This is a genomic window from Streptomyces sp. NPDC020747 (assembly GCF_044334695.1).
Lineage (GTDB): Bacteria > Actinomycetota > Actinomycetes > Streptomycetales > Streptomycetaceae > Streptomyces.
In genome coordinates this window covers 57,672-439,802 of sequence record NZ_JBIRTJ010000008.1, presented here as the reverse complement: position 1 = coordinate 439,802, position 382,131 = coordinate 57,672, and the positions used below count along the sequence as shown (strand labels likewise).

Sequence of the window (382,131 nt, the reverse complement as noted above, 5' to 3'; positions counted from 1 at the left end):
AGGAAGGCGCGGGTCTGGTAGGTGAAGTTGTCGGCGTTGTTGGCTCCCACGCCGGGGGCTTCCATCGGGACGCCGCCGGCGAAGTAGGGCAGGTTCGGGCCGACGATGATCTGGCGGGCGCCGCGGGTGCGGGTGTCGGGCTGGGCGTCGTCGAAGAGGTACTCGGCGGGGCGGTGCTGGTCGAACGCGGCGCGTCCGCCGACGCCCAGGACGTCGAAGGCGAGTCCGTTGGGCAGGCCGAAGCCGGTGCGGGTGACGGAGAAGGTGCCCACCAGGCCGGAGGCGAAGGTGGCGGTGAAGGACGCGGTGTCCTCGTTCTCCACCTCGCCCACCTCGTCGGAGACGGGCGCGGCGTTGTGCCCGACGACCGCGCCCAGCGGCAGCGGCCGCTTGGTGATCTGCGTGGACAGGACGGCGCCGGAGACGGAGACGATGGGGCCGGCGACGTATTCGGCGACGTCGAGGACGTGCGAGCCGACGTCACCGAGCGCGCCGGAGCCGGCGTCGCCCTTGAAGCGCCAGCTCAGCGGGCCGCGCGGGTCGGTGGCGTAGTCGCACCAGTAGCGGCCGCTGAACAGGGTGAGGTCACCCAGCTCGCCGCGCTGCACGTGCTCACGGATGCCGGCGATGGCGGGGGAGCGGCGGAAGGTGTAGCCGACGGCGGTCACCACGTCGGCGCCGGCCTCCAGTTCGGCCATCGCGCGGGCGTCTTCGAGTGATCCGGCCAGGGGCTTCTCGCACAGTACGTGCTTGCCCGCGGCGACCAGGGCCTCGGCGATCGGGCGGTGCAGGGCGTTGCCCACGACGATGCTGACCGCGTCGATGGTGGGGTCCTCGGCGACGGCCTCCCAGCTCGGGAGGGCCTTCTCGAAGCCGTAACGCCGGGCGGCGTCCTCGCCGAGTGCCACGTTGGCGTCGGCGATCGCGGCCAGGCGGACCGGGGGCAGTCCGGCGCCGAAGACCGTGTTGACGTTGCGGTAGCCGGCGGCATGGCTGCGGCCGGCCATGCCGGCTCCGATCACCGCGACGGAGATGGGTTTGGCGGACGTGCTCATGGCGAGGCCTTTCGAAGAACTCTCGGAGATGACAGATGGCGAAATCGTGGTGGGGGTCTCGATCGGCCGCAGCCTGTGTCTGCGATTACCCGCGGCTTGTGTCTGCGACTACCCGGACTACCGGCAGCCTGTGTACGCGATCGCCCGCGACAGCCGCGCGGGCAATCGCCACCGGGTGTGAGCGGTCACGTCCGTTTTGGGCCCGTACCGAGCGGAGAGTGAGCTCCGCTCGGTACGGGTGTCGGTAGCGCGAACCGGGCTCCGGCCACGCTGCTGATGACGGCCTCCGAATCGCGGGGAGGTACCCGGAGTCGGTGACCGAAGCGAACACATCGGCCCTGCCGCCGAGCCGAGAACTCGGCCGGCATGGTGGCGGTGCAGCCGCCGTCGTCACTCCAGCCTGTGTGCGTCCGTCCTGTCCGGCACACACCCACGCGTGGAGGCGCGAGACGATCGGTTCAGGGAGCCTGCCGAATCAGGCGCCGCTCTGAAGCTCGGCCAGTTCGGCCTCCAGGTCGGCCATGGCCTCGCCACCGGCCATGAGGTCGGTGATCTCTTCCCGGGTCCGTTCGCCCTTGCGGAAGTCGTCGGCCTTCTGGCCGCGGATGAGGACGGCGAAGTGGTCGCCGACCATCATGGCGTGCCGGACATTGTGGGTGACGAGGATGACCGCGACGCCCTTGGCACGGGCCTGCATGATGATCCGCAGGACGTGGGCCGCTTCCTTCACACCGAGGGCCGCGGTGGGCTCGTCGAGGATGAGGACGTTGGCGCCGAAGTAGACGGCGCGCGCGATGGCCAGGGCCTGGCGCTCACCGCCGGACAGGCTGCCCACCAGGCGGGCACCGTCGGTGACCCGCGTGATGCCCAGGGACTGCATCTCACGGACGGCGATCTCGCCCGCCAGCTTCTTGTCGAACAGCTTGAACGGGCCCCAGCCCTTGGTGGGTTCGGCGCCGACGAAGAAGCAGCGGCCGACGCCCATCAGCGGGAACGTGCCGCCGAACTGGTGCACGGTGGCTATGCCCTGGGCGCTGGCGTCGCGCGGGCTCTCGAAGGCGGCCGGGGTGCCGTTGACCTCGATGGTGCCGACGGTCGGCTTGTGGAACCCGGAGAGGATCTTGATGAGGGTCGACTTGCCGGCGCCGTTGTCGCCGAGCAGGCACAACACCTTTCCGGCTTCCACCTCCAGGGAGATGTCCTGCAGTGCGTGGGTGCCGAGGAAGGACTTGCTGACGCCTTCCAGGCGCAGAAGGGGTGTGGTCATGGTCAGGCCTTCTTCGCGGTGCGGGGCTTGTGGGACAGGGCGAGCCGACGGAAGGTGTTGTTCATCAGCACCGCCGCGAGGATGAGGACGCCGAGGATCAGGGCGGCCCAGTCGGAGTTCCAGCCGGTGAAGTAGATGCCCTGGTTGACGATGGCGAACGTCAGGGTGCCCAGCACGACGCCGACGACCGAGCCGTAGCCGCCCTGGAGCAGCACACCGCCGATGACCACGGCGATGATCGAGTTGAAGACGAAGGACTGGCCGTTGGCGACCTGCGCCCCGTTGTAGAGGATGGTCTGGATCACGCCGACGAGGGCGGCGCAGAACCCGCTGGCCATGTACAGGGAGATCTTCACCCGGGCGACTGGGATGCCGTTGGCGCGGGCGCTCTCCGTGTCACCGCCGATGGCGAAGACCCAGTTGCCGTACGGCATGGCCTGCAGCAGCACCGTGACCGCGATCGCGACGGCTATCCACCAGAAGATCGCGACCTCGAACTGGCCGCCGATCAGCTGGCCGAAGATCGCCTTCGAGGTGGGGTCCGGGGAGACGGCGACGCTGGTGGTGCCGGTCGTGACCCGGGAGAGACCGAGTGTGAGACCGGACAGGGCGAACAAGGTGGCCAGGGTGACGACCAGGGAGGGGACGTTGGTCCTGGTGACGATGATCCCGTTGAGCAGACCGGTCAGCAGACCGAGTGCGAGCGCGCACACGATGCCGACGATCATCGGCGCGCCCCAGTGGCCGGAGACGATGGCCAGTGTCATCGAGCTTCCCGCCAGCACCGAGCCCACCGACACGTCGAGTTCGCCGGCGATCATCAGCAGCCCGACGGGGATGGCGATGATGCCGAGTTCGGCGGCGATGTTCAGCCAGCTCGCCGTGCCCGCCTGGCCGAGGAACTTCTCGCCGCCGAAGATCGCGAAGAAGACGAAGACGCTCAGCGTTCCGATGAGCGCACCGGTCTCGGGGCGATGACTCAGTTGGCTCAGTCGGTTCGCGGACTGCTTCGGTGGGATGACGGCGGTCTCCGCACCGGCCGTCGTCTTGGGGAGGGAGGTTGTCATCGGTCTGGTACCACCTTTGTGGATCTTGGATGTGTCGGCGCGGCATGCGCCGGGGAGAGGTGCCGGGCCCGGGGCGGGCCCGGCACCTCCGCGCGGATCGCGGATCTGGGCTCGGCGGGTTAGCGGACGCCGGCCTTCGTACCCGCGATCGCCTTGGCGACGTTGTCGGCGGTGACCAGGAGCGGGCCGGTCAGCAGCGGGTTCTGCGGCGGGAGCACCCCGTACGACAGGTACTGGTTGGCTATCGACACCGCGTAGAAGCCCTGCAGGTACGGCTGCTGGTCGATGGCGAACAGCTGCTTGCCGGCCTTGATCCGGTTGAGCTGGCTGTCCGAGAGGTCGAAGGTGCCCAGCTTGACCTTGTCGGAGGCGCTCGCCTGGTCGATCGCGGCGGCGGCGCTGTCCGCGTCCTGAACACCGATCGTCACGAGGGCGTCGATGCTGTCGTCATTCAGCAGTGCACCCTTGATCGCCTGCGTCACCGCGGACGGGTTACCGAAGTTGGACGAGGGCAGGGGGAGCTGCTTGGACTTGGCTCCCTTGGTCTTGGCGCCGTCGGCGATGCCGTCGCAGCGTGCCTCCGAATTCGCCGCGCCTGGCACGGTGTTGACGCACAGGATGTTCTTGGCGCCCTCTTCGCCGAACTTGATGCCGCCGGCCTTGCCCGCCTCGTAGTCGTCCGACCCGATGTACTTCAGGCCTCCGGTCTTCTTCGCCGCGTCGACACCGCCCGCGTTGTAGATGAAGACCGGCACGCCCTGCTTCACGGCCTCCTTGATCGCGTCGTCCTGGTTCTCGGGGACCCAGTCCGGTACGACGATCGCCGACGGCTTCTGCGACAGCGCGGTGAGCGTCAGCTTGGCGGCGTCCGGACCGAGGTTGTCGTAGGTCTTCGGGCCGAGGAACGTCACCGAACCGCCGCCCGTCTTGACGAGCTTGGCCGCGTCCTCGCCGCCACGCTTGACCGCGGACCAGAACGGGTCGTCGGGCTTGCCGCCGATGACGTAGATGGAGTTCTTGCCGTTGCTCTTGTTGCCGGCACCCGATCCCCCGGCGGACGCCGTCGCCTGCCCGGCGTCGTCGCCGGTGGCCTTGCCGCTGGTGCACCCGGTCAGGGCAATCGCTGCCACGGCGAGCACGCTGACCGCTGTCAGGGCCCTTCTGGAGAGGCGTCGGCCGTGCGGCCGTCCGATCTGAGTGCGTTCCATGTGCGGGGTACTCCTTCATGTGGATCCGGGTGAGCGCTCCCCTGGACCTGACCAGGGGGTATGCAGAGGCACGCCCGGGTGTTGTACGAGGGTTTGTCCACCTGTGAGCCACGGGCGGGCCGCGGCTCACGAGGAAGTCAGGGTTGGTCGGCCGACGGGCCGGACCGGTGCGGAGCGGTGTTGGACCCGCGCCGGGCACACGGGGAACCAGGTGCAGGCGAGGGAGGGGAAAGGGTTGTACGGCGGCCGCGTGGCCGGTGCGGCCACACTCGGCGCATCGAAATCAGCGGTGTCGGCGACCGTTTGTCAGGTCGCCTCGACGCGAACTTGTCCGTCGCGTCGTGTACTTCCCGGGGCCGGCGTGTCGGCTTCGATGATCTCTCACCGCACGTCCGGTCGAACTGCCTTGCAAACTGACGGCGTTACGTCAGAAGTGCTTGCCATACGGGCACCGCGTCACCGCTTATGACAACGGCGGCCCGATCAAGGATTTGGAACACATCTCAGAGGCCAGGACGAGTGCCGACAGACACACGCCGTCCGGGTCGTATGGCAACCACCACCCGTTAGCTCCGTATTTCTTAAAACGCTTTAAGCGGTGCGCAGAGCATGCTTGCGTTTCAGGGACGTGTCAAGACCCTGCATGCAACCGGAATCCGCCCCTTCGTCTGCCCGCGGGTGCGATGCCGCAAACAGCAGCCCCCGGAGAGGCTGCCGTCGGCTCTTGCGGACAGGCACCAGTGGCACCACGCATCGAAGGGCCCGACGCGGTCAGCGCACCTCCGCCGTACTCCCCCGCTCGATCAGACAGGGGGCGAGCACGATCTCGCGCGGCGCCGCGCGTCCATGATCGAGGCGCTCCACGGCGGCTGCCACAGCCTGCCGGGCCTGCTCCTCGGCGTTCTGGCTGACGGTGGTCAGATCGAAACAGGCCAGCCGGGACAGGGCGTCGTCGTCGTAGCCGGCGATGGACATGGTGCCGGGGACGTCGACTCCGGCACGGCCGAAGGCCGCGAGGAGACCGATGGCGCTCTGGTCGTTGTACGCCACGACAGCCGTCGGGAGGTCGCCACTGTCCAGGAAGTGCCGAGCCGCCTCCTCGCCGCCCTTTTCGGTGCCGTCCCCGCGGAGGATCCTGATGCCGGCGTCGAGCCCATGGCGGCCCATCGCGGCGCGGTAACCGCGGCGCCGGTCGGTGGCGATACCGCCCCGGCCACCGTCGACGTGGGCTATGAGGCTGTGCCCGAGGCCCACCAGGTGATCGACTGTCTGACCGACTCCGTCGCCGTCCGAGGTGCGCACGACGTCGAGGTCGGCGCCGGCGATCCGACGGCCGACGGCGACCACGGGCACCCTGCGGTCGAACTCGGCGAGGACAGGAGCCGGGGCCACCGGACCGAGCAGGATCAGCGCCTCGCAGCGGAAGGCGAGCAGTGTCTCGACAGCGGCGGCCTCGTCACGGGTCCGGGTCTGGGTGCTCAGGACAAGGTCGTAGCCGACCTCTTCCGCAGCCACGTGCAGGTGCTCGACCAGCTCGGCCTGGAAAGGGCTGCGGATGTCGACCATGACTCCCAGCAGCCGACTGCGCCGGCTGGCGAGCAGACTGGCGGTCCGGTCGGAGCGGTAACCGAGCTCGGCGACCGCCTTGAGGACACGGTGCCGGGTGCGCTCACTCGGGCCGGGCACGTTGCGCAGCACCAACGACACGGATGCCGTCGACATGCCCACGCGTGCGGCTACGTCCTCCAACCGGGGACGCGGAAACGCACGGCTGCCACCAACCTGAGCAGAGGAGTTCGCCTCGTCCACAAGAACTCCCGTCGTTTTGCCGCAACAGTCTTGACATATGCCTAGGTGGGCGCCGACAGTACCAGCGTCGGAACTTAAAGCGCTTTAATCAATGCCCGAGAGCACTGATTCTCTCGGCTACGGAAAAGTGGATCGGCATGCTGTTCGGCAACGCGGGCGTGCGGAGTTGGGAATGCACAGGTGGCCGGGAGGCCGTATCCCGACCTGCCGATCGAGCCGCGGCCGGCCTGGTTCGTATGCCTGCGCCCAGCGGCGAACGCCGCCGCCCTGCCCCGCGCCACAGGGCACCGCACCCACCCCGCGATTACGGGAATTCGGGCGAGTCCAGGGCCAGTTCCGCCCAGATGGTCTTGCCGGTGCCGGAGTGGCGCGTGCCCCAGCCGCGACTGAGCTGCGCCACGAGCAGCAGGCCGCGGCCACCCTCGTCATAGGTGCGGGCACGGCGCAGGTGGGGCGCGGTGCTGCTGGCGTCCGAGACCTCGCAGATGAGGTGGCGGCCCTTCAACAGGCGCAACTCGATGGGTGGTTCGGCATGCCGGATCGCGTTGGTGACCAGTTCGCTCACGACCAGTTCGGTGACGAAGGACGCCTCCTGCACGTCCCACGCGTCGAGTTGCGCGGTGACGAGCTTGCGCGCCCTGGCCACCACGGCGGGGTCGGCCGGCAACTCCCAGGTGGCGACGTGCTGGGGGTCGAGGGCCTGGGTGCGGGCGATGAGCAGGGCGATGTCGTCGGCGGCGTCCTCGGGTGCCACCGCGGCGAGCACGGTCTCACAAAGATCGTCCAGGGATGTCGTGGGATCGACGAGGGCCCTGCGCAGACGCTCGGTCCCCTTCGTCATGTCCTGCTCGCGGGACTCGACGAGCCCATCGGTGTAGAGGGCGAGCAGGCTGCCGGCGGGCAGGGTGACCTCGGTGGTTTCGAAGGGCAGTCCGCCCAGACCCAGCGGTGGACCGGGGGCCACGTCCAGGAGGTCCACGGTGCCCGCGGTACTGACCAGAACGGGGGCCGGGTGGCCCGCACTGGCCAGCGTGCAGACGCGGGAGACCGGGTCGTAGACGGCGTACAGGCAGGTGGCACCGAGGCCGGCTGCCATCTCGGCGGCCCAGTCGCTGGGCGAGGCGCTGTCCGTCTCCGTGTCCGCCGAGAGCCGGATGACCAGGTCGTCGAGATGGGTGAGCAGTTCGTCGGGCGGAAGGTCGATGTCGGCGAGGGTTCGGACGGCGGTCCGCAGCCGTCCCATGATCGCCGATGCCTGGACGCCGTGCCCGACCACGTCACCGACGACGAGGGCGACCCGGGCGCCGGACAGCGGGATCAGGTCGAACCAGTCGCCGCCCACTCCGGCCAGGATGTCCGTCGGCAGGTAGCGGAAGGCCGCCTCCACCGCGGGCTGAGCGGGCAGCCCTTGCGGGAGCAGGGCCGTCTGCAGCGCCAGCGCGGTCTCCCGCTCGCGGGTGTACCGGCGCGCGTTGTCGATGCAGACCGCTGCCCGGGCGGTGATCTCCTCGGCCAGCAGCAGATCACCCTCGCTGAAGGACTCAGGCCGTTGATGACGGAGGAAGACGGCCACTCCCAGCGTCTGTCCGCGGGCCGTCAACGGCACGGCCATGACGGAGTGGATGTTGAAGGCACGAACCGACTCCTCCCGGCCAGGATGCCCCCCGGCCCAGTCGGCGGAGTCGGGACCGAATTCGGCATGGAGTACGGCCCGGCCGGTGGTCAGGCACTCCGCCGTCGGGGAGTTGGCCGCGTAGCCGTCAACGTCGCCTGGGCGGAGCACCGCCTCGGCGGCGCCCGGAAGCACGGACTGCTGGGCGACACGGCGAAGCAGAAACGAGCCTTCCGCGGTCGGCCCGGACATCGCGCCTCCCGGTGACACCGCCTCGGCGTGCTCGACGTCCGGAAGAAGGTCGACGGTGGCGAAGTCGGCGAACTCCGGGACCGCCACATCGGCCAGTTCCTGGGCCGTGCGGGCGACGCTCAACGTACTCCCGATGCGGACGCCGGCGTCGTTGAGCAGCTGGAGCCGCTTGTGTGCCCAGTACTGTTCGGTCATGTCGTGGGCCGACAGTCCCACGCCGCGCGTGACGCCGTCCTCGTCCCGAATCGGGTACAGCGAGAGGGCCCAGGCCTGCTTTCGGATCTCCCCGGCGACCTGTACCCGAACCTCGACGTCTTGGGCTTCACCGGTCTCCAGCACTCGCGCCATGCACTGCTCGACCCTGTCGAACTCGGGGTGGGCCACCAGCTCGGCGTGCCGAAGCCCCCGCATCTCCGCTTCGGTCAGGTCCAGGGCCCGCTCGGAGTAGTGGTTGGCCTGCCTCAGCCGCAGGTTCGTGTCGTACGCCTCCATCGAGCAGCAGGACGCCTGGTAGAAGCTCCACGCGGCCAGCTTCTCGGTGTCCTGGACGGCGACATCGGCACCTGTGAGAGGGGACAACACCAGCCAGTCGGAGTCGCCGCCCTCGCCCTGCCGGTGGTGGGCGAGCATGCGGGCTTCCACCCTGTGCCCGTCCTGGTGCCGCAGCCGGGCCGTTCCGCTCCATCTCGGCAGGGCCGGCAGCCTACCCAGCGCCTCGGCGGAGATCTCCTCGTCGATCAGATCGGCGGCCGGTCTGCCGACGACCTCCGCAGACGAATACCCGAGCAGCCGGCGAGCACCCTCACTCCACTCGGTGACCATGCCGTCCTCGTCGACAACGGCATGCGCCGTGAGCGAGTCGTCGGGCATGTCGACAGGGTCCGGCGGTTCGACGTCATCGGTGGTTCGCCGTCCCTCCACCGTCTCACCTCCACCAAGGTTCCGCGGATCGTGATCAACTCTCCAGCAAGAGCGGAAACTCTCAGTATGTTCCTTTCTTTGGACTTCATCCATTAATGCTACGTTCCAGGCGCAAACTCTCCCGATCCGAGCGGCGCCGGGCCTCCCACTCCCGCGCAGCCGACGCTCGGGAGAAAACTACGGAGCGTATCCAGCGGCCACCGGTACGCGTTTTGGCACTTCCTTTTGCATGTACTGACCATGTGTCGTGCCTGGCTTTACTCACCTTCGGCGAAAGTGAAAACCGTTCCCATTTCGACAGGGGACGATCACTGAAACAGGAGTTGTGATGAAGCGCCAGACGCTCAATCGTGCCGCCCTCGCCGCGGGCGGGGCCGTACTCGCCGCAGGCACCCTCACCACCGGAATCAGCGTGGCAGCACCGGAGCACCACAAGCCGCACGCAGGGCACGGGCACACGGACAGGTCCAGCAAGCCCAGCAAGAAGCAGATCGCGGCCCTCTTCGACGGCTGGAACCGGGCTCTGCAGTCCGGCGACTCCCGAAAGGTGGCCGCCCGGTACGCCTCCGACGCGGTGCTCCTGCCCACCGCCTCGCCGCAGATCCGCACCACGCACGCTCAGATAGTCGACTACTTCAATCACTTTCTGAAGAACAAACCGGCGGGCGAGAAGATCAGAACCATCGTCAACGTCCTGGACAGCGACTCGGCGATCGACACCGGCGTGTACGAGTTCCACGTCACCGACCCGAAGACCGGCAGGAAGAGCACGGTCGAGGCCCGCTACACGTACGAGTACGAGAAGCGCGGCGGCAAGTGGTTGATCGTCAACCACCACTCCTCGGTACTCCCCGCCGCGGGCTGACGTCGAGTCGGCTCCGCTGAGGGAACCCGGAGGGCCGGGGAACCACGGTCGCGGGGAACGAACGGGGACGAGTACGCCCATGCCCGATCCCGCACAACCCCAGCAGACAGACCACCTCGGCCCTCCCCCGGAGAGACCGGATCCCGTCCGAGTCTCTCCCCTGGCTCAGCGCACATCGCGGAGAATCAAGATCGGGGACACTGGCGATGTCCGCCGGTCGCAACTCCTTCCCGAGAGCCGGCCCCTCGGACCAGGCCCGACTCAAGCCCAAGGAGAGCAGTGGAAGAGGAAGCGAAGCAGGAACAGGCAAGCCCCGAGGTACAGGCACGCATTCGGGCCAGCTTCGAACGCCAGGGCCTGATGGGCCACCTCGGTGCGCGCATAGACCACATCGCACCGGGCCGCGTGCACATCGTGCTGCCCGGTCGGCCCGAGATGACCCAGCAACACGGCTACTTCCACGCGGGGGCAACCAGCGCCATCGCCGACAGCGCGGGCGGTTACGCGGCTTTCACGTTGTTTCCCGAGGACACCTCGGTGCTCACAGTCGAGTACAAGATCAACCTCCTGGCGCCCGCCGCGGGTGATCACATCGAGGCCGTGGGAACAGTCCTCAAGTCGGGACGCACACTGACCGTGTGCAACCTGGAAGTCTTCGGCGTCCAGGACGGCCGGAAGACGCTCGTCGCGACCGGCCAGCAGACGCTGATCTGCGTGAGGCGGTCCGAGCGGTGACATCCCCTGACCCGACACCGGCTTGAACACCGGCCCCCGGCGCCGGCTTGAGCACGGGCTCCGGCACGGGCACCGGAGCACGCCCAGGGCCGGCCGGCGCCTGGGACGGTGTGTCGTGCCCGAGGCTCTCGTCCGCGTACATGAATGGGCGTCACTTGTTGTCGGAGCAGCGGAAGTTGGCAGCGTCGTCGGTGCTTCCGTGGCCGCCCACGAAGCCACCGGCCCACACCCCTGCCTATGACCGCTGGCACAACCGGTGTCCGCGACGACCCCGGTCCCGGCCAGGAACGGACATGGCGGTGCGTCGTGGCGTACGTGGGTTTCGTCGGGCTCGGAGTCATGGGGCAGCCCATGACACTCAACCTCGCCCGAGGCGGCCTGTCTGCCAACTCGTCCGTCCCACAGGGTGGTTGCTGTTGGACGGCGGTACCGCGGATCGGCTCCCGGCGTGGGTGACCTGGCAGCGCAGACCGTTCCCCGACGCCAACCTGCTCCTCCGCGTGGGTACACGCGCGCGCCGGGGACATCGCGCCGGCCGTCAACACGCACTGGCACTCCGACCACGTCGGAGGAAACGCGCGGTTCCAGGCCATGGGCGCCTGTGTGGCGGCGAGTACCCCGGACGCCCGGGCCATCTGCACGCGCGGGCCTGGCTGACGGACTCCGCGCGGCTCGTGGGCCGTACGCCCGGGGCACTCGCCGGAGAACTCGTCGACGCGATGCTCCGCAGCGGCGCCGTCGTCCTGCGCGACGGGCGGCTGTACGTGGCCGCCGATCACACACCGGTCAAGGAAGAAGCCCTGTCGGTACCGTTCCCCCGCGCCTGGCCGGGCCCCGTGCGCCGCCCGAGGTGACACCGTACGGTGCGGTCCTCAGCCTCCGCACACCCTGCGGTACGCCGCGTCGGGTATGTACGTGTGCCACTGGGCCCGGGTCAGGTCGGCGCCGCGGGTGCGGGCGCAGATCCGGGAGACGGCCCGGGTGGGGTCGACGGCGTAGCTCTGGAAGGGGACGTGGACGCCGGCCGCGTGGAGGGTGCTGCTGTCGGCGCTGAAGGCGAGGGAGTCGATCGACCCGCCGGGTGTGGTCAGGGGGCCGCCGAGGGGTTGCCGGGTGGCGGTGTCCCAGAGTTGGAGGGTGCCGGCGTCGCCGCCGACGGCGAGGGTGCGGCCGTCGGGGCTGAGCGCGAGGGCGCTGACCGCTTCGGGGTAGTCGCCGAGCGGGGCGGGGAAGACGTTGCGCAGGACTCCGGCGCGGTGTCGGACGGCCGCGTCCCACAGGGTGACCCGGCCTGTCTCGTCACCGGCGGCCAGGCGGGAGCCGTCGAGGGCGAAGGCGAGGGCTCCGATCCCCTCGCCCTGGACCAGGTCGGGCGCGTCGAGCATGCCGGAGGGCAGGCGGACGGTGCGGTTGTCCCCGACGAGCAGCCGTCCGTCGGGGCGAACTGCCAGGTGGTTGCCATCAGTTGCCGAGAACACTCCGGTCCGGCGGTGGCGCCCGGTGTCCCACGTCTCGTCGCTCAGCCGGCCGAGGACGGGTGCGCGGACGGCGTACAGGGTGTGGCCGTCGGGGCCCAGGGCCAGGGTGATCACCGCCCCGGGGGACGACGGCGTCGCCAGGTCCAGCGCGGTGTGCTCGCGGCCGCGGTCCAGGTCCCAGATCCTGACGGGCTGCGTGGTGGTATCTCGGCCGGGGGCGGAGATGCCGTAGGCGAGGGTGGTGCCGTCGGGGCTGAACGCCATCAGGGGCAGTGTGTCGGACGGTTCGACCGCATCGGCGGGATCACCGGAATCGGGCAGGGGCGGGGCGGGCAGCGTCCGGGTCACGCGCCCGTCGCCGGTCTCGCGGAGTTGGACGCGATACATACCGCCGGTGCGTTCGGCGGTGGCGAGGGTGCGGCCGTCGGGGCTGAGCAGGACCTTGTCCAGGGGCCGGCCGGTCCAGGCGGAGGTGACGGCCGGCCCGAGGTCGAGGGTGTGGACGGTGCCGCCTTCGAGGTAGCGCAGGAGGGGGCGGTCGGGGTCCCAGGTGAGGCCCCGGTAGAGGACCTGGTTGTTCAGTGCGTGCCGGAAGACCGGTGCGCCGGTGTCCGCCAGCCGCCACACCTTGATCTCGCCGCCGTCCGCGGTGGCCAGGAAGGCGCCGTCCTTGCTGAAGGCGGCTGATGCCACGCCGGTGGCGTCGAATTCGGCGACCTGGCGTCCTGACGCGGTGTCCCAGACATGGACCCCGCTGTCGCTGACCGCGGCGAACCGGCTGCCACCGCTGAACACCACCGTCGAACGGTCGTCGTCGTGGCAGAGTGCGCCGGCCTTCTCCCAGGCACCGGACAGGGTGCGGTGGCGTGCGATGTCCCAGACCTGCGGTGCGTGGCCGGTGGGGCAGACGGCGGCCAGCCGGCCGTCCGGGCTCGGGGCCACGTCCGCCGGGCTGGGGGCCGCCGTCTCGAAGAGCAGACGGCCGTCCTTCACAGAACGCAGCCGCACCCGGTCGTCGTCCGTGTCGCTCTCCAGATAGGTGCGCGCGTCGGCGCCGAAGTCCACGGCGGCCACCGCCGCCTTGGGCGCGGCGTCGGTCCACCGTCCGGAGACCGTGTCCCAGAGCCTGATGAGGCCCTCGTCCCCGTCGCTCCGGGTGTCCTTGCCGTAGATGGCGATCAGCCGGCCGTCCGGCGAGGCCGCGGCGACCCGTCCGGCCGGCAGCCGGCCCGAGGCGATGCGGCGGTGCGCGGCCACGTCCCAGGTCCGCCAGGTCCGGCCGTCGACACTGAGCAGGGTGCGGCCGGAGTCGGTGAGGAACCGGACGGGGCTGTTTCCGGGCGCGCGGTCGGTGAAGCTGTCCGTCTCGGGCTGGGCGAGGGCGCCGAGCAGGGCCCGCCGAGTCTCGGGCAGTTCGGAGACGCGCCAGGCCGCCACACCGAGCAGTTGGGCGGTGCGCGGGTCGGTGGTGCGCAGGGCGTCGGCGACCTCGGCGACCCGGCGGGCCGCGTCGTCGGTGCTCCGGCGCTGGTTGTCGTCGTGCTGCTGCCAGGCGACCAGGCCGGCGACCAGCGCCACCGCGAGCACAGCCCCGAGGGTGGATACGAGCGTCCGGGCCCGGCGTGCGGTCCTGGCGGCGGCCCGGCGTTCCGCCTCACGGGTCTCGAACGCGGCGGCCAGGAAGCCCCGTTCGGAAGCGGTCAGCGCGAGATCGCCGTCGTGTTCGGGGAACAGTTCCTCGGCGCGGAGCAGTCTGGCGCCCCGGTACAGCGCGCCGGGATCGCGGTCGTGCTCCAGCCAGACGCGGGCGGCCTCGGTGAGCCGGCGATGGTGCCGCAGACGTTCGCGGTCCTCCTCGATCCAGCCGCGCAGCCTCGGCCAACAGGTGATCAGCGCCTCGTGGGCGAGATGGACACCGTCGTCGTCGACGGTCAGCAGCCGGGCGCGGGTCAGCCCCTCCAGCACCACCGGAACCGACGGGTCGGGCCACTCGTCGAGTTCGGCCCGGGTCAGCGGACGCCGGGTGTCCGGGGTGCCCTGCCCCGGCTCGATCATCCGCAGCAGCACCTGCCGGGCGGCGAGCGCCTGCGCCTCGGACAGCTGCCGGTGGGCCTCCTCCGCGGTCGCCGCGATCGCGCCGCGCACCCCGCCCGCCGCCTCGTAGGCGGCCAGGCTCAGCATCCGGCTGCGCCGCCGTCGCCAGGTCTCCAGCAGGGCGTGCGACAGCATCGGCAGCCCGCCGGGCTCGTCGAGAACCTCCTCGACGATCCGCGCGGTCAGCTCCCGCTCCACGATGAGCCCGGCCGCCTGTGCGGGCTTGACCACCACGTCCCGCAGTTCGTCCGCGCTCATCGGCCCGACCAGCATCCCGGCGCCGCACAACGCCTGGGCCAGCTCACGGTGCTCCGCGCAGCGCGCGTAGAAGTCGGCGCGTACGGCGATGAGCACGTTGAGCCGGCTGCCGGGGTCGCGGGCGGTGAGCAGCAGGTCGATGAACCGGGTGCGCTCCGCCCTGTCCCGGCAGAGCGTGAAGACCTCCTCGAACTGGTCCACCACCACCCAGCTCTCCGGCTCTCCCTCCGCCGGGGCCAGCAGATGCCCGTACGTCTCGGCGGGCCGGGCTCCCGGAGTGAACACCCGCAGCACCGCCGGGCTCCCCAGGCTCGCGGCCTCCTCGCGCAGTCGCGGTATCAGTCCGGCTCGCAGCAACGACGACTTCCCGCTGCCGGACGCCCCGAACACCACCGCGAACCGGTTCCCGCACACCAGCTCGCTCAGTTCCGCGATCAGTCTGTCCCGGCCGAAGAACAGCTCACGGTCGCCCGGCTCGAACCGTGCGAGGCCCCGGTACGGCGGCTGTGCGTCCTCGTCGGTCCGCGCCGCCCCGGCTGCCTCCGCCTCGGCTTCCTTCCACCGCGCCTCCCACTCCCCCGGGTCGCCGCCACACGCCCGTACATACGCCTGGAGGACGGCGAGCGACGGCAGGCGCTCCCCCGCCGCCGCCTTCGACAACGTTGCCGCGGAGAACTCCGCCGCCTCGGCCATGGTCCGGTACGACGGGCCGCCGGCGGCCCCGCGCAGTTCCCGCAGCTCATGGGCGAGCCGCTGCACCGGACCCGCCTCCCGGTCCACCGGCCTCTCCGGACGCCCCACGGAACCCATCCACTTCCCCGCAACTTCGACACCACGGACGAAAACCGTGTTCAACAGCGATGAACATACGTTCTCCGCAGATCGGACGTCACGTGGTTCCCGCCGGATGTGGCCTTGATGACATTCACGCGGCGGCCCCGCACATCGTCCCGGGGGGCTCAGTGGATTGAATTCCCTGGTGGAAGGGGGGTGAGCATCAACTTTCGGGTTGCCAATGTCGGTCATGTCAGGCCGGACCCCGGCAGACCGAGCACTGGAGAACCACCTATGTCCCACTCATCCGTCGTGGCGGTCCCCGAACAGGGAGCGCCTCAGCCGTCGGCCCCCGAGCCCGGACGCACACGCCGGTCGTCCTGGCGCCGTACGGCCGGGCCCTGGACGCACCGCCGGCTGCCGAAGCCGGCCCTCTTCGTCCTTCAGCTGCTGCTGGTGGCCATGGTCGCCACCGCGGCGCTCGTGACGACGTCCGGTTCCGCCAGCGCGCAGGACGAGCCGCCGGGCGCGCTGCCCCAGGCGACGCTGCCGGGTGTGATGTACCGCGGCGACTCCCGGCACGTCAACGACATCTTCGCGACCGGCTTCCAGGCCCGGGGCACGAACTACGACCTCATCGCCCATGTCCGCGGCGACCGTGCCCTGCAGAGCGGCTACATCTCCACGACGGGCACCCAGAGCGTGGCGGAGCAGTTCGCGCGCAGCCAGGGCATGGTGAACCTCGCCCAGGCCGCGGCCGAGCCGCGCTGCCAGGGCGGCGTGTGGGCGGCCGGCCAGAGCCTCCCGTTCATCGGCTGGCTCGTCACGTCGCACTGCGAGCACCAGGTCGTCGAGGCCAGGACGTTCGTCTACACGATCAACCCGCAGTTCGCGGGTGTCATCCTGCACGTCCCCGACGAGCTCCGCGGCAACCCGGAGCTGCACAGCCACTACGCGAGCCAGGACGAGTGGGCCTTCTTCCACCGGATTCCGCCGCAGGCGATCACCGGTGTCCACGTCTACGAGATGGAGGGCCGGGCGGCCGGCACGACGCTGATGCCGCAGAGCATCACGTTCCACCACGAGCGCTGGGTGGCGAACCCCAACTACGACCCGCACTTCCGGTACGACCCGTACGCCGACCGGGCCGCCGACCTCACCACGGAGACGCCCCTGAACATTCCCGAGATCCAGGCGAACCCCGGCTTCAACCGAGGCTGCAACGCGATCGAACGGTGCAGGGGCGGCGACCACGGCTGAGCCGGTAGTCCCGGCACGCGACTCCGGGGCCGGGAGCCCCGGTCGATGAACGGGACGGACGCAGCGCGTCCGGACGGTTCAGGCGGTATCACCGGCTCACCCCGGTGGTACCGCCTGCTGTCGAAGAGACCACGCCGTCGGGCGTGACGCGCGCTTCCCCTGTCTCCGCAACCACCTCCCTGCGGCATGCGACGAGGGAGAACGACCCTCCGTCCGGGCCCGCCTCACAAGGCGCACGTTCACGCGGTCACCGTCCTGGCATCTAAATTTTTTGGATGATAGATTTTGATGGCTCGAACCGGCCCTCCGACCAATCGACAGGAGACCGGAGAACGGCCCGACAACTCACGGAGTCCACATGATCGGCACGTCTTTCAACGAGGGCTGGCAGACGCGGCCCAAGGTCAACCCCTTCGCCGAGATGTCCGGCGTGCAGGTCTCCTTCGAACCGGTGACGCTGCCCCATGACGCGCTGATCGGGCAGCAACGGACCGCACCGGACGGTCAGATCACCATGCAGGGTGGCGCCGAGGCGTACTTCCCGGGCGGAACGTACGAGTACAAGAAGGTCTTCGCCGTTCCCGAGGAGTACCGGGGCAAGCGGATCTTCATCGAGTTCGAGGGCGTGTACCGGGACGCCACGGTGTTCATCAACGGGGACTTCGCGGGTCAACGCCCCTTCGGTTACTCGCACTTCTACATCGACGCGGATCGGTTCCTGCGTTTCGGTCAGGACAACGAGATCCGCGTCGAGGCCCGCGCCCATCGCGACTCGCGCTGGTACACCGGCGCGGGCATCTACCGCGACACATGGATGCTCGTCGGCGAGGTGGTCCGGATCTCGCCCGACGGCGTCCGCGTCACCACCCCCGACATCGACCGGGAGCGGGCCGTGGTCGAGGTGGCCACGGTGGTGGAGAACGATTCGATCGCGGTCCGTACGGTCGATGTCGTCACGGAGATCCGGGATGCCTCCGGGGCCGTCGTCGCCACGGATGTCGCGAAGTTGACGGTGTTGCCCGGCGAGCCCTCGATCGCTCGGCAGCGTCTCTATGTGCCTGACCCGTCGCTGTGGGGCCCGGAGTCGCCGACCCTGTACGGCTGCGAGGTGACCTTGAAGGACGAGGCCGGCGAAGTGGACAGCGCTGTCGCCGCCTTCGGGATTCGTTCGCTGCGCCTGGACCCCGAGCACGGACTGCGGATCAACGGCGAGACGGTCAACCTGCGCGGTTCCTGTGTCCACCACGACAACGGGGTGCTGGGCGCCGCGACCTTCGCCCGCGCCGAGGAACGCCGGGTGCAACTCCTGAAGGACGCCGGGTTCAACGCGATCCGCATGTCCCACCACCCCATGAGCAAGGCGATGCTCGACGCCTGCGACCGGCTCGGCATGCTCGTCGTGGACGAGGCGTTCGACGTGTGGACGTCCGCCAAGAGCGAGTTCGACTACAGCCTGAGCTTCCCGGAGTGGTGGGAGCGCGACATCGAGGCGATGGTCGCCAAGGACTTCAACCACCCCAGTGTGGTCCTGTACTCGATCGGCAACGAGATCCCCGAGACCGGCTCGCCCTTCGGTGCCGCGTGGGGGCGCAAACTCGCCGAGAAGGTCCGCGCCCTGGACCCCACGCGCTACGTCACCAACGCGGTCAACGGCCTGCTCGCCGCCATGTCCGAACTGGGCGCCCTGCTGGGACAGCAAGAGGCGGAGAAGGCCTCGAACGACGAGGTCGGCATCAACACCGTCCTGTCCAACGTCGGGGACACGATGAACGCGATCAGCGCCTCCGATCTGGTCACCGAGCGCACGGCCGAGTCCTTCGCGCTGCTCGACGTGGCAGGCATGAACTACGCGGAGGCCCGCTACGCCCTGGACCGCGACCTGTTCCCCAACCGGATCATCCTCGGCACCGAGACCTTCCCCACCCGCATCGACGGAAACTGGCGGCTGATCAAGCAACACGGCCATGTCATCGGCGACTTCACCTGGACCGGCTGGGACTACCTCGGCGAGGTAGGCATCGGCCGCCCCCAGTACGTCACCCCCGACACGCCCCACCCCGACCACACCGCTCCCTATCCCCACCTGCTCGCGGGCTGCGGCGACCTCGACATCACCGGCCACCGCCGCCCCGCCTCCTACTACCGCGAGATCGTCTTCGGCCTGCGGACCGAGCCGTACATCGCAGTCCGCAGGCCCGAGCATCACGGCAAGACCTTCGCGGGCTCGCCCTGGGCGTGGAGCGACACCGTCGCCACCTGGACCTGGCCCGGCTTCGAGGGCGAACCGGTCACGATCGAGGTCTACGGCGACGCCGACGAGGTCGAACTCCTCCTCAACGGACGCTCGTTGGGGCGGCAGCCGGTCGGCGAGGACCACCGTTTCCGCACCGAGTTCGACACGGCGTACGAGCCCGGCGAACTCCTCGCCATCGCCTACCGCGACGGAGCCGAGACCGGCCGCCACACCCTGCGCTCCGCCACCGGCCCCGTACGACTGACCGCCGAAGCGGACCGCCAGGCTGTCCGGACGACGGGCGGTGATCTCGTCTACGTCGCTCTGACCCTCACCGACGAGCGCGGGATCTGTCATCCCGGCGTCGACCGCCCGGTGAACGTCGAGGTCTCCGGGGCCGGAGTGCTGCTCGGCTTCGGCAGCGCCGTTCCCTCGACCGAGGAGCGGTTCGGCACGACCGAGCGGCACACCTACGAGGGTCGCGCGCTCGCCGTCCTGCGCCCCACCTCGGCCGGCAAGATCCACCTCACCGCGACCGCGCCGGGATGCGACGCGGTGGACGTCGTCATCACCGCCGAGTAGCCGTGCCGTCCAGGTCCGGGGGTGGCTCTCTGCCGGGATCGAGCCGCCCGGTTCCTGGTCTCGTACGCCGAGAGGCGCTCCCGTTCCCGCTCCGCCTTCCTTGCCCCTGCTCGAATGAAAGACGTGCGACATGGACACTGGTGCATCAAGTCCCGACGACATCCAACGTCTGGTCTCCCGGCTCACGTTGGAGCAGAAGGTCGCTCAGCTCGGCGGCCTGATCGCTCCCGAGCTGTTGGGCCCGCCGCAGGACGGCGCGGGAACCGGCCCCGTCATCGACACGAACCGCCTCCGGGAGCTGCGCCCGCACGGCGTCGGACACCTGTCCCTGGCGTGGTTCCTCGGTGACGACGCCGACAGCCTGCGCGAGCAACTGGCCACGCTCCAGGCCGCCGTGCGCGAGGTGTCCCCGTTCGGGATCGGCGCGCTGGTCCACAACGAGGGCATCAACGGGTTCCTGCACGCCTGCGGTTCGCAGTTCCCCACGTCGTGGGCGCAGGCGGCGACCTGGGCGCCCGAACTGGCCAGGCGGGCCTCGGCCGTGACCGCCGCGCACATGCGCGACACCGGCGTCCAGCTGCTGTTCTCGCCCGTCATGGACATCAACCGCGACCCGCGCTGGGGCCGCGTGCACGAAACGTACGGCGAGGACCCGGAGTTGGCCGCGCAGATGTCCGTCGCGTTCGTCCGCGGCGTCCAGGGCGCGGAACAGGAGACCGGAGTACTCGCGACAGGCAAGCACTTCGTGGGCTACGGCGCCTCGGAGGGCGCGCTGAACCAGGCGGTCGCCCAACTCGGGCGCCGGGCGCTGATCGACGAGTACGCCGAACCGTTCCGCCGGGCGATCACCGAGGCGGGCCTGGCGTTGGTCATGAACGCGTACAACGAGATCGACGGCATCCCCGCGACCGCGAGCCGCTGGCTGCTCACCGAGTTCCTGCGCGACACCCTCGGGTTCGACGGCCTGGTGGTCAGCGACTACGACTCGATCAACCTGCTGCGCACCGCCCACCGCACCGCGCGCACGGAGGGCGAGGCCGCGGTGCAGGCGCTGTCCGCCGGGCTGGACGTTGAGCTGCCGGGCGACACGAACTACGCGTCCCTGGCGGACGAGGTCGCCGCCGGGCGTCTCGACGAGCGGGTCATCGACGTGGCCGTGGCCCGCGTCCTCGCCGTGAAGGCCCGGACCGGCCTGATTCCCGGCATCGGCGCGCGGCCCGCGCCGGCGGCGCCCCCGGACCGTACGGAGGCCGCCGACGTCCGCCGCGCGATCGCGGCGCGCGGCATGGTGCTGCTCCAGAACGACGGCACGCTGCCCCTGTCACCCGGTGAGCGCCGCGTCGTCGTGGTCGGGCCCGCCGCCGACGAGCTGCGGATCCATTTCGGCGCCTACACGTCGGTGTCCGCCGCCGAGATGCCGCTGGGCATGATGGCGGTCATGGAGGGCCGGGTGCCCGGGGTCGACCCGGCGACCTTCGTGTTCACCGACATCTTCCAGACCCGCATGCCCAGCATGGGTCCCACGTTCGAGGACACGACCAGGAAACTCCACCCCGACGCCGACACCGTGCTCGACGCCCTGCGGAAGCTGGACGCGAAGATCGAGTTCGTCTCGCTGGGCCGGTTCCGGACCGACGCCGAGGACCCTCTCGACGCCGCCGTCGTGCAGGCCGCCGTGGCCGACGCCGACCTGGTCGTCGCGGTGGTCGGCGAACGCACTGGATGGGTCGGCGACAACACCGCCGGCGAGGGCCAGACGACGGCCTCGCCGACCCTGCCGGGTGACCAGGAGGACCTTCTCGAACTCGTCGCGGCAACGGGCAGGCCGATGGTGACCGTGGTCGTCTCGGGGCGCCCGCTGCTGCTGGAGAAGGCGGCACGGACGTCCAACGCCGTCCTGCTCGCGCCGCTGCTCGGCGAGGAGGCGGGCACCACGATCGCGCACACCCTCTTCGGCCTGATCAACCCCAGCGGGAAGCTGCCGAGCACCTTCCCCCGCCACCTGGGCCAGATCCCGCTCTACCACGGCCACCACCACGGCAGCGGCTACGGCCACCCGACGGGAACCCGCCATGGATACGGGGACCTGGACACGCAGGGGCCCCTCTACGCCTTCGGCCACGGACTCTCGTACACCACCTTCGCGGTCGGACTCGACGAGCGGGACGGCGGTCCGGCGGTCGAGCTGGCCGACGACGTGATACGTGCCCGGCTCACGGTGTCCAACACCGGTGGCGTGGACGGCGAGACGGTCGTGCAGCTGTACGCGCGCGACGAGTTCGCGTCCGTGGTCCGGCCGGTGCGGCAGCTGATCGCGTTCAGCCGCGTCGGCCTCGCCGCCGGAGAGACCCGGAGCGTCGTGCTCGAAGCCCCGGTCGAGCGGCTCCACTACACCCTGGCCGACGGCCACCGCGGTATCGAGCCGGGCGATGTCACCGTACTGGCCGGACTCGGCAGCGACATACTCACCTGCGCCGCGACGATCACGGTCGGTCCGATCGACGGCCGGTCCGCTCAACAGCCCGGTCCACACGGTGAATCACCTCTGGAACAGGGTGAAGTACGGTTCCACGAGTGACCAACCAGCGAAAGCCACGAGGCCCCTACCGCAAGAGCGCGGAGCGCCGGGAGCAGATCCTCCAGGCTGCCTACGAGGCCATCGACGAGCACGGAGAGCGTGCCTCGCTGCAGGACATCGCCGACCGGGTCGGGGTGACCCAGCCGGCGCTGACGTACTACTTCCCCACGCGCGACGCGCTTCTCCTCGCGGTGCTGGAGCGGCGGGACGTGCTGGGCAAGGAACTCGCCAGGACCGCCGGGTCGGACCCGGGAACGGTCGACACCATGGTGTCGACCACCCGCCACACCACCGAGCACCCCGGGCTGGCCAAGCTGTATGTCACGCTCTCGGCGGCGGCCACCGATCCCGAGAGCCCGGCGCACGACTACTTCACCGAGCGCTACCGGAAGCTCGCGGCCGAGGTCACGCACGACCTGGAGACGCAGCAGGAGAGCGGCGTCATCCGGGCGGACGAACCGGCCGACCATCTCGCCAGGGTGCTGCTCGCGGTGCTGGACGGGCTGCAGATCCAGTGGATGCACGACCCTTCCGTGAACATCGCGGAGATCGCCGAGACGTTCACACGGATGCTCGTGGCTTCGGCCGGCCCCGCGCCCGAGGCGGAGCCGGCCGAGTGACCGGACAGCGGAACCCACAGGCGCGGGACGGGGACCCGGTCAGGCGGCCTGACCGGCCTCCACCTCGTCGAGGCGCTTGCCCTTGGGGATCAGCAGCACCAGCAGGGCGGCGACCGTGACCACACCGGCGGACAGCAGGAATCCGTTGGTGTATCCGTCGTCGCCGTAGAACTCGGTCCCCTTCAGTACCGTGCCGTCCCTGGCCAGGATCACGAAGGCCACCTGCATGAGCAGCCCCTGCACGACGCCCTGTGCCATGCCCTGGGCGCCGTTGGCCAGTGCCTGCTCCTCCGGTTCGACCGATTCGATGATCATGACGGGGATCATCGAGACGACCATGCCCATGCCCACCGCGCTGAAGACGCCGATCGCGATGAACTGACCGACGGTGTGGTGAAACTGGGAGGTGAGGGCGAATCCGAGGGCCACCAGTGCGCCGCCGGTGCCCAGCAGCAGGCGTGAGTCGACGCGACGGGCGAGTGTTCCCGTCGCCACGGCGGCCCCGATGATCAGAATGCTGCCGGGCGCGGCGACCCAGGCGGCCTTGGTCGCGGTCCAGCCCAGGCCACCGGAGACGCCCGGGATGTTCGGCATCAGGGTGAGCAGGTTCGTCACGACGCCCCCGCCGTAGACCGCGCCCAGGACGAGTCCCGTGGCCAGGAACGTCGTCCACACCCGGCGACGCCCGAGCAGGGATATGGGGAACATGGGGTGGGCGACCCTGCTCTCGACCCACAGGAAGGCGAGCACGGCCACGATCCCGCCGGCTGTGCAGCCCAGCGTGCGACCGCTGGTCCAGCCCCAGCCCGACGCCTCTCCGATGCCGTAGACGATGACGGTGAGGCCGCCACCCAGCAGCACGCCGCCGGCCCAGTCCATACGGGTGCGTTCCTCGCGCACCGGGCTCTCGGGGACGAAGGCCAGCAGCAGCACCAGGGCCAGCGCGGTGCCCGCCACCAGGAACCACAGCGCGGCCCGGAAGCCGTGGTCGTCAAGGAGCCAGCCGGACAGGAAGGGCCCGCCCAGAGCGACCAGGCCGACGCCACCGCCGAGGAATCCGCTGGCCGGGCCCACCAGACGGCGCGGGAACACGTCCCGGGTCAGCGCGTAGACCAGCGGGACGGAGGCGCTGTAGAAGCCCGCGATCCCGCGGCCGACGAGCAGGGTCTCGTAGTTCGTGGCCAGGGCGGCGATCAGGTCACCGACCAGGCCGAGCACGGTGATGACGACCATGACGCGCTTCTTGCCGTACATCGCGGCGGCCTTCACCACGAAGGGCGTGGCGAACACGCCGCCCAGCAGACCGATCTGGCTGAACCAGGCGATCTTGGTGGTCTGAAAGTGGATGGCGATGGCGGACTGGGCGTTCCCGGAGATCAGACCGACCAGGCCGGTCAGCTGGGAGGCCCAGAGCAACACGATCAGCATCAGCGCGTACCGCGCGCCGAAGCCGGATTTCCCGGCTTCCTCTTCCCTGTGCTGCGACTCGACGTTGAGTGACATCCGCTACCCCGGCTTCCGTATACGGATGGAGCCCTTGTGCTCCCAGGGCGCAGGCTAGCTCTTAATTTTTTGGAGTGATAGATTTTCGACACGGAAACATTCCGGCTCCCGACCGGACCCGCGCCGCCGAAGGGATCTCGCCCATGCAGCAGCCCGACCCCGCCGCTCTCTCCCTGGAGGACAAGGCGTCCCTGCTGGCGGGAGGGGACTTCTGGTCCACCCGGCCGCTCGACGAGGCGGGGGTGCCCGCGGTCGTACTGACCGACGGTCCGCACGGGATCCGCCGCCAGCGGGCCGACGCCGATCACCTGGGCTTCCACGCGAGCGAGCCGGCCACCTGTTTCCCGCCGGCCGTCGCCGTCGGGTCCAGCTGGGACAGTGAACTCGCCGCAAAAGTCGGCGAGTTGGTGGGCCGGGAAGCTCGTGCGCTGGGCGTCGGCGTGGTCCTGGGCCCCAGCGTGAACATCAAGCGGTCCCCGCTGTGCGGTCGCAACTTCGAGTACTACTCCGAGGATCCGCTGCTGTCAGGTGTGCTGGGAGCGGCCTTCGTGCGGGCCCTGCAGAGCCAGGGGGTGGGCGCGACCGTCAAGCACTTCGCGGCCAACAACCAGGAGACGGGCCGGATGCGCGTCAGCTCGGACGTCGACGAGCGCACCCTGCGCGAGATCTACCTGCCGGCGTTCGAGCGGATCGTCACCGAGGCACGTCCGGCCGCCGTCATGGCCGCCTACAACCGCGTCAACGGCGTCCCGGCCTCGGAGAACCACTGGCTGCTGACTGAAGTCCTGCGTGAGGAGTGGGGATTCGAGGGCGTCGTCGTCTCGGACTGGGGTGCGGTCGGCGACCGGGTGGCCGCGCTGGCCGCCGGACTCGACCTGCAGATGCCCGGCCCGGACGCCGCCAACGACGCGGCGATCGTCCGGGCGGTGCGCGAGGGCGTCCTGGACGAGGCCGTGGTCGACGCGAGCGCCCGCCGGGTGCTCGGGCTCACCGGACTGGCCGGCAACTCCGCCGAAACAGCGGTCCCCGCCGAACACCACGCGCTGGCACGCGAGTTGGCCGCCGACTGTGTCGTCCTGCTGAAGAACGACAACGCCGCGCTGCCGCTCGCGGAGCACTCGCGCGTCGCCGTCATCGGGGAGTTCGCCACGGTTCCCGCGTTCCAGGGCGACGGCAGTTCACGCATCAACGCCACCCGGGTCGACACCCCGTTGGATGCTCTCCGGGAACTCGGCGGAACCGTCACCTACGCGGCCGGCTTCGCGAGCGACGGAACCCTGGATCCCGAGGAGTCACGCGAGGAGGCCGTACGCGTGGCCCGGGAGGCCGACACCGCTGTCGTCTTCGTCGGGCTGCGCGGCGAGACCGAGGGCACCGACCGTGAGCACCTCGAACTCCCCGCCGAGCAGCGGGAACTCGTGCGCGCGGTCGCCACCGTCGCGCCGCGCACCGTGGTCGTCCTGACCACCGGCGGTGTGGTGTCCCTGGAGGAGTGGCACGACGACGCCGACGCCATCGTGGCGGGCTGGCTGCTCGGCCAGGCCGGCGGCGGGGCCCTCGCGGACGTGCTCTCCGGCGCCGTGAACCCCTCCGGCCACCTGGCCGAGAGCGTTCCGCTCCGCCTGGAGGACACCCCCAGCTATCTCACGTTCCCCGGCGAGGCGGGTCATGTCCGGTACGGCGAGGGCGTGATGGTGGGCTACCGGCACTACGAGAGCGTCGGCCGCGCGGTCCGCTATCCCTTCGGGCACGGGCTGAGCTACACCACGTTCCGCACCGACAACCTGTCCGTCGACGTCACCGGGGACGACAGCGCCACGGTCCGGGTCACCGTGACCAACACCGGCGACCGGGCCGGAAAGCACGTCGTCCAAGTCTACGTCGCCACCACCGCGGGACCGGTCCGGCGCCCGGCCCGTGAACTGCGCGCGTTCACCAAGGTCGCACTGCGTCCCGGGGAGTCCCGTACCGTCGAACTCCCCCTGGAACGCCGCGCGTTCGCCTACTACGACATCGAGCAGGGTCGTTGGACGGTCGCCTCCGGCGCGTACACGGTCCAGGTCGGCGAGAACGCCTCCCGTGTCGTCGCCGAACAGAGCGTCACGCTCGCCGGCGACGCCGATGGCACCGTCCTGTCCCTCGACTCCTCCCTCGGTGAATGGCTCGCCCACCCGGTCGCCGGTCCGCTGCTCCAGCAGGCGCTCGACGCCGGGGCGACCGAGGAACAGCGGCAGCAGTCGGAGGCCAACAGCGGTCTCATCCACATGGTCGCGTCCATTCCTGCGCGCCAGTTCCTCCACTTTCCCGGAATGTCCCTCTCCATCGACGACCTGGCCAGGATCCTGGAGACGACGACCCGATGACACACAACTCCCGCCTGCACCCCGGCTTCCTCTGGGGAGCGGCGACCGCCCCCACCCAGGTCGAGGGCAACAACATCAACAGCGACTGTACGAATGGGGCCACTGGGAGCCCACGTTCGGGCGCATCGGCATGACGACGACCGAGAGCGATCCAGGGAGGCGCGCAGTGACGTCAACTGACGGAAACCGACCGTTACTTCGGCTTCCGGCCCGGGACATCCCCGTGCCCACGTCGGTGAGCCGGGAGGCGCAGGCCGCGATCGTGCGCGGGATGGCCGCGACGGCCACGCGCTATCCGGAACCCGACGACCTCGACGGCTGGCGGGCGCTTGCCGCCGCGACGGACGAGGCCGTACGGGGAATGGTCGGCGCGCTCCCGGCCCTCGGAGGTGAGGAGGAGCGCATCGACCTGGGCGGTCTCCCGGTGCATGCGATCGCCCCGGCGGGGCTTGCGCCCGACGATCGCAGGGTCTACCTCGACGTCCACGGCGGCGCCTGGATCTCGGGAAAGGGTGAGGTCTGCCGCGTCCGGGGCGCCCTGACCGCGAGGTCGGTGGGGGCCCGGGTGTGGGCGGTCGACTACCGGATGCCGCCCGACCATCGCTACCCGGCGGCACTCGACGACTGCCTCACCGTCTACCGGGCGTTGCTGGAAGAGCGCCGCCCCGAGGAGATCGTCGTCGGGGGAAGCTCGGCGGGCGGCAATCTCGCCGCCGCCCTGATGCTGCGGGCCCGGGACGAGGGGCTGCCGCTCCCGGCCGCGCTGGTGCTGAGCACCCCGGCCGTCGACCTCACCGAGTCGGGCGACACCTGGCGGACCAACCTCGGCCTCGACCCCGTACTGACCGGCAGCCTCATGCCGGCCATCCGGTTGTACGCCGACGGCCACGACCTGCGCGACCCGTACCTCTCCCCGCTCTTCGGCGACTTCACCAATGGATTCCCGCCGACCGTCCTCGCCAGCGGCACCCGCGACCTGCTGCTGTCGGACACGGTCCGGATGCACCGGGCGCTGCGCGCCGCCGGCGTCGAGGCCGAGTTGCACGTCTTCGAGGCCGCGGGGCACGGCATGTTCCTGGGGAACACACCGGAGGACAAGGACAAGGCCCGTGAGATCCGCCGGTTCGCCGAGAGGGAGTGGGCCCGCGCGGCCCTGTGAGCCCGCGAAGGGTTCGTCGCGGACGACCGCGAGTGTCCCTTCCACGCGACGAGGCCGGCGGCGGAGGCGGTGTTCACCACGGACCCGCCGCCGGTGCGCGGCATCGGGCGTCGTCGCCCCGCGGTCATCCCCGGTTCGGGCTCCGGGGATCGGCGACGAGCGCGTCGATCTCGGCGAACCAGTGCGCGCGTACGTCCGCGCCGTCGCCTTCGGGGAACCAGGCATGCTCCAGCGAACGTTTCGCGGCGGCGCCCAGCTGCTCGTTCGACCACTGAAGCGCGTTGGCCATGAGCGCGTAGTCCTGTGCGAGGTCGGTGTGGAACAGCTCCGGGTCGTCGGTGCCGAGCAGCATCGGTACGCCGCTGTCGTCCAGGATGCGATAGGCGTCGACGTACCCGGTCCCGGAGACCAGTCCGCCGAGCGCGTACCCGGTGGGCGTGAACGTCATCGGCGTACGGGCGGCCTTGAGGCGGCGCAGGACGTCCGGGTCGTCGACGCCCATCCAGCCGTGGTCGATGCGGTCGAGGCCAAGGTCGAGCGCCGCCGCGACATCCTCGATCAGGTCGGCGTGGCCGGTGAGCCGGTAGCCCTCGGACCGGGCCCGCTCGTAGGCAGGCGCGAGGGCCTCGAACGGGACGGTCTGGTGGTCGCCGTCGTTGCCGTAGCCGAGGATCGGCACGCCCTTGTCGCGCAGTCCGGCGGTCTGCTCGACCATGTCGAGCGCGCCCTGTGGTCCGCCGAAGCGGTGCAGCTCGATGACGATGCCGCCGGTGAGCCCGAGTTCGCCACGGGCGACGCGGAACGCCTCACCGACCGCGCCCAGCAGCACGTCGGGTTCCATGCCTATCTCGTCCCGGTGCAGATCCGGGGTGCACAGCAGCTCCAGGTGGCGGACACCGCGGTTGTACGCACCGGCGATCATGCGCAGCACGCCGTCGGTGACCAGTCCCTCGTCGCCCCAGAGCCGGACCGCCTTGTCCAGGTCGTCGAAGAACTTCCCGAGGCTGCGCACGTCGTAGGCGGCGTCCGCCTCGGCCCGGGACAGGCCGGATCCGGTGGCCCGTCTGTGCAGCCTGGCCAGTTCGGCCGGAGCGAGCGAGCCCACCTGGTGCATGTGCAGCTCCGCCTTGGGCAGCCGCCGGGCCAGCACGACCCGCTCCTCCGCGCGGGCCATCGGCGGGAACTCGTCGGTGGCGTTCGGGTCGCCGGATGAGGGCATGGTCGTACCTCCTGGATCGAAGCGCGCCGGCCGGCAGCGCAAGGGGACCGGTCTCGTCGGCGGGCATACCACCGACGAGACCGGTCTCGGTTACAGCGGGTCGGGACGTCAGCCGGCTGCGGCGGTCACCCTGGCCGCCTCGCGCGGGGCGTGGGGGTTCTTCCGGCCGGCCCGGGAGCCCTTCAGCTTCGCCAGGATGTGGTCCTTGACCGTGATCGGCTCGTAGAACGCCTTCTCCCCATCGGCGACGAAGGACGGCAGGGGCGCGACGACGGCGTCCGCGTTCCCGTCGTGGAAGAACGCGGCCGAGCGGCGGCGCTTGATGGTTCCGTTCACGACGGGCGGCGTGACCCGGTGCAGTGTGGACATCCATGTGTCGTTCGTCAGCCGGGCCGCCACATCGCCGAGGTTGACGAGGAGGGCGCCGTCGGCGGGCTGGACGTCGTGCCACGCGTTGTCGCTGCCGAGTACCTGGAGGCCTTCGACCTGGTCGGCCCAGAGGACGGTCAGCAGACCGAAGTCGGTGTGCTCGCTCATGCCGGTGAGTTCGGCGCCGAGCTCGATCTCCCCGGGCGGCAGGGCGTAGTTGTTCATGCGGAGCACGTCGATCGAGTGGTCGGTGAGACCCTCGATGAGTGACCGCTCCACGCCGAGGGCGTCCGCGACGACCTGGGTGAGGGTGCGGGCGACACGCCGGGCCTCGGCGTAGTAGGCCTCGACCTGTCCCTGGAACGACGTCGGCGCGGTGGGCCACACCGTGGCCGGGTAGTCCTCGTCGGACACGTGGGCGTCCAGGTACTCGGCGGCGGAGGTCCCGACGTTGAACGCCTCGAAGAAGTCGTTCATACGGGTCACGGGGTCGAGGCCGACGCTGTAGCTGAGGGACTCGCTCTTGGGCGGGCTGTAGCCGCGGTTCTCGCCCGACGGGCGGACCCACCGCTTCTTCGACTCCAGGGGAAGCGCGAAGAACCCGTCGATGGCGTCGGCGAGTCCGTCGAGGATCTCGTCCGCGACTCCGTGGCCGACGACCTGGATGAATCCCACGGTGCGGCAGGCGTGGTCGAGTCGGCGCGCGACCTCTGCCCTGTCGGCGTCGGACCCGTCACGCACGTACGGGCTGATGTCGATGGCAGGGACGCTGAACTCGGATGACATGGAGACCCCTTGGACTGTTGAGGTGGAGCGGCATCCGGCAACTCCGGTGGCACAGAGACAGGACGGCAGGCTCCGGCCGGTCGCTTGCGGCGACCGGACGGGCGAGCGGGACCCTCGGCCTTCCGGGCGGGCGAACCCTCGACCGCCCGCCGGCACCGGCAACCCACGAAGGTTGGATCAGCGCTGACCGGGCCGGGAACCGGTGATCAGGCGGCAGTCGCCGGTCGCGCCCCGCTGTGTGTGAGCTCGGTGAGCAGCGTTCGCTCGTTGTGGGTGAACTGCTCGGTCTCCATGAAGTCCAGGCTGCGCGGACGCGCCTCGGGCTGATCGAGCACCATGCGCACCTCGGCCGGCCGGTTCGAGAGGACGTAGACACGGTCGGACAGCATGAGCGCCTCGGGGACGTCATGGGTGATGAGGATGGTCGACTGGCCCAGTTCGGCGCAGATCTGGGAGAGCCAGAGCTGCAGTTCCGTGCGGGTGAGGTAGTCGAGTGCGCCGAAGGGCTCGTCGAGCAGCAGGATCGGCCGTTCCAGGACCATGGTCCGCAGCAGCGCGACGCGCTGCCGCATGCCACCGGACAGCTCGAACGGGTAGGCGTCGGCGCAGCCGTCCAGCCGGAACGTGCCCAGCAGGTCGGACACCTTCTTGCGGGCGTCGGCCTTCGACATCCCGCCGAGCGTCAGGCCGAGTGCCGCGTTGTCCTGGGCGGTCAGCCACGGCAGGAGCAGGTCCTTCTGCGGCATGTACGCCGAGTACGGTCCCCGGGTCGCCGCACCGTGGTAGGTGACGGACCCCTCGTCGGGCCGCAGGATTCCGGCGAGTATCTGGAACAGCGTGGACTTGCCGCAGCCGCTGGGGCCGATGACCGACACGAACTCACCGGGCGCGACGTCCAGGGAGACGTCGTTGATCACGGGGTTGCGGGTCTTGCGCGGGCCGGGGAAGGTCTTGGTCACGTTCTGGACCGAGAGCAGGGGGCTGGTTGTCATTCGGACCTCATCGCCTTCCGACGGCGCTCCCACGGCATCGCGAGAGATTCGAGCAGGTAGGTAAGGGAGAACAGCGTGAGGCTCACGGCGATGCTGATGATGGCCGCGGCCAGCACGAGATCGGTCCGGAGCATGTTCTTCTGTGTCGCCATGTAGATGCCGAGCCCGTTCACCGCTCCGACCGTCTCGGCGAAGATGGCCGCCAGGACGGCGAAGCTGGCGACGACGCGCAGGCCGGTGAAGAAGTACGGCAGCGAGGAGGGGACCTGAAGACGCAGGAACACCTTGACGCGGTTGGCTCCCAGCGACTTCATCAGTGTCGCCGCGTCAGGATCGGCCGACATGAATCCCTGTAGGAGGGCGATCGTCATGGGCAGCGCCGTGGTGATCACGATGAGCCCGATCTTCGGGCCCAGTCCGAATCCGAACCAGATCACGAAGAGCGGAGCCAGCACGATGATGGGGATGGACTGCGCGACGATCAGCAGCGGAAGAGTCGCGTTGCGCAGCAGCGGCACGAAACTGAGCAGCGTCGCCAGGGCCGCCGCTATGACGACCGACATGACGAGTCCCGCCACCGTCACCTGAAGGGTCGGGACCGTGTTCACCCACAACTGTTCACGGTCCGTCCAGGCGGACTCGGCGACGCGCATGGGCGAGGGCAGGACCGTGGGCTCGAAGTTCCCGACTTTCGCGGCGACCTGCCAGGCCACCACCGCCAGGACCACAGCCAGGGTCGGGGTGATCGTTCGGAAGAGCCGCGAGTCTCCCCATTCCCGACGAGCACGCTTCGCCTTGCGCGCAGAGGTGACGCTCACGGTCGGTGGCTGCCGAACAGCTGGACCGTTGCGTCCGCTTGCCTGGATCTCCGTCATCGCAGGATGTCCTTACTCAAAGGGGACCATGTCAACCACGCCCCAGCCGGGCGTCTCTCTGATGCCGGCGTTTGTGGAGTGGGGGAAGTTGGCTCGTGCCGCACGCCTCGGGATCCGAGACTCATTGCGTTTTCTTTCGCCAGCGCTGAGTGATGACATAAAACACCACCGTCGGCCATCTTGGCGAGGGGCTTGCGTTTCGAGCTTGTAAGGATTCCGACACGTTCGCCCGCGAGGTACGCGGCGGCGGCGAGCGGGGGGGTGGAGCGGAAGCGATCGGATGCGCGGGCCGACCCTGTTCGGACGGCGGTGCGGTGACGGACCCCGGTACCGATACGGGGAATCCGAGCGGCGGGTACGTGACAGAGTACGAAAGTACGTGTAATGGTACCCAAATGCGAATGGTAGTGGAGACCGACGTCCCGATGAACACACGGGACGGAGTCGTGCTGCGAGCCGACATCCATCGTCCCGACGACAACGCACGACACCCTGCGCTGCTGGTCAGGCTGCCGTACGACAAGTCGTCGCCGTATACGTCCGTGTACCTCGACCAGCGGATCGCCGTCAGCCGCGGCTATGTCGTGGTCATCCAGGACGTACGGGGCCGTGGCACCTCCGACGGTGAATGGGTGCCGTGGAAGCACGAGACCGAGGACGGCTTCGACGCCGTCGCCTGGGTGGCCGGGCAGGACTTCTGCGACGGCCGTGTCGCCATGTACGGCGGCAGTTATTTCGGACACACCCAGTGGCGGGCGGCCGCGTCGGGCGCCCCCGGACTGCGTGCGATCGCGCCCGGCATGACCTGGTCGGATCCGCTGGACGGCCCCCTGCGCCGCGGCGGCGTACCGGAACACGGGCTGAACGTGGTCTGGTCGCTGTCGACCGGCATGAGCGAGCTGATGCGCCGCGGCAAGGTCGCCGAGGCGATGGAGGCGGTGAGCCGGATCGACGCACTGGCCCGTGGCGGGTACGCGAGCTATCCGGCGGGCCGCATCCCGTGGCTGGAGGAGCTGGACGTCCCCGACATCGGCCTGCGCCGAGCCGACGCCGACCCCAAGACGGTGGCCGAGCTGGACGTCGTCTCCGTCATCGACGACATCCGCATTCCGGCCCTGCACGTGGGCGGCTGGTACGACATCTTCCTCCAGGGGACCCTCGACAACTTCACGCGCCAGCGCGAACTGGGCATCGCCGGCCATCTCATCGTCGGCCCCTGGACACACGGCACGGACTTCGGTTCGCAGAACGGAGAGGTGAACTTCGGCCTCGCCGGCGGCGGACAGTCCATGGGCCTCACCTCGTCCCTGACGGCGGAGCACCTCGACTTCTTCGACGCGGTCCTCGACGACAAGCCCCTGGACCGGGCACCGGTCAGGCTGTTCGTCATGGGGCGCGACGAGTGGCGGGACGAGGAGAGCTGGCCGCTCGCCCGGGCGGTGACCACCCGGCTGGAGCTGGGTGCCGCCGACCGCGCCGTCCTGCGTGGCCCCGGGGATTCCTCGGCCGATGAGGACGCGGACAGCGGATCGCCGGCGGTCGCGGCGCTCACGTTCGAGGCGTCCGGGCCGGTACAGACGGTGGGCGGCAACACCGCGATGCACGAGAAGTTTCCCTGGGGTGCGTGGGACCAGCGCGGCGTCGAGTGCCGGGACGACGTGCTCGTGTTCACCACCGATCCGCTGGACGAGCCGCTGGAGATCACCGGCCGGGTCCGGGCCCACCTCCGGGTACGGCCGGGAGCGGAGGTCTCGGACTGGGTGGTCCGCGTGTGCGACGTCCGCCCGGACGGCAAGTCGATCAACCTGGTCGACGGGGTGCGCCGGGTGGAGTCCGCCGACGGCCAGGCCGACGCGTCGGGCGAGCGGACCGTGACCGTCGACCTGTGGTCGACCAGCATCGAGCTCGCGGCCGGACACCGACTGCGCGTGCACGTGGCCCACAGCAACTTCCCGCGCTGGGGCCTGAGCCAGGAGGACGGCTCGTTCACCAGCGACGTCCTGCTCGGTACGGGCGACAGCTGGATCGAACTCCCGGTGATCCCTCCGACGGTGTGACACTGCCGATGGTGGCGTTGTACGGACTGGATCTGGAGCTGTACGGACTGGATGAGGAGTGAGCCGTGTCGGACACCGTTTCCACAGTCGCCGAGCAAGGGGAGCTTGCCGGGCGGACTCTGGGCGACGGCGGATCGGTGTTCGCGGGCATCCCGTTCGCCGAGGCGCCGGTCGGGCCGGGGCGGCTGCGTCCGCCGCAGCCGCCCCGGCCGTGGGAGGGCGTGCGCGACGCCACCACCTTCGGCGCATCGCCCGCGCAGAACCCCGATCCGTGGTCGCCCCCTGACGCCGTACACGACGAGGACTGCCTGCACCTGAACGTCTGGACACCGGACGTCCACGGCCGCAGACCGGTGCTGGTGTGGATCTACGGCGGCGCCTTCGAGTCCGGCAGCGCGGTGCCGCCGGGCACCGACGGGCAGTGGCTGATGCGGGGCGGCGACGCCGTCGTGGTCAGCTTCAACTACCGCGTCGGTGCCCTGGGCTTCCTGGATCTGACCGGCATCGGTGGCGATGGCTGGTCCGGCTCGGTCAACCTGGGGCTTCAGGACCAGGTCGCCGCGCTGCGCTGGGTACGCCGGAACATCGCGCGGTTCGGCGGCGACCCGGACAACGTCTGCGTCTTCGGCGGCTCGGCGGGGGCGAGCTCCGTCGGCTGCCTGCTGGCCATGCCCGCCGCCCGAGGCCTGTTCCGGCGGGCGATGCTGATGAGCCCGCCCGTCGCCCGGATCTACGCTCCGGCCACGGCACGCCGACTGGCCGCCGACCTGCTCGACACCGTCGGCGTCCACCGCCCCGAGCAGCTCGTCGACGTACCGGTCGAGGAGATCCTGGCCGCCCAGGCGAAGCTCTTCCCCGCCGACATGGGGGCGCGAGCCCTGCCCGGCGGACGTTCCTGGGGACCGGTCCTGGACGGCTCCGTACTCCCGCGCACGCCGGTGCAGGCCGCCGAGACCGGCGACACCGCCGACGTACCCCTGCTCATCGGCGCGAACCGCGACGAGATGCTGGCGGCCGAGGCGTTCGGGCCACCCGACGCCACTCCGCCCACCGAAGGCGCGTTGTACGACGAGATCGCCGGCGCGGTCGGAGAGGCAGCGGCCCGAGGCCTGCTCGACGCCTACCGTGCGGCCGAGCCCGATGCCACCACCACGCGGCTGCGCCTGCGCTTCCTCGGCGACCACCTCTACCGCGTCCCGGCCGCCCGCCTGGCCGAGGCCCACACCCGCGCCGGGGGCACCGCGCACCGCTATCTCTTCGCCGCCGACCTGCCGAGCCTCGGACCGTCACACGGCATGGAGATGGCCCTGGTGTTCGGCAACCACGACAGCGACGACAACCCGCTGGCTCCGCTGTACCGGCAGTGGCCCGGCTCGGCGGCTCTCGGCCAGCGGATGATGACCGCCTGGAGCGCCTTCGCCCGCACCGGCGACCCGGGCTGGGCCCCGCACACGCCCGGCAGCGCCGACGTCCAGGTGTTCGGCGCCAACGGCCCCGTCGCCGAACCGCCTCCCGCCACCGCCGCGTCCTGGCGGCTCGCCGAGCACCCGCCGACCGTCCCCGACGGACAGCGGACACCCGGTACCGCTCGGTGCTGATCGCTGATCGCTGATCGCCGAGGGACTACGACGTCACCTGGGCTCGATCCCGTCGACCGTGGCGTCGGAGGCGATGGCGTCCGCGGTCAGTTGTCGCGCGGCGGCGGGAACGGCCTGCTCCAGCTCTTCGCGCTTACGGAGAAACAGCGACCGCGGAGCCGTGACCGACAGGGCGGCCAGGGCCCGGCCCTTCGAGTCGAGGACCGGGGCGGCCAGGCAGCAGACCTCTTCGAGGATCTCCCCCAGGTCGAGGGCGAAGCCGTCCGTGCGCACGCTCTCGATCTGCTGGCGCAGAGCGCCGAAGTCCGTCGTCGTGTACCGCGTGTAGGAGACCGGGACCACCGTCCGCAGATACTGCTCGACCTCATCGGGGTCCCGGTAGGCCAGGACGGCCTTGCCCAGCGCCGTGCAGTAGGCGGGCAGGGTGGTGCCGGGCTTGGCCTCTATACGGAACATCTGCCGCGACGGCACCGTCTCGGCGTAGACCACGTTGCCGTTCGACAGGACACCCAGGTGCACGGTCTCGTGGAAGCGGTCGTTGAGGTCGAGCAGGTACGGCCGGGCGATCTCGGGCAGCTTCGTCCGCGGCCGGATCCCGTTGGCGATGGCGATGAACCGGATGGACAGCCGGTAGCGCCGCGACTCGGCGTTCTGCTCGACGAAGCCGCTGTCCAGCAGGGTGACGAGCAGCCGGTCGACGGCGGGCTTGGAGACTCCTAGCTCACGCGACAGTTCCGACACCCCTGCCTCGCCGAGGGTGTCGAGCTTCTCGATGAGCCGCATCGCGTTGGCGACCGAGGCGATCTTGCGCTCTTCCCGGGATTCGGACGGCGCCTGGAAGCCGGTCCACCCCTCGATCGATCGTGCCGACTGCTCCGACGCCACTGGACCCTCACTCTTCGCATCGCGGTTCACCGATTCACATCCCGAACCATCGTACGTGGCCGACTTCGCGGAGTGAGGGCCTACTGACGTGCCTGCGCCGTGACACGGTCCCGCTCATCCGTCGATGGTCGCGATCGCCTCCACTTCGAAGAGGATTCCGCTCACCAGCACGGCACCCAGCGTGGTGCGTGCCGGGTAGGGCTGCGGGAACCTGCGTGCGTAGATGGCCTCGAAATCTGCGAACTGGGACAGGTCTGCCAGGTAGCAGGTGGCCTTGAGAACACGGTCCAGTCCGCTTCCCGACCGCAGCAGGACGCTCTCCAGATTGTCGATGGCCTGCTCGACCTGGGCTTCGAAGCCCTCGACCAGCCGCCCCGTCGCCGGGTCCAGGCCCACCTGGCCGGCGGTGAAGACGGTCGGCGTCCCGATGGCGGCGGCGGAGAGGGAGACGGGGATGGCGGGTTCGTTCGCGACGAAGACGTTGGCGCGGTCGTTCATGGTGCGGTTCCTCACGTGGTCCGGGTACCGGCTGCCGGTACCCGAGTCGGGGTGATCGGGGTGGTGTGGGTGGTCGGGGGTCGGTGGTGTTCGCGGAGCGCCCGGTCGGTCACCGCAACCGGGTCGGCGAGAGTTCTCTCAACGTGTCCCCCAGGGAAGCGAGTTCCTCGGCCTCCGCGATTCCGAGCAGGTCGGCGGCTGCGAGCTGTGACATGGCCGGAGCAAGCTGCATTCCGTACCCGCCCTGTGCCGCGTACCAGAAGAACGACTCGTCGGCGCTGTCCGCGCCGACGACCGGAAGTCCGTCGGCGACGAAGGTGCGCAGGCCCGCCCACGGGGACGAGATGCCGCGGATCCTCAGCACGGTGGCTTCGTTCAGGTCGTCGATCGCTCGCGCGATCTCCAGTTCGTCCGGCTTGGCGTCGGACGGCGGCTGCAGCGTCTCCTCGGCGGGTGAGCACGCGAACATCTCGCCCTGGGGCATGAAGTGCCAGGAGTGGTCGAGGCTGCCGGTGAGCGGGATGCCCCGGGCCCGCACTCCTGCGGGCGCCTTGACCATGAAGGCGGACCGGCGCAGCGGCCTGATCCCGACCGGGCTCACCCCGAAGACGGCCGCGACCTCGTCGGCCCAGGCGCCGGCGGCGTTGACGACGGACTTGGCGGTGTACGTGGTTCCGGAGGCGTCGGTGACGACCCACGCTCCGTTCTCCCTGCGCGCGTCCACCACCCTGGCGCCCTTGTGGATCGCGCCGCCGTTCGCCCTGAGTCCTCGGATGTAGCCCTGCTGGAGCTCGTTGACGTCGATCTCCGTGGTCGCGGGATCGAACATGCCCAGCTCGGAGTGGCCGGGCGCCAGCACCGGGTTGATCTCAAGGACCTCCGCCGCCGGGACGAGCCGGGCCTGCGGGGCGTTGTCGAGCACGGACGCGTGGAGGTCGACGAGGTCGTCCCCCTCCCCCTGGCCGGCGACCAGGAGCAGCCCCAGGGGGCTGAACAGCGGGGAGTCCACCCGGGTCGGCGGATCCTCGAAGAAGGGCCGGCTCGCCTGCGTCAGGGCGCGTACGGCCGTGGGGCCGTAGCTCTCCACGAAGGTGGCCAGTGAGCGACCCGACGTGTGGTAGGCCAGCGCCGATTCCATCTCCAGCAGCATCACCGGCACATATCGCGAGAGTTCGTAGGCGATGGACACTCCGGAGATGCCCCCGCCCATGACGAGGACGGCCGCGCGGTTCACGGGGCCTCCGAGGACGCGGACGAGGGCGGGCGGACGGGCTGGTCGTCGGGTACGGCGTCGTCACTCATCGGGGCTGCCCGCCTTGCTCGTCGGAGCTGCCGCCTTCGTCGCCAGCTCCCGCAAGCCCACCGGGACCGAGTAGGCGATACCCGCCTCGGCGGCGACTCGCTCGACGGACCGGAAGTAGTCGGTCAGGTGACGGACCTTGACGAACTCGTAGCCGCGTACGAGGTCGGGGGCGTCGGCCAACTCCTGGACGCCGGCGGTGTTGTGTTCCGAGAGGGACGACATGGCCAGGCCCATCATCTCGACGTACTCCTCGACGAGCGCGCGCTCGATGCGGCGGACCTTCGCCGGTCCGAAGGGGTCGAGCGGCGTGCCGCGCAGACCGCGCATCGACCGCAGCAGGACGAACGCCGGGGTGAACCAGGGGCCGAGTTTCAGCTTCCGTTTCATGCCCAGCGCGCGCAGGACCGGCGGGTGGAGGTTCCAGGACACCTTGGCGCCGGCGCCGAACTCCGCTGTCACGGCCTGCCTGGCCGAGTCGAGCAGCAGGAGCCGCGCCACCTCGTACTCGTCCTTGTAGGCCATCAGCTTGTACAGGCCCCGCGCATAGCGCGGTGTGATCGTCGTCGGACCGGCTCCGTTCGACGATCGCTCGGCCTGGAGCACCTCGGCGACCAGGGTCAGATAGCGCTGGGCGTAGCCGGGGTTCTGGTAGCCGCGCAGGTCCTCCGCACGGCCGAGGACCAGATCGCGCAGCGCCGGTTCGTCCGTGAACGGCGTCAGCATCGACGTCAGTGCGGGGTCCTCGACTCCCCCGCCCGTGGGGCGCGGTGCGAGGCCGAGGTCGGCGATCAGTGCGGGGCGGGCCACGGCGACTCGGCCCCAGCCGAACGCCTTGAGGTTGTCCTCCACCGCGACACCGCTGTCCCGGAACGCCTGCAGCAGGGACTTCTCGGTGAACGGCAGGGCGCCCGCCTGGTACGCGGCGCCGATGAGCAGCGCGTTGGCGCTGCGCTGGTGTCCGAACACCGCGTCGCAGGCCGCGGCGACGTCGATGAACGCGCCCGCGTCGGGACGCGAGAGGGACCTGAGCCGGTCGATGAGGAGTTCCTTCGGCGGCAGCGGGATCGACGGGTCGATCGCCATGTCACCGGTGGGTTCCAGCGAGCTCGACGCGACGACGACCGTCCGGTCGACGCCGAGCGGATCCAGCAGTCCCGGGGCCATCGCGCCCAGCATGTCGAAGCCCAGGAACAGGTCAGCCTCGCCGGGGCCGACGACCGCCGCGGGCTGCGGTGAGCCGTGGGCGTAGACCTGGATCTGGGAGACGACCCGCCCCGCCTTGATGCTGGGTCCCGGCAGGTCGAGGCTGCGCACCTCGAAGCCGTCGGAGGCCGCGGCCCTGGCCAGGATGGCGTTCGCCGACACCACTCCGGTGCCGCCGATGCCGGTCATGTGGGCGGTGAAGCCGTCGCGCGGCACGAGCACCGAGGGGCTGGGCACGTCCGGGGGTTCGGGCGAGGTGCGCTTCGCCTTCTTCGCCTTTTTGACGTCGACCGTCAGGAACGAGGGGCAGTCGCCCTTGGCGCAGGTGAAGTCGAGGTTGCACGACGACTGGTGGATCTTGGTCTTGCGGCCGTACTCGGTCTCCACCGGCTGCACGCTCAGGCACTGGGACTTGGCGTTGCAGTCGCCGCATCCCTCGCAGACCCGCTCGCTCACCATGATCCGCTGGGTGGGCTTGGGCAGTTCGCCCCGGCTCCAGCGGCGCCGGCGTTCGGCGGCGCACTCCTGGTCGTGGATCAGCACCGTCACGCCGCTGATCGTGGCCAGCTTCTCCTGTGCCTCGATCAGCCGGTCCCGGTGCCACACCTCGGTGCCCGGGGCGAGGTCCCGCCTGCGGTGCCGCCTCGGTTCGTCGGTCGTGACGATGATCTTGCGTACGCCCTCGGCGCGCAGGGAGTGGGTGAGTGCGGGGACGCCCATGCTGCCCTTGACGGCCTGTCCGCCCGTCATCCCCACGGCGCTGTTGTAGAGGATCTTGTAAGTGATGTTGACGTCGCTGGCCGTGGCGAGGCGGAGCGCCAGGCTCCCGGAGTGGTGGTAGGTGCCGTCACCGATGTTCTGCAAGATGTGCTGTACGCCCGTGAAGGGTGCCTGGCCGACCCACTGGGCACCCTCTCCGCCCATCTGCGTGAAGCCGGTCTGGTTGCCGTACTCCTCCCGGTTCACCAGCAGGCTCATGATGTGGCAGCCGATGCCCGCGCCCACGACGGCGCCCTCGGGAGCCCGCAGCGAGACGTTGTGCGGGCAGCCGGAGCAGAAGAACGGGGCGCGCGCGGTCTCCAACGGCAGCACGGGCAGCAGGCCGTTGAGGGTCGGGCGGGCGGCGGGCGCCTCGACGACACCGTGCTTCGCCAGCTGGCCGCCCAGGACCCTCGTGATGAGGTCGGGGCCGAACTCGCCGTAGCCCGGGAAGAGTTCGGTGCCGTCCGTATCGGTCTTGCCCAGCACGGCGGGCGCGTCGGTCCGCCCGTACAGCGTGTCCTTCAACGCCAGTTCGAGCAGGGGGCGCTTCTCCTCGATCACGATGATCCGGTCGAGTCCGTCCGTGAAGCGCAGCCACTCGGCCCGGCCGATGGGGTAGAGCGCCGCGACCTTCTTGATCCGCAGCGGGGTCGTCGCCAGGGTGTCGTCGTCGAGTCCGAGGTTCGTCAGCGCCCGGCGGAGGTCGTAGTACGTCTTGCCGGGGGCGACGACGCCGATGCGGGCGTCGGTCCCCTCGACCACGATCGGGTTGAGGTCGTTGATGTCGATGTACTGCTCGGCGAGCTGCCTGCGCCCGCCCAGCATGTCCTTCTCGGCCTCCCGCATCGGCGGGCCCGGGTCGTTGGCGCGCAGCACCGGGTGGAAGGGCTTGCCGCCGATGGACACGGCGGGCTCGTGGAAGGTCAGCCGGGCCGGGTCCGTGTCCACGGTTCCCGAGCCGTCGGCGATCGCGGTGACCATCTTGAAGCCCACCCAGAGCCCGGCCGCGCGGGACAGGGCGTAGCCGTGGTGGCCGAGGTCCAGGATCTCCTGCACGGTTCCGGGGTAGAGGACCGGCATCGCGAACGCCTGGAAGAGGAAGGTGCTGTCGGACGGGTAGTTGGTGGCGTTGGCGTTGGGGTCGTCGCCGGCCAGGACCAGGACGCCGCCGTGCGGGTGCGCCCCCCGGATGTTGCCGTGCCGCAGGGCGTCGGCGGCCCGGTCCACGCCCGGGGCCTTGCCGTACCAGAGGCCGAAGACGCCGTCGACCTTCGGGTCGGGGAGGGTCGGGACCGTCTGGGCGCCCCACACGGCGGTCGCGGCGAGTTCCTCGTTCAGGCCGGGCGACTGGTGGACCCCGGCCTTTTCGAGCCGGCCCGCGTTCCGCTCCAGCAGACTCTGCAGTCCGCCCACGGGGGATCCGGGGTATCCGGTCGCGAATCCTCCGGTCCGCAGGCCACGCCGACGATCGAGCTCTGCCTGCTCGACGAGGAGCCGGACGACGGCCTCCATCGCCGTGAGTCTCTCCAGCGGGCGATCGTTGACCGGGTCCTGGCGCTCGGGCGCGGCTACGGCTGTATCCGTGTCGAAGGTCATGGCCACCTGTTCAGGCCTTTCCGATGGACTGCTCATCCGGACCGCTCATCGCGTCTCGGTATACGGGTTATGGATTCACCAACCGAGACGGACCGTATGCCCCAGACCTCGCACATCGCAAGCAATCGGGGGCGAATTGTCAGCCCCCGTGGAGAACCTGCGGCTCTGCGAGGTCGATCCACGGACGTCCCGCCGAACCGCTTGACTCGGCGGGGCACAGTCAGCATCATGCACCCATTGGTCTATTTTCCAGAACAATAAACCAATGGGTCGAACCCACGGGGTTCACGCGACACATGACGAACGGAGACCGATGACACCGCGAACCGACGAGGACGAGCCGACAGCAGAAGGCGATCCCCTGTGGGCGCCGCTGGTGGGCGTCACCGGTCGGCGTTACGCGGGAGCCATGTTGTTCCCGCAGTACCCGGCGATGTGGGACGGAGTGTTCGTCGATGTGGGCGTCCAGCTGTACGCGCGGAACATCGCGGCGGCCGGAGGCATGACTGTCTTCCTGCCGCGGGACTCACCGGCCGAAGCCCTGGTCCAGCGGCTCGACGCGCTCGTGCTGTCCGGTGGAGCCGACGTACACCCGCGCTTCTACGGCGGCCAGGTCACCGCCGACACCACGCCGCTCGACGCCGAGCAGGACGAGTTCGACATCGCGATCGTCCGGGCGGCGATCGCGCGCGGTATCCCGGTGCTGGGCACCTGCCGGGGTCACGAGGTCCTGAACGTCGCACTGGGCGGGACCGTGTACGACCACCACCTGCCGGGCCACGAGCGGCGCGACCAGGCGGCGGCGCTCCCCGCACACGGGGTGAACTTCGTCGAGGGCACCACCCTGCACTCCCTCTACGGGAAGCGGGCCCAGGTCAACAGCATGCATCACATGGCGGTCGACGCCGTGGCGCCCGGCGTCCGGGTGGCCGGACGCTCCGACGACGGACTCGTCGAGGCCATCGAGTGCGTCGACCATGACGTCCTCGGCGTCCAGTGGCATCCCGAGGCCCACGCGGCACCGGACCCCGCCTTCCGCTGGCTCGTGGAGCGGGCCCGCGCCCGGGCATCGGCGTCGGCCGCGCACACCCCGGCCTGAGAGCTCCTCCCCTGCTCCGAGAACGCCCCTGCTTCGCGAACGTCCGACGAAAGGGCCACCCCATGTCCACGTCCGAGCAACTCGTCCTCGCCGGCACCCGCATGCCGTCCGCCGACGGGAAGACCTTCACCGTCTACGAGCCGGCGACCGGAGCGGCGCTCGCGGAGGTGGCGTACGCCTCCGTCGAGGACGTCGACCGAGCCGTGGCGGCGGCGGTGACGGCCCAGGAGTCGTGGGCCGACTGGACGCCCTCGGCCCGCGCAGCCGTGCTCCACCGCTGGGCCGACCTCGTCGAGGCACGCGCGGAGGAACTCGCCGTCCTGCAGACCCGGGAGAACGGGCTGACGATCCGCGAGTCCCGGGGCATGCTCTGGGCCACCTCGGCACTGCTGCGTTACAGCGCCGACGCGGTCGACAAGATCGTCGGCGAGACCATCCCCAACGACGCCGGCGGTCTGCTGATGACGCAGCGCGAGCCGCTCGGCGTCGTGGCGGCGATCACGGCGTGGAACGGGCCGATCGCCATGGCGGCGCAGAAGGCCGGCCCCGCGCTCGTCACCGGGAACACGGTCGTCCTCAAGCCCTCCGAACTGGCCCCGCTGACCTCGCTGATCTTCGGTGACCTCGCCAGTGAGGCAGGGCTCCCCGAGGGCTGTCTCAGCATCCTCCCCGGCGACGGCTCGGTGGGCCGGGCTCTGGTCGAGAACCGCGATGTGGCGCGCGTGACCTTCACCGGCTCGACCGCGACGGGTCAGGACATCGCGCGGCGTGCCGCGAGCACGTTCAAGCGGCTGACGCTGGAGCTCGGCGGCAAGTCCGCGGCCATCGTCTTCGCCGACGCCGACCTCGACCGGGTCTGCGCGGTCGCGCCGGAGGCGATGTTCGGCCTCGCGGGCCAGGACTGCTGCGCGCGGTCCCGGCTGCTGATCCACGAGAGCGTCTACGACCAGGTCGTCGAGGGGTACTCGCGGACCTCGGCGCGTCTGAAGGTGGGCGACCCCCTGGACGAGACCACGGACCTCGGTCCGCTGATCTCGGTCGCCCACCGCGACCGCGTCCACGGATTCGTCGAGGAGAGCGTCGCCGACGGGGCCGTGGCCGTCACCGGCGGCGCCAAGCCCACCGGTCTTCCCGAGGGCGGCGGTTGGTACGTCCCCACCGTGCTCACGGGGGTGCGCTCCGACATGCGGGTCGCCCAGGAAGAGGTGTTCGGCCCGGTCGTCAGCGTGATCCCGTTCGCCACCGAGGAGGAGGCGATCCGGCTCGCCAACGACACGCGGTACGGACTGTCGGGGTCGATCTGGACCGGGAACATCGCACGGGCCATCCGCGTCTCGCGCAAGGTGAGGAGCGGCGTCCTGGCGGTCAACTCGAACACGTCCAACTACCTCCAGGCGCCGTTCGGCGGGGTCAAGCAGTCGGGCATCGGCCGGGCGAACGGCCTGGCCGGGCTTGAGGCGAACACCGAACTCAAGACCTTGTTCATGGACGGCACGTGACCTCGCGTTACGCTGACCAGGTGTCAACCGACGACAGCACGGCTTCCGCGGGTCTGCGACCGGTGGACATCGCTCCGGCCCACAGCGTGGTCGTGCGCTACCTGAGGCGTGCCATTCACCTGTACGAATTCCCCGCCGGATCGAGGCTTCCCTCGGAACGGGACCTCGCCACCCGGCTCGGCGTGTCCCGCGCCACCCTCCGCGAGGCCCTGCGCAACCTCGAAGGCGCCGGCTACGTCGAGGTCCGCAGAGGTGCCGCGGGCGGCAACTTCGTCCTCGACCGCACCGGGTCTCTCGACGAGGTACGGCGCTGGTTCACCGACCAGGGAATCGACCTGGAGGCGATCTTCGACTTCAGGGCGACCGTGGAATCGCTGGCCGCACGCCGAGCGGCCACCCGCGCGGACCCGGCCCTGATCACCACGCTGCGCGATCTCAACGACCGCATGAGCCGCACCACCGACACCGGCGAGTTCCGGCAGTGCGACCAGCGCTTCCACATGCACATCGCCGAAGCGGCCCGGGCGGAGCTGGTACGCGACGCCGTCGAGGAAGCACGCGCCGCCCTGTTCCACCCCTACCGGCTCCCGACCCTGCGAGCCTTGCAGGACCGCTGTGTCCCCGAGCACGAGGCCATCATCGACGCCCTCGCCAACCACAAGGACACCGACGCGGCAACGCTCATGAACCAGCACATCCGCGCGACCGCCGACGCCGCCGACATCTTCGTACGGCCGGACGCGCGGGACTCGACATGACCGTGAGGTGGCCTACGAGCGGGTCGTAGGCCACCTCACGGTGCGGGCGTCGTGGATCACCTCATGGTGCGGACGCCGGTCTTCGCCTTCAGAGCGGCAGACCGGGACGGTCCGTACCGACGATCTGCTTGCCCGAGAAGAAGCCGAGCAGGTCCCTGTCGCCGTGGCCGCCGAAGCCACCGTCCCCGAAGAAGCTCTGCACCGACCCTTCGGACATGTCCAGCACGCTCGAACCGTTGATCTTGACCTCGCCGGCCACCAGCCGGGTGCCCAGCGCGACTCCCGCGTCGATGTCGGTCGTCATCACATAGGCGGCCAGTCCCACCTGACCGGCGTTCGCCAGGGCCACCGCCTGCTCCTCGGTGTCGTACGGCTGCACGCTGAGCAGCGGCCCGAACATCTCGCCGGCGGCGTCGAGTCCCTCGCCGTAGGCGATGGTCGGACCGAAGAACCAGCCCTTGTCCGGCACGTCGTCGACCCGGAGGAGTCGGGCGCCCGCTGCGGCGAACTCCCTTACCTGGCCCTCCAGTTCGGTCCGCCGGGCCTCGAAGGCGACGGGTCCGACCCGGGTCGCGGCATCGAGACTGGAGCCCACCCGCCACCGGCCGGCCTCGGCGAACAGCGCGGAGACAAGGTCGGGCAGCAGCGCGCGGGCGACCAGCACCCGTCGCGGTGCCTCACACCACTGACCCGACAGCTTGAGCGAGCCGGAGACGATGACGCTCGCGGCTTCCACCACATCCGCGTCGCTCCTCACCACAACGGGGTTGTTCGATCCCAGCTCCAGTTGGAGCCTGGCGAACCGGGGTGCCGCGACGGCCGCGATGGCCCGCCCGGTCGGCGTCGAGCCGGTCATCGAGATCGCACGGACACGGGAGTCGGACACCACCGCGGTACCGACGTCGCCCCCGCCCAGCACCATGTTCACGACACCGGCCGGAACGCCCGCTTCGTGCGCCGCTCGTACGACCAGCTCAGCACTCCACGGTGATGCGGGCGACGGCTTGAGAACCACGGGGGCGCCCGCCGCCAGCGCGTAGGCCAGCTTCTTGACCGCCATCGCGGACGGCGCGTTCCAGGGCACGATCAGCGCCGTCGGACCCCACGGGACATGGCGGACCGTCACCGGACGATCGTCGGAGGACACCGAGTACACATCGCCCCGCTCGCGCAGCAGCCGCACCGCCTCACGGACGGTTCCGCTGTTCGACGAACCGAAGAGTGCGGTGACGCTGATCGGAACACCGCTGTTCAGGGCGTCGAGACGAGCGATCTCCTGCCCCAGGCCGTCAAGCCGGTCCGCCCAGGCGAGAAGAATCCCGGCCCGCCCCTCGGGTCCCAGAGCCAGCCAGTCCCCGTCGCTGTGCGCCCGTGCGGCGGCGGCGATGGCGCGCTCGACCTGGTCGGGCGAGCTGGCCAGGTTAGGGGCCAGGACCTCTCCGGTGTTGGGATCGAACAGGTCGCCCGCGGGAACGGGGGATTCCTCGGGTGCGCCGTCGACCCAGGTGAGGAGTTCAGGAAATTCCATGGCTCAGATCCGATCGAGATAGCGCTCTGGATTACGGTCGGCGACCGTCGGCTGGGAGACATCTCCGAGGAGTTCCGGACGGGGAACCACGCGAGCTTCGATCCGCTCGTCGGACAGGCGGTGGCTGTCCAGTGCGGCGGCGACCAGCCAGTCGAAGGCCGGGTCGCCGCCGAACACCTCGGGATGCCACTGGACTCCGAGGAACCGGCCCTCCGCCGCCTCGATCGCCTCTACGACGCCGTCATCGGCCCGTCCGGTGACGGTGACCCCCTCGCCCGGCCTGGCGACGGCCTGGTGGTGGAAGGAGTTCACCACCGTCTCCGGCCCGTACAGGGTGTGAGCGACGGTCCCGGGCTCGAACGAGACACGGTGCACTCGGTCGGTCCGGTAGTAACTGGCCAGTCCGTGGGACTCGCCTTCGCCCGCCGGCAGGTCGGCCACGAGCGAGCCGCCGAGGACGACGTTGATCAGCTGACTGCCACGGCAGATACCGAGTACGGGGACGCCGTGCTTGAGGGCTTCGTGTATCAGCTCGGATTCGAAGGTGTCGCGCGTCCGGTCGATGCGCGACGTCTTCGCTCCGGCGACCTCGCCGTAGAGCCGCGGATCGACGTCCTCGCCGCCGGAGATCAGGATGCCGTCCAGGCTCTTGACCAATCGGCTCGGCGGCGCGTCCATCGGCAGGTGTACCGGCACACCGCCGGCGGTCAGCACGGACCTGGCGTAGTCGCTCACATAGATGTCGAGGGCGGTGTCGAAGAAGGGCTCGGGAAAACCGAGCATGTGTCCCGCACCGCGACGGCCGGTCAGGCCGATGAGGGGGGCTGAGTCGAAGTTCGTCATCAGACCGACCTGGTCACGGCGTCGGCGCCGAGGTCGGTGATCGAGCCCCGGCCCAGCAGCGTGAGCGTCGAGATCATCTCCTCCCGCAGGAGCCACAGCGCGTGTTCGACTCCGGCCTGTCCGCCGGCGGCGAGGGCGGCGGCGACAGGACGTCCGAGGAATACGGCCCTGGCCCCGAGGGCGACAGCCTTGACGATGTCGTTTCCCTGTCGTATCCCGCTGTCCAGGAGGATCTCGGCCTGTCCGCCCACCGCGGCCACCACCTCGGGAAGCTGCGCCAGCGCGGCGGGCACGCTGTCCAGCTGGCGCCCGCCGTGGTTGGACACGACGAGCGCCGACGCGCCCGCACCCACCGCGAGCTGTGCGTCCTCACCGTTCAGGATGCCCTTGGCTATCCACGGCAGGGACGTGTGCGACATCTCCGCGGCGAGTTCGTCCCAGCTCCAGACCGGTGCGGTCCTTGAGAAGAGCTGCCCGAACACCTCGCCGAGTTCACGGGGGCCCCACCACGCCGGATAGTTGCCGCCGAAGACCTCCCGCTGCACGTCGAACTTGTTGCGGAGGTTCCGTTCGCGCCAGCCGGCCGTCGGGCAGTCCACCGTCACACAGATCGCCGAGTATCCGGCTTCCTCGATCCGCTTGAGCATGCGCCGAAAGCCGGCGGGGTCCCCCATCGGGTGGAGCTGGCAGATACGCGCCGCGGCAGGCGCGGCGCTTGCCACGTCCTCCATGGAGAACGTGCCCGCCTCGGGGACGACGCTGATGACACCATGGGCGGCGTTCGCCCGGGCGACCGCCTTGTGTCCCTCGGGAGCGAACATGCCGTCGGCGCCGAACGGCGCTGTCAGGACGGGCAGGGAGAGCGGTATCCCCAGCACGGTGGTGGAGGTCTCCGGCGACGCCAGACCGCTCATGACCCTCGGGCGGAACTGCCAACGGGCGAACTCGGCCCGGTTGGCGCGCAGCGTGATCTCGCTGCCCGCGCCGCCGTCAAGGTAGTCCCACGCTCCGCGCCCAAGGTTCTCCTTGGCTTTGGAGAACGCTTCCTCAATGGTCGCGAACGGGGGCTCGACGACCGGAGAAGTGGTCGGCGAACTCGACTCAGTGGTCACGTCCTGCTCCATTCGGTGATCGTGGTGAAGCAACGTTGTGGGCGCGTCGGCCGGCGATTCGCGACGGCGGCCCGGCAAGGGCGGGCCAGCTCAGCCACACAGATGAGAAGATCTTCTCCGTTACGCCAAATTACCGGCGCCTCGGCATGACCGTCAAGGAGACATGAGTCAAAGTTCTCATGTCGCCGGACTCGGTGATCTTCGTCAGACGATCTCGAAGTAGCGCTGGATCTCCCAGCGCGGGATGTGCGCCGCCGTGAGAGCGGCGTACGCCTGGACCTCGTGCTCCCGGCTCTGCGCGTAGAGCTCGACCACGTCGTCCCCGAGCCACTCGCGAGCCAGTTCGGACTTCCGCAGCAGGGCCGCCGCCGTGGCGAGATCCTGCGGCAGCTCCCGGCCCGGCACCGGAGCGCCCGGTTCGATCAGCTCTTCGGACCCGAGGATGCCGTCGACCCCGCCCGCGAGGCACGCGGCGATCGCGAGGTAGGGATGGAAGTCACTGCCTCCACGCCGGTTCTCGAAACGGGCCGAGTCCTCCGAGAGGGTGATCGCACGGAGGGCGGTCGTGCGGTTGTCCCAGCCCCAGTCGAGGGTGACGGGTGCGAAGAAGCCGGGAACGTAACGGCGGTAGGAGTTCGGCCAGGGCGCGAAGAACGCCGTGCACTCGTGCGAGGCACGGAGCGCGCCGGCCGCGTAGTGACGCCCCTCCTCGCTGAGCGTGTCGGGCTTACCGCCCCAGAACACGTTCTTGCCGTCCTTCCACAGGCTCTGGTGCAGGTGGCCGGAGGTCCCCTGTTCGGCCAGGTTCACCTTGGCCATGAAGGAGACGAAGAAGCCGTGGCGCTGCGCGACCTGCCGCAGCAGCACCTTGAAGCGCGTGGCCATGTCCGCCGCCTGGAGCGCCGGGGCCGGGGCCAGCGCCGCCTCGATGTGGTGGGTGCCGACCTCGGTCATCATCATCTCGATCGGAATGCCGTAGGCGCGCGCCGAGTCGTCCAGGTCTGTCGCGAACTCGCCGAAGTCGGCCCATCGCGTCAGGCTGTAGCACTGGTTGCTCCGCGAGATGCGGGTCATGCCGGGCACGTCGCCGGCTCGTCGGGCCCGGTCGGAGTCAGGGTCGTCCCGGAAGATGGTGAACTCGAACTCCACGCCGAAGACACCTTCGTACCCGTGCGACGCCGCCCGGTCGATGACGTTGCGAAGAACGCTGCGCGGGTGCATCGGATGCCGTTCGTGGCCCTTGGTCTCACCGTCGGCCAGCACGGCGACCACGCCCGGCTCGCCGGGCATCGCGCGCGCCGTCGACCAGTCGGGGGCCAGCAACATGTCGCCGTTTCCGGCCTCCTCAGCACTGAGGGCGGTGTCGAAGAGATCGTCGTCCACGGTCGCGGCCAGGTACACCTCGGTGATGGGAATACCCTTCCCCGATCGCACCTTGTCGGCGGACAGGTACTTCCCGCGCAGACCGCCGTTGAGGTCGGGAGTCTCGACCCGTACGCGGGTCACGTCGCCGAAGCGTTCGAGTTCCGACGGGGACGTCGACGCCGGACGGGCCTGGTCACTCATGATTGGCTCCCACTGTCACTCTTGGCTGACAACTCAGCTGTCCTTGCGGCACAAGCACATGCGGTTTGGATCGACCACCGGAAGCCGGGGCCGCAGGGCCTCGGGATGTCATTGCACCCGGATGGCCGGGAACGGGATGCCGCGGGCGACGGCCACCGGGGGCCGATCGGCTCGCACTCGTCCTGCGTGAGTCCGGAGGGAGCCGGCCTGGGCTCCTCCCCGTTCTCACCGCGATCCGCGGATACGGGGAACGCCCGGGCAACGGTGCCCGGCGCCTCCCGCGGGCGGCGCGCGCAAAGCGTTGCGCGGAACCTGGGCCACACGCTCGCGCCCGCGTCCTGATCAGACCTGTCTCGGTTCACTCGCGGCAGCAGCCGACAGGTGAGACCGCTCGCCGTACGGGTTGGACCATTGGTCTGCACCGTAGAGCATTGAACCGGTCGGGACAATAGGCTTCGGCATGCGGGTTCGGTACCCAAAGAGGATGGCGTGGAGCACCTTGACTCCCTCCTTGGATTTTGCACCCAGGCCATGGGAAATGCCGCAAGTTGCTTGACAGTCCACCCCATCCACCGCCACGGTATGGCTCGCATAAAGGAACGCCTCCTCGCATACCGAGACGTTGAATGCTCGACGGCAAGGCTCGGGGCAGCAACAACCACGTGTGCGCTCATCCCCGGATGACCTCCACACGACGGGCTCCCCCGGTTCCGCCGACCCCCTGCCGAAGGTGACGTCTCGGAAGCCGGCTCCGACAACCCAGGAGATCCAATGAGCCAATCGCTGGGAAAGCCCACGTCAGCGCCCCCCGGAGCAAGTACCGACCGCAAACTCTCAGGCTCCATCGGTCTCGGCACACTGACGTTCATGGTGCTCGCGATGGCCGCACCCCTCACGGTCGCGGCCCTGAGTACGCCGATCGGCATTCTGGTCGGCAACGGCCCCGGGTACCCCGCCGCCTACATAGCCGCGACAGTGATCCTCGCCCTGTTCGCGGTGGGATTCGTGGCCATGACCCCGCACGTCGGCGAGGCCGGCGCCTTCTACACCTACGTCACACGAGGCCTGGGACGCAGGCTCGGGGTCGGGGCGGGATTCCTCGCCCTGGTCACCTACACCGCCAACATGTTCGGCATCCTCGGCTTCATCGGTCAGGCGATCAGCAACCTGATGGTGCAGTACGGCCTCCCCGCCGGAAAGTGGTGGGTGTGGGCAGCGGCGGTGATCGCGCTCGTCGGCTTCCTCGGCTACCGGCGGATCGACCTGTCCGGCAAGGTTCTCGGAGTGTTGCTCATCGCCGAGGTGGTCGTCGTTGTCGTCGTCGATGCCGCGGTCCTCGTCAAGAACGGCCCGGAGGGCTACTCGTCGGGGGTCGTGCACCTCTCGGCGATGACCTCGGGCTCGCCGGCCCTCGCGCTCATGTTCGCCATCGGAGCGTTCGTCGGTTTCGAGAGCACCGCCATCTACCGCGACGAGGTCCGTGACCCCCAGCGGACCATCCCGCGGGCGACGTATCTGGCGCTGGCCCTGATCGGCGGCTTCTACACCGTCACGGCCTGGCTGATGGTCACCGCGTGGGGTGACGACGGGGTCGTGGGCCGGGCGGCGAAGGATCCCAGCACGATGTTCATGGACACGGCGCAGAACTTCGCGGGCAAGGTGACCGCGGATGTGGTGAGCGTCCTGATCGTGACCAGCGCGCTCGCCTGCGTCCTCAGTCTGCACAACGTGCTGGCACGCTACTACTTCAACCTCGGCAACACCGAGGTGCTGCCCGCGAGGCTGGCACAGGCGCACCCTCGTCACGGGTCGCCCGGGTTCGCGTCGAACATGCAGACCGTCATCAGCGCCGTGTTCATCGCGGTCTGCGTCGCGGTGGGACTCGACCCCGTCGTGCAGGTGGCCACGTGGTTCGGTGGCATCCTGGCGGTCGGGATCGTCCTCCTCATGCTGCTCACCTGTTGCGCGGTGCTCGTCTTCTTCCGGCGCAACCCGGTCGACCCGCGGCCGTGGAACAGCCTCATCGCTCCCGGCCTCGGCGCGCTCGGTCTGGCCGTGGTCCTGACGATCATGATCCGCAACCTGCCTCTCCTCATGGGCGGCTCCGACGTTCTCGGGTTCGTCGCGGGTGCCGCTCTGGTCCTCGCCGTGCTCGGAGGCATCCTGGTGGCACACCTGCGGCCCCGTGCCGCGTCGGCGGCCACCGATCAGAACACGGAGAGTCCTGTGTAGGCCCCGACCGCCGGGGTGAGAGCGTTCGTCGATGGATCCGGCTCGGCGGCGGCATGTCGTGGGGCTCGGGTCGACGTACCGGCCCCGGCCACCGCCCCGACTCTCGTGGTCCCGAAGTCGGTCCGCGGGCCCGTGACCTGGTGCGAGAGCTCGGCTCAAGGCCTGTCGTCCGAGGACGGTGATAGCGTTGACGCCGTGTCGACGCCAGGTTCCGCGACTCGCGCCGACTCGGCGCGCACGCACCAACGCTTGCTCGATGCCGCGGGCGAACTGCTCGCCCAGCAGGGAACCACCTTCACGCTCCCCGACCTGGCCCGTCAGGCCCGCGTCTCGACAGCGACGGTCTATCGCCACTTCAGCGACGTCCACGACGTGTTCGACACCTACTACAGAGCCCTGTTCGCCGACCTTCTCCAACGAATCAGCGCGAGTGCCGGCGAAGTCGATCCGCTCACCGCGTTCCACTCCATCTGCGATCAGTGGGTTCGCGGTGCGATGAGCTGGGGCCGTTCGGCCACTCACATTCGTAGCGCGCGCGGATATCTCGCGCGCCTGCGGGACGACAGTGAAGACCACCTCACACAGCGTTTCAACGCGGTCCTCACCGGCGCCATCGAGGCATTGGCCGCCGACCCCGAACTCGGCAGGTTCCTGAGCCCGATCGACGTCGACTACGCCGTCCTGTTGTGGATCACGATGTTCGACGAGCGGGTCGTGGTCGACCTCACCGAGGTACTCGGCTGGTCGGCGGAACGCGCCTCGGCCGAACTCGCCGAATCGCTGCTCGGGGCGTGGCGACAGGGCCGCACAGCCGTGTGACACCGAACAGTTGACTCGGTGAACGCGCAACCCGTGCGGTTCGCGCACACCGGCCTGGTGAGAAGCGGTGGTGCACAACCCAGTGACCCCGGGAGCGGCATGCGTGGCGGCCCGGGTCATCTCCCGCGCGCAAGTGCGGTGGGACTTCACGGCCCACCGCAGCAACGGCTTCGGATCTCGCTTCGCGCCCCCACGTATCCGGCTCGACCGCGGCCGACAGGGCCGGTCCCGGATCCACGACGCGCTCGCGTCCTCCCTCCGGCCGCCGCGCCCGCCCGACCTGCGACGACAGGGGGTGCAGCGCTGGATGCCACACCCATGGCGGCTGGCTCCAGGCCGCGGAACCTCGTCAGTTGCCCCCAGCCGCGTCGGCGGGCTTCGGGGGCACGGCCGCCGCGGCCCCGTGCCGGAACGACGCCCCCACATGACTCTCGGGAAGCCTCACCCGGTCGACGCCGAACAGGTGCTCGCGCAGGGTGTCACCCTGGTACGCCGTCCTGGCGAGACCCCGTTCCCGCAGGACGGGCAGGATCCGGTCGACGAAGTCGTCATAGGTGCCCGGTGTGGTGAAGGGCTCGATGAGGAAGCCGTCGACGCCCGTGCGGTCCACGAACTCCTCGACCTCGTCGGCGATCTGCTCGGGAGTGCCGACGAACCCCAGCCCGGTCGTCCCGTGGACCCTCAGGTGTTCCAGCATCTCGCCGATCGTCTGCGGCTGCCGCTCGGCGCCCTTGCCGCTCTCGTACTTCTCGACCAGCGACTTGGAACTGTCCGGCGTCGTCTGCCGGCTGCCGGGAATGGGCTTGTCCATGTCGGCGTCGGTCAGCTCGATGCCCGTGTGGTACGACCACTCCAGCTTGGCGGACTCCAGCGTCGAGTAGCCGGCCATCTCCGTACGCCGTCGTACGGCTTCCTCCGCGCTGTCGCCGGTGATGAACAGCGCGCCGCAGACGAACTTGATCGCGTCGGCGTCGCGCCCGAACTCGTCCTGCGCCAGGCTGCGGATGGCCGCGATGTCGGCGATCGCCTTCTCCGGGTGGCTGCCCGGGATGAAGACGGCCTCGGCGTACTTGGCGGCGAACCGGCGGCCGGCGCTCGACGTGCCCGCCTGGAAGAGCAGCGGAGTGCGCTGCGGGGACGGCGGCACGGGAAGCGCGCCCTCGCACTTGAAGTAGGGCCCCTCGTGCTTGATCTCGTGGACCTTGGCGGGATCGGCGTAGATCCGCCTGACCTTGTCGTTGACGACGGCGTCGTCCTCCCAGGAGCCCTCCCACAGCTTGAGGGTCACCTCCAGGAAGTCGTCCGCGATCGCATAGCGTTCGGCATGCGGCCGTATCGCGGTGCCGAACAGGCGCGTGGTGGACTCCTGGTTCGCGCCCGTCACGATGTTCCATCCGATGCGCCCGCCGCTCAGGGAGTCGAGCGTCGAGAGCCGGCGGGCGATGTGGGCGGGCGGCTCCGTCATGGTGGACATCGTCGCCACCAGTCCGAGCCGGGAGGTCGCGGCCGCGATGGCGGACAGGGCGACCAGCGGGTCGCCCATGGGGAAGGCGACCGCGTCCTCGACCGCGCGCTCCGCCATCGTGCCGTTCTTCAGCGGATAGGCGAACTGGTCGGCCAGGAACAGGAAGTCGATGCCTCCCTCCTCCAGTTTGCGGCCCAGCTTCGTCCAGTAGTCCAGCGTGAGGAACTCCCCCGACGTGTTCTCCGGGTGCGCCCAGATGCCGGTGACCAGGCCCGCCATGCTCAGACCCTGGATGACTCCGAAACTGAGTGGCTCTCGCTCAGTACTCATGTCCACTACCTCCAACTACTGCTCAACTGTGGCTGTTTACAAGGAAGGTTCGTCCGCGCTGCCGAGGAATCGGCCGTCACGGGGGACGCCGGTCACCGCTCCCGTGATGGTGAGCGTGGTGCGCGCACGGATGTCCGAGGAGCTCGCGCCGATCATGAGGTCGACCTCTCCGGGTTCGACGACGAGCAGACCGTGCGGGTCGATGAGGGCGAGCGCGTTGACCGGGGCGGTCAGGCGGACGCGTTTGGTGGCCCCGGCGGGGATGTGCACGCGGGTGAACGCCAGGAGCTGCCGCACCGGGCGCACGGTGGAGGCGACCACATCGCGGGCGTAGAGCTGGACCACCTCGTCGGCGTCCCGGTCACCGCTGTTGGTGATGTCGACACTCACCTCGATGTCACCGCCGGCCATGACCTCGCGGGCGGCGGGGCGGGCGGCGGCGTAGGTGAAGTGCGTGTAGGTCAGTCCGTGCCCGAAGGGGAACAGGGGGCGGGCCGGGCCGTCGACGTAGGTGACCTCGGCGCCGCCGGGGGTGTCGTAGCCGCTGCCCGCGCGACTCCCGTGGAAGACCGGGAGCTGGCCGATCGACGCGGGGAAGGAGACGGGCAGACGTCCGGCCGGTGCGGTGCGGCCCAGGAGGGCGTCCGCCAGGACCGGGCCGGCGGCGGGGCCGAGCAGCGGTGCCCACAGGACGGCGTTCGCGTGGCCGGTCACCCGGTCCAGCAGGAGCGGGCGTCCGCTGATCACGACGACCACGGTCGGTGTGCCCGTCGCGGCGACCGCCTCGACCAGGGCTTCCTGGTCGCCGGGCAGGCGCAGGTCCTGCCGGTCGACCTGCTCGCCGGCCGTCACGTCGCCGACCCAGCCGGTGCGTTCGCCGACGACCACGATGGCGACGTCCGCCCCGGTGGCGGCGTCGGTGGCGCGGGCCAGGTCGTCCGGGGTAGTGGCCTCGGGGCCGCCGAACGGGGCGCGGACCAGCAGGGCCGGATCCTCCAGCAGCGCTTCCAGGGCGTCGCTCACGCCGACCGCGTGCGGTTCCACCTCGCGCGCCAGTTTCTCGAAGCTTTGTGGGAAGCCGGGCGTGGGGATGAGTCGCATCCCGTGCACGTCGTCCAGGCCGCCGCCCTCGAAGTCCACGTCGAACCCGGAGACGGTCGACTCGTGCGCGGCGACTCCGCTGTAGGCCCCGTAGTGCACGCGGACCTGTGCGGCGAGTTCGCCGATCACGGCGACCCGCCCGGGCGCCTGGCGCAGCGGCAGGACTCCGTCGTTCCGCAGCAGCACGACGGCCTCGGCCGCGATGGCGCGGCTCAGGTCCAGCTCCACCTCGGCCTTCGGAGTGGTGCCGGCCGGCAGGGCCGTCACCGGGGTGGCCGGAGTCAGCAGGTGGTCGAGCAGCCCGAGGCGTTCCTTGAGTTCGAGGACGCGCCGGGCCGAGCGGTCGACGACCGACTCGTCCAGGGTGCCCTCGCGCACCAGTTCCGCCAGGTCCGCGAAGGCCCGGAACTCGGGGAACTCCACGTCGATGCCCGCGCCGAGGGCGATCCGGCCCGCCTCCTTCAGGTTCGGGGCCAGGTGGAACAGCACGGTCAGATGGTCCAGGGAGGCGTAGTCGCTGACGACGACGCCGGTGAAGCCGAGTTCGTCGCGCAGCAGCGTGCCGAGCTTTTCCGGGTCGGCGGCGACGGGAAGGCCGTCGACCTCCGCGTACGAGTTCATGACGGTGGCGAGTCCCGCCTCGCGGATGGCCGCTTCGAAGGGCCGGGCGTACTGCTCCCTGAGGGTGCGTGGCCCGAGGTTCACGCCGCCGCAGTTCAGGCCACCCTGCGAGGCCGCGTAACCGATGAAGTGCTTGCCGCAGGCGGCCACGCCCTGGCGCAGGTCCTCGCTCTGCATGCCGCGTACGAAGGCGACGCCGAAGGCGGCCGACAGGTCCGGGTCCTCGCCGTATGTCTCGTGGACGCGTCCCCAGCGCGGGTCGCGGCTGATGTCCAGGACCGGGGAGAGGGCGAAACGCACGCCCATCGCGCGCATCCGTTCCCGGGTGTGCGTCGCCATGCGGCCTGTCAGGGCGGGGTTCCAGGTGGCGGCCTGTCCGATTCCGGTGGGGTAGGTCGGCGCGCCCGGGTGGACCAGGCCGTTGAGCGCTTCCAGGTGGATCAGCGCGGGGATGGGGAAGCGTCCGCAGGTCATCGCGGCGTCCTGCACCGACCGGAAGAAGGAGGAGAGGTCGTCCAGGTCGGGGCAGAAGCTGCCCAGCATCGCGAGGTGCCCGATTCCATGGGGTGCGATCTCCTGGAAACCCTTGCCCAGCGATACGCCGGGATCGTCAGGGGGTGCTGCGAACAGAGGCGCCAGCTGCGGAAAGCCGGGGCCGCTGAGCTGGGCGACCTTCTCCTCCAACGTCAGCCGGCTGAGCAGATCCTCGACGGACCGGGGCATGGGACGCTCCTCAACGGTTGTCGGACGAACGCGAACACGCTCCGCCATAAGTATTGGCGTTTTCGTTCAGGCGTCCGGTCTCACGACATAAAACACCAACGGCGGCCGTCATGGCGAGGGCCTCGCGTTTCCGGCTTGTAAGGGATGGGGTGCGAGTACGTGACAGAGTACGTCGGTACGTGTAATCGTACCGATATGCGAACGACGTCACTCAGGCCGGACGGACACACGAGACGGGTCCGCACCGCGGGCCGCCGCCTCTTACCCTCCTGACGGCCGGGACCAGGTCGCCGGACCGGGACTAGTCCAAGGCTTCCGACCTGGCCGGATCCTCATCCGAGGACGGGTCGGGAGTGCTACGGAGCCGCTGCTGGAGCTGACGCCGCAGAAGGCGGATCCGGTGCACCCGGACGCTGACGAGATCGGGATGCGCGGAGATGTCGCCGACGAGTTGACCGAGTTCCACCGTGTCGCCGGCGGCGACATCGACCGCGAGCGCCGAGGCCCCGCACATGCGCGAGACCGAGACGACACCGGGACGTCGGACGAGGCGCTCGACCGCGGTCATGAGGGTCTTGGGGTTGACGGTCAGATCGATCACGGCCCGGGCCAGATCGTGATCGGCCGCCTGGACCGTCGTCCATATCCGGATGGCACCGGAGTCGATGAGGTCGAGGACGCGCCGCCTCGCCTGGGAGAGCGACAGGCCCGCCGACCGGGCGAGTGCCGTGTAGGTGGCACGCCCGTCGACCTGGAGGGAGCGGATGAGCTGGCGGTCCTGGGCGTCGAGTCGCGTTTCGTCCCTGGCGGGCCACAGCCCCGCTTCGCCGCCCGCCTCGTCGGGCGTTCCGGCACCCATGTAGACCCCCAGCACCGGGTCCGTCGTGACCATGGACACGAAGGGCAGTTGGGCGATCTCGTCGGTCAACCGGGCGGCGTGACTCAGCGACGTCACGTCGAACGTGGCGATCACCTCGGGTTCCCCGACGATCTCCGCCAGCCAGTAGGAGTGCCCGAGGACGGAGTCCGCGATCTGCGACGCCCAGCCCGAGGACAGCCGGACACGGATGTACAGCGTGATCTCACTGGGATCAACGGAGGGGTGAAGGACGGCGATGACGCTGACCCGGCCCGACTCCAGCAGGCTGTTCACCCGGGCCCGGGTGGTGGTCTCCGGGAGTCCGACCAGCTTCGAGATCGACCGGACGGTCGCCCGCCCGTCGTTCCTCAGCGCGGCGACGATCATGTCGTCAACGGCGTCGAGCACATCGACCTCCCCTTGGTGACGTCCCGGGGAGTTTAGACGGTGCCGTCGGCTCCGCCCCGGACGAATCCAGCCGTCACATCTGTATACGGACCCGCAAGAACCCTCTTCCCCAGGCTCGCGGTTTCTGTCATAGTACAGCCACTTCGGCAGGTTTAGCCGACGCGAACGGAGGTGAGAGTGCTCATGAACGGACCGGGCAAGCCGCATTCGTTCGACGTCGCGGACATGGACGTCCGGGAGCTGTCCCAGGCACTGCCGAAGGTCGAGGTGCACTGTCACCTCACCGGCTCGATCGATCGCGACACCGCTGTCGAGCTGGCGAGGCGCAACAAGTCGAGTACCAGCCGGTCGGCGATCGAGGCCGCGTTCGACCTGCGGCAGCACAGGGGTGACACGCGGGAGCAGGCCTTCTTCGACGCGCTGGAGCTGCTGGGGGTGCTCGTGCGGACCCCTCGCGATCTCAGCGACGCCGTGTACGGGATCGTGGCTCACGACGTACGCGCCTCGAACCTCCGATATCTCGAACTCTTCGTGAATCCGACCGCGCTCGCCCGCACCGGTATGTCCTTCACCCAGATCCAGGACGGACTGATCGACGGCGCGAGATCCGCCGAGGCCGATTTCGGCGTGCGGACCAACTTCATCGCGTGCGTCATGCGCGACGAGCCGGTCTCGTACGCCGAGGAAATGCTCGACGAGCTGATCGCGCACCGGCGTGAGGAATTCATCGGGATCGGACTTGACGGACCCGAATTCCTCGACGAACATCGCCCCATCCACTTCGCCGACGTCTACCGTCGCGCAAGCAGGTACGGCTTCAAGCGCACAGCGCACTACGTGCGATACGGCGCCGCTGAGTACTCTGTCTACACAGATCTCCTGGCCTGCGACCGTATAGACCACGGCTACCCCGTCATCGAGGACGAACCCGTCCTTCGACGTGCCGCGGAGTCGGGTATCCCGTTCACCGTCTGCCCCACCATCACGCAGTTGGTCGCCGGAGACGCCCTCCCCGAATACAGTCGGCCCGAGACTCACCCGATCGGCACGATGCTGCGCAATGGCGTCTGGCTGGTCCCCGGGACCGACGACAAATCGATGGTCCACACCGACATCGGAACCGAATACGGTCTCATCGCGGACTGGTACGGAACAAGCGCCGGCGATCTCGTGCAGTCATCGCTCGACGCCATATCCGCCACGTGGCTCGACGAGAGCGACAAAGCATCTCTTCGGCGAGAGTTCGCCCATGAGATCAGCCGGCTGACGGCCCGAGCGGTGCAGACCGCACCGGCAGACAGGCCCTACAAGAATCCCTCGTGAAACGGGTGCCCCCCTCCCCCGGAACAGCCAGAAGGAAGTGCTCATCATGGCCAGAAACACACGGGTAGGCGCACCGCTTTCGCGTCGCTCCGCCCTTCGCCTCGGATCCGCTCTCGCCGTCGGCGCGCTCACGCTGACGGCATGTTCCGACAGCGGCTCCGGGGACGACGCCGGATCCGGCACCAAGTCCAAGCTCACCACTGTCACGTTCGCGCTCGACTTTCTGCCGAACCCCACGCACAGCGGGCTCGCGTACGCGATGCAGAAGGGCCTGTTCGAGAAGCAGGGGATCAAGCTCAAGATCCTCCCCGTCGGCAGCACGGCTTCCGACGCCCTCATCTCGGCCGGACAGGCGGACGCCGGTTTCACCAGCAACTACGCGACGGCCCTGACGACCGTCGCCGCGGGGGCACCGCTGAAGGCGATCTTCTCGGCGATGTCCCAGGACCCGTCCGCCGTCACGGTCCTGAAATCGTCCGGCATCACCTCGCCCGCCCAATTGGCGGGCAAGGTGTACGGCGGATACGGCAGCCCGCTCGAAATCGCGATAATCAACGCGATGATCACGGACGCAGGAGGGAAGGGCAAGGTCAAGCCCGTGGTCCTTCAGGTCGGGTCCACCGATGCGCTGAAGACCAAGAAGGTCGACATGGCGGTCACCTGGCCCGACCAGGAGTACAACTTCGCCCAGAGCGGTGTGAAGTACAAGAGCTTCGTGTCGACCGACTACGGCGTCCCGCAGGTGTCCGGTCTCCTCACGCTGGCCAGCAACAGCTTCCTTCAGAAGGATCCTGAAGTCGCCCGCGGCCTGGTGAAAGCACTGAGCGAGGGGTATCAGGGCGCGATCGACGATCCGAAGGGCGCGACCAAGGCGCTGATGGCCCAGTTCCCGAACGCCAATATCAACGAGAAGGTGGCTGACTACGTCTCCACCCGCGAGGCAAAGAGCCTGCTCAATCCTTACGGTCCGATCGGCACCCAGTCGGTCAAGAAATGGCAGACCTATGCGGACTGGATGATCGAGCAGGGAGTCCTGGCGGGGCCCAACGGTAAGCCCCTCAAGAAGTTCGACGCGACGTCCTTGGTCACCAACGCCTACGTGCCCAAGTAACGGCTCGCACGTCCTCCACCGACGCTCGGAGCGTCACGTGGGATCACCCCTGGGCACCGCAGAACGGCGGCCGGTGCCCAGGGCGGGTCGATCGCCCGCACCGGCATACGCCGTCGAGACCGCAGATCTGTGACTCCTTTTCCGGAGCGCATCTTCTCAAAGGACGAACTGGATGTTCCGCCAGTCTTTCAATCGCGGCTGGACCGCAGGCCCCGCCGAGACGAGTTTCGCCAGCGCCGTGGGTGGCGAAGACGATGTGAAAGTAACCCTCCCGCACGATTCCGTGCGGAACCTGGCGCGCAGTGCGACGGATTCCGAGGGCGCCCACACGGGTTATTTCCCGGGTGGCTACTTCCAGTACTCCAAGATTTTCGACGTGCCCGAAGTATTCCGTGACAAGAGCGTCTTCATCGAGTTCGAAGGCGTCTACCGGGACGCCGTCGTGTACATCAATGAGGAGTTCGTCGCCCAACGGCCGAACGGATACAGCCGGTTCCACATCAAGTGCGACCCGTATCTGCGCTACGGGCAGCCGAACTCGATCCGGGTGGAAACCCGTGCACACCTTGATTCGCGGTGGTATTCGGGTGCCGGAATCCACCGTGACACACATCTGATCGTCGGAGACCCGGTACACATCGCCGTGGACGGCGTCCGCGTGACCACCCCGCAGGTCGACGACGAACTCGCCGTGGTCGTCGTCGCGGTGACCGTGGTCAACGAGGAACGCTCCACCAGGACGATGCGGGTGTCCACGACCGTCGCCGGCTCCGACGGAATCACGGTCGCCGAAGGCACCACACCCCTCACACTGCTGCCGGGCACGAGCGCGTCGGCGCGGCTGCGCCTGCACGTTCCGCGGCCGGCCCTCTGGGACGTCGACTCGCCGAACCTCTATGTGGCCCGCACCACCCTGAGCGACTGCGACAGCGACGAGGCCGTGAACGAGGCGGTGGACGAGGAGCACACCACCTTCGGCATCCGTGACCTCCAGCTCGACCCGGCACGGGGCCTGCGCATCAACGGCCGGACGGTGAAGCTGCGCGGCGCGTGCATCCACCACGACACGGGTCTGCTGGGCGCGGCCGCCATCTCGCGCGCGGAGCAGCGTCGTATCGAGATCCTCAAGGCGGCGGGCTTCAACGCGGTGCGCAGCGCCCACAATCCGCTCAGCGTCGCGGCGCTCGACGCCTGCGACCGGCTGGGAATGCTCGTCCTGGACGAGGCGTTCGACGTCTGGACCAAGCCGAAGCGGCCGTTCGACTACTCGCTGGCGTTTCCCGAGTGGTGGGAACGGGACGTGGAGTCGATGGTCACGAAGGACTTCAACCATCCAAGCGTGATCATGTACTCCATCGGCAACGAGATCTTCGAGGTGGGCAGTCCGGTCGGTTCGACCTGGGGACGCCGACTCGCCGAGAAGGTACGGGAGTTGGACGACACACGGTTCGTCACCAACGCCGTGAACGGCCTGGTCGCCGTACCGGACGAGCTGCCCTCCCTGGTCGTCGGCTCGACCGAGGGCCCCACCGACATCAACTCCCTGATCACCGCGCTGGGCGAGAAGATCAACGAGTTCAGCGCGTCGCAACTGGTCAGCGAGCGGACCGAGGAGTCGCACGCCGTACTCGACGTGTCCGGGATCAACTACGGCGACGCCCGGTACGTACCCGACGCCCTCGCCTTCCCGAACCGGCTGGTCCTCGGCACGGAGACCTTCCCGGGTCACATCGACGAGCTGTGGCGGCTGGTGACGGAGAACAGTCATGTGCTGGGCGACTTCACCTGGACCGGCTGGGACTACCTCGGGGAGTCGGGGGTCGGGCGGACGGACTACCTGGACGACGGCCCGAAGGAGGACATGCTCGGTGGCATCCACGACGTGTTCCCGGCGCTGACCGCCGGCTGCGCCGACATCGACATCACCGGTCACCGTCGTCCGATGTCGTACTACCGGGAGACCGTGTTCGGGCTGCGTGAGCAGCCGTACATCGCCGTGCACCGGCCGCAGTTCCACGGGCGCGCGATGTTCCAGACCCCGTGGTCCTGGGCGGACGCGGTCTCCAGCTGGAGCTGGGACGTCGAGGCGGGCTCGCCGGTCACCATCGACGTCTACAGCTCCGCCGACGAAGTGGAACTGCTTCTCGACGGCGTGCCGTTGGAGCGGATCCAGGTCGGCGGACACAAAGCCTGTATCGCCCGTTTCGAATCGGCGTACCGGCCCGGTGAGTTGACGGCGGTCGCCTACCGGGCGGGCGTCGAGACGGGGCGGTGCGTGCTGCGCAGTGCCGGTGCCGACCTGCGGCTGACGGTCGCGGCGGACCGGCCCGAGATCCGCGCGGACGACAAGGATCTCGCCTATGTGTCGGTCGAGTTGCGCGACGGCGAGGGGAACCCGGCCGGTCACCGGGACCGTCAGGTCCGCGTGGACGTCACCGGGCCAGGTGTGCTGGCGGGGCTGGGCACCGGGCGCACCCACACCGAGGAGCGGTTCGACGCCGACAGCTGCACCACCTTCGACGGCCGCGCCATGGCCGTCGTCCGGCCCACCGGCCCCGGCGACATCCACGTCCGCGTCCGCGCCGAGGGCTGCCCCGAGACCACCGCCGTCGTGCACGCCGTCGAGGCCTGACGACACCACGTACTCGCCCCCGTCCTGTCGACACACGAAGCAGACCGAGGAGTCTCATGCCGCTCGATCCGTATCTCGCCGACAAGGTGGCCCTGGTCGCCGACGTCACCCGGGAGGAAGCCCTCAACGCGGACGAGGCCCTCTGGGACCGATTCACCAAGGTGTTCAGTGACGACCGCCCCTACGACCAGCCCGACGTGGAGGTACGCGACGAGGCCGTCGCCGGGTTCGAGGGGCTGCGGGTGCGGGTGTACACGCCCGCCGGCGGCTTCCGCCCCGGGCGGCGTGCGTTCGTGTGGGCCCACGGAGGCGGCTTCGTCGCGGGCACCCTGGACGACCACGAGGCCGACACCGTCAGCCGGGACCTGTGCGCCCGCGCCGACGTGGTCGTCGTATCGGTCGACTACCCCCTCGCCAACGGCTCGACCGTCCGCTACCCCACGCTTCACCGTGCCTTGGCCGAGGCGTTCCGGTGGACGCTGCGCAACGCGGCCGAACTCGGCGTCGACGCCGACACCGTCGTCCTGGGCGGCGCCTCCGCCGGCGGGAACCTGACGGTCGCGGCCACCCTGGAGCTCAGGGACAACGGGGAACGCGTGCCGGCCCGGCTGATCCTGGTGTACCCGGCCCTCAGCGCGACGTTCACGACCGACGAGCGGCACGAGAAGCTGATGGCGGGCATCCCCCCGCTCTTCCGCTTCGAGCAGGAAGCCATCGGCGGCATCTTCCACACCTATGCCGCCGGCGAGACCGACATCCCGTACCTCTCGTTCGAGAACATGCCGTCGCTCGGCGAACTCCCGCCGATGCTCGTCGTGCTCAGCGAGTACGACGACCTGCGGCCCCCGGCCGAGGCCGTCCTGGCCCGGGCCGAGCGGGACGGCCTGCACGTCGAACGGTACTTCGCGTCCGGCGTCATCCACGGACATCTCAGCATGCTGCCGCTCCTGCCGGAGACCCGCTCCACGCTCGACCGCATGGCCGACTACCTGCAGCGCTGAACGACCCAAAGAGAGAGACACATGAGCCCACTGATCTTCGCGGCGTTCCAGGCGTTGAGCCCCAACGGAGTCATCGGCTCCAGCTGGCGAGACCCCTCGAACACCCAGACCGACTATCTGACGATCGACCACTGGACCGGACTGGCCCAGAAGCTGGAGGCAGGCGGGTTCGACTTCCTCTTCTTCGCCGACACCTACGGCTACCCCACGCTCGACGGCGAGCTCATCCCCTTCGCCGTGGAAGCGGGTTACAACATCCCCATGGCGGACCCGATCACCATCGTGTCGGCGATCGCCGCGGCCACCTCCAAGCTGGGCGTCGTGCTGACCAACAGCACGACGCACGAGAAGCCCGCCGCTCTCGCCCGCCGCTTCGCGACCCTCGACCACTTCACCAAGGGACGCATCGGCTGGAACATCGTCAGCGGCGGCGGCCAGTCGTCGTCCACGGCGCTCTTCGGCGAGCCGATGATCCCGCACGACGAGCGCTATCTCCAGGCCGACGACTACCTGCAGATCTGCCTGCGCCTGTGGGAGAGCTCCTGGGCCGACGACGCCCTGCGCGTGGACCGGGAGGCAGGCGTCTACGCCGAACCCGACGGCGTCCGCCAGGTCACCTACGAGGGCAAGTACCTGCGGACCAAGGGCATCCTCACCCTTCCCCCCTCGCCGCAGCGCACCCCTCTGCTCCTCCAGGCGGGCACCTCCACGGCCGGCCGTGACTTCGCCGCCCGCTACGCCGAGTGCGTCTTCGTCGGCGGCGGCGATCCGGCGGTCGTCGCCCGCAACATCACCGCCATCCGGGACCGCGCGGAAGAGATCGGCAGGCCGCGGGACTCCGTCAAGTTCGTCGTCGGCGCCGGCTTCGTCGTGAGCACCACCGAGGCCGACGCCCAGCGCAAGTACGACAGCCTGCTCGGCTTCTCGACCCTGAAGCACGCGGCGGCGACGTTCGCCTGGTCGACCGGTGTCGACATGCTCCAGTTCGACCTGGACAAGCCGCTCCCGGAGGTGGCGAGCGAGATCGGCCAGACCAACCTCGACCGCTTCCGCTCACCGGACGGCAACGGCCCCACCGTCCGGGAGATCCTGGAGGAGTTCCGCCAGCACGGGATCAACGGCACCACCTTCGTCGGCACCCCGGAGAAGGTCGCCGACGAGGTCGAGGCCTTCGTCGCCGCCACCGGCGCCGACGGGTTCCTCGTCCAGCAGCACATCACCCCCGGAACGCACGACGACTTCATCGACCTGCTCAGGCCGGAGCTGCTGAAGCGCGGTCTGATGCGGCCCACCCGTGAGGACGTCACGTTGCGCGAGCAGATTCTCGGCGCGGGGCCCCGTGTGGCGGCGACGCACCCCGGGGCGGAGCTCACGTTCAAGACGACGGCGACAGCCGACAGTTAGGGGATCAGCCGTGTCGCTTCTTCATGAACCCTCGGATACGAAGCTGCTGCGGCGGACGTTCGGCGCGTACCCCTCGGGGGTCGCCGCGCTGGCGGCGACCGTCGACGGCCAACCCACGGTGCTCGTCGCGTCCTCCTTCACGGTCGGCGTGAGTCTGGAGCCACCGATGTGCCTGTTCGCGGTGCAGAACACCTCGACGACCTGGCCGGTGCTGGCCCGCGCGGAACGCCTGGGTGTGTCCGTCCTGGGCATCAGTCACAGTGCGCGGGTTCACCAACTGGCGGGGAAGGACAAGGCCGCGCGGTTCCGCGGGATCGAGGTTACCGAACTCGACTCCGGGGCCCTGCTGATCAACGGATCGCCCGTTCTCCTGGAGTGCCGGGTGGTCCACGACTACGCGGCCGGCGACCACCGGGTCATCGTGCTGGAAGTGCTCGCCACGAACACGAACCCCGAGCAACTGCCGCTGGTCTTCCACAACTCGCAGTTCCACACGCCCGTGGCCGTCTGACCACGGGCGCACAGCAGCCACATCAGCACAGCACATGGCACGAAGTGCCATACATTCTGAGCCGCGCAGGGAGATGCCATCGTGTTCCAGTCAGGATTCGGGATCGCGGCGGGAGTGCTCGACCCCGACACGTCAGAGAACGACACCACCGCTTCACCCCGGAGCAGCGCCGACACCCGGGCCGGCGCACCGGCCGAGGAGTCCCTCTTCTTCCAGCGGTGTCGCTGGTGCAGCACCGCCACATACCATCGGCTGCTCTGCCGGGCCTGCGCGTCGAGCGATCTGCGGACCGAGCGCAGCGTGGGCACGGGCGTCGTACGCCATTGCACCGTCGCCCACCGAAACACCCCGGCCGCACGCAACGTGTCCATCATCGCGATGGCCGAAGGGTTCACCGTGCGCGGCCGCGTCAAGGGCCCGCTCGGCTCGGTCCGGCCCGGCTGCCTCGTGCGTCTCTGCGTCATCGAGGACCCGGTGCGCGGGGAGCCGGTGTTCGAAGTCCGCGACGACGCGTACGGGGGCCGGAACCGATGACCGCGAAGAACAACAGCACGGTGAGCAGGGTCGGTGTCGTCGGCTGCGGTCTCATGGGTTCCGGGATCGCCGAGGTGTGCGCCCGCGCGGGCCTCGACGTCCTGGTCGGCGAGGTCGGCCCGGATGCCGTCGCGGCGGGACGGGCCAGGGTCACCGCTTCGCTGGAGCGCGGTGTGCGCAGCGGCAAGCTCACCGAGCACGACCGTGACGCGGCCCTGGCCCGGCTCCGCTTCACCCACGACCTGAGCGCCTTCGCCGACCGGGAACTGGTCGTCGAGGCGGTGGCCGAGCGACGCGACGCGAAGACGGCGACCTTCGCGGCGCTCGACAAGTACCTGGACAGCCCGGACGCGATCATCGCGACGAACACCTCGTCCCTCCCGGTCATCGACCTCGCGGTGACCACCGGCCGTGCCGAGCACGTGGTCGGTATGCACTTCTTCAATCCGGTGCCGGTGCAGCGGCTCGTCGAGGTCATCCCCACCCAGCTGTCCTCGGCCGCCACCGTCGAGCGCGCGTCGGTCTTCGCCTCGGACACGCTCGGCAAGACCGTGGTCCGGGCTCCCGACCGCTCCGGGTTCGTCGTCAACGCGCTCCTGGTGCCCTATCTGCTGTCCGCGGTCCGCATGCTGGAGTCGGGCGTCGCCTCCGCCGAGGACATCGACAACGGCATGGTCCTCGGCTGCGCCCACCCCATGGGACCGCTGCGCCTGCTGGACCTGATCGGCCTCGACACCGCGCAGTCCGTCGCGGAGTCGTTGTACGAGGAGTTCAAGGAGCCGCTGTACGCGGCGCCGCCCCTGCTGCGCCGCATGGTCGCCGCCGGCACCCTCGGGCGCAAGACCGGACGCGGCTTCTACACGTACCACGCCTGAACCACCCGACGCGTTACGGCTGTGGGGCGGACCCTGATGTCAGGGTCCGCCCCACAGCCGTGGACTACGCGAAGGTCTCCCCCGCCGCGGCCTTGGCGAGCAGCAGCGCGGGCGGCTCGAAGCGGGGGCCGTAGCGGTCGGCGAGTTCGCGGGCCCGGGCTGTGAAGGCGGGCAGGCCGCCCTCGTAGCCGTTGATGTACTGGAGGACCCCGCCCGTCCAGGGCGGGAAGCCGATGCCCAGGAGCGAGCCGACGTTGGCGTCCGGGACGCTGCGCAGCACGCCGTCCTCGACGCAGCGGACGGACTCCAGGGCCTCGGCGAACAGCATGCGTTCCTTGAGGTCCTCGAAGTACACGTCCTCGGCGCGCTCGCTGTCCTGCCCGAAGTGCTCGGTGAGGCCGGGCCACAGGCGGGTGCGGCGGCCGTCCGCGTCGTACTCGTAGAAGCCGCCGCCCGTGGAGCGTCCGGCGCGGTCGAACTCGCCGACCAGGCGGTCGATCACCGCCTCGCCGCCGTGCGGCTCCCAGGTCCCGCCCTCGGCGAGGACGGCCGCCCTGGTCTCCTCGCGGATCCTGCGCAGCAGGGTGAGCGTCAGTTCGTCCCAGAGTTGGAGCGGCGCGGCCGGGTAACCGGCCTGGAGGCCCGCCTGTTCGACGGTGGCCGGGGCGATGCCCTCGCCGATCATGGCGGCGGCCTCGTCGAGGAAGGTGAGGATGACGCGGGTGGTGAAGAAGCCGCGTCCGTCGCCCACGACGACGGGCGTCCGGTCGATCTGCCGGGTGAAGTCGACGGCCCGTGCGAGGGCCGCGTCGCCCGTCTTCTCCCCCACGACGATCTCGACGAGCTGCATCCGGTCGACCGGCGAGAAGAAGTGCAGCCCGATGAAGTCCGCCGGGCGGTCCACCCCTTGGGCCAGGTCCGTGATGGGGAGGGTGGAGGTGTTGGAGGCGAGGAGCGCGTCGGGGTCGACGACGGCTTCGATCTCGCCGAAGATCTTCTTCTTCAGAGCCGGGTCCTCGAAGACGGCCTCGACGACGAGGTCGGCGCCGGCCGCATCGGAGGTGTCCGCGGTGGGGTGGATGCGCGCCAGCAGCAGGTCCGCTTCGGCACGGCTCGTGCGTCCGCGCGCCACCTCCTTGTCCAGCAGCCGCTCCGAGTAGGCCTTGCCCTTGGTAGCGGCCTCGGCGGTGACGTCCTTGAGGACCACGTCGATCCCCGCCCGGGCGCACGCGTACGCGATGCCGGCGCCCATCATGCCCGCGCCGACGACCACGGCCTTGCGGACCGTGCCGTGCGGGTGGCCGTCGGGGCGGCTGCCGCCGGCCTTGATGTGCTGTGTGTCGAAGAAGAAGCCCTTGATCATGTTCTTCGACACCTGGCCGGTGACCAGTTTCGTCAGGTACCGCGACTCGATCGTGAGTGCCGTGTCGATGTCGACCTGGGCGCCCTCGACGGCGGCGGCGAGGATGGCGCGGGGCGCGGGCAGGTTCGCGCCCTTCACCTTCGCGCGCAGGGTGGCGGGCAGTGACGGGAGTACGGCGGCGAGGGGCCCGGCGGCCGGGCTTCCGCCGGGCAGCTTGAAGCCCTTGCAGTCCCAGGGCTGTACGGCATCGGGGTGCGCGGTGATCCAGGTGCGGGCCGAGGCCAGCAACTCCTCGCGTGTCGCGGCGAGTTCGTCCACGAGGCCCGCCTCGACGGCCGCGGCGGGAGTGAAGGTACGGCCGTCCAGCAGGATGCTGTCCAGGGCCCGTGTCACGCCCAGCATCCGTACGGTGCGGGTGACACCGCCCGCGCCGGGCAGCAGCCCCAGGGTGGCCTCGGGCAGACCGATCTTCGATCCCTTCACGTCGAGTGCCACGCGGTGGTGGCAGGCCAGGGCGATCTCCAGGCCACCACCGAGCGCGGCGCCGTTGATCGCCGCGACCACCGGCCGGCCCAGCGTCTCCAGGCGGCGCAGATCGGCCTTGACGCCTTCCATGAACGCGAAGAACGCGGCGGCCTGTTCGGGCCCGGTGGCCAGCATGTCGTTGAGGTCGCCGCCCGCGAAGAAGGTCTTCTTGGCGGAGGTGACGATGACGCCGCGCACGCTCTCGCGCTCGGCCTCCAGGCGGTCCACGGCGGTGCGCATCGACGCCGCGTAGGCCTCGGTCATGGTGTTGGCCGACTGCTCCGGGTGGTCCAGGGTCAGTACGACGACGCCGTCGGCGTCCTGCTCCCAGCGGATGGTGCTGTTCATCAACTGCCCTTTCACACACGCTCGATGAGGGTGGCCACGCCCATGCCGCCGCCGATGCACAGGGTCACCACGGCACGGCGGGCGCCACGGCGCTCCAGCTCGTCGACCATGGTTCCGGTGATCATGGCGCCGGTGGCTCCGAGGGGGTGGCCCATGGCGATCGCGCCGCCGTTGACGTTCAGCTTCTCGTCGGGGATGCCCATGTCCTTGGCGTACTTGAGCGCCACGGACGCGAACGCCTCGTTGATCTCGAACAGGTCGATGTCGTCGACCGTCAGACCGGTGTGCGCGAGCAGCTTGCGGGTCGCGGGGGTCGGACCGGTGAGCATGATCGTCGGGTCCGCGCCCGAGGTGGCCGTCGCGACGATCCGGGCCCGTGGGGTCAACCCCAGGTCGTGGCCCGCCTGTTCGCTGCCGATCAGGACGAGGGCGGCACCGTCCACGATTCCGGAGGAGTTGCCGCCGTGGTGGACGTGGTCGATCTTCTCGATCCAGTGGAACTTCTGCAGCGCGACGGCGTCGAAGCCGCCCAGGTCGCCGACGGCGGCGAAGGACGGCTTGAGCCTGCCGAGCGCCTCCACCGTCGTGCCGGGCCGCATGTGCTCGTCCCGGTCTAGGACCAGGAGCCCGTTCTGGTCGGTGACCGGGACGACGGACTTGGCGAAGTACCCGCCGGACCAGGCCGCCGCGGCGCGCTCCTGGGAACGTACGGCGAACGCGTCCACGTCCTCGCGGCTGAAACCCTCGATGGTGGCGATCAGGTCGGCGCCGATGCCCTGCGGCGCGTAGTACGTGTCGTAGCTGGTCGCCGGGTCGTTGAACCAGGCTCCGCCGTCCGAGCCCATCGCCACCCGGGACATGGACTCCACACCGCCCGCGAGCACGAGCTGTTCCCAGCCCGAACGGACCTTCTGGGCCGCGACGTTGACCGCCTCCAGACCGGAGGCGCAGAACCGGTTGAGCTGCACGCCGGCCACCGTGTCCGGCAGCCCGGCCGCCAGCGCGGCGGTGCGGGCGATGTCGGAGCCCTGGTCGCCGACGGGGGACACGACGCCCAGCACGATGTCCTCGATACGGCCCGGGTCGAGGTCGGGGTGTCGTGTGCGCAGGGCGTCGATCAGGCCGGTGACGAGCGAGATGGGTTTGGTGCCGTGCAGGGCCCCGTTCCGCTTGCCGCGACCGCGCGGGGTACGGATCGCGTCGTATATATAGGCCTCGGTGCTCATCGCCTTCGCCCTCCCTATTGACCTAGCGATCGCTAAGTTATCAGCGCCGATGCTACTCTCATTAGCGAGCGCTAAGTAAAACTCACGATCCTACTCCCCCGAGGAACGGCAGCACATGAGCGACGGCACCATCACGCCCGGCGGCATCGGCGTCCTCCGGGACGGCGCCGTGCTCCGCCTCACCCTCGCCCGCCCGGAACGGCTCAACGCCCTGGGCACCACCGGCTTCGCCGACCTCGCCGACGCCCTCGACGAGGCGGACGCGGACGACGGCATACGCGTCGTCGTACTGACCGGCGAGGGGCGGGCGTTCTGCGCCGGCGCCGACCTCGGCACCGTCGTGGACGCGCACACGGTGGAGGCCGCCGGCCGCGCGGCGCTGGCCGTGCGCCGTACCGGCAAGCCGGTCCTCGCCGCGGTCAACGGGGCGGCGGCGGGCGCCGGCTGTTCACTCGCCCTCGCCTGTGACCTGGTGATCGCCCGCCGCTCCGCCTACTTCCTGCTCGCCTTCGCGGGGGTGGGACTGATGCCGGACGCGGGCGCGACCGCCTTCGTTCCGGCCGCGATCGGCCGGGCCCGCGCGATGCGGATGGCAATGCTCGGTGAGCGGATCCCGGCGCCCACCGCGGCGGAGTGGGGCCTCATCGGGGAGGTGGTGGACGACGCGGAGTTCGACGAGGCGGTGGCCGCCATGACCGCCCGGCTCGCGTCGGGACCACCGCTCGCGTACGCCCGGATCAAGCGGGCGGTCGACGAAGCGGCGCTGCCGGAGTTGACGCGCGCCCTGGAGAACGAGCGGGAGGGGCAGGCCGCGTTGCTGCGCAGTGACGACTTCACGGAGGGCGTCGCCGCGTTCCGCGACCGGCGGGACGCGAAGTTCACGGGGAGGTAGGGCCCGCCGCCAGGTCGTCCACGCTCAGCGCCGTGGATGTTCCGGGCGGTGGCCCACGGTGAAGAGCGCGATGGTGACGTACCGGTCCGCGATCTCCGGTGGGGTCAGCGGGCCGTCGGGGCGGTACCACTGGGCCACCGCCTGGCACATCGCGAGAACGGCGCGACCGGCGTCCACCGGTACGGGGACGGTGAAGACACCGGCCTCCGAGCCGTCGCGCACGGCGTCGCGCATCAGCCCTTCGAGTTCGTCGCGCAGGTCCACGTACTGTTCCCGGTTTCCGGGCTCCAGGCTGCGCGTCTCGGTGTCGAGGAAGGCGAGCGGGGCCCGGTGGGTCATGAACAGCACGATGCACTCGACGAGCGCGCAGAAGCGGTCGACGGGATCCTCGCCCGCCTCCTCGACCGCCGCGCGACACCGCCCGAGGACTGACCTGAGTGAACCGAGCAGCAGTTCCACGAGGATGGCCTGCTTGTTGGCGTAGTGATAGTAGAGAGCCGGGACGGTGACGCCCACGCGGCGGGCGAGGTCGCGGACGGTCGTGGCGTGGTAGCCCTGCTCCACGATGGCGTCGAGGGCGTGCGTGAGGATCGGCGGCAGCTCCAGCGTCCCGTAGACCCGCCAGTCCGTGTACCCGTCCGCGCGCAGGTCCGCGACCGTCTCCGTCATGGCTGCCCGGCTCCCCGTGATCGACTGAACTAGCGCTCACTACGTCGTCCACGAGTCTACGGGTTCACGTCCTGCCCGAGCACGGGCAGTTCCACGTAGGTCCCACCGCCCAGGTGCACGGTGACGTTGCCCGCGGGGTTGGTGGGGACGATACGAGGGCTGTCGCCGCCGCCGATCGTGACGCGCAGCTTCTCTCCGGGCTTGAACCTCCAGTGGGTCTGGCCGAGCGGGACCGTGTACTGGGTCGGCATGCCCGGGGTCACGGGTTTGGCGTTCTCCAGGCCGTCCCGCGACTGCGCCCGCAGATATCCCGTTTCGATCGGCAGGACGCGACCGTCCGGCAGGACGGTCTCCAGCTTGCTGACGAAGTAGGTGTCCTGTGCGTCGATCGACGCGTTCAGGTGGAGCGTGACCGGGCCGGCGAGGGTGGTGTCCGCGGTGAAGGCCGGGAGGGTGAAGGTCGTGCGGTTGCTCGTGTAGCGGCCGTTGGGCTGGACGCTTTTCTGTTCGGCCGCGGCCTGGTTCTGGCTCGGTTCGTAGGGCAGGGTCCCGATGACGTCGGCCGACGGACCGTCGATCGGGTTGACCGGGTAACTCAGTGCGGAGCGCGCGGGGGCCCTGTCGGCGAGTGCGCCGTCGGCCGTCGGGTACAGGCGCGTGTCCGACTCCCCCGCCGAGGGCCACCGGCCGAAGGCGTGCCAACTGCCCGACGCCTTGGCCGAGGTCGACGCGTAGCTGATCACGCGGTCCGGGGGCAGCTGTGCCCCGGGACGCTTGGCCAGCCAGTGGTCGAACCACTGCAGCACTACGGAGAACGAGATCGCGTTCGGGGAGTCGACACCTTGACGGGCCGGATCCAGCCCCGGGATCTGCAGGAACCCGCCGTGGATCCACGGTCCGTTCAGGAGCCAGGTCTGCCGGGGCCGCTGCTTGAGGGCGTCGAAGCCACCGTTCTTGAAGATGTCGAAGTAGCCGCCGATGTGCAGCGCCGGGACCTCGACGTCACGCAGCTTGTCGGTGGTCACCACCTGCTTCCAGTACGCGTCGTACAGCGGGTGCCGCTGGAAGCCGCGGAGCGTGCTGGTGTGGTCGTCGGGGCCGATGATCGGCCCGCCGTTGACCCACCAGGTGCCGTTGATCGACGGGACTCCGCCGGGATACACCCACTCCGAGTAGATGTTCGTCGGGGAGACGATGGGGATTATGGCGCGCAGGTGCGGCGGCTTGAGTGCGGCGGCTCGGTAGGCCGTGATGGAGCCGTAGCTCGCGCCGGCCTGGCCCACGTCCCCGGTGGCGCCGGGCTGCCGGGCCAGCCACTCGATCAGGTCGTGGTTGTCGGTGGCCTCCTTGGCCTGGAACCAGGAGGGGAAGTCACCGGCCGAGTTGCCCGAACCGCGGACGTCGCAGGTCAGGACGTTGTAGCCGCGCTCGGCGAGGTAGACGTTCGCCGGGTTGGCGCGGTACTTCTGGTAGGGCGTGAAGTCGACCAGGAGACTTGGGTGTTCGGCGCTGTCGGCCTTGCCGTCGCGGCCCGGCCGGTAGAGGTAGCAGGCGAGGCGGGTGCCGTCGCGCATGGGTACCCGCACCTCGGAGTCGATGCTGTCGTACTGAGCCGGCCGGTCGTAGCCGAGCCAGTCGTGGACGGCCTCGGGGGCGGGCGAGTCGAGCAGTCCGGGCGTGGGGAACTCGGCCGTTGTCGCGTCGGTGGAGTCCGCCGGGGCGGAGGCGAATCCGGTCAGGGCCAGCACGGTCGCCATGGCGGCGGCGAACGGCCCGCTTCCGCGTCGGCGTGGACGACGTGTCACAGCGTCACTCCCTTGGGACGAACTGTGAGTACGAATGGGACGAACGGTGAGTACGAAAGTGTGTACGCTAGTACCACGAATTGAACCGGTCAACAGCATGGGCCCGTGTGGCACTGGTCCAGCCCCGGTTCACACCCTGCCCCAGTCGAAGTGATGCCGTCCCGGGCGCACCTCAGTGGCGCGTCCGTTCGACAGGGCGACCGTGGCGGCGATGCCCAGCGACATGCCCGCGGCGAGGTGAAACCGTCCGTCGTCGACACGCAAGTGGGAGGCGATGCACCCGTGGACGGAATCGAACTCGCCCTCGCCCCGGGCCGGTCGACTTCCCATCCCTTCCCGGACGGTGGCGGCGCCGCGGTCGATCACGGTCGGCCACGACGGGGGCGCACCCCGGAACAGCAACTCATGGATGACGTCCAGGTGTCCGGTGCCGGTCGGGTCGGGCGGCGGACAGAGGGTGGCGAGGAACCCGGCGGTCGGATGGGCGCCCGCCTGACGGATCGGGGCGACCGACCGCTCGGCGGCACGGGTCCGCAGTTCGCCGGCGACCGGGCCGGAGGCGAACACGCGTACGCGGTTGACCTGGGCGCCGAACGCGAGGGCACCGTCCACGCGGATGAACTCGGTGCGTCAGGAGGCCAGGACACGGTCGGCGCGGCAGCCCCACGGCAGCCGCGGCGCGATCACGTCGACACCGAGGGCCTTCGCCAGGCGCTCCGCGCACGGCCGAGCAGGTGCACGCATGACCGCCCCCTCCACGCGGGCCGGACAAAACGGCCCATGCCGAGATCCGGGAGCATCACCAGCCGGCCGCCTCCATGTTCAGGCGGAGGGTTCCGCCGAGGGCGAGGGGTCCGCGGCCGGCCGGCCGTCGGCCGGCAGCAGGATGAGGTCGAAGAGGCAGTTGAGCGGCGAGATGATGTCGAGATCCTGGTTGAGCAGCCACTGCATCTGCAGACCGTGGAGTACGGCCAGGAACAGAGCGGCCGCGCTGTCCGGATCCAGGCCTTCCGGCAGCCGCCCCTCCTCCGCACGCCCCCGCATGGCCTCGGCGGTGTAGGAGCGCACGCGTTCATTGCGGTCGACGAAGTACGCGTGGGCGGGATGGTCGGAGCGCGAGGCCGAAGCGGTGAGTTCCGCCCACAGCCGCATCAGCTCCGGCGTCCTCTGGTGCTGGAGCAGCGTCTCGGCGAGATACCGCCTGGGTGTGTCCTCACCGTCGACCTCGGCCAAGCTGCGCTCCCATTCCTCGTCGTCGCGGTGCGCGAGAACGGCGGTGAGCAGCTCGTCCTTGTTCTGGAAGTGGTGCAGCAGGCCGGCGTGGGTGATGCCGGCCCGTTTCGCGATGACGCGCAGCGAAGCCCCCGCGTACCCGTGTTCGGCGAAGCTGTCCCGCGCCGCACGGACGATGTCCGCCCGTCGGGCCGCCGTCTTCGCATACGGCCCGCGCTGTTTTGTCCGTTCCACGTCACGCCCCCTTGCTGTTGGCCGCACGCGCCGGTGGGCGGTCACGGTCGGGTCCTCGCTGGAGTTGCCCAGCACCCTAGCGCCAGAGCGCGAAAGCTTTCCAGCTGGTCAATATTCGAAAAATGGCCACCGATGGGCTGCCAGGGCTTCAAGCAGCCCTGCGACCTGGACCTTTACGGCACACGACACGCCACGGCGTGGCGAGAACCCTCGCCTCGAAAGATAACGCTCTGGTCAAGAACGTCGCATGCCCTCTTCCCTGCCCCTCCCACCGGCGCCTACGTTCCACAAACGAAATCCAACCACGTGGTAAGCGTTGCCGAGTTAACACGTTCGAGACGCGAAGCGTCGCTTCAGGTGATGATGTGCCGCACCTGGACGCGACGCCGAGGAACCGACCGCTAGGCGGTCGACAGGAGCCCTGGGGCGGTGCCGGCCGCATTCGACGCACCGGACCCCGGATCGCACGGGACAGAAAGAATCCACATGACGCGCATTCGATCCACCAACCCCCAACCGCGGTTCCGAGCACTGCCCGCGGCGATCACGGCGGCGGCACTGCTGACGTTGACAGCATGCGGCGGCGGGACGGAGTCGTCGTCCTCGCCCAGCGCCAAGTCGCTCTCCCTCGCCATCGGGTCCGCTCCGAACTCCTTCGACCCGCCCCAGCTCAACGACGGGCAGGCGTCCTATGTCTGGAGCAGCCTCTACGACACGCTGCTCTACACCGACAACAAGGGGCAGCTGAAGCCCAACGCGGCCGAGAGCTGGAAGTACTCCGCCGACGGGCTGACCCTCACCCTGAAGCTGCGCGCGGGGATGAAGTTCACCTCCGGCGCGGCGGTGGACGCGGCCGCGGTGAAGGCGACCCTGGAACGCACCATGACCACGCCCGGCTCGCAGCAGGGCCTGCTGGCCGCCGTCAAGTCGGTGGAGGCTCCCGACGCCACGACCGTCGCGGTCCACCTCAAGAAGCGGGACGGCTCGCTGCTGACCAGCCTCTCGATGGCGGCGGGAGTCATCGGCGATCCTGCGACGATGACCAAGAAGAGCACCGCGCTCGACCCGGTCGGTTCGGGTCCCTACGTCCTCGACAAGTCGTCCGTCACCGGCACGACGTATGTGCTCAAGCGGCGGAGCGACTACTGGAACGCGAAGGCCTATCCGTTCAAGACCGTGACGGTGAAGGTGATCCAGGATCCCACCGCGGCGGCCAACGCGCTGCAGGCCGGACAGATCAACGCCGGCCCGGCCTCCGCCGAGAACTCCGCCAAGCTCAAGGGAATGGGCTACAAGATCTCGCCCCTCAATCCCACCGCGGTGGCGAACCTGATTCTCGCCGACCGGGCGGGCAGCGTGCTCAAGCCGCTCGGGGACACCCGGGTGCGACAGGCCATCAACATGGCGTTCGACCGGGCGAAGATCTCCAAGCAGCTGCTCAAGGGTGCCGCGACGCCGACTTCCCAGGTCTTCAACCCCAAGGGCTCGGTCTACGACGCCGCACTGGAGAAGACCTACCCCTTCGACCCCAAGGCCGCGAAGAAGCTGCTGGCCGAGGCGGGCTATCCGAAGGGTTTCTCCGTCCCGATGCCGGGCTTCGTCTACACCAAGGCGTTCGAGCCGACCGTCACGCAGGCGCTCGAAGACATCGGGATCAAGGTGAAGTGGACGCCGGTGCCCGCGCAGAACAACTTCTCGGCGATCAGCTCGAAGAAGTACCCGTTGATCCTCTTCCTCGACGGACTGAGCACCTCCGCGCGTGAGGCGGGCAACAACTTCGCCCCGGACGGCTACCTCAACCCCTTCCGCTCCACGGACCCCAAGCTCACCAAGCTGCTGGACAAGGCGCGGGGCGAGCTCGACCCGGCGAAGGCAGTGGCCTCGTACCAGAAGGTCAACGAGTTCGCGGTCAAGGACGCGTGGAACTCGCCGATCGCCTTCCTCGGCAACAGCTGGGCGACCAAGGGTGTCACGTACCTCGGCGACGGTTCCAACACCTTCAGCACCATCCGGGCGTTCGGCGTCTCCGACTAGCCCGCGTGAGTTCCGGGCTCGCGGAGCCCCGCGAGCCCGGAACCCCCTTCAGTCGGTCCTGGTCCGAAGGAGCACCACCACCCATGATCTCCTACGTGTTGCGTCGGCTCGGCACGAGCCTGGTGCTCACCGTCCTCGTTTCATTGATCACGTTCCTCCTCCTGAGCACGTCCTTCGACGGCATCGTCAGAAGCATTCTCGGAATCGGTGCCACGGCCGCCACGGTCCAGGCGAAGAAGGCCGAGATGGGTATGGACCGTCCGGTGATCGTCCAGTACTTCGACTGGCTGCTGCACGCCCTGGAAGGCGACTTCGGCGTCTCGTACTTCACCAGCCAGCCTGTCGGAACCGCCGTCCTCGACCACTTCACCGTCACGCTGTCCGTCGTCGTCGTCGCCCTGTTGCTCACCGCCGTCATCAGTGTCGTCCTCGGTGTCCTGGCGGCCTCGCGCGGTGGCATGATCGACCGGCTCGCGCAGCTCACCTCGCTGTTCGGCTACATCGTGCCGAACCTGCTGCTCGCGATCGGCCTCGTCGTCATCTTCGCCGTCAAGCTGGACTGGCTCCCGGCCACCGGCTACACGCCCTTCGCCGAGAGTCCGGGCCGCTGGCTGGCCTCGATCACCATCCCGGTGATCGCCCTGATGATGGGTGGTATCGCCAACCTGTCCGCCCAGATCCGCGGCGCCATGATCGGCGAGCTGCGCAAGGACTACGTCCGCACCCTGCGCACCCGCGGCATCTCCCCCCGGTCGATCGTGCTGAAGCACGCCCTGCGCAACGCCGCCGGGCCGGCCTTCACCGTCCTGTCCCTGGAGTTCATCGCGATGCTCGGCGGCGCTCTCATCATCGAAAACGTGTTCGCGCTGCCGGGGATCGGCAGCTTCTCCTTCAACGCGGCCCTCCAGGGAGACGTCCCGATCATCATGGGCATGTCCCTCTTCGGGGTCCTGTTCGTCGTGGGAGTCAACCTGATCGTCGACATCATCAACGGCTGGCTCAACCCGAAGGCGAGGCAGCAGTGAGCGTCAACGACATCGCGACCGCGACAGGGCCGAGCGTCCCGCAGCGCAAGTCGCCCCTGCGCAAGCTGCTCAAGGACCCGCAGGCCGTCATCACGGGCGGCGTGCTGCTCGTCATCGTCGTGCTCGGAATACTCAGCCCCCTGCTCGCCTCGCACGGCCCGAACCAGGCCTCGCTGGACGCGATCAACGCCGACCCCGGCAGCTCGGGCTACCTGCTCGGGGGCGACCAGAGCGGCCGCGACATCTTCTCCCGGCTGCTCCACTCCATCAACACGAGCATGATCGCCGGTCTGATCGGCACGAGCGTCCCCCTCGTCATCGGTGTCACCGCGGGGCTCGTCGGCGGCTACTTCGGCAGCCGGGTGCGGACGACCACCGACTGGGTGTTCAACCTCATCATGACCTTCCCGGGTCTGCTCCTGCTGATCGTGCTGCTCCCCCTGACGGGCGGTGACTACCGGGCCACGATGCTGATCTTCGGTGTGCTGTCGTCGCCCGGCATCTTCCGCCTCGTACGGGGCCTCGTCGTCGGGGTCAAGAACGAGCTGTTCGTGGACGCCGCGCGCGTCTCGGGCCTGACGGACCTGCGCATTCTCGGCCGGCACGTGCTGTTCGTGATCCGCGGGCCGATCATCATCGCGACCGCGTTCCTGATGGGGTCGTCCATCAGCCTCCAGTCGGGCCTCGCGTTCCTCGGTATCGGGTCGAACACCGTCCCCAGCTTCGGCCTGATGATCGGCGAAGGCTTCGTCAACATCTATGAGAAGCCGATGCAGTTCATCTGGCCCAGCCTCACCCTCGGCATCATCAACGCGTCGTTCGTCCTGCTGGGCAACTCGCTGCGCGACGCACTGGACCGGAGCAGGCCGAAGCCTGCCAAGATCACCACACCCGCACGGCTCGTCAGGAGCGCCGACTCCGGCGCGGCCGGCGACTCCCCTGCCGCGCATCTGTTGACGGTGGAAGACCTCGCCATCGCCTACCCCACGCCCTCGGGTGAGCTGAAGGAGGTCGTCAGCGGTGTCTCGTTGACTCTGGACGCGGGGGAAACCCTGGGCCTCGTCGGCGAGTCGGGGTCGGGCAAGACGCAGACCGCGTTCGCGCTGCTCGGCGTACTGCCGGCGGAAGCCGTCGTCACCCGCGGTTCGATCAGGCTCGACGGCCGTGAACTCCTCGGCCTGAGCGAGGGCGAACTGCGTGGCCTGCGCGGCTCGTCGGTGGCGTACGTGCCGCAGGAACCCATGTCGAACCTCGACCCGTCGTTCACCGTGGGGTCGCAGCTCGTGGAGGGGCTGCGGGCCTCGCAGCACTTGTCCAGGAAGGCCGCGCGCGCCCATGTGCTCGCCCTGCTGGAGCGTGTGGGTATCCCCGACCCGAAGCGCACCTTCGACTCCTACCCGCACCAGATCTCCGGCGGCATGGCCCAGCGCGTACTCATCGCCGGCGCCGTCGCGAGCAGCCCGAAGCTGCTCATCGCCGACGAGCCGACCACCGCGCTCGACGTGACCGTCCAGGCGGAGATCCTGGACCTGCTGCGGGACCTGCAGAAGCAGCTGAACATGGCCGTGCTCCTGGTCACCCACAACTTCGGTGTGGTGGCGGACAGTTGTAGCCGTGTCGCGGTCATGCAGCGAGGTGAGGTCGTCGAGATCGGGGAGGCGCTGGACATCTTCCGGACGCCACAGCATTCGTACAGCCGGATGCTCCTGGGCTCCATCCTCGACGAGAGCAACCTGCGGACCGATCCCCCGGAGGCCGTGGCCGAGGCCCTGGCGAAGCGCGCCGCGGCCGGCGCGACCGAGGTCCTTGAGGAGAAGGCATCATGACAGCTCCCCTGCTCGACGTGAGCGACCTGCGCGTGGCCTATCCGGGGCGTGGTTTCCGGGCCCGCCCCGTGGAGATCCTGCACGGGGTGTCCCTGACGGCGCATTCGGGCGAGACCCTGGGGATCGTCGGCGAGTCCGGGTCCGGCAAGACGACCATCGGCCGTGCCGTGCTCGGCCTGGTGAAGCCGAGCGGCGGACGCGTCCTGTTCGCGGGCGAGGACATCACCCATGTCGCGGGCAAGGCACGGCGCGCTCTGGCACGCGACATCCAGGTCGTGTTCCAGGACCCCTACACCTCGCTCAACCCGACGCTGACCGTCGGTGACATCCTCAGCGAGCCGCTGGTGGTCCAGGGAGCGACGCCGCGTGACGCACGGGCGCGGGTGCGCCAGCTACTCGATCAGGTGGGACTGCCGGAGGACGCCTCGGAGCGGCTGCCCCGCGAGTTCAGCGGCGGACAGCGTCAGCGCGTCGCGATCGCCCGCGCACTCGCCCCCGAGCCGAAGCTGATCGTCTGTGACGAGCCCGTCTCCGCGCTCGACCTGTCGACCCAGGCACGCGTCCTCGACCTGTTCGTCGACATCCAGCGGCGCACCGGCGTCGCGTACCTCTTCGTCTCGCACGACCTCGCGGTCGTGCGGCACGTGAGCCACCGGGTGAGCGTGGTCTACCGGGGCGACATCGTCGAGACCGGTTCCGCCGACCTCGTCACCTCCGCACCCGAACACCCCTACACCCAGCGACTGCTGCTCGCCGCTCCGGTCGCGGATCCCGTCGAGCAGGCACGGCGGCGCACGGAACGCCGCCGGCTGGCCGAGGCGGAGGCCCTTACGGAGACCTTGACGGATGCCAAGCAGGACGCGCGGGCCGGTGCGGCCTGACCACGCACGGGCTCACGGTGTCCCGGGCCGCGATCGCACCGGCCGCCCCGCGGCGGCCGGTGCGATCGCGGCCGCTCTGCTAGGGGGCGATGGGGGTGCGCGGTCGCAGACCGCCGGCCCGGTACACGGCGTCGATGACCTTCATCGTCGCCGTCGCCTCCCGCGCGTCCGTCAGATTGGGTGCCCCCTTGGTCACGGCGTCGCGGAACGCCTCCAGTTGGAACGAGTACGTGGTGCGCGGGTCGCCCTGCTCCACGACGACGCCCGATTCCGTCGTGAGCGTCAACTCCCCGTACAGGTACGGGTGGTAGGGCATGCGCACGTACAGGGTGCCCGCCGAACCGGTGACGTGGAGCTCGGCGGCGTAACCGCCGTCGGTCTGCATGATCGCGACGACCTCGCCCGACACCCCTCCCGCGAAGGCGAGTTGGGCGGTCGTCGAGGCGTCGACACCGTCGATGTCATGGATCTGCGCCCCGGTCACCTCCGGCTCGCCGAACAGGTGGCGCAGCAGCCGTACCGGATAGACGCCGAGGTCCATCAGGGCGCCGCCGCCGAGGTCCGGCTGCCACCGGATGTCGTTGGTGGTGTCGGCGTGCGGGGTGCTGAACTCCGCCCGGGCGGTGCTGATCCGGCCGAGCACACCGGAGTCGATCAGCTCGGTCATCCGCGCCCACATCGGGTGGTAGCGCGAGTGGAGGGCCTCCATCACGACGAGCCCGCTCGACTCGGCGAGTTCGGCGATCGCCGCGGCCTCGTCGGCGTTGGCCGTGAACGGCTTCTCGCACAGCACGTGCTTGCCGGCCTCGATGGCGCGGCGCGTCCAGTGTCCGTGCAGGGCGGCGGGCGTGGGGACGTACACGGCGTCGACGGCGGGGTCGTCGACGATCGCGTCGTACGAGTCAAGCACCCGCGGGATGCCGTGTTCGGCCGCGAACGCGGCGGCCCGTTCCGGGTCGCGGGCGGCGATGGCGGTGACCTCGACGCCGTCGAGTTCCGCGGCGGGCTCCAGGAGCGCGGACTTCACGATGCGGGCGGCGCCGAGTACGCCGATCGAGAGGCTCATCGGGCCACCAGCCCCGGGACGACGGACACCAGGAAGGCGCGGATGGCGGACTCCATCGTCACCGAGTCCCGGTCGAAGAGCCACTGGGCCTGCAGGCCGTTGATGAGGGCGAGCGTCATCGCGGCGAGGGTGGCCGGGTCCACCTCCGAGCGCAGCTCGCCGCGTTCGGCGAGCGCCGTGTACGCCTCGGTGTAGAAGCGGCGGACGCTGCGATAGCGGTTCGCGAAGTACGTGTGCGCGGGGTGGCCGGGAGAGGTCGCCTCGCCGGAGAGGACGCAATGCAACTCCATGATTCCCGGCTGCAGTTCGCTGTCCACGATCACGGCCAGCATTCCCCTGAGGGCCTCGACGGGGTGGGCCGCCGGGTCGATGGCGTCGGCCGACTTGAGGAACTGGGCGCCGCGTTCGTCGCGCAGTTCCAGTACGGCGATGAGCAGGTCCTCCTTGCGCGCGAAGTGGTGCAGCAGCCCGGTGTGGCTGATCTCGGCGCGCTTGGCGATGTCCTTCATGGTGGCGCCGTAGAAGCCGGTCTCGCCGAAGGCGTCCACACAGGCTTCCAGGATCCGCCGGCGCACCTCCGCCGACTTCGCGTACGGCCCGCGGCCGCTGCTTGCGTTCATGTGCTCTCTCCCGCTGCTGGATGCCGAACCGGTCCGGCGGCCTCATTGTCGGCCACCGCGAAAAGGGCGGCCGCGAAAATAGTATCGCGATTCGAATTTCATGCTAGCGTAGAACCATCGCCGCCGGTCTCCATCGACCGAGCCGCGTCCCCTTCTCCGGTCTCCAGCAAGGATCTCGACGGTGACTGAACTGATTCCCGGCTTTCTCTGGGGGGCGTCGACCGCCCCGCACCAGATCGAAGGCAACAACGTCAACAGCGACTGGTGGGCCTTCGAGCCGCACATGCCCGGCATGGCGCGCAGCGGCGACGCGATCGACAGCTACCACCGCTACGCCGAGGACATGCGCCTGCTGGCCGACGCCGGCCTGAACGCCTACCGCTTCGGGATCGAGTGGGCCCGTATCGAGCCCCACGAGGGACACATCTCCCTGGCCGAGCTGGCCCACTACCGGCGGATGATCGACACCGCCGTGGACCTCGGCCTCACCCCGGTCGTCACCCTCCACCACTTCACCAACCCCCGCTGGTTCACCGAGGACGGCGGCTGGCTGGAGGACCGGGCGATCGACCGCTTCCGGTCCTACGTCGAGACCGCCACCCGCATCCTCGACGGCGTCGAGTGGGTCTGCACGATCAACGAGCCGAACATCCTCGCCCTGATGGCGCTGATGGGCCAGTCCCAGCAGCAGGCACCGGCCGAGGGCGACGACGCGGAGAAGTGGCTGAGCCCCACCGTCGAGGGGGACGCCCGCCCGGTGCTGCCCTCCCCCGACCCGACGATCGGGCGCCGGCTGGCCCAGGCCCACCAGGCCGCCCGCGAGGTTCTCAAGGAGCGCACCGGCGCCAAGTCCGGCTGGACCGTGGCCTGTCAGTCGCTCACCGCGACCCCGGGCAACGAGGAGAAGCTGCGCGAGGTGCGGTACGTCCGCGAGGACCTCTACCTCGAAGCCGCCCGCGGCGACGACTTCATCGGCGTCCAGTCATACTCCAGCCAGACCGTCGACGCCAACGGCATCGTCCCTCACCCCGAGCACCCCGACAACACGCTGACGGGCAACGCGTACCGGCCCGACGCCCTCGGCATCGCCGTCCGGCACGCCTGGGAGACCACCGGCCACACCCCGGTCCTCATCACAGAGAACGGCATCGCCACCGACGACGACACCCGCCGCATCGCGTACACCTCGGAGGCTCTGCGCCACCTGTTCGCGACGGTCGACGACGGCATCGACGTACGTGGCTACCTCCACTGGACCGCGCTGGACAACTACGAGTGGGGCCACTGGGAGCCCACGTTCGGACTCATCGCGGTCGACCGCGAGACGTTCGAGAGGCACCCGAAGCCGAGTCTCGGCTGGCTTGGAGAGGTCGCCCGCAGCGGCGGCAAGGCACTGGAGGAGCAGGCATGACGACGACGGAGAACACGACGGGCCCCTGGGACGCCTCCGGACTGCACGCCGTGGGCCGGCTGCCGATGCGCGCCCTGCGCCGGACTCCCGATGTGGAGCTCGACGGCACCTGGGACTTCCAGCTGCTTCCGTCGCCGACCGCGCCGCTCGACCTGAACTGGAAGAAGGTCCAGGTCCCGAGCCTGTGGACGATGCAGGAGGACCTCGCGGACGGGGACGTGCCGCACTACACGAACGTGCCGATGCCGTTCGACGAGGTGCCCCCGCAGGTCCCCGCGCACAATCCGACGGGTGTCTACCGCCGGGTGATCCAGCTGTCGCCCGTCGCCGGGCGCCGGACGATCCTGCATGTCGGGGCCGCCTCGGGTCTGCTGCGCGTGGTCGTCAACGACCGCCCGGTGGGCAGCAGTTCGGACTCGCACCTGGCGGCCGAGTTCGACATCACCGACGCCGTCGTGCCCGGCACGAACCGGATCGACCTGCGGGTCGCCAAGTGGTCGGCCGGCAGCTATCTGGAGGACCAGGACCACTGGTGGCAGTCGGGACTGACCCGCCCGGTCTACCTCTACACCGTGCCGGACATCGCCCTGGCCGACGTGTCCGCAGTCGCCGACTACGACCCGGAGACCGGGCGCGGCGACCTTCGGGTGGAGGTGTCCACGTCGGGTCTGGACCACCTCTACGACACCGGTGGCTGGTCGGTGCGGATCGACGTGCTCGACCGGTCGATCAGGCTGCCCGTCTCCGCCCGCCTCGGCACCCGCACCCTTCCGCTGCCGTCGCTGGACCGGTCGGTGCGCCCCGAGTCGCTGCTACCCGAAGACTTCATGGACATGATCAGCATCACGGCGGCGGGCGCGCCCGTCCCGCCGGAGTTCCGTGCGATCCCGGCGACCATGACCAAGCTCCCGGACCCGGCGGCGCCCGCCGGCCGCGCGGCCTTCTCCCTCTCCGACCTCGACGTCACGCCCTGGTCGGCGGAGGTGCCCCACCTGGAAGACCTCGTCGTCCAGCTCGTGTCGCCGGACGGGAAGGTCGCCGACGAGGCCCGGATTCGTGTCGGCTTCCGCCGGGTGCGCGTCGAGGGCGCCGACCTGCTCGTCAACGGCAAGCGGATCCTGATCCAGGGCATGGCGCGGCACGACGTCGACCCGAAGACCGGGCGCGTCATGTCCCGGGAGCGGCACCTGGCGGAGCTGTCCCTGCTCAAGCGGTTCAACGTGAACGCGATCCGCACCTCGCACTACCCCAACGACCCGCAGGTCCTCGACCTGTGCGACGAGATCGGGTTCTACGTCATCGACGAGGCGGACGTCGAGGGCCACGCCTTCGCCTCCACGATCGCCGACGACCCCACCTACCTGACCCCGATCATCGAGCGCATCTCCCGGATGGTGCTGCGCGACCGCAACCACCCGTCGGTGATCTCCTGGTCGCTGGGCAACGAGACCGGCGACGGCTCGGCGCACGACGCGGCCACCGCCTGGCTCCGGCGCTTCGACCCGACCCGGCCCGTGCACTACGAGGGCTCGATCTCCACCGACTGGCACGCCGGGCACGCCGTGACCGACATCCTCTGCCCGATGTACCCGGCCCTGGCCAGCCTCACCGGCTACTCCGCCGACCCGCGCGCCGACCGCCCGCTGATCACCTGCGAGTACGCGTTCTCCATGGGCAACGGCACCGGCGGGCTCTCCGACTACTGGGAGCTCTTCGAGTCGCTGCCCGGACTCCAGGGCGGCTTCATCTGGCAGTTCACGGACCACTCCCTGGACCGGGACGGCGACGGGAAGCTGCGCTACGGCGGCGACTTCGGCGACGAGACCCACAACGGGCCGATGCTCGTCAACGGCGTGGTGTTCTCCGACCTCACCCCGAAGCCCGCGCTGTTCGAGGCGCGCGGCCTGTTCAGCCCGGTCCGTACCGTCTCGGACGCCGAGGAGGCCCGGGCCGGAACGCTCCGGATCCGCAACCGCCAGTCGTTCGCGGACCTCGGCGCGTACAAGCTGGAACTGCGCGTCGAGACCCCGGCCGGTCCTGGCAAGGCCGTGGCCGTCCCGACCCCGGAGGTGTCCGCGGGCGCCGAGGCCACGATCGAGATCCCCGCCGCACTGCGGAAGTCGCTCGCCGCCGAACCGGGGGCGCTGGCCCTGACGCTGACCGTGCGGACCCGCCAGGACGCCCTGTGGGCACCGGCGGGCACCGAGGTCGCGGCCGAGCAGGTCACCTTCCCTCGGACACCCGTACAGCTTCCGGCCGCCCCGGCGAAGCGGGCCGCGCTGCCCCTCGACGCCGAGGGCAACCTGAGTCACCCGCTGCTGCGCCGCTCCCCGCAGCTCGGCCTGTGGCGGGCGATGACCTGCCACGACAAGTCGTTCTCCCTGGACAACCGGTTCGTCCGCTCCGGCTTCTTCAAGCTCACGCCGGCCGACGTCGAGGTCAAGGAGACCGGCGACGGTGCCGTGGTCACCACCCGCTACGAGGCCGCCTTCGGCGACGAGGTCGTGCACCGGCGGACGATCACCGCGCTCGCCGACGGCGACTGGGTCCTCGCCGAGCAGGTCACGCTGCCGGAGGGCACGCGTGACGGGCTGCGTGTCGGCATGGAGTTCGAACTCGTCGACGGGTTCCAGGACGCGGGCTGGGTCGGTCTCGGCCCGTGGGAGAACTACCCCGACCGGCGGGCCTCGGCCCTGCTCGGCTCCTGGGAGAGCCCCATCGACGACCTGGCCGTGCCCTACCTCCTCCCGCAGGAGAACGGCACCCGCGGCGAGGTCACCGCACTGACCCTGACCGGCCCCGCCGGCACGGTCCGCACCGCCCACCCGACCGCGCTCCACATGAACGTGGGCCGCTACGAGGTGAGCGAGATCGAGGCGGCCGACCACTGGTGGGAGCTCCAGCCGAGCGAGAAGACCGTGGTGCACCTCGACATCGCGCACCGCGGCCTCGGCACCGCGGTCCTCGGCCCCGACACCCACCCGCGCCACCGGCTCGTGGGCAGCGAGTACGCGTGGGAGTGGCGCCTGACGCTCGAGAACGCCGAGGACTGACGGCGCCGGCCCCGCCCGTCCGATGCCGGGCGGGGCCGCCCGGCCGTGCGCCGGACCCCCACGACCCCACCGCACAGGAGAACCTTCGATGCTCAAGCCCCGCTCCACCGCCACCCGCGAGCTGGTGAACCTCGACGGGATCTGGCGGTTCGCCGTCGCCCCCGCTGTCGGCCCCGAGCCGTGGACCGGCCCGCTCGACACGCGGCTGGAGGCTCCCGTACCGGCCAGCTACAACGACCTGTTCACCGACAGCGCGATCCGCGACCACGTCGGCTGGGTCTGGTACCAGCGTCCGGTGCGGGTGCCGCGCGGCTGGGCGGGCGAGCGGGTCGTGCTGCGGGTCGACGCCGCCACGCACGAGGGGAAGGTGTACGTCGACGACGTGCTGGTCGCCCAGCACGTGGGCGGCTACACGCCGTTCGAGGCCGACATCACCGAACACGTCCGCCCCGGCGGGGAGTTCCGGCTCACCATCGGCGTCAACAACGAGCTGACCAGCGTCACGATTCCGCCCGGCTCGATCACCGTCGCCCACGACGGCCGGCGGAAGCAGACGTACCTGCACGACTTCTACAACTACGCGGGGCTCGCCCGCTCGGTGTGGCTGTACAGCAAGCCCGCGGTCCACATCGACGACATCACCGTCGTGACCGGCCTCGACGGCACGAGCGGGACGGTCGACTACTCGGTCGAGACGAACGCGCCGGCCGCGGTCCGGGTGCGCGCGCTCGACGCCGACGGCATCGAGGTCGCCGCCGGGGAGGGGGCGAACGGCACCCTGCGGATCGACGACGTGACGCTGTGGCGGCCGGGTGCGGCGTACCTCTACGACCTCGTCGTAGAGGTACTGGACGGAGACGGGACCGGTGGCGGCGAGGTCGTGGACACCTTCACCGAGCCGTTCGGGGTGCGCACGGTCGAGGTGCGCGGGACCCAGTTCCTCATCAACGGCGAGCCGTTCTACTTCACCGGCTTCGGCAAGCACGAGGACACCCCGGTGCGCGGCAAGGGCCACGACGACGCCTACCTCGTCCACGACTTCCAGCTGATGGAGTGGATAGGCGCCAACTCGTTCCGTACGTCGCACTATCCGTACGCCGAGGAGGTCATGGAGTTCGCCGACCGGCACGGCATCGTCGTCATCGACGAGACCGCGGCCGTCGGTCTCAACCTGGCCGTGGAGGCCGGACTGATGGGCACCCCGCCGCGGGCCACGTTCTCCGAGGAGACGTTCAACGACGACACCCGGGCCGCGCACGCCCAGGCGATCCGGGAGCTCATCGCCCGCGACAAGAACCATCCCAGCGTCGTGATGTGGTGCATCGCCAACGAGCCGTCCTCCAACGAGCAGGGCGCGCGGGAGTACTTCGAGCCGCTCGTCGAGCTGACCCACAAGCTCGACCCGACGCGTCCGGTGAGCTATGCGGCGGTGATGTTCGCGACGCACGAGAACGACCTCATCGCCGACCTCTTCGACGTGCTGTGCATCAACCGCTACTACGGCTGGTACATCGCCACCGGCGACCTGGCCACGGCGGAGGTGTACCTGGAGGGCGATCTGCGCGGCTGGGCCGAGAAGTTCGGCAAGCCGATCATGATGAGCGAGTACGGGGCGGACACCCTGCCGGGGCTGCACTCCGTGTGGGACACGCCCTGGACGGAGGAGTACCAGCTCGCCTACCTGGAGGCGAACCACCGCGTCTTCGACCGTATCGACGCCTTCATCGGCGAACACGTGTGGAACTTCGCCGACTTCCAGACGTCGAACGGGATCCACCGGGTCGGCGGCAACAAGAAGGGCGTCTTCACCCGCGAACGGCACCCCAAGGCCGCCGCCCACTCGCTGCGACAGCGGTGGCTGCCGCTCGGCGGGCGCAAGCCTTCGAGCACCGGCGAGTAGCCCCGCCCCGACGCCTGCCGAGGAGACATGGACATGATCCGCAACCGTTTCCGCGGGGGTTCCACCGCACCGTACGAGGACTCGTCCCGCCCCGTCGAGGAGCGGGTCGAGGATCTCCTCGGCCGGATGACCCTGGCGGAGAAGGCCGGGCTGATGTTCCACGACCGGGCCGTCATGGGGCCCGGCGGTGAGTTCGTCGAGGACCCCGAGCGGATGCTGTGGGGCCGCCCGGTGCGCGAGATGGTGGAGGTCCGGCACCTGAACCACTTCAACCTGGTCGGCGGCGCCGAGCCCGAGGAGATCGCGGCCTGGCACAACCGCCTCCAGGAGGTGGCGCTGTCCACCCGCCTCGGCATCCCCGTGACGCTGTCCAGCGACCCGCGCCACCACTTCACCGAGAACTGGGGCACGTCGGCGCTCGCGCGCGGTTTCGCCCAGTTCCCGGAGACCACGGGTCTCGCCGCGATCGGCGACGAGGAGACCGTGCGGGCCTTCGGCGACCTGGTGCGGCGGGAGTACTTCGCGGTCGGCATCCGGGTGGCCCTGCATCCGCAGATCGACCTGGCGACCGAGCCGCGCTGGTCCCGGATCAGCGGCACCTTCGGCGAGAACGCGGACCTCACCGGCCGCCTGGTCGCCGCGTACATCAAGGGCCTGCAGGGCGAGGACCTCGGCTCGCACTCGGTCTCGGCGATGACCAAGCACTTCCCCGGCGGCGGACCGCAGAAGGACGGCGAGGACCCGCACTTCCCGCACGGTCGCGAACAGGTCTACCCGGGCGGCATGTTCGACCACCACCTCGCGCCCTTCCTCAAGGCCCTGGAGGCCGGCACCTCGCAGCTGATGCCGTACTACGGCATGCCGGTGGACACCGGCATGGAGGCCGTCGGCTTCGGCTTCAACAAGGGCGTGATCACCGGGCTGCTGCGCGAGAAACTCGGCTTCGACGGCATCGTGTGCACCGACTGGAGCCTGGTCAACGACACCGTGCTCGGCCCGGCGCGGGCCTGGGGCGTGGAGGGACTCGAACCGTCCGAGCGGGCGTTGAAGGTCATCGAGGCCGGCTGCGACCAGTTCGGCGGCGAGTCCTGCCCCGACCTGATCGTCGAGCTGGTGCGCACGGGCAGGGTGTCCGAGGAGCGTCTCGACGTGTCCGTACGGCGGCTGCTGCGCGAGAAGTTCGTCCTCGGCCTGTTCGAGAACCCGTTCGTGGACGTCGACGCCGCCGCGTCCGTGGTGGGCACCGCGGAAGCGGTCCAGGCTGGACGGACGGCACAGAGCCGGTCCATCACCCTGCTGAAGAACACCCCGCTGAAGAACACCGGCGCCCTGCTCCCGCTCACCGAGGGCACCCGTGTCCACGTCGAGGGTGTCGACGCCGAGACCGCCGCCGGGTACGGCACCGTCGTGGCCACCCCCGAGGAGGCGGACGTGGCGATCCTGCGGCTGAGCACCCCCTACGACCGGCGTGCCGGCCCTCTGGAGTCCCATTTCCACTCCGGCGGGCTCGCCTTCGGCGCGGAGGAACTCGCCGCCGTCCTCGGCATGTGCGCCAGGGTGCCCACCGTCGTCGACATCTACCTGGAACGCCCCGCCGTGATCCCGGAGATCGCCGACGCCTCGGCCGCCCTGGTCGGGAACTACGGCACGGGTGACGAGCCGCTGCTCGACGTGCTCTTCGGACGACGGGCCCCCGAGGGCAGACTGCCCTTCCAGCTGCCCCGATCGATGGCCGACGTCGAACGACAGCGCTCCGACGTCCCGAGCGACGGCAGGGACCCGGTGTTCGTGTTCGGCCACGGGCTCACCTACCGACCTCGCGAGGGGGTGCCACGTCCTCGTGAACCGTGATTTCGGAGGCTCGCGGTACGATGAGGCATGATTCCGTACTCGAACAGTCCGGCCCCGGTGGGGAGTGACGCAGCCGTGCAGCCCGGCTCACGGACCGGTCGGCGCGCGAACGGTACCGGCCGTAAGCGACTCGACGACGACCGGCGGGACGAGTTGCTCGGGAAACTCCAGGTGATCGTCCTGGCGGAAGGCTTCGCCGGGCTGACCGTCGACACGCTCGCCACCCGTCTGCAGTGCTCGAAGTCCACGCTGTACGCGCTCTCCTCCAACCGCCACCATCTCGTGGCGACCGCTCTCAAGCGTTTCTTCCACGACGCGACGGAACGGGTGGAGGAGGAGGTCGCCGAGGTCGCGGACCCGGCCCAGCAGATCGCCACGTATCTGGCGGCGGTGGGCAAGCAGATGCGTCGTATGTCGGCCGCCTGCTACGAGGACATGCTCGACAACGACACGACGAGGGAGGTCTACACCGTCAACTCTCTCGCCGCGACGAGCAGGGTCCGCGGGATGATCCACGCGGGCGTGGAGTCGGGCGACTTCCGGGCGGTGCACGCCGAGTTCGTCAGTCAGGCCGTGGGGCTGCTGATCGACGGCATCCACAGCCGTGAGCTGCTCGCCTCGACGGGGCTGTCCTCCGGGGACGCGTTCATCGAGCTGAGCGACCTCGTCCTCGGGGCGGTCTCCAAGACGCCTCGCTGACCTGGCGGGGACCCACCGACCACACTTCGACCACGCCGTGCACGCATTCGACACGGTGTCTACTGTTCACACCCTTGATGAATACTTCATCGAGTACTAACGTACGCGAAATCGTACCCGCACATCGAAGGTCGCCTTCGTCGTTCCGTTATGAGGCAAACGATGGCCCTCACCGATTCCAGCTCTGCCACCGACCCGCTCGACCGGGTCCACGAGCTGGTCACCCTCTACAGCGACCCGCACGCCGGCGTCGCCCACCTCCTCTGCGACGGACACCCGTCCGACGCCGTGGCCTACACCGTCATCGAGCCGGACCTGTCGGCCACCGTGCTGACCTACGGCCGGCTGAAGACGGAGTCCGAGCGGTTCGCAGCCGCCCTGGCCGACCTCGGCGTGGGGCCCGGCGACCGCGTGGCGACGCTGATGGGCAAGAGCGTCGACTACCTCGTCGCCCTGCTCGCCACCTGGCGGCTCGGCGCGGTGACGGTGCCGCTGTTCACCGCCTTCGCGCCCCCGGCGATCGCCCTGCGCCTGCTGGCCAGTGAGGCCAAGGTCGTCGTCTGCGACGAGTCGCAGCGGGCGAAGCTGGAGCCGGGCGAGGACATCCCGGCCGACGCGAAGTGGCGGACCGTCGTCAGCGGCGGCCCCGGCAAGCCCGGTGATCTCCGCTTCACCGAGCTGCTCGACGCGCATGGGCCCGGCTACCCTGCCGCCGTCCTGGGCGGGGACGCGCCGCTGGTGCACATCTTCACGTCCGGCACGACGGGCCGCCCCAAGGGCGTCGTCGTACCCACCGCGGCGATCTCCGGCTTCCGTCTCTACGCCGAGTACGGCTGCGGCGTGACGAAGGACGACGTCTTCTGGAACGCCGCCGACCCCGGCTGGGCCTACGGGCTCTACTTCGGCGTGATCGCCTCGCTGAGCCTGGGCGTGCCCAGCGTGCTGCTGCACTCCGGGTTCTCCGCCGAGCTCACCTGGCAGGTGATGAACGACTTCAAGGTCACCAACTTCACCGCCGCCCCCACCGTCTACCGGTCACTGCGCGCCTCCGGCGTCCCGGTGCCGGACGGTCTCGCGCTGCGCTGCGCGTCCAGTGCGGGCGAGCCGCTGACCCCCGAGGTCAACGCCTGGGCCGAGGAGGCGTTCGGCATCCAGGTGCACGACCACTACGGGCAGACCGAGGCAGGCATGCTGGTCAACAACCACCAGTTCCCGGCGCTGCGCCGGCCGGTGCTGCCCGGGTCCATGGGGCATCCGATGCCCGGGTGGAGCCTGCGCGTCCTGCACGAGGACCGTGACGAGATCGCCCCCGCGGGCGAGGTCGGCCGCATCGCCGCCGACCTCGCCGCGAGCCCGCTCGCCTGGTTCCACGGGTACGAGGGCGACCCGGTGAAGAGCGCGGAGAAGTTCAGCCCCGACGGCCGCTGGTACTACACCGGTGACGTCGGCCGGGTGGACGAGGAGGGCTACTTCCACTTCTCGTCCCGGGACGACGACGTGATCATCATGGCCGGCTACCGCATCGGCCCGTTCGACGTCGAGTCCGTCCTGGTCACCCACCCCGCGGTGGTCGAGTGCGCGGTCATCGCCGCGCCCGACGAGGTCCGCGGCGAGGTCCTGGAGGCCTTTGTCGTCCTCCAGGACGGAGTCGAGGCCTCCGACCAACTGGCCGTCGAACTCCAGCAGTTGGTGAAGAAGCGCTTCGCCGCCCATGCCTACCCCCGCACGGTGCACTTCGCCGACAAGCTGCCGAAGACGCCCAGCGGAAAGATCCAGCGATACGTCCTGCGCCAGCAGCGCCAGAGCGACCCAGGGGCCCACGCGTGACCACCGCAGTACTCACCGAGCAGTCCGGCGCCGTGCGCCGGCTCCGGCTCAACCGGCCCGACAGCCGGAACTCGATCAACCCGGAGCTGATCCAGGCCCTGGACGACGCCGTCGCCGCCGCGATGGCCGACCCGGACACCGAGGCCGTGGTGATCTCCGGGAACGGGCCGAGCTTCTGCGCCGGCGCCGATCTGCGCCACCTGCTGGAGCTGGCCGGCACCGGCGGCGACCCGCTGGCGTTCCTCGGCACGGTCTCCGAATGCTTCACCCGGCTGGAGACGGCACCGAAGCCGGTCATCGCGGCCGTGCACGGCCATGTGGTCGCCGGCGGGCTGGAGTTGGCGCTCGCCTGCGACGCGGTCGTGGCCCGGGCGGGCACGGTCATCGGCGACGGGCACATCCGCAACGGGCTGCTGCCCGGCGCCGGTTCGAGCGTGCGGCTGCCCCGCAAGGTGGGCGATCCGCTGGCCCGGCGCCTGATGCTCACCGGTGAGCTGCTGCCGGCCGAACAGTTCGTGCCCAGCGGCTTCGTCCAGGCCGTCGTCGAGGCCGAGGAGTTCGAGGCGACCGTCTCGGCCGTGGCGCGCTCCTTCACGGGGCTGCCGCCCGGCCATGCGCGGCTGAAGCAGCTGCTCGCCGATCCGACCGTGGCGGAGGCCCTGCTGCAGGAGCTCGACGTGTTCGCCGAGCACTGGCGCGAGCAGGACATCGCCGCCAAGCTCACCCGTTTCTTCGACCAGCGAGCCGTGAGGTAGCACCGTGCGACGTTATGAAGACCGAGTGGTTCTGATCACCGGGGCCGGACAGGGACTGGGCCGCGCCATGGCCCAGCGGTTCGCCGCGGAGGGCGCGCGCCTGGCGTTGTGCGACGTCAACGACGCCTCGCTGAAGGAGACCGCCGAGCAGTGCGGCGGTGACGTACGCACGTCGGTCGTGAACGTGGCCGACCGCGAGCAGGTCGACGAGTGGGTGGCCGGCACGGTGGACGCCCTCGGCCGGGTGGACGTCCTGGTGAACAACGCCGGGGTGATCCGCGACAACCGGCTGGAGCGGATGACCGACGACGAGTGGGACGCCGTCGTCGACGTCAGCCTGCGCGGCATGTTCAACTGCTGCCGGGCGGTGTTCCCGCACATGAAGCGGCAGGACTACGGCCGCATCCTGTCCTTCTCCTCCATGTCCTGGCGGGGCAACTTCGGGCAGGTCAACTACGCGGCCGCGAAGGCCGGCGTGGTGGGCATGGCCCGCACGATCGCCCTCGAGGGCGCCAAGCACGGCATCACGTCGAACGCGATCGCGCCCGGCCTCATCAGCACGCCGATGCTGGCCTCGATGAACGACGCCGCCCGCGCGAAGCTCGCCGCCCGGGTGCCCATGGGACACATCGGAGACCCCACGGACATCGCCGAGGCCGCCGCGTACCTGTGCTCGGAGGCAGCCCGCTACGTGACGGGCGTGATCCTCGACGTGGACGGCGGAATCAGTACCGGCACCGCTCTGCGCTGACCGACCACGAGTCAAACCGAAGGGGACACAACCACATGGCTGACGCCGCTGAACTCGTCGTCGAGAACGACGTGATGGTGCCGATGCGCGACGGCATCCGTCTGCGTACCGACATCTTCCGACCGGCCGGGCCGGGGCCCTACCCGGTGCTGCTCCAGCGCTACCCGTACACCCCGCGCGACGGGATCTCGGCGATGTTCGCGCAGGGCATCGCCCATCAGGGCTACGCCGTCATCGTGCAGAGCTGTCGCGGCCGGTTCGGATCCGAAGGCGACTTCTACCCGTTCTCGCCGGATGTGGAGGACGGGTACGACGCCGTCGAGTGGGCGGCGGCCCAGCCCTGGTCGAACGGCAAGGTGGGCATGTGGGGCATGTCCTACAGCGGCTTCTCCCAGTGGACCGCCGCCATCGCCCGGCCGCCGCACCTGGTCGCGCTCGCCCCCTTCACCTGCAGCTGGGACTGGGGCGACAGCGCCTGGTACTACGCGCCCGGCGTGCTCCACCTCGGCCTCGCGCTGAGCTGGAGCGGCATGATGACCACGGAGGAGGCCGCCCGCCGGGACGTACCGTCGCCGCTGCCCGGCTTCGCCGCCGCCGGCGCGATCATGGACGCCGGGGGGCTCGGTGACCCGGTGAAAATGGCCGAGTTGACCCGGCTGGAGGTGGAGACCACCCGCAGCATGCTGGAGCGCCGCCCGCTGCGGGACGTCGAGGAACTGCGGGAGCTGGCACCCTGGTTCCGCGACCACTGCGACCACGTCGACGGGGACGACCCGTACTGGCGGCAGATGAGCGCCGCCGCCCACGCCGACGACATCGACCTGCCGGTCTTCCACCTGGGCGGTTGGTACGACTTCTTCCTCAAGGGCAACCTGGACGCGTACACCGCCATGACGCGGGCCCGCGAAGGGCAGCGCCTGCTCATCGGGCCGTGGAACCACAACTGCGTCCAGCAACGGCCCGACGCCGACGACAACGCCGGGTACTTCGTCGACTTCAGCCCGGAAGCACCGGTCATGCGGTTCTTCGCCCACCACCTCAAGGGCGAACTGCCGGACTACGAGACGCAGGAACCGCCGGTCCGGCTGTACGTGATGGGCGACAACGTCTGGCGCGAGGAGCAGGAATGGCCCCTCGCCAGGACCGAGTGGACCCCGTACCACCTGCACGGCACGGACGGTGACCGCAGCCTGTCGACACAGGCACCGGCCGACGAGCAGCCGGACGTGTACGTGTACGACCCGAGCGACCCCGTGCCCGGCTCACTCAGGACAGGCGCGGCGTACGGCGACCCGGTGGACCTCGACGCCACGGCCCTGCGCTCCGACGTGCTCGTCTACGCCACCCCGGCGCTGGCGGACGAGGTGGAGGTCACCGGTCCGGTGACGCTGGAGCTGTGGGCGTCGTCGTCCGTGGAGAACACCGACTTCACCGCGAAGCTGATCGACGTCTTCCCCGACGGCACCGCCGTCACCGTCTGCCAGGGCATCGTCCGCACCGGACACGGGGTGGCCGAGCCCCGGACGCCGGGAACGCCGTACCGCTACGAGATCAGCCTGTGGGCGACGAGCACCGTCTTCAAGGCCGGGCACCGCATCCGGCTCGACGTCTCCTCCAGCGAGTTCCCCACCTTCGACCTCAACCCGAACACGGGCGAGCGCATCACCCACGCCACCTCGGACAAGACGGTGCCGGCCACCCAGCACGTCTTCCACGACGAGCTGCGCGCCTCCCGTCTCATCCTCCCGATCATTCCCCGCTGACGGCCGCACGCCCACCTAGGAGCACCATGGACACCGTGACCCCGGCAGTACTGCGCCAGTCACCGGACGACGGCTCAGCGGCCTTCGCCCCCTACGGCACCCACGTGCCGTCCCTCGACACGTACGACTACGTCGAGGAGGAGTGGATCGCCACCGGTGAGGAGGACGGCCACTCCTACGCGACGACCGTGCTCGTACGACGCCCCAGGGACTGGGCGCGCTTCAGCGGCACCGTGATCGCCGAGCCGCTGCACGTCCACGGGATCGCGCCGATCTGGATCTACACCGGCCCCTACATCCTGCGGTCGGGCCACGCGTGGGTGGAGATCACCGCGCAGAAGACCACGCTGGACCTGCATGTGAAGGCGTCCAACGCACAGCGCTACGAGTCCCTGCACATCGAGGGTCCCGACAGCGCGGACTTCGACATGAACGCCAACCTCGGAAACCGCGAGGCGTCGAAGTTCTTCTTCAGCGAGCTGCGCCGCCGGAACCGGGCGGCGAGCACGATCCTCGCCCAGGTCGGCGCCGCTCTCCGCTCGCCCGAGGGACCGTTCGCGGACACGGAGGTGGGGCAGGTCGTCCTCGCCGGCCACTCGCAGACCGGCTGGGTCACCACCACCTACGTCGACTCCGCCCACGACGTACAGCGCCTGGCCGGCGGGGCGCCCGTCTACGACGGTTTCTTCCCGTCGGGCTTCCCCCTCGCCCCCTTCCACGACGTGGACGTGCCGGTCGTACAGGTCATGAGCGACGGAGACGTCTCCGTCCCCACCTACTCGTTCGTCCCCGGCCACGAGGGCCGCCAGTACCGGCGCGACGACAGCGACAAGCCCGGCGACCGGTTCCGCCTCTACGAGCTCGCCGGCATCCCCCACATGGGCACCCGCCAAGCGCCGTACAACGACGTGTCGTTGTGGAAGGCGACGTTCCCGGACGACGACGTCACCTTCGGCCCGAAGATGAACAGCCTGCCGCACTTCGAGCTGTTCAACATGGGCCTGCACCACCTGGTCGAGTGGGTGGCGAACGGCACGGTGCCGCCTCGCGCCGACCGCCTGGAGGTGGGCGAGGACGGCTACTTCGCCCTCGACGAGCACGGCAACACCAAGGGCGGGGTGCGCAGCGTCCAGTTGGACGTGCCGCACTCCGCGTACCGGGCCAACCCGACCAACCCGGACGGTACTCCGAGCTACCTGACGATCGGCAGCGAGAAGCCGTTCGACCCGCCGAAACTGCGGGAGCTGTACGGGAGTTCGTCCACGTACGTCGAGCGCTTCGACAGCCGGCTGGACGAACTCGTCGCCGGGGGCTGGCTCCTGGCGGAGGACGCCGACGACATGCGGAGCGAGGCACGGCAGATCGAGATCCCGTAGTCCGCCTGCTCACCGGCCGCGGCGTCACCTCGTATCCGCGGTGAGGAGGCCTCCGCGCGGGCGGACGCCTCCTCACCGCTGCGGGCGCCTGAACAACCGGGCGGACCCTTGTGGTCGGAACGTTCAGTTCCCGGCGAACTTGTCGATCAGGTTGTCGGGTGTGCCGTCGCCGAGGAGCTCGTGGAGATCGAGTTGCTCGGCGGCGGACGCGGCGCTTCGGGAGAACATGGCCTGCTCGTATGCGGTGAGCGCGGTCTCGATGTCGTCGGGGTGTGCGGCGACGGCCTCGCCGAGTTCGGCGCCGTCGTACATGGCCAGGTTGGCGCCCTCACCGTTCGGGCCCGTGAGGTGGGCGGCGTCGCCGAGCAGGGTCACCCCCGGCACCCGGTCCCACCGGTGCTCGATGGGCAGGGTGTGGAGGGTGCGCAGGACAGGTGCGGTCTCACCGTCGCTGATCAGCGCGGTGAGCTCCGGTGCCCAGCCGTCGAACTCGTTCACTGTCCGGGCGGTGGCCGCGGCGGGATCGGTGAAGTCGATGCCGGCGAACCAGTCCCGCGGCCTGGAAAGCATCACCCAGGAGTGGAACTTCCCGTCGCGCTCCCGGTGAGCCATGATTCCCTTTCCCGGCTCGAGCGCCATCGTCGCTCCGGCACCGAGGATCTTCGCGCTGGTCGGGTGCCGGGTGTCACCGTCGAACAGGTAGGTCTCGACGAACGAGATGCCTATGTACTCGGGGGCCGCGTCGGAAAGCAGTGGCCGGACTCGGGACCACGCTCCGTCGGCGCCGACCAGCAGGCCCGTGACGACGGTGGTGCCGTCGGCGAAGACCACCTCATGGCGGCCGTCGCCGAGGGCACGGACACCGCTGACCTTGTGCCCCCACCGGACGGTGCCGGCCGGAAGCGAGTCGAGCAGCAGCTGCCGCAGCTCGCCGCGCAGCACCTCGGGACTGCCACCCGTACCGTCGTCCGGCAGATCGAAAAGGATCTTCCCGTCCCGGTCCAGGATCCGCATCGCCTGACGTCCCTCCAGGACGATGCCGCGGAACTCGTCCATCAAGCCGGCCGCCCGCAGAGCCGGTTGGCCGTTGTAGTCGCGGATGTCGAGCAGCCCGCCCTGCGTGCGCGCCGTCGCGGAGGACTCCGCCTCGTAGACCGTGGACGGGATTCCGTGGACGTGGAGGACGCGGGCGAGCGTGAGACCGCCGAGTCCTGCGCCGATGATCGTGACGTGAGTGCTCATAGTGGTTCCTCGCGTGTTCACGCCTGCCGGATGACGCCCGGCAGGATCTCCGTGAAACGTTCCAGACCTCGCCGACAGAGCACGGACACCTCAGCGACACCCGTCACCGACAACCGACAGCGCACCGACAGCACACCGACACCGGAGCACTGGCGGAAGCCGGTCGGCGGCGGGAACGGACGAGGTACGAAGTACGTCCGTTCCCGCCGCCGTCGGTCCTGAGCCGTGGGTTGTGGGTCGTGGGTTGTGGGTCGCTGGGTTCCGGGTCCTATTGGTGGGACGCGAGCAGGTCCCTGTCCCGGTCGGCCTCCGCCGGACCCGCCAGCCGGCGGGTCAGCTTCTCGCCCTCGACGTCGACGTGCGGCAGCGCCCGGTGCAGGAAGCGCGGCAGCCACCAGGCCGCGTGCTGGAGGACGGACATCGCCGCGGGCACCAGGCACATCCGGACGACGAACGCGTCGAGCAGGACGCCGACCGCCAGGGCCAGACCCATGCCCTTCGTGACCTGCATGTCGACGAAGACGAAGGACCCGAAGACGCTCACCATGATGACCGCGGCGGCGGTGACGACCTTCGAGCCGTGGCCGAAGCCGTCCACCATGGCCGCCACCGGAGCCTTGCCGCGCGAGTACTCCTCGCGCATCCGGGAGACGAGGAAGACCTCGTAGTCCATGGCGAGGCCGAACAGGATGCCGATCAGCAGGATCGGCAGGAAGCTGATGACGGTCGGGCTCGCCTGGGTGCCGAGCACGGAGGAGAGCCAGCCCCACTGCAGGACGGCGACCAGGACGCCCAGCGAGCCGCCGAGCGACAGCAGGAAGCCCAGCGCGGCCTTCAGCGGCACGGCGATCGAACGGAACACCAGGGTCAGCAGCAGGACCGCGAGACCCATGACCACCAGGCAGTAGACGGGCAGCGCCTCCGTGAGCTTCCTGGCCACGTCGATGCTCACCGCGGTGGAGCCGGTGACGTTGATCTCCGCGTCCGTGGACTTCTCGATGCCGTCACGGGCGGCCCGGATGTCGTGCAGCAACTGCTCGGTGCGCTCGTCCTGGGGACCGCTCCGCGGCACCACGCCGACCATGGCCGCGTTGCCGTTGCCGCTGAGCCTGGCGGGCGCGACCGAGGCGACGTCCGGCAGGCCGGCCGCGGCCTTGGCGATCTCCTTGGCGGCCGACTCGGTGGCCTTGGCCCCGTCGCCCTCGACCAGGATGACCAGCGTGCCGCTGTAGCCGGGGCCGAAGGCGTCGTCGGTCATCTTCTGCGCGCGGACGGCCTCCGCGTTGGTGCTGGGCAGCGACAGCCCGAGCCGCAGATCGGCGGCAGGCACCGCGAGCACCCCGAGGCCGACCACACCCAGCAGCAGGACGGCCCAGCGGCGCCGGTCCATCAGCCGCGCCCAGCGCACGCCCGCGCCGACCGCACCGGAGCGCTGCTTGTCCAGCGAGCGCTGCGCGGACCTGCGCAGCGCCGGGATCCGGCTGAAGGCGATGCGCGGGCCCAGCAGGCCCAGTACCGCGGGCAGCAGGGTGAGCGCCAGCAGCACCGCGACGACGACGGTGAGGGCGGCGCCGAGTCCCATGATCGCGAGGAACGGGATGCGTACGACGGTCAGGGCGGCGAGCGCGATGACCACCGTCGCCCCGGCGAACAGCACGGCCGAACCGGCGGTGCCCACGGCGAGGCCCGCGGACTCCTCCGGGTCCATGCCGTCCCTGACCTGCGTCTGGTGCCGGGAGACGATGAACAGCGCGTAGTCCACGCCGACGGCCAGGCCCAGCATCAGGGCGAGCATCAGCGCGGTGCTGTCCATGTCGACGACGCTGGTGAGCGTCAGCAGGGCCAGGACACCGATCGCCACCCCCACCATGGCCATGGCCAGCGGGACGACGGAGGCGCGCAGCGAGCGGAACACCAGGATCAGGACGATCAGGGTGATCAGCATGCCGACCGCTTCGCCGACACCACCGGCGGCCGTCTCCACGGGGTCGAAGGCCTGGCCGCCCAGGGCCACTGTCAGATCGCCGGAGCGTGCCTGTTCGGCCGCCGCCTCGATCTCCTCGACCGAGGACGCGCTGACATCGGCGGACTTCTCAGCGGTGAAGGTGACCTGGCCTATGCCGGTGCGGCCGTCGCGGGAGACGTTCCCCGCCGCGGCCGAGGGGGCGGTCACGGACTCCACGCCGGGGGTCTTCGCGATCCGGGCGGTGGCCGTGCGGACCGCGTCGCCCGCCGCGCCGGCGGTGACCGTCTCGCCCTGCGGCGCGCGGAACACGATCTTCCCGGTGATCCCGTCACCGCCGGAGGGGAACTCCCTGCCGAGGGCGTCGGAGGCCTTCTGGGCCTCGGTTCCCGGGATGCTGGTGGAGGAGGTGAACGGCTTCATCAGGGTGACGGCCGACGCGCCGAGGGCGCACAGCACGACGAGCCAGCCGATGATCACCGTCCATTTGCGCCGGTAGGAGAACCTCCCAAGGCGGTACAGGAACGTGGACAAGAGAACTCCCTGGAAGTGAGCGCGCAGACGGGAGGGCCCGACACACGTGGAGTGGAGACGACGCGGGGCCCGACACCGCGACGCTATGAGCCGTCCCGGCCCGTCAACGCGGTTCGGCCCCCTCCGGGACGCTTCTCACACGGAACTCCCATGGAAGGCGCCCTGACCGTCGGGCACCCTTGATCACGGGACGACGGCATGACATGCAGGGAGAGGCTTCACCGATGAATGACGAGGCGGCCGCCGACGCGGAGCCGGAGGTGCCGCGGGTGCGGGGGCGGCTGCTGGTGGTCGACGACGAACCGGCGATCGTGGACACCGTCGCCCGGTTCCTGCGGTTCGTCGGGTACGAGGTGCGCACCGCCGCCACCGGCCGCGAGGCGCTGACCCTGGCCCGGGAGTTCCTGCCCGACCTGGTGCTGCTCGACATCATGCTGCCGGACAGCGACGGCTTCGAGGTCCTCAGCAGGCTGCGCGCCGACGGCCTGCCGGTCGCGGTGGTCTTCCTCACCGCCCGCGACACGCGCAAGGATCTCGTACGGGGGCTCACCGCGGGCGGTGACGACTACATCACCAAGCCGTTCGGGCTCGACGAGGTCGCCGCCCGTATCGGTGCCGTCCTGCGCCGCACCCGGGCGCACCGCCCCAGCGACCCGACGCTCGGGGTCGCCGACCTCACCCTCGACACCCTGACCCACGAGGTTCGCCGGGCCGGCGCCCTCATCGACCTCTCCCCCACCGAGTTCCGGCTCCTGCGGTACCTGATGCTGCACCAGGGCAAGGTGATCACCCGGGCCCGGCTCCTGGAACACGTGTGGTCGTACGACTTCAACGGCGACGACACGGTGGTGGCCACCTACATCAGCTATCTGCGCCGCAAGATCGACGGCCACGGGGAACGGCTGATCCACACCCACCGCGGTGTCGGCTACAGCCTCAGGACCGCGGGGTGCTGAGGACCTGGTGGCGCGACCGGCCGCTGCGCACCCGGATCAGCATCCTGCTCATCGTCCTGTTCAACGGCGTGCTGACGGTCACGAGCATCGTGACGTTCTCCGCGCTGCGTTCCTCGCTGTACGAGGAACTCGACCATCGGCTGACCACGACGACCGCGGGCATGGCCACCGCCGACTCCGCCGGCGTCGAGATCGCGGGCAAGGACTCCACCGGGTACGGGTGGGTCAGGTTCGGCGGCGATCTGTACATCGCTCTCCTCAGCGGCGACGAACGCCCCCGTGGCCCGGGCCCGCGCTATCCGGACCCGCCGCCCGCCGCCGACACGCCGGTGACCGTATCGGCGGACACGTCGACAGGTCATGCGAAGTACCGGCTCGCCACCGCGCGGCTCACCGACGGACGGACGGCCGTGGCCGCCGTCGACACCGCCGCGACCGAGGCCGCGGTCCGCCGGGCCGTCCTCGTGGTCATCGCCGTCCAGTTGCTCGCCGATGTCATCCTGGCCGTGCTGGGAGTCCTGGTCGTACGGCGCTCGCTGCGCCCGTTGGAGGACGCCGCACGCACCGCGGACCGGGTCGCCGCCGGTGACTTCGCCCCACGCCTGGTCGACGCCCGCATCGCGCCGAGGACCGAGGTGGGCAGGCTCTCCGACGCCCTCAACCGGATGCTGGACCAGATCCACTCCGCGCTCGCCGCCCGCGACTCCTCGGAGGAGCGGCTGCGCCAGTTCGTCGCGGACGCCTCGCACGAACTGCGCACCCCCTTGCAGTCGATCCGCGGGTACGGCGAGCTCTACCAGCTCGGAGCCCTGCCGGACACCCAGTCGGTCGACGAGGCCATGGACCGCGTGGTGGCCGAGGTGCACCGGATGACGCGCCTCGTCGAATCGCTGCTCATGCTGGCGCGGTTCGACGAGGACGACCCGGCCGACCTCGAACCCGTCGACCTCAGCCGGGTGGTCTCCGAGTCCTGCCGGGACGCGGCGGCCGTCGAGCCGACCCGCCCCTGGGCAGTCACCGTGAGCGCCGACGTGACGGTATGGGGGGACGAAGCCCAACTGCGCGGAGTCGTGGCCAACTTGCTGGCCAACGTGCGCATGCACACGCCGCCCGAAGCCGCCTGCTCGGTCGAGTTGTCGGTGATGAGGTCGGTGGTGAAGGAGGACGCCGTCCTGCGTGTGCGCGACGAGGGCCCCGGCATCCCTGCCGAGGCCCTCCCCCATGTCTTCGACCGCTTCTACCGCGCCGACAAGAGCAGAAGCCGGGCACGCGGCGGCAGCGGACTCGGCCTCTCCATCGTCGCGGCCGTCGCCGACCTGCACGGCGGCACCGTCCGCGTCGAGAGCCCGCCCGGCGGGGGAACCCTGATCGAGGTGGTCCTGCCCGCCCGGTGAACGACGGCTCGCCCGACGCTCCCCTACGGGCGCATCGAGGTACCGCCGTCGACGCACAGCACCTGACCGGTGATCCACTCACCCAGGTCGGACAGCAGGAACGCCACCGTGGCACCGATGTCCTCGGGCTTGCCGTGCCGTGGCGCCGGCGTACCCGTGAGGATCATGTCGCGGAAGTCCTCGGGGAGGTTCAGCTTCGTCGCCTCCGTCATCACCAGGCCCGGCGCGACACAGTTCGCGCGTATCCCTTCCTTGCCGTACTTGCGGGCGACGTGCCGGGTCAGCGCGGTGACCCCGGCCTTGGTCACCGAGTACGCGACCTTGTCCGCCATACCGGCGTAGACGGCACCGGACACGGTGTTCACCACGGAGCCGCCACCGCCCGCCATCATGTAGGGCAGTGCGTGCTTGAGGGTCAGCAGATAGCCCGTCAGGTTGACGTCGATCGTGCGCTGCCAGGCGGCCAGGTCGATGTCGACGGCGTTGGTGTCCTTGGCGACCTCGTCCGGATGGATGTTGGCGGCCACGTTGAAGAGTCCGTCGATCCGCCCGTACTCCTTCACCGCCCGGTCGATCTGGCTCTTGACCTGGTCCTCGTCCGAGATGTCGACGACCATGGCGACGCCTTCTCCGCCGGCTTCACGGGCGGCGGCCAGCGTGGCCTCGGCCGAGGCCTCGACGACGTCGCTCACCACGATCGTTGCACCGCCGGCACCCAGGAACCCCGCTGTCGCGGTGGCGAGCCCACCCGCTCCGGCGAGGACTACGACCTTGTTCTCGAGGCCTTGCATCAGCTGTCTCCTTCAGGTTGAGCGTTACTACCTACGAAACGTACATGCGTGTACGGATAATTGCCAGTAGTCTGCGTCGCATGTCACAGGACGTCCAGCGCACGAAAAGACGAGACGCCACCCGCAATCGGGAGCGGCTGCTGGCGGCCGCCCGTCAGGCGTTCGCCGAGCACGGGCCCGACGTCGCCTTCGATGAGATCGCCCGCGCCGCCGACGTCAGCCGGACCACGATCTACCGCAACTTCGCCACCCGCCAGGAACTCGCGGCGACGGTCTACGAGGACAACGTCGCACGCATCGAGCAGCACGCCGCCGCCCTGGGCGAGCGCCCCGACGGCGTCATACGTCTCCTCGACTTCGTGCTCGACAGCCAGCGCGACAACCGCAGCCTGGCGCAGGTCCTGTCCGGCGCGGACGTCGACTGGCTGACCGGCCTGTCCGCCCGGACCGTGGCCGCGTTCCGGCCACACCTCGAACGTGGCCGCGAGGCCGGACTCGTCCGTCCCGACGTCGACGTCGAGGATCTGATGCTGGCCTTCCCCATGGCCGCCGGCGCCATGACGGACAACGACGTCGTCCACCGCGAGGAGTTGAACGACCGAGTCCACGCCATGCTGCACCGAGCGCTCTTCACCGACCGAGGACAACTCGGCTGACAACTGGCCACCATGCCCATGGGCCGCAGGTGTTCCGGCGCCCGCGCCGGAACACCCACCGAAGCCGGCACCGGAACATCCGATGCCGGCTCAGGCCATCAGGGGTGGGCGACGTCGGTCGTCAGCGCTTGCCCCACGCCGCCTCCAGGAACCGCCGGGCCTGGGCGACGAGGAGACCGTCCTCCGGGGCGTTGCCCCCGAACATCCCGTGCGGGGCCGCTTCGAAGACGTGCAGCTCGGCCTGGACACCGGCCGCGAGCAGCTTCCGGTGCATGCGAGCGGTGTCCGAGAGCAGGTAGTCACGGGTACCGCTGAACAGGATCGTGGGCGGCCAGTCGTCGCCGATCCGCCCGTAGAGCGGTGAGAGACCCGGATCCCTGAGGTCGTGGTCGCCCGTGTACAGCCTCACGTTGTTCATGAGCCCGAGGCCGTCGTCGGAAACGCCGTTGACCACGCTGTCGCCGGACAGGGTGAGATCAACGGCGGGCGAGTTCAGTACGGCCGCGCAGGGCATCGGCAGCCCCTCCTCCTGGAGCCGCAGGAGCAGGGCGGCGGTGAGGTTTCCACCGGCGGACACTCCGCCGACCGCGATCGAGGCCGGGTCGTGGCTCTCCAGGAGGGCGCGGTAGGCGTCGACGCAGTCGTCCAGCCCAGCGGGGAACGGGTGGTCGGGCGGCATGCGGTAGTCGACGCTCCACGTGGTGACTCCGTAGGCGCCAGCGACGAATCCCGTCGCCGCTCGGGTCGCCGCGCCGCCTCCGATCGTGAACGCCCCGCCGTGGATGCTGAGCAGGACGCGCCGGTCGTCGGGCGCGAGCCCCTCCGGGGTGCCGACCTGCACGACCGTGTTCGGCAGGTCGACGGTGTGGACCTCGACCGGAACGCCCGTGTTGACGGCGCCCGTGGTCGCGAGCCCGATGGCGTCGGCCAGCTCCGGCGTCGCGGTGAACGCGGCGATGGCACGCCACGCCTCGATGTCCTCCGGTTCGGGCGGGGGCGGCTGCGGGTTCGCCTTCAGCATGTCCACCCATGCCCGGGCCTCGGCACTCAGGCCGTACTCGGTGTCGTGTTCTGCCCGCTCTGTCATGTCGTCGGTCCCTTTCCGGATCGTGCGAGGTTGCCGAGCCAGGCCAGGCTCGGCTTCGGCTGCCGTTCGAAGGTCTCCCTGTCGACCGCGATGAGCCCGAACGTCGGCTCCCAGTGGCCCCACTCGTAGTTGTCGAGCGCGCTCCAGTGCAGGTAACCACGGACATCGACGCCGTCGTCCACGGCGGCGGACAGGTGCTGCAACGCCTCGGTCGTGTACGCGATGCGGCGGTTGTCGTCGTCCGTGGCGATGCCGTTCTCGGTGACGAGCACCGGGACGCCGCCGGTGACCTGCCACGCGTGGCGCACCGCCATCCCCAGGGAGTCCGGCCGGTACGCGGATCCGACGAGGGTGTTGTCGGGGTGCGGCGCGTGCGGCACGGGGCCGTTCGCGTCGACCTCCTGGGTGGAATAGGCCTGGACTCCGATGAAGTCGTCGTTCTTCGCGGCCTCCAGGTACAGGTCCTCCCGGACGTAGCGCTCCTCGATGAGCTTCGCCTCGTGCTCCGGCTTGGCGGTGAGCGCCTGGTTGGCGATCGTCCAGCCGACCTTGGCGTCGGTCCGCTCCTTGAGGATCTCGCGGGCCGCGTCGTGGGCGCGCGCGAGACGGCGTCCGACCTCCGGGTCAGGGGCGGGCAGCACCATCTGTACGTCGCCTTCGACCGTCGGGCTCTGCCAGTCGTCCTCGCCCGACTCGGTGGCCTTCATCATCGCGCCCATCATCGCCAGCATGTTCGGCTCGTTGATGGTGCAAACCCACTCGACCCCTTCCAGGATCGACGTCGCCGTGGTGACGTAGCTCGTGAAGCGCTCGATCGAGCGCTCGGTCATCCACGAGCCCTCGTCGGCGAACCACTTCGGGCTGGAGAAGTGGTGCAGCGTCACGACCGGTGTGAGCCCGAGCCCGATGGCCGTGTCGATCATGCGGCGGTAGTGCGCGAGTTCCGCCTTCGAGAAGTGGCCGGGGATCGGTTCGATGCGCGCCCACTCGATCCCGAAACGGTAGGCGTTCAGGCCGGCGTCGGCCAGCAGTCGCATGTCCTCGCCGTAGCGGTGGTAACTGTCGAGCACGTCACCGCTGAGCGCCATGCCGGGAGTGACCTGCTCCCGTGCCCACCAGTCACTGTTGACGTTGTTGCCTTCGACCTGGTGCGGAGCGGTGGACGCGCCCCACAAGAAGTCGGTGGGAAAACGGTTCATGGTCTCTCTTTTCGGGTCGAGCGGTCGATCGGTCGTTCTACGGGCGGCGGCATCCGGTCGGTCGGTCACTACTGCTGGTCGGTCACTGTTGTCGGTCGTGGGCGTCGAGCCACTCGCCCATCGCCTGGACACCCCGGCGGAAGCCGCGGCCCCGGGGGTGATTGAGGAATCCGTGCAGCGTCTTGTCGACGATCATGTGGTCGACCTCGACGCCGACTGCCCGCAGGTCGGACACGAACTGCTCCCCGGAGGCCCGAAGGGTGTCCCGGTCGGCGTCCAGCACGAGCGCCGACGGCAGTCCCGCGAGGTCGGACCCGGTGGGGAAGGCCGCCGCGAACAGACCCTTGTCGCCGACGTAGTTGAGGGTCATCCGGTCGTACGACTCCGGCGTGAAGGCGATCCGCTTGGCGATCCCGGTCAGCCGTGAGCGCACCGACTCGGGGAGCGGGGGCAGCGTGGAGTGGAATCCGCCGTACGCGAGCGCGAGCCCCAACGGCCTTACATCGGCGTTCTGTCGGAGGGCGACGGCGGCCGTGACCGCGAGGTTGGCCCCGGCGCTCGCCCCACCGATGAACAGTCGGCCGTCTCCTGATTCCGCCGATGCCACCTGGTCGACGATGGCGGCGACCACGTCGTCCGGCGCGGCCGGGTAGCGGCTGTCGGACGGTTCGAGCACGAGCGGTGAGCGGGCTGTGAGGTCGCGCAGTCCGAGTGTGGGGGCGAGGCGGTAGTCGACCGTGCGCACGGGTCGGCCGGTGCTCGCGATGGCCTTCGCGACCGCATGCGACTCCTTCTGGTCGAGGCCGCCGGACATCCATCCACCGCCGTGGATCCACAGCAGTGGCACGGCGCCGTCACGTGCGTCCTCCGGGAGGTAGTCGCGGATCGGGATCTCACCGCCCGGGCGCTTCACCGACTTGTCGATCGTGCGCACGGCGGTGCGGCGCGAGCGGGTCGCCGCCGTGTCAGGCACCGTCGTCCTCCTTGCCGGTCCGCAGGTGTTCGTGGACGAACGCCCTGACCTCGGCGCCCACTTCGGCCTCCTCGGGTGCGCCCCCGAAGAAGGCGGAGTGCGTCATGGCCTCGTGCACATGGAGTTGGGCGTCCACGCCGGCGCGGCGCAGCGCGCGATGGAAGCGCACGGTGTCGGACAGCAGCCCGTCGCGGGTGCCGGACCCGAGGAGGGTCGGCGGAAAGCCCGACAGGTCGCCGAACACCGGTGACAGGTAAGGGTCGCGAGGGTCCTGGCCGCGCGCGTAGTAGTCCATCAGCGTGCCCATGTGCCGGCCGATGATCGGGTCCAGACCGTCGAGCGTGTGCCAGGTGTCGCCGTCGCGCGTGAGATCGACCGACGGCGACCAGAGTGACATCGCGCCCGGCACCGGCAGTCCCTCGTCGCGGGCCCGGAGCACGGTCGCCGCCGCGAGGTTCGCGCCCGCGGAGGTGCCGGTGATCGCGATCAGCCGCGGATCCGTCTCCTTCAACAGTGCGCGGTAGACGGCGAGGCAGTCGTCGAGCGGGGCCGGATAGGGGTGGTCCGGTGCCATGCGGTAGTCGACGCCTCTGACGGGAAGTCCGAGGGTCCCCGCTTCGAGGACGGTCATCACCGCGGCCATTTCGCCGCCGCCCTGGATCCACCCGCCGCCGTGCAGCATGAGGACGACCCGCTTGTCGCTCTCGTCCCACCCGTGCGGCGTGGCCTGGTGGACGGGGACGTCACCGACGCGCCCGACCGTGAGGTCGACCCCGTAGTTGGCGGCCATGCCCTGCACAGCGCCGGGCGGAAGCATGGACAGCTCTTGCTCGATCTGGGCAGCGACACTGACTCGCCAGCCGGCCTCGTCCTGTGCGTCCGGGAAGGTCGTCCGCGGCATGTCGGCCAACTCGGCCAGCTTGCGCTGCGCCTCGGGGCTGATCGACCGGGGAACCGGCACCCGCCGCTCGGCGAGAACGACGTACGGACGCTCGCTGTCGTCGGTCATGTTCGTCATCTCCCTCTCCCCTAGAAGCCGTTGGCCGCGTTCGCGCGTGCGAGCACGTCGTCCACCATGCCCGGGGGAAGCGCCCCGCCCACGGTGGTGAGGAAGCGTCCGAACGGCAGCGAGTCCAGCATCGGTCCGTAGTCGGTGTCCTCGGCGCCCGAGAACTGCTCGAACATCGCCGCGAAGACCTCGTTGAAGGCGGGACCGGCGATGGGATCGCGCAGGACCTCGCCGATCGACGAGTCCGCTCCCAGTCGGTAACGCGCGATCTCCCCGACGAGTTCGACCGTGTCGGAGAGCCGGATGTCCCGGCTCGACGCGCCCGCCGCGACGCGGTACTCGCCGCCCTCGACGAGCCAGCCCTGGAGTTCCTCGTCCCAGTACTCGAACTCCCGCCTGGGCACGGTGACTTCGACCTCGCCGGACTGACCCGGTGCGAGGTCGACGGCCCCGAAGCCCACCAGCCACCGCGGTGCGCGTACGACCGTGGAGTCGTCCCGTGACGCGTAGAGCTGGACGATCTCGCGGCCTGCCCGCTCGCCGGTGTTGCGGACGGTGACGCGTACGTTCACGGTGTCGCCCTCCGCCTCCAGCGCGAGCGACTCGTACGCGAAGGTCGTGTAGGACAGGCCGTGCCCGAACGGGAACGTGACGTCGATCGAGCGTGCGTCGTACCAGCGGTAGCCCACGTGGATGCCCTCGCCGTAGCGCACGTGCATCCGCTCGCCGGGGAAGTTGGTGAAGGACGGCGTGTCTTCGAGTCGGTCGGGGACCGTCTCCGTGAGGCGTCCGGAAGGGTTGACGATGCCGAACAGGACGTCCGCGAGCGCGCTGCCGCCGGCCTGGCCGAGCAGTGCGCCGTCGAGGATGGCCGACGGCCCGGCGACGACGGGCGCGAGGCGGACGACGCCGCCGTGCGAGAGCACCACGACGGTACGCGGCTGTGCGGCGACCACCGCCGCGAGCAGTTCGAGCTGGTCGGCGGGCAGTTCGATGTCGGTGCGGTCTACGCCTTCGGTCTCCTGGCTGTCGAACAGGCCCAGGAAGACGACGGCCACGTCCGCGTCCGTCGCCGCCCGCACCGCGTCCGCCCGCAGCGCCGCCGGGTCCGCCACCGTCTCCTTGTCGGACGGCTTGTCGGACGCGAAGCCCGCGGAGTAGGACACCTCGGCGTGCGGGGCGCGGGCGAGGATCTCGTCCAGTGCCACGTCGACCCGGATCGCGTTCACATGCGAGCTGCCGCCGCCCTGGTAGCGCGGCCGGGCGGCGAACTCACCGATGACGGCGAGGCGTTGGGTGGGATCGAGGGGAAGGAGACCCTGGTCGTCGCGGAGCAGCACGATCGCTCGTGAGGCGACTTCGCGGGCGAGGTCGTGGTGGTCCTCGGTGTCCCATGTGGTCTCCGGGCGTCGCCCCTCCACTGCCTGGCGGGCGAGGCGGGTGACACGGGCGGCGGCCAACGTGACGACGTCGGGGGCGAGACTCCCGTCGCCCACCGCGGCGACCACCTTGGCGTCGTCGAAACCGTCGTTGCCGGGCATCTGGAGGTCGAGGCCGGCTTCAACCGCCGCCACCCGGTCGGCCACGGCGCCCCAGTCGGAGACGACCAGCCCCTCGAAGCCCCACTGCTCACGCAGCACCTCCGTGAGCAACCAGCGGTTCTGGGACGCGTGCACGCCGTTGACGCGGTTGTAGGAGCACATCACCGTCCACGGCTGCGCCTCCTCGACCACCTTCTGGAACGCGCGGAGGTAGATCTCCCGCAGCGGGCGCGGATCGATGTCGGCGCTCACCCGCATCCGGTCGGTCTCCTGGTTGTTCGCGGCGAAGTGCTTGAGCGAGGCGCCGACGCCCATGCTCTGCAGGCCGGACACCCATGCGGAGCCGAGGGCTCCCGAGACGAGCGGGTCCTCCGAGAAGTACTCGAAGTTCCGTCCTCCTCGGGGATCACGCTTGATGTTCACGCCCGGCCCCAGCAGGACGTGGACCCCCGCGGCCTGGCTTTCGCGGCCGAGTGCCTCGCCCACCCGGAACGCCAGGGCGGGGTCCCAGGTCTGGCTCAGGGCCACCGCCGGCGGGAAGCAGGTCGCCGGGAGACTGCCCGAGAGCGCCAGGTGGTCGGTGGCGCCCTCCTGCTTGCGAAGCCCGTGCGGGCCGTCCGTCATCAGGATCGACGGGACGCCGTCGGCTGCGGTGGTGGTCCAGAAGTCCGCCCCGCTGCCGAGAGCGGCCTTCTGCTCGATGGTCAGTTCGTCAAGCGTGGGTGCGATGTCAGACATGGGTCCCTTAAAGGCCGGTCAGTGAATGAGGAGAAGAGGAGGAGAGGAGAAGTGGCAGCGGCTCAGCGTCTGCGGACGGGCAGGATGGCGATCGCGGCAAGAGCGACCAGCGCGAGCGCGGCCACCCATACGAATCGGTATCCGCCGGTGACCGACACGACCGCTCCGGCGAGGGCCGGACCGAGCGACTGGCCCAGGTTGGTGGCGAGGCCCGCCACACCGAGGTCACGCCCGGCGGCACTCGGGTCCGGCAGTACGTCGACGACCAGCGCCTGATCGACCGGTATGTAGATGCCGAAGGCGAATCCGGCGACGATGGCCTGGATGAACAGGGCGGGGACCGTCGGCGAGAGCAGCGGGATGGCCATGGACAACGCCATGAGAACCGAAGCCACGAAGACGAAGGACTTCCGGCGGTTCAACCGGTCGGAGAGCGGGCCGGCGACGAGGATCGCGATCACGGTGGAAGGCAGTGCCGCCAGGGCGAACAGGGGGACGAGCTTGGTGGCTTCGTCCACGCTGAGGGCGGGTTCCACATAGCTCTGGAGCATGTACAGGCCGAGGGCCCCGGACACTCCGTACCCGAAGGTGAGCAGGATGCGAGCCACCCAGACCCACCGGTAGTCCCGATTGCGTACCGCGTACGTGAACCCGAGAAGGAACGACTTCCACTCGAAGACCGGCACGTGCAGATCCAGCGAGGGGCCGTCCTTCACCCGCCACGCGAAGAGCACGACACACACCACGACGAGTGCGGCGAAGACGAAGTAGCTGTTCAGGCCGAGTGCCGAGAGGGCGGCGCCTGCACCGACGCTGCCGATCACGCCGCCCAGGAACGAGCCGAAGCCGCCGATCGCCGACATGCTGCCACGCCGGGTCTCCGGAATACGGTCGGCGAGTGTCGCCCCCAGCGGGGAGACCGCGGCGTTCAGCGCCACCGAGGCGATGACCCACAGCACGACGAGGATGGCCACGGAAGGTGCGAAGCGGACCCCGACGAGGAATCCGGCGCCGACGAACGCGCCCACGAGAACCCATGGGGCGCGACGACCGAATCGACTGCGGGTCCGGTCGGAGAAGACACCGATCAGCGGCTGCGCGATCATCGTCGCGATCAGGCCGACGGATGCGACCAACGCCAGGGACTGCGCCCGACTGGCATCGAAATCGGCCAGGATCCCCAGCAGCCGGCTCTGCTCCGGCGTGGCCGTCGCCGTACCCGCCGCGATGGCGTTCTTGAGCGTCGTCAGTTTCTGGAGGTCTGCGCCGGCATCGCGGCCCGTGAAGAACTTCGCGAACTCCAGGGTCTGAACCTGGTTGGGGAGCAGCAGAGCGCCGACTCCACCCCAGATGCTGGAGAAGGCCGCGAGCGTGAGTCCGTACCACAGCGCATAGCGTCGAAGGGCGCGACCACGAAGGTACTTCGGGGAGGTGCCGGGCTCGGTGGGGGCGAGTACCTCGGCGGCTGAGGCGGGGTCCGCGGGGGCCGGATCACTGTCGGGGGCGTCAGTGATGGAAGGCGCTGTCATGAGGTACCCCGATCGCTCGTCACTGAACGAAGCAGTTCCGCCTGATGCTCGGAATCAACTGGTCGAACGACGGCTCAGTCGCCGTCGGCAGCAAAACAGTAAGTCTTACGGTTTCTTCCCGCAAGGACTATCGGCGTCGAGTAATCTCGGGACATGACCCGTCGCTCGTACCCCAAGGGGCTGGCCAAGCGCGAGGAGATCCTCGCCACCGCCCTCGAAGTGATCGCCGAACACGGATTCAGTGGAGCCACTCTGCGTGAGCTCGCAGATGCGTCGAACCTCAGCATCACCGGACTCGTCCACCACTTCGGCACCAAGGAACAGCTGTTCACCGAGGTGCTCCGCCGACGCGACGAGATCGACGCGGACGCCTACGACACGGACAAGCTTCCGGAGACGTCGACGGCCATGATCGAGCGCCTCGCCGGACTGGTCGATCGCAACGCCACGGTGCCGGGCCTGGTGACGCTGTACTCGAACCTCTCGGCGGACGCCACAGCTCCCGAGCACCCGGCTCACGAGTACTTCCGGGAGCGCTACGACCAGAGCCGGAACCTCGGTCGGCACTCCTTGAGCCACCTACAGGACCGCGGAGAGCTCCCCGCGGGGATGGACGCCGACGATCTCGCCCAGTTGATGATCGCCGCGATGGACGGCCTTCAGCTGCTCTGGCAGTACGACAAGAGCATCGACATGACCCGCGGACTCAGGGCCCTCGGCGCCCTGTTGGAGCTCGCAGGCGAATGCGGGCGCAACGCCGACGAGTGAACCGCTTGCCCAAGTCCGGCTGTCCCAGGGGGAGTTCTACGTCCGCACCGTGGGCGAGATCACCGAGCCGACCCGCAGGCGGCTGCTGATGGGAAGTCAGCAGCCGCCTGCGGGTGGGGGATCGTGCACCACCGGCCGTCCGTTCGACTTCACCGGTGGGCGGGTTAGCGGGTCACTTGGGGTGGACGCCGGCGTTCTTCATGACTCGTTCGGCGCCGCGGGGCCAGTTGTCGTCGCTGACGACGACCGTGCCGGTCACCCTGTTGCCGCGCACTCCGTCGGTGAGGCTGATGGAGGCGTTGCTCGTCCAGTTGTCCGTCACCGTGAGCGCGCCCGTGTTGTTGGTGGCGTTGGAGTTCTCGTGGTCCCAGTCGCCGGTGTCGCGGAAGACGTTGTTGACGTCGGTGTAGTCGCGTGACCCTTCGTCGTGGTAGATGCCGTAGTGGCCGTTGTTGTCGGCGCAGTAGTTCCGGTCGATGAGGGTGCCCGGCGCGGCGGAGAGGGTGTAGATGCAGGCGCCGTCGTCCATCGTCCGCATCACGTCGTGCAGGTGGTTGCCCGTGACCCTGACGTTCTTCAGGGTGGTGGGGGTGGAGTACACGGGCTGGAAGTCGTACAGCCCGCGGTTGACGTAGTCCTGGCTGCCCCCGGGGTCGTTGGTGCCCCAGCCGTAGCCGATCGCGATGCCGGTGTAGGGCATGTCGTAGATCTCGTTGTGGGAGACCGTGGCGTTGGTGGCATAGGTGACCAGCACGGCCGTCATGTCCCGGTAGTCCAGCGCGAGATCGTGCATCACGTTGTTGCTGATCGTGATGTTCCGGTTGGTCATGCGGCTGTCGCTGGGGTGGTGGGCGTCGGCCTGGACACCGCCGACCACGACCCCGCCGCCCGCGCCCTGGGTGAAGACGTTGCCGGTCACACTGATGGTGTCGGCGCCGAGTCCCACTCCCGTGGTGTGCGCGTTGGCGTCGTTGCCGATGCCGAGGGCCACCTGGCCGAGCTGGGTGAACCGGTTGCCGGTGAAGCTGATGTGGGAGGCGGCGGACACCTGGACGGCGGCCGGCATCTGGTGCCAGTGGGGACGGGTCGCCTCGAAGAGCTTGCAGCCGTACTGGCAGGAGTCCAGCGCGTCCGACGGGCGGTCCCAGGCGCCGTGGATGAACGCGCCGGTCTGCTGGTTGGCGTACCCCTGGCCGGTGGACGGCTGCAGCCAGCTGGTGTGCGAGAACTGCAGGCCGGAGAAGGTGATGTGAGTCGCCGGGGCCTGGTAGGTGCCGCCGATGGAGAGGAGCGACTCGAGCCTCGGCATCTCCACGTCGGCGGTGGACATGTTCTGCCCGGGGAGGGGCTTGTAGTACAGGGTTCCGGTGCGGGTGTTCAGGTACCACTCCCCCGCCGAGTCGAGGAGTTCATACGCGTTCTCGATGTACAGCGGCCCCTTGCGGAAGGGGTTGCCGATGGTGTCGTAGCCGAAGGTGTTGTTGTTCCAGGCCGGCTGCTTCATGGTGATGACGCCGTCGCGGATGCCCGCCACCGGTGAGTACCGGTTGGTGAAGGAGCCCAGGGCGTCGATCTCGGTACGGCCGGGATCGGCCAGGCTGTTGAGGTACTTCAGCGCGTCACTGGTGAAGGTGTAGCCGTTGGCGTCGGAGGTCAGGTCGGCGCGGTCCAGCTGGGTGCGGGCGCGGGTGGCCTGGACGCCGTCTACGTACAGCTGCCGGATGTCGAACCCGGTGCCGACCTTGGCCTTCCAGATGTTCTTGGCGGAGTCCTGCCGTGTCCATCCGGTGGCCTTCCGCGCCCCGGAGATGACAGGGCGGGCACCCGGCGCGGCCTGCCAGACGACTCTGTGCCCGTTGGTGCCCGAGTCGGCCCGGGTGAAGGTCAGCGGCGCGGCCAACCGGTAGGTGCCGCCTGCGAGTCGGACGACGATGTCGGCCCTCATGTGCGCGTTGAGGGTCCGTACTTTCGCCTTGGCCTGAGTGATCGAACAGGGGTGGGCCACTGAACAGGCGGTGCCCTGGCCGTCCGGTGAGACGTAGAGGGTCGTCGCCCGCGCGGCGAAGGCCGGCGTCGCCTGGGCCAGCACCGTCGCGGTCACCGCGGCGAGGGCCGTGACCCCGGTCAGGCAGGCTCTGCTCAACCGGTCCTGCGGCGAGGTGAATGAACGAATGAACCGCACGTGGCACCTTCCAGTGACGGAGACGAAGTGCGGTTACATTAGTCGTCATACGAATGTCGGCAATAGATACTACGCGGTAACTTAAGAGGTGTCGGCCGCTACTCCGTCGGCCGACGGCCGGCCGGTGAGCGGCGGCGCTGCCAGGCATCCTCGATGTGCGACGTCATGGCCTGCGCGGCCCCCTTGGGATCCCGGGCGACCAGGCACTCCATCAGCTGCCGGTGCTCCACGTTGGCCAGTTCACAGGCTCGGACGTCGGGCGCGCCACTGTAGAGGGAAGTGGTCCGCGCCTGAGTGTGGACGCTGCGGACGATCGAACTCGCGAGGCGGTTCCGCGACGCCTCCATGATCCGGCCGTGGAAGACGAGATCCGTCTCGATGAAGCTGTACGGAGCCGTGGTCTCCGTATCCAGCCGGACGAGCAGTTCCTCGATGCCACGGAGATCCTCCTCCGTCGCCAGGACCGCCGCCTGGGCGGCCATCTGGGACTCCAGCGCCGACCGCACGCCGACGAGCTGGTCGAGAACCACGAGCTGGTCGTCATGCTGGAAGGTGGCGGCCAGCACGACGGGATCCAGCAGGTTCCAGTCCTCCGGCGGGGTGACCGTGGTGCCGGAACCCTGCCTGGCGCGGACCAGCCCTTTCGCCTCCAGGGCCTTGACCGCCTCACGGACGGTCGTGCGGCTGACCCCGAAGGTCTCGCACAGCTCGGGCTCGATGGGCAGCGCCGAGCCCGGAGGGAAGTGGCCCGCCACGATCCGGTCGGCGAGCGCCTCCACGACGGCGTACGCAAGCCGGGCGGGCCGCCTGAGCCAGGGCTGCAGCGCGGGCGGACCCCCGCCGCTGTCCGTGCCCGTCTCCGTCATGGTGACCGCCCCCTCCGCTCCGATGTGTGCCCGCATTCTAACCGCCAATGGCTTGACGACATTCGTATGACGACTTACGTTATCGAGGCATTTTCAGCTTCTCTGTGAGGTGGGACACCGTGCGCATCACCGATGTCGCCAGCTATCCGATCCGTGTCCCCGCCGCCGACCCGCCGTTCGTCTGGCGGGACGGCCTTCGGGGCAGCCCGCCGGAGGGCGAGGCCGCCGTACTGCACATCCGTACCGACGACGGGGTCGACGGTGTGGCGATGAGCCCGCGGCGCGGCTCCGCCGTCATGCTGGCGGACCTGCTGGACCGCGTGCTGCGCGAGGAGTTGCTGGGCCAGGATCCGCTGCGCCGCGAATGGCTCTGGCACCGGATGTGGGAACTGGACCGCATCGAGGAACTGCCGCTGTATCTGCTCGGTCTGGTCGACACGGCACTGTGGGATCTGGCTGGGCGGCTCGCCGGTCGGCCCACCTGGGAGGTGCTGGGCGGCTACCGCACCTCCATCCCCGCGTACGCCTCCACCGTCACCTACTCCTCCGTCGCGGAGTACCTGGACATCGCCGACCAGGCGCTGGAGCTCGGCTACCCGGCCATCAAGCTGCACGCCTGGGGCGACGCGCGGCGCGACGCCAAGCTGTCCGTGGCGCTGCGCGAGCATGTGGGCGACGACGTCCCCTTGATGTTCGACGGCTCCGCGGGCTTCGATCTGCCCGACGCCGTCCATCTCGGCCACGCCCTCTCCGATGCCGGCTATCTCTGGTACGAGGAGCCGATGCGCGAGTTCAGCGTCACCGCGTACCAGCGCCTGGCGAACGCGGTACGGGTGCCCCTGCTCGTCGCCGAGACCTCGGACGGGGCGCACATGAACTCCGCGGACTTCATCCAGGCGGGCGCCGCCACCTTCGGCGTCCGTGCCTCCACCCAGCTGCGGGGCGGCTTCACCGGCGCCATGCGCACCGCCCACCTCGCCGACGCCTTCCGGCTGCGCGCCGAGGTGCACGGACCCGAGATCCCCAACCGGCACCTGTGCATGGCGATTTCCAACACCACGTACTACGAGTCCCTGGTGATGGGGAACCCCATCAGCCGCGAGAGCGGCATCGACGCCGCCGGCATGGTCCACGCCCCCTCCGGTCCCGGCGTCGCGCTGCCCGCCGGACTCAAGTACCCGTCCGTACTCCAGCAGTACGTCGACGCGGAGACGGTCACCCCGCCCAAGGCATGACCACAGGGCGTCCCCGCCCACGTCCCCTCAACTCCTCTGCTCCTCACGACCGTCCGGCATCCCAGCGCAAAACGAGGTCAGCCATGAACAACGGTGTTCGGTACTCCTCCGGCCCACGCTCCTCCCGTACACGCGTCACCGGCGCCATCGCGGCCCTCGGTGTCATGTCTCTGCTCTCGCTGGCCGGGTGCGCCAGCGCGGATCCCACCCCGGCGGCGAACGGGCCCGCCGCGAAGTTCTCCCCCGCGCCCCAGAAGGCGGGCAGCGAGATCACGGTATGGGCCGACGCCACCCGCGTACCGGGCGTGAAGGCCTACCAGAAGGCGCACCCGGACGTGAAGATGAAGATCGTCACGTACAGCGGCGACGCCAACGGAGCCAACGACCTGCAGACCAAGGTGCAGTTGTTCGACCGGACCGGCAGTGGCTGGCCCGACGTCGCGTTCACCGCGAACGTCAACGACGGCAGCTGGGCCTCCCAGGGCAAGACGCCCTACGCCGCCCCCGTCGACCAGGACATCATTCCGAAGAGCACCCTCAGCGGCTTCGCCGACGGCGCCCTGGACCCGTGCGAGTTCAACGGCAAGACCTACTGCGTGCGCAACGACCTTGCGCAGAACGTCCTTTGGTACAACAAGAAGCTGATGGACGACTTCGGGTACACCGTCCCGAAGACCTGGGAGGAGTATCAGGCCCTCGGGAAGAAGGTCGCCAAGGATCACCCGGGCTATCTCGTCGGCACCGCCGGTGACTCCTTCTCCCCGGAGGTGTACTTCTGGGCGAGCCAGTGTCCCGCGAGCACCGTGACCAGCGGCAAGAAGGTCAAGGTGAACCTGGAAGACCCCAAGTGCACCCGGATGGCCAAGCTGCTCGACGGCCTGATCGCCAAGGGGTCGGTCTCCAAGGACACCGTCTTCAGCGCCGGCTTCGTCAAGAACAAGGCCAGCAAAGTGCTCATGCTCCCGGGCCCGTCCTGGTACGGCCAGGTGCTGTTCAACTCGACCTTCAAGACGCCCAAGGGCCAGGTCGCGGCCGCCGCTCCTCTCAAGTTCGAGGGCGACAGCACGAACTACACCGGCAATGTGGGCGGTGGACTGTGGTTCGTCTCCTCCCACAGCAAGAACCTCAAGGCTGCTTCCGACCTGGTGACGTGGATGACCACCTCCAACGACTACCAGGCCACCGCCGGCACCTATCCCGCCTACAAGGAGGCCGCCACCGCCTGGCTCGCCAACCAGGCCACGACCGGCTACTTCGCCAATGACATCGGCCCCGTCCTCCAGCAGGCCGCCGAGCGGGTGTGGCCCGGCTGGTCCGCCACCCAGTACAGCCAGGAGGCGATCTACGCCTCGACCGTCGTCCCCGCTCTCAACTCGGGCAAGACGCTCACCGGCACGCTCGGCACCTGGCAGACCGCGATCTCCGACAAGGCCAAGTCCCTCGGCTACACGGTCGAGCGCTGAGGTGAATCGATGAGCACCCTCCCTGCCGTACGGCCGAAGCGCGGCGACCGCAGCGCCCGCAATCCGCTCGGCCGCGCCGGATACCTCTTCGTCTCCGGCTACGTCGTCCTGCTGCTCGCCTTCGGTGTGCTGCCCACCGGCTACGCCCTCTGGCTGGCCCTGTCCAACTCCCGCGGCCAGTTCGTCGGGCTCGGCAACTTCACCCGTACCTTCGCCGACTACCGTTTCGGTCCGGCCTTCGCCCACATCGGCCTGTACCTGCTGATCTGGCTGTTCGTGCTGATGATCCTGGTCGTGCTGCTCGCCCTGATGCTGCACGGCCGGATGCGCCGGACGTCCGCCGCCCTGCGGTTCCTCTTCTATCTGCCGGGGGCGCTCGCCGGGGTGGCGAGTGTGCTGCTGTGGCTCATCCTGCTCGACCCGGCCTCCAGCCCGGTCGGCTGGCTCCTTGAGTCCTTCGGCTGGCACACCTTCGCCCAGGTCATCGCCCCCGGCCATCTGCCGGTCCTCTTCACGGTCATCGCCTTCTGGACCGGGGCCGGCGGCTGGGTCGTGATCATGTACGGGGCGTTGAACAACATCCCCGACGAGATCCTGGAGGCGGCCCGGATCGACGGTGCGAGCACCCTGCAGATCGCACTGCGCATCCAGATCCCGATGCTCACCAAGTGGATCGCCTACATGCTGATCCTCGCCTTCGCGGCGGGCACCCAGCTGTTCGTCGAACCGCAACTGGTCTCCACCGCCAGCTGGGGCATGATCCCCGACAGCTGGTCCCCCAACCAACTCTCCTACCAGTACGCCTTCCAGGCGGGCGACTTCAACGGCGCCGCGGCGCTCTCGGTCGACCTGCTGCTCCTCGGGCTCGGCTGCGCGGCACTCGTCGTCTTCCGTGCCGGGCTGTTCGACCGGGACTGAAAGGCCGCGCCATGACGCTCACCTCCTCCGCCGACCGGGCACGGCCCACGGCCGCCGGTCCCCGTACGGACTCCGGCCGGCCCGGCAGCCCGCGGCGGGCCCGCCCGAGCGGCCTGGCCGCACGCACCGCGTGGATCATCGTCCTGGGCCTCTTCCTGCTGTTCTTCGTGCTGCCGGTGATCTGGCTGCTGCTCGCCCCGGCCAAGAGCGACGGGCAGATCCTGCGCGGCGCCCCGTTCGCCCTCGGCTCCCTGGGCGGGCTCGCCGACACCTGGCACAACCTGTACAGCTTCCAGGACGGGGCCATCCTCGACTGGCTGAAGAACTCCGCCCTCTACACCTTCGGCGCGCTGGTCATCACCCTCGTCACCGGCATCCCCGCCGGATACGGTCTGGCGCTCACCCGGTTCATCGGCCGCCGACTGCTGCTGACGATCACGCTGCTGGTGATGCTGATGCCCTCGGCCGCGCTGGTGCTGCCGCTGTATCTGGAGGTCAACGCCGTCCACCTGGACGGCACGATCTGGTCGGTGATCCTGCCCTTCTCGTTCTTCCCGTTCGGGGTCTACCTCACCTACATCTACTTCTCCTCCAACCTTCCGGGCGACCTGCTGGCCGCCGCGCGGATAGACGGCTGCTCGGAGTGGCAGGTCTTCCGGCTCATCGCACTGCCACTGGCCAAACCGGTCGTCGCGCTCGTCGGGTTCTTCAACTTCGTCGGCAACTGGAACAACTTCTTCCTGCCGTTCGTGATGCTGCCCGACAGCTCCCAGTACCCGGCGCAGGTGGGACTGAGCAACCTGCTCACCTCGTCGTCGGTCTTCAACACCTCGGCGGGCGTGGGCAATCAGATCATGCGGCCGGAACTGGCCCTCGCCGCGCTGATCACCATCGTGCCCGTCCTGGTCGTCTTCCTCTTCTCCCAGCGCGCGTTGGTCTCCGGCATGCTCGCCGGCGCGACGAAGGAGTGACCGCCTCCCGGCCCGAGGTGTGGCACCGCGGCCGGTTCTATTCGGGACCCTGTGGCGCGGTGGCGGGCCGGGCCAGGCCCGCTGTCCACTTCTCCTCGATCCGGCCGAACCTCCACACCAGCAGGGCGACGGCCCAGGTGGCGAAGAACAGTCCGACGATGACGTATCCGATGACGTTCAGGTCGAGTCCGGAGACCCAGTCCCAGAAGGCTCCGTGCAGATTCGCCTGTTCGGCGATCAGACCGAGCAGTTCGACCGTGCCGATGATGAGGGCCACGGCCACCGACAGGCCGGTGATGGTGAGGTTGTAGTAGACCTTGCGGACCGGCTTGGAGAAGGCCCAGCCGTAGGCGAAGTTCATGAACGAGCCGTCGATCGTGTCGAGCAGCGACATGCCGGCCGCGAACAGGACCGGCAGGCACAGGATCGCGTACCAGGGCAGCCCCGAGGCCGCGCCCGAACCGGCCAGCACCAGGAGCGCGATCTCGGTCGCCGTGTCGAAGCCGAGGCCGAAGAGCAGGCCGAGCGGGTACATCTGCCAAGGCTTGGTGATCGACTTCATCAGGCGGCCCAGGAGACGGTTCATGAAGCCCCGGTTGTTGAGCTGTTCCTCCAGGGCCGCCTCGTCGAAGTGCCCGGTGCGCATCTGCCGGAAGACCTTCCAGATCCCCGCCATGATCACCAGGTTGATGATCGCGATGACGTAGAGGAAGGTCCCCGAGACGGTCGTGCCGATCCAGCCGGTGACGCTGTGCAGCGTGGAGTCGTCCCTCGCGACCGGCCCCGCCAGCGCCTTGACTCCGAGGGACAGCAGAAAGGCGAGCATGAAGACGATGCTGGAGTGACCGAGCGAGAACCAGAAGCCCACCGACAGCGGGCGCTGCCCCTCGCTCATCAGCTTGCGGGTGGTGTTGTCTATGGCGGCGATGTGGTCGGCGTCGAAGGCATGCCGCATACCGAGGGTGTACGCGGTGACGCCGATGCCTATGCCGAAGGTCTTGCTGCCGAGGCTGTAGTGCTCGGGGGCGACGATCACCACCAGCGTGAACCAGCCGATGACGTGCAGCGCCAGGATGAACGCGGCCATCCCGCCGAGGCTTGCCCACTCCTTGCGGGTCATCGACGTGCGGATGCGGTGCCACGAGAAACCGCGTCCCCGAGCCTGTGCGGCCGTGCGGGCGGAAGCGGAATCAGGAGCGGTGGTCATGGGGACGTGGGCCTTACTGCTCGGCGGGCGGCTGTTTTCAGCCGCGCCTTCCACCCTTGTGCGAGCAAGTTGCAGCTACAACACATCCGCAGCAAAGCCCACGTCAGATTTCAGTCAGCTTCGCAAAGAGCCCACCGGGCCAGGTGTTCGCTGATCCAGCGGGCGGCCGTCAGCTCGGGGACGGCGTGGCCGCCTTCATGCGCGCCGGCCGACCTCCCCCGAGGACGATCTCGCTCACCCCAGGAAGCTCAACCGCACATGCCGGTCGGCATTGGAGATGTTGGTGTCGACCAGGCACACCGACTGCCAAGTCCCCAGTTCCAGACGGCCCCCCAGCACCGGCAGCGTGGCGTGCGGTGGCACGATCGCCGGGAGGACGTGGTCGCGGCCGTGGCCGTGGCTGCCGTGGCGGTGCTGCCAGCGGTCGTCCGCGGGGAGGAGGGTGTGGAGGGCGGTGAGCAGGTCGTCGTCGCTGCCTGAACCCGTCTCGATCAGGGCGACGCCGGCTGTTGCGTGGGGCACGAAGACGTTGAGCAGGCCATCGCGATCGCCCGCCACCTCGCGGAGGAAGGCCTCGCATTCACGGGTGAGGTCGACGACCCTCTCCCTGGATCCGGAGGCGATGTTCAGTACACGGCTGGTGAAGGCATCGGACATGGACCAATCCTCGCCGATCCCGGGGACTCCGCACCCGCTGCCGGAGTCCACGCCCGCTACGGGTCGGGTTCCGCGGGCCCGGCCGCACCCCATCGGTCCCGGCGATTCCCCCGCCCAGCAGTGCCGGCCGCTCCCGCGCCCACCACGACCTCGCTCGCTCGACCCGTGACACTCGTGGTCCACTCCGCGAGACGCCATTGACCGTACGCGGCCCAGCTGGCTACTTTCAGCCGCATGTTGCGTTCAGTCATGCTCACCACGCGCGGTCACATCGACCTGCTGCGGGTGGCCTCCGCCGCGTGTCGCCGCGGACACTGACGCCCTTTCACCCGCTTCACCCCTCCTGCGCTTCAGCACACCCCCGCGTCCGCATGCCTGTCTGACCTGAGTCGGATGCCGGGACGCTGACACGCGCCCCCGCCCCTCGCGCACCTCCGCGCCCCGCATCTCTCCTGCGCGCCCTCCGTCGCTCTCCTGCCGTGGAGCCCTCATGAGCATCAGCCATGCCCCGCCGGACTCTCATGGACCCGATATTTCGGGAATATCAGAGTTCACCGAACCCACATCCACCAACTCCGAGTCGACCGACTCCAAGTCCATCGACCACGCCCTGCCCGAACTCGAACCCATCGTTCCCGCCTCGGCCCGCCGCACCCGCGTCCCCCGCTGGCTGCGCCGCACCTCCGGCCCCGTACTGCTGCTCGTCCTGTGGCAAGTCCTCAGCAGTACGGGCGTGTTGACCGCCGACGTCCTGGCCTCGCCCGGCACCATCGCGCGGGTGGCCGGAGACCTGGTCTCCGACGGGTCGCTGACGAACGCAATGGGTGTATCGCTCCAGCGCGTCGCGGTGGGGCTCCTGTTCGGCACCGTCGTCGGTACCGGACTCGCCCTGGTCTCGGGCCTGTTCAGGGTCGGCGAGGATCTCGTGGACGCGAGCGTCCAGATGCTGCGGACCGTGCCGTTCGTCGGTCTGATCCCGCTGTTCATCATCTGGTTCGGCATCGGCGAGGCGCCGAAGGTCGCGATCATCACGCTGGGCGTGTCCTTCCCGCTCTACCTCAACGTGTACGCGGGTATCCGCGGCGTCGACTCCCAGCTGATCGAGGCCGGTGAGTCCCTCGGCCTGTCCCGCTGGGGACTCGTACGGCATGTCGTGCTGCCGGGCGCCCTCCCCGGTGCCATGACCGGACTGCGCTACTCGCTGGGCATCGCCTGGCTGGCACTCGTCTTCGCCGAGCAGATCAACGCGGACGCCGGTATCGGCTTCCTGATGGTCCAGGCACGCGACTTCCTGCGGACCGACGTGATCGTGGTCTGCCTGATCGTCTACGCCTTCCTCGGCCTGCTCGCCGACTTCATCGTCCGCTCCCTCGAAAGGCTGCTGCTGCAATGGCGACCGACGTTCACCGGCCGGTGACCACCGAGAAGGTCACGACCGCACCCGCCCCCTCCTCGGTGGTACGTGTCGAAGGCCTGACCCGCACCTTCGACGGCCGCGCCGTCATCGACGATCTCCGACTCGACGTGAGGCCGGGCGAGTTCGTGGCCCTCCTCGGTCGCAGCGGCTGCGGCAAGTCCACCCTCCTGCGCATCCTGGCCGGGCTCGACCGTGACATCGAGGGCACCGTCCTCGTGCCGCGCCGCAAGGCCGTCGCCTTCCAGGCACCCCGGCTGATGCCGTGGAAGAAGGTGTGGCGCAACGTCCTGCTCGGGCTGCCCGGAAAGCCCGAACGCGCCGTCGCCGAGCAGGCGTTGACCGAGGTGGGCCTCACCGACCGCGCCGACGCCTGGCCCAAGACGCTCTCCGGCGGAGAGGCCCAACGCGCCTCGCTGGCCCGCGCGTTGGTGCGCGAACCCGATCTGCTGCTGCTCGACGAGCCGTTCGGCGCACTGGACGCGCTGACCCGGATCAAGGCGCAGCGGCTCGTCGGTGAGCTGTGGCAACGCCGGGGCTGCGCGGTGCTCCTGGTCACGCACGACGTCGAGGAGGCGGTGCTGCTGGCCGACCGCGTCCTCGTGATGGACGACGGCGTGATCGCGTACGAGACCGAGGTCGAGCTGGACCGTCCGCGGGACATCACCGACCCGCGGTTCGCCGAGCTGCGCGCCGGGCTGCTGGAACGGCTGGGCGTCGACACCGCGGCCGAGGCCGCCTGAACTCCCTCTCCAGACAACCCGGTTACACCACCCACGCGCATCCGGACCGCCCGGTTGCGCGCCACCCTCACCTGACCCCACGCATCACCATCACCTGAACTCACCGAACGGAATCCTCATGCGACGACACCTCGTCCCCGCCGCCCTGCTCCTCCCCCTGGCCCTGCTGGCCGCGGCCTGCGGCGGGAACTCGTCGGCCAGCACCTCGACGGGCGACGGAACCGACGGGAAGGGATCACTCACCCTCAACGTCGGTGACCAGAAGGGCGGTTCGGAGGCGGTACTGCGGGCCGCCGGAGAACTCAAGAACCTCAACTACAAGATCAAGTGGTCGACGTTCACATCCGGCCCGCCCCTCCTGGAGGCCGTCAACGCCAAGGCCGTCGACATCGGCGGAGTCGGCAACACCCCACCGGTCTTCGCGGCCGGCGCCAACTCCAAGATCACCGCCGTCGCGGCCTACCGGGGCAGGTCCAAGGGAGACGCGATCCTCGTACCCAAGGACTCGAAGCTCAAGAAGCCCGAGGAACTGAAGGGCAAGTCGGTCGCGGTGGCGCAGGGTTCGTCCGCGCACTACCAGCTGGTCGCCTCGCTCAAGGCGGCCGGGCTGACGCTGGGCGACGTCAAGGTGAAGTACCTCCAGCCCGCCGACGCACTGGCCGCGTTCACCTCCGGCAAGGTCGACGCGTGGGCGGTCTGGGACCCGTACACCTCCCAGGTGCTGCAGGCCAAGCAGGGCAGGGTCCTGACGGACGGCGACGAAGTGGTCAACGGGCTCACCTTCCAGGTGGCGGCGCCCGGAGCACTCAAGGACAAGAAGAAGGCCTCGGCGATCGCCGACTATCTGGAGCGGCTGCGGCGCGCGCAGGACTGGGTCTACGAGCACCCCGAGGAGTGGGCCAAGGTCTGGGCGAAGGACACCGGGCTGCCCTACGAGGTGGCACTGGCCTCGGTGAAGCGGACCAACGCGACCAGGGTCCCGGTGGCCATCGACAAGCCGCTCATCGCCTCCGAGCAGGAGATCGCGGACACGTTCACCGGCCTGAAGCTCATCCCCCGCAAGGTCGACTTCGGCGACTTCGTGGACACCCGCTTCAACGGGGACCTGCCGCCGTCCACCACCACTCCGCGCCCCTCGAAGGAGTCGTGACGACATGACCGTACATCTGCACTGGTTCCTGCCGACGGGCGGCGACGGCCGCACCCTCGTGGACCGGCACGCCTACGCGGCCAACCCTGTCGACCGTACCCGGCCGGTCAGTGGGGTGCGCCCGCCCGACATCGAGTACCTGGCCCAAATCGCCAAGGCGGCCGAGCAGTTGGGCTTCGAGGCGGTGCTCACGCCGACCGGTACGTGGTGCGAGGACGCCTGGCTGACGACGGTGGCGCTGGCCCAGCACACCGAGCGGCTGAAGTTCCTGGTCGCGTTCCGGCCCGGGGTCATCTCGCCGACGCTCGCCGCCCAGATGGCGGCCACGTACCAGCGCATCACCCGGGGCCGGCTGCTTCTGAACGTCGTCACCGGCGGCGACTCCACCGAGCAGCGCCGCTTCGGCGACCAGCTCGGCCACGACCAGCGGTACGCGCGCACGGACGAGTTCCTGTCCGTCGTACGAGGGGTGTGGCGCGGACAGCCGTACGACTTCGACGGGGCGCACTACCAGGTCGAGGGCGGGCTGACCGCACTGCCGCCGGATCCGCTGCCGGAGATCTTCTTCGGCGGTTCCTCGGCTGCCGCGGGGCCGGTCGCGGCGCGGCACGCGGATGTGTATCTGACCTGGGGCGAGCCCCCGGAGCAGGTCAAGGAGAAGATCGACTGGATCCGCTCGCTCGCCGAGCGCGAGGGGCGGACGGTCCGCTTCGGCATCCGGCTGCACACGATCTCGCGGGACTCGTCGGCCGAGGCGTGGAGGACGGCGGGGCGTCTGCTCGACGACCTCGATCCGGAGTCCATCGCCGCCGCGCAGGCGGCGCTCGGCCGCAGCGAGTCCGTCGGCCAGCAGCGCATGCTCGCACTGCACGGCGGTTCGTCCGACCGGCTGGAGATCTCCCCGAATCTGTGGGCGGGCGTGGGTCTCGTGCGCGGTGGCGCCGGCACCGCGCTGGTCGGCAGCCATGCCGAGGTCGCCGACCGGATCGAGGAGTACCACGCGCTGGGCGTCGAGCACTTCGTGCTGTCCGGGTATCCGCATCTGGAGGAGGCGTACTGGTTCGGGGAGGGGGTGATTCCCGAGCTGGCCGTGCGGGGACTGTTGTCGCGTGTTCCTGCCTCCGGGGCGCCGATTCTGGTCGCCAGTGGTCGCTGAACGCTCCGCCGGGAGGGCCGCTCGTCGTCTGCGGGGCGTCCGCGGCCGGTCGCGCCGTTCCGGGCGCCCCTTACGGGGCGCCCACGGGGGCCGGGAAGATCCGTGCCGTCGGCGGAGTTAGTAGAAGCGTGAATGACACCGGAGCGCAGGCGGGGGCAGTACGGGACGTCGATGTCGTCGTGATCGGCGCCGGGCAGGCCGGACTGTCCAGCGCCTATCACCTGCGGCGCACCGGCTTCGAGCCGGAGCGGGACTTCGTCGTCCTGGACCACGCTCCGCATGCGGGCGGGGCATGGCAGTTCCGGTGGCCGTCCCTCACGTACGGCAAGGTGCACGGGATGCACGCCCTGCCGGGCATGGAGCTGACGGACGCGGATCCGGCGCGTCCGTCCTCCGAGGTCATCGCGGAGTACTTCGACACCTACGAGCGCACCTTCGATCTGCGGGTGCGGCGGCCGGTCGACGTGAAGGCCGTGCGCGAGGGCGAAGGCGGCCGGCTGCTCGTCGAGACCTCCGGCGGTACGTGGTCGACGCGGGCGCTGATCAACGCGACGGGCACCTGGGACCGGCCGTTCTGGCCGCGCTACCCGGGGCAGGAGACCTTCCGGGGGCGGCAGTTGCACACGGCCCAGTACCCGGGTCCCGAGGAGTTCGCCGGGCAGCGGGTCGTCGTGGTCGGCGGGGGCGCGTCCGGTACGCAGCATCTGCTGGAGATAGCGCCGTACGCGGCCGGGACCACCTGGGTGACGCGGCGGCCGCCGGTGTTCCGCGAGGGTCCGTTCACCGAGGACGTGGGCCGTGAAGTGGTCGCACTGGTGGAGGAGCGGGTCCGTCAGGGGCTGCCGCCGAAGAGTGTCGTGTCGGTGACCGGGCTGCCGCTCAACGACGCGATCCGCCAGGGCGTCGAGGACGGTGTCCTGGACCGGCTGCCGATGTTCGACCGGATCACTCCGGACGGCGTGGAGTGGGACGACGGGCGGCGTGTGGCCGCCGACGTCATTCTGTGGGCGACCGGTTTCCGTGCCGCGATCGACCATCTGGCGCCGCTGCGGCTGCGCGAGCCGGGCGGCGGCATCCGTGTCGAGGGGACCCGCGCGGTCGCCGATCCGCGGATCCAGCTGGTCGGGTACGGGCCGTCGGCCAGCACGATCGGAGCCAACCGCGCCGGGCGCGCGGCGGTGCGGAACATCAGGCGGCTGTTGGCGGTCGCCCCGGACACCGCCTCGACGGCCGCCCCGGACGTCACCTCGGCCACCGCCGAGACCGCCGCCTCGAAGGTCGTGCCGGTGGGGTGACGTCAGCGCGACTTCGCGGGCGCGCTCTTGTTGGCGCGGTTGAACTCCGCGACGTTCCTCCGGTGCTCCTCGTAGTCGGCGGTGAAGCGGGTGTCGCCGGGCTTGACGGTGACGAAGTAGAGCCAGTTGCCCTGCGGCGGAGCGACCGCGGCACGCATCGCCTCCTCGCCGGGGTTGGCGATGGGCGAGGGCGGCAGCCCCATCCGCACGTACGTGTTGTACGGGCTGTCGAGCCGCGTGTCGTTCTCGCTGGTGCGCAGGGTGCTGCGGTTCAGCGCGTAGTTGATGGTGGAGTCCATCTGCAGCGGCATACCGCGGTCGAGCCGGTTGTAGACGACGCGGGCCACCTTGCCCATGTCCTTCTTGGTGGCCGCCTCGGCCTGGACGATGCTCGCGACGGTGACGGTCTGATAGACGTTCATCGCGTTCCGCTCGGCCCCGGCCGTGACCGTCCCGCCGCCGAACCTCTTGTTCGCCGTGTCGACCATGTACGTCAGCAGGGACACCGGGGTCGACTTCTTGTCGATGGGATACGTGGCCGGGAACAGATACCCCTCGGGGTTGCCGCTCGCGTCGTTCGGAAGCTTGAGGTTCGCCTTCTCCAGGGACTTCTTCGTGGTGCCCCCGGGCAGGGCGAGGACCTTGTCGACGGCCGCGTAGACCTGGCCGGAGCGCCAGCCCTCCGGGACCACCAGGGCGAGGGGCTCCTTCTTCTCGTCCGTGCTCAGCAGCGGCACCGCCACGGCGGTGGCCGCCACGACGGCGCCGGTCACGATGAGGGCGGTCCGGCCCCGGCTCGTCAGTCGAATCGTTCTCCGTGGCCGACTGGGCGGCGTGTAGATCTGCATGCGGGCACGGTAACCCGCATATCGCCATAAACTCGACATATAGTCATCTTGTTGGCTCCAGTTGGGCGTCCCTGCGGACCAGTGCGGCGTAGCGGCCCTCGCGCTCCAACAGCTCCTCGTGCGTGCCCCGTTCCGCCGGACGACCGGCGTCGAGGACCACGATCTGGTCGGCGCCCCGAATGGTGGACAGCCGGTGCGCGATGGTGAGGGTGGTCCGGTTGGCCGACAGGGCGTCGATGGCCTCCTGCACGGCGCGTTCGGTGCGGGTGTCCAGGGCGCTGGTCGCCTCGTCGAGGATCAGGACCGGTGGGTCCCGCAGGATGGTGCGGGCGATGGCCAGGCGCTGCTTCTCGCCGCCGGAGAACCGGTGTCCGCGCTCCCCCACCACCGTGTCGTACCCGTCGGGCAGCGACGCGATGTGGTCGTGGATCTGCGCGGCCTTCGCGGCCGCGTACAACTGCTCGTCGGTGGCGTCCGGCTTGGCGAACCGCAGGTTCTCGGCGACCGTGGCGTGGAAGAGGTACGTCTCCTGGGAGACGACGCCGATCCCGCGGGCGAGGGTGTCGAAGTCCAGATCGCGCACGTCCACCCCGTCGAGCGTGACTCGGCCGCCCGTGACGTCGTACAGACGCGGCACCAGATAGCTGAGCGTGGACTTGCCCGCACCGGTCGCGCCGACGACGGCGAGACTGCCGCCGGCGGGCACGGTGATGTCGATGCCGGCGAGGATGGGGCCGCTCTTGTCGTCGTAGCGGAACTCCACGTCCTCGAAGCGCACCTCTCCCTTGACCTGATCGAGGTGGATCGGGTCCTCGGGCTCGGTGATGTCGATGGGCAGGTCGAGGTACTCGAAGATGCGCTGGAAGAGGGCGAGCGAGGTCTGGATCTGGACGCCGGTGGAGAGCAGGCTCACGGTCGGCCGGAAGAGGCCCTGCTGGAGCGAGACGAAGGCGACGAGCGTGCCGATGGAGATGGCGGGTCCGCCGAACTGGAGGGCTATGCCCGCGGTCCAGTAGATGACGGCCGGCATGGCGGCCATGACGATCCCGATGACGGCCATCCGCCAGCGGCCCGCCATGTTCGACCGGACCTCCAGGTCGACGAGGCCCTCGGACTCGTCGGCGAAGGAACGGGTGAGCGAGTCCGAGCGGCCCATCGTGCGGCCGAGCAGGATGCCGCTGACGGAGAGCGACTCGGTGACGGTGGCGGCCATGACAGCCATCTGCTTCTGGCGCTCGGTGGTGATCTTCTTGCGTTCGTTGCCGACGCGGCGGCTGATCCACACGAACAACGGCAGCAGGAGCAGCGAGACGACGGTCAGCCGCCAGTCCAGGGCGACCATCGCGACGATCGTGGCGATGACGCTGGTGAGGTTCGAGACGAGCGAGGTGGCGGTCGAGGTGACCGTGGCCTGCATGCCGCCGATGTCGTTCGCGATGCGCGACTGGACCTCGCCGGTGCGGGTCCTGGTGAAGAAGGCGAGCGACATGCGCTGCAGCCGGCCGTAGACGGCGGTGCGCAGGTCGTGCATGACGCGCTGGCCGACCGTCGTGGAGATGAGGGTCTGCAGGACTCCGAAGACCCCGCCGAGGACGGCGCTGAGGATCATGCCGAGCGCGAGCAGGCTCAGCAGGCCTGTACGCCCCTGCGGGATCGCGGTGTCGAGGATCTCCTTGAGCAGGAAGGGCGTGGCGACCGAGACCAGGGACGCGGCGCCCACGAGGAGGCCTACGACGGCCAGTCGGCCGCGGTAGGGACGGAAGAGCTTGAGAATGCGGCGCACCTGCCGGGGTTGTCCTTCCTCGACAGGTGGCGGTGTCCAGTTGATGTCGTCGCGGGGCATGGGCTCCTACGGAGGGTGAGAGAACGATGACTGACGGAGCATAGCTCATTGTTACCTATACTCACAATGAACAAGGTCCTGATATTGTTCCCGTCATGGACACCCCCGACGCCGACGGCCTGCTCGCCGAGCAGCTGCTGCGGTTGACCCGCCGTGTGCACCGCATCCAGAAGCGTCAGCTGGAGAAGCGCGGGCTCGGCATCACGCCGGCGCAGTCCCGGCTCCTGCGCACTCTCGCGCACTACGGCTCGCCGCCGCGCATGGCCGACCTGGCCGAGCGGCTGGAGGTGGTGCCCCGGGCCGTGACGACGCTGGTCGACGCGCTGGAGGCGAGCGGCAAGGTGCGCCGCGTACCGGACCCCAGCAACCGCCGGGTGATCCGCATCGAGCTGACGGACGACGGCCGCGGGGCCCTGCGCGAGCTGCGCGCCGCGCGGCGTACCGCGGCGGAGGACATCCTGGCGCCGCTGTCGGACGACCAGCGCAAGGTGCTCGGGGGGCTGCTGGACACGATGGTGGACGGGATGGGCGCGGTGGAGGCGCCCAAGCGCGACTGCTGAACCCGCCATCGGTGGCTCCGCGCCGCCCCCTCACCCACGTGCACGGAAGTCCAAAGGCCGAGCCCCGGAAGTCCAACTCCCTGGCCACTTCGGCCCCTTGCGACCCGGTCCGCCCCCTAGGAGGGTGACAGCGCGCCGAACCCGCGCTCACCCACCGAGGAGGTCCGATGCACGACGAGCACGCGACACCGGAACCTGACGAGAACCCCGAGGGCCACTCCCGACGCTCGGTCCTGCGCACGGCCGGAGCCGCCGGAGCGGGTCTGGGGATCGGCGCGCTCGCGGGTGGGGGCACGGCTCACGCGGCCGAGCCCGGGACGGCGGCGGATGCCTCACCCGGCGCAGAAGCCGAGTCCGACGTTCCCGCCGCGAAGGGCAGAACCATGATCGGCGTGCCCTTCGAGGGGCGCGGCACGGTACGGGTGGGGATCATCGGGCTCGGCAACCGCGGCAACGGCATGATCGACCTGTTCCTCGCCCTCGACGGAGTCCGCGTCGTCGCGCTGTGCGACCCGGTCAAGGACAAGACCGCGAGCGCCGCGGCCAAGGTGGTGGCCGCGGGACAGCCCGCCCCGGCTACGTACACGAAGGGCGATCACGATTTCGTCGGTCTGTGTGAGCGCGGCGACCTCGACTTCGTGTACGTGGCGACGCCCTGGGACCGGCACTTCGAGATGGCGAAGACGGCGATGCTCAGCGGCAAGCACGTCGGCGTGGAATGTCCGATCGCGATGCGGCTCGACCAGCTCTGGGAACTGGTCGACCTCTCCGAGCGCACCCGCAGACACTGCATGCAGCTGGAGAACTGCTGCTACGGCAGGAACGAGATGCGGGTCCTGCGCATGGCGCACGCCGGGAAGTTCGGCCGACTGCTGCACGGCGCGGGCGCCTACAACCACGATCTGCGCGGCCTGATGTTCGACCCGGACTACTACGAGGGCCCCTGGCGGCGGCTCTGGCACACCCGGCTGCGCGGCGACCTCTACCCGAACCACGGTTTCGGACCCGTCGCCAACTACATGGACGTCAACCGCGGGGACCGCGTCACCCACGTCTCCAGCTTCGGCACGCCCTCACTCGGTCTGGCCGAGTACCGCGCGGCGAACATGCCGCCCGGCGACCCGAGCTGGAAGGAGTCGTACATCGAGAGCGACCGGACCATCAGCCTCGTACAGACCGCGAAGGGACGGGTGATCCGGCTCGAACACGATGTGTCGACGCCACATCCCTACTCGCGGATCAACAGTCTCGGCGGCACGAAGGGTGTGTTCGAGGACTACCCGGAGCGGATCTACATGGAGCCGGACCACACAGATGAAGCCTGGGGTGACTTCGGGGCGTACGCCGACTGGGATCACTGGCTGTGGAAGGAGCACGCCAACCCGCCCGGCGGACACGGCGGGATGGACTACATCATGCTGTTCCGGCTGACGCAGTGCATGCGGCTCGGGCTCGTACCGGACTTCGACGTGTACGACGCCGCCACCTGGACCGCGCCGGTGCCGCTGAGCCATGCCTCGATCAAGGCACACGGGGCACCGCAGGCGATCCCGGACTTCACGCGCGGGCTGTGGAAGAAGGAGCGGTCGGGGGTGGACTCACAGAAGCCGCAGGGGTGACCGGGCGGGAGTGACCCCCCCGGGGGCGGTTCCTTCGGGGGCCGGCTCTTCGAAGGTGGGTCCTTCGGAGGGGCCTTCGGTGGGAAGCGTGGGGCCCGGCGTCGAGCGGATGCGCCGGGCCCCGGCGCTCAACTCGCCTCGCCCGCGGGCTCCTTGGCCAGCGAGGCCTTGGCCTCGGTGGGTTCCTCCGTCTTCGGGTCGCTGCCGGCGGGCGTCACGTCCTCCTCCACGAACGCGATCTCGCCGTCGAGCATCTTCTTCGCCCGGTCCATGTCGAGGGCGCCCTCCCAGCGGGAGACCGCGAAGACGGCGACGCAGTTGCCGAGCAGGTTGGTGACGACGCGCATCGAGTCCATGATGCGGTCGACGCCGAGCAGCAGGGCCACGGCCCCCGCGGGGATGGCGCCGAGCGAGGACGCCGTCGCCGACAGAGCGAGGAAGGCCGAACCGGGGATGCCTGCCATGCCCTTGCTGGTCAGCATGAGCACCAGGATCACCGTGACCTGCTGGCTCAGACTGAGGTCGACTCCCACGGCCTGCGCGATGAACAGCGTGCCGATGGAGAGGTAGATCGAGGCGCCGTCGAGGTTGAAGGAGTACCCCGTCGGCAGCACCAGACCCACCGCGTCGTCACGGGCACCCGCCTGGCGCAGCTTCTGCATCATGCGTGGCATGACCGTCTCGCTGGACGCGGTGCCGAGCGCGAGCAGCAGCTCCGCACGCGTGTAGCGGACGAACTTCCACAGGCTCAGCCCGGTGACCAGCTTCAACGCGACGGCGAGCAGCACGAGGAAGACCAGCGCCACTGCGTAGCAGAGAACGATGAGCTTGCCGTACGTCTTCATGACCCCGAGGCCGTACTCCCCCACCAGGTGGACCATCGCGCCGAAGACGGCGAGCGGGGCCAGTTTCATGACGAAGCCGACGATCGCGAAGATGATCTCCTGGGCCTGCTCGATGGCGGGCAGGATCGCGGGCACCTTGGTGTTGCCGAGGTGGAGCAGCGCGGCGCCCGTCAGGCACGCCAGCACCAGGACCTGCAGCAGCGAGTTCTCTGCGAAGGCACCGACCGCGCTCTGCGGCAACGCGTTGAGGATGAACTCGGTGGTCGTCGGCAGCGCGCCGCCGGCGGTCTTGTCGTCGACCGCGGAGGCGTCGAGCTTCGACGGGTCGACGTTCATGCCCGACCCGGGGGCGAAGACGTTGGCGGCGATCAGGCCGATGAGCAGGGCGGCCGTGGAGGCGATCTCGAACCAGATCAGGGCCTTGAGCCCGATCCGCCCGAAGGCCTTCAGGTTGCCGGCCTTGGCGATGCCGACGACGACCACACAGAACACGAGCGGCGAGATCACCGTCTTGATGAGACGCACGAAACCGTCGCCGAGCGGTTGGAAGGTCGTGGCCGTGTCGGGCCACAACCTTCCGACGACGATTCCGAGTACGAGCGCGCAGGCGACCTGCGCGAACAGTGAGGTACGCAGTATGCGTGCGACGCGTCGCGGCAGGGACGGTACAGACGGCGGCACGGGCACTCCTCCAGGGGGACTTCTGGGATACGGAAAGCGGATTCCGCGGTGATCACTATCGGGGGAGTTTGCTACCGCCGGAGACCTCGATGTGACAGGCGTGTAAATCATCGAGGATGTGGCACGTCCCACACCGAACCGTTCAGCAGTCCGCGCGGTCCTCTGTGAGCGTCCCCTGCACGGTCACCAGGGTCCGGTCGTAACAGCCGCCCGATCCGTACAGCCGGTAGCGCTCACTGGTGGTGCCGACCGCGTGCCGCTGGTCGCGCGGCACGTTCGCCGTATACGTGGCGTCACCCACGTAGCTGTCGTCGAGCCGGGACCAGGCCGTGCGCCGACCGCCTCGCGTCTCCTCGACCGCGGCCCGGTCTCCCAGTGACAGCACGGTCCGCAGGCGGTCGCCCGCGCCGAGCGTCGTGGTGCCGTCCATGGTGTACGTGCGGTGCGTCCGGGTCGACCTGGCGGGCCCGCGTCCGTCCACGGTGACCGTTTCGTCGTCGGTCCAGGTCCCCTTCAGCGCGTCGGTGTTCTCGCCGTCGGTCCAGCGGTGCACGGAGGTGTTGGCCAGCCTGCGGTCGACGCTGGTCCTCACGCGGCCGTGCGAGGTGTCGACGTACCCGGCCACGGTCAGCCGGTGCCCCGCCTCGGTGTCGAGACGGTGCTCCGAACCCGGCGTGTACGTCGAGGAGTTGCCGAGGTCTCCCGCCCTGTGCGCGGTGAGCTTCCCGGTGACCTGCTCGCTCTTCGCGTCCTGCCAGACGAGGACGTTCACCGGGGTGCTCCAGCCGGCCTGACCTTCCGGAACGCCCACTACGGAGACGTCGATCCGGTGCGGACGACCGTCGTTGAGCAGCCCCGCGAACGGTGTCAGGTCGTACTCGACGGGCTTGATGTCGAAGGCGCGCGGGCCCGGAGTCACGTACCAGAGGAAGGGGTTGGACCAGCCTCCGGTCCATACGGTCGGGAACGGCGCCGCGATGCCCGCGAGCCGGCCGTCGACCTTTATCTGCACCTCGCGGTAGGGGCCGTCACCGGCCTTGCAGGAGTACGGCGCGGCGTCGGGCACCGTCAGATACCAGTACTCCTCGCAGCCGCCGCCCGACCCTGTGGCGTATACCTCGGCGACGATGCGTTCACTGTTGCGCGGCGTGGTGAGGGTGCCGTCCTGGAGGGTGAGGACGCGGTCGGGGGTCTTCTTCGCGGCGGGCTCAGCCGTGTGGAGAGTGGCGGCAGCTCCGCCCGCGTAGAAGGTGAGCGTGACCTTGACGTCGATGATGCCCGTGTAGGTGTCGTCGACGACGTTCCCGATGAGCATCTCGACGTCCTGGTCCGCCCGGAACGTGTCGCTGTAGCGCGTGACGTCCTTCTCCACCGACCACTCGATGCCGTCGGGCGAGGGCTGCGGCGTGGACGTACGGAAGACCTCGACTCCGCCGATGTGCAGATAGCCGAGCCGGTCGAACTGCCGCCCCTTGACCTTGCCTTCGAGGCGCAGAACGACCTTGCTCCAGCGGTCGCCGCAGCCGCGCGGGGGCGCGTACGTGCCCTTGTACGGCGTGAAGTCCTTGAACTGGGCCTCTGCGACGGTGACGGCACAGGACCTGGTGTCCGGTCGGGTGACCGGCAGGGCGGCGGTGACCGGGTCGTGCCAGTCGGTGCCGAACTCGGCGGGCGCGTCGGCCGATTGCGCGGGGGCCGCCCCGAGGAGGGTGCTCGCCACGAGGGTCACCCCGGCGAGCATGGACATGATGATCCGTCTTCTCATGGGCGGTGTTCTACGGGGAGTGGGCCCGGGCCGCAATGCGGCCTCGGGGCATGACGGGCCCCCTCGACCGGATCGGGCCTCCTGAGTACGGTGGTGCGACCGGTTGGCGGGGGGACGCAATGGATCGGGAACAGGACGACGCGCCGAGCGAGTTACCTCGCTTCGCCCTCAGTCCCGTGGCAGGTCTCGCGGTCGCTTTCGCCGCCGTGCTGACCGCGCTGTCCGGCCGCTACGGGTACCACCGCGACGAGTTGTACTTCCTCGCGGCGGGCGATCATTCGGCCTGGGGATACGTAGACCAGCCGCCGCTGACGCCGTTCCTCGCGCGGGCGGCCACCGCGCTGTTCGGGGACTCCACCGTCGCTTTGCGGGTCCCGGCCACGCTCGCCTTCGTGGCCGCCGTTTTCGTCGTCGCCCTCGTCGCACGGGAGTTGGGCGGTGGCCGCGGAACACAGGTGGTCGCGGCAGGGCTCGCGGGCGTGTCCGCGCAGCCGTTGGGGGTCGGGCACATGGTGTCGACCGCGACCTTCGACCTGCTGGCCTGGCTGCTGATCTGCTGGTTGGTGCTACGACTGCTGCGCACCGGCGACGGGCGGTGGTGGCTTGCGATCGGCCTGTGCGTCGGGGTCGGTCTGCTGAACAAGTACCTCGTGGCGCTTCTGGTCGTCGCGCTGCTCGCGGGCGTGCTCGCCGTGGGGCCCCGGCGGATGCTGCGCAGCCCGTGGCTGCTCGCCGGCGCTGCCGTGGCCCTCGCGGTGGCGGCGCCCAATCTGTGGTGGCAGGCGGATCACGACTGGCCTCAGCTGACGGTCGCGGAGGGGATCGGCACGGACGACGGGACCGAGAACCGGATCCTGTTCGTGCCCGAGCAACTCATCTATCTGTCCCCGCTGTTCGTGCCGGTGTGGATCGCGGGCTGGCTGCGGCTCTGGCGCGATCCCGCCCTGCGGTGGGCTCGTCCGGCAGCGGTCGCGTACCCCCTGCTGTGCGTGCTGGTCGTGGCGCTGGGCGGCAAGGGATACTACGTCGTTCCGCTGCTGATCGTGCTGCTCGTGGCGGGCTGCGAGCCGGCGCTGGCCTGGACGCGACGGCACGGCCGTACGTGGCCCGTGGTGGCCGTGGTCGTGACCGTCGCGGTCAGCGCGATGGTCACCCTGCCCGTGCTGCCGCCGAGTTCGCTCGCCGTGCCGATGGCGCTCAACAAGGAGCAGGGCGAGCAGGTTGGCTGGCCCGCGCTCGCGGACGCGACCGCGAAGGGCTGGTCCGCGATTCCCGCGGGTGAGCGGGCGCGTGCCGTGCTCTTCACGCAGAACTACGGCGAGGCGGGCGCCCTGGACCGCTACGGCCCCGAGCGCGGGCTGCCTCGGCCCTACTCCGGCCATATGAGCTACGCCGACTGGGGCCCTCCGCCGGACTCGGCCGACGGACCGGTGCTCGTCGTGCGGCAGGAGGGCGCGGACGGCATCGAGCGGTACTTCACCGACTGCCGTCGGGTCGCGCGCGTGGACAACAGGCACGGGGTGGAGAACGAGGAGCAGGGCGCGGCCGTGGTGTTGTGCTCGGGGACGACGCGGCCGTGGTCGCGGCTGTGGGCGTCCCTTCGCCACTACTACTGAGGGCGCTCAGCTAATGCTGGGGGCCACACAGCGGCCGGTGACGGGCGCTCAGGCGGCCTTGAGGTTCGCCTTGTCGCCCATCACCACGACCGGGTGCTGGTCCGGGTCGAGGGTGCGCAACAGGTACTCCATACCGGACTTGGGCAGACTCACGCAGGCCGACGTACCGCTGCCGTGGTCCATGTGCAGCCAGATGCTGCCACCCTTGGACTGGCCCTGCGGGCGGGTCGGGTCGTTCGGTGAGGTGCCCTTGACGCGGTTGTAGTCGATGGCGATGACGTAGTCGAAGTCGTTCCAGTGCGACTTGGCCCAGTAGTGCGGGGCCTGGAAGCCCGCCGACTCGGTGTACGGAAGCTTGGCACCGGGGTCGGAGAGGACGCCGCCCGCGTCGCTGAGGGTGAACACGCCGACGGGGCTGCGCTTGTCGTTCTCGCGGTGGTTGACCGTCCAGCCCTTCTTGCCGTTGTGGCCCTTCCAGCTGCGGGTCTTGTCCCAGGTGGAGCCGGACTTGGTGTAGAGGACGATCGTGGAGTCCGCCGAGTCCTTGCCGTCTCCGTAGACGGCCACCACCTGGTGGGAGCCCGAGGGGATCTGCTTCCGCAGCTTGTCGCCGACGTCGGGGATGGTCTTGAGGTCGACGGTCCGCGCCTGCCCGGTCCCGGTCCCGCCGTCGGCCTGCCCGTCGCTCTTCTTCCCGCTCCCGCCGTCCGAACCGCCGCAGGCCGCCAGGGACATCAGAAGGGCACCGGACACCGCGGCCACGGCCGTCGTGCGCATCGCACCGCCTATTCGCATCGGTCCATCGTCGCACCACGATCCGGACGATTGCGTCCGGCCCCTCGGCTGCCGGGCGATATGCGGGCGGTCCGGGCCGAATCTTTGCCTCTCGGCGGAAAACCGTTTGCCTGCGGACACTCTGTGACGCGAACCTTTCACGGTTTGTTGCCTCCGCCACTCCGTTCAACGAGCCCCCTGGGACGTCATGCAGATTCAAGACCTTCCGTATCCCGACCCGGGTGTGCCGGACGCACGCTCGGGGCCCCGGTTCCTGGTGTGGCTCGGCCGGAATCAGCTCGGCGGACAGGCGAAGGCCCTGGCCTGGGGTCTGCTGCACTTCCTGTCCGTGTCCGGACTGCCCTTCTGCGTGGGCTTCGCCGTCCAGGCCGTCGTGGACCGCTCCGGTGCGCGGCTCGGCACGGCGGGCGGGCTGATCGCGCTGTGCGGGGTCGGTATCGCGCTGGGCGACTCCATGCTCCACCGGGCCGCGGTCACCAACTGGATCACCGCGGCCGCGCGCGTCCAGCAGCTCCTGGCGCGCAGGACCGCCCTGCTTGGCTCCGCGCTGACGCGGCGCGTGGCGGCCGGCGAGATCGTCGCGGTCTCGACCGGTGACGTGGAGAAGATCGGCTGGTTCGTGGAGGCCGTGTCGCGGTTCACCGCGGCCGCGGTCACGATCGTGGTCGTCTGTGTCGCCCTGGTCGTCTACCAGCCGGCGCTCGGCGTCGTCGTCGCCGTGGGTGTGCCCGTCCTGGCGCTCGCGGTGCTGCCGCTGCTGCCCCGGGCGACCCGGCGTGCCGACTTCCAGCGCGAGAAGGCGGGACACGCCACCGAGCTGGCCTCGGACACCGTCGCGGGTCTGCGCGTGCTGCGCGGCATCGGCGGCGAGGAGCTGTTCCTGGACCGCTACCGCCGTGCCTCGCAGGAGGTCCGGCACGCGGCCGTGCGCAGCGCCCGTATGTGGGCACTGATCTCCGCTATCCAAGTACTGCTGCCCGGGCTGCTGCTGATCGTCGTCGTCTGGCACGGCGTGAACCTGGCCCGCGACGGCCGGATCACCGTCGGCGAACTGGTCACCGTGTACAGCGCCGTCATGCTCCTCACCTATCCGCTCCGTCACTTCGAGGAGATCGCGATGGCCTACTCCTTCTCCCGGCCGTCCGCGAAACGCGCCGCCCGGGTGCTGTCGCTGGAGCGGGCGACGGACGGCGAGGGCTCGCGCGAGGCCGTCGTACCGGCCGGTGATCTGTACGACCCCGCGACCGGGCTGCTCGCGCCCTCCGGACGGCTCACCGCGGTGGTGTGCGGTGACCCGGACGCGGCAGGCATGCTGGCCGAGCGGCTCGGCGGTCATGCGGCGGACTCCTCGGAGCTGCCGTCGGCGCTGGTCGGCGGCGTGCCGCTGGACGAGCTGCCGCTCGACTCCGCCCGCAGTGCCGTCCTCGTCCAGGACAAGGACCCGGTGCTGCTCTCCGGCACCCTGCGCGAACTGCTCGACGTGCCCGCCTCCGGGGACGTCAGTCCCGAGGAGGCGCTGGCCGCCGCGCAGTGCGGCGACGTCCTGGACGCGCTCGCCCAGGGGTCGCTGGACGCCGACGATCCGATGGACGCCCGGATCACCGAACGCGGCCGTTCCCTGTCGGGCGGCCAGCGCCAGCGTCTCGCGCTGGCCCGGTCGCTGATCACGGACCCGGAGGTGCTCGTCCTGGACGAACCGACGTCCGCGGTCGACTCGCACACCGAGGCACGCATCGCCGACGGCCTCCGCTCCCTGCGCCAGGGCCGTACGACGGTGGTGTTCACCTCGTCGCCGCTGCTCCTGGACCACGCGGACCGGGTCGTACTCGTCCACGAGGGCGAGGTCGCGGCGGTCGGCGTGCACCGCGAGCTGCTGCACAGCGAGCCCCGGTACCGGGCCGTGGTGACCCGCGAGACCGAGGACGAGGCCGCCGCACACGAACTGGGCCGCCTGCAAGAACTGGAAGAACTGGAAGAAATCGAGGAGACCGCATGATCGGCGTGGCGCCACCGGCCTACGACCCGGCGGCCCCGACGACCGCAGAGACCCTGCCCGTCGGCGCCCCCTCGACCGTACGCGCCTACGTGGCCGAACTGTTCCAACGGCACCGCCGGGCCTTCCTGCTGCTCATCACCGTCAACACGGTCGCCGTCATTGCCTCGATGGTGGGCCCCTACCTGCTGGGGTCGCTCGTCCAGCACGTCTCCGACGGCACCGCGGCGGCACGCGAACTGCATCTGGAGCGCACCGCCGCGCTGTTCGTCCTCGCCCTCGTCGTCCAGGCCGTGTTCGTGCGCCAGGTGCGGTTGCGGGGCGCGATGCTCGGCGAGCGGATGCTGGCCGACCTGCGCGAGGACTTCCTCGTGCGGTCGGTGGGGCTGCCGCCGGGCGTCCTGGAGCGGGCCGGGACGGGCGATCTGCTGTCCCGGATCACCACGGACATCGACCGGCTGGCCAACGCCATGCGCGAGGCCGTGCCCCAGCTGGCCATCGGTGTGGTGTGGGTAGCGCTGCTGCTCGGTGGGCTCGCCGTGACCGCGCCGCCGCTCGCGCCCGCCGTGCTGGTCGCCGTCCCGATCCTGGTGGTCGGCTGCCGCTGGTACTTCAAGCGCGCGGGGGCCGGCTACCGCTCCGAGGCCGCCGGTTACGCGGCGGTGGCCGCCGTGCTCTCGGAGACCGTGGACGCGGGCCGCACCATCGAGGCGCACCGCCTGAGCGAGCGCCGCATCGCGCTGTCCGACCGGCGGGTCCAGGAGTGGACCGCCTGGGAGCGGTACACGCTGTGGCTGCGCTCGGTGCTCTTCCCGGTCATCAACCTCACCCACGTCACGGTCCTCGGCTCGGTCCTGATGATCGGCGGCTACTTCGTCCTCCAGGGCTGGATCGGGGTGGGGCAGCTGACGACGGGTGCCCTGATCGCGCAGATGCTCGTCGACCCGGTGGGCCTGATCCTGCGCTGGTACGACGAGCTCCAGGTGGCCCATGTCTCGCTGGCCCGGCTGGTCGGCGTCCGCGACATCGAGCCGGACGCCGGTGACGCGACGCTGGCCCCCGACGGCCGGGACGTGCACGCCGACCGGGTGCACTTCGGCTACCGCGAGGGCGTCGACGTGCTGCGCAAGGTCACCCTGGAGGTCGCGCCGGGCACCCGGCTGGCCCTGGTCGGCCCGTCCGGCGCGGGCAAGTCCACGCTGGGCAGGCTGCTCGCCGGGATCTACGCACCCCGGGCCGGCCGGATCACGCTGGGCGGCGCCGAACTGTCCCGGATGTCCGCCGAACGGGTCCGCTCCCATGTCGCGCTGGTCAACCAGGAACACCACGTGTTCGTGGGCGCCCTGCGCGACAACCTGCTCCTCGCCCGCACGGAGGCCGACGACGCCGAGCTGTGGGCCGCCCTCGGCGCCGTCGACGCCGACGGCTGGGCACGGGCGCTGGACGACGGTCTGGACACCGAGGTCGGCTCGGGCGGGCTCGCCCTCACTCCGGCCCAGGCGCAGCAGATCGCGCTCGCCCGGCTGGTGCTCGCCGATCCGCACACGCTGGTCCTGGACGAGGCCACCTCGCTCCTCGACCCGCGCGCGGCCCGGCATCTGGAGCGCTCCCTGGCACGCGTCCTGGACGGCCGCACCGTGGTCGCCATCGCCCACCGGCTGCACACCGCCCACGACGCGGACGTCATCGCGGTCGTCGAGAACGGCCGCATCAGCGAGCTGGGCAGCCATGATCAACTGGTCGTGGCGGACGGCGCGTACGCGGCACTGTGGCGGTCCTGGCACGGGTGAGCTGGACTGCCCCCGGCGTGAGTGGGCACGGCCCCGGCTCGGCCTCCGTGCGGGTCGGCCGGAGCCGGCCGGGGTCCGCTCATGAGCGGGTCGGGATCGCGCCGCGGCGTGCTCCCGGCTCCGGCTCGCGCCCACCGCTGTTGAGAGGGCCGGAGGCTGCCGCCGGGCCCCGTGCCGTTGCGCGGTGTCGAAGAGGAGTGGAAGGGTGGATGTCGGCACCGGCTCGGGGAACGCCCGGGAACCGCCTGGTTCCCCACGTTCCGTACGCCGTACAGGCGATGCCTGGGCCGAGCGGCCCGCGCACCCGCCACCGAACACGGTGACAGCAGGCCGGCCCGCACCACCTGGAGGTACCCGTGGACAGCGCCGACGGTTGGGGAGACGACGTCTACCAACCCGACGGATCCGAGGTTCAGGACGACGCGGGGCTGCTCGACGCCGAGGACACCCTGGAATCCGACGGCGTGCACGATCCTCTGGACCGGGGCTGGTCACCCCCGGAGCGACCGTGGGCGGTGGAGCGCAACGGGGTGACCGCTGCCGAGCGGCATCGCGGCGAGACCCTGGACGAGCGCCTCCTGGAGGAGGTCCCGGAGATCGCAGAGCCGGACGGTGACGGCATCGGAGACTGCCCGGACTCGGACGGGGAACCTCTGGACAACGAGGTGGGTGACCTCCGCTCCGGCCGTCTCGTGGCGCCGAACGAAGGAGCGCACGAGGATGGGGAGAGCGGTCTGATCGCCACCGACGTGGGCATCGACGGCGCCGCGGCCTCGGCGGAAGAGGCTGCCATGCACATCGTCGACGAGGACTCCCCGTACGGCTGACGGGGCTGCTCCCGTCGTCTCCCCCGACCTGTCCGCGCACCCCCTCCCCAGGCAAGGAGCAGTCATGCAGCAGGACAAGCAGCCCGACTACCACTCCGTGGTCTTCCGTGACCGCGCCGCCGGGTACGCCTTCCTCACCCGGTCCACAGCGACCAGCGACCGGACGATCGACTGGGACGACGGCGAGACGTACCCCGTCGTGGACGTGGAGATCTCCTCCGAGAGTCACCCCTTCTACACGGGCAAGGCCCGGACCGTGGACACGGAGGGTCGGATCGCCCAATTCGAGAAGCGGTACGGCAGCGGGAGCCAGGACCGGGCGCCGGGCGGGGGCGACGCGGCCTGATCGTGCCGGAGGGCGGGTGTCGGGCTGTCGGGGACGGCCCTCGCCCAGCGGTCGCCGTAGCGGAACGGCGCTCGCCCAGCGGTCGAAGTCGGGGTCGGGGTCGGGGAACGGCGCTCGCCGGCGGTCGTGGTCGTTCAGATGAAGTTGAGAGCGGCCGCGCAGCCCACTCCGCCAAGCACCATGAACGCCGGCATCAGGACCTTCAGCTCGACCCAGCTGCCCGCCCGGAACCGCATCGCCTTGGGCGGTCCGATCGGGTACCAGCGCTTGCGGCCGACCGGGATGGGCCACAGGATCGGGCAGCCCGACACCGTCAGCGCGTCCCCGATGTCGTGCACCAGCGCGCCGAGCAGGATCGGCAGTCCGAGCCACAGGTACTCCTGGCCCGGCGCGGTGAACAGCCAGTCGGCGCCGTTGCCCGGCTTGTCCAGTACTCCCGCGAGGATCCAGGCACTCGTCGCGGCCAGCAGCCACACGAGGATGTCGGCGCTGGAACCGCGCGTCGCCCGCCAGAGCAGCCCCTCGATCGCGAGCACTATGTGCACGAAGAGGAGTGCCAGGACTCCCCAGCGGCCCCCCGTGATTGCGATGGCCGAGGCTCCGGCGCCGATCATCACCGCCCACAGCCAGGTGTGCGTCAGGGTGCGGTGCCCGCCGGAGCGACGCGGGTCGCCCGCCTTCCTGGTCCCCTTGTAGACGGCGTAGGAAAGCTTGTCGACGATCTCGCACAGCCCTCGCGAGACGGGTCCGAAAGCCCGCGAGATGGTCGCCGCCTTGTGGTCCAGATCCGGGGCGAGTGCCGCGCCCGCGCAGATCAGTGCGCCGACCAGGAGGACCGGCCAGGGCATCGTGTGTCCCGTGGCGGCCGCCGCGGCTCCGACGCCCAGCCAGGCCGCCGCTCCCGACAGTGAGTGTGCTGGTCCCATCATCGCCGTACCCCGCCCCATTCCACTTGTACTGACAGCCAGTTGCCCAGGCGCGCTGACGCTCCGTCGGCGCCACAGCGTAGCGTTCGTGATCTTCCGTCCCGCAGCCGATTCCCCCCTCAAGGGCGTTCACAGGCAAGATGGGGGCGTGACCCTTATCGATCAGCTGCCGAAGACCGCAGATCCCGACGCCCTCTACGAAGCCTTCGAGTCGTGGGCCGGGGAACGCGGTCTCACGCTCTACCCCCACCAGGAGGAGGCGCTGATCGAGGTGGTTTCGGGTGCGAACGTGATCGTCTCGACGCCCACCGGTTCCGGCAAGAGCATGATCGCCGCGGGTGCGCATTTCGCGGCGCTCGCCCGGGACGAGGTCACCTTCTACACGGCGCCGATCAAGGCGCTCGTCTCGGAGAAGTTCTTCGAGCTGTGCAAGATGTTCGGCACCGAGAACGTCGGCATGCTGACCGGCGACGCGTCCGTGAACTCCGACGCGCCCGTCATCTGCTGCACCGCCGAGGTCCTGGCGTCCATCGCGCTGCGCGACGGCAAGCGGGCCGATGTCGGCCAGGTCGTGATGGACGAGTTCCACTTCTACGCCGAGGGCGACCGCGGCTGGGCCTGGCAGATCCCGATCCTCGAACTGCCGCAGGCCCAGTTCATCCTGATGTCGGCGACACTCGGCGACGTCTCGATGTTCGAGGAGGACCTGACCCGGCGCACCGGCCGTCCCACCTCGGTCGTCCGCTCGGCGACCCGGCCCGTGCCCCTCTCCTACGAGTACAAGCTGACGCCGCTCACGGAGACGCTCACCGAGCTTCTGGAGACCAGGCAGGCGCCCGTCTACATCGTGCACTTCACACAGGCCCAGGCCGTGGAGCGGGCGCAGGCGCTGATGAGCATCAACATGTGCACGCGCGAGGAGAAGGACCAGATCGCCGAGCTGATCGGTAACTTCCGCTTCACCACCAAGTTCGGCCGCAATCTCTCCCGTTACGTACGACACGGCATCGGTGTGCACCACGCCGGCATGCTGCCCAAGTACCGACGCCTGGTGGAGAAGCTGGCGCAGGCCGGTCTGCTGAAGGTCATCTGCGGCACGGACACGCTCGGTGTCGGCGTCAACGTCCCCATCCGCACCGTGCTGTTCACGGCTCTGACGAAGTACGACGGCACCCGGGTGCGGACGCTGCGCGCGCGGGAGTTCCACCAGATCGCGGGCCGTGCCGGACGGGCGGGCTTCGACACGGCCGGCTTCGTGGTGGCGCAGGCTCCCGAGCATGTCGTGGAGAACGAGAAGGCCCTCGCCAAGGCGGGCGACGATCCGAAGAAGCGTCGCAAGGTGGTCCGCAAGAAGGCGCCGGAGGGCTTCGTCGCCTGGACGGAGAACACGTTCGCGAAACTGATCTCGTCCGATCCGGAACCGCTGACCTCGCGCTTCCGGGTCACTCACACGATGCTTCTGTCGGTGATCGCCCGGCCCGGCAACGCCTTCGCCGCGATGCGGCATCTGCTGGAGGACAACCACGAGCCGCGCAAGCAGCAACTGCGGCACATCCGGCGGGCGATCGCCATCTACCGCTCGCTCCTCGACGGCGGAGTGGTGGAGAAGCTCGACGAGCCGGACGCCGAGGGGCGCATCGTGCGGCTCACCGTCGACCTGCAGCAGGACTTCGCCCTCAACCAGCCGCTGTCGACCTTCGCGCTGGCCTCGTTCGAACTCCTGGATCCCGAGTCGCCCTCGTACGCCCTGGACATGGTGTCCGTCGTGGAGTCCACCCTGGACGATCCGCGGCAGATCCTCGCCGCCCAGCAGAACAAGGCCCGCGGCGAGGCCGTCGCGGCGATGAAGGCGGACGGCGTCGAGTACGAGGACCGCATGGAGCGGCTCCAGGACGTGTCGTACCCCAAGCCGCTGGAAGAGCTCCTCCTCCACGCGTACAACACCTACCGCACGAGCCATCCGTGGGTGGGCGACCATCCTCTCTCCCCGAAGTCCGTCATCCGTGACATGTACGAACGGGCCATGACCTTTACGGAGTTCGTGTCCCACTACGAGCTTGCCCGCACCGAGGGCATCGTCCTCCGTTACCTGGCGAGTGCCTACAAGGCCCTCGACCACACCGTCCCGGACGACCTGAAGTCGGACGACCTGGAGGACCTGATCGCCTGGCTCGGCGAGATGGTGCGTCAGGTCGACTCCAGCCTCCTCGACGAGTGGGAGCAGCTCGCCAACCCGGAGGTGATGACGGCCGAGGAGGCCCAGGAGCGGGCCGACCAGGTCAAACCGGTCACCGCCAACGCCCGTGCCTTCCGGGTGCTCGTCCGCAACGCCATGTTCCGGCGCGTCGAGCTCGCCGCCCTCGACCACGTCCGGGAACTCGGCGAGATGGACGGCGAGTCCGGCTGGGACGCCGACGCCTGGGGCGAGGCGATGGACAAGTACTGGGACGAGTACGACGACCTCGGTACCGGCCCCGACGCGCGCGGACCCAAGTTGCTGCTCATCGAGGAGGAGCCGCAGAACGGACTGTGGCGCGTTCGCCAGGCCTTCGCCGACCCGAACGGCGATCACGACTGGGGTATCAGCGCGGAGGTCGACCTCGTGGCCTCCGACGCCGAGGGCCGCGCCATCGTCAAGGTCACCGACGTCGGCCAGCTGTGAGCACAGGAGAACGCGACACATGACGAATCCAGCGGAGCGACTGGTCGACCTGCTCGACCTGGAGCAGATCGAGGTCAACATCTTCCGTGGCCGCAGCCCCGAGGAGTCCCTGCAGCGGGTCTTCGGCGGGCAGGTGGCGGGCCAGGCCCTGGTCGCCGCCGGCCGTACCACGGACGGCGAACGCCCCGTGCACTCGCTGCACGCGTACTTCCTGCGCCCGGGCCGGCCGGGCGTACCGATCGTGTACCAGGTCGAACGGGTCCGCGACGGCCGGTCGTTCACCACGCGCCGCGTCACCGCCGTGCAGCAGGGCCGCACGATCTTCAATCTGACCGCCTCCTTTCACAAGCCTGAGGAAGGGAGCTTCGAGCACCAGCTGCCGCCGGCCCGTGAGGTCCCGGATCCCGAGTCGCTCCCGAACGTCACTCAGGAGATCAAGGAGCATCTGGGCGCGCTCCCCGAGACGTTGGAGCGCATGGCCAGGCGCCAGCCCTTCGACATCCGCTACGCGGACCGGCTGCGCTGGACCCCCGAGGAGATCGAGCACGCCGAACCGCGCAGCGCCGTGTGGATGCGTGCCGTCGGTCCGCTGGGCGACGACCCGCTGGTCCACACCTGCGCGCTCACCTACGCGAGCGACATGACACTCCTGGACGCCGTCCGCATCCCGGTGGAACCCCTCTGGGGCCAGCGCGGTTTCGACATGGCGTCCCTGGACCACGCGATGTGGTTCCATCGGCCGTTCCGGGCCGACGAGTGGTTCCTGTACGACCAGGAGTCGCCGATCGCGACCGGTGGCCGAGGGCTGGCCCGGGGCCGGATCTACGACCTGGAGGGACGCCTGCTCGTCTCCGTCGTCCAGGAGGGACTGTTCCGCAAGCTCGAGGGCTGACCGCCCTCTGCTCAGCTCAGGGGTTTCTGCGGCGCAGCCAGCCGAGGAGGCGTCGAGGGCGTTCCGGCTCGTGGATCGCCTGTCGTACCTCGGTCCGTTGCTGCTCGTCACCGGGCTGTCGCCGTCCCTCGACCAGCCGTAGCCGCTCCTCGATCAACCGTGGCCGTTCCCGACTCACCACCGGAGTCCGGGGCTTCGGTGTCGGCCGGGGCGCCCGGCGGTGTGCGCGCGCCTCTTGCAGTGTGTTGGCCAGGTCGGACCGGAGCCAGCTGATCTCGTCCGGGTCCTCCGCCGTCATGATCCGTGCGGCGACGTGGGCGGCGGGCGAGTCGGGCGCGCCGTGCGTGGTCCGTTCCGGATCGAAGCGGTTCATGTAGGCGCGCTCGTACGGATCGGCGACGATCTCCGCGACCTGCGCGGGATCGAGCAGTGAGGCCACGGCCGCGGCACGGGCCCAGGGATCCTCGGTCTGTCGCAGCAGGAAGCCCACGTGACGCCCTCGCCAGTTCCGGGCCCTCAGGTCCAGGCCCGCGTCCAGTTGGTCGCGCAGCCCTTCTGGTGTACGCCCGTTCAACAACGGAGCGTTCTCCTCGGCCTCGGCGAACTGCCGCAGCTCTTCTGCCGGATACAGCCAGACGACGGCCCTGTACCGGTTCAGGTAGAACTTGACGGGCACCACGAAGCCCAGGCGTGCGAACTTGGTGAACCTGGCTGCCGTGACATCCATGAGAGCCGCGCCCTCAGACGTACCGACCGCCTTGACGCGTTTCTTCAACCCGTCCGGGAACCCGTCCTCGGACATCACCCGGTCGATCTCCGCGCGGGCCACGCGACGGCCTCCGCCGCCTTCGTCCGGGACGGTTCGGATGCGACCGAGTCGTACGGCGAGGTCGAACTCGCCTCGTTTGAGCCCCAGCTCCCGTGCCGCGCGGCTCTGTGCGAGTGTCTGCCGGGCCGCCGGATCGACGGCCGGATTCGCGCCGACGACGGTGGCGTTCACAAGAGCGGCGGCGGTGTTCGCGCCGGGCGTGACGGACTGCGTGATGGTGTTGCCGGACATGGTGGTTCTCCCCCGTAGCAGCGGTGTGCGCTTGCGTGCGCTTGCTTCGAGAAAAACCGTAGCCGGTTCGCCGCGACTCCCGCAGAGCCTGTGGATAACTCTGACGGCAGAGCGTCTGCGCAGGTCAGAGGTCGATCGAGGGTGAGTGTTCCGGCTGGCGGGCATCGACGTGGAGGTGTTCGCCGACGCGGTTGACGAGAAGCGTCATCTCGTACGCGACCTGGCCGATGTCGGCCTCCGCCGCACTGAGCACGCACAGACAGCTGCCGGTGCCGGCCGCCGTGACGAAGAGCACGGCGTCGTCGAACTCGATCATCGTCTGGCGTACCCGGCCCGCGCCGAAGTGCCGGCCCGACCCCTTGGCGAGGCTGTGCAGGCCCGAAGAGACGGCGGCGAGATGCTCGGCATCCTCCCGCCTGAGCCCCGTGCTCGCCCCGGTCACCAGGCCGTCGTTCGACAGCACCAGCGCGTGCCGTACGTGTTCCACACGCTCGGTCAGGTCGTCCAGCAGCCAGCCAAGTCCCTGGTTCTCAGCCATGATCCGTCTCCCCGTGGATATGTGGCTCCCCCTGGCCGGAGGATCTGATCAACCAGCCTTCCCCACCACCGCCGTCCGGGCAAGGAGGATAGGGGCATGGCACACAAGATGACCGATGAGGAATGGCGGGCCTTCGTCTCGAACGGCACCCGCACTGGCAAGTTGTCGACAGTCCGGGCCGATGGGAGCCCGCACGTGGCGCCGATCTGGTTTCTGCTGGACGGGGACGACCTGGTCTTCAACACGGCGAAGACCACCGTCAAGGGACGGAATCTGGCCCGCGACGGCCGGGTCGCCGTGTGCGTGGACGACGACCGGCCGCCGTTCGCGTACGTCGTCCTGCAAGGGCGTGCCCGGATCTCGGAGGACCTCGACGAACTCCGGCTGTGGGCCGGGCGGATCGGAGGCCGCTACATGGGCGAGGAGCGGGCCGAGGAGTTCGGCGCCCGCAACGGCGTGCCCGGCGAACTCCTCGTACGCGTGAGGATCGAGAAGGTCCTCGCGGAAGGCGGCATCGCGAACTGAGCGGGCCTGCGCGGCGGGTGAGCGAGGGACCCGCGTCGGCCGGCTGAAGCTCTTCGCGTCGGCCGACCGAGGTTCCTCGTGCCGGCCGGGCGAAGCTCCTCGCGTCAGCCGACCGAGTCGAGAAGCCGGGCGGTGTGCATCCGCCCGGCGTACTCGACGAGACGTATCAGCACCTCCTTCCCCGAGTCGCGGTCGCGGGCGTCGCAGAGCACCACGGGCGTTCCCTTGTCGAGGTCGAGGGCGCGCGACACGTCGTGAGCGCCGTACGTCCGCGAGCCCGTGAAGCAGTTGACGGCCACCACGAAGGGGATGTGCCGGTGCTCGAAGAAGTCCACCGCGGGGAAGCAGTCCTCCAGCCGCCGGGTGTCGGCGAGGACGACGGCTCCGAGGGCCCCTTGCGACAGTTCGTCCCACAGGAACCAGAACCGGTCCTGGCCCGGCGTGCCGAAGAGGTAGAGCGACAGGCCCGACCTGATGGTGATGCGGCCGAAGTCCATGGCCACGGTCGTCGTGACCTTCTGGTCCACCCCGTCGGTGTCGTCCACCGACTGGCCCGCCTCGCTCAGCAGTTCCTCGGTGCGCAGCGGCCTGATCTCGCTGACCGCGCCCACCAGGGTGGTCTTGCCCACGCCGAATCCGCCGGCGACGAGAATCTTCAACGCCAGGGCCGTCTCACCGCTGGTGTCGTCGGAGTGTTCGGAGACCATCGATCACTTCTCTCGGGAGTGCCGACCGCTGTCGGCATCAGTACATGTGTGGCAGGGGGTGTGATCCGTCATCTACAGGGCCCTCAGTCCTTCGATGACCTCGCGCAGGATGCGCTCGTCCGGCAGTTGCGCGGGCGGCACCGGGCGGCTGACCTTGACGCAGCCGAGTTCCAGGAGGTCGCCGAGGAGCACTCGCACCACACCCACGGGCAGGTCGGCGTCCGCGGCCAGTTCGGCGACCGACTGGGTCTCGATCCGGCAGAGTTCGATGAGGGCTCTGTGTTCCGGACCGAGTCCGGTGTCGTCGCGGACGTCGGGTGCCCCCGTGTCGAGCGAGACCAGCGCGATCAGGTCGAAGCGCACCCCGGTCGGGCCGGACTTGGTGCGTCCGCCCGTCATCGCGTAGGGGCGGACGAGCGGCCCGGCCTCGTTGTCGTACCACTGGCTGCCCGGCTGTTCAGGAGGGCCTGTCCGGTCCTCGGCCATGTGCGCCGGCATCGTCGCTCACCCGGCCGCGGGCGGGTGAGCGACAGTGCGGGGCGCGGAGTAGAGGTGCTCCCCCACCCGTTTGACCAGGAGCGCCATCTCATAGGCGACCAGGCCGATGTCTGCCGTCACGGCGCTCAGGACAGCCAGGCAGGAGCCGTCTCCGGCGGCCGCCACGAACAGGAAGCCCTCGTCCATCTCCACCATGGTCTGGCGCACGCCACCGGCGCCGAAGTGACGGCCTGCCCCCTTGGCCAGGCTGTGGAAGCCGGAGGCGATCGCGGCGAGATGCTCCGCGTCCTCGCGCCTGAGGCCGCTGGACGCGCCGACCGCGAGCCCGTCGTTGGACAGCACGACGGCATGCCGCACTTCGGCGACGCGCAGCGCCAAGTCGTCCAGCAGCCAGTCGAGTTCGCCGGACCGTTGGGCGGTCCCCATGCCCGGTTCCTGGATCATGCGGGGTCTCCTTCGCTGCTGTCGCTGCCCGCTACGGGGTCGGGGGTGACGCCGAGGCCTGGTGCCCGGCCGCCGCCGCGGGTCCACCCCGCGCGATACGCCGCCATGCGGTCCCGTACCGCCTCGGGGGTGCGCTCGTCGTCCTTGTGAGGCGCGGCTTCCGCGGGCTCGTCGGGCCGTCCTTCACGCAGCTGCGGGGCGAGGCTGGCTTGTCGTACGCGCCGTGGGAGTTCGTCGGATTCCACGGTGTCGTCCTCAGGTCGATGCAGGCGCAGGGTGGTGACGCCGGGCGGCGGACGGTCTTCGCGCTTGCCTTCGGACGAGGCTTCCGCCTCGATCGGTATGGGAGGCACCAGAGCGGGCCGCTCGTTCAGCGCCCCTACGGAATGTGCCTCAACGGAACGTGCCTCTACGGAGTCGTGTTTCGGGGCGGGGCCGGGCACGCGCGCGTACGTGCGTTCAGCGGCCTTTTCCCGGTCCGCCCGGCGGCCACCGGAACGTTCCTCCGCGGCGGCCTGCAGGAGTGGCGTGGGCAGCAAGACGACCGCGGTGGTGCCTCCGTAGGGCGAGGTCCGCAGGTGGACCTTGATGCCGTGGCGGGCCGCGAGCCTGCTGACCACGAAGAGGCCGAGCCGGTCGCTGTCGAAGAGATCGAGGGCCTCGGACTGCTCGATGCGGCGGTTGGCCTCGGCGAGTGTCTCCTTGCCCATGCCGAGCCCGCGGTCCTCGACCTCCACGGCGTAGCCGTTGCCGACCGGCTCTCCGGTGACGCGCACCCGGGTGTGGGGTGGTGAGAACTGGGCTGCGTTCTCGACGATTTCGGCCAGCAGGTGGGTGAGGTCCGCCACGGCGGCTCCGACGACCGAGGTCTCCGGGAGTTGTCGTACCTCCACGCGCGCGTAGTCCTCGACTTCGGAGACGGCGGCACGGACCACGTTCGTCAGGGAGACCGGCATGCGCCAGGCACGGCCGGGAGCGGCTCCGGAGAGGATGATCAGGCTCTCCGCGTGGCGTCGCATGCGGGTGGTGAGGTGGTCGAGCCGGAACAGGTCGCTCAACTCGTTCGGGTCGTCGGAGCGGCGCTCCATGGCGTCCAGCAGGCTCAGTTGGCGGTGAACCAGAACCTGGCTGCGACGCGCGAGGTTGACGAAGACTCCGGAGATGCCGCTGGCGAGTTCGGCGCGCTCCACCGCGGCACGCAGGGCGGCACGGTGCACCGTGGTCAGCGCTTCCGCGACCTGTCCCGCTTCGTCCTCCGCGGGTGGTCCTGGCGGAGCCTCGGCATGGACGTCGATCTCCTCCCCCGCGCGCAGTTTCCGCATGGCGTGCGGGAGTTTGCGCCGGGCGATCTCCAGGGCGGTGTTGCGCAGGCTCACCAGCTCGATGACGAGGCCGCGTCCGATGCGTACGGAGATGACGAGCGACGCGGCCACGGCGACGAGCCCCAGCAGCACCGCGGCACCGGCCGGGGCGAGCAGACCACGCCGGAGCGGGTCGGCCCGGTCCGCGACACCGCTGCCGGCGTCCGTCTCGATCGTTCTCATGTCGTCCCGCACGCGCGCGTGTGCCGCGTTCCAGGTCGCCTCGGGCGCGGCGCCGAGCGCCCTGCCGCCCGGACCGGCCGCGAGCACGTCGTTCTCGACGGCGTGTACGTCGGCGTACGCGCTGCCCTCCACCAGGCCCTGCCAGGCGACTCGTTCGGAGCCGCGCAGATCGGCGACGGCCGACTCGGTGAGCAGCCTGCGTGTGTCGACCGCGCCGGTGAACATCCGGAGCCGCTGCCCGTCGAGGGTGCCGGCGAGCCGGGCACCCGTAAGTACTGTGTCCTCCTGCGCGAGGGCCTCACCCGCCCGGGAGAACTCGAGCAGCACGCGCGCGTCGGAGCCGATTTCCGCGTCCTGGATGCCGGTGAGCGCGCCGCCCACCGAGAATGCCGTCGCGATGGTCCTGGTGTACCGCTCATGCGTCTCGTGCCAGCCGGCCCTCCGGTCGAGTACGGCGGTCCGCAGGGAGCGGAGCTGTTCGGCTCCGGTGACGAAGGTTTCGAGGCGTCCGGCCACTCCGGAGGGCAGTTCCTCGCTGTCGGCGACGGTGCTGTCGTCCCCGAGCCGGAGTTTCGCCACGGCCCGGTCGGTGCGTGTCGTCAGCTTCTTGAGGTCGCCCGCCCGGTCGGCGGCGGGTTTGGTCGCGTAGCCGACGGCCACCGTGCGTTCTTCCTGGAGCGCGGCGACGGCCGCGGCGACCGGTGCACGGACCTGGGAGTCCACGCGCTGCAACTGCCGCAGCCTGGAGACGTCCTGGGCGGTCGTGACGGTGGCGTACGCCCAGAGGGCGAGCAGGGAGACGACGGGCACCATCAGCAGGCAGACGATCTTCGCCCGCACGGTCCGGGGACGCAGGCTCCAGCCTCCCGCGCGCGTGGGTACGTCACTGGGTGCCGTGTCGGCGGATTCCTCCGGGCCGGAGCCTTCGTCGGCCGGCGGTCCGGCGTGCGCGCGGCGGCCCCGCACCGGCTTCGGCGGTGTCTGGGAGCCGTCTGTCGGGGTCCTACGGGGTGTACGCATGGCCTCCTCGCTCGGAGTGGTTCGGGGGACGTACCTGGCGGGTCGCCGGTCCGGGCCGCCGCTAGCGGGCGGCGCTCTCGACGGGCCGCTGGGCCGAGGCGGAGGCCTCGCGCTCCCCCGCCGTCGGGGAGAGCGCGACGAACGCCGATGTCAGGAAGAGATAGGACCCGAGGCCGACGGCGAGGGGGAAGATGAACTGCATCGCCGTGGCCCCGGGCAGGAGGTCGCCGGAGGGCGAGACCCGCACGCCGACCGCGATCATCCCGGTGTAGTGCATGCTGCTCACCGCCCCGCCCATGACGAGGGAGGCAACGGCGACGGCGATCGGCGACTTGATGTTCAGCGCCGCCCACAGGGCCGCGGTCGCCGCGACCACGGCGATCAGGACGGAGATCCCGACGAGCACCGGGTCGTAGGTGACGTCGCCGTGCAGCCGCAGTGCGGCCATGCCCAGGTAGTGCATGCTCGCCACGCCGAGCCCGGTGGTGAGCCCGCCGAGCACCAGCGCGCGGCCGCGGTCGCGGCCGTAGCCGACGGCGAACACGCCCGCGCCGACGACGACCACGGCGACGAGCAGGCTGAGCATGGTCAGTGGCACGTTGTAGCGGATGTCGGTGCCGCTGACGCTGAAGCCGAGCATCGCGACGAAGTGCATCGTCCAGATGCCCGTGCCGATGGCGGAGGCCGCGGTGAGCAGCCAGTTGCGGCGCGACCGCCCCGAGGCGCCGAGCGCGCGGACCGTGCAGCGCAGTCCGAGGGCGGCGCCGATGCAGGCCATCACGTACGACAGCACGGGGGTCAGCCAGCCGAAGGTGGCGTGGTCCAGGTGTCCCATGGCTCCGGGACGCTAGTCCCGCCCGGAGCGCACGAAGGGGGCGCGTTTCGAAAGGTGGTGGAATATGGCGCAGCAATGCACCGGAACGATCGTGTCACGCTCGAACATGCGCACCGCGCCGTGCTCCATGTCGGCGTTCGACCGCGTCGCTCACCCACCGGTGCGAGATCATGCGGTGCATGAGCGACGACCACACGCATGTCCAGGAGTTCTTCGGGGCCCGCGCGGCCGACTGGGACGCCCGGTTCCCCGACGACGGTCCGGTGTACGCGGCGGCCGTCGCCGAACTCGGGCTGCGGGAGGGCGACCGGGTGCTCGACGCGGGCTGTGGAACGGGGCGCGCCCTGCCGCCCCTCAGGGACGCCGTGGGGCCCTCCGGAGTGGTCCTCGGCGCGGACCTCACCCGGGCCATGCTGGAGGCCGCGGTACGGGCGGGCCGCGACCGGGACGGGCAGTTGCTGCTCGCCGACGTGGCGCGGCTGCCGCTCCGCTCGGAGTCGCTCGACGCCGTGTTCGCGGCCGGCCTCGTCGCCCACCTTCCGAACCCCTCGGAGAACCTGCGGGAGTTGGCGAGGGTCGTGAGGCCCGACGGAACACTGGCGCTCTTCCACCCGATCGGCCGGGCGGCCCTCGCGGCACGCCAGGGCCGCCGGATCACACCGGACGACCTGCGGGCAGAGGGGAACCTCCGCCCGCTCCTGTCCGGCTCCGGCTGGCGTCTGACCTCGTACGTGGACGAGGACTCCCGGTTCCTCGCGCTGGCCGTACGCCTCCCCTGAGGCCGGGCATCGAGACGCTCGCGCGACTTGCGGCGTCGCGTCGGTCTCAGGCCGTCGCGACGCCCGCCCCCAGGCCGCCGTTCCACGGCGACGGCTCATCTTCCTCGATGAACCGGCGAGCTTCTTCTACGAAGGCGATCGACCACTGCGGGCCGAGGAGTTGGACGACCCGTTCCGCCGCGAGATCCTCACCGTCGCGCGCGCCACGAGCCGGGCCGAACCGGCATGGCTCAGGTCCATGATCGACTCACTTGACCCGGGTGGACGCTCACCGCTCCACACCCCTGTCCTCTTCTGAAGTCGAAGCTTCAACTCTACTTTGAGTAGCAGCACATGAGCGATCGGCTACGGCAACCGCACAGGGGGAAGGTGGCCCGCATGTCCGGCACATTGGCCAGACTCTGGAAGCTCTTTTCGCGCCCGCGACCGATCGAGTCCCCGGAGCATTCGCCTCCGGGGAAGCGGCGTCCGGAGAAGCGCACGCACAACCTGTTCGAGGCCGCCGCCGCGTATGTGTCGGCGTGCGCCGAGGACGACCAGGACGGGATCGACGAAGCCGCGACCTGGGTGTCGCCGGAGGCGCTGTCGTTCGGGGTCAACGAGCTGGCCTGCCGGGCTGTCATCGCGATCGCGCGGGAGCGCGACGAGTCGCCCTCGGCGGTGGCCCGGACGCTCCTCGGCCTGCCAACCGCCTGACCGCCGGCGAGTGCCAGGCCGATACCGAGGCTGACCCGGCGAGGGCGGACGCGGGACGGTCCGGGCGGCGGCCAGCGGTCGTTTCACCCCCGTCCAGCGGGACAACCGCAGCTCCGTACGCATTCGGCACCCGTGACAAGCGCCGCGGAAGCGCATTAGGGTGCGCCGACGGACGTAGCGATGGGGAGGCTGGGATGGCCGGGACGGACGATCAGGCCGTCGCCGCCGGGGACGACGACGCACTGTATGTGCTGACGGCGGTGCTGTTGACGCCTGCGCAGTTCCCCAGCGTGCTGGGCGACGACTATCCGGAGGCGTGCGCGGCTCTCGCTCTCGCGCCGCTCGCCGACGGGTACGGCCTGGTGCTCGGCCAGGACGGGGACGGGTCGCGGTGGACGGTCATCATCGACGACGTCTCGCTGGTGGCTGTCGCCATCGCCTCCTGGGACTGCGGCATGGAGTACGACCTGTCGCCGGACGAGCGCTCGATGATCGCGGCGCTGCCCGGGTGGCCACTCGCCGTGGCCGTGGCGGCGCCCGGTGTGCCCGCGCCGCACGATCCGCCGCCCGACATCGCGGAACAGGCGCCGCTGTCTCCCCCGGACACGTCCGCGTGGGGCCCCGCTCAGCGGCGTCTGGGCGCCGACGAGATCGCCCTCCAGTGGGCGGCGTGGCGTGAGCAGATCGACGACGAGGACTTCGCCGGCCAGAACGGCGAGGCGCCGCCGGAGCAGGACACGCAGGACGACGGGTCCGACGACAAGGCCGGAGAGGCCGGCGACAGCGGGAGCGCACCTCTCAGCGGCGTCCAGCGCGTCCTCGCCGAGGCTCGCTCCTATGTGGACTCTCCACCTCCCCTCGGCCGAGTGCGGTCGTCCTTCGCCTCGGGCGAGGCGCGGATGCTTCGGGCCGACGGGCCGGGCTGGTCGATGGTGGCGAGGACCGACGACATCGCCTTCGTGCTCCTCGACGAGAAGCCCGGAGAGGTTCTGCCGGTCGGCCGCGGGCCCGAGCTTCCCGGGCTGCTGGAGGCACTGGACAAGATCGCCGTTCGCCCGAGCTGAGCCCGATGGGTCGGTCCGAGGCGGCAGACGGCCGCTCCTGACGTGCTACCGGTCGGCGTTCGACATCCTCATGCCGTGAGTACGGACGCGCTCACGACATGGGGCAGTGGGGCGCGCGGCCGCCCCCGGGCCGTACCGTCGGCAGGCCCGTGAGCGGCGACATGGTCAACTCCTGCGCTCTGGAAGGGAATCGACCGGATCGGCCCCGCCTCAGCGGCCCAGCTCCTTGCGGGACACACGGCGCAACCTGCGCCGCTGTGAGGGGTCCAGCGTCAGATACGCTGCTGTCGGAACTCCCAGGACGATCAGGAGGGCAGCCCACCAGGGCAGCCAGATGAGCAGGAGAAGCCCGACCGCCACACCCCCTACGGCGATCTTCGCGTTCTTCGACATGTGCGTAGCCTCCTTCGCGGCCACTGCCGCTCTCTGTCTTGAGAACGGGCCCGTGTTCCCCGCAGTTCCGGGCCGCGACCCTGATACAACCCTGAGTCGCGTCCCCTACTCGGCCCTGAGCGGCTCCCCGACCTCGTACATGTGCCGCAGGGCCTGCCGGTAGGAGTCCACGAGTCCCGTCTCCGCGTAAGGGATACCCAACTCTCGACAGTGTGCGCGCACCAGTGGGCGGACGAGCTTCAGATGAGGGCGGGGCACGCTGGGAAACAGGTGATGCTCGATCTGGTAGTTGAGGCCGCCCAGGAACCAGTCGGTCACGGCACCCCCTCGTATGTTGCGCGACGTGAGCACCTGGCGACGCAGATGTCCCCACCCCTCGCCGTCGGGGTCGGGCATCTCCATGCCCTTGTGGTTCGGCGCGAAGGCCAGGCCCAGGTGCAGCCCGAAGAGCGCCTGGTGGACCGCGGCGAAGGCGACGGCCTTGCCGAGGGACATCGAGCCGAGCAGCAGCGTCACGTACCCGGCGACGTGCGCCACCAGCAGGAAGCCCTCGACCACGCGTTCCCGCGGAGGCTGTCGCCGCAGGTCCTGGAAGCCGTGGATCTTCAGGGCAACACCTTCGAGGAGGGTGAGCGGGAAGAAGAGCCAGGCCTGGTTGCGGGTGAGCCAGCGCCGGAAGCCGCTACGGTCCGCGGCTTGCCCGCTGGTGAAGACCAGGACGTCGGCCACGACGTCGGGATCCTTGTGGATGTGGTTGGGGTTGGCGTGGTGGCGGTTGTGCTTGTCGTTCCACCAGCCGTAGCTCATCCCGAGCAGCAGATTGCCGTGGATGAGCCCGATGAGACGGTTGACCGAGCGGTTGCCCGCGATCTGGGAGTGCCCGGCGTCGTGACCCATGAAGGCCGTGCGGGCGCACATCACGGCGAGCGGCGGGGCCAGGAGCAGCACCCACCAGGAGTGGCCGATCAGGACGACGCCCGCGACGACACCGGCCAGGACCAGCGCGTTGACGGCGATGGCCAGCGCGTACCAGCCCTGCCTGCAGCCGAGGAGACCCTGGCCCTTCACGGTGCGCAGGAGCGGTGTGAACTCGCTCCCGACGGAGATCCTGGGAGGGCGTTCCGAGACGGCTGTGACGTTTTCGGGCATGGCGGGACTCCGGTCTCTGAATGCTGAAGGAGCAGGCTGGGAAGAGCGGGCTGCGGCGGACCGGCCGCGGGGAACGCCGACCTCAAGAAACGTACGGATCAGCGACCCGGGGCGACCATGGCGCCACCCCCCGTGTCCGGGCGGGGGACAACATCGGCCGCCGGGTGGACCTGGCAACACCCCCAGGGAAGAGTGGCCCGCATCACACCGAACGACGGCCACCGAGAGTTACTCGTGTTGTATCCTCGGCGACCTTGCCCCCAGGTAGTCAAATTTGAGGAACGCGTCATCGCTGTGCAGAGGATTCCTGCGGCAACCCCCTCCGAGATCTCCGAACTGGCCCGCTGCTGTGCCGTGTTCATGCCTGCCGATCCGGCCCGTACCGGCACCGTCGCCTTCTGGACGCCCGACGGTGAAGGCCCTCCCACGGTCGACTCCGGTGCTGTCGAGGAGCTGACGGTCGCCCTGCCCGGCGAGGACGGTGTCGAGCTGGTGACCGTGCCGGCCGTCGTGCTGCCGGTGCGGACCGCTCTTCCGGTGCTCACGCGCGCGCGTGCCGTGGCGCACGCCCACAGGGCGACCGCCTTCTGGGGTGCCGCTGCCGTGCTCGCGCTCCAACTCGCCGCGCGGGGGCTGCTGCTGCCCGGTCTGAGCGCCGGTGACCACGACGCGTGGCGTGCGGGGCCGCTGGGGGCGGCTGACCTGGTACGAATCCGCGAACTGGCGGCCGCGATGCCGCCGCACGCACACGCGGTGCCGGTCGACGAGGCGGAACCGCTGCGGCTCCCCGATCCCGAGTGGCTGCTGCGTGCCTTCCTCGACGCGGTCGCCGACACACTGCCCCGCTCCCCCGCCGCGTCACTCGCGGCGGGTGGCCCCGCCTTCGCCGCTCCCGAGCCGCAGCACCTACCCGAGCAGCGTGCGTGGGCCTCCGACGTGGCCGCGGGGCACGACGCCGGCGTACGGATCTCGCTGCGCGTGGAGGTGCCGGGCCTCTCGTCGGCCGTGTCGGACGAGACCCGGCTACCGTTCCGTGCGGTGCCGCAGTTGCACAGCGTCAGCGATCCGGCCCTGTTGGCGGACGCGTCCGAGGTCTGGGGCGGCACGAGCCCGGCCTTCGGTCCGCGCGCGCGGATGCACGCGCTGCTCGCGTTGCGTCGCGCCGCACGGGCCTGGGCCCCGCTGACTCCCCTGCTGTCGGCGAGCGTGCCCGACTCGATCGAACTCGCCGACGAGGAGGTCACGGAGCTCCTCGGCGAGGGTGCCCGATCGCTCGCGACCGCCGGTGTCGAGGTGCACTGGCCCAAGGAACTGGCCCACAAACTGACGGCCCGTGCGGTCATCGGTCCACCGGACGACGAACGGGACCCCGACGGGCTGTCGTCGGACACTCCGTCGTTCCTGTCGGCCGACGCGCTGCTGGCCTTCGACTGGCGGTTCGCCCTGGGCGACCAGCGACTGACACGTCAGGAGCTGGACCAACTCGCCGAGGCGAACCGCCCCATGGTGCGGCTGCGTGACCAGTGGGTGCTCGTCGACCCCCACGAGGTCCGTCGCGCCCGCGCCCAGCAGGATCGCAAGGTGACGCCCATCGACGCGCTGAGCGCCGCTCTGACGGGTTCCACGGAGGTCGACGGCCAGCGGGTCGACGTGCGGCCCACGGGGTGGCTGACGGCGCTGCGGGACCGCCTGTCGGACCCGGAGGGCCAGGAGCCCGTCGGGCAGCCCGCCGCACTGGACGCGACCCTGCGCGACTATCAACTGCGCGGGCTCAACTGGCTGGCCCGTATGACCTCGTTGGGCCTTGGCGGCTGTCTCGCGGACGACATGGGCCTTGGCAAGACGATCACGCTGATCGCGCTGCATCTGCACCGGCAGACCGACGAGTCCGCCGCGGGCCCCACGCTCGTGGTCTGTCCGACGTCCCTGATGGGCAACTGGCAGCGCGAGATCGAGCGGTTCGCCCCGGGCACCCCTGTCCGCCGCTTCCACGGTGCGCGGCGGAGCCTCGAAGGGCTGGCCCCCGGCGAGTTCGTACTCACCACGTACGGAACGATGCGGCTCGACGCGCCACGGCTGGTCGAGGCGTCCTGGGGCATGGTCGTCGCCGACGAGGCGCAGCATGTGAAGAACCCGTACTCGGACACGGCCAAGCAGCTACGGACGATCGGTGGCCACGCGCGCGTGGCGCTCACCGGAACTCCGGTGGAGAACAACCTCTCCGAGCTGTGGGCGATTCTCGATTGGACGACACCGGGCCTGCTGGGCCGACTCGGCACCTTCCGAAACCGGTACGCCAAGGCGGTCGAGGGCGGGCAGGATCCGGGGGCGGCGGACCGGCTCGCCCAGCTCGTGCGGCCGTTCCTGCTGCGCCGACGCAAGTCCGACCCGGGCATCGCACCCGAGCTGCCGCCGAAGACCGAGACCGACCGTGCCGTGTCGCTCACCAAGGAGCAGGCGGGTCTGTACGAGGCGGTGGTCCGCGAGACCCTCGCCGAGATCTCGGGCGCCGACAGCATGGCGCGGCGTGGACTGATCGTGAAGCTGCTGACCGGGCTGAAGCAGATCTGCAACCACCCGGCGCAGTTCCTCAAGGAGGACAGGCCGAAGATCCCCGGGCGCTCCGGAAAGCTGGAGCTGCTCGACGAGTTGCTCGACACGATCCTCTCCGAGGGAGCATGCGTTCTGATCTTCACGCAGTACGTGCGGATGGCGCGCCTGATCGAGCGGCATCTGAGCGCGCGCGGCGTCACCTCGCAGTTCCTGCACGGGGGTACGCCGGTGCCCGAGCGCGAGGCCATGGTGGAGCGCTTCCAGGACGGCGAAGTACCCGTCTTCCTGTTGTCGTTGAAGGCGGCGGGCACGGGCCTGAACCTGACACGGGCGGAACATGTCGTGCACTACGACCGCTGGTGGAACCCGGCCGTCGAGGCCCAGGCCACCGACCGGGCGTACCGCATCGGACAGACCCGGCCGGTGCAGGTGCACCGGCTGATCGCCGAGGGGACCATTGAGGACCGCATCGCGGACATGCTGGTCCGCAAGCGGGAGTTGGCGGACTCCGTGCTCGGGTCCGGGGAGTCGGCCCTCACCGAGCTGACCGACAGTGAACTGGCCGACCTGGTGGAACTGCGAGGAGGCACCCGATGAGTGACCCGTACGACAACACCCCGGAGCGCACCTTCGCCGCCCTCCCTCCCGCGGGCGGGAGGGGCTTCGCGCAGACCTGGTGGGGGCAGGCATGGCTGAAGGCCCTGGAGGACGCGGCGCTCGACTCCCAGCAGGTGAAGACGGGCCGCAGGCTGGCCCGGGCGGGAGCCGTGGGCGCCGTGTCGGTCCGTCCGGGGCGCATCACCGCGGTGGTCCGGGACCGTGACCGCACCTCCCACCGCGCCGACGTCCTGTTGCAGGAACTGTCCGAGGAGCAGTGGGACCGCTTCCTGGGCATGGCCGTCGAGCGTGCCGGGCACATCGCGGCGCTGCTGGACCGCGAGATGCCGCCGCATCTCGTCGAGGACGCGGCGGCCGCGGGTGTCGAACTCCTTCCGGGTCTGGGCGATCTGGAGGCGGAGTGCGACTGCGACGCGTGGGACCACTGCGGTCACACGGCGGCACTGTGCTACCAGGTGGCGCGGCTGCTGGATCAGGACCCGTTCGTGCTGCTTCTCCTGCGCGGTCGCGGTGAGCGCGAACTGCTGGACGAGCTGCAGGTGCGCAGCGTCCCCCGGACCGAGACCGAGGCTCCAGGGCAGGAGCAGGCGTACGAGGGCGTGGACGCCGCCGAGGCGTACGCGGACGGGGACATCCTGCCCCCGCTGCCCGACGCGCCTCCTGTGCCCGCAGAGCCGGGACTGCCGCCCTCCCTGGACACGGAGACCGATCCGGCGCCCGGGGTCGATCCGGCCGCGCTGGAGTTCCTGGCGACGCAGGCCTCCCACGAGGCACACCGTCTGCTCACCGAGGCACTCAGGGCGGGCCACGAACAACGCTCCATAGCGGCCGAGTTGACGCTCGCGCAGGACGCCGTCCGGCTGGCCTCGGGTGATCCCGACACCTCGGTCGCCGACCGGCTCGCGGAGGGGTCGGGCCGCGACCGCGAGGGGCTGGCCCTGGCCGTCCGCGCCTGGGAACACGGGGGCACGGCCGCGCTCGACGTGCTGGAGGCCGACCGGCCGGCGGAGGCGGAGACCCTCGCACGCGCGCGTGCCGCCCTGGAGTCGGCCTGGGAGGAGGACCAGCGGCCTGCCCTGCGCGCGTCCCACAACCGCTGGACCGTCGTCGGCGGCCGGACACAGTTGCGTCTGGGGGCGGACGGCCGTTGGTGGCCCTATCGCAAGGAACGGGGGCGTTGGGCTCCCGCGGGTCCCGCGTCCCAGGATCCGGCGACCGCGCTCGCTCTGGCGGAGGGGCAGGAGTGACGCCTGCCTGAAGGGCGCGCAGGAAATGCAGGGCACGCAGGGCACTTGGAGCGCGCAGAGCACCGGCACCGTTCACCTTCACCGGATGAGTGGTGGACGCCCGGTGTTCACTCTCCGGCCGTACGGCGTTCGAGGCGGGGGCGAACTCTGGCCGCTGTCACCGAATTCGTGCCTCAGGAGGCCCCATGTCCCCGTACGCCGCAGGCCGGCGCAGCGTCCACCGTTCCGTCGCCGCAGGCGTGCCGCTCGCCCTGCTGGCCGCGCTCACGGTGGCGGGCACCGCGGTCGGTGCGCCCTCCGGGGAGGCGCGTGTCACGGGTTCCGCGACGCTCGGCGACATCCCGCTCGGCACGTTCAGCAACGCGCTGCTACCGGGCACGGTGGGCGACGACCGGGGCGTGGATCTCGGCGGCATCGGCAGCGACATCTACCCCGCGGGCCGCAAGGGCGAGTTCTGGACGGTCACCGACCGTGGCCCCAACGGCCAGATCAAGGTGGCCGGCGAGAAGCGCCGCACCTTCCCCGTGCCCGGCTTCGATCCGGCGATCGTGAGGATCCGAGTGTCCGGTGGCACCGTGAAGGTGCTGGACGCGATCCCGATCACCACCTCCTCGGGGAAGCCCGTCACGGGCCTGTCCAACCAGAAGGGACGCGACGAGTCGCCGTACTCCTACGACGCGAAGACACCACTCTCGTACAACCCGAACGGTCTGGACACCGAGGGAATCGTGCGGGCCGACGACGGCAGCTTCTGGCTCGTCGACGAATACGCGCCTTCACTGATCCATGTCTCCGCGCGCGGGAAGGTGCTCACCAGGTACGTGCCCAAGGGGCTGGCCCTGAAGGACGCGGGCTACCGGGTGGTCGAGGCACTGCCCGCCGTCCTGCTGCACCGGAAGATCAACCGCGGCTTCGAAGGGCTCGCCCAACTGCCGGGCGGGGACCTGGTGATGGCCGTGCAGAGCCCGCTGTCCCTGCCGGACACGGATGCGGGCGAGGCCTCGCTGACGACACGTCTGCTGCGCTTCTCGACGAAGAAGCGGGCGGTCACCGCCGAGTACGCGTACCGGTTCGACCCGGTGAACGTCGTCGATCCGAGCGAGGACGACACCTCCGAGCTGAAGATCTCCTCCGTAGTGGCCGTCGGCCGCGACCGGCTGCTCGTCGAGGAACGCACCGACAAGGCCGCCCGGCTGCAGGTGGTGAAATTGACCCGCGGTGCGGACATCCTCGGGGACAAGTGGGACGACGACACGGCATCCCCCTCCCTGGAGCAGCTCGACGACCCCGCGGCTTCCGACGTTCCGGTGCTGCGCAAGCGCCTTGTCGTCGACCTGGGCACGGTGAAGGGAGTGCCCGGGAAGATCGAGGGCGTCGCGCGCGTGGATCACGACACACTGGCGCTCATCAACGACAACGACTTCGGGATGACGGACGGGCCGGAGGCTTTCGACGCCCAGGGACGGCTGGTGGACAGCGGCATCGAGACCACCGTGACGTACGTACGGCTGCCGCACGGGATCTGAACTGCCGCCCCCGCTCGACGTTTTCACACCTCCACGCGTGCGTGGCTCACATCCACGCGTACGTGCCTCACATCCACGCGTGCGTGGCTCACGTCAGCGGTTTGGTGAGCTTGCGCTTTCCGGCTCCGACGTCCGCGGCCAGACTGCAGGCGACCTTGTCTATGCCGAGCTCGAACCCCGTGGGGTCGGGATATTGCACCAGAGTGCCCCGCACGGTGCCGACGGGCTGCTTGGCCGCCTTGGTGTCCAGGGGTTTCGCGCAGAGAGCCGATGCCGCCTTCTTGAGGGCGGCATCGGTCGTGTACGTGCCCTCCAGTTCGGCTACCTTCACCACCTCGGCGTCGTGCGCCGCACGGCACGAACGCTTCGCGGCCTGCCCCGGCTTGGTGTCGTCGATGTTGAAGCAGTCGCCGGTTCGCAGCATGTAGTACGGCACCTCGTCGCCCGCGAGGGACGGCAGGAACGAATCCAGGTCGGTCGGGACATCACTGGGCAGGCCCGACGGCACCTTGGTGGGCAGGGAGGGCAGTTCGCTGGGCAGCTCCGAAGGGATGCTCAGCGAAGGCGACGGCAGTCTCCCTGTCGTGGAGTCGCTCTCCGAGGGCGACTTCTTGCCGGAGGAGCCGTCGTTGCTGGTGGTCACCAAGGCAATCGCGGAGACGGCTCCGAGGGCCACGATCGCGGTCAGCACGAGGAACAGCACCCGGCGGCGCGGTCCAGGGCCACCCGATGGCCCCGGAGGCGGTGGCAGAGGTGGCGGTGGCGGTTGCCAGCCTCCTCCTCCGCCGCCGCCCTGCCACGGCGGACCGCTGCCTCCAGGCGGAGGGCCGTAGCCCTCCGGAGGAGGTCCGAAGCCTTCGGGCAGCGGGCCGAATCCACCGCCGCCCGGAGGAGGCGTGTTGTCCGGCGGCCGAGGAGGCTGGGGCGGTAAGGGCGGCGTGGCCATACGGTCAAGAGTCGCCTCGAACCGGTCACGATGCGACCCCTGCGCGGAACTTGATACGGACTCATGGCGTGGATCGCATGATTCCGCACAGGAGTCCCCGGGCCGTGCTCCGGTCGAGCTCCGCCTCGCCGGGTTCCTACCGATCGGGTTCCTACCGGCCGGGTTCCTACCGAGCGGAACGAACGGGAGCAGTACAGAAGCCGTACAGAAGCCGTACGGAATCAGCCTCGGGCGCCCAGCAGGTGGTCCATGGCCAGCTGGTCCAGGTGCTCGAACGCCATCCCGCGCGCGGCGGCCGTCTCGGCGTCGAAGTCCTCGAAGGCCGCGCGGTCCGCGAGCAGTGCCTGGAGGCCGTCGGCGGCGGTGGGCTGCGCCAGTTCGTCCAGACGCGAGGCACGCAGCGCCTCCTGGACCTCGGGGTCGGCCCTGAAGGCAGCCGTCCGCTCGCGCAGGATCAGGTAGTTGCGCATACAGCCGGCGGCCGACGCCCACACGCCGTCGAAGTCCTCGGTCCGCGGCGGCTTGAAGTCGAAGTGCCTCGGACCCGCGTAACCGGCCGTCTCCAGGAGGTCGACGAGCCAGAACGCGGACCGCAGATCGCCCGCTCCGAAGCGCAGGTCCTGGTCGTACTTGATGCCCGACTGGCCGTTGAGGTCGATGTGGAAGAGCTTGCCCGCCCATAGGGCCTGGGCGATCCCGTGCGTGAAGTTCAGCCCGGCCATCTGCTCGTGGCCCACCTCCGGGTTGACTCCGTACATCTCGGGCCGCTCCAGGCGCTCGATGAACGCCAGGGCGTGACCGACCGTCGGCAGGAGGATGTCGCCGCGGGGCTCGTTCGGCTTCGGCTCGATCGCGAAGCGCAGGTCGTAGCCCTGGGAGGTCACGTACTCGCCGAGGAGGTCGAAGGCCTCCTTCATGCGGTCGAGCGCGACCCGTACGTCCTTGGCTGCGCCGGACTCGGCACCCTCACGCCCGCCCCAGGCGACGTAGATCTGCGCGCCCAGCTCCACGGCCAGGTCGATGTTGCGGATCGTCTTGCGCAGGGCGTAGCGGCGTACGTCCCGGTCGTTGGCGGTGAAGGCGCCGTCCTTGAAGACGGGGTGCGTGAACAGGTTCGTGGTGGCCATCGGCACGGTCATGCCGGTCGTGTCGAGAGCCTGGCGGAAGCGCTTGATGTGCGACTCGCGCTCGGTGTCCGAGGACCCGAAGGGGATCAGGTCGTCGTCGTGGAAGGTCACTCCGTAGGCGCCGAGCTCCGACAGGCGCTGGACCGACTCGACCGGGTCCAGGGCGGCCCTGGTGGCGTCGCCGAACGGGTCCCTTCCCTGCCAGCCGACGGTCCACAAGCCGAAGGTGAACCTGTCCTCGGGGGTGGGCTGGTAGTTCATGCCGCGGCTCCTTGCTTGCTCCGACTATTTCGTCATGGCACTTAACAAATTAGTATGCGGAGGCATCTCTGGGAAGAGACAAGATGTCCTCGAACGGGGACGAGGAGTGGAAGCCGTGCCGCGCGGGCCCGGATCCACCCGGAAAACACCAGGTCAGATCCCGCGGAGCCGCGGAAGAGGGAGAGCCCGATGTCAGCAGCCGAGGGTCCGCTCGTCGTCGGCGTGGACACGTCCACCCAGTCCACCAAGGCCCTGGTCGTGGACGCTGCCACCGGCGAAGTCGTGGCGAGCGGCCAGGCGCCGCACACCGTCTCCTCCGGAGCGGGTCGCGAGAGCGATCCGCGGCAGTGGTGGGACGCGCTGTGCGAGGCGCTGCACCAGTGCGGGGACGCGGCACGCGAGGCCGCGGCGGTGTCCGTGGGCGGCCAGCAGCACGGGCTCGTCACGCTCGACGCCCAGGGCGACCCGGTGCGCCCGGCCCTGCTGTGGAACGACGTGCGCTCGGCGCCGCAGGCCCGCCGACTCGTGGAGGAGCTGGGGGGCCCGAAGGCCTGGGCCGAGCGCACCGGCAGTGTGCCGGGCGCGTCCTTCACCGTCACCAAGTGGGCATGGCTCGCCGAGCACGAGCCGGACTCCGTGCGTGCGACCGCCGCGGTGCGACTCCCCCACGACTACCTCACCGAGCGCCTCACGGGGCTGGGCACGACCGACCGCGGCGACGCCTCCGGTACGGGCTGGTGGGCGTCCGGTACGGAGGCGTACGACGAGGATGTCCTCCGCCATGTGGGGCTCGACCCCGCCATGCTGCCCCAGGTGGTCCGGCCCGGCGAGGTCGCCGGAACCGTGCGCGACGGCGGTGACCTGCCCTTCTCCAAGGGCACGCTGGTCGCACCCGGCACCGGTGACAACGCCGCTGCGGCACTCGGGCTCGGGCTGCGCCCGGGTACCGCGGTGCTCAGCCTCGGCACGTCCGGAACGGTGTACGCGGTCTCCACACGCCGCCCCGCCGACCCGACCGGCACCGTGGCCGGCTTCGCCGACGCGCGCGGCGACTGGCTGCCGCTGGCGTGCACCCTCAACTGCACGCTCGCCGTGGACCGTGTCGCCGCTCTGCTGGGCATCGACCGCGAGGCCGTCGAGCCGGGCACGAGCGTGACGCTGCTCCCCTACCTGGACGGCGAGCGCACTCCTGACCTGCCGCACGCCTCGGGCCTGCTGCACGGACTGCGGCACGACACGACACGCGGTCAGCTGCTCCAGGCCGCGTACGACGGGGCGGTCCACTCACTGCTCGGCGCACTCGACCTGGTGCTCGACGAGGACGCGGACCGTTCGGCACCGCTGCTGCTCATCGGCGGAGGCGCGCGGGGCACAGCCTGGCAAGAGACCGTACGACGGCTGTCTGGGCGGCCCGTCCAGGTGCCCGAGGCCAAGGAACTGGTGGCGCTCGGTGCCGCCGCACAGGCGGCGGGTGTGCTGACCGGCGAGGATCCGGCGGCGGTGGCCCGGCGCTGGGACACGGCCCGCGGGCCCGTGCTGGACGCCGTGGAGCGCGACGAGGCGGCGCTGGCGCGGATCGCCGGGGTACTCTCCGACGCGGCGCCGCTACTGGAGCGGGAGGCTGGTCAGCGCTGATGCCCGCGCCCGAGGTGGCGGGCCGATCAACATCGGCGGCCCCCTTCCGGAGGCACCACCACACACACGGAAGATCGGCGCGCACGGACAGAACAGCCATGAGGCGACCGGCCGGACGAGGACTGACGGAGGCATGACCGCACCGCTGCACGAGGCCCATCCCAGCAGTCCCGGCCGTCGGCTGCCCGATACGCAACAGGGCATGCGGCGCCGCAACCTCTCGCGGGTGCTGCACACCGTGAACGCCGAGGGGCCGCAGTCGCGTGCCGCCGTCGCATCACGCATCGGCCTCACGCGCGCGGCTGTCTCCACGCTCGTGGACGAGCTGATCCGCTCAGGGCTCCTTGAGGAGCTGGGTCCCGAGCGGCCCGAGCGGCCCGGGCGGGTCGGGCGGCCCGGCTCGGCGCTCGCCCTCAGCGGGCGCGGCCCGGCGGGAATCGGCGCCGAGGTGGGCGTCGACCATCTCGCCGTGTGCGCGGTCGATCTGCGCGGCCAGGTACGGGCGCGAGCGGTACGGCACGGCACCAACCGCGGCCGGTCGCCCGAACCGGTGCTGCGGGAACTGACGCGGCTGATACGGCAGGTCGTCGCCGAGGCGGCCAAGGAGGGTCTGCGGCCCGCGGGACTCGCTGTCGCCGTGCCCGGCCTGGTGGCGCGCGACGCCCGGACCGTGGTGCGCGCCCCCAACCTCGACTGGCACGACACGGACCTCGGCGCTCTGCTGCCGGACGAGGTCCCGCTGACCGTCGACAACGAGGCGAACTTCGGCGGACTGGCCGAACTCTGGCTCAACGAAACCGCGCCGCGCGACTTCGTGCACGTCTCCGCCGAGATCGGCATCGGCGGGGCGGTGGTCGTGGACGGACGGCTGCTGCGCGGGACGCATGGCTTCGCGGGTGAGCTGGGGCATGTCCCGGTGCGCCCCGAGGGGCCTGCGTGTGCGTGCGGCGGGCGCGGCTGTCTGGAGCAGTACGCCGGCGAGGAGGCCGTCCTGCGCGCGGCCGGCCTGGAACCGGGCGAGGACCGGGTCGGCCTGCTGGCCGAGCGGGCGGCGCAGGGCGACAAGAACGTGCGCCGGGCCCTGCGTGACGCCGGGACCGCGCTGGGCATCGCGCTGACCGGCGCCGTCAACCTGCTCGACCCCGAGGCCGTCGTACTGGGCGGAGCACTGTCCGGACTCGCGCCGTGGCTGCTGCCGTCGCTGGAGCGGGAGTTGGCCCGCAGGACTGCCGGTCCCGCCTGCGCGGTGTCCGTCTCCCGGCTCGGCCCCGAGGGCCCGCTGTTGGGTGCCGCACACTCGGTCGTGCGGGCCGTGATGGACGATCCGGCGGCGGTGGGTGGCCGCGGGGCGGCGCTGAATGGCAGCGGGGCGTAGGGCACGCCGAAGACGTCCTTGACCTCCTGGACGACTCAGGCTCGGGCTTAGGCGGTTCTCGGGCTCGGGCGGTTCTCGGCCTGGTCTTCAGCCCCGTCACAGCCCTCCCTTCGCTGCGCCCCGGCTCCTCAATCCCCCTTGTGGGTGGCGGAGTTATCCACAGTCACAGTGTTGTCCACGGACCTGAGAGCGTTCCTCCTCCCCAACCGGCGAGAGCCGTACCGTGATTCACGCGAGACGCCACCGTCGGGCGAACAGGACGGAGGCGTGTCCGGGCTGACGGCGCCGGTGTCGTACGTGGATTCGGTCGCCGCTGCCTGGATGATGGCCGCAGTGGTGGTGCTCGTGGTGCCGCTGCGACGTCGTCCGCCACCCTTCGGCAGAACGGAGCTGTGCACCATGAGCGACCCGCGGATCCTGACCGTACGTCCCGAACCCGGCGAGTACGCCTGGACGTTCGGCGGTGCGCCGCCCGTGGCGCGCATCGCACCGGGCACGGTCCTCGACCTCTTTACGGAGGACTGCTTCGCCGGACGGGTGCGGTCGGAGAAGGACCTGGTGTCCGAGGTGTGCGAGTTCCCGTTCCTCAATCCGCAGACGGGCCCGTTCCATGTGGAGGGCGCGGAGCCGGGCGACACGGTCGCCGTGCATTTCGTGTCCATCGAGCCGGCGCGGGACTGGGCCGCGTCGACGACGGTCCCGCTTTTCGGCGCGCTCACGTCCACGCACACCACGGCCACGCTGCAGCCTCCTCTGCCGGAGACCGTGTGGATCTGGCAGCTCGACCGGGCGCGCCGCACCGCGCTGTTCAGCGCTCGCGACAGCGACATCCGGATCGAGCTGCCCATGGACCCGATGCACGGCACCGTCGGCGTGGCGCCCGCCAACCTGGAGGTGCGCTCCGCTCTCGTACCGGACGCGCACGGCGGGAACATGGACACGCCCGAGATGCGGGCCGGTGTCACCTGCTATCTCGGAGTGAACGTCGAAGGGGCGCTGCTGAGCCTCGGTGACGGGCACGCGCGGCAGGGTGAGGGCGAGACCTGTGGGGTCGCCGTCGAGTGCGCGATGAACACCGTGGTGATCGTCGAGTTGCTCAAGGGGGTCGCCACCCCGTGGCCTCGTATCGAGTCCGACACCCACATCATCTCGACCGGTTCGGCACGCCCCTTGGAGGACGCGTTCCGCATATCGCAGCTCGACCTCGTGCAGTGGCTGGTGCGGGACTACGGGTTCAGCGAGCTGGACGCCTACCAGTTCGCGACCCAGACCGTCGAGTCGCCGCTGGCCAATGTCTGCGACACCAACTACACGTGCGTGGCCAAACTGCGCAAGGAATGGCTGCCCGAGCGGGAGACCCATCGGGGCCTGCACGCCCGCCTGCGCGAAACCGCCGCCACGCTGGGCCGTTGAGTCGTCCCGCCTCCGCACTGGGCCATTGCTCATCCCGCCGCCACAGACACCGCCACCGTCTCGACGGCCACCACCGCGACTTCGCGCAGGCACCCGCTACCGCTGCCACCCCACTTCCCTCACTGAGAGGCAATCTCATGGACCGAGCCAAGTTCCCGCCCATGGCCCTTCCCAGCCGACGGCGTCTGCTGCAGAGTGCGGCTCTCGCTACGCTCTCCACGGCGTTACTGCCCACCACGCGGGCAGGCGCGAAGCCCCAAGGGATCGACTATCCACCGTCCGAGTGGTCGCCGGCGAGCACCTCCAACTACACGATCGCCAACCGTCCGACGAGCCATCCGGTCGACTTCGTGATCATCCACGTGACGCAGGCGACCTACTCGGACACCCTCGCCATCTTCCAGAACCCGAAGAAGAAGGTGTCCGCGCACTACGTCGTCCGGTCGGCCGACGGTCACGTCGCACAGATGGTGCGCGAGCGCGACATCGCCTGGCACGCGGGCAACTGGGACTACAACACCCGCAGCATCGGCATCGAACACGAGGGCTGGGTGGACAAGCCCGCGTACTTCACCAACGCGATGTACGAGGAGTCGGCGAAGCTCACCGCGGCGATCTGCACCAAGTACCGGATCCCCAAGGACCGTTCGCACATCCTCGCGCACTACGAGGTGCCGGGCAGCGACCACACCGATCCCGGCCCGCACTGGGACTGGACGCGCTATATGAGACTGGTCAACTTCGCCTGACCAGCCGTTCGTCGAAAGAGGACCGAAGGAAGACCGAAAGAAGGCCGAAGGAAAGTCGAAACAGAGCCGAAGGCGGGTCGAAGAAGGGGAGTATCGGAAGCCACCACGGGTTGTGGTGGGGCCGGACCCTGAGTGGCCGCGGCACTTGTCCGCATCCGCCACCGGAGTGACGATGTCCCCAGCCGCACAGCCTTCCGGGGAGGCCGAGTTGACCGATCCATGGGTGGCCCTGGAACCGGGTGCCGATCCCGTCGAGCGGGTGCGCGTCCTGCGCCGCGCCCACGAGACGTTCACGGAGGCGGGCACGGTCCCGCGGCCGGTGCGGTCCGTGGTGGCCGACTCGTGGCGGCGTTCGGCGCGGGCCGGGGTGGGGCCTGACGGCTCCGCGTGTGTGGAGCTCACGGACGGGGACCTCGGGTCCTATCGGGCAGAGCACCCACTGGCACGGGTGATGCCGCTGTTCCGGGAACTCATGGGGACGTTCGCGGCGGACGGCGAGCACCTCCTCGCGGTGTGCGACGCGCAGGGCAGGCTGCTGTGGGTCGAGGGGCATCCCGGGACACGGCAGAAGGCGGACGGGATGAACTTCGTTCCGGGCGCCCGGTGGGCGGAGTCGGCGGTGGGCACGAACGCTCCGGGCACGGCGGTCGCGCTCGACCGGCCGGTGCAGGTGTTCGCGGCGGAACACTTCATCCGGAGCGTCCAGCCGTGGACGTGCGCGGCGGCTCCGGTACACGATCCGCGTACCGGACGGCTGCTCGGCGCGGTGGACATCACGGGCGGGGACGGGCTGGCGCATCCGCACAGTCTGGGTTTCGTGCAGGCCGTGGCCCGTGCCGCGGAGTCACAGCTGGCGCTGCTAACTCCGGCCCCGGCCACGACCGACGTGCTCGAACTGAACGCTCTGGGCCGGGACGAGGCGCTGCTCGTCGCGGGCGGCAGCAAGGTGCGTCTGAGCCGCAGGCACAGCGAGATCCTGGTGCTGCTGTCCCGGCACCCCGAGGGACTGACCGGCGACGAGTTGCTGTGCGCGCTGTACGAGGACGAGTCGGTGACGCCGGTGACGTTGCGCGCAGAGCTGGCCCGTCTGCGCCGCCTCCTCGGGGCGGGGGCGCTCGGTTCGCGGCCGTATCGGCTCACGGTTCCGGTCGAGTCCGACGTCGAGGTGGTGGAGCGCAAGCTCGGTGTCGGCGCGGTCATGGCGGCGGTGGCGGCGTATACCGGGCCCTTGCTGCCCGGTTCGCAGGCCCCCGCGGTGGTGCGGCTGCGCCGCCGGCTCGCCGACGGGCTGCGCGCGGCGCTCGTCTCCGGCCGTGACCCGGATCTGCTGGCGGACTGGGCACACGCGCCATGGGGCGAGGACGACCTCGACGCGTGGCGGGCGCTGGCGACGATACGGCCGACGCCTCCGGTACGGGCACGCCTGGAGGAGCTGGAGGCCGAGCAGTCCGCGAGCCGAGGCCGGGCTCCGCGGCGCTGAGGGCCACCACGCTCACAGCCACGAGACACGCTCACGGCAACGGCAACGGCAACGGCAACGGGGCACTCTCCGCCTGGCCCCACCCTCATTTTCCGTATGCCCACGCCCAAAGCCGACACCCAACGCCCGCACCCCGCAAGCCAGTACAAGCCTCAACCCACATCCCCGCCCCGCAGCCAGGCGAGCGGCCGGCGGCCGCCGGTGCAACGTACCTGCAACCTCCGCGCACCTACCCTCGCGCCGAGAGCCGTCCAACGGCGGGCGGTCCTTCCACGGGAGGCAGAGCACATGACCCGTTACGCGGCGCCCGGCACCGAGGGCGCGATCGTCTCCTACCAGGCGCGGTACGACCACTTCATCGGCGGCGAGTACTCGCCGCCGGCCCGCGGGCAGTACTTCGAGAACCCGAGTCCGGTGAACGGACAGCCCTTCACGGAGATCGCGCGGGGCACGGCGGAGGACGTGGACCGCGCGCTCGACGCGGCGCACGCGGCCGCTCCCGCCTGGGGCCGTACGTCGGTGACCGCACGCGCCGACGTCCTCCTCAAGGTCGCCGACCGGATGGAGGCGAACCTGGAGAAGCTCGCGGTCGCGGAGAGCTGGGAGAACGGCAAGCCGATCCGCGAGACGCTGGCGGCCGACATCCCGCTCGCCATCGACCACTTCCGCTACTTCGCGGGAGCGATCCGCGCCCAGGAGGGCTCGCTGGGCGAGGTCGACGACGACACGGTGGCGTACCACTTCCACGAGCCGCTGGGCGTCGTGGCGCAGATCATCCCGTGGAACTTCCCGATCCTGATGGCGGTGTGGAAGCTGGCCCCGGCGCTCGCCGCGGGCAACGCGGTCGTCATCAAACCCGCCGAGCAGACCCCGGCATCGATCCACTACTGGATGAGTCTGGTATCGGATCTGCTGCCGCCGGGCGTCGTGAACATCGTCAACGGCTTCGGGGTCGAGGCGGGCAAACCCCTCGCGTCCAGCCCGCGCGTGGCGAAGGTCGCCTTCACCGGCGAGACCACGACGGGGCGGCTGATCATGCAGTACGCCTCCGAGAACATCAAGCCGGTGACGCTCGAACTCGGCGGCAAGTCGCCGAACATCTTCTTCGACGACGTCTGGGCGCGGGACGACGACTTCCGGGACAAGGCGCTCGAAGGCTTCACGATGTTCGCGCTGAACCAGGGCGAGGTGTGCACCTGCCCGTCCCGGGCGCTCGTCCAGCAGGGCCACTACAGCGAGTTCCTCGACGCGGCGGTCGCCCGTACCGAGCTGATCAAGCCCGGCCATCCGCTCGACACCGAGACGATGATCGGCGCCCAGGCCTCCAACGACCAGCTGGAGAAGATCCTTTCCTACCTGGACATAGGCCAGCAGGAGGGCGCGAAGGTCCTGACGGGCGGTCACCGTATCGAGTACGACGGTGAGCTGGCGGGCGGTTACTACGTCCAGCCGACGATCTTCCAGGGTGACAACCGGATGCGGATCTTCCAGGAGGAGATCTTCGGCCCGGTCGTGTCGGTCACGTCGTTCGCCGACTTCGACGACGCCATCAAGATCGCCAACGACACTCTGTACGGGCTCGGGGCCGGTGTGTGGACGCGGGACATCAACACGGCGTACCGCGCGGGCCGTTCGATCCAGGCGGGCCGGGTCTGGACCAACTGCTACCACGCGTACCCGGCGCACGCGGCGTTCGGCGGCTACAAGCAGTCCGGCATCGGCCGCGAGAACCACAAGATGATGCTGGAGCACTACCAGCAGACGAAGAACCTCCTGGTGTCGTACTCGGCGAAGAAGCTGGGCTTCTTCTAGAGGCCCGAAAAAAGGCGCCTGACCTGGGATTTTACCCAGGTCAGGCGCCTTCCTCTCGACCCGTCCGAGGCCAGGACCGACTTACGCCATGACTCCCAGTCCCTCCCACCGCTGTCCCGCTCCTGACCAGTACTTCCGGACCAGTCACGGACCAAACCCCGACTCACCCTTCAGACGCGCGCTCGGCCAACGCCTCATCGACGGTACGTGGAAGGCGATGTGGCTGGGAATCTCTGAGAGGTTTTTGGGTTCAATTAGCACATTGATAGATACATTTCGGGTGAGTGTCTGCCTGAGTGGCGAGTGAGACGAAGACCTGACTGTTGCGCCCTCTCTACTCCTGTTTCGTCGCGCAGTCCTCCGCTCGGCTCCTACTGCCCCGGCCGGCCGGTCCCGCGCTCTGACCGGCGGTCCGGGGGCTGGGCCACCCCGGAGACATGAGCGAACGCCGCCGCCATCCCAGCGACCTGTCCGACGCCCCATGAGGTGTTGGTCGAACCACTGCTGACCAGGTGGCGGACGGAGCAGGCCCGGCACGGCCTGAACATCGAGCATCCGTCCCTCCACGACCTGCGCGGCATCCTCGATGTCATGCTCTACCTGGCCCGCACCGGCATTCCCTGGCACTACCTCCCACATGACTATCCGCACTGGAACACCGAACACCGTCTACCAGTACTTCGGTCGCTGCGAGAAGGTCGGCATCTTCGAACACCTCAACGCCCTGCTACGGCGGCGCGTCCGCGAGGGCGAGGGCCGTCGGCCGAACCGGCGCCACGATGATCGACGCGCAGAGCAGCAAGACCTCCACCAGCGGGCCCACAGCCGACCAGGGCGTCGATGTCGGCAAGAAGATCGTCAGCCGCAAACGCAACATCGTGATCGACACGACCGGCCTGCTGCTGACAGCTCTCGTGACCGCGGCGAGCGCACAGGGCTCCACCGCGGGCGAGACCCTGCTCAACCGGATCGCCTCGGCACGCCACGCCATCCGCAAAGGCTGGGCGGACCGCGGCTACCGCGAGTACCTCGTCGACCACGCAGCCCGTCTCGGCATCGACCTCGAAATCGTCCGCCGCGTTCCCGGCACCCGCGGCTTCACCGCGCAAACACGCAGGTGGGCAACGGAAGAACGCTCGGCCGACTGATGCTCCACCGCCGTCCGGCCCGCGACCACGAAACCCTCCCGGCCCGCTCAACCGCCACGATCCACATCGCGATGATCGCCCTGATGGCCCGCCCCCTCACCAGAGAATCCACTCCAACTCGACCAGGACTCTGACAACTCGTCAAAGCCGCATCCAGGATGCAACATTGGGGGGAAATGCCTTCTCAGCGCAGAGAAGGTTCAAGATCCGCAGCCGGGTACGACGGAGGCCATTGTCGGCCGTGCCACCGGGGCCCTGGATCGCCCCCGGGCCGCCCTCTTCAGCCGCTACGACCGGGACGGGACACTGCGGCTCGTCGCCCGCACCACCCCGCCGCATCCCGAGGTGGCCCGCCGTCTCGGCGACCTGCTGACCGCGGCCAGACCCGGTCACCCCTGGGAGGGCATGCACTTCACGACGCCGCGGGGATCGCGTACCCCGCTCGACGCGATTCTGGTCGAGCCGGACACGGTCGCCGAGATTTACGTGGACACCGCCCGAGATCAGGGAGATTGGCGGCATCCATGCCATCATCACCGACGCCTCGCGGACCACCGCGCCTCCCCGCCCTGATCGGCGAGGTCGAACGCCGTAGGCCTACGCGGTGACCGGCACATGGCATGAAAATCTATCTATAAAAGAATTTGACGGTTAGGGTGACCGCACCGGCACACTTCGCCACCACACCCGTCACCAGCGCTTCCCTCCCCGCCGCACGCCGAAGGACCACCCATGACCACCAACATCAATCCGGTCATCCCCGGCTTCTATCCGGATCCGTCCGTCTGTCGTGTCGGCGAGGACTACTACCTGGTGAACTCCAGTTTCGAGTACTTCCCCGGGGTCCCGGTCTTCCACAGCCGCGACCTCGTGCGCTGGGAGCAGATCGGCAACGTCCTCGACCGGCCGAGCCAGTTCAACGTGGGGCTGGGCCGGGAGCGAGCCAGCGCGGGCATCTACGCACCCACGATCCGCCACCACGACGGCGAGTTCTGGATGACGACGACGAACCGCGAGGACGTGATGAAGGGGCACCTGATCGTCCGGGCGAGCGACCCCGCGGGCGAGTGGAGCGAGCCCGTGCACACCACCGGCGCGATCGGCATCGACCCCGACCTCTCCTGGGACGAAGCCGGCACCTGCTATCTGACCTGGGCGTTCCCTGGAGCGATCAGTCAGGCCGTCGTCGACCCGAGGACCGGCAAGCTGCTCTCCGAGCCGCGTGTCATCTGGAACGGCACCGGCATGGCCCACCCGGAGGGCCCGCACGTGTTCCGGCGCGGTGCGTACTGGTACCTCCTGGTCGCCGAGGGCGGTACCGGACCCGGTCACGGGATCTGCGTCGCCCGCTCCGACTCCCCCTCCGGCCCCTGGGAGTCGAACCCTGCCAACCCGGTCCTCTCCCACCGCAGCACCTCGCACCCGGTGCAGAACACCGGCCACGGTGACCTCGTCGAACTGCCCGACGGCTCCTGGGCGATGGTGCACCTGGGGGTGAGGCCGGGCGGATCGTTCCCCCCGGCGCACGTCAACGGCCGCGAGACCTTCCTCACCGGCGTGGACTGGGTCGACGGCTGGCCCGTGATCGTCGAGGACCGGTACGACGTCCCGCAGGCGCCCACCGCCTTCACCGACGACTTCGAGGGCTCGGACGCCTCGGACGCCGGGCGGCTCCACCCGCGCTGGATCGCGCCGGGCACGGACCCCCGCTCCTTCGCCGTGCCCGTCCCGGGCGAGGGCCTGCGTCTGTCGGCCGGCCGGGCGGCCGGGGCCCGGGACGCCGAGCGGCTGCTCGCGGTACGGGCCCGCGACTCCTCCTGGACCGCGACCGCCACCGTGCCGCAGGGCGACGTGGCCCTGGTCGTACGGATCGACGACGCCCACTGGGCTGCCGTGCAGCGCCAGGGCACCACCGTGACGGCGCGCGCGGTCGTCGGCCCGTTCGACCAGGTGCTGGCCACCGCCGAGGGCGTCCCGGCGGACGCCCCGCTCGCCGTGCGCTCCGTCGCGAACACCGAGCGGTACAGCTTCGCCAAGGGACCCGACGACCTCCACCTCGGTCACCTCGTCGACGGCGAGTTCCGTACGCTCGGCACGATCGACGGGCGCTACCTCACGACCGAGGTCGCCGGCGGCTTCACCGGCCGGGTGATCGGCGTCGAGGCCCTGGGCACGGACGCCCTGCTAATCCGCTTCACCTACACCCCCGACCCGGACCCGGTACCGGCGTCCGCGATGCCGGTGTCACCCCCTGCCGACTCCTGAGGTGAGCGCGGGGCCTGCGGTCACCCGACCGGGTGACCGCAGGCCCCGCGGTCAGCCGGTCGCCGGCTTCGCCCGCGGCCCGGATTCCGCCGCGGGCGCCAGCATCCACGTGAACGTCTCGGCGATCGCGGCGAAGTCCACCGTGGGGTCGTGCATCCACTGGATCTGGAGGCCGTCCAGCACCGCGAGCGCGTCCTGACCAGGTGTTCGGCCGGCCGGTTCGTCGGTGCGGATGCCGCCGGTTCGCTGCTGTTCCTCGAAGTCCCGCGTGACCTCGGCGGCGAGGGTGCGGTAGCGGTGGTGGAAGTAGCTGTGCGCGGGGCTCTCCGGACCGGTGTCCGCCGCCGAGAGCGTGACGTACAGCTTGGCCGGCCAGGGGTGACCGGTGGTGTGCCGGGCGCTGGCCGCCATACTCTCGACCGTGTTCTCGCGCCGGGCGCCGCCGACGGTCGCCCTGCCCACCACGGCCCGCCGCCCCCGCACCACGAGCAGCGGGTTGTCGCGGGTGGGGAAGTAGTACGTCAGTGCAGGCTGCGTGCCCCCGACCCGGTCGGCGATGTCCTGGAGGGAGCGCGTTCGCCGTGCCCGTCGATGGCCTCGTAGGCGGCCTGGAGGATCTGTTCCCGGCGCTCGGCGCTCTCGCGGTAGAGGCCGCGCGGCTCTCGCTGGTTCGCCACCCGCCAGACCGTACGTCATGACGTACGCCCGCAAGACGGCGTACTGCCTGGGCTGTTGAGGAACAGGTCATCGCGGACCGCCCGGCACCGGCACCGTCGCCGCGCAGGAGCGGGCATCGGCGGCGAGTGTCCGGCCAGGACCATGAAGTCGCCGGGCTCGATGCCGCGACGTCCGTCGGCCAGGGTGCAGTGGAGCCGCGTCGCACCGTGGAGAAAGGGGGCGCATGAACGAGATTTCCATGGGGCACACGAGCCCGCCCCAGACCGCGAACTCGGCTGCCTGAAACGCAACTCGGAGGGTTGGACCATATCTGTCGGTGTCGGCATCTGTCGGTGTCGGCCGCTCTGCAAGGAGCCGAGCAGAGGTGGAGTGGCGGTTCTGCGATGAACGGCCCTCTCCTACCAGGTGAGTTGGTCGGGCTTGCTACCCCTGACAAAGGCGTTGGGCGTGGACGATCGTGCGCTCGACGACGTATCGGAAGATGCCCGGGCCGGTTCCGTGGGAAGGAGGAGTTGGGTGACGTCGTTACGGTTTCCGCCGGTCAGCGACGCGGCGAGCGAGATGCCCTGCCCATCGACGATGAACTGGTGCTTGCTGCCCGGCCGTCCACGGACGACCGGGCTGGGTCCGCTTTTGGGCCCCTACGGGCAGCTCGCACGTGCGAGGAGTCGATCAACTCCCGGGACCAGTCCAGGTGGTTCCTCGAGCGCAGCTTCTCCAGCAGCACCACATGGAGTTGGTCCCAGACGCCGGCCTCGTTCCAGGCGGCCAGCCGTCGCCAGCAGGTCATGCCCGAACCGAAGCCCAACTCCTGCGGCAGGTACTCCCATTGGATGCCGGCGTGCAGGACGAACAGAATCCCGCACAGGGCCTGCCGGTCCGGCACTCGAGGTCGGCGTACCCGTTCTACGCGTCAGCTCCGGAAACATCCGCAGGGACACCCGCGACCCCGCGCACCGCTTTGCCTCCGTGCCGCTCTGGGGACCACGAGTTCAGGGGTGGCCTCGATGCCGCTCAACGACTGCCTCACCGGAATCTCCGCCCTCTCAGGAGTGTCGGTGATAGGCCTTGTTGGCGATGCGCCAGGTGTCCTGGGCGCGGACCAGCAGGAAGATGTCGGTGAAACTGTCCGCGCCGTGCGAGAGCGTCATGGTTGCGGTCGCGACGGTGCCGTGGACGTCGATGGCGTCGATGCGGCGGGAACGGGTCGGTTCGTCCGGGGCCGGCCGGCCCTGGAAGAAAGCGCAGTACTCGTCCAGGGGCCACGAGACGAATGCCCCGTCCCGGATTCCCTCGATGTGGGCGGTGGGCAGGAACGCGTCTCGGAAATGGATGGGATCCCCGGTGGCGTGTCCGCGGATGTAGGCGCGGAGCGGTTCGAGCACGGCGTCCGCCACGGCAGGGACCGTGGCGGCGACGGCGATGTCGGCCTCAGGGTCGGCAGGGGTGTCGGCCAGGTTGGCTGCGCTGCGCAGGGGGGTGTTCGACGCGGCGGCCAGCAGAGCCATGTCCTTGGCCAGCGCACCAATCGTGAAGTCGGCCGTGCCAGCGGCCGACTGGCCGGAGAGGAAGGGTCGTTTGCGGGCCGCGAGCCCGCCGAGTTGGCCGAGTTCGAGGACGTCCAGCACCTGGGCGCGGGGCAGTCCGAGGGCGTCGGCTTGCCGCAGCGAGTCACGCAGCGCGAGAACGGCACCGGCGAGGCTGTTGTTGGCGATCAGCTTGAGCGCGGCGGCGGTGGAGGCGTCGACGACGCACCGCACGGTGCCCAGCGCTTCCAGAACAGGTCGGACTCGATCGAGCGCGTCTTGGTCGGCGGCGGTGAGGATCTGCAGGGCACCAGCGGCGGCAGCGGGCACAGAGCCGAGTACCGGCGCATGGACGTAGGACGGGCCGAGTTGCCGGGCCAGTTCCGACGCTTCGGCGGGGGCGATGGTGCTGGTGTTCAGCACCATCGCATCCGGTCGCAGCGAGTCCCGGACGTCGTCGAGCACCTGCCGGCAGGCCGGACCGTCGAACAACGCCAGGAGCACGAGGTCAGCCTTCGCCGCGGCCTCGTTCGGATCGCCGGTCATCTTGACGGCGCCCGATGCGCGCCCGGAGCGTGTCCAGCCGACGACGTCCCAGCCCTGGGCAGTCAGTCGTGTCGCGATCGCGCCGCCCATGCGCCCCAGGCCGAGGACGGCGATCGTGTGCGGTGTGGTCATGAGCGCCACAGTGGTGCACGGCGATGGCTGCGACAAGCGCAGATTTTGCAGGCCAGCCCTGCGGGATGCGCATATCGGCTGGTCATACTGGTTCCATGGAACTGACGGTGTGGCGGACCTTCGTGACCGTGTGCCGGCTCGGGTCACTGTCGGCCGCGGCCGCGGAGCTCAATCACACGCAGTCGGCCGTCTCCCGGCAGATCGCCGGGCTTGAGCGGCAGCTCGGCGTGCCTCTGATGGAGCGCCATGCGCGCGGTGTGCGTCCGACACCTGCCGGCGAGGTGTTCCGGCGCCACGCCCTGGCCACGCTCAACGAGGCCGACCGCGCCGTTCGTGCCGCACGAGACGTTCGTGACGGGGCGTATGACCGGCCGTTGGTGGTCGGGGCGACCCCCTCTCTGGCCGCCGGGATCGTCCCCGAGGCCATCCGGAGCCTGCTGGAGCGAGCCGGATCCATCCGGTGGAGCCTGCTTCCCGCCCTGAGTGCACAACTGCACAACCGCGTGATCGCCGGCGATCTCGACATCGCCGTCGTCACCGACGCACCGCCAGGGCTCCCCGATGACCCGCGGGTCGACCGACGGTTCCTCGGGCTGGACGACATGGTCGTCGTCCTGCCCGTCGGCCATCCGCAGGCCGGGGGCGGCCCGGTGCACATGCGGACGCTGGCCGACCAGACCTGGGTCGAGGACAACGACGGCTCGGCGGCACTCCTGCGCCAGCACGCCGCCCGCGCCGGAGTCAGCGCCCGCATCGACCTCACCGCGGCCGATCTGCTCGGCAAGCTGGCCCTGGTCGCAACCGGCCACGCCATCGCGCTGATACCGGGGGTGCTGACGTGCGCGCTGCGGACCGACGTCACCGCAGTGGGCCTCGTCGATCCCCCGTCCCGCGGCATCTACACGATCACACCACGCCGCGACCCCCACCCCTGGGCAGCGCCCCTGCTCGACCAACTCTCCACAGCCTTCGCGGGGCCTCGGCGCCGATCGAAGTGATCGGACGGGATCTCGTGAACCGCCTACGAGCCAACTCGCGAACGGCGCGTTATTCGCGAGCCGAGGAATCGGTGCGGCCGTAGAAGGCGTCGGCGTAGCGCTGAGCGGTGTCGGGGTTGAGACCGAAAATGGCGGCGACGTGGAGTGGATCCGGAATCCCGACGGCTTCGGCTTCGTCGAGAATGCGGTCCTGGCGCAGTCTGCTGAGGGGCGCTTGCCGGTCACGCACGGAATACCGGAGCCAAACCCTACTCACGGGCTCGGTGTCAACGCTGTCTCCTCCTCACGGTGGTTCGTGCCCGCGACGACGGCGGTGGGCCGGTCAGGACGGGTCGCCGCCGAGGGCTCGGTAAATGGCTGTGGTGTAGGCCGCGGCCCGCTGTGAGCCGAGGATGCTGGCCCCCATGTTGTTCATGACGTAGCTGATGGTCATGCGCCGGTCGAGGTCCATGATCGCCATCGAGCCGCCCCAGCCTCCCCAGAACGCGATTCGGCCGTCAGGGATCCAGGGCAGGGTCCGCCGATCGGGCAGTGCGTATCCGATGCCCCACCTCAGATGCAGTCCGTTGACGAGGTCCGCGCCGCTGGACTGCTCGTCGAAGATGAGTCCGATGGTGCCGGGTTTGAGGAGTCGGCCGTGGGCGGAGGCGCCTGCACGGGCGAGAGGGGCGAGGATCTCGGCCACCGACAGGGCGTTGCCATGGCCGTTGGCCGCGCCCAGGTCGGCGGCACGCCAGGCCGGGGTGTTGGCCGCGGTCGCGCTGAACGAGGGACCGGTGAACGTCCTGTACGCCACGGAGTCGTGATCGAGTGCCGAGGGATCGAAGTCGGGCGCCGGCGCGATGACGTCGGCGACCCGTTCGAGGTCGGCGTCGTGCAGCCCGATCTGGAAGTCGGCGCCGAGTGGCTGGACGAGGTGCTGGTGCACGAAGTCGCGCAGCGGCAGGCCGGTCAGGCGGTACACCAGCTCGCCGACCAGATGGCCGTAGCTCAGGACGTGGTAGCCGGAGGCCGAGCCGGGCTCCCACCAGGGCGTCTGGGAGGCCATCCGGGCGGCCGCCGCGCGTACGTCGTACAGGTCCTCAAGCCGCGCAGGGTGATCCAGGCCGGACACACCGGAGGTGTGTGACAGCAGGTGCCGTACCTCCACGTGCTGCTTGCCGTTCGCGGCGAACTCGGGCCAGTAGCGGGCGACGGGCGCGTAGAGGTCCAGTTCGCCGGCGTCGACGAGCAGCAGGGCGGCCAGGCTGGTCACGGTCTTCGTGATCGACCACACATTGGTGATCGTGTCGCGCTGCCAGGGCTGTGTGCGTGCCGCATCGCGATGCCCGCCCCACAGGTCCACCACCTGCCGGCCGTCGACATCGACGACCAGCGACAGGCCCACTTCGGCGCCGCTGCGCAGTTGGTCCTCCACGGCGTCGCGGACGGGCTCGAACGATGTGCTGACGGTTCCGTTCAGTTCGGTCATGCCGACAGCTTCGAACCCTGACCCCAGTGTCAAGGTCAAGCGGTAACTTGGAGGTGTGCGTATTGGCGAACTGGCCGCACGAGCGGGGGCGTCTCCGCGGCAGGTGCGGTTCTACGAGGCGAAGGGCCTGATCACCTCGGCCCGTGGACCCAACAACTACCGTGACTACAGCGAGACGACGCTGGGCCGCGTCCAGCAGATCCGCGAACTGCTGAACGCCGGCCTGTCGACGCAGGTGATCCGCGCGATCCTGCCCTGCCTGGAATCACCGCGCGACCCGATCGTCTTCGAAGGCGTCACACCCGAGACGGTGGCGGCACTCGAACACGAGCGTGACAGGCTCACCGAGCGCATCGACGTCCTGGCCCGCAACCGTGACGCGGTCGCCGACTACCTCGCCGAACTCCAACAGCGCTCGGGCTGATCCACCGCGGCACCCCCGGTCGAAGTCCTGGCGAACGCTGGGCAGTTGACCTCGACTGCTCCAAGATCCCCGACAGAGTCAAGCTGAAGCCTGCTCCAGAAGGGCCGATAGAGTCGTTCGAAGCCAGTTCAGCCTTGCGCCGGCGGCAGGCGGCGTACCGCAGCTCCTTTTGTCAGCCCGCGAAGCGGGAAGCCCGGTGGCAGCAGGGGCGCTGCCAAGGCGGTGATTTCCGAGAGTTCCGCGCGGTGTCGCGGTAGCGATGCCCACAGTCGACGCTGCACTGCTGCGAACCGGTCTGCCTCGGCGTTCGAGTACGGGCGCTGCCGCTCCCCTTCCAGCACGGCCGCAGCACCACCTTGTCGGTTCCTCAAGGCGCGGACTTCCCGGTCGGTCACTGTGACTGTGTGCACTGCCGGATGGTGGTCGAGGGTCGCTGCGAGCGCGGCAAGCGCTCGGTAGCAGCGATCGTGTCCATGGGAGGTGGTGAAGCGGGACGGCAGTCCGTGTTCCAGGCCGAGGGCGAACCGGTGCGCGGTGCCCTGGCGGCTGTCGGCCGCGCGTACGGCCAGGAGCAGCATCGCGACCCGATAGCCTGCGGCCCGGAATCGGGAGGCTGCAGCCAGCAGGTCTGTGCTGGTGGCCGGCGCCGCCTCTATCACCACATCGGCCCTCCGGTTTCGGAGCCATTCCTCTGCCGAGTTCTGCCACGCCCGGTAGTCGGCTCGCAGCAAGGCTCCTGCCGTACGCGGATGTTCGGCGAGCAACTGGGCGTAGTCGGGGTGGAATGCGCGGAAGTCTTCGCTGGACACGCGGACAGCACCTGCACGCATGGCGCGTTTCACCTGGCTGGAGGCTGCTGTCTTCCCGGCCCCGGGTTGTCCCACCACGTAGACCGCCACCGGGTGGCGTCGGGGCTCGGGGGCACCGAGATGGAACGGAACGATCAGGTCTGTGAAGATGCGTTGGTGTTCTGCGGGTGGGAGCCGGGGACAGCTGGCTCCTCGGGGAGCGGCCGGATCGGCGCAGCCATGGCGGAGCAGTGACACGGCCCATCGGAGGTTGTGGCGGATGTCCTCGGCAACGGCCGTCCGGCGTGCCGGTCCAGGGGTGTTGTGCGCGATTTCCCCGACGTGCCCGAGGGTGGTGCGGAAGCGCTGGGCTTCGGTGACGGTCCACGGCCGGGTCCGCTCGGCGCCCACTGCTTGGGCGGCGCGTGGCGGGTGCGACCAACTTCCGTTCGGCGTCAGCCGGTTCAGGTATCGAGTGCCGTTGGCACCGATTACTGTCACGAGGTTCGCCAGTCGCTCGGCTTCGATGATGCGCAGGACTTCGGGCAGTTCTCGGGAGCAGCGGTCGTGGTTCTGCGCTGACACGTAGCGGCCGGTCCCGGTGGCCTGCACCTGTTGGAGGTAGCGGTGCAGTACGGCGAGGCTGCTGAGGGCCTCCGGAACCGCGAGCACGGCCAGTTCGACTCGGTGGCCGGCACGCCGGTAGGCGCCGACCGTGGTGCGGGCCTCCTCCGGGTCGGCCAGAGCCGTCTCGATGACGGCGTCCAGCCGGTGGCGGCGGGTGTAGTCCTCCACCTCGGCCTGCCAGCGGCGTGTGTCCGGGCGCGTTCGCACTCCGGCGCTGCGGTCGTCGATCGCCAGAAGGGTGGGATAGCAGGGGTGGACCCGTTTGTAGTCGTCGCTGCCGATGCGCACCGCGCCGCCGCGCTGGGCCAGCGCGTGGTGCACCAGCTCCGCGAAGGTGGATTTGCCGGCGCCGGGCTGACCCGCCACGAATACCGCGACCGGGGAAGTCTGGGCGATGGCACGCCTGGTCACGGCGGGCAAGATCGTGGTGATGAGCAGGTTGCGGTGTCGCTCTTCGGTGAGCACGGCGGGGACGAACCCTCGTTCACCGCCACGTGGCCGCGTCAATCGGCGTCCCAGGCTGTGGGCGCCGCTGCTCGACGCGGACTCAGTTCCGCAACTTGCCAGGGGTTGGGGCGTCGGGGACCGCGGAGTGCGATCGCGGAAGTGCGGTAGTCATTCGGTATCGGGATCCGCGGAGCGGAGTTCGGCGCGCAGCAGCCGGGGTTCGGGACCAGGGCTACGGCCTTGCACGCTCCAGGTGTGGGCGTCGGCGAGTGCGTCCTGCACGTCGACCCACGCGTCCTGGGAACCAATCGGGTCGATGGTGCACAGGACAAGCACGCCCTGATTGATCTCCTGGATCCGGGATGCGCCACCCGTGAGGTCCGCGAGCCGGGCGGCGAGTGCCGCAGCGCGCCCTGCCAGGACCGCATCCACTCCTCCCCCTCACATCGCGACGATTACTGCACGTATCGCTAACCGATTAGCGTGCCGTTAACCGATTAGCGTGTCAAGAGTTGCAAGGAGTAGCGAGTTCCTCTCCGGGAGTAGGCATTGCCCACTGCGGACTATCAGCGCATCGCCGAAGACCTGCGCAGGCGGCTAGCGGAAGGAGAATGGTCCCCGGGTGAGCAACTGCCGCCGCGGGCCCAGCTGGCTCGCGAGTACCAGACCAGTCCGTCCGCGATCCAGCGGGGCCAGGAACTGCTGATCGACACCGGCGTGCTGGAGGGGCGCAAGAGCGTCGGCGTCTTCGTCCGTGCCCCGCAGGCGCGCATGGCGCTGCCGGTGCTGCTGCCGATTCCGGACGCGATCCGGCAGGCCGGGCTCACCCCGGGTATCGAGTACCGGTCGGACGTCAAGGTCCCGGCTCCAGAGCCGATCGCCCGGCGACTGTCGGTCGACGTCGACACACTGTGTGTCCGGACCCGCTACGAGTATCTGGGCAACGCCCGCCCTCTGGCCCTCGGCGAATCGTGGGAGCCGATGGCCCTCACCCATCGCACCCCCGTTCTTCTGCCGGAGGACGGACCGCTGGCCGGTACTGGCGTGGCTCGCCGGCTGGCCTCGGTCGGCGTCCGGGTGTGCCATGCCCAGGTTCGTACGCACGCCCGGCACCCGAACGACCATGAGGCACTGCGGCTCGGGATCACCCGACGCACGCTGATCGTCAGGCTGGATCGGACCCACCTGGCTGACACGGGCCAGCCGGTCGAGACCGCCACCTTCCTTCTCCCACAGACACGCTGGGAACTGGTCTACGACGTCCCGGTGCCGGCCTGCGATTCCGTCGGTGACGCGCTTCGCCCGCAGGGAACCGATGGTCATGCTGCTGGGACCCGACGGGCGAGACAGGGTGACACCCCCCGCGGGCGGTGACCACTGCGAGGCACGTGGTGAAGGGATGCCGGCCACACGGACCGGCGGTCACAGCTCGGGGTCGGTTGACCATCAGGGGGTTGGCGTGGCGGGTCGGGACTTGAGGGCTCTGTTCGGCTCCAACGACCACCAACTGGGGGCGGATGAGGCGTTCACGAACCGGGAGGGCCAGTGGCGGGTGCTCGTGAGCGCCCTGGACGGACACCTGCAGCACATCAGCGCTCCGGGTTTCGACGCCGCCGACCTGGAGGCACCGCGACGGAACCTGCTCGTCTTCCACGGAGTCGGCGGCATCGGGAAGTCGACGCTGTCCCGGAGGCTGGAGGCCGCGCTGACGGATGCCGAACGCAGGCCGGCGCAATGGGGCGAACCGGCCTGGCGCGGGCCGCGGATCGTCCCTGTCCGGCTCGACTTGGCGCGCTCGGCGAATACCGACTTCGAGCGTGTCGTCGTCACGATCCGGCTTGCCGTCGCGGCCGCGGTCGGTCGGCCCATGCCCGCTTTCGACATCGCGCTGCGTCGCTACTGGGACCACCAGCATCCGGGCGAGCCGTTGGAGGAGTACCTGCGCGGTGACGGCTTGGCGGCCCGCTTCGGCGCGGCGCTTCCGGAGCAGATGAAGGCGGCGCTCGGCGAGGTCGCCCAAGGCTTGGCACTGCCGGGGATGCTCGGTTCCACGGTCGGACAGCTCACCGGGGCGCTGGTGGGAGCGCTGCGCGAACACCGTCGCTCAGTGAGGGCGTTGGCGGGCTGCGCGCGGCTGGCCGACCTGCTGGAGGCCGACACCGACCTGGAGGCGCTCTCGTACTACCCGCACCTGCTCGCCTGGGAGCTGGCCCGCTTACCCGCCCGCAAACAGATCGCTCCGGTGGTGCTGCTGGACACCTTCGAGGCCGTCGGGGACCGCACCCACCGGGACATGGAACGGCTGCTGCAGCACGTGGTGTGGCTCATGCCCAACGTCTTCTTCGTCGTCACCGGACGCGACCGGCTGCAGTGGGCCGACCCGGCCCTGCACGGTCAACTCGACTGGACCGGCCCGGCAGCCTGGCCCGGGCTGGCCGACCGCGCTCTGCCGGCGCCCCGCGCCGCCGCAGCCGATCCGGGCAGTCGCCGTCAGGTCCTGATCGGGGACTTCAGCGACGAGGACCGCCACGACTACCTCACCCACCGCCTCGCCACCGACGGCCAGCCTCTGATCGACCCATCGCTGCGACGTGTGATCGCCGAGCGCTCCCACGGCCTACCTCTGTACCTCGACCTGGCCGCCATGCGCTTTCTCGAGATCCGCCGCACCGGCCTCACGCCGCAACCGGCCGACTTCGACGTCGAGTTCCCCGCCCTGATCGCCCGCACCCTCACCGACCTCACCCCCGACGAACGCCACGTCCTGCGCTCGGTCAGCCTCCTGGACGCCTTCGACATCCCCCTCGCCACCGCCGGCGCCGGAATCAGCCGCGACGCCCCGGTCCTCCGCCTGCTCGAGCGGCCCTTCATCCGCCACGCCCCCACCGGCCTTTGGCCCTACCACCTGCACGACCTCATCCGCTCGACCCTGCGCGCCGCCGAAGACACCACCGACGACCGCTGGTCACCCCGAGACTGGCGAAACGCGGCCGAACGCGCCCACATCGCCGTAGGCCAACAGTGGGCCGAGCACACCGGCCCCGGCCGCCGTCTGCTGATCGCCTGCCTACGCCAAGGTCTCAGCCTCGCCGCCGAGTTCCGCCTCGACCTGCGCTGGCTGACCGAGGCGGCCTGGCAGTACGTCAGCGACTCGGTGTGGGAACCCGTCACCCCCGCGCTGCGGGACACCGGCGACGAAGCACATCTACAGACACCGGCCGACGCCCTGGTCGAACTACTCAACACGCTCGGCCGTCGACAACACGAACACCGCCGCAGCACGGCCAACCGGCTCGCCACCGTCATCGACGCCGGTCTGCTGCCGGAGGAGCTGAGACAGATGGCGCTCTACTACCTGGCCAAAGCCCACCGTGACCTCGGCCGCTCAACCGCCTCCCGAACAGGGATGCAGCAGGTCGCCGACGGAGGAGGCCGCCTCGCCCCCGCCGCCCGCCGCGGCCTGGCGCACCTCGCCCGCCTGTCCGGCGACTTCCCTACCGCCTTGACCGCTGCCGAGACCTTGGGGTGGGCCGGCCGGCAAAACCGCGTACTCGGCGACATCTACTGGCCTCAAGGCGACATCACACGAGCAGCCGACAACTACGAACATGCCCGCGACGATGCCGAACAACACGGCATCGCAGGAGAACGCGCAACCGCCCAGGCACACCGGGCACTTGCACTGGCCTTCGCAGATCCCACGACCGCAGACAGCGAAATCGTCCTCGCCCGCCACCTCCTGACCGACCTCACACTCCACGCCACCACCCTGACCGTTCACATCGCCGGCCTCATCCGCGACGCAGGCCGCAGCACGGACATCGACGAACGCGCCCAGGTCCTGCGCACCGAGATCGACACCGCCGGGCTGCCTTCCGTCCTCTCCCTTCTTGAGCTCGCAGTCTGCTTCCACCACGCCGTCCGCGGCGACGAGGAACTCCTCACCACCGCCATCCACCGACTACGTCGGCTTACCAACGACGGCGACCACGGCTACCTCGCCGACATCGCGCACTTCATGGGCGACCGACCGATCACACCAGCCGCCCGGCCTGTCCGGTGGTTGGAGAGCCAAGAGACCATCCGCCAACGCTGGCGCACGCTCGTCACCGAAAGGCGAGGCACTTAGCAGACCGTGTCTTGTGGGGTGAGTGCACCTCCTTGACTGCGAGCCACTCCACCGGGATCGAAAGCCTTCGACAGCAGGCGGCGGTGCTCATCGACTGAGAACTGATGCCGTTCACATACGCCGCTCAATCGGCCGTCGAACTCTGCCCTCGGCTTCCCGGTGCAGAAGATCATGTGCGGCCAGTGGCGTTACGCCCCCTGCTGATGTGGAGGCCGAGGGCGACTGTGGCGAGCACGGCCGAAAGGGCGCTCGTACCGAGTGCGCAACCCGGGTACCCACACCGCGCACGTACCGGGAAGGCCTACGACCTGCTCCAGACGGCCGTCGGCATCGTGGACGAGCGCGCCCAGGACGCATCGGACGGCGACGTCCCCGACGCGGAGACTGGGCCCGCCGTTCCGGCGCCGGCCTGGTGGCCCGTAGACAAACCCCACCTTCGCTGCTGCGAGGGCTTCCACGACACCGACCCAGATGTCGCCGATCGGATCTGTTTCGGTCCCGGGTGGGAGGTGCCGACGTCGCTGCCGCTCGTGGACAAGTCGGATGAAGACAGTTCGTTCTTCCGGCTTGGTGTCTCACAGCACGTCGACGACGACAAATCCAAAATCTGGCTCGGCGTCGGCGACCATCGCCATGGCCGTCATCTCACGGCATCCGAGGCCAGCAATCTGGCCGCGGTGCTCTGGGAAGCTGCTGAGAACGCTGAAGCATTCACATGAATGCCACCGGGCATCCCTCACTCCCAGCCCGTATCGAGGGCGTCGCCATCGACGCGCTGCAGGACCAGGGCGCATGGTGGCCGCGGCCGGAACGTGGGTCCAGACGGTTCACGACAGGGCCGCCGGGAGCGGTGAGGACGGCGGGTGGTGCGTCAGCGACCCACTCCGCAATCGCGGCAAGGGACTTCGCGCCGGCCACTACCACGCAGGCGGCGCGCAAGGACGAAGGCGAGGGGATCTCTGGGAATCGGACGACGCATTCCTTGCCGTCGACGGCATGACCGTCAGTACCCGTAGCCAGGAGCCAGGAGCCAGGAGGAGAGTGCGCTTCTCTGAGAAGTACCAGCAATGTCTTCCAACTACACGTCCGCTACCGGCTCTTCAACCGTAGCCGGACAGCGGGCCGCTCTCCAACCGGGAGCCGCAGGGCAACGCGGAGTCCGGTCGGGGTGTCCTGACCGTGGCGGGGCGGGGCTGGCGACCCGCTGGGTGGTCGCCGGAGCGTGGGCACCCCGCAGAAGGCTGTTGAGCGGAACTGCGCTTGACGCGGGACGCGCACGCTCCAGCCATCGTCGACCGGTTTCACGCCAACGACCCGGACGGCGAACCCTCGTGGGCCTGCGGTGTCGGCGCCGGGCACTAGTCTCGTTCGCCCGGCAAGGAGCCGATGAATCCAGGGGGAGTACGAGACCGTCATGCCCGACAATCACACCGGATACCTGATCTCCGTCGTCGACGACGATCCGCTGCGCGCCCGTAAAGACGCGCGCGAACTGCTGGCCGCGCTCGGCGAGGTGGACCCCACGGTCAAGCTTGACCTTCCCGAGCCCGGCAGTCTGACGGGGTTCGGCGACAAGGGCGGGCCGTCCGCCGAGACCGTCGGGTTGCTGCTGAGCGCCGGTTCGTTTGTCGTCGCGCTGGTGCAGACGTGGCTGGCGCGGGTACCGCAGCGCACGATCGTGGTCAAGCGGCCCGACGGAGCGACCCTGTACATCACCGGCAAGGAGGCCCGCGAGGACGACACGCTGGTCGAGCGGTTCCTCACGGACGACAGCGACGACGGCACGACGGCGGGCTGAGCGGCGATGACCGACAACGACCGGCACGCGCTACTCGTCGGCGTCTCCACGTACGACAGCGAGACGTACGCCGACCTCCCGGCCGTACGCGCCGATATCCACTACATGCGGGCTGTTCTCGAGAACACCGAGATCGGCATGTACAACGAGTGCGCGCTGGCCGCCGAACCGACGCGCGCGGAGATGCTGCATGCCGTCGAGACGTTCCTGGAGGCACGGCAGCCCAGTGAGACCGCGCTGCTCTACTTCAGCGGACACGGCGAGTACTGCGAGCAGGACGGCCAGTTGTACTTCCTGACCCGGGACACCGACCCCGCCGACCTGCCGGGCACGGCTGTACCGGCGGAGTTCTTGGAGCGGATGCTCCAGTCCTGCCGGGCCTCCTCCAAGCTGGTCCTGCTGGACTGCTGTTCCAGCGGGTCGGTCGTCCAGGGCTGGACAGCCAAGGGCCCGTCGGGCGCACCGGACCGGCCCGCGCCGAGCACCCTGCTGCGACCGACCGGTGTTTACTTCATCACCGCGTCCGACGCCCTCCAAGCAGCCTCCGCGATGGCTCCGCCCGGGTCGGGCCTCGGCACCTCCCGGTTCACCGGGGAGATCGTCGAGGGGTTGCGCAACGGCCGGATCAAGGAGGGGGGCTGGATCACCCCGGACGACCTCTTCGATTACCTGACCGCGCAGATGGTTCGCGACGGCGTGCCGGAGGAGCAGCGGCCCACCAAGTCCACGATCAGGGCCACCCGGAGCCTTCCCTTCGCCCGGTCGGTGGCACGGCCCGTGCGGCTCCCCACGCTCCCCCACGATGCCTCCGGAGCCGTCCGGCACTCCCCCGCGCTGCTGAAGGCCCGAGAGCTGGCAGGGGCGGACGAGCGGGACGGTGTCGACCGGCAGGGGCTGCTGCGGTACTACGCGGACTGCCTCACAGCGCAGGCGGCGGCCGGAATGCGGCCGGACCGGGACAGCGGCCGGGACAAGAAGTACTTTTTGCTGGCCCAGGGCGAGGAGACCATCCAGTCGGGACGCGGACCTCACATTGTCGCGCCCGGAGCGCTACCCCGGCCGCAGGAGCGGAGCGGCTCGGACACCGAGGCAGGTTCGCGACAGGAGTACTGGTACGGCTATCCGGCGATCACGCTGCCCGCGCGGGACAGCGGCCGGGGGCGGCGCGCGACGGTGGAGCTGGCGCCGTTGCTCATCCAGCAGATGGAGCTGGCACCGGACGAAGAGGGCCGGGACGTGCTCCGGCCCAGCGGTGTGCCGTCCCTGCACAGCGGCGTCGTCTCGGAACTCCTGGACGCGGGCGACGCGGCGGACCTGGTCGCGCGCTGGCAGCCGGCCTGGCAGGAGGGCAACGACGCCCAGATGCTGCGCGCCATAAGGGAGTTACTGGACGAGCTGGGGCTGCCGGAACTCGAACCGCTGGACCCGGCCGCGCTGAGCGACCGCACGGTGATGCAGGCGCTGCGGCCCGGGGCCCACAACGCGGCCGTGCTGCTGGTGCCTTCGGGCGCGGAGGTCATGGCCACCCAGGCGCTGGTGGACAACCTGCTCCAGATCTCCACGCGGACCACGCAGATCGCGGGCACCGCCCTGGACGCGCTGCTGAACGGCGGGGCCCGGCAGGTACCGGCGCCGACCCCCGTCGCCGCGAGCCCGGTGACGCCGGTCTCTCCGGGGCCGTGCAACGAGAGTCAGGAACTGGTGGTTTCGTCGGCGATGACCCAACCGCTGACGGTGGCGACCGGACCGCCCGGCACCGGAAAGAGCGAGGTCGTCACGGCCATCGTCACCACCTGTGTCGCCGCGGGGCAGTCGGTGTTGGTCGCCTCCACGAACAACGAGGCCGTGAACGTCGTCGCCCAGCGCTGCGACGACATCGCGCCCGGGCTACTGATGCGGACGGGCAACGCGGAGGCGCTGGAGCGGGAGGCGGCCAAACTGGAACGGCTGCTCGCCGAACCGGCCGGGGCGGCACGGCGCGGATCGGCCGCGGTGGGCGGCGAACTGCGCAACACCCGGGGAACGGCCGACCAGCTGCGGGCACAGGCCGCACATCGCGTCGGCGAGGAAGGAAAACTGCTGGCACTGCTTCGCGACCGGGAGGAGCGGGCCGCGGCCCTGGAGCTGCCCCTGTCCCTGCTCGAAGGGGTCTGGGCGGGGGGCGTCGACAGCGTGGCATCGCTGGATCGGTGGGCGGAGCGAGCGCGGAAGACTGTTGGGGCCCGTTGGTGGCAGCTGGGGGCATGGCGGCGCGGACGGGCGCTCGCCGCTCTGGTCGCGGCAGGGGCAGAACGCCCCGACGGTGCCGGACCGGCATGGCCGGAGTGGGCGGCGGGACGACCCGTGCCGCCCGAACTGCTCGAGTCTCTTGCCGGAATCGTGTCGGTGGAGCGGGAGGTACGGGAACTCGTCCACCGGCATGAGGAATGGGACGAGGAAGGGCTCAAACAGTCCCGGCTCGCGACGGCGGAGGCGCTGTCCGGGCTGTCGGCGGAACTGTCCCGTGCGCTGTCCGCCGAGGCCCTGAACGTGGCCACCGGGCTCATGAACCAGCGGCTCCAGGCGCTCCGCCGCCGCTCCGGCTACCAGCGCAGCCAGAAGAATCTGATGACGCACATCAGAGGATGGGCGGTCAGCACCCACTCGGTGCGACAACTGGAACTCGTCCCGAAGCTGTTCGATCTCGTGGTCATCGACGAGGCCAGCCAGTGCTCCATCCCGTCGGTGCTGCCGCTGCTGTTCCGGGCCCGTCGGGCACTGATCATCGGTGATCCCATGCAGCTCGGGCACATCCCCGGCGTGTCACCGCAGCAGGAGCGTCAGGCACGGGTACGGAACGGGCTGAGCGCCGCACAGTTGGAGCACCACCGCCTCGCCTACCACGTGCACTCCTCGTACCACGCGGCCGAACAGCACGGCGACAGTACGCTGCTCCTCGACGAGCACTACCGCTGTCACCCTCACATCGCGGACGTCGTCAACGGACACTGCTACGGGGGCCGGTTGCGCGTGCTGACCGACGTGCGGCGGCAGGTGCCGGCGCACGACCCGGTGGGAGCGGCCGACCCGGCGCCGGTACTCGGCTGGGTCGACGTACCGTCCGGGGAATCGGCGCGCGGAGGCGACGGGCAGTCCTGGCGAAATTCGGAGGAGGCGGTAGCCGTCCGACGCGTGGTCGACGGACTGCTCGCGGGGCTTCCACCGGACGCGACGGTGGGAGTGGTCACGCCGTTCCGGGCGCAGAAGGAGACACTGGCACGGATGTGGCGGGACGACGACCGCGTCCGGGTCGGCACCGTCCACACCTTCCAGGGCGGACAACGGGACGTGATGGTGCTCAGCCCGGTGGCCGCGCACAACACACCGCCCCGGACCACGCACTGGGTCGCGAGCCAGGTCAACCTGTGGAACGTGGCGGTCACCCGGGCCAAGTCTCAGCTGATCACCGTGGGCAGCCACGCCTTCTGGCAGGACCAGAGCGGGTTGCCTGCCCTCCTCGCCGCGCGCTCGGCACCGCTGGGAGCGGGCGAGCGCGGCACTGCGGCCGAGGCCGGCATGCCCGGTCCGGCGAGCGAGGCCCGCGTGGACCTCGCCGACCTCCTGCAGCACTACCTGGCCGGACGAGGCGTCACCGATCTGGAACGAGCCGTTCTGGTGGGCGGACACCCGGTGGACCTGCTGTTCACCGACGTTGGCGAGAACACGGCGGTGCTGATCGACCCCGGCCCGAGGCCCGGCGAAGACCCCGCGCGGCACCTTCGGCTCACCCACGCGCGAGGCGACCTGCTCACCGGACTGCCCTCCGGGGGCCACGGGGCCAAGCCCGGCCCCGTGAGCCGGACGGTGCGAGTGCCCGCCTGGCGGATACTCGCGGGCGAGACCGCGCTGGCACCGCTGTTCGACTGAGCGGCTCACCCTTTTGCACATCCCCCGGAAGGACACGTGCAGTTCACGCCAGGGTGACAAGTGGCGGTGATGGAACACGCGGCGGGCGTCAGGGCGCGGTGGACACTCCTCCACCCACTTCAACGCGTCGGTTCTGCACCCGAACCGGCCGTGCACGCACCCTTCACGGTGAACCCATCTGGCCTGGTTTCAGATGTAGCACTTGAATTGAGGCAGCGGGTTCCGGTCGGCCGGAATTTCTCGCGTAATCTCCCCGACAACGCCCGAGAACTAGATCGCAATGGGCAGGAGTCCACCCAGGGCAGCCGAGTTCCAGTAGCGGATGTGGCGGGCTCTGGGAAGACTGCTGTCAGGCGCCCTTCGGGGCGCGCAGTCGAGCGGTGAGTCGAAAAGCGCCCGTACTCCCGATAACTCCCACCAGTATCCCAGCTCTGACCAGCAGCTCCGGGGCATTTCCGGGCCAGGGTCCAATTCGGGCGCCCTCCGCATCGCTTGTGGGCTCCTCCCACCGCTGCATGGACACCTCGATCAGCCGGTTCGCGTGGTTGCGCGCTTCGGCCAGGACCCTGGCGTAGTAACGGAAAAGGACTTGAATACTCTGCTCTGCTCTGACCTGCCCGGCGTGCGCATGCTGCACGGTCGACACCGGAAACCAGCGAGAACGAGATGCCGGCGTGGCGCGGGTCGTATGGGCGCTTCGCCGGCTCAAGGGCGTGCTCGTCGAGCGTGAGAGCGTGATGAGGATCTGTGAATTCGGCTCTGGCCGCAGTTTCGTGATTCTGCCGATCAGTGGTGTAGCTCTACTACGACGTTGTCGTCCTCGTCGGAGAGTTCGAGGCTGTGCTGCCAGCCGAATCGGGCAAGGTGCGTGGACAGGTCGTTGATCCGCTGAGGGTCGATCACACCATTGATCAGGGTTGTCCCGTCGTCGGTCTGATCGATTTCAATGCGGCACCAGGCGGTTTCGACTTCGTCGGAGTACCAGGAGGCCGACCGTGTCCTCCAGCCGAGCGAGCCCAAGCGGGATGCCACCTGGGCGGGATCGACACCCCCTGCGAGGATGCCGCAGACGTTGTTGGCCATGTCGGCCAGTGCGGTATCGAGCGGCCGGTCGCTGTCATCGCTGGTAGGTGTGCCCACCTGCGTAAGTATCGGGTACGCCGGGTCATGACTGAGTGAGGATGCGGATCCGGAGGGGGTCGAACGAGGCTCGCCCATACATTGCTCGCTTCAGCGTATTCACGCGGTTTACGTGTCCCCCCACGACGCCGGAACTCCAGAGGAGGGTGAGGCCGGCGGTGACGGCATCAAGGTCCTGGCGCAGGAACCCCCGCGAAACCCTTAATGGGCGGCGATGCGGTTCGTTCGGCCTCGCGTATCCAGTCCTCCAGCCGGGGGCCTCGGCGATGTCGGAGCAGGTCGGCGAACGCGCGGGCGAAGTCGCAGGTCGCGGTGATGTCCGGGCAGGCGAGCCATACCTCGTCCAGCCCTGCGGCGCTGCGTGGTGACAGGTTCTCGCGGGCATGCATGATCCGGTGCGGAGGTAGCGGGTGAGCGTGGAGTGGCCGCCCCGGTAGCCCTGCTCGTGGAGGCGTTGGAATGGCTCCTTGCCGCTGGTTCGACCAGACGCGAACTCGGCGTGCAGGAAGGGCTTGAAGCGGTCGTTGGGGACGCTGTGGCGGTCGCGGGCGGAGGCGAGCAGGGTGTCGAGGCCGTTGTCGCGGGAGTGGCGCACGGTCTTGCGGTCCGGGCCCAGGCGGCGGGCAATCTCGCTGACCGGGTAACCGATATTGGCCATGCGGTTGATCTCCACGTGCCGGTTCAGGACACGCTGGATGATCAACGTCGGAGGCAGGGCATCGAGCACCTGCGGCTGAACGGGACGGCCCTGGCCCCGCTCTGCGTGCTTCTTGAGGTAGCCGCGGTGCTGGTGACAGACCTGCTCGACCGCCCGGCCCGGGACAAGCCCAGGAACAAGTGCCGTCGATCAGCAACTTGCACCGCATCTGGGCAGGCCGTGGTCGCAGCGAGGCTGTAACTGCTGTCGCGGTCACGGCAGATGACTTCGGCGCCGGGCTGCGCGGTCAGCCAAACGAAGGTACGGCGCAGGCAAGTTGGCCGATCGCAGATGAGGCGGCGGACCGACAGGTCAATGACGACGGGCGCCCGGCGACGGCGGTATCGGCGAGGTGCCGCTGGTAACGGCCGTGGATACGATGCGCGGCCATGCGCGGCCATGCGCAGCCGGGGCAGTCCACTACGAGGTCGTCCCGAGTACGCGCGGTGACGTACGCCGTGCCACCCTCGACAAACACCCGCTCCACCAGCACCGTCTCCAGGTGCGGAAACGCTATATCCAGAAGCTCGTCACACTTGGGTGACGACGCCAGGTAGCTGACATTCCGTCACGCTCCACGAAGATCTTGTCTGAACCACTTTCAGGAAGCCTCATGAGCCCCCGACATCGCGTGCTCGGCCCGGGTTCAAGAGACGGCGAAGCGACACGCTGCAGCCAGGCGACCATGTCACCGTCGGCTTCGCCGACTCTCTCGCCCTTAACCGCCGGCCCCTCGGCAAAGGTCGCGCCCGGGGGCGGATGCGGCACGGACTTGTGACTGGCAGGCGTGATCTTCGCTCGTCCGGGAGGGACGACACGGGCGGGAGCGCAGCGTGGGGTCGCTCCCGCCCATGGCGGAGACGCCTGTCAGAGTTGGGAACCGCCGCCGTCCACGGCGAGTTCGGCGCCGGTGGTGAAGGTGGCGTCGAAGGCGAGGAAGGCGACTGCCTTGGCGATCTCGTCGGGGGTGCCCACGCGCAGCATGGGGACGTCCGCGGCCATCTGTGCCTTCGTCTGTTCCGCCGCTTCCGGGGGCATCGACTTCTCCAGGATCCCGGAGTCGATCGGGCCGGGGCTGACCGCGTTGACGCGGATCTTCCGTGGCAGCAGCTCGCGGGCCATGCTGCGGGTCATCGAGCGCAGGGCCGCCTTGCTCGCCGCGTATGCGCTGAGCGCGGGAAGGCCCAGCACATTCACGACCGAGGTGGTGAGCACCACGCCACTACCCTCGGCCAGCAGCGGGACGAGTTTCTGCACCGTGAAATACGGGCCCTTGGCGTTGATCGTCAGCAACTCGTCGAAGAGCTCCTCGCTCGTCGCCTCGAACGGTGCGAATCCGTTCACACCCGCGTTGGCGAACAGGGCGTCGACCGTGCCGAACTCGGCTTTCACGCAGTCGGCCAGCGCTTCGATGTCGGCCAACGACGACGCGTCGCTGCGTACCGCGCTCGCGCTGTCGCCGAGCTGGTCGCGGGCGGTATCCAGCGCAGCCTGATTGCGCCCGGTGATGAGCACCCGTGCCCCTTCGCCCGCGAGGAGCCGGGCGGCGGCCAGGCCCAACCCGCTGCTGCCTCCTGTGATCACGGCGTTCTTGCCCTCGTACTTGCCCATGGTGGACATCCTCTGTTCCAGGAATCGGCCTGCGGATCATGCCCCTCCGGGGCGGCCACGGAGGGACGGCATCGAGTCAACAGCCGTCTGCGGCAGGGCGTCCAAGACCTGTTTCGCACCCCCTCATGCAGGATCGGCATCACGAGTGGCACGAGTAGGGTGTCTGCATGTCCGATGAGGTTTCGCCCGCTCCGGCGCTCCATCCCGGCACGGACCTCGACTTGAGGCTGGTGCGGTACTTCACGGTCGTCGCCGAGCATCTGCACTTCGCCCGGGCGGCGACCGCGCTGCACGTGGCCCAGCCCTCCCTGAGCCGTCAGATCAAGCGGCTGGAGGACGCCCTCGGCGTGCGTCTGCTGGAGCGCACCACCCAGGGCAGCGCTCTCACCGCGGCGGGTGCGGCCTTCCTGCCCCAGGCGCAGGCACTCCTGCACTCCGCCCAGCAGGCGGTGCGGGCCGCACGCGCCGCGGCGCCACCGCGCACGATCACCATCGGGTACGTCGAGGACCTCGTCATCACTCCCGCGGTGCGGGACCTGCGCCGCCGTCATCCCGACGCCCACGTCCGCACCCGGCATCTGGACTGGAACGAAACCCGCGCCCTTCCCGACGGCCGGGTCGACGTGCTCGTCGCCCGCGCGCCGCTTCCCATCCCGGACAATGACCTGAGTGTGACCGTCCTCTACGACGAACCGCGGGTACTCCTCGTGCCCGCGTCCCACCGCCTCGCCGACAAGGAGTCGGTCAGGCAGGACGACTTCGCCGACGAACCCCTGTCGGCCTGTGCCGGCATGGCCGCGGTCTGGACCGGGTTCTGGCGGCTCGAATCCCGGTCAGACGGCAACCCGGCCCCATTCGGGCCGCCGCTCGTGGACGCCTTCGAGGACAAGCTCGAAGGCGTCGCGGATGGGCGCGCGGTCGCCGTCGTACCTGCGTATGACCGGCGCTACACGCTCCGGGACGACCTCGCCGCCATCACCGTCGACGACATCGAGCCCTGTCAGGTGGTCGTCGCCAGCCGCGCTGGCGACCGCAACCCGCTCGTAGCCCACTTCCGGGAATCCTCGCGCCGGTTCCTCGAACCCCGGCATGAGGAAATGACACCTTCCTGAGACGGCCGTCCAGCGACGCGGCCTGAGACAAGGAGAAGGTCAACAGGTCACAGCGCCGTCACCTGACAGCAAAACCGAGAACCTACAAGCGACGTAGGGTCTCAAAAGCCTTGGCGGAATCTCACGGCAGTTGGCAGGTGGCCGGCAGAAATGCCACTGCCATGAGACTTGCAGTTCAGCGTCGGCGGGGAACTGACGGGCGGAGCGCGAAGGCCACATCAGGACGGCCCGCACCGTGGCGGGCACTTCGAGCGGTTCGGCGTGCCCGCGGTCCATGAGGTCGCGTGCGCGGCGCAACCGAGCCGGCTCCTCCGGTGTCACCGGCGGAGCGTATGGCCCGTGACTCCCGGACGGGCGCTCAGCGCCTCGTCTCGTACCTGGTCAGGATCACGCCGCCGGGAAACGTCCGCGTCTCCACCAGGTTCAGGTTCACCCAGTTGTCCAGCGCGGTGAAGAACGGCGTGCCGCCGCCCACCAGGACCGGCACGGTGGCCAGCACGTACTCGTCAATCAGCCCGGCCCGCATGGCCGCCCCGGCGAGCGTCGCGCCGCCGATGTCCATCGAGCCGCCGTCCTCGGCCTTGAGCCGGGTGATCTCGGCGACCGCGTCGCCGGTGACCAGGCGGGTGTTCCAGTCGACCTTGTCGATCGTCGAGGACAACACCACCTTCGACATGTCCCGCCAGCGGCGAGCGAACTCGATCTCCGCCGGGGTGGCGCCCGGCTGCTGGTCGCCGGTCGGCCAGTGGGAGCTCATCGTCTGCCACAGCTTGCGCCCGTACAGCGACAGGTCGGTCGCCCGCAACTGGTCGGACCAGAACTGGAACAGCTCGTCGCTCGGCACGCCCCAGCCGATGTCGTCGCCGGGCGCGGCGATGTAGCCGTCCAGACTCAGGTTCATGCCGTAGATCAGTTTCCGCATGGCGCCAGCCTCTCGTGAGTCGGTCTCACGCGTACAGACCGGCGCGGCGCGTGAAACTCATCGGTCCGCGATCCGAGCCCGCAGGTAGTCCTCGTGCTCGGTGGCTCAGCCGCAGACTCATCGTTCCGCCGAGGAAATGGCATCGATCTGAGACTGTCTTGGGTGACATCGCGGTGAGACAACAGAGAACCAGCAGGTCACAGAAGATCGACATGTCGTCGGCGGCGAGGCCTACACGCCCGTTGGTTGCGGCTGAGCCAGTGCGGCGAGCGGAGCCGGTGCCCTCTGGCTGCTACGGAGATCCCGTACCCCGCCGACCGCCGTACGTCGATCCGGGCGGCGAGGGACCTGAAGCGGCCCGTCTGCGGGATCTGCCGAGCCCGACGACCACGACCTCGGGCGCTCTCGCGGCGGCCTGACCACCAAGCTGCACCTGGCCGTCGAGCAGGAGCAGAAACCCATGTCCATGTCCATGTCCATGTCCATGTCCATCGTGATCACCGCCGGGCAGCGCGGGGACTCCCCGCAGTTCGAGATCGTTCTGGGCCGCGTCCGGGTGCCCCGGCTGGGGCCGGGCCGACCGCGCAGCCGGCCGAGGCGGGTGCGCGCCGACGAGGCGTACGCCTCCGGCAAGAACCGCTCCTACCTGCGCAGACGCGGCATCCAGTGCGCCATCCCCGACAAGGCTGACCAGGCCCGCGGCCGAAGGAAACTCGGCTCCCACGGCGGCCGTCCACCGAAGTTCGACCCGGAGGACTACATGGCTCGGAACGCCGTCGAGTGCGGCATCAATCGCCTCAAGAGACACCGCGCCGTGGCCACGAGGTACGACAAACTCGCGGTCCGCTACGAGGCAACCGCCCTGGTAGCGGCCATCAACGAGTGGCTGTGACCAGCACAGCTGCCGCCACGCCCTCTCCGAGGCGGCCAGCGGCTGATGATCCGCGATGATCCGCTCGCCCGAGCCTGAGCGCTACGGCCTCTGACGGGGGATGCCTGTCACGCCGGTGATGTCAGGAAGACGTCAGGCAGAAGGGGTGGCCGGCCGGATCCAGAAGTACCCGCCAGCGTCCGTCGCCGGGCTGATGGTCCGGTTTGGCCGCGCCGAGTTCCAACGCCAGTTCTTCCATCGCATCCAGGTCGTCAGCGCGGAAATCCAGGTGGAACTGTTGTGGCACGTCCTGACCCGGCCACTGCGGAGCCCGGTATCCGTCGACCCGCTGGAACCCCAGATCGCAGCCGGAGTCGTCCGTCAGAGCGACGAACTCGTCCGCGCTGAAGAGCTCGCGCATCCCGGTCAGTGCAGCGTAGAAGCTCGCCAGCGTCCGCGGGTCGGCACAGTCCAGAGTCACCCCTCGCAGTACAGCGCCTGGCACCATCCGCTCCTTCGCGTCCGCCCGTCTGACTCCGTGAGCCCTCGCTGCACGCGATCACCGGCCCACAGCCACACCGTACTCGCCACATCCACCGCTGAAGTAGCGGTTTACCCCTGCCTCAGAGCAACGGGTGGCTGTGACCGGCGCTTTCGATACATACCCTGGTGGAAGACCCGACCGTGCTCTTTCACTTGACGCTCAGAGGGGTCCTGGCTCGGTAGAGCTGCAGCATGTCGCGACGCCTCGGTGCGATCGCCGCGCGGGCTCTCCAGGAGCTGCAGATCAATAACAGGCTGCCCGGTCGTTGCCGCCCAGTACCAGCTCTGGAAATGCCGTTGACCACGCGACCGGCGAAACGACCGTACCTGGTGCCACGTCCTCGAACCTGGCCGTCACGCAGTCGAACAGCGGACGCCGTCGTCGCTCACCTACAGCGTCCGCGTAGGACAACTCGACGTACGCCTCCGCAAGATCCACGCCAGCCGGTACGGCCACTCGGTATTCCAAGTCCCTCGCCCCGTAGGACCAGGTCCACTGGTAGGGGAGCCGAAACGACTGGGTTCGCTGTTGAACGCCTCGGTTGGATGACAGCGGACAGAACTGCTTGTCCATCGCCCTCTGCCGGCTGCCGTGTGGGCCGCTGCGGCGAGCAGCCCCCGCTGGCCTCGACCGATGTCCAGGTGCCCGCGGGGACAGGCGGGTGCTCTTCAGGACCTTGGTGCCCTTCAGGACCTTGGTGCCCTTCACACCGCCGCCCACGCCGGAGGCGACCGTGCCGCCCGCGCCGCCCGCACCGCCGCGACCAGCGAGCAGGGCCGCTCGGACGATCCCGTCGGATGCCGCCACGACGCCTGCAAGGGCAAGGCGGTGCGTGGAACTGTTCATGGGGAGCCCTTCTGATGTCCGGTGTCCCGGGAAGTGGTGATGCGGGGCAGCGTTCCGGGATCGCCGGGAGGCAAGCAGGAACGGAGAGGCCGGGTCAGACCTGGCCGCGGAGCCTGGACTCCCAGCTGTAGACCGCCATCGCGGCGAGGATGACGACGCCGCTGGGGATCTGCCGGCCGGGCCCTACCGGTTCCGGCTTCGGGGGCCGACTGCTACGACACGCTCTCGCGTGAGCCACCGCCGAGCGTCCCGGGTGGGGGATCGACTCACCATGCGTTCCGCGCCGATCGGACGTCGTGCCGGCCCGCGAGATGTGGCGTTGATGACGGCCACGGAACAGCCACGCGAAGCAAACCGGTGTCCCTCTGAGGGATTGATTCCCCTGGTGAGAGGGGGTTGAGCGTCAACTTTCGCGTCGCCAACCTGGGTCGTGTCACAAGCCGACGGCCACGGTCGTGGGATGCCGATGACCATCCGGAGAGTGACAGAGGGATGGCTGCGGCTCCGCAGTCAGAGCCAGTCCCACCTGCCTCCTGATCTGGGTCGATCCGGCACGTCAGTCAGAGAAAAGGAAGACCTATGAGAAGTGTTGGGCAACCGCAGCGCAGGGCCATACTCACCGGAGGGCTGGCAGCCACCGCGGCCCTGGTCACCGGCTGTTCGTCGAAGACGGACAGTACGGGCCCGGCGACGACAGCCGGGGCGGCGGCGAAGGTCCCCTCCCCCTCCGCGAGCGCGGCGCCGAACTCCTCCCGGGCCGCGTTCGCACGGCTCATGGAAGGCAACAAGCGCTGGGTGAACGGCGCCCTCCAGCACCCCGACCGCGACCCCCGCCGCCGCGAGTTCGTCGCCCAGGCCCAGGACCCCTACGGCGTGATCCTCTCGTGCATCGACTCCCGGGTGCCGCCCGAACTCCTCTTCGACACCGGCCTCGGTGACCTGTTCGTACTGCGCACCGGCGGCGGAGTGGTGGGACCCGTGGTCACCGGTTCCGTCGAATACGGACCCATGACATCCGGAACTCCGTTGATCGTCGTACTCGGGCACCAGCGCTGCGGCGCCATCAAAGCGGCCTACGGAGCCATGAACACTGGCAAGAAGCTGCCCGGCAACCTGCAGTCGATAGCCGACGCCCTACGGCCCGCCTATCGCGCGACCCTCAAAGGGAAGACCGACGACCCGGTCGACACCATGACCCGCAACCACGTCATGCAGACCGCCGCCGACCTGCGCTCCAACAGCGACCTCGCCCCGCTCGTGAGGAAGGGCGACCTGGCCGTCGTCAGCGCCTACTACTCGCTCGACACCGGCCGGGTGGAAGTCCTGACCGGCGTACCCACGGCCTGACGGCCAGACCCGTCCCGGCCCGGCATACGCCGTCCTCGCCTCAGCTCAGCGACGCGGTTGCTCATGGCAATGGCGAACCAAAGCACGATGCGGACAGCGCAGGACCGATGACGCTCGGCACGTCCCGTCGCTGCGGCGGAGCCCGACGAACGCTGCCCCAGGCAGCCTGGCTCGCTCGGTATCACTCACTCTGGTTGGACATTCAGCGCAAACTGCCTGGCCATGCAGTCGCACGGCCAGGCAGTGGCGTCTCCGCCGAGGAACGCGGGAGACCGAGCATGGTCTGCAGCACTGTGGGCCGGATTGTCACCCGTGCACCACCAGCAGACGAAGAACCTCCTCGTGCCCTACTCCGCGAAGAAGCTGGGCTTCTTCTAGACCCACGGTAAAGAGCCGCGGTAAAGAGCCACGGTGAAGAGCCACGGTGAAGACCCACAGCAAGAGGCGTCTGACCTGGCCTTCGGATCGTCAGGCGTCTCCGGCTGCTCCGCCTGAGCACCGGCAGGCGCCTCCACCTGAGCACCGGCGGAGCCCAGCCGTACGCCGCCCCCGCCTCGTGTCACCCCCGCCGACGCAACCGCTACAGCACCGTCGCGAGCCGTTCCGCGCCCGGGCCGGAGACGGCCGACAGTCCTGCGGCTCGGCCTGTCGCCAGGAGGAGCAGGTCGCCTGCCGGGCCCCGGGCCTCGTCCTGGCCTTCGTCCTCGCCCCTCGACCAGTTCGCGTCCGTGGCCACCAGTCGTACGCCCCGCAGGCGCTTGCGGGCGCCGTAGAACGGGCTGTCCAGGACGTGCTCCAGGGCCGCGATCGTCTGCTCCTGAGGAGTGGGGCGCACGCGGCCCAGTGGTCGTGCGATGTCCTGGCCGTGGACCAGGACGTCGACCAGCGGATCCAACGGCGCGGACAGGGGTGCCCGACGAGTCGAGGCCGCTGTCTCGCGGAACTGCGCGACGAGTTCCGCGGGACCGAAGTCGGCCGCCCGCCGCCGCGCCGCGTCGAACTCCATCCGTTCCCAGTCGCCCCGCGCCCGGACCATCCCCTTGAGCATGCCGGGCAATGTGGTGCGCGTCGACAGGGTCAGGTGAGCCACCACGGCGTGCACGGTCCAGCCGGTGCAGAGTGATGGCACTTTCCAGTCGGCGCCTTCCAGATCGTCGAGGAAGTCGGCGAGGCCGAGTCGTTCGGCCTTCGTCCAGGAAAGTACCCGTTCACGGTCCATGACCGGCTCTCCTCACATGGGATGCGTGTGATGTCGCTGGTATGACCGGATGTCTCAGCCGATCTGATCGACCGTGTCATGTGACCTGGCGCACACACCTCCTCCCGAACCCACGCCTCACCACACACCGTCGTTCACATATGAAGACTCCTGCGTGCGTGCCGACCCGCCGAAATTAAGCGCTTGCTGCACACCCCTTGACGCCTTCGACGCCACCGCCTCAATAATGAGCGTCCACATATCTAAACTATGTTTTTCCTTGTGGACAAAGCTCATGGTCGTAGAACAGCGCGGAGGAACAGTGACTGACCCAGGCTCAGTACGCACTCGTTCGGCCACCCGCATCCGCCGGGGGCGAACGGCGGGCGCGTTCGCGTCCGTTGGCGTACTGCTCGCCGTCTCGGGATGCTCGGTGGCCGGCGGCGACCCCATCGGTGAAGGCCCCGACACTCTGCGCGTCGTACTGCCCGAGGAGCCCCCGACCCTCGAGCCCTGCGATGCCTCGCTCACCGCGACGGGCCGGGTGACGCGCGCCAACATCACGGAGGCGCTGACCGAGCGGGACCCGTCCACCGGGCGACTGGAACAGGCACTGGCCACCAAGTGGACGCGTAACTCACCCACTTCGTGGACCTTCACCCTGCGCGAGGGGGTCAAGTTCCATGACGATTCTCCGTTCACGGCCGGGGCCGCCGCGTTCTCGATCAAGCGTGCCACGGACTCGGACATCGACTGCAACGTAGACGGATACATCTTCACGGACAGCGAGATCACCGCAAAGGCCGTCGACGACACCACACTTGAGGTCACCACGGCCGAGCCGGACCCGATCCTCCCGCTGCGCCTGTCCTTCGTCGAGATCGTGCCGACGAGCACGGATCCCGATTCCAGGGTGCGCAAACCGATCGGCACCGGTCCGTACCGGATCGACGAGTGGAGCCAGGGCCGTTTCCTCCGTCTGAAACGCTTCTCCGGCTACTGGGGCGAAGCCCCCGACTACGCGGCGGCCAAGTACGTCTGGCGCGCGGAGGGCGGCGTACGCGCGGCCATGGTCACCAACAACGAGGCGGACGTGGCGATCGGGCTCGCTCCCGAGGACGGGGCGGGCGACCGGGCCGTCGAGTTCACCACCAACGAGGTCTCGTACCTGCGGATGGATGCCACCAAGGCGCCTCTCGACGACGTCCGGATCCGGCGGGCCATCAACTACGCCGTCGACAGGGAGGGTCTGGTCACCGCGGTCTTCTCGGGGCGGCCGAGCGGTCAGCTCGTCTCGAAGGGCGTCACCGGCTACAACCCGCGCGTCGAGCCGTGGCCGTACGACCCGAAGCGCGCCAAGCGGCTGGTCGCCGAGGCCCGCGCCGACGGGGTGCCGACCGACACCACGATCACGATCATCGGCCGCACCGGCATCTACCCGAAGGCCGCCGAGGCGATGGAGGTCGTGCAGGACGGCCTGCTCAAGGCCGGACTGAAGGTCAAGATCAAGATGCTGGACGTCAACGCCTGGCTGGAGTACCTGCTGCGCCCCTTCCCCAAGGGAATCGGCCCCACCCTCCTCCAGGCACAGCACGGCAACCAGGCGGGAGACGCCGCGTTCACGATGGGACAGATCTACGGCAGCAAGGGCGCCCAGAGCAGCTACGGCACCCCCGAACTCGACGCGCTGACGAAGCAGGCGCAGCTCGCGTCGGACGACAAGCGACAGAAGGCATTCGCGGACGCGTTCGCCCACCAGAACGACGAGGTCGTACGGGACGCCGTGATGGCCAACATGACCGGCATCCTCGCCCTCTCCCCGAACGTCCGCTACCGGCCGGACTCGGCCACCAACGACGAGATGCGGCTCTCCGACATGCGCCGCGCGGACCGAGGGAGGAGCTGACCGATGTTCACGATGCTGCGTCGCCGCGCGGTCTCCAGTGTCATTCCCCTGCTGGTCGTGGTCCTGGGAGTGTTCTTCCTGGCCCGGCTCACCGGAGATCCCGCCAATCTGTATCTTCCGCTCAGCGCGACACCGGAGATGAGGGCCGAGTTCTCCGCGCGCAACGGCTTCGACCAACCGTTGATCAACCAGTTCGGCGACTACCTGGTCCAGGTCGCCCACCTCGACTTCGGCGAGTCGCTGCGCACCGCCCAGTCGGCGAGCGAGTCGGTCCTGCGGGCCTTCCCCGCCACCCTCCAGCTGGCCGGGTGGACGATGCTGCTCGCCATCGTCGGTGCCGTGGTGATCGGGAGCCTGGCGGCCTACCGGCCCAACTCGGCGACCGACCGGATCGCGAGCTTCCTGTCCTCGACGGCCGCGAGCGTCCCCGACTTCTGGTTCGCCATCATGGGCGTGCTGGTCTTCGCGGTGACGCTGGGCTGGCTGCCCACCTCCGGCACGAGCGGCGCGGCGGCCTGGGTGCTGCCCGTGGCCACGCTGCTCATCCGCCCGTTCGGTGTGCTGGTCCAGGTGGTGCGCGGCGCCATGGTCTCCGCGCTCTCCGCCCCGTACGTGAAGGTGGCGCGCAGCAAGGGCGCCAACGAGGTGCGGGTGGTCTTCGGGCACGCCCTGCGCAACGCGGCCGCACCCGCGCTCACCGTCGCGGGCGACCTCGCCGTCGGACTGGTCAACGGCGCCGTCGTCGTCGAGACCATCTTCGGCTGGCCCGGCATCGGCAAGCTCATGATCGACTCGGTTCTTCAGCGCGACTTCGCGGTGTTGCAGGCGGCTGTACTCCTCACCGCCCTGGTGATCTTCGCGCTCAACATCCTCGTGGACATCTGCCACGCGGTCCTCGACCCGCGGGTCCGGCAGCGGGCGGCGGCGTGAGTCAAGGAAGTGACATGCTCCAGAAGAACAACGGCCAGAGCGGCAACGGCCGGGGCGACGGCGCCGAGAGCGGCGACGTCCCGAAGGGCGCGGACGACGGCAGCGGTACGAGTCCCGGCACCGACCAGACGATGACGGCTCGGCGGAAGTGGCTCGCCCTGCTCCTCCAGGACCGGTTCGCCTTCGCCGCGGCCCTGATCCTGCTCGGCGTCGCGCTGTGCGCCGTACTGGGTCCACTGCTGATCGGGGACCTGGCGACACGTCAGAACCTGCGCGATCCCGGGCGGTCGCCCTTCAGCCTCGACCACGGCTGGGCGTTCTTCCTCGGCAGCGACTCCCTGGGCCGACCGGTCGCCGCGCGGCTGATAGCCGCGGCCGGCACCACTCTGTCCGTGGCCGTGCCCGCCGTGCTGTGTTCGCTCGTCGTCGGCTCGGTCTGGGGCATGTGGGCGGGCTACCACGGCGGTTGGCGCGAGAACGTGTCCCTGCGGATCGCCGACGTGATCCTCAGCTTCCCGTCCCTGCTGCTGGCCGTGGTCGTTCTGTACGTGTTCTCGCCGAGCGCCTCCGGGATCGTGCTGGTGCTCGCCGTCGCCCGGATCCCCGTGTACCTGCGCACGGCGCGGGCCGAGTCCGCGGAGCTGCGCAGCCGCCTGTTCATGGACGCGGCCCGCACCTTCGGCACCAGCAGCTGGGCGAGCATCCGACGCCATGTCGCACCCACGGTGCTGCCCACGCTGCTCACCGTCGCCGCGCTCGACTTCTGCTTCGTGATGCTGACCGAGTCGTCGCTGAGTTTCCTCGGCATCGGCATCCAACCGCCGGATGTGAGCTGGGGCCTGATGGTGGCTCAGGGGCGCCAGGAGTTGCAGAGCTCGTGGTGGATCGCGGTCTTCCCCGGGCTCGCCATCGTCATCACCACCGTCTCGGCGACGATCCTCGCCGCCTGGGCCCGCCTCGCGACCGACCCGGGCCAGCGGTGGCGGCACGGCCTGCGCCGCGGCGGCCGCGGTCGGCTCCGCCGGCCGGGGACCGGGGGGACGGGGGCCGGTCGGGCCTCGGCGGCCGAGACGGCCGAGACGGCCGCGGTCGTGGCAGGGGCCAAGACCGGGCCGACAACGACCGTGCCGGGGACGCAGAGCAAGCCCGACGCGACGGCAACCGAGCCGACGGGCGCACCCGCCCCGGCCGAAACGGGGAGTGGGACCGGATCCACCCCGGCCGAGCCAGGGACCGGGCCCGCCGCAACCGAGCCCGCCGTAACCGAGCCGGCAGGGGCCGAGGCCGGCCCAGCCCCGTCGGGGCCGGAGACCGAGTACGTCCCGGTCTCACCCGAGGCCGAACCCGAGCCTCGCCCCCCGGCCGCACCCCGACCGGAAGCCGCGCCCCGTCCGCCTGCGGTACCCGACGCAGAGGCCGAGCCCGTCCCGGCGATCCCGGGAGCGGTAGCCACCCCCGGCGGCCATGCCTCAACCAGCACCGACACCCTGGCCGTCAACAACCTGTCGGTCGATATCCGTACCGCCGCGGGGCCCGTCCCCGTCGTACGCGGCGTCAGTTTCGCCGTGCGTTCGGGTGAGACGCTGGCTCTGCTGGGCGAGTCCGGGTGCGGCAAGAGCATGACGGCGCACGCGGTGGCCGGGCTGCTCGATCCGGCCGCCGAAGTCGTGGGCGGGCAGGCGCTGTTGGAGGGCGAGGACCTGCTCGCGCTCGGCGCACGGGCCAGGCGTCGGCTCGCCGGACCGGGCCTCGCCATCGTCTTCCAGGACGCGCTCAGTGCGCTCAACCCCGTCCAGACGGTGGGGGCGCAGCTCGCTGAGCCGTTCCGTATCCACGAGCGGCTGTCCCGGCGCGCGGCGCGGGCGAAGGCGATCGAGTTGATGGAACGCGTCGGTATCCCGGAGGCGCGCTCGCGTGCGGGTGCCTACCCGCACCAGTTCTCCGGAGGCATGCGCCAGCGGCTGCTGATCGCGATGGCGGTCGCGCTGCGGCCGAAGGTCCTGCTCGCCGACGAGCCCACCACGGCGCTCGACGTCACCGTGCAGGCCCAGATCATGGACCTGCTGCGCGAACTGCGGAGCGAGCAGCGGATGGCCCTGGTGCTCATCACCCACGACCTCGGCCTGGTCGCCGAGCACGCGGACCGGGTCGCCGTCATGTACGCGGGTACGGTCGTGGAGACCGGCCCGGTGGCCGAGGTGTTCGGCAAGCCCAACCACCCGTACACGCGGGGCCTGTTGGAGTCGGTACCGGCCGAGCAGCACAAGGGCACCCGACTGAGCTCCATCCCCGGAAGCCCGCCCGACTTCCGCTCCGTTCCATCCGGTTGCGCCTTCCGCATGCGGTGCCCCATGGCCCGCGACCTGTGCGCCACACACCGTCCGGTGCTGGCCGGGACCGGAGCCGACCGCGCCGCCGCCTGCCACTTCGGGAAGGAACTGGCCGATGCCTGAGCCCGGGACGACACTGCTCGAGGCCACCGGCCTGACGAAGAGCTTCGCGGTTCCGCGTACCGCGAAGGGCAGCACCAGGCTGCGCGCGCTCGAAGGGGTCGATCTGCGCCTGGAGCGCGGGGAGACGCTCGGCCTGGTCGGCGAGTCCGGTTGCGGCAAGACCACGCTGGCCAGGGTGCTGCTGATGCTGGAGCGGCCAGACGCGGGCTCCGTAAGATTCGACGGAGTGGATCCGTTCTCGTTGTCGGGGGCGAGGCTGCTCGCCTGGCGCCGCAAGGTGCAGATGGTCTTCCAGGATCCGTTCGGCTCGCTCAACCCCCGGCTGTGCGCGGCGGATCTGATCAGCGAGCCGTGGCTCACGCACCGCGATCTCGTGCCCGCAGCGAAGCGCGCGGCACGTGTGGGTGAGCTGCTGGAGATGGTCGGGTTGCGTGCTTCCGACGCACGTCGCCATCCGCAGGAGTTCTCCGGGGGCCAGCGGCAGCGGATCGGGATCGCCCGCGCCCTGGCGCTTGAGCCCGACGTCATCGTGTGCGACGAACCCGTCTCCGCGCTCGATCTGTCGGTACAGGCCCAGGTGCTCAACCTGTTGGGTGATCTGCGGGACGAGCTGGGACTGGCGTACGTGTTCATCTCGCACGACCTGTCCGTGGTTCGGCATGTCGCCGACCGGGTCGCGGTGATGTACCTCGGCAGGATCGTGGAGACGGGTCCGGCGGAGGAGTTGTTCGAGCAGCCGCGGCACCCCTATACGGCAGCGCTTCTGTCGGCTGCGCCGTCCCTGGCGACCGGGGGCGGGGCGAAGAGGGAGCGCATCCTGCTCACCGGTGAGATCCCGTCACCGGCCGACCCGCCGTCCGGCTGCCGGTTCAGGACCCGCTGCTGGCGCGCGGAGGACATCTGCGCCGAGACCTCCCCCGCGCCGACGCCCGAGGCCGCCCATCACAGGGCGGCCTGCCACTTCCCACTGGAGGAGGCGACCGCGGCGGCAGGGACCTCCTGAGGTCGGCCTCTCGCCGAGGGGCGGGGTACGTCCCCGAGGGTCGGGGACGGCAGCGCCCACCCGCGGGGTCCCCGCGCCACCGAGTGGAGCGTCTAGCTGGCCGTACGCCGGATCCGCCCCGCATACCGCCGCTCAAGGTCGAGGTTCCCCTCGAATCCGCCCGGCACGTTGGCGGAGACGTACACAGGCGGCCTCACTCCCGCTGCGAGCAGCTGTGAGGCCGCTTCGGCGACGGTCATCTGGACGAGCATCACGCCGGTGAGAGTGGACAGGGCGCAGACGGAGCCGCCGCCGGGGAGGTCGAGGAGGGCGTCTCCCCGTGGCGCGGCGTTGTCCAGGACGACGTCGGCGATGTCGGCGAGCTTTCGGCCGCTGGGGTGGGAGGCGGGGACGGCCCGGGTGTGGCTCAGCGAGGTGATGGCCAGGACCCGGTGACCGCGTTCCTTGGCCCGCAGAGCCATCTCCACGATCACGCTGTTGACGCCCGAGTTGGAGATGATGACGAACAGGTCCTCGGGCCGGGGCTCGGCGAGGTCGTAGATCCGCTCGGCGACGCCCGGCTTGCGCTCCAGGAGCGGGTCGTCGAGGACGCTCGGGTCGTCGCCGCCGTACAGCACGAGGTCGGCGATGCTCAGCCGGTTGGTGGGCACGAGCCCCCCGGCACGTCCGGCGAGTTCCAGAACGAGGGCCTGGGAGTGCCCGGTGCCGAACGCGTGGACGACGCCGTCGGTCCGTACGCAGTGAGCGATCAGCTCGGCGGCGCGGCGCACTTCGCCCTCGGCGGACCGGGCGGACGCGGCGATGCGGTTCAGGGCGTCCAAGCCTTCACGCGCAAACCCGCTGGCGTTCACAGAGTCGACGGACACACGGCACTCCCCACCGGTGGATGAAACCACCATCCCTTACGAGCTTACTTGAATGAATAAACCATAGGTCACGAGCGGCGGGCAACGCCCCCTCCACCGGCGCCGTCACCGCGCCCCGGGCCGAACCCGGACCAGAGGCGTCTCTGGTCCTGAGATTCAATCTGCGAGATGGTGGGTGGCTGATACATTCTCAGCTGCACAGCAGGCACCACCGAGGAGATCGGGTACCCCATGGAACGGACCGGCGCCGGCAACGGAATGCCCCCGACGGACGTCACCTCGCTGATCCGCACCGAGCTGCCCCGGCTGGCCGGCTCGCTCCGGAAGGTGGGCGAGCTGATCCTGGCGGATCCCGCGGCGGTCACCCATTCCTCCGCCGCCGAGCTGGGGCGCCGTACGGGCACGTCACAGGCCACGGTGACCCGGTTCTGCCGTGCCATCGGCCTCGACTCGTACCAGCACCTGCTGATCGAGCTGGCCCAGGAACGCGGTCGCGGCGAGGTGTCCGACTGGGGCAGCGCGGAGATCGGCCCCGAGATCTCCCCGGACGACGCTCTCGAACGCGTCGTCGCCGTCGTCGGCAGTGCCGACCTGCGCGCCGTCCAGCAGACGATCGACCGGATGGACCTCGACGCACTGGAGCGCGCGGCCCAGGCCGTCGCCCGTGCCCGCCGCATCGACGTCTACGGCGTCGGCGGCAGCGGCGCCGTCGCCCAGGAGACCGAGACGCGGCTCTTCCGCATCGGCTGCTCGGTGCGGGGCTGGAACGAGGTGCACGGGGCGGCCACCTCCGCCGCACTGCTCACCCCGGCGGACGTGGCCATCGGAATCTCGCACTCCGGGGCGACCCGCGAGACGATCGAGCCCTTCGAGCTGGCCAAGGAGCGCGGCGCCACCACCGTGGCACTCACCTCCGACCCGCGCTCGCCGCTGGCCCGGTCCGCGGACATCCGGCTGATCTCCGCCACCTCGGAGACCAGCTTCCGCACCGGCAGCATCGGCGGCCGGCACTCCGTGCTCGTCCTCATCGACTGCCTGTACGTCCGGGTCGCCCAGCTCTCCTACCAGCGCGCGAGCGCCTCACTGGCGCTGACCGACCACATCACCCCGCAGCACACGGTGAAGAGCCGCCGGACCCGCTGATCCCGGCCGAGCAATGACCGGCGACGGCCAACAATGTATGGATGAACCACCGAGAAAACCTGAGGATGGTTGTTTGAACCATCCCCTCGGTGCCACGATGGTGCTCCGCCGAGCATCCTCGTAGGAGCCCCATGCGCGTCACCTCTGTCGAGTCGACCGAGCTCTTCGTCGGAACCACCGAGCAGCCGCGCCAGATCGTGGCCGTCGAGCTGAGCCACACCCCCGGCCGGACCGTCCGTCTCACCGTCGAGGGCTCCGGTGTCGCCGGGGAGGCCCTCGTCACGGTGGCCGACGACGGCACCGGACGCGCCGAGATACCCGTGCGCACCGGCCTCGCGCCGGGCGAGCGCCGCGACATCTCGGTGACCGCGACGGACGTGATCTCCACCGACACGACCGCCACCGACGAGGCTCAAGTAGCCGTGCACCCCGCCGAGTTCATGGCTGCGGAGCCGGGCTGGACGATGTTCATGGTCAGCCACTTCCACTACGACCCCGTCTGGTGGAACACTCAGGGCGCGTACACCGAGACCTGGGACGTCGCCGACGACCCGGCCGCTTCCGGCCTGCCGGCCCGCACCTTCGACTCCCGCGGCCAGTCCGGCATGAGTCTCGTCCGAGCTCACTGCGACCTGGCTCGCCGCGACCCGGCGTACACCTTCGTGCTCGCGGAGGTCGACTACCTCAAGCCGTACTGGGACGCCTTCCCGGAAGAGCGCGCCTTTCTGCGGGAGCTGTTGCGGACCGGCCGGGTCGAGATCATGGGCGGCACCTACAACGAGCCCAACACCAACCTCACCGGCGCCGAGGCCACCATCCGCAACGCCGTCTACGGGGACGGCTTCCAGCGGGCCGTCATGGGCGCGTCGCCGGAGACCGCCTGGCAGTTGGACGCCTTCGGGCACGACCCGCAGTTCCCCGGGCTGATGGCCGACGCGGGGCTGTCCTCCAGCTCGTGGGCGCGCGGCCCCTTCCACCAGTGGGGTCCCACGCTGTCCGTGTTCGGCGAGGAGCCCAGGGACCCGAACCGGATGCAGTTCCCCGCCGAGTTCTCGTGGATCGCTCCGTCCGGGCGCGGGCTGCTGACCGCGTACATGGTCAACCACTACGGCGCGGGCTGGGCCATCGACAACGCACCGACACTGCCGGAAGCCCAGGCAGCCGCGCTCAAGCTCTTCAAGGGCCTCAAGCAGGTCGCGCTCACCCGCAACGTGCTGCTCCCGGTAGGCGGGGACTACGCGCCGCCGTGCCGCTGGGTCATGGACATCCACCGCGACTGGAACGCCCGTTACGTCTGGCCGCGCTTCGTGAGCGCCGTACCGCGGGACTTCTTCGCCGCCGTACGGGCCGAGTTGGACGCCGAGGGGCGCACGGCGTCACCGCAGACCCGGGACATGAACCCTGTCTACACCGGCAAGGACGTCTCCTACACCGACACCAAGCAGGCCCAGCGGTACGGGGAGACGCTGCTCGCCGACGCCGAGGCATGGGCGACACTCGCCTCGCTCGTCACCGGGCACCCCTACCCGGACGCGGCCCTCGACAAGGCGTGGCGGCAGCTGATCTACGGCGCCCATCACGACGCCATCACCGGCTCGGAGTCCGACCAGGTCTACATCGATCTGCTCACGGGGTGGCGGGAGTTGGCGGACCTCGTCGGGACCGTGCACGCCGACGCGACCGACGCCCTCGCCCGGCACGTGGCCCCGCTGCCGGGCGGTGGCCCCGACCTGGTGGTGTTCAACTCCGCGACCTGGCGGCGGCAGGACGTACTGACCGTCGCCGACCCCGGACTCGTACCGCTCGACGACACGGGTCTTCCGCTGCCCGCCGTGCGGGAGGACGGCGAGCTGCGCGTGATCGTGCCGGAGGTCCCCGGCATGGGGCTCAAGGCGCTCCCGCTCGCGCGGGGCACCGTCTCCGAGTGGGTGCCGGGCGAAGGCACCACGATCGGCAACGAGTTCTACGAGCTGACCGTGGACCCGGGACGCGGCGGCGGGGTGAGCCGGCTGCGCGCGCTCACCGAGGGCGGGCGGGACCTGCTGCGCGCGGGCGACATCGGCAACGAGCTGGTCGTACAGGAGGAGTACCCGCGACACCCTCGCTTCGGTGAAGGGCCCTGGCATCTCACCCCGACCGGCACCACGGCCGCCCGCAGCCGCGACGTGACCGCCGTCGTCCGGGTCGAGCACTCCCCCGCCGGTTCCCGCGTCACCGTCACCGCCGACCTCGGCCTCTTCCGCTACACACAACGGCTGTGCCTGTGGAAGGGGGTCGCGCGCCTCGACGTGTCCACCACCATCGACGGCTACGACGGCGCCGACCGACTGATCCGGGTCCGCTGGCCCTCCGACGTGCGGGGCGGGCTGCCGGTGCACGAGGTGGCCGACGCCGTGATCGGGCGCGGGTTCGGCTTCGTGGAGGTCGACAGCGAGCGGTTCCCCTGGACGCTGGACAACCCGGCCAACACCTGGTTCGGCCTCGGCTCCACGGCCCGTGCCGAGATCCGCGACGTCACGGGCGCGCTGCTCGGCCACCGTTCGATCGGCGTGGCCGAACTCGTCCACGCCTCCTGGGACGAGGCCGGTGAACTCGGTACCCCGCTCGCGGCGGCCCTGGTCCGCGCGGGCGTCACCGCGACCTCGACGATCGCCGACGGACCGCGCTACGGCGACCTGGAGATCGACTCCAACCTGCCCGACATCCGCATCGCCGTCGGCGGCCCCGAACGCAACACGGTCGTCGCCGAAGCGCTGGGCTGGGACCCGGCCGCCGGACGCGAGCTGCGCCGCCAACTGGCCGAGCACGGCGTGGCGGCCGTCTGGGTCGCGCCGCGCGCGAGCCTGCGCGAGGAGTGGATCCCCGGAGCCGATCTCCGTGACCTCGAACGGCTGCCGCTGCTCGTCGTGGCGGGCGCCCGCCCGCAGGACGACGCCAAGGCGGTGGACGCGCTGGTGGCCGACCTGGACGACGCGATCCTGCGGGCCACGGCGGCGGGCGGCGGCGAGGCCCTGCCGCCGGGCGACGCCTGGGACGGCCGCAGCTTCGCCGTCCTCAACCGCGGCACACCCGGCTGTGTGGTCACCTCGTCCGGGGACCTCTACATGTCGCTGATGCGCTCGTGCACGGGCTGGCCCTCGGGCATCTGGATCGACCCGCCCCGCCGAACCGCCCCCGACGGCTCGGCCTTCCAGCTCCAGCGCTGGTCCCACACCTTCGAGTACGCCGTGGTGGGCGGCGAGGGCGACTGGCGGAAGCTGGGACTGCCGCGCACCGGCCACGCGTTCAACCACCCGCTCACGGCACGGCTGCGCGACGGCGACGCCTCGGACGTATCGGATGCGTCGGACGCGTTCCCGGAGGCGGAAGCACCCGTCCTGCCGAGGAGAGCGACCCTGCTGGGGCTGGAGCCCGAGGGCGAGGTCCTGCTAGACGCGCTCAAGCCGGTCGGCTCGCCGCTGGCCCGCGGGAGCGTGGCCCCGGCGGACCCGGGCCGCGGAGTCGTCGTACGGATGCACGAGGTGTCCGGTCGTCCGGTCCGGGCCCGGGTGCGCGGCCCGCTGGCGTGGACGGCCGGAGCGCGCGCCGACGTCCTGGAGAACCCCGGGGCACCGCTGGCCCCGGACCAGGAAGGGGTTCTCGACGTCGGCCTGACCGGGTTCGAGGTCGCGACGGTCCTGGCGACTCCCGGGGACGGACGGACGCCGCACGGCCCCGGCGTCGCCGCGCACGAGCCCGCGCAACCCGTCCACACCCGGTACTGGCTGCACAACTCCGGCCCCGCCCCGCGCGGCAACATGCCCGTCGCGGTGTACGTCTCGCCGACCGCGCTCACCGTCTCCGGCGGCCCCGTGACCGCGACGGTCCGCGTCAGCTCGGAGCTCACCGACGCCCCGGTGTCGGGCACGGTCGCCCTGCGCGTACCGCCCGGCTGGTCCGCCGAGCCCGTCGAACTGCCGTACGCGCTGGGCCCCGGCGGCTTCACCCTCTCCGAGGTCACCGTCACCCCGGCCCCCGACGCCGCGCCCGGCCGCCACTGGCTCGCCGCACGGCTGTCGTACGGCGGTCAGACGTACGAGGACGTCGTGGCCCTCGACGTGCCGGGCACCGTCCCGGAGGGCGAGCCGGACGGCCGTACGGGCCCGACTCTCGTGACCGGCCTGGGAGTTGAGCGGATCAGGGTGCACGCGGGCGAGCTCGGCCGCGTTCCGGTGACCGTCCGCAACACCACCCGCGGTCCGGTCGACGGCACCCTGTGGGCGGTGTCGTCGTGGGGCACCTGGCCGGGGGTGAACCCGGGCTGCCAGGGCTTCACCGTGGCCGCCGGGGAGCGGCTGGAGTACGCGATCGAGGTGGACGGCCGTGCGGTGCCACCGGGGTCGTACTGGCTGATGGCGAAGGTCGCCTGGCACGGGAACGTCGCCTACACGGAGGCCGTACCGCTGGAGGTGCTGCCGTGAGCGATCACGTACACGCGCGTTCGCATCCACCGGGTGGCCACGCGCCCGTCCACCTGCCCGACGGCGTGGCCGCGCTCGTGGACGGCCACGCCCTCGCCGCGTCGCGTGTCGACGCGCTGCTGAGGGTCGTACCGCCGCGCGATCCCGTGACCCGGCCCGACGCGTCGGCGCGCGCCGAACGGCAGCGGCGGCGCTGGGCGACCCAGGTGGTCGTCGTGGACGAACTGGCCCGCCGGGCCTGCGCCGAGCGCGGACTGAGGCCTCCCGAAGAAGTCCGGCCGGCCCAGGTACTCGCCGTGGCCGAGGAGGACGTCGCGGATCTCGGCAGCATCGTCGCCGCGGTGCTCGCCCACTCCCCTGCCGCGCGCGTCCTGCTCGCCGCGCTGGAGAGCGAGCAGGACGTGCCGGAGTCGGCGGTACGGGACTACTACGACCGCAACCCGGACCGCTTCCTCACCCCGGACGCCCTGCGACGCGGAGTCGACCCCTTCGGCGGAGCGGACACCTCGGACCACCTGCCGTACGAGGGCGTACGTGAGGGCGTCGCCCACGAGTTGCGCCGGTCCGCCGGCCGGCGTGCCTTCTTCGCCTGGCTCGACCGGGCGCGCGCCGGGGTGGTGTACGCCGCCGGGCACGAGCACCCCGGCGATCCGTCGCACCCGGACCACGAGCACCGGCACTGACCGCCCGGCGGCCGTGTACTGACCGCGCGCCGACCGCGTCCGGAACCTAAAAGCAACACAGCACCCATTGACCTCCGATGAATTCTGGTCCACCTTTTCATCAATCGGAGTCGAAGTTGGTGAATTGAACCAGCAGCAGACTGGGTCTCAGGAGGGCAGCAATGCGCGCAAGAAGACTGACCGGATCCCTGGCCTGGCTCGTCGTACTGACGTTGACGGCCGCAGGCTGCGGCCTCTCCGGCGGCTCCGACGACGGCGGCGCCACCGCGGGCGGTTGCAAGGTCGACGAGGGAAACGTCGGGTCGGGCCGGCTCACCGGTGACGTCAAGGGAAAGATCACTTTCCAGACGACCAACCTGAAGAAAGACTTCGGGGACTTCTTCAACGGAGTGATCAAGGACTTCGAGAAGGCCAACCCCGGCACCTCGGTCAAGTGGATCGACGACCCGGGCGACAACACGTTCACCCAGCGCACCGTCGCCGACGCCCAGGGCTGCACGATGCCGGACGTCATCAACGTCGACGCCCCCACCGCGACCGCCCTCACCAAGGCCGGTTACCTGCTCGACGTGGGCGTCAAGGACCCTGACGCCGCCAAGCCCTTCGTCCCGGCGTTCTGGAAGTCGAGCACCTACAAGGACGCCTCCGGGACCGCGGCGCACACCGTCCTGCCCTGGTACACCGGCGGTGTCCTCCTGACCTACAACACCGACATGCTGAAGAAGGCCGGTATCGACCCGGCCAAGCCGCCGAAGACCATCTTCGGTCTGTTCGCCGACTTCGAGAAGATCGCCAAGACGGCCAAGGGCAAGTACTTCGCGACGATGGCCAACCCGATCTGGCGGATCCCCTCCGACTGGGACCAGATGAACATCAAGACGCTCTCCCCCGACGGCAGGTCCACCGTCTTCGCGGACGATCCGAGGACCGCCCAGTACGTGGCCTGGATGGCGAAGCTGTACAAGGCGGGCGCCATGCCGAAGGACTCGCTCTCCTCCAGCAACGACCCCTCCACGCCGTACAGCCAGGGCCAGGTCGCCTACGGTTCGACGAACCCGAGCTTCGTGCGCTTCGTGAAGCAGAACAGCCCGTCGGTGTACGCCAAGACCGGTGTCGGCCAGCAGCCGTTCGACGCGCTCGGCCACACCACCGGCGCCCCGCAGTACATATCGGTCGCCGCGACCAGCAAGCACGCCCCCACGGCGCTCGCGTTCGCCAAGTTCCTCACCAACGCCAAGAACCAGACGGCCTGGTGCAAGGACCCGGACGTGGTGATCTTCCCGACGACCACGACCTCGCTGGACGACCCGTTCTTCCAGAACGCGACCGGCAGCGACCCCTTCTCCCAGGCCCGCAAGCTCATCGCCGAGCAGCTCAAGACCACCACCGCCTACCAGACCAACCTCTCCCCGGCCGTGCAGAAGGCGATCGTGTCCCAGGTGCAGCTGGCCATGCAGGGCAAGAAGAGCCCCGAGCAGGCCGTGAAGGACGCCCAGGAGAAGGCCGACGACCTGCTGAAGCAGGCAGGCTGATCGTGGCGACACAGACCGCGAAGCCGGTGTCCGCGCCCGGTGCGGAGCACACAGCCTCCGTGCCGGGCGCGGCCCCGTCCCGCGTACGACGACTGGGCCGGGCGGTACTGCCCGGCCCCGCTCCCGGCGCCAACGGGGCGGCGCTGTACCGCCGTTGGTGGCTGCCCTGGCTGTGGACCGCCCCCGCGATCGTCTGCGCGGTGGTCTTCGGCGTGTTCCCGTTCCTCAACACGCTCCTGCTGTCGTTCACCGACGCCAAGCCGCTCGGCGGCGCCGCGAGCTTCGTCGGGCTCGACAACTACACCCGGATGCTGGACGACTCGGACTTCTGGCTGGCGACCCGCAACAGCATCCTGTACGCGCTGATCGTCGTACCGCTGATGGTGCTGCTGCCGTTGCTGCTGGCCATCCTGGTGGAGAAGAACCTGCCCGGCATCGGCTTCTTCCGCTCCGCCTTCTACACCCCGGTCATCGCCTCCAGCGTGGTCGTGGGGCTGAGCTGGCAGTGGCTGCTGGCCGACGACGGGCTGATCAACACCTGGCTGGAGAAGGGCCATCTGATCAGGGACGCCATCCCGTTCCTGTCCGACTCGTGGCTGATCCTGTTCTCCGCGATGGGCCTGACCCTGTGGAAGGGGCTCGGCTGGTACATGATCTTCTACCTGGCCGCGCTGGGGAACGTACCCAAGGAACTGCACGAGGCGGCGTCGATGGACGGTGCCGGTGCGGTCCGCCGCTTCTGGCACATCACCGTGCCGGGCGTGCGGCAGGCCATGATGCTGGTCGGCACCCTCACCGGCATCGGCTCGCTGCGGGTGTTCACCGAGCTGTACATGCTCGGCGGCCCCACCGGCGGCCCCGGTGGCGCGGACCGCACCCTGCCCTTCTACATCAAGGACGTCGGCCTCGACCCGATCACCGGCAACGCCGGCTACGGCTCGGCGGTCAGTGTGGCGCTGTTCCTGCTGACGCTGGGGCTGACCCTGCTCGCGCAGCGGCTGACGAGGGAGGACGAGTCATGACGACCGCGACCAGGACCGCGACCGCAGCCTCGACCGCAACCGAGACCTCACCGCGCAGGAAACTGCTCCCGCGCTGGCGGGACTACGGCCGCCCCCGCGAACTGGTCGTCCGCTACCTGCTGTTGCTCTTCGTGCTCGGCATCACCGTCGGGCCGTTGGTCTGGCAGCTCCTGGCCTCGCTGAAGAGCACCAGCGAGGACGTCTTCGGCTCGAACGCCACACTGTTTCCGCACGAGCCGACCCTGCGGGCCTACCGGGCGGTCTTCGACCAGGTGCCGGTGGCCACGTACATCAGGAACAGCATGTTCGTGGTCGTCCTGTCGGTCGGCAGCCAGCTGCTGTTCTCCACCACGGCCGGCTACATGCTCTCCAAGCCCAACTGGAAGGGCCGCAAGGCGGTCTGGGTCGTGCTGATCGCCTCGATGATGTTCCCCTTCGAGTCGATCATGGTGTCGCTGTTCCTGAGCATCCGCGACCTGGGCCTGGTCGACAACCTGGTGGGCGTGTGGCTGCCCGGGTTCGTCGGTGCCATCAACGTGCTGCTGATGCGCGCAGCGTTCATGGCGGTGCCGCGCGAGATCGAGGACTCGGCGATGCTCGACGGCGCCGGCGAATGGCAGCGTTTCCGGTACCTGTATCTGCCGTCCGCGTGGGGCGCGATCCTGGTGGTCACCATCAACACCTTCATCAGCGCCTGGGACGACTTCCTCTGGCCACTCATCGTGCTGCGCTCGGAGGAACACATGACGCTGACGCTGGGTCTCTCGCGCCTGCAGAGCTCGTCGTTCGGCTACGACCAGCGGGTGGTGATGGCCGGTTCGGTGATCTCCGTCATTCCGGTGCTGGTGCTGTTCGTGATCACTCAGCGGTGGTTCTACAAGGGGGTTTCGTCGGGGGCCGTGAAGCTCTGACGACCTGTCGGCCGTCGCTGTGGACCGTCGCCGTCAACCGTCGATCCGCAGCACGGCCGGTACGGCGTCCAGCGCGGCCCGCGCCGATTCCGCGACCCTGATCTCCATGGTGCCGGGCAGCACGTCCGTCTCCAAGTCGGCGCCGACCTGCGCGAGTTGGTCGGCGCCGAGGGGGATGACGACCGTGCGGGTCTCGCCGGGAGCGAGTTCGACGTTCCTGAAGGCGCGCAGTTCGAGCGTGCGCGGCCACACGGGCGTGACCAGCCGGCGGATGTAGAGCTGGACGACGGAACGCCCGGTCCGTTCCCCCGTGTTGGTGACGTCGACCGCGACGGTGTGCCCGGACAGACGGGGCGGCCCGTAGGCGAAGCTCGTGTACGACAGCCCGTGCCCGAAGGAGTAGAGCGGCTCGGCGCCTTCGTCCACGTAGGCGCCGTACTCGGTGTCCTTGTGGTTGTAGTACACGGGGAGTTGGGCGGCCGAGCGCGGAACCGAGACAGGCAGGCGCCCGAGCGGCTCCGCGTGCCCGAGGAGCACCTCGGCGATCGCGTCGCCGCCCCACGGGCCGGGGTACCAGGCGGTGAGCAGCGCGGCCGCCCGTTCCGCAGCCTCCGGGACGGCGTGCGGGCGCCCCTGCACCAGGACCACGACCGTGGGGGTGCCGGTCGCCACGACGGCGTCCAGCAGGGCGTGTTGGGCCTTGCCGAGCCGCAGCCCCGCGAGGTCGACACCCTCTCCGCAGGTCATCACGGACACAGCGCCGAGCGCGGCCCCGTTGGCGGCGAAGTCCGTCTCGGGGGTACGGGCGCTGCTGCCGCCCAGCGCGAGCACGGCCAGGTCGGAGACGCCGGCCTGGGCGATGGCCTCGGGGATGCCCGAGAGGTCGCCGCCGGTGAGGGCGCAGCCGCGGGCGTGGCGGACGTCCACGCCGGGCGGGGCGAGTCGCCGCAGCCCGTCGAGGAGACTGGAGCCGGTGCCGGGGCGCTGCGGGGCCGTGTAGTCGCCGAGTTGGTGGGCGGTGGTGGCGGCGTGCGGGCCGAGGACCGCGATGCGGGACACCGTCGGGCGGACGGGCAGGACGCCCCCGTCGTCGTGCAGGAGCGTGACCGCGCCTCGGGCCAGGGCGGTGCTCAGTTCCCGGCCGCGGTCCGGGGACGGAGCGGTCAACCGGCCCTCGGCACAAGGCCGTTCGAACAGACCGAGGCGGAACTTCAGGCGCAGCACCCGGGCGACGGCCGCGTCGAGCACGTCCTCCTGGACGAGTCCACGCTCGACGGCCTCTTCCAGGTGCGTGAAGCCGTCGTCCCAGAGGCTGAGGTCGACCCCCGCGTTGAGTGCGAGGGCGCCCGCGGACACCGCGTCCCCGGTGACACGGGCCAGCCGGTCAACGGCGAGCCCGTCGGCCATGACCAGCCCGTCGAAGGCCCAGCGCTCGCGCAACAGCCCAGTGAGCAGGGCCCTGTTGCCCGCACAGGGAAGCCCGTCGACCTCGTTGTACGCGGCCATGACGGCGGCGGCGCCCGCCCGGACCCCGGCCCGGGCGGCGGGGAGATGGATCTCGTGGAGCTCACGGGGCCCGAGCTCGGACTCGGCGGAGTTGCGGCCGCCGACGGTGGCGCCCTGTCCGGCGAAGTGCTTGAGAACCACGGCGGCTCTGTCCTCGGCGAACTGCCCGTCCGCGCAACCGGATTGGCCCTGCATGCCCCGCACCAGCGCCTCGGTGAGGCGGGCGGCCAGATACGGGTCCTCGCCGAAGCACTCCTCGGTACGGCCCCAGCGGGGGTCGCGCGCGAGGTCGAGGGCGGAGACGAGGGCGACATGGCCGCCACGGGCCCGCAGTTCGGCCGCGGCATGGGCGGCGGCCCGCTCGTACAGCGCGGGGTCCCAGGTGGCTCCGACGGCCAGGTTGACCGGCAGGACCGTGCCGTCCAGGGCCATGAGGCCGTGCGGGACCTCCTCGACGAGGAGCGCCGGGATGCCGAGGCGGCTGCTCTCCATGACGTGGCGCTGCACCAGGTCGGCGAGCGTGGCGCCGTCGGCCGCGCCCGCGCCGGTCGAGTGGTCGACGCCCGACCAGGCGTCGGCGCGCAGGAGTCCGTACAGGGCGCCGAGGCCCGCGAAGCGCTCGGTCTCGGCGTACAGCGCCCCGGTGAGTTCGAAGCCGTCCGGGGTGCGGCGGTAGGCGTCCCAGCCGTACATCCGCTGGTTGAGCTGGCCGGCCTTCTCCCGCAGGGTCATCCGGGCGAGCAGGTCGGCGACCCGGTCGTCGACGGCGGCGTCCGGGTCCAGGTAGCGGGGGCCCCGCGTGTCGTGGCCTCGGGAGGCCTCGGGAGTCCGCTCGGGCCGGGCGGCCGCGTGTTCCGGAGTCGGCATGCGACCTGTTCCTTCCGTGCTGTTCTCGCGTGGGACGACGGGGGCGTGCCGGTCAGGTGGCCCGGGTTCAGGTCACTCGGGTCCGAGCAGCCCGGTTCGAGCAGCCCTGGTTCAGGTGGTCCGGGGCGAGGGTGGTGGCGGGCCGCCGTGCCCGAGCCGGGCCAGGGACACGGCACCGCGGCAGCCGTCGGCCACCCAGTCCAGCGTCAGGCCGAGCGTCTTGAGGCGCTCGTTCAGAAGAGCTGTCAGGGGTCCTTCGGGACCGAGCAGCCCGCCGGTGGCGACGAGCCGCTCGCCCTGGCGGGGTTCCAGCGCGCGGACCGGTTCCAGCAGGTGGTCCGCCGCCTCGTCGAGGACCGCCTGCGCAACGGCGTCCTGGTGCCGGGCCGCCTCGGCGACCAGCGGGGCCAGCCGGGCGAGGTGGATAGGGGGTTCGGCCATGACGGCGGGCAGCAGATGCATGCGGTAGGCCGCGCGCCGCGCAGGCGACCACTCCGGCCCCGCGGGGAGGTGCTCGCGGGCGGAGCCGGATACGACGGAGGCGCTGACAGGGGCGGAGGAGGCGGAGGCATCGGCGCCGACCGGGCTCACCGCGTGGCGCGGACCGGTCCCGCTGAGCGGGCTCCCCAAACCATCGCTGCCGCCCGCACCAGTCGGGCTTCCCAGGCCATCCCGGCCGCCCGCACCACTGGGACTTCCCACACCATCCCGGCCACCCGTCCCGCTCAGGTCGACCGGGCCTCCGTACGGCCCGTCCTCGGCGTACGGCAGCGCCTCGATCGGCACCCCCAACGCCCGGCCGACCGCGTCGGCCAGCGTCGTGGGAGCGCCGCGTCCGTCCGCCATGCGCAGCGCCGCCCGTACCGCGCTGCGGCCGATCCAGAAGCCGCCGCCGTCGTCGCCGAGCAGCCAGCCGTCACCGCCGACGGTCAGCGCGCAACGGCGGTCCGTGATGCGCATCGCGACCACGCCGGTGCCGGCCACCAGGGCCAGCCCGTCGGCCGGGGTGCCGGGTGCGGAGGCGAAGGCCGCCTCGATGTCGCTGCTGACGCCGACCGAGTCCGCCGCGATGCCCAGGCGTCGCAGCGCGGCGGTGAGCGCGGCCAGGGCGTTGAGGCGGCCGGGCTCGTCCGGGGCGGTCTCCGCCGCGCCCGCGAAGCCGCCGGCCACGGCGACGACCCTGGCGCGGTCCGGCTCCGGCACCGCCAGGGCGACGGCCTCGGCCAGGTGGTCGGTGAGCAGGGGCACCGGGACGGTCAGGGCGTTGCCGGGTCCCGCGACGCCCTGACCGAGCACGCGGCCGTCCACGGCGGAGGCCAGAACGGCGCGGGTACGGGTGCCGCCGGCGTCCAGACCCACCACGAGGTCCCGATTCCGCACGCGACCCGGCTCCCGACCTGGATCCTGGTTCAAATCATTGTTCATTGGCGACCATGGTGGTTGATACATTCGCCGAGAACAAGCCCCGGCCGCGCGTCGGCACAGGTTTCCGAGGAGGACCCCATCAGCACTCCCCCCGTACCCAGCGCGCCCGCGCCCCGCTTCGGTGTGAACTACACGCCCCGCCGCGGCTGGTTCCACTCCTGGCACGACTTCGATCCGGCCCACGCCCGCGAGGACCTCGCCCAGATAGCCGGGCTCGGCCTCGACCACGTCCGCGTCTTCCACCTCTGGCCGCTCCTGCAGCCCAACCGCACACTCATCCGAACCGCGGCCGTCGACCAGCTGGTCCAGCTCGTCGACCTGGCGGCCGAGGCCGGTCTCGACGTCCTCGTGGACGGAGTGCAGGGCCATCTGTCGAGCTTCGACTTCTATCCGGAGTGGACCCGCAGCTGGCACCACCGCAACGTGTTCACGGACCCCGAGGCCATCGAGGCCCAGGCGGAGCTGCTGCGCGTCCTCGGCCGCGCGCTCGCCGACCGGCCCAACCTCATCGGTCTCCAGCTCGGCAACGAGCTCAACAACCTGGTCGAGCACAACCCGGTGACCGTAGAGGAGGTGGACCACTACCTCGACACGCTCCTCGCCGCCGCCCGGGACGGTCTCGCCGCCGCCCCGCCCGGCCGCCTCGTCACGCACTCCGCGTACGACGCGGCCTGGTACGGCGACGACCACCCGTTCACCCCGGAGGCCTCGGCCCGCAAGGGCGACCTGACCACCGTCCACCCGTGGGTCTTCTCGGGCGACTGCGCACGCCGTTACGGCCCCCGCTCGCCGCAGGTCCTGCACCTCGCCGAGTACGGCGTGGAGCTCGCCAAGGCCTACGCCGAGGACGTGACCCGGCCCGTCTGGGCGCAGGAGACCGGGGCGCCCGAGCCGCACATCCCGGCGGCCGACGCACCCGAGTTCGCGCGGGCCACCGTGCTGAACTCCTCCGAGTGCGCGGGGCTGTGGGGCGTGACCTGGTGGTGCTCCCACGACGTGGACCGCTCCCTCGCCGACTACCCGGAGCTGGAGTACACCCTCGGTCTCTTCGACTCCTCCGGCCGCCCCAAGCCGATCGCCACCGCGTTCGCCGACGCCGTGGCCGAGGTGCGCGCCAAGCCCCGCCCCGGACAGCCGCGCGACCTGGCCCTGGTCCTGGACTGCACGCCCGCCACCAGGTCGGTGTCAGGTCCGGGCGGCGCGTACTTCGAGGCGTGGATGCGGCTGCGCAGCCAGGGCGTCCGCCCGGCCGTGGTCCTGGCCTCCCGCGCGGACGACGCCGACCACCTAGCGGCCCGCGGCATCACGGATCTCGTACGGAATCCGTGACCGCGCCGGACACCGAAGCCGGTCAACGTGACGGGAGCGGGCCGGCGAGCGGCTACTCGCCCGCCAGCGCCTCCGCCAGCGCCCGCAGGTTGGCCCGGCCGCGACCGTACGAGCACAGGTCGTCCCCGTCCTCGGGGAGCCCGGTGGAGACCCGTACGGCGTCCGGCCGCCGGGCCAGCAGGGACTCGCGGAGGCGGGCCTGCCAGGGGTGCAGGCCGGCGTCGTGAGTGGCGATGATCAGCGGGGAGCCCTCGGCCCACCGCAGGATCCCGGTGACGAGGGCCGCCGGGTCGGCCGGCTCCCCGGTGACCGCGGTTCCCGAGGCCGTGGGGTCGACGGCGCGCAGCTCGGTCAGCAGGTCCTCGCCGCCCCAGTTGAGCGCGGGGTGCGGCGACGGGAACAGGTCGACGACATGGGCGCCGGAAACGGGGGGCCGGGCGGGCCGGCCGCGTACGGCCCGGCGGGCCGCCTCCGCTCCGGCCTCCGCGTCCCACGCGGCGACCGTGCCCGGAGCGGCCGGCGTCGCGTACCGCTCGGCGAGGCGGCGAACCCGCCCGGCGGCCTCCCACACGCGCTCGTCGGGCAGCGCTCCGGTACGCAGCGCGCCGAGCACCGCGTCACGGCAGGCCAGCGTGGTCTCCAGGTCCGGTACGGCGACGATGACCTGGTCGGCTCCCGCGGCCAGGGCGATCCGGGCTCCGGCGGCCTCTCCGTAGCGGTCGGCGATCGCCTTCATCTCCAGCGCGTCGCTGACCAGCACCCCGTCGAAGCCGATGTCGTCGCGGAGCAGATCGCGCAGGACGCGGCGGCTCAGTGTGGCCGGGCGGTTCGGGTCGAGCGCCGGGAACACGACATGGGCGCTCATCAGCATCGGAACACCCGCGGCGACGGCAGCGCGGAACGCTTCGAGGTCGGGGAGCAGTTCGTCGTACGAGCGCGGGTCGACGGCGGTGTCGTGGTGGCTGTCGGTCACGGTGCCGCCGTGGCCGGGGAAGTGCTTGGCGCAGGAGGCGACGCCGCGCGCCTCGGTGGCGGTGATCCACGCCCGCAGATGGCGGCCTACGAGCCCGGGATCGGCGCCGAAGGAGCGGGTCCGCACGATCGGGTTGTCCGGGTGGTGCTGGAGGTCGGCGACCGGCCCGTACGAGGCTGTGATGCCGAGGCCGGCGAGGTGTCCGGCGAGCGCGTCGGCGCAGCGGGCGGTCAGGTCCGTGTCGTCGACGACGCCGAGCGCGAAGTTGCCCGGGACGTCGGGTGCGCCCGCGCCCACCAGGTGGCCGATGCCGCCGCCCTCGTTGTCGATGCCGACTATCAGGTCGGGGCGTATGGCCCGCAGCTCGTCGGTGAGCCGGCGCACCTGTTCGGCGTCGCGCACGTTGCGGGTGAACAGGATGACGCCGCCGAGCCCCCGGTCGACGAGCCGTTTCAGGGTGGCGGGGACGCTCGCGGTCCCGTCGAAACCGGCGACGAGGCAGCGGTGGGCGGCCTCGTCCAGGTCGACGGGCAGACCGGGACCGTCGTACGCGGCGGGCAGGGGATGGATCACGTCGACTGTCCTCCGGTCGGATGACGGATCGGATGATGCGAGCCACCAAAACATAACCCCAAGGTGAATCAATCAACCAGCCCCCTTGACGCAACGTATGCGCCGCACCACGCAGTGCGGTGGTCCGAAACGATCTCCTTACGCGGGTCCTGACGCCCGTCCGTCCGCTCGGTAGGGTCCGCGACAGCGGTCAGGACCTGGTCCGGTAGGCCTCGAAGCGATGAGGAGTGATGCACGGTGATCCCATCCGCCCCGCGCGTGGAGCTGACGCCCGCCGCCGCCGAACTGCTGCGCCGACTGCGGGCCGCCCACGGTCCGCTGATGTTCCATCAGTCCGGCGGCTGCTGCGACGGCAGCGCCCCCATGTGCTACCCGGAGGGCGAGTTCCGGACCGGCGACTCCGACGTGCTGCTCGCCTCGCTGGCCGTCGAGGGCGTCGACGAACCGGTGACCTTCTGGATGTCGCGGAGCCAGTACGAGGTGTGGAGTCACACCCGGTTGATCGTCGACGTGGTGGAGGGGAGGGGCAGCGGCTTCTCGCTGGAGGCACCCGAAGGGGTGCGTTTCCTGACCCGTTCGCGTCTCGTCGGCACGTAGTCGTCGTCACACCAGCTGCTCTGTGGTGAACTCCCTTGTGTCCTGGGCCATTTGAGGAGACAGCGGAGAGAGCAGGGGCAGCGTGAGACGACGCACCGGACGACTCAGAACCGCACTGACGGTTGTAGCGGCATGGAGCGCACTGGCCGGTGCCGCCCTCGCGGGGGCGGCACCGGCCAGTGGCGTGCCGGACGGCGGCCCGCCGGGTTTCCACCGGCTCGCACCCGGCGTGCGCTACACCGACTTCGACATTCCGGCCGCCAAGGGTGTGGCGCACGCACATGTGCTCAGCGTCGATCTCCGCAACCCGCGGGTGAGTGTCGACCTGCTGCACCCCGGCGCGGTGGCGGCTCGGGCTCCCGTGTCGCGGATGGCCGACGCGCAGGGTGCCGTCGCGGGCGTCAACGGCGACTTCTTCAACATCACCGAGACCCAGCACCCGGGGGTCGAGGCGACCGGCGCGTCCGTCGGTCCCGCTATCGCGGGCGGGCGGGAGCTCAAGGCTGCGGTCCCGGACGGCCAGCGCTTCGGCCCGGCCCTGCCGCCCGGCACGAGCACCCGGGACGTACTCGGAGTGGGCACGGACCATCGGGCCCGCCTCGACAGCCTCGCCCTCGACGGGTCCGTAGCCATCGCCGAGGCGCGGCTGCCGCTCGGCGGGCTCAACCAGTACGCGCTGCCGGCCGGCTCCGTCGGCGCGTTCACCTCGGACTGGGGCACCCCCTCTCGGGTGCGGGCCACCTGTGGGACCGACACCGACCGGGCCGCGCCCTGCAGTACGGACACCCATGAGGTGACCGTCCGGGACGGCCGGGTCGTGTCATCGGCCGACACTCCCGGCAACGGACCCATCGCTTCCGGCACCACCGTCCTGGTCGGCCGGGAGGCGGGCGCCCAGCAGCTGCGGAAGCTGTCGCTCGGCGAGCGGGTCGTGGTGCGGCACCGGCTGGTGGCGGCCGCGTCGAGGATCCCGTACCGGTTCGTGATCGGCGGCTATCCGGTCCTCAGGGGTGGCCGACCGCTCGCGGGTCTCGACACCACGACCGCGGCGGTACGGACCGCCGCGGGCATCTCGGACGGCGGCAGCAGGCTCCTGCTGCTCGCGCTGGACGGGGCACCCGAGTTCCGCACCGGACTCACCATCGCGGAAGTCGCCGACACCATGCGGCAGTTGGGTTCCGTTGACGCGTTCAGCCTCGACGGCGGCGGCTCCAGCACGCTGGCCGCCCGGGAGCCGGGCTCGACGACGGCGACCGTGCGCAACCATCCCAGCGGCGGGGCGGAGAGGCCGGTGCCCAACGGGATCGGCGTGTTCTCGCGGTCGTGATCCGCTCGCCTCACCGCTGCCGCGGGCTCACGGCCTGAGGCTGCTGACGACGTCGGCGGTCGCCGTGAGCCCGTTGTGGATGGTCGGCGCCATGCTCGTGCTCGCGAGATAGAAGCCGAGCAGCACGCAGACCACGGCGTGCGAGAGCTTCAGCGCGCCGTTGCGGAGGAAGACCACCGCAAGGATCAAGAGCAACAGGACCACAGAGATGGAAATGGCCATCGTCAACCTCCTCCGCCACGTCCACACCGCGGCTTTCGGCCGCAAGTGTGGCGTAGCGGGGGGTTCGTCCGGGCGGCTGACGTGTCCGCCGAACGTGTGTTGACTGCGTGTGAAAGCGCTGGGCTGGGCCCGTCGGTCGGTGATCGCTGGGCCAGGCCCGCTCGTGGACCTACTTGTGGACCTAGTTGTGGACCTACTTGTGGGCGTCCAGGAACGCTTCGAGACCCGCGAGGTCGTCGGTGTTGAGGTAGTCGGCGTCGGCGGCGAGGAGTTCGCCCCAGACCGCGTCACGGGCGGGGCCCGCCAGATCCGGGGTGGCCCAGAAGCGGACCTTCTGCCCTCGGGAGTGCGCCGCCGCGACGATGCCGCGCAGCTTCTGGCGCTCGACCTCGGGGAACGTGCCGACGCCCTGCCAGGTGAAGTTGAGCGTCCAGTTGTCGCTGATCAGCGGAATGAAGGAGGCGGGCGCCGGGACGGGGGCCAGCAGGTCGAGGAGGCGGCCGTCGTAGAAGGCCCGCCGCACGGTCTGGGCCTCCATCGGGGCACGGGCCGCGCGGTCGCCGGAGACCACGGCCGTCACCGCACCGGGGAAGACCCGGCCGTGGACGTACGTCGTGAACAGGTGCCGGTAGCGGCGCAGTTGGCGGTCCAGCTCCTGGTACGTGGACGCGCCCTCGGTCTTGATGTCGATGAGCAGCTGGACCGGCTTCCGCTGCCCTCGGTACACCGAGCCGCGGTTGGCCTTCACGCGGGCGGCGAGGGGAGCGAGGTAGAGGGATTCCAGCGTCCGGGTCGGGTCGAGTTCAACCGGGTCGTGGGCGACCAGAAGCTGTTTCCCGACGAGGAAGATGTCCGACTCGACGCTCCCGAAGCGGTGGTCGAGCGCGTCGAGGAGGGGACGGGGGTGGAGGTAGTCGTTGTGCGCGTGCGCGCGCCACAGCGGGCGCGGCCGGTGCCCGCCCTCGTTCGCCTGCGCGTACGCGGGCACGGCGACGCTGCCCGCCACCGCGGCGGCGAGGGTGGTGAGGGCTCTGCGACGGGTGGTGAGGGCCATGTCTGCCTCCCTGAGAGTTGCCGTACGGGCCTCAGCGAGTATCGGTCCTCTCAGGGTTCAAGGAGCATGGCCGTGCGGGGAGTTGGCCGGACTGCCGCTGTGCGTTCACTTCGCCCGACCGCCTCCGGCGGACGTTCACACCGAGGTCAGCTCGGCCCACCCGACCCTCACACCGAAGTCAGCTCGGCCCAGCCGACCGTCCGGTCGCACCACCGCTCCAGCAGCACCCGGTCGTGCCCGACGGCCAGCGGTCCGGCCCCGCTCTCCCGCCGGTAGGTCTCCACGACACCGACCAGCGCGGCCGTGGTCGAGGCATCGAGCATCGCCGTCATCTCGTCGCACACGAGCCGGCGCGGCCGCAGCGCGAGCGCCCGCGCGAGACAGGCCCGCCGCAACTGTCCGTCGCTGACCTCATGCGGCCGGCGGGCCAGCAGGACAGCTCCGAGCCCGACGGTTTCGGCCAACTCCCGTACGGCGTCCGCTGTTTGCCCGGTGGCCGGCGGAGTTCGTCGACAGTGCGCTCGATCAGGTCGCGGTCGAGTCCGGTGGTCGGTTCGTCGGCGAGCAGCAGGGGCGCGTCACCGACGAGGGTGAGTGCGGTGGCGGCCCGTTGGGCGAGCCCGCCGGACAACTCGTGCGGGTAGCGGTCGAGATGGTCCACTCGTAGGCGATGCCGACGACGGCCGAGGTCGCCGCGTCCCCGCTCTCCCCCTCGCCGGGCGCCGAACACGCGGAGGCGACGGTCGCCAGAGCGGCGGCCGTCGCCACGGTGCCCATGCTGCGTATCGATCGGGCCCTCATGCCACCCCCACCCCTTCGGAGCGGGCCTTCGTGCCATCGGCGGGAGTGGACCAGGGCGAGGTCAGGGGGCCTGGAGGTCCACCAGACCGGCCAGTGTCTCGCGGTGGGCACCCGCCGTGCCGTACGCGATCGAGTCGGCCTTGGCGCGTTTCAGGTAGAGGTGGACCGGGTGCTCCCAGGTCATGCCGATACCTGCGTGCAGTTGGACCGCTTCCTCGGCGGCGTGGACCGCGACCTGTGCCGCGTACGCCTGGGCGACGGCGACAGCCACGTCAGGGTCCTCGCCGGTCGAGAGGGCGTCGGCCGCGTTCCGGGCGGCGGCGCGCAGGTTGACCGCCTCCAGCCACACCTGCGCGAGCCGGTGCTTGAGCGCCTGGAAGCCGCCGACGGGCCGGTTGAACTGCTTGCGCTCCTTCAGGTAGCGGACCGTCTCCGTCAAACACCAGTCGGCGAGGCCGAGTTGCTCGGAGGCGAGGAGCCCGGCTCCGGCGCGCAGGGCACGTCGTACGGCCGGTGCGGCGTTCGGGGTGAGGAGCCGCGCCGGGGCCCCGTCGAGGGTGACCGTGGCGACCGGCCGGGTCAGGTCGAGGGAGACCTGCGGAGTGACCGTGACGCCGTCGGCATCGGCGTCCACGGCGTACAGCCCGCCGTCCTCCGACGGCACGAGCAGCACGTCCGCGGCGACCGCGTCCGCGATGCCGGTCAGCTCCCCGTGCAGAGCGCCGCCTTCGTGGCGTACGGACTTGTTGGGCGCCCCGGGCCCGGCGGACAGCGCCACCGCGAGCGCGCCGATCGTGCGGCCGGACGCGAGGGCGGTGAGCAGCTCGGCGGCCTCGTCGGAGCCGCATGCGAGCAGCGTCTCGGTCGCGACGACGGCACTCGTCAGATACGGGACGGGGGCGACCGCGCGGCCCAACTCCTCCACGACGACGGCGACTTCGCGGTGCGTGGCGCCCTGGCCGCCCTGCGCCTCGGGAACGAGGAGACCCGCGAGGCCCATGCCGTCCGAGAGGGCCTTCCACAACTCTGGGTCGTGCGGCCGGTCCGACTCCGTGCGGGCGATGACGCCCGGCGCGTCGCAGAGATCCGTGAGGAGGTCACGGACGGCGGCGCGCAGCGCCTCTTCCTCCTCCGAGTACAACAGGTCGGTCATCGAGCCAGGTCCTTCCAGGCGACGTCCTTGTCGGTGCGCGGCTCGGAGGGCAGGCCCAGCACGCGTTCGGCGACGATGTTCAGCAGGACCTCACTGGTCCCGCCCTCGATGCTGTTGCCCTTGGAGCGGAGGTAGCGGTAGCCGGCGTCACGGCCGGTGAAGTCGACGAGTTCGGGACGGCGCATCGTCCAGTCCTCGTACAACAGGCCCTCCTCGCCGAGGAGTTCGACCTCCAGGCTGCTGATCTCCTGGTTGAGACGGGCGAACGCGAGCTTCATGCCGGAGCCCTCGGGACCCGGCTGGCCCGCGACGAGCTGCTGGCGCAGGCGCTCGCCGGTGAGCCGTGCGACCTCGGCCTCGACCCACAACTTGAGCAGGCGCTGGTGCAGGTCGTGGGTACGCAGGTCGGGGCGCTCGCGCCAGGTCTTGGAGACCGGGCCGATCATTCCGCCCTCGCGCGGGATGCGCATGCCGCCGATGGAGACGCGCTCGTTCATGAGCGTGGTCTGCGCGACCCGCCAGCCGTCGCCGACCTCACCGAGGCGGTGCGCGTCGGGGATGCGGACGTCGGTGAGGAACACCTCGTTGAACTCGGCCTCGCCGGTGATCTGGCGCAGCGGCCGTACCTCGACACCCGGGTCGGTCATGTCGCAGATGAAGTACGTGATGCCGCGGTGCTTGGGCGCGTCCGGGTCGGTACGGGCGATGAGGATGGCCCAGCGGGCGAGGTGGGCGCTGGACGTCCACACCTTCTGACCGTTGACCACCCAGTCTCCCCCACTCTCGGTTTCGCTCGATCGGGAGGGGCCCCCATCATCCCGGACGGCTCGCGTGCCGAGCGCGGCCAGGTCCGAGCCCGCGCCGGGCTCGCTGAACAGCTGGCACCAGACCTCCTCGCCGATCCAAAGAGGCCTGAGGAAGCGGCTCTTCTGCTCCTCGGTGCCGTAGCCGAGGATCGTCGGCGCGGCCATACCGAGGCCGATGCCGATGCGTCGCGGGTCGTTGTCGGGTGCGCCCGCGGCCTCCAACTCGGCGTCCACGACGGCCTGGAGGGAGCGCGGCGCACCGAGTCCGCCGAGGCCCACCGGGTAGTGCACCCAGGCGAGGCCCGCGTCGAACCGCGCCTTGAGGAAGTCGAGCCGGTCGGTCGTGGCCGGCGGCTGCGCGGCCAGCAATTCCTGTGTGCGGCGGCTCAGTTCGGCGGCGTCGGGCGTCACGCCCGTGCTCCTGCTCGTGCTCGTGCTTGCGGGGTCGGTCATCCGGCAGCTCCGTTCTCAAGAGCGGGCACCACGGTGACACGGCCGGTGGTGACGCCGTCGGCGACCCGCTGGACCGCGGCGGCGGCTCCGCTCAGCGGAACGCGCTCGCTGACGAGCGGCTTGATCCCGCCCCGGGCGGCCAGCTCGGTCAGCTCCTCGTGGCAGCGCAGGACCAGCTTCGGGTCCTTGGTGTTGTAGAGACCCCAGTGCAGGCCAAGGATCGAGTAGTTCTTCACCAGCGCGTGATTGAGACCCGGGCTCGGGATGGTGCCGCTCGCGAAGCCCACGACCACGATGCGGCCCTCGAAGGCCACGACCTTGGTGGACTGCGTGTAGGCGTCGCCACCGACCGGGTCGTAGATCACATCCGCGCCCCGGCCGCCGGTGGCCTCCTTCACGGCGGCGACGACGTCCTCGGCACGCCGGTCCACGACGACGTCACAGCCCAGCTCACGGGCGACGGCCACCTTGTCCGCGCCGCCCACGACTCCGATGACCTTGGCGCCCGCGGCCTTCCCGAGCTGCACGGCCGCGCTGCCGACCCCGCCGGCGGCAGCGTGGACGAGCAGCGTCTCGCCGGCCTCCAGACGAGCCCGCCGGTGCAGTCCGAACCAGCCCGTCTGGTAGCCGACGTGCAGCGCGGCGGCCTCGGCGTCGTCCAGCGCGGCGGGGGCCGGCAGCATGGCCGCGGCGTCCACGACGGCGTACTCGGCGAAGCCGCCGTACGGCAGTGCCGGGTTGGCGATCACGCGCCGCCCGTCCTCGGTCTCGCCGCAGATCTCCACGCCCGGCGTGAACGGCAGGGGCGGCCTGACCTGGTACTGCCCGCGGCACATCAGGGCGTCCGGGAAGTTGATGTTCGCGGCGCGCACCTTGAGCAGGACCTGGCCGTCACCGGGCGTGGGCCGCTCCACGTCCTCAAGCCGCATCACCTCGCTCGGCTCGCCGATCTCGTGCACTTGCCATGCCTGCATGCCGGGCCTCCACGGGACTGCTTTGCCTGCCGGGGTCGATTGCATACTAAGCGGTCGCTTGCCCACCTGGGAACACTCCGCGTAAGCCGCTGTCAGTCGTCTTCGCCACGTCGCTTCGGACGCGCCCGTACGTGCATCCGTTCCCCCTGCCGCCCGAAGAGACTCAGGAACTCCACCGGCCCCTCCCCCGTCGACCCGAACCAGTGGGGCACCCGAGTGTCGAACTCGGCGGCCTCCCCCGCGCCGAGTACGACGTCGTGCTCGCCGAGCACCAGGCGCAGCCGCCCGGAGAGCACGTACAGCCACTCGTAGCCCTCGTGCGTCCGCGGATCCGGCTCCAGTTTCCGCTGCGGTTCGAGCACCTTGTAGGCCTGGAGGCCGCCGGGCTGGCGGGTGAGCGGCCAGTGGGTGCGGCCGTGCATGACGATGGGCTTCGCCGCGCGGATACGGGGGTCGCCCACCTGTGGGGCCCCGACGAGTTCGTCGAGGGGCACCTGATGGGCGCGGGCGATGGGCAGCAGAAGCTCCAGGCTGGGTTTGCGCAGCCCGGACTCCAGGCGGGACAGGGTGCTCACGGAGATTCCGGTGGCGGAGGACAGGCCCGCGAGGGTGGCGCCCCGCTCCTTGCGGATGCGGCGCAGCCGCGGTCCGACCTCCGCGAGGACGTCGTCGGTATCGGAGTCCGTACCAGTGCCGGTGTCGGTGCCGGTGTCCGTGCCGGGCTCCTCATGCTTCTGCTGCTCGTGGCGCTCGCTCATCTCCTCATTGCAGTTTCGGCAAAGATGTTTGTCAATACGGCAGGAGGTGAGCGACCTTCTCAGTGGAGGTGGTCACCATGACCGAGAGGTACGAAGTGGTCGTCGTCGGAGGCGGCGCGGCCGGACTGTCCGCCGCGCTCGTCCTGGGACGCGCACGGCGGAGTGTGCTCGTGATCGACACGGGCGGGCCGCGCAACGCGCCCGCGGCCCACATGCAGGGCTATCTGTCGCGGGACGGCATGTCGCCGATGGAGTTCCTCGCCGTGGGGCGCGAGGAGATCGCGCGCTACGGCGTCGAACTCGTCCGGGACCGGGCGGTGGACGTGGCCAAGGACGCGGACGGGGAGTTCGACGTGACGCTCGAAGGCGGGCGCACGGTGCACGGGCGCCGACTGGTCGTCGCCACCGGCCTCGCGGACGAACTGCCGAAGGTGCCGGGTGTCGCCGAGCGCTTCGGGCGGGACGTGCTGCACTGCCCGTACTGCCACGGCTGGGAGGTGCGGGACCAGGCCTTCGGCGTGCTCGCCACGACCCCGATGGGCGTCCACCAGGCGCTGATGGTCTCCCAGTGGTCGAAGAACGTGACCTTCTTCCTGCACACGGTCGCCGAGGAGGAACTCGCGGACGAGGATCTGCGCAGGCTCGCCGCGGCGGGTGTCGACGTGGTGCCCGGCGAGGTCGCCGGGCTGGTCGTCGCCGACGACCGGCTCACCGGGATCCGGCTCGCGGACGGCACGACGCACGAGCGCTCGGTCCTGTTCGTCGCCCCTCGGGCCGTCCCGCGCACCGGCCTCCTTGAGCGACTCGGCGCCGAACTGCAGGAGACACCGTTCGGCACGTACGCCGTGGTCGACCCGACGGGTCTGACCAGCGTGCCCGGCGTCTGGGCGGCGGGCAACGCGATCGGTTTCGGCGAGCAGGTGGTGAACGCGGCGAGCGGCGGCTACCGGGCAGGAGCCACGATCAACGGCGAACTGCTCTTCACGGACCTCGACGCGGCGGTGCGGGCGTAGCCCGGGGCTTGGCCCCGGGCCGTTGGCGGGGCCAAGCCGCACGCGGCCGTGCGACCCCGGGCAAGGCCGATCTCACGGACGCGGACGCAGGCGCAGGCCCGAGCCGTGGCCCCGCGGGGGCAGCCGCGACGTGGCCGTCCGGGGGCGGCAGCACGGAGACGGCCGCGCGGGGGCAGCCGCGCGGCCCGCCGGGCCGGGCCGGCCTCGTCGCAGGCGTGGGCCAAGGCCCGAGCCGTTGCCACGCGGGGCACCCGGGACGCGGGGCGCGGCCGTGCGGACACCGCAGCGCGTGCGTGGGCGTGGGCTCCTGAGCCCCCGGGACCGTGTGGCCCGGCCCTGAACCACAACCCACGGGCCCGCGAGGAGCCCGAAGACCCCGTGCGGGTGTGGACCCGGCGCCTCCGTTGCACCATGGCTGCATGCTGCTGCACCGGCTCGCCCGTGTGTCCCAGGAGGTCGCCGCCACCTCGGCGCGGTCCCGGAAGACGGCTCTGCTCGCGGAGCTGTTCCGGGACGCCGAGGCGGACGACGTGCCGATCGTCATCCCGTATCTGGCGGGCCGCCTTCCCCAGGGGCGGCTCGGCATCGGCTGGAAGATCCTCGGCACGCCGGTTCCGCCCGCCGTGGAACCCACCCTGACCGTGCGGGAGGTGGACGCCCGCCTCACGGACCTCGGCAAGGTCTCCGGCACCGGCTCCCAGGCGGAACGGGTGCGGCTGGTCGGGGAGTTGATGGGTGCGTGCACCGAGTCCGAGCAGCGGTTCCTGCTCGGGCTGATCGGCGGTGAGGTGCGTCAGGGCGCCCTGGACGCCGTCGCCGTGGAGGGGCTCGCCCAGGCGACGGGGGCGCCCTCCGCCGACGTACGGCGGGCGGTGATGCTGGCGGGTTCGCTGCAGACCGTGGCGGAGCGGCTGCTCGCCGACGGACCGGAGGCCCTCGCCGCGTTCCGGCTCACCGTCGGCCGCCCCGTCCAGCCGATGCTCGCGCACAGCGCCTCGTCCGTCAGCGAGGCGATCGACAAGCTCGGCGTCTGCGCGGTCGAGGAGAAACTGGACGGCATCCGGGTCCAGGTCCACCGCGACGGCGACGACGTACGCCTCTACACCCGCACCCTGGACGACATCACGGACCGGCTGCCCGAACTCACCTCCGCCGCACGGGAGTTGAAGGGCGAGCACTTCATCCTCGACGGCGAGGTCATCGCGTTCGACGAGGGCGGGCGGCCTCGATCGTTCCAGGACATCGCGGGCCGCGTGGGCTCCCGCGTGGACGTCGCCACGGCCGCCGAGGCCGTCCCCGTCTCCCCCGTCTTCTTCGACGCGCTCTCCGTGGACGGCCGCGACCTGCTCGACCTGCCGTTCGCGGAGCGCCACACCGAGCTGGCCCGGCTGGTCCCCGAGCCGATGCGCGTACGGCGGACCCTCGTGGCCGACCCGGCGGACGAGCGGGCACGGGCCACCGCCGAACAGTTCCTCGCCGACACGCTGAAGCGCGGCCACGAGGGTGTCGTGCTCAAGGGCCTCGACTCCCCCTACAGCGCGGGCCGGCGCGGAGCCTCCTGGCTGAAGGTCAAACCCGTACACACCCTGGACCTGGTCGTGCTGGCCGCCGAATGGGGCCACGGGCGGCGCACCGGCAAGCTCTCCAACCTGCATCTGGGCGCCCGTAATCCGGACGGTTCCTTCGCCATGCTGGGCAAGACCTTCAAGGGGCTGACGGACGCGTTGCTCGCCTGGCAGACCGAGCGGCTCCAGGAACTCGCCGTCGAGGACAACGGCTGGGTCGTGACCGTCCGCCCCGAACTGGTCGTCGAGATCGCGTACGACGGTCTGCAGCGCTCCACGCGCTATCCGGCGGGCGTCACCCTCCGCTTCGCCCGGGTCGTCCGCTACCGCGAGGACAAGACCCCGGCACAGGCCGACACCGTCGAAACCCTGCTCGCCGCCCACCCGGAGGTCGCCCCGTGACCGCCCCCGCGAAACGCAGCGCGGGCCTGCTCCTGTTCCGCCGCACCGACCACGGCGTCGAGGTACTCCTGGGCCACATGGGCGGCCCGTTCTTCGCGCGCCGCGACGCCGGCGCCTGGACCGTACCGAAGGGTGAGTACGAGCCCGACGAACCGGCCTGGGACGCGGCACGCCGCGAGTTCCAGGAGGAACTGGGGCTCCCGCCTCCCGAGGGCCACCCCATCCCCCTCGGCGAGGTCACCCAGACGAACGGCAAGGTCGTCACGGTCTGGGCCGTCGAGGCGGACCTGGACGTGACGACGACGGTCCCCGGCACCTTCACGATGGAATGGCCGCGGGGTTCGGGCCGGGTCCAGGAGTTCCCGGAACTGGACAGAGTGGAATGGCTGGATCTGGACCGGGCACGGACTCTGCTGGTCAAGGCCCAGACGACGTTCCTGGACCGCCTCGCAGAACAGACGAGCTGAGGAGACGCGCCCCTTCTTTTAGGGGCGCGGGGAACCGCGCGACCAGCCACGGCGGACCCGCACGTCGAATACCGCCCCCGGGACGCCACACATGCCGGGCTCCCGCACGGGTACGCGGCCCCCGTCCGCGTTGCGCCCCGTCCCGCGGAGCGAGATTGTCGAAGTCACAGCCCGTACCAGGAGGTCAAAGCCATGCCCATCGCAACGGTGAACCCGGCGAACGGCGAAACGCTCAAGACCTATGACGCCCTGAGCGCCGAGGAGATCGAACACCGCCTCGCAACCGCAGAGGCGGCGTTCCACACCCACCGCACAACCTCATTCGCCGAGCGGGCACAGCTACTGCACCGAGCCGCCGACCTCCTGGAAGGCGACACGCAGGACGTCGCCCGCGTGATGACGACCGAGATGGGAAAGCCGGTCAAGCAGGCCCGTGCGGAGGCCGCCAAGTGCGCGAAGGCGATGCGCTGGTACGCCGACCACGCCGAGGAACTCCTCGCCGACGAGGAGGGCGACACGGCCGACGCGCAGGACTCCGGCGCCTCCCGCGTCCTCGTGCGCTACCGCCCGCTCGGCCCGGTCCTGGCGGTCATGCCGTGGAACTTCCCGCTCTGGCAGGTGATCCGCTTCGCCGCGCCCGCGCTGATGGCGGGCAACGTCGGCCTGCTCAAGCACGCCTCGAACGTCCCGCAGACCGCCCTGTACCTGGAGGACCTGTTCCGCCGGGCGGGCTACCCCGAGGGCTGTTTCCAGACGCTGCTCATCGGCTCGGGCGCGGTCGAGAACGTCCTGCGCGACCCGCGGATCAAGGCGGCCACCCTGACCGGCAGCGAACCGGCGGGCCGCGCGGTCGCGTCGGTCGCCGGGGACGAGGTCAAGAAGACGGTCCTGGAGCTCGGCGGCAGCGACCCGTACGTGGTGATGCCGTCGGCGGACGTCGACCGGGCGGCACAGGTCGCCGTGACGGCCCGGGTTCAGAACAACGGCCAGTCGTGCATCGCCGCCAAGCGGTTCATCGTGCACACGGACGTCTTCGACGCCTTCGCCGAGCGCTTCACGGCGGGCATGAAGGCCTTGACGGTGGGCGACCCCCTGGACGAGAACACGGACGTCGGCCCGCTCTCCACCGAACAGGGCCGCGGCGACCTGGAGGAACTGGTCGACGACGCCGTCGAGAGCGGCGCGACCGTCCTGTGCGGCGGGGAGCGCCCCGACGGGTCCGGCTGGTACTACCCGCCGACCGTCCTCGCCGACATCACCCCCGAGATGCGCATCCACCTGGAGGAGGCCTTCGGACCGGTGGCGACCCTCTACCGCGCCGCCGACCTCGACGAGGCCGTGGCGATCGCCAACGACACGCCGTTCGGCCTGAGTTCCAATGTCTGGACCCGCGACGAGACCGAGATCGACCGTTTCGTACGTGACCTGGAGGCGGGCGCCGTGTACGTCAACGGGATGACGGCGTCCCACCCGGCGTTCCCGTTCGGCGGGGTGAAGCGGTCCGGTTACGGGCGTGAGCTGTCGGGACACGGAATCCGAGAGTTCTGCAACATCACCACCGTATGGCACGGAGCGTGAGCGTTCCGCAGCTACGATCCCCTCTGTGAACCGCGAAGTGACCCTGCCTCTGATCGTCGACGACCGCGGTACCTTGCAGGTTTCCGCGGCCGACGTGAGCAAGCTCCTGCGAACGATGGGTGGTCGGTGGCTGCATCTGGTGGAGGCGGGGCAGGACGGCCTCGACGAGGACACCGTCGCCGCGCTCACGATCGAGCTTGCGAAGCTTGCCGACCGGATTGATGTGGCGTGCATCGCGCACAGCAGTGGGAGTGCGTCCGGCTAGGTTCGTTGTTCGGCGGCCGTCCGATCGCTGCGGGTTCGTCGTGGCTGGTCGCCCAGTTCCTCGCGCCTCAAAAGACTGCGCAGTTCCCCGCGCCCCTTACGGGGCGATCCGCTGGTCCAGTTCCCACAGTGCGTGCCAGAACTTCGTCTCGTAGGTCTGTAGCAGGCGGCCGTAGTGGTGGACCTCGTTCTCGTCCAGCCGTCCGGTGTCGAGGGCTGCCTGCACGGCCGACAAGGCCCGCTGGTCCAGTTCGGGTGACGGTTCGGCGAAGAAGTCGAAGAAGCCACAAGAGGCATCGTCGAAGCCGTAGTGGTCGCGCAGGGACTCGGCGATCGTGGCGCAATAGCCGCCCCAGGCCGCGAAGTTGGCGCTGAGGGCGAGGACCACCTCGGCCGGTGAGCCGTTGAGGGCCAGCCAGGCGACGTACGCGGGATAGGCCTGGCAGTCGGCGAGGGGCTCGTACGCCGCCTCCCGTGCCGTGTCCACGCCGCAGGCCGTCACGTACGCCCCGAGCCGGTCCTGGGCCAGCGTCTCGCCCTCCGCGAGCATGCCGAAGACGGCCGCGCACTCGGAACCGGCGGTCGTCCCCGCCGCGGCCGACCGTTCGGCCAGGTGGAGGAACGCGCGGCGGTCCGCGGCGATGACGTGGCGCTGTTCGAGGGCGAGGGCCGCGAGCGTGTCGCGGCGGGCCGCGCCTCGGGCGATCAGCGGGAGGAGGCGGTTGGCGTGGGGGTCGGGGGCGAGCTTTCCGGTGGTGCTGTCCAGCAGTTCCCTGGCCGTCCGCGTCATCGCGTACTCCTTCGGTTCGGCTGACTCGCTGACCCTTCGACCAGGGTGCCACGCCCACCCGGGGGTCCCCGATCTGGAGTAGTCCGGCGCGATATCCCGGCCCGGTCGGGTGATCGTGGTGGGACCACCCTTCCGCCGAGGAGAGGGAGTTCCCGGCGGACGAGAGAAGGCGCAGGCACATGGCGACTTTGTGCAGACCCGCGGTGTCCGTTCCGGAATACGTGATCACGATGGAGGAGACGCTGGAGCTGGCGCGCTCCCGCCACCCCGATCACCCCCAGCTGCCGCTCGCGCTCCGGCTGATCGAGAACACCGGCGTACGCACGCGGCACATCGTGCGGCCCATCGAGGAAACCCTGAAGCACCCGGGCTTCGAGGAACGCAACAAGGCCTACGAGGCCGAGGCCAAGGCCCGCGTCCCGGCGGTCGTACAGCGGGCGCTCGACGAGGCGGGAGTGCTGGCCGCCGACATCGACGTGATCATCTACGTCTCGTGCACGGGCTTCATGATGCCCTCGCTGACGGCCTGGCTGATCAACTCCATGGAGTTCTCCAGCGACACGCGCCAGCTGCCGATAGCGCAGCTCGGTTGTGCCGCCGGGGGCGCGGCGATCAACCGGGCGCACGACTTCTGCACGGCCTATCCCGAGGCCAACGCCCTCATCGTGGCCTGCGAGTTCTGCTCGCTGTGCTACCAGCCGACCGACCTGGGCGTCGGCTCCCTGCTGTGCAACGGCCTCTTCGGGGACGGGATAGCCGCGGCCGTCGTCCGCGGACGCGGCGGCGAGGGCATCCGCCTGGAGCGCAACGGCTCGTACCTGATCCCCAAGACCGAGGACTGGATCATGTACGACGTCCGGGCCACCGGCTTCCACTTCCTGCTGGACAAGCGGGTGCCGACCACGATGGAGCCGCTCGCCCCCGCGCTCCAGGACCTCGCGGGCCTGCACGGCTGGGACGCCTCCGACCTGGACTTCTACATCATCCACGCCGGGGGTCCGCGGATCCTCGACGACCTCAGCACGTTCCTCAAAGTGGCACCGGAGGCCTTCCGGTTCAGCCGGGCGACGCTCACCGAGTACGGGAACATCGCCAGCGCCGTCGTCCTGGACGCGCTGCGCCGGCTGTTCGACGAGGGCGGCTCCCACCACCAGGCACGCGGACTGCTCGCCGGCTTCGGGCCGGGGATCACGGCCGAGATGGCGCTGGGCCGCTGGCACCGTTCAGACGAAGAAACGGCATGACATGACCATGAGCGAAGAGACGACGCCGGCACCTCCGGTACGGCACTGGCCGGCCCTGGACCTGACGGGGGTCGACTTCGACCCCGTCCTGTCCGAGCTGATGCGCGAGGGCCCCATCAACCGGATCCAGCTGCCCAACGGCGAGGGCTGGGCCTGGCTGGTCACGCGCTACGAGGACGTACGGCTGGTCACGAACGACCCCCGGTTCAGCCGCGCGGAGGTGATCGGCCGCGAAGTCACCCGGCTGGCACCGCACTTCATCCCGCAGGCGAGCGCGATGAACTTCGTCGACAAGCCCGACCACTCCCGGCTGCGCAGAGCGGTGAACAGCGCGTTCACCACACGCGGCATCGAGCGGCTGCGCGCCAACGCCCAGCGGACGCTGGAGGAGATGGTGGACGAGATGCTGCGGGACGGACCGCCCGCCGACCTCATCGACCGTGTCCTGGCCCCGTTCCCGATCACCGTCATCTGCGAGCTCATGGGTGTCCCGGCCACCGACCGGCACACGCTCCACACGTGGACGCAGGCGATCCTGTCCTCCTCCCAGGGGGCGAAGGTCAGCGAGCAGGCCAAGGTGGACATGGAGGCGTACTTCGCCAAGCTGATCGCCGAACGGCGCGGCGCGACCGGCGAGGACGTGACCTCGCTGCTGGGCGCGGCGGTGGGCCGGGGCGACATCACCGAGGAGGAGGCGATGGCGCTCGCGGGCCCGATCCAGATCGGCGGCGAGGCAGTCACGAACAACACGGGCCAGATGCTCTACGTCCTCCTCACCCGGCCCGCCCTCTTCGACCGGCTGCGCGACGAACCGGAGCTGCGCCCGCAGGCGATCGACGAACTGCACCGGTACATCCCGCACCGCAACGCCGTCGGCCTGTCCCGTATCGCCACGGAGGACGTGGTGCTCAGAGGCGTACGGATCAGCAAGGGCGACCCGATCTACGTGTCGTACCTGGCCGCCAACCGCGACCCGGAGGTCTTCCCGGACCCCGACCGGATCGACTTCGAGCGCGCCTCCAACCCGCACCTGGCGTTCGGGCACGGCCCGCACTACTGCGTGGGCGGCATGCTGGCCCGCATGGAGCAGGAGCTGATCGTGAACACGCTCCTGGACCGGATCCCGACGCTGCGTCTGTCGGTCTCGGCGGACGAGGTGCCGTGGCGGCGCGGCGCGCTGATCCGCGGGCCCGAGGCCCTGCCCGTCACCTGGTGACCGCGCTCACGCCGCCGCCCGAAGGCCTGCTGGTCCCGCCCGGTCACGGCCGTACGGTCCGTACCCCGGCCCAGCACGTGACCTTCAAGGTGACCGGCACGCACTCCCGGACGGCGTCCAGCTTCGAGGTCGTCGTCCCGCCGGGCTTCGACGTGGGCGCGCACGTCCACTCGCGCAGCGAGGAGCTGTTCTACGTGCTCGAGGGCGAGCTGGACGTGCTCGCCTTCGAGCCCCTCGTCCGCACACCCGACAACTGGCAGCGCTGGCAGTCGGGTTCGGGCAACCAGGTGGTACGGGCGACACCGGGCACGGTGATCGTCGTACCGCCCGGTTGCCCGCACGCGTTCGCCAACCCTACGGGGAATCCGGCCAAGATGTTCTTCCAGGCGTCCCCGCCACCGGATCACGAGCGCTATTTCGAGGAGCTGCTGGAGATCCTCGACGGGGGTGGTCCGCCGGACCACGCCGCGATCGAGGAACTGCGTTCGCGATACGACATCGAGCAGCTCACGCCTTTGAAACACCGGTGACGTGGACCAGGCACGACGTGCCCGCGGATCCCGCGATCACCGGATCGGCATCCCCGACAGAGTGCGAGCGATCACCAACCGCTGGATCTCACTCGTACCCTCGAAGATCGTGTAGATGGCCGCGTCCCGGTGCATCCGCTCGACCGGGTACTCCCGGGTGTATCCGTTGCCGCCCAGTATCTGAATGGCCTGCCCGGTGACCTTCTTCGCCGTCTCGCTGGCGAACAGCTTCGACATGGAGCCCTCGGCCGAGGTGAACTGCTTTCCGTTCACGGCCATCCAGGAGGCCCGCCACACGAGCAGCCGCGCCGCGTCGATGGACGTACGCATGTCGGCCAGCTGGAAGGCCACACCCTGGTTGTCGATGATCGGGCGGCCGAACTGCGAACGCGTCTTGGCGTAGTCGAGGGCGACCTCGTACGCGGCCCGGGCGGTGCCGACCGCCATGGCGCCGACGGCCGGGCGGGACGCCTCGAACGTGGCCATCGCCGCGTTCTTCAGCCGCTCGCCGCCGCCGGCCCTGGCCCGCTCACGTGCGCGGGCGAGGCGCTCGTCGAGCTTCTCCTTGCCGCCGAGCAGGCAGGATCCGGGTACGCGTACGTCCTCCAGGACGACCTCGGCGGTGTGCGAGGCGCGGATGCCGTGCTTCTTGAACTTCTGGCCCTGGGACAGGCCGGGCGTGTCCGGCGGAATGATGAAGGACGCGTGCCCCTTGGAGCCCAGCTCGGAGTCGATGACCGCGACCACGACATGGACGTTGGCTATGCCGCCGTTGGTCGCCCAGGTCTTCGTGCCGTTGAGCACCCACTCGTCCTTGGCCTCGTCGTACACGGCACGCGTACGCATCGAGGCGACGTCGGAGCCGGCGTCGGGCTCGGAGGAGCAGAAGGCGGCGACCTTGACATCGTTGGCATCGCCGTACATCTGGGGGATCCAGGTGCCGATCTGCTCCTCGGTGCCGTTGGCGAGGACGCCGACGGCGGCGAGGCCGGTGCCGACTATGGAAAGGGCTATGCCCGCGTCCCCCCAGAACAGCTCCTCCATGGCCATGGGTATGCCGAGGCCGGTGGGGTCGAAGTACTGCTGGGCGTAGAAGTCCAGGGAGTAGATGCCGACCTTGGCGGCCTCCTGGATGACGGGCCAGGGAGTCTCCTCGCGCTCGTCCCATTCGGCGGCTGAGGGGCGGATGACGTCAGCGGCGAACCCGTGGATCCAGTCCCGGACCTCCTTCTGTTCGTCGTTGAGCTCCATGGTGAACTCGGCCATGTCCCCTCCAGCGCTGCACTCACGTGTTACTTGCGGTAACCGTAGCCTGTTACCGGTGGGTAGGAAAAGTCAACTCCCCGTTCCCGCTCGGCAGCCCGTTCGAGGCAGAATCATTGGCGGGTGTTACGTTGCGCAGGCGTCACCGAATAAGCACGGGTGGGGAGAGCACATGGACACCACACAGCGGACCGACCAACAAAGGTCCGCCGACCGCCGACGGCGCGAGCTGTTGGAGGCCGCCGACCGGGTGGTGCTCCGCGACGGCCCAAGTGCCTCGATGAACGCCATCGCGGCGGAGGCGGGCATCACCAAGCCGATTCTGTACCGCCACTTCGGCGACAAGAGTGGACTGTACGCGGCCCTCGCCAAGCGGCACACGGACGCCCTCCTGGGCGCGCTGCGCGCCGCCCTGGACGCACCGGCCGAGCGCCGGGAACGCGTGGAGGCCACGCTCGACACGTACCTCGCGGCGATCGAGGCACGCCCGCAGGTGTACCGCTTCCTGATGCATCCGTCGGAGGGCGGCCCGCAGAGCGACCAGGGCTTCGACTCCGGGCAGCATTCCGCTCCCCTGCTGCGCCGCATGGGCGAGGAACTCGCCGAGGTCATCGAGGAGCGCGTCGACCTCGGCCCCGACAGCCAGCAGCTGGCCCGCGTCTGGGGCCACGGCATCGTCGGCATGATGCACGCGGCGGGCGACTGGTGGCTCGGCGAACGGCCTTGCGCCCGCGCGGAGTTGGTCCGCGCCTTGGCCGACCTCCTGTGGGGCCGCCTGGCAGCGGCGGGCGACAAGCTGGGTGGCCCGGCCTTCTAGCGGTCCGCGTGCCCCTCAAAGACTGCGCAGTTCCCCGCGCCCCTTGAAGGGGCGCGGTCGGCCCTCACCGTCCCCAAGAGGCCCTCCCCGCCTGCCACATGACCCTCCGGCGGCGCCATCCACGAACCCGATCCACGTACAGCCCACCGTCAAGGTGATCGCACTCGTGCTGAAGGCACCGCGCGAACCACCCGGTGCCATGGATCCGCACGGGTTCACCGTCCACGGTGAACCCCTCCACCACGGCGTGGTCGTACCGCTCGGTCCCCGCCTCCAGCCCCGGCAACGACAGGCACCCCTCGGGCCCCCGCAGCACCAGCCCGTCCGCCTCGACGAGCCGCGGGTTCACCACGTGCCCCACATGCCGCCGCTCCTCGTCGTCGGGGCAGTCGTATACGAAGAGCCGCAACGATTCGCCGACCTGGTTCGCGGCAAGACCGACACCCTGCGCCGCGTACATCGTCGAGAACATGTTCTCGACCAGCCGCGCCAGTTGAGGCCCGAACTCCGCGACTTCTTCACACCGTGTGTGCAACACGGGGTCGCCGAGCAAAGACAGAGGAAGGACGCGCCCTCGGGCGCCCGGGATCGAGCCGTGTCGCATGGCGGCAAGGGTACGGTCCTCAATGTCGCGCGGGTGCCGCGGAGGTGCCGCGATTCGGGCCGGTGAGTGGATCTCGATAGGCTGAGGGCCACACGTTGCCGGGAGCAGGGCGCGGCGTCGTACGCAAGGAGGATCGGGAACTGATGGCAGGCAACTCGGACCCGCTGTCGCCGCGGGCCAAGCTGGCCGTGACGGCGGGCAAGGCGGTCGCAGCGGCGTCACGCGCCGCGGGCCGTGGCAGCGGATCGGTGATCGGCGGCCGGGTGGCACTCAAACTCGACCCCGACCTGCTGGCCAGTCTGGCCCAGCACCTGGACGTCATCCTGGTGTCGGCCACCAACGGCAAGACCACCACGACACGTCTGATCGCGGAGGCGCTGCGCGCGGCGGGCCCCGTCGTCTCGAACGCGCTGGGGGCGAACATGCCCGCGGGCATCACGTCCGCGCTGGCCGGCGGTTCGGAATCGCGGTACGCGGTCATCGAGGTGGACGAGAAGTACCTCTCCGGTGTGGCGCGGGACACGGATCCCAAGTGCATCGCCCTGCTCAACCTCTCCCGCGACCAGCTCGACCGTGCGGCGGAGACCCGCATGATGGCCGAGCACTGGCGTGAGGGTCTGGCGGGCTCGAAGGCCGTCGTCGTGGCCAACGCGGACGACCCGCTGGTCGTGTGGGCCGCGTCCTCCTCGCCGAACGTGGTGTGGGTGGCGGCCGGTCAGATGTGGAAGGACGACGCCTGGTCCTGCCCGTCCTGCGGCGGTGTGATGCAGCGCCCCGGCGACGACTGGTTCTGCGGCGACTGCGGTTTCCGCCGTCCCACGCCGAGCTGGGCGCTCTCCGGCGACCACGTGCTCGACCCGCACGGTTCGGCCTGGCCGATCCACCTCCAGCTGCCCGGCCGCGCCAACAAGGCGAACGCCGCGTCGTCGGCCGCCGTCGCCGCCGTCTTCGGCGTGCCTCCGCAGGTCGCCCTGGAACGCATGTACCAGGTGCAGGCGGTGGCCGGCCGCTATGACGTCGTCCAGTTCATGCAGCGCGACCTGCGCCTGCTGCTCGCCAAGAACCCGGCGGGCTGGCTGGAGACGTTCTCGCTGATCGACCCGCCGCCGACCCCGGTGATCCTTTCGGTGAACGCGCGCGGCGCCGACGGCACCGACACCTCCTGGCTGTGGGACGTCGACTACACGCAGCTGACCGGCCACCCGATCTTCGTGCTCGGCGACCGGAAGCTGGACCTGGCCGTCCGTCTGGAGGTCGCGGGCCAGCAGTTCCAGGTCTGCGAGAACCTCGACCAGGCCGTGCGGCTGGCGCCGCCCGGACGCATCGAGGTCGTCGCGAACTACACCGCTTTCCAGGACCTGCGGCGTCGTGTCGGCAACTGAACCCCGAAGGACCAAGAGAATGAGTGACAACAGCCTGCGGCTGGTGTGGATCTACCCGGACCTGCTGAGCACGTACGGCGACCAGGGCAACGCCCTCGTCGTCGAGCGCCGGGCCCGGCAGCGCGGTCTGGACGTGGCCCGTCTCGACGTACGCAGCGACCAGGCGATCCCCACCTCCGGTGACATCTACCTCATCGGCGGCGGCGAGGACCGGCCGCAGCGGCTCGCGGCGGAGCGGCTGCGCCGCGACGGCGGTCTGCACCGCGCGGTCGGCAACGGCGCGATCGTCTTCTCGGTCTGTGCCGGCTACCAGATCCTCGGCCACGAGTTCATCAACGACCTCGGTCAGCGCGAGCCGGGTCTCGGCCTGCTCGACGTGGTCTCCACGCGTGGCGAGGGCGAGCGGTGCGTCGGTGACGTGCTGGGCGACATCGACGCGCGGCTGGGTCTGCCTCCGCTCACCGGCTTCGAGAACCACCAGGGCATCACGCACCTGGGCCCCACGGCCCGCCCGTTCGCGAACGTGCGGCTCGGCAAGGGCAACGGCACGGGCGACGGCACGGAGGGCGCGTACAACGACACGGTCTTCGGGACGTACATGCACGGGCCCGTGCTCGCGCGCAACCCGCTGATCGCGGACCTGCTGCTGAAGCTGGCCCTCGACGTCAACGCGCTGCCTCCGATCGACGACCGCTGGTACGAGGCGCTGCGCTCGGAGCGCATCGCGGCCGCTCAGCAGCCCGCGTGACCTCAGGGGCGGGGCCCGTCTGGCAGGGCGTCCGCTCACCTGTGCGGGGACGTCCAGCAGGCGGACGCACGATGCGGACCCGCCCCCTGCCGCCGGTAGGGTGGCGGCGTCCCGCCGGACAGCGTGGTCCGGTTCCCGGCCCACGTTGAGAAGGTATTTCGGGCTATGCGCATTGGTGTCCTCACGTCCGGCGGCGACTGCCCCGGCCTGAACGCCGTCATCCGGTCCGTCGTACACCGTGCCGTCGTCGACCACGGCGACGAGGTCATCGGCTTCCGCGACGGCTGGAAAGGCCTCCTGGAGTGCGACTACCTCAAGCTCGACCTGGACGCGGTGAGCGGCATCCTGGCTCGCGGCGGCACCATGCTCGGTTCCTCCCGTGTCCAGCCGGCGCATCTGCGTGACGGTGTGGAGCGGGCCAGGGGGCATGTCGAGGAGCTCGGGCTCGACGCGATCATCCCGATCGGCGGCGAGGGAACGCTCAAGGCGGCCCGGCTCCTTTCGGACGGCGGCCTGCCGATCGTCGGTGTGCCGAAGACCATCGACAACGACATCGCGGTCACGGACGTCACCTTCGGCTTCGACACGGCCGTCGGGGTCGCGACCGAGGCCCTGGACCGGCTGAAGACCACCGCCGAGTCCCACCAGCGCGTCCTGATCGTCGAGGTCATGGGCCGCCACACCGGCTGGATCGCCCTGCACTCCGGCATGGCCGCGGGCGCGCACGCCATCGTCGTGCCGGAACGGCCCTTCGACATCGAGGAGCTGGCCGAGAAGGTCGGCGAGCGGTTCTCGGCCGGGAAGAGGTTCGCGATCGTCGTGGCCGCGGAGGGCGCGAAGCCCCGCGAGGGCACGATGAGTTACGACGAGGGCCGCAAGGACGTCTACGGCCACGAGCGCTTCGCCGGCATCGCCCGGCAGCTCTCCATCGAGCTGGAGGAGCGCCTCGGCAAGGAGGCCCGTCCGGTGATCCTCGGGCACGTCCAGCGCGGGGGTACGCCCACCGCGTACGACCGGGTGCTCGCGACCCGGTTCGGGTGGCATGCGGTGGAGGCCGTACACCGGGGGGAGTTCGGGAAGATGACGGCTCTTCGGGGGACCGACATCGTGATGGTGTCCCTGGCGGAGGCCGTGGAGACGTTGAAGACGGTTCCGGACGAGCGGTACGCGGAAGCGGAGTGCGTTCTCTGACGTACGGAGGAGAGCTCGGTCCGCGCTGCACCGACCCCGGTCATAACAGTGACCGGGGTCGGTTCTAGTCTGGGTGCGGACAGACAGCGCAACCAGTACGAAACAGGAGCCGGCGGATGGATCACAGCGGGCCCGGCATGATGATGGATCTGCCGCCGTTCACGCTGGGGCGGGGACTTCAGTGGTCGCCGGACCCGTTCTTCCTCGTCGCCTGCCTCCTGGGGCTCGCGCTGTACGGATGGGGTGTGGTGCGGCTGGTCCGGCGCGGTGACGCCTGGCCGGTCGGGCGGACCGTGTCGTTCGTCGCCGGCGTCCTGAGCGTGATGCTCGTACTGTGCACCGGGCTCAACGACTACGGCATGGTCATGTTCAGCGTGCACATGGTGCAGCACATGGTGATCAGCATGCTGTCGCCGATCCTCATCCTGCTCGGCGCGCCCATCACGCTCGCCCTGCGCGCGCTGCCGACGGCCGGCCGTGACCGCAAGGGGCCGCGCGAGCTGCTCCTGATGTTCCTGCACAGCCGGTTCATGAAGGTCGTCACACATCCGGCGTTCACGATCCCGCTGTTCATCGCGAGCCTGTACGCGCTGTACTTCACCCCGATCTTCGACTTCCTGATGGACTCCAAGACGGGCCACATCGCGATGATGTGCCACTTCCTCGCCGTCGGTCTGGTGTTCTTCTGGCCGATCATGGGCGTCGATCCCGGTCCGCACCGGCCCGGCTATCTGATGCGGATGCTGGAACTGTTCGCCGGCATGCCGTTCCACGCGTTCTTCGGCATCGCGCTGATGATGGCGTCCCAGCCGATGGTCGAGACGTACGAGAATCCGCCCGCCTCGCTCGGCATCGACGCGCTCGCCGACCAGACCGCGGCCGGCGGTATCGCCTGGGCGTTCAGCGAGATCCCGTCCGTGCTCGTGCTCCTCGCGCTGCTCTTCCAGTGGCACCGCTCCGAGGAGCGGCAGGCACGGCGCTCGGACCGGGCCGCCGACCGCGACGGCGACAAGGAACTCGAGGCATACAACGCCTATCTGGCCTCACTCAACGCACGCGGTCGCTGAGCCCCTTTTCCCCTTTCGGTCACTCCGTACACACTGGAAATTCCCCTTGACTGAAAGGCTTTTCCATTCAGTAGCATGATGCGTGACGCCCTGCTTCCGCTCTGCAGGGTTACGGGGGATCCGCTGGGGGGAGCGGTCATGACAATTCACGCATGCTTGCTGAGGACCGGAAAAACCGTGGTCCGAAGGCTTGCCGTGCTACTCGCCGCTGCGGTGATCCTCAGCGGATGCACGGAACAACGCCTGTTCGCGGTGAAGGCCGTCGCGGCCGGAGTACCGTCACTCGCACCTTTTTTCGAAGAGGACGGCTCGCTCGGCACCGACGAGACGAAGCTCAGGCCGGAGCAGCCGCACAGCGGCCTGCAGCAGGGCAACACCCCTGGTCTGTACGGGGGTACGCGGAAACCCAAGGTCTGTGACGTCGACCGTCTCAAGGATTTCCTCACCGATCCCGGGAACCGTCGAAAGGCCCGGGAATGGGCCCGCATCGTGGGCATCGCGCCTGATCGGATCGAGGGGTACATCGACGACCTCACACCCGTTCTGCTGCGTCACGACACTCTCGTGAAGAACCACGACTACAAAAAGGGCGAGGCTGTCGCCTTCGACGCATTGCTGGAGGCCGGGATCGCGGTATTGGTGAACGACCAGGGTCTTCCCGCGGTGAAGTGCTCGTGCGGAAATCCGTTGCAGTCCTTCGACAAGGATCCCGAAAAGATCTCGGTCAAGTTCGAGGACGGCAACAAAAAATGGGACGGCTACGAGAAGTCCGACGTGGTGACCGTCAAGCCCTCGCCCCAGCCGCTGGAGCGGATCGCGCTGGTCGACGTGGACGACCCGGACCAGGGCATCAACCGCCCCGTCGGCAGCACCGGCGAGAACGACGAGCCGTTCGACGCGACGAAGCAGCACGCGGTGCCTCGCCTGGCCGGAATGACCTTCGACCAGGCCAGTCAGCGGCTGTCCGGGCTCGGGCTTGCGGCGACCTTCGCCGACGGACTCCCGCCGGGGGACGCGGCGGTGACGGGCTCCGATCCGGGGCCGGGAACCGAGTTGCGGTTCGGGGAAGCGGTGGCCCTGAGCGTCGCGGACGGCGGCGAGGAGCCGGGTACGCCTCCGAAGCCGGACCCGTCCGACGGGCCGAGCACGGACGACCCGGCATCGGACGACCCGACCTCGCGCGGGCCGACCACCGAAGGACCCACCACGGACGGGCCCACGACGGAGGGTCCGACCACGGGCGGACCGACGTCGAGCGGCCCCACCACGGACGGTCCTGACACGGACGATCCGGACACGAGCGGTCCGACATCGAGCGATCCCACCACCGACCGTCCCACCATCGGCGAACCGACGACGGCCGTCCCGACCACCCCCACCGTGTCGAGCACGCCGCCCACCGTCGAGCCGACCTCCGCGGAGCCGACGTCCGCCGAACCCACACGGAGCGAGCCGGTGACCGGCGAACCCGCGTCGAGCGAACCCGGCTCGTCCAGTGCGCCGGCTCCGGGCGAGCCCGCTGTCGGTCAGGCGTAAGCCCACCCAGAGCCGAACCCCGGGAGTGACCGGATGGCATCAGGATCACCGCAGTCGGGAGTCGGCCGGGTCATCGCCGGCCGGTACCTTCTGCTGAACCAGCTGGGCAGCGGCGGCATGGGACATGTCTGGCTCGCCCACGACCAGCGGCTGGCCTGCGAGGTCGCGCTCAAGGAGATCGTGTTCCGCAGCCCGGGCGAGGACGGCGACCGCTCGGCCCGGGTCGCCCGGGCCCGTGCCGAGGCCCGGCACGCCGCGGGCCTGCGCGGCCACCCGCACGTGGTGACCGTGCACGACGTCCTGGAGCACGAGGGCCTGCCCTGGATCGTCATGGAGTACGTGCCGGGCGCACTCGACCTGCACGCCCTGGTCACCCAGCGCGGACCGCTGGCCCCCGCCGAGTGCGCCCGCGTCGGACTCGCCGTGCTGGACGCGCTGACCGCCGGGCACGAGCGGGGCGTCATGCACCGGGACGTGAAACCCGCCAACATCCTGCTGGCCCCCGACCGCGCCGGCTCGCCGTACGCCCGGGTGCTGCTCACGGACTACGGCATCTCCGTGCAGCCCGACGGCGGCGAGACGCGGTACACGCAGACCTCCGTGCTCGTGGGCACCGCCGGCTATCTGGCGCCCGAGCGGGCCCATGGCGGGCCGCCCACCGCCGCGGCCGACCTGTTCTCGCTGGGCTGCACGCTCTACTACGCCGTCGAGGGCTACGGCCCCTTCGACCGTGATACGGGGCTCGCGGCGCTCACCGCCGTCGTGCTGGAGGAGCCGCGTCCGACGCTGCGCGCGGGCGCGCTGGAGTCGCTCCTGGCGGCCATGCTCACCAAGAACCCCGTTCACCGGATCACCGCGGAGGAGGCCGAGGGCGCGCTGTCCGCGATCCTGACGCCGCGGTCGCATCCACGGACCGGGTTCGACACCGGCTCGGAGCCGCCCTGGGCGGACGGGCCCACCCGTACGGCCGCACCCCATGTCCCCGAGACGCCCGGGCCCTCGCAGAGCCACGCGAACGGCTCACAGTGGCACGCGCCGTCGGCCGCGCAGGAGTCCTCGGCGGCGCCCGGCCGGGAGAACCCCACCACCTGGCCGCCGCCCGGGCAGGGGCCTCCCCCGTGGCCGACCGGGCAGGGTTACGGACCTCCCCCGCCCACCACCAGCAGGCGCCGCCCGCGCCACCGCGTCCTGAAGGCCGTACTGGCGACCGCGCTGGGCCTGGCACTGGCGGGCGGTGGAGCCTGGTACGCGATGGCGTACCTGCCGGGCAAGGGCGCCGGGAAGCCGTACGGAGAGGTCATCGGGCTCACCGAGCCGCTCAGGGACGGGGACTGCGTGGACGCCGACTGGAAGACGGGCACCCCCTTCGACGGCCCGCCGGGGCTCAGGGTGGTGTCGTGCGGCAGCAATGACACCGAGGGCCAGGTGATGGCGGTCTTCGAGGCCGCGTCCGCCGACGCGGCTCGCACGAGCGGTGCCGCCCAGTGCGCACAACGCACCGAGCTGACCAGCAGCAGGCTCGCGAGCGTACGCTCGTACGCCGCGGTCCCGACCGCCGACGGCTTCGGCGCCGCCGGGCGTCGCGTCGCGTGCCTGCTCCTGGACGCGCGCGGCAACGCCGTGTACGGCCCGCTCGGTGACCACCGGAAGCTGGGCACGCGCTTCACCGACACGGCCACCATGCAGAGGCGGGACTGTCTCGATGTGGTCTCCGACGAGGGCGCCAGGCTGGTCTCCTGCAAGGGCCCGCATCAGGAGAAGGTGCTCGACTTCCTGAAGATGAGCCTCGACACGACCCTGGACGAGGCTCGGGACCGGGCGACCGACGCCTGCCAGAGCCAGATGCCGCCGAACGACTACGGCCACGACCCGAACCTCTACAAATCCTCCTCCTGGGTGGGCGAGAGCGCCTGGCAGTCGGGCACACATTTCGTTGTCTGCACTGCAATTCGCAAAGACGGGGGCACCATGGAGAGGGACGAACCATGAGGAGGGTGTTGCGATGCCCGGTTCTACGAAGACCATGGGAGTGCTCACCGTAGGCGGACTGGTCGTGGTCACGGCCTACACGGTGGCGCTCGGGAGCAGTGGCTGGCTGTGGTTCGGCTGGGTCGTGCTCGGTCTGATCACGCTGGCCATGGTGGTGTCACGCCCTACCTGACGCACGTCGTACTTCATCCCCCGGGAGAGCACGGCGGTCCTTCTCCCGGGGGACTCATTCGCGGGGCAGTCGCCCCGCCGAGTGCACGCCCGGCTGGTATTTCGGCAGCCGGGCGGTGATTTTCATGCCCGCGCCGAGGGCGGTCTCGATGACGAGGCCGTAGTCGTCGCCGTACACCTGCCGCAGCCGGTCGTCCACGTTCGACAGGCCGATGCCGCCCGAGGGGCTGACCTCGCCGGACAGGATGCGGCGCAGCCGGTCGGGGTCCATGCCGGGGCCGTCGTCCTCGATGACGACGAGTGCCTCGGCGCCCGCGTCCTGCGCGGTGATGGTGATGCGGCTCTTGTCGACCTTCCCGCCACCGCCTTCGAGGCCGTGCTTCACGGCGTTCTCGACGAGCGGCTGGAGGCAGAGGAAAGGCAGGGTCACCGGGAGTACTTCGGGGGCGATCTGCAGGGTGACCGAGAGCCGGTCGCCGAAGCGGGCCCTGACCAGCGCCAAGTAGTGGTCGATGGCGTGCAGTTCGTCGGCGAGCGTGGTGAAGTCGCCGTGCCTGCGGAACGAGTAGCGGGTGAAGTCGGCGAATTCCAGGAGGAGTTCGCGGGCCCGCTCGGGGTCGGTGCGGACGAACGAGGCGATCACGGCGAGCGAGTTGAAGATGAAGTGCGGGGATATCTGGGCCCGCAGCGCCTTGATCTCGGCCTCGATCAGCCGGGTACGGGACTGGTCGAGGTCGGCGAGCTCCAGCTGGACCGAGACCCAGCGGGCCACCTCGCCGGTGGCCCGGACGAGCACGGCCGACTCGCGGGGCGCGCAGGCGACGAGCGCCCCGTGCACCCGGTCGTCGACGGTGAGCGGGGCGACGACGGCCCAGCGCAGCGGGCAGTACGGTTCGTCGCAGTCGAGGCGGAAGGCCTCGCCGCGGCCGGTCTCCAGGGGGCCGCCGAGCCGCTCCATGATCTGGTCCCGGTGGTGTTCACCGACGCCCTCCCAGGCGAGGACCGTGTCCTGGTCGGTGAGGCAGAGCGCGTCGGTGCCGAGCAGGGTGCGCAGCCGTCGTGCCGACTTGCGGGCCGTCTCCCCGGTCAGGCCGGCCCGCAGCGGCGGCGCGGCGAGCGACGCGGTGTGCAGGGTCTCGAAGGTGGCGTGCTCGACGGGGGTGCCGAGGCCGCCGAGGCTCGACGGGCGGGAGGTGCGCCGGCCGAGCCAGAACCCGGCGGCCAGCAGCGGGAGTACGGCCACGAGAAGCCCGGCCAGGAAACCGCTCATGCCTTGACCTCCGCGCGTACCTGTCCGCCGGCCAGTTCCTCGGGCAGATGGAAGCGGGCGAGGATCGCGGCCGTGCCGGCCGGCACCCGCCCGGGTGTCGCGAGGGACACCAGCACCATCGTGAGGAAGCCCAGCGGCACCGACCAGAGCGCGGGCCAGGCGAGGAGCGCGTGCAGCGAGCCCGTGCCCGGGAAGCCCGCCATCGTGGCGGCGACCGCCAGCAGCGCGGAGCCGCCGCCGACGATCATCCCGGCCGCCGCGCCCGGCGGGGTGAGCCGCCGCCACCAGATGCCGAGGACGAGCAGCGGGCAGAAGGACGAGGCGGACACCGCGAAGGCGAGCCCCACGGCGTCCGCGACCGGCAGTCCGCCGACGATCGAGCTGGCCGCGAGCGGCACGATCATGGCGAGGACCGTGCCGAGCCTGAAGTGCCGTACGCCGCGCGAGGGCAGCACGTCCTGGGTGAGGACGCCCGCCACCGCCATGGTCAGGCCCGACGCCGTGGACAGGAACGCGGCGAAGGCACCACCCGCCACCAGCGCGCCCAGCAGGTCCCCGCCGAGCCCGCCGATCACCCGGTCGGGCAGCAGCAGTACGGCGGCGTCCGCGTCCCCGGTGAGGGTCAGCTCGGGCGCGTACAGGCGGCCCAGCGCTCCGTAGACCGGGGGCAGCAGGTAGAAGGCGCCGATCAGGCCGAGCACGGCGACGGTGGTGCGGCGGGCGGCGACGCCGTGCGGGCTGGTGTAGAAGCGGACGACGACGTGCGGCAGGCCCATGGTGCCGAGGAAGGTGGCGAGGATCAGTCCGTACGTGGCGTACAGCGGGCGTTCCTCGCGGCCGGCGGCGAGGGAGGTGGACATGCCGCCGTTGCTGCCGCGGTCGGCGACGGGGACGGGGTCGCCCTTGGTGAAGGTCAGCCGGGTGCCCTGCTCGATGCGGTGGACGCCCGCCGGGAGCCGGACCCGGTCGTCCTCGTACCGCTCGCCGTCGACCGTGCCCGTCGCGGTGACGCTCAGCGGTTGGCCGAGTTTGAGGTCGAGTCCGGCGTCGATGCGGACGACCCGGTGCTCGCGGAACGTGGCCGGTTCGTCGAAGGGGCGGTCCGGGGCTCCGTCGCCCTGCCAGGCGAGGACGAGGAAGAGCGCGGGGACCAGCAGGGCGGTGAGCTTGAGCCAGTACTGGAAGGCCTGTACGAAGGTGATGCTGCGCATGCCGCCCGCGGCGACGGTCGCGACCACGACGACTGCGACGATGATGCCGCCGAGCGGCTTGGAGGCTCCGGTCAGGACGTTCAACGTCAGCCCCGCGCCCTGGAGTTGGGGCAGGAGGTAGAGCCAGCCGACGCCGACGACGAAGGCTCCGGCCAGCCGCCGTACGGCCTGCGAGGCAAGGCGGGCCTCGGCGAAGTCCGGCAGGGTGTAGGCGCCGGAGCGGCGCAGCGGGGCCGCGACGAAGAGCAGCAGGACCAGATAGCCGGCGGTGTAGCCGACCGGGTACCAGAGCATGTCGGGGCCCTGGACGAGGACGAGGCCCGCGATGCCGAGGAAGGAGGCGGCGGAGAGGTACTCGCCGCTGATGGCGGCGGCGTTCAGCCGGGGGCCGACCGTGCGCGAGGCCACGTAGAAGTCCGAGGTGGTGCGGGATATGCGCAGGCCGAAGGCGCCGACGAAGACGGTCGCGACGACCACGAGCGCGACCGCGGGGACGGCGTAGTTCTCGTTCACGGGCTGCTCTCGATCACAGGCTGTTCTCGCTCACGGGCTGTTCTCGCTCACGCGGTGCTCTCGTCCTGGGCTCAGCGGTTCTCGGGCTCGGGCTCGGTCCCCGTCACGGTCTCCGTCTCCAGCTGCGTCTCCGTCTAGCGGTCCTCGACGAGGCGGACGAAGTCCTTCTCGTTGCGGTCGGCGCGGCGCACGTACCAGCGGGCGAGGAGCACCAGCGGCGGATAGACGCAGAAGCCGAGCACGATCCACTCCAGGCTCGAACTGTCGCCCATCGACGCGAAGACCAGCGGCAGCGGGCCCACGAGGAGGACGAGCACGGCGAACACGGTGAGCGCGGCGCGCAGTTGGGAGCGCATCAGCGAGCGGACGTAGGTGTGCCCGAGTGTGGTCTGCTCGTCGATCTCGGTGCGCGGCCGGGAGCGGCTCAGCGGGCGCGTACGGCGCGGCGGGCCGGTGACGACGACACGGCGGTCGGTGGGGTCCTGGGGCATCTCGGGTCTCCTCAGCTCGCGGTCCGGCGCATCAGCAGGTCGCGCAGTTCGCGTGCGTGACGGCGGCTGACCTGCAGTTCGACCGAGTCGACCAGGACGCTGACGGTACCCGCGTCCAGGCGGAGTTCGCTGATGTGGCCGAGGGCGACGAGATGGCGGCGGTGGATGCGGACGAAGCCGCGCGAGCGCCAGCGTTCCTCAAGAGTGGAGAGCGGGATGCGGACGAGGTGGCTGCCCTGGGCGGTGTGCAGCCGCGCGTAGTCCCCGTGGGCCTCGACGTGGGTGATGTCCTCCACGGCGACGAAGCGGGTGACTCCCCCGAGCTCGACGGATATGTGGTCCGGGTCGGGTTCGTGCACGGGTATCAGCGGGGCCGCGTCCATCTGCTCGACGGCCCGGCGGACGGCCTCGGCCAGGCGTTCCCGGCGTACGGGCTTCAGGACGTAGTCGACGGCCTTGAGGTCGAAGGCCTGCACGGCGAAGCCCTCGTGGGCGGTGACGAAGACGACGAGCGGCGGTTTGGCGAACCCGGCGAGCAGCCGTGCCATGTCGAGCCCGTCGAGGCCCGGCATGTGGATGTCGAGGAAGACGACGTCGATGCCCGCGTCGCCGCCGGGGCCGCTCTCCAGGGCCCGGTTGATCCGGCGCAGGGCGGCCGTGGCATCGCTCGCGCCCTCGACGCTGCTCACCCGTGGATCGGCGTCCAGCAGATAGAGCAGCTCTTCGAGGGAGGGCGGTTCGTCGTCGACGGCGAGGGCGCGCAGCATGAACCCGGAGTGTAGGAGCAATTCGCACGCCTGCACATGCGGCGGGCCAGGTCGTCGCCGCTGGATACAGTGCCCGCATGACACCCACGTCCGCCCCCTTCGACGATCTCGACCGCAAGATCGTCACGGCTCTGATGGCGAACGCCCGCACGAGCTTCGCCGAGATCGGAGCCGCGGTCGGCCTTTCGTCCACCGCGGTCAAGCGTCGGGTCGACCGGATGCGCGAGACCGGCGTGATCACCGGGTTCTCGGCGACGGTGGAGCCGGCCGCGCTGGGCTGGCGTACGGAGGCGTACGTGGAGGTGTACTGCGAGGGCGCAGCCCCGCCGCGGCGGCTCGCGGAGGTGATGCGCAACCATCCCGAGATCACCGCGGCCATGACGGTGACCGGCGGCGCGGACGCGCTGCTGCATGTGCGGGCCCGGGACGTGGAGCACTTCGAGGAGGTGCTGGAGCGGATCCGGGTGGAGCCGTTCATCCGCAAGACGATCAGCTACATGGTGCTGTCGCATCTGCTGCCGGAGAGCCCCGAGGCGGGGGCGAGCCAGCCCGCTCCGGAACCGGAGGCGTAGGCGTTTCCCGGCCCGGACAGCGGGAGTGGGCCCCCTCCGGACCGCCAACGCAGCAATCGTGCGCCGACCGGTCCGAACACGCAGCATCCCTGCGGTGACGCGCAATCACCGATTCTTGTCGGGACCGGCCTCCGCTTCCTACCGTTGAGGTATCCCACCCAACACCGCAGGAAAGCGGAGGAACCCCTCTGTGCCCATGAGCCGTGTGCCGCGATCGAGGCGCTTCCTTGTCTGCGAACCCAGACACTTCGCCGTGCAGTACGCCATCAATCCCTGGATGCATGAGGACACACAGGTCGACGTCGATCTGGCCCGCGGACAGTGGGCGGAGCTGATGCGCGCCTACCGCGCCCACGGCCACACCGTCGACAGCGTGGAACCGGTCGCCGGTCTGCCGGACATGGTCTTCGCCGCGAACTCGGCGCTGGTCGTGGCCGGCCGGGTCTTCGGCTCGCTCTTCCACGCACCGCAGCGCCGCCCGGAGTCGACCGCGTACGAGACGTGGTTCAAGAACGCGGGCTTCGACGTCTACCGCCCCGAGGCGGTGTGCGAGGGCGAGGGCGATCTGGTCTTCGCCGGCCGCCATCTCCTGGCCGGCACCGGATTCCGTACGGAACGGGCCGCCCACCACGAGGTGCAGGAGTTCTTCGGCGTCCCGACGGTCAGCCTCACGCTGGTGGACCCGCGCTTCTACCACCTGGACACCGCGCTGTTCGTGCTCGACGACGGCCCCGAGGCGAACATCGCGTACTACCCGGAGGCCTTCTCCGCGGGCAGCCGTGAGGTGCTCCGGCTGCTGTTCCCGGACGCGGTGATCGCCACGCACGAGGACGCGATGGCGTTCGGGCTGAACTCCGTCTCGGACGGCCGTCACGTCTTCATCGCGCCGCGCGCCGAGGCGCTCGCGGGCGAGCTCGCCGGCCACGGCTACGTTCCCGTCCCCGTCGACCTGTCGGAGTTCCAGAAGGCAGGCGGGGGCATCAAGTGCTGCACCCAGGAGATCCGCTCATGACCGTCGCTGCCAGCCGCTCCCTGCGTTCGTCCGCCGAGCTGATCCGCGCCGAGGAGCCCGTCCTCGCGCACAACTACCACCCGCTGCCCGTGGTCGTCGCGCGCGCCGAGGGCTCCTGGGTCGAGGACGTCGAGGGCCGCCGCTACCTCGACATGCTGGCCGGCTACTCGGCCCTCAACTTCGGGCACCGCCACCCGGCACTGATCGAGGCGGCCCACCGGCAGCTCGACCAGCTGACGCTGACCTCGCGCGCGTTCCACAACGACCGGCTGGCCCAGTTCGCGGAGTCCCTGGCCGAGTTGACGGGCCTGGACATGGTGCTGCCGATGAACACGGGCGCCGAGGCCGTGGAGAGCGCCATCAAGGTGGCCCGCAAGTGGGCGTACGAGGTGAAGGGTGTCGCGCCGGACCGGGCGACCATCGTCGTGGCCGCGGACAACTTCCACGGCCGTACGACGACCATCGTCAGCTTCTCCACCGACGAGACGGCCCGTGCGGGCTTCGGTCCCTTCACGCCGGGCTTCCGCGTGGTCCCGTACAACGACCTCGCCGCGCTCGAAGCGGCGATCGACGAGACGACCGCGGCCGTCCTGATCGAGCCGATCCAGGGCGAGGCGGGTGTCGTCATCCCCGACGACGGCTATCTGCGCGGCGTCCGCGAACTGACGCGGCGCACCGGCTGCCTGTTCGTCGCGGACGAGATCCAGTCGGGCCTCGGCCGTACGGGGCACACGCTCGCCGTCGAGCACGAGGACGTCGTCCCGGACGTGCTGCTGCTCGGCAAGGCGCTCGGCGGCGGCATCGTGCCGGTCTCCGCGGTGGTCGCCCGGCGCGATGTCCTCCAGGTGCTGCGCCCCGGCGAACACGGGTCGACGTTCGGCGGCAACCCGTTGTCCGCGGCGGTCGGCTCGGCCGTCGTGGAGCTGCTGGAGACCGGCGAATACCAGCGCAGGGCCGCGGAGCTGGGCATCGTACTGAGGGGCGGCCTGACCGCCCTCGTCGGCAAGGGCGTCCAGGGCTTCCGGGCACGCGGCCTGTGGGCGGGCGTCGACATCGACCCCGCCATCGGCACCGGCCGCGAGATCAGCGAACGCCTCATGCGAGAGGGGGTCCTCGTGAAGGACACCCACGGCTCGACGATCCGCCTCGCTCCACCGCTGACGATCACGGGGGAGGAACTCCGAACGGCCCTGGGTTCCCTGGAAAAGGTCCTGACGGAAGGCTCCTGACAACCCGGGGCTCAGGGAACTACGCGACAGCCCCCACCGGCCCGCGGTCGACAGACCGGCCGGTGGGGGGCGGGGCCCGAGAAATGCCTCCGCGGGCCGGCGCGGGTCTCCGCACCGGCCCGCGGCCTCCGCCACCACCCGGTTCGAGGTACGGCGGCTCAGGGGAGGAGCCGGTCGAACCGGAACGGTGCGAGGGCTTCGGGCCGCTGCCCCGTGCGGATGTACGAGGCGAGCCGGTGCCCCGTGACCGGCCCGAGCGTGACCCCGAGCATCCCGTGCCCGGTGGCCGCGAAGGCGTTCTCGTGGCCCGGCACACGGTCGATCACCGGAAGCCCGTCGGGCAGGAAGGGCCGCCCCCCGACCCAGGGATCCCGGATCAGGCTGACCAGATCGTCCGGATCGTCGAACCAGCGCCCGAGGTAGTGGCGGCTCGCGAGCGCGACGGCCACGATGCGACGCCAGTCGAGGCGGTTGTTGTTCCCGCTCAGCTCCATCGTGCCGCCGATCCGCGTGGTGCCCCCGATCGGTGAGGCGACGGCCCTGCGCTCGCCGAAGTACAGCGTGTGCCGGGGCGCCGGATCCAGGTCCACCGAGAAGCTGTAGCCCTTGCCCGCCTGGAGGGGCAGCGGACTGCCCAGGTCACGCAGCAGGCCCGGCGAGCGCATCCCGGCCGCGACGACGACGGCCGAGCAGGGGATCTCGCCCTGGGCGGTGCGCAGCGCGGTGACCCGGCCACCGGCGGACCGGAACCCAGTCGCCTCCGCGTTCTCGTGGACTTTCACGCCCAGCGCCGCCAGTGCCTCCCCGAGCGCACGGGCGAACGCCTCGGGGTCGACCACGCCCTCCCCCTCGACGAGATAGGCCGCCCGCACCCGGGACGACAGCGCGTCGTCCAGCAGCCGCGCCTCGCGCCCCGTGGTCACCTCGTCGGGCATCGGATAGCGGCCGTCGGCCATCTCCCGCTGGACCGCGAGATGGTGCCGGGCCTCGGTCGCCGACAGGAACGCGTGCACCATGCCGGGCCGCGTCAGCGTCGTGTCGACCCCGGCCTCGCGCAGGCCGTCGAAGAGCTCGAAGGTGTCCTGGTTGAGCTCGGCGATCGCCGCGTAACCGCGCCGGAAGGCGGCCGGTGTGCTGCTGCGCCAGAACCGCCACAGCCACCGTACGAACGCCGGGTCCGGCAGGGGCCGCAGATAGAGCGGCGAGTCGGGCCGGCCCAGCGAACGCAACGCGTAACGCACGACCCCCGGGGCGGGCACCGGCGTCGAGTGGCTCAGGCAGACCCATCCGGCGTTGCCCCGGGACACCCCGGAGCCGAGGCCGCGCCGCTCGACGACCTCCACGGGGACACCGGACACGGCCAGGTAGTACGCCGTGCACAGCCCGACGACGCCGCCTCCGACGACCACGACGGGGTGGTCGCCGGCCGGTCCCGTCCTACCGGCCGCGGTGGACGCAGCGGTCATGACGCGGTTCCGTACGAGGCGAGGAACTCGCGGGTACGGGCCTGGGCGGGGCTGTCGAGGACGTCCTCGGGCCTGCCCTCCTCCACGATCCGGCCTCCGTCGACGAAGACGACGTGGTCGGCCACCTCGCGGGCGAAGGGCAGTTCGTGGGTGACCAGCAGCATGGTCATCCCGTCCGCGGCGAGTTCGCGCATCACGCTCAGGACCTCCCGGGTGGCCTCCGGGTCCAGGGAGGAGGTGGGTTCGTCGAAGAGGAGCACCTCGGGCTTGAGCGCGAGGGCGCGGGCGATGGCGACGCGCTGCTGCTCGCCGCCTGAGAGCTGGTCGGGATGGGCGAGGGCGCGGTGGGCGACCTTGACCCGGCGCAGCAGGGCAACGGCCCGTTCCAGCGCCTCCTGTTCGGGGATGCCCGCCTTGCGCTGGGCCAGGACGACGTTCTCGACGGCCGTGAGGTGCGGGAACAGATGGAACCGCTGGAAGACCATGCCGACGGTGCGGCGCAGCCGGGCCAGGTCGCGGCAGACCGTACGGCCGCCTTCGTGGACGACCTCTCCGGCGACCTCGACCGTGCCCTTGTCGGGCCGTTCGAGGAGGTTGACGCAGCGCATCAGGGTCGTCTTGCCGCCGCCGCTCTGGCCGATGACACTCACGATGCGGCCGCGGCCGACCTCCAGGTGGACGTCGTCGAGCACGAGGCGGCCGTCGAAGGACTTGCTCAGCCCGTCGATCCGTACGACCGCCTCGGGAGCCGGAGACACCGCCGCGCTCTCGGTGGCCTTGGTGGGCTTCGTGGTCTCGGTGGTATCGGTGGTCTTCGTGGTGGTGACGGGGTCGGTCATACCGTCGCCTCCTTCCGGTCGGCGTCCACGACGAGGTCGCTCGCGAGCAGGGCGCGGGCCGCCCGCATCCGGCGCCGGCGCCACGGGGACAGCGGGACGCCCGCCCGTACCTTCCGCTCCAGCAGCAGGAGGAGCTGGGAGAGCGGGTAGCAGAGGGCGAAGTAGATGGCCGAGATGACCAGGTAGACCTCCAGTGCCCGGAAGGTGGCGGACGTGATGAGCCGGCCCTCGGACATCAGCTCGGCGGCGGAGACGGTGACGAGCAGCGAGGTGGACTTCAGCAGGTCGACCAGCATGGTGTTGGTGCCGGGCAGCGCCTGGCGGAGGGCCTGTGGCAGGACGATGTGGCTGAAGATGCCGGTCCTGCCGAGGCCGAGCGCCTCGCCCGCCTCGGTCTGTCCGGCGTGTACGCCGCTGATCGCGGAGCGGAAGATCTCGGACAGGTAGGCGGCGTAGAAGACGACGAGGCTCAGACAGCCGGCCGTGAAGACGTCCAGCCGGAGCCCGGCCGAGGCCAGGCCGAAGTAGGTCAGGAAGATGATGGCCAGCAGCGGGACGTTCTTGAAGACCTCGGTGTAGACGGCGGCGACGGCCCGGGCGGGCCACGCCTTGCTCAGCCGCAGCAGTGCCACCGCGAGACCGAGGGCGACCGCGCCGACGAAGCTCACCGCCGTGTAGGAGACGGTGCGCCAGAGCGCGTCGAGGAGGTCGGGCCGGTACTCGGACCAGGGGACCTGGAAGAGACCGGAGGCGATGTCGTTCATGGCTGCTCCTCCCCTCACTGCGCGATGGACGGGGGCGTCCAGTCCTGGGGCCGGTCCACTCCCCGGCGCGCGGTGGCGACGTCGGCGGAGGGCTTGAGGAACTGCTCGGGGTCGCCGCCGTACTTCTTGACGAGCTTCTCCAGCTCGCCGTTCTTGTACATGGCGTCGATCTGCGCGGAGATCGCCTTTTCCAGCTTGGTGGCCTTCTTGGGCAGGTAGAAGCCGGTCTGGTACGGCTGGAAGTACTCGTAGGCCGGCTTCGCCTTGACCTGTGCGGCGGTCGGCGGCGTCATGTACTGGGTGTCGATCTTCAGGTCCGGGCGTTCCTTCTGCGCCGCGATGATGATCAGCGGGTCGAGGAAGCCGACGTCCACGCGGCCCGCGCCGAGGTCGTCGAACACGCCGTTGGCGTCGGGGTAGGCGTGCAGCTTGGCATCGGGGACGGCCTGGATGGACTTGACCCAGACGTACCCCTCGACCGTCCCGAGCTGCAGGCCCTTCAGATCGTCGACCGTCTTGTACGTCTTGCCGGACCGTACGGCCATCGCCGGGGGCGAGTAGTACGGCGGGTCGGTGAACAGGCCCTGTTTCTGCCGGTCGGCGGACCAGGCGACGCCGCCGATGGTGATGTCCACGCGGCGGGACTGCACCCCGGCGAGCATGCCCGCGAAGTCCGTCACCTGGGGCTTGACCTCAAGGCCGAGCTTCTTGGCCGCGTAGGCGAGGATGTCGCCGTCCAGGCCGACGATCTTGTCGCCCTGGACGCTGGTGTAGGGCGCGTACGGCTGGACGGCCACCTTGATCACGCCTGGCGTGATCGTGCCGAGCGCGGCGGTCTTCGCGGACACGTTCTTCGGTTCGTCGTCGCCGTCCGAACCACAGCCGGCGACCGCCGGTATCAGGAGAATCGCTGACAAAGCAGCGACGAGTGAGCGCACACGGATCATCGGCTTGGGCCTTCCGTAACGGCACGGGTATCGGCAGTGAAGGGGCCCGCCGTTCACCGCGCTGTGCCCCCGGCGGGGATGTGATGGGCTCATACGCTAGGGACAGGCCGGTCGTGCGTCACCGTTCACTTCGTACGAACTTGCGGCCGAAATCGCGCGGTCTGCTGTACGGTGCGTCCACTTCGACACCTCGGATCCATCGCCGATCCACCCCAGGTCCGTCCGAGGTCCGCCCCAGGTCCGCCCCCGGTCAGTCCCCTCGACGGGAGGAACGCCCGTGCTGAGTCCGTCACTCGCCCAGGAGATCGCCGGGGACACCTCCGCGGTCATCGGCTTCAACGTGCTGATCACCGACGCGGACGGGATGGTCATCGGCAGCGGTGACACCCACCGGGTCGGCACGTTCCACGAGGCGTCCGTCGAGGTGATCCGTACACAGGAACCGGCCACGCACAACGCGTCGCAGGCCCATCGGCTCCAGGGCGTACGCCCGGGTGTCACGCTGCCGCTGGTCACCGACGGGCAGGCGGTGGGGACGGTCGGGATCACCGGTACGCCCGCCCAGGTGCGCCGCTTCGGACTGCTGGTGAAGCGCCAGACGGAGATCCTGCTGCGGGAGTCGGTGATGCTGCGCTCGCGGCTGCTCGCCGAGCGGGCGGCGGAGAAGCTGCTGGCCGACCTCGCCTCGTACGACCCGCAGGTGGTGGAGGGCGACTTCCTCGTCTTCCGGGCCGCCGAGCTGGGCTTCGACCTGCGGCTGCGGCGGGTCGCGGTGGCCTTCGAGGTGACCGTCCCGGAGACGGGCGGCCGTCGGCACGGCACGCCGACCCGGGACATGGCGCTGGTCCGCTCGGAACTGCTCCGCACGGTCCGCGAGGTGTTCGCCGACCCTCAGGACATCATCGCCACGACGGCTCCCGGCTGGATCGGCGTACTGCACCGGCTCCGGCCCGACCATCCGGAGGCCGCACTGTCCGTCGACTGCAGGCGTGTCACCGACCTGATCGCCGCGCAGGGCGGCCTCACCGCCCGCGCGGGGATCGGCGAGGCCGCCGCCTCGGTCGGCGCGCTGCACGACTCGTACCAGGACGCGTGCGACGCGCTGCGCCTCGGCGCCCGGCTGGCGGGCCGTGTCCCCGTCCACCTGATCACCGATCTGCGGGTCCACCAGGTCCTGGCGGCGGTCGGCCAGCCCGCGCGCAACCGCCTGCTCGACCTGACCGCCACCGACCTGCGCGCCCAGCCGGACTGGCCGGTGCTCCGCGACACGATCACCGCCTGGTGCGAGAACGGCTTCAACCTCGTGAAGGCGTCCGCGGCCCTGCACGTCCACCGCAACACCGTGGTCTACCGCATGAACAAGATCGAGCAGATCACCGGCCGGCCCCTGCGGGAGCACCGGACCACCATGGCGCTGTATCTCGCCTGCCTGGCCGACCAGTTGGGCAGCGGCGACGCGTCTGGATCGAGCCAGGTGCTGCCCTGACGGGTGGTCCGGAGGAGGAGAGCGGGGCAGCATGAGTACGTTCGGGGGCGGTTACGGAGATCCGCCCCTGCACATACACTGGCGTCCCGCAGCACACCTGTTGACCAGCCAGAACGCGGCGGTTGAGCCGATCCTGTGAAGCGAGGAGCGACCCCTTGTTCTATTACGTTCTCAAGTACGTGATTCTGGGACCGCTGTTGCGGCTGGTCTTCCGCCCCCGGATCGAGGGTCTGGAGCACGTACCGGCGACGGGTGCGGCCATCGTCGCGGGCAATCACCTGTCGTTCTCGGACCACTTCCTGATGCCCGCGATCCTCAAGCGGCGCATCACGTTCCTCGCCAAGGCCGAGTACTTCACGGGCCCGGGCGTCAAAGGCCGGCTGACGGCGAGCTTCTTCCGCAGCGCCGGGCAGATCCCGGTGGACCGCTCCGGCAAGGACGCGGGCCAGGCGGCCATCCGCGAGGGCCTCGGCGTACTGAGCAAGGACGAGCTGCTCGGCATCTACCCGGAGGGCACCCGCTCGCACGACGGCCGCCTCTACAAGGGCAAGGTCGGCGTCGCGGTGATGGCACTCAGAGCCGGGGTCCCGGTCATCCCGTGCGCGATGATCGGCACCTTCGAGGCCCAGCCCCCGGGCCGGAAGATCCCCAAGATCCACCCGGTGTCTATCCGCTTCGGCAAGCCCCTCGAATTCTCCCGCTACGCCGGCATGGAGAACGAGAAGGCGATCCTGCGCGCCATCACCGACGAGATCATGTACGCGATCCTCACCCTCTCCGAGCAGGAGTACGTCGACCGGTACGCGGCCGTCGTCAAGGCGGAGGAGGCCGCCGAGAAGGCGGCGCAGGCGAAGCGCAAGTTCCCCCGTATGCCGCTGAGGTGACCGTCGCCGGGCCGATGTCCGCCGAACGGAAACGATCTGCCCACAGCCAATTCCCTGGGATCCCGGCGGCGGGAGCCCTACGGTCGCCCCATGGGACGAGCTGTGGTGATCGGAGCGACGGGACAGATCGGGCGGGTGGCCGTGGAGGCGCTCGCCACGGACGGCTGGGAGGTGACGGCCGTCTCGCGGGGCGGCGGACGGGACGAGTCCTGGCCCGACGGGGTACGGACGGCACGGGCGGACCGCGCGGACGACCTGGCCCTGGCCGACGCGGTCGGCGACGGCTGCGACGTACTGGTGGACATGGTGGCCTACGGGCCGGAGCACGCACGGCAGTTGACGAAGCTGGCCGGCCGCGTCGGATCGGCCGTGGTGATCTCCAGCGTGTCGGTGTACGAGGACGACAAGGGCCGCAACTTCGATACGCAGGAGCAGCCCGACGGGTTCCCGGAGTATCCGGTGCCCGTGTCGGAGGACCAGCGGACCATCGCGCCCGGCGAGACCTCGTACAGCACCCGCAAGGCCGGTCTGGAGCGTGAACTCCTCGCCGCGGCCGACGAGTTGCCCACCACGCTGCTGCGCGCGGGCGCGATCCACGGGCCGCACTGCCGCACCCCGCGCGAGCTGTACTTCGTCAAGCGCAACCTGGACGGCAGGCGGCGACGCGTACTCGCGTACCGCGGGGAGAGCCGGTTCCATCCGGCGAGCGTCCACAACATCGCGGAGCTGGTCCGGCTGGCCGCGCGGAGGCCCGGCGCCCGGGTGCTGAACGCCGTCGATCCCGAGGCGCCCACGGTGGCGGAGATCGCCGTCGCCGTCGACGCGGTGATGGGTGTCGAGACCGAGAGCGTCCTGGTCGACGGACCCGCGCCCGCCGAGACCGTGGGCGACACTCCGTGGTCCGTTCCGCACCCGGTGGTCTGCGACATGGCCGCCGCCGAACGGGAGTTGGGGTACCGGGCGGTGGCGCGGTACGCCCGGACGCTGCCGGACACGGTCGCCTGGATCGAGCGTCAATTGGCGGGCCGGGACTGGCGGGAGGCGTACCCGAAGATGTTCCAGAACTACGGCGACCTCTTCGACTACGCGGCGGAGGACGCCTGGCTGCGGACATGAACGAGGGGCGGCCGGAATCCCGGCCGCCCCTCATCCGCGTACTGCTGCTACTGCTGCCGTCGCTACGGCTTGGGCGTGGCGTGCGGGGTGCACGTCACGTCGGCCGAGCCGACCTTGCCGGTGAGCAGGTAGGTGTCCACCCGGTCGTTGATGCAGGGGTTGGTCAGACCGGTCACCCCGTGCGAGCCCGCGTCCTTCTCGGTGATCAGGCGGGAGCCCTTGAACCGCTTGTGCAGTTCGACGCCACCCTCGTACGGAGTGGCGGCGTCACGCGTGGCCTGGACGATCAGGACGGGCGGCAGACCCTTGCCGGACTTCACGTTGACCGGGGTCTGCTGCTTGGCGGGCCAGGTCGCGCACGGCAGGTTCAGCCAGGCGTTGGCCCACGTCATGAACGGGTAGTTCTTGTGCAGCTTCGTGTTGTCGCGGTCCCACTTCTTCCAGCTGGTGGGCCACTTGGCGTCGGTGCACTCGACGGCCGTGTAGACGGCGTTGCCGTTCTCCGAGGCGATGTTGCCCGCGGTGTCCGACGGGTCGGGGGCCGCGGCGTCGACGAGTGCCTGGGTGTCACCGGCGACGTACTTGCTGAACACGGTCGCGACCGGCACCCACGACGAGTCGTAGTACGGGGCGCTCTGGAAGAAGCCGATGAGCTCGGCCGGGCCGACGACGCCACCGATGGGGTTCTTCTTGGCGGTGGCACGCAGCTTCAGCCACTGCGCCTGGACCTTGGCCCGGGTGTCGCCGAGGTGGAAGGCCGCGTCGTTCTTGGCGACCCAGTCCTGCCAGTCCTTCCAGCGCATCTCGAAGGCGACGTCCTGGTCGAGGTTGGCCTCGTACCAGATCTTCTCGCGCGACGGGTTGACCACGCTGTCCGCGATCATGCGGCGGACGTGGGTCGGGTACATCGTGCCGTACACGGCGGCGATGTACGTGCCGTACGAGACGCCCAGGAAGTTGAGCTTCTTCTCGCCGAGCGCCGCCCGGATGACGTCCAGGTCGCGGACGGTGTTGGGGGTCGTCATCTGCGGCAGCATGTCGCCGCTGCGCTCGGCGCAGCCGTCCGCGTACTCGGCGGCGAGCTTGCGCTGGGCGCGCTTGTCGGCCTCGGAGTCCGGCACCGGGTCCATCTTCGGCGCCTTGACGAACTCCTGCGGGTCGATGCAGGAGATGGGCGCCGAGTGGCCGACACCGCGGGGGTCGAAGCCCACGAAGTCGTATGCCTTCGACGCCTTCACCCACAGCGGGTTCTTGTTGGTGACCCGGGTCGGGAAGCGCAGGCCCGAGCCGCCGGGGCCGCCCGGGTTGTAGACGAGTGCGCCCTGGCGCTCCGCCTTGGTCCCCGTGTTGCCGATGCGGTCCACGGCGAGCTTGATCTTCTTGCCGTTGGGCTTCGCGTAGTCGAGCGGGACGGTGACCCAGCCGCACTGGATGGGCTTCGCGATCCCCCAGTCGGCCGGACAGTCCGTCCAGTCGATGCCTGCCTTGGCCGCGCGAGCGGCGGCGATCTCGGCGCCGCGCGTCTGGCTGTCCTGGCCGTGGCGGCTCTCCGCGCTGGCCGTCGGGGCCGCGACGGCGCCGGCTATCAGCGTCGCTGTGACGAGCGCTCCGGCCGAGCCGAACGCCGTCGCCCTTCTCAAACCCCTCAAGTGAGTCCTCCCCCTACTGTCTACTGTCGTTGTGGTCAGTAGGGGGATCCTTCCGGCTGTGAGGTCCCTGAGAACAGGGGTGAAGTGGCTTCTTTGCCAATCCGATAACCGGAACATCACTGCCCGTTGAGCGGTGCGGATTGTTTCAGGCGAGTGCGCCGAGCGCCTCGTCGAGCATGTGCCGCAGACGCAGTGCGTCGGGCGCGAGCGCGGTCACGAGAGCTCCGGGACCGGCGAGCGGAGTGAGCACCGCGTACTCCCCCAGCAACCGCGCCTCGACCGGCTGCCGCCCGAACTCCGGCCGTACGACGATGAGTTGCCCGAGCGCGCGATGCCCGGCGAGCACGGCTGGGCCGTCCCATCCACCCGGCGCCCCGGGCCCGCAGGAGAGCTCCTGGTCGAGCAGCGGACGCCCGTCGAGCCGGACGGTGAGCCGACTGGAAAGCCGCCCGGGCTCCTCGTTGGCCCGCCCGAGCACCTGCTCCTCGCGCAGCACCAGCCGCGCGCCGGCGGCAAGGTCCACACCGGTGCTCACGCGCAGTTCGCTGCCGTTGGCGGAGATCAACTGCTCGGGCAGCCAGCGCAGTTCACCACCGTCGGCCACCGTGAGGCGTACTTCGTAGCGCGCCTCTCCCTTGGCCTGCCCCGGCAGCGCGATGGTGGCGGCGGCCGACCCGACGTGCAGCCGCGCACCCTCACCGACCTCCGCCTCGACCGTGAAGTGGTCACCGCCCAGGGGCCCGCTCATCGCACCGACCAGCATGACCCGCGCCTCGGAACCACTGGCCCGCGTACGCCGCAGGGCGAGCGGCCCCTGCCCCTCCAGCGTGGGCAGGGCGGTACCGCCCCGCCCGTCGACCCGCGCCCCGATCCGCGCGAGAGCACGCACCCCGGACACGCCTGCGTCTCCGGGGGTCATGCCGTCCACGCGGCGAGCTGCACCCGCACCCACGCGGCGACGTCCTTCACCCCGTCCTCGGCCCGCAACGACTGGAACACCACCGGCAGTTCGGCCCGCTGCGCCTTGGCGTCGGCGGCCATCCGCCCGAGGTCGGAACCGACGTACGGAGCGAGATCGGTCTTGTTGACCACGAGCAGGTCGGCGGTGGTGACCCCAGGGCCACCCTTACGCGGAATGTCGTCCCCGCCCGCGACATCGATGACAAAAATCTGAGCGTCGACAAGCCCTTTGCTGAAGGTCGCGGTGAGGTTGTCGCCCCCCGACTCGACAAGAACAAGATCCAGGGGCCCGACCTCGTCCTCCAGATCCTCCACGGCTTCGAGGTTCGCGGAGATGTCGTCCCGGATCGCCGTGTGCGGACAGGCCCCGGTCTCCACGGCCGTGATCCGCTCGGGCGGCAACACGGCCTCCCTCAACAGGAACTCGGCGTCCTCACGCGTATAGATGTCATTGGTGACAACGGCCAACGCCAGCTCATCCCGCAGAACCCGACAGAGCGCGGCCACGGTAGCGGTCTTCCCGGACCCGACGGGCCCCCCGAGCCCGATCCGCAGGGCCCGCCGCCGCCCGTCGGGCCGGTGGGCGTCGGCGCTTGCGGCCGGGGGGCCGTCATGGGTGTGAAGGTGATCGAGGTGCATGGTGGCGGCTCCATTTCTGTGACTGGGGGAACTCTCTGAGCCCGGGCCGACAATTTCAGCCCGTCCGGCGTTTGAGGACGAGGCCGTTCAGGCCGATAGCGGGGGCCTGGGGGCGCAGCCCCCAGAAAGGGATGGGAATGGGTAGGGGCGGCGGGGGCGAAAGAAGCCCCTAGGAGGCAAACAACCGCACAGCCCAAGCAGCATGCACCTCCGCACTGATCTCCAACACCGGCGCGGAAGCCGCAGGCAACACCCCGACCCCACCCCCCAAGGCCTCCCGCGCCGCCGCACTCGCCTGCCCCGCCACCAGATCAAGTTCAGGAGCCAACCGAGCCAACACCCCGGTCGCATCGAACGGATCAAGACTCAGCAACCGCACCGTCGCACTCGCCGGCCCACTGACACTCTCGTACACAGCGCAGTACGCGGCATCCTCCGCCCCGAGCCCCGCGGCCCGGGCAGCCAGCCCGAGAACGACCGGCTGATGGGCGCCCTTGGGGAACTCCCGTGCCAGCGCGTCGAGTTCGGCGGACGGCCACGTCGCCCGAGCGGCCCGCATCAACTGCCGCCCGAGCTTCCGGGCGGCGACCCGCAGGGCGAGGGACGGCGTACGCGCGTCGGCGGCACCGTCCAGTTCCACCGGATCGATCCCGAGGGCGGCGGCCGCGGCGAGCGAGGCCGACACCAGCCCCGCCGTGTGCAACCGCCCCCGGCAGAACTCCTCCAGACTCGCCGCACCAGTGATCCGCCCGGCCTTGACCGCCGCCTCGGCCCCACCGGAGTGGGCATGCCCCCCGGCGGGAAACCGACCGTCGGCCAGCACAAGCAACGCAGCACGCGACATGACGAGCCTCAGAACGCAGAGTCGGAGTCGAGACCGGAAGGCCAGAGGGTCAGGGGGTCAGAGGGTCAGAGGGTCAGAACAAGAAATACCGTTGAGCCATGGGCAGTTCGGCAGCCGGTGTTGCCTCCACCAGCTCCCCGTCGATCGTGACGGCGAAGCTGTCGGGATCGACGTGAACCCGCGGCCGCGCGTCGTTCTCCCGCATGTCCGCCTTGGTCACCCCACGCGTCGACTCGATCGGCACGAACCGCTTGCCGAGCCCGAGCCGCTCCGGCAGCCCGTCCTCGATCGCGATCGGCGCCACGAAGTTGAACGAGTTGGAGGCGGGCGCCCGCCCGATCGCCCCGAACATCGGCCGGGGCAGAATCGGCTGCGGCGTGGGAATGGACGCGTTGGCGTCGCCCATCTGCGCGTACGCGATCTGCCCGCCCTTGACGACGAGATGCGGCTTGACGCCGAAGAACGCGGGCTCCCACAGCACGAGGTCGGCGAGCTTCCCGGTCTCGACGGAGCCGACCTCACGGGCGAGCCCCTGGGCGAGGGCCGGGTTGATCGTGTACTTGGCGACATAGCGACGTACACGACGGTTGTCCGCGCTGCCGTCCCCGGGCAGCGCGCCCCGCCGCCGCTTCATGACGTGGGCCGTCTGCCAGGTCCGCATGATGACCTCGCCCACGCGCCCCATGGCCTGCGCGTCGGAGGAGATGATCGAGATCGCGCCGAGGTCGTGCAGGATGTCCTCGGCCCCGATGGTGGTGGGCCGGATCCGGGACTCGGCGAAGGCGAGGTCCTCGGGCACGGCCGCGTTGAGGTGGTGGCAGACCATCAGCATGTCGAGGTGTTCCTCGGCGGTGTTGACGGTGTAGGGCCGGGTCGGATTGGTCGAGCTGGGCAGCACATGCCCCTCGGAGACCACGCTCATGATGTCGGGCGCGTGCCCGCCGCCCGCACCTTCCGTGTGGTACGCGTGGATCGTGCGGCCGGCGATCGCGGCGAGCGTGTCGGCCACGAACCCGGCCTCGTTGAGGGTGTCCGTGTGGATGGCGATCTGCGCGCCGGTCCGGTCCGCCACCGTGAGCGCCGCGTCGATGACGGCGGGCGTGGACCCCCAGTCCTCGTGCAGCTTGAGGCCGAGCGCCCCGCCGCGCAGCTGGGAGAGCATCGCCTCCTGGGAGACGGTGTTGCCCTTGCCGAGGAGCCCGAAGTTGAGCGGGTACTCCTCCATCGCCTCCAGCATCCGGGCCAGGTGCCAGGGACCGGGCGTGACGGTGGTCGCCTTGGACCCCTCGGCCGGACCGGTGCCGCCGCCGATGAGCGTCGTGATCCCGGAGGCCAGCGCCTCGTCGGCGATCTGCGGACAGATCAGGTGCACATGGGCGTCGATCGCCCCAGCGGTCAGGATCCGCCCGTTCCCCGCGATGATCTCGGTCTCCGGGCCGATCACCAGGTCCGGGTGCACCCCGTCCATGGTGTCCGGGTTGCCCGCCTTGCCGATGCCGGTGATCCGGCCGTCGCGGATGCCGACGTCGGCCTTGATGATCCCCCAGTGGTCGATGATCACCGCACCCGTGATGACGGTGTCCGGGGTGCCGTCTGCGCGCGTAGCACGCGACTGGCCCATGGACTCGCGGATGACCTTGCCACCGCCGAACACGGCCTCGTCACCGGCACGTCCGGGACCGCCGGAACGATCCTCCTCGATCTCGATCAGCAGATCGGTGTCGGCGAGCCGGATACGGTCACCGACCGTCGGACCGAACAGATCGGCGTACGCGGCACGCGAGATCTCAGGCATCGAGAGCACCTCCGGTCTCGCCGCGCAGGCCGGGCACGACACGGGCGCCGGTGAGCGGAACGAGTTCGACTTCGACGGGGATCCCGGGCTCGAAACGCACGGCCGTGCCGGCGGCGACATTGAGCCGCTTGCCGCGTGCGGCGGCACGGTCGAATTCAAGACCGGGGTTGGCCTCGGCGAAGTGGTAGTGGGAGCCGACTTGGACGGGCCGGTCGGCGGCGTTGAGGACGGTGAGCCGGGTGACCTCAAGGCCTTCGTTGAAGGCGACGGGTCCGTCGGCGAACAGGATCTCTCCGGGAATCATGGCTGCCGCTCCCCCGTCAGACGATCGGGTCGTGGACGGTGACGAGCTTGGTGCCGTCCGGGAAGGTGGCCTCCACCTGGACGTCGTGGATCATCTCGGGGATGCCCTCCATGACGTCCTCGCGCGCGAGGATCTTGCGCCCGGAGGCCATCAGCTCGGCCACGGTGCGTCCGTCCCGGGCCCCTTCGAGGATGTGCGAGGTGATCAGGGCGACGGCCTCGGGGTGGTTGAGCTTCAGCCCCCTGGCCCGGCGCTTCTCGGCCACATCGGCGGCCACATGGATGAGCAGCCTCTCCTGCTCGTGCGGCGTCAGTTGCACGGCGTCCACCTCACAGTCCTCGCTCCGGACCGTGCGGGGTCCGGCTGCCGCAGCCACCACGAAGGATTCGGATGCAGTACGCGACTGCGGTACGCGGCCGGAATGCGCGACTCTGCGCGTCCCGGGCTGCGAAAACCCCTGGTGACATGGTGGTGCAGGCTAGTTGCGCGGGATTTCAGGGACGTTAACCGCCGCGCGGAAATTCGCACGAGGATTACAAGGAATACGAGGATTACGGAGAACGAGCCGACCGGCCGAACGAAACGTCGGCCGGCGCCGCCCGCTCGGACCGTTCGGCGTCAGCGCGGCGGCTCCATACTCATCAGCCCCCGCAGACCGTCCTGGATCACTTCGACGGGCGCCGAGCCGAAGAGCGCCTGCTGGGCGGCGAACCCCTGCGCGGTGGCGATCATGGTCCTGGCGACGTGGTCGGCGGGAATGTCCGCCCGCATCACGCCAGCCTCCTGATAGCCCTCGACGACCTTCACCCAGGCCGCGCGCACGGTGGCGAAGCCCTCACGCAGCACCCGCGACAGCTCGCTGTCACGGAGCGTCTCCGTCCAGACCTGGATCATCAACCGGGGGAAGGAGTCCTCCCCGTCCCACGTCAGCCCGTGCCTCGCCCCACCCCCGAGGCCGAGCACCTGGGTCATGACCCGGCCCACGAGTACGTCGGGCGGCGGGAGCGGAGTCTGCCGCGCGGCCTCTTCGAAGGCTCCGCGAATATCTCCGAGGACCTCGGTGACGATGGCCGCGATCAGCTCGTCCTTGCCGCTGAAGTAGCGGTAGACCGCGCCCGCCGAGAGGTCCACCTCCTTCAGCACGTCCTGCATCGACGTGGCATGGAACCCGTTACGGGCGAAGCAGCGGGCCGCGCCGTCGAGGATCTGACGGCGACGGGCGTCGAGGTGTGCCTGGGATACGCGGGCCATGACCGAAATCTAAAACGAACATTCCTTCTTGACAAGTGGAGACGTCGGCAGGACAGTGGCGGAACAAGAAAAACGAACGATCCTTCTTTTTAGCCGGGACTGCTCGCCACACCCGCACCCCACCCCCCTCCTCCGAGCCGAATCAAGGGAAGAGACCATGTCCGCCACCTCCGCCACGCACACCGGGACCGCGTCACGACGCTCACCGCAGTCGTCACAGTCGCCGCGGCAGGCCCCGCCATCGCAAGGCCGCCGCGTCATCGCTGTCGTCGTACTGGTGCCCGTACTGGTGGCCCTCGCCCTGTGGGCCTTCGCCTGGCCCGCGGCCCGTACCGCGCCGCGCGATCTGCCGCTCGGCGTGGCGGGCCCGGCAGGCGCGGTCACCCAGGTGCAGAAGCAGCTCGAAGAGCACGAGGGTGCCTTCGAGATCCACCGCTACGCCGACGAGGCCGCCGCCCGGGACGCCATCGAGGACCGGACCGTATACGGCGCGGTCGTCGTCACCGCCCAGGGGCCGAAGCTGCTGACCGCCTCGGCCGCGAGCCCGCTCGTGGCCCAGTTGCTCCAGCAGTCCGTGTCCCAGCAGGCGGGCGGCGCCCAGGTGCGGACCGTCGACGTCGTACCGGCCGCCGAGAACGACCCGCGCGGCTCGGCCCTGACGTCGAGCGTGCTGCCGCTGACGCTGGCGGGCATCGCCGCGGGAGCCGTCGTGACCCTGCTCGGGCTGCGCGGGCGGCGCGCGATCGCCGCCCTGATCGGCGCGTCCGCGCTCGTGGGCCTGGTGGCGGCCGCACTCGCCGGCAGCTGGCTCGGCGCGCTCACCGGGAACTGGTGGGCCCAGGCGGCCGCCCTGGGCCTGGCCACACTGGCGGTCGGCGCCGCCGTCGCGGGTCTCGCGGCCCTGCTGGGCACTCCGGGCATCGGACTGGGCGCCTTCGTCGTGATGATGCTCGGCAACCCGTTCTCCGGCGCGGCCACGGCACCCGAGATGCTGCCCGATCCGGTCGGGGCGATCGGCCAGTGGCTCCCACCCGGCGCCGGCGTCTCCCTGCTCCGCTCGATCTCGTTCTTCGACGGAGCCGCCGCCTCCGGCCCGGCCCTCACCTTGGCCTGGTGGGCCGCACTGGGACTCGGCGCGGTCCTCCTCGGCAGCGCGCTCAAACGCCGCAAGGAAACCACGGCACCGACAGCGACCGAGCGCGAGCCCGCCCTGACGAACTGACCCCCGCAGAACCGACCGTGCACCCCTGAAGCAGCGGACAGGGGTGCACGGTCTTACGCGTTTACCTGCTCAGCCTTGCGAGCACGGCTCAGCCCAACCCACCCAGGGGCGCGGGGAACCGCGCAGTCCCCCCACTCATCCGCACCCGGCAGAGATCCGCGACCACCCACCCCCCAACCCGCCTAGGACGCCCCCGGCCCCCGATGCTCCGCCGCGATCCCGAACCGCTGCCGTTCGCGAGGAGCGGAACCCACCTCGCGGACACTCGACACCGCACTGATCACCGGCTCCTCCGCCCCCGCATCGATCGCCGCGTCGAGTTTCTCAAGTCGCTCCAGGTCAGCCGCGGACACGAGAGCGACAAGCGGCTTCCCGTGCCGCGTCACGACGACGCGCTCACCGCCGTACACCACCCGGTTGATCAGGTCGGCGAGCTCAGCCCTGGCTTGCGTCACCGGAATCTCGTAGGCCATGCTCCCTAGCTTACGGGGCATCCGTGGAGTCCATCAGTTCCACTGGGCGCAAGGAAAGACCAGGTCAGACGCCTCTCGGCGGCCGCCTCTCATACAGTCCGTGAGAAATGCGTGAGAGGCGGCAGCCGTCTGTCAGCCCTACTCCTCCGCGTCGGCCGGGCATCGCGTCTTGCCGTCGACGACTGCGTCTTACCCTTGCCTGTGAGGAGGGTGGGCACCACGAGTGGCGGGCCGCCGAGGGCCTCCAGCAGGCGCTCCAGATAGCGGTACGTCGCCCCGGCGTACGGCACCGCGACGACGGCGACGTCCGGCGCAGGCCCCGCAGCTCACGCTCGATCAGATTGGCGGTGCCGATGTCGAGTACGTTCAGCCCGCTGTCGGTGGTCACCTGGTACGCCAGCGTCCCGCCCTCCAGGAGGTCGGAGACGGTGTACACCCGCCGGGGCGGGGCCACCAGGCTCCCGGGGGCGAAGTACCGGTACCGGCGGACAGGCTGTGCGGGCTCGGCAGCACCCGGACCGTGAAGCCGCCGAAGTTCATGTACTCACCGCCGCGTGCCCAGACGACCCGGTCGGCGGGGGCTCCTATGGCGGAGAGCAGATGGGCATGGGTCTGCGTGGCCACCGCGCGGGCCCGGGGAAACCGCTCCAGCACGTGGGGGACGTCGCCCATGTGGTCGTAGTGGCCGTGGGTGACCAGGACCAGGTCGGCGGCGCGCAGGTGCCGGCAGATCGCCGCGCGGTCCACGGACAGCGGTGTCGCGGCATCGAACCGACCGTCCGGGCCGGTGGTGGAGAAGCGTGTCAGCCAGGGGTCGATGAGCACGGTCCGGCCGTCGAAGGTCAGCTCCCAGGCGTTGGTCCCGAACCAGCGCAGGGCCGCCCCGGCTCCCCGGCGGGCCACGCCCGGTGCGATGGCGGCGGACGGCACCCCGGCCACGACCGGCGCCGCAGCCGCCGTCCTGGCCGCTGTCGTGGCCGCTGTCGTGGCCGCTGTCCTGCCCGCTGTCGTGCCGCGGACCAGGGCGCGTCTGCTCGTAACCGTGCTCGTAACGGCACTGCGCGTACGGGCGGCGGGGACCGCCGACCGGGTGTGCTGGCTGGGCATCGGAGCTGACCTCGGTTCTCGGCGGTGATCGACACGAAGCGCGACCCGTCTTTCACCATCCGTCACGATGCCTGCGACGCATCGCGGTGTGTCGCAAAGGGCACAGCCGTTTCCCGCCAATGCCGGTCGAGGCGGGCGCCGGGAAACGGCGGCTCGCCTACGCTTGCGGCCGTGGCTCTCGACCAGGCACATCCGCACGGGCCCCAAGTGCCGTCCTGGCTGGCCGACATGGGCCGGCGAGCCGGTCGGGACAGCGCTCCGGAGCTGGAGCGCTACGCTTTCCCGGAACCGGCCAGGGACCGGGCCTCCGCCGTCATGGTGCTCTTCTCAGCCGGGGACCGTGGCCCGGATCTGCTGTTCCTCCAGCGCTCCGGCGCGCTGCGCGACCACCCCGGCCAAGTGTGTTTCCCCGGCGGGTCGGCCCGCCCGGACGACCGCGACGCGGTGCACACCGCCCTCCGCGAGACGTCGGAGGAGACCGGCCTCGCCCCGGCCGCTGTCCGTGTCGTCACTTCACTGCGCCCGCTGTACGTCGCCTGGAGCGGGTTCTCGGTCACTCCGGTGCTCGGCTGGTGGGACGGCGGCGGCGACCTGGCGGGCGACGGCGACGAGATCGTCTCGGTGCATCGGGTGCCGGTCCGGGATCTCGCCGATCCGGCGGGCCGGCTGCGGCTGCGTTTTCCTGCCGGATACGTAGGGCCCGGCTTTCTGGCCGGGAACCTGTTCGTCTGGGGCTTCACCGCCAGTCTCGTCGCGTGGCTGCTGCGGCTGGCGGGGTGGGAGCGCGCCTGGGACACGGGCCGGGTGGAGGAGCTGTCCGAGGCGAAGCGCCGCTACGGGGGCGGCCTCCCGCACTGAACCGGCCCGGCCGGCCCGGCAAAGCGGTGGCGTCGCTCGGCCAGCGCCCGTGAGGGGCGGTGCCGTGGCGGGGCGTCTCCTCGGGTGCCGAACACTTGGGTACTGGGACTTGTTCGGGCCGGTTGCGTTCAACACCCTGCGGGGAGCACCCCGACACGACCCCTCCGGCACCGTGGCATGTAAGGCGGCCTCGATACGGGCTGGTTGCGTTCGACTCCTGCGGGCAGGGCTCCGACACGTCCCTTCCCGAGCCGGCGTGTCAGTCCGATGCGTCACGCCGGGCCGCGCGGTCGCGCTGGCCCTCGCGGAAACCGTCCACCGGGCCGGAGGAGCCGCTCATCAGAGCCAGGTACTCGCGTGTCTCCACCGCGACGGCCTCCTCCACGGTGCCGCCGAGACCGCCCATGACGGCCGCCTTCAGATGGCGCAGGCAGTCGCCCGGCATCCCGGCCAGCGTGCGGGCGAGTGCGGCGGTCTCCTCACGCAGCCGGTCCCGTGGTACCGCACGCAGGGCCAGGCCCTTCTCGACCGCTTCGGCCGCCGACAGCCAGCGGCCGGTCAGGAGGAGTTCCATCGCGGGCTGCAGACCCATCTTGCGGACCGTGCGATGGGTGGCCCCGGCGCCCGGCATATGGCCGTAGGGCGTATGGACGTCACCGATCCTGGCTTCCTCCGCGATCAGCACCAGATCGCAGGCCGTGACCCACTCGAAGCCGCCAGCGCGGGCCTTGGCCTGCACCATGGCGATGGTCGGCATGGGCAGCCGCTCCAAAGCGAACGCCACCCGGTTCATCCGCGCCAGATAGACGGAGTACAGCTCGGTGTCGCCCTTGTCCCCGGCCAGTACCTCTCCCAGGAACCCCAAGTCGCTGCCGATGCAGAAGGCCTGGTCCCCGGCGCCGGTGAGGACGAGCACCCGGGTCGTACCGTCGTCCGCGACCCGGGCGAAGGCGTCGAGGAGCTCGTTGTGCATCTGCTCGTTGTGGGCGTTGAGCTTCTCGGGCCGGTTGAGGGTGACCCAGGCGATGCCGTCGGAGCGTTCCAGCAGGATCGTCTCGTACGCGCCGGGCTCCAGCCCGGCCGGATCCGCTGACACGGAAGTGGTCATCGGGCGCCTCAGCGGACCAGGTCGGCGGCGAGCGGGTAGTCGGTCATCGGCCGGCCGCGGGCCGTGACGTAGTCCCGTACGAAGACCAGGGAATAGGCGCGGCGGGGCCCGTCGGTGAGATTGGGCCCCGAGCCGTGCAGGGTGTTGATGCTGTGGACCAGGGCACTGCCCGCGGGCACCGGACAGGGCACCGGTTCCTGGTCGGTGAGGGCCTCGACCAGGACCGCGCCCTCCTCCGGACGGACATGCTCCACCCGGCCCAGGCGGTGGCTGCCTTTCACGTAGTGCACGCAGCCGTTCTCCGTCGTGGCGTCGTCCAGAGCCATCCAGATGGTGATGGCGTCCGGCGGGTCCAGGTGCCAGTACCGGTTGTCCTGGTGCAGGACCAGGCGGCTGCGCTCGCCCTTGCCGGCCGGCTTGTAGAAGGAGTGGTCGCGGAAGAGCCGTACCGGCCCGCCGAGCAGTGCCTCCACCCGGCGCACCAGGTCGGGACGGCGTATCTGCTTCTCACAGACCGGGTCGGACTCCCAGATGCCGATCTTCTGAAGCAGCGCCAGGTCGTTCGGCCGGGCCTTTGTTTCGGAAAGGTCGAGAACGCCCTCGGTGGGGACACCTTCCCGATTGAACACGTTCTCCATGGACTGGCGCAGCTCGATCACCTGAGAGGGCGTCAGTACGTCGTCCCATCGCACCACTCCGTCGCGCTCGAAGATCTCGCGTTCGGCCGCCGGGTCGGACGCCACGGTCGTCGCGACGCCCGCCGCGTCGGCCGGTCGGTGCAAAGCCGTCATCAGTACCTCTCCCGAGCGAGTGCGGGGCAGTTGATCTGCTGAGCTCCGCAGCGATGCTGCCACAGAGCCGGCTCCCGGCACAGAAGCCCTTGACGCATCGCCGTGATGCGTTCCCGGCATGGCCGGAGGCTGCGGAACCCGCCCATGCCACGGCAGAGCGGGCGCGACCCGGAAATGGCATTGGACGGCGAAGCGGGCCCATGTTGGGCTGGGGACCACGTTCCCTCCGACCCCCACGATCACCCGCTGACGACCAGACCAGGCCCACCTTGTGACACGCGGGCAAGCACCGCGCAGCACGTTCCCCAGCCACGGAACCCGTGTGCACACAGGCTGCGGGCGGTCAGCCGGGCCGCGCCTGAGGACTGTCCACTCGCAGGAGGCAGACAAGCATGCAAGTTCTTCTCGTGAACGCTCGCCGGTCGTCCTTTTCCGGAGAGTCGATCTCAGCACCGCAGCTGGGGCTGCTGTCCCTGGCGGCCGTGCTGCGGGAGGGTACCTTCCACGACACCGCGGGCACCGACGTCCACTTCATCGACGATCAGCTCTTCGTCCTGGAGAGGCCGCTCGCCACGCCGAACGAACCCCTGCGGGGCTTCACCCCGGACGTCGTCGGCATCCAGGTGCTGACCTCCAGTCTCAAGAACGGCATCAAGCTCGCGTCCGAGGTCAGGCACCACCACCCGCGGGCCCTGACCGTGCTGGGCGGTGTCGGCGCCACGCCGCTGGCCCGGCAGCTGGTCGAGGACGGTGCCGCCGATGTCGTCGTCAAGGGCGAGGGCGAGGTGACCTTCTCGCACCTGGTCCACGAGTTCGGCAACAACGGCCGGAAGAACCTGCGCAAGGTACGCGGCATCGTCTTCCGCGACGACGACGGGGAGGTCGTCGAGACGCCCGCCGCCCCGCAGGTGATGCGCCTGGACAAGCTGCCCAAGCCGGCCAGGGACCTGGCCGACATGGAGCTCTACCGGACGATCTCCCGCGGCCGGGCCGGCAACGTCGTCACGGCCCGCGGCTGTTCGTACGCGTGCGCCTACTGCTACTCCAAGCACCAGTGGGGAGTCGGCCAGCGCCGGCACAGCGCGACGCGCGTCATGGAGGAGATCCGTGAACTCGTCGAGGGGCACGGGTTCGACCGGATCCGGATCGAGGACGACGACTTCGTCGAGGACGTCCCGCGCATGCAGGAGCTGTGCCAGGCCATCGAGGAGTCCGGCCTGCAGGGCAAGTTCGAGTGGGAGGCCAAGGCCCGCCCGGACCTGATCGACGACGAAATGGCGCGCATGCTGCGCAAGTCCGGCTGCTTCCGCCTGCTGGTGGGCGTGGAGACGCTCGACTGGACGCTCCTCAAGCGCCTGGGCCGGCCGGTCAAGGTGGCGGTCACCGAGCGGGCACTGGACTCCCTGGGCAAGTCCGGGATCGGCACGCAGGCCACGATGATCCTCGGTATCCCGGGCGAGACCGACGAGGCGATGCGCTCGACCATCACCTGGCTCCAGGCAAGGCTCGGCGGCAACCCCCACGACATCGTGTCCCCCTGCTTCTTCGTGCCCTTCCACGCCGACCTGGAAAAGGACATGGCGAAGCGCGTGGAGTTCACCGTCGAGACCACCGACACCGACTGCTACACCGGTCACATCCCGGTGACCTCCAGCCCCGGGGCCTCCAGCGACGAGCTGTGGAAGCTCTACGACGACATGACCCCGACCCGCAGTCAGGGCCAGTACAAGCGCATCGCGTTCCTGGCCAACCTGAACACCGTGCAGACGCGCCTGGGCCTGATGGACGGTGGCGCGCCGATGGCCAAGGAGCCCGCAGCCCTGGTCCCGGAGGTCCAGTGACGATGCTCACGACGGGAGCCGAGCGAGCCGTCCCGGCCGCCCCGGAACCCGCCGGTCCGCTGGACGTCCCGGCCTACTCCGGCCCCCGCCCGGTGATGTCCAGCCGGCCGCAGGCGCTGCACGACGGTGCCGGGCGTCCAGTGGCCCGGCTGGGCGCCGCGGGCCGCCTGGTGCAGTTCCGGATGGCGGAGGAGGCCGAGAAGACGGCCCGCCTGCTGCGCGGGACGGACGACGACGCCTGGTTCGGGCTGCTGCGCCGCGCCGCCGAGCGGCTCACCGCGCGGCTGGACACCGGGGAGCTCGACCCGTGGCTGCGGGCGCTGTCCGCAGCGAGTGGCCTGCCTGTGCGGCGGGCGGCGCGCGGGATCCGTACCGTGGCGGACGACCTGGGGAGCATGGAGGAGATCCTCGCCGCGCAGTCCCCGGACGGGACCGTCGCGGCGTACCGGACGGGCGGCGGCAACCCCCGGTGGTCCTGGCGGCCCGCGGGGCGGTCCGTGCACGTGCGGGTGCCCGACAACTTCCCGACCATCAACATCGAGTGGCTCCAGGCGCTGGCCGCCCGCCGCCCGGTGCTGCTGAGCACCTCGGCCCGGGACCCCTTCACCGCCGTACTGCTCACCGAGGCGCTGTACGCCGCCGGGCTGCCGGATCACGCGGTGTCGCTGGTGCACGGCGACGCGCCGGCCCTGCGGCGGCTGGCGGACCAGGTGCTGTGGCCGGGTGAGGAGGTGCCCGCCGACCTGCCGCCGGGGAAGGTCAAGACGTATCACTACGGCCGCAGTCGGGCCGTCGTCGGCGATGCTCCGCCGGAGGACGCCTGGCAGCGGCTGGCCCGGGAGGCGTTCGCCGGCTGCGGGCGGCTGTGCACCAACATCAGCTCCCTTGTCGTCCTCGGCGACGCCGAGGAGGCCGCCGGCCTGCTGGCGCGGGAGTTCGCCGCCCGTCCGGTGCTGCCCCTGGACGACCCGGCGGCGGCGGTGCCCGCCTTCCCGGACCGCGCGGTGCGGGACGCGCTGGCGACGCGGATCGAGCGGGAGATCGCGGCCGGAGCGGTCGACGTCACCGAGGCCGCCACCGGTGTGCCCCTGCGGGTGGATCTCGACGGGACGGCCTATCTGCGCCCCACGGTGCTGCTGCTCGACGCCGGGTCTCCGCTCTTCGGGACGGAACTGCCGTTCCCGTTCACCGCGGTGGCTCATGTTCCCCGGTCGAAGGCCGTCGCCGCCTGCGCGGGGTCGCTGATCGTGTCCGTCCTCGGCGAGGCCGGCGCACTGGTGCGGGCGCTCGCCGAGGAACCGGGCGTCGACAAGGTCTTCGGTGGTGAGGAGTTCGACCGCGGTTACGACCCGTGCGACCCGCATGAGGGCTATCTGGCCGACTTCCTGTTCAAGAAGAAGGCCGTTCTGCCGGGCACCGGCGCATGACCGGCAGCAGGAACAGCACCGGACGAGAGGGATCCGCCATGCGAAGTCCGAGCGAGTCGAAACTCCGTCCGATCACCGATGACGACGTTCGCCGGACCGTTCGCCTCCACTTCGCCCCCCGGGACGGCACCCCCTACTGGCTGGAGCGCGACCGGCGGCAGGGCACCAACGCCCTGGAGAAGGTCCAGAGTCTGCAGGACGCCGTCGCCCTGATCGCGCTGAAGGACGGCGCCGACCAGAGGCACTTCGAGGAGGCCTCGCGGCGGGCCCCGCTGGAGACCTTCGTCCCCCGTTCGGTGCTGGGCACGGGCGGCCCGCTGTGGGCCGCCCAGACCGGCGGCACCACCGGCCCGGCCAAGCACGGCACCTGGGGCGCCCGCTACTGGGCCGACATCCTGGACTTCTCCGACGAGTTCCTGGACCTGCACGGCGTGCCGCGCGACAGCAACTGGCTGTTCATCGGCCCGATGGGGCCGCACACCACCGGCAGACTCGTCGTCGCCTTCGCGGAGCGCCGCGGCGGGATGTGCTTCTCGGTCGACCTCGACCCGCGGATCGTGAAGATCTTCGGCGAGGAGGGCATGACGGCGGCGTACGACCGGTACGTGCGGCACATCTGGGACCAGGTGGCGGAAGTGGTACGGGCGCAGGACATCGGGGTGGTCTTCTGCACCTCACGGCTGCTGGACATGCTGCCCGAGCGGCTGGGCACCGAGGCGCTGTCCGGCGTACGGGCCATCGTGCACGCCGGTACCACCATGGACCCCGACTCCCACCGCCAGCTGCGCGAGGAATTCTTCCCCGGCGTGCCGGTGGTCGGCATGTACGGCACCTCGACCACCGGTATCAGCTGGCAGAAGCCGTTCGAGGCGGCGGACGACCACAGGGTGGTCTACGTGCCCTGCCAGCCGCACATCGCGCTGGACGTCGTCGACGAGCACGGTGCCGAGGTGGCGTTCGGCGAGGAAGGCCGGGTGCGGGTGTGGCGGCTGACCGACGACGCGCTGGTGCCCGGGTTCTGGGAGCGGGACCGGGCACGCCGGGTTCGCCCGTACGGGGTGGCCGCCGAGCTCTATCCCTGGCCCTGGCTGGGTGATCCGTACTCCCCGGAGTTCACCGAGGGCCACCGCGTCGAAGGGGTGTACTGACATGTCCGGTTTCCTGCTGCGCTGCCACTCGGGCTCGGTGGAGTTCGAATCCCTGGGTACGGGCCGCGGCCTGAGCACCCTGGTGCTGCGTCACGGCGCGGACGCGCTGGTCGTGCACGGAGACCGGCTGGTCGAGGAGAGCCCGCCGGAGCACGCCCCGCTCGACGAGCTGCTGGCCTGGACCGCCCGGAGTCACGCCCGCTACTGCGCGGTGCTGGTGCGCAGCGGCCGGGCCACGCTGTGGAGCGACATCGGCGCCACCTGCCCGCTGCACTACGCGCGCGCCGCCGACGACACGCTGCTGATCGCCACCTCGGCCGGAGCGATGCTGCCGCTGCTGCCCTCGCCCCCGGTGCTCGGCAGCGCGGAGCAGGCGCTGCTGCCCGGCGGCCGGTTCGCGGGGGTGACGGCGATCCCGGCGAACAGCGCGGTGACGCTGGTGGTGGACGCGTACGGCACCGAACCGGTCTCCCTGCGGCGGCTGCAGAGGCTGCCGGACAAGCCGGAGATGACCGACCCTCAGAACGCGGTGGACACCGTGCGGGAGGCGCTGCGCACATCGGTGGCGCGGCTGGCCTCCGGTCTGGACGAGGTCGGAGTCATGCTCAGCGGCGGGGTGGACTCCTCCACGGTCGCGGCGCTGGCGGCGCGGGAGACCTCCGGGGCGGACCTGCGTACGTACACCGTGGGCACGCCGTTCGGCGACGAGTTCGAGCAGGCGGCGTGGTTCGCGGAGCGCCTGGGCAGCAAACACCAGGAGCTGCTGTTCGGCCCGGACCAGCTGGCGGAGCTGCTGCCCGGCATGATCCGCGCGATGGAGACCTGGGACCTGCTCACGCTGCAGATCGCCGCGCCGGCCTGCTTCCTGCTCAACCGCACGACCACCGGCGGCCGTCAGGTGCTGCTCTCCGGCTACGGCGCCGACCTGGTGTTCGCCGGGCTCGGCGGCAGCGGCGGCGAGGAGGACATCGAGCGGGCGGTGGTCGCCCAGACCGCCGCGACCTCCCGGAGCAACGAATTCAGCCCCGCCTTCGCCGACGCCCGCGACACCGTCGTCCGCTACCCCTACTGGTCGCGCGACGTGATGGCGGCGGCGCTGGGCATCCGCGGGCGGCTGAAGGCCCGGGGCGGCACGGCGAAGTGGGTGCTGCGCAGCGCCGCAGCCGAGGTCCTGCCGGAGGAGGTCGCCTGGCGGCCCAAGCGCGGCATCCACGAGGGCACCGCCATGAGCCGGATGTTCGCCGCCGCTCTCGGCAGTGACGACCGGCGCACCCAGGCGGAGCGGCTGCAGGCGATCGCGGCCTCCGTCTTCTGCGACGGCGGGCCAGCGGCGCGGGGCGCCGGGACGAAGACCGGGACCAACGACAGGGAGGGATCTGATGAGGGTCTTGCTGGTGTGGCCTCGTAACGAACGTGCCCTCCTCAGCGACCGGCTGAGCCTGTGCGAACCGCTGCCGCTGGAGTACCTCGGCGGCGCGCTGCGCGGCGACCACGACGTGACCATCCATGACCTGCGGCTGGATCCGCCGCTGGAGCAGTACGCGCTCACGCACGAACCACCCGACCTGGTCGGCGTGGCCATCCCGTACACCACCAGCGTGCAGGTCTCCCGGGAGGTGAGCCGGGAGGCGCGGCGGTTGTGGCCCGACGTCCCGATCGTGCTGGGCGGCCACCATCCGACGGTGTCGGCGGAGTGGCTGAACGGTTTCGCCGCCGACTGGATCGTGGCCGGTGAGGGCGGCGCGGCGCTCAGTCATCTGGCGGCCGAACTGGAATCGGGCCGCACTCCCTCGCCGGTGCAGGGGCTCGCCCCGTACGACGCGCGCACCGGCCTGGAACGGGACCGCCGTCCCAAGCCGGCGGCGCTCAACGACCTGCCGATGCCCGACCGTTCACTGCTCGCCCACCACCGCGGGGACTACTTCCACTCCGTCTACCGTCCGGTGTCGCTGATCCGGTTCACCGCCGGCTGTCCGTACACCTGCAAGTTCTGTTCGCTGTGGCGGATGACGGACCGCCGCTACCTGGTGAAGGACATCGACCGGGTCCTCGCCGAGATCGCCGACATCGAAGGCGAGAACCTGTACGTGGTGGACGACGAGGCGTTCATCCAGTCCGGGCGGATGCTGGAGCTGGCGGACGCCATCGACAAGGCCGGGTTCCGCAAGCGGTTCCACATGTACGTACGGACCGACACCGCGCTGCGTCGGCCCGACGTGATGGCGCGCTGGGCCGAGATCGGCCTGGACTCGGTGCTGGTCGGCGCGGAGTCGATGACCGACGAGGAACTGTCGGGCTACCGCAAGGGCACCGACCCCGGCCAGACCCGGCGGGCGCTGGACCTCTTCCACGCCAACGGGGTGAAGGTGCGGGCCAACTTCATCGTCCAGCCCAACTGGCTGGACGAGGACTTCGCCCAGCTCGGCCGTACCGTGGAGGAACTGCAGGTCGACATGCCGAGCTTCTCGGTGCTGACACCGCTGCCGGGTACGGATCTGTACGACGAGAGCCGGGCCGACCTGATCAGCGACGACCCCGAGCTGTTCGACTGCTACCACACCCTGTTCCCCACCCGGCTGCCGCTGGAGAGCTTCTACAACCGGCTCGCCGACCTGCTGGCGGGGGCGAGCGCCCGCGCCACGCCCGGCGTCACCTCCGGCGCCGACCCGTCGGTCTTCTACTACTCCGACGACAGCGCCTTCGACGAGATGCTCCGGGCTGTCCGCGGCGGCGCCAACTGGTCGCTCCCCAGGGAGCCCGATCCGGTCCCGAGCACAGGATGACCGACCGGTGCCCACGCCGAGAACCGTCCGACACCGAGGAGCCGTGACCAGCATGCCCGCCGAACTCGCCAGCCGCGGCCGCAAGGTGTACTTCATCGGCCTCAACGCGTTTCCCTTCCTCCCCCTGGTGGCCGGTCTACTGCGTACCTACGCGGAGCAGGACCAACGGATCGCCGCCGCCTACGACTTCCAGGAACCCGTCTTCCTCGTCGCGCCAGTCCAGGAGATGGCGGACGGCATCACCGAGCCCGACGTCCTGGCCCTGTCCTGTTACGTGTGGAACTTCCGCCGCCAGATGAAGGTGGCGAAGCTGGTCAAGGAGCGTTACCCGAACGTGCTGGTGGTGGCCGGCGGGCCCCATGTCCCCGACCGGCCAGGGGACTTCTTCGCCGAGCACCCGTATGTGGACGTGCTGGCGCACGGCGAGGGCGAGGTGGCGTTCCGGGGGCTCTTGGCGGAGCGCCTGGCCGACCGTCCGGACTACACCGCCGTGCCGGGCGTCTCCGTGCGCCGCGGCGCCGAAGCCGTGGCCGGGCCGAAGGCCAAGCGGCTGCCGCGCCTGATCGACACGCCGAGCCCGTATCTGCTGGGGGTGATGGACGGGGCCGTGGCCACCTGCCGGGAGCGGGGGCTGCGCTTCTACGCCCTGTGGGAGACCAACCGGGGCTGCCCGTACTCCTGTGCCTTCTGCGACTGGGGCTCGGCGACGATGAGCGCGCTGCGGAAGTTCGAGGACGAACGGCTGCAGGACGAGATCGACTGGTTCGCCCGCCACGACGTGGAAGACCTGTTCATCTGTGACGCCAACTTCGGCATCATGCCGCGCGACCTGGAGATCGCGCACGCCCTGGCTGAGGCCCGGGCGGAGATGGGGGCCCCGAAGCAGGTCCGGGTCAACTTCGCCAAGAACTCCAACGACCGGGTCTTCGACATCAGCAAGACCTGGCACGACGCCGACCTGCTGATGGGCACCACACTGTCGATGCAGAGCACCGACATGGACGTCCTGGAGGCCATCGACCGCAAGAACATCGGCCTGGACAACTACCGCAAGCTCCAGCAGCGGTACGCGGCGGAGAACATCCACACCTACACCGAGCTGATCCTGGGCCTGCCCCTGGAGACCGGGCGCTCGTTCCGCGACGGTATTGGCTCGCTGCTGGAGGCGGGCAATCACGAGGACCTGAGGGTCTACGAGCTGTGCATGCTCCCCAACGCGCCGCTCAACACCCCGGAGAAGGTCGCCGGGTACGGGCTGCGCACCGTCCCGAAGCGGATGTACGTGGAGCGCCCCGGCACGCCCGACGACGAGGCCGAGACCGTGAACATGGTGATGGAGACCAACTCCATGCCCCGGGACGCCTGGGTGGAGTGCTTCAGCTTCATCCAGGCGGTGCAGTTCCTGCACAACGGCTGCTACACCCGGTATCTGTCGATCTTCCTCCGCCAGGAGCACGGAATCGGCTACACCCGCTTCTACGAGGGGCTGCAGAACTACTTCAGCGCCCGTCCGGACAGTGTCCTGGGGTCGCTGTACCTGCGGATGCGCAGCCTCTACCACGACTACATCGACATCCCCACCCTGCCGCTGGCCAACCTGGTGGCCAGTCAGCCGGACATGGCCGCCGACCTGGCCCCGTACGGCAGGCGCCGGGGCTGGACCCTCGACAACTGGGGCTGGCTGCGCATCGCCACCGACTTCGACCGGTTCCACGCCGAACTGCGCGAGTTCCTCGCCACGCTGGACCTGCATCCCGACCGTGACGCCCGCCTGGAGGACATGCTCCAATTCCAGCGGGACGTCATGCTGCGCCCGGACTACGCCCCCGAGAAGGGCAAGACCGTCGAGTACGCCCACGACTGGCTCGGCTACTTCGTCGGCCGCCCGCTGGAACCGCGCCGGGTCCGGGTCGCCTACGGCGACCAGAGCTTCGGGGCGAACGGCCGCTACCGGCCGGTGCCCGGTGACCTCAAGGCGTTCACGATGGCGGCGATCGGCACCAGCTATCCGGTGTCGCGCATGGGCCACTACTGCCACCGCTTCGAGTCCGCCGAAGTCACGTCGCTGGCAGAACCGGTAGTCAGCGAACAGTGGTGAGCACCGCCCGGGGCCGCACGCCGTCCACCGCGCGTCGTGCGGCACTGGGCGTACTCGCGGGGGCCTGCGGGCTCTTCGCCCTGCTTCAGCTCGGTGTCGCCACGCTGCTGCCGCAGATCCAGCACGCCTTCGGGGTCTCCGGCACGGACGCGGCGTGGATCGTTTCAGGCCACCTGCTGGTGGGGTGTGTCGCCACTCCGGTGGTGGGACGCCTCGGGGACCTGTACGGCCGGCGTGTGGTGCTGTTCTGGGTACTGGCCGTCGTCGCGGTGTCGGCGACGGTGGCTGCCGTCGCCCAGTCGTTCACCGTCCTGCTCGTCGCACGGCTGGTGCAGGGCATCGCGGCCGGCCTCTTCCCGCTCGCCATCGGCCTGTTGCGGGAGGGATTCCCGGGGCAGTCGCTGGCCGGGCCCTCCGGCGTGCTGTCCGCGGCCTTCGGGACGGGGGGCGGCGTCGGCATCCTGCTGGTCGGCGTGTTCGGCGACGGCGCCGCCGCGTTCCAGGGGCTGTTCGTGACCGCCGGCGTGCTGGCGGTCGTCCTGCTGGTAGTGGGTGCGCTGGTGCTGCCCGAGACCCCGCGCCGCACCGGGACCCGGGTGGACGTGCCCGGACTGCTGCTGCTGAGCGCGGTCAGCGCCTTTCTGCTGCTGGCGCTGACCCACTACGGCCGGGAGGGGCCCGGGTCGGCCCTGGGGGCGGTGCTGCTGGCGGCCGGGGCCGCGGGCTGCGTGGCACTCGTACACGTGGAGCGGCGGTCGCCGCAGCCGGCGATCGACACCCGGCTGCTCGGCCGCCGCCCGATCTGGACCCTCAACGCGGTGAGCCTGCTGACCGGGCTGGTGATGTTCCAGACGGGGATACTCGCGCCGGGGCTCGCCGACGCCCCCCGCTCCACCGGCTACGGGCTGTCCGCCGACGGCGCCACCCTGGTGGTGGTGATGCTGCCGATGCAGGTCGCCGCCGTGACCGGCGGGTTGCTGTCCGGATGGTTGCGGCAGTACGACCGGATGTCGCCGCGGGCCGTGATGATCACGAGCACCGTGCTGTTCGCCGCCTCGCCCGTCGTATTCGCCTTCCTGCCGGGGACCGTTGCCGGTCTCGCGCTGGGCACCGCGCTGACCGGGCTGGCGACCGGACTGCTGGGCGGTGCCATGGCGGAGCTCCTCACACTCGCCTCGCCGAGCGGGTCGACGGCGGTGACGGTCGGGATCAACAGCGTGCTGCGCAACCTCGGGGGCTCCTTCGGAGTACAGGTCAGCTTCATGGTCCTGGCCGTGACGACGACCGCTCCGGGATACCCTGCCGCCGCCTCCTACACGACCGTCTTCGTGGGCGCGGCCGTGCTGGCCGGCGCCGGGATCGCCGCGGCGCTGGCGTTCCCGCGTACCGCCGGGCGGCCGGAGGCAGAGGTTCCGGCCACCTCCGGACGAGTCACCGACCCGATCCGGCCAACCACGTGACCGGACCCCGTGCGGAGACCGGCCGAAGACCGCCCGTCCGTACGGTAAAACGCAGTCACGTGTGACTGGACCGTCGCTCCTGTCCCGGCGGCAGGGGCGGCTCGGCTCACGGGGAGATGTCCTGGATGTTCGATCTGCGGCGTTCGGATGTGGCACTTTTACAGGCGGTCCGCGACCACGGGAGCCTGCACGCGGTGGAACGGGGCGGCCGGATGACGCAGTCGTCCGCGAGCCGCCGTCTGATCAAACTGGAGCGGCGGCTGCGTACCCCGCTGGTGTCGCGCAGCTCCACCGGAACCGAGCTCACCGAGGCCGGCCACGCCCTGCGGCACGCGGGACGGCGGCTGCTGGGCACGATCGACTTCGCCATGGCCACGGCCCACCACCACGCCGACACACAGGAGCGGCTGCCGGTCGTGCAGTTCGCGGTGGGCGCGGAGTGGGCGTACGACATGGGACGCGATCTGACGGATCGTTTCCCCGAAGTGGTGTTCGATGTCGTGCCGGGCGACAGCCACGATGTCTGGCAGCGGTTCGAGCGGTACGCGGTCGACGCCGCCTGCGGCTGGGAGACGACTCGCCGGCCGGGGACGCAGCGCAGCGAGACCCTGGTCCACACCGTCGTCGAGGAACCGCAGTGGGTCGCGCTTCCCAGGGATCACCCGCTCACCGGGCGGGACACGCTCGACCTTCACGACCTCGCCGACGTGGAGTGGGTGGCCACCGTGGGCGGCGACTCCGGTGACGACCAGGGTTGGGCCTTCTCCCTGCTGGCTCCGGCTCCCCGCGTCAGCTTCACGGTCCGTTCGCAGAGCGCGGCCCTGGAACTGGTCGGCCGCGGATACGGCGTCACGCTGGTCTCCCCCGTCGCCGCGGAGCCGGAACACGAACGGAGCCTGGTGCTGCGTCCGTTGCGCCAGAAGCTGGTACGCCGGCTCTCGCTGGCCGTGGATCCGCTCGTCGTCCCGCTGGCGCTCGCCCGTGAGCTGTGCGCCTGGCTGCGGTACGGCTATGTCCAGCGGGCGGCGAAGCACAACCCGGCGTACGCCGCCTCGGCCGCCGCACCGTCGCTCACCAAGGGCGTACGGGGACCGGCGTACACCCGGGCCGATCCCTTACCGTCCTCCGCCACCGGGCTGCTGCCCGTCCTCCTCTCCGAACTCCACTGGGCCGGGCAGGAGCCGGACAACCGTTTCGAGGCGGAACACCTGCATCTGCTGCGGGCCATCGACCGGATCGGCAGCCTCAACCGCGCCGCCGACGCGCTGCTGGTCACCCAGCCCGCGCTGACCCGCCGTATCCACCGGCTGGAGAAGGGCTGCGGCCTGCCACTGGTGTACAGCACGGCACGCGGCACATCACTGTCCGCCGCCGCCCGCCGGCTGCTGGACTGTACCGGGCCGGCCGAGCGCCGGCTCGACGAACTGGTGGGCCGCATGCGACAGGACACGACGCCGCCAGCACCCGGCACACCGGCCGCCCATCGGACCGCCGCCTCCGCCGAGCCGCGCAAGGGGCCGGTCAGCGCGACGGTGGCTTCCGCGACCGGCCGGTGACGCGTCGACTGCCCGCCGGAGGAGCCGGCGCGCTGAGCACCGGCGGCGCGCAGCCCGCCACCCCGGCCGGCCGCTGCCGCGTCAGGGGGCGGCTGTCCGGCCGGAGACCCGCAGAAGGGGTGTGAGAGCCTCAGCGGTCTCCGCCGCCGTCCGGTGGTGCACGGCGGTCATCCCCAGGGCGCGCGCGGCGCGGACATTGCGGCCCAGGTCGTCCACGAACACGCACTCCTCGGGCCGGCGGTCCAACTGCCGCGCGGTGTGCCGGAAGATCTCCGGCTCCGGCTTGCGCATCCCCACCTCGCAGGAGATCACCACCGCGTCGAACAGCTCGTCCCATCCGTCGCGGTCGTAGCGGTGGCCCCACGAGTTGGACAGCAGCGCCACCGGGACCCCGGCGCCGCGCACCCTGCGCAGCAGCCCGGCCATGGCCGGTTCCATGGCGAAATGGGCGAACATGCGCTGCACCAGGCCGTCGGCGGGGGGAGACGTTCCGTCGGTCCGCCGCACCAGCGCGGCCAGCGCGGACTCGAAGGCCGCCACCGGCATGTCACCCCGCTCGACCCGGTGGAACGGGTTGGGCCCACCGCCCGGCTTCGCGTCCGGCCCGAGCAGACGCCCCAGGACCGCGCCGAACTCCCCCGGGTCCACTCCCTCAGCGGCGGCCCACAACGCGATCGCCTCATCGAAGGGCTGCGTCAGCACGCCACCCCAGTCCACGATCACCGCCGAGGCGGACGCGAACCCCGTTTCCCCCGCCATACGACTCCTCCGCCCGCGTAACCGACCACCGCTGTCACCGACCGCGGCCCCCTCACGACTGCGCACGTACGACTGCTTACGCACGAATGCCCACCCTAGAGGCGACGCGAGTGCCGCGACCGGTGTCAACGCCCCGCTGTGCTATGCCATTTGAGGCGTACCCCGAACCGTCCGCGGCCGTTCCGTTGCCGGTCCCCCGGCGGCCCGCTCATAGTCGAGTCACACACAGGGTTCTCACGGCCGCACGTCCGTGCGCGTACCGAAGGGTGGAGCCGATGCGCCTCAGCCAGTCGATCGCAGACCTCGCCGGCGAACTGGAGGAGCGCGGCGTCATCCAGCTCGACGACCTGGTAGCCGAATCAGCCCTCGATCTGATGGGCCGCGGCTGCGATGATCTGATACGGCGGACCGAGGACATGCGCCACAGCACTTTCGGGTGGCAGCTGGAGGCGGAGGGCGAGGGCGGCGGATGGGCCGCGCGCGCCGCCGGGAAGGAATGCCTCCCGGGCAAGGTACGGGTCGTGGGACAAGCCCATGAGCACTCTCCGGAGCTGGCCGCGATCCCCGAGCTGATCAACCTCAACGAGGGCGTCGTCCGGCCGCTGCACGGCCTCGCCGGCGACTTCTACAACACCTTCCTGTGGGCGAAGCCGTCGCGGGTCGGCTCGGAGAAGCCCTGGCACCAGGACGCGCTGTTCCTCAAGGACGAGTTCTACGAGAAGTACGAAGACGTCTACACCATCTGGATCGCGGTGGACGACGCCCGCGAGGACAACGGCTGCCTGCAGTTCCTGCCCGGCTCGCACCGTGGGCGGGTACTGCACCAGCCCGACGGCATCAACCCGGACGACCTCTTCGCCTCGCCGCGTGAACCCACGCTCGACATCGAAAGGCTCTGGCCGGACCTGACCCCGGTGACGCTCCCCCGGCGGGCGGGATCGGCGGTGCTGTTCGGCGGCTTCACCGCACACACCTCGTCCCCCAACCGCACCGAGGACCAGCGCCGTGCGGTCTCGTACGTCTACTCGCTCCCCCGGCGTGACGGGGGCGCCGTGGGCGGCACGCGGTGACCGTACCCGCTCTGGTCCCCATCGACCCGCACGCCCACACGGACACCCTCTGGCGGCTCGCTCGTGACCGCGATCTGGCCGCGCTGGGCAGGGTGGAGACGGCACGGTCCTGGATCGCGGGCCGGCTGGCCTCCCCGGGCCTGGATCCGCGCCGTGACGCCCGGCTCCTCCAGGGCGCGGACGGCGAGGCCGTGGGCGCCCTGTTGCTGAGCAGTTCCTCCGGGGTGGCGGGGTGGACCGCGGAGCTGGTCCTCGGGCCGCGCGGCACCGCCGCCGATGGGGCCGAACTGCTGTCCTTCGCCGAGCGGCGCTGCGGCGAGATCCTGGCCGAGCGGGCCCGGGAGACCGGCGAGGGCGGGGCCGAGGCGCAGGGGCAGGGTGAGAGTGAGGGGGAGCTGTCCTGCTTCGTCTCCGAGGAGGAGAAGGCCGCCCGCACCGCACTGGACACGTGCGGCTTCGGCTCCCCGCACGCCTACTACCGGATGGCGGTCGCGCTGGACGGCCCGCTCCCGCAGGCAGGTGTCCGGCCGGACGCCGTGGTACGCCCGTTGCGGGGCGAGGGCGACCTGCGCACGTTCCACTCGGTGAAGAACAGCGCGTTCTCCGCCGAGGAGGCCGGCAAACGCGAAGACGGGTTCGAGACCTGGCTGCGATGGTGGAAGGCCGACCCCGGGGTCGATCCGTCCCAGTGCGCCCTGCTGGAGGCCGACGGGACCGCCGTGGGTTTCGCCAACATCACCGACCGCATGCTGGACAGCCGCAACGCGGCGTACGTACGGCAGATCGGTGTCGTGCCGCAAGCCCGGCAGCGGGGTCTGGGGAGTCTGCTGCTGCTGTCGGTGATGCACGAGGCGCAGCGTCGCGGCCGCACCGCGATGGCGCTGACCGTCGACACCGCGAACTCCCCCGCGCTCGCCCTCTACCGGCGGCTCGGCTGGCGGGTGGAGTCGCGCTTCGACGACTTCCGGCGCACCGTCGCCCCGGCGCGCGCCGGGGCCCTCCCCGACCGGGGCTGAGGACCCCGCCGGCCTGAGGAGCCGGCCGGCGGACCGGCTCCACGAGGGCGGTCCCGTCAGCTCTTCCCGATGATGCGCCGCATCCGGACCTGCGCCTCACCCGCGGCGAACGCCCTGCGGTGCGACTCCTTGGCCTCGGTGCGGACCCGCTCCAGCCCTTCCACGAAGGGGGCGTTGACCCGTGGCCTGGTGCCCTGCACCGCCTCCGGGGTGTAGCCGGCAAGGGTACGGGCCAGTTCCAGCGCACGGTCCAGCGTCTTGTCCGCGGGCTGTACCTCGTGCAGCAGCCCGTCGGCCAGCGCCCGGTCGGCGGGCCACTCCTCGCAGGTGTAGAGCATGCGCTGCATGACGGTGGCGCCGACTGTGTAACGCAGCATGAACCCGCCGAAGTTGCAGGCGATGCCCACCCGCAGCTCCGGCATCACCAGCCGCGCGTTCTCGCTGGCCACCCGGTAGTCGCAGCTCAGGGCGATCTGCAGACCGACCCCGATGGCATAACCGTCGATCGCCGCGACCACCGGCTTGGAGATCCCCGCGATCGTCCCGTACAGATCGGTGAGGTCGTCGATCCAGCCGTTCACCTCGTCGCCGCCGGTGAACGCCGAGACCTCGTTGAAGTCGCCTCCCACGCCGAAAGAGCGCCCCGCGCCGCCGTACAGCACGACGCACCGCACCTTGTGGTCCGCGTCGATGTCACGCATCAGCGCGGTGAGCTCGCGCATCCGGGCGCGGCTGAAGGGGTTCTGCTCGTGCGCGCCCGTGAACTCGGCGAGGAGGACTCCGTCGTCGTTCTTCGAACACGCTATGGACTCTTGATTCACCGCAGGACTCTTTCCACTAGGCCGGCCCAAATGCTCTTCGGTCACGGTCGACATTTCCCCATTGGCCGAATTCATGCAATGCCGAATCCGGGCAACTGCCCTACTGAAGAGCGAATAGAGAGCCGGCGGAGAGATATCGATGGGAAATCGAACTCGCTGAAGGGAGCGACAATTTGGCGCCACTCACCATCGTCCTGGGCACCGGCCGTTGCGGGTCGACGATGCTGTCGGATGTAGTGAACGAACACCGGAAGGTGCTGAGCCTCAGCGAGTTCTTCGCCTGTCTGGACCCTTTGGGCTTCACGGGCGGCGAGTTGGACGGTTTGGAGTTCTGGAAGTTGTTCGGCGCTCCGCGGCTGAAGCCCAACACGCTGATGCGCAGGGGCGTGATGGTCCCGGAGTACCGGTACCCGCTCGGCAGCGGCCGCTACGCCGCCGGGGAAGTACCCGCGATCAGCGTGTTTACCCTGCCTCTGCTCACCGACGACCCGGACGCCCTCCACAGCATCAGGGACGAGGTGATCCGGTGGCCGACGGGAGCGGGCCGTTCAAGGTCCACGATCCGGCGCACGCACAGCGCCTCCCGGAAGAGCTGCGGGCGTTCACTCCGGACACCCTGGACGCCGCAGCGCTGGCGCACGCCGACATTCACCTCGAACGGTTCGGGAGGATGCGGTCGCGGAGCACCGGCGCGATCAGGCACCTCTCCGCGCTGCCCCCGGAGCGGCCGCTGCACATCTCCTACGACCGGATCGTGGCCGACCCGCTCCCGGAACTCACCCGGTTCGGCCGGTTCGCCGACACCCCGGAGCCGGAGGCCTGGGCGACGCGGGTGGCCGGACGGGTGGACACGGCACGAACCGGCGCGTCGGGCCGGCTCTCCACCGAGCAGGCCGGGGAACTCCACGAGGCGTGCGCCCCCGGCACCCGTCGCCTCGCCGAGTTCCTGGGAGAGCGCCCCCCGGTCTGACGCCGACTGGCCGTACCTGCTGCTGCAACAGCGCGCCGGCGACGACGGATGCCGCTTCCGCGATCAGTCTGTCGTCGTAATCGGCGTCCTCTTTGTAGCCGTTCGACATGATCGCCACAACGATCGGGGCGCTGTCGGAGGGCCACACCACGGCCATGTCGTTGCGGATGCCGTACGTGCCTCCGGCTCCGGCCCTGTTACCGACCCCCATGTCCTTGGGCATCCCGGCCTTGATGAGCTCGGCGCCGGTGGCGCTGGACCGCAGCCACTTCGTGAGCTGCGCGCGTTCGGCCTTGCCGAGTACGTCTTCGAGGACGTACGCGCGCAGGTCGTTGGCCAGCGCCCGCGGCGTGCTTGTGTCACGCGTGGCGCCCCGGGACCACTGGTTCAGCTGCGTCTCGCGGCGCTCTATCCGGGGGACGTCGTCGCCGATCTCTTCGAGTGCGGCGTCCAGGCCCTGCGGACCACCCAGTTGTCCGAGGAGCAGGTTGGCCGCGGTGCTGTCGCCGGAGCGGACCGCCGCGTCACACAGCGCGCCCAGGCTCATCCCGGGTCCCGACGTGCTCTTCGGTCAGCGGAGAGCGGGCGACCAGATCGTCCTGGGAGTACTTGACGACCCGGTCCATCCCGCCCAGGGAGTACTTGGGAGCTCTCCGCTCGCTGCGGCATCTTCGAGCGGCAGTACGGGAGATCAGGAGAGCGCGGCGGTGAGGTCCAGCGGCTGCAGGTGCCGGGGGGTGAGGACACGCGAGCCGGGTGCGGACACCCTGGACAGTTCTTCGGCAGCCGAGAATTGGACCGAGCCACGAGAAGGCCAGGCTCGTCGGTAAGGGGGCCATGTCGTCGTGGTGGCTGGGGATCAGCAGCAGCGGGTTCCCCGTGGCCGTCAGGAACCGCTCGACGTAACGGTGGACCGCCGAGTGCGAACTCATCGGGACCAGTGCGACGTCTGGCCGGATCCCGGCCAGTTCGCGCTCGACGAACTTGCTCGCGCCCATGAGCAGGATCCTCGGCCCGCCGTCGACGGACACCTGCTGGGCAAGGGTGTCGCCCTCAACGAGGTCGCCGAGCACGGTCGGCCGACGCGGCGGCGCCACCCTCCGGCCCGGCGCGAAGTAGCCGTGGTCGGCGGGCTGGCTGTGCAGGCTGCGGAAGACCTCCACCGTGTACCCGTCGAATTGCAGGTACTCGCCTCCCTTGACCTGGATGACATCGTCGATGCGCGCCCGCGGCGTCCCCGTGGACATGAGCAGATAACGGACCGTCTCGTCGCGGACGGTAAGGACGCTACGGCCGCCGCCGATGACGATCTCCCAACCGGAGACGCCGAGCCAGCGCAGCTCCACAGGGGTGGAGTACGGACCGCCGCGCCGGACTGCCGGCCAGGCGCCGACGGCTCCGGCCACCGTCGCACCCCCGATGCCGCCAGGACTCCCTTGAGTACCGTACGTCGCCCGGCCAATGTTCCATCCGCGTTTCCTGTGATCCCTTCGAGCGAGGGGGACATTACGACAGGTGATGACAAAGGAGTCGTTTTTGAGTCAGTGGTGCCCCCTGGCAAGGAAATGGCCGGAGCGCACGGGGGGCGACGCTCCGGCCGGAGCCGACCCTGTGGCCGACCAGGGATCATTCAATTCCACGAGCCTCTTCCACGACTCTTGAACCAGTCTCACCCACCGTTTCGCAGAAGACGTTTCGTCACTCGTGTATCCGGGAAGCCTCGCAGGCCCCACTCCCCTCGGTCGCCGTCACCTCATGCCGGGGTACTGACGCGCAGAACCTGTTCGTCCTGACGCAGGATGGCCTGCATCACGCTCGTCATCCTCTCTCCCGGGCTGATCCCGATCTGCTCCCGCAGGATGTCCTTCGCCCGGTGGAAGACCTGGATCGCGTCGGCCTGGCGGCCCTCTGCGTAGTAGGCCTTCATGAGGCTGACGTACAGGTCCTCGCGGAAGGGGTCGCGGTCGACCAGTTCCGACAGCTGCGCGATCGCCTCGTTGTAGCGTCCGAGACCGACGTCGATCAGGGCGCGCACTTCGACCGCCGCCGCCCGCTCCTCTTCCAAAGTCTCCCCCTTCAGACGCAGTCGGCTGGAGGTGACGTCGGCGAAGGCCGGTCCCTTCCACAGGGCCAGCGCGGCGTCGAGCTGCTCAGACGCCTCCCTGTGCTTTCCGCGCGCGTGCAGATCCCGGACGCTTCGCACCGTTTCCCGGAAGACGAACAGGTCGATGGACTCCGGCGGCACCCGTAACTCGTAGCCACGGTCGTGCGAGCCGAGGGCGTCGCGGGTGAGCCCCGCCTCCGACAGGGCCGTGCGGATCATCCAGGCCGAGGTCTGCAGCTGTCCCGAGACGGTCAGGGGCGGCTCCCCGTCCCATGAGTCCTCGATGATCGCTTCCTTGGACATGACCTGCCCGGGTCTCAGCGCCAAGGAAGTGAGGAAACGCCGCTGCCGCTGCCCCCGGATGGGTATCGGCCCGGTGGCTCTCACGAGAGTCACCGGACCGAGAATCCGGATCGTCACGTCATTCCAGGTGTTCATGGCGGATCCCCCTTGTTGAAGAACCACGCCCTCGCCCGAGAGGGTGGACGTGGCATCGGTGTATTCCGTGCTGGCAACCGTGTGCGCTTGGTCGCGCCTTGCACTTCAGCCTGGAGCCCCTGTGGGAGCACAGGCCGTGTCGACGGAAGTCAGAGGACCGGCAGTTGCGGCACTGCCGTCGGATCAGGGGGCGAAGCCAGTTCTGGAGCGTGGTCGTGAGCCCGTGCCGGTCTTCCCTGAAGACCGGCACACTCGGCGAGTCACCCTCCTCGATTTCTTCACAACGAAGTCCCCCGTACCGCTGTATAATTTCAGGAAAGCATGGATTCTCGGAGTGTCATCCGGCGAGGTTCTCGAGGAACTTCGCCGCGATCGGACCCGCGTCGGAACCGCCCGATCCGCCGTCCTCCAGCAGGACCGACCAGGCGAGGTTCCGGTCACCCTGGTAGCCGATCATCCAGGCGTGCGTGCGCGGAGGGGTCTCGGTGCCGAACTCGGCCGTGCCCGTCTTCGCGTGCGGCTCACCGGGGGTGCCCTTGAGTGCCGAGCCGGCCCCTTCGGTGACGGTCGCACGCATCATGTCGCGCAGTGCGTCGACGACACCGGTGTCCAGCTTGGCGGGGGCCTCGTACCGGCTCTTCACGGCGTCGGGCACCAGGACGGGCTGCTTGAAGACGCCCTCCTTCACCGTTGCCGCGATCGACGCCATCACCAGGGGCGACGCCTGTACCCGGGCCTGCCCGATGGTGGACGCGGTCTTGTCGTTGTCGCTGGTGGCGACCGGGACGCTGCCGTCGTACGTCGTGGTGCCCACGTCCCAGGTGTCGCCGATGCCGAACGCCTCCGCGGTGTCGTGCAGGGTGGACGCGGACAACTTGCTGCGGGAGTTGACGAAGAAGGTGTTGCAGGAGTGGGCGAAGTTGTCCCGGAAGGTCGACCCCTCGGGCAGCACGAACTGGTCCTGGTTCTCGAAGCGTTGACCGTTGACGTGGGCGAACTTCGGGCAGTCTCCCCGGTCCGACGGCTGCATCCCCTGCTTCAGCAGGGCGGCGGCGGTCACCACCTTGAAGGTGGAGCCGGGCGGGTAGCGGCCCTCCAGCGCACGGTTCATGCCGGAGGGCATGTTCGCGGCGGCCAGGATGTCGCCGTTGGAGGGGTCGATGGCGACGATCGCCGCGTTCTTCTTCACTCCGCTCAGGGCTTCGGCGGCGGCCTCCTGGACCTGCGGATCGATGGTTGTCTTCACCGGCTTGCCCTGGCTTTCCTTGGGTCCGGTGAGCTTCTTCACCACCTGGCCGGACTGGCGGTTCACAACCACGACCGACTTCGACGGGCCCGAGCCACCCGTGAGCTGCTTGTCGTAGCGCGCCTGAAGGCCCGACGCCCCCTTGCCGGTCTTGTCGTCGACCACACCGACGAGGGAGGCGGACTGCAGCTCGTCGCCATTCTCGTCGAGGATGGCGGCCCGGTCCCGCGACTTCAGGGCGAGCGTCTGCCCCGGAACAATCTTCGGGTGAACCATCTCGGTGTGGAATTCAACCTTCCATTTGTCGCGACTCTCGACGACTTTCGCCTTCGAGCCCCACGTATAGTCACCCACCCCCGGAAGGGCCATCTTCACGGTAAACGAAACATCCACCTCCCCTTCCGCTTTCCTCTCGCCGGTACCGGCGCTGATCTCGGTCTTCGACGGCTTGAGGTTGGTCATGACGGATTTGATCAACGACTCGGCATTGTCCGGAGTGTCCGTCAGCCGGCCGGCCGCCTGGGCGTCGCCCGCTTCCCAGGCGGCGAGGAACTTCTCCAATTCCCCTGTCGCGGCCACCACTTGAGGGTCCTCCGAGTCTTCGTCGGCAACCAGGCTGGAGTAACCCCAATAGCCGACCCCCACGGTGACGGCCAGCGCGGCGACCCCCGAAACCATCATCCGGCCAGAGGATCGGCGCCTGCGGCGCGGCGGGTAATCGCCATAGCTGTCGGAACGCGTCATGGGACCCAGGTTACGCTTTCCCGCTCTCGTACCACTCCTCGTATGCGGCGTTCAAGACAACCCAGGAGTGAAGAAAATGGAACAACGGGCAAAGGTGATGAACGGCCGAAGCCGCAGGTAAAGAGCCACTAAAGAGGGTCATTAAAGGGACACTCTCCGGCCAAGCACATGAGGCAACGCAGGGGCAAATCGGTCGATTTCGGCACGAAAATTGGACTAGACCACTGGAATAATCTTCTCCGGAGCGGCTCTCTTCCTGGACTGCGCTGGCCGAATGGAATCGTTTCGGCGGGGCGATTCGGACAGCCAAGAAAATCAGGCCACGCGACCGGTTTTGTTTTGCCTGGACTTCGTCGGCGCGTCCCCACTCGTTGTCCCCTCTCCGGACAGTCCTCGGGTACGTCCGGGAGAGGACGTCAAGAGCGAGCCCGGTCAAGGTTGCCGAGAACCACCCACCGCTGACCGAACCTGGAGACCACCCATGTCCCGTGTATCGACCGGCCCCAGCAGCAAACCGACCGCCGCGCACGCCCTACTGTCGCGGCTGCGCGACCACGGCGTGGAGAAGGTGTTCGGGGTAGTCGGCCGAGAGGCCGCGTCGATTCTCTTCGACGAGGTCGAGGGGGTCGACTTCGTCCTCACCCGGCACGAGTTCACCGCCGGCGTCGCCGCGGACGTCCTCGCCCGCATCACCGGCCGCCCCCAGGCGTGCTGGGCCACCCTTGGCCCCGGCATGACCAACCTCTCCACCGGCATCGCCACATCCGTCCTGGACCGTTCGCCGGTCATCGCCCTGGCCGCCCAGTCCGAGTCCCACGACATCTTCCCGAACGACACCCACCAGTGCCTGGACTCCGTGGCGATCATCGCCCCGATGTCCAAGTACGCCACGGAGCTCCAGCGCCCGCACGAGATCACGGATCTCGTGGACTCCGCCGTGAGCGCCGCCATGACCGAGCCGGTGGGCCCGTCCTTCATCTCCCTGCCCGTCGACCTGCTCGGCTCCTCCGAGGGCATCGACACCTCCGTGCCGCTCCCGCCGGCGAACACCCCGGCCAAGCCGACCGGTGCGGTCGCGGACGGCTGGCAGGAGGCCGCCGACCGGGCCGCTGCGCTGCTGGCGGAGGCCGAGCACCCCGTTCTGGTGGTCGGCGCCGCCGCGATACGTTCCGGAGCGGTGCCCGCCATCCGCGCCCTCGCCGAGCGGCTGAACGTGCCCGTCATCACGACGTACATCGCCAAGGGCGTCCTGCCGCACGACCACGAGCTGAACTACGGGGCCGTCACCGGCTACATGGACGGCATCCTCGGGTTCCCCGCCCTCGACACCCTGTTCGCCCCCGTGGACCTCATCCTCACCCTCGGCTACGACTATGCCGAGGACCTGCGGCCGTCCATGTGGCAGCCGGGCATCGAGAAGAAGACCGTCCGCGTCTCGCCCACCGTGAACCCGGTCCCGCGCGTGTACCGGCCCACCGTCGACGTCGTCACCGACGTGCTCGCCTTCGTCGAACACCTCGACACGGCGACGACCTCCGTCGCGGCCAAGGACCGGCACGACATCTCCCCGCTGCGCGAGCGCATCGCGGAGTTCCTCGCGGACCCGACGGCCTACGAGGACGGCATGCGCGTACACCAGGTCATCGACTCCATGAACACGGTCATGGAGGAGGCCGCCCGCAGCGGTGAGGGCACGATCGTCTCCGACATCGGCTTCTTCCGGCACTACGGCGTCCTGTTCGCCCGCGCCGACCAGCCGTTCGGCTTCCTCACCTCGGCCGGCTGCTCCAGCTTCGGCTACGGCATCCCCGCCGCGATGGGCGCCCAGCTGGCCCGCCCGGACCAGCCCACCTTCCTCATCGCCGGCGACGGCGGCTTCCACTCCAACAGCGCCGACCTGGAGACGATCGCCCGGCTGAACCTGCCGATCGTGACGGTGGTCGTCAACAACGACACCAACGGCCTGATCGAGCTCTACCAGAACATGGGTCACCACCGCAGCCATGACCCGGCGGTGAAGTTCACCGGCGTCGACTTCGTCGCCCTCGCCGAGGCCAACGGCGTGGACGCGACCCGGGCGACCGACCGGCAGGAGCTGCTGGCCGCGCTGCGCAAGGGCGCCGAGCTGGGCCGCCCCTTCCTGATCGAAGTCCCCATCGCCTACGACTTCCAGCCGGGCGGCTTCGGCGCCCTGAGTATCTGATCATGAAGGCACCGGCTCTTCCGGCTGCCTTCGGTTTCCTGGCCTCCGCCCGTCCGGGCGGGGGCCGGGTCCCCGACGCGGTCTTCGCGACCCGGGGCAGCCGCACCGACATGGACACACCCCTGCGCGCCCAGTCCCTCACCGCGACGCTGGTGCACGCTCCCGGGGTCAGGCCCGACGCCGCGCAGGCACAGGACACGGACACCGCCGTGCTCCTCGCCGGCGAGTTCTACAACCGCGCCGCCCTGCGCTCCGTCCTGCCCCCGGGCACCGAACCGGACAGCGACGCGCAGCTGCTTCTGCAACTGCTCCACCGCTACGGCCTGCACGCCTTCCGGCTGCTCAACGGACGCTTCGCCGCCATGGTCAGCCTCGGACACCGTGTCCTGCTGGCCACCGACCATGCTGGCTCGGTGCCGCTGTACACCTGCGCGGCCCCGGGCGAGGTCAGAGCGTCCACCGAGGCCAAGACGCTGGCCGCACACCGTGATCCGCGGGGCTTCCCGCTCGCGGACGCCCGGCGCGTGGCGGGCCTGACGGGCATCTACCAGGTTCCGGCGGGGGCCGTGATGGACATCGACCTCGCCTCCGGCAAGGCAACGACCCACCGCACCTGGACACCACCCCTGGCGCGACGGATCATGCCGGAGGACGAGGCGGTGGCGGCCGTCCGTACGGCCCTCGACCAGGCCGTCGCCGCACGCGTCCCGTCCGGCAGCACTCCTCTGGTGGTGCTGTCCGGCGGCATCGACTCCTCCGGGGTCGCGGCCTGCGCCCACCGGGCGGCCGGGACGCTGGACACGGTGTCCATGGGCACCGACACGTCCAACGAGTTCGCCCAGGCCCGGGCGGTCGTCGACCACCTCCGCACCGGGCACCAAGAGGTCATGATTCCCACCGCCGACCTGCTGGCGCAGCTCCCGTACGCCGTGTGGGCGGCCGAGTCGATGGACCCGGACATCATCGAGTACCTGCTCCCGCTCGTGGCGCTCTACCGCGCGCTCGACGGCTCCGCGCGCCGGATTCTCACCGGGTACGGCGCGGACATCCCCCTCGCGGGCATGCACCGCGAGGACCGGCTGCCGAACCTGGACACCGCCGTGGCATACGACATGGCGACCTTCGACGGCCTCAACGAGATGTCCCCCGTGCTGTCCGCGCTCGGCGGCCACTGGACCACCCACCCCTACTGGGACCGGGACCTGCTCGACCTGCTCGTCTCGCTGGAGGCCGGGCTCAAGCGCCGGCACGGGCAGGACAAGTGGGTGCTGCGCGCCGCGCTGGCCGACGCGCTGCCCGAGGAGACCACCAGGCGGCCCAAGCTCGGAGTCCACGAGGGCTCGGGCACCACGTCGTCGTTCTCCCGAATGCTCACGGAGCACGGTGTGGCGGAACAGGCGATCCCGGAGGCGAAGCGGCAGGTGGTGAGGAAGCTGTTCGGCCTCACCGTCGCGGACGGCCGCCACCCCTCGGAGGTGAGCACCGATGAGGTGGCACAGTCTGTGGCCGACCGGTTCGCGCAGGGTGCGGCATGACCCCGTACGTCGGCAATGCCCCGTCCTCGCCCGTCGTCGATTCCCAGGAAGGGAGCTGAAACCGTGGAGCGCATCGATTCACACGTTTCACCTCGCTACGCGCAGATCCCCACGTTCATGCGCCTGCCGCACGATCAGGATCCCCGTGGTTACGACGTCGTGGTCATCGGCGCCCCCTACGACGGAGGCACGAGCTACCGTCCCGGCGCCCGGTTCGGCCCGCGGGCCATCCGCAACGAGTCGGGCCTCATCCACGGCGTCGGCATCGACCGCGGCATCGGCACCTTCGACCTGATCAACTGTGTCGACGCCGGGGACATGAATCTGACCCCGTTCGACATGAACATCGCGATCGAGACGGCGCAGCGGCACCTGTCGACGCTGTTGAAGGGCAACGCCGCCTTCCTGATGCTCGGCGGCGACCACTCCATGACCGTGGCGGCCCTGCGTGCGGTGGCCGAGCAGCACGGCCCGGTCGCCGTCGTGCACCTGGACGCGCACTCCGACACCAACCCGGCTTTCTACGGCGGCCAGTACCACCATGGCACGCCCTTCCGGCACGCGATCGACGAGAAACTCGTCGATCCCTCCGCGATGGTGCAGATCGGCATCCGCGGACACAACCCGAAGCCGGACTCGCTCGACTACGCCCGCGGCCACGGCGTACGCGTGGTGACCGCCGACATGTTCGGGGAACTGGGGGTGCGCAAAACAATCGATCTCATCCGTGAGCGGGTCGAACACCGGCCGGTGTACGTGTCGGTCGACGTCGACGTGGTCGATCCCGCTTTCGCTCCCGGTACGGGCACGCCCGCGCCGGGAGGGCTCAGTTCGCGCGAGGTCCTCGCCCTGCTGCGGTGCGTCGGGGACCTCAAGCCGGTCGGCTTCGACGTGATGGAGGTGTCGCCCCTCTACGACCACGGCGGGATCACCTCGGTCCTGGCCACGGAGATCGGAGCGGAACTTCTCTACCAGTACGCCCGCGCCCACCACACCCAGTTGTGAAGGAGACATCGCGCCATGACTTCTCCCATAGTCGACTGCACCCCGTACCGCGACCGACTGCTCGCTCTGGCCGCGGAGCTCCCGGACGTACCACGAGCGGACCTGTACGGATTTCTCCAGAAGGCGAAGGAGCTGTCCGAGCGGCTGCCGGATGAACTGGCCACCGCCCTGGACACGTTCAACGCCGAGGGCAGCGACGACGGCTACCTGCTGCTGCGCGGCCTGCCGGTCGACGAGGACGAACTGCCCGCCACGCCCACCTCCACACCGGCCCCGGTGGACCGCCGGCTGCTGGTGATGGAGGCGCTGCTCGCGCTGGCCGGCCGGCGGCTCGGTCTGCACACGGGGTACAAGGAGCTGCGCTCCGGCACGGTCTACCACGACGTGTATCCGTCGCCGGGCGCCCACCACCTCTCCTCGGAGACCTCCGAGACCCTGCTGGAGTTCCACACGGAGATGGCGTACCACATCCTGCAGCCGAACTACGTCATGCTCGCCTGCGCCCGCGCGGACCACGAGCGCCGGGCCGAGACCCTCGTCGGGTCGATCCGCAAGGCGCTGCCGCTGATCGACGAGGAGTCGAGGACGCGGCTGTTCGACCGCAAGGTGCCCTGCTGCGTCGACGTGGCCTTCCGCGGCGGTGTGCCCGACCCGGGCGCCATCGCCAACGTCAAGCCGCTGTACAACGACGAGAACGACCCGTACCTGGGGTATGACCGGGAGCTGCTGGCACCCGAGGACCCGAAGGACAGGGAGGCCGTCGCCGTCCTGTCCAAGGCCCTGGACGAGGTGACGGAGGCGGTGAAGCTCACCCCCGGTGACGTGCTGATCATCGACAACTTCCGCACCACGCACGCCCGTACGCCGTTCACCCCGCGCTGGGACGGCGAGGACCGCTGGCTGCACCGCGTGTACATCCGCACCGACCGCAACGGCCAGCTGTCCGGCGGCGAGCGCGCGGGCGACGTCATCGCCTTCACGCCGCGCCGGTAGCCGCCGCAGCATCCGGCCCGCTGTCCTCTCGCCGTGCCCGGTGAAGAGGACAGCGGGCCGTCATGCATGAATATGCTGGATAATTGGAAGTAATGCAGTCGGACGACAGGCGCGGCCGTCGCCTCGCCATCCCGTGACAGGAGACGCTGACATGCCCGACCCCACACCACAGACCCCGCAGGGATTCGTCGTGCACACGGCGCCGGTGGGACTTGCCGACGACGGCCGGGACGACCTCACCGTGCTCGCCTCCACCGTTCCGGCCACCGTGAGCGCGGTCTTCACCCGCTCCCGGTTCACCGGCCCGAGCGTGGTGCTGAGCAGGGAGGCGGCCGCCGACGGCCGGGCGCGCGGGGTGGTGGTGCTGGCCCGCAACGCGAACGTCGCGACCGGACGGGAGGGCGAGGACAACGCGCGCGAGGTGCGGGAGTCCGTAGCCCGCGCCCTCGGCGTGGACGAGAACGAACTCCTCATCGCCTCCACCGGGGTGATCGGCCGTCAGTACCCGATGCAGAGCATCCGGGAGCACCTCAAGACGCTGTCATGGCCCTTCCCCGAAGGTGGCTTCGACCGTGCGGCCCGCGCCATCATGACGACCGACACCCGGCCCAAGGAGGTCCGGGTGAGTGTCGGCGGGGCGACCCTCGTGGGCATCGCCAAGGGCGTCGGCATGCTGGAGCCCGACATGGCGACGCTGCTGACGTTCTTCGCCACGGACGCCCGGCTCGACCCGGCCGAGCAGGACCGCCTCTTCAGGCGGGTCATGGACCGCACCTTCAACGCGGTGAGCATCGACACCGACACCTCCACCAGCGACACGGCGGTGCTGTTCGCCAACGGGCTGGCCGGGGACGTCGACGCCGCGGAGTTCGAGCAGGCGCTGTACACCGCCGCGCTGGCCCTGGTGAAGGACATCGCGAGCGACGGCGAAGGGGCGAGCAAGCTCATCGAGGTCCGCGTCACCGGCGCCCGCGACGACGCCCAGGCCAAGCGGGTCGGCAAGACCGTCGTCAACTCCCCTCTGGTGAAGACCGCCGTGCACGGCAGCGACCCCAACTGGGGCCGCGTGGCCATGGCGATCGGCAAGTGCTCCGAGGACACCGACATCGACCAGGAGAAGACCGCGATCCGCTTCGGAGACGTCGAGGTCTACCCGCCGCGTGCCGGCGCCGGGGACGCCGGGGGCGATGACGCGCTGCGCGCCGCCGTCGCCGAGCACCTCCGGGGCGACGAGGTGGTCATCGCCATCGACCTCGCCATCGCCGACGGTGCCTTCACGGTGTACGGCTGCGACCTCACCGAGGGCTACGTGCGGCTCAACTCGGAGTACACCACCTGACGCCGGCCGCACGGGGCGGCGGACACCGCCACCCCGTGCGCACCCTGCGCCCCGGATATACCGACCGGCCTTCGGCTATGCGCGCGCCACGCCACACCTCCTGCGCCGCCCGGCATCGCCCGCAAGATGTGACGGACGGCATCGCGACGAGGGCTGGAGGGCCATGGAGACCACTCGGTCGACGACCGCGGACGAGGGCTTCGACACCGCTGTACGGGGTGTGTTCCATCCGACCGACGCCGCCGGCGGCACGCTCCGGCTCGTCCGCACGGACGACTTCGACTCGCTGGATCCCGGCAACACCTACTACGCCTACACCTGGAACTTCCTGCGGCTCATCGGCCGGACCCTGGTCACCTTCGACACCGCCCCGGGCCAGGCGGGCCAGCGGCTCGTGCCCGACCTGGCCGAGTCGCTGGGGGAACCGTCCGAGGGCGGCCGGGTATGGACGTACCGGCTGCGCGAGGGGCTCCGCTTCGAGGACGGCAGTCCCGTCACCTCCGGCGACGTCAAGTACGCGATCGCCCGGAGCAACTACGGCACCGATGTGCTGGGCGCCGGGCCGACCTACTTCCGTCATCTGCTGGGCACGGACTACGGCGGCCCGTGGCGGGAGCCGGACACGGACGGCCCGGTGACGCTGGAGACCCCTGACGAGCGCACCCTGGTCTTCAGGCTGCGGGAGCCGTTCGCCGGCCTCGACCTGCTGGCGACGATGCCGAGCACGACTCCGGTGCCGCGCCGGCTGGACACGGGCGCCGGCTACCGGCTGAAGCCGGTGGCGACCGGACCGTACCGGGTCGCCTCCTACACCCGCGGCCGGCTGGCGGTCCTGGAGCCCAATCCGCACTGGGACCCGGCCGGCGACCCGATACGCGTCCGGCGGGCCCGGCGCATCGAGGTCCACCTCGGCAAGGAACCGCACGAGGTGGACCGCATGCTGCTGGCCGGGGAAGCGCACATCGACCTGGCCGGATTCGGAGTGCAGCCCTCGACGCAGGAGCGCATTCTCGCGGACCCGGAGCTGCGCGCCCACGCCGACAACCCTCTTTCCGGGTTCACCTGGATCTACTGCCTGTCGAGCCGGATCCCGCCGTTCGACAACATCCACTGCCGGCGTGCCGTGCAGTTCGCCACCGACAAGGCCGCGATGCAGGAGGCGTACGGCGGTCCGGTGGGCGGGGACATCGCGACCAACATCCTGCCGCCGACGCTCGACGGCTACCGGCCCTTCGACCGCTACCCGGTCGGCCCGGACGACACCGGGGACCTGGACGCCGCCCGCGCGGAGCTCAAGGCGGCCGGGATGCCGGACGGCTTCCGGACGAAGATCGCCGCCCGGAAGGACCGGCTCAAGGAGTACCGGGCCGCCGAGGCGCTGTCGGCCGGACTGGCCAGGGTCGGCATCGAGGCCGAGGTCCTGGACTTCCCCTCGGGCGACTACTTCGACCGCTACGGCGGCTGCCCGGAGTACCTGCGCGAGCACGGGATCGGGATCATCATGTTCGGCTGGGGCGCCGACTTCCCCGACGGCTACGGCTTCCTGCAGCAGATCGTCGACGGGCGGGCGATCAAGGAACGCGGCAACCAGAACATGGGCGAACTCGACGACCAGGAGATCAACGCGCTGCTCGACGAGGGAGCCACGTCCGGCGACCCGGTGCGGCGCGCGGAGATCTGGCACCGCGTCGACCGGCTGACGATGGACCACGCGGTGATCGTGCCGTACCTGTATCCGCGCTCCCTGCTCTACCGGCACCCGGACGCCCGCAACGTCTACGTCACGGGCTCGTTCGGGATGTACGACTACGTGGCGCTCGGGGCGAAGTGAGTACGGGGTCCGTCCCGGTGGCCGCCACCACAGCGGTCACCGGGACGGACCCCGGCCCCTGGGACGTGCGCGGCAGGCTCCGGCCCATGTCAGCCCGACAGGCGGGCGCCGGCCGGTGTGCCCTGCCGGGCGGTCCAGTGGCCGTGCGGCAGCGGGCGGTCAACGCTGCGGCAGGCGACCGCCGCATCGTGGAACTCCGCTTCGTACAGCGCCAGTTGACGCAGGAACCGGCGAGTGGGGCCGGTCAGACTCGTACCCCGTGGGCTGCGCAGCAGCAGTCGCGCGCCGACGGCCTGCTCCAGCCGGTGGATGCGACGGGTCAGCGCCGACTGGCTGATGGACAGCGCGGCCGCGGCCCGGTTGATGCTGCCGTGCCGGGCCACTGCCTGCAGCAGGTGGAGGTCCTCGGTGTCCAGCTTCCGGACTTCGGTCGGTTCCGGCGCCGGCTCCGTCCCGGAGTCCGCCCCCGGGACGCTCCCGGCACGGGGGCGGTGGCCGGTCTGCTCGGCGTACCAGTGCGCCCACCAGCCTTCGTGCAGCAGATCCCGGTGGTGCTCGACGAAGCGCCGCAGGTGGCTGTCGGCGATCAGCGCGGCCAGCCGCCCGGCCAGCGCCCGTGGCACGATCGTGGGGTCGACGAGCAGGCTCGTGGTCCGGCGCGGACGCTCCACGAGGGAGCGGCGGACGAGGGACGGGGCGAGCACCGCCGGGTGGGTGGGGGAACCCAGCCCTATGGCGTCCCCACGGCGCAGGATGCCCCGGGCGACCGAGGCGCCGGTGACGTGCAGCCGGGCCGGCGCCGGCACACCGGCCGCCTGGAAGACCCGTGCCACCAGGATCTCGGAGCCGGGCCCGGTCTCGGACACCCAGGTCTCGTCCCGCAGGTCGACGAGCGAGACCTCGTCCCGGCCCGCCAGCGGGTGGTCCCGCGGCAGGATGACCCACATCGGGTCGTCGAGAACGTCGTACGTGCGCGTCGCCCGTTCGAGCGAGTGGATCGGCGAGTCCAGGCTCCAGGTGTACGCCGCATCGACGTGGTAACCGGCCAGCTGCGCGGCGACCTGCTGCGGTGCCTCATGACGGACCGACAGCAGCAGGCCCAGCGATGCAGCGGCGTCCTCGACCACCTCCTCCAGCAACGGTTCCGTAGAGGCGATGGACAGCACGTCCGGAGCGTCGACGGCTTCGGAGCCGTGACCGAAGATGTGCGTCCGCGCGGCGAGATCGATCTGGTGGAAGAACCGGCGCCCGGCGATCAGCATGCGCGAGCCCGCGGAGGTCAGCCGGGCGGAGTGGCGGCTGCGCAGGGTCAGCGGGAGGCCGGCGGCCCTGTCCAGCCGGTCGAGCCGGCGCTCCACGGTGCCGTGCCGGGTTCCGGCGCCCCGGGCCACCTCCGCGAGGTCTCCGCACTGTCCCACTGCGTCAAGTAACGAAAGATCGCGTCGACTGAAAGGCGACAGTAATTCCGGCCGACCGGCAACAGACGTCAGTTCTGACCCGAGAGACAATTTCGGTTCCCTTTTCCGTCAAGGACTGCACCGCTTAATTGTCCGCAATGGATTCTTAATTGCTTCGGGAATCGATCATAGGCAGTTCCCCTCTTCGGATTCTCCTCGCCGCGGGGTGCCGAGAGAGCCCGGAGACGGGGTCGATAGACGCGTGCGCCGCCCCGATCGGGGCGGCGCACGGGCAGGGAACGGTTCGGGCCTGGCGCGGGACGCTCAAGCCTGGTCGGTCGGCCGGATGAAGATCTCGTGGACCGTCACGTGCGGTGGTGCGGTCACGGCGTAGCGGACCGCCTCGGCGATATCGGCGCTCTGCAGTTTCCGGATCTTGCCGATCCGCTCCTCGTAGGCCGCCTTCGTCGGGGCGTGGGTGATGTGGCCGCGCAGTTCGGTGTCGGTCGTGCCCGGCTCGATGACGACCACGCGCACGCCGCGCTCGGTGACCTCCTGGCGCAGCGTCTCGCTGAAGGCGCCCACGGCGAACTTGGTGGCCTGGTAGACGGCGGCGTTGCGGGCGATCACGCGCCCGGCGATCGAGGACATCTGCACCACCGTGCCCCGGCTGCGCAGCAGGTGCGGCAGCGCCGCCCGGGTCATGTGCATCAGCCCCAGGACGTTCGTGTCGATCATGCGGGACCAGTCCGTGGTGTCGGCGTCCTCGACGGGACCCAGCAGCATCACGCCGGCATTGTTCACCAGGATGTCGAGTCCGCCCAGGGCCTCCACGGTGGAGCGGACGGCGTCGTCCACGGCCTGCTCGTCGGTGACGTCCAGTTCGAGAACGTGGACCTTTGCGCCCGCGGACGCCAGTTCGTCCCTGAGCGCGCGCAGCCGGTCGACGCGGCGCGCGGCAACGGCCACGGCGGCGCCCTCGGCCGCCAGGGCCCGGGCCGTGGCCTCGCCGATTCCCGAGCTCGCGCCCGTGACCAGCGCGACTTTCCCCTGCAGTGCGGATGGCATCATTTCCCCCACATTCTGTGCGGCGGTTGCATGTACAGATTTCCGGAAAACGGCGAAGGCCGATGGAACGGAGAGAAGCACAGGACCGATGTGTCGCTCCCGCGAGACGCTATCAGCGCCGCATTGCCCGGTGAATTCCTTTCGGCGTCCCTGGTTATGACTGTCTCCGTCGGCTTATGCGCGCCGCGCCGACGGCACGGGCGTGCCCTTCCGGGCTGCGGCAGATTGGCTGCACGACATGGCGCGATCCGTGTGCAACGACGGGCGGTGGATGATGAACGAGGCAGAGCCTCAGGAGAAGCAGGCGGCACCGGCGTACCCGATGCCCCGCGTCTCACCCGTGGATCCCCCACCGCAGCTCTCCGAGTTGCGGGCCGGGAAGGCCGCGAGCCGGGTGACCCTGTGGGACGGCAGCCAGGTGTGGCTGGTGACCTCGTACGCCGGTGTCCGGGCCGTCCTGGGCGACCGCCGCTTCACCGCGGTCACCAGCGCACCCGGCTTCCCCATGATGACCCGCACCTCCCAACTGGTGCGCGCCAAGCCCGAGTCGGCGTCCTTCATCCGCATGGACGACCCGGACCACTCCCGGCTGCGCTCCACGCTCACCCGCGACTTCCTGGCCCGCCGCGCCGAGACCCTGCGGCCGGCGGTGCGAGCGCTGCTGGACGAGATCCTCGCGAAGCTCGTGGCCGGAGAACGGCCCGTCGACCTCGTCGCCGGCCTGACCATCCCGGTGCCGTCACGGGTCATCACCCTGCTGTTCGGGGCCGGTGAGGACCGCCGGGAGTTCATCGAGAGCCGCAGCGCCGTCCTGATCGACCGCGGCTACACCCCCGACCAGGTCGCGGCCGCCCGCGACGAGCTGGACGGCTATCTGCGCGAGCTCGTCGAGGAGCGGCTGGCGGATCCCGGCACCGACCTGATCAGCCGTCTGGTGCTCGACCAGGTACGGCCGGGCAATCTGACGGTCGACGAACTGGTCCCGATGTGCCGACTGCTGCTGGTGGCAGGCCATGGCACGACCACCAGCCAGGCCAGCCTCAGTCTGCTCAGCGTGCTCACCGACCCGGAGCTGGCCGACGCGCTGACCAAGGACGCGAGCCTGCTGCCCAAGGCGGTCGACGAACTTCTGCGCTTCCACTCCATCGTGCAGAACGGCCTGGCCCGGGCAGCCATCGAGGACGTACAGCTCGACGACGTACTCATCAAGGCCGGCGAGGGCGTGGTGCTGTCGCTGTCGGCGGGCAACCGGGACGAGCGGGTCTTCCCCGATCCGGATCTGCTGGACCCGCAGCGCGACGCCCGCCGCCACCTCGCCTTCGGCCATGGCATGCACCAGTGCCTGGGCCAGTGGCTCGCCCGGGTCGAACTCGAGGAGATCCTCGCCGCCGTCCTGCGGTGGATGCCCGGCGCCCGGCCGGCCGTACCGTTCGAGGAGTTGGACTTCCGCCACGAGGTGTCCAGTTACGGCCTCGGCGCCCTCCCCGTGACCTGGTGAGCGCCGTGAACCGGCTCACCGTCACAGTCGACCCGGCCGCCTGTTGCGCCATGGGACGCTGCGCGGCCACGGCACCCGAACTCTTCGAGCAGGACCCCGACTCGGGAACCGTGGTCCTGCTCGACGCCGCTCCCCCGCCCGAACTGCACGAATCGGCCCGGTTGTCCGCCGAGCTGTGCCCGTGCGGGGCCATCACGGTCACCGAGGGCTGAGAGCGTGCGTCCTCACGGCGCACTCCCCCGTACAGCGGCCGACAAGGAGCGATGATGATCGAAGCTGCCGGTTCCGTCCAGTCCTCCGCCCAGGCGGCGCTCGCCGCCGATGACTCCCCGATGGGCGAAGTGGCCCGGTGGGCGATAGGGCTACTGAAGGCGCCCGACCTCGCCCCGGACGAGGCCCTGGCCACACGCTTCGTGCCCGCCTTCCACGCCCGGCTCACGGAGGGCTTCTCCCCGATCCTTCAGGAGTGGCGGGCGAAGGGGCCGTTCACGATCCAGGCGTACCAGCCGGTCGCCCACAAGGGCTGGGTCGTGCTGTCGGGGCCGACGGGCGAGCGCTACACGCTGTCGCTGACCCTCGACTCCGACGGGCTGATCCGCGTCCTCGCCCTCCAGCCCGAGACCGTGATCCCCGAGGCGCACACCTGGGACGACCTGGAGGACGCGCTGCGCACACCCGGAGTCGAGCACTCCGTCCTCGCCGCGCGGCTCACGCCCGCCGGCCCCGTCGTCCTGCACGAGTCGGCCTCCGACCGGCTGATGCCCACCGGGTCGGCGTACAAGCTCTACGTGATGCGGGCTCTCCTCCGGGCGATCGAGAGCGGCGACCTGAGCTGGGACGACGAGGTCACCGTCACTCCCGAGCTGCGCAGCCTGCCCACGGGCGACATGCAGGAGCTGCCGGACGGGACCCGGGTCTCGGTGCGCGAGACGGCGCACAAGATGATCGCGATGAGCGACAACACGGCCGCTGATCTGATCGCGGTCCGGCTGGGCCGGGACGCCGTGGAGCGGAGCCTGGTCGACTCCGGGCACCACGACCCGTCCGTGATGCGCCCGTTCCTGGCCAGTCACGAGGTCTTCGAACTCGGCTGGGGCGCCCCGGAGCGGCGCGCGGAGTGGACGCGGCGGGACGAAGCCGGGCGCCGCGAGCTGCTGCGCGAGATCGCTGGGCCGTTGACCGTGCGCAGCTCCGACCTGGGCGAGACGGTGCACCAGCTGGGCCTCGACTGGCACATGAACGCGTACGACGTGCTCCGCGTCCTCGAGAGACTCGTGCACGACAGCGAGCGGGACGTCACCGGCACGGCCGAACGGATCCTGACGGCTTATCCGGGCATCCCCGTCGACCGCTCCCAGTGGACCAGGGTGTACTTCAAGGCTGGCTCCTGCCCCGGCGTCATGCTGTTCTGCTGGCTGCTCCAGGACCCGGCCGGCACCTCGTACGTCCTGGTACTGCGGCAGGCTGCCGACGAGCAGAAGCTCATCGGCGACGGCCTGATCCTGCGCGGCCTCGGCGCGCGGGTCATCGAATCCGGCCTCCTGGAGTCCGGCACGGGCGACAGCGGACGAGCCGAGGAGACGGTCGGGGAGTCCGACGGGGAAGCCGCCCGGTGAGTGTCAGGGACCGGCTCCTCGCCTGTCTCGTCGCGATGCTGTGGGGCCTGAACTTCCTCGCCGTGCGCATCGGTCTCGACCACTATCCGCCGGTCTTCCTCTCCGCGATGCGCTTCCTCGTCCTGGCCGTGCCCGTGGCCCTGTTCGTGCCCCGGCCCAAGGCGCCGCTGCGCTGGCTGGTGGTCTACGGACTGGGCTTCGGGGTACTGCAGTTCGGACTGCTCTTCCTCGCCATCGACATCGGTATGCCGTCCGGGCAGGCCTCGGTGGTGGTGCAGGCGTCGGCGCCCTTCACCATGTTGCTCGGTCTGCTGCTGGGAGAGCGGATCTCCCGGCGGCAGCTGGGTGGCATCGTCCTCGCCGTACTCGGCATGACCGCGATCGCGGTGGAGCGGGCCCGGGGCGCCACGCTGCTGCCGTTGCTGCTGACTCTGCTGGCGGCGTTCGGCTGGGCACTGGGCAACGTCGCCAGCCGACAGGCCCGCCCCGACCATCCGGTGCGCTTCGCGCTGTGGATGTCCGTCCTGCCGCCGGTGCCGCTGCTGGCCCTGTCGGCCGTCATGGAGGGCCCCGCCACCGGGTGGCGCGCGTTCGGCGAGTCGTTCGGCACCGACGGCCTGCCCGGCCTGCTGGCGCTGCTGTACATCGCGCTCGCGGGCTCCGTGGTCGGCTCCGGGATCTGGACGACCCTGCTGAAGCGGTACGAGGCGGGGACCGTGGCGCCGTTCTCCATGCTCGTGCCGGTCGTCGCCGTCGCGGCCGCGTGGCTCGTGCTCGACGAACGCCTCACCGCCCGGTCGGCCGTGGCCAGCCTGGCGGTCGTCGTCGGTGTGCTGGTGGGGGCAACGGAGGGACGACGGGCAGGGACGCCGGGAAGGGCTCCGGCGGGCCGCGCGCGACTGGTGCGGCGCCGCCTGCCGGAGCCGGAGACACCGGCCGGTCCGGATCAGTCCGACGGACCGACGGAGCTGCGCCAGAACACCCAGCGGTCGTAGGGCTCGAAGCCCATCGCGGCATTGACGGCGATCATCGGGTGGTTGTCCTCGGCGTTCGCCGTCTCCAGCAGCCGTACGGCGGGCTCGTGCCGCAGGACGTGCTCCAGGTTGGCCAGTTTGAGGAGCAGGCCCAATCCGTGGCCGCGGTGCTCGCGGTGCACCACCGTCATGCCCTGCAGTGCGTACGCGGGGTTGCCGGTGGTCTTCGACACACTGGTGTAGCCGGCGAGGCGGCCACTCGCCTCGTGGACGACCCCGGTGTGGTGGGCCCGCCGCCCCCGGCCGACGCGCATGGTCTCGAACTGCCGGGCGTAGCTGACCCTGACCTCCTGCTCGGCCTGGTCCACGGGCGCATCGCCCAGCGACAGTTCGAGCTCCGACACCGGCACCGCGTACTCGTCCGGGGTGATGGTGCCCCAGGTGACGAGGGAGTATCCGGCGGGCGTGGCGGGGACGCCGTCGGCCAGCGGGTCGTGCCGGTCCAGGTCGAGCCACTGGTGCACGCCCGCCGGAACGTCCGAGCGGGTCGCGCCCGTCGCGGCGGCGAAGGCGGCCGGACCCGGGTCCTGCGGTGGACCGGACGGGAGGCTTTCGACGACGGTCGCGGTGAGCGCGGACCGCCCGTGCTTACGGGCCAGTTGCCGCGCGTGGCCGTGCAGCGCCCGGCCGATGCCCCGGCGGCGCAGTCCGGGATGGACGAGCAACTGGTCCACCCGCGCTGTCGGCGTGCCGTCGGGCAGGGCCAGCCGCAGCGCGCCGACCACCCGGCCCGCGCTGCGCACGACCCAGTCGTCCAGGGTGGTGGCAGGCGGGGCGCAGCGCAGCGAGCCCACCATGTCGACGTTGCACGGGGGCGCGGACAACGGGCCGGCTTCGGCCAAGTCGGCCAGCAGGTCGAGCCACTGACCGACCGTCTCGTCGTCGTTCGCGGCGAGTGGGACGAACTCCAGGTCGCGCGGGGTGTCGTTCATATGAGGTCCCTTACGAGTCGTTGCCGGTCGGTGCGCCGGAGGCGAGGCCCATCCCCTGGATGTCGTACAGGCCGAACGCCGGATGGACGTAGACGTTGGTGACCCACGGGTTGCGGAAGTGCAGGGTCTTGTCGTGAACGAGGGGAAGCAGCACGGCGTGCTCCATCACCCGGCGCTCCACGGCCCGCCACCGGCGTGCGCGCGCCTCGGGGTCGGTGGTGTGCAGAGTCTCGTCGATCAGATCGTTGACCAGCGGGTCGTCGAGTTCGGGGAGGTTCCAGTTGCCGCCGTTGTGCTTGATGTGGCGGCCGTCCACGAGCGGAGCGAGGAAGCCGTACTCGGTCGGGAAGTCGGCGCCCCAGTCGGTGACGATCAGGCCGAGCTCATGCCTGCGCACCGTCTGCGGATGTCCGGCCCCAAGGCTGAAGTACGTGGCCACGTCCAGTTCCTTCACGGTCAGCCGGATGCCGACCCTGGCCACCGACTCGGCGAGCGCGTCGGCGACCAGCCGGAACTTGCCGCGCTGGGTTCCGATCGTCGCCTCGAAGCCGTCCGGGAGACCCGCCGCCTTCAGTTCGGCCCGCGCCGCGTCCAGGTCGCCGCGCAGGTCCGGGCCCGTCGGATACAGGTCCAGGTCCTGGTGCGCCGGCAGCCGCGGCGGGAACAGCGCCGTGGTCAGGTCGCCGCCGGTGACGGGACCGCCGCGCGCCTGTTGGAGCAGGATCTTGTCCGCCGCGTAGTGCACGGCCCGGCGTGCGTGGACGTCGTCGAACGGCGGGATGTGCGGCTGGACCGAGACGAAGTGCAGGAAGCTCGTGCGGGGGTTGTCCGTGTGCGAGCGCAGCACGTCGTCCGCCGTGAGCCGGCGCTGGGCCTCGTGCTGCAGGCCCCGGCCCTCCAGATTGATGTCGAAGTCCCCGCCGATCAGCCGGGCGTCGAGTTCGTCGATGTCCAGCCCGATGGTCAGCTCCACCCGGTCGGGCAGCGCGGGCCGGATCGGGTCCGTGGCCCGGTCCCAGTGCGGGTTGCGCTCCAGGTGGAGGAACGCCCCCGGCCGGTGTTGGGCGACGCGGTACGGGCCGCTGGAGCGCGGGGCGCTGCCGTAGTCGGCGCCCGTGTCGGCGTGCCGCGGCACCGGCGCCGCACAGGGCTGGGCCATCAGGTGGTCGAAGTCGGAGAACGGCCGGTTCAGGTGGAAGACGACCGTGTGCTCGTCGGGCGTGCGCACCGACCGCAGCGGTTCCGCGGTGCGGTACGGGCCGGGATACGGCCGGGTGGGATCGTCCAGCAGCGGTACGAGATAGGTGGGGCCGCCGGGAAGCACGTCCTGGGCGAACACTCGCTGCACGGCGTGGCGCACGTCGGCCGCGGTGATCGGGCTGCCGTTGTCGTAGCGCAGACCCGGGCGCAGCCGGTACGTCCAGGTCCGGCCGCCGTCGCTCACCTGCCCGGGGCCCTCGGCCAGGTCGGGGACCGGGACGAGCCCGGCGGGCCCCGAGTCGGTCGGGTAGGCCATGAGCGTGCGGTTGAGCAGCCGCTGCAGCAGCCACACCCACACGTAGTAGGTACGCGCCGGGTCGAGCGAGTCCACGTCGGCCGAGGAGACCAGACGCAGGGTTCCGCCGCGCCGGTCCGAGGGGTTCACCATCGCGCCCACGGCGGCGTTCCAGCCGGCGCCGGCCGGCGCCGGGGCGAGTCGTCGTGCTGCGGCGGTCATCGTGCGGTCCTCTCCCGGTCCGTGTCGGTGCGGGGCAGGCGGAGCAGGAACGAGTGCTCCTGGCTCGCCAGGCAGCCGCGGGCAAGCTTCGCCTCGACACTGCCGATCCCGGCGTGCAGGACGGACACGCCCTCCTGGGCAGCGGCCTCGAGCACGCGGTAGTACAGGACGTCGTAGTAGAGCGGCAGCTTGCCCTGGGCGTCGTAGTCGAATCCGGCGCGGTGGCCGAACCATTCCTCCCGGCCCCGGGACCGGGAGCGCAGGACCATGCCGAAGCCGATGACGTTGTTGTCCTTGCGGGCGACGGAGACCATGACGTCGTCGCCCATGACCTCGGCGATCCAGCTCAGCAGCCCCGCCGAGTGCTCGGGGCTCGCCGGATTGCCGTACTTGCGCAGCAGGTTGCAGTCCAGCTCGCCCAGCCGGGGCACCAGGTCCTGTGTGAGCGGCTCGATCCGCACCTCCACCTTCGCCTCGTCCAGGGCCCGGCGCTCCAGCCGCACCCGGCGGCGCCGGTGCTTGCTCATCTCGGCGAGGAACTGGTCCCAGCCGCCGGGCGGAATCGGCAGCCAGGCGTAGTGCGCCGACGGGTGTGACCGGTAGCCGCGGTGCCGCAGCAGTTCCACGAGGCCGGTGTCGCGCTCGTCGACGTGCGGGAAGCACACGGAGGCCGCGCCGCGGTCCTCGGCAAGCTGCTCGGCCTCGGTCACCAGCGCCTCGACGTCCGACGGCAGCGCCTCGGGCGCGGCCAGCGGACGGGTGCGGCCGAGGTGGCGGCCGCCGCACACCAGCGACGGCAGCAGCGACGCCGGATCGCCGCCGGCCACGTCGACCAGGCAAGCCTCCACGTCGGGCGTCCTGTCCTCGAGCGCCCGGGCGAGCATCGCGTCCGGCCGGGCGAGCAGCCACGGCACCGAGTCGTCCGCCCACGCGGTCACCAGGGCCGCGACGGGCATGTCCGCCCGGCGGCGGACGAGGAAGTCCATCGTGGTGCCGGAGTTGCGCTCCTGGACCGCCAGCCAGCGGGGCGTCTGGAAGAAGTCCTCGGGGCCGACCAGATCCGGCCAGCCGGACCCGGGCAGCCCGGCGGCATCGGCCACCCGCACCACGTCCGCCCCGCCCCGCACGCTCTGCCCGGTCACGTCGCCGCTCACGGCTGCTCGTCCTCGTCCTCCTCGACCACGAAGTCGAGGTAGGAGGCCGCTTTGTCTGCGAGGGCCTGGGCCTCCAGCCGGTCCGGTCCGTTGCAGTAGGTGAAGCCGACGCAGGAGGAGTTGTCCATCCGCTGCAGCAGCTTGTCTCCCTTTTCCACGTGCAGCAGTACCTGGCAGCCGGGCACCGCGGAGGCGGCCTCGATGCCGTCGATGCGCTTGAGGGTGCCGCGCCGCTCGGGGTAGATCATGCGCACGGCGGCGCCTCCGTTGTGGACGACGGGCTCGATCGGCGGGACTTCGCCGATCGCGAGCAGCCAGGCGTCCAGGATCGGGCTGCGTCCGGTGACGTCCGTGACCAGCATGGTCATGCAGCTGGACGGGGTCCGCGGATTGGCTTCGATGACGCGCCACCCGGACTCGGTGCGCCGCACCTCGGTGTGGCACGGCCCGTGCCGGTAGCCGATCGCCTCCAGGGTTTCGCGGACGACGGAGTACAGCGCCTCGCGCTCGTCGTCGGACAGCGGCACGGGGAAGGTGTGCCCGCACTCGATGTACGCCGGATCCCCGAACAGGTCCTTGGAGGTGACGCCGAAGACATGGGTGTATCCGTCCACCGTCATCGTTTCGACGCTGACCTCGACGCCCTCGACGTACGTCTCCAGCAGGACGTCCCCGGACCGCGGCTGGCCGCGCAGGCTGTGGCGTATCCCCGACAGCTCCTGCCACGCCTCGACGAGCTGCGCCATGTCGTCGACGCGCCGGACTCCGTAACTGATGGCCTCCGCGGGCGGTTTGGCGATCATCGGGAAGCCCAGCCGACGGGCCGCCTCGTCGAGCCCGTCCCGGCTGCTCACCAGCACGTGCGGAATGTTGTACGGCACGTCGCCGAGCGAGACCCGCAGCCGGTCCTTGACGTTGGCGGTCTCCACGGCGGCGGGGTCGGGGCCGGGCAGTCCGAGCCGCTGGGCCGCCTGCGCGGCGATCACCGTGTGGTAGTCGGAGAACGACGTCAGGCCGTCCACCAGGGGCCGGCCGTCGTCACCGGTCACCACCGACAGCACCGCCTCCAGATCAGTGGTGTCCACGTCGATCACCCGGTCGACCGCCGCGGCGAGCGGGTGGGAGTCCCAGTCGTGCCCGTGGGTGTACCAGGACCGGTCACCGACGAGCAGCCATACCTCCAGTCCGTGCTCACGCGCCTGGTGCAGGCCCAGGACGAAGGGGTGGTTCTGCATGTGCTCGACGATCGCGACGCGTCTGCTCGCGAACTTGGCATAGTCGGCCAGGGGTGTGGACATCGAACAGCCTCCGTCATTCCGCCGTGCAGTCGACCGGACTCGGGAACACAGGACCAGTTGAACCCGACGGTCACGTCCGGGGCACGGTTCGGGCGGTGGCGTGCATAGGCGGTGGGCCAGTCGCATAGGAACGCCGCGCACACCGGCCGTTCAGTTCCTCGGCATCTCGACGAGGGACAGCAGACCGCCGAGCACGGCGAAGAGGGCGAGGAACAGTGCGGTGGCCGTGCCGCCGACGCCGGCGTCCTCGACCACGTGGCCACCGATGAGCCACCATGCCGCCACACCGGCCAGGACGAGCAGATGGTTGCCCCGCTCCCCCAGCAGCCGCATGCCCGCCCACAGCAGCAGCGGCATCGACAGCAGGCCCATGAGCCCCGCCAGCAGGCTTTCGAGCCATCCGGCGCCCATCGCACTCTCATCGGCCGCGGCCGAGTCGTCCGCCCACTGCAGCAGGGAGTTCCACATCCAGTAGCAGACAACGGCCGCAAGCGCCGATACGAGCACGCCCTTCACACAGCGGACGATCCTGGCCTTCATCATGTCCTCACCGTTTCACCGAACCGGGACAGGGGCCTGAGTACACGTACTCAGGCCCCTGTCGTTCATTGCGAGTTGGCGAATCAGTTGCCCGCGAGCGTGTGCTCCAGGGAGTCGGCGAACACCCTGGCGCCGGCGACCTTCGGATGGAAGGACTTCATGGACGGCGCCACGTTGCCCGGCAGCCAGTCCACATCGCGGTTGTCCGCCTTCGAGTGGCCGGACAGGACGACGCCGTGGATCGTCTCGGGGTCACCGCAGATCGCCTTGCCGGCGAACTCGTCGCGCGGATCGGAGAAGACGGCGTTCGCGTTGTACCGGCTGTTGGCGTCGGCGACCGCGCCCTTCATCTCGGTGGCCACGTTGTCAGCCATCTCGTTCAGCCACGGGGCCTCCTCGGTGCCGATGCCGGGGATGCACTGCCCGTTGCCGTCCAGGATTTTCGGATAGCCCATGAGCACGATCTTCGCGTTCGGCGCCCGCTTGTGGATCTCGTTGAGCGTGGTGACCAGGCGCGGTCTGACCGTGTCGCGTGCCCACGTCGGTGCCCACTGGTCGAGCGCACCGGTTTCCCCGCTGACCTCCTCCCCGGTGTCCGGGTCCTCGTTCCCCAGAGAGTCGTTGTTGCACACCGTCAGGGCCGTGATGCAGTGCCGGAAGATGTCGGTGAACCGCATGTCGTTCCCGCCGACCGACAGCGTGACCAGGGTCGTGTTCTGGTCGAGATAGCCCTTGTCCAGCTGCGCCGGTTCACCGTACTGAGTGTTGCGCAGGATCTGGAAGTAGCGGGCACCGCCGCATGCGATGAACTGGAAGTCCATGTCGGAGTCGTGGTCGTCCGCCATGGCCCCGATCGACTTCGACCTGCCCGGCAGCGTGGCCTGACGCGCCCAGGCGTACTTCGAGCGGTGGCACTTGTTCTCGGCGTCCGGCTGGGTCGAGTCGTAGAAGTCGGACTCGGGGTAGTAGTCGTCGCCGCCGTTCGTCGACGCGCCCTCACCCGAGGAGTAGGAGTCGCCCATGGCCACGATCTGGTTCGCCGGCTTGTTGGCCAGTGGCTGGAACCCGACCGCGTCCCACGCGACGTCCTCCGTGCCCTTGCCGTCCTCCGTCACGTTCGACAGGGACACCTTGGGCGTTCCGGTGAAGTTGAACACGCCCAGGGACACCCACTGGTTCTTCGACACCCGCTGCGGCTTCACGCGCTTGGGGCTGGTGGAGTCCGTACCGCCCACCGTGTAGGCGGCCTGGCGGGTGTGCGCGCCGTGGTCGGGCAGGTGCGCATAGACGCGCATCCAGCCGCGCTCCGACTTGTTGAGCGTCCAGGTACCGGTGGTCTTCAGACGGTTCGCGTCGGTCGACCCGTTCTTGTTGGTGTGCGAGAACCAGAAGTGGTTGTCGTAGCCCGCACCGATCTGGTGCAGGTCCATCCGGGCCGAGGCGGAGCCGAACTCGAAGTCGAACGAACCGGCGGACGAGATCGACCCGCATGAGCGGGTACTGGAACCGGTCGGGACGATGCCGTCGGCAAGGTCTTCGACCACGTACGTTCCGGAGGGCAGGTTGGCCGAGCACTCCGGCGGGTACGAGTTCGCGTCCGCCTGCTCGGGGTAGGTGTCGTTGAATCGGTGGATCGGGTTGCCGCACTCGGCGCTGACCGTGCAGTTCTTCCACGTGACCGGCTTGTTGAACCAGCACTTCAGATACAGCGGGTCCGACTCGTTCGGGTCGCCCGGCAGCAGGCACGGGCCCCGGCCGGTGTCATTCGTCGCGCCCGTGCCGATCTTCGACGGGTTGCAGTCGTTGCTGCTGTCGCAGAACAGGCCGATCGGGGGCTTGGCCGCCGTGCGGTCGGCGACGGAGTTCCACCAGGCGGCACGGTAACCGGCCTGGAAGTTACCGGGAGCGAACATCGCCGAGATGGGCCGTGCCGCCCAGCCGATGACCTTCTCCTCGTACGGCCAGTGCTGCGGTTGTGCGGCGTGGCTGTAGTCGTCGGCGCCTGTGGCGTCCTCAAGGAACGGAGTGCGGTTCTCCTTCCACAGCGGGTTCGCCGGGTTGTTCGTCCAGCCGACACCCCACCTGCCGGAAGTGCTGCCGGCCGTCGATTTGGGGTAGTAGCCACTGTTGTAGGCCCATAGGGCGTAGAACCAGTTCTCGATGTACTTCGGGTGGCCGTCGTTGACGACCAGTCCGTCACCGCGGGTCTGGTTCCACTTCTCGATCAGGATGTTCACGCCGGCCGCGATGTTCGCCGCGTAGTCGAGCGCGACCGCCTCCTGCTGCGTCTGAGTCATCGTCGGCTGGCCCTTGCCCGGAAGCCGCATGCCGTCGGTGACCTGCGTGACACCGTAGCCGCAGTCCGACTCGGACCAGTCGATCGCCCACGGGTCGTTCTGCGAGCCGTCGGAGGAGTACTTGACGCCGTAGAAGTTGCCGATCAGCGGGTTCGCCGAGACACCCGGCACAGCGAACCGGGTCGCCTGCCACATGTTCGACTCCTGTGCGGTGATGCCGAGCATCACCTGGGACGGGACGTGCCAGTCCGCACCGCTGCCGCCGCTCATGCTGCTCAACGGGAACAGGGACTGCGGCGAGTACGCGGCCATGCCCGTGTTCTTCCAGTTCGCCGGCCTGCTCGCGTGGGTGTTGAGCTTGCCGACGACAGTCTGGTTGACGGCCCACTCGATCTGTCGCGGCGTCGGCTGGAACGCCTGCTTCTTCGGGTCGTTGCGCGGGACCGAACACGTGCGGTCCGCGTCGACGGGCGACGCCAGCGTCGATGCCCTGCCGGACTTCTCGGGCCCGGCCAGGGCCGGGCTCGCCGCGGTCGCAGCACGCTGGGCGCTGTCGCTGCCGATCCGCTCGCCCGGCATGGCGTCCAAAACCGCTTTCTTCCCCGTGTCCAGGGCCTTCAGCGTGATCCTGGCGGCACGCGGGGAGAAGGAGTCCTCCTGCGAGATCCGCGAGTCCTTGCCGTCCGCCCACGCCGTGGTCAGCGCGGCCGCGCCGCGGCTGGAGATGCGGGCGTCCTTGTCGATCCCGCCCGGGTTGCGGACCGCGCCGGGCAGGGCGCCGCTGTTCTCGGCCTCACCGGTGACGTACACCGCTCCGCCGGGCGTACGGGCGAGGTCGAAGTCGGTGAGCGTACCGTGGGCGAGCTCGGCCGCCTTAGCCTTGCTGTTCGCCGAACTCACCGTCTGGGCGGTGATACGGGAGACGGCGGCTCGGTCGTCGGCCGCGGACCGCTGCTTCCCGCCGGGAAGGCGGTCGATGAAGGTGACGCCGCCGTCGCTGTCCGGCTTGAGCTGGAACGGTACGGCGTGGGTGCGGGCCACCGTCTTCACCGCGGTCCCGTTGATCCGCACGATCCGATTGGCGCGCGCGGCAACGATCCTGCCGTTCACCGGGACCGCCGAGGTGACCTGGCCGGCCACCGTCGTCTTCTCGGCCTTGCCCGTGCGGGCGTCGGTCGTGATCAGCCGGGTCTCGTTCTTCTTTGACGTGAGTTCGTCGGTGAACTGGGAGAACACGACCTCCTCACCTGTGCCGCAGCCCGGCGAGAAGTAGCCGAGCGTGGCCTGGAACGGCAGCTTGCGCACCTCGCCGTTGGTCAGGTTCACGAGAGCGGTAAACGCGCCGCGACTCATCAGCTCGGGCTTGTTGGTGAACGTACGCGGCGCGTACGCGACGGCCGCGTACCTGCCGGACTCGGTCACACAGGCGTTGCCGATCCAGGCGTCCGTCTCAAAGCCGGGCTCGGACAGCGAGGCTGCGGTCTTCCACCGGTAGCCGTCCCTCTCGGCGGCCACCATCAGGTGGAAACCCGTACCGTCGCCCGATGTCGTGAACGCATGGTCCGATGACGACCGGTAGCTCTTGCCCAACACCTCGGCGCGCTTCTTCGCGGGAACCGAGCGGGGCTCGGCTCCCGGACCGGATTCCTCAGCCGAGCGCGCGGTCTGCGAGGACCATCCGTTCGCTGCCCCTGGCGGTACTGCGTCCGCGTAGGCTTGCGTAGTACCGACACCGCAGGCCACCGCGACTGCGACGACCGCGGCCACGGGAACACGCGCATGTCTTAACATGTTGCGTCCGCTACGTCTCAACGTCCTCTCCCTCTGCCGGAGATCACGCCCGGATCAGGGCGTGCGACCGCACCCGGGAACCGGCTCCCACCGACAGATGAGGGCCGACTGTCCGGGGCGGAGACCTAGAAGCGGGAGATCGAAACGACCTCGACCGCAGGTGGTTCGGTGCGCAGGTGAGTCACTGTTTCCACCGTCCCGCACGGCATCGTGCGGTCGTCACGGCGCTCGACGGTCCCGCCGCCCCGACAACCACGCCGTCCCCGACAACGTCAGGGCCGTTCTCTGCTTCTGCACGGCTGTTGCCCCCCACCCGCACCGTCAGCCCACAACCCCCTTGCTGGAAAAGCCGGATGGCTCCCATCCCCTGTGGGGCGGGAGCCATCCTGTCACCGGGCGCTCTTCTGCCTATCTCCTCCCTTCCGCATCACCTGCCTCGGCCGACCGAACTCCCGGTCGGGGCCTACTCGGCACGTGCGGCATCGCCATGCATGGATATGGATAGGGAGCGGTCGAGCCCGGCTCACTTCTGCAAGACGGCCTTCATCACGTCCCGCGCGATGGGGGCGCCCAGGCTGCCGCCGGAGATGTCTTCACGTGAAATGTCCATGTCCGTGGGGTCGATGAAGACGGCCACGGCTACGGACGTGCCATCGGACTTCTCGCCGTACGAGACGAACCAGCCGTAGGGAACCTGCTCGTTCACATCCACGCCGCGCTGCGCTGTTCCGGTCTTGCCGCCCACCGTGATGCCGTCGATCAGGGCCTTCTGGGCGCTGCCCTCTTTGGCGGTGTGCTCCATCATTTCCTGGACCTTCTGGGCCGTGGAGGCGGAGACGGCCTGGCTCATGACCTGAGGTTCGTTCTTCTCCAAGGTGCTCAGATCAGGGGACCGCACCTCGTCGACGATGTAAGGCTGCATCAGCTTGCCGTCGTTGGCCAGAGCGGCAGTCACCATGGCCATCTGCATCGGAGTGCTGGTGAGGCTGCCCTGGCCCATGCCGGTCAGTGCGGTACCGGGCTTGTCCAGGTTCTGGGGGTACAGGCTCTTGATGGCCCGCAAGTCACCGAAGTCGTCCGAGTAGACATCTTTGTTGAGTCCGAACTTCTCAGCCGTCTCACGCATCTTGTCCGGCCCCAACTTCGCCGCCGCGTCGAGAAAGACGTTGTTGCAGGAGTACTGCATGGCGGTCTTCAATGACGCCTTGTTGCAGACGGCGTCCCCTGCCTCGCTGCCGACCTTGTTGGTCGACTGTGGCAAGGGGTACGGCGACACCGCGTCCGAGGCGGCGTCGACATCCGTCACCGCGCCGTGTTCCAAAGCTGCCGCCGCAGTGAGAATCTTGAAGGTAGAGCCGGGCGGGAAGGTTTCGCGCAGCGCGCGATTGGCCAGCGGCTTACTCTTGTTGGCATCGAGCGCCCGGAACCTGTCGCTTTCCTTGAGGGTGTTGCCGGCAAATGACGAAGGATCGTAGGACGGAGTCGAGACAAGGGCGAGAACCTTCCCCGTCCGCGGGTCGAGTGCCACGACCGAGCCGCGGGCGCCAAGGCTTGTGAGTCCCTTGTATCCGGCTTCCTGCGCCTTGGGATCGATCGTCGTGATCACGTCTGCGCCGCGCCGTTCCTTTCCGGCGATGACGTCCGTGAAGCGCTGGAACGCGAGCCGATCGTCCTCGCCGCTGAACACGCTGTCGTACGTATTCTCCAGCAAGGACATGCCCACGGCCTGTGAGGCGTATCCAGTGACCGGTACGTACATGGGGCCGTTCTTGTACGTTCGCTTGTACTTGAAGTCCGCACCGCCGACCTCCGTCGAGCCTGTGATCGGTGTGCCGCCCACGATGATGTCGCCACGTGGCGTCGCGAACTGCTTGATCTGTACTCGTCGGTTCTTCTCGTCGGTGTCGAGCTTGTCAGCCTCCACGTACTGGAGCCAGTTGGCTCGAAGCAACAGCGCAAGCATCAGCAGCCCGCAGAAGACGGCTGTGCGCCTCAGTGGCCTGTTCACACAGCACCCTCTCCAGCGGCCGAAAGGTGCACGGCCAACTGGCAGGGGGGCGCTCCTACTTGGGATCGCAACAGGGCTAATCGGGCATGGGATGGAATGGAAAGAACCATGCCAGCACCTTACGACGTGGTGCGCGCCGCCGTCTGGGCAAGCTGGTCGCCGAGTTGGCCGGGCCGTGGGTGGCCGGGCAGGAGTCCCACCTACGCGAACGCCGGGGCCATGACCGGCAGCGCGCCGCCGGAGCGGGCCCGGACCACCAACTCGTCTTCACCGACCGGGTCGTCGTCACCATGGTCATCCTGCGCTTCCAGCTTACGCATGCCGCCCTCGCCCTGCTCTACAAGGTGGACCACTCCACGATCACCCGCGCCGTCCACGAGATCCGCCCGCGGCTTCGCCGTACCAGACTGCCCCGACCTGCGCCTTCGCACCCTGGCCGATGTCTTCGCCGACGCCGCCTCCCACGGCGTGGAACTGCGGATCGACGCCACCGAGGTCCGGGTCCGACGCCCACAGGCGAACAAGCCCGGCCGCCGGGCGTTCGTCTCCGGAAAGATGCGGCAGAACACCAAGAAGGCCACCGTCAGGCGGCCGGGCCGGAAGACCCCCGCCCACAGGGTCCGGCCCGTCACGCCACCTGGGATACGGGGCGGTGCTACGGGAACTGGTGGAGAACTTCCCGCTGCGCAAGGGAGAGTTGTGGCACCCGGCTCGTACCGGCTCGATCACGAAGGCGCGTGCCCGGATCGGTCAGGCGCCGTTGCGGTGGCTGTTCGACCGGGTCGCGGGGGTGCGGGGTACACGGGCGACGTCGGGGTGTTCTGGTGTGAGCTGCGGGTGATGCCGATGGACGGGACCTGCTTTCGACGTGCCCGACTCCAGCGCGAACGCGGCAGCCTACAGCCGTCCCTCCAACGGTTCGCGGCCCGCTCCGTATCCGCATGGTCGCGCCGGGCGAGTGCGGGATCCGGTCGCCGGCCGGCGCGGTCTTCGACTCCTTCGCCGTGGGCGAGCGGACCCTGGCCCGCCGCCTGCTGCCGCACTTCGCCCCCGGCATGCTGATGACCCGGCCCCACCAAGGCATCGCAGACGCCCGCCCGCTGCACCCCCTGCCACCGCCGATCACCGACCCGGACGCCATCGCCCACCTCGACATACGACGACGCGACCGCCTCGGCGGCACCCTCCACGAGTACCAGCATGCGGCCTGACCTGCACGGACGAGGTTCTCGGCAGGGACAGGGCCACGTGAGCGCGTCGTTCACGAAGCGCGTCCATGTCCACCGAACCCCGAGGACCTGCGCGCCGCCTCCGATCACCTCACGGTTCTGCTCGGCTTCGAGGACGACGCGGCTGCCTGAACACACCGGATGGTCGTGAGAGAAACCTGCTTCACGATCAGCGTAAACACGGTCTGGCCTGCTGTGATCTGTGGATCAGCAGAATCTGCTCCCCATCATCACGTCATGTACGTCCTGTACATTTCCTACAGACCCCCTCCCGGAGGAGCATGTGCCATGACCCGACCGTCCGCCCGCCATGTCCTGCCCGAGTTCACCGAACGCACGAGTTCGGGGAGTCGGACCATGGACCCGTACTCGAAGCTGCTGGAAGAGCGGATCGTGTTCCTCGGGACGCCGATCGACGACGTCTCGGCCAACGACGTGATGGCGCAGTTCATGCACCTTGAGTACCAGGCGCCCGACAGGGACATCTCGCTCTACATCAATTCGCCCGGCGGCTCGTTCAGTGCGATGACGGCCGTCTACGACACGATGCAGTTCGTCAGCTGCGAGGTGGAGACCATCTGCCTGGGGCAGGCGGCGTCGGCCGCGGCGGTGCTGCTCGCGGCCGGCACACCGGGCAAGCGGCACGCACTGCCGGGCGCCCGTGTGCTGATCCACCAGCCGTCGTTCTCCGAGCCCGTCCAGGGACAGGCGTCCGACCTGGCCATTCAGGCCGACGAGTTGACGCGTACCCGTGAGCAGCTGGAGGAGATGCTCGCCCGGCACACGGGGCAGAGCCGGGAGCGGATCGGCGCCGACATCGAGCGGGACAAGATCCTGGACGCGCGGGCGGCACTGGAGTACGGACTGATCGACCGGATCGTCGCGAGCCGGAAGTCCACCCAGAGCGCACGCGGCGCGAGGTGAGCGGCCGATGCTCCCGCCCGAGTTGCCGCCGCTGCCGGCCCTGACCCGCGCCGAGGCCGAGCTGATCGACCGTTACCTCGAAGTGGTCGACCTGCTCGGCCGGATCAACCCGGCCCACTCCGGGGACACCTACCGGGGACTGCGGGCGGCCCAGGCCCTGGTGGGCAAGGCCACCGCACTGCGTGACGCGCTGGCCCTGATGCACCAACGCGGCGAGCACGAGGTGCACGCGCCGACCCTGGCGCGGGCGCTGCGCGTCCTCGACGGTGAGCGCCGAGCGGGCCGGATCGCGCTACCGCCGCGCTCCGACAGCTGACGTACCGCCACGGACCCGGCGTCACGCAGGCATCTGACGAGACGTCCGGGTCAGGGTTCAAACGGACCGAAAGGCGTACCACCGGACAGCGTAGGCAGAGCTGCTTCCACAGGCCCGTGGAAGTTGCTCGACCTGCGTAGCCTCCGTGCGGAATGAGACGTTCCGGTGCTGGTACGAGGGTCGTCGACCCCCTCGACGCCCTCCCGTGGGAATGGCTGTCCACCCGAACGGGTGAGTGGTGAGTAAGCCCACAAATCGCCGATTCCGCTCGGCTTTTGGGACATCAGTGCGTCAAGATCCCTTCCGACGACAAGCCCCCGCCACAAGCGGCGGGGCGATCCGGGCGGACGCCGAGTCCTGCCGCCGCCCGGATGACCGGTCGACAGAAGTGGATCGGCAGGAGTGGAGGACCCAGGCACGACGGGTCGCCGGAACGGTCACGCCATGACCGGGCCGAGCAGCCCTTGGGGTGAAGCCGCGTAAGCGGCCGGGCAACTTCGCCAGCCCGAATCCGACAGGTCATCCTTCACAGGCGGCTGACGAAGGGTTGCGCATGACTGCGCTCAATCGTGTCCCGTCGCTGTTCACCAGGGCCGGTACCGCATCGGCTCTCACGATCGCCGCTGTCGGCGGCGGCCTCGTGGCCCCCGGATTCACGTCCGGCGCGGAAGCGGCCACACCTGCGACGAAGGCACTTCAGGTAGCGGCCTCCAAGAAGGGCTCCCCTTACAAGTACGGGGCCGTGGGGCCCAAGCGCTTCGACTGTTCCGGCCTCACGCTCTACTCGTTCAAGAAGGCGGGCAAGTCCCTGCCGCGTACGGCCGCCGCGCAGTACAACAAGACGAACCATGTCTCCGCTTCGAACCGCAAGCAGGGAGACCTGGTCTTCTTCCACTCGGGCCGGAACGTGTACCACGTCGGCATCTACGCCGGGAAGGGACGGATCTGGCACTCCCCGAAGACCGGGGAAGTGGTGAAGCTCCAGAAGATCTGGACGAAGAGCGTCTGGTACGGCCGGGTCAGGTGACCCGCCCGGGAGGTGGCCGCGGTGATCGCCGCGGCCACCTCCTGGGGCCCGGAACGTGATATTCGCGGCTGAGTGGTTACTCCTACACTCATGGGCGAACTGCATCACCACGAGGAGCGCGACGAGACCCGGCTCGAACGCGCCGACCGCAACTTCAACGAACTGCTCCAGGAACTGCGGGTCACGCAGACCGGGGTGCAGATCCTCTTCGCCTTCCTGCTCACCCTCGCGTTCACCCCGCGCTTCCCCTCCCTGGACACCTTCCAGCGCGTCACGTACGTCGTCACGCTGCTGCTCTCGGTACTGGCCGCCGCCCTCTTCACCGCCCCGGCCGCGCTCCACCGCCGACTGTTCCAGCAGGGCGCCAAGCCGCAGGTCGTGAACGCCTCATCGCATCTGGCCCAGATCGGCCTCGGCGTGCTCGCACTCGCCCTCTCCGGTTCGGTCCTGCTCGTCGTGGACGTGGCGACGAGCCGGGCGGGCGGGATCGCGGCCGGCGCGACCACCCTGGTCGTCTGCGCGGGGCTGTGGGCGCTCCTCCCCCACCTGATCCAGGGCTCCGCCGACAAGGACTAGCGGGCGCCTTCACGCCACCGGTGGGGCACGGCCCTCAGTCGGCTGTCACGGGCTGCACCGGTGCCGTCCAGGGCAGCATGATCGAGACCGTCTTGCCGCCCTCCCTGGTGGGCCGGACCGTCAGCTTGCCGCCGCACTCGACCGTCAGCCAGCGGACGATCACCATGCCGCGGCCGTTGTCCTGCTGGACGGCCGCGGGCAGACGTTTCGGGAAGCGCGGGTGGCTGTCGGTCACACCGATGCGCAGCCGTTCGTCGCGGTCGAGTTCGATGTCCACCGTGAAGGTGGGTGACTGCCCGAACGTGTGTTGTACGGCGTTGGTGGCGAGCTCCGAGACGATGAGCCGGACCGTGTCGGCCGTCTCCGTGTCGGATGGAAGTCCCCATTCGGCCAGCACGTCGGTGACGTACGTGCGGGCGGCGTAGACCGAGGCGGGATCGCTCGGCAGAGTGACGGATGCTTCCTGGTGGTCTGCCATGGCGAGGTCGTCCCTTTCCCACGGGACCGGAGTCCGACACGAAGCGGATGACTTCGAGTACGGTCCCGGACTGGTGCTTGCGCCAGAGTGCCACTACCTCGGCGTTCGTGGTGCCGATCCACCGAGATATGCATATATCTGTCGCTCGAAGCGGTGAACTCTGCGACGGCCGACCGTATTTGGGCGGGCGGCCGGTTTGTCCTCTACGGTCGGCGTGACGCCGGACGATATAGCGCCGGCGCGACGGTCGGAAGGAGACGGCCATGCAGTACGGTCCCGCTGTGCGCCGCCGGAAACTCGGTGCCGAACTGCGTGCCCTGCGTGCCCGAGCGGGCCTCAAGAGCGGCGAGGCGGCCCGGCTCGTCGGCTGGCACCAGTCGAAGGTGAGCCGGATCGAGACCGGCCGCAGCGGGGTGAAGCCGACGGACGTGGAACTGCTCCTCGACGCCTACGAGGTCCGGGACGCGGAGCTGCGCGAGCTGCTCGTGGTACTGGCTGGCTCCGACGACAACGGCCGGCACCACTGGTGGCACGCCTACCGGGGTCTTCTGTCGTCCGCCTACAGCGACTTCATCAGCCTGGAGTCGCAGGCCGGCGTGATGCGCACGCTGGAGAACTCCGTCGTGCCGGGGCTGCTGCAGACGCCGGAGTACGCCCGCGAGGTGACCCGGGCGGCCATGGGCGGGGCGCCGGACGGCGAGGTCGACGCGCTGGTGGAGGTGCGCCTCGCCCGCCAGGACGTGCTGCGTTCGAATCCACCGCTCCGGCTGAGTGCGGTTCTCGACGAGGCGGCCCTACGACGAACGGTCGGCGGACCGGCGGTCATGGCACGGCAGTTGGAGCACCTCGGAGAGGCCGCGCAACTCCCTCACGTGCGGATTCAAGTGCTGCCGTTCGGAGTTGGAGCTCACGTGGGCGTCACAGGGCCCTTTGTTATTTTTTCGTTTCCGAGCACTTCTGATCTGGATGTGGTTGTTCTCGACCACTTGACGAGTAGCCTCTATCTCGAACGGAAAGAAGACCTTCAGGCCTACAGCGAGGCCTTCGACTCCCTTCAGGTCCACGCCCTTTCGCCCGAGGAAACGTTGGATTTCATCGCCGGTGTAGCTCACGGCGCATAAGGAGGCACCATGCCCGCCCCCCTGCCTCGGTCCGTACCTTCGAGCATCCGTCTGCACGGTGTGCGGTGGCAGCGCAGCAGTCGCAGCACGGGAATGAACAACTGCGTCGAGACGGCCCGTCCGGGCCCCGGACCGTGGGCCGGACTGCTCGCGGTGCGCGACTCGAAGAACACGTCGGGACCCGCCCTGCTCTTCGCCCCCGCAGCCTGGGAGGGATTTATCGCCGCGCTTCGATGATCAGGCGTACGGCACGGTCCAGTTGCCCGTCGGTGAGGTCCGCGCGGGCGGTGAGCCGCAGCCGTGAGATGCCGTCCGGCACCGACGGGGGACGGAAGCAGCCGACGGCGAGACCGGCCTCGCGGCAGTCCGCGGCCCAGCGCACGGCCCGCTCCGGGGAGGGTGCGCGCACGGAGACGACGGCGGCGTCCGGTCGTACGGCTTCGAGGCCCTCGGCCGTCAGCCGTTCGTGCAGGGTGGTCGCCACCGCACGCGCGCGTGCGGCCCGTTCCGGCTCCCGCCGCAGCAGACGCAGCGCGGCGAGAGCCGCGCCCGCCGCCGCCGGGGCCAGACCGGTGTCGAAGATGAAGGTACGGGCCGCGTTGACCAGATGGTCGATGACGTGGGCCGGTCCGAGGACCGCGCCGCCCTGGCTGCCGAGCGACTTCGACAGTGTGACGGTGGTGACCACGTCCGGTGCGCCCGCGAGGCCCACCGCGTGCGGCGCACCCCGGCCGCCGTCGCCGAGTACGCCGAGACCGTGCGCGTCGTCCACGAGCAGGGCGGCGCCGGCCTCCCGGCAGGCGGCGGCGAGTCCTTTGAGCGGGGCCGCGTCGCCGTCGACCGAGAAGACCGTGTCGGAGACGACGACCGCGACTCCGGCGTGCGTGCCCAGCGCCTTGCGCACGGCGTCGGGGTCGGCGTGCGCGACGACCTGGGTGGTGCCGCGCGCGAGACGGCAGCCGTCGATCAAGGAGGCGTGGTTGCCCGCGTCGGAGACGACGAGGGAGCCGTGCGGGGCCAGCGCGGTGACGGCGGCGAGGTTGGCCGCGTATCCAGAGGAGAAGACCAGCGCGGACTCGAACCCGCAGAATTCGGCCAGTTCTCGTTCGAGTTCCGCGTGCAGCTCCGTGGAGCCGGAGACGAGCCGGGAGCCGGTCGCTCCGGCGCCCCAGGTCCGCGCGGCGCTCGCGGCCGCCTCGGTGACCTCGGGGTGCCTGGCCAGGCCCAGATAGTCGTTGCCCGCGAGATCGAGGAGCGGGGAGTCGGCGGGGCGGGGGCGCAGGGTGCGGACGAGTCCGGCCCGGCGGCGTGCCCGCGCCTGCTCGTCGATCCACTCGAAGGGCGATACCGACATATGTCCTCCGGGCCATGAGGTGAGGGTGTCCCATGGGGCGCCGACACATGACATTTCGCCCGGGCCGTCCCCACCTGCCTTTTGTAGGCAACGCACAGACCCTAGCCGGACCACCAGCCGCCCATGATGTGGCAATACCCACACGACCGAACGGTCTCCGTTGTCCGGTCCCTCCTTGGCCCGGCGCGGTCGGATAGGCCAGGATCGGACCTCATGGACCTGCTGAACACGCTGGTGGACAAGGGGCTTCGGCGAGAGCTGCCGACCCGCGAAGAGGCGCTGGCCGTACTGGCGACCTCCGACGACGAACTCCTCGATGTGGTGGCCGCGGCCGGCAAGGTGCGCCGGCAGTGGTTCGGCCGACGGGTGAAACTCAACTACCTGGTCAACCTGAAGTCGGGCCTGTGCCCGGAGGACTGCTCGTACTGCTCGCAGCGGCTCGGCTCCAAGGCCGGGATCCTGAAGTACACGTGGCTGAAACCCGACCAGGCCTCCGAGGCCGCGGCGGCCGGGCTCGCGGGCGGCGCCAAGCGGGTCTGCCTGGTGGCGAGCGGTCGCGGTCCCACCGACCGTGACGTGGACCGGGTCTCGGACACCATCAAGGCGATCAAGGACCAGAACGAGGGCGTCGAGGTGTGCGCCTGCCTCGGGCTGCTGTCCGACGGCCAGGCGGAGCGGCTGCGCGAGGCGGGCGCGGACGCCTACAACCACAACCTGAACACGTCCGAGGCGACGTACGGGGACATCACGACCACCCACACGTACGCCGACCGCGTCGACACGGTCCAGAAGGCGCACGCCGCGGGCCTGTCCGCCTGCTCGGGGCTGATCGCGGGCATGGGCGAGAGCGACGAGGACCTCGTCGACGTCGTCTACTCGCTGCGCGCACTGGACCCGGACTCGGTGCCGGTCAACTTCCTGATCCCGGTCGAGGGCACCCCGCTCGCCAAGGAGTGGAACCTCACGCCGCAGCGCTGTCTGCGGATCCTCGCGATGGTCCGGTTCGTCTGCCCGGACGTCGAGGTGCGGATCGCGGGCGGTCGCGAGGTCCATCTGCGCACGATGCAGCCCCTCGCCCTGAACCTGGCCAACTCGATCTTCCTCGGCGACTACCTGACCACCGAGGGCCAGGCCGGCAAGGCCGACCTGGAGATGATCGCGGACGCCGGGTTCGAGGTGGAGGGCACCGGCCAGGTGACTCTTCCGGAGCACCGGGTCACCGCGGGCGGCGGCTGCGGTTCCCATGCCGAGGCCGACTGCGGCTCGCACGCGGACGGCGGCTGCGGCTCCCACGAGGGCGGCGGCTGCGGTCCCTGCGGCTCGGCCGCCGAGGAGCAGGCCCCCGCGGCGGCGCGGGTTCCCGAGACGGCCCGGGCCTCCGAGGCGCGTACGGACCTGGTCGCGGTACGCCGCCGGGGTGCCGGAACGGACCTCGCGCCCAATGCCTGACCCGCACGTGTCCGGCCTCTCGGTGTCCGGCCTCTCCGTGCCCGAGCTGCTGGAGCTCGACCGGCGGCACGTCTGGCATCCGTACGGGCCGATGCCCGGGCGGCAGGAACCGCTCGTCGTGGAGTCGGCGAGCGGGGTTCGGTTGCGGCTGGCCGGCACGGGCACCGAGCTGATCGACGGCATGTCGTCCTGGTGGTCGGCGATCCACGGCTACAACCACCCCGCGCTCAACGAGGCGGCCCGCGACCAGCTCGGCCGGATGAGCCACGTGATGTTCGGCGGGCTCACGCACGAGCCCGCCGTACGGCTGGCGAAGCGCCTTGTCGACATGTCACCCGAGGGGCTTGAGCATGTCTTCCTGGCCGACTCCGGCTCGGTGTCGGTCGAGGTCGCGGTCAAGATGTGCCTCCAGCACTGGTGTTCCCTCGGCCGTCCCGACAAGCAGCGCCTGCTCACCTGGCGCGGCGGCTACCACGGCGACACCTGGCAGCCCATGTCGGTGTGCGACCCCGAGGGCGGGATGCACGAGCTGTGGCAGGGCGTGCTCCAGCGCCAGGTGTTCGCGGACCCGCCGCCGGTCGCGTACGAGGAGTCGTACGCGGACCAGCTGCGTGAGCTGATCGAGCGGCACGCGGACGAGCTGGCCGCGGTGATCGTGGAGCCGGTGGTGCAGGGCGCGGGCGGGATGCGGTTCCACTCCCCCGCGTATCTGCGGGTGCTGCGCGAGGCGTGCGACGCGCATGACGTGCTGCTCGTGTTCGACGAGATCGCGACGGGCTTCGGCCGTACGGGCACCCTGTTCGCGGCCGAGCACGCGGGGGTGACACCCGACGTGATGTGCGTGGGCAAGGCGCTGACCGGCGGCTATCTGACGATGGCGGCCACGCTCTGCACCGCGCGGGTCGCCGACGGGATCTCGCAAGGTGAGGTGCCGGTCCTCGCCCACGGGCCGACCTTCATGGGCAACCCGCTCGCCGCCGCCGTGGCCTGCGCCTCGATCGACCTGCTGCTCGGCCAGGACTGGCAGACCGAGGTCAAGCGCGTCGAGACGGGGCTGCGCGAGGGGCTGGCTCCGGCGGCGGAGCTGCCGGGGGTGCGGGACGTACGCGTGCTCGGTGCCATCGGGGTCGTGCAGCTCGACCACGAGATCGACATGGCGGCGGCGACCCGGGCGGCGGTCCGCGAGGGCGTATGGCTGCGCCCGTTCCGGGACCTCGTGTACACGATGCCGCCGTATGTCACCGGGGACGCGGATCTGGCGCGGATCACGGCCGCGGTGTGCGCGGCCGCCAGGGAGGGCTGACATGTCTTCGGTACTGGTGATCACGGGGACGGGCACGGAGGTCGGCAAGACGGTGACGACCGCGGCCGTCGCCGCGGCGGCTCTCGCGGCCGGGCGGTCCGTGGCCGTGCTCAAGCCCGCCCAGACCGGTGTGCTGCCGGGCGAGCGCGGGGACGCCGACGAGGTGGCCCGGCTCGCGGGCGCGGTGACGTCCGTCGAACTCGCCCGCTATCCCGAGCCGTTGGCTCCCGCCACGGCGGCCCGGCGGTCCGGCCTCGCGCCGGTGCGGCCGGCCGAAGTGGCGGAGGCGGCGGGCAAGTTGGCCGCCGAGCACGACCTCGTACTGGTCGAGGGTGCGGGCGGCCTGCTCGTACGGTTCGACGACGAGGGCGGCACACTCGCGGACGTGGCGCGGCTACTGGACGCGCCCGTCCTGGTGGTCGCCTCCGCCGGGCTCGGCACGCTGAACACGACGGAGCTGACGGCCCGTGAACTACGCGGCCGGCGGCTCGACCTGCTGGGTGTGGTGCTGGGCAGCTGGCCGAACGAGCCGGACCTCGCGTCACGTTGCAACCTCGCGGATCTGCCGGTGGTCGCCGAGGCGCCGCTGCTGGGCGCCCTTCCCGAGGGCTGCGGCGGACTCCCCGTCGCCGACTTCCGCGCGGCGGCGGGCAGTTGGCTCGCGCCACGGCTGAGGGGAACGTGGGACGCGGAGGCTTTCGCAGCTGGACACGCCCCGTAAGAGGCGCGGGGCTGTGTCATTCCGCGGCTCCGCCGCGTGGGCGCGACCAGCCACGGACGGCCCGCGGCCGCACAACGGCATGCCCGCGGCACGCTCACTCCTCCGACGCCAGCAACCTCACCAGTTCGATCCGCGACCGGATCCCGAGGCGGTTGAACACCCCGCGCAGGTGATGGTCGATCGTGCGCGGACTGAGCAACAGCCGGGACGCGATCTCCCGGTTGGTCGCACCGTCGGCGGCCATCCGGGCCACCGTCAGCTGCTGAGCGGTGAGCAGAGTGGCCAAGTCGCGGGCCCCGCCCGGAGGTTGGGCGGGCTCGCCCAAGGTACGGAGTTCGCCCCGGGCCTGCGCGGCGCAGTGCGGCGCACCGAAGTGCTCGAACGCTTCGAGCGCGCTGTGCAGCCGGTCCCGCGCCTCGGTGCGGTTGCGCAGCCGTCGTAGGGCGCCGCCGAACAGCAGCTCCGTACGGGCGCGTTCGAAGTCGCGGGTGCCGCCGGCGTGCAGGTCGAGGGCGGTCCGGTAGTGCTCGACGGCCTCCGGCCCGGTGGCCAGCAGGGCCCGGCAACGGGCGCTGAGGGCAAGGTCGTCGGGGCTGCGGACGGCGCTCGCCCAGCGGTCGTAGTCGGCGTGGGCGGCCCGCGCGACCCGGGTGTCGCCGGTGCGCACGGCGGCTTCCACGTAGTGCGGGGTGGCGAGGTGGCGTACGGCCCGGTGCCCGTGACCGGGGCCGAAGCCGGCGAGGGCGCGCAGCCGGGACGCGGACGCCGCGTAACGGCCGGTGCTGAGGTCGAGGAAGGCGAGCGCCCACAGGGCGAGGGCGGCGGCCAGGCCGAGACCACGTTCCAGTGCGTAGGTACGGGCCGCTTCGGCGCGGGCCCGGCAGACGTCCTCGTCGCCGGTGACGGCGGCGAACATGGCGAGGGCGGCCTGGAGATGACAGGCCCCGTTGTCCTGCCCGGTGGCGTACGCCTGGCGCAGGGCGTCCAGGGTGGCGGCGCCCGCGGCCCGTGGGCGGCCCGTCCAGAACTCGGCGTACGCCCGGAACTCCATGGCCTGCGGGACGGTCATGGACTCGCCCCTGGCCCGGGCGGAAGCGGCGGCGCGTACGGCCGCGGAGGCGGCGAGGGTGTGGTCGCCGAGGAGCAGGGCGGCGATGGCGGAGTGGATCAGCGAGGTGGGGTCGCCGCCGGGCCCGCAGCGCCCGGCGGCGGCTTTCAGGAGGTCGCGGGCGTCCTCGTACCGCCCTTCGAACGCTGCGGCCAGTCCCCCGAGCGTGCCCGGTGGCACGATCCCGTACCGGTCGGCGACGGCCGCGGCCTCCAGGCATCGGCGCAGGTCGCCGGTGTAGACGGCGGCTTCGGTGGCACGTGCCATCAGGTGCGCGGCCACGTCCGGAGCGGCGGGCACGACAGGGCGTACGCCTCGAATGCCGCCCACGCCCTCGATCAGCGCGCTGCCGACCGCGCGGTCGCCGTCGGCGCGGTCACGGTCGGCCCGGTCACTGTCGGTGCGATCGCCGTTGGCGCCTCGGTCCGGCTCGACGCCGAGCGCCCGCTCCCCCGGCCCCATGACGCGTACCGCCTCCGCGCCGCGTACCGCCTCCGAGAGCAGCGCGTCGAAGGACTCCGTGGCGTTCCCCGCGCGTAGAGCGAGCAGTCCGCTCAGCCCGTCGACGTCGCCGTGGGCGGCGAGGCGGCGGGCCCGGTCGGCGTCGCCGGAGCGCCAGGCGTCGGCGGCGGCCCGGGCCAGCAGGCGGGGGCGTTCCCGCGGGTCGGGGGTCAGTACGGCGGCCCGTTCGAGGAGGGCGCAGGCCAGCGCGTGTTCGCCCGCGGCCCGGGCCTCGTGCGCCGCTGCGCGCAGCTCACCCGCGAGCCGTCGGCTGGGCCCGAGTGCGGCGGCGGCGCGGTGCCAGGACCGGCGGGGTGCCTCGCCCTCGCCGCGCAGGACACGGGCGAGCAGCCGGTGGGTCTCGCGCCGGTCCAGGGCCGACGCGGTCTCGTAGGCGGCGATACGGGTCCAGGGGTCCCGGAACACGACTCCGGCGGAGGTCGGTTGGGCGAATCCGGCCGCCTCGGCGTCGTCGAGGGGCCCGGTGTCCAGCCGGGCCGCGTTCACCGCGCGCTGGAAGGCGTGCGTGGCGAGGGGATATTGGTCGGCGGCGGCGATCAGCAGGAGCCGCCGGGTGTCCGGCGGGAGGGTCCTGATCTCGCGCCGCTGGGACCGCAGGAGGCCGGGGGCGACGGCGACGGGCTCGGCGGGAAGCGGTTCCAGACCGGCCAGTTGGTGCTCGCTCAGGGCGGCGGCGAGTTCCACGGCCGCGTGCGGATCGCCGTGCACGGCACGCAGCACCCGGACCCGGACGCCTTCGGACATCGGGGTTCGCGGGTGCGTTCGCGGCGTGCCGCCCGGTTGTTCCGGGGCGTTCGTCAGGGGCGGTGGCGAATGCTGCGGGAGAGGCGGGGGGTTCACCGAGGTCACCACACCTCTCACGTTACTGGCGAGTTAAGTGGTGCGTAAAGACCGGCGATTTCACCGATGCGGCGCGCGTAGACCCGACCTGACACTCCTGACGAACCCACCCGCATCAGGAGGCACCATGACCCGCCGCACACGCACTGCCGGCACGGTCTTCGCAGCGGTCCTCGCGTCGCTGCTTCTGTCCCTGTCCCTGCCCGCGTCCCCGGCGAACGCCGCCGCCCGCAATCCCGTCGTCTTCGTGCACGGCCTGAGCAGTTCGTCGAGCAGCTGGGACGACTGGACCGCCGACTTCAAGGCCGACGGCTACACCAGTTCCGAGCTGTTCGCCTGGTCCTACGACTGGGGCAAGTCGAACGCCACGACCGCCCAGCAGCTGTCCACCAAGATCCAGAGCGTGCTCTCCCAGACCGGCGCGTCCAAGGTCGACCTGGTCGTGCACTCGATGGGCGCGCTCAACTCCCGCTACTACCTCAAGAACCTCGGCGGGACCTCGTACGTCGACGACTTCGTCTCCACGGCCGGGACCAACCACGGGACCACGACCGCCGGCTGGTGCAGCTGGATCTACACCTCCTGCGCGGAGATGTACACCGGCAGTTCGTTCCTGACCTCGCTCAACTCGGGCGACGAGACACCGGGCAGCGTCTCCTACGCCAGTTACTGGTCGAACTGCGACGCCGCCCTGACCCCCGACACCACCGCGATCCTCAGCGGTGCCACGAACGTCGAGGTCGGGTGCGTCTCGCACGACGAGATGAACAACGACCACGGCGTCTACGAGCAGGTGCGCGACTTCATCGCCTGACCCGCCCGTCGCGGCCCGTCACGGCCCGCCCTGTGGTCCCCGCACGGCCGGGGCCACGGGGCGGCACCGCGCCCACCGAATCAGGACGACCCGCGAACGGGTGAGCGAGCCCGTCCCGGGGGACAATCGCGGTAGGCCCCGACCTTCTATGGGAGGTCCCTCATGCGACCGCGCGGCTCCAGCACCACCAGGACGGGCCGGCCTGCCCCGGCCCCGGTTCACCATCCGCTGTTCGCCCGCTTCTACGCCAAGTGCAGCGTGGCGGCGGAGCCGGCCATCGGCGTCCACCGCGAGGAGCTGCTCGCCGGGCTCTCCGGCCGGGTCATCGAGATCGGCGCGGGCAACGGACTGAACTTCGCCCACTATCCGAGCACGGTCTCGGAGGTCGTCGCCATCGAACCGGAGCGCCGCCTGCGGACGTTGGCGGTGACCGCGGCCCTGCGCTCCGACGTGCCGGTCGACGTGGTCCCGGGCGTCGCGGAGGCGCTCCCGGTCAAGAGTGAGGCCTTCGACGCGGCGGTCGTGAGTCTGGTCCTGTGCAGCGTACGAGACCTGCCGCGGGCCCTCGCCGAGATCCGCCGCGTTCTGCGCCCGGGCGGTGAGCTGCGGTTCTTCGAGCACGGGAGGGGCGGCGGCCGTGCGATGAACGCCGGTCAGCGCGTCCTGGACCGGACGGTGTGGCCGCTGTTCTTCGGCGGCTGTCATGTGAGCCGTGACCCCGTGGCCGCGATCAGGGACGCGGGGTACGAACTGGGCCCGTACCGTCGGCTGCTGGTGCCCGAGAAGGGGCCGCGGACGCCGAGTTCGTACTGCGTGCTGGGGACCGCGCGCCGGCCCGCGGTCGAGAGCTCGCCCGGTTCCTGAGACCGGGACGACCGCCCGGCCTCAGGAGCCCGGCTCAGGAGTCCGAGGGTTCACAGACTCCACTGGCGCAGTTCGCGTGCGATGTCGTCCACCGTGGCCCCGCCCATCTTGACCAGGCGGGCCAGCTCACGGACCTGCTCGGGCGAGGTGACGACCTTCAGGCCGCTGGCGACGAGGTAGGCGTACGCGACGGCCATGGCGAACATCGCGTTGGAGCGTTCGAGTGCCGGGACGTGCAGCAGGAGCTGGAGCAGCGCGGCGGCACGGGTGTGCGGGGTGTCGTAGACGGGGACGCCGAATATCTCGGCCTCGTGGCGGCTGACGGCGGCCACCAAGGCTCCGAAGTCGGTGACCTGGGGGTCGCCCGGTGTCTTGTGCTCGGCGACCATGAGGAGCCAGGCGAGGTCGACTCTGATGTTCAGGGGTTCGTTCAAGGGCTCAGCGACGGCCTTCTCGCTCCGCGCCGAACTCCTCGACGAAGACGGACTCGTACTGCTTCATGAAGTCGGCGGCGGCCTCGACGAAGGTGTGGCCGGCTTCTCCGGTGTCCTGTCTGACCAGTTCCTCTATGTAGCGGTTGACGCTCATTCCGCGGGCCAGGGCGCGTTCGCGCGCGGCGCGGGCGGTTCCCTCGTCCACGCGCACGTTCAGCTGGGTCTTAGCCATACCTCGAAGCTAGCGCCGATGTGCTAGCAGAGGCAAGAGGGCCCGAATCACCCCTCCCCTAAGGGTGCCCCTTACATGAATCCCAGGGGCACCGACCTGCGGCGGAGAACGACCGGCACCTCGGGGGGATACCGAGTGTGCCGCGCATCACACTAGGCTCGCCCGCGGACACCGGAGTCCCACCTAGGAGGCGGCCTTGTCCACAGCAGCTGCGGAGCACGCCCTCGGGCGCACGGACGCCGAGGGGATCGCGGCCCGCGCCCGCGGCCTCACCAAGGCGTACGGATCGGGCGAGACGACCGTGCTCGCCCTCGACTCGGTCGACGTGGACATCGCGCGCGGCCGCTTCACCGCGGTCATGGGCCCCTCGGGCTCCGGGAAGTCCACACTGATGCACCTCCTGGCGGGTCTTGACACCGTTTCGGCCGGACAGGTGTGGCTGGGAGACACAGAAATCACCGGGTTGAAGGACCGGGAGCTGACCCAGCTGCGCCGCGACCGGATCGGCTTCATGTTCCAGTCGTTCAACCTGATCCCCACCCTGAACGCGGCCGAGAACATCACGCTGCCCATGGACATCGCGGGCAAGAAGGCCGACGAGAAGTGGCTGAACCAGGTCATCGACCAGCTCGGCCTGCGCGACCGGCTCAAGCACCGGCCGGCGCAGCTCTCCGGCGGGCAGCAGCAGCGCGTCGCCTGTGCCCGCGCCCTCGCCTCGCGCCCCGAGCTGATCTTCGCGGACGAGCCGACGGGCAACCTCGACTCGCGGGCCGGACTCGAGGTGCTCGGCTTCCTGCGGGACGCGGTCGACGAGCTGGGCCAGACCGTCGTCATGGTCACGCACGATCCGGGCGCCGCCGCCCACGCCGACCTGGTCCTCTTCCTCGGGGACGGACGGATCGTGGACGAGATGGCGCGGCCCACGGCGGACGCGGTGCTGGAACGCATGAAGAGGTTCGACACCATTCGCGGGGCGGTCGAGGGCGACGGCGCCGCCGGCCAGGGCATCGCTCCCGACCAGGGCATCGCCCCCGACAAGGACTGAGGCAGGCTGTCGTGCTGAAGGCGACACTCCGGAGTTTCCTCGCGCACAAGGGCCGGCTGATGCTCTCGGCGCTGGCCGTCGTCCTGTCCGTGGCGTTCGTCGCGGGCAGCCTGATCTTCTCGGACACGGTCACGCGCACCTTCGACCGGCTGTTCGCGTCCACGTCGGCCGACGTGACCGTGACCCCGAAGGAGGATCTCGACTCGCAGATCCCCTCCGGGGCCACCGCGACCGTGCCCACGAGCCTGGTGGCCCGCATCGACAAGGTCGACGGGGTCGCCCGGGCGCGTCCGGACGTGGGCGTCGAGAACATCACCGTCGTCGACAGCGAGAACGAGTCGGTGGGCCCGACCACCGGCGCGCCCACCATCGCGGGCGACTGGTACGTCACCGAGCGCAGCCCCGTGAAGCTGACTTCGGGGCACGCCCCTCGCGGGCCCGACGAGGCACTCCTCGACGCGGACACGGCCGACAAGAAGCACGTCGGCATCGGTGACACGCTGACCGTCATCGCGCAGCCCGGGTCGTTCAAGGTGAAGATCGTCGGTATCGCGACCTTCACCACCACCAACCCGGGTGCCGCGCTGGTCTTCCTCGACCCGGCGGTCGCGCAGACCAAGCTGCTGGGCCGGACGGGTGTCGCGACCAGCATCTCGGTGGACGCGGCGGAAGGGGTGAGCGACACACAGCTCAAGCAGCGCATCGCCGCCGCGATCGGCTCGGGCACCTACGAGTTGGAGACCGCCGACGAGCAGGCCGAGACCGCCGCCGCCCAACTGGGCGGATTCCTCGACGTGATCAAGTACGTGATGCTCGGTTTCGCCGGTATCGCGGTACTGGTCGGGGTCTTCCTGATCGTCAACACCTTCTCCATGCTGATCGCCCAACGCACCCGTGAACTCGGCCTGTTGCGCGCGCTCGGCGCCGACCGGCGGCAGGTGCGCCGGTCCGTGCTCCTGGAGGCGACGCTGCTGGGCCTGGTCGGCTCGACGCTCGGCCTGGCCGCGGGCATCGGGCTCGCGATCGGGCTGATCGAGCTCATGAGTTTGTTCGGTATGAACCTGAAGACCGCCGAGATGGTCATCGGCTGGCCGACACCCGTCTCGGCGTACGTCGTCGGGGTGGGCGTCACCTTCGTCGCGGCGTATCTGCCGGCCCGCCGGGCGGCCGGCGTGTCGCCGATGGCCGCGCTGGCGGACGCCGAGATCGCCGGTGTGGGACGGCCGTTGCGGGTACGGGCCGTGGTGGGGCTGATCGTCGGCGCGCTGGGCGCCGCCGCGCTCGTGGGGTGTGTGACGGCCACGGAGACCGGCTCCGCCGCCTCCCTGCTGGGCCTCGGGGTCGTCCTCACCCTCATCGCGACGGTCATCGCCGGGCCCTTGCTCGTCCGGCCGGTGATCCGCGTCCTCGGCGGTTTCTTCCCCGCCGTGTTCGGCTCGATCGGCCGGATGAGCCAGCGCAACGCGCTGCGCAACCCGCGCCGCACCGGCGCCACCGCGGCCGCCCTGATGGTGGGCCTCGCGCTGGTCGGCGGCATGTCCGTGGCGAGCGCCTCGATGTCCAAGTCCTTCGACGACCAGATCGACAAGACGCTGGGCGCCGACTTCGTGGTGCAGAACGCCAACTTCCTGCCGTTCCCGCAGGAGATCACCGAGAAGGTGCAGGACACGGCGGGCGCGGGACTCGTCGTACGGCAGCGGTTCGCGCCGGTCGCCGTCCGGCTGCCGGACGGCAAGCGCGTCGAGACGACCGCCGCGGGCTACGAGTCGCAGCTCGACGAGGTCGCCCGCATCACGTACGCGGAGGGTGACACGGCCGCCGCGCTCGCGGACGGCAGCATCGCCATGGACGCGGGTTTCGCCAAGGACCACGACGTACGCCTCGGCAGCACGATCCCCGTCGAGTTCCCCGCCGGGCAGAAGGCCGAACTGAAGGTGGCGGCGCTGACCGACCAGGACGCCGCCGAGGGCTTCGGCACGCAGGGCGGGCTGTTCCTCGGCCTCGGCACGATCGAGAAGTACGTGCCCGGCGGGCAGGACTCCGCGCTGTACGTGAACGCGGCCTCGGGCACCTCCGCCGACACCCTGCGCGCGAACCTCGACAAGACGCTGGACCCGTATCCGCAGGTGCAGGTGCGTGACCTGGCCGACTACAAGAAGCTGATCCACGATCAGATCGCCGTGCTGCTCTACCTGGTGTACGCGCTGCTCGGCCTCGCGATCGTCATCGCGGTGCTCGGAGTGGTCAACACCCTTGCCCTGTCGGTCGTGGAGCGCACCCGGGAGATCGGGCTGCTGCGCGCGATCGGGCTCGCCCGGCGGCAGTTGCGGCGGATGATCCGGCTGGAGTCGGTGGTGATCGCCGTGTTCGGCGCGGTCCTCGGGCTCGCGCTCGGGCTCGTGTGGGGCGTGTGCGTGCAGCAGGTCCTCGCCCTGCAGGGGATGAAGGCGCTCGCGATCCCGTGGACGACCCTCGTCGCGGTCGTGGTGGGCTCGGCCGTCGTGGGCATCGTGGCGGCGCTGCTGCCGGCGTTGCGGGCGTCCCGCATGAACGTGCTGGCGGCCATCGCGCACGAGTGATTGACTCGCGGAGCCTGCTCCACGCGCATGGCGCGATGTACTCGGCGTACTCAAGTCCCTTACCGGTGAGGAGAGTTCATGGTCCGCTCGTTCCGTTTCGGCGTCAATCTGATGAGCCTTGCACCCGCCGACGAATGGCGCGCGAAGTGCCGTCGGGCCGAGGAACTCGGCTACGACGTGATCCTGGCCCCGGACCACCTCGGCATGCCCGCGCCCTTCCCGGCGCTGGTCGCCGCCGCCGAGGCGACCGAGCGGCCGCGCCTGGGCACGTTCGTGCTCAACGCCGGCTTCTGGAACCCGGCGTTGCTGGCCCGCGAGGTGGCCACGACGGACGCGCTGACGGGCGGCCGCCTGGAACTCGGGCTCGGCACCGGCTACGTACAGGCGGAGCACGAGACGGCGGGCCTCCCCTGGGGTTCACCTGGTGAGCGTGTGGACCATCTCCGGCGTACGGTCGAGGAGTTGGGACGGATCCTCGACTCGGAGGGCCAGCAGCCGCGGCCCGTGCAAGAACGTGTGCCGCTGCTGATCGGCGGCAACGGCGACCGGATGCTGCGGCTGACCGCCGAGCACGCGGACATCGCGGCGTTCACCGCGGCGCGTACCCGGGACGGCGGTGCGCTGGAGCCGCTCGCGGCGGAGGAACTCGGCGAACGGGTCGCCCTGTACCGGAAGTTGGCGGCCGGGCGCGCGGAGCCGGCCGAGCTGAACCTGCTGATCCAGATCGTCACCGTCACCGACGATCCCGGTGCCGCGATCCAGCCGTGGCTGTCCCACATCCCCCACCTGACCGAACAGCAGGTCCTGGAGATGCCGATCGTCCTCGTGGGGACGCTGGACGACATCGTCGAGCGGGTGCGGGCCCAGCGGGACCGGTTCGGGTTCTCGTATCTGACCGTTCTGGAGCCGAACATGGAGGCGTTCGCCCCCGTGGTCGCACGGCTGCGCGAGGCCTAGGCCGACAGAACTCGACGGGACCCGACAGGACCTGACAGTTCAGGACTGCTCGATCGCCGGAAACTGTCAGTGGGTGCCTCTACTCTTTCGCGGACAGTCACAGCGGGGTGGGCCGATTCGGGCCGCCGGTCGCGCTGTGCCGGGTTCCGAACGGCGAAAGAGGCAGAGAAGACCTATGGGTTGGCTGGCAGTTGGCGACACCTACGAGATCGCTCTGGTGGAAGGCCGGGTAGTGGCCCGGTCCGCGTCCGAGGCGTCCGGGGAAGGGCAGTTGAGAACGCTGCCGGGAGAGTTACGGGACCACCCCGAAGTGATCGAGCTGCAGCGGTTCGCCGAGTGGCTGGACCGGCACGCGGCGGAGTGCGCGGCGCGGGTCGACAACTGGATGGTGTCCTCGCTGCCGGTGCCGACCGGCCTGCTGGCCCGGGTCTGGCCCGACGAGGCGTGGCAGTCGGCACTGCGTGACCTGGTCGTGGTCGGCGAGAGCCCGGACGAGGTCGGTTTTCTGCGGGACGCCGACGACTCGGGTGAGCTTCGGGTGGTGAACCTGGACGGCGAGACCGTCCGCCTCTCCCCCCGCACGGTGACCATGCCCCACCCGGTCCTGCTCCCGGAGCTCGACGAACTCCGGGTGTTCGCCGCCGAGTTGGGCGTGGTCCAGGGTGTCGAACAGATCCACCGCGCGACCTGGCACAAGCCGGGTGACATCGGCGGTGACGCGGAGACGGTCACCGAGTTCTCCGGCGCCGAGTACAGCTCCTGGTTCCATCTCTCCGCCCGCGCCGATTCGCTCGGCTACAAGGTCGCCGACGGCCGCGTGACCGGCCGGATCCGGGACGCCGGGCGGGTCTTCACCGCGTCGGTCGACATCGGCAACCCGTACTACGACGAAGAGGGCCGGACCGGCGATCTGAGCTGGCGCAACGGATGGGACCGACTCCGGCTGTCCGAGGTCGGCCCCGTGGCGTGGTCCGAGGGCATGCGCATGGCCGCCGCCCTGCACGCCGGCCGCACCGTGGCCGCGGACCACGCCGCGTGACCGACACGGCGGCACGGACGGCGGCACACCTCGGGGCCACGGTCGTGGCCGGGGCACCGCACATGACAGAGACCAACGGGCGCACACGGACGAGCGGGGCCCCGGGGACCGGCCGCACGGCCACGAAAGGCACGGAATCATGAGCGACACGGTGGCCAAGGACGCACCGGCCAACGGCTCGGCGGCCCGGGGCGGGGCAACGGCGGAGGCGGAGGAGCTCCTGCGAGCCGGCGCGGTACTGCCCCCGGGAACGACCGGGAGCGGTGACCGGGCCGTGCCCATGTTCACGCAGGCCTACCGGCATCCGGGGCTGGACGACCGGATCGTCGTACGGCTGGTCGCCGCCGAACAGGGAGAGGGCTTGGGCACCGGCTTTCTCGGCCTCCGACCCGAGGGCGAGCCGACGGAGGTCGGCCTCGGCCAGCCGCGGGCACTGGGCTTCCCGGAATGGGTGCTGGTTCATCACCCCTCGGACGGCCACCTGGCCATGTCCCTGGTCGAGGAGATGAACAAGGTGGCGCGGACGGCGAAATCCAGGCCGAAGAAGGCGCGGGCCACCTACGAGTCGATCGGCGAACGGCTCGCGGGCTCCGTACCGCACTTCCTGCCGACCTTCTACGAGCAGGCGGGCCGGGTGTTCCTGGCCGCCGACGAGACGGCGTACGCGTCCCAGATGTTCGTCAACGCGCGCAAGGCCGAGACGGCGCACGCGCTGCCGTTCGACGAGGAGCGCATGGACGCGGTGTTCCTGGAGTTCGCCCTCGCCGAGGCCGTGCCGACGAAGATGCTCTCCAGCTACGCCAAGGGGCTGTCGTCCCGGGTCCCGGCCGCGACGGCGTTCCGGCACGTTCGCGGACTCTTCGTGCGCCTGGCCGCGAACGGGCTGCCTCCGTCGGGGCCGGGCGCGGCTGAGCTGCGCAGACTCGCGAAGGCTGTCGCGGGCAGGAACGCGCTCGCGGAGGAGATCGCCTATCTGCGCGAGATGCTGACGCTGCCCGGCACCGTCAAGGCTCCGGTCGGCTGGTGGAAGACACACCGGCCGGCGCTGCTGGAGCTGACCCGGCGGGAACCCGCCTTCCGCGGCACCCTGCTGGAGCTGCTGCCCTCGAAGTGGGAGCGGGAGGAACTGCCCCAGTGGCTGGACCTGTTGGAGAAGTCCGGTGCCACGGCGGGGCTCTGCGAGGCGACCCTGCCCGCGGAGGTGCGTCCCGCCGACGGTACGGCCGGCTGGACCCGCAGATTCCTGGAGCTGTGCCGGGCCGGCCATCGCCTCACTCCGGCAGGGCTGTATCCGCTCGTCGACCGCATGGCGGACACGCTGCGTACCGAACTGGAGTCCTCCGGTGGCCAGTTGCCGCCCCCTCTCGGCGATGTGAACCTCCTCGACCAACTGCTGTCCCTAGGCGTTCCGGTGGCGGAACCCGAGGAGCGTCACGGCCTCGACCTGGTGTCGTGGGCCGCCTGTGACCAGCGGCGCGATCTGGTCGCCCTGGCAGCCGACCACCGCTTCCACTCGGCGTTCCACCACGGCTGCCCCACGTACAAGAGGTCGGGCCACGCGGAGACGGTCGTCACCCTGGCCGGGTCTCCCGGTGGACGACCGCTGCTCGCCGAATGGGTCGGCGAGGTCTGCCGGGAGTACGTCACGGCGGAACTGCCCGCGTTCAGCAGCTACTCCGGCGGCGTTTTCGAGACGCTGAGCTGGCTGCCGGGAGAGGCACTGGCGGTTGCCGAGAAGGCGGTTCGAGAAGCGCTGAGCACCGGCATCGCCCCGGCGCTAGCCCGCGCCCTGCGGTCCGGGCTCCTCGACGAACTGGGCTGGCCCGCCTGGGAAGAAGCGCTCGAAGCACACGAATCGGGGAATCTGCAGCGGGATGTCCTCGTCACCGACGCCTGGCCGCACCTCATCGTGCTGGCCGGCATGCAACTCCGGGTGATCGGTGCGGAGGGTACGGCGCTCGCGCACGAGCTGTGCGTCCCCGAACAGGCGACGCGCTACCGCAGGGATGTCGACTTCCACTACGTGGACGGCGAGTTGTTCGTCTGGTGGCGTCCGGTCGACGTACACGGCAGGCAGGGCTACTGGCACCACACCCACTCCCAGTGGGTGACGGTCGAGGGGTCCGGCTACTCCCGCACCAGCAGTGTGGACGGGCGCGACGGCCTGGGCGGGAACATGACCCCCGTCTCGCTCCCGCTTCCCGGTGGCGGCCGGACCACCGGTCACGGAGTGCTGCGCCGCGGGGACACGGTCGTTCCAGAGGCGCGGCAGGTGATCAGCGACGGCACGTCGTACTGGGTGTGGTCCATGGTGGGCACCGACTACAACCACAAGACGTGGCACGCGTACGACCCGGTCGGCGACACGCTCGGCGAACCCGGACAACCGGACTGGTTCGGCGAGGGCCTGCGCGCCGCCCCGCGGGGAAGCACCTTCGAGGCGGGCTGGCTGCTGCCCGCCCCCTCCGTCCCGCCGGGTCCGATGTGCTCCCCGGTGGACGGGGTGCTCGGCTGGCGGGTGGTGACACTGCCCGACGGCTCGCGGCGGGGCGAGGACCTGGCCGGGCGCTCGGTCGTCGTGCCGCCCGGCAGGGATCGCAGCCGCAGCCCGCGATGGGTGCTGGAGTTCCCCGGCGCCGACCGGCCGCTGGCCGTGATCCAGGAGTACGACGGGATCAGGCTGGTCGACGGGAACGGCTCGGTGACGGCCAAGATCCCGCAGGACCACACCGCCGGAACCTTCACCGCGGGAACTCCGCTCCTGCCGCCCCTGCGCTACTGGCACCTGCTCCAGCCACGCGACCCACAGGGCTCCGCGGCGCTCCGCCGGGTCGACGAGGACACGGCGGCGGCGCTGCTGGCGGGCGCCGTCACCCAGCGGCCTGGGGACGCCGAGGGCCAGAACGGTCCGGGGAGGGAACGGGCCGACGCTGACGGCCGGGACGGGCTGCCCGGACTGATCCGCACGCTGCTGCCGGAGGTCGGCCACGAGGCGCTGCTCGCAGGCATCGCCGGAGTGGTGCGGTTCGCCGCCGAGCAGCAACGTGTCCTCGACGCGGCGCGCACCCGGCTCGACACGGCGGTCACGGGCGGCGTCCGGGAGGAGCGCCGACCCGAGCTCGGCGACGGCGTACTCACCGCGGCACTGCAGGGCCTCGGCCTGAACGGCCGCCGGTACCTGGTGGGGGGCACGACGTACTACTACCACCAACCGTCCGGCACGATCGTCCGGCTGCTGCGCCTCCTCGGGGAGGCACGGCGCGGTCTCAACGAACCGGCCCCGGCGGGCAGTCCGCACCCCGCCCTGCCCGAGCAGGGGGCCCTGAGCGACATGGAATGGCTGGCCCTGCCCGTGCTGCCGTCCCTGTTGGCTCTGCGGTGCGGCTCGACGGCCACCACCGAGGATCACGGAAAGGTGCTGGACACCTTCCTCGCCGAACTGGACGCCCAGGAACTCTCGGTGCTGGACCCCGACCACTGGCGGCTTGTCCGGCTGCGTCTGGACCGGGGTCTGTTCCGGGGGCCCGGTTCCCTGCGAAGCAATGTGGCGACGGTGCTGCAGTTGGACGGCGGCGCGTTCCTCGTGTTTGTCAACGAATGGAGCCGAAGCGACGCCGAGGGCGAGCTGTTCAGGGCGGTCTTCCACGATCCGGCCGGCCGGTTCGAGGCACCCGCTCCGTACACGCTGCTGTCCGACGAGCCCTTCGCCCTGGAGCCGGCACGTGCGCCCGGCTGGTTCACGGCCTTCCGGTCAGAGCTCGCCGCACGCGGTCCGGCGCCCTGGTACCCGGCCGCCGCCGAGGAGTTCGCCCGGCTCACCGGTATCTCACCGACCATGGCCCGGCTGACGATCGCGGGAGTACCTCTGACCGACGACGCGAAGAAGCCCGTACCCGCCGAGACGCTGAAGACCATCGGGGTGAAGTCGGCCGACGTCGCCGTGGCCAGAGAGGCCGTGGGGTGCCGGGACGCCGGCGTCTGGCAGGCGGTCACGGCGGCGCTGCTGCCCGCCGAGCCGTCCGCGCTGTGGACGGACGGCCCGGACGTGGTCGCGGCGGCGGAGGTCTGGAACCGGCGGGTGGGCCGGCGTGCGCCCCTCTCCGAGGAGGTGCTGCACGACGCGGTCCGCACCGTGGAGACCACGCGGTGGTGGAAACCGTCCGACGCGCTGCGCGGGTTCCTCGACGGAGCGTCCGAACCGCGGTTGAACCACGACCTGACCTGGACGACCAGAGGCCACTACCTGGGCACCGTCGAGAACACGCCCGGCTTCGGCACAGGCACCCTGAACGGTTCGCTGGCCCTGGCCGCATGGCTCGCCCACCGACTCCCGTCCGGCGACCCGCTCCGCGCCCTCCTCCCGGGCGTGCTGAGCGCGGTACGCGCCCGGCTGGCCCACCCGGGTCTGCTGATCGACCTCGGCAGACGGGTCGATCTGGAAGCCTTCCGCCGGGGTGCCGGGAAGCCCGCGGAGACCGGTGACGGCTTCGTGCGCCACGGCGCGGTCGTGCTGAGCACCACGGTCCCCGACCCCGTCGCCGCCGTCCGCCCGGCGCTGCTGGACGCCGCCGGGAACGACCCCCACCTGGCGGCGGTGGTCCCGGGTGAACGGCCGACCGCCGAGGACATCGCCCTGCGGCTGGTCCACGAACGGCGGTTCGCGGAGCTGCTCGCCGATCCCGGGGAGCCAGTGGCGGGCCGGCGCGACGCGGACGGTCTGTGGTGGCCGCAGGATCCCACCCGGTCCGTGCCCGACCTCGTCGGTGAGGTGGCAAAGCGGTACGGCATCGGCGAGGACGCCGCCGTCATCTACCTGATGCTCCTCGCCATGCCTGATCCCACCGACCACCACACCGCCCGCTGGACCGGCTGGACGACACAGCGGGGCGGAACGGCCCGCCTCCGTGCCGCCCGCGCCGAACTCGCCGCCACCGACCTCGTACTCGAAGGCAGCCGCACCCGGGCGGGACGCTCACTGTTCCTGCCCGGCGGCTGGATCCCGCTCGCGAAGCCGTACGTTCCGCTGGAGCGGTGGAAGGTGCCGATGTACGACCTGCTCCACGGCGAGGAGGCCGTCCTCGGCGTCGTCGTACCCACCAGGCCCGTCACCGATCTCTACCGGCTGGCCTGGCGGCGGATTCTGGACGGGGACGAACCCCGGCTGGAGGAACTGGAGGTACCACGGCCGCGACCGCAGAAGGGTCGCCGCTGATCCCTGGGGCAGAGGCGGGATGGGCCGGGGGCGCCGGGGGACGGGGCAGGGCGGTCGTGGCACTGCTCACGACCGCCTCGCCTCCGTCGGCCGGGTACGACTCTGGGGCTGGGTCTGCGGCCGGGAGCGGCTCCGGTCGGGTCTCCGGTCGGGTCTCCGGTCGGGTCTCCGGTCGGGTCTCCGGTCGGGCACGGCTCCGGTCGGGGGCTGCTCCCCCGGGTCTCCGGTCGGGCACGGCTCCGGCCGGGAGCGGCTCCCTCGGGCCTCCGAGCAGGTACGGCTCCGGTCGCTTCGCCCGTCGGACCGTGCACCCGTACGCCGTTCGTCTGCCCGGCCGCTCACGACGACGGTCCGAGTCGTCCTCACCGTCCCGCACCGCGTCCTTCTGTTCCCTCTCGTCCCTCTCGCTCGCCCGTCGGGTGGACGGGCGCCCTCATGGAGCACACCGATGACCCGTTCCGGCACGACCGCCCAACTCCCTCCGGTCGCACCGGAGGTGTTCGCCTCCGCGGTGGAGAGTCTCACCACCCGGCTCCGCGGCAGACTGGACGCGGCCGTCGAGGGCCTGGCGGCCGTACCCGTCACCGTCGAGGGCGGGACGTTCGGCGTCCGCTGCGGCGAGGATGCCCTGGTGACCCTGGCGCCGGACCCGTCCGGCACGGTCACCGACACCGAACAGACCCGTTGCACCTGCCTGTTGGCACCGCGCTGTCTGCATCGGGCGGCGGTACTGGGCGCCTGCCCGGTCGCCGTCACGGAAACCGCGCGGCCCGTGGACATCGCCCCGTCCGTGCTCTCCGGGCTCGGCACAGGCGCTGAACCCACCGACGCTGTTCCGCCGACCGAGCCGGACCGTTCCGCGGAACGGAACCGTTCCGCCGGGCCGGACCGAGTCGCCCGAGCGGCCCGTGTCGTGGAACCGGACCGGTCCACCGACGGGATCCGCCCCACCGAGCAGGTTCGCCCCGCCGAGGGGGCCGGCCCCACCGGACGGATCCACCCCGCCGAGCCGAACCGGCTCGCGGACCCCCGCCCCGAGCCCGCCCACACCCCGGCCGACGCCCCCGCAGGTCCCTCGGCCACCCAGATCGGTGCCGCCGCCGCTCTCTGGTCGGCGGCGGCAGCCGTGCTCTCGGCCGGAACGGCCGGTACGGGAGCGGTACTTCAGGCAGAGCTGCTCCGCGCGGCCCACACGGCGCGTCTGACGGGCCTCCACCGCGTGGAGGCCGCGGCCGTCAGTGTGGTGCGCTGTCTGCGCACGGCGCGCGACCCGTACAGCCCGGGCAGACTCGCCGAGTTGGTGACCGCCCTGCGTGAACTCCTCCTCGTGGCACACCTGTTGAAGGCCGGCGACCCCGAGCCCGCCCTGATCGGCGCCGTCCGACGCAACCACCGCCCCGACGGGTCACTGCGGCTCTACGGCGTCTGCCGCGAACCGGTGATCGGCGCCGACGACCTCGGCGGAGTGGTCACGCACCTCCTCGACGACGACGGCCGCTGGTACACGCTCCGCGACGTCCAGCCCGGCGGCCCGGCACGGGCCCGACGGGCCGGTACCGCCCTGGTCGCCATCCGGAGCTTCCTGAGCGACCACTCCCGGGTGTCGCGCGGCGGCCTGATCATCTCGGGAGCGACCGTCTCCCCGGAGGGGCGCCTGCTGGCGGAAAGAGGTGTCCGTGCCACCTTCGCCGCCGGACGGCCCTGGACCGAGGCCGCGCCGGCGACGGTGTTCGCCCGCCCGCTCGCCGAGTCCGCCGCCGTGCGGTTCCCGGCGTCGCTCGTGGGTGACCCCGGAGGTGCCGGCGACCACGAAGGGGCTGGTGAACCCGGAGGGACCGGGTACGCCCGTCCCTTGATCGGCTGCGATGTGGAGATCGCCGAGACAGACGGCGAGGATCTCCTGGTCCGTGAACTGCCTTGTGGAGGAAGCGCGTTCGCGGACGGCCGGCCCGCTCCCGTTCCCGTCCCCGCTCCACCGGTCCGGCTGGCCCCCGCCCACAGTCACCCCGCTCTCGCCCACACGGCCAATTTCCGGCAGCTGGGCGCACGTCCCGGGCTGCGTATCCGGGTCCTCGGCCGCCTCGACCCCGACCGGGTCACGACCCTCCGCGCGCTCGCCGTCGGCCCCGTACCCGGCACGGAGGCCACCCTGCGGCTCCCGGACGACTGGCAGGGCCGCGCCGACCTCGGCTACGACCTCCTGCAAAGCGGCCACTTCCCAACGGACATCCCCTCGCCGACCCCGGCCACCCCCGCCTCCTCCAGCGCCGACTCCTCCGGCGCCGACTCCTCCGGCGACTCTCCGCTCTGGCGCGTCGGGCGTCTGGTCGAACTGGCCGTCACGGGAGGACGCCGGATCGCCGCCGAGTCCACGCGCGGCAACGATCCCGACGGCCATGCGGCCGTGCTGCGCCGCGGTGGGTTCGTCACCGGCGCGGACCTCGTCACCGCGCTCGGCGCGGTGGCCGGGCGCCGCTCCCTCGACGTCTTCGGCCGCCACAGTGGAGCCGACCCGGACGAGTACGCGACCCAGTGGCTCGCCACGGCCGTCTATCTGTCCGCCGCCGAATCGGACCTGAAGCACGGGGCATGGCCCGGGCCCGAGCACACCGGCACCGCCGCCACCGCCACCACCGCCACCACCGCCACCACCGCCACCAGCACCAGCACCAGCACCAGCACCAGCACCGACGATTCATGATCCGTGGACTTGATCACTCCGTCCGGAATCCGTTCGCCAGACCGGTCGGCGCTCTGCTTGGCTCGCCCCATGAGTGATCTCCACATCCGCTGCGCCACCCTCGCCGACATCGACACCGTGTTGCGTTTCTGGCGTGAGGCCGCGGAAGGAACCAGCATCAGTGACGACCACGCCGGAGTGGCCGCCCTCGTCACACGAGACCCGGAAGCCCTGCTCCTCGCGGAGCGCGACGGCGCCCTGGCGGGAACCGTCATAGCCGGCTTCGACGGATGGCGATGCTCCGCCTACCGACTGGCCGTACACCCGGACCACCGCCGGCAGGGCATCGCGAGCGCTCTACTGGAAGCGGCCGAGCAGCGCTTCGCGGCCCTGGGCGGGCGCCGCGTCGACGCCATGGTCCTGGAGGCCAACGAACAGGCACAGCACACCTGGGCCGCGACTGGCTACCATCGCGAGGACCACTGGCGACGCTGGGTCAAGCCACTGGCCGACTGACCGAAGCGCGGGCGTGCCTGATCCTCTGTCCGCAGGGGACCCGGTCGTTCCCCCGGCAAAGCCGTCTCCCGAAGTCGTATCCCCAGGAAGGTGTGAGCCTCCCCCATGGGCGAGCCTCCCGGTATCCGACGGCAAGGCGCCCCGCCGTGCCGTCGTGCCGCCGTCGCGCGATTCCCCCACCCGTGGCCGATCATGGGACGGTGGTGACCCGATGACCGAAGTGCTCCTCCTCGCCGTGGCGGTGCTGCTCTCGCTCGCCTGCGGTGCCTTCGTCGCGGCGGAGTTCTCACTGACCACGGTCGAGCGCAGCGAACTGGAACGGGCCGTCGAGCGCGGCGAGGTCGGCGCGGCGGGCGCCCTCAAGGCCGTACGGAACCTCACCTTCCAGCTCTCCGGTGCCCAGCTCGGCATCACGGTCACGAACCTGGTCGTCGGCATGCTGGCCGAGCCGTCCGTGGCCAAGCTCATCGCGGGTCCGCTGGAGGCCGCCGGTGTCCCGGAGTCCGCGTCCTCGTCCGTCGCCCTGATCATCGGTACGGCCCTGTCGACGGTCTTCCTGATGGTGGTCGGCGAGCTGGTGCCCAAGAACTGGGCGATCTCCTCACCGCTCGCCGTGGCCAAGCGGGTGGCGACACCGCAACGCTGGTTCAGCTCACTGTTCCGGCCGTTCATCAGCCACCTCAACAACACGGCCAACCGTGTCGTACGCCGCTTCGGTGTCGAGCCCGCCGAGGAGCTGGCCTCCGCGCGCGGCCCGCAGGAACTGGTCGCCCTCGCCCGGCACTCCGCGAAGCAGGGTGCCCTGGAGCCGGACACCGCCGAGCTGTTCGTGCGGACGCTGAACCTCGCGGACCTCACCGCCGAGAACGTGATGACGCCCCGCGTCCAGGTCATCGCCCTCGACGTCCAGGCGACCTGCGAGGACGTGGCGAACGCGACCCGGGCGACCGGACTGTCCCGTTTCCCCGTCTACCGCGGCAACCTCGACTCGGTCGTCGGTGTCGCTCACATCAAGGACTGCGTCGCCGTGCCCGCCGACCACCGGGCTCGTACGCGCGTGTCGACGCTGATGCGTGAACCCCTGCTCGTACCGGAGTCGCTCACCGTCGACCGGCTCCTGGACCGGCTGTCCGGAAGGCGCACGATGGCCGTCGTCATCGACGAGTACGGCGGCACGGCCGGGGTCGCGACCCTGGAGGACATCGTCGAGGAGGTCGTCGGTGAGGTGCGGGACGAGCACGATCCCCACGAGACACCCGATCTGGCCCCGGCCGGCACGGACGACGAGGACCGCACGCTGTACTCCGCCGACGGCTCCGTACGCATCGACCGGCTGGCCCGGGTCGGTCTGCGCGCGCCGGACGGGCCGTACGAGACGCTCGCGGGCCTGATCGCGGCCGAGCTGGGGCGCATTCCCGCCGAGGGGGACACGGTCGAGGTCGCCGGTTGGCGGCTGGACGTGGGGGACGCGTCGGGGCGGCGGGCCGCGCGGGTGCTGATGCACGCGCCTCGTGCCGTGGACGTCCCGTCCGAACGGCCCGGGAAATCCGAACGACCTGGGAAGTCCGAACGGCCCGGGAAATCTCGTGAAGGGGGCGAGCGATGACCGCCGTACAACTGCTCATCGGTCTGGCGACCCTCGTCGTGAACGCCTTCTTCGTGGGGGCCGAGTTCGCGCTGATCTCCGTGCGCCGCAGTCAGATCGAGCAGTCCATGGAGGGCGGTCCGGAGGGCGACCGGCGGGCGCGCAGCGTGCTGTGGGGGCTTGAGCACGTGTCCGCGCTGATGGCGGCGGCGCAGCTCGGCATCACGCTGTGCACGCTGGTCCTGGGTGTGGTCGCGGAGCCGGCGATCGCGCATCTGCTGGAGCCGCTGTTCCACGCGGTGGGTCTTTCGAAGGGCACCGGGCACGTGATCTCGTTCGTGATCGCGCTCTCCCTGGCCACGTATCTGCACATGCTCCTCGGTGAGATGGTGCCGAAGAACATCGCGCTCGCCGAGCCGGTGCGGACGGCGTTGCTGCTCGGTCCGCCGCTGGTCGGGCTGTCGCGGGCGCTGCGGCCGGTGATCTTCACGATCAACGCGTTCGCGAACGGGCTGCTGAAGCTGTTGCGGGTCGAGGTGCGGGACGAGGTGTCCGCGACGTTCTCGGACACGGAACTGGCCCGGCTGGTCAAGGACTCCAGCGAGGCCGGGCTGATCGACGACCGCGCGCAGGAGAGGCTGCACGACGCCCTGGAACTGGGGCGTCGTCCGGTGCGGGACGTGGTGCTCCCGCTGGGGAGCGTCGTCTACGCGCGCGTGGGCGTCACCGCCGAGCAGTTGGAGGCGCTGTCCGCCGAGTCCGGCTTCTCCCGCTTCCCCGTCGTGGACGAGGGGCGTCGCATCGTCGGCTACCTCCACGTCAAGGACGCGCTCGACGCGATGCCGCGCGACCTGCCGTTCCGGGTCCAGGACATGCGGTCCATCGCGCGCGTCCGGGAGAGCACGCCACTGGACGACGTACTGACGGCGATGCGACGCAGCCGTACGCACCTGGCCGCGGTACTGGGTACGGACGGGCGGCTGGCGGGGCTGGTGACGATGGAGGACGTGCTGAGGGAGTTGTTCGGGCAGCCGGTGTGATGGATGGGAGCGGGCGGCGTGACAGGGCGTGCGCCGGGCGGCAGACCGGTGGGTATGTGCACGGGTTATCATCTCTTCCGCCATGCAGACGAATGCCACCTACACCAGTTTTGTCGCGATCGGCGACTCCTTCACCGAGGGCATGTCGGACCGCCTCCCGGATGGCTCGTACCGGGGCTGGGCCGACCTCCTCGCGGCCCGGATGGCCGCTCGGACTCCCGAGTTCCGGTACGCCAACCTCGCGGTACGCGGCAAGCTCATCGGACAGATCGTCGCCGAGCAGGTGGACGTCGCCGCGGCGATGCGGCCCGACGTGATCACCCTGGTGGGCGGGCTCAACGACACGCTGCGCCCCAAGTGCGACATGGGGCTGGTCCGCGGACTCCTTGAGGAGGCCGTCGAGCGCCTCGCCCCCGCCTGCGAGCAGCTGGTCCTGATGCGCAGCCCCGGCCGCCAGGGCCCGGTACTGGCACGGTTCCGCCCGCGCATGGAGGAACTCTTCGCCTGCGTCGACGACCTCGCGTCCCGGCACGGCGCGCTCGTGGTCGACCTGTACGGAGCACCGTCGCTGGGCGACCCCCGGATGTGGGACGTCGACCGGCTCCACCTGACGGGCGAGGGACACCGCCGGGTTGCCGAGGCGGTGTGGCAGACACTCGGCCACGACGCGGAGGACGCCGACTGGCGCACACCCATGCCGCCGTCCGCCCCGCCCGGCTGGGGCGCCCGCCGCACCGCCGACGCCCGCTTCGCCCGCCAGTACCTACTGCCGTGGATCGGCCGCCGCCTCACCGGCCGCTCGTCGGGCGACGGACGCCCGGCCAAGCGCCCGGACCTGCTGCCGTACGAGACGCCGGGGGCGTAGGCCCTGCCGGCAAGGGCCCCGGACGCAGGGTGCGGGAGACGTCGCGCCCTTCGCGGCGTCCGGCGGGCCGCCGGCCGGTGGCGTGTGCGGCCCGTGCGGCGCATGATCGGGCTCGCCGCTCCACGAGCCGCGCCAAGGGAACGGAGCCCCCTGTGACCACCACCGTCGTCAACCTCAAGGGCCGCATCCACGACTTCGGTCCCCGCCTGGAGCACGCCCCGGCGGACCTCGTGTACGTCGGCCGCCGCTGGACCATGGGTCACTGGGACCTCCCCCAGCACCCGCTCTACAACCCGTTCGCCTACGACACCGCCACCAGGAAACGCGACGGCACCCGTGCCGAGGTGATGGCCAAGTACCGGGCGTACCTCCTCGAACGCCCCGAGCTGCTCGCCCTCGTGCCGGAGCTGCGCGACAGGACGCTGGCCTGCTGGTGCGTGCCGGAGCTGTGCCACGGCGACATCCTGGCGGAGTTGGCCGACGCGGGATCGTAGGCCGCCGGGTCGGAATCCGTGGATCAGCGCTAGAGGATCATCACCAGGGAATCCGTGGATCACCGCTGGCCACCTCCCGGCCGCCCGCCCGCTCTCTCGTAGCTTCCGACAAACGGGCCCGTGGCGCTGGCCTGCGGGAACCGCCAGTAGAATCCGTACACGTGACTGCGCCCGCAAAGCCCCGTATCCCGAACGTCCTCGCCGGCCGCTATGCCTCGGCCGAGCTCGCCACGCTGTGGTCCCCCGAGCAGAAGGTGAAGCTGGAGCGTCAGCTCTGGCTCGCTGTGCTGCGGGCCCAGAAGGACCTCGGGATCGAGGTGCCGGACGCCGCCCTCGCCGACTACGAGCGGGTCCTCGACCAGGTCGACCTGGCCTCGATCGCCGAGCGCGAGAAGGTCACGCGGCACGACGTGAAGGCGCGGATCGAGGAGTTCAACGACCTCGCCGGGCACGAGCACGTACACAAGGGCATGACGTCCCGGGACCTCACCGAGAACGTCGAGCAGCTGCAGATCCGGCTCTCCCTGGAGCTGATGCGCGACCGTACGGTGGCCGTCCTGGCCCGTCTGGGCAAGCTCGCGGGCGAGTACGGCGAGCTGGTCATGGCGGGGCGCTCGCACAACGTGGCGGCACAGGCGACGACGCTCGGCAAGCGATTCGCGACCGCCGCCGACGAGGTGCTCGTCGCGTACGGCCGGGTCGAGGAGCTGCTCGCCCGCTACCCGCTGCGCGGCATCAAGGGCCCGGTGGGCACGGCCCAGGACATGCTCGACCTGCTCGGCGGGGACGCCGCCAAGCTCGCGGACCTGGAGCAGCGGATCGCTGGGCACCTGGGCTTCTCGCAGGCGTTCACGTCCGTCGGTCAGGTCTACCCGCGCTCGCTCGACTACGAGGTCGTGACGGCGCTGGTGCAGCTGGCCGCGGCGCCCTCGTCCACGGCGAAGACGATCCGGCTGATGGCCGGGCACGAGCTGGTCACCGAGGGCTTCAAGCCCGGTCAGGTCGGCTCCTCCGCGATGCCGCACAAGATGAACACCCGCTCCTGCGAGCGCGTCAACGGCCTGATGGTGATCCTGCGCGGCTACGCCTCGATGACGGGCGAGCTGGCGGGCGACCAGTGGAACGAGGGCGATGTGTCCTGCTCGGTGGTGCGCCGGGTCGCACTGCCGGACGCGTTCTTCGCGCTCGACGGTCTGCTGGAGACGTTCCTGACCGTGCTCGACGAGTTCGGCGCGTTCCCGGCCGTCGTCGCGCGTGAGCTGGACCGCTACCTGCCCTTCCTCGCGACGACCAAGGTGCTGATGGGCGCGGTGCGCGCGGGCGTCGGCCGTGAGGTCGCGCACGAGGCCATCAAGGAGAACGCCGTCGCCTCCGCCCTCGCCATGCGTGAGCAGGGCGCCGAGCGCAACGAACTGCTCGACAGGCTCGCCGCGGACGAGCGCATCCCGCTGGACCGCGCCGGGCTCGACGCGCTGATGGCCGACAAGCTGTCCTTCACGGGTGCCGCCGCCGACCAGGTGACCGCGGTCGTCGCCCGGATCGAGGAGATCGTGAAGCAGCACCCGCAGGCCGCGGGCTACACGCCGGGGGCGATCCTCTGACGCGGTTCACCCCCGCCGAACTGGAGGCCGCCCGCGACCGGCTCGTGCCGGATGTCGTCACGGACGGTCTCCAGGTGCTGTTCTGCGGCATCAACCCCGGACTCATGACGGCTGCGACGGGCCACCACTTCGCGCGCCCCGGCAACCGCTTCTGGCCTGTGCTGCATCTGTCCGGCTTCACGCCCCGGCTGCTGAAGCCGTCGGAGCAGGGCGAGTTGCTCTCGTACGGGCTCGGCATCACCAATGTGGTGGCGCGGGCGTCCGCCCGGGCCGACGAGCTGAGCGCCGAGGAGTACCGGGAGGGCGGGAGACTGCTCGCCGCCAAGGTGGAGCGGCTGAGCCCGCGGTGGCTCGCCGTGGTGGGCGTGACCGCCTACCGGGCGGCCTTCGACGACCGCCGGGCCAAGATCGGGCCGCAGGAGCGGACGTTCGGCTCGACTCGTGTGTGGGTGCTGCCCAACCCCAGCGGTCTGAACGCGCACTGGACGGCGGCGACGATGGCGGAGGAGTTCGGCCGGTTGCGGGAGGCCGCGCAGGCGTGACGGCTCACGGCTCACGGCTCACGGCTCACGGCTCACGGCTCACGGCTCACGGCTCACGGCGGGGCCAACTCCGTGACCAGCGCGAAGAGTTGGACTTCCAGTCCTTCCCTCGGCTCCGAGACTCCGACGGCTACCCAGCGCCCGGTGCCGTCGGCCTCCCACAGGTCCACGTATCTCACGTAGGCGCTGAGGTAGGCCCACGGCTTCGGTATCTGCTCGTCCGGGTCCTCGGAGCGCAGGAAGACACCGTCCAGGCTCGTGGGATGTGCCTTTCCCCAACGCTCGTTCAGCCGCTGGGCCACGCCCTCTCTGTAGGCGGTGAACTGGTCCGCGATCTCCGTCCGCTCCCCCTGGTCACCGGTCCCGAAGCCGTGCGTCGTCTCCAGCACCACCAGGTGGTAGCCGGGTCCCCCCGCGCCGATGTCCGACCAGCCGTGCGCCGCGGGGAAGTCCCGGACGCACAGCTCGTCGATCGTGGCGAGGTGTCGCTCAGTGGTCATGAAGTCCAGTAAAGCGGTCACCACTGACACTTGGCGGCCCGTCAGGTGACATCGGGTACCCGGGTTCACACGTCCCGACGGCGAACGCTCCAGGCTCCGGCCAGAAGCGCGCCCGCCGCCCACACCGCCGTCACCCCGAGCCCGGTCCACGGCCCGAGCACGCCGCCCCATGTCTCGTGCAGCGCCACCTGCCCCGCCTTGTCGGGCAGGAAAGCTGCGGCGCTCCCCGACACGTCCCCGATCACGAAGGAGACGATCAGGAGGAAGGGGATGAGGATGCTCAGTGTCGCGACACCGCTGCGCAGCAGCGCGGCCAGCCCGGCCGCGAAGAGGGCCATCAGGGCCACGTAGATCCCACAGCCCACGATTCCCCGCAGCCCTTCGCTCCAGCTCATCCCGCTCGCCCGGTCGCCGAGGACGGCCTTGCCCACGGCGAGGCTCACGCACTCGGTGAGTAGGCCGACGGCCAGGACGGGGGCGCCGATGGCTGTCGTCTTCGCCACGAACCACCGTCCGCGGTGGGGCACGGCGGACAGTGAGACCCGCAGGGCGCCTGACTGGAACTCGGACGCGACGGCCTGCGCGCCGAACCTGATCGCCGCTATCTGCCCGAAGCTGACGCCGAAGAACGCCGAGAACGAGGGGTCGAAGTCCGCGTCCGTGGAGTTGCCGAGGCCGGCGAGCGCGGAGAACGCCGCGGTGACGAGGACGACGGCACCCAGTCCCGCGACGAGCGACCGCAGGGTGCGGATCTTGAGCCACTCCGAGTGGAGCACGGGTGCGAACGGCACGGTCAGGCGTCCAGCGGCTGCGTTGGGGACTGGGCGGCGAACTCGGCCTCCGTGGCCGTCAGATCGAGGTAGGCCTGCTCCAGCGTGCCCTCCTCCGCCGCGAGTTCGAGGATGGGCACCCCCGCTGCGGATGTGAGGCGGCCGATGTCGTCCACGCGCGCGTGGCGCACGATCCACCGTTCCCCCTCCCCTTGCACAGCGGCGTACCCGTGCCGGGCGAGCAGGTCCCGGAGTGCCGCACCGTCCGTGGTACGGACACGTACACGGGGTTCCACGCGCGCGTGGACGACATCGGGCGCCGCGCGGGCAGCGGGCGACCCCGGCTTCACCGACCGGGCCCTGGTCGCCATCGAGGACACGGGCCGTGCCGCGCTGGAGGACCTGGAACGGGTGCTCGGCGTGCTGCGCGAGTCGGAGCGTCCCGCGAGCGGCCGGCCGACGCCGGTGGAGGCCGACCGGCTCCTGGAGTCGGCGCGCGCCTCGGGGGCGAAGGTCGACGCCGAGGCGACGGGCCCCGTGGAGACCGTGCCCGGCCCGGTCTCGCACGAGGGCTACCGCATCCTCCAGGAGTCGCTCACCAATGTGCTGCGGCACGCGGGATCCGTACCGGTCCAGGTCCGTATCGCCGTCGACGACGGGGCGCTCTCCCTGGAGGTGCGCAATCCGCTGACGGCGGACATACCGGGTCCCGGCCGGGGCAGCGGATTGCGGGGCATACGGGAGCGGGCCGCGCTGCTGGGCGGCAGCGCGCGGACAGGTCCGCACGAAGGTGACTGGCAGGTGCACGCCGAGCTGCCGCTACGCTGACCTACGCCGGCCGGGTGCCGGTCACCGTTCTGATTGTCGACGACGAACCCCTCGTACGCGCGGGTCTGCGTGCCGTTCTGGAGGCGCAGCCCGACATCATGATGGTCGGGGAGGCGGCCGACGGCGCGGCGGTGATCCCGCTGGTCCGGCAGTTGCGGCCCGACGTCGTCGCGATGGACGTCCGAATGCCGCTCCTGAACGGCATCGAGGCCACGCGCGCGGTGCTGCGGACGATCGACATCCCGCCGAAGATCCTCGTGGTGACGACCTTCGAGAACGACGAGTACGTGTACGAGGCGCTGCGCGCGGGTGCCGACGGTTTCCTGCTCAAGCGGGCCCGGCCGGCCGAGATCGTGCACGCGGTGCGACTGGTCGCCGAGGGCGAGTCACTGCTGTTCCCGGCTTCGGTACGGCAGTTGGCCGCCGAGTACGGGGACGGCGGCGGGAATCCCGCGGCCCGGGCCGTGCTGGACCGAGCGGCCCTTACCGAGCGCGAGGCGGAGGTGCTCCGGCTGATGACCCGGGGTCTGTCGAACGCGGAGATCGCCACGCGGCTGATCGTGGGCACCGAGACGGTGAAGTCACACGTCAGCGCCGTACTGGCGAAGCTGGGGGCGCGGGACCGTACGCAGGCGGTGATCGCGGCGTACGAGTCGGGGTTCGTGGCGCCCGGCTGATTCCGGCCTCGGGCGAGGAGGACGTCCCCGGCACTCGCCGGAGGCCGCCGCGCCGAGTACGATCCGCCCAACCAACACGCGTACTAGCTGGGAGGACGGACGTTGGGGCGGCTGACCGGCGGGGATCCCTCTCTGCTGCGGAGGATCAACTCCGCGGTGGTGCTGCACGCGCTGCGCGCCACGGAGTTCGCGACGCTCACCGAGATCACCCGGGTGACCGGGCTGTCCCGGCCCACGGTCGAGGGTGTCGTCGAGGGGCTCATCGAGGGCGGGCTCGTCGTCGAGACGGCGGCCGAGGAGGGCGCTGCCCGGCGCCAGGGCCGTCCCGCGCGCCGGTTCCGTTTCCGGGCGGAGGCGGGCCATCTGCTGGGCCTGGAGATCGGCCCGCACCGCGTGGCCGCGCTCCTCTCGGACCTGGACGGCCGGATTCTCGGCTCGCTCGCCAAGGACGTGTGCGAGACCGCGTCGGCGGACGAGCGGCTCGAACGGCTGCGTACGGCCGTCGCGGAGCTGCTGCGCCGTGCCGGGGTCGCGCGGGGGTCCCTGCGGGCCGTCGGCGTGGCCACGCCCGGGATAGTGGAGGCCGACGGCACCGTACGCCTCGGTACGGCGCTGCCCGAGTGGACGGGGCTTCCGCTGGGCGAGCGGCTGCGCCGTTCCTTCAAGTGTCCGGTGCTGGTCGAGAACGACGCCAACGCGGCGGCGGTCGCCGAGCACTGGAAGGGCGCGGCCACCGAGTCCGACGACATGGTGTTCGTGCTGGCCGGACTGAGTCCGGGCGCCGGATCCCTCATCGGCGGTCGGCTGCACCGCGGCTACGGGGGCGCGGCCGGCGAGATCGGCGCGCTCCACCTGCTGGGCCGCGAGGTCACTCCGGAGACGCTGCTGTCCACGACGGACGAGCCGCTGCATCCCCTGGACGAGCAGGCCGTCGCGGAAGTGTTCACCCACGCGCGTGAGGGCGACGAGCGGGCGCTGGCGGCCGTCGACCGCTTCATCCAGCGTCTGGTCCATGACGTGGCTGCGCTGGTCCTGGCGCTCGATCCCGAGCTCGTGGTGATCGGCGGCTGGGCGGCGGGCATCGACGGCGTATTGGAGCCGCTGCGCAAGGAGCTGGCCCGCTACTGTCTGCGGCCGCCCCGTGTGACGCTGTCGCTGCTCGGCGAGGCCGCGGTGGCGACGGGCGCGCTGCGGCTGGCGCTCGACCATGTGGAGGAGCAGCTGTTCGCGGTGGAGGGCACCGTGACGGCACGCCGCTGAACGGCTCCGGGAGGCGGGAAACGGAACGCGTCGCGACCCGGAGTCCCGGGGCGCGACGCGTACGAGTGGAGGACCGTCAGGAGGCGCGGCGCTCCGGGTCGTGGTGGATCTCCACGCCGCCCGAGTCGGCGAACGTCAGCCGGCAGGTGTCGGCACGGTACGTGGCGACGGAGACCGCGGCCGTGCCTCCCTCGGCGACGAAGCGGGTGGTGACGACGAGGACGGGCGCGCCGGGGAGCCGGTCCAGTTCCTTGGCGTCGTCCGCCCGGGCCGAGCCCAGCTCCACGGAGCGGTCCTGGCCCTCCAGGCCGAGGCGCTGGAGCTCGCGCAGCACGGCACGCGCGCGCGCGGCTCCCGAGGGCGCGTCGATGCCGGAGAGGTCGGGCACCGAGGCGGCCGGGATGTAGAGCAGTTCGGCAGCGACGGGCTGACCGTGTGTCATCCGGGAGCGGCGCACGACGTGCACCTGCTCGTCGGGCTCGGTCTCCAGGGCCTCGGCCACCGCCGAGGGCGGGGCCGCCAGCGTGCAGTCCGCGAGCTGCCAGGCGTCGCCGACCGCGCCCGGCCACGTGTGCTGCTCGGATCCGACGGCCACGCCCATCCGTGGCGGTGCCACGGTCGTGCCGACGCCGCGGCGGCGCTGGAGCCGGCCTTCCAGTTCGAGCTGCTCCAGGGCCTGGCGGAGCGTGGCCCTGGCGACGCCGAACCGGGCTGCGAGATCACGCTCGTTGGGCAGGATCTCGCCCACCGAGAACTCGGAGTCCAGTGCTTCGCTGAGCACGGTCTTGAGATGCCAGTACTTGGGCTCCGGCACCGTATCCAACTGCGTGGTCCCCACCGTGTCCTCCGCAATCGCCGTGTCCCGGCGGCTTTTAACGCCCTTGTTTATTAAAGGTTCCTGCACTATCCCTGTGACCATATGGCGGCCCCCACCCTTGGTCAAGACCAATCCTCGATCCGTTACAGCTCGCACAGGCGTGTTTGCACAGAGCGTTCATACGGCGTTCGCGATGCGCCGCTTTCATGACACAACGGCAAAGCCCCCGTCTCGTGGACGGGGGCTCGGGCCGGGCGGGGCGGGGCGGGTCAGTCGACGGCGAGCGACAGCAGCTTCTCAGGGTTGCGGATGATGTAGACGCACTGGATCCGGCCGTTCACGACGTCCAGTTGGAGGACGCTGTCGGGCTTGTCGCCGGACAGCACGAGGAGCGCCGGGCCGCCGTTGACCTCCAGGAAGCGGAACGATGCGTCCGCAATGCCCTTCTGCGAGATTCCGGCGATGAAACGGCCCACCTTGTCGGCCGACTCCAGGACCCGCAGCGGTGCCTGGGCCCGGCCGCCGCTGTCGCCCACCAGGCGTACGTCCGGGGCGAGCAGGGACATCAATCCCTCGAGATCACCCTCCGTCGCGGCGGCGAGAAACCGTTCGGTGAGATCGCGCTGTTCGGCGGGGTCGACCTCGTAGCGCGGCCGCTTCTCCTCGACGTGCCGGCGGGCCCGCCCGGCGAGCTGTCGCACCGCGGACTCGCTGCGGTCGAGCGTGACCGCGATGTCCGCGAACGGATAGCCGAAGGCCTCCCGGAGCACGAACACCGCGCGCTCCAGCGGCGACAGGGACTCCAGGACGACGAGAACGGCCAGGGAGACGGAGTCGGCGAGCACCGCCCGCTCCGCCGTGTCGGGGGCGGTGGCCCCGAAGTCGGTGACGTACGGCTCGGGCAACCAGGGCCCTACGTAGGCCTCCTTGCGGGACTGGACCTGCCGCAGCCGGTCGATGGCGAGCCGTGTCGTGACGCGCACCAGATATCCGCGCGGTTCGCGCACGTCGGAGCGGTCGGCGCCGGACCAGCGCAGCCATGCCTCCTGGACCACGTCCTCGGCGTCGGCCACCCGGCCGAGCATGCGGTAGGCGACGCCCGTCAGGACGGGCCGGTGTTCTTCGAAGACCTCGGTCAAGGTGTCGGTAGCCACGGCACCATCCCAACCCGACGCCTCGGGTCGTGTCCAGGCGAATAACGGGTGGTCCCGCACACGGTGGCCCCGCGTACGGGACCGGTCGGGAGGTGCACGGCAGGCGTTGAGGGCCGTACGCCCGAGAGGTGGAGGGCCGTACGCCCGAGAGGTGGAGGGCCGTACGCCCGAGAGGTGGAGGGCCGTACGCCCGAGAGGTGGAGGGCCGTACGCCCAGGAGGTTGGCGGCATCTGGGGGCTACCCGCGGGTAGTAATTGCTGACAAGCTGTCTAGGAGTCAGCCGGTCATCAGACGAGGAGCAGCTCCATGTCCGCCACGGTCTCCTTCAGCGTCCCCTCTCCGCGTGGCCCGCGGACCGTGACCCTCGCGTACACGCGCGTGGGCAGCGGCGAACCGCTCCTGCTGCTGCACGGGATCGGCCACCACCGGCAGGCCTGGGACCCGGTCGTCGACATCCTGGCGGCCGAACGCGACGTGATCGCGGTGGACCTGCCCGGCTTCGGCGAGTCGCCCGCGCTGCCGGACGGACTCGCCCACGACCTGTCGACGATGAACACCGCGCTCAGCGGGCTGTGCGAGGCGCTGGAACTCGACCGGCCACATGTGGCGGGCAACTCCCTGGGCGGGCTGCTCGCCCTGGAGCTGGGCCGCGAGAAGCTCGTACGGTCCGTCACGGCGCTGTCGCCCGCCGGGTTCTGGTCGCCGGTCGAGCGGCGGTACGCGTTCGGTCTGCTGCAGGCGATGCGGGCGGCCGCGCGGAGCATGCCGCTGCCGATGGTCGAGCGCCTGTCCCGGTCGGCGGCGGGCCGCACCGTGCTGACCAGCAGCATCTACGCGCGCCCCGGCCGCCGTTCACCCGAGGCCGTCGTCGCCGAGACCCTCGCGCTGGCCAACGCCCAGGGATTCGCCGAGACGCTCAGGGCCGGTGGCTCGGTGCAGTTCTCCGACGACGTCCCCGGACTCCCCGTCACCGTCGCGTGGGGCACCCGGGACCGGATTCTGGTGCGCCGGCAGGGGATCCGGGCCAAGCAGATCATTCCGCGGGCCCGGCTGGTGCGGCTGCCCGGCTGTGGGCACGTCCCGATGAACGACGACCCCGCGCTGGTCGCCCGGGTCGTCCTGGACGGCAGCCGCTGACCTGCCCCGCCTCCGCCGGCTCAACGCGCCCGATCCCAGGGCGACTCCGGCACCGACCAGGGCACTGCCGACGGCCTGTGGGGCCCCGTACGAGCCCGTTCCGACGATGGGCGCCGTGCAGGCCGCCGCGACGGGGATGAGCCCGGAGAAGAGCGTGGCGCGCTCCGCGCCGATGCGCTGCATGCCCATGTACCAGCAGACGAAGCCGATGACCGTGACGATCGCCGCCTGCCACAACAGGGCGGCGGTCTCGGTGGTGTCGGGTGTCCGCAGCCAGGCGCGGCCGTCGACGATCACCCCGGCCACCGCCGACTCGACGGCCGCGACCGCGCACACGGCGGCGGACAGCAGCCGCGGCCCGAGCGGCCGCAGCACGGGCACGGCGAGCACCGCGAAACCGACCTCTCCGACGAGCGCGCACAAGGAGAAGGCGATTCCGGCTCCGTCGGCGCGTCCCCACCCCTGGACGGCGAAGGCGCCGCAGGCCACCAGCAACGCCCCGTACAGGACGATCCGTTGGGGCCGGCGGCCCTCCAGGAGAGGTACGAGAACGGCCACGACGACCGGGGCGCAGCCTACGAAGACACCCGGTACCGCGGGTTCCGCCGTGCGTTCGGCCGCGATCACGGCGAGGTTGAACCCGACCATGCCGACGGCCGCGAGCAGCGCGAGCCGTGTCCACTGGGCCGGCGTCAGAGTGCGCAGGGGTGCCGCGCCGCCCCGTCCGACCAGCGGCAGGAGCAGCAGACAGGCGAGGCCGTAGCGGAGGAACTGGCCGCCCGCGTACGGGTAGTGGCCCAGGACGCTGTTGGCGGTGAAGGAGCCTCCGACGAGGACGCAGGCGAGGGCGGCGAGCAGGGCCCCGCGGGTGGTGGTGGCGTTCATGCCTGTGACGCTATGAAGGTCGGCGGCCCGGTTTAAGGTCCACTTCCATGACGTCATCGGGGACCAGTCCGGATGCGCCCGGAGCCGCGGGGTGGGCCGCCGCGTGGGAACTGCTCCTGCCGGCCGCCTCGGCACCGGCACGCGCGCGTGGCCGTTCGCTGCAGGCCGCGCTGCGCGAGGCGGTCCGTTCGGGGCGGCTGACGCCCGGCACCCGGCTGCCGTCCAGCCGTGAACTCGCCGCCGATCTCGGGGTGTCCCGGGGCCTGGTCACCGAGGCGTACGAGCAACTGACCGCCGAGGGCTATCTGCGCAGCAACCGGGGTGCCGGGACGTGGGTCGGCGGGGCCGTCCGGGCAGCCCTCCCACGCGCGCGGGACCTCGCTCCCCGCTCCCCCGGTGCCCGCGCCGACTTCCTGCCCGGAACACCCGACCTGTCGCTCTTCCCGCGCGCCGCCTGGTCGGCCGCGCAGCGCGGAGTGCTCGCCGAACTGCCGCACCACGCGCTGGGGTACCCGGACCCGCGCGGACTTCCCCGGCTGCGTACGGCTCTCGCGGAGCTGTTGGCCCGTCGCCGGGGCGTGGTCGCGGATCCGGAGCGGGTGATGGTCGTCTCCGGTGTGGCACAGGCGATGA

At 70.4% G+C, this 382,131-nt stretch carries 304 protein-coding genes, 12 pseudogenes and 1 riboswitch (1 of these 317 cut by a window edge); of the genes and pseudogenes, 181 read left to right on the top strand and 135 right to left on the bottom strand.

The window, feature by feature from the left end; translation table 11 throughout:
• Nucleotides 1-1,055 (bottom strand): Gfo/Idh/MocA family protein (locus ACH4YP_RS23265; protein WP_398492204.1); only part of this gene is annotated, 1,055 nt, incomplete at its 3' end.
• 28 nt (nt 1,056-1,083) lie between these two features.
• On the opposite strand from ACH4YP_RS23265, the gene ACH4YP_RS23260 reads away from it, so the two are divergent.
• Nucleotides 1,084-1,236, top strand: a complete 153-nt coding sequence (locus tag ACH4YP_RS23260) for a hypothetical protein (RefSeq protein ID WP_398492202.1) — start codon at nt 1,084-1,086, stop codon at nt 1,234-1,236.
• A 294-nt stretch (nt 1,237-1,530) separates the two neighbouring features.
• On the opposite strand, the gene ACH4YP_RS23255 is transcribed toward ACH4YP_RS23260, so the two are convergent.
• The 5 genes from ACH4YP_RS23255 to ACH4YP_RS23235 all read right to left on the bottom strand — a co-directional run bounded on the left by ACH4YP_RS23255 (nt 1,531) and on the right by ACH4YP_RS23235 (nt 9,140).
• On the bottom strand, nt 1,531-2,322 hold the full coding sequence (locus tag ACH4YP_RS23255; protein ID WP_361073376.1) for an ATP-binding cassette domain-containing protein: 792 nt from the start codon (nt 2,320-2,322) through the stop codon (nt 1,531-1,533).
• 2 nt (nt 2,323-2,324) lie between these two features.
• Nucleotides 2,325-3,389, bottom strand: a complete 1,065-nt coding sequence (locus tag ACH4YP_RS23250; RefSeq protein ID WP_361073373.1) for an ABC transporter permease — start codon at nt 3,387-3,389, stop codon at nt 2,325-2,327.
• Nucleotides 3,390-3,508: 119 nt separating this feature from the next.
• Entirely contained in the window at nt 3,509-4,597 is a 1,089-nt protein-coding gene (locus ACH4YP_RS23245) for a sugar ABC transporter substrate-binding protein (protein WP_398492199.1), read from the bottom strand.
• A 771-nt stretch (nt 4,598-5,368) separates the two neighbouring features.
• On the bottom strand, nt 5,369-6,346 hold the full coding sequence (locus ACH4YP_RS23240) for a LacI family DNA-binding transcriptional regulator (RefSeq protein ID WP_398492197.1): 978 nt from the start codon (nt 6,344-6,346) through the stop codon (nt 5,369-5,371).
• A 364-nt stretch (nt 6,347-6,710) separates the two neighbouring features.
• A complete protein-coding gene (locus tag ACH4YP_RS23235) occupies nt 6,711-9,140 on the bottom strand; it encodes a SpoIIE family protein phosphatase (RefSeq protein WP_398492195.1) in 2,430 nt (809 codons plus the stop codon).
• A 379-nt stretch (nt 9,141-9,519) separates the two neighbouring features.
• On the opposite strand from ACH4YP_RS23235, the gene ACH4YP_RS23230 reads away from it, so the two are divergent.
• The 5 genes from ACH4YP_RS23230 to ACH4YP_RS23210 all read left to right on the top strand — a co-directional run bounded on the left by ACH4YP_RS23230 (nt 9,520) and on the right by ACH4YP_RS23210 (nt 11,645).
• On the top strand, nt 9,520-10,056 hold the full coding sequence (locus ACH4YP_RS23230; protein WP_398492193.1) for an SgcJ/EcaC family oxidoreductase: 537 nt from the start codon (nt 9,520-9,522) through the stop codon (nt 10,054-10,056).
• 360 nt (nt 10,057-10,416) lie between these two features.
• Nucleotides 10,417-10,791 (top strand): PaaI family thioesterase, encoded by a 375-nt coding sequence (locus tag ACH4YP_RS23225; RefSeq protein WP_398492229.1) that lies wholly within the window; start codon nt 10,417-10,419, stop codon nt 10,789-10,791.
• 144 nt (nt 10,792-10,935) lie between these two features.
• A complete protein-coding gene (locus tag ACH4YP_RS23220; RefSeq protein WP_361068546.1) occupies nt 10,936-11,247 on the top strand; it encodes an NAD(P)-binding domain-containing protein in 312 nt (103 codons plus the stop codon).
• A 69-nt stretch (nt 11,248-11,316) separates the two neighbouring features.
• Nucleotides 11,317-11,448, top strand: a complete 132-nt coding sequence (locus tag ACH4YP_RS23215; RefSeq protein ID WP_398492227.1) for an MBL fold metallo-hydrolase — start codon at nt 11,317-11,319, stop codon at nt 11,446-11,448.
• Nucleotides 11,449-11,465: 17 nt separating this feature from the next.
• Entirely contained in the window at nt 11,466-11,645 is a 180-nt protein-coding gene (locus ACH4YP_RS23210) for a hypothetical protein (protein WP_361068543.1), read from the top strand.
• 18 nt (nt 11,646-11,663) lie between these two features.
• On the opposite strand, the gene ACH4YP_RS23205 is transcribed toward ACH4YP_RS23210, so the two are convergent.
• A complete protein-coding gene (locus tag ACH4YP_RS23205) occupies nt 11,664-15,431 on the bottom strand; it encodes a hypothetical protein (protein ID WP_398492191.1) in 3,768 nt (1,255 codons plus the stop codon).
• 258 nt (nt 15,432-15,689) lie between these two features.
• Here ACH4YP_RS23205 and ACH4YP_RS23200 point away from each other — a divergent pair, with 258 nt between their 5' ends.
• The 4 genes from ACH4YP_RS23200 (at nt 15,690) to ACH4YP_RS23185 (ending at nt 22,668) form a co-directional block, all read left to right on the top strand.
• Nucleotides 15,690-16,655, top strand: a complete 966-nt coding sequence (locus ACH4YP_RS23200) for a hypothetical protein (protein WP_398492189.1) — start codon at nt 15,690-15,692, stop codon at nt 16,653-16,655.
• A 358-nt stretch (nt 16,656-17,013) separates the two neighbouring features.
• On the top strand, nt 17,014-19,470 hold the full coding sequence (locus tag ACH4YP_RS23195) for a glycoside hydrolase family 2 TIM barrel-domain containing protein (protein ID WP_398492187.1): 2,457 nt from the start codon (nt 17,014-17,016) through the stop codon (nt 19,468-19,470).
• Nucleotides 19,471-19,600: 130 nt separating this feature from the next.
• Nucleotides 19,601-22,048 (top strand): glycoside hydrolase family 3 N-terminal domain-containing protein, encoded by a 2,448-nt coding sequence (locus ACH4YP_RS23190; protein WP_398492185.1) that lies wholly within the window; start codon nt 19,601-19,603, stop codon nt 22,046-22,048.
• Entirely contained in the window at nt 22,045-22,668 is a 624-nt protein-coding gene (locus tag ACH4YP_RS23185; protein WP_398492183.1) for a TetR/AcrR family transcriptional regulator, read from the top strand. The genes ACH4YP_RS23190 and ACH4YP_RS23185 overlap by 4 nt, the downstream gene beginning before the upstream one ends.
• A gap of 39 nt (nt 22,669-22,707) precedes the next feature.
• Here the strand turns inward: ACH4YP_RS23185 and ACH4YP_RS23180 are convergent, their stop codons facing one another.
• Nucleotides 22,708-24,171: an MFS transporter gene (locus tag ACH4YP_RS23180; RefSeq protein WP_398492181.1), complete on the bottom strand. Its 1,464-nt coding sequence runs from the start codon at nt 24,169-24,171 to the stop codon at nt 22,708-22,710.
• Between the two features lie 143 nt (nt 24,172-24,314).
• Between ACH4YP_RS23180 and ACH4YP_RS23175 the strand changes: the two genes are divergently transcribed.
• Together ACH4YP_RS23175 and ACH4YP_RS23170 are read left to right on the top strand one after the other, a co-directional pair.
• On the top strand, nt 24,315-26,534 hold the full coding sequence (locus ACH4YP_RS23175; protein WP_398492179.1) for a glycoside hydrolase family 3 C-terminal domain-containing protein: 2,220 nt from the start codon (nt 24,315-24,317) through the stop codon (nt 26,532-26,534).
• 223 nt (nt 26,535-26,757) lie between these two features.
• Nucleotides 26,758-27,693 carry an alpha/beta hydrolase gene (locus tag ACH4YP_RS23170; RefSeq protein ID WP_398492177.1) on the top strand — a complete coding sequence of 312 codons (936 nt, stop codon included), beginning with the start codon at nt 26,758-26,760 and terminating at the stop codon, nt 27,691-27,693.
• Nucleotides 27,694-27,817: 124 nt separating this feature from the next.
• Here the strand turns inward: ACH4YP_RS23170 and ACH4YP_RS23165 are convergent, their stop codons facing one another.
• The 4 genes from ACH4YP_RS23165 to ACH4YP_RS23150 all read right to left on the bottom strand — a co-directional run bounded on the left by ACH4YP_RS23165 (nt 27,818) and on the right by ACH4YP_RS23150 (nt 31,877).
• Nucleotides 27,818-28,912, bottom strand: coding sequence for a hypothetical protein (locus tag ACH4YP_RS23165; protein ID WP_361068514.1), 1,095 nt, complete (start codon nt 28,910-28,912; stop codon nt 27,818-27,820).
• 108 nt (nt 28,913-29,020) lie between these two features.
• Nucleotides 29,021-30,067: a 2-oxoglutarate and iron-dependent oxygenase domain-containing protein gene (locus tag ACH4YP_RS23160; RefSeq protein ID WP_361065298.1), complete on the bottom strand. Its 1,047-nt coding sequence runs from the start codon at nt 30,065-30,067 to the stop codon at nt 29,021-29,023.
• Between the two features lie 206 nt (nt 30,068-30,273).
• Nucleotides 30,274-31,059, bottom strand: coding sequence for an ABC transporter ATP-binding protein (locus ACH4YP_RS23155; protein ID WP_361065301.1), 786 nt, complete (start codon nt 31,057-31,059; stop codon nt 30,274-30,276).
• Nucleotides 31,056-31,877, bottom strand: a complete 822-nt coding sequence (locus ACH4YP_RS23150) for an ABC transporter permease (protein WP_361065304.1) — start codon at nt 31,875-31,877, stop codon at nt 31,056-31,058. The genes ACH4YP_RS23155 and ACH4YP_RS23150 overlap by 4 nt, the downstream gene beginning before the upstream one ends.
• A gap of 452 nt (nt 31,878-32,329) precedes the next feature.
• Here ACH4YP_RS23150 and ACH4YP_RS23145 point away from each other — a divergent pair, with 452 nt between their 5' ends.
• Both ACH4YP_RS23145 and ACH4YP_RS23140 read left to right on the top strand, forming a co-directional pair.
• On the top strand, nt 32,330-33,991 hold the full coding sequence (locus ACH4YP_RS23145; protein WP_361065307.1) for a CocE/NonD family hydrolase: 1,662 nt from the start codon (nt 32,330-32,332) through the stop codon (nt 33,989-33,991).
• 65 nt (nt 33,992-34,056) lie between these two features.
• Nucleotides 34,057-35,589, top strand: a complete 1,533-nt coding sequence (locus ACH4YP_RS23140) for a carboxylesterase/lipase family protein (RefSeq protein ID WP_398492174.1) — start codon at nt 34,057-34,059, stop codon at nt 35,587-35,589.
• Nucleotides 35,590-35,622: 33 nt separating this feature from the next.
• On the opposite strand, the gene ACH4YP_RS23135 is transcribed toward ACH4YP_RS23140, so the two are convergent.
• From ACH4YP_RS23135 to ACH4YP_RS23120, 4 genes are all read right to left on the bottom strand, one after another.
• A complete protein-coding gene (locus tag ACH4YP_RS23135) occupies nt 35,623-36,474 on the bottom strand; it encodes an IclR family transcriptional regulator (RefSeq protein WP_361065313.1) in 852 nt (283 codons plus the stop codon).
• 114 nt (nt 36,475-36,588) lie between these two features.
• Entirely contained in the window at nt 36,589-36,972 is a 384-nt protein-coding gene (locus tag ACH4YP_RS23130) for a RidA family protein (protein WP_361065315.1), read from the bottom strand.
• A 109-nt stretch (nt 36,973-37,081) separates the two neighbouring features.
• Nucleotides 37,082-38,206 carry an NAD(P)/FAD-dependent oxidoreductase gene (locus ACH4YP_RS23125; protein ID WP_398492171.1) on the bottom strand — a complete coding sequence of 375 codons (1,125 nt, stop codon included), beginning with the start codon at nt 38,204-38,206 and terminating at the stop codon, nt 37,082-37,084.
• Nucleotides 38,207-38,266: 60 nt separating this feature from the next.
• Nucleotides 38,267-41,836, bottom strand: coding sequence for an indolepyruvate ferredoxin oxidoreductase family protein (locus ACH4YP_RS23120; RefSeq protein WP_398492169.1), 3,570 nt, complete (start codon nt 41,834-41,836; stop codon nt 38,267-38,269).
• Nucleotides 41,837-42,149: 313 nt separating this feature from the next.
• On the opposite strand from ACH4YP_RS23120, the gene ACH4YP_RS23115 reads away from it, so the two are divergent.
• From ACH4YP_RS23115 to ACH4YP_RS23105, 3 genes are all read left to right on the top strand, one after another.
• Entirely contained in the window at nt 42,150-42,935 is a 786-nt protein-coding gene (locus tag ACH4YP_RS23115) for a gamma-glutamyl-gamma-aminobutyrate hydrolase family protein (RefSeq protein WP_398492167.1), read from the top strand.
• Between the two features lie 62 nt (nt 42,936-42,997).
• Nucleotides 42,998-44,434, top strand: coding sequence for an aldehyde dehydrogenase family protein (locus tag ACH4YP_RS23110; protein ID WP_398492166.1), 1,437 nt, complete (start codon nt 42,998-43,000; stop codon nt 44,432-44,434).
• A gap of 20 nt (nt 44,435-44,454) precedes the next feature.
• Nucleotides 44,455-45,192 (top strand): FCD domain-containing protein, encoded by a 738-nt coding sequence (locus ACH4YP_RS23105; protein ID WP_361065329.1) that lies wholly within the window; start codon nt 44,455-44,457, stop codon nt 45,190-45,192.
• An 88-nt stretch (nt 45,193-45,280) separates the two neighbouring features.
• Here ACH4YP_RS23105 and ACH4YP_RS23100 read toward each other — a convergent pair whose 3' ends face one another.
• The 4 genes from ACH4YP_RS23100 to ACH4YP_RS23085 all read right to left on the bottom strand — a co-directional run bounded on the left by ACH4YP_RS23100 (nt 45,281) and on the right by ACH4YP_RS23085 (nt 50,241).
• A complete protein-coding gene (locus ACH4YP_RS23100; RefSeq protein ID WP_398492164.1) occupies nt 45,281-46,720 on the bottom strand; it encodes an aldehyde dehydrogenase family protein in 1,440 nt (479 codons plus the stop codon).
• Nucleotides 46,721-46,723: 3 nt separating this feature from the next.
• Nucleotides 46,724-47,563 carry a gamma-glutamyl-gamma-aminobutyrate hydrolase family protein gene (locus ACH4YP_RS23095; RefSeq protein ID WP_361065335.1) on the bottom strand — a complete coding sequence of 280 codons (840 nt, stop codon included), beginning with the start codon at nt 47,561-47,563 and terminating at the stop codon, nt 46,724-46,726.
• Nucleotides 47,563-48,675 carry an alpha-hydroxy acid oxidase gene (locus tag ACH4YP_RS23090; RefSeq protein WP_361065338.1) on the bottom strand — a complete coding sequence of 371 codons (1,113 nt, stop codon included), beginning with the start codon at nt 48,673-48,675 and terminating at the stop codon, nt 47,563-47,565. The genes ACH4YP_RS23095 and ACH4YP_RS23090 overlap by 1 nt, the downstream gene beginning before the upstream one ends.
• A 204-nt stretch (nt 48,676-48,879) precedes the next feature.
• The gene (locus ACH4YP_RS23085) at nt 48,880-50,241 is read right to left on the bottom strand and encodes a glutamine synthetase family protein (protein ID WP_361065341.1); all 1,362 of its coding nucleotides are present in this window, start codon (nt 50,239-50,241) and stop codon (nt 48,880-48,882) included.
• Nucleotides 50,242-51,012: 771 nt separating this feature from the next.
• Here ACH4YP_RS23085 and ACH4YP_RS23080 point away from each other — a divergent pair.
• Both ACH4YP_RS23080 and ACH4YP_RS23075 read left to right on the top strand, forming a co-directional pair.
• Nucleotides 51,013-52,473, top strand: a complete 1,461-nt coding sequence (locus ACH4YP_RS23080; RefSeq protein ID WP_398492161.1) for an APC family permease — start codon at nt 51,013-51,015, stop codon at nt 52,471-52,473.
• Between the two features lie 195 nt (nt 52,474-52,668).
• Nucleotides 52,669-53,292: a TetR/AcrR family transcriptional regulator gene (locus tag ACH4YP_RS23075; protein WP_398492159.1), complete on the top strand. Its 624-nt coding sequence runs from the start codon at nt 52,669-52,671 to the stop codon at nt 53,290-53,292.
• A gap of 349 nt (nt 53,293-53,641) precedes the next feature.
• On the opposite strand, the gene ACH4YP_RS23070 is transcribed toward ACH4YP_RS23075, so the two are convergent.
• From ACH4YP_RS23070 to ACH4YP_RS23060, 3 genes are all read right to left on the bottom strand, one after another.
• A complete protein-coding gene (locus ACH4YP_RS23070) occupies nt 53,642-55,087 on the bottom strand; it encodes an NtaA/DmoA family FMN-dependent monooxygenase (protein WP_398492157.1) in 1,446 nt (481 codons plus the stop codon).
• Between the two features lie 36 nt (nt 55,088-55,123).
• Entirely contained in the window at nt 55,124-57,532 is a 2,409-nt protein-coding gene (locus tag ACH4YP_RS23065; protein ID WP_361065352.1) for a glycoside hydrolase family 3 N-terminal domain-containing protein, read from the bottom strand.
• A gap of 301 nt (nt 57,533-57,833) precedes the next feature.
• A complete protein-coding gene (locus ACH4YP_RS23060) occupies nt 57,834-58,799 on the bottom strand; it encodes an AsnC family transcriptional regulator (RefSeq protein ID WP_361065355.1) in 966 nt (321 codons plus the stop codon).
• A gap of 183 nt (nt 58,800-58,982) precedes the next feature.
• On the opposite strand from ACH4YP_RS23060, the gene ACH4YP_RS23055 reads away from it, so the two are divergent.
• From ACH4YP_RS23055 to ACH4YP_RS23020, 8 genes are all read left to right on the top strand, one after another.
• Nucleotides 58,983-60,122, top strand: a complete 1,140-nt coding sequence (locus ACH4YP_RS23055) for an adenosine deaminase (protein WP_398492155.1) — start codon at nt 58,983-58,985, stop codon at nt 60,120-60,122.
• Nucleotides 60,123-60,168: 46 nt separating this feature from the next.
• Nucleotides 60,169-61,233 (top strand): ABC transporter substrate-binding protein, encoded by a 1,065-nt coding sequence (locus tag ACH4YP_RS23050; protein ID WP_361065361.1) that lies wholly within the window; start codon nt 60,169-60,171, stop codon nt 61,231-61,233.
• 172 nt (nt 61,234-61,405) lie between these two features.
• A complete protein-coding gene (locus ACH4YP_RS23045; RefSeq protein ID WP_398492153.1) occupies nt 61,406-63,865 on the top strand; it encodes a glycoside hydrolase family 2 TIM barrel-domain containing protein in 2,460 nt (819 codons plus the stop codon).
• Nucleotides 63,866-63,921: 56 nt separating this feature from the next.
• The gene (locus tag ACH4YP_RS23040) at nt 63,922-64,866 is read left to right on the top strand and encodes an alpha/beta hydrolase (protein WP_361065366.1); all 945 of its coding nucleotides are present in this window, start codon (nt 63,922-63,924) and stop codon (nt 64,864-64,866) included.
• A 21-nt stretch (nt 64,867-64,887) separates the two neighbouring features.
• The gene (locus tag ACH4YP_RS23035) at nt 64,888-66,270 is read left to right on the top strand and encodes an NtaA/DmoA family FMN-dependent monooxygenase (RefSeq protein ID WP_361065369.1); all 1,383 of its coding nucleotides are present in this window, start codon (nt 64,888-64,890) and stop codon (nt 66,268-66,270) included.
• A 10-nt stretch (nt 66,271-66,280) separates the two neighbouring features.
• Entirely contained in the window at nt 66,281-66,781 is a 501-nt protein-coding gene (locus tag ACH4YP_RS23030) for a flavin reductase family protein (protein WP_361065372.1), read from the top strand.
• A 78-nt stretch (nt 66,782-66,859) separates the two neighbouring features.
• Nucleotides 66,860-67,315, top strand: coding sequence for a zinc ribbon domain-containing protein (locus ACH4YP_RS23025; protein WP_398492226.1), 456 nt, complete (start codon nt 66,860-66,862; stop codon nt 67,313-67,315).
• Nucleotides 67,312-68,190: a 3-hydroxybutyryl-CoA dehydrogenase gene (locus ACH4YP_RS23020; RefSeq protein WP_398492150.1), complete on the top strand. Its 879-nt coding sequence runs from the start codon at nt 67,312-67,314 to the stop codon at nt 68,188-68,190. Before ACH4YP_RS23025 ends, ACH4YP_RS23020 begins: the two co-directional genes overlap by 4 nt.
• Nucleotides 68,191-68,254: 64 nt before the next feature.
• Here ACH4YP_RS23020 and ACH4YP_RS23015 read toward each other — a convergent pair whose 3' ends face one another.
• Together ACH4YP_RS23015 and ACH4YP_RS23010 are read right to left on the bottom strand one after the other, a co-directional pair.
• Complete coding sequence (locus ACH4YP_RS23015; RefSeq protein WP_398492148.1) at nt 68,255-70,426, bottom strand: 3-hydroxyacyl-CoA dehydrogenase NAD-binding domain-containing protein; 2,172 nt, start codon at nt 70,424-70,426, stop codon at nt 68,255-68,257.
• Between the two features lie 11 nt (nt 70,427-70,437).
• The gene (locus tag ACH4YP_RS23010) at nt 70,438-71,652 is read right to left on the bottom strand and encodes an acetyl-CoA C-acetyltransferase (protein WP_398492146.1); all 1,215 of its coding nucleotides are present in this window, start codon (nt 71,650-71,652) and stop codon (nt 70,438-70,440) included.
• A 115-nt stretch (nt 71,653-71,767) separates the two neighbouring features.
• Here ACH4YP_RS23010 and ACH4YP_RS23005 point away from each other — a divergent pair, with 115 nt between their 5' ends.
• Nucleotides 71,768-72,544, top strand: coding sequence for an enoyl-CoA hydratase-related protein (locus ACH4YP_RS23005; RefSeq protein WP_361054361.1), 777 nt, complete (start codon nt 71,768-71,770; stop codon nt 72,542-72,544).
• Nucleotides 72,545-72,568: 24 nt separating this feature from the next.
• Here ACH4YP_RS23005 and ACH4YP_RS23000 read toward each other — a convergent pair whose 3' ends face one another.
• From ACH4YP_RS23000 to ACH4YP_RS22985, 4 genes are all read right to left on the bottom strand, one after another.
• Nucleotides 72,569-73,213, bottom strand: coding sequence for a TetR/AcrR family transcriptional regulator (locus tag ACH4YP_RS23000; RefSeq protein ID WP_361054358.1), 645 nt, complete (start codon nt 73,211-73,213; stop codon nt 72,569-72,571).
• Nucleotides 73,214-73,269: 56 nt separating this feature from the next.
• Nucleotides 73,270-75,018: a CocE/NonD family hydrolase gene (locus ACH4YP_RS22995; RefSeq protein ID WP_398492143.1), complete on the bottom strand. Its 1,749-nt coding sequence runs from the start codon at nt 75,016-75,018 to the stop codon at nt 73,270-73,272.
• A gap of 129 nt (nt 75,019-75,147) precedes the next feature.
• Complete coding sequence (locus tag ACH4YP_RS22990) at nt 75,148-75,636, bottom strand: hypothetical protein (protein WP_398492224.1); 489 nt, start codon at nt 75,634-75,636, stop codon at nt 75,148-75,150.
• A gap of 204 nt (nt 75,637-75,840) precedes the next feature.
• On the bottom strand, nt 75,841-76,485 hold the full coding sequence (locus tag ACH4YP_RS22985) for a TetR/AcrR family transcriptional regulator (RefSeq protein ID WP_361054352.1): 645 nt from the start codon (nt 76,483-76,485) through the stop codon (nt 75,841-75,843).
• A gap of 486 nt (nt 76,486-76,971) precedes the next feature.
• Here ACH4YP_RS22985 and ACH4YP_RS22980 point away from each other — a divergent pair, with 486 nt between their 5' ends.
• From ACH4YP_RS22980 to ACH4YP_RS22965, 4 genes are all read left to right on the top strand, one after another.
• Complete coding sequence (locus ACH4YP_RS22980) at nt 76,972-78,519, top strand: ABC transporter substrate-binding protein (RefSeq protein ID WP_398492141.1); 1,548 nt, start codon at nt 76,972-76,974, stop codon at nt 78,517-78,519.
• An 83-nt stretch (nt 78,520-78,602) separates the two neighbouring features.
• On the top strand, nt 78,603-79,544 hold the full coding sequence (locus ACH4YP_RS22975; RefSeq protein WP_361054346.1) for an ABC transporter permease: 942 nt from the start codon (nt 78,603-78,605) through the stop codon (nt 79,542-79,544).
• Complete coding sequence (locus ACH4YP_RS22970) at nt 79,541-81,370, top strand: dipeptide/oligopeptide/nickel ABC transporter permease/ATP-binding protein (protein WP_398492139.1); 1,830 nt, start codon at nt 79,541-79,543, stop codon at nt 81,368-81,370. Before ACH4YP_RS22975 ends, ACH4YP_RS22970 begins: the two co-directional genes overlap by 4 nt.
• Nucleotides 81,367-82,251: an ATP-binding cassette domain-containing protein gene (locus ACH4YP_RS22965; RefSeq protein ID WP_361054340.1), complete on the top strand. Its 885-nt coding sequence runs from the start codon at nt 81,367-81,369 to the stop codon at nt 82,249-82,251. The genes ACH4YP_RS22970 and ACH4YP_RS22965 overlap by 4 nt, the downstream gene beginning before the upstream one ends.
• Nucleotides 82,252-82,330: 79 nt before the next feature.
• On the opposite strand, the gene ACH4YP_RS22960 is transcribed toward ACH4YP_RS22965, so the two are convergent.
• Both ACH4YP_RS22960 and ACH4YP_RS22955 read right to left on the bottom strand, forming a co-directional pair.
• Complete coding sequence (locus ACH4YP_RS22960) at nt 82,331-83,317, bottom strand: Gfo/Idh/MocA family protein (RefSeq protein ID WP_398492137.1); 987 nt, start codon at nt 83,315-83,317, stop codon at nt 82,331-82,333.
• Nucleotides 83,314-83,937, bottom strand: a complete 624-nt coding sequence (locus tag ACH4YP_RS22955) for a TetR/AcrR family transcriptional regulator (protein ID WP_398492135.1) — start codon at nt 83,935-83,937, stop codon at nt 83,314-83,316. The genes ACH4YP_RS22960 and ACH4YP_RS22955 overlap by 4 nt, the downstream gene beginning before the upstream one ends.
• 181 nt (nt 83,938-84,118) lie before the next feature.
• On the opposite strand from ACH4YP_RS22955, the gene ACH4YP_RS22950 reads away from it, so the two are divergent.
• The 10 genes from ACH4YP_RS22950 (at nt 84,119) to ACH4YP_RS22905 (ending at nt 99,323) form a co-directional block, all read left to right on the top strand.
• Nucleotides 84,119-85,348 (top strand): glycoside hydrolase family 1 protein, encoded by a 1,230-nt coding sequence (locus tag ACH4YP_RS22950; RefSeq protein WP_398492133.1) that lies wholly within the window; start codon nt 84,119-84,121, stop codon nt 85,346-85,348.
• The gene (locus tag ACH4YP_RS22945) at nt 85,345-88,401 is read left to right on the top strand and encodes a glycoside hydrolase family 2 TIM barrel-domain containing protein (protein WP_398492131.1); all 3,057 of its coding nucleotides are present in this window, start codon (nt 85,345-85,347) and stop codon (nt 88,399-88,401) included. The genes ACH4YP_RS22950 and ACH4YP_RS22945 overlap by 4 nt, the downstream gene beginning before the upstream one ends.
• An 88-nt stretch (nt 88,402-88,489) precedes the next feature.
• Nucleotides 88,490-90,301 carry a beta-glucuronidase gene (gene uidA, locus ACH4YP_RS22940; protein ID WP_398492129.1) on the top strand — a complete coding sequence of 604 codons (1,812 nt, stop codon included), beginning with the start codon at nt 88,490-88,492 and terminating at the stop codon, nt 90,299-90,301.
• Between the two features lie 33 nt (nt 90,302-90,334).
• Nucleotides 90,335-92,152, top strand: coding sequence for a glycoside hydrolase family 3 protein (locus tag ACH4YP_RS22935; RefSeq protein ID WP_398492127.1), 1,818 nt, complete (start codon nt 90,335-90,337; stop codon nt 92,150-92,152).
• Between the two features lie 57 nt (nt 92,153-92,209).
• Nucleotides 92,210-92,851 carry a TetR/AcrR family transcriptional regulator gene (locus ACH4YP_RS22930; protein WP_398492125.1) on the top strand — a complete coding sequence of 214 codons (642 nt, stop codon included), beginning with the start codon at nt 92,210-92,212 and terminating at the stop codon, nt 92,849-92,851.
• Nucleotides 92,852-93,013: 162 nt separating this feature from the next.
• Nucleotides 93,014-94,678, top strand: a complete 1,665-nt coding sequence (locus ACH4YP_RS22925) for an AMP-binding protein (protein WP_398492123.1) — start codon at nt 93,014-93,016, stop codon at nt 94,676-94,678.
• Nucleotides 94,675-95,433 (top strand): enoyl-CoA hydratase/isomerase family protein, encoded by a 759-nt coding sequence (locus tag ACH4YP_RS22920; protein ID WP_361054313.1) that lies wholly within the window; start codon nt 94,675-94,677, stop codon nt 95,431-95,433. The genes ACH4YP_RS22925 and ACH4YP_RS22920 overlap by 4 nt, the downstream gene beginning before the upstream one ends.
• Nucleotides 95,434-95,437: 4 nt before the next feature.
• A complete protein-coding gene (locus ACH4YP_RS22915; RefSeq protein ID WP_361054310.1) occupies nt 95,438-96,184 on the top strand; it encodes an SDR family NAD(P)-dependent oxidoreductase in 747 nt (248 codons plus the stop codon).
• Nucleotides 96,185-96,219: 35 nt separating this feature from the next.
• Nucleotides 96,220-97,947 (top strand): CocE/NonD family hydrolase, encoded by a 1,728-nt coding sequence (locus ACH4YP_RS22910; RefSeq protein ID WP_398492121.1) that lies wholly within the window; start codon nt 96,220-96,222, stop codon nt 97,945-97,947.
• A gap of 26 nt (nt 97,948-97,973) precedes the next feature.
• Nucleotides 97,974-99,323 (top strand): alpha/beta hydrolase domain-containing protein, encoded by a 1,350-nt coding sequence (locus ACH4YP_RS22905; RefSeq protein WP_398492119.1) that lies wholly within the window; start codon nt 97,974-97,976, stop codon nt 99,321-99,323.
• A 123-nt stretch (nt 99,324-99,446) separates the two neighbouring features.
• On the opposite strand, the gene ACH4YP_RS22900 is transcribed toward ACH4YP_RS22905, so the two are convergent.
• Nucleotides 99,447-100,565 carry an FAD-dependent oxidoreductase gene (locus tag ACH4YP_RS22900; protein ID WP_398492118.1) on the bottom strand — a complete coding sequence of 373 codons (1,119 nt, stop codon included), beginning with the start codon at nt 100,563-100,565 and terminating at the stop codon, nt 99,447-99,449.
• 268 nt (nt 100,566-100,833) lie between these two features.
• A complete protein-coding gene (locus tag ACH4YP_RS22895) occupies nt 100,834-103,062 on the bottom strand; it encodes an MMPL family transporter (RefSeq protein ID WP_361054298.1) in 2,229 nt (742 codons plus the stop codon).
• A gap of 224 nt (nt 103,063-103,286) precedes the next feature.
• Here ACH4YP_RS22895 and ACH4YP_RS22890 point away from each other — a divergent pair, with 224 nt between their 5' ends.
• Together ACH4YP_RS22890 and ACH4YP_RS22885 are read left to right on the top strand one after the other, a co-directional pair.
• Nucleotides 103,287-104,018, top strand: a complete 732-nt coding sequence (locus tag ACH4YP_RS22890; protein ID WP_361054295.1) for a response regulator transcription factor — start codon at nt 103,287-103,289, stop codon at nt 104,016-104,018.
• On the top strand, nt 104,012-105,412 hold the full coding sequence (locus ACH4YP_RS22885) for a HAMP domain-containing sensor histidine kinase (protein ID WP_361054292.1): 1,401 nt from the start codon (nt 104,012-104,014) through the stop codon (nt 105,410-105,412). Before ACH4YP_RS22890 ends, ACH4YP_RS22885 begins: the two co-directional genes overlap by 7 nt.
• A 23-nt stretch (nt 105,413-105,435) precedes the next feature.
• On the opposite strand, the gene ACH4YP_RS22880 is transcribed toward ACH4YP_RS22885, so the two are convergent.
• Nucleotides 105,436-106,203, bottom strand: coding sequence for an SDR family NAD(P)-dependent oxidoreductase (locus tag ACH4YP_RS22880; RefSeq protein WP_361054289.1), 768 nt, complete (start codon nt 106,201-106,203; stop codon nt 105,436-105,438).
• Between the two features lie 80 nt (nt 106,204-106,283).
• Between ACH4YP_RS22880 and ACH4YP_RS22875 the strand changes: the two genes are divergently transcribed.
• On the top strand, nt 106,284-106,859 hold the full coding sequence (locus ACH4YP_RS22875; protein WP_361054286.1) for a helix-turn-helix domain-containing protein: 576 nt from the start codon (nt 106,284-106,286) through the stop codon (nt 106,857-106,859).
• A gap of 121 nt (nt 106,860-106,980) precedes the next feature.
• Here the strand turns inward: ACH4YP_RS22875 and ACH4YP_RS22870 are convergent, their stop codons facing one another.
• The 6 genes from ACH4YP_RS22870 to ACH4YP_RS22845 all read right to left on the bottom strand — a co-directional run bounded on the left by ACH4YP_RS22870 (nt 106,981) and on the right by ACH4YP_RS22845 (nt 114,935).
• Nucleotides 106,981-107,946, bottom strand: coding sequence for an alpha/beta hydrolase (locus tag ACH4YP_RS22870; RefSeq protein ID WP_361054284.1), 966 nt, complete (start codon nt 107,944-107,946; stop codon nt 106,981-106,983).
• Nucleotides 107,943-109,145: a family 1 glycosylhydrolase gene (locus tag ACH4YP_RS22865; RefSeq protein ID WP_398492114.1), complete on the bottom strand. Its 1,203-nt coding sequence runs from the start codon at nt 109,143-109,145 to the stop codon at nt 107,943-107,945. The genes ACH4YP_RS22870 and ACH4YP_RS22865 overlap by 4 nt, the downstream gene beginning before the upstream one ends.
• Before the next feature lie 82 nt (nt 109,146-109,227).
• A complete protein-coding gene (locus ACH4YP_RS22860) occupies nt 109,228-110,118 on the bottom strand; it encodes an alpha/beta hydrolase fold domain-containing protein (RefSeq protein ID WP_361054278.1) in 891 nt (296 codons plus the stop codon).
• Nucleotides 110,111-111,136, bottom strand: coding sequence for an alpha/beta hydrolase (locus ACH4YP_RS22855; RefSeq protein ID WP_398492112.1), 1,026 nt, complete (start codon nt 111,134-111,136; stop codon nt 110,111-110,113). Before ACH4YP_RS22855 ends, ACH4YP_RS22860 begins: the two co-directional genes overlap by 8 nt.
• An 11-nt stretch (nt 111,137-111,147) precedes the next feature.
• Nucleotides 111,148-113,406, bottom strand: coding sequence for a glycoside hydrolase family 3 C-terminal domain-containing protein (locus ACH4YP_RS22850; RefSeq protein ID WP_398492110.1), 2,259 nt, complete (start codon nt 113,404-113,406; stop codon nt 111,148-111,150).
• A 62-nt stretch (nt 113,407-113,468) separates the two neighbouring features.
• Nucleotides 113,469-114,935: an MFS transporter gene (locus ACH4YP_RS22845; protein WP_361054269.1), complete on the bottom strand. Its 1,467-nt coding sequence runs from the start codon at nt 114,933-114,935 to the stop codon at nt 113,469-113,471.
• 153 nt (nt 114,936-115,088) lie between these two features.
• On the opposite strand from ACH4YP_RS22845, the gene ACH4YP_RS22840 reads away from it, so the two are divergent.
• A complete protein-coding gene (locus tag ACH4YP_RS22840) occupies nt 115,089-115,703 on the top strand; it encodes a helix-turn-helix domain-containing protein (protein WP_361054266.1) in 615 nt (204 codons plus the stop codon).
• 172 nt (nt 115,704-115,875) lie between these two features.
• Here ACH4YP_RS22840 and ACH4YP_RS22835 read toward each other — a convergent pair whose 3' ends face one another.
• Entirely contained in the window at nt 115,876-117,885 is a 2,010-nt protein-coding gene (locus ACH4YP_RS22835; protein ID WP_361054263.1) for a right-handed parallel beta-helix repeat-containing protein, read from the bottom strand.
• Nucleotides 117,886-117,983: 98 nt separating this feature from the next.
• Nucleotides 117,984-118,751 (bottom strand): FadR/GntR family transcriptional regulator, encoded by a 768-nt coding sequence (locus ACH4YP_RS22830; RefSeq protein ID WP_361054260.1) that lies wholly within the window; start codon nt 118,749-118,751, stop codon nt 117,984-117,986.
• A 119-nt stretch (nt 118,752-118,870) separates the two neighbouring features.
• On the opposite strand from ACH4YP_RS22830, the gene ACH4YP_RS22825 reads away from it, so the two are divergent.
• From ACH4YP_RS22825 to ACH4YP_RS22810, 4 genes are all read left to right on the top strand, one after another.
• Nucleotides 118,871-119,986 (top strand): enolase C-terminal domain-like protein, encoded by a 1,116-nt coding sequence (locus ACH4YP_RS22825; protein WP_361054257.1) that lies wholly within the window; start codon nt 118,871-118,873, stop codon nt 119,984-119,986.
• Nucleotides 119,987-120,069: 83 nt separating this feature from the next.
• Nucleotides 120,070-121,449 carry an ABC transporter substrate-binding protein gene (locus ACH4YP_RS22820; protein WP_398492107.1) on the top strand — a complete coding sequence of 460 codons (1,380 nt, stop codon included), beginning with the start codon at nt 120,070-120,072 and terminating at the stop codon, nt 121,447-121,449.
• A gap of 9 nt (nt 121,450-121,458) precedes the next feature.
• Nucleotides 121,459-122,367, top strand: a complete 909-nt coding sequence (locus tag ACH4YP_RS22815; protein ID WP_361054251.1) for a sugar ABC transporter permease — start codon at nt 121,459-121,461, stop codon at nt 122,365-122,367.
• Between the two features lie 11 nt (nt 122,368-122,378).
• Nucleotides 122,379-123,338: a carbohydrate ABC transporter permease gene (locus ACH4YP_RS22810; RefSeq protein WP_398492104.1), complete on the top strand. Its 960-nt coding sequence runs from the start codon at nt 122,379-122,381 to the stop codon at nt 123,336-123,338.
• Between the two features lie 37 nt (nt 123,339-123,375).
• Here the strand turns inward: ACH4YP_RS22810 and ACH4YP_RS22805 are convergent, their stop codons facing one another.
• Both ACH4YP_RS22805 and ACH4YP_RS22800 read right to left on the bottom strand, forming a co-directional pair.
• Complete coding sequence (locus ACH4YP_RS22805; protein WP_398492102.1) at nt 123,376-124,545, bottom strand: HoxN/HupN/NixA family nickel/cobalt transporter; 1,170 nt, start codon at nt 124,543-124,545, stop codon at nt 123,376-123,378.
• Between the two features lie 234 nt (nt 124,546-124,779).
• The gene (locus ACH4YP_RS22800; RefSeq protein ID WP_398492100.1) at nt 124,780-125,202 is read right to left on the bottom strand and encodes a secondary thiamine-phosphate synthase enzyme YjbQ; all 423 of its coding nucleotides are present in this window, start codon (nt 125,200-125,202) and stop codon (nt 124,780-124,782) included.
• Between the two features lie 234 nt (nt 125,203-125,436).
• Here ACH4YP_RS22800 and ACH4YP_RS22795 point away from each other — a divergent pair, with 234 nt between their 5' ends.
• The 6 genes from ACH4YP_RS22795 (at nt 125,437) to ACH4YP_RS22770 (ending at nt 130,960) form a co-directional block, all read left to right on the top strand.
• Complete coding sequence (locus ACH4YP_RS22795; RefSeq protein ID WP_353963658.1) at nt 125,437-125,520, top strand: putative leader peptide; 84 nt, start codon at nt 125,437-125,439, stop codon at nt 125,518-125,520.
• A gap of 172 nt (nt 125,521-125,692) precedes the next feature.
• On the top strand, nt 125,693-126,619 hold the full coding sequence (locus tag ACH4YP_RS22790) for an ABC transporter permease (RefSeq protein ID WP_398492099.1): 927 nt from the start codon (nt 125,693-125,695) through the stop codon (nt 126,617-126,619).
• A complete protein-coding gene (locus ACH4YP_RS22785; protein ID WP_361054239.1) occupies nt 126,592-127,359 on the top strand; it encodes an ABC transporter ATP-binding protein in 768 nt (255 codons plus the stop codon). The genes ACH4YP_RS22790 and ACH4YP_RS22785 overlap by 28 nt, the downstream gene beginning before the upstream one ends.
• 118 nt (nt 127,360-127,477) lie before the next feature.
• Nucleotides 127,478-128,509, top strand: coding sequence for an ABC transporter substrate-binding protein (locus ACH4YP_RS22780; RefSeq protein ID WP_398492097.1), 1,032 nt, complete (start codon nt 127,478-127,480; stop codon nt 128,507-128,509).
• 4 nt (nt 128,510-128,513) lie between these two features.
• The gene (locus tag ACH4YP_RS22775; RefSeq protein WP_398492095.1) at nt 128,514-129,665 is read left to right on the top strand and encodes an LLM class flavin-dependent oxidoreductase; all 1,152 of its coding nucleotides are present in this window, start codon (nt 128,514-128,516) and stop codon (nt 129,663-129,665) included.
• 128 nt (nt 129,666-129,793) lie between these two features.
• A complete protein-coding gene (locus tag ACH4YP_RS22770) occupies nt 129,794-130,960 on the top strand; it encodes an NAD(P)-binding domain-containing protein (RefSeq protein ID WP_398492093.1) in 1,167 nt (388 codons plus the stop codon).
• 2 nt (nt 130,961-130,962) lie between these two features.
• Here ACH4YP_RS22770 and mltG read toward each other — a convergent pair whose 3' ends face one another.
• Both mltG and ACH4YP_RS22760 read right to left on the bottom strand, forming a co-directional pair.
• Entirely contained in the window at nt 130,963-131,808 is an 846-nt protein-coding gene (gene mltG / locus ACH4YP_RS22765; protein ID WP_361054230.1) for an endolytic transglycosylase MltG, read from the bottom strand.
• A gap of 43 nt (nt 131,809-131,851) precedes the next feature.
• A complete protein-coding gene (locus tag ACH4YP_RS22760; protein ID WP_398492090.1) occupies nt 131,852-133,651 on the bottom strand; it encodes an ABC transporter ATP-binding protein in 1,800 nt (599 codons plus the stop codon).
• Nucleotides 133,652-133,746: 95 nt separating this feature from the next.
• Between ACH4YP_RS22760 and ACH4YP_RS22755 the strand changes: the two genes are divergently transcribed.
• Both ACH4YP_RS22755 and ACH4YP_RS22750 read left to right on the top strand, forming a co-directional pair.
• The gene (locus ACH4YP_RS22755) at nt 133,747-134,211 is read left to right on the top strand and encodes a MarR family transcriptional regulator (protein ID WP_361054224.1); all 465 of its coding nucleotides are present in this window, start codon (nt 133,747-133,749) and stop codon (nt 134,209-134,211) included.
• A gap of 167 nt (nt 134,212-134,378) precedes the next feature.
• Nucleotides 134,379-135,830 (top strand): Gfo/Idh/MocA family protein, encoded by a 1,452-nt coding sequence (locus ACH4YP_RS22750; protein WP_398492088.1) that lies wholly within the window; start codon nt 134,379-134,381, stop codon nt 135,828-135,830.
• A 128-nt stretch (nt 135,831-135,958) separates the two neighbouring features.
• On the opposite strand, the gene ACH4YP_RS22745 is transcribed toward ACH4YP_RS22750, so the two are convergent.
• On the bottom strand, nt 135,959-137,356 hold the full coding sequence (locus ACH4YP_RS22745; protein ID WP_361054219.1) for a cation:dicarboxylate symporter family transporter: 1,398 nt from the start codon (nt 137,354-137,356) through the stop codon (nt 135,959-135,961).
• Nucleotides 137,357-137,498: 142 nt separating this feature from the next.
• On the bottom strand, nt 137,499-139,121 hold the full coding sequence (locus tag ACH4YP_RS22740) for a peptide-N4-asparagine amidase (protein WP_398492086.1): 1,623 nt from the start codon (nt 139,119-139,121) through the stop codon (nt 137,499-137,501).
• Between the two features lie 119 nt (nt 139,122-139,240).
• Here ACH4YP_RS22740 and ACH4YP_RS22735 point away from each other — a divergent pair, with 119 nt between their 5' ends.
• On the top strand, nt 139,241-140,737 hold the full coding sequence (locus ACH4YP_RS22735) for a glycosyltransferase family 39 protein (RefSeq protein WP_398492084.1): 1,497 nt from the start codon (nt 139,241-139,243) through the stop codon (nt 140,735-140,737).
• 48 nt (nt 140,738-140,785) lie between these two features.
• On the opposite strand, the gene ACH4YP_RS22730 is transcribed toward ACH4YP_RS22735, so the two are convergent.
• Nucleotides 140,786-141,532, bottom strand: a complete 747-nt coding sequence (locus ACH4YP_RS22730; protein ID WP_398492082.1) for a hypothetical protein — start codon at nt 141,530-141,532, stop codon at nt 140,786-140,788.
• Nucleotides 141,533-141,719: 187 nt separating this feature from the next.
• Here ACH4YP_RS22730 and ACH4YP_RS22725 point away from each other — a divergent pair, with 187 nt between their 5' ends.
• The 4 genes from ACH4YP_RS22725 (at nt 141,720) to ACH4YP_RS22710 (ending at nt 146,488) form a co-directional block, all read left to right on the top strand.
• Nucleotides 141,720-143,528: an ABC transporter transmembrane domain-containing protein gene (locus tag ACH4YP_RS22725; protein ID WP_398492080.1), complete on the top strand. Its 1,809-nt coding sequence runs from the start codon at nt 141,720-141,722 to the stop codon at nt 143,526-143,528.
• A complete protein-coding gene (locus ACH4YP_RS22720) occupies nt 143,525-145,315 on the top strand; it encodes an ABC transporter ATP-binding protein (RefSeq protein ID WP_398492078.1) in 1,791 nt (596 codons plus the stop codon). Before ACH4YP_RS22725 ends, ACH4YP_RS22720 begins: the two co-directional genes overlap by 4 nt.
• Nucleotides 145,316-145,671: 356 nt before the next feature.
• The gene (locus ACH4YP_RS22715) at nt 145,672-146,142 is read left to right on the top strand and encodes a DUF5709 domain-containing protein (protein ID WP_398492076.1); all 471 of its coding nucleotides are present in this window, start codon (nt 145,672-145,674) and stop codon (nt 146,140-146,142) included.
• A gap of 64 nt (nt 146,143-146,206) precedes the next feature.
• Nucleotides 146,207-146,488 carry a type B 50S ribosomal protein L31 gene (locus ACH4YP_RS22710; protein ID WP_361054199.1) on the top strand — a complete coding sequence of 94 codons (282 nt, stop codon included), beginning with the start codon at nt 146,207-146,209 and terminating at the stop codon, nt 146,486-146,488.
• 134 nt (nt 146,489-146,622) lie between these two features.
• Here the strand turns inward: ACH4YP_RS22710 and ACH4YP_RS22705 are convergent, their stop codons facing one another.
• Complete coding sequence (locus ACH4YP_RS22705) at nt 146,623-147,417, bottom strand: metal-dependent hydrolase (RefSeq protein WP_398492073.1); 795 nt, start codon at nt 147,415-147,417, stop codon at nt 146,623-146,625.
• Between the two features lie 145 nt (nt 147,418-147,562).
• On the opposite strand from ACH4YP_RS22705, the gene ACH4YP_RS22700 reads away from it, so the two are divergent.
• Together ACH4YP_RS22700 and ACH4YP_RS22695 are read left to right on the top strand one after the other, a co-directional pair.
• Nucleotides 147,563-150,076: a DUF3516 domain-containing protein gene (locus ACH4YP_RS22700; protein WP_361054193.1), complete on the top strand. Its 2,514-nt coding sequence runs from the start codon at nt 147,563-147,565 to the stop codon at nt 150,074-150,076.
• A gap of 19 nt (nt 150,077-150,095) precedes the next feature.
• A complete protein-coding gene (locus ACH4YP_RS22695) occupies nt 150,096-150,968 on the top strand; it encodes an acyl-CoA thioesterase II (protein WP_361054190.1) in 873 nt (290 codons plus the stop codon).
• Between the two features lie 16 nt (nt 150,969-150,984).
• On the opposite strand, the gene ACH4YP_RS22690 is transcribed toward ACH4YP_RS22695, so the two are convergent.
• The gene (locus ACH4YP_RS22690) at nt 150,985-152,028 is read right to left on the bottom strand and encodes a DUF6397 family protein (RefSeq protein WP_398492071.1); all 1,044 of its coding nucleotides are present in this window, start codon (nt 152,026-152,028) and stop codon (nt 150,985-150,987) included.
• A gap of 124 nt (nt 152,029-152,152) precedes the next feature.
• Nucleotides 152,153-152,566 carry a roadblock/LC7 domain-containing protein gene (locus ACH4YP_RS22685; RefSeq protein ID WP_361054184.1) on the bottom strand — a complete coding sequence of 138 codons (414 nt, stop codon included), beginning with the start codon at nt 152,564-152,566 and terminating at the stop codon, nt 152,153-152,155.
• A 96-nt stretch (nt 152,567-152,662) separates the two neighbouring features.
• Here ACH4YP_RS22685 and ACH4YP_RS22680 point away from each other — a divergent pair, with 96 nt between their 5' ends.
• Complete coding sequence (locus tag ACH4YP_RS22680) at nt 152,663-153,091, top strand: PPOX class F420-dependent oxidoreductase (RefSeq protein ID WP_361054181.1); 429 nt, start codon at nt 152,663-152,665, stop codon at nt 153,089-153,091.
• A gap of 104 nt (nt 153,092-153,195) precedes the next feature.
• Here the strand turns inward: ACH4YP_RS22680 and ACH4YP_RS22675 are convergent, their stop codons facing one another.
• The 5 genes from ACH4YP_RS22675 to ACH4YP_RS22655 all read right to left on the bottom strand — a co-directional run bounded on the left by ACH4YP_RS22675 (nt 153,196) and on the right by ACH4YP_RS22655 (nt 158,139).
• The gene (locus ACH4YP_RS22675; protein WP_361054178.1) at nt 153,196-153,798 is read right to left on the bottom strand and encodes an ATP/GTP-binding protein; all 603 of its coding nucleotides are present in this window, start codon (nt 153,796-153,798) and stop codon (nt 153,196-153,198) included.
• 72 nt (nt 153,799-153,870) lie between these two features.
• Nucleotides 153,871-154,284, bottom strand: a complete 414-nt coding sequence (locus tag ACH4YP_RS22670) for a DUF742 domain-containing protein (protein ID WP_361054372.1) — start codon at nt 154,282-154,284, stop codon at nt 153,871-153,873.
• A gap of 18 nt (nt 154,285-154,302) precedes the next feature.
• Nucleotides 154,303-154,740 carry a roadblock/LC7 domain-containing protein gene (locus ACH4YP_RS22665; protein WP_398492068.1) on the bottom strand — a complete coding sequence of 146 codons (438 nt, stop codon included), beginning with the start codon at nt 154,738-154,740 and terminating at the stop codon, nt 154,303-154,305.
• Nucleotides 154,737-157,304, bottom strand: a complete 2,568-nt coding sequence (locus tag ACH4YP_RS22660) for a nitrate- and nitrite sensing domain-containing protein (protein WP_398492066.1) — start codon at nt 157,302-157,304, stop codon at nt 154,737-154,739. The genes ACH4YP_RS22665 and ACH4YP_RS22660 overlap by 4 nt, the downstream gene beginning before the upstream one ends.
• Before the next feature lie 61 nt (nt 157,305-157,365).
• On the bottom strand, nt 157,366-158,139 hold the full coding sequence (locus ACH4YP_RS22655; protein WP_362068227.1) for an MHYT domain-containing protein: 774 nt from the start codon (nt 158,137-158,139) through the stop codon (nt 157,366-157,368).
• A 179-nt stretch (nt 158,140-158,318) separates the two neighbouring features.
• On the opposite strand from ACH4YP_RS22655, the gene ACH4YP_RS22650 reads away from it, so the two are divergent.
• From ACH4YP_RS22650 to ACH4YP_RS22635, 4 genes and pseudogenes are all read left to right on the top strand, one after another.
• On the top strand, nt 158,319-158,918 hold the full coding sequence (locus ACH4YP_RS22650) for a class I SAM-dependent methyltransferase (RefSeq protein ID WP_398492064.1): 600 nt from the start codon (nt 158,319-158,321) through the stop codon (nt 158,916-158,918).
• A 58-nt stretch (nt 158,919-158,976) separates the two neighbouring features.
• Nucleotides 158,977-159,216, top strand: a pseudogene (locus tag ACH4YP_RS22645) (PadR family transcriptional regulator); the annotation flags it as partial.
• Nucleotides 159,217-159,296: 80 nt separating this feature from the next.
• Nucleotides 159,297-159,614: a hypothetical protein gene (locus ACH4YP_RS22640; RefSeq protein ID WP_398492062.1), complete on the top strand. Its 318-nt coding sequence runs from the start codon at nt 159,297-159,299 to the stop codon at nt 159,612-159,614.
• 194 nt (nt 159,615-159,808) lie between these two features.
• Nucleotides 159,809-160,678 carry a hypothetical protein gene (locus ACH4YP_RS22635; RefSeq protein WP_361054160.1) on the top strand — a complete coding sequence of 290 codons (870 nt, stop codon included), beginning with the start codon at nt 159,809-159,811 and terminating at the stop codon, nt 160,676-160,678.
• 210 nt (nt 160,679-160,888) lie between these two features.
• Here ACH4YP_RS22635 and ACH4YP_RS22630 read toward each other — a convergent pair whose 3' ends face one another.
• Complete coding sequence (locus tag ACH4YP_RS22630; protein ID WP_055611783.1) at nt 160,889-161,071, bottom strand: hypothetical protein; 183 nt, start codon at nt 161,069-161,071, stop codon at nt 160,889-160,891.
• A gap of 105 nt (nt 161,072-161,176) precedes the next feature.
• A complete protein-coding gene (locus tag ACH4YP_RS22625; protein WP_398492060.1) occupies nt 161,177-162,220 on the bottom strand; it encodes a fatty acid desaturase family protein in 1,044 nt (347 codons plus the stop codon).
• A 294-nt stretch (nt 162,221-162,514) separates the two neighbouring features.
• Here ACH4YP_RS22625 and ACH4YP_RS22620 point away from each other — a divergent pair, with 294 nt between their 5' ends.
• The 3 genes from ACH4YP_RS22620 to ACH4YP_RS22610 all read left to right on the top strand — a co-directional run bounded on the left by ACH4YP_RS22620 (nt 162,515) and on the right by ACH4YP_RS22610 (nt 168,164).
• Nucleotides 162,515-165,370 (top strand): DEAD/DEAH box helicase, encoded by a 2,856-nt coding sequence (locus ACH4YP_RS22620; protein ID WP_398492058.1) that lies wholly within the window; start codon nt 162,515-162,517, stop codon nt 165,368-165,370.
• On the top strand, nt 165,367-166,638 hold the full coding sequence (locus ACH4YP_RS22615) for an SWF or SNF family helicase (protein WP_398492056.1): 1,272 nt from the start codon (nt 165,367-165,369) through the stop codon (nt 166,636-166,638). The genes ACH4YP_RS22620 and ACH4YP_RS22615 overlap by 4 nt, the downstream gene beginning before the upstream one ends.
• Nucleotides 166,639-166,823: 185 nt before the next feature.
• The gene (locus ACH4YP_RS22610) at nt 166,824-168,164 is read left to right on the top strand and encodes an esterase-like activity of phytase family protein (protein WP_398492054.1); all 1,341 of its coding nucleotides are present in this window, start codon (nt 166,824-166,826) and stop codon (nt 168,162-168,164) included.
• Nucleotides 168,165-168,252: 88 nt separating this feature from the next.
• On the opposite strand, the gene ACH4YP_RS22605 is transcribed toward ACH4YP_RS22610, so the two are convergent.
• Together ACH4YP_RS22605 and xylA are read right to left on the bottom strand one after the other, a co-directional pair.
• Complete coding sequence (locus ACH4YP_RS22605) at nt 168,253-168,855, bottom strand: hypothetical protein (protein WP_398492052.1); 603 nt, start codon at nt 168,853-168,855, stop codon at nt 168,253-168,255.
• Nucleotides 168,856-169,331: 476 nt separating this feature from the next.
• Nucleotides 169,332-170,498, bottom strand: coding sequence for a xylose isomerase (xylA, locus tag ACH4YP_RS22600; RefSeq protein WP_398492050.1), 1,167 nt, complete (start codon nt 170,496-170,498; stop codon nt 169,332-169,334).
• Nucleotides 170,499-170,687: 189 nt separating this feature from the next.
• On the opposite strand from xylA, the gene xylB reads away from it, so the two are divergent.
• The 8 genes and pseudogenes from xylB (at nt 170,688) to ACH4YP_RS22560 (ending at nt 182,375) form a co-directional block, all read left to right on the top strand.
• Nucleotides 170,688-172,133: a xylulokinase gene (gene xylB, locus ACH4YP_RS22595; RefSeq protein ID WP_398492048.1), complete on the top strand. Its 1,446-nt coding sequence runs from the start codon at nt 170,688-170,690 to the stop codon at nt 172,131-172,133.
• 133 nt (nt 172,134-172,266) lie between these two features.
• Nucleotides 172,267-173,508: an ROK family protein gene (locus ACH4YP_RS22590; protein ID WP_398492046.1), complete on the top strand. Its 1,242-nt coding sequence runs from the start codon at nt 172,267-172,269 to the stop codon at nt 173,506-173,508.
• Between the two features lie 399 nt (nt 173,509-173,907).
• On the top strand, nt 173,908-174,921 hold the full coding sequence (locus ACH4YP_RS22585; protein ID WP_398492222.1) for an acetamidase/formamidase family protein: 1,014 nt from the start codon (nt 173,908-173,910) through the stop codon (nt 174,919-174,921).
• A gap of 137 nt (nt 174,922-175,058) precedes the next feature.
• Complete coding sequence (locus ACH4YP_RS22580) at nt 175,059-175,670, top strand: peptidoglycan recognition family protein (protein ID WP_361054133.1); 612 nt, start codon at nt 175,059-175,061, stop codon at nt 175,668-175,670.
• A gap of 172 nt (nt 175,671-175,842) precedes the next feature.
• Complete coding sequence (locus ACH4YP_RS22575) at nt 175,843-177,150, top strand: GAF domain-containing protein (protein WP_398492043.1); 1,308 nt, start codon at nt 175,843-175,845, stop codon at nt 177,148-177,150.
• A 288-nt stretch (nt 177,151-177,438) separates the two neighbouring features.
• Nucleotides 177,439-178,962 carry an aldehyde dehydrogenase family protein gene (locus ACH4YP_RS22570; protein ID WP_398492041.1) on the top strand — a complete coding sequence of 508 codons (1,524 nt, stop codon included), beginning with the start codon at nt 177,439-177,441 and terminating at the stop codon, nt 178,960-178,962.
• A gap of 437 nt (nt 178,963-179,399) precedes the next feature.
• Nucleotides 179,400-180,244: pseudogene (locus ACH4YP_RS22565) on the top strand (IS5 family transposase).
• Between the two features lie 598 nt (nt 180,245-180,842).
• Nucleotides 180,843-182,375: a family 43 glycosylhydrolase gene (locus ACH4YP_RS22560; protein ID WP_398492039.1), complete on the top strand. Its 1,533-nt coding sequence runs from the start codon at nt 180,843-180,845 to the stop codon at nt 182,373-182,375.
• Between the two features lie 51 nt (nt 182,376-182,426).
• Here the strand turns inward: ACH4YP_RS22560 and ACH4YP_RS22555 are convergent, their stop codons facing one another.
• From ACH4YP_RS22555 to ACH4YP_RS22540, 4 genes and pseudogenes are all read right to left on the bottom strand, one after another.
• Nucleotides 182,427-182,786: a hypothetical protein gene (locus ACH4YP_RS22555; protein ID WP_398492038.1), complete on the bottom strand. Its 360-nt coding sequence runs from the start codon at nt 182,784-182,786 to the stop codon at nt 182,427-182,429.
• A 110-nt stretch (nt 182,787-182,896) separates the two neighbouring features.
• Entirely contained in the window at nt 182,897-183,052 is a 156-nt protein-coding gene (locus tag ACH4YP_RS22550) for a hypothetical protein (RefSeq protein WP_398492036.1), read from the bottom strand.
• Between the two features lie 507 nt (nt 183,053-183,559).
• Nucleotides 183,560-183,948: pseudogene (locus tag ACH4YP_RS22545) on the bottom strand (IS5 family transposase); the annotation flags it as partial.
• 151 nt (nt 183,949-184,099) lie between these two features.
• Nucleotides 184,100-185,257: a nuclear transport factor 2 family protein gene (locus ACH4YP_RS22540; protein ID WP_398492035.1), complete on the bottom strand. Its 1,158-nt coding sequence runs from the start codon at nt 185,255-185,257 to the stop codon at nt 184,100-184,102.
• A 95-nt stretch (nt 185,258-185,352) separates the two neighbouring features.
• Here ACH4YP_RS22540 and ACH4YP_RS22535 point away from each other — a divergent pair, with 95 nt between their 5' ends.
• Nucleotides 185,353-186,255: a LysR family transcriptional regulator gene (locus ACH4YP_RS22535; protein WP_361073225.1), complete on the top strand. Its 903-nt coding sequence runs from the start codon at nt 185,353-185,355 to the stop codon at nt 186,253-186,255.
• A gap of 49 nt (nt 186,256-186,304) precedes the next feature.
• Here the strand turns inward: ACH4YP_RS22535 and ACH4YP_RS22530 are convergent, their stop codons facing one another.
• Nucleotides 186,305-186,484, bottom strand: a complete 180-nt coding sequence (locus tag ACH4YP_RS22530; RefSeq protein ID WP_361073222.1) for a hypothetical protein — start codon at nt 186,482-186,484, stop codon at nt 186,305-186,307.
• 93 nt (nt 186,485-186,577) lie between these two features.
• On the bottom strand, nt 186,578-187,726 hold the full coding sequence (locus tag ACH4YP_RS22525) for a serine hydrolase domain-containing protein (protein ID WP_398492032.1): 1,149 nt from the start codon (nt 187,724-187,726) through the stop codon (nt 186,578-186,580).
• Nucleotides 187,727-187,781: 55 nt separating this feature from the next.
• Between ACH4YP_RS22525 and ACH4YP_RS22520 the strand changes: the two genes are divergently transcribed.
• The gene (locus ACH4YP_RS22520; RefSeq protein WP_361073216.1) at nt 187,782-188,150 is read left to right on the top strand and encodes a MerR family transcriptional regulator; all 369 of its coding nucleotides are present in this window, start codon (nt 187,782-187,784) and stop codon (nt 188,148-188,150) included.
• Between the two features lie 128 nt (nt 188,151-188,278).
• Here the strand turns inward: ACH4YP_RS22520 and ACH4YP_RS22515 are convergent, their stop codons facing one another.
• Nucleotides 188,279-189,976: a zeta toxin family protein gene (locus ACH4YP_RS22515; protein WP_398492030.1), complete on the bottom strand. Its 1,698-nt coding sequence runs from the start codon at nt 189,974-189,976 to the stop codon at nt 188,279-188,281.
• A 204-nt stretch (nt 189,977-190,180) separates the two neighbouring features.
• Nucleotides 190,181-190,444, bottom strand: coding sequence for a hypothetical protein (locus ACH4YP_RS22510; protein WP_361056727.1), 264 nt, complete (start codon nt 190,442-190,444; stop codon nt 190,181-190,183).
• 117 nt (nt 190,445-190,561) lie between these two features.
• Between ACH4YP_RS22510 and ACH4YP_RS22505 the strand changes: the two genes are divergently transcribed.
• The 5 genes from ACH4YP_RS22505 (at nt 190,562) to ACH4YP_RS22485 (ending at nt 199,845) form a co-directional block, all read left to right on the top strand.
• Complete coding sequence (locus tag ACH4YP_RS22505; RefSeq protein ID WP_361056724.1) at nt 190,562-191,386, top strand: GntR family transcriptional regulator; 825 nt, start codon at nt 190,562-190,564, stop codon at nt 191,384-191,386.
• A gap of 85 nt (nt 191,387-191,471) precedes the next feature.
• Complete coding sequence (locus ACH4YP_RS22500; RefSeq protein ID WP_398492028.1) at nt 191,472-194,141, top strand: ATP/GTP-binding protein; 2,670 nt, start codon at nt 191,472-191,474, stop codon at nt 194,139-194,141.
• A 332-nt stretch (nt 194,142-194,473) separates the two neighbouring features.
• Nucleotides 194,474-194,860 carry a hypothetical protein gene (locus tag ACH4YP_RS22495; protein ID WP_398492026.1) on the top strand — a complete coding sequence of 129 codons (387 nt, stop codon included), beginning with the start codon at nt 194,474-194,476 and terminating at the stop codon, nt 194,858-194,860.
• Nucleotides 194,861-195,555: 695 nt separating this feature from the next.
• Nucleotides 195,556-195,939 carry a hypothetical protein gene (locus tag ACH4YP_RS22490; RefSeq protein ID WP_361056716.1) on the top strand — a complete coding sequence of 128 codons (384 nt, stop codon included), beginning with the start codon at nt 195,556-195,558 and terminating at the stop codon, nt 195,937-195,939.
• A 6-nt stretch (nt 195,940-195,945) separates the two neighbouring features.
• The gene (locus ACH4YP_RS22485) at nt 195,946-199,845 is read left to right on the top strand and encodes an AAA domain-containing protein (protein WP_398492024.1); all 3,900 of its coding nucleotides are present in this window, start codon (nt 195,946-195,948) and stop codon (nt 199,843-199,845) included.
• Nucleotides 199,846-200,631: 786 nt separating this feature from the next.
• Here the strand turns inward: ACH4YP_RS22485 and ACH4YP_RS22480 are convergent.
• The 3 genes from ACH4YP_RS22480 to ACH4YP_RS22470 form a co-directional block, all read right to left on the bottom strand.
• Nucleotides 200,632-200,985, bottom strand: coding sequence for a hypothetical protein (locus tag ACH4YP_RS22480; RefSeq protein WP_361056710.1), 354 nt, complete (start codon nt 200,983-200,985; stop codon nt 200,632-200,634).
• A 25-nt stretch (nt 200,986-201,010) separates the two neighbouring features.
• Nucleotides 201,011-201,712, bottom strand: coding sequence for a hypothetical protein (locus ACH4YP_RS22475; protein WP_398492023.1), 702 nt, complete (start codon nt 201,710-201,712; stop codon nt 201,011-201,013).
• A gap of 837 nt (nt 201,713-202,549) precedes the next feature.
• Nucleotides 202,550-203,293, bottom strand: coding sequence for an SDR family oxidoreductase (locus ACH4YP_RS22470; protein ID WP_361056704.1), 744 nt, complete (start codon nt 203,291-203,293; stop codon nt 202,550-202,552).
• Nucleotides 203,294-203,460: 167 nt separating this feature from the next.
• On the opposite strand from ACH4YP_RS22470, the gene ACH4YP_RS22465 reads away from it, so the two are divergent.
• Nucleotides 203,461-204,405 (top strand): LysR family transcriptional regulator, encoded by a 945-nt coding sequence (locus ACH4YP_RS22465; protein ID WP_398492021.1) that lies wholly within the window; start codon nt 203,461-203,463, stop codon nt 204,403-204,405.
• Between the two features lie 358 nt (nt 204,406-204,763).
• On the opposite strand, the gene ACH4YP_RS22460 is transcribed toward ACH4YP_RS22465, so the two are convergent.
• Nucleotides 204,764-205,327 carry a dihydrofolate reductase family protein gene (locus ACH4YP_RS22460; protein ID WP_361056698.1) on the bottom strand — a complete coding sequence of 188 codons (564 nt, stop codon included), beginning with the start codon at nt 205,325-205,327 and terminating at the stop codon, nt 204,764-204,766.
• A 400-nt stretch (nt 205,328-205,727) separates the two neighbouring features.
• On the opposite strand from ACH4YP_RS22460, the pseudogene ACH4YP_RS22455 reads away from it, so the two are divergent.
• A pseudogene (locus tag ACH4YP_RS22455) lies at nt 205,728-206,219 on the top strand (transposase); the annotation flags it as partial.
• Between the two features lie 121 nt (nt 206,220-206,340).
• On the opposite strand, the gene ACH4YP_RS22450 reads toward ACH4YP_RS22455, so the two are convergent.
• A complete protein-coding gene (locus ACH4YP_RS22450; protein ID WP_398492020.1) occupies nt 206,341-206,706 on the bottom strand; it encodes a VOC family protein in 366 nt (121 codons plus the stop codon).
• Nucleotides 206,707-208,167: 1,461 nt separating this feature from the next.
• Between ACH4YP_RS22450 and ACH4YP_RS22445 the strand changes: the two genes are divergently transcribed.
• A complete protein-coding gene (locus ACH4YP_RS22445) occupies nt 208,168-208,935 on the top strand; it encodes a carbonic anhydrase (protein ID WP_398492018.1) in 768 nt (255 codons plus the stop codon).
• Between the two features lie 580 nt (nt 208,936-209,515).
• On the opposite strand, the gene ACH4YP_RS22440 is transcribed toward ACH4YP_RS22445, so the two are convergent.
• A complete protein-coding gene (locus tag ACH4YP_RS22440) occupies nt 209,516-210,154 on the bottom strand; it encodes a maleylpyruvate isomerase family mycothiol-dependent enzyme (RefSeq protein WP_398492017.1) in 639 nt (212 codons plus the stop codon).
• A 301-nt stretch (nt 210,155-210,455) separates the two neighbouring features.
• On the opposite strand from ACH4YP_RS22440, the gene ACH4YP_RS22435 reads away from it, so the two are divergent.
• The 5 genes and pseudogenes from ACH4YP_RS22435 to ACH4YP_RS22415 all read left to right on the top strand — a co-directional run bounded on the left by ACH4YP_RS22435 (nt 210,456) and on the right by ACH4YP_RS22415 (nt 216,425).
• Nucleotides 210,456-212,039, top strand: coding sequence for an ABC transporter substrate-binding protein (locus ACH4YP_RS22435; RefSeq protein WP_398492015.1), 1,584 nt, complete (start codon nt 210,456-210,458; stop codon nt 212,037-212,039).
• A gap of 3 nt (nt 212,040-212,042) precedes the next feature.
• Nucleotides 212,043-212,969 (top strand): ABC transporter permease, encoded by a 927-nt coding sequence (locus tag ACH4YP_RS22430; protein ID WP_361056686.1) that lies wholly within the window; start codon nt 212,043-212,045, stop codon nt 212,967-212,969.
• A gap of 14 nt (nt 212,970-212,983) precedes the next feature.
• Nucleotides 212,984-213,913, top strand: a pseudogene (locus tag ACH4YP_RS22425) (ABC transporter permease); the annotation flags it as partial.
• A 489-nt stretch (nt 213,914-214,402) separates the two neighbouring features.
• A complete protein-coding gene (locus tag ACH4YP_RS22420) occupies nt 214,403-215,422 on the top strand; it encodes an ABC transporter ATP-binding protein (RefSeq protein WP_398492220.1) in 1,020 nt (339 codons plus the stop codon).
• Nucleotides 215,415-216,425: an ABC transporter ATP-binding protein gene (locus ACH4YP_RS22415; protein ID WP_398492013.1), complete on the top strand. Its 1,011-nt coding sequence runs from the start codon at nt 215,415-215,417 to the stop codon at nt 216,423-216,425. The genes ACH4YP_RS22420 and ACH4YP_RS22415 overlap by 8 nt, the downstream gene beginning before the upstream one ends.
• 92 nt (nt 216,426-216,517) lie before the next feature.
• Here ACH4YP_RS22415 and ACH4YP_RS22410 read toward each other — a convergent pair whose 3' ends face one another.
• The gene (locus tag ACH4YP_RS22410; RefSeq protein WP_361056679.1) at nt 216,518-217,291 is read right to left on the bottom strand and encodes an SIS domain-containing protein; all 774 of its coding nucleotides are present in this window, start codon (nt 217,289-217,291) and stop codon (nt 216,518-216,520) included.
• 258 nt (nt 217,292-217,549) lie between these two features.
• Between ACH4YP_RS22410 and ACH4YP_RS22405 the strand changes: the two genes are divergently transcribed.
• From ACH4YP_RS22405 to ACH4YP_RS22380, 6 genes are all read left to right on the top strand, one after another.
• Nucleotides 217,550-218,434 carry a MurR/RpiR family transcriptional regulator gene (locus tag ACH4YP_RS22405; protein ID WP_361056745.1) on the top strand — a complete coding sequence of 295 codons (885 nt, stop codon included), beginning with the start codon at nt 217,550-217,552 and terminating at the stop codon, nt 218,432-218,434.
• Nucleotides 218,435-218,565: 131 nt separating this feature from the next.
• On the top strand, nt 218,566-222,894 hold the full coding sequence (locus ACH4YP_RS22400; RefSeq protein WP_398492011.1) for an NEW3 domain-containing protein: 4,329 nt from the start codon (nt 218,566-218,568) through the stop codon (nt 222,892-222,894).
• A gap of 53 nt (nt 222,895-222,947) precedes the next feature.
• On the top strand, nt 222,948-223,577 hold the full coding sequence (locus ACH4YP_RS22395) for a peptidyl-prolyl cis-trans isomerase (protein WP_361056742.1): 630 nt from the start codon (nt 222,948-222,950) through the stop codon (nt 223,575-223,577).
• Between the two features lie 161 nt (nt 223,578-223,738).
• Complete coding sequence (locus ACH4YP_RS22390) at nt 223,739-225,109, top strand: extracellular solute-binding protein (protein WP_398492009.1); 1,371 nt, start codon at nt 223,739-223,741, stop codon at nt 225,107-225,109.
• The gene (locus ACH4YP_RS22385; RefSeq protein ID WP_398492218.1) at nt 225,109-226,131 is read left to right on the top strand and encodes a carbohydrate ABC transporter permease; all 1,023 of its coding nucleotides are present in this window, start codon (nt 225,109-225,111) and stop codon (nt 226,129-226,131) included. Before ACH4YP_RS22390 ends, ACH4YP_RS22385 begins: the two co-directional genes overlap by 1 nt.
• The gene (locus ACH4YP_RS22380; protein ID WP_361056670.1) at nt 226,128-227,042 is read left to right on the top strand and encodes a carbohydrate ABC transporter permease; all 915 of its coding nucleotides are present in this window, start codon (nt 226,128-226,130) and stop codon (nt 227,040-227,042) included. The genes ACH4YP_RS22385 and ACH4YP_RS22380 overlap by 4 nt, the downstream gene beginning before the upstream one ends.
• A gap of 33 nt (nt 227,043-227,075) precedes the next feature.
• Here ACH4YP_RS22380 and ACH4YP_RS22375 read toward each other — a convergent pair whose 3' ends face one another.
• Together ACH4YP_RS22375 and ACH4YP_RS22370 are read right to left on the bottom strand one after the other, a co-directional pair.
• Nucleotides 227,076-229,280, bottom strand: coding sequence for a glycoside hydrolase family 3 N-terminal domain-containing protein (locus ACH4YP_RS22375; RefSeq protein WP_398492216.1), 2,205 nt, complete (start codon nt 229,278-229,280; stop codon nt 227,076-227,078).
• A gap of 246 nt (nt 229,281-229,526) precedes the next feature.
• Nucleotides 229,527-230,795 (bottom strand): BadF/BadG/BcrA/BcrD ATPase family protein, encoded by a 1,269-nt coding sequence (locus tag ACH4YP_RS22370; RefSeq protein ID WP_398492007.1) that lies wholly within the window; start codon nt 230,793-230,795, stop codon nt 229,527-229,529.
• Between the two features lie 168 nt (nt 230,796-230,963).
• Here ACH4YP_RS22370 and ACH4YP_RS22365 point away from each other — a divergent pair, with 168 nt between their 5' ends.
• A complete protein-coding gene (locus ACH4YP_RS22365; protein WP_398492005.1) occupies nt 230,964-232,169 on the top strand; it encodes a glycosyl hydrolase in 1,206 nt (401 codons plus the stop codon).
• A gap of 52 nt (nt 232,170-232,221) precedes the next feature.
• Here the strand turns inward: ACH4YP_RS22365 and ACH4YP_RS22360 are convergent, their stop codons facing one another.
• The gene (locus tag ACH4YP_RS22360) at nt 232,222-233,712 is read right to left on the bottom strand and encodes a glycoside hydrolase family 3 N-terminal domain-containing protein (protein ID WP_398492214.1); all 1,491 of its coding nucleotides are present in this window, start codon (nt 233,710-233,712) and stop codon (nt 232,222-232,224) included.
• A gap of 243 nt (nt 233,713-233,955) precedes the next feature.
• On the opposite strand from ACH4YP_RS22360, the gene ACH4YP_RS22355 reads away from it, so the two are divergent.
• Both ACH4YP_RS22355 and ACH4YP_RS22350 read left to right on the top strand, forming a co-directional pair.
• Nucleotides 233,956-234,312 carry a DUF779 domain-containing protein gene (locus ACH4YP_RS22355; protein WP_186001443.1) on the top strand — a complete coding sequence of 119 codons (357 nt, stop codon included), beginning with the start codon at nt 233,956-233,958 and terminating at the stop codon, nt 234,310-234,312.
• Nucleotides 234,313-234,394: 82 nt separating this feature from the next.
• Entirely contained in the window at nt 234,395-235,639 is a 1,245-nt protein-coding gene (locus ACH4YP_RS22350; RefSeq protein WP_398492003.1) for a phosphodiester glycosidase family protein, read from the top strand.
• A 27-nt stretch (nt 235,640-235,666) separates the two neighbouring features.
• Here ACH4YP_RS22350 and ACH4YP_RS22345 read toward each other — a convergent pair whose 3' ends face one another.
• From ACH4YP_RS22345 to ACH4YP_RS22310, 8 genes and pseudogenes are all read right to left on the bottom strand, one after another.
• Nucleotides 235,667-235,861, bottom strand: a complete 195-nt coding sequence (locus ACH4YP_RS22345; protein WP_055611237.1) for a hypothetical protein — start codon at nt 235,859-235,861, stop codon at nt 235,667-235,669.
• 193 nt (nt 235,862-236,054) lie between these two features.
• Nucleotides 236,055-236,915, bottom strand: coding sequence for a phosphatidylinositol-specific phospholipase C/glycerophosphodiester phosphodiesterase family protein (locus ACH4YP_RS22340; RefSeq protein WP_398492001.1), 861 nt, complete (start codon nt 236,913-236,915; stop codon nt 236,055-236,057).
• Nucleotides 236,916-237,082: 167 nt separating this feature from the next.
• Nucleotides 237,083-237,397: pseudogene (locus ACH4YP_RS22335) on the bottom strand (ATP-binding cassette domain-containing protein); the annotation flags it as partial.
• Nucleotides 237,398-237,411: 14 nt separating this feature from the next.
• Nucleotides 237,412-237,573: pseudogene (locus tag ACH4YP_RS22330) on the bottom strand (ATP-binding cassette domain-containing protein); the annotation flags it as partial.
• Between the two features lie 204 nt (nt 237,574-237,777).
• On the bottom strand, nt 237,778-238,869 hold the full coding sequence (locus ACH4YP_RS22325; protein WP_398491999.1) for an acyl-CoA dehydrogenase family protein: 1,092 nt from the start codon (nt 238,867-238,869) through the stop codon (nt 237,778-237,780).
• Nucleotides 238,866-240,128 (bottom strand): acyl-CoA dehydrogenase family protein, encoded by a 1,263-nt coding sequence (locus tag ACH4YP_RS22320; RefSeq protein ID WP_398491997.1) that lies wholly within the window; start codon nt 240,126-240,128, stop codon nt 238,866-238,868. The genes ACH4YP_RS22325 and ACH4YP_RS22320 overlap by 4 nt, the downstream gene beginning before the upstream one ends.
• Entirely contained in the window at nt 240,125-241,102 is a 978-nt protein-coding gene (locus ACH4YP_RS22315; RefSeq protein WP_398491995.1) for an NADPH:quinone oxidoreductase family protein, read from the bottom strand. The genes ACH4YP_RS22320 and ACH4YP_RS22315 overlap by 4 nt, the downstream gene beginning before the upstream one ends.
• Before the next feature lie 92 nt (nt 241,103-241,194).
• Complete coding sequence (locus ACH4YP_RS22310) at nt 241,195-241,860, bottom strand: helix-turn-helix domain-containing protein (RefSeq protein ID WP_398491992.1); 666 nt, start codon at nt 241,858-241,860, stop codon at nt 241,195-241,197.
• A gap of 77 nt (nt 241,861-241,937) precedes the next feature.
• On the opposite strand from ACH4YP_RS22310, the gene ACH4YP_RS22305 reads away from it, so the two are divergent.
• The 5 genes from ACH4YP_RS22305 to ACH4YP_RS22285 all read left to right on the top strand — a co-directional run bounded on the left by ACH4YP_RS22305 (nt 241,938) and on the right by ACH4YP_RS22285 (nt 247,150).
• Nucleotides 241,938-242,873 (top strand): NAD(P)/FAD-dependent oxidoreductase, encoded by a 936-nt coding sequence (locus ACH4YP_RS22305; protein ID WP_398491990.1) that lies wholly within the window; start codon nt 241,938-241,940, stop codon nt 242,871-242,873.
• 419 nt (nt 242,874-243,292) lie between these two features.
• Nucleotides 243,293-244,840 carry an ATP-dependent DNA ligase gene (locus tag ACH4YP_RS22300; protein WP_398491988.1) on the top strand — a complete coding sequence of 516 codons (1,548 nt, stop codon included), beginning with the start codon at nt 243,293-243,295 and terminating at the stop codon, nt 244,838-244,840.
• Nucleotides 244,837-245,307: an NUDIX domain-containing protein gene (locus ACH4YP_RS22295; protein ID WP_398491986.1), complete on the top strand. Its 471-nt coding sequence runs from the start codon at nt 244,837-244,839 to the stop codon at nt 245,305-245,307. Before ACH4YP_RS22300 ends, ACH4YP_RS22295 begins: the two co-directional genes overlap by 4 nt.
• Before the next feature lie 192 nt (nt 245,308-245,499).
• Complete coding sequence (locus ACH4YP_RS22290; protein ID WP_398491984.1) at nt 245,500-246,885, top strand: NADP-dependent succinic semialdehyde dehydrogenase; 1,386 nt, start codon at nt 245,500-245,502, stop codon at nt 246,883-246,885.
• Between the two features lie 25 nt (nt 246,886-246,910).
• Nucleotides 246,911-247,150, top strand: coding sequence for a DUF6213 family protein (locus ACH4YP_RS22285; protein WP_055617065.1), 240 nt, complete (start codon nt 246,911-246,913; stop codon nt 247,148-247,150).
• A 96-nt stretch (nt 247,151-247,246) separates the two neighbouring features.
• Here ACH4YP_RS22285 and ACH4YP_RS22280 read toward each other — a convergent pair whose 3' ends face one another.
• Nucleotides 247,247-247,939 carry a transcriptional regulator gene (locus ACH4YP_RS22280; RefSeq protein WP_398491982.1) on the bottom strand — a complete coding sequence of 231 codons (693 nt, stop codon included), beginning with the start codon at nt 247,937-247,939 and terminating at the stop codon, nt 247,247-247,249.
• 179 nt (nt 247,940-248,118) lie between these two features.
• Between ACH4YP_RS22280 and ACH4YP_RS22275 the strand changes: the two genes are divergently transcribed.
• The 3 genes from ACH4YP_RS22275 to ACH4YP_RS22265 are packed head-to-tail and all read left to right on the top strand — an operon-like array spanning nt 248,119 to nt 250,929.
• On the top strand, nt 248,119-249,183 hold the full coding sequence (locus ACH4YP_RS22275) for a type III polyketide synthase (RefSeq protein WP_361056628.1): 1,065 nt from the start codon (nt 248,119-248,121) through the stop codon (nt 249,181-249,183).
• Nucleotides 249,184-249,190: 7 nt separating this feature from the next.
• The gene (locus ACH4YP_RS22270; RefSeq protein ID WP_398492211.1) at nt 249,191-250,399 is read left to right on the top strand and encodes a cytochrome P450; all 1,209 of its coding nucleotides are present in this window, start codon (nt 249,191-249,193) and stop codon (nt 250,397-250,399) included.
• A complete protein-coding gene (locus tag ACH4YP_RS22265) occupies nt 250,396-250,929 on the top strand; it encodes a cupin domain-containing protein (protein WP_361056622.1) in 534 nt (177 codons plus the stop codon). Before ACH4YP_RS22270 ends, ACH4YP_RS22265 begins: the two co-directional genes overlap by 4 nt.
• A 36-nt stretch (nt 250,930-250,965) precedes the next feature.
• Here ACH4YP_RS22265 and ACH4YP_RS22260 read toward each other — a convergent pair whose 3' ends face one another.
• Nucleotides 250,966-252,195 (bottom strand): acyl-CoA dehydrogenase family protein, encoded by a 1,230-nt coding sequence (locus ACH4YP_RS22260; protein WP_398491979.1) that lies wholly within the window; start codon nt 252,193-252,195, stop codon nt 250,966-250,968.
• 169 nt (nt 252,196-252,364) lie between these two features.
• Between ACH4YP_RS22260 and ACH4YP_RS22255 the strand changes: the two genes are divergently transcribed.
• The gene (locus tag ACH4YP_RS22255) at nt 252,365-253,009 is read left to right on the top strand and encodes a TetR family transcriptional regulator (RefSeq protein WP_361056616.1); all 645 of its coding nucleotides are present in this window, start codon (nt 252,365-252,367) and stop codon (nt 253,007-253,009) included.
• Nucleotides 253,010-253,073: 64 nt separating this feature from the next.
• Here ACH4YP_RS22255 and def read toward each other — a convergent pair whose 3' ends face one another.
• The gene (def, locus tag ACH4YP_RS22250) at nt 253,074-253,613 is read right to left on the bottom strand and encodes a peptide deformylase (RefSeq protein ID WP_361056613.1); all 540 of its coding nucleotides are present in this window, start codon (nt 253,611-253,613) and stop codon (nt 253,074-253,076) included.
• Between the two features lie 143 nt (nt 253,614-253,756).
• Here def and ACH4YP_RS22245 point away from each other — a divergent pair, with 143 nt between their 5' ends.
• The 7 genes from ACH4YP_RS22245 to ACH4YP_RS22215 all read left to right on the top strand — a co-directional run bounded on the left by ACH4YP_RS22245 (nt 253,757) and on the right by ACH4YP_RS22215 (nt 261,698).
• On the top strand, nt 253,757-254,995 hold the full coding sequence (locus ACH4YP_RS22245) for a MurT ligase domain-containing protein (RefSeq protein WP_361056611.1): 1,239 nt from the start codon (nt 253,757-253,759) through the stop codon (nt 254,993-254,995).
• Nucleotides 254,996-255,014: 19 nt separating this feature from the next.
• Nucleotides 255,015-255,743 carry a type 1 glutamine amidotransferase gene (locus ACH4YP_RS22240; RefSeq protein WP_269650822.1) on the top strand — a complete coding sequence of 243 codons (729 nt, stop codon included), beginning with the start codon at nt 255,015-255,017 and terminating at the stop codon, nt 255,741-255,743.
• Nucleotides 255,744-255,908: 165 nt separating this feature from the next.
• On the top strand, nt 255,909-256,934 hold the full coding sequence (locus ACH4YP_RS22235; protein ID WP_306941176.1) for a 6-phosphofructokinase: 1,026 nt from the start codon (nt 255,909-255,911) through the stop codon (nt 256,932-256,934).
• Nucleotides 256,935-257,050: 116 nt separating this feature from the next.
• A complete protein-coding gene (locus ACH4YP_RS22230) occupies nt 257,051-258,001 on the top strand; it encodes a cytochrome c oxidase assembly protein (protein ID WP_361056603.1) in 951 nt (316 codons plus the stop codon).
• Nucleotides 258,002-258,178: 177 nt separating this feature from the next.
• Entirely contained in the window at nt 258,179-259,537 is a 1,359-nt protein-coding gene (locus ACH4YP_RS22225; protein ID WP_398491975.1) for a DUF6777 domain-containing protein, read from the top strand.
• 33 nt (nt 259,538-259,570) lie between these two features.
• Nucleotides 259,571-261,526: a protein kinase gene (locus tag ACH4YP_RS22220; RefSeq protein ID WP_361056597.1), complete on the top strand. Its 1,956-nt coding sequence runs from the start codon at nt 259,571-259,573 to the stop codon at nt 261,524-261,526.
• Nucleotides 261,527-261,539: 13 nt separating this feature from the next.
• Nucleotides 261,540-261,698: a hypothetical protein gene (locus ACH4YP_RS22215; protein WP_107102596.1), complete on the top strand. Its 159-nt coding sequence runs from the start codon at nt 261,540-261,542 to the stop codon at nt 261,696-261,698.
• A gap of 54 nt (nt 261,699-261,752) precedes the next feature.
• Here ACH4YP_RS22215 and ACH4YP_RS22210 read toward each other — a convergent pair whose 3' ends face one another.
• The 4 genes from ACH4YP_RS22210 to ACH4YP_RS22195 form a co-directional block, all read right to left on the bottom strand.
• Nucleotides 261,753-262,967 carry a histidine kinase gene (locus tag ACH4YP_RS22210; protein WP_361056593.1) on the bottom strand — a complete coding sequence of 405 codons (1,215 nt, stop codon included), beginning with the start codon at nt 262,965-262,967 and terminating at the stop codon, nt 261,753-261,755.
• Nucleotides 262,964-264,691 carry a cation acetate symporter gene (locus ACH4YP_RS22205; protein WP_361056590.1) on the bottom strand — a complete coding sequence of 576 codons (1,728 nt, stop codon included), beginning with the start codon at nt 264,689-264,691 and terminating at the stop codon, nt 262,964-262,966. The genes ACH4YP_RS22210 and ACH4YP_RS22205 overlap by 4 nt, the downstream gene beginning before the upstream one ends.
• 134 nt (nt 264,692-264,825) lie before the next feature.
• A complete protein-coding gene (locus ACH4YP_RS22200) occupies nt 264,826-265,182 on the bottom strand; it encodes a hypothetical protein (RefSeq protein ID WP_055617080.1) in 357 nt (118 codons plus the stop codon).
• An 11-nt stretch (nt 265,183-265,193) separates the two neighbouring features.
• Nucleotides 265,194-265,949, bottom strand: a complete 756-nt coding sequence (locus ACH4YP_RS22195; RefSeq protein WP_361056587.1) for a LytTR family DNA-binding domain-containing protein — start codon at nt 265,947-265,949, stop codon at nt 265,194-265,196.
• A gap of 77 nt (nt 265,950-266,026) precedes the next feature.
• Here ACH4YP_RS22195 and ACH4YP_RS22190 point away from each other — a divergent pair, with 77 nt between their 5' ends.
• The 3 genes from ACH4YP_RS22190 to rocD all read left to right on the top strand — a co-directional run bounded on the left by ACH4YP_RS22190 (nt 266,027) and on the right by rocD (nt 268,762).
• Nucleotides 266,027-266,521: an Lrp/AsnC family transcriptional regulator gene (locus ACH4YP_RS22190; protein WP_398491970.1), complete on the top strand. Its 495-nt coding sequence runs from the start codon at nt 266,027-266,029 to the stop codon at nt 266,519-266,521.
• Between the two features lie 190 nt (nt 266,522-266,711).
• Nucleotides 266,712-267,533 (top strand): dimethylargininase, encoded by an 822-nt coding sequence (ddaH, locus tag ACH4YP_RS22185; RefSeq protein WP_361056581.1) that lies wholly within the window; start codon nt 266,712-266,714, stop codon nt 267,531-267,533.
• On the top strand, nt 267,530-268,762 hold the full coding sequence (gene rocD, locus ACH4YP_RS22180) for an ornithine--oxo-acid transaminase (RefSeq protein WP_398491968.1): 1,233 nt from the start codon (nt 267,530-267,532) through the stop codon (nt 268,760-268,762). The genes ddaH and rocD overlap by 4 nt, the downstream gene beginning before the upstream one ends.
• 158 nt (nt 268,763-268,920) lie before the next feature.
• Here the strand turns inward: rocD and ACH4YP_RS22175 are convergent, their stop codons facing one another.
• Genes ACH4YP_RS22175 through ACH4YP_RS22160 form a run of 4 tightly spaced genes read right to left on the bottom strand, consistent with a single transcriptional unit; the run spans nt 268,921 to nt 272,748 of the window.
• Nucleotides 268,921-270,228, bottom strand: a complete 1,308-nt coding sequence (locus ACH4YP_RS22175) for an FAD-dependent oxidoreductase (RefSeq protein ID WP_361065806.1) — start codon at nt 270,226-270,228, stop codon at nt 268,921-268,923.
• Nucleotides 270,225-271,067 (bottom strand): amino acid ABC transporter ATP-binding protein, encoded by an 843-nt coding sequence (locus ACH4YP_RS22170; protein WP_398491965.1) that lies wholly within the window; start codon nt 271,065-271,067, stop codon nt 270,225-270,227. The genes ACH4YP_RS22175 and ACH4YP_RS22170 overlap by 4 nt, the downstream gene beginning before the upstream one ends.
• Nucleotides 271,064-271,831 carry an amino acid ABC transporter permease gene (locus ACH4YP_RS22165; RefSeq protein ID WP_269650940.1) on the bottom strand — a complete coding sequence of 256 codons (768 nt, stop codon included), beginning with the start codon at nt 271,829-271,831 and terminating at the stop codon, nt 271,064-271,066. Before ACH4YP_RS22165 ends, ACH4YP_RS22170 begins: the two co-directional genes overlap by 4 nt.
• 14 nt (nt 271,832-271,845) lie before the next feature.
• Nucleotides 271,846-272,748 (bottom strand): transporter substrate-binding domain-containing protein, encoded by a 903-nt coding sequence (locus tag ACH4YP_RS22160; protein WP_361065812.1) that lies wholly within the window; start codon nt 272,746-272,748, stop codon nt 271,846-271,848.
• Nucleotides 272,749-273,055: 307 nt separating this feature from the next.
• Between ACH4YP_RS22160 and ACH4YP_RS22155 the strand changes: the two genes are divergently transcribed.
• The 3 genes from ACH4YP_RS22155 (at nt 273,056) to ACH4YP_RS22145 (ending at nt 276,264) form a co-directional block, all read left to right on the top strand.
• Nucleotides 273,056-274,264, top strand: coding sequence for a CdaR family transcriptional regulator (locus ACH4YP_RS22155; RefSeq protein ID WP_398491963.1), 1,209 nt, complete (start codon nt 273,056-273,058; stop codon nt 274,262-274,264).
• Nucleotides 274,265-274,419: 155 nt separating this feature from the next.
• Nucleotides 274,420-275,148: a lysophospholipid acyltransferase family protein gene (locus tag ACH4YP_RS22150; protein ID WP_361065817.1), complete on the top strand. Its 729-nt coding sequence runs from the start codon at nt 274,420-274,422 to the stop codon at nt 275,146-275,148.
• 90 nt (nt 275,149-275,238) lie between these two features.
• Nucleotides 275,239-276,264 (top strand): NAD-dependent epimerase/dehydratase family protein, encoded by a 1,026-nt coding sequence (locus ACH4YP_RS22145; RefSeq protein ID WP_398491960.1) that lies wholly within the window; start codon nt 275,239-275,241, stop codon nt 276,262-276,264.
• 62 nt (nt 276,265-276,326) lie between these two features.
• On the opposite strand, the gene ACH4YP_RS22140 is transcribed toward ACH4YP_RS22145, so the two are convergent.
• From ACH4YP_RS22140 to ACH4YP_RS22105, 8 genes are all read right to left on the bottom strand, one after another.
• Nucleotides 276,327-277,913 carry an alpha/beta hydrolase gene (locus tag ACH4YP_RS22140; protein WP_361065820.1) on the bottom strand — a complete coding sequence of 529 codons (1,587 nt, stop codon included), beginning with the start codon at nt 277,911-277,913 and terminating at the stop codon, nt 276,327-276,329.
• A 145-nt stretch (nt 277,914-278,058) separates the two neighbouring features.
• Nucleotides 278,059-278,832, bottom strand: a complete 774-nt coding sequence (locus ACH4YP_RS22135) for an urease accessory protein UreD (protein ID WP_361065823.1) — start codon at nt 278,830-278,832, stop codon at nt 278,059-278,061.
• Nucleotides 278,829-279,512 (bottom strand): urease accessory protein UreG, encoded by a 684-nt coding sequence (gene ureG / locus ACH4YP_RS22130; protein WP_398491957.1) that lies wholly within the window; start codon nt 279,510-279,512, stop codon nt 278,829-278,831. The genes ACH4YP_RS22135 and ureG overlap by 4 nt, the downstream gene beginning before the upstream one ends.
• A 169-nt stretch (nt 279,513-279,681) precedes the next feature.
• Entirely contained in the window at nt 279,682-280,356 is a 675-nt protein-coding gene (locus ACH4YP_RS22125) for an urease accessory protein UreF (RefSeq protein ID WP_398491956.1), read from the bottom strand.
• Nucleotides 280,357-280,429: 73 nt separating this feature from the next.
• Complete coding sequence (locus ACH4YP_RS22120; RefSeq protein WP_361065831.1) at nt 280,430-282,151, bottom strand: urease subunit alpha; 1,722 nt, start codon at nt 282,149-282,151, stop codon at nt 280,430-280,432.
• Entirely contained in the window at nt 282,144-282,455 is a 312-nt protein-coding gene (locus ACH4YP_RS22115; RefSeq protein ID WP_361065834.1) for an urease subunit beta, read from the bottom strand. The genes ACH4YP_RS22120 and ACH4YP_RS22115 overlap by 8 nt, the downstream gene beginning before the upstream one ends.
• Nucleotides 282,456-282,471: 16 nt before the next feature.
• A complete protein-coding gene (locus tag ACH4YP_RS22110; protein WP_361065896.1) occupies nt 282,472-282,774 on the bottom strand; it encodes an urease subunit gamma in 303 nt (100 codons plus the stop codon).
• A gap of 299 nt (nt 282,775-283,073) precedes the next feature.
• Nucleotides 283,074-283,706, bottom strand: coding sequence for a TetR/AcrR family transcriptional regulator (locus ACH4YP_RS22105; protein ID WP_361065837.1), 633 nt, complete (start codon nt 283,704-283,706; stop codon nt 283,074-283,076).
• Nucleotides 283,707-283,863: 157 nt separating this feature from the next.
• Here ACH4YP_RS22105 and ACH4YP_RS22100 point away from each other — a divergent pair, with 157 nt between their 5' ends.
• Nucleotides 283,864-284,928, top strand: a complete 1,065-nt coding sequence (locus tag ACH4YP_RS22100; protein WP_361065839.1) for an ABC transporter permease — start codon at nt 283,864-283,866, stop codon at nt 284,926-284,928.
• A 182-nt stretch (nt 284,929-285,110) separates the two neighbouring features.
• On the opposite strand, the gene ACH4YP_RS22095 is transcribed toward ACH4YP_RS22100, so the two are convergent.
• The gene (locus tag ACH4YP_RS22095; RefSeq protein ID WP_361065842.1) at nt 285,111-285,401 is read right to left on the bottom strand and encodes a type II toxin-antitoxin system Phd/YefM family antitoxin; all 291 of its coding nucleotides are present in this window, start codon (nt 285,399-285,401) and stop codon (nt 285,111-285,113) included.
• 384 nt (nt 285,402-285,785) lie between these two features.
• Entirely contained in the window at nt 285,786-286,508 is a 723-nt protein-coding gene (locus tag ACH4YP_RS22090; RefSeq protein ID WP_398491952.1) for an MBL fold metallo-hydrolase, read from the bottom strand.
• Nucleotides 286,509-286,679: 171 nt separating this feature from the next.
• On the opposite strand from ACH4YP_RS22090, the gene ACH4YP_RS22085 reads away from it, so the two are divergent.
• On the top strand, nt 286,680-287,366 hold the full coding sequence (locus tag ACH4YP_RS22085; protein WP_361065851.1) for a CoA pyrophosphatase: 687 nt from the start codon (nt 286,680-286,682) through the stop codon (nt 287,364-287,366).
• 259 nt (nt 287,367-287,625) lie between these two features.
• Here the strand turns inward: ACH4YP_RS22085 and ACH4YP_RS22080 are convergent, their stop codons facing one another.
• Nucleotides 287,626-288,474, bottom strand: a complete 849-nt coding sequence (locus ACH4YP_RS22080) for an enoyl-CoA hydratase/isomerase family protein (protein WP_361065854.1) — start codon at nt 288,472-288,474, stop codon at nt 287,626-287,628.
• Between the two features lie 8 nt (nt 288,475-288,482).
• Entirely contained in the window at nt 288,483-289,265 is a 783-nt protein-coding gene (locus tag ACH4YP_RS22075) for a phytanoyl-CoA dioxygenase family protein (protein WP_361065857.1), read from the bottom strand.
• 392 nt (nt 289,266-289,657) lie between these two features.
• Between ACH4YP_RS22075 and ACH4YP_RS22070 the strand changes: the two genes are divergently transcribed.
• The 8 genes from ACH4YP_RS22070 (at nt 289,658) to ACH4YP_RS22035 (ending at nt 301,578) form a co-directional block, all read left to right on the top strand.
• Nucleotides 289,658-291,106 (top strand): B12-binding domain-containing radical SAM protein, encoded by a 1,449-nt coding sequence (locus ACH4YP_RS22070; RefSeq protein WP_398491949.1) that lies wholly within the window; start codon nt 289,658-289,660, stop codon nt 291,104-291,106.
• Nucleotides 291,107-291,108: 2 nt separating this feature from the next.
• Complete coding sequence (locus ACH4YP_RS22065) at nt 291,109-292,533, top strand: aldehyde dehydrogenase family protein (RefSeq protein WP_398491947.1); 1,425 nt, start codon at nt 291,109-291,111, stop codon at nt 292,531-292,533.
• Between the two features lie 38 nt (nt 292,534-292,571).
• Complete coding sequence (locus ACH4YP_RS22060) at nt 292,572-293,681, top strand: AMP-binding protein (protein WP_398491945.1); 1,110 nt, start codon at nt 292,572-292,574, stop codon at nt 293,679-293,681.
• Nucleotide 293,682: 1 nt separating this feature from the next.
• Complete coding sequence (locus ACH4YP_RS22055; protein WP_361065868.1) at nt 293,683-295,089, top strand: asparagine synthase C-terminal domain-containing protein; 1,407 nt, start codon at nt 293,683-293,685, stop codon at nt 295,087-295,089.
• Nucleotides 295,061-296,464, top strand: a complete 1,404-nt coding sequence (locus ACH4YP_RS22050; RefSeq protein WP_361065871.1) for a B12-binding domain-containing radical SAM protein — start codon at nt 295,061-295,063, stop codon at nt 296,462-296,464. The genes ACH4YP_RS22055 and ACH4YP_RS22050 overlap by 29 nt, the downstream gene beginning before the upstream one ends.
• Before the next feature lie 52 nt (nt 296,465-296,516).
• Nucleotides 296,517-298,562 (top strand): cobalamin-dependent protein, encoded by a 2,046-nt coding sequence (locus ACH4YP_RS22045; protein WP_361065899.1) that lies wholly within the window; start codon nt 296,517-296,519, stop codon nt 298,560-298,562.
• Complete coding sequence (locus ACH4YP_RS22040) at nt 298,559-300,022, top strand: MFS transporter (RefSeq protein WP_398491943.1); 1,464 nt, start codon at nt 298,559-298,561, stop codon at nt 300,020-300,022. Before ACH4YP_RS22045 ends, ACH4YP_RS22040 begins: the two co-directional genes overlap by 4 nt.
• A 149-nt stretch (nt 300,023-300,171) precedes the next feature.
• Complete coding sequence (locus tag ACH4YP_RS22035; protein ID WP_398491941.1) at nt 300,172-301,578, top strand: LysR family transcriptional regulator; 1,407 nt, start codon at nt 300,172-300,174, stop codon at nt 301,576-301,578.
• An 81-nt stretch (nt 301,579-301,659) separates the two neighbouring features.
• Here ACH4YP_RS22035 and ACH4YP_RS22030 read toward each other — a convergent pair whose 3' ends face one another.
• Nucleotides 301,660-302,337, bottom strand: a complete 678-nt coding sequence (locus ACH4YP_RS22030) for an HAD family phosphatase (RefSeq protein ID WP_361065880.1) — start codon at nt 302,335-302,337, stop codon at nt 301,660-301,662.
• Between the two features lie 275 nt (nt 302,338-302,612).
• On the opposite strand from ACH4YP_RS22030, the gene ACH4YP_RS22025 reads away from it, so the two are divergent.
• Nucleotides 302,613-303,407: a phytanoyl-CoA dioxygenase family protein gene (locus tag ACH4YP_RS22025; protein WP_361065882.1), complete on the top strand. Its 795-nt coding sequence runs from the start codon at nt 302,613-302,615 to the stop codon at nt 303,405-303,407.
• Nucleotides 303,404-304,423, top strand: coding sequence for a GNAT family N-acetyltransferase (locus ACH4YP_RS22020; protein ID WP_361065884.1), 1,020 nt, complete (start codon nt 303,404-303,406; stop codon nt 304,421-304,423). The genes ACH4YP_RS22025 and ACH4YP_RS22020 overlap by 4 nt, the downstream gene beginning before the upstream one ends.
• A 56-nt stretch (nt 304,424-304,479) precedes the next feature.
• Here the strand turns inward: ACH4YP_RS22020 and ACH4YP_RS22015 are convergent, their stop codons facing one another.
• A complete protein-coding gene (locus ACH4YP_RS22015; protein ID WP_361065887.1) occupies nt 304,480-305,244 on the bottom strand; it encodes an enoyl-CoA hydratase/isomerase family protein in 765 nt (254 codons plus the stop codon).
• 526 nt (nt 305,245-305,770) lie between these two features.
• Here ACH4YP_RS22015 and ACH4YP_RS22010 point away from each other — a divergent pair.
• Nucleotides 305,771-306,214 carry a hypothetical protein gene (locus tag ACH4YP_RS22010; protein ID WP_398492231.1) on the top strand — a complete coding sequence of 148 codons (444 nt, stop codon included), beginning with the start codon at nt 305,771-305,773 and terminating at the stop codon, nt 306,212-306,214.
• Between the two features lie 28 nt (nt 306,215-306,242).
• Here ACH4YP_RS22010 and bla read toward each other — a convergent pair.
• The 3 genes and pseudogenes from bla to ACH4YP_RS21995 form a co-directional block, all read right to left on the bottom strand.
• Nucleotides 306,243-306,858, bottom strand: a pseudogene (bla, locus tag ACH4YP_RS22005) (class A beta-lactamase); the annotation flags it as partial.
• 1,109 nt (nt 306,859-307,967) lie between these two features.
• On the bottom strand, nt 307,968-308,756 hold the full coding sequence (locus tag ACH4YP_RS22000; RefSeq protein ID WP_398491937.1) for a BTAD domain-containing putative transcriptional regulator: 789 nt from the start codon (nt 308,754-308,756) through the stop codon (nt 307,968-307,970).
• Between the two features lie 337 nt (nt 308,757-309,093).
• Entirely contained in the window at nt 309,094-310,683 is a 1,590-nt protein-coding gene (locus ACH4YP_RS21995; RefSeq protein ID WP_361066098.1) for a penicillin-binding transpeptidase domain-containing protein, read from the bottom strand.
• A gap of 544 nt (nt 310,684-311,227) precedes the next feature.
• Between ACH4YP_RS21995 and ACH4YP_RS21990 the strand changes: the two genes are divergently transcribed.
• From ACH4YP_RS21990 to ACH4YP_RS21965, 6 genes are all read left to right on the top strand, one after another.
• Nucleotides 311,228-312,949 (top strand): thiamine pyrophosphate-binding protein, encoded by a 1,722-nt coding sequence (locus ACH4YP_RS21990; protein ID WP_361066095.1) that lies wholly within the window; start codon nt 311,228-311,230, stop codon nt 312,947-312,949.
• Between the two features lie 2 nt (nt 312,950-312,951).
• Entirely contained in the window at nt 312,952-314,484 is a 1,533-nt protein-coding gene (locus tag ACH4YP_RS21985) for an asparagine synthase-related protein (RefSeq protein ID WP_398491934.1), read from the top strand.
• A 63-nt stretch (nt 314,485-314,547) separates the two neighbouring features.
• Complete coding sequence (gene speB, locus ACH4YP_RS21980; RefSeq protein WP_361066090.1) at nt 314,548-315,489, top strand: agmatinase; 942 nt, start codon at nt 314,548-314,550, stop codon at nt 315,487-315,489.
• A gap of 15 nt (nt 315,490-315,504) precedes the next feature.
• Nucleotides 315,505-316,482, top strand: coding sequence for a clavaminate synthase Cs1 (gene cs1, locus ACH4YP_RS21975; RefSeq protein ID WP_361066087.1), 978 nt, complete (start codon nt 315,505-315,507; stop codon nt 316,480-316,482).
• Between the two features lie 151 nt (nt 316,483-316,633).
• Nucleotides 316,634-317,821: a bifunctional glutamate N-acetyltransferase/amino-acid acetyltransferase ArgJ gene (gene argJ, locus ACH4YP_RS21970; protein WP_361066084.1), complete on the top strand. Its 1,188-nt coding sequence runs from the start codon at nt 316,634-316,636 to the stop codon at nt 317,819-317,821.
• Nucleotides 317,822-317,984: 163 nt separating this feature from the next.
• Nucleotides 317,985-319,652, top strand: a complete 1,668-nt coding sequence (locus ACH4YP_RS21965; protein WP_398491931.1) for an ABC transporter substrate-binding protein — start codon at nt 317,985-317,987, stop codon at nt 319,650-319,652.
• Nucleotides 319,653-319,741: 89 nt separating this feature from the next.
• Here the strand turns inward: ACH4YP_RS21965 and ACH4YP_RS21960 are convergent, their stop codons facing one another.
• Together ACH4YP_RS21960 and ACH4YP_RS21955 are read right to left on the bottom strand one after the other, a co-directional pair.
• Nucleotides 319,742-321,070: a LysR family transcriptional regulator gene (locus ACH4YP_RS21960; protein ID WP_398491929.1), complete on the bottom strand. Its 1,329-nt coding sequence runs from the start codon at nt 321,068-321,070 to the stop codon at nt 319,742-319,744.
• A 303-nt stretch (nt 321,071-321,373) separates the two neighbouring features.
• Entirely contained in the window at nt 321,374-322,120 is a 747-nt protein-coding gene (locus ACH4YP_RS21955; RefSeq protein WP_361066075.1) for an SDR family NAD(P)-dependent oxidoreductase, read from the bottom strand.
• A 235-nt stretch (nt 322,121-322,355) separates the two neighbouring features.
• Between ACH4YP_RS21955 and ACH4YP_RS21950 the strand changes: the two genes are divergently transcribed.
• The 4 genes from ACH4YP_RS21950 to ACH4YP_RS21935 are packed head-to-tail and all read left to right on the top strand — an operon-like array spanning nt 322,356 to nt 326,226.
• Entirely contained in the window at nt 322,356-323,615 is a 1,260-nt protein-coding gene (locus ACH4YP_RS21950) for a cytochrome P450 (protein WP_361066072.1), read from the top strand.
• A 5-nt stretch (nt 323,616-323,620) separates the two neighbouring features.
• On the top strand, nt 323,621-323,827 hold the full coding sequence (locus ACH4YP_RS21945; protein ID WP_361066104.1) for a ferredoxin: 207 nt from the start codon (nt 323,621-323,623) through the stop codon (nt 323,825-323,827).
• 51 nt (nt 323,828-323,878) lie between these two features.
• Nucleotides 323,879-325,231 (top strand): serine hydrolase, encoded by a 1,353-nt coding sequence (locus ACH4YP_RS21940; RefSeq protein ID WP_361066069.1) that lies wholly within the window; start codon nt 323,879-323,881, stop codon nt 325,229-325,231.
• Nucleotides 325,228-326,226 (top strand): EamA family transporter, encoded by a 999-nt coding sequence (locus ACH4YP_RS21935; RefSeq protein WP_361066066.1) that lies wholly within the window; start codon nt 325,228-325,230, stop codon nt 326,224-326,226. Before ACH4YP_RS21940 ends, ACH4YP_RS21935 begins: the two co-directional genes overlap by 4 nt.
• On the opposite strand, the gene ACH4YP_RS21930 is transcribed toward ACH4YP_RS21935, so the two are convergent.
• The 7 genes from ACH4YP_RS21930 to ACH4YP_RS21900 form a co-directional block, all read right to left on the bottom strand.
• On the bottom strand, nt 326,178-327,197 hold the full coding sequence (locus tag ACH4YP_RS21930) for a GNAT family N-acetyltransferase (RefSeq protein WP_398491925.1): 1,020 nt from the start codon (nt 327,195-327,197) through the stop codon (nt 326,178-326,180). The genes ACH4YP_RS21935 and ACH4YP_RS21930 overlap by 49 nt on opposite strands.
• A gap of 10 nt (nt 327,198-327,207) precedes the next feature.
• Nucleotides 327,208-328,914, bottom strand: coding sequence for an ABC transporter substrate-binding protein (locus ACH4YP_RS21925; protein WP_398491923.1), 1,707 nt, complete (start codon nt 328,912-328,914; stop codon nt 327,208-327,210).
• Nucleotides 328,911-330,068, bottom strand: a complete 1,158-nt coding sequence (locus ACH4YP_RS21920; RefSeq protein ID WP_398491921.1) for a GNAT family N-acetyltransferase — start codon at nt 330,066-330,068, stop codon at nt 328,911-328,913. Before ACH4YP_RS21920 ends, ACH4YP_RS21925 begins: the two co-directional genes overlap by 4 nt.
• Nucleotides 330,065-331,366: an ATP-grasp domain-containing protein gene (locus ACH4YP_RS21915; RefSeq protein WP_361066056.1), complete on the bottom strand. Its 1,302-nt coding sequence runs from the start codon at nt 331,364-331,366 to the stop codon at nt 330,065-330,067. The genes ACH4YP_RS21920 and ACH4YP_RS21915 overlap by 4 nt, the downstream gene beginning before the upstream one ends.
• Before the next feature lie 150 nt (nt 331,367-331,516).
• Complete coding sequence (locus ACH4YP_RS21910; protein WP_361066053.1) at nt 331,517-331,909, bottom strand: hypothetical protein; 393 nt, start codon at nt 331,907-331,909, stop codon at nt 331,517-331,519.
• A gap of 80 nt (nt 331,910-331,989) precedes the next feature.
• On the bottom strand, nt 331,990-335,796 hold the full coding sequence (locus ACH4YP_RS21905) for a NocE (RefSeq protein WP_398491918.1): 3,807 nt from the start codon (nt 335,794-335,796) through the stop codon (nt 331,990-331,992).
• A gap of 721 nt (nt 335,797-336,517) precedes the next feature.
• Entirely contained in the window at nt 336,518-338,002 is a 1,485-nt protein-coding gene (locus tag ACH4YP_RS21900) for a penicillin-binding protein 2 (RefSeq protein WP_361066048.1), read from the bottom strand.
• 86 nt (nt 338,003-338,088) lie between these two features.
• On the opposite strand from ACH4YP_RS21900, the pseudogene ACH4YP_RS21895 reads away from it, so the two are divergent.
• The 6 genes and pseudogenes from ACH4YP_RS21895 to ACH4YP_RS21870 all read left to right on the top strand — a co-directional run.
• Nucleotides 338,089-338,587: pseudogene (locus tag ACH4YP_RS21895) on the top strand (IS5/IS1182 family transposase); the annotation flags it as partial.
• Between the two features lie 356 nt (nt 338,588-338,943).
• Nucleotides 338,944-339,213, top strand: a complete 270-nt coding sequence (locus ACH4YP_RS21890; protein WP_398491916.1) for a hypothetical protein — start codon at nt 338,944-338,946, stop codon at nt 339,211-339,213.
• 306 nt (nt 339,214-339,519) lie between these two features.
• Complete coding sequence (locus tag ACH4YP_RS21885; protein ID WP_361066045.1) at nt 339,520-340,155, top strand: ATP-dependent Clp protease proteolytic subunit; 636 nt, start codon at nt 339,520-339,522, stop codon at nt 340,153-340,155.
• Between the two features lie 7 nt (nt 340,156-340,162).
• Complete coding sequence (locus tag ACH4YP_RS21880; RefSeq protein ID WP_361066043.1) at nt 340,163-340,471, top strand: hypothetical protein; 309 nt, start codon at nt 340,163-340,165, stop codon at nt 340,469-340,471.
• A gap of 338 nt (nt 340,472-340,809) precedes the next feature.
• A riboswitch (cyclic di-AMP (ydaO/yuaA leader) is annotated at nt 340,810-341,021 on the top strand.
• Between the two features lie 3 nt (nt 341,022-341,024).
• Nucleotides 341,025-341,498: a C40 family peptidase gene (locus ACH4YP_RS21875; RefSeq protein WP_361066040.1), complete on the top strand. Its 474-nt coding sequence runs from the start codon at nt 341,025-341,027 to the stop codon at nt 341,496-341,498.
• A 90-nt stretch (nt 341,499-341,588) separates the two neighbouring features.
• Complete coding sequence (locus ACH4YP_RS21870; protein ID WP_361054814.1) at nt 341,589-342,074, top strand: DUF6328 family protein; 486 nt, start codon at nt 341,589-341,591, stop codon at nt 342,072-342,074.
• Between the two features lie 34 nt (nt 342,075-342,108).
• Here ACH4YP_RS21870 and ACH4YP_RS21865 read toward each other — a convergent pair whose 3' ends face one another.
• Complete coding sequence (locus tag ACH4YP_RS21865) at nt 342,109-342,552, bottom strand: ATP-binding protein (RefSeq protein WP_398491913.1); 444 nt, start codon at nt 342,550-342,552, stop codon at nt 342,109-342,111.
• Between the two features lie 263 nt (nt 342,553-342,815).
• Here ACH4YP_RS21865 and ACH4YP_RS21860 point away from each other — a divergent pair, with 263 nt between their 5' ends.
• Nucleotides 342,816-343,673 carry a helix-turn-helix domain-containing protein gene (locus tag ACH4YP_RS21860; protein WP_398491911.1) on the top strand — a complete coding sequence of 286 codons (858 nt, stop codon included), beginning with the start codon at nt 342,816-342,818 and terminating at the stop codon, nt 343,671-343,673.
• 9 nt (nt 343,674-343,682) lie between these two features.
• The gene (locus tag ACH4YP_RS21855; RefSeq protein WP_361054805.1) at nt 343,683-343,910 is read left to right on the top strand and encodes a DUF397 domain-containing protein; all 228 of its coding nucleotides are present in this window, start codon (nt 343,683-343,685) and stop codon (nt 343,908-343,910) included.
• On the opposite strand, the gene ACH4YP_RS21850 is transcribed toward ACH4YP_RS21855, so the two are convergent.
• The gene (locus tag ACH4YP_RS21850; protein WP_398491908.1) at nt 343,891-345,027 is read right to left on the bottom strand and encodes an 8-amino-7-oxononanoate synthase; all 1,137 of its coding nucleotides are present in this window, start codon (nt 345,025-345,027) and stop codon (nt 343,891-343,893) included. The genes ACH4YP_RS21855 and ACH4YP_RS21850 overlap by 20 nt on opposite strands.
• A 213-nt stretch (nt 345,028-345,240) precedes the next feature.
• On the opposite strand from ACH4YP_RS21850, the gene bioB reads away from it, so the two are divergent.
• The 3 genes from bioB to bioD are packed head-to-tail and all read left to right on the top strand — an operon-like array spanning nt 345,241 to nt 348,500.
• Nucleotides 345,241-346,476, top strand: a complete 1,236-nt coding sequence (gene bioB / locus ACH4YP_RS21845; RefSeq protein ID WP_398491906.1) for a biotin synthase BioB — start codon at nt 345,241-345,243, stop codon at nt 346,474-346,476.
• Nucleotides 346,477-346,498: 22 nt separating this feature from the next.
• Entirely contained in the window at nt 346,499-347,779 is a 1,281-nt protein-coding gene (locus ACH4YP_RS21840) for an adenosylmethionine--8-amino-7-oxononanoate transaminase (protein ID WP_398492208.1), read from the top strand.
• A gap of 1 nt (nt 347,780) precedes the next feature.
• Complete coding sequence (bioD, locus tag ACH4YP_RS21835; protein WP_398491904.1) at nt 347,781-348,500, top strand: dethiobiotin synthase; 720 nt, start codon at nt 347,781-347,783, stop codon at nt 348,498-348,500.
• 94 nt (nt 348,501-348,594) lie between these two features.
• Here the strand turns inward: bioD and ACH4YP_RS21830 are convergent, their stop codons facing one another.
• Entirely contained in the window at nt 348,595-350,874 is a 2,280-nt protein-coding gene (locus ACH4YP_RS21830; protein WP_398491902.1) for a LuxR C-terminal-related transcriptional regulator, read from the bottom strand.
• 223 nt (nt 350,875-351,097) lie between these two features.
• Between ACH4YP_RS21830 and ACH4YP_RS21825 the strand changes: the two genes are divergently transcribed.
• Nucleotides 351,098-351,784 (top strand): lipase, encoded by a 687-nt coding sequence (locus ACH4YP_RS21825; protein WP_361054790.1) that lies wholly within the window; start codon nt 351,098-351,100, stop codon nt 351,782-351,784.
• A 162-nt stretch (nt 351,785-351,946) separates the two neighbouring features.
• On the top strand, nt 351,947-352,648 hold the full coding sequence (locus ACH4YP_RS21820) for a class I SAM-dependent methyltransferase (protein WP_361054787.1): 702 nt from the start codon (nt 351,947-351,949) through the stop codon (nt 352,646-352,648).
• Nucleotides 352,649-352,698: 50 nt separating this feature from the next.
• On the opposite strand, the gene ACH4YP_RS21815 is transcribed toward ACH4YP_RS21820, so the two are convergent.
• Both ACH4YP_RS21815 and ACH4YP_RS21810 read right to left on the bottom strand, forming a co-directional pair.
• On the bottom strand, nt 352,699-353,037 hold the full coding sequence (locus ACH4YP_RS21815) for a fic family toxin-antitoxin system, toxin component (RefSeq protein WP_361054825.1): 339 nt from the start codon (nt 353,035-353,037) through the stop codon (nt 352,699-352,701).
• 49 nt (nt 353,038-353,086) lie between these two features.
• Nucleotides 353,087-353,314 (bottom strand): hypothetical protein, encoded by a 228-nt coding sequence (locus tag ACH4YP_RS21810; RefSeq protein ID WP_055615889.1) that lies wholly within the window; start codon nt 353,312-353,314, stop codon nt 353,087-353,089.
• Between the two features lie 196 nt (nt 353,315-353,510).
• Here ACH4YP_RS21810 and ACH4YP_RS21805 point away from each other — a divergent pair, with 196 nt between their 5' ends.
• From ACH4YP_RS21805 to mug, 13 genes are all read left to right on the top strand, one after another.
• The gene (locus ACH4YP_RS21805) at nt 353,511-354,359 is read left to right on the top strand and encodes an ABC transporter ATP-binding protein (protein ID WP_398491900.1); all 849 of its coding nucleotides are present in this window, start codon (nt 353,511-353,513) and stop codon (nt 354,357-354,359) included.
• A gap of 11 nt (nt 354,360-354,370) precedes the next feature.
• A complete protein-coding gene (locus tag ACH4YP_RS21800) occupies nt 354,371-356,938 on the top strand; it encodes an ABC transporter permease (RefSeq protein ID WP_398491898.1) in 2,568 nt (855 codons plus the stop codon).
• Between the two features lie 78 nt (nt 356,939-357,016).
• On the top strand, nt 357,017-357,895 hold the full coding sequence (locus ACH4YP_RS21795) for an LLM class F420-dependent oxidoreductase (protein ID WP_398491896.1): 879 nt from the start codon (nt 357,017-357,019) through the stop codon (nt 357,893-357,895).
• A gap of 175 nt (nt 357,896-358,070) precedes the next feature.
• A complete protein-coding gene (locus ACH4YP_RS21790) occupies nt 358,071-358,934 on the top strand; it encodes a DUF4132 domain-containing protein (protein ID WP_398491894.1) in 864 nt (287 codons plus the stop codon).
• Nucleotides 358,935-359,073: 139 nt separating this feature from the next.
• Complete coding sequence (locus ACH4YP_RS21785) at nt 359,074-364,146, top strand: DNA-binding protein (RefSeq protein ID WP_398491892.1); 5,073 nt, start codon at nt 359,074-359,076, stop codon at nt 364,144-364,146.
• A gap of 448 nt (nt 364,147-364,594) precedes the next feature.
• Nucleotides 364,595-366,847 carry a hypothetical protein gene (locus ACH4YP_RS21780; protein ID WP_398491890.1) on the top strand — a complete coding sequence of 751 codons (2,253 nt, stop codon included), beginning with the start codon at nt 364,595-364,597 and terminating at the stop codon, nt 366,845-366,847.
• A 69-nt stretch (nt 366,848-366,916) separates the two neighbouring features.
• On the top strand, nt 366,917-367,342 hold the full coding sequence (locus ACH4YP_RS21775) for a GNAT family N-acetyltransferase (RefSeq protein ID WP_361054765.1): 426 nt from the start codon (nt 366,917-366,919) through the stop codon (nt 367,340-367,342).
• A gap of 211 nt (nt 367,343-367,553) precedes the next feature.
• Complete coding sequence (locus ACH4YP_RS21770; protein ID WP_361054762.1) at nt 367,554-368,948, top strand: hemolysin family protein; 1,395 nt, start codon at nt 367,554-367,556, stop codon at nt 368,946-368,948.
• Nucleotides 368,945-369,967: a hemolysin family protein gene (locus ACH4YP_RS21765; RefSeq protein ID WP_361054760.1), complete on the top strand. Its 1,023-nt coding sequence runs from the start codon at nt 368,945-368,947 to the stop codon at nt 369,965-369,967. Before ACH4YP_RS21770 ends, ACH4YP_RS21765 begins: the two co-directional genes overlap by 4 nt.
• Before the next feature lie 82 nt (nt 369,968-370,049).
• A complete protein-coding gene (locus ACH4YP_RS21760; RefSeq protein ID WP_361054757.1) occupies nt 370,050-370,832 on the top strand; it encodes an SGNH/GDSL hydrolase family protein in 783 nt (260 codons plus the stop codon).
• Nucleotides 370,833-370,984: 152 nt separating this feature from the next.
• Entirely contained in the window at nt 370,985-371,326 is a 342-nt protein-coding gene (locus tag ACH4YP_RS21755; RefSeq protein ID WP_361054755.1) for a DUF4326 domain-containing protein, read from the top strand.
• Nucleotides 371,327-371,487: 161 nt separating this feature from the next.
• Nucleotides 371,488-372,927, top strand: coding sequence for an adenylosuccinate lyase (purB, locus tag ACH4YP_RS21750; protein WP_398491887.1), 1,440 nt, complete (start codon nt 371,488-371,490; stop codon nt 372,925-372,927).
• Nucleotides 372,924-373,469 carry a G/U mismatch-specific DNA glycosylase gene (gene mug / locus ACH4YP_RS21745; RefSeq protein WP_361054822.1) on the top strand — a complete coding sequence of 182 codons (546 nt, stop codon included), beginning with the start codon at nt 372,924-372,926 and terminating at the stop codon, nt 373,467-373,469. Before purB ends, mug begins: the two co-directional genes overlap by 4 nt.
• 53 nt (nt 373,470-373,522) lie before the next feature.
• Here the strand turns inward: mug and ACH4YP_RS21740 are convergent, their stop codons facing one another.
• From ACH4YP_RS21740 to ACH4YP_RS21730, 3 genes and pseudogenes are all read right to left on the bottom strand, one after another.
• Nucleotides 373,523-373,969: a hypothetical protein gene (locus ACH4YP_RS21740; protein WP_398491885.1), complete on the bottom strand. Its 447-nt coding sequence runs from the start codon at nt 373,967-373,969 to the stop codon at nt 373,523-373,525.
• 65 nt (nt 373,970-374,034) lie between these two features.
• Nucleotides 374,035-374,760, bottom strand: coding sequence for an ABC transporter permease (locus tag ACH4YP_RS21735; RefSeq protein ID WP_398491883.1), 726 nt, complete (start codon nt 374,758-374,760; stop codon nt 374,035-374,037).
• 2 nt (nt 374,761-374,762) lie between these two features.
• Nucleotides 374,763-375,053 (bottom strand): annotated as a pseudogene (locus ACH4YP_RS21730) (ABC transporter ATP-binding protein); the annotation flags it as partial.
• Here ACH4YP_RS21730 and ACH4YP_RS21725 point away from each other — a divergent pair.
• From ACH4YP_RS21725 to ACH4YP_RS21715, 3 genes and pseudogenes are all read left to right on the top strand, one after another.
• A pseudogene (locus ACH4YP_RS21725) lies at nt 375,049-375,567 on the top strand (sensor histidine kinase); the annotation flags it as partial. The pseudogenes ACH4YP_RS21730 and ACH4YP_RS21725 overlap by 5 nt on opposite strands.
• A gap of 14 nt (nt 375,568-375,581) precedes the next feature.
• Nucleotides 375,582-376,244: a response regulator gene (locus ACH4YP_RS21720; protein WP_398491881.1), complete on the top strand. Its 663-nt coding sequence runs from the start codon at nt 375,582-375,584 to the stop codon at nt 376,242-376,244.
• 102 nt (nt 376,245-376,346) lie between these two features.
• Entirely contained in the window at nt 376,347-377,504 is a 1,158-nt protein-coding gene (locus ACH4YP_RS21715; RefSeq protein ID WP_361054740.1) for an ROK family transcriptional regulator, read from the top strand.
• A 76-nt stretch (nt 377,505-377,580) separates the two neighbouring features.
• Here the strand turns inward: ACH4YP_RS21715 and ACH4YP_RS21710 are convergent, their stop codons facing one another.
• On the bottom strand, nt 377,581-378,342 hold the full coding sequence (locus tag ACH4YP_RS21710; RefSeq protein ID WP_398492206.1) for a GntR family transcriptional regulator: 762 nt from the start codon (nt 378,340-378,342) through the stop codon (nt 377,581-377,583).
• Nucleotides 378,343-378,590: 248 nt separating this feature from the next.
• Nucleotides 378,591-379,475, bottom strand: coding sequence for an RNA polymerase sigma-70 factor (locus ACH4YP_RS21705; protein WP_398491879.1), 885 nt, complete (start codon nt 379,473-379,475; stop codon nt 378,591-378,593).
• Between the two features lie 307 nt (nt 379,476-379,782).
• Between ACH4YP_RS21705 and ACH4YP_RS21700 the strand changes: the two genes are divergently transcribed.
• Nucleotides 379,783-380,613, top strand: coding sequence for an alpha/beta fold hydrolase (locus ACH4YP_RS21700; RefSeq protein ID WP_398491877.1), 831 nt, complete (start codon nt 379,783-379,785; stop codon nt 380,611-380,613).
• A 96-nt stretch (nt 380,614-380,709) separates the two neighbouring features.
• On the opposite strand, the pseudogene ACH4YP_RS21695 reads toward ACH4YP_RS21700, so the two are convergent.
• Nucleotides 380,710-381,498: pseudogene (locus tag ACH4YP_RS21695) on the bottom strand (EamA family transporter); the annotation flags it as partial.
• 47 nt (nt 381,499-381,545) lie between these two features.
• On the opposite strand from ACH4YP_RS21695, the gene ACH4YP_RS21690 reads away from it, so the two are divergent.
• A protein-coding gene (locus tag ACH4YP_RS21690; protein WP_398491875.1) for a PLP-dependent aminotransferase family protein crosses the window boundary here: on the top strand, nt 381,546-382,131 show its 5' end (the start). 857 nt of this gene lie beyond the right edge of the window; 586 of the gene's 1,443 nt are visible here — the first part of the coding sequence; its start codon is at nt 381,546-381,548; its stop codon lies beyond the right edge, outside the window.

Coding starts and splice junctions, on each gene's coding strand:
- ACH4YP_RS22730 (WP_398492082.1), bottom strand. CDS start 141,532: ATGCGAATAGGCGGTGCGATGCGCACGACGGCCGTGGCCGCGGTGTCC.
- ACH4YP_RS22740 (WP_398492086.1), bottom strand. CDS start 139,121: ATGAGAAGACGGATCATCATGTCCATGCTCGCCGGGGTGACCCTCGTG.
- ACH4YP_RS22980 (WP_398492141.1), top strand. CDS start 76,972: ATGACGCGCATTCGATCCACCAACCCCCAACCGCGGTTCCGAGCACTG.
- ACH4YP_RS22780 (WP_398492097.1), top strand. CDS start 127,478: ATGCGACGACACCTCGTCCCCGCCGCCCTGCTCCTCCCCCTGGCCCTG.
- ACH4YP_RS22115 (WP_361065834.1), bottom strand. CDS start 282,455: ATGATTCCCGGAGAGATCCTGTTCGCCGACGGACCCGTCGCCTTCAAC.
- ACH4YP_RS22635 (WP_361054160.1), top strand. CDS start 159,809: ATGGCCGGGACGGACGATCAGGCCGTCGCCGCCGGGGACGACGACGCA.
- bioB (WP_398491906.1), top strand. CDS start 345,241: ATGGACCTGCTGAACACGCTGGTGGACAAGGGGCTTCGGCGAGAGCTG.
- ACH4YP_RS21950 (WP_361066072.1), top strand. CDS start 322,356: ATGGCGCGATCCGTGTGCAACGACGGGCGGTGGATGATGAACGAGGCA.
- ACH4YP_RS22685 (WP_361054184.1), bottom strand. CDS start 152,566: ATGGCTGAGAACCAGGGACTTGGCTGGCTGCTGGACGACCTGACCGAG.
- ACH4YP_RS22870 (WP_361054284.1), bottom strand. CDS start 107,946: ATGACAGAGCGGGCAGAACACGACACCGAGTACGGCCTGAGTGCCGAG.
- ACH4YP_RS22290 (WP_398491984.1), top strand. CDS start 245,500: ATGCCCATCGCAACGGTGAACCCGGCGAACGGCGAAACGCTCAAGACC.
- ACH4YP_RS23035 (WP_361065369.1), top strand. CDS start 64,888: ATGAGCCCACTGATCTTCGCGGCGTTCCAGGCGTTGAGCCCCAACGGA.
- ACH4YP_RS23200 (WP_398492189.1), top strand. CDS start 15,690: ATGTCCCACTCATCCGTCGTGGCGGTCCCCGAACAGGGAGCGCCTCAG.
- ACH4YP_RS21795 (WP_398491896.1), top strand. CDS start 357,017: ATGGTCCGCTCGTTCCGTTTCGGCGTCAATCTGATGAGCCTTGCACCC.
- ACH4YP_RS22270 (WP_398492211.1), top strand. CDS start 249,191: ATGAGCGAAGAGACGACGCCGGCACCTCCGGTACGGCACTGGCCGGCC.
- ACH4YP_RS22460 (WP_361056698.1), bottom strand. CDS start 205,327: ATGCGGAAACTGATCTACGGCATGAACCTGAGTCTGGACGGCTACATC.
- ACH4YP_RS22280 (WP_398491982.1), bottom strand. CDS start 247,939: ATGACGCGGACGGCCAGGGAACTGCTGGACAGCACCACCGGAAAGCTC.
- ACH4YP_RS23010 (WP_398492146.1), bottom strand. CDS start 71,652: ATGAGCACCGAGGCCTATATATACGACGCGATCCGTACCCCGCGCGGT.
- ACH4YP_RS21825 (WP_361054790.1), top strand. CDS start 351,098: ATGACCCGCCGCACACGCACTGCCGGCACGGTCTTCGCAGCGGTCCTC.
- def (WP_361056613.1), bottom strand. CDS start 253,613: ATGCGACACGGCTCGATCCCGGGCGCCCGAGGGCGCGTCCTTCCTCTG.
- xylB (WP_398492048.1), top strand. CDS start 170,688: ATGTCAGCAGCCGAGGGTCCGCTCGTCGTCGGCGTGGACACGTCCACC.
- ACH4YP_RS22615 (WP_398492056.1), top strand. CDS start 165,367: ATGAGTGACCCGTACGACAACACCCCGGAGCGCACCTTCGCCGCCCTC.
- ACH4YP_RS22300 (WP_398491988.1), top strand. CDS start 243,293: ATGCTGCTGCACCGGCTCGCCCGTGTGTCCCAGGAGGTCGCCGCCACC.
- ACH4YP_RS22775 (WP_398492095.1), top strand. CDS start 128,514: ATGACCGTACATCTGCACTGGTTCCTGCCGACGGGCGGCGACGGCCGC.
- ACH4YP_RS22310 (WP_398491992.1), bottom strand. CDS start 241,860: ATGAGCGAGCGCCACGAGCAGCAGAAGCATGAGGAGCCCGGCACGGAC.
- ACH4YP_RS22105 (WP_361065837.1), bottom strand. CDS start 283,706: ATGGCCCGCGTATCCCAGGCACACCTCGACGCCCGTCGCCGTCAGATC.
- ACH4YP_RS22555 (WP_398492038.1), bottom strand. CDS start 182,786: ATGGCGGCCAGCGCCCGGCACACCACCGGTCACCCCTGGCCGGCCAAG.
- ACH4YP_RS22125 (WP_398491956.1), bottom strand. CDS start 280,356: ATGTCGCGTGCTGCGTTGCTTGTGCTGGCCGACGGTCGGTTTCCCGCC.
- ACH4YP_RS21925 (WP_398491923.1), bottom strand. CDS start 328,914: ATGACCGCCGCAGCACGACGACTCGCCCCGGCGCCGGCCGGCGCCGGC.
- ACH4YP_RS22625 (WP_398492060.1), bottom strand. CDS start 162,220: ATGCCCGAAAACGTCACAGCCGTCTCGGAACGCCCTCCCAGGATCTCC.
- ACH4YP_RS22325 (WP_398491999.1), bottom strand. CDS start 238,869: ATGACCGACCTGTTGTACTCGGAGGAGGAAGAGGCGCTGCGCGCCGCC.
- ACH4YP_RS22345 (WP_055611237.1), bottom strand. CDS start 235,861: ATGGCCATTTCCATCTCTGTGGTCCTGTTGCTCTTGATCCTTGCGGTG.
- ACH4YP_RS21770 (WP_361054762.1), top strand. CDS start 367,554: ATGACCGAAGTGCTCCTCCTCGCCGTGGCGGTGCTGCTCTCGCTCGCC.
- ACH4YP_RS22195 (WP_361056587.1), bottom strand. CDS start 265,949: ATGCTGCGCGCCCTCGCCGTCGACGACGAACCGCCCTCCCTCGAAGAG.
- ACH4YP_RS22785 (WP_361054239.1), top strand. CDS start 126,592: ATGGCGACCGACGTTCACCGGCCGGTGACCACCGAGAAGGTCACGACC.
- ACH4YP_RS21785 (WP_398491892.1), top strand. CDS start 359,074: ATGAGCGACACGGTGGCCAAGGACGCACCGGCCAACGGCTCGGCGGCC.
- ACH4YP_RS22840 (WP_361054266.1), top strand. CDS start 115,089: ATGACCCGTCGCTCGTACCCCAAGGGGCTGGCCAAGCGCGAGGAGATC.
- ACH4YP_RS23255 (WP_361073376.1), bottom strand. CDS start 2,322: ATGACCACACCCCTTCTGCGCCTGGAAGGCGTCAGCAAGTCCTTCCTC.
- ACH4YP_RS22670 (WP_361054372.1), bottom strand. CDS start 154,284: ATGGCCGAGGACCGGACAGGCCCTCCTGAACAGCCGGGCAGCCAGTGG.
- ACH4YP_RS23095 (WP_361065335.1), bottom strand. CDS start 47,563: ATGACGAACTTCGACTCAGCCCCCCTCATCGGCCTGACCGGCCGTCGC.
- ACH4YP_RS22175 (WP_361065806.1), bottom strand. CDS start 270,228: ATGACCGCTGCGTCCACCGCGGCCGGTAGGACGGGACCGGCCGGCGAC.
- ACH4YP_RS22050 (WP_361065871.1), top strand. CDS start 295,061: ATGAGGGTCTTGCTGGTGTGGCCTCGTAACGAACGTGCCCTCCTCAGC.
- ACH4YP_RS22380 (WP_361056670.1), top strand. CDS start 226,128: ATGACGACCGCGACCAGGACCGCGACCGCAGCCTCGACCGCAACCGAG.
- ACH4YP_RS22470 (WP_361056704.1), bottom strand. CDS start 203,293: ATGGGCAAGTACGAGGGCAAGAACGCCGTGATCACAGGAGGCAGCAGC.
- ACH4YP_RS23120 (WP_398492169.1), bottom strand. CDS start 41,836: ATGACCTTCGACACGGATACAGCCGTAGCCGCGCCCGAGCGCCAGGAC.
- ACH4YP_RS21765 (WP_361054760.1), top strand. CDS start 368,945: ATGACCGCCGTACAACTGCTCATCGGTCTGGCGACCCTCGTCGTGAAC.
- ACH4YP_RS23245 (WP_398492199.1), bottom strand. CDS start 4,597: ATGGAACGCACTCAGATCGGACGGCCGCACGGCCGACGCCTCTCCAGA.
- ACH4YP_RS22900 (WP_398492118.1), bottom strand. CDS start 100,565: ATGAGCACTCACGTCACGATCATCGGCGCAGGACTCGGCGGTCTCACG.
- ACH4YP_RS23190 (WP_398492185.1), top strand. CDS start 19,601: ATGGACACTGGTGCATCAAGTCCCGACGACATCCAACGTCTGGTCTCC.
- ACH4YP_RS21885 (WP_361066045.1), top strand. CDS start 339,520: ATGACCCGACCGTCCGCCCGCCATGTCCTGCCCGAGTTCACCGAACGC.
- ACH4YP_RS23110 (WP_398492166.1), top strand. CDS start 42,998: ATGTCCACGTCCGAGCAACTCGTCCTCGCCGGCACCCGCATGCCGTCC.
- ACH4YP_RS23040 (WP_361065366.1), top strand. CDS start 63,922: ATGCCGCTCGATCCGTATCTCGCCGACAAGGTGGCCCTGGTCGCCGAC.
- ACH4YP_RS21740 (WP_398491885.1), bottom strand. CDS start 373,969: ATGACCACTGAGCGACACCTCGCCACGATCGACGAGCTGTGCGTCCGG.
- ACH4YP_RS22850 (WP_398492110.1), bottom strand. CDS start 113,406: ATGTCTGACATCGCACCCACGCTTGACGAACTGACCATCGAGCAGAAG.
- ACH4YP_RS22190 (WP_398491970.1), top strand. CDS start 266,027: ATGACACCCACGTCCGCCCCCTTCGACGATCTCGACCGCAAGATCGTC.
- ACH4YP_RS23180 (WP_398492181.1), bottom strand. CDS start 24,171: ATGTCACTCAACGTCGAGTCGCAGCACAGGGAAGAGGAAGCCGGGAAA.
- ACH4YP_RS21860 (WP_398491911.1), top strand. CDS start 342,816: ATGCAGTACGGTCCCGCTGTGCGCCGCCGGAAACTCGGTGCCGAACTG.
- ACH4YP_RS22025 (WP_361065882.1), top strand. CDS start 302,613: ATGCGCCTCAGCCAGTCGATCGCAGACCTCGCCGGCGAACTGGAGGAG.
- ACH4YP_RS22235 (WP_306941176.1), top strand. CDS start 255,909: ATGCGCATTGGTGTCCTCACGTCCGGCGGCGACTGCCCCGGCCTGAAC.
- ACH4YP_RS22570 (WP_398492041.1), top strand. CDS start 177,439: ATGACCCGTTACGCGGCGCCCGGCACCGAGGGCGCGATCGTCTCCTAC.
- ACH4YP_RS21865 (WP_398491913.1), bottom strand. CDS start 342,552: ATGGCAGACCACCAGGAAGCATCCGTCACTCTGCCGAGCGATCCCGCC.
- ACH4YP_RS22690 (WP_398492071.1), bottom strand. CDS start 152,028: ATGTCCGGCAACACCATCACGCAGTCCGTCACGCCCGGCGCGAACACC.
- ACH4YP_RS23225 (WP_398492229.1), top strand. CDS start 10,417: ATGGGCCACCTCGGTGCGCGCATAGACCACATCGCACCGGGCCGCGTG.
- ACH4YP_RS21775 (WP_361054765.1), top strand. CDS start 366,917: ATGAGTGATCTCCACATCCGCTGCGCCACCCTCGCCGACATCGACACC.
- ACH4YP_RS21990 (WP_361066095.1), top strand. CDS start 311,228: ATGTCCCGTGTATCGACCGGCCCCAGCAGCAAACCGACCGCCGCGCAC.
- ACH4YP_RS22465 (WP_398492021.1), top strand. CDS start 203,461: ATGTCCGATGAGGTTTCGCCCGCTCCGGCGCTCCATCCCGGCACGGAC.
- ACH4YP_RS23205 (WP_398492191.1), bottom strand. CDS start 15,431: ATGGGTTCCGTGGGGCGTCCGGAGAGGCCGGTGGACCGGGAGGCGGGT.
- ACH4YP_RS23020 (WP_398492150.1), top strand. CDS start 67,312: ATGACCGCGAAGAACAACAGCACGGTGAGCAGGGTCGGTGTCGTCGGC.
- ACH4YP_RS21915 (WP_361066056.1), bottom strand. CDS start 331,366: ATGTCCACACCCCTGGCCGACTATGCCAAGTTCGCGAGCAGACGCGTC.
- ACH4YP_RS21930 (WP_398491925.1), bottom strand. CDS start 327,197: ATGAACGACACCCCGCGCGACCTGGAGTTCGTCCCACTCGCCGCGAAC.
- ACH4YP_RS22795 (WP_353963658.1), top strand. CDS start 125,437: ATGTTGCGTTCAGTCATGCTCACCACGCGCGGTCACATCGACCTGCTG.
- ACH4YP_RS22000 (WP_398491937.1), bottom strand. CDS start 308,756: ATGAACACCTGGAATGACGTGACGATCCGGATTCTCGGTCCGGTGACT.
- ACH4YP_RS22975 (WP_361054346.1), top strand. CDS start 78,603: ATGATCTCCTACGTGTTGCGTCGGCTCGGCACGAGCCTGGTGCTCACC.
- ACH4YP_RS23165 (WP_361068514.1), bottom strand. CDS start 28,912: ATGCCCTCATCCGGCGACCCGAACGCCACCGACGAGTTCCCGCCGATG.
- ACH4YP_RS22865 (WP_398492114.1), bottom strand. CDS start 109,145: ATGAACCGTTTTCCCACCGACTTCTTGTGGGGCGCGTCCACCGCTCCG.
- ACH4YP_RS21815 (WP_361054825.1), bottom strand. CDS start 353,037: ATGGTCGCCGAGCACAAGACACCGGGCGACCCCCAGGTCACCGACTTC.
- ACH4YP_RS22760 (WP_398492090.1), bottom strand. CDS start 133,651: ATGCCCCGCGACGACATCAACTGGACACCGCCACCTGTCGAGGAAGGA.
- ACH4YP_RS22100 (WP_361065839.1), top strand. CDS start 283,864: ATGTCCGCCACCTCCGCCACGCACACCGGGACCGCGTCACGACGCTCA.
- ACH4YP_RS22955 (WP_398492135.1), bottom strand. CDS start 83,937: ATGAACGCAAGCAGCGGCCGCGGGCCGTACGCGAAGTCGGCGGAGGTG.
- ACH4YP_RS22805 (WP_398492102.1), bottom strand. CDS start 124,545: ATGACCACCGCTCCTGATTCCGCTTCCGCCCGCACGGCCGCACAGGCT.
- ACH4YP_RS22525 (WP_398492032.1), bottom strand. CDS start 187,726: ATGACCGAACTGAACGGAACCGTCAGCACATCGTTCGAGCCCGTCCGC.
- mltG (WP_361054230.1), bottom strand. CDS start 131,808: ATGCAGATCTACACGCCGCCCAGTCGGCCACGGAGAACGATTCGACTG.
- ACH4YP_RS22045 (WP_361065899.1), top strand. CDS start 296,517: ATGCCCGCCGAACTCGCCAGCCGCGGCCGCAAGGTGTACTTCATCGGC.
- ACH4YP_RS22260 (WP_398491979.1), bottom strand. CDS start 252,195: ATGGCCGAGTTCACCATGGAGCTCAACGACGAACAGAAGGAGGTCCGG.
- ureG (WP_398491957.1), bottom strand. CDS start 279,512: ATGCACCTCGATCACCTTCACACCCATGACGGCCCCCCGGCCGCAAGC.
- ACH4YP_RS23250 (WP_361073373.1), bottom strand. CDS start 3,389: ATGACAACCTCCCTCCCCAAGACGACGGCCGGTGCGGAGACCGCCGTC.
- xylA (WP_398492050.1), bottom strand. CDS start 170,498: ATGAACTACCAGCCCACCCCCGAGGACAGGTTCACCTTCGGCTTGTGG.
- ACH4YP_RS22720 (WP_398492078.1), top strand. CDS start 143,525: ATGATCGGCGTGGCGCCACCGGCCTACGACCCGGCGGCCCCGACGACC.
- rocD (WP_398491968.1), top strand. CDS start 267,530: ATGACCGTCGCTGCCAGCCGCTCCCTGCGTTCGTCCGCCGAGCTGATC.
- ACH4YP_RS22925 (WP_398492123.1), top strand. CDS start 93,014: ATGGCCCTCACCGATTCCAGCTCTGCCACCGACCCGCTCGACCGGGTC.
- ACH4YP_RS21940 (WP_361066069.1), top strand. CDS start 323,879: ATGATGATCGAAGCTGCCGGTTCCGTCCAGTCCTCCGCCCAGGCGGCG.
- ACH4YP_RS23235 (WP_398492195.1), bottom strand. CDS start 9,140: ATGCCCGACGACTCGCTCACGGCGCATGCCGTTGTCGACGAGGACGGC.
- ACH4YP_RS22890 (WP_361054295.1), top strand. CDS start 103,287: ATGAATGACGAGGCGGCCGCCGACGCGGAGCCGGAGGTGCCGCGGGTG.
- ACH4YP_RS22390 (WP_398492009.1), top strand. CDS start 223,739: ATGCGCGCAAGAAGACTGACCGGATCCCTGGCCTGGCTCGTCGTACTG.
- ACH4YP_RS23065 (WP_361065352.1), bottom strand. CDS start 57,532: ATGCCCCGGTCCGTCGAGGATCTGCTCAGCCGGCTGACGTTGGAGGAG.
- ACH4YP_RS21855 (WP_361054805.1), top strand. CDS start 343,683: ATGCCCGCCCCCCTGCCTCGGTCCGTACCTTCGAGCATCCGTCTGCAC.
- ACH4YP_RS23045 (WP_398492153.1), top strand. CDS start 61,406: ATGTTCCGCCAGTCTTTCAATCGCGGCTGGACCGCAGGCCCCGCCGAG.
- ACH4YP_RS21965 (WP_398491931.1), top strand. CDS start 317,985: ATGGAGACCACTCGGTCGACGACCGCGGACGAGGGCTTCGACACCGCT.
- ACH4YP_RS22065 (WP_398491947.1), top strand. CDS start 291,109: ATGCTCACGACGGGAGCCGAGCGAGCCGTCCCGGCCGCCCCGGAACCC.
- ACH4YP_RS22810 (WP_398492104.1), top strand. CDS start 122,379: ATGACGCTCACCTCCTCCGCCGACCGGGCACGGCCCACGGCCGCCGGT.
- ACH4YP_RS21760 (WP_361054757.1), top strand. CDS start 370,050: ATGCAGACGAATGCCACCTACACCAGTTTTGTCGCGATCGGCGACTCC.
- ACH4YP_RS22680 (WP_361054181.1), top strand. CDS start 152,663: ATGGCACACAAGATGACCGATGAGGAATGGCGGGCCTTCGTCTCGAAC.
- ACH4YP_RS23015 (WP_398492148.1), bottom strand. CDS start 70,426: ATGAACAGCACCATCCGCTGGGAGCAGGACGCCGACGGCGTCGTCGTA.
- ACH4YP_RS22145 (WP_398491960.1), top strand. CDS start 275,239: ATGGGACGAGCTGTGGTGATCGGAGCGACGGGACAGATCGGGCGGGTG.
- ACH4YP_RS22590 (WP_398492046.1), top strand. CDS start 172,267: ATGACCGCACCGCTGCACGAGGCCCATCCCAGCAGTCCCGGCCGTCGG.
- ACH4YP_RS23195 (WP_398492187.1), top strand. CDS start 17,014: ATGATCGGCACGTCTTTCAACGAGGGCTGGCAGACGCGGCCCAAGGTC.
- ACH4YP_RS22120 (WP_361065831.1), bottom strand. CDS start 282,151: ATGCCTGAGATCTCGCGTGCCGCGTACGCCGATCTGTTCGGTCCGACG.
- ACH4YP_RS21875 (WP_361066040.1), top strand. CDS start 341,025: ATGACTGCGCTCAATCGTGTCCCGTCGCTGTTCACCAGGGCCGGTACC.
- ACH4YP_RS22905 (WP_398492119.1), top strand. CDS start 97,974: ATGGACACCGTGACCCCGGCAGTACTGCGCCAGTCACCGGACGACGGC.
- ACH4YP_RS23220 (WP_361068546.1), top strand. CDS start 10,936: ATGGGCGTCACTTGTTGTCGGAGCAGCGGAAGTTGGCAGCGTCGTCGG.
- ACH4YP_RS22960 (WP_398492137.1), bottom strand. CDS start 83,317: ATGAGCCTCTCGATCGGCGTACTCGGCGCCGCCCGCATCGTGAAGTCC.
- ACH4YP_RS23005 (WP_361054361.1), top strand. CDS start 71,768: ATGAGCGACGGCACCATCACGCCCGGCGGCATCGGCGTCCTCCGGGAC.
- ACH4YP_RS23100 (WP_398492164.1), bottom strand. CDS start 46,720: ATGGAATTTCCTGAACTCCTCACCTGGGTCGACGGCGCACCCGAGGAA.
- ACH4YP_RS22210 (WP_361056593.1), bottom strand. CDS start 262,967: ATGAGCGGTTTCCTGGCCGGGCTTCTCGTGGCCGTACTCCCGCTGCTG.
- ACH4YP_RS22830 (WP_361054260.1), bottom strand. CDS start 118,751: ATGACGGAGACGGGCACGGACAGCGGCGGGGGTCCGCCCGCGCTGCAG.
- ACH4YP_RS21810 (WP_055615889.1), bottom strand. CDS start 353,314: ATGGCTAAGACCCAGCTGAACGTGCGCGTGGACGAGGGAACCGCCCGC.
- ACH4YP_RS23260 (WP_398492202.1), top strand. CDS start 1,084: ATGACAGATGGCGAAATCGTGGTGGGGGTCTCGATCGGCCGCAGCCTG.
- ACH4YP_RS22630 (WP_055611783.1), bottom strand. CDS start 161,071: ATGTCGAAGAACGCGAAGATCGCCGTAGGGGGTGTGGCGGTCGGGCTT.
- ACH4YP_RS23080 (WP_398492161.1), top strand. CDS start 51,013: ATGAGCCAATCGCTGGGAAAGCCCACGTCAGCGCCCCCCGGAGCAAGT.
- argJ (WP_361066084.1), top strand. CDS start 316,634: ATGCCCGACCCCACACCACAGACCCCGCAGGGATTCGTCGTGCACACG.
- ACH4YP_RS21890 (WP_398491916.1), top strand. CDS start 338,944: ATGGTCGCGCCGGGCGAGTGCGGGATCCGGTCGCCGGCCGGCGCGGTC.
- ACH4YP_RS21830 (WP_398491902.1), bottom strand. CDS start 350,874: ATGTCCGAAGGCGTCCGGGTCCGGGTGCTGCGTGCCGTGCACGGCGAT.
- ACH4YP_RS22820 (WP_398492107.1), top strand. CDS start 120,070: ATGAACAACGGTGTTCGGTACTCCTCCGGCCCACGCTCCTCCCGTACA.
- ACH4YP_RS23145 (WP_361065307.1), top strand. CDS start 32,330: ATGCGAATGGTAGTGGAGACCGACGTCCCGATGAACACACGGGACGGA.
- ACH4YP_RS22575 (WP_398492043.1), top strand. CDS start 175,843: ATGTCCCCAGCCGCACAGCCTTCCGGGGAGGCCGAGTTGACCGATCCA.
- ACH4YP_RS22200 (WP_055617080.1), bottom strand. CDS start 265,182: ATGCCCCAGGACCCCACCGACCGCCGTGTCGTCGTCACCGGCCCGCCG.
- ACH4YP_RS22060 (WP_398491945.1), top strand. CDS start 292,572: ATGCGAAGTCCGAGCGAGTCGAAACTCCGTCCGATCACCGATGACGAC.
- ACH4YP_RS22075 (WP_361065857.1), bottom strand. CDS start 289,265: ATGACGGCTTTGCACCGACCGGCCGACGCGGCGGGCGTCGCGACGACC.
- ACH4YP_RS22695 (WP_361054190.1), top strand. CDS start 150,096: ATGACGAATCCAGCGGAGCGACTGGTCGACCTGCTCGACCTGGAGCAG.
- uidA (WP_398492129.1), top strand. CDS start 88,490: ATGCTCAAGCCCCGCTCCACCGCCACCCGCGAGCTGGTGAACCTCGAC.
- ACH4YP_RS22935 (WP_398492127.1), top strand. CDS start 90,335: ATGATCCGCAACCGTTTCCGCGGGGGTTCCACCGCACCGTACGAGGAC.
- ACH4YP_RS22090 (WP_398491952.1), bottom strand. CDS start 286,508: ATGCCCAGCCAGCACACCCGGTCGGCGGTCCCCGCCGCCCGTACGCGC.
- ACH4YP_RS22640 (WP_398492062.1), top strand. CDS start 159,297: ATGTCCGGCACATTGGCCAGACTCTGGAAGCTCTTTTCGCGCCCGCGA.
- ACH4YP_RS23050 (WP_361065361.1), top strand. CDS start 60,169: ATGGCCAGAAACACACGGGTAGGCGCACCGCTTTCGCGTCGCTCCGCC.
- ACH4YP_RS22705 (WP_398492073.1), bottom strand. CDS start 147,417: ATGATGGGACCAGCACACTCACTGTCGGGAGCGGCGGCCTGGCTGGGC.
- ACH4YP_RS22845 (WP_361054269.1), bottom strand. CDS start 114,935: ATGACAGCGCCTTCCATCACTGACGCCCCCGACAGTGATCCGGCCCCC.
- ACH4YP_RS22340 (WP_398492001.1), bottom strand. CDS start 236,915: ATGGCCCTCACCACCCGTCGCAGAGCCCTCACCACCCTCGCCGCCGCG.
- ACH4YP_RS22240 (WP_269650822.1), top strand. CDS start 255,015: ATGAGTGACAACAGCCTGCGGCTGGTGTGGATCTACCCGGACCTGCTG.
- ACH4YP_RS22405 (WP_361056745.1), top strand. CDS start 217,550: ATGCCCCCGACGGACGTCACCTCGCTGATCCGCACCGAGCTGCCCCGG.
- ACH4YP_RS23175 (WP_398492179.1), top strand. CDS start 24,315: ATGCAGCAGCCCGACCCCGCCGCTCTCTCCCTGGAGGACAAGGCGTCC.
- ACH4YP_RS22245 (WP_361056611.1), top strand. CDS start 253,757: ATGGCAGGCAACTCGGACCCGCTGTCGCCGCGGGCCAAGCTGGCCGTG.
- ACH4YP_RS22880 (WP_361054289.1), bottom strand. CDS start 106,203: ATGCAAGGCCTCGAGAACAAGGTCGTAGTCCTCGCCGGAGCGGGTGGG.
- ACH4YP_RS22215 (WP_107102596.1), top strand. CDS start 261,540: ATGCCCGGTTCTACGAAGACCATGGGAGTGCTCACCGTAGGCGGACTG.
- bioD (WP_398491904.1), top strand. CDS start 347,781: ATGTCTTCGGTACTGGTGATCACGGGGACGGGCACGGAGGTCGGCAAG.
- ACH4YP_RS22490 (WP_361056716.1), top strand. CDS start 195,556: ATGCCCGACAATCACACCGGATACCTGATCTCCGTCGTCGACGACGAT.
- ACH4YP_RS23055 (WP_398492155.1), top strand. CDS start 58,983: ATGAACGGACCGGGCAAGCCGCATTCGTTCGACGTCGCGGACATGGAC.
- ACH4YP_RS22170 (WP_398491965.1), bottom strand. CDS start 271,067: ATGACCGACCCCGTCACCACCACGAAGACCACCGATACCACCGAGACC.
- ACH4YP_RS23000 (WP_361054358.1), bottom strand. CDS start 73,213: ATGACGGAGACGGTCGCGGACCTGCGCGCGGACGGGTACACGGACTGG.
- ACH4YP_RS22445 (WP_398492018.1), top strand. CDS start 208,168: ATGAGAAGTGTTGGGCAACCGCAGCGCAGGGCCATACTCACCGGAGGG.
- ACH4YP_RS22275 (WP_361056628.1), top strand. CDS start 248,119: ATGGCGACTTTGTGCAGACCCGCGGTGTCCGTTCCGGAATACGTGATC.
- ACH4YP_RS22070 (WP_398491949.1), top strand. CDS start 289,658: ATGCAAGTTCTTCTCGTGAACGCTCGCCGGTCGTCCTTTTCCGGAGAG.
- ACH4YP_RS22430 (WP_361056686.1), top strand. CDS start 212,043: ATGTTCACGATGCTGCGTCGCCGCGCGGTCTCCAGTGTCATTCCCCTG.
- ACH4YP_RS22665 (WP_398492068.1), bottom strand. CDS start 154,740: ATGATCCAGGAACCGGGCATGGGGACCGCCCAACGGTCCGGCGAACTC.
- ACH4YP_RS21820 (WP_361054787.1), top strand. CDS start 351,947: ATGCGACCGCGCGGCTCCAGCACCACCAGGACGGGCCGGCCTGCCCCG.
- ACH4YP_RS23160 (WP_361065298.1), bottom strand. CDS start 30,067: ATGTCATCCGAGTTCAGCGTCCCTGCCATCGACATCAGCCCGTACGTG.
- ACH4YP_RS22560 (WP_398492039.1), top strand. CDS start 180,843: ATGACCACCAACATCAATCCGGTCATCCCCGGCTTCTATCCGGATCCG.
- ACH4YP_RS22750 (WP_398492088.1), top strand. CDS start 134,379: ATGCACGACGAGCACGCGACACCGGAACCTGACGAGAACCCCGAGGGC.
- ACH4YP_RS22030 (WP_361065880.1), bottom strand. CDS start 302,337: ATGGCGGGGGAAACGGGGTTCGCGTCCGCCTCGGCGGTGATCGTGGAC.
- ACH4YP_RS23155 (WP_361065301.1), bottom strand. CDS start 31,059: ATGACAACCAGCCCCCTGCTCTCGGTCCAGAACGTGACCAAGACCTTC.
- cs1 (WP_361066087.1), top strand. CDS start 315,505: ATGACTTCTCCCATAGTCGACTGCACCCCGTACCGCGACCGACTGCTC.
- ACH4YP_RS22675 (WP_361054178.1), bottom strand. CDS start 153,798: ATGGTCTCCGAACACTCCGACGACACCAGCGGTGAGACGGCCCTGGCG.
- ACH4YP_RS22535 (WP_361073225.1), top strand. CDS start 185,353: ATGGAACTGACGGTGTGGCGGACCTTCGTGACCGTGTGCCGGCTCGGG.
- ACH4YP_RS22315 (WP_398491995.1), bottom strand. CDS start 241,102: ATGCAGGCATGGCAAGTGCACGAGATCGGCGAGCCGAGCGAGGTGATG.
- ACH4YP_RS22965 (WP_361054340.1), top strand. CDS start 81,367: ATGACAGCTCCCCTGCTCGACGTGAGCGACCTGCGCGTGGCCTATCCG.
- ACH4YP_RS22585 (WP_398492222.1), top strand. CDS start 173,908: ATGAGCGACCCGCGGATCCTGACCGTACGTCCCGAACCCGGCGAGTAC.
- ACH4YP_RS21780 (WP_398491890.1), top strand. CDS start 364,595: ATGACCCGTTCCGGCACGACCGCCCAACTCCCTCCGGTCGCACCGGAG.
- ACH4YP_RS22135 (WP_361065823.1), bottom strand. CDS start 278,832: ATGACCCCCGGAGACGCAGGCGTGTCCGGGGTGCGTGCTCTCGCGCGG.
- ACH4YP_RS21955 (WP_361066075.1), bottom strand. CDS start 322,120: ATGATGCCATCCGCACTGCAGGGGAAAGTCGCGCTGGTCACGGGCGCG.
- ACH4YP_RS22610 (WP_398492054.1), top strand. CDS start 166,824: ATGTCCCCGTACGCCGCAGGCCGGCGCAGCGTCCACCGTTCCGTCGCC.
- ACH4YP_RS22165 (WP_269650940.1), bottom strand. CDS start 271,831: ATGAACGACATCGCCTCCGGTCTCTTCCAGGTCCCCTGGTCCGAGTAC.
- ACH4YP_RS21985 (WP_398491934.1), top strand. CDS start 312,952: ATGAAGGCACCGGCTCTTCCGGCTGCCTTCGGTTTCCTGGCCTCCGCC.
- ACH4YP_RS22255 (WP_361056616.1), top strand. CDS start 252,365: ATGGACACCACACAGCGGACCGACCAACAAAGGTCCGCCGACCGCCGA.
- ACH4YP_RS23070 (WP_398492157.1), bottom strand. CDS start 55,087: ATGAGTACTGAGCGAGAGCCACTCAGTTTCGGAGTCATCCAGGGTCTG.
- ACH4YP_RS23230 (WP_398492193.1), top strand. CDS start 9,520: ATGAAGCGCCAGACGCTCAATCGTGCCGCCCTCGCCGCGGGCGGGGCC.
- ACH4YP_RS22375 (WP_398492216.1), bottom strand. CDS start 229,280: ATGACCCTGCGGGAGAAGGCCGGCCAGCTCAACCAGCGGATGTACGGC.
- ACH4YP_RS22080 (WP_361065854.1), bottom strand. CDS start 288,474: ATGACCACTTCCGTGTCAGCGGATCCGGCCGGGCTGGAGCCCGGCGCG.
- ACH4YP_RS21790 (WP_398491894.1), top strand. CDS start 358,071: ATGGGTTGGCTGGCAGTTGGCGACACCTACGAGATCGCTCTGGTGGAA.
- ACH4YP_RS23085 (WP_361065341.1), bottom strand. CDS start 50,241: ATGAGTGACCAGGCCCGTCCGGCGTCGACGTCCCCGTCGGAACTCGAA.
- ACH4YP_RS22800 (WP_398492100.1), bottom strand. CDS start 125,202: ATGTCCGATGCCTTCACCAGCCGTGTACTGAACATCGCCTCCGGATCC.
- ACH4YP_RS22660 (WP_398492066.1), bottom strand. CDS start 157,304: ATGCGTACACCCCGTAGGACCCCGACAGACGGCTCCCAGACACCGCCG.
- ACH4YP_RS22305 (WP_398491990.1), top strand. CDS start 241,938: ATGACCGAGAGGTACGAAGTGGTCGTCGTCGGAGGCGGCGCGGCCGGA.
- ACH4YP_RS22650 (WP_398492064.1), top strand. CDS start 158,319: ATGAGCGACGACCACACGCATGTCCAGGAGTTCTTCGGGGCCCGCGCG.
- ACH4YP_RS22320 (WP_398491997.1), bottom strand. CDS start 240,128: ATGACCGACCCCGCAAGCACGAGCACGAGCAGGAGCACGGGCGTGACG.
- ACH4YP_RS21850 (WP_398491908.1), bottom strand. CDS start 345,027: ATGTCGGTATCGCCCTTCGAGTGGATCGACGAGCAGGCGCGGGCACGC.
- ACH4YP_RS23130 (WP_361065315.1), bottom strand. CDS start 36,972: ATGAACGACCGCGCCAACGTCTTCGTCGCGAACGAACCCGCCATCCCC.
- ACH4YP_RS21870 (WP_361054814.1), top strand. CDS start 341,589: ATGGGCGAACTGCATCACCACGAGGAGCGCGACGAGACCCGGCTCGAA.
- ACH4YP_RS22790 (WP_398492099.1), top strand. CDS start 125,693: ATGAGCATCAGCCATGCCCCGCCGGACTCTCATGGACCCGATATTTCG.
- ACH4YP_RS22580 (WP_361054133.1), top strand. CDS start 175,059: ATGGACCGAGCCAAGTTCCCGCCCATGGCCCTTCCCAGCCGACGGCGT.
- ACH4YP_RS21880 (WP_361066043.1), top strand. CDS start 340,163: ATGCTCCCGCCCGAGTTGCCGCCGCTGCCGGCCCTGACCCGCGCCGAG.
- ACH4YP_RS22415 (WP_398492013.1), top strand. CDS start 215,415: ATGCCTGAGCCCGGGACGACACTGCTCGAGGCCACCGGCCTGACGAAG.
- ACH4YP_RS22055 (WP_361065868.1), top strand. CDS start 293,683: ATGTCCGGTTTCCTGCTGCGCTGCCACTCGGGCTCGGTGGAGTTCGAA.
- ACH4YP_RS22815 (WP_361054251.1), top strand. CDS start 121,459: ATGAGCACCCTCCCTGCCGTACGGCCGAAGCGCGGCGACCGCAGCGCC.
- ACH4YP_RS22440 (WP_398492017.1), bottom strand. CDS start 210,154: ATGGACCGTGAACGGGTACTTTCCTGGACGAAGGCCGAACGACTCGGC.
- ACH4YP_RS23115 (WP_398492167.1), top strand. CDS start 42,150: ATGACACCGCGAACCGACGAGGACGAGCCGACAGCAGAAGGCGATCCC.
- ACH4YP_RS22095 (WP_361065842.1), bottom strand. CDS start 285,401: ATGGCCTACGAGATTCCGGTGACGCAAGCCAGGGCTGAGCTCGCCGAC.
- ACH4YP_RS22945 (WP_398492131.1), top strand. CDS start 85,345: ATGACGACGACGGAGAACACGACGGGCCCCTGGGACGCCTCCGGACTG.
- ACH4YP_RS22485 (WP_398492024.1), top strand. CDS start 195,946: ATGACCGACAACGACCGGCACGCGCTACTCGTCGGCGTCTCCACGTAC.
- ACH4YP_RS22400 (WP_398492011.1), top strand. CDS start 218,566: ATGCGCGTCACCTCTGTCGAGTCGACCGAGCTCTTCGTCGGAACCACC.
- ACH4YP_RS21700 (WP_398491877.1), top strand. CDS start 379,783: ATGTCCGCCACGGTCTCCTTCAGCGTCCCCTCTCCGCGTGGCCCGCGG.
- ACH4YP_RS22910 (WP_398492121.1), top strand. CDS start 96,220: ATGGCTGACGCCGCTGAACTCGTCGTCGAGAACGACGTGATGGTGCCG.
- ACH4YP_RS22655 (WP_362068227.1), bottom strand. CDS start 158,139: ATGGGACACCTGGACCACGCCACCTTCGGCTGGCTGACCCCCGTGCTG.
- ACH4YP_RS21995 (WP_361066098.1), bottom strand. CDS start 310,683: ATGATGGTTTCGGGGGTCGCCGCGCTGGCCGTCACCGTGGGGGTCGGC.
- ACH4YP_RS22855 (WP_398492112.1), bottom strand. CDS start 111,136: ATGACGAACATGACCGACGACAGCGAGCGTCCGTACGTCGTTCTCGCC.
- ACH4YP_RS21910 (WP_361066053.1), bottom strand. CDS start 331,909: ATGATGAAGGCCAGGATCGTCCGCTGTGTGAAGGGCGTGCTCGTATCG.
- ACH4YP_RS22725 (WP_398492080.1), top strand. CDS start 141,720: ATGCAGATTCAAGACCTTCCGTATCCCGACCCGGGTGTGCCGGACGCA.
- ACH4YP_RS22735 (WP_398492084.1), top strand. CDS start 139,241: ATGGATCGGGAACAGGACGACGCGCCGAGCGAGTTACCTCGCTTCGCC.
- ACH4YP_RS22220 (WP_361056597.1), top strand. CDS start 259,571: ATGGCATCAGGATCACCGCAGTCGGGAGTCGGCCGGGTCATCGCCGGC.
- ACH4YP_RS22540 (WP_398492035.1), bottom strand. CDS start 185,257: ATGACCACACCGCACACGATCGCCGTCCTCGGCCTGGGGCGCATGGGC.
- ACH4YP_RS22875 (WP_361054286.1), top strand. CDS start 106,284: ATGTCACAGGACGTCCAGCGCACGAAAAGACGAGACGCCACCCGCAAT.
- ACH4YP_RS22230 (WP_361056603.1), top strand. CDS start 257,051: ATGGATCACAGCGGGCCCGGCATGATGATGGATCTGCCGCCGTTCACG.
- ACH4YP_RS22450 (WP_398492020.1), bottom strand. CDS start 206,706: ATGGTGCCAGGCGCTGTACTGCGAGGGGTGACTCTGGACTGTGCCGAC.
- ACH4YP_RS22710 (WP_361054199.1), top strand. CDS start 146,207: ATGCAGCAGGACAAGCAGCCCGACTACCACTCCGTGGTCTTCCGTGAC.
- ACH4YP_RS22755 (WP_361054224.1), top strand. CDS start 133,747: ATGGACACCCCCGACGCCGACGGCCTGCTCGCCGAGCAGCTGCTGCGG.